Origin of the sequence: Bradyrhizobium sp. 1(2017) (genome assembly GCF_011602485.2) — a bacterium.
Lineage (GTDB): Bacteria > Pseudomonadota > Alphaproteobacteria > Rhizobiales > Xanthobacteraceae > Bradyrhizobium.
On sequence record NZ_CP050022.2, the window covers coordinates 1,260,001 to 1,707,345 of the forward strand.

431 protein-coding genes, 4 tRNA genes, 4 pseudogenes and 2 riboswitches (2 of these 441 cut by a window edge) are annotated in these 447,345 nt (G+C 65.1%); of the genes and pseudogenes, 238 read left to right on the top strand and 201 right to left on the bottom strand.

Annotated features, from left to right (window positions below; genetic code table 11):
- Together HAP40_RS06010 and HAP40_RS06015 are read right to left on the bottom strand one after the other, a co-directional pair.
- Positions 1-830, bottom strand: partial view of a TRAP transporter substrate-binding protein gene (locus HAP40_RS06010; RefSeq protein WP_166818664.1) — the 5' portion only. Its footprint begins 262 nt before the window's first position; 830 of the gene's 1,092 nt are visible here — the first part of the coding sequence; the start codon lies at positions 828-830; its stop codon lies beyond the left edge, outside the window.
- A gap of 337 nt (positions 831-1,167) precedes the next feature.
- Complete coding sequence (locus tag HAP40_RS06015) at positions 1,168-2,259, bottom strand: TRAP transporter substrate-binding protein (protein WP_166818663.1); 1,092 nt, start codon at positions 2,257-2,259, stop codon at positions 1,168-1,170.
- 286 nt (positions 2,260-2,545) lie between these two features.
- Here HAP40_RS06015 and HAP40_RS06020 point away from each other — a divergent pair, with 286 nt between their 5' ends.
- Positions 2,546-3,634, top strand: a complete 1,089-nt coding sequence (locus tag HAP40_RS06020) for an NAD-dependent epimerase/dehydratase family protein (RefSeq protein ID WP_166818662.1) — start codon at positions 2,546-2,548, stop codon at positions 3,632-3,634.
- Positions 3,635-3,771: 137 nt separating this feature from the next.
- Here the strand turns inward: HAP40_RS06020 and HAP40_RS06025 are convergent, their stop codons facing one another.
- The 5 genes from HAP40_RS06025 to HAP40_RS06045 form a co-directional block, all read right to left on the bottom strand.
- On the bottom strand, positions 3,772-5,085 hold the full coding sequence (locus tag HAP40_RS06025) for an NAD(P)H-dependent oxidoreductase (protein WP_166818661.1): 1,314 nt from the start codon (positions 5,083-5,085) through the stop codon (positions 3,772-3,774).
- Between the two features lie 159 nt (positions 5,086-5,244).
- Positions 5,245-6,045 (bottom strand): phytanoyl-CoA dioxygenase family protein, encoded by an 801-nt coding sequence (locus HAP40_RS06030; protein ID WP_166818660.1) that lies wholly within the window; start codon positions 6,043-6,045, stop codon positions 5,245-5,247.
- 165 nt (positions 6,046-6,210) lie between these two features.
- A complete protein-coding gene (locus HAP40_RS06035) occupies positions 6,211-6,888 on the bottom strand; it encodes a GntR family transcriptional regulator (protein ID WP_166818659.1) in 678 nt (225 codons plus the stop codon).
- 185 nt (positions 6,889-7,073) lie between these two features.
- Positions 7,074-8,330 (bottom strand): M20/M25/M40 family metallo-hydrolase, encoded by a 1,257-nt coding sequence (locus tag HAP40_RS06040; protein ID WP_166818658.1) that lies wholly within the window; start codon positions 8,328-8,330, stop codon positions 7,074-7,076.
- A 78-nt stretch (positions 8,331-8,408) separates the two neighbouring features.
- Positions 8,409-9,266: a sigma-70 family RNA polymerase sigma factor gene (locus HAP40_RS06045; protein WP_166818657.1), complete on the bottom strand. Its 858-nt coding sequence runs from the start codon at positions 9,264-9,266 to the stop codon at positions 8,409-8,411.
- A 99-nt stretch (positions 9,267-9,365) separates the two neighbouring features.
- Between HAP40_RS06045 and HAP40_RS06050 the strand changes: the two genes are divergently transcribed.
- Positions 9,366-9,821: a carboxymuconolactone decarboxylase family protein gene (locus tag HAP40_RS06050; RefSeq protein WP_166819603.1), complete on the top strand. Its 456-nt coding sequence runs from the start codon at positions 9,366-9,368 to the stop codon at positions 9,819-9,821.
- 165 nt (positions 9,822-9,986) lie between these two features.
- On the opposite strand, the gene HAP40_RS06055 is transcribed toward HAP40_RS06050, so the two are convergent.
- Positions 9,987-10,799 (bottom strand): alpha/beta fold hydrolase, encoded by an 813-nt coding sequence (locus HAP40_RS06055; protein WP_166818656.1) that lies wholly within the window; start codon positions 10,797-10,799, stop codon positions 9,987-9,989.
- Positions 10,800-10,801: 2 nt separating this feature from the next.
- Positions 10,802-11,620: an alpha/beta fold hydrolase gene (locus HAP40_RS06060; protein ID WP_166818655.1), complete on the bottom strand. Its 819-nt coding sequence runs from the start codon at positions 11,618-11,620 to the stop codon at positions 10,802-10,804.
- A gap of 138 nt (positions 11,621-11,758) precedes the next feature.
- Between HAP40_RS06060 and HAP40_RS06065 the strand changes: the two genes are divergently transcribed.
- Entirely contained in the window at positions 11,759-12,301 is a 543-nt protein-coding gene (locus tag HAP40_RS06065) for a methylated-DNA--[protein]-cysteine S-methyltransferase (RefSeq protein ID WP_166818654.1), read from the top strand.
- A 119-nt stretch (positions 12,302-12,420) separates the two neighbouring features.
- Here HAP40_RS06065 and HAP40_RS06070 read toward each other — a convergent pair whose 3' ends face one another.
- Positions 12,421-13,965, bottom strand: a complete 1,545-nt coding sequence (locus HAP40_RS06070) for an acyl-CoA synthetase (RefSeq protein ID WP_166818653.1) — start codon at positions 13,963-13,965, stop codon at positions 12,421-12,423.
- A gap of 205 nt (positions 13,966-14,170) precedes the next feature.
- Entirely contained in the window at positions 14,171-15,343 is a 1,173-nt protein-coding gene (locus HAP40_RS06075) for an acetyl-CoA C-acetyltransferase (protein WP_166818652.1), read from the bottom strand.
- Positions 15,344-15,576: 233 nt separating this feature from the next.
- Between HAP40_RS06075 and HAP40_RS06080 the strand changes: the two genes are divergently transcribed.
- From HAP40_RS06080 to HAP40_RS06115, 8 genes are all read left to right on the top strand, one after another.
- Positions 15,577-16,155 (top strand): TetR family transcriptional regulator, encoded by a 579-nt coding sequence (locus HAP40_RS06080; RefSeq protein WP_236840817.1) that lies wholly within the window; start codon positions 15,577-15,579, stop codon positions 16,153-16,155.
- Positions 16,156-16,209: 54 nt separating this feature from the next.
- Positions 16,210-16,968: an SDR family NAD(P)-dependent oxidoreductase gene (locus HAP40_RS06085; protein WP_166818651.1), complete on the top strand. Its 759-nt coding sequence runs from the start codon at positions 16,210-16,212 to the stop codon at positions 16,966-16,968.
- A gap of 233 nt (positions 16,969-17,201) precedes the next feature.
- The gene (locus HAP40_RS06090) at positions 17,202-18,008 is read left to right on the top strand and encodes an enoyl-CoA hydratase/isomerase family protein (RefSeq protein ID WP_166818650.1); all 807 of its coding nucleotides are present in this window, start codon (positions 17,202-17,204) and stop codon (positions 18,006-18,008) included.
- A 43-nt stretch (positions 18,009-18,051) separates the two neighbouring features.
- Positions 18,052-19,923 (top strand): AMP-binding protein, encoded by a 1,872-nt coding sequence (locus tag HAP40_RS06095; protein ID WP_166818649.1) that lies wholly within the window; start codon positions 18,052-18,054, stop codon positions 19,921-19,923.
- A gap of 160 nt (positions 19,924-20,083) precedes the next feature.
- Positions 20,084-21,211 carry an acyl-CoA dehydrogenase family protein gene (locus HAP40_RS06100; protein ID WP_166818648.1) on the top strand — a complete coding sequence of 376 codons (1,128 nt, stop codon included), beginning with the start codon at positions 20,084-20,086 and terminating at the stop codon, positions 21,209-21,211.
- 124 nt (positions 21,212-21,335) lie between these two features.
- Positions 21,336-22,577: an acyl-CoA dehydrogenase gene (locus tag HAP40_RS06105; protein ID WP_166818647.1), complete on the top strand. Its 1,242-nt coding sequence runs from the start codon at positions 21,336-21,338 to the stop codon at positions 22,575-22,577.
- A gap of 170 nt (positions 22,578-22,747) precedes the next feature.
- Positions 22,748-23,992 (top strand): acyl-CoA dehydrogenase, encoded by a 1,245-nt coding sequence (locus tag HAP40_RS06110; RefSeq protein WP_166818646.1) that lies wholly within the window; start codon positions 22,748-22,750, stop codon positions 23,990-23,992.
- A gap of 167 nt (positions 23,993-24,159) precedes the next feature.
- The gene (locus HAP40_RS06115) at positions 24,160-24,873 is read left to right on the top strand and encodes a nitroreductase (RefSeq protein ID WP_166818645.1); all 714 of its coding nucleotides are present in this window, start codon (positions 24,160-24,162) and stop codon (positions 24,871-24,873) included.
- An 84-nt stretch (positions 24,874-24,957) separates the two neighbouring features.
- On the opposite strand, the gene HAP40_RS06120 is transcribed toward HAP40_RS06115, so the two are convergent.
- Both HAP40_RS06120 and HAP40_RS06125 read right to left on the bottom strand, forming a co-directional pair.
- The gene (locus tag HAP40_RS06120; protein ID WP_166818644.1) at positions 24,958-25,506 is read right to left on the bottom strand and encodes a sigma-70 family RNA polymerase sigma factor; all 549 of its coding nucleotides are present in this window, start codon (positions 25,504-25,506) and stop codon (positions 24,958-24,960) included.
- Complete coding sequence (locus HAP40_RS06125; RefSeq protein WP_007597239.1) at positions 25,506-25,739, bottom strand: NepR family anti-sigma factor; 234 nt, start codon at positions 25,737-25,739, stop codon at positions 25,506-25,508. The genes HAP40_RS06120 and HAP40_RS06125 overlap by 1 nt, the downstream gene beginning before the upstream one ends.
- Positions 25,740-25,960: 221 nt before the next feature.
- On the opposite strand from HAP40_RS06125, the gene HAP40_RS06130 reads away from it, so the two are divergent.
- The 11 genes from HAP40_RS06130 to HAP40_RS06180 all read left to right on the top strand — a co-directional run bounded on the left by HAP40_RS06130 (position 25,961) and on the right by HAP40_RS06180 (position 35,760).
- Positions 25,961-26,767, top strand: a complete 807-nt coding sequence (locus HAP40_RS06130; RefSeq protein ID WP_008543577.1) for a response regulator — start codon at positions 25,961-25,963, stop codon at positions 26,765-26,767.
- A 134-nt stretch (positions 26,768-26,901) separates the two neighbouring features.
- The gene (locus HAP40_RS06135; protein WP_166818643.1) at positions 26,902-27,501 is read left to right on the top strand and encodes a nuclear transport factor 2 family protein; all 600 of its coding nucleotides are present in this window, start codon (positions 26,902-26,904) and stop codon (positions 27,499-27,501) included.
- Between the two features lie 264 nt (positions 27,502-27,765).
- On the top strand, positions 27,766-28,194 hold the full coding sequence (locus HAP40_RS06140; RefSeq protein ID WP_166818642.1) for a hypothetical protein: 429 nt from the start codon (positions 27,766-27,768) through the stop codon (positions 28,192-28,194).
- A 124-nt stretch (positions 28,195-28,318) separates the two neighbouring features.
- On the top strand, positions 28,319-30,196 hold the full coding sequence (gene htpG, locus HAP40_RS06145; RefSeq protein ID WP_166818641.1) for a molecular chaperone HtpG: 1,878 nt from the start codon (positions 28,319-28,321) through the stop codon (positions 30,194-30,196).
- A 121-nt stretch (positions 30,197-30,317) separates the two neighbouring features.
- On the top strand, positions 30,318-30,596 hold the full coding sequence (locus tag HAP40_RS06150; protein ID WP_166818640.1) for a DUF3551 domain-containing protein: 279 nt from the start codon (positions 30,318-30,320) through the stop codon (positions 30,594-30,596).
- A 30-nt stretch (positions 30,597-30,626) separates the two neighbouring features.
- Positions 30,627-30,896: a DUF3551 domain-containing protein gene (locus HAP40_RS06155; RefSeq protein WP_166818639.1), complete on the top strand. Its 270-nt coding sequence runs from the start codon at positions 30,627-30,629 to the stop codon at positions 30,894-30,896.
- A 226-nt stretch (positions 30,897-31,122) separates the two neighbouring features.
- Entirely contained in the window at positions 31,123-32,937 is a 1,815-nt protein-coding gene (locus HAP40_RS06160) for a long-chain-acyl-CoA synthetase (RefSeq protein WP_166818638.1), read from the top strand.
- A gap of 152 nt (positions 32,938-33,089) precedes the next feature.
- Complete coding sequence (locus tag HAP40_RS06165) at positions 33,090-33,335, top strand: acyl carrier protein (RefSeq protein WP_166818637.1); 246 nt, start codon at positions 33,090-33,092, stop codon at positions 33,333-33,335.
- Positions 33,322-34,704: a class I adenylate-forming enzyme family protein gene (locus tag HAP40_RS06170; RefSeq protein WP_166818636.1), complete on the top strand. Its 1,383-nt coding sequence runs from the start codon at positions 33,322-33,324 to the stop codon at positions 34,702-34,704. Before HAP40_RS06165 ends, HAP40_RS06170 begins: the two co-directional genes overlap by 14 nt.
- Positions 34,697-35,419, top strand: a complete 723-nt coding sequence (locus tag HAP40_RS06175; RefSeq protein ID WP_166818635.1) for an SDR family NAD(P)-dependent oxidoreductase — start codon at positions 34,697-34,699, stop codon at positions 35,417-35,419. Before HAP40_RS06170 ends, HAP40_RS06175 begins: the two co-directional genes overlap by 8 nt.
- Before the next feature lie 125 nt (positions 35,420-35,544).
- A complete protein-coding gene (locus HAP40_RS06180) occupies positions 35,545-35,760 on the top strand; it encodes a hypothetical protein (RefSeq protein ID WP_166818634.1) in 216 nt (71 codons plus the stop codon).
- Between the two features lie 4 nt (positions 35,761-35,764).
- Here the strand turns inward: HAP40_RS06180 and HAP40_RS06185 are convergent, their stop codons facing one another.
- Positions 35,765-36,151, bottom strand: a complete 387-nt coding sequence (locus tag HAP40_RS06185) for a hypothetical protein (RefSeq protein WP_166819602.1) — start codon at positions 36,149-36,151, stop codon at positions 35,765-35,767.
- Between the two features lie 223 nt (positions 36,152-36,374).
- Here HAP40_RS06185 and HAP40_RS06190 point away from each other — a divergent pair, with 223 nt between their 5' ends.
- Entirely contained in the window at positions 36,375-37,526 is a 1,152-nt protein-coding gene (locus HAP40_RS06190; protein WP_166818633.1) for a DUF3095 domain-containing protein, read from the top strand.
- Here the strand turns inward: HAP40_RS06190 and HAP40_RS06195 are convergent.
- The 3 genes from HAP40_RS06195 to HAP40_RS06205 all read right to left on the bottom strand — a co-directional run bounded on the left by HAP40_RS06195 (position 37,523) and on the right by HAP40_RS06205 (position 40,058).
- Positions 37,523-37,957, bottom strand: a complete 435-nt coding sequence (locus HAP40_RS06195; protein ID WP_166818632.1) for a DUF2147 domain-containing protein — start codon at positions 37,955-37,957, stop codon at positions 37,523-37,525. The genes HAP40_RS06190 and HAP40_RS06195 overlap by 4 nt on opposite strands.
- Before the next feature lie 107 nt (positions 37,958-38,064).
- The gene (locus HAP40_RS06200) at positions 38,065-39,450 is read right to left on the bottom strand and encodes an MATE family efflux transporter (RefSeq protein ID WP_166818631.1); all 1,386 of its coding nucleotides are present in this window, start codon (positions 39,448-39,450) and stop codon (positions 38,065-38,067) included.
- An 80-nt stretch (positions 39,451-39,530) separates the two neighbouring features.
- Complete coding sequence (locus tag HAP40_RS06205) at positions 39,531-40,058, bottom strand: GNAT family N-acetyltransferase (RefSeq protein ID WP_166818630.1); 528 nt, start codon at positions 40,056-40,058, stop codon at positions 39,531-39,533.
- A gap of 244 nt (positions 40,059-40,302) precedes the next feature.
- On the opposite strand from HAP40_RS06205, the gene HAP40_RS06210 reads away from it, so the two are divergent.
- From HAP40_RS06210 to HAP40_RS06265, 12 genes and pseudogenes are all read left to right on the top strand, one after another.
- Positions 40,303-40,899, top strand: coding sequence for a superoxide dismutase (locus HAP40_RS06210; RefSeq protein WP_008543722.1), 597 nt, complete (start codon positions 40,303-40,305; stop codon positions 40,897-40,899).
- Positions 40,900-41,142: 243 nt separating this feature from the next.
- Positions 41,143-41,756: pseudogene (locus HAP40_RS06215) on the top strand (permease).
- Complete coding sequence (locus tag HAP40_RS06220) at positions 41,753-42,253, top strand: hypothetical protein (RefSeq protein ID WP_166818629.1); 501 nt, start codon at positions 41,753-41,755, stop codon at positions 42,251-42,253. Before HAP40_RS06215 ends, HAP40_RS06220 begins: the two are co-directional and overlap by 4 nt.
- Positions 42,254-42,315: 62 nt before the next feature.
- Positions 42,316-42,552 (top strand): hypothetical protein, encoded by a 237-nt coding sequence (locus tag HAP40_RS06225; RefSeq protein WP_166818628.1) that lies wholly within the window; start codon positions 42,316-42,318, stop codon positions 42,550-42,552.
- Between the two features lie 2 nt (positions 42,553-42,554).
- Entirely contained in the window at positions 42,555-43,310 is a 756-nt protein-coding gene (locus HAP40_RS06230; protein WP_166818627.1) for a metal ABC transporter ATP-binding protein, read from the top strand.
- A gap of 6 nt (positions 43,311-43,316) precedes the next feature.
- On the top strand, positions 43,317-44,186 hold the full coding sequence (locus HAP40_RS06235; RefSeq protein ID WP_166818626.1) for a metal ABC transporter permease: 870 nt from the start codon (positions 43,317-43,319) through the stop codon (positions 44,184-44,186).
- Positions 44,187-44,188: 2 nt separating this feature from the next.
- Positions 44,189-45,052, top strand: a complete 864-nt coding sequence (locus HAP40_RS06240; protein ID WP_166818625.1) for a metal ABC transporter substrate-binding protein — start codon at positions 44,189-44,191, stop codon at positions 45,050-45,052.
- Between the two features lie 54 nt (positions 45,053-45,106).
- Positions 45,107-46,162, top strand: a complete 1,056-nt coding sequence (locus HAP40_RS06245) for a CobW family GTP-binding protein (RefSeq protein ID WP_166818624.1) — start codon at positions 45,107-45,109, stop codon at positions 46,160-46,162.
- The gene (locus HAP40_RS06250; RefSeq protein ID WP_166819601.1) at positions 46,162-47,181 is read left to right on the top strand and encodes a WD40 repeat domain-containing protein; all 1,020 of its coding nucleotides are present in this window, start codon (positions 46,162-46,164) and stop codon (positions 47,179-47,181) included. The genes HAP40_RS06245 and HAP40_RS06250 overlap by 1 nt, the downstream gene beginning before the upstream one ends.
- Before the next feature lie 30 nt (positions 47,182-47,211).
- Positions 47,212-47,928, top strand: coding sequence for an MgtC/SapB family protein (locus tag HAP40_RS06255; RefSeq protein ID WP_166818623.1), 717 nt, complete (start codon positions 47,212-47,214; stop codon positions 47,926-47,928).
- 100 nt (positions 47,929-48,028) lie between these two features.
- A complete protein-coding gene (locus tag HAP40_RS06260; protein ID WP_166819600.1) occupies positions 48,029-48,361 on the top strand; it encodes a hypothetical protein in 333 nt (110 codons plus the stop codon).
- Positions 48,362-48,450: 89 nt separating this feature from the next.
- The gene (locus HAP40_RS06265; protein ID WP_166818622.1) at positions 48,451-49,191 is read left to right on the top strand and encodes an acetoacetate decarboxylase; all 741 of its coding nucleotides are present in this window, start codon (positions 48,451-48,453) and stop codon (positions 49,189-49,191) included.
- 79 nt (positions 49,192-49,270) lie between these two features.
- Here HAP40_RS06265 and HAP40_RS06270 read toward each other — a convergent pair whose 3' ends face one another.
- The 5 genes from HAP40_RS06270 to HAP40_RS06290 all read right to left on the bottom strand — a co-directional run bounded on the left by HAP40_RS06270 (position 49,271) and on the right by HAP40_RS06290 (position 54,118).
- The gene (locus HAP40_RS06270; RefSeq protein ID WP_166818621.1) at positions 49,271-50,713 is read right to left on the bottom strand and encodes a homospermidine synthase; all 1,443 of its coding nucleotides are present in this window, start codon (positions 50,711-50,713) and stop codon (positions 49,271-49,273) included.
- 64 nt (positions 50,714-50,777) lie between these two features.
- Complete coding sequence (locus HAP40_RS06275) at positions 50,778-51,167, bottom strand: RidA family protein (protein WP_166818620.1); 390 nt, start codon at positions 51,165-51,167, stop codon at positions 50,778-50,780.
- A gap of 145 nt (positions 51,168-51,312) precedes the next feature.
- Positions 51,313-51,900: a GNAT family N-acetyltransferase gene (locus tag HAP40_RS06280; protein WP_166818619.1), complete on the bottom strand. Its 588-nt coding sequence runs from the start codon at positions 51,898-51,900 to the stop codon at positions 51,313-51,315.
- Positions 51,901-52,031: 131 nt separating this feature from the next.
- The gene (locus tag HAP40_RS06285; RefSeq protein WP_166818618.1) at positions 52,032-53,174 is read right to left on the bottom strand and encodes a type III PLP-dependent enzyme; all 1,143 of its coding nucleotides are present in this window, start codon (positions 53,172-53,174) and stop codon (positions 52,032-52,034) included.
- A gap of 689 nt (positions 53,175-53,863) precedes the next feature.
- Positions 53,864-54,118, bottom strand: a complete 255-nt coding sequence (locus HAP40_RS06290; protein WP_166818617.1) for a hypothetical protein — start codon at positions 54,116-54,118, stop codon at positions 53,864-53,866.
- A gap of 150 nt (positions 54,119-54,268) precedes the next feature.
- Here HAP40_RS06290 and HAP40_RS06295 point away from each other — a divergent pair, with 150 nt between their 5' ends.
- From HAP40_RS06295 to HAP40_RS06310, 4 genes are all read left to right on the top strand, one after another.
- A complete protein-coding gene (locus HAP40_RS06295) occupies positions 54,269-56,350 on the top strand; it encodes a M3 family metallopeptidase (RefSeq protein WP_166818616.1) in 2,082 nt (693 codons plus the stop codon).
- Complete coding sequence (locus HAP40_RS06300) at positions 56,350-56,988, top strand: DUF1007 family protein (protein ID WP_166818615.1); 639 nt, start codon at positions 56,350-56,352, stop codon at positions 56,986-56,988. The genes HAP40_RS06295 and HAP40_RS06300 overlap by 1 nt, the downstream gene beginning before the upstream one ends.
- Positions 56,985-58,109 (top strand): nickel/cobalt transporter, encoded by a 1,125-nt coding sequence (locus tag HAP40_RS06305; protein ID WP_208024812.1) that lies wholly within the window; start codon positions 56,985-56,987, stop codon positions 58,107-58,109. The genes HAP40_RS06300 and HAP40_RS06305 overlap by 4 nt, the downstream gene beginning before the upstream one ends.
- A 181-nt stretch (positions 58,110-58,290) precedes the next feature.
- Entirely contained in the window at positions 58,291-58,728 is a 438-nt protein-coding gene (locus tag HAP40_RS06310; RefSeq protein ID WP_166818613.1) for an acyl-CoA thioesterase, read from the top strand.
- A 6-nt stretch (positions 58,729-58,734) separates the two neighbouring features.
- Here HAP40_RS06310 and HAP40_RS06315 read toward each other — a convergent pair whose 3' ends face one another.
- Complete coding sequence (locus tag HAP40_RS06315) at positions 58,735-59,133, bottom strand: MAPEG family protein (RefSeq protein WP_166818612.1); 399 nt, start codon at positions 59,131-59,133, stop codon at positions 58,735-58,737.
- Positions 59,134-59,219: 86 nt separating this feature from the next.
- Here HAP40_RS06315 and hemH point away from each other — a divergent pair, with 86 nt between their 5' ends.
- The 4 genes from hemH (at position 59,220) to HAP40_RS06335 (ending at position 62,972) form a co-directional block, all read left to right on the top strand.
- Positions 59,220-60,254 (top strand): ferrochelatase, encoded by a 1,035-nt coding sequence (gene hemH, locus HAP40_RS06320; protein WP_414645393.1) that lies wholly within the window; start codon positions 59,220-59,222, stop codon positions 60,252-60,254.
- Positions 60,255-60,265: 11 nt separating this feature from the next.
- Positions 60,266-61,243, top strand: coding sequence for an ABC transporter substrate-binding protein (locus HAP40_RS06325; RefSeq protein WP_166818610.1), 978 nt, complete (start codon positions 60,266-60,268; stop codon positions 61,241-61,243).
- A 228-nt stretch (positions 61,244-61,471) separates the two neighbouring features.
- Positions 61,472-62,476 (top strand): SPFH domain-containing protein, encoded by a 1,005-nt coding sequence (locus HAP40_RS06330; RefSeq protein ID WP_166818609.1) that lies wholly within the window; start codon positions 61,472-61,474, stop codon positions 62,474-62,476.
- Positions 62,477-62,528: 52 nt separating this feature from the next.
- Positions 62,529-62,972, top strand: a complete 444-nt coding sequence (locus tag HAP40_RS06335; protein ID WP_166818608.1) for an NfeD family protein — start codon at positions 62,529-62,531, stop codon at positions 62,970-62,972.
- Positions 62,973-62,990: 18 nt separating this feature from the next.
- On the opposite strand, the gene HAP40_RS06340 is transcribed toward HAP40_RS06335, so the two are convergent.
- Positions 62,991-63,329, bottom strand: coding sequence for a winged helix-turn-helix transcriptional regulator (locus HAP40_RS06340; protein WP_166818607.1), 339 nt, complete (start codon positions 63,327-63,329; stop codon positions 62,991-62,993).
- A 71-nt stretch (positions 63,330-63,400) separates the two neighbouring features.
- Between HAP40_RS06340 and HAP40_RS06345 the strand changes: the two genes are divergently transcribed.
- On the top strand, positions 63,401-63,955 hold the full coding sequence (locus HAP40_RS06345; protein ID WP_166818606.1) for a carboxymuconolactone decarboxylase family protein: 555 nt from the start codon (positions 63,401-63,403) through the stop codon (positions 63,953-63,955).
- 74 nt (positions 63,956-64,029) lie between these two features.
- On the opposite strand, the gene HAP40_RS06350 is transcribed toward HAP40_RS06345, so the two are convergent.
- Positions 64,030-65,037 carry a KpsF/GutQ family sugar-phosphate isomerase gene (locus HAP40_RS06350; protein ID WP_166818605.1) on the bottom strand — a complete coding sequence of 336 codons (1,008 nt, stop codon included), beginning with the start codon at positions 65,035-65,037 and terminating at the stop codon, positions 64,030-64,032.
- Between the two features lie 191 nt (positions 65,038-65,228).
- On the opposite strand from HAP40_RS06350, the gene HAP40_RS06355 reads away from it, so the two are divergent.
- Positions 65,229-66,983, top strand: coding sequence for an outer membrane beta-barrel protein (locus HAP40_RS06355; RefSeq protein WP_166818604.1), 1,755 nt, complete (start codon positions 65,229-65,231; stop codon positions 66,981-66,983).
- A gap of 214 nt (positions 66,984-67,197) precedes the next feature.
- Here the strand turns inward: HAP40_RS06355 and HAP40_RS06360 are convergent, their stop codons facing one another.
- A complete protein-coding gene (locus HAP40_RS06360) occupies positions 67,198-68,649 on the bottom strand; it encodes a glutamate synthase subunit beta (RefSeq protein WP_166818603.1) in 1,452 nt (483 codons plus the stop codon).
- A 157-nt stretch (positions 68,650-68,806) separates the two neighbouring features.
- A complete protein-coding gene (gene gltB, locus HAP40_RS06365; protein ID WP_166818602.1) occupies positions 68,807-73,540 on the bottom strand; it encodes a glutamate synthase large subunit in 4,734 nt (1,577 codons plus the stop codon).
- Between the two features lie 492 nt (positions 73,541-74,032).
- Here gltB and HAP40_RS06370 point away from each other — a divergent pair, with 492 nt between their 5' ends.
- Positions 74,033-74,797 carry a hypothetical protein gene (locus HAP40_RS06370; protein ID WP_166818601.1) on the top strand — a complete coding sequence of 255 codons (765 nt, stop codon included), beginning with the start codon at positions 74,033-74,035 and terminating at the stop codon, positions 74,795-74,797.
- Between the two features lie 141 nt (positions 74,798-74,938).
- On the opposite strand, the gene HAP40_RS06375 is transcribed toward HAP40_RS06370, so the two are convergent.
- Together HAP40_RS06375 and HAP40_RS06380 are read right to left on the bottom strand one after the other, a co-directional pair.
- Positions 74,939-75,709, bottom strand: coding sequence for an alpha/beta fold hydrolase (locus HAP40_RS06375; protein ID WP_166818600.1), 771 nt, complete (start codon positions 75,707-75,709; stop codon positions 74,939-74,941).
- A gap of 236 nt (positions 75,710-75,945) precedes the next feature.
- Positions 75,946-76,410: an Hsp20 family protein gene (locus HAP40_RS06380; protein WP_166818599.1), complete on the bottom strand. Its 465-nt coding sequence runs from the start codon at positions 76,408-76,410 to the stop codon at positions 75,946-75,948.
- Positions 76,411-76,630: 220 nt separating this feature from the next.
- On the opposite strand from HAP40_RS06380, the gene HAP40_RS06385 reads away from it, so the two are divergent.
- Complete coding sequence (locus HAP40_RS06385; RefSeq protein WP_166818598.1) at positions 76,631-77,578, top strand: alpha/beta fold hydrolase; 948 nt, start codon at positions 76,631-76,633, stop codon at positions 77,576-77,578.
- 241 nt (positions 77,579-77,819) lie between these two features.
- On the opposite strand, the gene HAP40_RS06390 is transcribed toward HAP40_RS06385, so the two are convergent.
- On the bottom strand, positions 77,820-80,591 hold the full coding sequence (locus HAP40_RS06390) for a di-heme-cytochrome C peroxidase (protein WP_166818597.1): 2,772 nt from the start codon (positions 80,589-80,591) through the stop codon (positions 77,820-77,822).
- Positions 80,592-80,773: 182 nt separating this feature from the next.
- On the bottom strand, positions 80,774-82,570 hold the full coding sequence (locus tag HAP40_RS06395; RefSeq protein WP_166818596.1) for an adenylate/guanylate cyclase domain-containing protein: 1,797 nt from the start codon (positions 82,568-82,570) through the stop codon (positions 80,774-80,776).
- Between the two features lie 210 nt (positions 82,571-82,780).
- On the opposite strand from HAP40_RS06395, the gene HAP40_RS06400 reads away from it, so the two are divergent.
- On the top strand, positions 82,781-83,413 hold the full coding sequence (locus tag HAP40_RS06400; protein WP_166818595.1) for a LysE family translocator: 633 nt from the start codon (positions 82,781-82,783) through the stop codon (positions 83,411-83,413).
- A gap of 6 nt (positions 83,414-83,419) precedes the next feature.
- Here the strand turns inward: HAP40_RS06400 and HAP40_RS06405 are convergent, their stop codons facing one another.
- Positions 83,420-84,172 carry a sulfite exporter TauE/SafE family protein gene (locus tag HAP40_RS06405; protein WP_166818594.1) on the bottom strand — a complete coding sequence of 251 codons (753 nt, stop codon included), beginning with the start codon at positions 84,170-84,172 and terminating at the stop codon, positions 83,420-83,422.
- A 140-nt stretch (positions 84,173-84,312) separates the two neighbouring features.
- On the opposite strand from HAP40_RS06405, the gene HAP40_RS06410 reads away from it, so the two are divergent.
- On the top strand, positions 84,313-85,203 hold the full coding sequence (locus tag HAP40_RS06410) for a LysR substrate-binding domain-containing protein (RefSeq protein ID WP_166818593.1): 891 nt from the start codon (positions 84,313-84,315) through the stop codon (positions 85,201-85,203).
- 592 nt (positions 85,204-85,795) lie between these two features.
- Here the strand turns inward: HAP40_RS06410 and HAP40_RS06415 are convergent.
- From HAP40_RS06415 to HAP40_RS06425, 3 genes are all read right to left on the bottom strand, one after another.
- Positions 85,796-86,800, bottom strand: coding sequence for a Bug family tripartite tricarboxylate transporter substrate binding protein (locus tag HAP40_RS06415; protein ID WP_246741161.1), 1,005 nt, complete (start codon positions 86,798-86,800; stop codon positions 85,796-85,798).
- A 21-nt stretch (positions 86,801-86,821) separates the two neighbouring features.
- Positions 86,822-87,604: a histidinol-phosphatase gene (gene hisN / locus HAP40_RS06420; RefSeq protein WP_166818591.1), complete on the bottom strand. Its 783-nt coding sequence runs from the start codon at positions 87,602-87,604 to the stop codon at positions 86,822-86,824.
- 533 nt (positions 87,605-88,137) lie between these two features.
- Positions 88,138-89,028 carry an N-formylglutamate amidohydrolase gene (locus HAP40_RS06425; protein ID WP_166818590.1) on the bottom strand — a complete coding sequence of 297 codons (891 nt, stop codon included), beginning with the start codon at positions 89,026-89,028 and terminating at the stop codon, positions 88,138-88,140.
- A gap of 327 nt (positions 89,029-89,355) precedes the next feature.
- Between HAP40_RS06425 and cpdR the strand changes: the two genes are divergently transcribed.
- The 5 genes from cpdR to HAP40_RS06450 all read left to right on the top strand — a co-directional run bounded on the left by cpdR (position 89,356) and on the right by HAP40_RS06450 (position 91,908).
- Positions 89,356-89,715, top strand: a complete 360-nt coding sequence (cpdR, locus tag HAP40_RS06430; protein ID WP_007597092.1) for a cell cycle two-component system response regulator CpdR — start codon at positions 89,356-89,358, stop codon at positions 89,713-89,715.
- A gap of 75 nt (positions 89,716-89,790) precedes the next feature.
- Positions 89,791-89,865: transfer RNA gene (locus tag HAP40_RS06435), tRNA-Val, on the top strand.
- 200 nt (positions 89,866-90,065) lie between these two features.
- Positions 90,066-90,293 carry a DUF2945 domain-containing protein gene (locus HAP40_RS06440; protein WP_166818589.1) on the top strand — a complete coding sequence of 76 codons (228 nt, stop codon included), beginning with the start codon at positions 90,066-90,068 and terminating at the stop codon, positions 90,291-90,293.
- Between the two features lie 73 nt (positions 90,294-90,366).
- Complete coding sequence (locus HAP40_RS06445; protein WP_166818588.1) at positions 90,367-90,612, top strand: hypothetical protein; 246 nt, start codon at positions 90,367-90,369, stop codon at positions 90,610-90,612.
- Positions 90,613-90,798: 186 nt separating this feature from the next.
- Positions 90,799-91,908, top strand: a complete 1,110-nt coding sequence (locus HAP40_RS06450) for an ABC transporter substrate-binding protein (RefSeq protein WP_166819599.1) — start codon at positions 90,799-90,801, stop codon at positions 91,906-91,908.
- A 53-nt stretch (positions 91,909-91,961) separates the two neighbouring features.
- Here the strand turns inward: HAP40_RS06450 and HAP40_RS06455 are convergent, their stop codons facing one another.
- The gene (locus HAP40_RS06455) at positions 91,962-92,432 is read right to left on the bottom strand and encodes an NUDIX hydrolase (protein WP_166818587.1); all 471 of its coding nucleotides are present in this window, start codon (positions 92,430-92,432) and stop codon (positions 91,962-91,964) included.
- Positions 92,433-92,792: 360 nt separating this feature from the next.
- Here HAP40_RS06455 and HAP40_RS06460 point away from each other — a divergent pair, with 360 nt between their 5' ends.
- The 3 genes from HAP40_RS06460 (at position 92,793) to HAP40_RS06470 (ending at position 94,993) form a co-directional block, all read left to right on the top strand.
- Entirely contained in the window at positions 92,793-93,029 is a 237-nt protein-coding gene (locus HAP40_RS06460; protein ID WP_246741160.1) for a hypothetical protein, read from the top strand.
- Between the two features lie 95 nt (positions 93,030-93,124).
- Positions 93,125-93,751, top strand: a complete 627-nt coding sequence (locus HAP40_RS06465) for a PAS domain-containing protein (protein WP_166818586.1) — start codon at positions 93,125-93,127, stop codon at positions 93,749-93,751.
- A gap of 459 nt (positions 93,752-94,210) precedes the next feature.
- A complete protein-coding gene (locus tag HAP40_RS06470; protein ID WP_166818585.1) occupies positions 94,211-94,993 on the top strand; it encodes an alpha/beta fold hydrolase in 783 nt (260 codons plus the stop codon).
- Positions 94,994-95,070: 77 nt separating this feature from the next.
- On the opposite strand, the gene HAP40_RS06475 is transcribed toward HAP40_RS06470, so the two are convergent.
- Positions 95,071-96,162 (bottom strand): enolase C-terminal domain-like protein, encoded by a 1,092-nt coding sequence (locus HAP40_RS06475; protein WP_166818584.1) that lies wholly within the window; start codon positions 96,160-96,162, stop codon positions 95,071-95,073.
- 192 nt (positions 96,163-96,354) lie between these two features.
- On the opposite strand from HAP40_RS06475, the gene HAP40_RS06480 reads away from it, so the two are divergent.
- The gene (locus HAP40_RS06480; protein ID WP_166818583.1) at positions 96,355-97,917 is read left to right on the top strand and encodes an adenylate/guanylate cyclase domain-containing protein; all 1,563 of its coding nucleotides are present in this window, start codon (positions 96,355-96,357) and stop codon (positions 97,915-97,917) included.
- Between the two features lie 40 nt (positions 97,918-97,957).
- Here HAP40_RS06480 and HAP40_RS06485 read toward each other — a convergent pair whose 3' ends face one another.
- The 3 genes from HAP40_RS06485 to HAP40_RS06495 all read right to left on the bottom strand — a co-directional run bounded on the left by HAP40_RS06485 (position 97,958) and on the right by HAP40_RS06495 (position 100,862).
- Positions 97,958-99,181, bottom strand: coding sequence for an ABC transporter substrate-binding protein (locus tag HAP40_RS06485; protein WP_166818582.1), 1,224 nt, complete (start codon positions 99,179-99,181; stop codon positions 97,958-97,960).
- 154 nt (positions 99,182-99,335) lie between these two features.
- A complete protein-coding gene (locus HAP40_RS06490) occupies positions 99,336-100,265 on the bottom strand; it encodes an alpha/beta hydrolase (RefSeq protein WP_166819597.1) in 930 nt (309 codons plus the stop codon).
- Between the two features lie 177 nt (positions 100,266-100,442).
- Entirely contained in the window at positions 100,443-100,862 is a 420-nt protein-coding gene (locus HAP40_RS06495; protein WP_166818581.1) for a DUF3606 domain-containing protein, read from the bottom strand.
- 273 nt (positions 100,863-101,135) lie between these two features.
- Here HAP40_RS06495 and HAP40_RS06500 point away from each other — a divergent pair, with 273 nt between their 5' ends.
- Entirely contained in the window at positions 101,136-101,276 is a 141-nt protein-coding gene (locus tag HAP40_RS06500; protein ID WP_166818580.1) for a hypothetical protein, read from the top strand.
- Here HAP40_RS06500 and HAP40_RS06505 read toward each other — a convergent pair.
- Genes HAP40_RS06505 through HAP40_RS06515 form a run of 3 tightly spaced genes read right to left on the bottom strand, consistent with a single transcriptional unit; the run spans position 101,273 to position 105,077 of the window.
- Entirely contained in the window at positions 101,273-102,859 is a 1,587-nt protein-coding gene (locus tag HAP40_RS06505) for an ATP-binding protein (protein ID WP_166818579.1), read from the bottom strand. The two genes, HAP40_RS06500 and HAP40_RS06505, sit on opposite strands and share 4 nt — an antisense overlap.
- Positions 102,856-103,560 (bottom strand): response regulator, encoded by a 705-nt coding sequence (locus HAP40_RS06510; RefSeq protein WP_166818578.1) that lies wholly within the window; start codon positions 103,558-103,560, stop codon positions 102,856-102,858. Before HAP40_RS06510 ends, HAP40_RS06505 begins: the two co-directional genes overlap by 4 nt.
- The gene (locus tag HAP40_RS06515; protein WP_166818577.1) at positions 103,473-105,077 is read right to left on the bottom strand and encodes a DUF4173 domain-containing protein; all 1,605 of its coding nucleotides are present in this window, start codon (positions 105,075-105,077) and stop codon (positions 103,473-103,475) included. The genes HAP40_RS06510 and HAP40_RS06515 overlap by 88 nt, the downstream gene beginning before the upstream one ends.
- A gap of 188 nt (positions 105,078-105,265) precedes the next feature.
- Between HAP40_RS06515 and HAP40_RS06520 the strand changes: the two genes are divergently transcribed.
- Positions 105,266-106,642: a glycoside hydrolase family 3 protein gene (locus HAP40_RS06520; RefSeq protein WP_166818576.1), complete on the top strand. Its 1,377-nt coding sequence runs from the start codon at positions 105,266-105,268 to the stop codon at positions 106,640-106,642.
- A gap of 289 nt (positions 106,643-106,931) precedes the next feature.
- On the opposite strand, the gene HAP40_RS06525 is transcribed toward HAP40_RS06520, so the two are convergent.
- The gene (locus HAP40_RS06525) at positions 106,932-107,540 is read right to left on the bottom strand and encodes a TetR/AcrR family transcriptional regulator (protein WP_166818575.1); all 609 of its coding nucleotides are present in this window, start codon (positions 107,538-107,540) and stop codon (positions 106,932-106,934) included.
- 101 nt (positions 107,541-107,641) lie between these two features.
- Here HAP40_RS06525 and HAP40_RS06530 point away from each other — a divergent pair, with 101 nt between their 5' ends.
- From HAP40_RS06530 to HAP40_RS06550, 5 genes are all read left to right on the top strand, one after another.
- Positions 107,642-108,337: a PspA/IM30 family protein gene (locus HAP40_RS06530; protein WP_166818574.1), complete on the top strand. Its 696-nt coding sequence runs from the start codon at positions 107,642-107,644 to the stop codon at positions 108,335-108,337.
- Between the two features lie 52 nt (positions 108,338-108,389).
- Positions 108,390-108,665: a YiaA/YiaB family inner membrane protein gene (locus tag HAP40_RS06535; protein ID WP_061846546.1), complete on the top strand. Its 276-nt coding sequence runs from the start codon at positions 108,390-108,392 to the stop codon at positions 108,663-108,665.
- A gap of 189 nt (positions 108,666-108,854) precedes the next feature.
- A complete protein-coding gene (locus HAP40_RS06540; protein WP_166818573.1) occupies positions 108,855-109,880 on the top strand; it encodes a hypothetical protein in 1,026 nt (341 codons plus the stop codon).
- Complete coding sequence (locus HAP40_RS06545; protein ID WP_166818572.1) at positions 109,877-111,094, top strand: hypothetical protein; 1,218 nt, start codon at positions 109,877-109,879, stop codon at positions 111,092-111,094. Before HAP40_RS06540 ends, HAP40_RS06545 begins: the two co-directional genes overlap by 4 nt.
- A gap of 93 nt (positions 111,095-111,187) precedes the next feature.
- Positions 111,188-111,394 (top strand): hypothetical protein, encoded by a 207-nt coding sequence (locus HAP40_RS06550; RefSeq protein ID WP_166818571.1) that lies wholly within the window; start codon positions 111,188-111,190, stop codon positions 111,392-111,394.
- 33 nt (positions 111,395-111,427) lie between these two features.
- Here the strand turns inward: HAP40_RS06550 and HAP40_RS06555 are convergent, their stop codons facing one another.
- A complete protein-coding gene (locus tag HAP40_RS06555; protein WP_166818570.1) occupies positions 111,428-112,273 on the bottom strand; it encodes an SDR family NAD(P)-dependent oxidoreductase in 846 nt (281 codons plus the stop codon).
- A 189-nt stretch (positions 112,274-112,462) separates the two neighbouring features.
- On the opposite strand from HAP40_RS06555, the gene HAP40_RS06560 reads away from it, so the two are divergent.
- The 4 genes from HAP40_RS06560 to HAP40_RS06575 all read left to right on the top strand — a co-directional run bounded on the left by HAP40_RS06560 (position 112,463) and on the right by HAP40_RS06575 (position 117,642).
- A complete protein-coding gene (locus HAP40_RS06560) occupies positions 112,463-113,959 on the top strand; it encodes an aldehyde dehydrogenase family protein (protein WP_166818569.1) in 1,497 nt (498 codons plus the stop codon).
- Positions 113,960-114,074: 115 nt separating this feature from the next.
- The gene (locus HAP40_RS06565; protein WP_166818568.1) at positions 114,075-115,202 is read left to right on the top strand and encodes an alkene reductase; all 1,128 of its coding nucleotides are present in this window, start codon (positions 114,075-114,077) and stop codon (positions 115,200-115,202) included.
- A gap of 165 nt (positions 115,203-115,367) precedes the next feature.
- Complete coding sequence (locus tag HAP40_RS06570; protein WP_166818567.1) at positions 115,368-115,871, top strand: GFA family protein; 504 nt, start codon at positions 115,368-115,370, stop codon at positions 115,869-115,871.
- 109 nt (positions 115,872-115,980) lie between these two features.
- Positions 115,981-117,642 (top strand): thiamine pyrophosphate-binding protein, encoded by a 1,662-nt coding sequence (locus tag HAP40_RS06575; RefSeq protein ID WP_166818566.1) that lies wholly within the window; start codon positions 115,981-115,983, stop codon positions 117,640-117,642.
- 150 nt (positions 117,643-117,792) lie between these two features.
- Here HAP40_RS06575 and HAP40_RS06580 read toward each other — a convergent pair whose 3' ends face one another.
- The gene (locus tag HAP40_RS06580) at positions 117,793-119,172 is read right to left on the bottom strand and encodes an LLM class flavin-dependent oxidoreductase (protein ID WP_166818565.1); all 1,380 of its coding nucleotides are present in this window, start codon (positions 119,170-119,172) and stop codon (positions 117,793-117,795) included.
- Positions 119,173-119,454: 282 nt separating this feature from the next.
- Between HAP40_RS06580 and HAP40_RS06585 the strand changes: the two genes are divergently transcribed.
- From HAP40_RS06585 to HAP40_RS06610, 6 genes are all read left to right on the top strand, one after another.
- Positions 119,455-120,840 carry a M20 family metallopeptidase gene (locus HAP40_RS06585; RefSeq protein ID WP_166818564.1) on the top strand — a complete coding sequence of 462 codons (1,386 nt, stop codon included), beginning with the start codon at positions 119,455-119,457 and terminating at the stop codon, positions 120,838-120,840.
- A gap of 87 nt (positions 120,841-120,927) precedes the next feature.
- A complete protein-coding gene (locus tag HAP40_RS06590) occupies positions 120,928-121,839 on the top strand; it encodes an amino acid ABC transporter substrate-binding protein (protein WP_166818563.1) in 912 nt (303 codons plus the stop codon).
- A gap of 117 nt (positions 121,840-121,956) precedes the next feature.
- Entirely contained in the window at positions 121,957-122,688 is a 732-nt protein-coding gene (locus tag HAP40_RS06595) for an amino acid ABC transporter permease (protein WP_166818562.1), read from the top strand.
- A gap of 3 nt (positions 122,689-122,691) precedes the next feature.
- Positions 122,692-123,384, top strand: a complete 693-nt coding sequence (locus HAP40_RS06600; protein ID WP_166818561.1) for an amino acid ABC transporter permease — start codon at positions 122,692-122,694, stop codon at positions 123,382-123,384.
- Positions 123,385-123,396: 12 nt separating this feature from the next.
- Positions 123,397-124,128, top strand: coding sequence for an amino acid ABC transporter ATP-binding protein (locus HAP40_RS06605; RefSeq protein WP_166818560.1), 732 nt, complete (start codon positions 123,397-123,399; stop codon positions 124,126-124,128).
- Positions 124,129-124,310: 182 nt separating this feature from the next.
- Positions 124,311-125,171 carry a D-amino-acid transaminase gene (locus HAP40_RS06610; RefSeq protein WP_166818559.1) on the top strand — a complete coding sequence of 287 codons (861 nt, stop codon included), beginning with the start codon at positions 124,311-124,313 and terminating at the stop codon, positions 125,169-125,171.
- 113 nt (positions 125,172-125,284) lie between these two features.
- Here HAP40_RS06610 and HAP40_RS06615 read toward each other — a convergent pair whose 3' ends face one another.
- The 3 genes from HAP40_RS06615 to HAP40_RS06625 are packed head-to-tail and all read right to left on the bottom strand — an operon-like array spanning position 125,285 to position 128,551.
- Positions 125,285-125,746 carry a carboxymuconolactone decarboxylase family protein gene (locus HAP40_RS06615; RefSeq protein WP_166818558.1) on the bottom strand — a complete coding sequence of 154 codons (462 nt, stop codon included), beginning with the start codon at positions 125,744-125,746 and terminating at the stop codon, positions 125,285-125,287.
- A gap of 26 nt (positions 125,747-125,772) precedes the next feature.
- The gene (locus tag HAP40_RS06620) at positions 125,773-127,383 is read right to left on the bottom strand and encodes an MDR family MFS transporter (RefSeq protein ID WP_166818557.1); all 1,611 of its coding nucleotides are present in this window, start codon (positions 127,381-127,383) and stop codon (positions 125,773-125,775) included.
- A gap of 16 nt (positions 127,384-127,399) precedes the next feature.
- Entirely contained in the window at positions 127,400-128,551 is a 1,152-nt protein-coding gene (locus HAP40_RS06625; protein ID WP_166818556.1) for an HlyD family secretion protein, read from the bottom strand.
- A gap of 143 nt (positions 128,552-128,694) precedes the next feature.
- Between HAP40_RS06625 and HAP40_RS06630 the strand changes: the two genes are divergently transcribed.
- Complete coding sequence (locus HAP40_RS06630; protein WP_166818555.1) at positions 128,695-129,606, top strand: LysR family transcriptional regulator; 912 nt, start codon at positions 128,695-128,697, stop codon at positions 129,604-129,606.
- A gap of 119 nt (positions 129,607-129,725) precedes the next feature.
- On the opposite strand, the gene iaaH is transcribed toward HAP40_RS06630, so the two are convergent.
- Positions 129,726-131,147 (bottom strand): indoleacetamide hydrolase, encoded by a 1,422-nt coding sequence (iaaH, locus tag HAP40_RS06635; RefSeq protein ID WP_166818554.1) that lies wholly within the window; start codon positions 131,145-131,147, stop codon positions 129,726-129,728.
- 75 nt (positions 131,148-131,222) lie between these two features.
- On the bottom strand, positions 131,223-134,672 hold the full coding sequence (locus tag HAP40_RS06640) for an indolepyruvate ferredoxin oxidoreductase family protein (RefSeq protein ID WP_166818553.1): 3,450 nt from the start codon (positions 134,670-134,672) through the stop codon (positions 131,223-131,225).
- A 153-nt stretch (positions 134,673-134,825) separates the two neighbouring features.
- Here HAP40_RS06640 and HAP40_RS06645 point away from each other — a divergent pair, with 153 nt between their 5' ends.
- Positions 134,826-135,281, top strand: a complete 456-nt coding sequence (locus tag HAP40_RS06645; protein ID WP_166818552.1) for an Lrp/AsnC family transcriptional regulator — start codon at positions 134,826-134,828, stop codon at positions 135,279-135,281.
- A 251-nt stretch (positions 135,282-135,532) separates the two neighbouring features.
- Here the strand turns inward: HAP40_RS06645 and HAP40_RS06650 are convergent, their stop codons facing one another.
- The 3 genes from HAP40_RS06650 to HAP40_RS06660 are packed head-to-tail and all read right to left on the bottom strand — an operon-like array spanning position 135,533 to position 138,772.
- Positions 135,533-136,318 carry a fumarylacetoacetate hydrolase family protein gene (locus tag HAP40_RS06650; protein ID WP_166818551.1) on the bottom strand — a complete coding sequence of 262 codons (786 nt, stop codon included), beginning with the start codon at positions 136,316-136,318 and terminating at the stop codon, positions 135,533-135,535.
- 12 nt (positions 136,319-136,330) lie between these two features.
- Entirely contained in the window at positions 136,331-137,698 is a 1,368-nt protein-coding gene (locus HAP40_RS06655) for an LLM class flavin-dependent oxidoreductase (RefSeq protein ID WP_166818550.1), read from the bottom strand.
- Between the two features lie 21 nt (positions 137,699-137,719).
- A complete protein-coding gene (locus tag HAP40_RS06660; protein ID WP_166818549.1) occupies positions 137,720-138,772 on the bottom strand; it encodes an Ldh family oxidoreductase in 1,053 nt (350 codons plus the stop codon).
- A gap of 295 nt (positions 138,773-139,067) precedes the next feature.
- On the opposite strand from HAP40_RS06660, the gene HAP40_RS06665 reads away from it, so the two are divergent.
- Positions 139,068-142,637 carry a bifunctional diguanylate cyclase/phosphodiesterase gene (locus HAP40_RS06665; protein WP_166818548.1) on the top strand — a complete coding sequence of 1,190 codons (3,570 nt, stop codon included), beginning with the start codon at positions 139,068-139,070 and terminating at the stop codon, positions 142,635-142,637.
- Here the strand turns inward: HAP40_RS06665 and HAP40_RS06670 are convergent.
- The 5 genes from HAP40_RS06670 to HAP40_RS06690 all read right to left on the bottom strand — a co-directional run bounded on the left by HAP40_RS06670 (position 142,611) and on the right by HAP40_RS06690 (position 148,442).
- Entirely contained in the window at positions 142,611-142,952 is a 342-nt protein-coding gene (locus HAP40_RS06670) for a hypothetical protein (RefSeq protein ID WP_166818547.1), read from the bottom strand. The genes HAP40_RS06665 and HAP40_RS06670 overlap by 27 nt on opposite strands.
- Before the next feature lie 230 nt (positions 142,953-143,182).
- Complete coding sequence (galE, locus tag HAP40_RS06675) at positions 143,183-144,175, bottom strand: UDP-glucose 4-epimerase GalE (RefSeq protein ID WP_166818546.1); 993 nt, start codon at positions 144,173-144,175, stop codon at positions 143,183-143,185.
- Between the two features lie 19 nt (positions 144,176-144,194).
- A complete protein-coding gene (locus tag HAP40_RS06680; RefSeq protein ID WP_166818545.1) occupies positions 144,195-144,998 on the bottom strand; it encodes a WecB/TagA/CpsF family glycosyltransferase in 804 nt (267 codons plus the stop codon).
- Entirely contained in the window at positions 144,991-147,363 is a 2,373-nt protein-coding gene (locus tag HAP40_RS06685; protein WP_166818544.1) for an exopolysaccharide transport family protein, read from the bottom strand. The genes HAP40_RS06680 and HAP40_RS06685 overlap by 8 nt, the downstream gene beginning before the upstream one ends.
- A 278-nt stretch (positions 147,364-147,641) precedes the next feature.
- Positions 147,642-148,442: a class I SAM-dependent methyltransferase gene (locus tag HAP40_RS06690; protein ID WP_166818543.1), complete on the bottom strand. Its 801-nt coding sequence runs from the start codon at positions 148,440-148,442 to the stop codon at positions 147,642-147,644.
- Positions 148,443-148,850: 408 nt separating this feature from the next.
- Between HAP40_RS06690 and HAP40_RS06695 the strand changes: the two genes are divergently transcribed.
- Positions 148,851-149,879, top strand: a complete 1,029-nt coding sequence (locus HAP40_RS06695) for a glycosyltransferase family 2 protein (RefSeq protein WP_166818542.1) — start codon at positions 148,851-148,853, stop codon at positions 149,877-149,879.
- Between the two features lie 15 nt (positions 149,880-149,894).
- Here HAP40_RS06695 and HAP40_RS06700 read toward each other — a convergent pair whose 3' ends face one another.
- Positions 149,895-150,881: a glycosyltransferase gene (locus HAP40_RS06700; RefSeq protein ID WP_166818541.1), complete on the bottom strand. Its 987-nt coding sequence runs from the start codon at positions 150,879-150,881 to the stop codon at positions 149,895-149,897.
- Positions 150,882-151,199: 318 nt separating this feature from the next.
- On the opposite strand from HAP40_RS06700, the gene HAP40_RS06705 reads away from it, so the two are divergent.
- Positions 151,200-152,552: an O-antigen ligase family protein gene (locus HAP40_RS06705; protein ID WP_166818540.1), complete on the top strand. Its 1,353-nt coding sequence runs from the start codon at positions 151,200-151,202 to the stop codon at positions 152,550-152,552.
- Positions 152,553-152,672: 120 nt separating this feature from the next.
- Positions 152,673-153,815: a GNAT family N-acetyltransferase gene (locus HAP40_RS06710; protein WP_166818539.1), complete on the top strand. Its 1,143-nt coding sequence runs from the start codon at positions 152,673-152,675 to the stop codon at positions 153,813-153,815.
- A gap of 4 nt (positions 153,816-153,819) precedes the next feature.
- Here the strand turns inward: HAP40_RS06710 and HAP40_RS06715 are convergent, their stop codons facing one another.
- The gene (locus HAP40_RS06715) at positions 153,820-154,359 is read right to left on the bottom strand and encodes an RBBP9/YdeN family alpha/beta hydrolase (RefSeq protein WP_166818538.1); all 540 of its coding nucleotides are present in this window, start codon (positions 154,357-154,359) and stop codon (positions 153,820-153,822) included.
- A 120-nt stretch (positions 154,360-154,479) separates the two neighbouring features.
- On the opposite strand from HAP40_RS06715, the gene HAP40_RS06720 reads away from it, so the two are divergent.
- The gene (locus HAP40_RS06720) at positions 154,480-154,956 is read left to right on the top strand and encodes an Lrp/AsnC family transcriptional regulator (RefSeq protein WP_166818537.1); all 477 of its coding nucleotides are present in this window, start codon (positions 154,480-154,482) and stop codon (positions 154,954-154,956) included.
- Between the two features lie 263 nt (positions 154,957-155,219).
- Here the strand turns inward: HAP40_RS06720 and wrbA are convergent, their stop codons facing one another.
- From wrbA to HAP40_RS06735, 3 genes are all read right to left on the bottom strand, one after another.
- Entirely contained in the window at positions 155,220-155,819 is a 600-nt protein-coding gene (wrbA, locus tag HAP40_RS06725; protein WP_091965995.1) for an NAD(P)H:quinone oxidoreductase, read from the bottom strand.
- 170 nt (positions 155,820-155,989) lie between these two features.
- Positions 155,990-156,688 carry a pirin family protein gene (locus HAP40_RS06730; protein WP_166818536.1) on the bottom strand — a complete coding sequence of 233 codons (699 nt, stop codon included), beginning with the start codon at positions 156,686-156,688 and terminating at the stop codon, positions 155,990-155,992.
- Between the two features lie 38 nt (positions 156,689-156,726).
- Positions 156,727-157,479 carry an SDR family NAD(P)-dependent oxidoreductase gene (locus HAP40_RS06735; protein WP_166818535.1) on the bottom strand — a complete coding sequence of 251 codons (753 nt, stop codon included), beginning with the start codon at positions 157,477-157,479 and terminating at the stop codon, positions 156,727-156,729.
- Positions 157,480-157,598: 119 nt separating this feature from the next.
- Between HAP40_RS06735 and HAP40_RS06740 the strand changes: the two genes are divergently transcribed.
- Both HAP40_RS06740 and HAP40_RS06745 read left to right on the top strand, forming a co-directional pair.
- Complete coding sequence (locus HAP40_RS06740) at positions 157,599-158,543, top strand: LysR family transcriptional regulator (RefSeq protein ID WP_166818534.1); 945 nt, start codon at positions 157,599-157,601, stop codon at positions 158,541-158,543.
- A gap of 62 nt (positions 158,544-158,605) precedes the next feature.
- A pseudogene (locus tag HAP40_RS06745) lies at positions 158,606-159,084 on the top strand (REP-associated tyrosine transposase).
- Between the two features lie 39 nt (positions 159,085-159,123).
- Here the strand turns inward: HAP40_RS06745 and HAP40_RS06750 are convergent.
- Positions 159,124-159,381 carry a hypothetical protein gene (locus HAP40_RS06750; protein ID WP_166818533.1) on the bottom strand — a complete coding sequence of 86 codons (258 nt, stop codon included), beginning with the start codon at positions 159,379-159,381 and terminating at the stop codon, positions 159,124-159,126.
- 146 nt (positions 159,382-159,527) lie between these two features.
- Between HAP40_RS06750 and HAP40_RS06755 the strand changes: the two genes are divergently transcribed.
- Together HAP40_RS06755 and HAP40_RS06760 are read left to right on the top strand one after the other, a co-directional pair.
- Positions 159,528-160,514 (top strand): Bug family tripartite tricarboxylate transporter substrate binding protein, encoded by a 987-nt coding sequence (locus HAP40_RS06755; protein WP_166818532.1) that lies wholly within the window; start codon positions 159,528-159,530, stop codon positions 160,512-160,514.
- Positions 160,515-160,747: 233 nt separating this feature from the next.
- Positions 160,748-161,101 (top strand): hypothetical protein, encoded by a 354-nt coding sequence (locus tag HAP40_RS06760; RefSeq protein ID WP_166818531.1) that lies wholly within the window; start codon positions 160,748-160,750, stop codon positions 161,099-161,101.
- Positions 161,102-161,169: 68 nt separating this feature from the next.
- Here the strand turns inward: HAP40_RS06760 and HAP40_RS06765 are convergent, their stop codons facing one another.
- Genes HAP40_RS06765 through HAP40_RS06775 form a run of 3 tightly spaced genes read right to left on the bottom strand, consistent with a single transcriptional unit; the run spans position 161,170 to position 163,312 of the window.
- A complete protein-coding gene (locus HAP40_RS06765; protein WP_166818530.1) occupies positions 161,170-162,003 on the bottom strand; it encodes an adenylate/guanylate cyclase domain-containing protein in 834 nt (277 codons plus the stop codon).
- A 54-nt stretch (positions 162,004-162,057) separates the two neighbouring features.
- Complete coding sequence (locus HAP40_RS06770; protein WP_166818529.1) at positions 162,058-162,525, bottom strand: YbaK/EbsC family protein; 468 nt, start codon at positions 162,523-162,525, stop codon at positions 162,058-162,060.
- A 55-nt stretch (positions 162,526-162,580) separates the two neighbouring features.
- Positions 162,581-163,312 (bottom strand): haloacid dehalogenase type II, encoded by a 732-nt coding sequence (locus HAP40_RS06775; RefSeq protein WP_166818528.1) that lies wholly within the window; start codon positions 163,310-163,312, stop codon positions 162,581-162,583.
- Between the two features lie 182 nt (positions 163,313-163,494).
- Between HAP40_RS06775 and HAP40_RS06780 the strand changes: the two genes are divergently transcribed.
- Entirely contained in the window at positions 163,495-164,082 is a 588-nt protein-coding gene (locus HAP40_RS06780; protein WP_166818527.1) for a glutathione S-transferase N-terminal domain-containing protein, read from the top strand.
- A gap of 99 nt (positions 164,083-164,181) precedes the next feature.
- Positions 164,182-164,550, top strand: coding sequence for an alpha/beta hydrolase fold domain-containing protein (locus HAP40_RS06785; RefSeq protein ID WP_208024811.1), 369 nt, complete (start codon positions 164,182-164,184; stop codon positions 164,548-164,550).
- Positions 164,551-164,720: 170 nt separating this feature from the next.
- Here HAP40_RS06785 and HAP40_RS06790 read toward each other — a convergent pair whose 3' ends face one another.
- Positions 164,721-165,092 carry a winged helix-turn-helix transcriptional regulator gene (locus HAP40_RS06790; RefSeq protein ID WP_166819595.1) on the bottom strand — a complete coding sequence of 124 codons (372 nt, stop codon included), beginning with the start codon at positions 165,090-165,092 and terminating at the stop codon, positions 164,721-164,723.
- A 160-nt stretch (positions 165,093-165,252) separates the two neighbouring features.
- On the opposite strand from HAP40_RS06790, the gene HAP40_RS06795 reads away from it, so the two are divergent.
- A complete protein-coding gene (locus HAP40_RS06795; RefSeq protein ID WP_166818526.1) occupies positions 165,253-165,987 on the top strand; it encodes an SDR family NAD(P)-dependent oxidoreductase in 735 nt (244 codons plus the stop codon).
- Between the two features lie 65 nt (positions 165,988-166,052).
- Here HAP40_RS06795 and HAP40_RS06800 read toward each other — a convergent pair whose 3' ends face one another.
- Positions 166,053-166,937, bottom strand: a complete 885-nt coding sequence (locus HAP40_RS06800) for an amidohydrolase family protein (RefSeq protein WP_166818525.1) — start codon at positions 166,935-166,937, stop codon at positions 166,053-166,055.
- Between the two features lie 306 nt (positions 166,938-167,243).
- Here HAP40_RS06800 and ykgO point away from each other — a divergent pair, with 306 nt between their 5' ends.
- From ykgO to HAP40_RS06815, 3 genes are all read left to right on the top strand, one after another.
- Complete coding sequence (gene ykgO, locus HAP40_RS06805) at positions 167,244-167,369, top strand: type B 50S ribosomal protein L36 (RefSeq protein WP_006611362.1); 126 nt, start codon at positions 167,244-167,246, stop codon at positions 167,367-167,369.
- Positions 167,370-167,485: 116 nt separating this feature from the next.
- Complete coding sequence (locus HAP40_RS06810; RefSeq protein ID WP_166818524.1) at positions 167,486-168,127, top strand: tetratricopeptide repeat protein; 642 nt, start codon at positions 167,486-167,488, stop codon at positions 168,125-168,127.
- Between the two features lie 124 nt (positions 168,128-168,251).
- Positions 168,252-168,512, top strand: coding sequence for a hypothetical protein (locus tag HAP40_RS06815; RefSeq protein ID WP_166818523.1), 261 nt, complete (start codon positions 168,252-168,254; stop codon positions 168,510-168,512).
- 12 nt (positions 168,513-168,524) lie between these two features.
- Here HAP40_RS06815 and HAP40_RS06820 read toward each other — a convergent pair whose 3' ends face one another.
- Positions 168,525-168,707, bottom strand: a complete 183-nt coding sequence (locus HAP40_RS06820) for a hypothetical protein (protein ID WP_166818522.1) — start codon at positions 168,705-168,707, stop codon at positions 168,525-168,527.
- 326 nt (positions 168,708-169,033) lie between these two features.
- Here HAP40_RS06820 and HAP40_RS06825 point away from each other — a divergent pair, with 326 nt between their 5' ends.
- Positions 169,034-169,990 carry an alpha/beta fold hydrolase gene (locus tag HAP40_RS06825; protein ID WP_166818521.1) on the top strand — a complete coding sequence of 319 codons (957 nt, stop codon included), beginning with the start codon at positions 169,034-169,036 and terminating at the stop codon, positions 169,988-169,990.
- A 116-nt stretch (positions 169,991-170,106) separates the two neighbouring features.
- On the opposite strand, the gene cycA is transcribed toward HAP40_RS06825, so the two are convergent.
- Complete coding sequence (gene cycA, locus HAP40_RS06830) at positions 170,107-170,502, bottom strand: cytochrome c-550 CycA (RefSeq protein WP_166818520.1); 396 nt, start codon at positions 170,500-170,502, stop codon at positions 170,107-170,109.
- A 280-nt stretch (positions 170,503-170,782) separates the two neighbouring features.
- Between cycA and HAP40_RS06835 the strand changes: the two genes are divergently transcribed.
- The gene (locus HAP40_RS06835) at positions 170,783-172,276 is read left to right on the top strand and encodes an FAD-linked oxidase C-terminal domain-containing protein (RefSeq protein ID WP_166818519.1); all 1,494 of its coding nucleotides are present in this window, start codon (positions 170,783-170,785) and stop codon (positions 172,274-172,276) included.
- Positions 172,277-172,324: 48 nt separating this feature from the next.
- Here HAP40_RS06835 and HAP40_RS06840 read toward each other — a convergent pair whose 3' ends face one another.
- On the bottom strand, positions 172,325-172,660 hold the full coding sequence (locus HAP40_RS06840) for a putative quinol monooxygenase (protein WP_166818518.1): 336 nt from the start codon (positions 172,658-172,660) through the stop codon (positions 172,325-172,327).
- Between the two features lie 374 nt (positions 172,661-173,034).
- On the opposite strand from HAP40_RS06840, the gene HAP40_RS06845 reads away from it, so the two are divergent.
- From HAP40_RS06845 to HAP40_RS06860, 4 genes are all read left to right on the top strand, one after another.
- Complete coding sequence (locus HAP40_RS06845) at positions 173,035-174,273, top strand: FAD-binding protein (RefSeq protein WP_166818517.1); 1,239 nt, start codon at positions 173,035-173,037, stop codon at positions 174,271-174,273.
- On the top strand, positions 174,270-175,592 hold the full coding sequence (gene glcF / locus HAP40_RS06850) for a glycolate oxidase subunit GlcF (RefSeq protein WP_166818516.1): 1,323 nt from the start codon (positions 174,270-174,272) through the stop codon (positions 175,590-175,592). The genes HAP40_RS06845 and glcF overlap by 4 nt, the downstream gene beginning before the upstream one ends.
- Positions 175,593-175,661: 69 nt before the next feature.
- Positions 175,662-176,042, top strand: a complete 381-nt coding sequence (locus tag HAP40_RS06855) for a histone (protein ID WP_166818515.1) — start codon at positions 175,662-175,664, stop codon at positions 176,040-176,042.
- Positions 176,043-176,443: 401 nt separating this feature from the next.
- Complete coding sequence (locus tag HAP40_RS06860) at positions 176,444-177,457, top strand: TorF family putative porin (protein ID WP_061850916.1); 1,014 nt, start codon at positions 176,444-176,446, stop codon at positions 177,455-177,457.
- 219 nt (positions 177,458-177,676) lie between these two features.
- On the opposite strand, the gene HAP40_RS06865 is transcribed toward HAP40_RS06860, so the two are convergent.
- Positions 177,677-179,434, bottom strand: a complete 1,758-nt coding sequence (locus HAP40_RS06865) for an ABC transporter ATP-binding protein/permease (RefSeq protein ID WP_166818514.1) — start codon at positions 179,432-179,434, stop codon at positions 177,677-177,679.
- A gap of 312 nt (positions 179,435-179,746) precedes the next feature.
- Between HAP40_RS06865 and HAP40_RS06870 the strand changes: the two genes are divergently transcribed.
- Together HAP40_RS06870 and HAP40_RS06875 are read left to right on the top strand one after the other, a co-directional pair.
- Complete coding sequence (locus HAP40_RS06870) at positions 179,747-181,411, top strand: L-lactate permease (RefSeq protein WP_166818513.1); 1,665 nt, start codon at positions 179,747-179,749, stop codon at positions 181,409-181,411.
- A 143-nt stretch (positions 181,412-181,554) separates the two neighbouring features.
- Positions 181,555-181,953, top strand: a complete 399-nt coding sequence (locus tag HAP40_RS06875; RefSeq protein WP_166818512.1) for an META domain-containing protein — start codon at positions 181,555-181,557, stop codon at positions 181,951-181,953.
- Positions 181,954-182,095: 142 nt separating this feature from the next.
- Here HAP40_RS06875 and HAP40_RS06880 read toward each other — a convergent pair whose 3' ends face one another.
- The 3 genes from HAP40_RS06880 to HAP40_RS06890 all read right to left on the bottom strand — a co-directional run bounded on the left by HAP40_RS06880 (position 182,096) and on the right by HAP40_RS06890 (position 185,576).
- Positions 182,096-183,307 carry a hypothetical protein gene (locus tag HAP40_RS06880; RefSeq protein WP_166818511.1) on the bottom strand — a complete coding sequence of 404 codons (1,212 nt, stop codon included), beginning with the start codon at positions 183,305-183,307 and terminating at the stop codon, positions 182,096-182,098.
- 142 nt (positions 183,308-183,449) lie between these two features.
- On the bottom strand, positions 183,450-185,081 hold the full coding sequence (groL, locus tag HAP40_RS06885; protein ID WP_166818510.1) for a chaperonin GroEL: 1,632 nt from the start codon (positions 185,079-185,081) through the stop codon (positions 183,450-183,452).
- A gap of 198 nt (positions 185,082-185,279) precedes the next feature.
- Positions 185,280-185,576 carry a co-chaperone GroES gene (locus HAP40_RS06890; RefSeq protein ID WP_166818509.1) on the bottom strand — a complete coding sequence of 99 codons (297 nt, stop codon included), beginning with the start codon at positions 185,574-185,576 and terminating at the stop codon, positions 185,280-185,282.
- A 319-nt stretch (positions 185,577-185,895) separates the two neighbouring features.
- Between HAP40_RS06890 and HAP40_RS06895 the strand changes: the two genes are divergently transcribed.
- Positions 185,896-186,417 carry a hypothetical protein gene (locus tag HAP40_RS06895; RefSeq protein WP_166818508.1) on the top strand — a complete coding sequence of 174 codons (522 nt, stop codon included), beginning with the start codon at positions 185,896-185,898 and terminating at the stop codon, positions 186,415-186,417.
- A 163-nt stretch (positions 186,418-186,580) separates the two neighbouring features.
- Here the strand turns inward: HAP40_RS06895 and HAP40_RS06900 are convergent, their stop codons facing one another.
- Positions 186,581-187,366: a protein phosphatase CheZ gene (locus HAP40_RS06900; RefSeq protein WP_166818507.1), complete on the bottom strand. Its 786-nt coding sequence runs from the start codon at positions 187,364-187,366 to the stop codon at positions 186,581-186,583.
- A 316-nt stretch (positions 187,367-187,682) separates the two neighbouring features.
- Here HAP40_RS06900 and HAP40_RS06905 point away from each other — a divergent pair, with 316 nt between their 5' ends.
- The gene (locus tag HAP40_RS06905) at positions 187,683-188,495 is read left to right on the top strand and encodes a L,D-transpeptidase (RefSeq protein ID WP_166818506.1); all 813 of its coding nucleotides are present in this window, start codon (positions 187,683-187,685) and stop codon (positions 188,493-188,495) included.
- Between the two features lie 107 nt (positions 188,496-188,602).
- Here the strand turns inward: HAP40_RS06905 and HAP40_RS06910 are convergent, their stop codons facing one another.
- The 6 genes from HAP40_RS06910 to HAP40_RS06935 all read right to left on the bottom strand — a co-directional run bounded on the left by HAP40_RS06910 (position 188,603) and on the right by HAP40_RS06935 (position 194,565).
- Positions 188,603-189,445, bottom strand: coding sequence for a DUF2076 domain-containing protein (locus HAP40_RS06910; RefSeq protein ID WP_166818505.1), 843 nt, complete (start codon positions 189,443-189,445; stop codon positions 188,603-188,605).
- Between the two features lie 127 nt (positions 189,446-189,572).
- Entirely contained in the window at positions 189,573-190,418 is an 846-nt protein-coding gene (locus tag HAP40_RS06915) for a ChbG/HpnK family deacetylase (RefSeq protein WP_166818504.1), read from the bottom strand.
- Entirely contained in the window at positions 190,415-191,461 is a 1,047-nt protein-coding gene (locus HAP40_RS06920; RefSeq protein WP_166818503.1) for a glycosyltransferase family 2 protein, read from the bottom strand. Before HAP40_RS06920 ends, HAP40_RS06915 begins: the two co-directional genes overlap by 4 nt.
- An 86-nt stretch (positions 191,462-191,547) precedes the next feature.
- Entirely contained in the window at positions 191,548-192,525 is a 978-nt protein-coding gene (gene hisG, locus HAP40_RS06925) for an ATP phosphoribosyltransferase (RefSeq protein WP_166818502.1), read from the bottom strand.
- Positions 192,525-193,679 carry an ATP phosphoribosyltransferase regulatory subunit gene (locus HAP40_RS06930; RefSeq protein ID WP_166818501.1) on the bottom strand — a complete coding sequence of 385 codons (1,155 nt, stop codon included), beginning with the start codon at positions 193,677-193,679 and terminating at the stop codon, positions 192,525-192,527. Before HAP40_RS06930 ends, hisG begins: the two co-directional genes overlap by 1 nt.
- A gap of 133 nt (positions 193,680-193,812) precedes the next feature.
- Positions 193,813-194,565: a 16S rRNA (uracil(1498)-N(3))-methyltransferase gene (locus HAP40_RS06935; protein WP_166818500.1), complete on the bottom strand. Its 753-nt coding sequence runs from the start codon at positions 194,563-194,565 to the stop codon at positions 193,813-193,815.
- 211 nt (positions 194,566-194,776) lie between these two features.
- Between HAP40_RS06935 and HAP40_RS06940 the strand changes: the two genes are divergently transcribed.
- Both HAP40_RS06940 and ubiA read left to right on the top strand, forming a co-directional pair.
- Positions 194,777-195,439, top strand: coding sequence for a hypothetical protein (locus HAP40_RS06940; protein ID WP_166818499.1), 663 nt, complete (start codon positions 194,777-194,779; stop codon positions 195,437-195,439).
- Entirely contained in the window at positions 195,436-196,368 is a 933-nt protein-coding gene (ubiA, locus tag HAP40_RS06945) for a 4-hydroxybenzoate octaprenyltransferase (RefSeq protein WP_166818498.1), read from the top strand. The genes HAP40_RS06940 and ubiA overlap by 4 nt, the downstream gene beginning before the upstream one ends.
- 31 nt (positions 196,369-196,399) lie before the next feature.
- Here the strand turns inward: ubiA and HAP40_RS06950 are convergent, their stop codons facing one another.
- On the bottom strand, positions 196,400-196,918 hold the full coding sequence (locus HAP40_RS06950; protein ID WP_166818497.1) for a DUF6101 family protein: 519 nt from the start codon (positions 196,916-196,918) through the stop codon (positions 196,400-196,402).
- A gap of 264 nt (positions 196,919-197,182) precedes the next feature.
- Between HAP40_RS06950 and HAP40_RS06955 the strand changes: the two genes are divergently transcribed.
- The 7 genes from HAP40_RS06955 (at position 197,183) to HAP40_RS06985 (ending at position 203,390) form a co-directional block, all read left to right on the top strand.
- On the top strand, positions 197,183-198,592 hold the full coding sequence (locus tag HAP40_RS06955; RefSeq protein WP_166818496.1) for a TldD/PmbA family protein: 1,410 nt from the start codon (positions 197,183-197,185) through the stop codon (positions 198,590-198,592).
- Complete coding sequence (locus HAP40_RS06960; protein WP_166818495.1) at positions 198,579-199,397, top strand: 3'(2'),5'-bisphosphate nucleotidase CysQ; 819 nt, start codon at positions 198,579-198,581, stop codon at positions 199,395-199,397. The genes HAP40_RS06955 and HAP40_RS06960 overlap by 14 nt, the downstream gene beginning before the upstream one ends.
- 61 nt (positions 199,398-199,458) lie before the next feature.
- The gene (locus tag HAP40_RS06965) at positions 199,459-199,701 is read left to right on the top strand and encodes a DUF4170 domain-containing protein (RefSeq protein ID WP_018648410.1); all 243 of its coding nucleotides are present in this window, start codon (positions 199,459-199,461) and stop codon (positions 199,699-199,701) included.
- The gene (locus HAP40_RS06970; RefSeq protein WP_166818494.1) at positions 199,698-200,411 is read left to right on the top strand and encodes a lysophospholipid acyltransferase family protein; all 714 of its coding nucleotides are present in this window, start codon (positions 199,698-199,700) and stop codon (positions 200,409-200,411) included. The genes HAP40_RS06965 and HAP40_RS06970 overlap by 4 nt, the downstream gene beginning before the upstream one ends.
- Positions 200,374-201,708: a 3-deoxy-D-manno-octulosonic acid transferase gene (locus HAP40_RS06975; protein WP_208024810.1), complete on the top strand. Its 1,335-nt coding sequence runs from the start codon at positions 200,374-200,376 to the stop codon at positions 201,706-201,708. Before HAP40_RS06970 ends, HAP40_RS06975 begins: the two co-directional genes overlap by 38 nt.
- Positions 201,701-202,717, top strand: a complete 1,017-nt coding sequence (gene lpxK, locus HAP40_RS06980) for a tetraacyldisaccharide 4'-kinase (protein ID WP_166818492.1) — start codon at positions 201,701-201,703, stop codon at positions 202,715-202,717. Before HAP40_RS06975 ends, lpxK begins: the two co-directional genes overlap by 8 nt.
- Before the next feature lie 337 nt (positions 202,718-203,054).
- Positions 203,055-203,390, top strand: coding sequence for a GYD domain-containing protein (locus tag HAP40_RS06985; RefSeq protein ID WP_166818491.1), 336 nt, complete (start codon positions 203,055-203,057; stop codon positions 203,388-203,390).
- A gap of 336 nt (positions 203,391-203,726) precedes the next feature.
- On the opposite strand, the gene HAP40_RS06990 is transcribed toward HAP40_RS06985, so the two are convergent.
- Positions 203,727-203,924 carry a hypothetical protein gene (locus HAP40_RS06990; RefSeq protein WP_246741158.1) on the bottom strand — a complete coding sequence of 66 codons (198 nt, stop codon included), beginning with the start codon at positions 203,922-203,924 and terminating at the stop codon, positions 203,727-203,729.
- A gap of 432 nt (positions 203,925-204,356) precedes the next feature.
- On the opposite strand from HAP40_RS06990, the gene HAP40_RS06995 reads away from it, so the two are divergent.
- A complete protein-coding gene (locus HAP40_RS06995; RefSeq protein ID WP_166818490.1) occupies positions 204,357-204,656 on the top strand; it encodes a hypothetical protein in 300 nt (99 codons plus the stop codon).
- A gap of 10 nt (positions 204,657-204,666) precedes the next feature.
- Here the strand turns inward: HAP40_RS06995 and HAP40_RS07000 are convergent, their stop codons facing one another.
- Positions 204,667-204,891 carry a DUF2093 domain-containing protein gene (locus tag HAP40_RS07000; protein ID WP_145637810.1) on the bottom strand — a complete coding sequence of 75 codons (225 nt, stop codon included), beginning with the start codon at positions 204,889-204,891 and terminating at the stop codon, positions 204,667-204,669.
- A gap of 176 nt (positions 204,892-205,067) precedes the next feature.
- Between HAP40_RS07000 and HAP40_RS07005 the strand changes: the two genes are divergently transcribed.
- Together HAP40_RS07005 and HAP40_RS07010 are read left to right on the top strand one after the other, a co-directional pair.
- Positions 205,068-205,892 (top strand): dienelactone hydrolase family protein, encoded by an 825-nt coding sequence (locus tag HAP40_RS07005; protein WP_166818489.1) that lies wholly within the window; start codon positions 205,068-205,070, stop codon positions 205,890-205,892.
- Between the two features lie 186 nt (positions 205,893-206,078).
- Positions 206,079-206,228 carry a hypothetical protein gene (locus HAP40_RS07010; RefSeq protein ID WP_166818488.1) on the top strand — a complete coding sequence of 50 codons (150 nt, stop codon included), beginning with the start codon at positions 206,079-206,081 and terminating at the stop codon, positions 206,226-206,228.
- 17 nt (positions 206,229-206,245) lie between these two features.
- Here the strand turns inward: HAP40_RS07010 and xseA are convergent, their stop codons facing one another.
- Positions 206,246-207,868 (bottom strand): exodeoxyribonuclease VII large subunit, encoded by a 1,623-nt coding sequence (xseA, locus tag HAP40_RS07015; protein ID WP_166818487.1) that lies wholly within the window; start codon positions 207,866-207,868, stop codon positions 206,246-206,248.
- Positions 207,869-208,038: 170 nt separating this feature from the next.
- Between xseA and HAP40_RS07020 the strand changes: the two genes are divergently transcribed.
- The 5 genes and pseudogenes from HAP40_RS07020 (at position 208,039) to HAP40_RS07040 (ending at position 213,121) form a co-directional block, all read left to right on the top strand.
- The gene (locus HAP40_RS07020; RefSeq protein WP_208024809.1) at positions 208,039-208,842 is read left to right on the top strand and encodes an acetoacetate decarboxylase family protein; all 804 of its coding nucleotides are present in this window, start codon (positions 208,039-208,041) and stop codon (positions 208,840-208,842) included.
- Between the two features lie 150 nt (positions 208,843-208,992).
- Positions 208,993-210,168, top strand: a complete 1,176-nt coding sequence (locus HAP40_RS07025) for an ABC transporter substrate-binding protein (RefSeq protein WP_166819592.1) — start codon at positions 208,993-208,995, stop codon at positions 210,166-210,168.
- Positions 210,165-210,923: an SDR family NAD(P)-dependent oxidoreductase gene (locus HAP40_RS07030; protein ID WP_166818486.1), complete on the top strand. Its 759-nt coding sequence runs from the start codon at positions 210,165-210,167 to the stop codon at positions 210,921-210,923. The genes HAP40_RS07025 and HAP40_RS07030 overlap by 4 nt, the downstream gene beginning before the upstream one ends.
- A gap of 296 nt (positions 210,924-211,219) precedes the next feature.
- A pseudogene (locus HAP40_RS07035) lies at positions 211,220-211,453 on the top strand (SUMF1/EgtB/PvdO family nonheme iron enzyme); the annotation flags it as partial.
- A gap of 30 nt (positions 211,454-211,483) precedes the next feature.
- Positions 211,484-213,121: an arylsulfatase gene (locus tag HAP40_RS07040; protein ID WP_414645374.1), complete on the top strand. Its 1,638-nt coding sequence runs from the start codon at positions 211,484-211,486 to the stop codon at positions 213,119-213,121.
- 98 nt (positions 213,122-213,219) lie between these two features.
- Here HAP40_RS07040 and HAP40_RS07045 read toward each other — a convergent pair whose 3' ends face one another.
- Positions 213,220-213,987, bottom strand: a complete 768-nt coding sequence (locus tag HAP40_RS07045) for an IclR family transcriptional regulator (RefSeq protein ID WP_166818484.1) — start codon at positions 213,985-213,987, stop codon at positions 213,220-213,222.
- Positions 213,988-214,206: 219 nt separating this feature from the next.
- On the opposite strand from HAP40_RS07045, the gene purD reads away from it, so the two are divergent.
- Together purD and HAP40_RS07055 are read left to right on the top strand one after the other, a co-directional pair.
- A complete protein-coding gene (gene purD / locus HAP40_RS07050) occupies positions 214,207-215,490 on the top strand; it encodes a phosphoribosylamine--glycine ligase (RefSeq protein WP_166818483.1) in 1,284 nt (427 codons plus the stop codon).
- 225 nt (positions 215,491-215,715) lie between these two features.
- Positions 215,716-216,621, top strand: coding sequence for an alpha/beta fold hydrolase (locus HAP40_RS07055; RefSeq protein ID WP_166818482.1), 906 nt, complete (start codon positions 215,716-215,718; stop codon positions 216,619-216,621).
- Here HAP40_RS07055 and HAP40_RS07060 read toward each other — a convergent pair.
- Positions 216,618-217,076, bottom strand: coding sequence for a nucleoside deaminase (locus HAP40_RS07060; protein WP_166819591.1), 459 nt, complete (start codon positions 217,074-217,076; stop codon positions 216,618-216,620). The genes HAP40_RS07055 and HAP40_RS07060 overlap by 4 nt on opposite strands.
- A 120-nt stretch (positions 217,077-217,196) precedes the next feature.
- Between HAP40_RS07060 and HAP40_RS07065 the strand changes: the two genes are divergently transcribed.
- Positions 217,197-219,161 (top strand): pseudouridine synthase, encoded by a 1,965-nt coding sequence (locus HAP40_RS07065; RefSeq protein WP_166818481.1) that lies wholly within the window; start codon positions 217,197-217,199, stop codon positions 219,159-219,161.
- A gap of 1 nt (position 219,162) precedes the next feature.
- Positions 219,163-219,717, top strand: coding sequence for a 16S rRNA (guanine(966)-N(2))-methyltransferase RsmD (gene rsmD, locus HAP40_RS07070; RefSeq protein ID WP_166818480.1), 555 nt, complete (start codon positions 219,163-219,165; stop codon positions 219,715-219,717).
- 106 nt (positions 219,718-219,823) lie between these two features.
- On the opposite strand, the gene mutL is transcribed toward rsmD, so the two are convergent.
- A complete protein-coding gene (gene mutL / locus HAP40_RS07075) occupies positions 219,824-221,635 on the bottom strand; it encodes a DNA mismatch repair endonuclease MutL (protein WP_166818479.1) in 1,812 nt (603 codons plus the stop codon).
- Between the two features lie 249 nt (positions 221,636-221,884).
- Between mutL and HAP40_RS07080 the strand changes: the two genes are divergently transcribed.
- Positions 221,885-222,202 (top strand): ribbon-helix-helix domain-containing protein, encoded by a 318-nt coding sequence (locus HAP40_RS07080; protein ID WP_166818478.1) that lies wholly within the window; start codon positions 221,885-221,887, stop codon positions 222,200-222,202.
- A gap of 232 nt (positions 222,203-222,434) precedes the next feature.
- Here HAP40_RS07080 and HAP40_RS07085 read toward each other — a convergent pair whose 3' ends face one another.
- The 4 genes from HAP40_RS07085 to HAP40_RS07100 are packed head-to-tail and all read right to left on the bottom strand — an operon-like array spanning position 222,435 to position 225,402.
- Complete coding sequence (locus HAP40_RS07085) at positions 222,435-224,003, bottom strand: GMC family oxidoreductase (protein WP_166818477.1); 1,569 nt, start codon at positions 224,001-224,003, stop codon at positions 222,435-222,437.
- Between the two features lie 28 nt (positions 224,004-224,031).
- Positions 224,032-224,577: a gluconate 2-dehydrogenase subunit 3 family protein gene (locus HAP40_RS07090; protein ID WP_166818476.1), complete on the bottom strand. Its 546-nt coding sequence runs from the start codon at positions 224,575-224,577 to the stop codon at positions 224,032-224,034.
- 42 nt (positions 224,578-224,619) lie between these two features.
- Complete coding sequence (locus HAP40_RS07095) at positions 224,620-225,015, bottom strand: VOC family protein (RefSeq protein ID WP_166818475.1); 396 nt, start codon at positions 225,013-225,015, stop codon at positions 224,620-224,622.
- Positions 225,016-225,402 (bottom strand): c-type cytochrome, encoded by a 387-nt coding sequence (locus HAP40_RS07100; RefSeq protein ID WP_166818474.1) that lies wholly within the window; start codon positions 225,400-225,402, stop codon positions 225,016-225,018.
- A gap of 309 nt (positions 225,403-225,711) precedes the next feature.
- On the opposite strand from HAP40_RS07100, the gene HAP40_RS07105 reads away from it, so the two are divergent.
- Positions 225,712-226,017: a hypothetical protein gene (locus HAP40_RS07105; RefSeq protein ID WP_166818473.1), complete on the top strand. Its 306-nt coding sequence runs from the start codon at positions 225,712-225,714 to the stop codon at positions 226,015-226,017.
- Positions 226,018-226,176: 159 nt separating this feature from the next.
- Here the strand turns inward: HAP40_RS07105 and arfB are convergent, their stop codons facing one another.
- The 7 genes from arfB to HAP40_RS07140 form a co-directional block, all read right to left on the bottom strand.
- Entirely contained in the window at positions 226,177-226,593 is a 417-nt protein-coding gene (arfB, locus tag HAP40_RS07110) for an alternative ribosome rescue aminoacyl-tRNA hydrolase ArfB (RefSeq protein ID WP_166818472.1), read from the bottom strand.
- 125 nt (positions 226,594-226,718) lie between these two features.
- The gene (locus HAP40_RS07115; RefSeq protein WP_166818471.1) at positions 226,719-228,086 is read right to left on the bottom strand and encodes a M16 family metallopeptidase; all 1,368 of its coding nucleotides are present in this window, start codon (positions 228,084-228,086) and stop codon (positions 226,719-226,721) included.
- Entirely contained in the window at positions 228,083-229,477 is a 1,395-nt protein-coding gene (locus HAP40_RS07120) for a M16 family metallopeptidase (protein ID WP_246741157.1), read from the bottom strand. Before HAP40_RS07120 ends, HAP40_RS07115 begins: the two co-directional genes overlap by 4 nt.
- Positions 229,478-229,699: 222 nt before the next feature.
- Positions 229,700-230,416, bottom strand: a complete 717-nt coding sequence (locus HAP40_RS07125) for a hypothetical protein (RefSeq protein ID WP_166819589.1) — start codon at positions 230,414-230,416, stop codon at positions 229,700-229,702.
- Between the two features lie 94 nt (positions 230,417-230,510).
- Entirely contained in the window at positions 230,511-231,005 is a 495-nt protein-coding gene (lspA, locus tag HAP40_RS07130; protein ID WP_166818470.1) for a signal peptidase II, read from the bottom strand.
- Positions 231,006-231,163: 158 nt separating this feature from the next.
- Entirely contained in the window at positions 231,164-234,172 is a 3,009-nt protein-coding gene (gene ileS / locus HAP40_RS07135; protein WP_166818469.1) for an isoleucine--tRNA ligase, read from the bottom strand.
- 205 nt (positions 234,173-234,377) lie between these two features.
- A complete protein-coding gene (locus tag HAP40_RS07140) occupies positions 234,378-235,361 on the bottom strand; it encodes a bifunctional riboflavin kinase/FAD synthetase (RefSeq protein ID WP_166818468.1) in 984 nt (327 codons plus the stop codon).
- A 227-nt stretch (positions 235,362-235,588) separates the two neighbouring features.
- Here HAP40_RS07140 and HAP40_RS07145 point away from each other — a divergent pair, with 227 nt between their 5' ends.
- Positions 235,589-235,984, top strand: a complete 396-nt coding sequence (locus HAP40_RS07145) for a response regulator (protein WP_008567674.1) — start codon at positions 235,589-235,591, stop codon at positions 235,982-235,984.
- A gap of 177 nt (positions 235,985-236,161) precedes the next feature.
- On the opposite strand, the gene HAP40_RS07150 is transcribed toward HAP40_RS07145, so the two are convergent.
- The 3 genes from HAP40_RS07150 to HAP40_RS07160 form a co-directional block, all read right to left on the bottom strand.
- Entirely contained in the window at positions 236,162-237,016 is an 855-nt protein-coding gene (locus HAP40_RS07150; protein ID WP_166818467.1) for a TIGR01459 family HAD-type hydrolase, read from the bottom strand.
- 15 nt (positions 237,017-237,031) lie between these two features.
- The gene (locus tag HAP40_RS07155; RefSeq protein ID WP_166818466.1) at positions 237,032-238,543 is read right to left on the bottom strand and encodes an EAL domain-containing protein; all 1,512 of its coding nucleotides are present in this window, start codon (positions 238,541-238,543) and stop codon (positions 237,032-237,034) included.
- 142 nt (positions 238,544-238,685) lie between these two features.
- A complete protein-coding gene (locus HAP40_RS07160) occupies positions 238,686-240,248 on the bottom strand; it encodes a winged helix-turn-helix domain-containing protein (RefSeq protein ID WP_166818465.1) in 1,563 nt (520 codons plus the stop codon).
- Between the two features lie 119 nt (positions 240,249-240,367).
- Here HAP40_RS07160 and HAP40_RS07165 point away from each other — a divergent pair, with 119 nt between their 5' ends.
- Complete coding sequence (locus HAP40_RS07165) at positions 240,368-241,207, top strand: class I SAM-dependent methyltransferase (RefSeq protein ID WP_166818464.1); 840 nt, start codon at positions 240,368-240,370, stop codon at positions 241,205-241,207.
- A 45-nt stretch (positions 241,208-241,252) separates the two neighbouring features.
- Here HAP40_RS07165 and HAP40_RS07170 read toward each other — a convergent pair whose 3' ends face one another.
- The 7 genes from HAP40_RS07170 to uvrC form a co-directional block, all read right to left on the bottom strand.
- Positions 241,253-242,383, bottom strand: coding sequence for a YihY/virulence factor BrkB family protein (locus HAP40_RS07170; protein ID WP_166818463.1), 1,131 nt, complete (start codon positions 242,381-242,383; stop codon positions 241,253-241,255).
- The gene (locus HAP40_RS07175; RefSeq protein WP_166818462.1) at positions 242,384-242,971 is read right to left on the bottom strand and encodes a phage holin family protein; all 588 of its coding nucleotides are present in this window, start codon (positions 242,969-242,971) and stop codon (positions 242,384-242,386) included.
- 90 nt (positions 242,972-243,061) lie between these two features.
- Positions 243,062-244,021, bottom strand: coding sequence for a 50S ribosomal protein L3 N(5)-glutamine methyltransferase (prmB, locus tag HAP40_RS07180; RefSeq protein ID WP_166818461.1), 960 nt, complete (start codon positions 244,019-244,021; stop codon positions 243,062-243,064).
- Positions 244,021-244,503, bottom strand: coding sequence for a molybdenum cofactor biosynthesis protein MoaE (locus HAP40_RS07185; protein WP_166818460.1), 483 nt, complete (start codon positions 244,501-244,503; stop codon positions 244,021-244,023). Before HAP40_RS07185 ends, prmB begins: the two co-directional genes overlap by 1 nt.
- Before the next feature lie 2 nt (positions 244,504-244,505).
- On the bottom strand, positions 244,506-244,757 hold the full coding sequence (gene moaD, locus HAP40_RS07190) for a molybdopterin converting factor subunit 1 (protein WP_166818459.1): 252 nt from the start codon (positions 244,755-244,757) through the stop codon (positions 244,506-244,508).
- Positions 244,754-245,371: a CDP-diacylglycerol--glycerol-3-phosphate 3-phosphatidyltransferase gene (pgsA, locus tag HAP40_RS07195; RefSeq protein WP_060734879.1), complete on the bottom strand. Its 618-nt coding sequence runs from the start codon at positions 245,369-245,371 to the stop codon at positions 244,754-244,756. Before pgsA ends, moaD begins: the two co-directional genes overlap by 4 nt.
- A 97-nt stretch (positions 245,372-245,468) precedes the next feature.
- A complete protein-coding gene (gene uvrC, locus HAP40_RS07200; RefSeq protein ID WP_166818458.1) occupies positions 245,469-247,526 on the bottom strand; it encodes an excinuclease ABC subunit UvrC in 2,058 nt (685 codons plus the stop codon).
- 246 nt (positions 247,527-247,772) lie between these two features.
- On the opposite strand from uvrC, the gene HAP40_RS07205 reads away from it, so the two are divergent.
- Positions 247,773-248,393 (top strand): outer membrane protein, encoded by a 621-nt coding sequence (locus tag HAP40_RS07205; RefSeq protein ID WP_166818457.1) that lies wholly within the window; start codon positions 247,773-247,775, stop codon positions 248,391-248,393.
- Positions 248,394-248,460: 67 nt separating this feature from the next.
- Here HAP40_RS07205 and HAP40_RS07210 read toward each other — a convergent pair whose 3' ends face one another.
- From HAP40_RS07210 to HAP40_RS07225, 4 genes are all read right to left on the bottom strand, one after another.
- Entirely contained in the window at positions 248,461-248,676 is a 216-nt protein-coding gene (locus tag HAP40_RS07210) for a cold-shock protein (RefSeq protein WP_008544396.1), read from the bottom strand.
- 253 nt (positions 248,677-248,929) lie between these two features.
- Positions 248,930-249,790 (bottom strand): 23S rRNA (adenine(2030)-N(6))-methyltransferase RlmJ, encoded by an 861-nt coding sequence (locus tag HAP40_RS07215; RefSeq protein ID WP_166818456.1) that lies wholly within the window; start codon positions 249,788-249,790, stop codon positions 248,930-248,932.
- A gap of 136 nt (positions 249,791-249,926) precedes the next feature.
- Positions 249,927-250,631, bottom strand: a complete 705-nt coding sequence (locus HAP40_RS07220; protein WP_166818455.1) for a ribonuclease T2 family protein — start codon at positions 250,629-250,631, stop codon at positions 249,927-249,929.
- A gap of 119 nt (positions 250,632-250,750) precedes the next feature.
- A complete protein-coding gene (locus tag HAP40_RS07225) occupies positions 250,751-251,212 on the bottom strand; it encodes a hypothetical protein (RefSeq protein WP_166818454.1) in 462 nt (153 codons plus the stop codon).
- A 184-nt stretch (positions 251,213-251,396) separates the two neighbouring features.
- Between HAP40_RS07225 and HAP40_RS07230 the strand changes: the two genes are divergently transcribed.
- Together HAP40_RS07230 and HAP40_RS07235 are read left to right on the top strand one after the other, a co-directional pair.
- Complete coding sequence (locus HAP40_RS07230) at positions 251,397-251,702, top strand: hypothetical protein (RefSeq protein ID WP_166818453.1); 306 nt, start codon at positions 251,397-251,399, stop codon at positions 251,700-251,702.
- 44 nt (positions 251,703-251,746) lie between these two features.
- Positions 251,747-252,277, top strand: a complete 531-nt coding sequence (locus HAP40_RS07235; protein ID WP_166818452.1) for a DUF3617 domain-containing protein — start codon at positions 251,747-251,749, stop codon at positions 252,275-252,277.
- A gap of 11 nt (positions 252,278-252,288) precedes the next feature.
- Here the strand turns inward: HAP40_RS07235 and HAP40_RS07240 are convergent, their stop codons facing one another.
- From HAP40_RS07240 to HAP40_RS07250, 3 genes are read right to left on the bottom strand one after another with little or no spacing between them, the layout of a single operon-like run.
- Positions 252,289-253,677 (bottom strand): ATP-binding protein, encoded by a 1,389-nt coding sequence (locus HAP40_RS07240; RefSeq protein ID WP_166818451.1) that lies wholly within the window; start codon positions 253,675-253,677, stop codon positions 252,289-252,291.
- Positions 253,678-253,697: 20 nt separating this feature from the next.
- Positions 253,698-254,429 carry a response regulator gene (locus tag HAP40_RS07245; RefSeq protein WP_208024808.1) on the bottom strand — a complete coding sequence of 244 codons (732 nt, stop codon included), beginning with the start codon at positions 254,427-254,429 and terminating at the stop codon, positions 253,698-253,700.
- Positions 254,426-254,968 carry a MarR family winged helix-turn-helix transcriptional regulator gene (locus HAP40_RS07250; RefSeq protein ID WP_246741156.1) on the bottom strand — a complete coding sequence of 181 codons (543 nt, stop codon included), beginning with the start codon at positions 254,966-254,968 and terminating at the stop codon, positions 254,426-254,428. Before HAP40_RS07250 ends, HAP40_RS07245 begins: the two co-directional genes overlap by 4 nt.
- A gap of 339 nt (positions 254,969-255,307) precedes the next feature.
- Between HAP40_RS07250 and HAP40_RS07255 the strand changes: the two genes are divergently transcribed.
- The 5 genes from HAP40_RS07255 to HAP40_RS07275 all read left to right on the top strand — a co-directional run bounded on the left by HAP40_RS07255 (position 255,308) and on the right by HAP40_RS07275 (position 259,471).
- Positions 255,308-256,390 carry a branched-chain amino acid aminotransferase gene (locus tag HAP40_RS07255; RefSeq protein WP_166818449.1) on the top strand — a complete coding sequence of 361 codons (1,083 nt, stop codon included), beginning with the start codon at positions 255,308-255,310 and terminating at the stop codon, positions 256,388-256,390.
- 136 nt (positions 256,391-256,526) lie between these two features.
- Positions 256,527-257,051, top strand: a complete 525-nt coding sequence (locus tag HAP40_RS07260) for a YegJ family protein (protein WP_166818448.1) — start codon at positions 256,527-256,529, stop codon at positions 257,049-257,051.
- A gap of 75 nt (positions 257,052-257,126) precedes the next feature.
- Positions 257,127-258,647, top strand: a complete 1,521-nt coding sequence (hisS, locus tag HAP40_RS07265; protein ID WP_166818447.1) for a histidine--tRNA ligase — start codon at positions 257,127-257,129, stop codon at positions 258,645-258,647.
- A gap of 115 nt (positions 258,648-258,762) precedes the next feature.
- Positions 258,763-258,966 (top strand): tautomerase family protein, encoded by a 204-nt coding sequence (locus tag HAP40_RS07270; protein ID WP_008144861.1) that lies wholly within the window; start codon positions 258,763-258,765, stop codon positions 258,964-258,966.
- A gap of 112 nt (positions 258,967-259,078) precedes the next feature.
- Complete coding sequence (locus tag HAP40_RS07275) at positions 259,079-259,471, top strand: thioesterase family protein (RefSeq protein WP_166818445.1); 393 nt, start codon at positions 259,079-259,081, stop codon at positions 259,469-259,471.
- A 25-nt stretch (positions 259,472-259,496) separates the two neighbouring features.
- On the opposite strand, the gene HAP40_RS07280 is transcribed toward HAP40_RS07275, so the two are convergent.
- From HAP40_RS07280 to HAP40_RS07290, 3 genes are all read right to left on the bottom strand, one after another.
- On the bottom strand, positions 259,497-260,858 hold the full coding sequence (locus HAP40_RS07280; protein ID WP_166818444.1) for an NAD(P)H-dependent oxidoreductase: 1,362 nt from the start codon (positions 260,856-260,858) through the stop codon (positions 259,497-259,499).
- A 78-nt stretch (positions 260,859-260,936) separates the two neighbouring features.
- On the bottom strand, positions 260,937-261,761 hold the full coding sequence (gene proC / locus HAP40_RS07285; protein WP_166818443.1) for a pyrroline-5-carboxylate reductase: 825 nt from the start codon (positions 261,759-261,761) through the stop codon (positions 260,937-260,939).
- Positions 261,762-261,959: 198 nt separating this feature from the next.
- Entirely contained in the window at positions 261,960-262,460 is a 501-nt protein-coding gene (locus HAP40_RS07290) for a YbjN domain-containing protein (protein ID WP_166818442.1), read from the bottom strand.
- Positions 262,461-262,893: 433 nt separating this feature from the next.
- Positions 262,894-263,067, top strand: a riboswitch (FMN riboswitch).
- A gap of 77 nt (positions 263,068-263,144) precedes the next feature.
- Between HAP40_RS07290 and HAP40_RS07295 the strand changes: the two genes are divergently transcribed.
- The 10 genes from HAP40_RS07295 to HAP40_RS07340 all read left to right on the top strand — a co-directional run bounded on the left by HAP40_RS07295 (position 263,145) and on the right by HAP40_RS07340 (position 273,260).
- Positions 263,145-263,690 (top strand): 6,7-dimethyl-8-ribityllumazine synthase, encoded by a 546-nt coding sequence (locus tag HAP40_RS07295; RefSeq protein WP_166818441.1) that lies wholly within the window; start codon positions 263,145-263,147, stop codon positions 263,688-263,690.
- A gap of 157 nt (positions 263,691-263,847) precedes the next feature.
- Positions 263,848-264,528 carry a hypothetical protein gene (locus HAP40_RS07300; RefSeq protein WP_166818440.1) on the top strand — a complete coding sequence of 227 codons (681 nt, stop codon included), beginning with the start codon at positions 263,848-263,850 and terminating at the stop codon, positions 264,526-264,528.
- 128 nt (positions 264,529-264,656) lie between these two features.
- Positions 264,657-265,859 (top strand): MHYT domain-containing protein, encoded by a 1,203-nt coding sequence (locus tag HAP40_RS07305; RefSeq protein WP_166818439.1) that lies wholly within the window; start codon positions 264,657-264,659, stop codon positions 265,857-265,859.
- Between the two features lie 214 nt (positions 265,860-266,073).
- Positions 266,074-266,937: an FAD binding domain-containing protein gene (locus tag HAP40_RS07310; RefSeq protein ID WP_166818438.1), complete on the top strand. Its 864-nt coding sequence runs from the start codon at positions 266,074-266,076 to the stop codon at positions 266,935-266,937.
- An 11-nt stretch (positions 266,938-266,948) separates the two neighbouring features.
- Entirely contained in the window at positions 266,949-267,449 is a 501-nt protein-coding gene (locus HAP40_RS07315; protein ID WP_166818437.1) for a (2Fe-2S)-binding protein, read from the top strand.
- A complete protein-coding gene (locus HAP40_RS07320) occupies positions 267,446-269,866 on the top strand; it encodes an aerobic carbon-monoxide dehydrogenase large subunit (RefSeq protein ID WP_166818436.1) in 2,421 nt (806 codons plus the stop codon). The genes HAP40_RS07315 and HAP40_RS07320 overlap by 4 nt, the downstream gene beginning before the upstream one ends.
- A 2-nt stretch (positions 269,867-269,868) precedes the next feature.
- Positions 269,869-270,735: an AAA family ATPase gene (locus HAP40_RS07325; protein ID WP_166818435.1), complete on the top strand. Its 867-nt coding sequence runs from the start codon at positions 269,869-269,871 to the stop codon at positions 270,733-270,735.
- The gene (locus HAP40_RS07330; protein WP_166818434.1) at positions 270,732-271,940 is read left to right on the top strand and encodes a vWA domain-containing protein; all 1,209 of its coding nucleotides are present in this window, start codon (positions 270,732-270,734) and stop codon (positions 271,938-271,940) included. The genes HAP40_RS07325 and HAP40_RS07330 overlap by 4 nt, the downstream gene beginning before the upstream one ends.
- A gap of 11 nt (positions 271,941-271,951) precedes the next feature.
- Positions 271,952-272,791 (top strand): XdhC family protein, encoded by an 840-nt coding sequence (locus HAP40_RS07335; protein ID WP_166818433.1) that lies wholly within the window; start codon positions 271,952-271,954, stop codon positions 272,789-272,791.
- A gap of 10 nt (positions 272,792-272,801) precedes the next feature.
- A complete protein-coding gene (locus HAP40_RS07340) occupies positions 272,802-273,260 on the top strand; it encodes an SRPBCC family protein (protein WP_166818432.1) in 459 nt (152 codons plus the stop codon).
- 78 nt (positions 273,261-273,338) lie between these two features.
- Here the strand turns inward: HAP40_RS07340 and HAP40_RS07345 are convergent, their stop codons facing one another.
- From HAP40_RS07345 to HAP40_RS07380, 8 genes are all read right to left on the bottom strand, one after another.
- A complete protein-coding gene (locus tag HAP40_RS07345) occupies positions 273,339-274,373 on the bottom strand; it encodes a D-alanine--D-alanine ligase family protein (protein WP_166818431.1) in 1,035 nt (344 codons plus the stop codon).
- Positions 274,370-275,398 (bottom strand): putative zinc-binding metallopeptidase, encoded by a 1,029-nt coding sequence (locus HAP40_RS07350; protein WP_166818430.1) that lies wholly within the window; start codon positions 275,396-275,398, stop codon positions 274,370-274,372. Before HAP40_RS07350 ends, HAP40_RS07345 begins: the two co-directional genes overlap by 4 nt.
- A gap of 202 nt (positions 275,399-275,600) precedes the next feature.
- The gene (locus HAP40_RS07355; protein ID WP_166818429.1) at positions 275,601-276,554 is read right to left on the bottom strand and encodes a ribose-phosphate pyrophosphokinase; all 954 of its coding nucleotides are present in this window, start codon (positions 276,552-276,554) and stop codon (positions 275,601-275,603) included.
- A gap of 194 nt (positions 276,555-276,748) precedes the next feature.
- The gene (locus HAP40_RS07360; protein WP_166818428.1) at positions 276,749-277,366 is read right to left on the bottom strand and encodes a hypothetical protein; all 618 of its coding nucleotides are present in this window, start codon (positions 277,364-277,366) and stop codon (positions 276,749-276,751) included.
- Positions 277,367-277,468: 102 nt separating this feature from the next.
- The gene (gene pgeF, locus HAP40_RS07365; protein ID WP_166818427.1) at positions 277,469-278,236 is read right to left on the bottom strand and encodes a peptidoglycan editing factor PgeF; all 768 of its coding nucleotides are present in this window, start codon (positions 278,234-278,236) and stop codon (positions 277,469-277,471) included.
- A complete protein-coding gene (locus tag HAP40_RS07370; RefSeq protein ID WP_166818426.1) occupies positions 278,233-279,351 on the bottom strand; it encodes a class I SAM-dependent methyltransferase in 1,119 nt (372 codons plus the stop codon). The genes pgeF and HAP40_RS07370 overlap by 4 nt, the downstream gene beginning before the upstream one ends.
- Positions 279,352-279,372: 21 nt before the next feature.
- Positions 279,373-280,218, bottom strand: coding sequence for a prolipoprotein diacylglyceryl transferase (lgt, locus tag HAP40_RS07375; protein WP_166818425.1), 846 nt, complete (start codon positions 280,216-280,218; stop codon positions 279,373-279,375).
- A gap of 8 nt (positions 280,219-280,226) precedes the next feature.
- On the bottom strand, positions 280,227-280,964 hold the full coding sequence (locus tag HAP40_RS07380) for a dienelactone hydrolase family protein (protein WP_166818424.1): 738 nt from the start codon (positions 280,962-280,964) through the stop codon (positions 280,227-280,229).
- A gap of 168 nt (positions 280,965-281,132) precedes the next feature.
- On the opposite strand from HAP40_RS07380, the gene HAP40_RS07385 reads away from it, so the two are divergent.
- The 4 genes from HAP40_RS07385 to ychF all read left to right on the top strand — a co-directional run bounded on the left by HAP40_RS07385 (position 281,133) and on the right by ychF (position 284,248).
- Positions 281,133-281,384 carry an accessory factor UbiK family protein gene (locus HAP40_RS07385; RefSeq protein ID WP_007596812.1) on the top strand — a complete coding sequence of 84 codons (252 nt, stop codon included), beginning with the start codon at positions 281,133-281,135 and terminating at the stop codon, positions 281,382-281,384.
- 255 nt (positions 281,385-281,639) lie between these two features.
- Entirely contained in the window at positions 281,640-282,365 is a 726-nt protein-coding gene (locus HAP40_RS07390; protein ID WP_166818423.1) for a 50S ribosomal protein L25/general stress protein Ctc, read from the top strand.
- A 58-nt stretch (positions 282,366-282,423) separates the two neighbouring features.
- Positions 282,424-283,029: an aminoacyl-tRNA hydrolase gene (pth, locus tag HAP40_RS07395; RefSeq protein WP_166818422.1), complete on the top strand. Its 606-nt coding sequence runs from the start codon at positions 282,424-282,426 to the stop codon at positions 283,027-283,029.
- A gap of 121 nt (positions 283,030-283,150) precedes the next feature.
- A complete protein-coding gene (gene ychF / locus HAP40_RS07400; protein ID WP_166818421.1) occupies positions 283,151-284,248 on the top strand; it encodes a redox-regulated ATPase YchF in 1,098 nt (365 codons plus the stop codon).
- A 143-nt stretch (positions 284,249-284,391) separates the two neighbouring features.
- Here ychF and HAP40_RS07405 read toward each other — a convergent pair whose 3' ends face one another.
- The gene (locus tag HAP40_RS07405; protein ID WP_008544511.1) at positions 284,392-284,688 is read right to left on the bottom strand and encodes a DUF4282 domain-containing protein; all 297 of its coding nucleotides are present in this window, start codon (positions 284,686-284,688) and stop codon (positions 284,392-284,394) included.
- A gap of 174 nt (positions 284,689-284,862) precedes the next feature.
- On the opposite strand from HAP40_RS07405, the gene HAP40_RS07410 reads away from it, so the two are divergent.
- The 3 genes from HAP40_RS07410 to HAP40_RS07420 all read left to right on the top strand — a co-directional run bounded on the left by HAP40_RS07410 (position 284,863) and on the right by HAP40_RS07420 (position 286,138).
- Positions 284,863-285,315 carry a MaoC family dehydratase gene (locus HAP40_RS07410; RefSeq protein ID WP_166818420.1) on the top strand — a complete coding sequence of 151 codons (453 nt, stop codon included), beginning with the start codon at positions 284,863-284,865 and terminating at the stop codon, positions 285,313-285,315.
- On the top strand, positions 285,315-285,794 hold the full coding sequence (locus HAP40_RS07415) for a MaoC family dehydratase (RefSeq protein ID WP_166818419.1): 480 nt from the start codon (positions 285,315-285,317) through the stop codon (positions 285,792-285,794). Before HAP40_RS07410 ends, HAP40_RS07415 begins: the two co-directional genes overlap by 1 nt.
- A 197-nt stretch (positions 285,795-285,991) precedes the next feature.
- On the top strand, positions 285,992-286,138 hold the full coding sequence (locus HAP40_RS07420; protein WP_166818418.1) for a hypothetical protein: 147 nt from the start codon (positions 285,992-285,994) through the stop codon (positions 286,136-286,138).
- A gap of 30 nt (positions 286,139-286,168) precedes the next feature.
- Here HAP40_RS07420 and HAP40_RS07425 read toward each other — a convergent pair whose 3' ends face one another.
- The 5 genes from HAP40_RS07425 to HAP40_RS07445 form a co-directional block, all read right to left on the bottom strand.
- Positions 286,169-286,306, bottom strand: coding sequence for a hypothetical protein (locus HAP40_RS07425; RefSeq protein WP_166818417.1), 138 nt, complete (start codon positions 286,304-286,306; stop codon positions 286,169-286,171).
- Between the two features lie 278 nt (positions 286,307-286,584).
- A complete protein-coding gene (locus tag HAP40_RS07430) occupies positions 286,585-287,007 on the bottom strand; it encodes a hypothetical protein (RefSeq protein WP_166818416.1) in 423 nt (140 codons plus the stop codon).
- A 271-nt stretch (positions 287,008-287,278) separates the two neighbouring features.
- Positions 287,279-288,202, bottom strand: coding sequence for a hypothetical protein (locus HAP40_RS07435; RefSeq protein ID WP_166818415.1), 924 nt, complete (start codon positions 288,200-288,202; stop codon positions 287,279-287,281).
- A 259-nt stretch (positions 288,203-288,461) separates the two neighbouring features.
- A complete protein-coding gene (locus HAP40_RS07440) occupies positions 288,462-288,902 on the bottom strand; it encodes a nuclear transport factor 2 family protein (protein ID WP_166818414.1) in 441 nt (146 codons plus the stop codon).
- A 233-nt stretch (positions 288,903-289,135) separates the two neighbouring features.
- Positions 289,136-289,588 (bottom strand): nuclear transport factor 2 family protein, encoded by a 453-nt coding sequence (locus tag HAP40_RS07445; protein WP_166818413.1) that lies wholly within the window; start codon positions 289,586-289,588, stop codon positions 289,136-289,138.
- A 289-nt stretch (positions 289,589-289,877) separates the two neighbouring features.
- Here HAP40_RS07445 and HAP40_RS07450 point away from each other — a divergent pair, with 289 nt between their 5' ends.
- Positions 289,878-290,111, top strand: a complete 234-nt coding sequence (locus HAP40_RS07450; RefSeq protein ID WP_166818412.1) for a hypothetical protein — start codon at positions 289,878-289,880, stop codon at positions 290,109-290,111.
- A gap of 367 nt (positions 290,112-290,478) precedes the next feature.
- The gene (locus tag HAP40_RS07455) at positions 290,479-290,865 is read left to right on the top strand and encodes a hypothetical protein (protein WP_166818411.1); all 387 of its coding nucleotides are present in this window, start codon (positions 290,479-290,481) and stop codon (positions 290,863-290,865) included.
- A 112-nt stretch (positions 290,866-290,977) separates the two neighbouring features.
- On the opposite strand, the gene uvrB is transcribed toward HAP40_RS07455, so the two are convergent.
- From uvrB to HAP40_RS07475, 4 genes are all read right to left on the bottom strand, one after another.
- Positions 290,978-293,965: an excinuclease ABC subunit UvrB gene (gene uvrB / locus HAP40_RS07460; RefSeq protein ID WP_166818410.1), complete on the bottom strand. Its 2,988-nt coding sequence runs from the start codon at positions 293,963-293,965 to the stop codon at positions 290,978-290,980.
- A gap of 93 nt (positions 293,966-294,058) precedes the next feature.
- A complete protein-coding gene (locus HAP40_RS07465) occupies positions 294,059-294,286 on the bottom strand; it encodes a hypothetical protein (RefSeq protein ID WP_166818409.1) in 228 nt (75 codons plus the stop codon).
- A gap of 55 nt (positions 294,287-294,341) precedes the next feature.
- Entirely contained in the window at positions 294,342-294,560 is a 219-nt protein-coding gene (locus tag HAP40_RS07470; RefSeq protein ID WP_166818408.1) for a hypothetical protein, read from the bottom strand.
- A gap of 109 nt (positions 294,561-294,669) precedes the next feature.
- Positions 294,670-295,587 (bottom strand): LysR substrate-binding domain-containing protein, encoded by a 918-nt coding sequence (locus HAP40_RS07475; protein ID WP_166818407.1) that lies wholly within the window; start codon positions 295,585-295,587, stop codon positions 294,670-294,672.
- Between the two features lie 108 nt (positions 295,588-295,695).
- On the opposite strand from HAP40_RS07475, the gene HAP40_RS07480 reads away from it, so the two are divergent.
- The 3 genes from HAP40_RS07480 to HAP40_RS07490 all read left to right on the top strand — a co-directional run bounded on the left by HAP40_RS07480 (position 295,696) and on the right by HAP40_RS07490 (position 297,513).
- Entirely contained in the window at positions 295,696-296,475 is a 780-nt protein-coding gene (locus HAP40_RS07480; protein WP_166818406.1) for a TSUP family transporter, read from the top strand.
- A complete protein-coding gene (locus HAP40_RS07485) occupies positions 296,472-296,702 on the top strand; it encodes a hypothetical protein (protein WP_166818405.1) in 231 nt (76 codons plus the stop codon). The genes HAP40_RS07480 and HAP40_RS07485 overlap by 4 nt, the downstream gene beginning before the upstream one ends.
- Positions 296,703-296,814: 112 nt before the next feature.
- Positions 296,815-297,513 (top strand): glutathione S-transferase family protein, encoded by a 699-nt coding sequence (locus tag HAP40_RS07490; protein WP_166818404.1) that lies wholly within the window; start codon positions 296,815-296,817, stop codon positions 297,511-297,513.
- A 171-nt stretch (positions 297,514-297,684) separates the two neighbouring features.
- Here HAP40_RS07490 and HAP40_RS07495 read toward each other — a convergent pair whose 3' ends face one another.
- The gene (locus HAP40_RS07495; protein ID WP_166818403.1) at positions 297,685-297,879 is read right to left on the bottom strand and encodes a cysteine-rich CWC family protein; all 195 of its coding nucleotides are present in this window, start codon (positions 297,877-297,879) and stop codon (positions 297,685-297,687) included.
- A 114-nt stretch (positions 297,880-297,993) separates the two neighbouring features.
- Between HAP40_RS07495 and HAP40_RS07500 the strand changes: the two genes are divergently transcribed.
- The 3 genes from HAP40_RS07500 to HAP40_RS07510 all read left to right on the top strand — a co-directional run bounded on the left by HAP40_RS07500 (position 297,994) and on the right by HAP40_RS07510 (position 301,216).
- Positions 297,994-299,592 carry a DUF1800 domain-containing protein gene (locus HAP40_RS07500; RefSeq protein WP_166818402.1) on the top strand — a complete coding sequence of 533 codons (1,599 nt, stop codon included), beginning with the start codon at positions 297,994-297,996 and terminating at the stop codon, positions 299,590-299,592.
- Positions 299,589-300,812: a DUF1501 domain-containing protein gene (locus HAP40_RS07505; RefSeq protein WP_208024807.1), complete on the top strand. Its 1,224-nt coding sequence runs from the start codon at positions 299,589-299,591 to the stop codon at positions 300,810-300,812. Before HAP40_RS07500 ends, HAP40_RS07505 begins: the two co-directional genes overlap by 4 nt.
- Positions 300,813-300,892: 80 nt before the next feature.
- Complete coding sequence (locus HAP40_RS07510; protein ID WP_008544592.1) at positions 300,893-301,216, top strand: antibiotic biosynthesis monooxygenase family protein; 324 nt, start codon at positions 300,893-300,895, stop codon at positions 301,214-301,216.
- A 27-nt stretch (positions 301,217-301,243) separates the two neighbouring features.
- Here HAP40_RS07510 and HAP40_RS07515 read toward each other — a convergent pair whose 3' ends face one another.
- From HAP40_RS07515 to HAP40_RS07540, 6 genes are all read right to left on the bottom strand, one after another.
- Positions 301,244-302,185: an aldo/keto reductase gene (locus HAP40_RS07515; RefSeq protein WP_166818401.1), complete on the bottom strand. Its 942-nt coding sequence runs from the start codon at positions 302,183-302,185 to the stop codon at positions 301,244-301,246.
- 252 nt (positions 302,186-302,437) lie between these two features.
- Positions 302,438-302,893 (bottom strand): GNAT family N-acetyltransferase, encoded by a 456-nt coding sequence (locus HAP40_RS07520; protein ID WP_166818400.1) that lies wholly within the window; start codon positions 302,891-302,893, stop codon positions 302,438-302,440.
- A gap of 87 nt (positions 302,894-302,980) precedes the next feature.
- Positions 302,981-303,802: a PAS-domain containing protein gene (locus tag HAP40_RS07525; RefSeq protein WP_166818399.1), complete on the bottom strand. Its 822-nt coding sequence runs from the start codon at positions 303,800-303,802 to the stop codon at positions 302,981-302,983.
- A gap of 128 nt (positions 303,803-303,930) precedes the next feature.
- Positions 303,931-304,089 (bottom strand): hypothetical protein, encoded by a 159-nt coding sequence (locus tag HAP40_RS07530; protein WP_166818398.1) that lies wholly within the window; start codon positions 304,087-304,089, stop codon positions 303,931-303,933.
- A gap of 73 nt (positions 304,090-304,162) precedes the next feature.
- On the bottom strand, positions 304,163-304,339 hold the full coding sequence (locus HAP40_RS07535) for a hypothetical protein (protein ID WP_166818397.1): 177 nt from the start codon (positions 304,337-304,339) through the stop codon (positions 304,163-304,165).
- A 160-nt stretch (positions 304,340-304,499) separates the two neighbouring features.
- Complete coding sequence (locus HAP40_RS07540; protein ID WP_166818396.1) at positions 304,500-305,150, bottom strand: glutathione S-transferase family protein; 651 nt, start codon at positions 305,148-305,150, stop codon at positions 304,500-304,502.
- 592 nt (positions 305,151-305,742) lie between these two features.
- Between HAP40_RS07540 and HAP40_RS07545 the strand changes: the two genes are divergently transcribed.
- The 8 genes from HAP40_RS07545 to HAP40_RS07580 all read left to right on the top strand — a co-directional run bounded on the left by HAP40_RS07545 (position 305,743) and on the right by HAP40_RS07580 (position 314,568).
- The gene (locus HAP40_RS07545) at positions 305,743-306,945 is read left to right on the top strand and encodes a pyridoxal phosphate-dependent aminotransferase (protein WP_166818395.1); all 1,203 of its coding nucleotides are present in this window, start codon (positions 305,743-305,745) and stop codon (positions 306,943-306,945) included.
- Positions 306,946-307,111: 166 nt separating this feature from the next.
- Positions 307,112-307,591: a DUF992 domain-containing protein gene (locus HAP40_RS07550; RefSeq protein WP_166818394.1), complete on the top strand. Its 480-nt coding sequence runs from the start codon at positions 307,112-307,114 to the stop codon at positions 307,589-307,591.
- A gap of 195 nt (positions 307,592-307,786) precedes the next feature.
- Positions 307,787-309,835 carry an elongation factor G gene (locus tag HAP40_RS07555; RefSeq protein WP_166818393.1) on the top strand — a complete coding sequence of 683 codons (2,049 nt, stop codon included), beginning with the start codon at positions 307,787-307,789 and terminating at the stop codon, positions 309,833-309,835.
- Between the two features lie 299 nt (positions 309,836-310,134).
- The gene (locus HAP40_RS07560; RefSeq protein WP_008566993.1) at positions 310,135-310,407 is read left to right on the top strand and encodes a helix-turn-helix domain-containing protein; all 273 of its coding nucleotides are present in this window, start codon (positions 310,135-310,137) and stop codon (positions 310,405-310,407) included.
- A gap of 106 nt (positions 310,408-310,513) precedes the next feature.
- A complete protein-coding gene (locus HAP40_RS07565) occupies positions 310,514-312,280 on the top strand; it encodes a SulP family inorganic anion transporter (RefSeq protein WP_166818392.1) in 1,767 nt (588 codons plus the stop codon).
- A gap of 53 nt (positions 312,281-312,333) precedes the next feature.
- Positions 312,334-313,173, top strand: coding sequence for a shikimate dehydrogenase (locus HAP40_RS07570; protein WP_166818391.1), 840 nt, complete (start codon positions 312,334-312,336; stop codon positions 313,171-313,173).
- Between the two features lie 65 nt (positions 313,174-313,238).
- Positions 313,239-313,865, top strand: a complete 627-nt coding sequence (locus HAP40_RS07575; RefSeq protein ID WP_166818390.1) for a hypothetical protein — start codon at positions 313,239-313,241, stop codon at positions 313,863-313,865.
- Between the two features lie 76 nt (positions 313,866-313,941).
- Complete coding sequence (locus HAP40_RS07580) at positions 313,942-314,568, top strand: hypothetical protein (RefSeq protein WP_166818389.1); 627 nt, start codon at positions 313,942-313,944, stop codon at positions 314,566-314,568.
- A gap of 148 nt (positions 314,569-314,716) precedes the next feature.
- Here the strand turns inward: HAP40_RS07580 and HAP40_RS07585 are convergent, their stop codons facing one another.
- A complete protein-coding gene (locus tag HAP40_RS07585; RefSeq protein ID WP_166818388.1) occupies positions 314,717-315,853 on the bottom strand; it encodes an alpha-hydroxy acid oxidase in 1,137 nt (378 codons plus the stop codon).
- 104 nt (positions 315,854-315,957) lie between these two features.
- On the opposite strand from HAP40_RS07585, the gene HAP40_RS07590 reads away from it, so the two are divergent.
- From HAP40_RS07590 to HAP40_RS07640, 11 genes are all read left to right on the top strand, one after another.
- A complete protein-coding gene (locus HAP40_RS07590) occupies positions 315,958-316,125 on the top strand; it encodes a hypothetical protein (protein WP_166818387.1) in 168 nt (55 codons plus the stop codon).
- 218 nt (positions 316,126-316,343) lie between these two features.
- A complete protein-coding gene (glmM, locus tag HAP40_RS07595; protein ID WP_166818386.1) occupies positions 316,344-317,687 on the top strand; it encodes a phosphoglucosamine mutase in 1,344 nt (447 codons plus the stop codon).
- A 138-nt stretch (positions 317,688-317,825) separates the two neighbouring features.
- Positions 317,826-319,073: an MFS transporter gene (locus HAP40_RS07600; RefSeq protein ID WP_166818385.1), complete on the top strand. Its 1,248-nt coding sequence runs from the start codon at positions 317,826-317,828 to the stop codon at positions 319,071-319,073.
- Between the two features lie 237 nt (positions 319,074-319,310).
- On the top strand, positions 319,311-320,141 hold the full coding sequence (locus tag HAP40_RS07605) for an outer membrane protein (protein WP_166818384.1): 831 nt from the start codon (positions 319,311-319,313) through the stop codon (positions 320,139-320,141).
- A gap of 167 nt (positions 320,142-320,308) precedes the next feature.
- A complete protein-coding gene (locus HAP40_RS07610) occupies positions 320,309-321,118 on the top strand; it encodes an outer membrane protein (protein ID WP_208024806.1) in 810 nt (269 codons plus the stop codon).
- A 75-nt stretch (positions 321,119-321,193) separates the two neighbouring features.
- Complete coding sequence (locus tag HAP40_RS07615; protein WP_166818383.1) at positions 321,194-321,784, top strand: glutathione S-transferase family protein; 591 nt, start codon at positions 321,194-321,196, stop codon at positions 321,782-321,784.
- Between the two features lie 17 nt (positions 321,785-321,801).
- Complete coding sequence (locus tag HAP40_RS07620) at positions 321,802-322,266, top strand: GNAT family N-acetyltransferase (protein WP_166818382.1); 465 nt, start codon at positions 321,802-321,804, stop codon at positions 322,264-322,266.
- Between the two features lie 157 nt (positions 322,267-322,423).
- Positions 322,424-322,627 carry a hypothetical protein gene (locus HAP40_RS07625; protein ID WP_166818381.1) on the top strand — a complete coding sequence of 68 codons (204 nt, stop codon included), beginning with the start codon at positions 322,424-322,426 and terminating at the stop codon, positions 322,625-322,627.
- A 79-nt stretch (positions 322,628-322,706) separates the two neighbouring features.
- On the top strand, positions 322,707-323,879 hold the full coding sequence (locus HAP40_RS07630; RefSeq protein WP_166818380.1) for a phosphoserine transaminase: 1,173 nt from the start codon (positions 322,707-322,709) through the stop codon (positions 323,877-323,879).
- A 153-nt stretch (positions 323,880-324,032) separates the two neighbouring features.
- Positions 324,033-325,622 carry a phosphoglycerate dehydrogenase gene (gene serA / locus HAP40_RS07635; protein ID WP_166818379.1) on the top strand — a complete coding sequence of 530 codons (1,590 nt, stop codon included), beginning with the start codon at positions 324,033-324,035 and terminating at the stop codon, positions 325,620-325,622.
- A 264-nt stretch (positions 325,623-325,886) separates the two neighbouring features.
- Entirely contained in the window at positions 325,887-327,059 is a 1,173-nt protein-coding gene (locus tag HAP40_RS07640; protein ID WP_166818378.1) for a thiolase family protein, read from the top strand.
- Positions 327,060-327,174: 115 nt separating this feature from the next.
- On the opposite strand, the gene HAP40_RS07645 is transcribed toward HAP40_RS07640, so the two are convergent.
- Together HAP40_RS07645 and HAP40_RS07650 are read right to left on the bottom strand one after the other, a co-directional pair.
- Entirely contained in the window at positions 327,175-327,429 is a 255-nt protein-coding gene (locus HAP40_RS07645) for a PepSY domain-containing protein (RefSeq protein ID WP_166818377.1), read from the bottom strand.
- 91 nt (positions 327,430-327,520) lie between these two features.
- Positions 327,521-330,958: a PAS domain-containing protein gene (locus HAP40_RS07650; RefSeq protein WP_166818376.1), complete on the bottom strand. Its 3,438-nt coding sequence runs from the start codon at positions 330,956-330,958 to the stop codon at positions 327,521-327,523.
- Between the two features lie 610 nt (positions 330,959-331,568).
- Between HAP40_RS07650 and HAP40_RS07655 the strand changes: the two genes are divergently transcribed.
- Together HAP40_RS07655 and HAP40_RS07660 are read left to right on the top strand one after the other, a co-directional pair.
- Positions 331,569-332,003 (top strand): phasin, encoded by a 435-nt coding sequence (locus HAP40_RS07655; protein WP_166818375.1) that lies wholly within the window; start codon positions 331,569-331,571, stop codon positions 332,001-332,003.
- A 191-nt stretch (positions 332,004-332,194) separates the two neighbouring features.
- Positions 332,195-332,271: transfer RNA gene (locus HAP40_RS07660), tRNA-His, on the top strand.
- Positions 332,272-332,487: 216 nt separating this feature from the next.
- Here the strand turns inward: HAP40_RS07660 and HAP40_RS07665 are convergent.
- Positions 332,488-332,757 (bottom strand): hypothetical protein, encoded by a 270-nt coding sequence (locus tag HAP40_RS07665; protein ID WP_208024805.1) that lies wholly within the window; start codon positions 332,755-332,757, stop codon positions 332,488-332,490.
- 81 nt (positions 332,758-332,838) lie between these two features.
- The gene (locus HAP40_RS07670; RefSeq protein ID WP_246741155.1) at positions 332,839-333,141 is read right to left on the bottom strand and encodes a hypothetical protein; all 303 of its coding nucleotides are present in this window, start codon (positions 333,139-333,141) and stop codon (positions 332,839-332,841) included.
- Between the two features lie 242 nt (positions 333,142-333,383).
- On the opposite strand from HAP40_RS07670, the gene HAP40_RS07675 reads away from it, so the two are divergent.
- Together HAP40_RS07675 and tenA are read left to right on the top strand one after the other, a co-directional pair.
- Positions 333,384-333,971: a DUF4126 domain-containing protein gene (locus HAP40_RS07675; protein ID WP_166818374.1), complete on the top strand. Its 588-nt coding sequence runs from the start codon at positions 333,384-333,386 to the stop codon at positions 333,969-333,971.
- Positions 333,972-334,150: 179 nt separating this feature from the next.
- The gene (tenA, locus tag HAP40_RS07680; RefSeq protein WP_166818373.1) at positions 334,151-334,825 is read left to right on the top strand and encodes a thiaminase II; all 675 of its coding nucleotides are present in this window, start codon (positions 334,151-334,153) and stop codon (positions 334,823-334,825) included.
- 30 nt (positions 334,826-334,855) lie between these two features.
- Here the strand turns inward: tenA and HAP40_RS07685 are convergent, their stop codons facing one another.
- Genes HAP40_RS07685 through HAP40_RS07695 form a run of 3 tightly spaced genes read right to left on the bottom strand, consistent with a single transcriptional unit; the run spans position 334,856 to position 337,892 of the window.
- Positions 334,856-335,794: an AEC family transporter gene (locus tag HAP40_RS07685; RefSeq protein WP_166818372.1), complete on the bottom strand. Its 939-nt coding sequence runs from the start codon at positions 335,792-335,794 to the stop codon at positions 334,856-334,858.
- Positions 335,795-335,800: 6 nt separating this feature from the next.
- Complete coding sequence (locus HAP40_RS07690; RefSeq protein WP_166818371.1) at positions 335,801-336,724, bottom strand: HpcH/HpaI aldolase/citrate lyase family protein; 924 nt, start codon at positions 336,722-336,724, stop codon at positions 335,801-335,803.
- Between the two features lies 1 nt (position 336,725).
- On the bottom strand, positions 336,726-337,892 hold the full coding sequence (locus tag HAP40_RS07695) for a CaiB/BaiF CoA transferase family protein (RefSeq protein WP_166818370.1): 1,167 nt from the start codon (positions 337,890-337,892) through the stop codon (positions 336,726-336,728).
- A gap of 447 nt (positions 337,893-338,339) precedes the next feature.
- Between HAP40_RS07695 and HAP40_RS07700 the strand changes: the two genes are divergently transcribed.
- Together HAP40_RS07700 and HAP40_RS07705 are read left to right on the top strand one after the other, a co-directional pair.
- Entirely contained in the window at positions 338,340-338,681 is a 342-nt protein-coding gene (locus tag HAP40_RS07700; RefSeq protein ID WP_166818369.1) for a hypothetical protein, read from the top strand.
- A gap of 390 nt (positions 338,682-339,071) precedes the next feature.
- Complete coding sequence (locus HAP40_RS07705) at positions 339,072-339,749, top strand: ParA family protein (protein ID WP_166818368.1); 678 nt, start codon at positions 339,072-339,074, stop codon at positions 339,747-339,749.
- 76 nt (positions 339,750-339,825) lie between these two features.
- Here HAP40_RS07705 and HAP40_RS07710 read toward each other — a convergent pair whose 3' ends face one another.
- The 5 genes from HAP40_RS07710 to trxB form a co-directional block, all read right to left on the bottom strand.
- Positions 339,826-340,008, bottom strand: a complete 183-nt coding sequence (locus HAP40_RS07710; RefSeq protein ID WP_249141263.1) for a hypothetical protein — start codon at positions 340,006-340,008, stop codon at positions 339,826-339,828.
- Positions 340,009-340,103: 95 nt separating this feature from the next.
- Positions 340,104-340,253, bottom strand: a complete 150-nt coding sequence (locus tag HAP40_RS07715; RefSeq protein WP_166818367.1) for a hypothetical protein — start codon at positions 340,251-340,253, stop codon at positions 340,104-340,106.
- 231 nt (positions 340,254-340,484) lie between these two features.
- The gene (locus HAP40_RS07720; RefSeq protein WP_166818366.1) at positions 340,485-341,393 is read right to left on the bottom strand and encodes a 4-hydroxy-tetrahydrodipicolinate synthase family protein; all 909 of its coding nucleotides are present in this window, start codon (positions 341,391-341,393) and stop codon (positions 340,485-340,487) included.
- A 448-nt stretch (positions 341,394-341,841) separates the two neighbouring features.
- Positions 341,842-342,765, bottom strand: a complete 924-nt coding sequence (locus HAP40_RS07725) for a LysR family transcriptional regulator (protein ID WP_026312114.1) — start codon at positions 342,763-342,765, stop codon at positions 341,842-341,844.
- A 4-nt stretch (positions 342,766-342,769) separates the two neighbouring features.
- The gene (gene trxB / locus HAP40_RS07730; RefSeq protein WP_166818365.1) at positions 342,770-343,735 is read right to left on the bottom strand and encodes a thioredoxin-disulfide reductase; all 966 of its coding nucleotides are present in this window, start codon (positions 343,733-343,735) and stop codon (positions 342,770-342,772) included.
- Between the two features lie 266 nt (positions 343,736-344,001).
- On the opposite strand from trxB, the gene HAP40_RS07735 reads away from it, so the two are divergent.
- Complete coding sequence (locus HAP40_RS07735) at positions 344,002-344,481, top strand: Lrp/AsnC family transcriptional regulator (protein WP_166818364.1); 480 nt, start codon at positions 344,002-344,004, stop codon at positions 344,479-344,481.
- Between the two features lie 279 nt (positions 344,482-344,760).
- Here HAP40_RS07735 and greA read toward each other — a convergent pair whose 3' ends face one another.
- From greA to HAP40_RS07750, 3 genes are all read right to left on the bottom strand, one after another.
- Positions 344,761-345,234 carry a transcription elongation factor GreA gene (greA, locus tag HAP40_RS07740; protein ID WP_018643807.1) on the bottom strand — a complete coding sequence of 158 codons (474 nt, stop codon included), beginning with the start codon at positions 345,232-345,234 and terminating at the stop codon, positions 344,761-344,763.
- A 213-nt stretch (positions 345,235-345,447) separates the two neighbouring features.
- Positions 345,448-348,912, bottom strand: coding sequence for a carbamoyl-phosphate synthase large subunit (carB, locus tag HAP40_RS07745; protein WP_166818363.1), 3,465 nt, complete (start codon positions 348,910-348,912; stop codon positions 345,448-345,450).
- A 142-nt stretch (positions 348,913-349,054) separates the two neighbouring features.
- On the bottom strand, positions 349,055-350,224 hold the full coding sequence (locus HAP40_RS07750; RefSeq protein ID WP_166818362.1) for an MFS transporter: 1,170 nt from the start codon (positions 350,222-350,224) through the stop codon (positions 349,055-349,057).
- Between the two features lie 110 nt (positions 350,225-350,334).
- Between HAP40_RS07750 and HAP40_RS07755 the strand changes: the two genes are divergently transcribed.
- Positions 350,335-350,706: an ArsR/SmtB family transcription factor gene (locus HAP40_RS07755; RefSeq protein ID WP_166818361.1), complete on the top strand. Its 372-nt coding sequence runs from the start codon at positions 350,335-350,337 to the stop codon at positions 350,704-350,706.
- Positions 350,707-350,822: 116 nt separating this feature from the next.
- Here HAP40_RS07755 and HAP40_RS07760 read toward each other — a convergent pair.
- Positions 350,823-350,898 (bottom strand) — tRNA-OTHER (locus HAP40_RS07760).
- A gap of 55 nt (positions 350,899-350,953) precedes the next feature.
- Positions 350,954-351,655 carry a class I SAM-dependent methyltransferase gene (locus HAP40_RS07765; protein ID WP_166818360.1) on the bottom strand — a complete coding sequence of 234 codons (702 nt, stop codon included), beginning with the start codon at positions 351,653-351,655 and terminating at the stop codon, positions 350,954-350,956.
- 114 nt (positions 351,656-351,769) lie between these two features.
- Here HAP40_RS07765 and HAP40_RS07770 point away from each other — a divergent pair, with 114 nt between their 5' ends.
- A complete protein-coding gene (locus HAP40_RS07770; RefSeq protein ID WP_166818359.1) occupies positions 351,770-352,294 on the top strand; it encodes a Dps family protein in 525 nt (174 codons plus the stop codon).
- Between the two features lie 120 nt (positions 352,295-352,414).
- Here the strand turns inward: HAP40_RS07770 and HAP40_RS07775 are convergent, their stop codons facing one another.
- Positions 352,415-352,942, bottom strand: coding sequence for a cupin domain-containing protein (locus tag HAP40_RS07775; RefSeq protein WP_166818358.1), 528 nt, complete (start codon positions 352,940-352,942; stop codon positions 352,415-352,417).
- Between the two features lie 201 nt (positions 352,943-353,143).
- Positions 353,144-354,334, bottom strand: coding sequence for a glutamine-hydrolyzing carbamoyl-phosphate synthase small subunit (gene carA, locus HAP40_RS07780; protein ID WP_166818357.1), 1,191 nt, complete (start codon positions 354,332-354,334; stop codon positions 353,144-353,146).
- A 226-nt stretch (positions 354,335-354,560) separates the two neighbouring features.
- Here carA and HAP40_RS07785 point away from each other — a divergent pair, with 226 nt between their 5' ends.
- From HAP40_RS07785 to HAP40_RS07815, 7 genes are all read left to right on the top strand, one after another.
- Positions 354,561-355,016, top strand: coding sequence for a GatB/YqeY domain-containing protein (locus HAP40_RS07785; protein WP_166818356.1), 456 nt, complete (start codon positions 354,561-354,563; stop codon positions 355,014-355,016).
- A 129-nt stretch (positions 355,017-355,145) separates the two neighbouring features.
- On the top strand, positions 355,146-356,282 hold the full coding sequence (locus tag HAP40_RS07790; protein WP_166818355.1) for an epoxide hydrolase family protein: 1,137 nt from the start codon (positions 355,146-355,148) through the stop codon (positions 356,280-356,282).
- Between the two features lie 165 nt (positions 356,283-356,447).
- Positions 356,448-358,058, top strand: coding sequence for an acyl-CoA synthetase (locus tag HAP40_RS07795; RefSeq protein ID WP_166818354.1), 1,611 nt, complete (start codon positions 356,448-356,450; stop codon positions 358,056-358,058).
- Between the two features lie 10 nt (positions 358,059-358,068).
- Entirely contained in the window at positions 358,069-358,536 is a 468-nt protein-coding gene (locus tag HAP40_RS07800) for a MarR family winged helix-turn-helix transcriptional regulator (protein ID WP_166818353.1), read from the top strand.
- 97 nt (positions 358,537-358,633) lie between these two features.
- Entirely contained in the window at positions 358,634-358,987 is a 354-nt protein-coding gene (locus tag HAP40_RS07805; protein WP_414645375.1) for a nuclear transport factor 2 family protein, read from the top strand.
- 2 nt (positions 358,988-358,989) lie between these two features.
- Positions 358,990-359,433 carry a hypothetical protein gene (locus tag HAP40_RS07810; RefSeq protein WP_166818351.1) on the top strand — a complete coding sequence of 148 codons (444 nt, stop codon included), beginning with the start codon at positions 358,990-358,992 and terminating at the stop codon, positions 359,431-359,433.
- Positions 359,434-359,556: 123 nt separating this feature from the next.
- On the top strand, positions 359,557-360,327 hold the full coding sequence (locus HAP40_RS07815; RefSeq protein WP_166818350.1) for a DUF2189 domain-containing protein: 771 nt from the start codon (positions 359,557-359,559) through the stop codon (positions 360,325-360,327).
- 162 nt (positions 360,328-360,489) lie between these two features.
- On the opposite strand, the gene HAP40_RS07820 is transcribed toward HAP40_RS07815, so the two are convergent.
- From HAP40_RS07820 to HAP40_RS07830, 3 genes are read right to left on the bottom strand one after another with little or no spacing between them, the layout of a single operon-like run.
- Positions 360,490-361,002, bottom strand: coding sequence for an SRPBCC family protein (locus HAP40_RS07820; protein WP_166818349.1), 513 nt, complete (start codon positions 361,000-361,002; stop codon positions 360,490-360,492).
- Complete coding sequence (locus HAP40_RS07825; protein ID WP_166818348.1) at positions 360,999-361,469, bottom strand: SRPBCC family protein; 471 nt, start codon at positions 361,467-361,469, stop codon at positions 360,999-361,001. The genes HAP40_RS07820 and HAP40_RS07825 overlap by 4 nt, the downstream gene beginning before the upstream one ends.
- Positions 361,462-361,776, bottom strand: coding sequence for an ArsR/SmtB family transcription factor (locus HAP40_RS07830; RefSeq protein WP_166818347.1), 315 nt, complete (start codon positions 361,774-361,776; stop codon positions 361,462-361,464). The genes HAP40_RS07825 and HAP40_RS07830 overlap by 8 nt, the downstream gene beginning before the upstream one ends.
- A gap of 215 nt (positions 361,777-361,991) precedes the next feature.
- Between HAP40_RS07830 and HAP40_RS07835 the strand changes: the two genes are divergently transcribed.
- On the top strand, positions 361,992-363,440 hold the full coding sequence (locus tag HAP40_RS07835; RefSeq protein WP_166818346.1) for an LVIVD repeat-containing protein: 1,449 nt from the start codon (positions 361,992-361,994) through the stop codon (positions 363,438-363,440).
- A gap of 229 nt (positions 363,441-363,669) precedes the next feature.
- Positions 363,670-364,290 (top strand): LysE family translocator, encoded by a 621-nt coding sequence (locus tag HAP40_RS07840; RefSeq protein WP_208024804.1) that lies wholly within the window; start codon positions 363,670-363,672, stop codon positions 364,288-364,290.
- Between the two features lie 2 nt (positions 364,291-364,292).
- On the opposite strand, the gene HAP40_RS07845 is transcribed toward HAP40_RS07840, so the two are convergent.
- A complete protein-coding gene (locus HAP40_RS07845; protein WP_166818345.1) occupies positions 364,293-365,096 on the bottom strand; it encodes an N-formylglutamate amidohydrolase in 804 nt (267 codons plus the stop codon).
- 277 nt (positions 365,097-365,373) lie between these two features.
- Between HAP40_RS07845 and HAP40_RS07850 the strand changes: the two genes are divergently transcribed.
- Positions 365,374-365,772 (top strand): gamma-glutamylcyclotransferase family protein, encoded by a 399-nt coding sequence (locus HAP40_RS07850; RefSeq protein WP_166818344.1) that lies wholly within the window; start codon positions 365,374-365,376, stop codon positions 365,770-365,772.
- Between the two features lie 101 nt (positions 365,773-365,873).
- Here the strand turns inward: HAP40_RS07850 and HAP40_RS07855 are convergent, their stop codons facing one another.
- Complete coding sequence (locus HAP40_RS07855) at positions 365,874-366,437, bottom strand: chlorite dismutase family protein (RefSeq protein ID WP_166818343.1); 564 nt, start codon at positions 366,435-366,437, stop codon at positions 365,874-365,876.
- A gap of 219 nt (positions 366,438-366,656) precedes the next feature.
- On the opposite strand from HAP40_RS07855, the gene dnaG reads away from it, so the two are divergent.
- The gene (dnaG, locus tag HAP40_RS07860) at positions 366,657-368,666 is read left to right on the top strand and encodes a DNA primase (RefSeq protein WP_166818342.1); all 2,010 of its coding nucleotides are present in this window, start codon (positions 366,657-366,659) and stop codon (positions 368,664-368,666) included.
- 375 nt (positions 368,667-369,041) lie between these two features.
- Positions 369,042-371,183, top strand: a complete 2,142-nt coding sequence (gene rpoD / locus HAP40_RS07865) for an RNA polymerase sigma factor RpoD (RefSeq protein WP_166818341.1) — start codon at positions 369,042-369,044, stop codon at positions 371,181-371,183.
- Positions 371,184-371,369: 186 nt separating this feature from the next.
- Here rpoD and HAP40_RS07870 read toward each other — a convergent pair whose 3' ends face one another.
- Together HAP40_RS07870 and HAP40_RS07875 are read right to left on the bottom strand one after the other, a co-directional pair.
- A complete protein-coding gene (locus HAP40_RS07870) occupies positions 371,370-371,606 on the bottom strand; it encodes a hypothetical protein (RefSeq protein WP_166818340.1) in 237 nt (78 codons plus the stop codon).
- A 500-nt stretch (positions 371,607-372,106) separates the two neighbouring features.
- A pseudogene (locus tag HAP40_RS07875) lies at positions 372,107-372,452 on the bottom strand (hypothetical protein).
- Positions 372,453-372,704: 252 nt separating this feature from the next.
- Here HAP40_RS07875 and HAP40_RS07880 point away from each other — a divergent pair.
- Positions 372,705-373,511: a lytic murein transglycosylase gene (locus HAP40_RS07880; protein ID WP_166818339.1), complete on the top strand. Its 807-nt coding sequence runs from the start codon at positions 372,705-372,707 to the stop codon at positions 373,509-373,511.
- 196 nt (positions 373,512-373,707) lie between these two features.
- On the opposite strand, the gene HAP40_RS07885 is transcribed toward HAP40_RS07880, so the two are convergent.
- Positions 373,708-374,538: an SDR family NAD(P)-dependent oxidoreductase gene (locus HAP40_RS07885; protein ID WP_166818338.1), complete on the bottom strand. Its 831-nt coding sequence runs from the start codon at positions 374,536-374,538 to the stop codon at positions 373,708-373,710.
- 120 nt (positions 374,539-374,658) lie between these two features.
- On the opposite strand from HAP40_RS07885, the gene HAP40_RS07890 reads away from it, so the two are divergent.
- The 5 genes from HAP40_RS07890 (at position 374,659) to HAP40_RS07910 (ending at position 378,283) form a co-directional block, all read left to right on the top strand.
- A complete protein-coding gene (locus tag HAP40_RS07890) occupies positions 374,659-375,033 on the top strand; it encodes a response regulator (protein ID WP_166818337.1) in 375 nt (124 codons plus the stop codon).
- Between the two features lie 50 nt (positions 375,034-375,083).
- Positions 375,084-375,695, top strand: coding sequence for a LysE family translocator (locus HAP40_RS07895; RefSeq protein ID WP_166818336.1), 612 nt, complete (start codon positions 375,084-375,086; stop codon positions 375,693-375,695).
- 87 nt (positions 375,696-375,782) lie between these two features.
- Positions 375,783-376,016 carry a hypothetical protein gene (locus HAP40_RS07900; protein WP_166818335.1) on the top strand — a complete coding sequence of 78 codons (234 nt, stop codon included), beginning with the start codon at positions 375,783-375,785 and terminating at the stop codon, positions 376,014-376,016.
- Positions 376,017-376,407: 391 nt separating this feature from the next.
- Positions 376,408-377,619: a GGDEF domain-containing protein gene (locus HAP40_RS07905; RefSeq protein ID WP_166818334.1), complete on the top strand. Its 1,212-nt coding sequence runs from the start codon at positions 376,408-376,410 to the stop codon at positions 377,617-377,619.
- Between the two features lie 37 nt (positions 377,620-377,656).
- Positions 377,657-378,283, top strand: a complete 627-nt coding sequence (locus tag HAP40_RS07910; RefSeq protein WP_166819584.1) for a peptidoglycan recognition protein family protein — start codon at positions 377,657-377,659, stop codon at positions 378,281-378,283.
- Between the two features lie 172 nt (positions 378,284-378,455).
- Here HAP40_RS07910 and rpoH read toward each other — a convergent pair whose 3' ends face one another.
- Both rpoH and HAP40_RS07920 read right to left on the bottom strand, forming a co-directional pair.
- Positions 378,456-379,355 (bottom strand): RNA polymerase sigma factor RpoH, encoded by a 900-nt coding sequence (gene rpoH, locus HAP40_RS07915; RefSeq protein ID WP_166818333.1) that lies wholly within the window; start codon positions 379,353-379,355, stop codon positions 378,456-378,458.
- A gap of 218 nt (positions 379,356-379,573) precedes the next feature.
- Entirely contained in the window at positions 379,574-380,581 is a 1,008-nt protein-coding gene (locus tag HAP40_RS07920; protein WP_166818332.1) for an RluA family pseudouridine synthase, read from the bottom strand.
- Here HAP40_RS07920 and HAP40_RS07925 point away from each other — a divergent pair.
- The 4 genes from HAP40_RS07925 (at position 380,580) to HAP40_RS07940 (ending at position 385,144) form a co-directional block, all read left to right on the top strand.
- Entirely contained in the window at positions 380,580-380,924 is a 345-nt protein-coding gene (locus HAP40_RS07925) for a hypothetical protein (RefSeq protein ID WP_166818331.1), read from the top strand. The genes HAP40_RS07920 and HAP40_RS07925 overlap by 2 nt on opposite strands.
- Before the next feature lie 208 nt (positions 380,925-381,132).
- A tRNA-Glu gene (locus HAP40_RS07930) sits at positions 381,133-381,207 on the top strand.
- A gap of 121 nt (positions 381,208-381,328) precedes the next feature.
- Positions 381,329-383,146: a UvrD-helicase domain-containing protein gene (locus HAP40_RS07935; RefSeq protein WP_166818330.1), complete on the top strand. Its 1,818-nt coding sequence runs from the start codon at positions 381,329-381,331 to the stop codon at positions 383,144-383,146.
- A 219-nt stretch (positions 383,147-383,365) separates the two neighbouring features.
- Positions 383,366-385,144, top strand: a complete 1,779-nt coding sequence (locus HAP40_RS07940) for an adenylate/guanylate cyclase domain-containing protein (RefSeq protein WP_166818329.1) — start codon at positions 383,366-383,368, stop codon at positions 385,142-385,144.
- Positions 385,145-385,267: 123 nt separating this feature from the next.
- Here the strand turns inward: HAP40_RS07940 and HAP40_RS07945 are convergent, their stop codons facing one another.
- The 3 genes from HAP40_RS07945 to HAP40_RS07955 form a co-directional block, all read right to left on the bottom strand.
- Positions 385,268-386,293 (bottom strand): alpha/beta hydrolase, encoded by a 1,026-nt coding sequence (locus tag HAP40_RS07945; RefSeq protein WP_208024803.1) that lies wholly within the window; start codon positions 386,291-386,293, stop codon positions 385,268-385,270.
- Between the two features lie 165 nt (positions 386,294-386,458).
- The gene (locus HAP40_RS07950) at positions 386,459-387,904 is read right to left on the bottom strand and encodes a PepSY domain-containing protein (protein ID WP_166818328.1); all 1,446 of its coding nucleotides are present in this window, start codon (positions 387,902-387,904) and stop codon (positions 386,459-386,461) included.
- 2 nt (positions 387,905-387,906) lie between these two features.
- Complete coding sequence (locus HAP40_RS07955; protein ID WP_166818327.1) at positions 387,907-390,177, bottom strand: TonB-dependent receptor; 2,271 nt, start codon at positions 390,175-390,177, stop codon at positions 387,907-387,909.
- 107 nt (positions 390,178-390,284) lie between these two features.
- Positions 390,285-390,479: riboswitch (cobalamin riboswitch) on the bottom strand.
- Between the two features lie 816 nt (positions 390,480-391,295).
- On the opposite strand from HAP40_RS07955, the gene HAP40_RS07960 reads away from it, so the two are divergent.
- Entirely contained in the window at positions 391,296-392,786 is a 1,491-nt protein-coding gene (locus HAP40_RS07960) for an amidohydrolase family protein (RefSeq protein WP_166818326.1), read from the top strand.
- Between the two features lie 3 nt (positions 392,787-392,789).
- Positions 392,790-393,716 (top strand): CobW family GTP-binding protein, encoded by a 927-nt coding sequence (locus HAP40_RS07965; protein WP_166818325.1) that lies wholly within the window; start codon positions 392,790-392,792, stop codon positions 393,714-393,716.
- A 19-nt stretch (positions 393,717-393,735) separates the two neighbouring features.
- On the opposite strand, the gene HAP40_RS07970 is transcribed toward HAP40_RS07965, so the two are convergent.
- Complete coding sequence (locus HAP40_RS07970; protein WP_166818324.1) at positions 393,736-394,113, bottom strand: tautomerase family protein; 378 nt, start codon at positions 394,111-394,113, stop codon at positions 393,736-393,738.
- A gap of 165 nt (positions 394,114-394,278) precedes the next feature.
- Here HAP40_RS07970 and HAP40_RS07975 point away from each other — a divergent pair, with 165 nt between their 5' ends.
- Complete coding sequence (locus HAP40_RS07975) at positions 394,279-394,881, top strand: TetR/AcrR family transcriptional regulator (RefSeq protein WP_166818323.1); 603 nt, start codon at positions 394,279-394,281, stop codon at positions 394,879-394,881.
- Positions 394,882-395,023: 142 nt separating this feature from the next.
- Here HAP40_RS07975 and HAP40_RS07980 read toward each other — a convergent pair whose 3' ends face one another.
- Positions 395,024-395,497: a hypothetical protein gene (locus HAP40_RS07980; RefSeq protein ID WP_166818322.1), complete on the bottom strand. Its 474-nt coding sequence runs from the start codon at positions 395,495-395,497 to the stop codon at positions 395,024-395,026.
- An 11-nt stretch (positions 395,498-395,508) separates the two neighbouring features.
- Positions 395,509-396,009 (bottom strand): hypothetical protein, encoded by a 501-nt coding sequence (locus tag HAP40_RS07985; protein WP_166818321.1) that lies wholly within the window; start codon positions 396,007-396,009, stop codon positions 395,509-395,511.
- A gap of 355 nt (positions 396,010-396,364) precedes the next feature.
- Between HAP40_RS07985 and HAP40_RS07990 the strand changes: the two genes are divergently transcribed.
- From HAP40_RS07990 to HAP40_RS08010, 5 genes are all read left to right on the top strand, one after another.
- Positions 396,365-398,047, top strand: a complete 1,683-nt coding sequence (locus HAP40_RS07990) for a methyl-accepting chemotaxis protein (RefSeq protein ID WP_166818320.1) — start codon at positions 396,365-396,367, stop codon at positions 398,045-398,047.
- 195 nt (positions 398,048-398,242) lie between these two features.
- A complete protein-coding gene (locus HAP40_RS07995; protein WP_166818319.1) occupies positions 398,243-401,545 on the top strand; it encodes an acetyl-CoA carboxylase family protein in 3,303 nt (1,100 codons plus the stop codon).
- Between the two features lie 95 nt (positions 401,546-401,640).
- On the top strand, positions 401,641-403,482 hold the full coding sequence (locus HAP40_RS08000; protein WP_166818318.1) for a sigma-54-dependent Fis family transcriptional regulator: 1,842 nt from the start codon (positions 401,641-401,643) through the stop codon (positions 403,480-403,482).
- Between the two features lie 125 nt (positions 403,483-403,607).
- The gene (locus HAP40_RS08005; RefSeq protein ID WP_166818317.1) at positions 403,608-404,495 is read left to right on the top strand and encodes a LysR family transcriptional regulator; all 888 of its coding nucleotides are present in this window, start codon (positions 403,608-403,610) and stop codon (positions 404,493-404,495) included.
- A 156-nt stretch (positions 404,496-404,651) separates the two neighbouring features.
- Positions 404,652-406,067 (top strand): FAD-binding protein, encoded by a 1,416-nt coding sequence (locus tag HAP40_RS08010; protein ID WP_166818316.1) that lies wholly within the window; start codon positions 404,652-404,654, stop codon positions 406,065-406,067.
- A gap of 1 nt (position 406,068) precedes the next feature.
- Here the strand turns inward: HAP40_RS08010 and HAP40_RS08015 are convergent, their stop codons facing one another.
- Both HAP40_RS08015 and HAP40_RS08020 read right to left on the bottom strand, forming a co-directional pair.
- A complete protein-coding gene (locus tag HAP40_RS08015) occupies positions 406,069-406,623 on the bottom strand; it encodes a flavin reductase family protein (protein ID WP_208024802.1) in 555 nt (184 codons plus the stop codon).
- 57 nt (positions 406,624-406,680) lie between these two features.
- Positions 406,681-407,778, bottom strand: a complete 1,098-nt coding sequence (locus tag HAP40_RS08020) for an LLM class flavin-dependent oxidoreductase (protein WP_008563374.1) — start codon at positions 407,776-407,778, stop codon at positions 406,681-406,683.
- 216 nt (positions 407,779-407,994) lie between these two features.
- Here HAP40_RS08020 and HAP40_RS08025 point away from each other — a divergent pair, with 216 nt between their 5' ends.
- From HAP40_RS08025 to poxB, 3 genes are all read left to right on the top strand, one after another.
- A complete protein-coding gene (locus HAP40_RS08025) occupies positions 407,995-408,909 on the top strand; it encodes a 2-dehydro-3-deoxygalactonokinase (protein ID WP_166818315.1) in 915 nt (304 codons plus the stop codon).
- Positions 408,910-408,922: 13 nt separating this feature from the next.
- Complete coding sequence (locus HAP40_RS08030) at positions 408,923-409,555, top strand: 2-dehydro-3-deoxy-6-phosphogalactonate aldolase (RefSeq protein WP_166818314.1); 633 nt, start codon at positions 408,923-408,925, stop codon at positions 409,553-409,555.
- An 80-nt stretch (positions 409,556-409,635) separates the two neighbouring features.
- On the top strand, positions 409,636-411,372 hold the full coding sequence (poxB, locus tag HAP40_RS08035; RefSeq protein ID WP_166818313.1) for a ubiquinone-dependent pyruvate dehydrogenase: 1,737 nt from the start codon (positions 409,636-409,638) through the stop codon (positions 411,370-411,372).
- A 63-nt stretch (positions 411,373-411,435) separates the two neighbouring features.
- Here the strand turns inward: poxB and HAP40_RS08040 are convergent, their stop codons facing one another.
- Positions 411,436-411,801 carry a hypothetical protein gene (locus HAP40_RS08040; protein WP_166818312.1) on the bottom strand — a complete coding sequence of 122 codons (366 nt, stop codon included), beginning with the start codon at positions 411,799-411,801 and terminating at the stop codon, positions 411,436-411,438.
- A gap of 67 nt (positions 411,802-411,868) precedes the next feature.
- Positions 411,869-412,777, bottom strand: a complete 909-nt coding sequence (locus tag HAP40_RS08045; protein ID WP_166818311.1) for a PaaI family thioesterase — start codon at positions 412,775-412,777, stop codon at positions 411,869-411,871.
- Between the two features lie 143 nt (positions 412,778-412,920).
- On the opposite strand from HAP40_RS08045, the gene HAP40_RS08050 reads away from it, so the two are divergent.
- Entirely contained in the window at positions 412,921-413,238 is a 318-nt protein-coding gene (locus tag HAP40_RS08050; RefSeq protein WP_166818310.1) for a hypothetical protein, read from the top strand.
- Positions 413,239-413,353: 115 nt separating this feature from the next.
- Positions 413,354-413,899: a peptidoglycan-binding domain-containing protein gene (locus HAP40_RS08055; RefSeq protein ID WP_166818309.1), complete on the top strand. Its 546-nt coding sequence runs from the start codon at positions 413,354-413,356 to the stop codon at positions 413,897-413,899.
- A 12-nt stretch (positions 413,900-413,911) separates the two neighbouring features.
- On the opposite strand, the gene HAP40_RS08060 is transcribed toward HAP40_RS08055, so the two are convergent.
- Both HAP40_RS08060 and HAP40_RS08065 read right to left on the bottom strand, forming a co-directional pair.
- On the bottom strand, positions 413,912-415,387 hold the full coding sequence (locus HAP40_RS08060) for an amidase (protein WP_166818308.1): 1,476 nt from the start codon (positions 415,385-415,387) through the stop codon (positions 413,912-413,914).
- 128 nt (positions 415,388-415,515) lie between these two features.
- Positions 415,516-416,625: a ring-opening amidohydrolase gene (locus HAP40_RS08065; RefSeq protein WP_166818307.1), complete on the bottom strand. Its 1,110-nt coding sequence runs from the start codon at positions 416,623-416,625 to the stop codon at positions 415,516-415,518.
- 287 nt (positions 416,626-416,912) lie between these two features.
- Here HAP40_RS08065 and HAP40_RS08070 point away from each other — a divergent pair, with 287 nt between their 5' ends.
- The 4 genes from HAP40_RS08070 (at position 416,913) to HAP40_RS08085 (ending at position 421,858) form a co-directional block, all read left to right on the top strand.
- Complete coding sequence (locus tag HAP40_RS08070; protein WP_166818306.1) at positions 416,913-419,246, top strand: Tex family protein; 2,334 nt, start codon at positions 416,913-416,915, stop codon at positions 419,244-419,246.
- A 207-nt stretch (positions 419,247-419,453) separates the two neighbouring features.
- Positions 419,454-420,011 (top strand): hypothetical protein, encoded by a 558-nt coding sequence (locus HAP40_RS08075; protein ID WP_166818305.1) that lies wholly within the window; start codon positions 419,454-419,456, stop codon positions 420,009-420,011.
- Between the two features lie 97 nt (positions 420,012-420,108).
- Positions 420,109-420,801, top strand: coding sequence for a response regulator transcription factor (locus HAP40_RS08080; protein ID WP_166818304.1), 693 nt, complete (start codon positions 420,109-420,111; stop codon positions 420,799-420,801).
- Positions 420,788-421,858: a sensor histidine kinase gene (locus HAP40_RS08085; protein ID WP_166818303.1), complete on the top strand. Its 1,071-nt coding sequence runs from the start codon at positions 420,788-420,790 to the stop codon at positions 421,856-421,858. Before HAP40_RS08080 ends, HAP40_RS08085 begins: the two co-directional genes overlap by 14 nt.
- On the opposite strand, the gene HAP40_RS08090 is transcribed toward HAP40_RS08085, so the two are convergent.
- Positions 421,853-422,224, bottom strand: a complete 372-nt coding sequence (locus HAP40_RS08090; protein WP_166818302.1) for a response regulator transcription factor — start codon at positions 422,222-422,224, stop codon at positions 421,853-421,855. The two genes, HAP40_RS08085 and HAP40_RS08090, sit on opposite strands and share 6 nt — an antisense overlap.
- Positions 422,221-423,087, bottom strand: coding sequence for a S1C family serine protease (locus HAP40_RS08095; RefSeq protein ID WP_166818301.1), 867 nt, complete (start codon positions 423,085-423,087; stop codon positions 422,221-422,223). Before HAP40_RS08095 ends, HAP40_RS08090 begins: the two co-directional genes overlap by 4 nt.
- Before the next feature lie 192 nt (positions 423,088-423,279).
- Between HAP40_RS08095 and HAP40_RS08100 the strand changes: the two genes are divergently transcribed.
- The 4 genes from HAP40_RS08100 (at position 423,280) to HAP40_RS08115 (ending at position 428,893) form a co-directional block, all read left to right on the top strand.
- Positions 423,280-424,245 carry a VOC family protein gene (locus tag HAP40_RS08100; RefSeq protein WP_166818300.1) on the top strand — a complete coding sequence of 322 codons (966 nt, stop codon included), beginning with the start codon at positions 423,280-423,282 and terminating at the stop codon, positions 424,243-424,245.
- A gap of 56 nt (positions 424,246-424,301) precedes the next feature.
- Positions 424,302-425,177 carry a dihydrodipicolinate synthase family protein gene (locus HAP40_RS08105; protein WP_166818299.1) on the top strand — a complete coding sequence of 292 codons (876 nt, stop codon included), beginning with the start codon at positions 424,302-424,304 and terminating at the stop codon, positions 425,175-425,177.
- Between the two features lie 167 nt (positions 425,178-425,344).
- Positions 425,345-426,448, top strand: coding sequence for a S1C family serine protease (locus tag HAP40_RS08110; protein WP_166818298.1), 1,104 nt, complete (start codon positions 425,345-425,347; stop codon positions 426,446-426,448).
- Positions 426,449-426,574: 126 nt separating this feature from the next.
- Positions 426,575-428,893, top strand: coding sequence for a xanthine dehydrogenase family protein molybdopterin-binding subunit (locus HAP40_RS08115; protein WP_166818297.1), 2,319 nt, complete (start codon positions 426,575-426,577; stop codon positions 428,891-428,893).
- 168 nt (positions 428,894-429,061) lie between these two features.
- Here HAP40_RS08115 and HAP40_RS08120 read toward each other — a convergent pair whose 3' ends face one another.
- The 3 genes from HAP40_RS08120 to HAP40_RS08130 are packed head-to-tail and all read right to left on the bottom strand — an operon-like array spanning position 429,062 to position 432,281.
- The gene (locus HAP40_RS08120; RefSeq protein ID WP_166818296.1) at positions 429,062-430,258 is read right to left on the bottom strand and encodes an acyl-CoA dehydrogenase family protein; all 1,197 of its coding nucleotides are present in this window, start codon (positions 430,256-430,258) and stop codon (positions 429,062-429,064) included.
- Between the two features lie 14 nt (positions 430,259-430,272).
- Positions 430,273-431,421: an acyl-CoA dehydrogenase family protein gene (locus HAP40_RS08125; RefSeq protein WP_166818295.1), complete on the bottom strand. Its 1,149-nt coding sequence runs from the start codon at positions 431,419-431,421 to the stop codon at positions 430,273-430,275.
- Between the two features lie 5 nt (positions 431,422-431,426).
- Positions 431,427-432,281, bottom strand: coding sequence for an enoyl-CoA hydratase (locus tag HAP40_RS08130; protein WP_166818294.1), 855 nt, complete (start codon positions 432,279-432,281; stop codon positions 431,427-431,429).
- 143 nt (positions 432,282-432,424) lie between these two features.
- Here HAP40_RS08130 and HAP40_RS08135 point away from each other — a divergent pair, with 143 nt between their 5' ends.
- The 6 genes from HAP40_RS08135 (at position 432,425) to HAP40_RS08160 (ending at position 437,716) form a co-directional block, all read left to right on the top strand.
- Positions 432,425-433,033, top strand: a complete 609-nt coding sequence (locus HAP40_RS08135) for a LemA family protein (protein ID WP_166818293.1) — start codon at positions 432,425-432,427, stop codon at positions 433,031-433,033.
- A gap of 132 nt (positions 433,034-433,165) precedes the next feature.
- Entirely contained in the window at positions 433,166-434,059 is an 894-nt protein-coding gene (locus HAP40_RS08140; RefSeq protein ID WP_166818292.1) for a TPM domain-containing protein, read from the top strand.
- A gap of 2 nt (positions 434,060-434,061) precedes the next feature.
- Positions 434,062-434,559 carry a TPM domain-containing protein gene (locus HAP40_RS08145; protein ID WP_166818291.1) on the top strand — a complete coding sequence of 166 codons (498 nt, stop codon included), beginning with the start codon at positions 434,062-434,064 and terminating at the stop codon, positions 434,557-434,559.
- A gap of 271 nt (positions 434,560-434,830) precedes the next feature.
- Complete coding sequence (locus tag HAP40_RS08150) at positions 434,831-435,847, top strand: hypothetical protein (RefSeq protein WP_166819581.1); 1,017 nt, start codon at positions 434,831-434,833, stop codon at positions 435,845-435,847.
- 90 nt (positions 435,848-435,937) lie between these two features.
- Positions 435,938-437,488: a hypothetical protein gene (locus HAP40_RS08155; RefSeq protein WP_166818290.1), complete on the top strand. Its 1,551-nt coding sequence runs from the start codon at positions 435,938-435,940 to the stop codon at positions 437,486-437,488.
- A gap of 63 nt (positions 437,489-437,551) precedes the next feature.
- The gene (locus HAP40_RS08160; RefSeq protein WP_166818289.1) at positions 437,552-437,716 is read left to right on the top strand and encodes a hypothetical protein; all 165 of its coding nucleotides are present in this window, start codon (positions 437,552-437,554) and stop codon (positions 437,714-437,716) included.
- Between the two features lie 49 nt (positions 437,717-437,765).
- On the opposite strand, the gene HAP40_RS08165 is transcribed toward HAP40_RS08160, so the two are convergent.
- The 3 genes from HAP40_RS08165 to putA form a co-directional block, all read right to left on the bottom strand.
- Positions 437,766-438,413, bottom strand: coding sequence for a glutathione S-transferase family protein (locus HAP40_RS08165; protein ID WP_166818288.1), 648 nt, complete (start codon positions 438,411-438,413; stop codon positions 437,766-437,768).
- 285 nt (positions 438,414-438,698) lie between these two features.
- Positions 438,699-439,904 (bottom strand): CaiB/BaiF CoA transferase family protein, encoded by a 1,206-nt coding sequence (locus HAP40_RS08170; RefSeq protein WP_166818287.1) that lies wholly within the window; start codon positions 439,902-439,904, stop codon positions 438,699-438,701.
- Between the two features lie 117 nt (positions 439,905-440,021).
- Positions 440,022-443,021 carry a bifunctional proline dehydrogenase/L-glutamate gamma-semialdehyde dehydrogenase PutA gene (gene putA / locus HAP40_RS08175; RefSeq protein ID WP_166818286.1) on the bottom strand — a complete coding sequence of 1,000 codons (3,000 nt, stop codon included), beginning with the start codon at positions 443,019-443,021 and terminating at the stop codon, positions 440,022-440,024.
- Positions 443,022-443,135: 114 nt separating this feature from the next.
- Between putA and HAP40_RS08180 the strand changes: the two genes are divergently transcribed.
- The gene (locus tag HAP40_RS08180; protein WP_018643717.1) at positions 443,136-443,597 is read left to right on the top strand and encodes an Lrp/AsnC ligand binding domain-containing protein; all 462 of its coding nucleotides are present in this window, start codon (positions 443,136-443,138) and stop codon (positions 443,595-443,597) included.
- Positions 443,598-443,768: 171 nt separating this feature from the next.
- Here the strand turns inward: HAP40_RS08180 and HAP40_RS08185 are convergent, their stop codons facing one another.
- The 4 genes from HAP40_RS08185 to HAP40_RS08200 all read right to left on the bottom strand — a co-directional run.
- Positions 443,769-443,969: a cold-shock protein gene (locus tag HAP40_RS08185; RefSeq protein WP_008134691.1), complete on the bottom strand. Its 201-nt coding sequence runs from the start codon at positions 443,967-443,969 to the stop codon at positions 443,769-443,771.
- 206 nt (positions 443,970-444,175) lie between these two features.
- Positions 444,176-444,484, bottom strand: coding sequence for a cytochrome c (locus HAP40_RS08190; protein WP_166818285.1), 309 nt, complete (start codon positions 444,482-444,484; stop codon positions 444,176-444,178).
- A gap of 12 nt (positions 444,485-444,496) precedes the next feature.
- Positions 444,497-445,696 carry a molybdopterin-dependent oxidoreductase gene (locus HAP40_RS08195; RefSeq protein ID WP_166818284.1) on the bottom strand — a complete coding sequence of 400 codons (1,200 nt, stop codon included), beginning with the start codon at positions 445,694-445,696 and terminating at the stop codon, positions 444,497-444,499.
- Positions 445,697-445,933: 237 nt separating this feature from the next.
- Positions 445,934-447,345, bottom strand: partial view of an adenylate/guanylate cyclase domain-containing protein gene (locus tag HAP40_RS08200; protein WP_166818283.1) — the 3' portion only. It continues 322 nt past the right edge of the window; 1,412 of the gene's 1,734 nt are visible here — the last part of the coding sequence; the start codon falls outside the window, past its right edge — the gene reads right to left on this strand; the stop codon is at positions 445,934-445,936.

Consider the following 447,345-nt stretch of genomic DNA (forward strand, 5'->3'; position numbering starts at 1 on the left):
GTGACCCACGTGAACGTATCGCGCGACGCCGTCTCGATCACAGCTTGATATTGCTTCGGCAGCGCGTTCCACTTGTCGAGATTCATGATGTTATGGCCCTGGCCGGTGCCTTCCCACCAGCCCGGATAGTAGTAATATTTTGCGACCTTCACGAAGCCGAGCTTCTCGTCGTCGTAAGGGCCGACCCATTCGGCCGCGTCGATCGTGCCTTTTTCCAGAGACGGATAGATGTCGCCGGCGGCGAGCTGCTGCGGCACGCCGCCCACCTTGGCGATGATCGTGCCGGCGAAACCGCCGACGCGGAATTTCAGTCCCCTGAAATCATCCATCGACTTGATCTCCTTCCGGAACCAGCCGCCCATCTGGGCGCCGGTCGACCCGGTCGGAATGCCGACCGAGTTGTATTCCTTGAGGAGATCGTTGAGCATGTCCGTGCCGCCGCCGAAGTGCAGCCAGGCAATATGCGCGCGCGTGTTCAGCCCGAATGGCAGCGACGTGCCGAAGGTGAAGGCGGGGTTCTTGCCCCAGTAATAATACAGCGCCGTGTTGCCCATCTCGACGGTACCGTTGGACACGGCGTCGAGCACCTGCAGGCCCGGGACGATCTCGCCGGCCGCAAACGGCTGGATCTGGAATTTGTTGTCGGTGGCCTCGGCAACGCGTTTGCAGAAATACTCGCAGCCGCCATAGAGCGTATCGAGTGCCTTGGGCCAGCTCGCCGCAAGGCGCCATCTCACTTCAGGCGATGACTGCGCGATGGCCGGCGCAGCAACGGCTGTGCTGGCAGCGAGCCCAGCCCCTGTCACTTTCAGGAAATCACGACGTTTCATGCGTATCCCTCCGTTGCGCCGATTCCTCGACAAGGGAACGATCTTGCTGTCGTCTTGACCTCGCCGATGATCGACGTGGGTGTTTTGAACGATTTTGGTGTTTCCGAAGGCCCTTCGGGCTCTTTTTGGATTCCGCACCTCGCGGTTCGGCGTCAGGATGACCGGTCGTCTGGCGATAATCAAGCGCTGGCGTTCCGCTCGCAGTTGCGAAGGCGGACAACGTTCATCGCGCCCGCTCCCCTTGCGGGGCTCGTTGGCTCGTTGCAGATGCAAAACCCCGAAGATGTTGCCATCTCCGGGGCCTCTTATGCTTTAGTTGAGTGTGCCGCTCAGCGCCTCATGACTTGGTACGCATCCGCGCCATGAAGCTGTCGTAGCTCAGCTCGGCGACCTGCGTCCAAGGCAGCGAGTCGTTCTTGAACGCCGTCATGCTCGCATACATCTTGCCGAAATGCGGATTTGACTTGGAGAGGTCCGCGTAGATCTCGTTGGCCGCGTTGTAGCAGGCCTCGAGCACCTCCTGCGGGAAGCCCCTGACGAGGGCGCCGTTCACGATCAGCCGCTTCAGCGCCGGAGCGTTCACCGCATCGTATTTGCCGGTGATCCAGGTGAAGGTGTCGCGTGACGCCGCGTCGATCGCTGCCTTGTAATGTTTGGGCAGCGCATTCCACTTTTCGAGGTTCATGATGTTGTGGCCCTGGCTCGTGCCTTCCCACCAGCCGGGGTAGTAGTAATATTTGGCGACTTTCACGAAACCGAGCTTCTCGTCGTCATAGGGGCCGACCCATTCGGCGGCGTCGATGGTGCCCTTTTCCAGCGCCGGATAGATGTCGCCGCCGGCGAGCTGCTGAGGCACGGAGCCGAGCTTGGAGAGGATCGTGCCGGCGAAACCGCCGATGCGCATCTTCATGCCCTTCAGATCGTCGACCGTCTTGATCTCCTTCCTGAACCAGCCGCCCATCTGCGCGCCGGTCGACCCGGTCGGGATGCCGTAAACGTTGTGTTCCTTGAGCAGATCGTTGACGAGATCCTGCCCGCCGCCCCACAACAGCCAGGAAATCTGCTGGCGCGTGTTCAAGCCGAATGGCAGCGCGGTTGCGAAGGTGAAAGCAGGATTCTTGCCCCAGTAGTAATAGAGCGCGGTGTTGCCGATCTCGACCGTGCCGTTGGAGACGGCATCGAGCACCTGCAGGCCCGGGACGATCTCTCCGGCCGCGAACGGCTGGATCTGGAATTTGTTGTCGGTGAGGTCGGCGACCTGCTTGCAGAAATATTCGCAGCCGCCATAGAGCGTATCGAGCGCCTTCGGCCAGCTCGTGGCATATCGCCACTTGATCTCGGGCGAGCCTTGCGCAATTGCGGGCGCAGCCACTGCTGTGCTCGCGGCCAGGCTCGCGCCCGTTACCTTCAGGAAATCACGACGTTTCATGCGGACCCTCCGCTATGCCGATGCTTTCGACAGGGAACGATCTTGGTGTCGTTTATTCTTTGCCGAGGCTCGACGTTGTTATGTTTGAAATTGCTAGCGTTTCCGAACGGCCCTGATGGGCTCTTTTTTGGAATTCCGATCGTTGCGGTTCCGTCAGCAAGGATGACCGTTCGTCTTGCGATAATCAAGCCACCTGCCATCTCGCGGCTGCGAATGCGCGCCAGACACAAGTCGAGACCATCAGCGCTTTGCTACATGATTGGGCAACGACACAGGGAGGCACGCAATGACGGGCAAAAAGAAGGTCGTGGTCGCCGGGGCGACCGGTCTCGTTGGCAACGCTGCGTTGCGACACTTCGGCGCATCGGAGCCTTGCGAAGTGGTGGCGTTGTCGCGGCGCGAGCCGCGTAACCTCTATGGCGCCCGCCACGTTCCGATCGACCTCACCAGCGCCGCCGATTGCCGCCGTGCCGCCTCCGAGCTTCAGGGCGCTACCCATCTGATTTACGCCGCGCTTTACGAGGCGCCGCAGCTCGTCGACGGCTGGCGCGACCAGCAGCAGATCAAGACCAACGACCTGATGCTGCGCAATCTGATGGGCGAACTCGAGCCGGTAGCGCCCGAGCTCAGGCATGTGGCGCTGCTGCAGGGCACCAAGGCTTACGGCGTCCACGTTCGCGCGCTCACGGTGCCGGCGCGCGAGGGCCGCTCCGAAATGTACGAGCAGCCCAATTTTTATTGGGCCCAGGAAAACTTCCTGCGCGAGCTTCAGAAGGGCAAGGCATGGCACTGGAGCATCCTGCGCCCCGTCCTGATCGTCGGTCTCGCCATGGGCGGCGCCATGGATCTGATCCCCCCGCTCGGCGTCTACGCCGCGATGCTGCGCGAGCAGGGCAGGCCGCTCGATTTTCCCGGCGGCGCCCCGCGCGTGGCGCAAGCCGTCGATGTCGATCTCCTCGCGCGCGCAATCGCCTGGTCGGGGGAGGCAAGGACAGCGCAGAACGAGGCCTTCAACGTCACCAATGGCGACGTCTTCACCTGGGAAAACATCTGGCCCGCGGTAGCGGACGCGCTGGCGATGGAGCCCGGCAAGCCGGTTCCGATGTCGCTGGCAAGGGAATATCCAAGCTGGATTGATGGCTGGGACAAGTTGCGGGCCAGGCACAATCTGGTCTCGCCCGGCCTCGCCGATTTCGTCGGCCTCTCGTTCCAATATGCGGACTACAGCATGCGCTACGGTCACACCGAGTCCGGCCCACCCTCGATCGTCTCGACCGTGAAAATCAACCGCGCCGGTTTTACGGAGATGATGGACACGGAAGACATGTTCCGGAAGTGGTTTCGGCAGGCGAAGGAAGAGCGGCTGCTGCCGTAGGGAGATCGCTGTTTCGATGCCGCTGCGCTGCGTCCCCCGCTTGCAGGGGAGGGCGGCGGCGAGGGTATCTCCGCAACGGGATAATCCCCCAGAGGACAAAGTCCTCACCCGGCGCTACGCGCCGCCGATCTTTTCCCTTACCCCTCCTTGGCGAACGCCGCCTCCATCGTCTTCCTTGTCTTGATCGTCTCGCTATTTGCATCGAACTCGACGTCGCTCCAGCGCACGACCTGACCATGGGCGACGTCGTGCTTCAGCTTGAGGCGATGCGCGAGGCCGATCGGCAGCGCGCCGGCCCTCAGGCTCGCGGCCGCCGGTAGCAGCTTGCCCCACACCGTATAGCCGCCTTCGCCATCCAGCATCTCGCCGGCGCGCAGATTGCGTTTCGCCACGGACGCGACATCGCCGCGGAAGCCGCTGGCCTGCCCGGTCGGCTCGCCCCGCAGCGCGGCCGACAGCACCGAAATGTTCAGCTCGAGGCCGATCAGGTGATAGGGCTTGTACATCGCAGCATAGCGTCCGCTGGCATCGGTCTTCAGCCCGTATTGCCGGAAGCAGTCGGCGGCATAGTCGTTCGGCGCCTCCAGCACGACATAGACGCCCCAGCGCAGATCGCGAAACACCGGCCTTCCGTCGCGCTCGAGCGAGGAGACCACCTCGACCACGCCCGCTCGCTCCAGCACGCCGCCGCGCGAGCGCGGCCGCATCACATGCGGCAGATCGTCGACGCCGCAGGGCGGAAACAACAGGCCGTCCGCGGGCACGTCGAGGGCGCAGGCATTGGCGATCGCGGCCATCTCGATCGCCGATTTCGTGCCGTCCAGGAAGGAGTTGAACATCTGCGGGTTCATGCCGGCCGACTGCGCTTCGCCCGCGGTCAATCCGTAATGCTGCCAGACGCCATCGGGCGTCACGTCGTGATAGGCGGGCAGGTATTTGGTGCCCTTGCCGGCCGCGACGACGCGGAATCCGGTGGCGCGCGCCCAATCCACCATCTCCGCCGTCAGCGCCGGCTGGTCGCCATAGGCGAGCGAATAGACCACGCCGGCCTTTCGCGCCTCCTCGGCGAGCAGGGGACCCGCCAGCACGTCGGCCTCGACATTGACCATCACGATATGCTTGCCCGCCGCGATCGCCGCGCGCGCATGCTTGATGCCGACGGCGGGATTGCCGGTCGCCTCCACCACCACGTCGATCGCGCCGCCGGCAATGGCGCGCGCACCGTCATCGGTGAAGGTCGTTGCGGCGATACGCTCTGCGTCCCATCCGACGGTGCGGCAGGCCTCGCGCGCACGGTCGCGGTCGATGTCGACGATGACAGGCACCTCCAGCCCCGGCGTGTGCGGCACCTGTGCCAGAAACATCGAGCCGAACTTGCCAGCGCCAATCAGCGCGACACGAACGGGCTTGCCGGCGGACGCGCGGGCCTGGAGGAGGCGGAAGAGGTTCATGTGGGAATGTCCTGCGAGATTATCGTGTCCCGGACGCGGTGCAGCGTGAAACGCTGCTCCGCAGAGCCGGGACCCAGACAGTGAAATGCGTGCAGCATAGGCCCCGGCTCAGCAGCGCATCACTGACCTGATGCGCTGCGTCCGGGGCACGAGAGCGTTCTACTCCGCCGCCTGCCGGGGCGCGCGGGCGAGCCGCACCAGCGCATCATCCTCCACCGTCTTAATGGGCGCGAAATCGCGATGCGCGATATATTCCGGCCGCGTGGGGGTGCGGATGTAGTTCGAGACCGCGTTCAGCGTCAGATACACGATCTTGCGCGGATAGGGCGTGATGTTGCCACTGGAGCCGTGCACGAGATTGCCGTGGAACATCAGCATGCCGCCCGGCTTGCCGGTCGGCGCGACGATGCCGCCCTGCTCGACGAGGCGCGTCACCGTCGGCTCGTCCAGCGTCCACAACGGGTAGGACGTGGTGGCGAGATCGTGCGAAGCTTCGAGGTCGCCGGCGTTCTGGCTGCGCGGCACCAGCATCAAGGGCCCGTTGATCGGCATCACTTCGTCCAGGAAGATGGCGATGTTCATCGCCCGCGGCTCCGGCATGCCGTCGTCGCGCTTCCAGGTGCCGTAATCCTGGTGCCATTGCCAGACGTCGCCGGTGAAAGCGGATTTTGCGTTGATCTTGAACTGGTGCATGTAGACCGGCTCGCCGAACAGCTGCTCGACCGGCTCGATCATGCGCGGATGCGCGCCAAGAATGCCGAATGCCTCGTTGTAGAGATGCGCGGCGAAAGCGGTGCGCGGCGCGCCGCTCTTCTCGCGCCAGACCTCCGGCCGGTTGGCGTCATAGATGCCGACCGCCTCCCGCGCGAGCAGATCGACCTCCTCCTGGGTGAACAGCTCGGGCAGGAACAGCCAGCCCTCGCGGTGGAAGAACTCCAATTGCTCCTGAGACAGTTTCATGGGTCGTCCTCCTTGGTTTTGTTTTTCTCGTCATTTTCGGGGCGCGACGAAGTCGCGAGCTATGGTGCGCAATTGCGCACCTGAGAATCCATTCATCGTCAGTTTCTGCGGCCCGATGGATTCCGGGTTCACGCTTCGCGTGCCCCGGAATGACGGCGCGCGTCACTACGCCGCCGCCTCGTCCGTCGCCCGCAATCTCTCCTCGGTCATCCGTCCCGCCGTCTGCGCATGCGCCAGCGCCGCGCGCTCGGCTGCTTTCGCGTCGCTCGCGAGAATGTGCTTGGCGATGGCGGCATGCTCCGACCAGGCGCTGCCGCGATAGTCGAGTTCGGACAGCACCGTCGCCATCGAGCGGCGCATATGCGGCCATTGCGGCGCGATCGTCTCCTCGATCACGGGGTTGCCGGCGAGCTGATAGATCGCGCGGTGAAAATCGACGTCGAGCACGATGAGCTCGGCAAGCGTCGTTGTGCGGTCGATGCGGCGTCCGGCGGCGAGCGCCGCCTCCAGCCGCGCGCGACCCGCCGCATCGGCGCCTGCGCGCTCCGCGGCAAGCCGGGCGGCGAGCGCATCGATGGCGCCGCGCACCTCGTAGAGCTGGCGGATGCGTGAGGGGTCGAGCTGGGTGACTTCAAAGCCGCGCTTGCCGCTCTCGGCGACGAGGCCCTGCCGGTGCAGCAGGTGCAGCGCGTGCGACACCGGCTGGCGCGAGACGCCGAGCTTGTCGGCGAGCTCGTTCTGCCGGATGCGCTGACCCGGCTGCAGCGTGCGGTCGGAGATCGCCTCCAGGATACGGGCATAGACCTGGTCGATCAGGTTCGGGAGCGGGTCGAGAGGGATCACGCCGGCAACTCCGAAAGCATGTAAGGGAATACGGAATTCCGTATTCGAAGTTACGCCGAATGGCCGAAGGCGTCAAGCCGCGCCGGAGGGTGGCCGGCGCGGCTTGTTGGAGCGAGCTAAGCTATTGATATTGCTTGTGCCGTCTACTGTGCATGGGGTTGTTTTTCGAGAAAATGGATGTCGCCCTATTTCTTCTTGCCCTGCTCGATCAGCATCCGGCTCATCAGATAGAGCCGCGGCACGATCGAGTTGGTGTCGATGAACTCGTCGCGGGCGTGATAGCCGAAGCCGGCGAGGCCGAAGCTCTCGACCACGACCGCCTTGCCGCTGCGGTTGGCATAGCCGGCATCGGTGGCGCCGCCGGTGATCTCGGTAATGTCGAGCTTGCGGTCGATCTCGGCATAGATGGCTTGGCCCTCCTGCGCCAGCGCGCGGCCGTGATCGCTCGCGACGAAGGGCGGGCGGCCCGCCGTGATCGTCACCTTGGTTTCGGTATCGGGCACGAGTTTCTGCTTCACTTTCTCGTCGAGTGCCGCCTGCAATTTGGCGATGCCGTCAGGGATGGTGAGGCGGACGTCCGCACCGGCCTCGGCCTTCTCCGGAATCTGGTTGCGCACCGTGCCGGCCTGCGCCGTGGTCCAGTTCAGCTGCGTGCCCGGGATCGACCTGGCGACGTCTCGGGTCTGCAGCAATTGATGCGCAAGCTCGATCAGCGCGTTGCGGCCGAGATCGGGCGCGGCGCCTGCATGCGAGGCGCGGCCCTTGACCTCCATCTTCGCGGTCGCAGTGCCGCTCGCGCCGAGCAGCAGCGAGTCGTTCCTGGCCGGGGGCGATGCCGCGGTCGGCTCGCAGGAGAGCACCACGTCGTGCTGGTCGGCGAGCTCCGCGATGATCTCGCCCGATCCGATCGATCCGACCTCCTCGTCCGGATTGAACGACACGGTGAGCCTGGCGTAGTCCTGCCAGCCGGCGTCCTTCAGGATCTTCAGCGCATGCAGCACCACCGCGATGCCACCCTTGTCGTCGGCGATGCCGGGCCCATAGATCTTGGTGCCGTCGACGCGGTACGGCTCGCTTGCGAGGACGCCGCGCTGATAGACCGTGTCCATATGCGCGATCAGCATCAGCTTGCGGGTGCCGGTGCCCTGGAACGTGGCGATCACCATGTCGGCGCGTGTGCCGGCGGTGGTCTTGCGCCGCTCAACGGTGGCGCCCAGCGCCTTCAGCCGAGCTTCGGTGAAGTCGGCCATCTTCTTCAGGCCCTCGGCATCGCCGCTGCCGCTCTCGATCATTACCATGTCGCGCAGCGTCTCGATCAGCGGCGCCTTCTCCTGTTCGGCGGCGGCCTTGATCTTCTCGTCGGCGGCAGCGAGCGCGGACGTGGCGCCAGCGGCGAGGCCGAGCAGCGACAGGGCGAACAGTGACGTGAGGCGAGTTTTCATCGAGGCATCCTTTCGCGTCTTCAGCGCCGGCGCGCGCGATTGGCGGAAAGCCTAGCATCCGGTGGAGACCGTTGCCACCTAGCGCTCGAGCACCTCCACATCGAGCGCCGCGATCCGCTCCGCATCGGCCAGCGCTTCTAGTCCCGCGATCCGGTCGCCGTTGAACGTGACACGCAGTGCGATGCGCAGATGTCCGCCGAGGATGACGGCAACGCCGATCTCGCCGTCGACCAGCGCAGTCCGCGCGGCCTGGGCGCGGCCCTTGTAGAGCTGCGCGACCGCATCCGCGCCGCGGATCTCCGGCAGTGTGCCGAGCCGCACCGCGGCGTCGTCGGCACGGAATACGACGTCGGGATCGAGCATGGCGAGCAAGCCCTCGAAATCGCCTTCACGCGACGCCTTGAGGAAGGCATCGACGATTCCGCGCTGGCGCGACAGATCGGTGTCCGGCACCGGCGCGCCCTGCACACGGCGTCGCGCCCGGCTCGCCAGCTGCCGCGAGGCATCGACCGAGCGTCCGACGATCGGCGCGATCTCCTCGAAGGGAACGGCGAACATGTCGTGCAGCACGAAGGCGAGCCGCTCCGCCGGCTGCAATGTCTCCAGCACGACCAGCAGCGCCGCGCCGACGGAATCGGCGATCTCCGCCTCGCGCTGCCGCGACTCGTCGACCGGCTCGGGCACGTGCGGGCCCATCGGCTCTTCCTTGCGCGACTTCCGCGCGCGCAGCATGTCGAGGCAGATGCGCGCGACCACGGTGGTCAGCCAGCCGCGCAGATTTGCAACGTCGGACATGTCGTAGCGGCTGACCCGCAGCCACGCTTCCTGCACGGCGTCGTCGACCTCGGCGCTGGACCCCAGCATCCGGTAGGCGACGGCACGCAAATGGTCCCGGCTGGCCTCGAACTGGTGGGTGAGAAGATTTTCTTCAGTCATCGGTCACATTCCCTCATCGCGATCCGTCATGCCTATGACGAAGCCGATCCGGCCGATGTGACCGGAACCTTCGAAATTCGACAGATGGAGACGAAAATGATGCACGCCCGCATGAATCACCCGGTCATGGTCCTGCCGGAGGCCATGAACCACCTTCAAGCCCTCGGCAATGTCACCAAGCAGGGCCTGCCGGAAAAGCTCCTGGAACTGGTGCACCTGCGCGCCAGCCAGATCAATGGCTGCAGCGTCTGCGTGGACATGCATCCGAAGATCGCCCGCAGGCTGGGCGAGACCGATGAGCGGCTGTTTGCGGTGTCCGCCTGGCGGGAGGCGCCCTATTTCACCGATGCCGAGCGCGCCGCGCTGGCGCTGACCGAGGCGGTGACGCGGGTTGCCGACCGCGAAGACCCGGTGCCGGATGCGATCTGGAACGAAGCCGCCAAGCATTTTGACGAACGCGAGCTCGCGACGTTGATCCTTGCGATCGCGAACATCAATGTCTGGAATCGGCTGAACGCGACCATCAAGATGCCGGTCGGCGTGTGGAAAGTGTGAGTTGTTGTGCCCTCTCCCTTGCGGGAGAGGGCAGCACCGCTGGGAGACACAAACTCACTTGGGTGAGGGGTATTTCTCCGCAGACGCATTTGCAAATGTGACTGCAGACAGACCCCCTCATCCGGCGCTTCGCGCCACCTTCCCACAAGGGGAGAAGGAAGAGAGCTACTCCGCCAGGAACCTGTCCACGACCTCGCCGAACTCCAGCGGGGCCTGCTCGAACATCCAATGGCCGGCATTGGGGATCACCGCCGTCCTGCTGCCGGCGATGTGCTCGGCGAGCACGCGCCACATCACCGACAGGCTTCCCGTCGTCGCGCCGCCGCCGATCAGCAGCGTCGGCGTCCTGATCGCCTGCGCATCGGCGCGCGTGTAGGGCCTGCGCTGCTCGTTGATCTGGCCGAGGAAGGTCAGCGCATTGTCGCGCAACTGCTGCTTCGCGGCTGCCGGCACGCGCCGCCAGGAGCCGTCGCCTTCGATGCCCTCGTAAAAATTCTGCAGCGCGCCGTCGATGTCGCCCGCGCGGATCATCTCGACCGAGCGGATCGTCTTCGCGGCGAGCGGCGGATGCGCGGGCGTGCCTTCCGGCAGCGGCAGGCTGGCATCGAGATCGCCGCCCGGCTCGGCCAGCACCAGTTTTCGCAGCAGATCCGGCCGCGCCTGCGCGACGCGAAAGGCGATATGGCCGCCGCGCGAATGGCCCATCAAATCGACCGGTCCGGGCTGGACCTGCCCGATGAAGGCGATCGTGTCAGCGACATGCTGCGCCATCTTGTAGTCGTCGCCGGCACCGTCCCAGTGCTCGGGAAAGAAATGCCGCAGGCTGACCGAGATGACACGATGCTTCTTCGAGAGCGGGCCGAGCACCGAATACCAGGTGCGGAAATCGCCGAGCGTGCCGTGCACGCAGACCAGCGGATGGCCTTGGCCTACTTCGAGATAGGCCATGTCGTAACCGTTGACGTGAAAGCTCTGCATGATCAGCTCGCCAGAAAGTCGAGAACCACTTCGGAGTACTTTTGCGGCGCTTGCTCGAACATCGGGTGCGTCGCGTTCGGGATGGTCGCCGTCTTCGAGTAGGGCACATGCGCCGCCAGCGCGTGCAGCACCTTGGGCAGGAGGCCCTTGGTCCGCGCACCCAGGATGAACAGCGTCGGCATCTTGATGGCTTCCGCATCCGCCTTCGAGAAGGGCGGGCGATTGTCGCGGACCTGACCGATCAGCGTCATGGCGTTGTCGCGCAGATTCTGCTTCACCATCGCCGGCAGTCGTGGCCAGGTGCCGGCCCCTTCCAGCGTGTCGACGAAGACGGCAAGGCCGCCATCGACATCGCCGGCTGCGATCTTCTCTGCGGAAGCCGTAAAGCGCGCCAGCAGCGGTGATGGACCGCCGACATAATCGGGATCGAGGCTGGCATCGAGCTCGCCGCCCGGCTCGGCCAGCACCAGCCGCCGCAGCAGGTCGGGGCGCGCTTGCGCCACACGGAAGCAGATATGCCCGCCGCGGGAATGACCCATCAGGTCGACCGGGCCGAGGTCGAGCTTCTCGATGAAGCCGATGACGTCGTCGACATGCTGCGCGATCGAATAGGTGTCGCCGACACCGTCCCAACGTTCCGGGAAGAAGTGCCGCAGGCTGACAGCGATCACCCGGTGCCGCTGCGTCAGCGGCCCGAGCACGCAGCCCCAGATGCGGAAGTCGGAGAGCGAGCCGTGCACGCAGACCAGCGGCGGGCCACCCTTGCCCTCTCCCACGTCGAGATAGGGCATGTCGTAACCGTTGACGTGGAGGCTTTGCATTCTGGGCTCACGGGAAGGAACAGGAACTCTGTGCAAGATTCCCGGAAACCGGGTGGATCGCAACTATTTCCAAGCCTAGATTTAGGCGGAGATCACAATGGGGGCATGCGACGAGGACGCTAGCTCAGGAACCAAGCCATGACCGACCAGCATTTTGCCCTGTTCGACACCAGGATCGGCCTCTGCGCCATCGCCTGGGGACCGCGCGGCATCAACGGCACGCAACTGCCGATGGGCGGGGAGCAGAAGATCCGCACCCGCATCAGCCAGCGCCATGCGGACGCCAGCGAGGCCGAGCCGACGGCCGAGGTGCAGCAGGCGATCGATCGCATCGTGAAACTGCTCGCGGGCGAGCCCGACGATCTCACCGACATTCCGCTCGATCTCGACGGCGTGCCCGAGTTCAACCGTGGCGTCTACGACATCGCCCGCGCCATTCCGCCGGGCAAGACGGTCACCTATGGCGACATCGCCAAGCAGCTTGGTGGTGTCCAGCTGTCGCGCGACGTCGGCCAGGCGCTCGGCCGCAACCCGTGCCCGATCGTGGTGCCCTGCCATCGCGTGCTGGCGGCCGGCAACAAGCCCGGCGGCTTCTCGGCGAATGGCGGTGTGGTGACCAAGCTGAAGATGCTGGAGATCGAAGGCGCGCTGGTGAACCACACGCCGAGCCTGTTTGATTGAAGCGGCTTGCGCCGGCTTGGCAGGGTGGGCAAAGCGAAGCGTGCCCACCAAACCGTCGTAACATAGACAGGTCGTGGGCACGGCGCTTCGCGCCTTTGCCCACCCTACGAGATCTCGCCCTAGATCTTCGCCGCCGTCTTCGGCCAATACTTGTCGCGCAGGTGCCGCTTCACCAGCTTGCCGGTCGGCGTGCGCGGCAGCTCGGCTTCGAAATCGATCGAGCGCGGGCACTTGATGGCGGAGAGGCGGGTCTTGCAGTAGGCGATCAGGTCCGCCTCGAGCGCCTTGCCGGCGCGGCTCATGTCGTGCGGCTGCACCACGGCCTTGACCTCTTCGCCCATCTCCTCGTTCGGTACGCCGAACACCGCGACGTCGGCGACATCGGGGTGCGTGATCAGCACGTCCTCGGTCTCCTGCGGGTAGATGTTCACCCCGCCCGAGATGATCATGTAGGACTTGCGGTCGGTGAGAAACAGGAAGCCGTCCTTGTCGAGATAGCCGACATCGCCGAGCGTCGACCAGCCCTTTGCGTTATAGGCCTTCTTCGTCTTCTCGGGGTCGTTGTGATAGGTGAAAGCCGGCGCGTCGGCGAAATAGACCGTGCCGATCTCGCCCAGCGGCTGCTCCTCGTCGTTCTCGTCCAGAATCTTGATCTTGCCGACCACGGCGCGCCCGACGCTGCCGCGATGCTCCAGCCATTGCTGCGAGTTGCAGACGGTGACGCCGTTGCCTTCCGAGCCCGCGTAATACTCGATCAGGATCGGTCCCCACCACTCGATCATCTTTGCCTTGACGTCGATGGGGCAGGGCGCGGCAGCGTGGATCGCGCCCTTGAGCGTGGAAACGTTGTATTTGGTCCGCACCTCGTCCGGAAGCTTGAGCATGCGCACGAACATGGTCGGCACCAGCTGGGACTGGGTGACCTTGTATTTCTCAACCAGCTTCAAGAACTCTTCGGCGTCGAAGTGCTCCATGATGATGGAGGTTCCGCCCAGCACGATCGCCATCATGTTGAAGCGCAGGGGAGCTGCATGATAGAGCGGCGCCGGCGACAGATAGGTGCTTTCGTCGTTCATGCCGCACATGTCAGCGCAGAGCACGCGCAGGAAGGCGTTCGGCACGTCGATCTTGTTGCCTTCAAACGCCTTCTTGATGCCCTTGGGACGGCCGGTGGTGCCGGACGAATACAGCATGTCGTAACCGGCGACCTCGTCCGCGATCGGCGTCGTCGGCTGCGCGGCGGCTTCCTTGTCGTAGGAGCGAAAGCCCGGCAGCGGCTCGTCCATCATGTAGAAGATCGGCCCGCCCGCCTTGCCCTTGATCAGGTCCTTGATCTGGTCGGCGCATTTCGGCGTGGTGATGACGACCTTGGCGCCGCAATCGGCGATGATGTAGTCGATCTCGTCCTGCTTCAGATAGCGGCTGATCGCGGTGTAATAGAGCCCGCTGCGTTGCGCGGCCCAGCACAGCTCCATGAAGGCGAGACGGTTCTCCATCAACAGCGCGATGTGGTCGCCGGCCTTCAGCCCCAGCGAGCGGAACAGCTGCGCGCCCTGGTTCGAGAGCTCGTCGAGCTCGCGATAGGTGATCGCCTTGCCGGTGCCGGCCATCTGGTAGGCGATCTTGTCGGGTGTGCTCTTTGCGTAAACCGAGGGGTGAGTCATGACGGAAATCTCGCAACAAAAACGGTGTCATCCCGGCGAAAGCCGGGATCCATAACCACCGAACCAAATTGTTGAAGCGCGATGTCGCCCCAGCTCGCCCTGACCACAAACATTTGCGGTTATGGGTCCCGGCTCCCGTGCGCAATTGCGCACTAGGCCGGGACGACACCTCTAGTGTGGCAACGCCTTGGGAATACGATGGCGCCTACAGCCGCTCCACGATCGTCACATTCGCCATGCCGCCGCCTTCGCACATGGTCTGCAGGCCGTAGCGCTTGCCACGCTGGTGCAGGGCGTGGACCAGCGTCGTCATCAGCTTGGTGCCGGAGCCGCCGAGCGGATGGCCGAGCGCGATGGCGCCGCCGTTGACGTTGAGCCTGCCAGGATCGGCGCCGGTGGTCTTCAGCCAGCCGGTCGGCACCGAGGCGAAGGCCTCGTTGACCTCGAACAGGTCGATGTCGTCGATCTTCATGCCGGCCTTCTCCAGCGCACGCTTGGTGGCGTGCAGCGGGGCGTCGAGCATGATGACGGGGTCGCCGCCGGTCATGGTCATGTGATGGATGCGCGCCAGCGGCTTGACGCCGAGCTGCTTGAGGCCACGCTCATTCACCACCATGACGCCGGAGGCGCCATCGCAGATCTGGCTGGCGCTCGCCGCGGTGAGCTTGCCGTTCTCGGCGATCAGCTTGACACCCTTGATGCCTTCGAGCGTGGCGTCGAAGCGGATGCCTTCGTCGATGTGGTGGGTGTCCTTGGAGCCGTCGGCCCTGACGATCTCGAGCGGCACGATCTCCTTCTTGAAGTGACCGGCTTGCGTCGCCGCGATCGCGCGCTGGTGGCTCTGGAAGGAGTATTCGTCGAGGTCATCCTTCGACAGGCCGTACTTCTCGGCCATCATCTCCGCGCCGGTGAACTGGCTGAACACGATGTTCGGATATTTGTGCTCGATGCCGGGGCTCTTGTAATTGCCAAAGCCGTTCTTGGCCGGCAGCTGCGAGGACAGGCCCATCGGCACGCGCGTCATCGATTCCACGCCGGCCGCGATCACGACGTCCATGGTGCCGGACATCACGGCCTGTGCCGCGAAGTGCAACGCCTGTTGCGACGAACCGCACTGACGGTCGATCGAGGTGCCCGGCACGCTCTCCGGCAGCTTAGAGGCCATGATCGCGTTGCGCGCGACGTTGTTGGACTGCTCGCCGACCTGCATCACGCAGCCCATGATCACGTCCTCGACCTGGGCGGGATCGACCTTGGTGCGGTCGACCAGCTCGTCCAGCACCTTCGCGGCGAGATCGGCCGGATGCCAGCCGGCGAGACGGCCCCCCTTGCGCCCGCCCGCGGTGCGCGCAGCGGCGACGATGTAAGCCTCGGCCATGTCGGTTTCTCCCTGAATTCTTGATTGGGGTCGGTTGTCGGGGAGGGATTTAAGGGGCGCGAGAGTGTTTAGTCAATCGATCAATTAACTCTTGTGATGCGGCGCGGCTTGGGCTTATCTGCGCGCCTCATCAGGCATGTCCAGGGATCTCCGTGACTACCAGCGTACCGACCAAGCTCCCCAGCGGGAAGAATTCCACGGCAGAGAAATTGCTCGTGGCCGCGAGCGAGTTGATGATCGAACGCTCCTCGATCGAGATTTCGCTCTCCGACATCGCACAGAAGTCCGGCGCCAATGCCGCGCTGGTCAAATATCATTTCGGCAACAAGGACGGCCTCTTGCTGGCGCTGCTCGAGCGCAATGCGGCGACCGAGCTCTCCAATCTCGAATATCTGCTGGCGCAGCCGATCACGCCGACGGCGAAGCTGAAGCTGCATATCGGCGGCATCATCCGCGCCTATTACCGGTTCCCCTACATGAACCGATTGATCCACTATCTCTTGCACGAGACCAACACGGCTGCCGCCGACGAAGTCTCGAAATTCTTCGTGGCGCCGCTGCTCGACTTTCACCGTCGCCTGCTCGCCGACGGCGTCAGCCTCGGCGAATTCCGCGCCACCGATCCGGTGCTGTTCTACACCAGCCTGATCGGCGCCTGTGATCACCTGTTCTTCGGCCGGCACGCGATGTCTCGCGCGACCGGCGTCGGCCCGGTCACCGACGAAGTCTGCCGGCAATACATCAAGCATATGGAAACGCTGATCTGCGGCGGCATCCTCACGCAAGTCGAGGAAGCTGCCGCGGCCGGATAATCCGGCCGAAACTCTCAAGTCTAGAGAAGAAACGCCCAAGGAAAGGTATTTGCGATGCAGTTGAAAGACGTAGCCGTTCTCATCACCGGCGGTGGCTCGGGCCTCGGCGCCGCGACCGCTCGCGCCATGGCCGCCAAAGGCGCCAAGATCGGCGTGATCGACCAGAGCAAGGAAAACGCCGAGAAGGTTGCGGCCGAAGTGAAAGGTGTCGCGCTCCATGCCGACGTCACCAGCGAGGAGCAGATCAAGGCGGCGATCGCGAAGGCGGAAGCTACGCATGGCGTTGCCCGCGTGCTGATGAACTGCGCCGGTATCGGCGGCTCGCAGCGCATCGTCGGCCGCGACGGCGTCTACCCCTTGGAAAAATTCGCGCGCATCATCAACGTCAACCTGATCGGCACCTTCAATTGCCTGCGGCTGTTCGCCGAGCGCCTGGTCACGATCGAGCCCGTCGGTGAAGAGCGCGGCGTCATCATCAACACGGCCTCGGTTGCCGCCTACGAGGGCCAGATCGGCCAGATCGCCTATTCGGCATCGAAGGGCGGCGTCGTCGGCCTGACGCTGCCGGCCGCGCGCGACCTCGCCAGCCAGAAGATCCGCGTCAACACCATCGCGCCCGGCCTGTTCTTCACGCCGCTCTTGATGGGCCTCAATGAGGAGGCCCGCAAGAGCCTCGGCGCCCAGGTGCCGCATCCCTCGCGTCTCGGCGATGCCAACGAATACGGCATGCTCGCGGTGCACATGGTCGAGAACCCGATGCTCAACGGCGAGACCATCCGTCTCGACGGCGCGATCCGCATGGCGCCGCGGTAGTTCTCTTCTTCCCTTTTCCCCTTGTGGGAGAAGGTGGCATAGGCGGCCTTCGGCCGCCGTTCTTGGGAACGCCGATGCTCGCATCGGCTATGGCGCCGGATGAGGGGTGTCTCTCCGTGGAGACAGACCCCTCACCCCAAGCGAGTTGCTTGGTTAGCGAGTGCATGCCCTCTCCCACAAGGGGAGAGGGCGCAGAAATCGGCACCATCGTTGCGGATGAAGGAAAGTCGCCCATGTCCCAACCGCTGCTGATCGAGCATGACGACGGCGTCGATCGGGTGACGCTCAATCGCCCTGATAGCCTCAACGCGCTCGATCCGGGGCTGATCGACGCGCTCAATGATTACTTCCAGGGCCTCCAGCGCAACCGCGACACCCGCGTCGTTGTGCTCAGGGGCGCGGGCAAGAATTTCTGCGCGGGGCTCGATCTCAAGGCCGCGATGGCGCGCCGCGCCGGGCAGCAGGAGCCGCCCGGTGTGACCGAGTCTCTCGACTCGCAGCGGCGTATTGCCGACATCGTGATGCTGATGCGCCGTTGTCCGCAGCCAATCCTTTCGCTGGTGCAGGGCGCGGCAGCCGGCGGCGGCTTTGCCCTGGCGCTGGCCTCCGACATCCGCATCGCGACGAAATCGGCGCGGATGAATTGCGCTTTCATCAAGCTTGGCCTCGGCGGCTGCGACATCGGCACCAGCTACTTTCTGCCGCGCCTCGTCGGCGTGTCCGTCGCGTCGGAACTGATCCTGACGGGGCGCTTCATCGGCGCCGAGCGCGCGCTTGCGGTCGGTCTCGTCTCCGAAGTCGTCGACGAGGACAAGCTCGACGACGCGGCCGCGCCCTATGTCGACGCGATGATGACGGCCTCACCCGTGGGACTGCGCCTGTCGAAGGAATGCCTCAACATGAGCGTCGATGCCGGTTCGCTGGAAGCTGCGATCGCAATGGAGGACCGCAACCAGGTTCTGTGCAGCCGCTCCGAGGAATTTTCGGAAGGCATCAGGGCCTTCCTTGAGAAGCGAAAGCCTGTCTATATCAAGCGCTGAACGAGAACGATCCGCAAAGGACGATAATTCCGGGAGACGCAAAATGAGTGGGAGCGCGGCGGCGGTGATGACGAAGCCCGCCTTTCGCAAGGTCGAGTGGCTCGCGCGCGACATCGACATCGCGCGCCGCGGCGACGGCACGGTGGTGCTCAAGTCGCGCATTCCGCTGCAGCCTTACGAGAAGCACATCCCGGCCTCGCTGGCGAAATGGGCGAGGGAAGCGCCCGACCGTATCTGGCTGGCGCAGCGCGGCGGACCCGATCGCGAATGGCGCAAGGTATCCTATGGCGAGGCCAAACGCACCGTGGATGCGTTGACGCAAGGACTGCTGAACCTCGAGCTCGGGGGACGACCGGTCACGATCCTGTCCGGCAATTCGATCGAGCACGCGCTGATGACGCAGGCGGCGATGCAGGCGCGCGCTCCGGCGGCTCCGGTGTCGCCGGCTTACTCCTTGATGAGCCACGATCACGTCAAGCTGAAATATCTGTTCGATCTGATCAAGCCGGCCGTGGTGATGGTGCAGGACGGCCCGACCTTCGAGAAGGCGTTGAAGGCGCTCGACCTCACCGGCGTCACCGTCGTCCACGTTGCGCGGCCCTGCGAGGGCGTCAAGAGCGTCGGCTTTGCCGAGCTTGCGGCAACGCCGGTGACGAAGGACGTCGAGGCGTCGACCGCGAAGATCACGGCTGACACCGTCGGCAAGCTGCTGTTCACGTCGGGCTCCACTGGCATGCCCAAGGCCGTCATCAACACGCAAGGCATGATGTGCGCCAATGCGGCGATGATGATGCAGGTGCGGCCGCGTTCGCCTGACGGTCCGATCTCGACCATGCTGGACTGGATGCCGTGGAACCACACCATGGGCGGCAATGCCGCGTTCCATCCGATCCTGGTCGATGGCGGCACGCTCTATATCGACGACGGCCGGCCGATGCCGGGCCAGTTCGAGGAGACGCTGAGAAACCTGCGCGAGATCTCGCCGACCTATTACGCCAATGTGCCCGCGGGCTATGCGGCGCTTGCGGCGGCGATGGAAAAGGACGAGGCGCTGTGCCGCTCGTTCTTCAAGAATCTGTCGATCATGGCCTATGGCGGTGCGCGGCTGCCGGACGATCTCTACGATCGCATGCAGGCGCTGGCAGTGAAGACGACCGGTGAGCGCATCGTGTTCTACACCGGCTGGGGCTCGACCGAGACCGCGCCGACCTCGACCGGCACCTATTGGGACACCGAGCGCGTCGGCCTGATCGGCCTGCCGTTCCCCGGCGTCGAATTGAAGATGGTGCCGTGCGGCTCGAAATACGAGCTGCGCCTGCGCGGCGTCAATGTCACGCCCGGCTATTTCGGCCAGCCAGATTTGACGACGAAGATGTTCGACGAGGAAGGCTTCTACTGCATCGGTGATGCCGGCATCTTCGTCGACGATTCCGATCCGGTGAAAGGCATCATCTTTGCCGGGCGCGTGGTGGAAGACTTCAAGCTCACCACAGGTACCTTCGTGCATGTCGGCTCGCTCCGTACCGACGCGATCGCGGCCGCAACGCCCGTGGTGCACGACGCGCTGGTCGCGGGACAGGATCGCGCCTTCATCGGCCTCCTGGCCTGGCCGAACCTGCACGCCTGCCGCCAGCTCGTCGGCAATCCCGATCTGAGCTTTGCCGATGCGGTGAAGCATCCGGAGGTGATCGCCTGCTTCAGGCGCGGGCTGGAAGCGCACAACAAGGACTGCGAAGGCGCCAGCAGCCGCATGATCGCCCGCGCGATGCTGATGGTCGAGCCGCCCTCGATCGACGGCAACGAACTCACCGACAAGGGTTACATCAACCAGCGCGCTGGCCTCGAGCGCCGTGCTGCGCTGGTGGAGCGGCTCTATGCGGATCAGCCCGGTGAAGATGTGATCGTGCTGCGATGAGCGCGCAACTCTCTCACCTCGTCATTCCGAAATGGCCCGAAGGGCCAGGCCCGGAATCCATAACCCCGGCTGGTGGATATGGATTCCGGGCTCGCGCTCCGCGCCCCGGAATGACGGCATCAATGAATGCGACGAACAAGATAAACAAGGGTAGCCCGCCATGAACTTCGATTTCTCCGACGATCAGAAACAGCTCCGCGACCAGGCGCGCAAATTCCTCGCCGAGAAATGCTCGCCCAAGGCGGTGCGCGTCGTGCTCGACGGCAAGGCGCCCTATGACAAGGAGCTGTGGAAGGGTCTCGCCGAGATGGGCTTTCTCGGCGTTGCGATCCCTGAAGAGTTCGGCGGTGCGGGTGCCGGTCATCTCGAGCTCTGCGTGATCGCGGAGGAAATGGGCCGCGCCAACGCGCCGGTGCCGTTCTCCTCGACTGTCTATCTCGCCGCGGAGGCGCTGCTGATCGCCGGCAGCGACACGCAGAAGAAGAAATGGTTGCCGGCGATCGCCTCGGGCGAGGCGATCGGAACGCTGGCGCTGTTCGAGGGCAAGGGCAATCCGTCGCGGAAGAACATCAAGCTCACCGCTGCGAACGGCGTGCTCAACGGCGTCAAGAAGCCGGTCGCCGACGGCGCGATCGCCGATTTCGCGGTGGTTGCCGCGCGCACCGGATCGAGCGGTCGCGACAGCGACATCTCGCTGTTCCTGGTCGATCTCAAGGCCGGCGGCGCCGAGGTGAAGAGCCTCACCAATCTCGATCCGACCCGCGGTCAGGCCGAGATCAGTTTCAAGGATTGCAGGGCCGAGCCGCTGGGAGCTGCCGGCGACGGCTGGAGCATTCTGACCCAGGTGCTCGATCGTGCCGCGGTGCTCTGCGCCTTCGAGCAGGTCGGTGGTTCCGACCGCGCGCTGGAGATGGGCCGCGACTACGCGCTCGACCGCATCGCCTTCGGCCGGCAGATTGGCTCGTTCCAGGCAGTCAAGCACATGCTCGCCGACATGTATGTCTCAGCGACGCTGGCGCGCTCCAACAGCTATTACGGCGCCTGGGCGCTCTCGACCAATGCCGCCGAACTGCCCGAAGCCGCAGCTGCCGCGCGCATCAGCGCGACGCAGGCGTTCCAGCACTGCGCCAAGAACAACATTCAGGTTCACGGCGGCATGGGTTTCACCTGGGAGTTCGACTGCCACATGTACTACCGCCGCGCCAATGCGATGGCGCTCGGGCTCGGCAGCCTCACCTATTGGGAAGACCAGCTGATCGACCGCATGCGCAAGAAGAACGCGGCGTGACGTTGTCGTCATTCCGGGGCGGTGCGATAGCGCCGAACCCGGAATCTCGAGCTGAGTCGATAACCTCTGGATTCCGGGCTCGATGCTTCGCATCGTCCCGGAATGACGGAAGAAGAGAACAAAGATGAACTTCGACGACACCCCGCAGGAAGCCGAATTCCGCGCGACCGCCCGTGCCTGGATCAGCGCGAACGCGCCCAAGCAATACGAGGACGAGCTGCGGAAATCCTCGCTCGGCCGCACCGTGCTCAAGAACGCTAACATTCTCGAGGTGGCAAAGGCCTGGCAAAAGAAAAAGGCTGACGCCGGCTGGGCCTGTCTGCACTGGCCGAAGGAATATGGCGGCCGGGGGTCGTCGCCGATCGAGCGCGTGATCTGGCAGCAGGAAGAGGGGCCGTTCGGCCAGCTGTCGCGCATGTTCATCATCGGCCACGGCATGTGCGGGCCGACCATGATGGCGTTCGCGCGCGAGGAGCACAAGCGCACCTATCTGCCGCCGCTCGCATCAGGCGAAAAGGTGTGGTGCCAACTGTTCTCGGAGCCGGCCGGCGGCTCGGACGTCGCGGGCCTGCGCACGCGCGCGGAGAAGGACGGCGACGATTGGGTGATCAACGGGCAGAAGATCTGGACCTCGGGCGCGCATTATTCCGACTACGGCATCCTGCTCACCCGCACCGATCCGACCGTGCCCAAGCACAAGGGCCTCACCATGTTCTTCCTGGACATGAAGAGTCCGGGCGTCGAGGTGCGGCCGATCAAGCAGGCCAGCGGCGCCTCCGACTTCAACGAGGTCTATTTCACCAATGTCCGCATCCCCGACCATCAGCGCCTCGGCGAGGTCGGTGACGGCTGGAACGTCTCGCTGACCACGCTGATGAACGAGCGCAGCGCGATCGGCGCGGCCGTCTCGACCGGTTTTCCGGAGCTGTTCGAATATTGCTCCAGCCTCATGCTCGACGACGGCCCGGCGATCGAGGACCGCGCGGTACGCTCGAAGTTGGCAAATTGGGCGGTGAAGGCGAGCGGCCTGAAATACACCAGCATGCGCGCGATCTCGGCGCTGTCGAAAGGCGAGCGGCCAGGGCCGGAGAATTCCATCGGCAAGCTGGTGGCGGGCTCCATGATCCAGGACGTCGCGACCTATGCGCTGGATCTGCAGGGTGCGAGCGGCGTGATCAGCGGCGAGGATGCCGAGCTCGCCGGCCGCTTCCAGGCGATGCTGTTGCGGGCGCCGGGCACCCGCGTCGAAGGCGGCACCGACGAGATCATGCGCAACATCATCGCCGAGCGGGTGCTGGGCCTGCCCGGCGATATCAGGGTCGACAAGGACGTGCCGTTCAACAAGATCCCGACGAAGGGAAGATGAGTCCGTGTCCCGGACGCGGTGCGGTACGAAGTACGCTCCGCAGAGCCGGGACCCAGAAGGCGACAATGGGCCCCGGCTCTGCAGCGCACCGCCATAGCACGTCGAAGACGTGCGTAAACGCACTTGTGGCGCTGCGCCGCGTCCGGGGCACGAAAGAGGAGAGTTCGAAGATGAATTTCGACGATACCCCGCAGGAAGCCGCCTTCCGCGAGACCGCGCGCAAATGGGTCGAGGCGAACGGGCCGAAGGAGCTGCATGCCGAGCTGTCAAAATCCTCGCTCGGCCGCATCCGGCTCGCTCACCACGACATCGTCGATGTCGGCAAGGCCTGGCAGAAGAAGAAGTTCGAGGGCAACTGGGCTTGCCTGCATTGGCCGAGGGAATATGGCGGCCGCGGCGCGACGCCGATCGAGCGCGTGATCTGGCAGCAGGAGGAGGGCGTCTATGGCAAGCTGACGCAGCCGTTCCAGATCGGCGAGGGCATGTGCGGCCCGACCGTGATGGCTTTCGGCAGCGAGGATGCCAAGCGCCGCTATTTGCCGAAGCTCGCCTCGGGCGAGGAGATCTGGTGCCAGCTGTTCTCCGAGCCATCTGCCGGATCCGACGTTGCGGGTCTGCGCACCCGCGCAGAGAAGAAGGGCGACAATTGGCTCGTCAACGGCCAGAAGATCTGGACTTCGGGCGCGCATTATTCCGACTACGGGCTCCTGATCGCGCGCACCGATCCCAACGTGCCGAAGCATAAGGGGCTCACCATGTTCTTCCTGGACATGAAGAGCCCGGGCGTCGAGGTGCGGCCGATCAAGCAGGCCAATGGCATGCAGGAGTTCAACGAGGTCTATTTCACCGACGTCGTGATCCCGGACAGCCAGCGTCTCGGCGCCGTCGGCGAAGGCTGGAGCGTGTCGCTGACCACGCTGATGAACGAGCGCATGTCGATCGGCGCGCGGCTCGCCACCGGCGTCCCCGAAATGTTCGAGTTCTGCTCCAATCTCATGCTCGAGGACGGGCTAGCGATCGACGATCCCGCCGTGCGCTCGAAGCTTGCGAGCTGGGCGGCGAAGTCGAACGGGCTGAAATACACTAGCTACCGCACGATCTCGGCGCTCTCGAAGGGCGAGCGGCCGGGCCCGGAGAATTCGATCGGCAAGCTGGTCTCGGGCATGATGCTCCAGGACATCGCGACCTACGCCATGGACCTGCAGGGCGCGGCCGGTGTTCTCACGGGCAGCGACGAGGAGACGGTGCAGGGCCAGTTCCAGCAGATGCTGCTGTCCTCGCCCTCGATGCGCATCGCCGGCGGCACCGACGAGATTCTGCGCAACATCATCGCCGAGCGGGTGCTGGGCCTGCCGGGCGATATTCGTGTCGACAAGGACGTGCCGTATAACAAGATCCCGACCAAGGGACGTTGATATGTCCGTCCCGGACGCGGTGCGGCGCGAAGTGCCGCTCCGCAGAGCCGGGACCAGGAGCCACAATGGGCCCCGGCTCAGCGCCGCACCACCATAGCGCGTCGAAGACGTGCGTAAACGCACTTATGGTGCTGCGTTGCGTCCGGGGCACGAAAGCGAGACTAGCCATGGACGCCAAAGTGCCCAACGCCCGCTCTTCCAATGACGACCGCATCGGCGTGCTCGAGGAGCTCCTCAACGAGCGCTATTCCGTCCGCGCCTTCCTCCCCAAGGAGGTCGACCGCGCCACCATCGAGCACGTGCTGACCACCGCACAACGCACGGCCTCATGGTGCAACAGCCAGCCGTGGCAGGTCGTCATCGCCAGCGGCACGGCCAAGGAGCGCTTTCGCCAGGCGATCTACAAGGAGGCGTCCGGGGGGCTCGGCGACGATTACGATTTCACGCCGCCGCGCGAGTATGTCGGCGTCTATCTCGAACGCCGGCGCGAGAGCGGTTTCCAGCTCTACAACACGCTGGGCATCGCCCGCGGCGACAAGATGGCTTACGCGAAGCAGGCGCTGGAGAATTACAATTTCTTCGGGGCCCCGCATGTGGCGATCATTCACACCAACGAGCCGCTCGGCATTTACGGTGCGATCGATTGCGGTGCCTATGTCTCCAACTTCATGCTGGCCGCGCAGGCGCTCGGGCTCGGCACCATTCCGCAGGCCGCGCTCGCGCGCCATTCCAGCCTGATCCGGCGCCATTTCAACCTGCCCGAGGATCGCCGCGTCGTCTGCGGCATCTCGTTCGGCTATGCCGACCATGCACACAAGGTCAACAGCTACCGCACCTCGCGGGCAAATGTCGCGGATACCGTGGCCTTCGTGGACGAGTGATCGGGCGCCGCGCTGTTCTCGCTCGCATGCAAAGGCGGCCGCGGAAGCGGCCGCCTTCATGTCATCTCGAACGTGACGCTGGCGTCAGCCGCCGCTGCCGCCGATCACGGCCCGGATCGTCTCGTCGGGCCCGAAGTCCTCGGCGCCCTCGACATAGAGCAGCGCGGCGAGCTTCGAGCGGGCGCGGTTGACGCGGCTCTTGATCGTGCCGACAGCACAGCCGCAGATCGAGGCCGCGTCCTCGTACGAGAAGCCGGAGGCGCCGACCAGGATCAGCGCTTCGCGCTGGTCCTGTGGAAGCTTGTCGAGCGCCGTGCGAAACTCCTCGAACTCGAGATGCGCGTTCTGCGACGGTTGGGTCTTCAGCGTCTTGGCGTAGTTGCCTTCGGCGTCCTCGACCTCCCGCCGCCGCTTGCGATAGTCGGAGCGGAACAGGTTGCGCAGGATCGTGAACAGCCACGCCGGCAGGTTGGAGCCGGGCTGGAACGAGTCGATGTTGGCCAGCGCGCGAAGCAGCGTCTCCTGCACCAAATCGTCGGCGCGGTCCGCATTGCCGCTGAGCGAGATCGCGAACGCGCGCAGGCTCGGCACGGCCGCCAGGATGTCATTACGCAGGGAGTCCGTGAGAGGCATTAATCCCTCCCATTGTTGTTGTCGTTGGATCCCCCACCATTTTCCACTTGGGGCGTCGCTCCCGGCGCATCAAGCTTTTTGATCAGTTCTGCGAACCGATCCGGAACCCCCTGCCGCACCACGTCGTCGTACATGGCGCGCAGCTGATGGCCGATCCGGGATTGAATCTCCGGAGTGAGCCCTCCCTTGCCGGGGGTCGTGCTTTTGCTGGCTTGAGACTTGAGATCTTTCATGACCTGTTCCACGTTTCCCCGAGTTAAGTAACTGTAAAATCGAGAATTTCTCTCAACCGGGAGCCGTTCCCTGGATAGGCTCAATTCGAGGTTCGATAAAAAGTTCCGCCAATTGCGGAACTTTTCTCGGGCTGCGGCGTAGTCAGCACAGCAGGGGAACCCGGGCCCCCCGCGTAATCGCCCTGGATCTTAAGGCCGGCCCGAAGATGAATGGAGTGGGGATGTCCCGTTCACAGCTCGTTGCTGAACACTTGCCGTTGTTGCGCCGGTATGCGCGCGCCCTGACGGGCAGCCAAGCCTCCGGTGACGCCTATGTCGCAGCCATGTTGGAAGCCATGCTGGGGGACCCGTCGGTGCTCGACGAGAGCCATGGACCCCGCGCCGGCCTGTTCCGACTGTTCACCCAGATCTGGAATTCGGTCTCCGTCAACGACGATGCCGAGGTGACGACGCTTCCGATGCCGCCGGAGCGTCGGCTCTCGAACATCACGCCGCTGCCGCGGCAGGCCTTCCTCCTGCTCTCGCTCGAGGGATTCTCCGAGGAGGAAGTCGGTTTCATCCTCGGCACTGACGTCGCGGAGACGCGGCGCCTTGCGGATACCGCTGGACGCGAGATGGCGGCCGAGATCGCCACCGACGTGCTGATCATCGAGGACGAGACTTTCATCGCCATGGACCTCGAGAGCCTGGTGAAGAATCTCGGCCACAACGTCGTCGGCGTCGCGCGCACCCATGCCGATGCGGTGGCACTCGCCAAGAACAAGCGGCCCGGCCTGATCCTCGCCGACATCCAGCTTGCCGACGGCTCGTCGGGCCTCGACGCCGTGAACGAGCTGCTCCGCACCTTCGAGGTGCCGGTGGTGTTCATCACTGCCTATCCCGAGCGCTTCCTCACCGGCGAGCGCCCCGAGCCGGCGTTCCTGATCTCAAAACCGTTCCAGCCGGCAATGGTATCGGCGGTCGCGAGTCAGGCTCTGTTCTTCCAGCGCAACTCGCGCAACCGCACACCCAAGGCGCCGGCGGCGTAAGGCGCCATCTCGCGAAACGATCTGATCCGGCGTGCTGCAAGGCACGCCGGATTTTTCGTGCCGCCGTCCGCGCTTGACGCGGATCGATTTCACCGCTCATACCTCATGCATTGATCCCAGTCGGAGACGTGCACATGGACCAAGCGTTGCTCGATCGCCTCGCCATCCGCGACCTCGTCGAGAACTGGGCGGTGTGGCGCGATGCCGGTGACTGGGAGCGCTTTGCGACCGTCTGGCACGAGGAAGGCTGGATGTCCGCCACCTGGTTTCAGGGACCGGCACGGGATTTCATGCGGGTCAGCCAGGAGGGCTTCGCCAAGGGCGTGCGCATCCTGCATTTCCTCGGCGGCACCAGCATCGACCTCGAAGGCGTGCGGGCCATCGCCCAGACCAAGATGACGATCTCGCAGCGCGCCCTGGTGCACGATGTGCTCTGCGACGTCGTCTGCACCGGGCGCTTCTACGATTTCCTGGAGAAGCGGCAGGGGAAGTGGGGCATCGTTCGCCGCCAGCCGATCTACGAGAAGGACCGGATCGACCCGGTCGATCCCGCCGCGCCGCTGCAGCTCGACCAGAAAGCGCTCGCCGCGCTCCCTGAAGGTTACCGCCATCTCGCCTACATGCAGGAGCTGATCGGCTACAAGGTCAAGCGCGACATGCCCGGCCTCGTCGGGCCCGAGGTGGAGAAGCTCTACGGCGAGGGGAGGGACTGGCTGTCCGGGACAGCCAAATAATCCAAAGCAAGAATGGGCCCAGACAAAAGTAAGGCGCGACTGGCATCACCACAGTCGCGCCCTACGTCGCCGGCTTATGGGGCAGGGGGGAATAGCCGGCTGCTGAGACGACTCCCCGGCGCCGGACTCGTTCCACGGCTTCCGAAATATTTTGCAGGCCCGCGACTTTTCTCGCACACGGTTAAGTGATCGTGATGGCCAAGAACTCCTGATCCTCCGCCCGCGTTGTTCCCGCGATCGCCATGGGGCGAGGGATCGACAGCCATGTCACAGATTCAAAAGGTATTTTTAGGCGCCGTCGCGATTGCCGCAACGCTCGGCGCGGTGCAATTGGCCTCCGGCCACGATCTGGCCGACCGCTGGCAGGCGGTCGCCGACCTGCCCAGCCACAGCACAAACCTGGCGCCGAGCCATAACGTCAATCGTGCCGGCAAGGCCGACCGCCTGGCCGAGATCAAGCAGGCGCCCGTTCCCACCCGAACCGTGTCGATGCGGTTGAACGACCTCGCCGATACGTCAGTGCTGCTGCGCGTCCCCGCGGTGATCGAAACCGGCAACGCCAAGCCGCCGGTGCTGCTCCAGAACCAGACCCAGAAGAAGAACCGCAGCAAGCCGACCATCGCCTGCGAGCCGATGGTCAGCTCCCTGACGGAGGTCGCAAAGCTGCTCCAGCCCGGCCGCTGCGTGACCTGATCTGCACCGGTCCGCGGACATATCGTCCTCCCGGCGGGAGGACGATCCTTCACGTGCACTTGATCCCCTGTCCCTTCGCGTTATATCCCGGGTTTCTTCCTCTTCGTTTTGACCGGGTAAACGCATGACGACGTCAGACACGGCTGTGCATACGCAGCCTTTCCAGGCCGAGGTTTCCGAGCTTCTGCACCTCATGGTGCACTCCGTTTATTCGGAGACCGACATCTTCCTGCGCGAGCTTGTCTCCAACGCCTCGGATGCCTGCGACAAGCTGCGCTATGAGGCGATCGCAAGCCCGGCGCTGCTGGGCGAGGGGGACGCGCTCAAGATTCGCATCATCCCGGACAAGACCGCGGGGACACTCACCATCGCCGACAACGGCATCGGCATGGAGCGGCAGGAGCTGATCGACCATCTCGGCACCATCGCCCGCTCCGGCACCAAGGCCTTCGTGTCGAAGCTGAAGGAGGCCAAGGACGGCCTCGGCCTGATCGGCCAGTTCGGCGTCGGCTTCTATTCCGCCTTCATGGTCGCCGAGAAGATCGTCGTGGTCAGCCGCCGCGCCGGTGAGAGCGATGTCTGGACCTGGACGTCCTCCGGCGGCTCCGGCTTCGAGATCGCCCGCGCCAGTGACGAGGACGCGGCGCGCGTCGCGCGCGGTACCGAGATCGTTCTGCACCTCAAGGACGACGCCAAGAAATATCTCGAGACCTACGAGATCGAGCGCATCGTCGGGGCCTATTCCGACAACATCCTGTTTCCCATCGAGCTCGTGCCTGGTGAGGGCGAGCCGCGCCAGATCAATTCGGCGAGCGCGCTGTGGCAGCGCTCCAAGTCGGAGCTGACGGCGGAGGACTACAAGAAGGCCTATCAGCAGATCGCCTCCGCCTTCGACGATCCCGCGATGACGCTGCACTATCGCGCCGAGGGCCGCTATTCCTACGCCGTGCTGCTGTTTGCGCCCTCGGCCAAGCCGTTCGACCTGTTCGAGCCAAATCGCAAGGGCCGGGTCAAGCTCTACGTCCGCCGCGTCTTCATCACCGATGACGCCGACCTCTTGCCGGGCTACCTCCGCTTCATCCGTGGCGTCGTCGACAGCGAGGATCTTCCGCTCAACATCTCCCGCGAGATGCTGCAGAACAATCCGCAGCTCGCGCAGATTCGCAAAGCCGTGGCGACCCGCGTCGTGTCCGAGCTCGAAAGCCTCGCCGAGAAGGATCCGGACAATTTCGTCAAGATCTGGGACGCTTTCGGCGCGGTGCTGAAGGAAGGCATCTACGAGGACTTCGAGCGTCGCGAAAAGCTGCTTGCGCTGTCGCGTTTCACCACGACGTCGGGGGAGAAGCGGTCGCTGAAGCAGGTGATCGTCGATTTCAAGCCGAACCAGACCGAGATCTACTATCTCGTCGGCGACAGCATCGAGCGGCTGAAGTCCAATCCGCGGCTCGAGGCCGCGACCGCCCGCGGTATCGAGGTCCTGCTGCTGTCCGATCCCGTCGATGCCTTCTGGACCTCGATGCCCTCGGAGTTCGACGGCAAGCCGCTGAAATCGCTGAGCCAGGGCGATCTCAACCTCGACCTGATCCCGCGGGTCGACGACAAGGAGGAGGCGAAGACGGATGAGCCCGAGGCCGACGAGGCCGCCACCATCGCGGTGATCAAGGCCGCCCTCGGCGAGCGCGTCAGCGACGTCAAGGCCTCGACGCGTCTCACCAGCTCGGCCTCCTGCCTGGTCGCCGACAGCCAGGGGCCGAGCCGCGAGCTGGAGCGCATCCTGGCGCAGCAAAATCGCGGCATGAAGACCAAGCCGATCCTGGAGATCAATCTGCGCCATCCGATGGTCGGCGCGATCACCAAGGCGCAGGCCGGCTCCAAGGCGGTCGACGATCTCAGCCTGCTCCTGCTCGAACAGGCGCAGATCCTTGACGGGGAATTGCCGGAAGATCCGGCCGCGTTCGCCGCGAGGCTGAACCGGCTCGTTTTGCGGGGGCTGGGCGGGTAGCTCGCCCCGCTCACCTTGCCGTCATCTGTCCCTAGGAACAGTCGCCTCCCGCGTGGTGTTATGTCATAGGGAGGCGGCCGGCGTCCGCGCCGCCGCCGCGGACCTATTCGAGGATCTCTCCATGCGCCTGCCGATCTTGACCCTCACCGCGATTGCCACACTGTTCGTCGCGGCAGATGCCAGCGCCCAGACCTACGATCCGCGTTACCCCGTGTGCATGCATGTCTACACGCCCGGCGGCTTCGGCGGCGGCGGTGGTGACTATTACGACTGCTCCTTCACCTCGCTGCCGCAGTGCCGCGCCACGGCTTCAGGCCGATCGGCAAGCTGTGATGTCAATCCTTACTACGCCTTCGATCAACCGCCGTCGCCGCGCCGGCGTCACAAGAAGGTGCATTAGCAATCCGCGATGCGCGCAGGAACACCTGTCATGCGTTACTCGTTCGGCCTGGTCGTCACCGTCGGTGCGTTGCTTGTGGCTGCGCCGTCTCATGCGCAGACCTTCGATCCCAGCTTTCCCGTCTGCATGCACGTCTATTCCGGCGCGAATGGTGGTGGCGGGGAGTGGTACGATTGCTCCTTTACCACGCTGCCGCAGTGCCGCGCGACCGCGTCGGGGCGCGCCGCGGTCTGTGACCTCAATCCGTATTACCCGGTCAATGCGCCGCCCCCGCGTTTGCGTCACAGGCGAATCGGCTAACGCCGGACGGAGCGGCGCCTCCGCTTCGCCCGCAGCTGCCGCCGCCATTTCCTGATCCCTGACAATTCCAGCACCCTGCACCAGCTGTCGCGCGTGCCGCTCCGGCCGGCTCGGTAAGGGATGGCTAGCGTTAATCGCGCACTAACCGGGGTTTACCCTGCCTCTTAACACCTGGGCAGGGCGGCGCGGGCTAGGCTTGGGCACCAGCAGCCACGGCCCCGAGAGAATGAACGGCATGACCACCGGTGTCATCGAGCAACCGAAAGCCGCGCGTGCGCCGTCGGCGTCAAAGATCTGGCTGAAGGCGATCGAGCTCACCGCGCGGATCGAGACGCTGCCGGGCCGCCTGTTTGCCGACGTCGTCGACGACTGGGCGCGCCGCCAGCCCGATCGCGCGGCGCTCGTGACCGACGCTGCCACGCTCGATTACGAAGGCCTGTCCAAGAGGATCAACCGCTACGCGCGCTGGGTGCGCTCGGCCGGCGTGGCCAAGGGCGACACCGTTGCCCTGATCATGCCGAACGGCATCGACTATGTCGCGGCCTGGCTCGGCATCAGCCGGGTCGGCGGGGTGGCCGCGCTGCTCAACACCAGGCTGGTGGGGCCATCGCTGGCGCATTGCATCGACGTCGCGAAGCCCTCGCATGTCATCGTCGCGCATGAGCTGGCGGAGATGCTGGAGAGCGCCACGCCGCATCTGAAGACGCAGGCAAAAGTCTGGACCCACGGGGATGCCCGCAGCGAACGCGCCATCGACGTCGCGCTTGCGGCGCTTGACGATTCGCCCCTTTCGCCGGACGAGCGTGGCGATGTGACGATCAACGACCGCGCCCTGCTGATCTATACATCCGGCACCACGGGTCTGCCGAAGGCCGCCAGCATCAGTCACCGCCGCATCCTCAATTGGGGTTTCTGGTTCGCCGGCCTCACCGGCGCGACGCCTCAGGATCGGCTCTATGACTGCCTGCCGCTGTTCCACTCCGTCGGCGGCATCGTCGCGCCATGCAGCATGCTGGCCGCCGGCGGTTCGGTGGTGATTGCGGACAAGTTTTCGGCCTCGCATTTCTGGTCCGACATCGTCCGACACGACTGCACCCTGTTCCAGTATATCGGCGAGCTCTGCCGTTATCTGCTCAAGGCGCCGCCGTCGGAGTATGAGAACCGGCATCGTCTGCGGCTCGTCTGCGGCAACGGCCTGCGCGGCGATATCTGGGAAGACTTTCAGGCGCGTTTCGCCATTCCGCGCATCCTCGAATTCTACGCGGCGACCGAAGGCAATTTCTCGCTGTTCAACGTGGAGGGCCAGCCCGGCGCGATCGGCCGTATTCCGCCGCTGCTGGCGCACCGCTTTCCCGCTGGCATCGTCAAGCTCGACCCCGATGGCGGCGTGCCGCTCCGCAACGAAGATGGCTTTTGCATCGCCTGCGGCCGCGGCGAGGCCGGCGAAGCGATCGGCCGCATCGGCACCGCCGACCAGGGGGGCGGCCGTTTCGAGGGCTATACCGACGCAAGCGAGACCGAGAAAAAGATTCTGCGCGATGTCTTCGCCAAGGGCGACGCCTGGTTTCGCACCGGCGATCTGATGCGGCTCGACGACAAGGGCTTCTTCCATTTTGTCGACCGCATCGGCGACACCTTCCGCTGGAAGGGCGAGAACGTCGCGACGACAGAAGTCAACGACGCCGTGCGCGACTTCACCGGCGTCGTCGACGCCACCACCTATGGCGTCAGCATTCCCGGCACCGACGGCCGCGCCGGCATGAGCGCCATCGTCGTGAACGAGGGCTTTGACATCGCCACGCTGCCTGCCCATCTCGCGCAACGCCTGCCGGCCTATGCGCGTCCCGTTTTCATCCGCATCTCCCAAGAGATCGATGCGACCGAGACCTTCAAGCAAAAGAAGGGAGGGCTCGCGCGCGAAGGCTTCGATCCGGACGCGATAGCGGAGCCGCTGTTCATGCTCGACCCGACAAACGGGGCGTATGTCGCGCTCGATACCGAGGCCTATGCCCGCATCAACGACGGCACGATCAGGCTGTAACGCTGCGAAAATCAACAGATGGATCCAGTTTTATCTGAATTGTCCAAGAAGCCATTTACTTCTGTCGGATAGACAGGCCGCCATGGGGAGGCGGTCAGCAAGGGCCGCCCAATGAGCGATAACAACAAGCGATAACAACGAGCGAGCCAGCCATGTCGGTAAGGTCTAAGGTCATCGAAGCGATCCAGCAGATCGCCAGGGAGCAGCACGTCTTCCTTCCCGCACTCTCGGACGATCTGTCCCTGCACGAGACGGGCTTCGACTCGCTCGCTTTCGCGATCCTGGTCGCGCGCCTCGAGGACGAAACCGGCGTCGACCCCTTCACGATTTCCGAGGACGCAGCGTTCCCCGCTACCGTGGGCGATTTCGTGCGGGCCTACGAAAATGTCCCCGCGTGAGATCTTTGCGCTTCGCGACCATCTCGGCGCTGAGCTGAAGGGCCGCACGCTCTCGGATGCGCACCATGTCGTGTCGCTGACGAACATCCTGTCGCAGACGGTCCTCGGCGGCCACCTGTCCGAATTGGCCGGCCGCTGCGTGCTGCTCAAGCTGTCCGACCAGCTCCGCTCCGGCCTTGCCATGATCGAGCTCGACGGCATCGCCCGTCGCATGCTGCTGTGCCCGCCCGATCTCAACCCGGCGCATCTCGGCGCGCTGATCGCCGATGCCGCGATCGATGCCGTCGTCACCGACGAGCCCGATCACTGGACCGAGACCGGCGTGCCGCTGGTGGTTACCGCGAAGCTGCCGTTCCAGGCAGTCGCGCCGGCCAGGACCGAGCGCGCCACGGAATGGTTGATGCTCACGTCGGGCACGTCGGGCGTGCCGAAAATCGCGGGCCATACACTGGAGGCGCTGACCGGCGCGATCGTCGCCGAGGGGCCCGCGCGCGGACCTGCACCGGTGTGGGCGACGTTCTACGACATCCGCCGGTACGGCGGCCTGCAGATCTTCCTCCGCGCCATCCTCTCCGGCGGCTCCATGGTGCTGTCCGACCCGCACGAGGCGCTGGCCGATCACGTTGCGCGGCTGAATGCGCGCGGCGTCTCGCACATCTCCGGCACGCCTTCGCATTGGCGCAAGCTCCTGATGAGCGGCTCGGCCGCACGATTCGCGCCGGGCTACGTCCGTCTCTCCGGCGAGATCGCCGACCAGGCGGTGCTCGACGGCCTGAAGACGGCATTCCCCAATGCCTCCGTCGGACATGCCTATGCCTCGACCGAGGCCGGCGTCGGCTTCGCCGTCAATGACGGGCTCGAGGGTTTTCCGGCCGATTATCTCGGCAACCGCAATGGTGTCGAGATGAAGGTCGTCGACGGCTCGCTGCGGATACGCTCGACGCGCACGGCCCACGCTTACATCGGCCGCAACGCCGCCGCGCTGACCGATGAGGACGGCTTCGTCGACAGCGGCGATATCGTCGAGCTGCGCGGTGACCGCTATTATTTCGTCGGCCGCCGCGGCGGCATCATCAATATCGGCGGGCTGAAGGTTCACCCCGAAGAGATCGAGGCGGTGATCAACCGTCATCCCGACGTCCGGATGTCACGGGCCAAATCGCGCCGCAGTCCGATCACCGGGGGCATCGTCGTCGCCGACGTCATCCTCGCCGACGGCTCCGATCCCGCGCGGGCGAAGGAGATCCGCGACCAGATCCTGGATCAGTGCCGCACGCAGCTCGCCTCGCACAAGGTTCCGGCGGTGATCCGCTTCGTCGAGGCGCTCGACGTCACCCCAGCCGGCAAACTGGCGCGCACCGATGCATAATGTTCTCGTCACCGGCGGCAGCCGCGGTATCGGGCTGGCAATTGCAAGGCGCCTCGTCGGGGGCGGCTTCAACGTGATCGCGGCCGCGCGGCGCGAGAGCGAGGAACTCAAGTCGGCGATCGCGGAGTCCGACGGGCGGCTGCATTTCCGCGCCTGCGATCTCGCGGTGATCGACGCGATCCCGGCTTTTGCAAAACTGGTCCGCGACGAGTTCGGCCCGATCTACGGCCTCGTCAACAATGCCGGGCTCGGCACTGAAGGCCTGCTCGCGACCATGCACAATTCGGAGATCGAGGCGCTGGTGCAGCTCAACGTGCTCTCGCCGATCATCCTCACCAAATATGTCGCGCGGCAGATGATGGCGGATGGTGCGGGACGCATCATCAACATCTCCTCGGTCATCGCCACCACGGGCTATAATGGCCTCTCCGTCTACGGCGCGACCAAGGCCGCAGCCACCGGGTTCACCCGCTCGCTGGCGCGCGAGGTCGGCAAGCTCGGCATCACCGTGAACGCGATCGCGCCTGGATTCATCGACACCGAGCTGACGCACAATCTCACCGACGAGGGGCGCAAGCGCATCGCCGGCCGCAGCGCGCTGCGCCGCCTGCCGGAGACCGACGACGTCGCGCGCATGGTGGAATATCTGCTCGGCGAGGGCGGCCGCAACGTCACGGGCACCGTGTTTACGATCGACGCGGGGAATACCGCCTAGCGGAACCCGGCCGTGACGATTGCGTTGATCCGGCGCAATGACATTCAACCGGATTTGGTCGTAAGATGCCCCGCAATCGATTGGGTTACGTCAATCGATCTGCCCTAAACGACAGGGAGCAGTCCATGGCCATGCCAAACATGACCGCTTCGAATTTGGGCGGGACGTCAGAGGAGCAGTCGCGCGCGAAGCCGGACAATGTTCATTGTCAGCCGATGTCGCATCAGAATTCCGGTGATCACGGCTACGAGATGCATCCGCAGCAATTCGTGCGGCTGGTCGGCTGTCACGATGTCCCTGCACCGACCGTTCGCAAGCGGCAGGACGAAAAGCTGCACTAAGTCCTCACGTCCGATGCTTCGGCAGATCGATTCGCTGGTGTGAAAATTCCGGTGGCCCCTCGGTGAGGCGGCGGATTCGGCGCTCGCGTTCGTCTGCCGGCAGTGCGGGATCGAGCAGCGCTTTGATCTCGTGCACGGCGATCTCCACGATCTTCGCGGCGTCCGATATGATCGCTTGCGCCGGTGCCGGTTCGGCAGGCGCGATCTTCAGCCCCAGTTCGACGAGCTTGCAGATTGCATCGGAGCGCGGCAGCTGGTGGGCTTCAGCCCAGGCATCGACGGCGGCGGTCAGCCTTTCCGGCATCTTCACCGCGCTGATCGCGTCGCGGCCCGTGCGCCGGCGGACCGGTGAGGTCGAGTCCTTGTTGTCGACGTCGGACACTTCGATGATCCCGGGTCATCATGTTCGCTAGATCAAGAGTAGACGCCATCTGCGGCGTGCTGTTTGATGCCGATCAAGGACGAACTGCGGCATTGCATCGCGGTGCGCGCTTGTCGTCGGGCTCCATTTCGGCCAATGATCGGGACGATGTGCAGGGCCGCGGGCGAACCCGGATCGATCCTGCCACGTATCTGTCTCGCAGCGCGCCATCCCGACCCTCCGGCATCACCCGATGACATCAAGCGAATCTTTCTACGGCGGCATTGACGTCTTCCGCGGTTTCACCAGCCTGATGGATCCGGTGCTGTATTCGCCGCTGCCGGACGATTGGAGCATCGGCGTTGCCGATATCGTCGATTCGACCAAGGCGATCGCGGCGCAGCGCTATAAGGCGGTGAACATGGCCGGCGCCGCCGTGATCGCGGCGGTGACGAACGCGTTGCAGGGGCGCGAGTTCCCCTTCGTCTTCGGCGGCGACGGCGCGAGCTTTGCGGTCGCGCCTCGCGATATCGAGCTTGCTCGTGACGCGCTGGCGGCGACCGCGACCTGGGTGCGGGAAGATCTCGATCTGAAGATGCGGATCGCCCTGGTGCCGGTCAGCGCCATCCGCGCGCATGGCCTCGACGTGCGTGTCGCGCGCTTCGGTCCGTCGGCCAATTTGTCCTATGCAATGTTCTCCGGCGGCGGCCTCGCCTGGGCGGATGCCGCCATGAAGCGCGGCGAGTTCGCGGTGATGGCGGCGCCTGACGGTTCCCAGCCCGATCTTTCCGGCCTGTCCTGCCGCTTCGAGGTGATGCCGGCCTCGCGCGGGCTGATACTGTCGGTGCTGGTGATGCCGGCGCGCGGTGCCGATCCGCTGGCCTTCCGAAAGGTGATCGAGGACGTCATTCATCTCGTCGAGCGCAGTCCGGATGGCGGCCGCCCGGTGCCACCGCAAGGGCCGCCCCTGAAATGGCCGCCGCAGGGACTGGACTATGAAGCCCGCACCAGGCGCGGCGGCCCGCTGCTCGCGCGCCGCGCCGGCGTGCTGGCCTATACATTGTTCGCTTATCTGATTATGCGCTTCGACCTCAAGGTCGGCGGCTTCGAGCCAAACGTCTACAAGCGTCAGGTGGTCGAGAACTCGGACTTCAGGAAATATGACGACGGATTGCGAATGATCCTCGACTGCACGCCGGAACTCGAACGCGCCCTCAGCGCTCGTCTCGCTGCGGCGGCGCGCGAGGGCATCGTGCGCTACGGCCTCTACCAGCAGGACGCGGCGATGATGACCTGCTTCGCGCCCTCGGCACTGCGCAGCGACCACGTCCACTTCATCGATGGCGCACGGGGCGGCTATGCCTCGGCGGCGTCGGCGTTGAAGACGATGATGGCGGCGGGTTAGCGCCCCGCGCGCGTCCAGGTTTCACCGCCGCAGAGTGCGCCGACGCAGCCTTCGACACGCAGCGAATCCATCGATATCACCGTGACGCTGCTCGCATAGCTGCTGCCGTCGTCGGCGTTGTAGATCTGGCCGGACCATTTGTTTGGAGCTGACGGCTGCATGCCGCTGAACAATGGCAGGCCGATCATCGGACGCCGGGCGAGCGCCGGATTGGGATTCTTGCTGTCGGTGGCTGGCTGGCCGGTCGCGGTGTCCATGGGCTCGCGCAGCCAGACGATGTGACCGCAGATGCCGTCGCCGCATTTGCTGATCTTCACGCGCGCATCGCCCGCCTGGGTGAGCCAGGTCCCGTCGGCGCTCTGCGCATGTGCGCTCGCTGCGCTAAACAGCACCGTCAGGACGACGAAGGGAAGCGCGAATCTGCTGAACATGGAGAGGCCCCGAAAAATGACGGCGCCTCCATAGCAGCCCGGCAGGATAGTGCAACGCTGGTTGGAATCACATTCCTGCGTTGGCACGTCCGCTTATCTGCCTGCGCTCATTTGCCCCAGCGCACGAACGCGACCGAGGCTGCGGTCAATAGCCCGAAGGCGACCATTGCGCCGCCGACCAGTGCGAACAAGGTCCAAGCCGGCGCCTGCATCGTCATCAGGCCGACGCCGCCGACCGCGACGATCAGCAGGCGCGCCGTAGAGGCGAGCACGGGTCCGCCGACGCGCGCCGCACCTTGCGAGGAGAAATATAACGACACGCCGACGCCGAAGAACACGAAGGCCGGACCGGCCCAGTGGAAATAGCTGTGCGCCGCCGCTGTGACACCGGGATCGCGGGTGAACAGCGAGACCCACAGCGCCGGATCGAGCGCGACGACGAGGCCGATCGTGCCGACCGTGAGGCCGGAGGCCGCAGCGGCGGTCCAGGCCACACGGCGCGCACGCTTCACGTGACCGGCGCCGATCGCCACGCCGACCATCGGCACCGAGGCGATGCCGAAGGCGAAGGTGATCGGGATCAGCAGAAATTCCAGCCGCGAGCCGATGCCGTAGCCGGCCAGCATCTCGGTGCCGAAGGTCGCGAGGATTTTCGTGAAGATCAGAATGGTGAGCACGGTCTGCAGCGGCGACAGGCAGGCCAATGCGCCGACCTTGAGAATGTCCAGGAACATCGCGCGCTCGAAATGGAAGGCGCGGAAATCGAGCGGCAACCGGCTGCGGCCGGACAAGAGATACCAGACGAAGAAGATCGCGGCGCAGCTGAACGCGATCAGCTGGCCGCTCGCCACGCCCGGCATGCCGAATTGCGGCACGCCGAACAGGCCGAGCCCCAGCGTGCCGCCGAGCGCGATCTGGAGCACGCTCGCCCCGATCAGCGTCATCGAAGGCAGGCGCATGTCGCCGGTGCCGCGGATCACCGAGGCCAGCGTGTTGACGAGCCAGATCGCGACCGCACCGGAGAACAGCACCTGCGAATAGCCGCTGGCCTCCTCGAGCACGTGCTCGCGGCCGCCGAGCAGCGCGAAGAAGGAGCGGCCGAAGACGAGCATCATCACCGTGAAGAACAGCCCGCCGCAGAGGCCGATGATGGCGGCATGCAGCGCCAGCGTCGCGGCGCGGTCGCGATCGCCTGCGCCGAGTGCGCGGCTGATCGCGGAGGAGACGCCGCCGCCCATCGCGCCCGCGCTCATCATTTGAGTCAGCATCGCGAACGGAAACACCAGCGCGATCGCGGCGAGCGGAACGGTGCCGAGCCGGCCGATATAGGAAGTCTCGGCGATCGCAACCAGCGTGCTGCCGACCATCGCGATCATGTTGGGGATCGCGAGCCGCAGCAGCGTCGGCAGGATCGGCGCGGTCAGCAGGCTGGCAATGGGAGAGGCGGCCGGGGCAAGCGGCGGAACGGCGTCTAAGGGGGCGTCGATCGTCATGTCACCCGGCGGAATATGAGATGATGATCGACATACTATAGGGCGCAAGGCGGCCTGCGCAGCCCTCGCTCACGCAGGGCTCACCAGGGCAGGCCGCATAGGTCGATGGTGCCCAGCGTCGGCGCGCGGACGATGTTGAAGACGTAGGGCGCCATGTAAGTGAAGCGGATCCGTCCCTCCGGCTGCTCGCAATAGACCTCGCCCTTGAAGGGCAGCCAGCTCCGGGTCTCGTAGAACGAAAAATTGTGAGGCTCGCAGACCAGCAGCGCGAAGCGGGCGGCCTCGTTGGCGCGGATAGTATGAACCGCCGCGTCGATGGCGAGGGTTGCATAGCCCCGGCCGCGCCTGTCCTCACGCGTGCAGACCCCGCCAATGCCGCCGATATGGACCTTCTGCCCGTTCCAGGTGACGGTGCGGAAGTAGATGCCGACATGGCAGACGAGACCGTCCTCGGGCGTCTCGATCAGCACGCGCAGATCGGGATTGGCCCATTTAACGTGAGCCCAGGCCTGCTTCTCCACGGCGTCCTGGCGCCAGACCGCGTTGAGCAACGGTTTTGCGATCGGCCATGAGGCGTCGCCGTTCAGAATGTCAATCTCGACGCTCATTGCTCGGTCTCTCGCATCTTCGGTTGGCGGTGCATTCGTTCTGTCATAACCGCTTCAAAGGCAATGATATTTTGCAGCGATCAGTGGGCTTGGGCGATCGCCCGCCGCCTGCGCCGATTTTTTGCAATCGTGCCAAGCGGTCGCATCACGCGTTTTCGCAAATTGGCGGTATTTAACGGCCGCGGAACCTTCTATAAGGGGTGACCGTTAGAACTCGTTCCCCACCAGTTGCGGACAAGAACCCATGACCTTTACGCTGCCCCCACTCCCTTACGCCTATGACGCCCTCGGCCAGTATATGTCGAAGGAGACGCTGGAATATCATCACGACAAGCATCATCAGGCCTACGTCACCAACGGCAATAACGCGCTCAAGGGGACCGAATGGGAAGGCAAGTCCCTTGAAGAGATCGTCAAGGGCTCGTTCGGCAAGAACCCCGCGGTGTTCAACAATGCCGGCCAGCACTACAACCACATCCACTTCTGGAGCTGGATGAAGCCCAATGGCGGCGGCACCAAGCTGCCCGGCAAGCTCGAGAAGAAGATCAACGAAGACCTCGGCGGCTTCGAAAAGTTCAAGACTGACTTCCAGGCGGCCGGCGTCGGCCAGTTCGGTTCCGGCTGGGCCTGGCTCCAGGTCAAGAACGGCAAGCTCGAGATCTCCAAGACCCCGAACGGCGAGAATCCGCTGGTGCACGGTGCCACCCCGATCCTCGGCGTCGACGTCTGGGAGCACTCCTACTACATCGACTATCGCAACCGCCGTCCGGACTATCTCAAGGCGTTCGTCGAGAACCTCGTGAACTGGGAATACGTCGAGTCCCTGTTCGACAAGGCGTAAGGTCCACTGTCATTCCGGGTGGCGCATTAGCGCCGAGCCCGGAATCCATTGGGCGTCAGGCTCGCGCTTCGCGCGCCCCGGAAGGACAAAAAGGCGGTCGCATGCGCGGCCGCCTTTTTGCTGTGCGGAATTCACTGAAGCAGCCCTGCACGACGCGCGCACGGGTCTGCCATCGTTCCGTTTGCATCGCCCAGGCGGCGCCCCTAATCAGAGTGGGCATCACCCTCGATCCGACCGAGCCCGGTGTCAGAACCTTCCCCGAAAGACCCGGCGCCTGCCGAGGACGCGGACTCCGAGCCGCGGCCTGGGCGCGTGCGCAAGCCGATCGGCTGGTCCACCATCATCATCGCGGCCCTGGTGGCGGTGAGCGCGGGTCTGGTTTGGCGGCGTGACGGCACCGACGGTGTTCTCGAGATTCTCACCCATGACCTCTCGCTGTTGGCGGCATCCTGCCGCGCGTGCTGGCGGGTTGCCTGCTCGGTGCCTTCATCTCGGAGATCCTGCCGCACGAAAAAGTCTCGCGCTCGCTTGGGCCGAAATCGGGCCTGATGGGGCTGCTGATCGGCGCCGCCTTCGGCGCGATCCTGCCGGGCGGTCCCTTCACCGCCTATCCGGTTGCAAGCGCGCTGCTCGCCGTCGGTGCCGATTTCGGCGCCACCATCGCCATGGTCGTGAGCTGGACCCTGATCGGCTACGGCCGGGCGGTGGCCTGGGAAATCCCGATCATGGGCACTGATTTCACCCTGTGGCGGATCGTGATCTCGCTGCCGCTGCCTGTGCTGGCCGGCGCGCTCGGCCGCTTCGTCTATGTCAGGATGTATCCGAAGCCCGCCGCCACCAAGGACGACGAGATGTGAGCGCGGCACTCCTGATCGACATCGTGCTGTGGGGCTCGGTGTTCGGGGTGGGCCTGATCGCCTTCCGCCGCGGCCCTGCCGTGTTCAGGGCCTCGCTACGCGAAGGCGCGATGGACTTCATCAACATCGTGCCGCGGATCGCGCTTGGTGTGATCGGCTCCGGCTACATCGCCGCCATCATCCCGCAGGAGGTCATCACGGGCTGGCTCGGGCCGGACAGCGGTTGGCTCGGGGTCGCCTCTGCCGTGGTCGCCGGTGCCGCGACGCCGGGCGGACCTGTCATTGGCTTCTCCATCGGCACGGTGGCGCTGAAGTCGGGCGGCGGGGTGCCCCAAGTGGTCGCCTACGTCGTCGCCTGGGCCCTGTTCGCCTTCCAGCGGGTCATCCTGTGGGAAATCCCGTTCATGCCGGCCCGCTTCGTCTGGTTCCGCTGCGCGGTCTCGGTGCCGTTCCCGTTCGTGGCGGCGGCGATCGCCATGCTGATCGGGAAGCCCTGAGGCCGGCCTGAATGACGTCGCGGGTCGTGGACAGACGCAATGTTATAATATAACGTCCTGAAATGGTTCCCGCCGCGTCCCACGCCCATCAACACGACCACGCTCATGGCCATTCCCACGGCCACGCGCATTCGCACGGGCACGACCACACCCATGCCCATGTCCACGATGCGGCGTCGCCGCATCCGGCCCAGGCGGCACCCTGGTCGATCCTGCGCATGACCATGGCGGGCCGCCTCGCGGCCGCGCTCGCCGTCTGCGCCGTGCTCTGGAGCATGGTCTTTCTGGCGATGAGGTGACCATGGCGGCGCTCCACTTCCACAACGTCACGCTCGGCTATGACCGGCATCCGGCCGTGCACCATCTCAATGGCGAGGTCACATCCGGTGCGCTGGTGGCCGTCATCGGTCCGAACGGCGCCGGCAAGTCGACGCTGCTGCGCGGCATCGTCGGCATTCTCAAGCCGCTCGACGGCAGCATCCATCTCGGCGGGCTCGACAGCAGGGACATCGCCTATCTGCCGCAGAGCGCGGAGATCGACCGCAGCTTTCCGATTTCGGTGTTCGATTTCGTCGGCACCGGGCTGTGGCGCGGGACCGGTCTGTTCGGCGGCATCGGCAAGGCCGCGCGCGAGAAGATCCTGCGCGCGATCGCCGCCGTTGGCCTCAACGGCTTCGAGAACCGTCCGATCGGCACGCTCTCCGGCGGCCAGATGCAGCGCGTGTTGTTCGCGCGGGTGCTGCTCCAGGACGCGAGCCTGATCGTGCTGGACGAGCCCTTCAACGCCATCGACAGCAAGACCACGGCCGATCTGCTCGCGCTGGTGAAGGACTGGCACGCCGAAGGCCGCACCGTGCTCGCCGCGCTGCACGACATGGAGATGGTGCGCACCCATTTCAACGAGACGCTGGTGCTGGCGCGCGGCCCCGTCGCGTGGGGGCCGACGGACGAGGTGCTGACGCCGGAAAATCTGATGATTGCGATGCGGATGTGCGAGGCCTTCGACGACAGCGCGGCGGCCTGCGCGGCCGACGACGGGCGCTCGCAGGCGGCGTGATCGCAAATGGCTTATGACGCGCTGATCGGTCCCTTCACCGAATTCGAGTTCATGCGGCGGGCGCTCGCCGCCGTGATCGCGCTGGCGCTGGCGGGCGCGCCGATCGGCGTGTTCCTGATGCTGCGGCGGATGAGTCTCGTCGGAGATGCCATGGCGCATGCGATCCTGCCGGGCGCCGCGGTCGGCTTCCTGCTCTCGGGGCTCAATTTGTTCGCGATGACGGCGGGAGGCCTGATCGCCGGCTTCGCGGTCGCGATCCTCGCCGGTGTGGTCGCGCGCTCGACCGGGCTGAAGGAGGACGCTTCGCTCGCGACCTTCTATCTGGCCTCGCTGGCGCTCGGCGTCACCATCGTTTCGATCAAGGGCACCAACATCGACCTGCTACACGTGCTGTTCGGCAACATCCTCGCGATGGACGACCAGACACTGCTGGTGGTGGCCTTCAACGCCACGGTGACGCTGCTGGTGCTCGCGGTGATCTACCGCCCGCTGGTGATCGAGAGCGTCGATCCCTTGTTCCTGCGCACCGTCAGCCGTGCCGGCGGGCCTGCGCATCTCGCCTTCCTCGCGCTCGTCGTCATCAACCTCGTCAACGGCTTTCAAGCGCTCGGCACGCTGCTCGCCGTCGGCCTCATGATCCTGCCGGCGGGTATCGCGCGGTTCTGGTCGCGCGATCTCACCGCCATGATCTGCATCGCCGTCGTCGCTGCCGCGGTCTCGGGCTATGCGGGCCTCGTCCTGTCGTTCCAGACCCGCGTGCCGTCAGGCCCCGCGATCATTCTCGTCGCAACGGTGATCTACGTGGTCTCCGTGCTGTTCGGCCGCGTCGGCGGGATCGTCCGGCAATTGTTTCCCGGCCGGCATCTGGAAGCGTGACGATGCGGCTCATCCTGCTTTGTGCGCTGTTGCTGATCGCCTCGCCGCTGCACGCTGCCGAGCGGCTCAACGTAGTCGCGAGCTTCTCGATCCTGGCCGATTTCGTCCGCAATGTTGGTGGTGACAAGGTCAATCTGACGACGCTGGTCGGCGCCGACAGCGACGTCCACGTCTACACACCTGCACCGAGCGATGCGAAGCGCATCGCGGACGCCAGGCTCGTGATCGTCAATGGGCTCGGTCTCGAGGGGTGGTTGCCGCGCCTCGTGCAGTCTGCGGGCAGCAAGGCGAAAGTCGTGACTGCGAGCGCCGGCATCACGCCTCTGAAATTAGGTGCGGCGGCTGATCCGCACGCCTGGCAGTCCATCCCCAACGCCAGGGTCTACGTCACCGACATCGCCAATGCGCTCGCCACCGCCAGTCCGGACGATGCTGAATTCTTTCGCGCCCAGGCCAAGGCCTATCTGGAAAAGCTCGAAACGCTGGACCGCGAGGTCCGCGAGGCCGTGGCAAAAATCCCGCCTGAGCGGCGCAAGGTCATCTCCACCCACAACGCCTTCGGTTATTTTTCCGCCGAATACGGCATCCGATTCATCGCTCCCCTCGGCGTCTCCACGGAAACCGAGCCCAGCGCCCGGGACATCGCCGCCATCATCGGCCAGATCAAGGCCGCGAGGATCCCGGCCGTGTTCCTGGAAAATATCAGTGACGACCGGCTGATCCGGCGGATCGCGGCCGAGACCGGCGCCAAGGTCGGCGGGACCCTGATTTCGGACAGTTTGACCGGCGAAAAGGGGCCTGCACCCACTTACATTGACATGGTCAGGCACAATATAAAGGCCCTGACCAGCGCGCTTGACCATTAGGGCAGGGGCCACCCCGCCTCGCGTCGCGCGAACACGCCTGATGTCGGAGTACTTATGTCTGAAGCGATCGCCTCCAAAATTCCCGTGACCGTGCTGACCGGCTATCTCGGTGCCGGCAAGACCACGCTCTTGAACCGCATCCTGTCGGAGAACCACGGCAAGAAATACGCCGTCATCGTCAACGAATTCGGCGAGATCGGTATCGACAACGACCTCATCATCGGCGCCGATGAGGAAGTGTTCGAGATGAACAATGGTTGCATCTGCTGCACCGTGCGCGGCGACCTCGTGCGCATCATGGACGGCTTGATGAAGCGCAAAGGCAAGTTCGACGCGATCATCGTCGAGACCACCGGCCTTGCCGATCCGGCGCCGGTGGCGCAGACCTTCTTCGTCGACGAAGACGTGCAGAAGAACGCCAGGCTCGATGCGGTTGTGACCGTAGCGGATGCCAAATGGCTGTCCGACCGGCTCAAGGATGCGCCGGAGGCCAAGAATCAGATCGCTTTTGCCGACGTCATCGTCCTGAACAAGACCGACCTCGTCAACAAGGGCGAACTCGCCGAGGTCGAGGCCCGCATTCGCGGCATCAACCCTTATGCGAAACTCCACCGCACCGAGCGTTGCTCGGTGGCGCTGGCCGACGTGCTCGATCGCGGCGCGTTCGACCTCGACCGCATCCTCGACATCGAGCCTGATTTCCTGGAGGCCGACGATCATGACCACGACCATGATCATCACCACCATCACGGTCACGACCATCACCACCATGATCACGGTCATGGTCATGGCCTGAAGCACTATCATGACGAGGACATGCAGTCGTTGTCGCTCAAGACCGACAAGCCGCTCGATCCCAACGTGTTCATGCCCTGGCTCCAGAACCTCGTGCAGGTCGAGGGCGGCAAGATCCTGCGCTCCAAGGGCATCCTCGCCTTCCACGACGATGACGACCGTTACGTCTTCCAGGGCGTCCACATGATGCTGGAGGGCAACCACCAGCGGAAGTGGAAGGAGGGCGAACCGCGCGAAAGCCGCCTCGTCTTCATCGGCCGCGAATTGCCGGAAGAGGCGATCCGCAAGGGTTTCGAGAGCTGCATCGTTTCGTGATGAAAGAGTTTACGCCGGCGCCCGATTCCGCCTCGATCGTCTCCGTCACCGACCGCGTCAAACCTGTGACGCTCGGCATGGCCGTGACCTCGGTGCATTTCCTTGGCCCCCGCGCCGCCTTCGTCGGCGGCGAGGAGAATGTCGCCTTTGTCGATGCCAAGGGTGAGATCACCACCGTTGCCGTGCACAGCGGCGGCATTCTCTCCGCCGCCTCCGACGGCAAGCGCATTCTCATGGGCGGCGACGACGGCAAGGTCGTCTCGCTCGACGCCAAGGGCGAGGTGACGCTGCTCGCGACTGATCCCAAGCGGCGCTGGATCGATGCGGTGGCGCTGCATCCGGACGGTGCCTTCGCCTGGTCGGCCGGCAAGACCACGACCGTCAAGAGCGGCAAGAGTGAGGAGAAATCGCTCGAGGTGCCCTCGACCGTGGGCGGGCTCGCATTCGCGCCAAAGGGCCTGCGGCTCGCGATCGCACATTACAACGGCGCGACGCTGTGGTTTCCGAACATGGAGGGCTCAGCCGAATTCCTGCCCTGGGCCGGCTCGCATCTCGGTGTCACCTTCAGCCCGGACAACAAATTCCTGGTCACCACGATGCATGAGGCGGCGCTGCACGGCTGGCGGCTCGCCGACAACAGGCACATGCGCATGACCGGTTATCCCGGCCGCGTCCGTTCGATGTCCTGGAGCGCCGGCGGCAAGGGGCTCGCGACCTCGGGCGCGGACACCGTCATCATCTGGCCGTTCGCCAGCAAGGACGGCCCGATGGGCAAGGAGCCCGCGATGCTCGCCCCGCTCCAGGCGCGCGTGTCGGTGGTCGCCTGCCATCCGAAGAACGACATCCTCGCCGCCGGTTACAGCGACGGCACCGTGCTGATGGTGCGGCTGGAGGACGGCGCCGAGATTCTCGTTCGCCGCAACGGCACGCCGCCCGTCGCCGCGATCGCCTGGAACGCAAAGGGCACGCTGCTGGCGTTCGCGGATGAAAATGGGGACGGCGGCCTGTTGGAGCTTTAATCTGTCATGGTTCCCGCCGTATAGGGGACCATGCGATTTCTCACGACCTTCCAACTCGCCGACTTTGGCGACACCCTGGTCAGCCTGACCACGGCCTTCGTGCTGGGCACGCTGATCGGCGCCGAGCGGCAGTACCGCCAGCGCACGGCAGGCCTGCGCACCAACGTACTGGTCGCGGTGGGAGCGGCCGCCTTCGTCGATCTCGCCATGCATCTGGACGGCGCCGAGGGTGCCGTCCGCGTGATCGCCTATGTCGTCTCGGGCATCGGCTTTCTCGGCGCCGGCGTCATCATGAAGCAAGGCATGGACGTTCGCGGCCTCAATACCGCGGCGACACTGTGGGCTTCGGCCGCGGTCGGCTCCTGCGCCGGCGCCGACATGGTTGCGCAGGCGGCTGCGCTCACCGTCTTCGTCATCGCCGGCAACACCATGCTGCGCCCGCTAGTCAACGCCATCAACCGCATTCCGCTGAACGAGAAGGCGCTGGAGGCGACTTACTATTTCAAGCTCGCGGTTGCCGCCGACGCGCTGCCCGACATGCGTGACCGCCTCGTCGACAAGCTCGAGGCCGCGCAATACCCGGTCGCCGATATCGAGGTCGTCGAGATCGGCGAGGACATGCTGGAGATCGTGGCCAAGCTGGTCGCGTCCGCAGTCGATCCGAACGAGCTGAACGTGGTGGCGACGGATTTGCAGCATTTGCCGGGCGTGCGGCACGCGACGTGGGAAGTCAGCACGACGGAGTAGCGCGGCGTTTTAGCGCGCCAGGGCCGGGTTCCCGTCTCGCCGGCTGCGGAACCGCCGTCCCGCAATTTCGTTGATCCCGCGGATAAAGGCGGTGATCGACATGCCCGGCAATGACAAGCGTAGACTGAAACGCGACCTGATGGTCGCCTGCTCGCTGTTTGCAGCGGGCGTCGTGGTATCTGGTTTGTCGCTGGCGCAAATTCGCGCCGAGAGCCGGCTGCAGCTGACGCAGGCAACGCCGCCGCTGCAGGGCACCCCGTCCGACGATCAGAACAAGCCCGCGGAAGCCAAGCCCGGCGGCGACCGGCCGACCACACCGGCGCCCGAGCCGGCGCGGCCCGATTCCCAGACGCAGGGCGCGGCCGGCGCGGCCAAACCGGCGTTGCCACCGGCACCGGCAGAGAAAATCGCGCCGCCGATCAAGGAGAAGTAGGCCGACGCGTATTGTGACGCGCATTTGATCTCGCCTCGGCAAACGGCCCGTTCCATAATCCGTCGCGTCAACGACAGATGGGGCCTCCCATGAAGATCGAAGACGTTCGCCGCGCCGCCTATTCGATGCCGCTCACCAACCCGTCATTCCCGCCAGGGCCATATCGCTTCTTCGACCGCGAATATTTCATCATCACCTACAGGACCGATCCCGAAGCCCTTGCCGCTGTCGTGCCCGAGCCGCTTGAGGTGACGGAGCCTGTGGTGAAATACGAATTCATCCGCATGCCCGACTCGACCGGATTCGGCGACTACACCGAAACCGGGCAGGTGATCCCGGTTAGCCTCAACGGCGAGCAGGGCGCCTACACCCACGCGATGTATCTGGACGACGAGGGACCAATCGCCGGCGGTCGTGAGCTGTGGGGCTTTCCGAAGAAGCTTGCCAAGCCCAAGATCGAGGTCGAGAGCGACACGCTGGTCGGCTCGCTGCATTACGGCTCGGTGCTCTGCGCCTCGGCGACCATGGGCTACAAGCACCGCATGGTCGACCATGACGTGGTGCTGAAGTCGATGCAGTCTCCGAACTTCATCCTGAAGATCATTCCGCATGTCGATGGCAACCCGCGGATCTGCGAGCTGGTGCGCTTTCATCTCGAAGAAATCACGCTGAAGGAAGCCTGGACCGGCCCGGCCGCACTCGGCCTGTTTCCCCACGCGTTGTGCGACGTAGCCCGCCTGCCAGTGCGCGAAGTGATCTCGGCGCTGCACTTCAAGGCGGATTTGACGCTCGGGCTCGGTAGCGTAGCGTTCGATTACATGGCGAAATAACGAAGTACCTAGGCTGGCCACGAAACGAAAATGCCCGGCGCGAGGCCGGGCATCACGATCGATCAGGCGTCGTCTGCGATCACCGCACCAGGATATTCCGGAACTGCCAGGGATCGCTGGTGTCGATGTCTTCCGGAAACAGGCCCGGACGATCCGTCAGCGGTGTCCAGTCGGTGTAGAAACCCTTCACCGGGCCGAGATAAGGCAGCTGGATTTCCAAGAGACGATCGAAATCCATCTCGTCGGCTTCGACGATACCTTCGTTCGGGTTCTCCAGCGCCCACACCATGCCGCCGAGCACGGCGGAGGTCACCTGCAGGCCGGTGGCGTTCTGATAGGGCGCGAGCTTGCGGGTCTCCTCGATGGAGAGCTGCGAGCCGTACCAATAGGCGTTGTTGTCGTGACCGAACAGCAGCACGCCGAGCTCGTCGATGCCGTCGACGATCTCGTTCTCGTCGAGAATGTGGTGCTTTTCCTGCATCTTGGCGGCGCGGCCGAACATCTCGTGCAGCGACAGCACGGCATCGTCAGCCGGGTGGTAGGCGTAGTGGCAGGTCGGCCGGTAGATCGCCTTGCCCGAGGCGTCGCGCACCGTGAAGTAATCGGAGATCGAGATCGACTCGTTGTGGGTGACGAGGAAGCCGTACTGGGCGCCGCGGGTCGGGCACCAGGTGCGCACGCGCGTGTTGGCGCCGGGCTGCATCAGGTAGATCGCGGCGCCGCAGCCGGCCTCATGGGTCCGCGCATTCTCGGGCATCCATTTTTCGTGAGTGCCCCAGCCGAGCTCGGACGGCTGCACGCCCTCCGACAGAAAACCTTCCACCGACCAGGTGTTGACGAAGACGTCAGGCTCTTTCGGCTTCTTGGAGCGCTGGGTGTCGCGTTCGGCGATGTGGATGCCCTTGACGCCGGCCTGCCGCATCAAATCCGCCCATTCGCCCTTGGTCTTCGGCCGGGGGGCGTTGAGCTTCAGGTCGGCGGCGACGTTGAGCAGCGCCTGCTTGACGAAGAAGGACACCATGCCGGGATTGGCGCCGCAGCAGGAGACGGCCGTCGTCGAGCCTGCGGGGCGCGCCCGCTTGGCGGCCAGCGTCACCTCGCGCAGCGCGTAGTTGGAGCGCGCTTCCGGGCCCTTGGAGGCGTCGAAATAGAAGCCGAGCCAGGGCTCGTTGACGGTGTCGATGTAGAGCGCGCCGAGCTCGTTGCAGAGCTCCATGATGTCGGTGGAGCCGGTATCGACCGAGAGATTGACGCAGAAGCCCTGGCCGCCGCCCTCGGTGAGCAACGGGGTCAGCAGTTCGCGGTAATTGTCCCTGGTCACGGCCTTCTGGATGAAGCGCACATTCTGCTTCTCGCAATGCGCCTTGCGGCCCTCGTCCTTGGGATCGATCACGGTGACGCGCGACTTGTCGTAATCGAGATGCCGCTCGATCATCGGCAGCGTGCCTTTGCCGATGGAGCCGAAGCCGACCATGACGATGGGACCGGTGATCTTCGCGTAGATCTGCGAGGGAGGGCTCATGGATGGTTTCTCCGGAACGTGCTGGCGGACAAGGGTGAGGTTGGATCAGGCGCTGCGGCGCTTCTCAGATGCTGCGGCGCTTGGCGGTGACTTCGATCTCGACCTTCATCTCGGGCTTGGCGAGAGCGGTGACGACCAGCAACGTCGCAGCCGGCCTGATGTCACCGAGAACCTCGCCGCAGACGGCGAAGTGGGCGTCGATGTAGCTGGCGTCGGTGACGTAGTAGGTCGCACGGACGATGTCGGCCATCTCGAAACCGCCCTCCGTCAGGGCGGCCGCGATGGTCTTGAAGCAGTTGCGTGACTGGCTCGTGACATCGGCCGGCATCGTCATCGTGGTGTAGTCATAGCCCGTGGTTCCCGCGACGAAGGCGAAATCGCCGTCGATCACGGCGCGGCTGTAGCCGACGGTCTTCTCGAGGGGAGAGCCGGTGGAGATCAGGCGACGGGACATGGTCGTGGGCCTCGACTGAAGGGGGGTCGGCGGGGTTAAAGGGCGTTTCGCAGGCCCGCGCAACCCCAAAGGGACAGGCTCAGCGCAGGCGCGGCCGGGCGTTGCCGCTTAACGCGGCGTCGGTCGTCGCCATCATGGCAATCCCCTAGGCCGCGTGCGCGTGGAGGGCGCGAACCGCCCTCCGTTTGGGCAGGGCCGCGCCGGTCGGGACGATCGTCCCTTCGGCGCCGTCGAGCGCGCCGTCCGCGAACTCGATCGCCAGCAGGCGGTCGCGCTCGAACGGGCCGGGCAGCGACAGCGCGCCGGTCTTCTCGCCCGAGAAGCCGAAGCGGGCGTAATAGGGGGCATCGCCGAGCAGGATCACGGCTTCATGCCCGCGCGCCCGGGCGGCGGCCAGCGCTTGATGCATCAGCGCGGCGCCGATCCCGAGCTCGCGGCAGGCAGGGTCCACCGCCAGCGGTCCGAGGACCAGAGCGGGCCTGCCTCCGGCGCTGACGTGCCACAACCGCACGGTTCCCACGAGCTTGCCCTCGCGCACCGCCGACAGGGCAAGGCCTGCGGCGGGTGCACGTCCGTCGCGCAGGCGCTGGCAGGTGCGGCCATGGCGGTTCTCGCCAAAGCAGGCATCGAGCAGCGCTTCACGCATCGCGACGTCGGCAGCACGTTCCGCACGGATCACGAACGGAACGGCTTTCGAGGTGAGGGCAATCTGTGGCTTCCGAGGAGCAGTCATGGCGCGTCAGTCCCCGCTTGAACGGGCGCGCGAGCGGCACGCCAGTCCAAGACGTCGTCAGAAATCGAAGATGTCAGGGAGGAGCCGGCAAGCCGGCTCCCGGGTTCGTCAGGCCTCGAAGCGGAGGCGGATCAGATGTGGTACGTCCGCAGCGGCGGGATGCCGTTGAACGCCACCGACGAGTAGGTCGACGTATAGGCCCCGGTACCTTCGATCAGCACCTTGTCGCCGATCTCGAGCGTGACGGGGAGCGGATACGGAGACTTCTCGTACAGCACGTCGGCGCTGTCGCAGGTGGGACCCGCGAGCACGCACGGCGTCATGTCCGCGCCGTCGTGACGGGTGCGGATGGCGTAGCGGATCGACTCGTCCATCGTCTCGGCGAGACCGCCGAACTTGCCGATGTCGAGATAGACCCAGCGCACCTCGTCCTCGTCGCTCTTCTTCGAGATGAGCACGACCTCGGATTCGATGATGCCGGCGTTGCCCACCATGCCGCGGCCCGGCTCGATGATGGTCTCCGGAATCTGGTTGCCGAAGTGCTTGCGCAGCGCGCGGAAGATCGAACGGCCGTAGGTGACGACCGGCGGCACGTCCTTCAGGTACTTGGTCGGGAAGCCGCCGCCCATGTTGACCATGGACAGGTTGATGCCGCGCTCGGCGCAGTCGCGGAACACCTGCGAGGCCATCGCCAGCGCACGGTCCCACGCCTTCACCTTGCGCTGCTGCGAGCCGACATGGAAGGAGATGCCGCACGGCTCCAGGCGAAGGCGCTTGGCGAGGTCGAGCACCTCGACCGCCATCTCCGGGTCGCAGCCGAACTTGCGCGACAGCGGCCACTCGGCGCCGGCGCAGTCATAGAGGATGCGGCAGAACACCTTCGCACCGGGGGCAGCACGGGCGACCTTCTCGACTTCGGCGGCGCAATCGACCGCGAACAGGCGGATGCCGAGCGCGAAGGCACGCGCGATGTCGCGCTCCTTCTTGATCGTGTTGCCGAAGGAGATGCGGTCGGGCGTCGCACCTGCGGCCAGCGCCATCTCGATCTCGGCGACGGTCGCGGTGTCGAAGCAGGAGCCCATGGAGGCCAGCAGCGCCAGCACTTCCGGAGCCGGGTTCGCCTTCACGGCGTAGAATACGCGGCTGTCGGGCAGAGCCTTGGCGAAGGTCTGGTAATTGTCGCGCACGACCTCGAGGTCGACGACGAGGCACGGCTCGGTGTCGAGACCTTCCTTGCGGCGGTTGCGCAGGAATTCCTGGATACGTTCGGTCATGGCACTCTCCAGCGGTCCCCGCGACGGGATCCGCATCAACGTGACGTCGGATAAGAGCGCTCCGGCCACATCGCGCGATGGAGGCGCGTTGAGGCCAAAAAACTCAAACCAGACTGTGCTGCCGTGGATTGGTTGGGAGAGATTCCCGCCCGCACACCTGGCAATGAAGGACAAGCCTTTTCAGTAGCCCGCGCCGGCGTTGGACTGCCGGTAGAGACCAAAAAAGCCCGATCCGTCGTTGCTTTAAGTCGCGTCCCCCGTTGAGAGCGGGGTGCGCCGGTTCGCCTCCGGCTGCCAGTCACGGTTGCAAAGAGCGAAGTCACCTTCGACAAGGCATCTCTTTGAGAGAGATGCTGGACGCTCCGGGTTTGCTTCCTCGTCTGACCTCGAGATCTTGCGACCCTTGGTCTTCCGACTTCTGCACTTCCGAAGAGCCCCTCGGCTTCTTCACCCCTTGGCGGCTGTCCGGCCTCTTGTCCGGATACCTACCGACTGACACACGACCACAGGCACGTGCGAAATTGGGCAAGTCCGCACATAAGCGTTTTGACTCTGGTTCGCAAGAATTTTTTTAGGCTGAGAGCAGAATTGCCTAACATCCGCTTGCGCAGTGTTGCGCGAGCGACGCGGAAGATGAACGCGCGTTAAGTCTTTTGCAGAGCGCGCGCGTCAGCCGTACGCGAGAAGCGTCAGCCGCGCTTCGTGAACGGCTCGATGCGCTGAGCTGCGCGGACGAACGCGGTCATCACCAGCACGCCAAGTGCGAACAACACGGCCTGGAGGATGTGCGCGCCCTGGTCGCCCAAACCGAACAGGATCGCGAGCGCCCAGCCGCCGGCAAACGCCGCGCCGAACACCTCCGCGCCGATCAGGATGGCGGCGCTGATGACGGTGATGACGCTCGGCCAGACGATCTGGCGGGAAGAGGAGGCAGGCGCGTTCATGAGCTCAGGGATCCCAAGGCTTCGAGGCAAGGCTTCGAGGGCCGCAATCTCCCCGAAAAGGCGGCCGGGAGCAAGGGCAAACGGCCCAAAAAAGCCCCATCGCGTGCTATAGCTGCCCGTAATAAATCAGCTCAAAAACCGGGACTTGCGATGTCAGAACCCCGCCAGATTACGGACTCCGAGACCAACCCGCTGCTGAAGGCCTGGGTGACGCCGTTTGCGGCCCCGCCGTTCGACGAGATCAAGCCGGAGCACTTCCTGCCCGCCTTCGAGCAGGCCTTCGCCGATCACTCCGCCGAGATCGCGGCGATCACCAACGATCCGGCCGCGCCCGACTTCGCCAACACCATCACGGCGCTGGAGCGCTCTGGCAAGCTGCTCAGCAAGGTCGCGGCGGTCTTCTACGACCTCGTCTCGGCACATTCCAATCCGGCCATCCTGGAGATCGACAAGGAGGTCTCCTTGCGGATGGCGCGGCACTGGAATCCGATCATGATGAACGCCGTGCTGTTTGGCCGCATCGCCCAGTTGCACGAGAACCGCGCCGGCCTCGATCTCGCGTCCGAGCAGCTGCGCCTGCTTGAGCGCACCTACACCCGCTTCCACCGATCCGGCGCCGGCCTCTCCGAGGAGGCCAAGACGCGGATGGCGGAGATCAACGAGAGGCTCGCCCAGCTCGGCACCAGCTTCAGCCATCACCTGCTCGGCGACGAGCAGGATTGGTCCCTGGAGCTCGGCGAGGCCGACCGCCAGGGCCTGCCGGAGAGCTTCGTCGCCGGCGCCAAGGCTGCGGCAGAAGAGCGCGGCATGGCAGGCAAGGCCATCGTCACGCTGTCGCGCTCCTCGGTGGAGCCGTTCCTGAAGAGCTCGGCTAGGCGCGACCTGCGCGAGAAGGTCTACAAGGCCTTCACCGCGCGCGGCGACAACGGCAATGACAACGACAACAACGCAACCATTGTCGAGGTCCTGAAGCTGCGCGAGGAGAGCGCCAAGCTCCTGGGCTACCCGACCTTCGCCGCCTACCGGCTCGAAGATTCTATGGCCAAGACGCCGGAGGCGGTGCGGAGCCTTCTGGAGCGGGTCTGGACGCCGGCGAGGGCGCGTGCGCTCGCCGACCGCGACGACATGCAGGCGCTGATCACGGAGGAGGGCGGCAATTTCAAGCTCGCGCCCTGGGACTGGCGCTTCTATGCCGAGAAGCTGCGCCTTCAGCGCGCCAATTTCGACGACGCCGCGATCAAGCCCTACCTTGCGCTCGACAACATGATCGCCGCCGCCTTCGACTGCGCCACGCGCCTGTTCGGCGTCACCTTCGAGGAGCGCAAGGACGTTCCGGTCTGGCACCCCGATGTCCGGGTCTGGGAGATGAAGGGCAGGGACGGCAAGCACAAGGCGCTGTTCTATGGCGACTACTTCGCCCGGCCGTCGAAGCGATCCGGCGCCTGGATGACCTCGCTGCGCGATCAGCAGAAGCTCGACGGCGAGGTGGCGCCGCTGGTTCTCAATATCTGCAATTTCACCAAGGGCGCCGGCGGCGAGCCCTCCCTGCTGTCGCCCGACGATGCCCGCACCCTGTTCCACGAGTTCGGGCACGGCCTGCACGGCATGCTCTCCAACGTAACCTATCCCTCGCTGTCGGGCACCTCCGTGTTCACCGACTTCGTCGAGCTGCCGTCCCAGCTCTACGAGCACTGGCAGGAGCGGCCCGAGGTGCTGCAAAAGTTCGCCCGTCACTACCAGACCGGCGAGCCGCTGCCGGACGACCTCCTGCAGCGCTTCCTCGCCGCGCGAAAGTTCAACCAGGGCTTTGCCACGGTCGAGTTCGTCTCCTCGGCGCTCGTCGACCTCGAATTCCACACCCAGCCGGCGTCGGCCGTGCAGGATGTTCGCGCCTTCGAGAAGAAAGAGCTGGAGAAGATCGGCATGCCCGAGGAGATCGCGCTGCGCCACCGCCCGACGCAGTTCGGTCACATCTTCACCGGCGACCATTATGCCGCCGGCTACTACAGCTACATGTGGTCCGAGGTCATGGACGCCGATGCCTTCGGCGCCTTCGAGGAAGCCGGCGACATCTTCGATCCTGCGGTCGCCAAGCGCCTGCACGACGACATCTACTCGTCGGGCGGATCGGTGGATCCGGAGGCCGCCTATCAGGCCTTCCGCGGCCGCCCGCCGGAGCCCGATGCACTGCTGCGCCGCCGCGGCCTGCTCGACACGGCGAAGGCCGCCTGATGGGCATGCGTTCACTTCTCGGCCTGCTGCTCGCCGCGACCCTGTCACTTGCGGCGAGTGCGGCAAGCGCGCATCCGCATGTCTGGATCACCGCGACCAGCGAGCTGCTCTACGCGCCGGACGGCAGCATCACCGGCGTCCGCCACGCCTGGACCTTCGACGACATGTTCTCGACCTATGCGGTGCAGGGGCTCGAGAGCAAGACCAAGGGCACCTTCACGCGCGAGGAGTTGACGCCGCTGGCGCAGACCAACGTCGAGTCGCTCAAGGAATACGCCTACTTCACCTTTGCGCGAGCCGACGGCAAGAAGGAACGATTTCAGGAGCCGGTCGACTATTTCCTCGACTACAAGGACACGGTGCTGACCCTGCATTTCACGCTGCCGCTGAAGAACCCGGTCAAGCCCAAGCAGCTGGTGCTCGAAGTGTTCGACCGCTCCTTCTTCATCGACTTCCAGATGGCCAAGGACAATCCGGTCAAGCTGGTCGGTGCGCCCGCAGGCTGCCAGATGAAGCTGGAACGGCCGAACGACGGCACCGCGAGCGCCCAGAAGCTGAACGAGCAGACCTTCCTGAACGGCGAGAACTCGAATTTCGGCATGATGTTCGCCAACAAGATCACGGTGGATTGCCCTTGAAGCCGCAACTCTCTCCGCTCGCGCGCTGGCTGCTCGCCTGCACCGCCGTGCTGCTCCTCGTGGGTGTGGCCGATGCCGCGTTTCACGATCTCTTCGCGCAGAACCCGTTCGGCGCGCCGCGCGCCTCGCAGGCGCCCGGGCCCGAGGCGGGCGGCCTGATCGGCTGGCTGCTGGCAAAGCAGTCGGAATTCTATCGGCAAATGTCGGCGACGATCCGGGCCGCGAAGTCCGACGGCTCGGCGGTGTGGACGCTGCTGTTCATCTCGTTTGCCTATGGCATCTTCCACGCCGCCGGCCCCGGTCACGGCAAGGCGGTGATCGCGTCCTATCTCGTCGCCAATCGCGAGACGGCGCGGCGCGGCATCGCGCTGTCCTTTGCCTCGGCGCTGATGCAGTCGCTGGTCGCGATCCTGATCGTCGCCATCTCGGCCTGGGTGCTGAATGCGACGGCCAAGACCATGTGCAAGGCCGAAGGCGTGATCGAGATCGCGAGCTATGCTCTGATCGCGCTGTTCGGCCTGCGCCTGGTCTGGGTCAAGGGCGGCGCGTTCATCCGCGCGCTCCAGGCCGCCCAGCCGGTGCCGGCCATTGCGGGCGTGCCGCACGATCATCACCACGACCATTACCATCATCGTGATGCCCACGACCATCATCACCACGATCACGGCCATGATCACCACCATGGCCACAGCCACGCTCACCATCATCACGGGCACGACCATGTCCATGACGAGCATTGCGGCCATTCCCACGGTCCCGCTCCCAGCGAGCTCGCCGGTCCCGGCGGCTGGCGGCGCGGCTTCGCTGCGATCCTGACCGTCGGCATCCGCCCCTGCTCGGGCGCGATCCTGGTCCTGGTGTTCGCGCTGGCGCAGGGCCTGTTCTGGGCCGGCATCGCCGCGACCCTCCTGATGGGATTGGGCACCGCGATCACGGTCGCGGCCATCGCGGTCGTCGCCGTCTCCGCCAAGGGCATCGCAGCCCGCCTCAGCGCCGGACGCGACGGCGGCGGCGCGCTGTTCATGCGCGGCATCGAGTTCGGCGCCGCCGGCCTCGTCTTGCTGTTCGGCGTCGGCCTCTTGTTCGGCTACATCGCTGCCGAACGGACGACATGTTTTTGACGAACGCTCGTGCCCCGGACGCAGCGCAGCGTCCCTTCGACGATGCGCTGCTGAGCCGGGGCCCATCTCTCTGCACAGGAGCGTGTCGCGTCCGGGACACGAGAGCGATGGCTTTGCGAACTCCCTTGGGTCGGCTATTCAGACGGTCAAACCAACAAGAATGGCCAGACGGGGGGATTCGATGGCGCGTGAAAATTTCTGGTTCTTCCATCCGTTCCGGGTGCGCTATTCCGAGATCGACGGCCAGGGCGTCGTTTTCAACGCGCATTACCTGACCTATTTCGACACCTCCATCACCGAGTATTTCCGCGCGCTCGGCTTCGACCAATATGCCGACGCGCAGGCGAGCGGCATCGATTTCCACGTCGTCAAGTCTGTCATCGAGTACAAGGCGCCGGTCCGCTTCGACTGGGAGCTCGACGTCGGCGTGCGCGTGGCGCGGATCGGCAATTCGAGCCTCGTCTTCGAGCTGGCCATCTTCCTGAAGGGCGGGACGGACGCACTGGTGATCGGCGAGATCGTCTGGGTCTACACGGACCAGAAGACCCATCGTCCGGTCACGATCCCGGCATCGATACGGGCGCTGATCGCGACGCGCGAGCGGCATCTGGCGGCCTGAGACGCCTCACACCGGCAGGAACTGCTTCAGGGCCGGCATGAAGAAGATCCCGAGATTGATCGCAAAGCCGACGCTCCAGAGGATCGAGCGCAGCGTCGGGCGGTTGCCGAGATAGGTCAGCACATAGGCGATCCGCACGATCAGGAACAACGCCGCGAGCTCATCGATCAGCCGCTGCGGCGAATCCCGGTATTCGGCGAGCAGCACCGCGAAGGCGAAGAACGGAAACGTCTCGATGCCGTTCTGGTGCGCGCCGAGCGCACGCTGCGCGAGCGCATCCTCGAAGAAGGCGGGGTCGCGCGGCCGGGAATTGTCGAACCTGCGAAACCTGACCCATTTGATCGCGGCGATCGTCGCAAGGTAGAGCAGCAGCGCTCCGAGAACGCAGCATTCCGCGAGTGTCATCAGCCCCTCCCGCTTGGGTGCGACCCTAGCGAACCCGGCCTCATCTTGACAAGTTCGGAGCAACGCGCGACGCAACCCGTATCATGATGACTGTTGCCTCCATTGCAGCTGCAACGCCCTCCGTCCGGTCCGACCTGCCGCGCGTCGGGGTGCTTCTGATCAATCTTGGAACGCCCGATACGGCCGATGCGCCGGGCGTGCGGGTCTATCTGAAGGAGTTCCTGTCGGATGCCCGTGTCATCGAGGACCAGGGCCTGGTCTGGAAGCTGGTGCTGAACGGAATCATCCTGCGCAGCCGTCCCCGCACCAAGGCGCTCGACTACCGCAAGATCTGGAACAACGAGCGGAACGAGTCGCCGCTTAAGACCATCACGCGCTCGCAGGCCGACAAGCTCGCGGCCGCGCTGTCGGACCGCAGCCACGTCGTCGTGGACTGGGCGATGCGCTACGGTAATCCCTCGATCAAGGCAGGCATCGACGCGCTGATCGCGAAAGGCTGCGAGCGCATCCTCGCCGTTCCCTTGTATCCGCAATATTCCGCTTCGACCTCGGCAACCGTCTGCGACGAGGTGTTCCGCGTGCTGGCACGTCTGCGCAACCAGCCGACACTGCGGGTGACGCCGCCCTATTACGAGGACGCCGCCTATATCGAGGCGCTCGCGAGCTCGATCGAGGCGCATCTGGCGACGCTCCCCTTCAAGCCGGAATTGATCGTCGCGTCCTTCCACGGCATGCCGAAATCCTATGTCGACAAGGGCGATCCGTACCAGAGCCATTGCGTCGCCACGACCGCGGCGCTGCGCCGCCGGCTCGGCATGGACGAGACGAAGCTGCTGCTGACCTTCCAGTCCCGCTTCGGCAATGACGAGTGGCTCCAGCCCTACACCGACAAGACCATGGAGCGGCTCGCGAAAGAGGGCGTGCGCCGCATCGCGGTGGTGACGCCGGGCTTCTCGGCCGACTGCCTGGAGACGCTGGAGGAGATCGCGCAGGAGAATGCCGAGATCTTCAAGCACAATGGCGGCGAGGAGTTTTCCGCGATCCCCTGCCTCAACGACAGCGTATCAGGCATGGACGTGATCCGCGCCCTCGTGCTGCGCGAGCTTCAGGGCTGGATCTGATGGGGCGTCCCGTGAATCGCCGCGAATGTCTGGCGCTTCTTGGGGTGATCGCGGCGCTGCCGGTCTCGGCGAAGGCGCAGCAGCCGGGAGCGACACGCCGGCTCGGCGTGCTCTCGGTCACCGCCGCCGAGGATGCGATCGGGCAGGCGCGCAGCACCATCCTGGTCGAGGCGCTCGCCGGCCAGGGCTGGAAGGAGCGGGACAATCTGCGGATCGACTGGCGCAGCGGCGGCGGCGACCGGACGCGGATCGCGCGTCTTGCGGACGAACTGGTCGCGCTCAAGCCCGACATTCTGCTCGCGGTCGGCACGCCCTCGGTGGAGGAACTGCGCCAGCGCACCACCACGATCCCGATCGTGTTCGCCGTCGTCACCGATCCCGTCAGCCAGGGCTTTGTCAAAAATCTCGCGCATCCCGGCGGCAACGTCACCGGCTTCACCGATTACGACGGCCCGCTGGCCGGCAAATGGCTGGAGATGCTGACCCAGGTCACCCCGCCGGTCCGCCGCGTCTTCGTCGTCTACAATCCGGCCACCGCACCGTTTGCGCCTCTGATGCTGCGCACGGTCGAGGAGGCCGCAAAGACGCTCCACGTCACGGTCGAGCCGGCGCCGGTGAACGACGCCGCCTCGATCGCGGCGCTGGCCCTGCACAAGGACGGCGGCCTCCTGGTCCTGCCCGATTTCTTCACCATGGCCAATCGCGCGCAACTGCTGGCGGCGATCGGCGAGGCTCGTCTGCCCGCGGTGTTCTGGAGCCGCACCTTCGTCGAGGAGGGCGGGCTGATGTCCTACAGCACCGACAGCGCCGAGCAACTGCGCCGCGCCGCCTCCTACATCGACCGCATCCTGAGGGGCGCGCAGGCGGCCGATCTACCGGTCCAGAATCCCACCAGGTTCGAGCTGACGATCAATCTGAAGACGGCCAAGGTGCTCGGTGTCTCGCTTTCCGCGGGCCTGCTCGCCATCGCGGACAACGTTATCGAGTGAAGCCGTCCGCAGTGAAACGGCATGGTCGAATCTGTTAATATTTGCCGCTAGGTCTGCGCCGCTCGCTTTCAAGAGCCTTCCGCAAATACATATCGTCGGCATTCCCTCTTCGCGCGTCTTGTGCAGAATCGCACTCATACCGACGTTACTTGCGACCGCTGAACCGGTAGGGTCGCGCTCCCGACCAATGACAGCGCGGGAAGGGCCTTTTCCTGCCTTGGAGGACGTATGAGCGGTTTCGACATTTTCGCGATTGTTCTGGTGTTGCTCGTCATCGTCACGCTGGTCGCCGGCGTGAAGACGGTGCCGCAGGGCTATGACTGGACCATCGAGCGGTTCGGCAAATACACGCAGACCCTGAGCCCCGGGCTCAACCTGATCGTGCCCTATTTCGACCGCGTCGGGCGCAAGATCAACATGATGGAGCAGGTGATCGACATTCCCGAGCAGGAGGTCATCACCAAGGACAACGCCACCGTGACGGTGGACGGGGTGGCCTTCTACCAGGTGTTCGATGCCGCGAAGGCGAGCTACGAGGTCGCCAATCTCACCCAGGCGATCACGGTCCTCACCATGACCAACATCCGCTCAGTGATGGGCTCGATGGATCTCGACCAGGTGCTGTCGCATCGCGACGAGATCAACGAGCGTCTGCTCCGCGTCGTCGACGCCGCGGTCTCGCCCTGGGGCGTCAAGGTCAATCGGATCGAGATCAAGGACATCGTGCCACCTGCCGACCTCGTCGAGGCCATGGGCCGGCAGATGAAGGCCGAGCGCGTCAAGCGCGCCGACATTCTCGCCGCCGAAGGCCAGCGCCAATCCGAAATCCTGCGCGCCGAAGGCGCCAAGCAGGGCCAGATCCTCCAGGCCGAGGGCCGCCGCGAGGCCGCCTTCCGCGACGCCGAGGCCCGCGAGCGTTCGGCGGAAGCTGAGGCAAAGGCCACCCAGATGGTGAGCGAGGCGATTTCCAAGGGCGACGTCGCGGCGTTGAACTATTTCATCGCCGACAAATATATCAAGGCATTCGGCCAGTTCGCGGAGGCGCCGAATCAGAAGATCATCATGCTGCCGATGGAAGCCACCAGCATGCTCGGCTCGCTCGCCGGCATCGGCGAGATCGCCAAGGCGACCTTCGGTGAGAGTGCGGCCTCCGCGGCTGCCGCCGCTCGCCGTCCCGGCTCGGTGCCACCGACCGGCGGCACGCCGCCGGCGGTGCCTCCGCGGCAGGGATAGTCACCGGCGCATGCCCCTCCACAGGGGCTGCGCCATGATAGAAGGTCGTGTCATGACCGACATGTTCGTATCCTTGGGCACCTGGAACTGGCCGATCTTCGGCTTCGTCCTGATGGCGCTGGAGGTGCTGGCGCCGGGCATCTTCCTGTTCTGGCTCGGGTTGGCTGCGCTGCTGGTCGGCCTGATCTCGTTCACCGTTGCCGTGTCCTGGCAGCTCCAGCTCGTGATGTTCGCGGTCTTCGCCGCCGCTGCGGTGCCGGTGTGGCGCCGCCTCGCCCGGCCCAAGCCGGACGCCAGCGCCAGCCCCTTCCTCAACAAGCGCACCGAGGCCTTGCTCGGGCGCGAGTTCACGCTGGAGAAGCCGATCATCGACGGCTCAGGCACCGTCCGCATCGGCGACACGGTCTGGCGCGTGGCCGGTCCGGACACGCCGGCGGGGACGCGCGTGAAGGTGGTGCAGGTGGACGGTGCGAACCTGACTGTGGCTGCGGCTTAGTCCACCGTCATTGCGAGCTCAGGCACCGCTCTTGCTGCGCCACCGCTCCGCAAACCTGTGCAGCGGCATGAACGTCTCGCACAATTCCCGGCCCTGCGGCGTCAGCCCGTAGCCGCCAGCCTCGCCCAGCTCCACGAACCCCGCTTCGCGCAGCTCCGTCAGCCGCGCCTGCAGCACTGTCGGCGAAGCCTCGTCGCACGCCGTGCGCAGTGCGCGCGAGGTGAGGGGCTCATCCCGCAGCTCCCACAATATCCGCAGGCTCCAGCGCCGGCCGAGCAGGTCGAGCAACGCCATGATGGGCCGTCCCGTGCGCGAGCCGCGCACGCCGCGTTCTCCTGATGCTGCCCGTTTCGCCATCGTCGCCCCTTGCGTCATGCTACAAATAATGTAGCGTATTGCTACGATAATTGTAGCAATGGAGAGGGTTCATGTCCCAGCTCGTGCCCCGCATCGCGCCGCTCACCCCGCCTTATCCCCCGGAGATCCAACAGCAGTTCGATCGCATCATGCGCGGAGCGCCGCCGCTGGTGTTGTTCCGGGTGATGGCGGGCCACGGTCGCGCCTGGGACAAGTTTCGCGCCGGCGGGCTTCTTGATCCGGGCCCGCTCTCGCTGCGCCAGCGCGAGATCGTCATCGACCGTACCTGCGCACTGAACAGGTGCGAGTATGAATGGGGTGTGCATGTCGCGATCTTTGCCGGGCCGGCAAAGCTCACCGAGGATGACGTGCGCGCGACGGTGCTGGGCGATGCGGCGTCGGCGTGCTGGTCGCCGGCCGAGCGGGCGCTCGTCGCAGCCGTGGACGCATTGCATCACCGCGCGACGCTCGATGATGAGGAATTCGCCGCGCTGTCGGCGCATTACGACGAGGCGCAGATTTTGGAGATCATGCTGCTCTGCGGCTTCTATCGCACCGTGTCGTATCTGGCGAACGGGCTGAGATTGCCGCTGGAGGAGAACGCGGCGCGGTTTCCGCAGGCCTAACCGCGCGGCGACCTCGGAGCGAGATGGATCCCGGGCTCACCGCTTCGCGATGCCCCGGGATGACGGACAAACGCCTACGCCACGCCCGCCCGCAACAGATCGTGCAGATGCACGATGCCGACCACCTTGCCGGCTTCGGTCACGACCAGCGTGGTGATCTTGCGCGTGTTCAGCACCTCGATCATCTCGGTCGCGAGCATCGAGGGCGGCACCGTCTTGGGCTGCCGGGTCATGATGTCGTCGACCGACGCCGTCAACAGGTCCGGCCGCATGTGGCGGCGCAGGTCGCCGTCGGTGATGATGCCCGCGATGGCGCCGGCATCATCGATGATGCAGACGCAGCCGAGCCCCTTGGCCGACATCTCGACCACGGCGTCCGACATCTTGGTACCGAGCGGCTTGACCGGGATTTCCTCGCCCGTGCGCATGTAGTCTCGGACGAATTTCAGCATCGCGCCCAGCTTGCCGCCGGGGTGGAAGTGCGCGAACTCCAGCGCGGTGAAGCCGCGGCCTTCGAGCAGCGCGATCGCGATGGCATCGCCGATCGCAGCCTGCATCAGCGTCGAGGTGGTCGGCGCCAGGTTGTGCGGGCAGGCCTCGCGCGCCTTCGGCAGCTCGAGCACGATGTCGGCGGCTTGTCCCAGCGAGGACGCGGCGCTCGAGGTCACTGCAATCATGGGAATCGCAAAGCGCGCCGAATAGTTCACGAGGTTCTTCATCTCCGGCTGCTCGCCGGACCAGGACAGCGCCATGATGACGTCGTCGGTCGTGATCATGCCGAGGTCGCCATGGCCGGCTTCGGCCGTGTGCACGAAGAAAGCGGGGGTGCCGGTCGAGGCCAGCGTCGCCGCGATCTTGCGGCCCATGTGACCGGACTTGCCGAGCCCGGTGACGATGACGCGGCCCTTGGCGTTGCGGATCAGGTCCACGGCTTTCGCAAATGTCGCGCCCAGCGGGCCGCGCAGGGCGGCGGCGAGCGCGTTGATGCCGCCGCTCTCCGTCTCCAGCGTGCGGAGCGCGGATTCGACGCTGTCAGGGATGGAGCCGGATGATGCGGTCATCAGCGGTTTCGAACTCGGCATGCTCAGGTCCAGGGAGGAGGGGCGTTCGCCCGTTGGCGCCTGCTTAGCACGCCGCCGCCGTGGAGGCGACGCGTCCGCCAACCCCCTCAACGGGTCATTAACCATAATTGTTTTAACTCCATTAACGATGGTTCCCGTCAACCGGTGGGAGTCTGTCATGAAGTGTTTGATTTCGTTGGAGTTCTTCCATCGTGGGGTCGTCTCCAGGCAGGGGCCGGAGCCAGCGCGCGCATTTCCTGCGCGCCGCTTTGCCGTGCCTCGTGCTGACGGTCCTCGAGAGCGCGCCGGTGGGCGCCCAGAGCCTCACGCCAGACCTGTTCAATCCCAACCGCGGCGGCTTCGCCTCGCCCGAGACGCTGCCGACGCGCCGCACCGCCGGCGTGCCGCAGGCGCCGTCGGATGCACTGCCGACGCTGCCCGATCCCAGCGATCTGCGCCGACGGCAGCAGGCCCCGGCAAGCTCGCGCCCCGGCCAAACCGCAACCGCTCCGGTGCCGACCTATGGCCTGCCCGCCGCCAATGGCGCGAGCGGCTCCGGCTACGACTCGCTCAACCGCAAGCGGCAGCAGCCCAAGCTCTATCCCGGTCAGCCCAAGCCGAAGCGCCCGGTTGGCCCCGGCTCGAAGGCGCCGCCGGAAACGCCGGAGCGCACGCTCACGCCGCCGCGCATCGCACCGCCGCCGTCCGAAACCGCGCACAAGGTGCCGGTGCCGCCGGCCATGGCAGGCAACGTGCCCGGCCAGCCGCTGCGTCGCCGCCTCAAGCTGGATGAGGATCCGTTCGGCGCGGTCGGCGACTACGCCGGCAGTTTCCTGATCAAGGGCGGGCTCGAGCTTTCCGCGGGCTACGACACCAACCCGACGCGCCTCAACAAGCCCGTGGGGTCGCCCGCCTATGTGGTCGCACCCGATCTCCTCGTGGTGTCTGATTGGGAGCGCCATGCGCTGGTCGCCGATCTGCGCGGCTCGTTCTCGGGCTACACCAACAACATGCCGGCGACGATCGACGGCTTCGCCTCGCCGTCGCCGGTCGAGGCCAATCGTCCCGATTTCACCGGCCATGTCGATGGCCGGCTCGACGTCAGCCGCGATTTCAAGCTGCTCTCGCAGCTGCGCCTGCGGCTCGCCACCGACAATCCCGGCAGCCCGAACGTGCAGGCCGGCCTGCAAAAATATCCGGTCTATGCCACCTACGGGACGACCGTCGGCTTCGACCAGACCTTCAACCGTTTCCAGGTCGCGGCCGGCGCCACCGTCGATCGCACCGCCTACACCGATTCAAAGCTCACCGACGGCTCGACCTTCGCCAACACCGACCGCGACTTCAATCAATATGGCGGCGTCGGACGGTTTTCCTACGACCTGAAACCGGGCCTCAAGCCCTTCGTCGAGATCCAGGGCGACACCCGCGTGCACGACCAGGCCGCCGATCGCAACGGCTTCTTCCGCGATTCCAACGGGGGCTACGCCAAGGTCGGCTCGTCCTTCGAGTTCTCGCGCATCCTCACCGGCGAGATCTCGGTCGGCTATTCCGCGCGCAACTATACCGACCCGCGTCTCAGCCAGCTCGCGGGCTTCCTCACCACGGGCTCGCTGATCTGGAATGCGAGCGGCCTCACCACGGTGAAACTCTTCACCGACACGCAGATCAACGAGACCACGATTCCCGGCTCCTCCGGCGTGCTGGTGCGCACCTACGCCGCCGAAGTCGACCACGACTTCCGCCGCTGGCTCACCGCCGTCGGCAAGTTCACCTACGGCACGTACGACTACCAGAACCAGAACCGCAACGACAAAACCTACTCGCTCGAAGGCAATCTGATCTACAAGCTCAACCGCAACGTCTGGATCAAGGGCACGCTTCGCCACGATATCCTGGATTCGAATGTGGCGTCGGCGAGCTCGCAGGGGACGGTGATGCTGCTGGGGGTGAGGCTGCAGAATTAGCGGAGGCGATGGGCTATAGCCGGAGCCAAGCCCTCAGCTGTCGTCCTGGCGAAAGCCAGGACCCATTCCCCCAGGGAGTAGTTTGGCGAAGACTTGGCGTTCGGGACTGCAACCGCCTGCTCATCGATAGATTCCGCGGTATGGGTCCTGGCTTTCGCCAGGACGACAGCGGAAAGTTTATCTGCCTGCGAGCTGTTCGCGGCGCTGCTCAAACTCAGCGCGGCAGGTCCGTCTTCCCCATCAAAAACGTGTCGATCGACCGCGCGCACAGCCGGCCCTCGCGGATCGCCCACACCACCAGCGACTGGCCGCGGCGCATGTCGCCGGCGGTGAACACGTTCGGGCGCGAGGTCTGGTAGTCCAGCGTGTTGGCCTTGACGTTGCCGCGTGGGTCGAGCTCGACCGAGAGCAGCTTGAGCAGGCCCTCGTGCACGGGGTGGACGAAGCCCATCGCGAGCAGGATCAGCTCGGCGTCGAGATCGAACTCGGTGCCGGCAATCGGCTTGAACTTGTCGTCGACGCGGACGCAGTGCAGCTTCTTGACCTTACCGTTCTCGCCCGAGAACTTCTGCGTCAGCACGGCGAATTCGCGCACCGCGCCTTCGGCCTGGCTGGAGGACGTCCGCATCTTCAGCGGCCAGTTCGGCCAGGTCAGGCCCTTGTTCTCGCGCTCGGGCGGGGCGGGCATGATCTCGAGCTGGGTCACCGAGAGCGCACCCTGGCGCAGCGAGGTGCCGATGCAGTCAGATCCGGTATCGCCGCCGCCGATGACGACGACATGCTTGCCGCCGGCCAGGATCTCCTGGACACCGCCGAGCGGCTCCTCGGAGACGCGGCGGTTCTGCTGCGGCAGGAAATCCATGGCGTAGTGGATGCCCGCGAGTTCGCGGCCGGGGATCGGCAGGTCGCGCGGGGCTTCCGCACCGCCGGTCAGCGCCACCGCGTCATACTCGTTGAGCATCTCGCGCGGATCGACATTGCCGTCAGCGCCGACATGGCTGTTGTAGTGGAAGGTGACGCCTTCGCCTTCCATCTGCTTGACGCGGCGGTCGATGACGCCCTTCTCCATCTTGAAGTCGGGGATGCCGTAGCGCAGCAGACCGCCGGCCTTGGCGTACTTCTCGAACAGATGCACGTCGTGGCCGGCGCGCGCCAATTGCTGTGCGCAGGCCATGCCGGCCGGGCCCGAGCCGATCACGGCGACTTTCTTGCCGGTCTTCTCGGCGGCGACTTCCGGCTTCAGCCAGCCATTGTCCCAGGCGCGGTCGACGATCGCGCATTCGATGGTCTTGATGGTGACGGGGTTGTCGTCGATGTTGAGCGTGCAGGACGCTTCGCACGGCGCCGGGCAGATGCGCCCCGTGAACTCCGGGAAATTGTTGGTCGAGTGCAGGTTGCGCGAGGCTTCTTCCCAATTGCCCTGATAGACGAGGTCGTTCCAGTCGGGGATCTGGTTGTTGACCGGGCAGCCGGGCGTGCCGGGCGCGACCGAGCCGGTGCCATGGCAATAGGGGATGCCGCAATTCATGCAGCGCGCGGCCTGGTCGCGCACCTCTTTCTCGGAGAGGGGAACGACGAACTCGTTGTAATGCTTCACGCGCTCGGCGACCGGGGTGTACTTGCGGTCGTGCCGTTCGATTTCGAGAAAACCCGTGATCTTGCCCATTAAACCCGAAGTCCCTGCCGCTTAGTCGTTTATTCTCTCACTCCTCATCCTGAGGAGCGGCGCCCTTTGCGCCGCGTCTCGAAGGATGAAGGCCCGGATGGTGGTCTCATGGTCCGAGACGGCGCTATTGCGCCTCCTGACCATGAGGCCTTCTTGGCTACGCCCCGATCGCGATTTTCGGCTCGGCGTCCGCGTTGGCGGCCATTTCGCGCAGCGCGCGCCGGTACTCGACCGGCATCACCTTGCGGAATTTGGGCAGCCATTCCTTCCAATTGGCAAGGATGTCGGCGGCGCGCTTGGAGCCGGTCGCTTTCGCATGGCGCGAGATCAGGACGTGCAGACGCTCGACGTCGGAATCGAGCAGGTTCTTGAACACGTCGACCCGGCCATGTGCCTCGAGGTCACCGGAGTGGTTGTAGGTGCCGGCGTTGATCAGCTCTTCCGACAGCACTGGCTCGAGCTCGACCATGCTGAGGTTGCAGAGCTTGTCGAAGTCGCCGGTCTCGTCGAGCACATAGGCGATGCCGCCGGACATGCCGGCCGCGAAGTTGCGCCCGGTCTTGCCGAGCACGACCACGATGCCGCCGGTCATGTACTCGCAGCAATGATCGCCCGCGCCCTCGACCACCGCCACGGCGCCGGAATTGCGCACGGCGAAGCGTTCGCCGGCGATGCCGCGGAAGTAGCACTCGCCCTCGATCGCGCCGTACATCACGGTGTTGCCGACGATGATGCTCTCTTCCGGCACGATCCCGCCGTTACGCGGCGGCTTGACGATGATCTTGCCGCCCGAGAGGCCCTTGCCGACATAGTCGTTGCCTTCACCCTCGAGCTCGAAGGTGACGCCATGGGCGAGCCAGGCACCGAACGCCTGGCCGGCGGTGCCCTTGAGGCTGACATGGATGGTGTCGTGCGGCAGGCCGGCATGGCCGTAGATCTTGGCGACCGCGCCCGACAGCATCGCACCCGCGGAGCGGTTGGTGCTGTTGATCGCGGCCTCGATCTTCACCGGCGCGCCGCGGTCGAGGGCAGGGGTCGCCTTCTCGATCAGCGTGCGGTCGAGCACCGCCTCCAGATGATGGTTCTGGCGCTCGGAGTGATAGATCTTCTGGCCCTTCTCTTCCTTCTGCTTGACGAACAGCTTGGAGAAGTCGAGGCCCTTGGCCTTCCAGTGCGCGACCAGCCTGGTCTGGTCGAGCAGCTGAACCTGGCCGACCATCTCGTTGAAGGTGCGGAAGCCGAGGCTCGCCATGATCTCGCGGACTTCCTCGGCAACGAAGAAGAAGTAGTTGATGACGTGCTCGGGTTGGCCGGTGAAGCGCTTGCGCAGGACGGGGTCCTGGGTGGCGACGCCGACCGGGCAGGTGTTGAGGTGGCACTTGCGCATCATGATGCAGCCGGCCGCGATCAGCGGCGCGGTGGCGAAGCCGAACTCGTCGGCGCCCAGCAGCGCGCCGATCACGACGTCACGTCCGGTGCGGAAGCCGCCGTCGACCTGGACCACGATGCGGCTGCGCAGCCGCTCGCGCACCAGCGTCTGATGGGTTTCGGCGAGGCCGATCTCCCACGGCGAGCCGGCATGCTTGATCGAGGTCAGGGGCGAAGCACCGGTGCCGCCCTCGAAGCCCGCGATGGTGACATGGTCGGCGCGCGCCTTGGCGACGCCCGCGGCGACCGTGCCGACGCCGATCTCGGAGACGAGCTTGACCGAGACGTCACCGGTCGGGTTGACGTTCTTGAGATCGTAGATGAGCTGCGCCAGATCCTCGATCGAGTAGATGTCGTGATGCGGCGGCGGCGAGATCAGGCCGACGCCCGGCGTCGAGTGCCGGACCTTCGCGATGGTCGCATCGACCTTGTGGCCGGGCAACTGGCCGCCTTCGCCGGGCTTGGCGCCCTGGGCCATCTTGATCTGCATCATGTCGGAGTTGACGAGATACTCCGTGGTGACGCCGAAGCGGCCCGAGGCGACCTGCTTGATCGCCGAACGCATGGAATCGCCGTTCGGCATCGGCTTGAAGCGGTCGGCTTCCTCGCCGCCTTCGCCGGTGTTCGACTTGCCGCCGATCCGGTTCATGGCGATCGCGAGCGTGGTGTGCGCCTCGCGCGAGATCGAGCCGAAGCTCATCGCGCCGGTGGCGAAGCGCTTGACGATGTCCTTGGCCGGCTCGACCTGGTCGAGCGGCACGGGCTTGCGCTTCTCTTCGTCCGCGTTCTTGATCCGGAACAACCCGCGCAGCGTCAGCAGGCGCTCCGACTGTTCGTTGAGGATCTTGGCAAAGGCGCGATAGCGCTCCTGCGAATTGCCGCGCGCGGCATGCTGGAGCAGCCCGACCGACTCGGCGGTCCAGGCGTGGTCCTCGCCGCGGCTGCGATAGGCATATTCGCCGCCGACGTCGAGCGCGCTCTTGTAGACCTGAGCCTCGCCGAAGGCGTCGGCATGGCGGCGCACGGCTTCCTCGGCGATCTCGCCAAGGCCGACGCCCTCGACACGGGTGTGCGTGCCGGCGAAGAATTTTGCGACGAAGTCCGCCTTGAGGCCGACCGCGTCGAAGATCTGCGCGCCGCAATAGGACTGGTAGGTCGAGATGCCCATCTTGGACATCACCTTGAGCAGGCCCTTGCCGATCGACTTGATGTAGCGCTTGACGATTTCGTAGTCGTCGAGCGAGCCGGGCAGGCGGTCCTTCATCGCGATGATGGTCTCGAACGCGAGATAGGGATTGATCGCCTCCGCGCCGTAGCCGGCAAGGCAGGCGAAGTGATGCACTTCGCGCGGCTCGCCGGATTCGACGACGAGGCCGACCGAGGTGCGCAGTCCGACGCGGATCAAATGATGATGCACGGCGGCGCAGGCGAGGAGTGCCGGGATCGGCACGCGGTCGGTGCCGACCATGCGATCGGACAGGATGATGATGTTGACGCCCTCGCGCACCGCGCTCTCGGCGCGCGCGCAGAGCTCGTCCAGCACCTGGTCCATGCCGGCCGCGCCGAGACCGGCGTGGAAGGTGGTGTCCAGCGTGCGCGACTTGAAGTGGGACTCCGCGACTTCCGAGATCGAGCGGATCTTTTCCAGATCCGCATCGGTCAGGATCGGCTGGCGCACTTCGAGGCGCTTGGTCGTGGCCATGCCCTGCAGATCGAACAGGTTCGGCCGCGGCCCGATGATCGAGACGAGGCTCATCACCAGCTCCTCGCGGATCGGGTCGATCGGCGGGTTGGTGACCTGCGCGAAGTTCTGCTTGAAGTAGGTGAACAGCGGCTTGGCCTTGTCCGACAGCGCCGAGATCGGCGTGTCGTTGCCCATCGATCCCGCGGCTTCCTCGCCGGTGGACGCCATCGGCGTCATCAGGATCGAGATGTCTTCCTGGCTGTAGCCGAACGCCTGCTGGCGATCGAGCAGCGACAGGTTCGAGCGCACGCCTGTCGTCGGCACCTTCGGCAGCTCTTCCAGCACGATCTGGGTCCGCTCCAGCCACTCCTTGTAGGGATGGCTCTTGGCGAGCTCGGCCTTGATTTCGTCGTCGGGAATCAGGCGGCCCTGCTCGAGATCGACCAGCAGCATCTTGCCGGGCTGCAAGCGCCACTTGGTGATGATCTGGTCCTCGGGGATCGTCAGCACGCCCATCTCGGACGCCATCACGATGCGGTCGTCCTTGGTCACGAGATAGCGCGCGGGCCGCAGGCCGTTGCGGTCCAGCGTGGCGCCGATCTGGCGGCCGTCGGTGAAGGCGATCGCGGCGGGGCCGTCCCACGGCTCCATCAGCGCGGCATGATACTCGTAGAAGGCGCGGCGCTTCTCGTCCATCAGGGGATTGCCGGCCCACGCCTCCGGAATCATCATCATGACGGCGTGCGGCAGCGAGTAGCCGCCCTGCACCAGGAATTCGAGCGCGTTGTCGAAGCAGGCGGTGTCCGACTGGCCTTCGTAGGAGATCGGCCAGAGCCGGTTGATGTCCTTGCCGTAGAGCTCGGAGCTGACCGAGGCCTGCCGCGCTGCCATCCAGTTGACGTTGCCGCGCAGCGTGTTGATCTCGCCGTTATGCGCGATCATGCGGTAGGGATGCGCCAGCGACCACGCCGGGAAGGTGTTGGTCGAGAAGCGCTGGTGAACCAGCGCGAGCGCGCTCTCGAAATCCTGCTCGTGCAGATCGGGATAGTACTTGCCGAGCTGGTCGGCGAGGAACATGCCCTTGTAGATCACGGTGCGGCACGACAGCGAGCAGGGATAATAGCCTGCAAGGCCGCGGTCGCGGCGCTGGTAGATCGCCTGCGAGATCGACTTGCGCAGGATGTAGAGGTGGCGCTCGAAATCGTCCTCGGACTTGGCGGTGCCGTTGCGGCCGATGAACACCTGCATGCAGGCGGGCTCGGTCGGCTTCACGGTGACGCCGAGCGAGGAATTGTCGGTCGGCACGTCGCGCCAGCCGAGCAGGGTCAGGCCCTCTTCCTTGATCTGGTCGGCGATGATGCTCTTGATGACGTTGCGCCAGGCGGTGTCGCGCGGCATGAACAAGGCGCCGATGGCGTATTCGCCGGGCGCCGGCAGCTTGAAGCCGAGCTCGGCCGCCTTGCGACTGAAGAAGGCGTGCGGGATCTGCACCAGAATGCCGGCACCATCGCCGGCGCGCGGGTCGGCGCCGACCGCGCCGCGATGCTCGAGATTGCACAGGATACTTAGCGCGTCCGAGATGATCTCGTGCGACTTCTTGCCCTTGATGTTGGCGATGAAGCCGACGCCGCAGGAATCCTTCTCGAGCGCGGGATCGTAAAGGCCTTCGGCTTTGGGGCGCGAATTGTGCTCCTGAATCGGATCAGTCGTTTTCGAGGCGACCGTCGCCGACAGCTCTTCTGCCACGATGTTTGCGCGCTCGAATTGCGACCCGTTCATTGTTCCAATCCTCTCCATGCGGCAAGCTGCCTCACCGCCATCTTCGGCGCACCTTGGGCGTTCCGCGGCACCCGCCTCTGGGTCACCGCTCGTCCGCTAGCGAGCCGCATTTTCTTAAATTCAGGCCTAGGCGTTCTACGTCCCCGAGAACGGCTTTGCCTGCTACCTTCCCGGCGCTCGAGAGCACCGGTTCTCGCTGCAATCCCTATGCCGGAATCGCAAGCAAAATTGAGACAGTCTTCCTGTCCTAACCATCACCTTGCCAAATTTTTGTCTAGCACACAAGCGTGCGGAAGTCCCGATTCCCGATCTGTCAATCAATCGCTTTCCAAAAGTTGCGCAGCCCCGTTTTTGAAGCAAACGCGCCCTGATCCGGCCCCGCGGACGCCGAAATCGCAAATGAAGCTTCGGATCAACCCTTCGGAAGACGCGCCACGCCGCGAGAAGCGAAAGATGGCGGCAATCCGGAGGCCTGACAGGAGCGTCTCGACGATGAAGTTTTTCACAGGATGTGTGGCCGCCGCCGCGCTGGTGCTGGCTGCGAGTGCCGGATACGCGCAGGTTCCCGCCAACGGTATCACGGGAGGGGCCTTTATCGCGGTGTCGGATTTCGACGGGCCCTACGCGCCGCCGGAGGCCGCGCCGGCCCCGCCGCCGCGTTACGGCTATGGCTACGGCTATGAGGAACGCGGTCCGGCCCCGCAACTACTGCCGTCCACGGAGGTCTATGCCGTGCTGCGCGACAATGGTTTCTTGCCACTCGGAATCCCGCGCCTGCGCGGCAGGGTCTACACCATTGCGGTAATCGACCGCCGGGGCGACAACGGCCGGCTGGTGATCGACGCCAGCGACGGGAGAATCCTGCGCTTCATGCCCGCCGCCGACGCCTATGGCATGGCGCCCGCCTATGACGAGCCCGCGGTCGCGCCCTACGGCCCGCAAAGCGCGCTGCCGCCGCCGACCGCGGTCCGCAGCGGCCCGCCGCGCCCGCCGGCCTCGATACCGCACGTGGCAAGCCGCACCGTGCCGCTGCCGAAGGTCGCCCCGCGCCGCAGCGAGACGCCGGTCGCGGCCAAGCCGGTCGAGCTCACGGCGCAACAGGCCCAGGCGCCGCAACCTGCACAGGCACAGCCCACGCAGCAGGCCGCGGCCGTGCAGGCCAAGCCTGCCGAGGCCGCGCCCACCGTCGGCCAGGCCAAGCCCGCGCCGACGATCCTGCCGACACAGGACATGCCCGCTGCACAGGGGCTGGATTAGCGCTCTGAATTTGACGCGACGGCGCCAGCAACACGCCCGCTGTCGTCCCTGCGAACGCAGGACCGACAGCGGTCCTGGAGACAGTCGAGCAAAACAAAGGGCGCCTGAGATTTCAGGCGCCCTTTGCATTCCGTCATCGCCTCAGCTTCGACCATACCCCGCTGCGTCCAGGATCAGCTTCGCGATCTCTTTCGGATGCGACACCAGCGAGAGGTGGCCGGCGTCGAGCTCGACCGTGGTGGCGTTCATGCGCTTGGCGAGGAAGCGCTCGAAATCGGGATTGATGGTGTAGTCGTTCTTCGACACCGCGTACCAGCTCGGCTTGCTGTGCCAGGCGGCTTCCGTGGTGCGGCCGGCGAAGATCGAAGCGGCGGTCGGCCATTGCACCGCATAAAGCTCCTTGGCCTGCTCCGCCTTCACGCCATTGGCGAAGTACTTCAGGAAGGCCTCTTCCGAGAGTTTTGTGTAGCCGTCGCGCTCGACGATTCCGGCGCGGGCCGGTCCGGCTGGAAACTGCTTCGACAGCGCGACGAAATCCTCGTTGGCGTCGGGCGCGCGTGCGGCGACATAAACGAGACCGGTGACCTTGGGATCTGTGCCCACCTGGCTGATCACGGTGCCGCCCCAGGAATGCGCGACCAGGACGGTCCGTCCGTCCTGCTCGGCCAGTGCGCGCCGGGTCGCCTCAACGGAGTCCGCAAGCGACGACAGCGGATTCTGCACGGCGGTCACGTGCAGGCCCGCAGCCTGCAGGATCGGGATCACCTCCGACCAGCTCGAGCCGTCGGCCCAGGCTCCGTGCACCAGCACGACGTTCGTCGCCTTCACCGTCTGCGGTGTCTGGGCGTGAGCGAAGCCGAGGGGAGCCGCCAGCAGGCTCGCGGCGACGAAAAAGCTGCGCCAGAAGGTCACGATCGTTCTCCGTGTTGTCTTGGGTTCGATGCCCAAAGGACGGAGCGTAGAGCGGCGGCGTTACGCCGCTCACCAGTCTGTGATGCGGTGCAATGGTATAAAGTCCTGGAAGAAGGCTGCCCGGCAATCGATGTCGTCCCGGCTTTCGCCAGGACGACGATGGGGAGAGCGCGCTGAAAGCAAAAAACGCCCCGGGGGCACCGGGGCGTTTTCGCAACCTGGACGTGGCGTGCGGTTTAAGCGGCCTGTGCCGAGCTCTTGATCACCTGCGCCTTCGGGGCGCCGGCGTTGATCGCGATCTGGCGCGGCTTCTTGGCTTCGGGAATCTCGCGGACGAGATCGACGTGAAGCAGGCCGTTCTCAAGCGAGGCGTCCTTCACCTGCACGAAATCGGCAAGCTGGAAGGCGCGCTCGAAGGCACGCGCGGCGATGCCGCGATAGAGCACTTCGGATTTCGAGTTCTCGTTGGCGACCTTGTCGCCCTTGATCGTCAGCGTGTTTTCCTTCGCGACGATGGAGAGCTCGTCCTTGGCGAAGCCCGAGACCGCAACGGTGATGCGGTAGGCGTTCTCGCCGGTGCGCTCGATGTTGTAGGGGGGATAACCGGGGCTGCCGTCCGAACCGGCCTGGTCAAGCAGGTTGAAGAGGCGGTCGAAGCCGACGGTGGAACGATAGAACGGGGTGAGATCATAGCTACGCATGGTCAAGTCCTCCATTGAGCGACTGTTCAAGTAACCCGCCCGCCAATCGGGCCGGGCTTTCGTCTGTGTGCAGCCTGATGTTCCGGTTCCGAAACACTGGTAGCGGCCTGCACGAAGGTGATATGGGTGAACCGAGACGGCGTTCAAGAGGGCGGCAGCAAGCGCCTTTTCGGCGCTCCCGCCCCTTGATTTGCAGCACTTCGCGCCCAAGCACGCACAAATGACGCTGGTCTCGATTCCGTCCAATCCCGTTCCCGAAAACGTCGTCAGCGGCACCATCAAGACCCCCGATGGCGCCGAGCTGCGCTTTGCGCGCTGGGCGCCTCCGGCGGGCCGCAAGGGCACCGTCTGCGTCTTCACCGGACGCAGCGAGCAGATCGAGAAGTATTTCGAGACCGTGCGCGACCTGCGCGATCGCGGCTTCGCGGTGGCGATGATCGACTGGCGCGGGCAGGGCCATTCCTCGCGCCGCCTGCGCGACCCGCGCAAGGGCTATGTGCGCGACTTCGCCGATTTCGAGGTCGACGTCGAGACCTTCGTGCAGCAGGTGGTGCTGCCGGATTGCCCGCCGCCCTTCTTCGCGCTGGCCCATTCCATGGGCGGCACCGTGCTGCTGCGCATCGCGCATGCCGGCAAGCGCTGGTTCGATCGCATGGTGCTGTCGGCGCCGATGATCGACCTGCCCGGCCGGACCACGTCGTTTCCGGCCCGCGCGCTTCTGAAGGCGATGCGGCTGTTCGGGCAGGGCGGACGGTATGTCCCCGGCGGCAGCAGCCGTATCACCGGGCTCGATCCCTTCATCAACAATCCCCTGACCAGCGATCCCGTGCGCTATGCGCGCAATGCCGCGATCCTGGAGGAGGACCCGACGCTGGGGCTGGCGTCACCGACGGTCGCCTGGGCCGACGCTGCCTTCAGCGCGATGCAAACCTTCAAGGGCATGAACTACCCCTCCCAGATCCGCCAGCCGATCCTGATGCTGGCGGCCTCCAACGACACCGTGGTCTCGACCGCGGCGATCGAGGAGTTCGCCTATCATCTGCGCGCCGGCTCACACCTCGTCATCGCGGGCTCGAAGCACGAGATACTGCAGGAGCAGGACCGTTACCGCTCCCAGTTCTGGGCCGCCTTCGACGCCTTCGTGCCGGGCACGCCGCTGTTCAAGTGAGGCGGCGGCGGTGCGCTCCCTCGCCCCGCTTGGAGTGAGGGGTCGTTTCCGGGGATGGCGGTGAAGGTTGGGTCTGCGGAGGATCCTCATTCTCCATAATTGGGAGGAGCTCTTGCGACGAAGCAATCCAGACGGCTCTGCTAAGGCAGTCTGGATTGCTTCCGCCTTCGCCAAGGCTTCGGCGGACAAGTCAAGGCTTCGGCGGACAAGTCGCTTCCTTCGCGATGACGATGTAGGCAGCTCACAGCGTCTTCAGATACTCGATCAGATCGTAACGCTCGGCGTCGTCCTTGAACATGCGGCCGATGACGCCGGGGCGTTTCGGCTCGCCGTCCTTGCGCTCGAAGGAATGGCCGAGCACGCTGTTGCCCTGGATCGGCTTGCCGTCAGATCCGGTCGCCGAGAACACCGTTTCTCCCGTCTTGCAAGGTTCGTTGGCCGTGACTGCGAAACCGACGGTGTCAGGGTCGTAGTCGCGGCGGCCCATGCAGAATTTTTGCGGGCGCTCGCTCGCCGGCTTCAGCAGCCAGTACAGCGAAGGCACCGAACCGTTGTGCAGGTAAGGCGCCGTGGCCCAGATGCCGTTCAGCGGCCGCGCGCGATAGCGCGGATCAGGCGCGGGATTGAGACAGTTCTTGCGCGCCAGATTCCATATTTGCGCCCGTTCGGGCTCCGGGATTTTCTCGTCGTCCATCCATTTGCGGGCGACGAGATCGACCACCGTCATGAGGCCGAGCGCATAGACCATCTCGTTGGGCGATTTGCTCGCGGTCGGGATGTCGCATTGCCACCATGTCTGGAGGTCGGCCGTGTTCACCTTCAGGAAGCCGGGGACATCGATTGTCCTCTTGCTGAGAACGAGCGACTGCTCGGGATCCGTCTTGATCTCGTCGAGCGGGATCGTCACCGCGTTCAGCACCTTGCTGTCGCCGCTCGGCTCCCAACGCTTCGACGACCAGAAGGCCGGCGTGTCGATGGCCGGCAAATGGCAGCCGGAGCACATCTCGGCGTAGATGGCGCGGCCGCGCTCGACGCGGTCGGGCTTCAGCCTCCAGGCGTCGCCGAGGATCTGCGAGGGCCATTTCGGCGCGAGCAGACCGCCGAACTTCGGACCGGAAGGATCGGCTGACTTGAATGGATCGGGGCCTCTCAGCATGTCCTCGATCCAGCCGAGCGTCCTGAAGTTCACCGAGGAGCGCCACAGCCTGTCCTCGGGATAGGCGTCGGACAGGTTGAGCAGCGCCGTAACGCCGAGGGCTTCGCCGGCGTTGCGGATCAGCGGCTGCTCGATCGAGGCATCGTACTGCGCGAACTTGAACCACGGCACCGTCCAGATCGCGGGGTAGCTGACCGGCGCGTCCTGGGCATGCAGGTTCTTCTCGAATCCCTTGATGCCGCTCATCTCGAGGTCCTGCGAAAAGACCTGGTTGCCGATGCGGTTGAGGGCGTCGAGGCGGCCGAACCCTTCCTCGGTGTCCTGCTGCTGCTTGTCGTCCCAGGTCTTCTTGCCCTCGATCGTCTTCTCGTAAGTCTTGGCCCAGTCGATCAGGAAGCCGCCGATCGCACCGAGCTTTTGCTTGAGCGCGGCGCGGTTCGTCTCGCTGGCATCGGGGCCGAGCACGCGGTCGGCAAAGCGCTGGAAGCGGAACGGAACGTAGAGGGTGTAGGCGATCGACAGGCCGGTCGCGAGTTCGAGCTTCTTCAGGTCGGTCATTGCGGCGCCGCCGTCGAAGCGGACGTCGACGCCCTGATAATGGATCTGGCCGGTATGACAGGCCGCGCAGGTCAGCCCGATCATGTCGTCGTCGCGGCGGCCGGTCGCAGGATCGACGACACCGGTCATGCGCGCGAAGCCGACCGGCAGGCCATCGACGTTCTCCGCCGGCGTCCATCGCGTCGACCAGTCCGACACCTGCGTCGTCTCGTAGACATTGGCGTAGCCGAAGCGGCGCAGCGTCGCCGTGTCGGTCTGGATCGACTGCGGGCTCGGGATGAAGCCGAAGCGCTCCAGATAGGCGCTGTCCTTCATCATGCCCGGCTTCGAGAACAGATGAAGCCGCGGCTGCTCGAGCGCCACGAACCACTCGTAGGGCACCGGGAACGTCGCGGTGCCCTGACTGGCATGGTGGAACCAGTGCCGGTCCTTCAGCGACCAGTTCTGCTCGAGCCAGAAGGCGGCCTTCGTTTCGGGGACCGCGGGCAAAGGCGGCGGCAGCAGATTCACGAGCACGCCCTTTTGGGGCAGCATGGCGCGGACCTGGTTGGGGAATTCGGCGACGGCCACCAGGGTGACGAGGCCAAGGCCGATAACGAACGCCGCGAGCGCGGCGGCCCAGCGAAAGCGGAGCTGGCAGGTCGACAGCAGCGGCTGCGAGACGATCCGCTGGTTGATGCGATCGGGGAATTTGCGCTCCTCGAACAGCGTGCGCACGTCGGCCACGCTGAGATAACGCTCCTCGTTCTGCTTGCCCTTGCCGATGATCTTCAAAAGGATCGGCCATTCGAACTTCATCAGCAGCGGGTAGTACCAGCGCGCGGCGCTGCCGGCGCGCTTGAGGTTGTCGCCCATGAAGGACTTGATTTCCGCGGCGTTGAGGCCGGGCTCGCTGCTGCCGGTGTTCGGGTCGGTATAGATGCGGCCGAAGCTCGCGAGCCGCGCGATCTCGTCCTCGTTGACCTTGCCGTCGACGCCGAGGATGCGCGAGCCGGCGCCGCGCTTGTCGAGCGGACCGCCGCGCAGCGCGTCGAGCCGGGCGCCCGACCAGAGGCTCTTGAGGATATGACCGAGACCGTTGGCGATGAGTGCAACGCCGCGAACCTGGATGCGGGCCGAGCTCTTCTTAAGCCCCGTTTCGCCGGTCGCATTTGCGATGGTCTGCGACAGCGTGTTCAGCGGGACGGTCCCACCCTCGACGAAACCTTCACCGACGAGGCCGCGCAGGAACGGGCATGGATTGTTCGGCGAGACCGGGATCGAGGGGTCGAAGGGAGGCTTCGAGGCGGCATCGTTCATGGCCCAAATCCTGAAAACAGCGAATCGTGAAATGCGGCAGGTGCGCCGTTAAAGCGCGGAAAGTGCTAACAAACCGACAGCACAATATACTACTTCAGGATGTGGCGAAGTGTGGCCCATTTCACTGTCACGTCAACAAGAGCGAGCGTGAGGCCGCCAAAGGACCGCTCCTGACCTGCCGTTCAGGACTCGGCGGCGCGTTTGATGTCGCTCTGCACCAGGGTCAGCTTGCCGAGCGGCACGCCGGCCTTGAGCAGCCCCTCGCGGTAATGGGCGATGTCCTCCGGCCGCTTCCAGTGGAAGTTGCGCAAGTGCCTGTCGACGTTGAGGGTTGGATAGTTTCCCATCAGCACGCCCACGGCCTCGCTTGCCTCGTCGCTCCGTCCCATCTGGGCCAATGCCGCAGAGCGGATCGCCAGCGCCTGCATGTGGTTCGGATTGATGTAGAGCTGCTCGCGGGCCCATGACAGGGTCGCGTCATATTGGCGCAACAGGTAGTGACTGAAGGCGTTCAGCGCCGCCCATTGATAGCGCGGGTCGCTGTTGTCGCGCTGCGACGCCATCGAGAACAGCTCAATTGCCTCGCGGTGCTCGCCGACGATGAAATGGCAGATGCCGAGCACCCCGCGCGCGCCGTTGTCATAAGGGTTGAGGGCGACCGCGCGCTTCGCGGCGTCCATCGCGGCCTCGTAATGGCCTTCCATGCCGTGAGCCCAGGACAGGATCGAGAACGCGAAGGAGGAGCGCGGGTCGAGCCGCACGCTGGTCTCAGCCAGGTTCATTGCCTCGGCCCACATCTCCCGCGTGCCCTTCACCCAGCCGAACTGGATGCTCTGGATCTGGATCGTGGCGAGATAGGCGTGCGCAATCGACAGTTTGGGATCGAGCCGGATGGCCTCACGGAACAGGTCGACGGCAGCGGCCAGATCCTCCTTGGTCTGCCGGTAGTAATGCGACAGGCCCTTGAGGAAGCGGTCCCAGGCGCTGACGTCGGTCGAGAGCCGTGCCGGCGCCGAGGCCTCGGCCCGGACGATTTCGGTGGCGATGGCGGCGGACAGATTCGTCGTGATCTCGTCCTGCATCGCGAACAGGTCGCCGATGTCGCGGTCGTAGCGGCCGGTCCACAGCTGTTCACCGGTCTCCGGCGCGATCAGCTCGGCGGTGACGCGGATCTTTGCGCCGGCGCGCCGCACCGAACCCTGGATCAGATAGCTGGCGTCGATCTCGCGCGCGATCAGCCGGGTGCTGGTGTTCCTGCCCTTGAAGGCGAAGGTCGAGTTGCGGCTCAGCACACGATAGAAGGATTGCAATGACAGCGCGTGGATCAGATCCTCGGTGAGGCCATCGGAGAAATATTCGTCCTGGGCATCGCTGAGATTGGCAAAGGGCAGCACGCCGACGATCGCGGTGCGGTACTGCTGCGACAGCGCGGACGCCTCCCTCAGCTCGGGGGCCAGCGCCGGCGCGCCTTCGGGCGTCCAGGTCCAGACCCCGACTGTGTCCTTGATGTTCTTGAAGCGGTGGTTGCCGGCATCGGTGAGATTCACGGTGAGATGCTTGCTCGCCTCGCGATGAGCCTTGGCCGAGATCGCGAAGCCACCGGGGCTCGCCACCGATTCCAGGCGGACGGCAATGTTGACATCGTCACCGAATACTTCGTCCTCGTCGGCGATGACGTCGCCCATGTGGATACCGAGCCGGAACTGCATGGCGCGGTCGGCGGGCAGATGCCGGTTGCGCTCCGCCATCAGCGTCTGCATGGCGATCGCGGCTTCTGTGGCACCGACGATCGAGGCGAACTCCAGCAGGAAGCCGTCGCCGGTGTTTTTGACGACGCGGCCGCCGTGATTGAGGATAATGGGATGGATCGCGCTGCGATGGGCCTTGAAGGCGGCATGGGTGCCGGCTTCGTCGCTGCCCATCATGCGCGAATAGCCGGCGACATCGGCGCAGACGATGGCAGCCAGACGTCTTTCCATGTCCCGGGAGCTCCAACGGATCGAGGACCGGCCACGGCGTGGCAGTCTTCCCAATCCCGCATTTCAAGAACCATGCCTTTATAGAGCAGATGAGGCCGCGCGACAGCATGATCGCATTGCAAATTCGAGGCAAATCCCCCGCAATTGCGGCAGTGGACGGGGAGGGGCGAACCAAATAAGCCGGTTCAGGGCTGATCGGGGAGACCTCGCATGCTGGGCATTCACGAAATCTGGCTCTTCATCCTGTCGGGCGTGCTGCTCAACATCACGCCGGGGCCGGATACGGTTTATGTGATCGGCCGCAGCATGCAGATGGGATGGCGGGGCGGCGCCGCTGCCGCACTGGGCATCAGTTGCGGCTGCTTTTTCCACGTCGCGGCAGCGGCGATCGGCCTTTCGGCCCTGCTGATGGCCTCATCGACGGCGTTCTCGATCCTGAAGCTGGTCGGCGCGGCCTATCTCGTCGTGACGGGACTTCAGATGCTGTGGTCGCGCCCGGCGCTGGCCTCGGCCATCGACGAGCCAGTGCAGAGCTCGCTGCGGCGGGTCTTCCTCCAGGGCGTCTTCACCAACGCGCTCAATCCCAAGGTCGCACTGTTCTTCCTGGCCTTCCTGCCTCAATTCGTCGCAGCCGATTCAGCCCACAAGCCGCTCGCCTTCCTGACGCTCGGCCTGATCTTCATCTCGACGGGAACGCTGTGGTGCCTGGTGGTGGCGGCGTTCGCGGCCAGGGCCGCCCATCGCTTGCGGAGATCCGAGGGCGCGATCGCCTGGGTCAACCGTGCGCTCGGCGGCCTGTTCGTCTATCTCGGCATCCGCGTCGCCATGCTGGAGACGCGGTAACTTCCTTCAGGCAAATTCCTTCAGCACGGCGCTGCCGGCGAGATAAAGGCCGAGCAGGATCATCGCGATCAGGAACCAGCGGCGAAAGGCTTCCGCCGGCATCCGTGCCCGCACCGATTGGCCGATGAACATGCCGGCAAAGGCCATGGCCATCCCCACGGCGCCCGGCACGGCATTGGCGGGCGTCAGCAATCCGACGGCGGTCAGGTTGAAGGCGAGCGCCAGCGTCGCCGTCGTGAAGAACACGCCGAGCGCCTGGACCAACTCGTCCTTCTCCATGCCGATCGCCTGCATGAACGGCATCGAGGGGATCACCTGCACGCCTGTCGAGGCCGAGATCATGCCGGTGACGACACCGACCACGCCGCCGACCCATTTCTCGTTCTCGGGCGCGACGCGGAACTGGAATTTGTTCAGGCCGATCACGGCGTAGAGAATGAGCAGCGCGCCGAGCACGATCGTGCCGTAGCGTGCATGCGGGCCGGTCAGTGCGCCGGCATTGAGCCAGCACCCGATCACGGTGCCGATCATCAGCGGCCACAGCCGCTTCAGGATGTCGCGCAGATGAGGGCCGACGAAGGTCTGCCAGATGTTGGTGACGATGGCCGGCACGATGACGATGGCGATGGCGCGGCTGGGGGCCATGCTCACCGCGAGCAGGCCCATGGACACGGTCGGCAGGCCGAGCCCGACCACGCCCTTGACGAATCCGGCCAGGAGGAAGACGGCGGCGATGAGGATGAGCAGCGGGTCGATCATATCAGCACATTGACCGAAGCCGCGCGCCGGCACAATCTGGAGGTTACGGAGAGTGCCTTCGTTCCAGACGAAGGCTCAAGCATGATCCGGAAAGGTTTTTCCGACAAGATCATGCTCCAACAACGAGAGAACGGCCTGCGATGCGCTTCGACCTCGTCGACCTCCAGCTCTTCATCGCGGTCGCCGACCAGCGCAGCATCACCCGCGGCGCGGAGCGCTCGCACCTGGCGCTGGCCTCGGCCAGCGCGCGCATCAAGGGGCTCGAGGACGCGCTCGGCGTCGCGCTGCTCAAGCGCGGCCGGCGCGGCGTCGAATTGACCGCAGCCGGCGAGAGCCTGCTCGATCATGCGCGGCTGGTCATTCACCAGATCGACGCCATGCGCGGCGATCTCGCCGGCTTTGCCAGCGGCGTGCGCGCCAGCGTGCATTTCCTCGCCAACACGTCGGGCCTGTCGGAGCACCTGCCGAAGGCGCTCGCCGGCTTCCTGCGCGAGCATCGCGATGTCGCCATCGACATCGAGGAACGCGAGAGCACCGACATCGCGGCGGCGATCACCGCCGGTGCCGCCGATCTCGGCTTCGCCGCCGAGCACGTGTTGCCCGAGCATATCGAGCGCTTCGTCTTCAGCGAGGACCGCCTGACACTGGTGACATCGAAACGCGGCCCGTTCGCCGGCCGCCGCCAGATCGACTTTCAGGAGGCGGGAGCATGTGACTTCGTCGGCCTGACCAGCGCCACCGCACTCCAGATGCACATCTCGAAACATGCGGCGCGGCTCGGCATGCGCCCGCATTTTCGCGCGCGGCTGCGCGATTTCGACGCGATCTGCCAGATGGTCGCCGCCGATGTCGGCGTCGCGCTCGTGCCCGAGGCCGCCGCCCGCCGCTGTGCCAGGACCATGCCGCTCGCGATGGTCCGCCTGCGCGATGCCTTCGCCAACCGGAGGCTCGTGATCTGCGCGCGCAGCTTCAAGGCGCTGCCGCGACCGGCCAAGATGCTGGTGGAGCATCTGAGGGCGGAGGCGGTGTGAGCCGGAGCGCCGCGCTCGCGGCATTGCTGACCCACCGAGTCAAAATCGGTCCTTCCGTGTGGCGTTGGCATTCATGTGCCGCTGCGGCGATCGGCCCGGGAACGGTCGCAGCCTTGCCTCATTGCCCAGTTGGCGACACGAGCCAGGAGCAAACCATGTCCAGGAACACGCACAATGCGAGTCGTTCGACGCGCGTAACCGGCCTCGTGCTGGTCGCTGTGCTGGCAAGCGCTTCCATTGGTCCAGCATCAGGGCAGGGCGGCGGGGGTGGCGCTTCGTCTGGGACCGCTCCCGGAACCAACGCCGCCGGCACGGCTCAATCGGGCGGTGGCGCTGGTCCGCGGGGATCGACGACAGTTGGGCGGCCCGGCAATCCGGCCGGTGGCACCAATATCGGCCGGATCGATGGGACGGTCACGCCCGGTCCCTCGTTGCAGGGCGATGACCAGATCCGCTCGGAGAGCTCGGCGAACTCACAGGCCGATCGGAAGATCAAGAGCATCTGCAAGGGATGCTAAGCACGATCCCGGTTCAGCAACGGCGGGCCTAGGCAAAACGAGGGAACGCGGCGATGCTTGGGCGGCGCCCGGTCCTACTTCGCCGTCTCTATCCCGGCGTCCTTGATCACTTTCGCCCACTTCCTGGTCTCGTCCGCGATGAATGCGCGGAAGTGTTCCGGCTCGTCGCCGACCAGCGTCGCGCCTTGGGCGGCGAGCTTCTCCTTCACCGCGGGATCCGCCATCGCCTTCGTCGCAAGGCCGTGCAGCGCGATGACGACCTCCTTCGGCGTGCCCTTGGGCGCAACCATTCCGTACCAGTTCTCGATGCGCAGATCGGCAAAGCCGGCTTCCGCGGTGGTCGGCACGTCAGGCGCGGTCGGTGCGCGCCCGGCCGAGCCGACCGCAATGGGGCGCAAGGCGCCGGCCTTGACCTGCGGCAGCAGCACCGGCAGGTCGAGAAACGTCATCTGCACCTGCTGGCCCAACAAGTCATTTACTGCGGGCGCGGCGCCGCGATAGGGCACGTGCACGATGTCGATCTTGGCCGTCAGCTTGAACAATTCGCCGGCCAGATGCGGCAGGCTGCCGGGGCCGGAGGAGGCAAAGTTGAGCTTGCCCGGCTGCGCCTTGGCGAGCGCGATCAGTTCGCCGACGTCCTTGGCAGGCACGTTGGTCGCGACCACGAGCATTTCCGGCACGGTCGCAACCAGCGTCACCGGCGTGAGGTCGTTGAGCGCGTCGTAGGCGACCTTTTCCATGCTGGGGCTGATCGCGAGCGCACCGGCAGAGGAGATCGCGATGGTGTAGCCGTCGGGCGCGGCCTTGGAGACGGCATCGGTGCCGAGCACGCCGCCCTGGCCGCCGCGATTGTCGATCACCACCGGCTGTCCCGACAGCTCCGACATGCGCTGTCCGATCACGCGGGCGATGATGTCGTTGGGCCCACCGGCCGGGAACGGCACGATCAGCTTGATCGGCTTGGCCGGAAAATTCTGCGCGGAGGCGAGCGTCGGCAGCAGAAGCAAGGACAATCCCAAGAAAAATCCCAAGAAAAATCTCGAGAACAATTCAACGAGCAGCCTGCGTGAGACGGTCATGCAAGCCCTCCGCTCGCTTTGTTATTGGTTCAAGAGCTTGAGCGCTTCTTCGTGGACCCTGGCGTCACCGGCCGCGATGATGCGGCCGCCGCTCTGGGCCGGCTTGCCTTCCCAGGTGGTGACGATGCCGCCGGCGCCGGTCACGATCGGGATCAGCGCTGCGATGTCGTAGGGCTTCAGTTCGGTTTCGACCACGAGGTCGACATGGCCGGCGGCCAGCATGCAATAGGAGTAGCAGTCGCCGCCATAGCGCGACAGCCGCGCGCCCTGTTCGATGCGGCCGAAGATGGCGCGGTCGCTCTCGTTCATCAGCAGGGGGCTCGTGGTGTAGGTCGTGGCTTCCGACAGCGAGGCGCAGCGGCGGACCTGGAGCCGGCGCTCGCCGGAGGGCCCTTTATAGTTGGCCGAGCCGTTGTCGCCCGAGAAGCGCTCGCCGATGAAGGGCTGGTGCATCATGCCGAACACCGGCGCGCCCTTGTGCAGCAGCGCGATCAGCGTGCCCCAGATCGGAAAGCCGCCGATGAAGGATTTCGTGCCGTCGATGGGGTCGAGCACCCAGACATAGTCGGCGTCGTCCCGCTCATTGCCGAATTCCTCGCCGACGATGCCGTGCTGGGGGAAGTTGGCCTTGATCAGCCGCCGCATGACCGCCTCCGCGGCACGGTCGGCTTCCGTCACGGGGTCGAAATCCTTGGTCTTGCTCTTGTCGTCGATCGACAGCGAGGTGCGGAAGAACGGCAGGATGGTTTCGCCGGAGGCGGTGGCGAGCCGACCGATGAAGGCGGAGAAGTCGATCACCGTCACGGCGAATCCTCGAAAGCGAAAGGCGGATGAAGCTCGCTCCTGCCTAGCTCAATTCGGCAGGATCTTGCAGCGCTGTCTTGCATTGCTCCCTGGTATTTTGAATGCCGCAGGCGGCTGCCTCTTCTCAGTCATCTCCTGGCCAAATATCGATCACAGCGTTGAAAACTTAGTTCCGAACATGCCTCGTTCGTATGCAAACGTCTATCAACCCATTGAATTTCCTTATCAAAGAAACTGAATCTGGGTTTCCATGGAAGCAACTGAGCCATGTGCATATTGCATGGGAAACGGCTCAAAAGCCCTTGCACTTTGTGCGTCGCGGTCGCATATTGTTGCGGTGCGGTAGCGCTTGGCGTTACCGCTGCCCTCCTTGGGCGTTTCCTCCCTAGACTTGGGCCGCTTCTTCATTAGAAGCGGCCCTTTTTTCTTTGGGCCGTTATTTTCGTCGGGCTGCTGTTTTCATTTTGGTGCGCGCAAGCTTGCGAAGCGAAACGCGTTCGCGCCTCGCCCCGGTACCACGCAAGCGTTCGAACCTATTCCGCCGCGGTCTGGAACGGGCCGAGATCGGCGAATGGGATCGTGGTCGCCAGTACGTCGGCAAGGACGCCGAAATCAGCCGCCACGCGCGCAAAGCGCGGACTGCGCTCGCGCCGCCGCTCGTCCATGTAGATCGCGCGATTGAGCTCGAGCTGCACCGCGTGCAGGCCGCTCGCCGGATTGCCGTAATGCTCGGTGATGAAGCCGCCGGCATAGGGCTTGTTGCGGCCGATGGAATAGCCGAGCCCCGTCATGGTCTCCTCGACGCGATCGGGGAGCAGCGGCGTACAGCTCGTACCGTAGCGATCGCCGATCACGACGTCGGGCCGGCGCGGCTCGTCCCTGCTGACGCCGACGGAGGGCATCGAGTGGCAGTCGACCAGCACCACGGTGCCGAACATCTGGTGCACCTTGTTGATCAGCCGGCGCAGCGCGCGGTGATAGGGCTTGTACAGCGTCTCGATCCGCGAGAGCGCCTCGTCGACCATGATGCGGTCACGGTAGATCTCCTGGCCGTCGCCGACCACGCGCGGGATGGTGCCGAGGCCGCCCGCGACCCGCATCGAGCGGGTGTTGGCGAAGCTCGGCAGGCGGCCGGTGAACATGCGCGGGTCGAGCTCATAGGGCTCGCGATTGACGTCGACATAGGAGCGGGGAAAGTTGACCCGCACGGTCGGAAATCCGCGCTCGCTCAAATGGCCGATCAACTCGTCCATGAAGGAATCTTCGGACCGCCGCAGCGTCGGCAGGTCGATCCGCGAGGCCGCCAGGAATTCGTCCGGATAGGTCGAGCCGGAGTGAGGCGAGTTGAAGATGACCGGCGCGCGCCATTGCGCGGGCTCCACGATCTCGAAGGCTGGCGACGTCTCGCCGTCAAACCGGGTCATCTTCTCAGGCTTCGTCCCTTCGCGCCGGAATCTGGCAGGGGCCAGACCGCATTGATTCGGCCGATCGAGCGGCTCTTATGTGTCGTCATTGTCCGGAATCGCAACCATTCTGCCAAGCGAAAAGATGTGATGGTGCGTTGGAACACGTCTTAACCGTGCAGAGAGGGAGGTGGGGAAGCGTCCATGCGGCTCGATTGATTCGCGCAGCATTCCGGTTCACAACCGGCAGCGCAGCCCGCTTGGGGTAAAGATTTTCACCTCAAATTTACCCTCTGTCGGGCTTAGTAACCATTGCTGATATCCTCTGGGGAGTCGACGTTTCCTGCCATGCCAAAGATCCTCCTCGCCGAAGACGACAACGACATGCGCCGTTTCCTGGTCAAGGCGCTGGAAAACGCCGGTTTTCAGGTCTCGTCCCATGACAACGGCATGGCCGCCTATCAGCGGTTGCGGGAAGAGCCGTTCGAGATGCTGCTGACCGACATCGTGATGCCGGAGATGGACGGAATCGAGCTCGCCCGCCGGGCCTCGGAACTCGATCCCGATATCAAGATCATGTTCATCACCGGGTTTGCTGCGGTGGCCCTGAACTCGGATTCGGATGCCCCCAAGAATGCCAAGGTGCTGTCCAAGCCCGTGCATCTGCGCGAATTGGTCAGCGAAGTGAACAAGATGCTGGCGGCCTGAATCGGCCCCCTTCCGTCCTTGCGCCGGCTCCCTTGAGCCGTTATAGGGACCCCACCCGACGTAAGTGGACTTTTAGGGCACGTAGCTCAGCGGGAGAGCACTACCTTGACATGGTAGGGGTCACAGGTTCGATCCCTGTCGTGCCCACCATCCTTCGCTCGCGAAGCGAGAGAAGGATGCCACGCCCAAGCCCAAAGGGTGAAGGCGGGCCGCCGCGAGCTACGGCTCGGCAAGCCACCAATCAATATAAATGCAAAGCGTGTCCGGCCTTGGTTCGAAGAGCGTAGACGGACTGGCACCTCTTGCCCGGTATCCTGGAACGCCCCGAAGCCATCAGGCATTGTTCCGCCATGGCCAAGCTCTCCACAAAACCCTTTAGCCGCGGCGATCATGTCAGTTGGAATTCCGAGGCCGGCCGCGTGCGGGGCCATATCCTGCGCGTCCACACCAGGGACGTCGATTACAAGGGCTATACGCACCACGCCACGCCGGATGATCCGCAATACGAGATCAAGAGCGACAAGACCGATCACGTCGCCCTCCACAAGGGCCGGGCGCTGCGGCGGCTGCGCACGTAACGGCAGGCTCTCGGCGCCAACATCAAGTTGAGTTATCGTCTTCTGATGTGAGGTCACCGGTGAGGAAATGCGAATGATGCGGGCAGCAGGCCTTGCCGTGGCGATACTGGCGCTGATGGCGCCATGCGCCGACGCCGCGGTTATCGACTGGCAGGCCGAGCTGCAGCGCTGCCGTGCCCTGCGCGAGAGCGTCGCGCCGCTGCTTCAAGCCGGCGAGGGGATATCCGCCGTCGGCCGCTCCAGCAGGTCGGTCCGCCGTTGCATCTGGATCCAGCGCATCGCCGTGCGCAAGAAAATCCCCGGCGCTGAGCTTTGGTAGCGCCGGCGCCGGCAAGCCGGACTTGCTGATCCCCGCAAAGTTCATCGGTCAGAGACCGGATTTGTCCCTAGCCGTAGGGACAGACTTTCGCCGCGGCCGGAGCGACATTGCGTCGGCGCGAAATATAATACAGGGGAGGACATCATGATCAGGCACTGCCTTGCCGCATTGTGCGTTTGCACCGCAATGGTTCTCGCCATTCCCGGCGCAAGGGCCGATATCAAGGTGGGAATCGTGGTGTCCGCTTCGGGGCCGGGCTCGGCGCTCGGGCAGCCGCAGATGCGGACGGTTGCGGCGCTCCCGAAGGAAATTGGCGGCGAGAAGATCGTCTACATCGCCCTCGACGACGAATCGGATTCGACCAAGGGCATCCAGAACGCCCGGCGGCTCGTCATTCAGGACGGTGTCGACGTCCTCATCGGCTCCTCGCTGACGCCGGTGACGATGCCGATGCTCGATGTCGCCTGGGAAGCCAAGACGCCGATCATCTCGCTGGCCGCGGCGACAGCCATCGTCCAACCGATGGACGAACGCCGCAAATGGGCCTTCAAGGTCGTTCCCAACGACGATTTGATGGCTCTCGCGATCCTCAAGCATATCGCCAAATCGGGTGCGAAGACGCTCGGCTATATCGGCGTCTCCGACGGCTATGGCGAGGGCTACTACAAGGAAGTGAGCAGGCTTGCTCCCGGCTTCGGCCTGACCCTGACCACGCACGAAGTCTATGCGCGCGCCGATACCAGCGTGACCGGCCAGGCTCTCAAGGTCATGGCGACAAATCCGGACGCCGTCTTCATCGCCTCGGCGGGCACGCCGGCGGTGCTGCCGCAGCAGGCGCTCCGCGAGCGCGGCTATTCCGGCAAGATCTACCAGACCCACGGCGTGGCCACCGAGGAATTCATCAAGCTCGGCGGAGCCAGCGTCGAAGGCGCCGTCTTCACCGGCGAGGCGTTCACGATCGCGGACGATCTGCCGGCGGACGATCCGTTCCGCAAGGTCCGGGACGAATTGCTGTCCGCCTACGAGAAGGCGAACGGGCAGAAGCCGAACATCTTCGCCGCGCATCTGTGGGATTCGATCGCGCTGCTCAAGACGGCGATACCGAATGCAATGAAGACCGCGAAACCCGGCACGGCAGAATTTCGCGCCGCCCTTCGTGACGAGCTCGAGCGCGGCAAGAACGTGTATCTGAACAACGGCCTGTCCACGATGAGCCCGACCGATCACAATGGCTACGACGAGCGCTCGGCGTTCCTGATCAAGGTGGAAGGAGGCCGCTTCAGGCTGATGAAGTAGCTGCGGCTTTTCCTTCGTGTGACACGTCGCGTCCGGCGAGGCAACCGAGCCGCCTACGCGGGCCTGCCTTTCCCAGCGCCCAGCAGTAAGTCCTTCAGCCCGGTCGGAAACAGGCTCGGGCCGCCTTCGACGTCGAGATCGGCGAGGTCGAACCAGCGCGCGACGACGTGCGCGCCGTTGTCCTCGCTGAAGTCGATGCGGTCCTGATCGCGGAACGCGACATCGGGAAACCCGACCTCGGAGATGAACATCACCTCGTGCCCGGTAGCTCCCTCGTGCACGAAGATGTTCTCCAGCATCAAAGCCTCGCCCTTGAGGACGATGTCGATGCCGAGCTCTTCGTTGAATTCGCGCACCAGGGCTGTCCGCCAGCTCTCGCCGAACTCGATCTCGCCGCCGAGCGGCCGCACTCCCTTGATCCGGCCGGCATCGTCGCGCACCTCGGCCGCGAGCAGCCGCCCGTCCCGCCAGTGCAGGCCGATCGCGACGACCCTGATATGGGCGTGAGGACGCCATGTGGTCATGGGGGCACCGTTAGGGCGTGTACTCGTGAATGACGATGTCGGCTCCTCATGGCTGAGCGGGAATGGTCTGGTCGGTTGAGCATTACCGCTGGTGAACCCGAACGGGGCTCCACGCGGTTCTTAACGAGTGCGTGTTCAGCCGCCTAGCTTCCTCAATCGCTGCGGCGGCACGGGTGAACAGCTTTTCACCGGCGTCTGGAGCATCGGCCATACCCTGTAACTAACATGGGTTAAATCCGGTTCTCTCCCCCGGAGAACTAAAGCGACTTACAAACGTTCACCCGCATCACCGGCCAAGGCCTTGCCAGGCGTCGGTGGCTGAGAGACCGATTGCGCTCCCGCCTGACAGGGAGCGGTCCCATGCCCCGCCGCCTTCGGTTTGCTGATCGCGTGATGCATCTTCGCCATCTGGAGCAGGCGGAGCGGCACATCATCCAAGGTGAACGACGGATTGCTGAACAAGAGGACCGGATTGATGGGCTTGCGCGTCGCGGCTACGACGTAACAGCGGCGAGAAACCTGCTGGACAGTTTCTATGCGAGCCAAGAACTCTTCATCCAACACCGGGACGAAATTCTTGAGGCGCTGGAACCGTAAGCCGGGGTGACCCATAGCCAATTCGGCACCGGATTGCATTACCTTGTAGGTCTCCCTTACTATGAGAACATCGTCTCTTCAGTTGCGGTCTTGCCATGACCACCTTGCAACCCAACTTCCGGTCGCCGGACGCCTTGATGATGGAGGCACAAAACGCCTGGCGTCGGTTGTTCGAGTATTCTCCGGTTCCAGTGCTGTTGCTCACGCCGGACCTCAAAATCGTCAACGCGAATGAGAGCTACCTTCACGAGGTAATGCGATCGCGGGAGGCGCTGGCCGGATTGCAAATGTTCGAGGCATTTCCCGACAACCCGTATGCGGCGCTTGCAGATGGCGTCAACAAGCTGGGTGCTTCATTCGAAAAGGCGCTTCATGAAGGGCGTGGGCAGACCATGGCACTGCAACGATATGATATCCAGCCGGAGGGGCGTCCGTGGCAGGTGCGCTATTGGCATCCAAAGAATTGGCCCGTGTTCGATGATAACGGTTCGATCATTGCGCTGGTTCACCATGTGACTGACGCCACTGCGGCCGTGCTGTCGAGCAGAGACGGGTCGCATGCGCCCGTTCTTCTGAAGCCACATCCTCTGAATGATCCTTTGCAACGCGCTGACATGGCTATTTTGCAGGCGCGTATGCTCGTGAGGGAAACGCAGGAGGCGCTCGCACGATCCCGAGCATCGGTTGAAGAGCTGGTTGCTCCCACGAGGCGGAAATATTGATTGTTCCTGGCGGCAAGAGGCCAGCCCAAGGGAGCCGCTGCCTGACACGTTCCTCCGAACTACGCCTTTGCCCGACGACAGCCGCATCGTGGGCTTCTTCGGTCAGCCCCACAACTTCCGGTCGCCGACTAGCTTGCGAGGCTAACAATCGTCCGAGACGGACTTCCGCTTCTGGCCCCAGAAGCCGACATGGCAACCGTGATCACCCGCGTCCACTTTTGATAATAGAGCGGATGCCTCACTGAAAAGCCTGGAAGCGATGAAGCTGTTCGACTGTCACCGTGGCCTTTCGTTCGATCCATTCGATGCGCGGTCCGAATGCTATGGCTTCTCACGTCGAAGACGATAAAGTGCGTCTATTGCTGGTTCTGCCGCTCCTCCCCCGGGTATCCGCCGCCTCCGCTGGCAGTGGAGATCGGCAAGGTGCCGTTCGACCGGACAGTGATTTGGAGATGCTCCATGAAACTCGCGCATGATGGCGTGCAGCTGTCCTTTGACATCGCGGGGGCGGGGCCACTTCAATTCCTGTTCGTCCATGGCCTGGGCGGGGATCGCACGCATTTTGCGCCGCAGATGGAGTATTTCGCCCGTCAAGGTCGGGCGTTGAATGCCGAGCTGCGGGGGCATGGTGAGAGCGACAAGCCGCAACAGGCGTATTCGATCGAAGGCTTCGCTGACGATCTCGTCTGGCTGTGCAACCAACAGCAGATCACAAAGCCTGTCATCGTGGGTCAAAGCATGGGTGGCAACATGGCGCTCGAAATCGCCGCCCGCTATCCGGACTTTCCCGCGGGCCTGGTGCTGCTCGATTCAGGGGTGCTCTTCCCGGCCTCGGCAGGGGCGGTGTTCGCCGAGTATCTGGAGGGCTTGAAGGGCGCGAATTTTGCGGACGAGGCACGGAAAATCGTGGCGGACTCCTGTCTGCCGACCGACAGATGCCGCGCCCATGTTGAACGGACCTTTCTGGCGACGCCCCAGCACGTGCTGGTGTCCACGTTTACAAGTCTGTTCCCCTGGGATGTGAATCGGGCGCGCGAGTGCGCCCAGGCGTGCCGGGCCCCGGTGCTCTACATCGAAGCGGCCCATCGGCTCGCGGATCTGGATCGCCTTGCGTTGCTGTGCCCGCAACTGGTCACGGCCAAGGCCGTCGGCTCCGGACATTTCCTGTCGCTGGAAGTGCCGGAGCAGATCAACCCGATGATCGACCGGTTTATCGCGCTCTACGTGCGAAGCCACGGGTAAGCTTCATCGCTGCCGGGGCCGTGCGGCGATCGATCACCTCACTCACCCCCGTTGCGCCGACCTCGGCGGCGCCGTGATCACGCTACCGAATATTTTTTCACCGCCGCCTCGTCCCACGCGATCCCGTTGCCGGGCTCCTCGCTCGGCAGCGCAAAGCCGTCCTTGATCTTCAGTCGCGTCGAAAGCACCGCGTCGGCCCAGTCGACATATTCCAGCCAATGCGCGGTCGGGGTCACGCAGAGCAGATGCGCGCTCACCTCCGAGAACAGGTGCGTCGACATCTCGATGCCGGCGGCGTGGGCCAGCGAGGCGGCGCGGAGCCAGCCGGTGACGCCGCCGATGCGCTGCACGTCAGGCATCACGTAGTCGCAGGCCTCCGCTGTCAGCGCTGATTGCATCGAGAACGCGCTGTCAAAGTTCTCGCCGATCTGGACCGGCGTGTGCAGCGCGTCGGCGATGCGGGCGCAGCCGGCATAGTCGTCGTGGCGGATCGGCTCCTCGATCCAGGTGAGGCCCTCGTCGTCGAGCATCTCGCCGCGGCGGATGGCCTCGGTGACCGTCAGCGCCTGATTGTAGTCGCACATCAGCGTGACCTGATCGCCGACCGCCTTGCGCACCGCGCGCACCACGGCGAGGTCCTCCCGCGCATCGGGCCGGCCGACGCGAATTTTGGCCGCCCCGAAACCCTCGGCCAGCAGCTTGTGGGCCTCCTCCACCGCGGCGCCCGCCGGCATGATGCCGAGCCCCTTCGAATTGTAGGCGCGCACCGGCTTCGGCGCGCCGCCGAGCAGACACGCCAACGGCAGGCCCTTGCTGCGCGCCAGCGCATCCCATGCCGCCATGTCGATGCCGGATTGCGCCAGCCGTTGCAGGCCGGCAAGGCCCAGCAGCGTGAAGCGCTGGGCCAGCTTGCGCTCGATCTCGAATGGCAGCAGCTCGTCGCCGGCGAGGAGATCTGACATTTCCGTGACCATCGCCGTCAGCGGCTTCAAGGCGGACGGCGTGATCGAGAACAGATAGGCGTGCCCGCGCACGCCCTGGTCGGTCTCGCAGTCGATCAGCACCAGCGGCGCCTTGGCGACCGAGCCGGTCGAGGTCTGGAGCGGCAGGTTCATCGGCACGATCACGGGCCGCGCCTGGAAGCGCTTGATGCGGATGGTCTCGGTCATGGGTCTCTCCCGGCGGGCGGTTGCAGGTCGGCGCCGATCTTAAGCATCCGTGATCAAACGAAAAGCGGTCTCGTCCGACCACCATAAAATGGGGTTGCGCGGGCTCGCGATTATTGGCTCTGTGCCGCCGGCATTCTTTGCCGCGGATTCCAGGGGGATTTGCGACAAAATCGCACACAACGGAGCCACAGCGTGAAACAAGAGATCTCCGAAGAACAGCGCAAGAGCGGCGTCCTCACGGGCGCCGTGATCGCCTTTCTCCTGCTTGCTTTGCCGCTCGCGGTGTGGCTGGACCTGACCGAGCTGAGCAAGACGGCGCTGCGCCGGCAGGCCGCCGACCTCAACTCGGTGATATCGAGCGTGCGCGGCTATTACGCCTCCAATGTGGTCGGGCGCGTGCTCGCCAACCCCAACGGCACCACGAAGGTCGTGCACAATTACGAGTCCATCCCCGGTGCGATCCCGATCCCGGCGACGCTGTCGCTGGAGCTCGGCCGGGTGATCGGGGCGCAGCAGGAGAACATCACCTACCGCTTCGTCTCCGATTTCCCGTTCCAGAATCGCGCGCCCCACCAGCTCGACAAGTTCGAGAAGGACGCGCTCGATGCGCTTCGCCGGGATCCCGAGCAGAAGATCGTGGAGACCGAGACCTCGCTGTTCAACGACAAGGTGCGCCTGGTTGCGCCGGTCATGATGGGACCGGCTTGCGTGAGCTGCCACAACAGCCATCCCGAGAGTCCGAAGAAGGACTGGAAGGTCGGCGACGTCCGCGGCATCCAGGAAGTCATCATCGCGCAGCCGATTGCCGCCAACATCTTCTCGTTCAAGTACCTGCTCGCCTATTTCGTGATCGCCGCGGGCAGCGGCCTCGCCTTCCTGTCGCTGCAGCGTCGCCAGGCCGGCCGCATCAAGACCATGAACAAGGAACTCGAATCCGCCAACGACTTCCTGGCATCGCTGTCGATGAAGATCTCGCGCTACATCCCGCCCCAGGTCTACAAATCCATTTTCAGCGGCCAGAAAGACGTCACGATCCACACCGAGCGCAAGAAGCTCACCATCTTCTTCTCCGACATCCAGAACTTCACCGCGACCGCCGAGCGGCTCCAGCCGGAGCAGCTGACGCAGCTCCTCAACGAATATTTCACCGAGATGTCTGCGATCGCCCACGAATATGGCGGCACCATCGACAAGTTCATCGGCGATGCCATGCTGATCTTCTTCGGCGATCCCGAGACCCGGGGCGATCGGGCCGATGCGCAGGCCTGCCTCCAGATGGCCTGGCGGATGCAGCAGCGCCTCGCCGAACTCAACGCGAAATGGCGCGCCTCCGGCATCGAGCAGCCGTTCCGCTCGCGCATGGGCATCAATTCCGGTTATTGCAATGTCGGCAATTTCGGCAGCGCCGACCGCATGGACTACACCATCATCGGTGCGGAGGCGAACCTCGCCGCGCGCCTGCAATCGATCGCCGAGCCCGGCGGCATCGTGCTGAGCTACGAGACTTTTGCGCTCGTCAGCGACATCGTCCGCGCCCATGCGCTGCCGGCGATCACGATGAAGGGCATCAGCCGCGAGGTCATTCCCTATTCGGTCGATGCGCTGGTCGACGGGGCGGCGGAGCGAAGCGGCATCATCACCGAGCGCGCGCCGGGGCTCGAGCTCTATCTCGACCCTGCCGTGGTGAAGTCAGGCGATGCCGCGCGCGTGCGCTCGCTGCTGGAAAACGCGCTGGCCTCGCTGAAGCCGGCGTGAGGGCCTTCTTACCCTCCTCCAGGGGAGGGTAAGAATCAGCTCACCGCGCCGCCCCTTCGGTGAACGCCGTCTCGATCACCTCCCCGAAAGGCTGCCAGGACCGGCCGTCAAACTGCACCAGCCGCATCTGCCTGATCGGCAGATAGCTGTGGGGCGAGGTATTCATCCTGATGTCGGGCAGCGCAACGGAGGGATGATGATTTTTCAGCGAGGCTGCCTGGCGCATGATGTTCTCGCGCGAGACATCGTCGCCGCATTGCTTCAACACTTGCGTCAGCGCCTCGGCCGCAGCGTAGCCGTAGACGGCCGCGCTGCTGTTGGTGCTTTCGACCTGATGATACTTGTCCATGAAGGCGAACCAGTCCTTCATGGCGGGATCGTCCTTCCATGCCGGATCGCTCGGATCCTTCAGGAACGCGGCCGAGATCACGCCGGCGGAGTTCTCCAGGCCCGCCGGCGCCATCGCATTGGCGATCGAGGCCGAGGCGTCGTTCACGATGAAGACCGGATGCCAGTTCATCGACGCCGCCAGCTTGATCACCTTGGCTGCCGTCGAGGGCACGCCGAGAAAGACGAAGATGTCGGCGCCTGAGCGCTTGAGGATCGAGACGTGCCCGTCGAGATGCTGATCGGCGATGTCGAAGGCGATGTCGACGAGGACAAGGCGGTTGAGGTCGCCAAGTCCTTCCTGGATGCCCTTGTAGAGCATGCGGCCGAACTGGTCGTTCTGCCAGAGCACCACGATCTTCTTCCGGGGATAATAGGCCTGGATGTAGTTGGCGTAGATGCGCCCCTCCGACCGGAACGAGGGTTGCCAGCCCATGGTCCAGGGAAACGCGCCTGGCTGGCTCAGCTCCTCGTCGCCGGAGGCAACGAACAGCTGCGGGATCTTCTTCTCGTTCAGATACCAGCGCGTGGCGAGATTGCCGGGCGTGCCGAACGAGCCGAACATCAAATCCACGTTGTCGGTTTCGACCAGATTGCGCGTCAGCTCCAGCGCCGTCGCCGGATCGGAATTGTCGTCGCGCGTGATGAAGCGGATCTTGCGGCCGTTGATGCCGCCGCGCGCGTTGATCATGTCGAAATAGGCGGCCTCGGCCTGGCCGATGGCGCCGAACTCCGAGAGCGGCCCCGAATACGGCATGACATTGCCGATGCGGATTTCCTTGTCGCTCGCGGGTTGCTCCGCGCGTTGCAGCGACATCGCTCCGAGCGAGGTCAATGCGGCGATCAAAACGAACAGCACTCTGCCGGTGACGCGCATGCTCGACACCTTGTCGTTGGCCCCCAACGAGGTCGGCTCAATTCGCACCCAAGCGAGTTGATCTAGATCACGCGTTTGGCAATCCTGTGGCTTGGCGGCCAGCCTTGACGCTGCGCCAGCCCGCAGGAAATGGCAGGCGTGCTGACACGCCCTCCTACGGCAGTCCACGCGCCTCGAGCTGACGCACCAGCAGCAGCGTCGGCTCGGCGAGGCTGTCGCCGGAGCCGTCGAGGCCGAAGGCGTTCGCGATGCCGTTCCGGCTGCGCAGCAGCGCGCTGCGCGGACAATGGCCGGCGCCGCAGAGCGTCTTCTTCAGGGTCTCGCCTTGCGCGATGATGCCCGCGGAATCGTCCGCGGCCCAGGCCAGCACGATCGGGACGTCGACGTTGAGGATGCCGGGAAAGACCGAGCGCGCGTTGTACTGGCTGGCGTCGGTGCCGAGATAGGCCTTCTCGCTGTCGCTGGCGTCCTTACCTGCGCGGTAGATGCCGGACACCAGCACCACGGCGGCGACATCGGCGCGGTCGGTCTGAAACTCGGGATGCGCCAGCAGGGTGGCGACGTGGAAGGCGCCGGCGCCGTAGCCGACCGCGACGATCTCGCGGGCGTCGCCGTTGAACAGGTCGATATTACCATGGATCCAGGACAGCGCCGCCGCCACGTCGGTGGCCCCCGTCGGCCAGGTCGCCGCGGGCGCCAGGCGATAGTTGACGCGCACGCCGATCATGTCGTTGCGCGCGGCAAAGCACATCGCCTGGTCCTGGATCTGCCGGGCCAGCTCCGGCGCCGCGTGGTCGCCGGTAAAGCTGTCGCCGGTCACGAACAGCAGCACCGGCCGCGGCGTATCCGCCTTGACTGCGCTGGTCGCGACGTCGAGCACATTGGCCTCGCTCTCGCCATAGCGCAGGCCGCGCGAGAAGCTGACCTGCTCGCACAGCCTCGCGGTACCGCCGGCGGTCGTATCGTTGTCGGTGAGGCCGGCTTGCACGAGGTCGGACGGCGGCAGGAGCCGGGCCGGCAAAGGACCGTGCGCGGAGGCCGCCGTCATGGTCAAAAGAAGGAAAAATGCCAGATAATTCTTCATGGTGGTGCCGGCCTTGCGGGCCTCATATTGGCCCGCTGGTCTGGCCTGTCTTTTCAATTCGCCTCATTAGATAGCTGGCCTTGAGGCGAATTCACGGCACCTGCTTGGCAGCCGTTCAATGCCCGGCGGGAGCGTGCCGCCCGATGGCCGCCGTTCCTTGCTCTGGCGCCGCTGGTCTCAGGCCGCCTTTTTCCGCTTGGCCGTCTTCTTCACTGTCCTCTTGGTCTTCTTCGCGGTCCTCTTGGCCTTCTTCGCCGCCTTCTGGGCGGCGAGATAGGCTTCGACCTTCCTGGAGGAATGGCCGGCGGTCGCAACCACGAGCCTCAGCTTGGCCGGGGTAATCCTGAACCGCTTCGACCAATAGCGGACCTCGTAGGGCTCGCTCAGCGCGATCCGGCTCTTGTCGGAGGCGCGGTGCTTCTGCAGCTTGATGTAGTCCTCGACCTTCCTGGCGGAGCGGCCGACCTTCTTCACGGCGTATTTCAGCTTGGCCGGGGTCACCTTGAACTTCTTCGACCAATAAGCGACCTCGTACGTCTCGGTGAGCGCAATCAGCGCGCGATCGGCTCCGCCTCGCTTTGCCTTGTTGTCGGCCATGCTTCCCTCCTGCCGTGGACGGCGTGCGGCCAATCTAGCATGCAACCGGATTCGGAGCGCAAGCGGCAAGCCGCGCGGCGACTGCGCGTGGCGGCGATTTTGCGCCGACCCATCAGGCGCTTGCGGGCCGCGACCGAGCCGCGCGCCGAAAGCGGCTTTCTACTGTGCATGGGGTTGTTTTCGCGATTCTTTATCCCTCGCATTTCCGTGATGGAACCTTCTGGCCGCTGACGCGACTTATTCATGATACGGGGAAAAACGTGCGAGGCCGTCATGGCAGAGAAGCATACCGCCGATCCCGCCGAGATCATGCGGGCGACCGGTCACCCTGAACTGGAATATGCCGCCGGTTGGACCATCGCGGGTCTGGTCACCATCGGCGCCATCGTGGCCGTCTGGGTGTTCGCCATCTAGGCCGCTGGAAACTGGAGCTCGAACGCCGCGCCCTCGTCGGTCGGCGTGAGCCTGATCGAGCCGCCATGGCTCGCCATCACCGCGCGTGCAATCGCCAGCCCCATCCCCGTACCGCCCTGGTCGCGACGGGTGGTGAAGAAGGCGTCGAAGATCCGGTCGCGGTTGGGCGCCGAGATCGGCTCGCCGTCATTGGTCACCGTCAGCTGCAGGGTCGTGCGTTGGTCCACCGCCTCCAGCCTGATCGTCCTTGCCTTGTGCCGCATCGCGTTGTCGGCCAGATGCGACAGCACGATCAGCGCCTTCTCGCCGGACATGCCGACCGCCCGGTCGAGGCTGCCACTGGCCAGGATCTCGCTTTCCGGAAACCGGCTCCTGAGGTCGACGATGACGGGGGCGAGCTCCGTGCGCTCGTTCTGCGGCAGGCTCTCGGCGCGGGCGAGCTCGCGCAGCCGCTGCGCCATTGCCTCCAGCCGCTGGGTATCCGACAGGATGTTGGTGATGAAGGTGGTCTGCTCGGCCGGCGTCAGGCTGCCCGATTTACCCTGAAGTGAATCCTGCAGCAGCTCGGCCGCGCCCTTGATCGAGGTCAGCGGCGATTTCAGCTCGTGGGTGAGGTGCGCCGAGAACGTCGCGATATAGTCGGAGCGGCGCGCCAGCTGCTCGGCCATGCCGAGGAAGCTGTGCGAGAGCTGGGCGAATTCGCGCGTGCCGTAATGCCGCAGCGGCCGGAATGCCTCGCGGTCGCCGCGGCCGATTCTGGCGGCGCGGTCGATCAGCTCGCGCATCGGCAGCGTGATGGTGCGGGAGAACACGAGGCCGATCGCGATCGTACCCAGGATCACGGCGAGGCCGGCCAGCACGAACTTGCCGCGTTCCTGGTAGAGATGGTCAAAAATGTTGCTAGGCGTGCGCGTGGTGTAGATCACCCCGGCGACGCGGTTGTTGACGATGACCGGCATCGCCGAGAACACGTGCACGCCGAGGCCGCGGCTGAAGGAGTAGATCGGCGGCGGCGGCTTGTCCGGCACGCGATTGCGCAAGGTCGCGCGGTATTGCCCGTGGAGGGCGTCCGCGACCTCCTCGATATGGGCCAGCGACTGCCCGACCTCCTGGCGCCCTGCGATCACCACGCCCTGCGGATCGAGGATGCGGAAGCCCGCCAGCGTCACCTTCTGGGTCTCGCGGATGATCGGCGTCAGCCTGGCGCCGATCTCGACATAGGCCTGCTCCGCCGGCCGGACTGCTGCCTGCGCATCCGGCCGCCGCCGCAGCAGGTCGTTGGCGGTGAGATCAAGCGCCGGACGGATCGGGGTGACCTGGTCGCCGGGATCGGGCAAGACACCCGGCGGTACCTCGGCGCCGAGCGTGAGGCCGCCGTCGAGCCTTGCCGTGACCTCCTGGGCGTAGATCGTCGCGAGCACCCGGCTCTGCGCGATCAGCTCGGCCTGGGTCTGGCGGATGAGCTGGTTGTCATAGAGGCGGAAGAAGAACAGCCCCACCAGCGGCAGCACGCCGACGGTGGTCAGCACCGTGAAGATGACGAGGCCCAGCGACGGCCGCCATTTGTCTGGCGCCGCGCTCATGCCGCTGTCTCGCAGCGGCCGAGCTTGAAGCCGACGCCGTGGATGGTCTCGATGACGTTGTCGCAAGCCAGCGCAGCCAGCTTGGCGCGGATGTTACGGATGTGGCTGTCGATGGTGCGGTCGGAGACCTGGATGTTGAGCTGATAGGCCGCCCGCATCAGCTGCTCGCGATTGAACACCGAGGTCGGTCGGGTCAGGAACGCGCGCAAGATGCCGAACTCGATCGCGGTCAGTTTCAGCGGCGTGCCGGCGAAGGACGCCAGGTGCTGCTCTGGATCGATCAGGAGGCTGCCTTGCGTCAGCGTGGCCGGGCCGGCCTTGATCTCGCCGTTGCGTGGACCAAGCCTGCGCAGGATGACGTTGACCCGCGCGACCAGCTCGCGCGGGCTGAACGGTTTTGTCACGTAATCGTCGCCGCCGATCTCGAGGCCCAGGATGCGGTCGATCTCCTCGTCGCGCGCCGACAGGAACAGGATCGGCACGTCCGAGCCCTTGCGGATCTCGCGGCAGACGTCGAGGCCGTCGAACTCGGGCATGCCGATGTCGAGCACGATCAGGTCGGGCTTGTCGGCGGCAAAGCGGGCGAGCGCCTCCTTGCCGTCGCGCGCCTCGATCACGTCCATGCCGGCCTTCCTGAGGGCGACGCGGATGACCTCGCGGATATGGCCTTCGTCGTCGACGATGAGAATGCGATGCGCCAAGAAACTCTCCGTGACCTCGTCAGCCCGCCGGCCTGAGCTTTCGCCTGGTTGTCCAGCCTGCGCTGGAGCCGCCAGTTGCGAAAGCTCCAGCTTCGCCACGCCAGGTCCTGACGCTGCTGTTCTACAAGGCGGTCGCGGCGGGGCACAAGGCAGCCCTCCCTGGCGGCGGGCCGCAGTGCAAGCGCCTTGTCGATGGCGGGCACCGCCTGTGGCCCGAGCGTCAGGAGATAGTCGATGTCGATCTGCACGCCTTTCCCCGATACTTCCCGGCTGTGGGCGACATTGTAGTCGGCGATAAGGGCGTCGAAGTTCACGAGCGAGCAGCCATAGAGCGCGATCGTCAACGCGATCAAATTGGCGCCGATCAGCCATTGGTTGGACCTGTCGAGCACGATGCGCGCGACGATCAGGATCAGGCCGAGCGCCACCAGCCCCATCCAGATGAAGGCCGCGATGCGCCAATAGGTCAGCATGTAGATGTCGACATAGAGATCGAGCCGGCGGATGGACGAGGCAACCAGAAGCACGTTCTGTCCCACCCAGAGATAGACCAGCGGCCGGATCACCCTCGATTTTTCGGCCGGGCCGCCCGGACGCATCGCCACCAGCACGAAAGCGGCGGCGATCAGCGCGGTCGCGATCAGCGGATAGGCGCCGCGATGGGCATAGGCGGCGTAGGTCAAATTGTCGGGCAGCGCCGCATGGCCCCAGAGATAAATCCCGTCGAGGATCGATTGCGCGGCGAACAGCAGGTTGAACAAGATCAGCGAGCGCAGGATGGTGGACGGGCCCAGGAGCTCGGCCGGGACGACCGGCGCCCGAGGCTCCGGTTCGGCGGCATCGGTTGCGGCGGCAACAGCGGCCTTCTTGCTTTGCCACCGCACATGGATGAAGGGCCAGACCAGCGCCAGCATCGAGGTCCAGAACAGCACGCGCCAGACACTGACATATTCCAGGACGAGCTTCGGATTGAGCAGGGACACCCATTGCTCGATCACCGGATTGGCCGCCGCGAACAGCGCGACGAACACCGTGCTCAGGATCATCGGCAGCAGCCAGAGCGCGATGCCACGGGTAAAGGCCGACCAGTTCAAGACCTGAAGCGCTTCGGGGAAGAACCGCAAGAAGCCGGACAGAACGAAGCTACGAAGTGCGCGTGCGCGATTCGCCAGCCCGGTCGTCTCCGGATTGGTCGCGAGCAGCAAGGCGATGAGCAGCGCCGCGATGAGGATCAGGAACGAGAGCATGTTGAGCTGTTCCACGACCGGTGCGAGGCCGAGCGCGACGAACGCGCCTCCGGTCGCGGCGCGCCGAAGATTGAGCGTTGCGTGGTTGGCCAGCAGCGAGGCGCAGGCGATTGCGGTCGCAAAGACCGCGAGCGAGAGCCCGATTCGTTGCCCGTAGAACAGCCAGTCGGCGAGGGCGGCGAGCAGCAGCGCCATTGCGAGCTTGGCCGACAGCGCGGAAGGCCTGATCGGCTGAATGTTTGTCGTCGAGGTCGAAGCCAGGCTCGTCATGTCCAGAAGATTCTCCGTGAAGGGTGGCATCACGAATTCTGAACGGCGCTTGTGCAGAAGGCGGGATCGTCGCCTGCACGGTTTCAGGAGTTTCTTGCAGTTTTCGTGCAGGCGCGCTTTTGCCTCTCGCGCAGCGCCAACCGCTTTGATAGGTGCGAAGCATTCGCCCCAATCGTGTGTGACGCATCATGCAATTCCTCAAGCGCTTCGGTCTCATCCTGCTCTGGGTCGCCGCACCGCTCGCCGCATTCGCGGCCGCGAACAAGAATGATCCTTATCTGCTCGTGCTGCGTGGCGCCGGAAACATCGTGCTTGTCGTCGCAAGCGTCCTGATCGTCATCGTCCTGCTTCGCCGCGGGCGCTGGCGCAGTACGGCGGGCAAGCTCCTCGTCATGCTCTGGTGCCTGCCGCCGCTGTTGATGTCGGCGGCGCATGTGAGGTTCGAGCTGCGCAAGCACGATGTCCTCGCCGCGAGCCCCGCCGAGGCGCGGCAGCTCGGACCTCACTTCATGGTAGGCTATTCCTCGTTTCCGGAGATCGCGCGCCTTGCCGAGCAGGGATTGATCGGCGGCGTCTACGTCACCCGGCACAACATCCGGGGACGGACGGTCGAGGCGCTGCGTGCCGAGATCGCGGCGCTCCAGGACAAGCGACGGGCGGCCGGCCTGCCACCGCTGGTCGTCGCCGCGGACCAGGAGGGCGGTATCGTCGGCCATCTCGCGCCGCCGCTGACCAAGGTGCCGGCGCTGGCGACGCTCGCCGGGCTCGCGCCGGACCACCAGCAGGAGAAAGCCGAAGAGTTCGGCCGCATTCACGGGCGCGAGCTCGCAGGGCTCGGCGTCAATCTCAATCTCGCGCCGGTGCTCGACCTCAAGCCGCCGCCGAGGCGCAACCGCCTCGATTTCCACACCCTGATCGGGCAACGCGCGATCGCGACCGATCCCGCAGTCGTCAGCACGATCGCGAGCGCCTATGTGCGCGGGCTGGAGGAATCCGGTGTGGGTGCCACGCTGAAGCATTTTCCCGGCATCGGCCGCGTGCACGACGACACGCATCATTTCAGCGCCAACCTCGATACGCCGGTGACGGAGCTGGAAGCAACGGACTGGCTTCCGTTCCGGCAGGTGCTGTCGCATTCGCGCAGCGCCCTCATGGTCGGTCATGTCACGCTGACCGCCGTCGATCCCGATCGCGCCGTTTCGCATTCGAAGCGCGTCGTCCAAGGGATCCTTCGTGACACGTGGAGCTATCAGGGCGTGGTGATGACCGACGATCTCGTCATGGGCGCGATCTACCAGAACGACGTCTGCAAGGCCGTGGTCGAGGCGATCAATGCCGGCGTCGATTTGCTGCTGGTCGCCTATGACGGCGTGCAGTTCTACCGCGTCTTCGCCTGCGCCCTGGACGGATCGCGGCGGGGCAAGCTCGACGCGGCGATGCTGCGCGCGAGCGAGGCGCGGCTCGAAAGAGGTTTTCCGGGCGCGCAGACGCGCGCCGTCTCACTCAGCCGACGTCCGCTTGAGACGACGCGGACCGCCCCGCGCGCGCCGGCGAAGGGCGGTTGAACGTGGTGCGTCACTGTTCGGCCTGCTCCAGCGCCGCGCGCATCAGCGCGAGCATTCGTTGATACGCTCGACCTGGTTTCTCGGTCTCGATCGTTCTGCGAAGGCGCAAGAATGCATCCGCGCCAGGCAGCCGACGACCGTTCGTTCCTAAGGCGTCTCAAGATTGAATCCGTGGTTGGACTCACGTCTACCAAGCAGCGCGCTGGCTTTCCACGAAGGCTAAGCGCGGGCATCGATACGAAAGGCGAAATTTGGCCAGCCTCCGCCAACAGCTTCGCTGCGCCGGCCGTTACGTCGCGCGGGCGGCCAGCCCATCCAGCATCGCGCGCACGAGGCCTGCGATCTCCTTGCGCAGCTCCGGCAGCGGCACGGCGACCAGCTTCTGTTCCAACCCCAGCGCCACCATGCCATGGACCGCCGAGAACAGGCTGCGCGCGGTGATGCTCAGCTCCTCCGGGCTGCGCTTTGGCAGCAGCGCGGCCAGCGGCTGATAGATGTGGCGGAAGAGCTGCATCTGGTCGTCGATCGACCAGTCGGGGACGATCTTGTCGGCCTCCATGCGGTGCTCGAACAGCGCGCGCCAGAGCTGGAGATTCTCGGCAGCGAAATCGCAATAGGCGATTGCGATGCGGACCAGAGCTTCCCGCGGCGATGGCTCGCCCGCGCTTTCGGCGGTGCTGAGTGCCTCGTCGAGCCGAAGCAGCGTGCGCGAGCCGACGCGCAGGATCAGCTCGTCCACGTCGGCGACGAGATTATAGACCGCGCCATTGGCACAGCCGATCTCGCGGGCAAGATCGCGGGTCTTCAGGCCCGCCAATCCCCGTTCAGCGATCATCCGTTCCGCCGCCAGAATTAGGTCAGACCGCAATTTCTTACGTCTTTCCAGCGCTTTAGACATTCTTAACCATTCTCGTGAGCGTTGTTCAAAAAATATCTTGAGCAATGCTCAAGATATGCTACAAAGCACCTGTGAGCAATGCTCATAACAGGGAGCAACCAATGTTCAAGACCGTCGTGACCCTTTTCCGCGGCAGCGTGGCCGCCGCGGGCGAGGAACTGGAAGACCGGACCGCCCTTCTGATCCTCGACCAGCAGATGCGCGATGCGGCTGCGGCCGTCGAGCGCAGCAAGCGCACGCTGGCGCTGGCGATCGCCCAGGACCAGCAAGAAGGCCGCAAGCTGGAAACGACCAATGCGCGCATCGCCGATCTCGAGACCCGTGCCGTCGCGGCACTCGACGGCGGCCGCGAGGACCTCGCCAAGGACGCCGCCGAAGCCATCGCCGCCCTTGAGGCCGATCGCGATGCGGCGATGACGGCGCGCGCGCTGTTCGCGACCGAGATCGCCCGGCTGAAGCGCCACGTCGCCACCGCGCAGGTCCGCATCACCGAGCTCGACCGTGGCCGCCGGATCGCCCGTGCCTCGGAGGCGGTGCGCTCGCTTCGCCGCAGCGGCATCGAGGCGGCACGTCCCTACGAATCCACATTGCCGGAGGCGGAGGGCACCCTGAGGCGTCTGCGCGAGCGGCAGATGGAGGCTCAGGCCGCCGACGAGGCCCTGGTCGAGCTCGACGCGGCCACCGGTCCGCTCGCCACCGCCGAGAGATTGGCCGAACAGGGCTTCGGCCCCCGGCTCAAGACGACCGCAGACGACGTGCTGGCGCGGTTGAAGTCCAAGCGAATGCCGGCAGCCTGATCTCAATCGCGATTTCGACCCCAATCATCATTTGAACCATTAGGAGACCATCATGAACCAGAACGGCCAGCCCCACAGCAGCGCCTGGGTGAGCTTCACTTACGCGTCCTTCGCGGCCTCCGCCTTCCTTGTCGCCATCGGCATCTTCTTCCTGCCGATCGACCTCTGGATGAAGGGCTATCTCACCATGGGCATCGTCATGCTGATCCAGACCTGCATCACGCTGACCAAGACCGTGCGCGACAATCACGAGAGCAGCCGCCTCGTGAACCGCATCGAGGATGCCAAGGCCGAGCGGTTGCTGATGGAGGTTTCCAAGGCGGCCTGAGCAGAGCCTCAGGGAAGCTGCATGAAATTTCGGGCAGCGGATGCCGGAGCATCCGCTGCCCCACCGCATCTCCATCATTTGCCGTGATTGCCGCAACATATCCTTTACCCTCTCGCCGCCAGAAGAAATCGTCCTCATCGCTCATTAATCGCCGCGCGCGACAACCGGCGCGATCACGGGCGGGCTTGCATGGCAGATCCTGAGAGCGAACCAAGCTGGCGACGTCTGCGTGGGGCCGCCGGACGGCTGTGCGGCCATGCGGCGTTCTGGTTCCAGGCCCTTGCACAGCCGACCATCGATCTCAGCCTGCGTACCCATCCCGGTCACATGACCCGGATCATCGAAAGTCCGGGCCTGTCGCTGCCGCGGGACGAACTCGACCGGCTGATCGCGCAGCTGCGGATGGTCGCAGCCAAGACGCTTCCCGCCGACGAGCTGACCTACGGCATCTTCTCCGGCGAGCGCGAGCGGCTATCCCGTGCCATCGTCACGCTGATCTCCGAAGAGAGCACGGGACACCCGGTCGCCTTCAACGCGTTGTCGGTGATGCGGGTCGAACTCGACGGCGCGTCCGTCGACGTCACCCATCTCGGCCTCGTGACGGTCGATCCCGACGCGCGCGGGCAGGGGCTGTCCTGGGTGCTCTACGGCCTGACCACGCTCGTGCTGTTTCTGCGCGACGGCCTGCGCCCGCGCTGGATCTCGAACGTCACCCAGGTGCCGTCGGTGGTCGGCATGGTCAGCGAGACCTTTTCCGAGGTTTATCCGTCGCCGCGTCCCGGAGCGCGGCAGAGCTTCGCCCATCTCCAGCTCGCACGTGGCATCATGCGGCAGCACCGCGGGGTGTTCGGCGTGGGCGACGGCGCCGGCTTCGATGAGAGCCGTTTCGTGATCACGGATGCCTATACCGGTGGCTCCGATGCGCTGAAGAAGACGCTTGCGGACCCCCCGAAGCATCGCGATCCCCTCTATGCCGAGTTTTGCGCACGCGAGCTCGACTATGAGCGCGGCGACGACGTCCTCCAGATCGGATGCATCGACCTCGTGGCCGCGCGGGCCTATCTGTTCGAGCAGGTCCCCCACCGCTCACTTCCCAGGCTCCTGGTCGCATCCCTGATCCTCGGATTGCAACGGCTGGTGCTGCCGGTCATTCACTGGCTCGACGACAGCAGGGCGTTCGGCGCGCTGCGGCCGCGGCAGGAGCGCATCCGATGACCTCGGCCGTCATTGCCAACGCGATCGTCAATCTCTGTGGCGTGATCGGGCTCGGCGTCGCCATGCTCGCGCTCTGCCGCCGCGACGCGCAGAGCCCGCTGACCCGGCGCCTCGTGATCGCGCTCGGCATCGTCGCGCTTCTGTTCCTGGTGCGCAGCACCGCGTGGCTGACCGCGAACAGCGTGCTCGACGACCTCTCGGTCATCCCGGCTGCCGCGATCCCTTTCGGTGCCCTGATCGTGACCGAGGGGTTGTTGAGGCGGCACGCGCCGCGCGCCATCAAGCTCGCGGTGATCGCCGGCGGCGTTGTGCTCGGCATCGGCGGCGCGCTGGGGCTCGAGCGTTTCGAGACGCCCTATGCCATCGCGCTGATGCTGTTCCAGCTCGGCGGCTTTGCGGCTTGCGCCGTCCTGCTCGCAACGCGCAACCGCAAGTCGCTGATGGCCTCCGAGAATCGCAGCATCGGCCGCATGACGATCGGTGCTATCGTCGTGCTGCCCTTCATCGTCACCGATTTTGGCGCCTTGATGCCGAGCATGCCGGTCAAGCTCGGCGCGCTCGGCGCATTGCTCGTCGTCACCGCGATCCTGATCGCGGGCAGCAGTGGCGAAGCACGTTGGCATGGCGTGCAGCTCACCGCGCTGCGGCTCGTAAGCTCGGCGTGCCTCGGTCTGGCGGCGGCTTTCGTTGCCGGGGACGTCGACGCCGCGCAGCTGGTGCGCTTCAGTGCCATCGCCGTGTCGGGCGTGCTGACCATTGGCCTCATGACCGACACGCTGCGGTCCTATCTCGAATCCCGCGTGCCGGGCGTGCTGGGCTCGGTCGCAAGCTCGTCGGCGACCTCCCGCGATCAATTGATTGCGGAGGTGCTGCGTCACCCGCTGTTCGAGAGTGCGCGGCGCTATCGCGAAGACGATCTCGCAGCCTACGATCCGGTCTTGCTGCGCATTCGTCTTGCGGATCATCGCGTGCTGCGGCGCGTGGATGCGCCATGGGGTCATCCACCGGTCGATCCGGCCGTGGAGCGGCTGGTGTCGCTGATGGCCGCAGTGAGCGCGACGCATCTCGTCGTGCTGTCGTCCGATCCGGTCGACATTCTCGCGCTCGTGGTTCCCGTGACGTCGGCCGACCCCGCCACCGAGACTGCGATCGCATTGGTGCAGCGGATCCTGATCATGGCGGAGGCGAGTGCGCCAGCTCACACCGCCGCCTGACAATCATTTCAGGCTTTACGGTATGCGCAACGCATTGTGATTCCGTTGCAGGTGCGATATGGCTCTCGCGCTTTCCAGAGGCGGAGACGAGCTTTGTCGAAACAATCCCTGCGTGAGGAGGCCGAGCGCCTGATCCGCGAATCGATGGAAAAGAAGAGCATCGTCGTCAAGCAGGGCACGACCCGCATCGAAGCGGTCTGCGGCAAGTGCGGTGCGCCGAACCGGGTGCAGGCGGAGAAGGGTCAGACCCGCGTCAAGTTCGCGTGCAAGAATTGCGGGCACAAGCAAGAGACGCTGTAGGCGAGGGCGTTCCTCACCATAAGGGTCTGACCGTCAGTCGCCCTCCACGAATCTCTTGAATGCGCCCGCATAATCCGGATGCCAGCGCGACAGCGGCGGGCGGTTCTCGACGATGTCGCCGGCCGCCCACAGCATGCGCTTCTCGTCGAGCGCGCGGGGCACATCATTGTCCGGGCAGAGAATGTAGAAGTCGTCGGCCTCCAGACGCGTCAACATGAATTCGACCGTCTGCTCCGGCGTCCAGGCGCCGGCCGGCTTCTCGGTGCGGCCCTTCGCGGTGAGGCCCGTGAAGACGAAGCCGGGAATGAGCAGATGCGCGGCGATGCGGCAGTCCTTCGTGTTGCGCAACTCGTGCTGGAGCGCCTCGGTGAACGCCTTCACGCCGGCCTTGGAGACATTGTAGGCGGGATCGCCGGGCGGGGTTGTGATGCCCTGCTTCGATCCGGTGTTGATGATGAGGCCTGGCTTGCCGCGCGCGATCATGTTCGGCGCAAAGATGCGCGAGCCGTTGATGATCCCCCACATGTTGACGGCGATGATCCGCTGCCAATTGTCGGGCTCGGCGAACAATGTGCTGCCGGGCTGGATGCCGGCATTGTTCATCAGGACGTCGGTCCCGCCGAACCGTTCGCGCACGCCGCGTTCCAGGTCCGCAACGCTCTCGGCCCGGCCGACATCGACGGCGAAGGTCATCACATTCGCGGGACCCGTGACGGATGACAGTTTTGTTGCGGCCTCGGCCAGGCGGTTCTGATCGACATCGGCGATGCACACCTTCATGCCGGTGCGCGCAAACGCCGCGGCGGCGGCCAGTCCAATGCCGGATGCGCCGCCGGTAATCACGGCAACGTTGTCCTTGACGATGGCAGGATGTGACATGCGAGGTCTCCGGCGAAACTACGTGGCGCTCGGTCGCATTATAGCACGCGCCTCGCGCGAGGCTGCACAAGTCGGCATAGGAGGTCTTCGTTCCACGCCGCCTTTACGCTTCTGCGGCGCCGCTGTATTTTATCCGACGAACGATCCTGCCCAGATCGAACCAACAATCATTTGATAGGGAGTGCAGCCATGGCTGTGTCGCAGGCTATTCCGATCACGCGCCATCCATTCGCGAACGGGTCCTACAAGCAGATGCTGATCGACGGGAAGTGGATCGACGCTGCCTCAGGCAAGCGCTTCGAGACCCACAATCCCGCCACTGGCGAGCTGCTTGCGACTGTCGCCGAAGGTGACAAGGAGGATATCGACCGTGCGGTCGCCGCGGCACGCCGCGCCTTCGAGGGGCCCTGGAGCAAGGTCAAGCCATTCGAGCGACAGAACCTGCTGCTCAGGCTTGCCGACCTCGTCGAAAAGAATTTCGACGAGTTGTCGCAGCTCGACACGCTCGACATGGGCGCTCCCGTCAGCCGAACCCGCGCCTACCGTCTCCGCGCCATCGGCATGCTGCGCTATTACGCCGGCCAGACCACTGCGCTCCACGGTGAGACCATCGAGAATTCGCTGCCCGGCGAGATCTTCTCCTACACGCTGAAGGAGCCCGTCGGTGTCGTCGGTGCCATCATCCCCTGGAACGGGCCGCTGACCGCAACGATCTGGAAGATCGGGCCGGCGATCGCGACCGGCTGCACCGTGGTGCTCAAGCCAGCAGAAGAAGCCCCGCTGACATCGCTGCGCATCGCCGAGCTCGCGATGGAAGCGGGCGTGCCGCCCGGCGTCATCAATGTCGTTCCCGGCTATGGCGAGACCGCGGGTGCGGCGCTCGCCTCGCACCATGACGTCGACAAGGTCGCTTTCACCGGCTCGCATGTCACCGGCCAGTCGATCATCCGTGCCTCGGCCGGAAACCTCAAGCGTGTTTCGCTCGAGCTTGGCGGCAAGTCGCCGGACATCGTGTTTGCGGATGCCGATCTCGATGCCGCGGTGCCGGGCGCCGCGATGGCGGTATTCGCCAATTCGGGACAGATCTGCAGCGCCGGCACGCGCCTGTTCGTCGAGCAGTCGATCTACGAGGAGTTCGTCGGCCGTGTCGCCGAATTCGGCAAGAAGCTGCAGGTCGGCAACGGCCTCGATCCCAACACCCAGATCGGGCCGCTGGTCTCGGAGCAGCAATTGGAGCGCGTCACCGGCTATCTCGACATCGGCCAGAAGGAAGGCGCCAAGGCGCTCGCCGGAGGCGGTCGCGTCACCGAAGGCGCGCTGTCGAAGGGCTTCTTCGTCTCGCCCACGGTGTTCGCTGGCGTTCAGGACAACATGCGCATCGCGCAGGAGGAGATCTTCGGGCCCGTGATCTCGGCGATTGCGTTCAAGGACATGGACGAGTTGGTCAAGCGCGCCAACGCCACGACGTTCGGCCTCGGCTCTGGCCTGTGGACGCGCGACGTCAGCAAGGCCCATGCGGTGGCCAAGAGCCTGCGTGCCGGCTCGGTGTGGGTGAACTGCTATCAGGCGATGGACCCGGCCGTGCCGTTCGGCGGTTACAAGATGAGCGGTTACGGCCGCGAGTCCGGCAAACAACATGTCGAGGAATATCTCAACGTGAAGGCTGTCTGGATCAAGACGGCGTAATTGTCCCCCTGCGTTTCGCAGGGAGGAATATTGCCTTCGTGGGGGCGACACCTTTTCCGGGTGCCGCCCTCCGCTATATGATCGTCATCCTTCCGTAGCTCCAGTTGAGGCCAGCATGAAATTCGAGGCGTTGTTCAAACCGTTGCAGGTCGGTCCGTACAAGCTTGCGCACCGCGTCGCGATGGCGCCGCTGACGCGCATGCGTGCCGAGCGCGAAACCTTCGCGCCGCGACCGCTCAACGCCGAATATTACGGCCAGCGCGCAACGCCGGGCGGCTTGATCGTCGCCGAAGCCTCGCCGGTGCTCTCGCACGGCCGCGGCAATCCGGCGACGCCCGGCATCTATTCGGAGTCGCAAATCGCAGGCTGGCGCAAGGTGGTCGACGCCGTGCACGCCAAGGGCGGCATCATCTTCCTCCAGCTCTGGCATGTCGGCCGGGTCTCGCATTCCTCTTTCCACGGCGGCGCGCTGCCGGTGTCGGCCTCGGCGATCCCGATCAAGGCCGAGGGCATGAAGGCGATGACTGCCGATGGCAAGATTGCCGATTACGAGCCGCCGCGCGCGCTGGAGACCGAGGAGGTCAAGGACATCGTCGAGGCGTTCCGCCAAGGTGCGAGGAACGCGCTCGCCGCCGGCTTCGACGGCGTCGAGATCCACGGCGCCAATGGCTATCTGCTCGAGCAATTCCTGCAATCGCGCAGCAACCAGCGCACCGATCAATATGGCGGATCGATCGAGAACCGCGCGCGGCTGCTGCTCGAGGTGACACAGGCCGCGATCGACGTCTGGGGCGCGAACCGCGTCGCCGTCCGGCTGTCGCCTCACGGCATCGCCAATGATTCCGGCGAGCCAGATCCGATGCCGCTCTATACCCATGTCGTGAGTGCGCTCGACAAGCTCGGTCTTGCCTATCTGCACTTCATCGAACCACGCTCCAGCGGCGCCGGCCGGGCCGATGTTCACTGGGAGAACGTGCCGTCGGCAATGGTGCTGTTCCGCCCGCTCTACAGCGGCGTCCTGATGACGGCCGGCGGCTTCACCGGCGAGACTGCGAATGCGGCGATCGCCGAGGGATACGCCGATATCATCGCTTTCGGCCGCATCTTCATCTCCAACCCCGATCTGCCGCGCCGCCTTCAGCACGGCTATCCGATCACACCATACAATCGCGCGACGTTTTATAGCGGCGAGGCGAAGGGGTACACGGACTATCCGGCGTATGACGAATTGGCGCCGGCGTGACGCTGCCGTAGCCCGGATGAGCGAAGCGACATCCGGGAGCTTCGCAACAGTCGTCCCGGATGTCGCATCGCTCATCCGGGGTTACGGGTCCATTGTGGAGCGCTGACAAACTCCACAAATTCCGTCATTGCTTCGCTGCGCTCGCAATGACGAAGGGGACGCATCATGGCCAAAGCCGCAGCCGCCGCAGGTATAGCCACCGGCCAATGCCTCTGCGGCAAGGTCACCTTCGAGATCGACGTTCCCGCGCGATGGGCCTGGCACGATCACTCCGCCGCGAGCCGCCGCGCTCATGGTGCGGCCTATGCGACCTATGTCGGAAGCTGGAAGAAGCGCTTTCGTATCACTGCTGGCAAGACTTCACTTACGCGTTACGAGGACAAGGCGACGAAGACCACCCGCAGCTTCTGCGCGCATTGCGGCACGCCGATCGCCTATGAGCGCCCGCGCGGGCCGCACATGGTCAATATCCCGCGCGCTCTCTTCAAGGAGCGCACCGGCCGCCAGCCGCTCTATCACATCGCGATCGAGGAGTTGCAGGAATGGGCCTATACCGGCGAGCCGCTGGTGCCGCTGAAGGGCTTTCCCGGCGTGGTCTGGCAGCGTTCGAAAAAGAAGAAGCGAGCGAGGGGCGAGGATCCGTTCGAGCTGGGTCGGGAGGAGATGTAGAGCCGCCCTCCCGCGCAACGCAGCCATGACCGCGCTTTCTTGCGCGTATCCCAAGACTTCGGCCATCATGCTTTCAGTCCTTGCGGCGACGTCCGCTCCTGGAGGCAACATGAAGAACAAGATCACCGGCCGCTCCGCTTTTCTCGCGCTGCTCAAGGACGAGGGCATTACGCATCTGTTCGGCAACCCCGGCACCACCGAGCTGCCGATCATGCATGCGCTCAAGGACCATCCCGATCTCACCTATGTGATGGCGATGCAGGAGAGCCTGGTGGTGGCGATCGCCGACGGTTACAGCCGCGCCTCCGGCAAGCTCGTGGCCTGCAACGTCCATGTCGCGCCGGGCCTCGGCAACGCGATGGGCTCGCTCTACAATGCCCAGTTCACGGGCACGCCGATGATCCTCACTGCCGGCCAGCAGGAGCAGGGTCACGGCCTGATGGAGCCGGTGCTCTATGGCCCGCTGGTGCGAATGGCCGAGCCGCTGGTGAAGTGGGCGGTCGAGGTGACGCGGCTGGAAGACCTGCCGCGCATCGTGCGTCGGGCCGCCAAGGTGGCGATGACGCCGCCGACCGGCCCGGTGTTCATCTCGCTGCCGGGCGACATCCTCAACAGCGAGGCCGGGATCGATCTTGGCCGCTCCACCCGCATCGATGCGCGCACCAAGCCCTCGGATGAGGCGCTCAGGGCGTTTGCTGCGCGGCTGCTGAAAGCCGAGCGTCCCGTGATCGTCACCATGGACGAGGTGGTCAAGAGCGATGCGCTGAAGGAAGCTGCGGAGCTCGCGGAGCTGCTGGGTGCGGCGGCCTATCAATCCTCCACCCCCTATGGCGCGCATTTCCTCTCGGAGAGCCCGAGCTTCGTCGGAACGCTGGCACGGGTGCAGAAGGTGGCGCGTGATACGCTCGCGCCCCACGATCTCCTGATCGCGCTCGGCGGCGATCCCTTGCGGATGTCTGTTTATAGCGAGGTCGATACGCTCCCCGACGGCCTCGGCATCGTGCAGGTCGGCCTCGTCGATTGGGAGATCGCCAAGAATTACGGCGCCGAGATCGCGCTGAAGGCGGATTTGAAGGAGACGCTGCGCGCATTGATTCCCGTGCTGAAGGAGATGGGCGGCGCAACGCTTGCGAGCCGTGCCAGGCAGCGCCTTGCCGAGCTTGCGCCGAAGAACTGGACTGCGCGCCGCGCTGCGCTGGTCGAGCAGATCGGAAAGAGCGCCGGTCGCAGCCCGATCGATCCGGACTTCCTGGTGCTGCAGATGATCGAGGCCATGCCCGACCATGCCATCCTGGTCGATGAAGGCCTCACCTCGAGCCGCCAGGTGACGGCGCTACGGCCGCATCGCGACCGCTACGGCTATCACGGCCTCGCCTCCGGCGGCATCGGCTGGGGCCTGCCGGCGTCGGTCGGTGCCAGCATCGCCAATCCGGATCGCCCCGTCGTGTGCTTCTCAGGTGACGGCAGCGCGATGTATTCGATCCAGTCGCTGTGGACGGCGGCGCACCACAAGCTGCCGCTCAACGTCGTCATCGCCAATAATGGCGGCTACCGCATCATCAAGCAGCGCCTGCTCGCCTTCCATGGCGATGACAATTACGTCGGCATGGATTTCGTCGATCCGCCGGTGGATTTTGCAGGCGTCGCCAAGGCGCTCGGCTGCGAGGCGATCAGGGTCAGCGATGCCGGCGAGCTGAAGGCGACACTGGCTTCGGCATTTGGCCGGCCGGGAACCAAGCTGATCGAGGTGATGGTGGACGGGAAGGTGTAACTCCGCTGTCGTCCCGGCGAACGCCGGGACCCATACCGCGTGATCTATCAAATGCGGGTGGTGCCAATCCCGAACGACCAGCCTTCGCCAAACTACTCCCTGGGGTTATGGGTCCCGGCGTTCGCCGGGACGACAGTGAGTTTGTGCTGCCTACCCCTTCTTCCCCACCCGATACCCCGCCGCCGGATGCGTCGCATCGAGCCGTGCACGGCCATCGCCGAACAGCTTCTCCCGCAGCGTGCCCTTTGCATATTCGGACTTGTAGCGTCCGCGCCGCGTCAGCTCCGGCACCAGCATGTCGGCAATGTCCTCGAAATCGCCGGGCGAGATCGCGAACGCAACGTTGAGGCCGTCGACGTCGGTCGCCTCGAACCATTGCTCGATCTTGTCCGCGACCATCTCCGGTGTGCCGACCACGACGGGGCCAGCGCCGCCGACGCCGACATGCTCGATGACGTCGCGCACGGTCCAAACGCGGTCGGGATCGGCCCGGGTGACATTGTCCATCGCGCTGCGGCCGGCATCGTTCTGGACGTGCCGCACCTGCTGGTCGAGGTCGTAGCCGGCGAAGTCGACGCCGGTCCATCCCGACATCAGGGCGAGCGCGCCCTCGGGGCTGATGTGGCGGCGGTAGTCGGCATATTTTTCTTTGGCCTCGGCTTCGGTCCGGCCGAGGATGATCGTCATCATCGAGAACATCAGGATTTCGGCGGGGTTGCGGCAAATTGCGGCGGCCTCCTGGCGGATCGCGGAGACGCGCGGCGCGATCACCTTGGCCGATGGGCCCGACATGAACACGCATTCGGCATGCTTTGCTGCGAACTGCCGGCCGCGCGGCGAGGTGCCGGCCTGATACAGCACCGGCGTTCGTTGCGGCGACGGCTCGCTGAGATGAATGGTGTTGTTGATGCGATAGTTGGCACCTTCATGGTTGACGCGATGAACCTTTGTCGGGTCGGTGAAAATGCCGCGCTTGCGGTCGCGCAGCGCCGCGCCATCCTCCCAGCTCCCTTCCCAGAGCTTGTAGACGACCTCCATATATTCGTCGGCGATGTCGTAGCGGTCGTCATGCCCGGTCTGCTTGTCCTTGCCGGCGCCGCGCGCGGCGCTGTCGAGATAGCCGGTGACGACGTTCCAGCCGATCCGCCCCTCGGTGAGGTGATCGAGCGTCGACATCCGGCGTGCGAACGGGTAGGGCGGCTCGAAGGATAGATTGCTGGTGACGCCGAAACCGAGATTTTGCGTCACCGCGGCCATCGCTGAGAGCAGCAGCAGCGGCTCGTTCGACGGGGTCTGTGTTGCATTGCGCAAGGCCGCGTCAGGGCTGTTGCCGTAGACGTCATAGACCCCGAGCACATCGGCGAGGAACAGCCCGTCGAAACGGCCGCGCTCCAGCGTCCTCGCTAGATCGATCCAGTAGGGCAGGCGGTTATAGTCGGCGGTGCGGTCGCGCGGATGGGTCCACAGGCCCGGTGACTGGTGTGCGACGCAATTCATCGCAAAGGCGTTGAGCCTGATCTCTTTGGCCATGATGTCCCTTGGTACTCTGAACTGATTGGCACTCTGTACTGAGCGCTCTTCGAATGATAGACGTGCGCCCGAACTTGGCGACGTTCTTGCATATCCTAGACTTGGATGTCTCGGCCTTGGCAAGGCCAAAATCCGTTGGCGCTGCCGCACTTGGCAAGCCAAACTCAAGAGAGCAAGAACGAAATCCCAAGAGAACTCCAGAACGATCGAACTTCCCGCCACTTTCGAGGACCTGCCCGTATCGGGTAATGTCCTCCGTTTCAGAGCCTCGAAAAACAAGCAATGACCAGAGCTGACGCCATCGCCCGTGCCCGTGAAGACTTCACCTCCGGTACGTTTCTTTCCGAGCTCGACCGCCGCGTCGCCTTCAAGACCGAAAGCCAGAATCCGGCGCGCGGCGCCGAGCTGCGCGCCTATCTGGAACAGGAGATGCAGCCGGCCTTTGCCGCGCTGGATTTTTCCAGCCGCATCGTCGAATCCCCGAGCGGCAAGGCGCCGTTCCTGTTCGCCGAGCACCACGAGAGCGCCTCGGTGCCGACCGTGCTGATCTACGGCCATGGCGATGTCGTTGACGGCATGGAGGGCGAGTGGCGCGATGGCCGCGATCCCTGGCGCACCACGGTTGCGGGCACGCGTCTCTACGGCCGCGGCACCGCCGACAACAAGGGGCAGCACAGCATCAACATGGCGGCGCTGCGCGCCGTGCGGGATGCCCGTGGCGGCAAGCTCGGATTCAACGCCAAATTCATCGTCGAGATGGGCGAGGAGATCGGCTCGCCCGATCTCGGCAAGGTCTGCGATCTCAATCGCGATGCGCTCAAGGCCGACCTGTTCATGGCCTCCGACGGGCCGCGCCTGTCGGCCGATCGGCCGACGCTGTTCCTTGGCTGTCGTGGCGGCATCCGCATTCATCTCGACGTCAACTTGCGCGATGGCGGCCATCATTCCGGCAATTGGGGCGGCGTGCTCGCCAACCCTGCGACCATCCTCGTCAACGCGATCTCCACGCTGGTCGACGGCCACGGCCGCCTCCTGCTCGACGTGCTGAAGCCGCCCCGCCTCACCAACCAGATCCGCTCCTATCTCGCCGACGTGCAGGTGGTGCCGACCGCGGACGAGCCAGCGCTGGCGGAGAATTGGGGCGAGGACGGCCTGTCGGCGGCCGAGCGGCTCTACGCCTGGAACACGCTGGAAGTGCTGGCGATGTCCTCGGGCAACATCGATAAGCCGGCGAACGCCATTCCCGGCCATGCCAATGCCGTCCTGCAACTGCGTTTCGTGGTCGGGACCAGGATCGAGGGCCTGATCGAGGCCATCCGCGCGCATCTGGTCGCAAAGGGTTTTCCGATGGTCGAGGTGCGGGCGGCCCAGAGTTTTGCTGCATCGCGCACAGACTTCGACAGCCCCTGGATCAAATGGGCGGCGGATTCGGTGCAGGAGACCACCGGCAGGGCGCCGGCCGTGCTGCCGAATTTCGGCGGCTCGCTCCCCAACGACGTGTTCTCCGAGATCCTGGGCCTGCCCACCATCTGGGTGCCGCACTCCTATCCCGGCTGCTCGCAGCATGCGCCCAATGAGCACATCCTGCTGCCATTGACCGAAGAGGCCTTGACGGTGATGGCCGGGCTGTTCTGGGATCTCGGCGAGTTGCCGGCGCCGTTAACCTGAGCTCTTGATCCAGCCGAAAGTTACATTCTAATCCGGCTCGATTTGTGCTTGCATCCGGGCCGCATCATCCGAAAGGGGAAGAGAAAAGTGAAACATTTCCGCCACATCGGGCTCGCGCTCGCCGCGACCTTCGTCGTCAGCCAGGCCGGGGCCCAGGAGCTGACCGGCACGCTGAAGAACATCAAGGATACCGGTGCGATCACGCTCGGCTTCCGCGATTCCTCGATCCCATTCTCCTATCTCGACGACAACCAGAAGCCCGTCGGGTTCGCGATGGACATCTGCTACAAGATCGTCGATGCCGTGAAGAAGGAGCTCAAGCTCGACAAGCTCGAGGTCAAGCTCAACCCGGTGACCTCGGCGACCCGTATTCCGTTGATGGCCAACGGCACGATCGACCTCGAATGCGGCTCGACCACCAACAATGCCGAGCGCCAGAAGCAGGTCGCCTTCACCAACACCCACTTCCTGACCGCGAGCCGCTACGTGTTCAAGAAGTCGAGCGGCCTCAAGTCGATCGACGACCTCAAGGGCAAGACCGTGGTCTCGACCGCCGGCACCACCAACATCAAGCAGCTCACCGAGGCCAACGTCGAGAAAAAGCTCGGCGCCAACATCATTCCGGCCAAGGATCACGCCGAAGCCTTCCTGATGGTCGAGACCGATCGCGCCGTCGCCTTCGTCATGGACGACATTCTGCTGGCGAGCCTCGTTGCCGGCTCGAAGGCGCCAGGGGACTACGCCATCTCCAAGGATGCGTTCTCCAAGCCCGAGCCCTACGGCATCATGTTGCGCAAGGACGACGCCGCCTTCAAGAAGGTGGTCGATGCCGCGACTGCCGCGCTCTACACCTCCGGCGAGGCCCAGAAGATCTACGACAAATGGTTCACGGCCAAGATCCCGCCGAAGGGTCTCAACCTCAACACGCCGATCTCGGCCGAGCTGAAGAACGAGTTCGCCAAGCCGTCGGACTCGCCAAACCCGGACGATTATAAGTAAGAGAAACCTCGATCTTTCGATCGAGATCATGTCCGGCCACTCTTGACACAGGGGTGGCCGGACATTTGCATAGGCGCCCAGGACGTCCAATGACGGGCGCGTTCGCGCGGGGGACACGTGAACTACAACTGGAACTGGGGAATCTTTTTCCAGCCGAACCCGATGGGGACCGGCACCTATCTCGACATGCTGCTGTCGGGGCTGGCGCTGACCCTCAAGACAGCGGTGCTGGCCTGGATCATCGCGCTGGTCACCGGCTCGATCGTCGGCGTCATGCGCACGCTGCCCTCGAAAGGCGCCACCTGGTTCGGCTTTGCTTATGTGGAATTCTTCCGCAACATGCCGCTGCTGGTGCAGCTCTTCCTGTGGTTCTTCGTGTTGCCGGAAATCCTGCCGAAGGCCGCCGGGCTGTGGCTGAAGCAGCTGCCCAACGCGCCGTTCTGGACGGCGGCGATCGGCGTCGGCCTGTTCATGTCGGCGCGCGTGGCCGTGCAGCTGCAGGCCGGCATCGGCTCGCTGCCGCGCGGGCAGAAGATGGCGGCGACTGCGCTGGGCCTCACCACCGTGCAGGGTTATCGCTACGTGCTGCTGCCGATGGCGTTCCGCATCATCCTGCCGCCGCTGACCTCCGAGTTCCTCAACACCATCAAGAACACCGCGGTCGCGATCACCATCGGCCTGCTCGAGCTGACCGGACAGGCGCGCTCGATGCAGGAATTCTCGTTCCAGGTGTTCGAGGCCTTCACCGCCGCGACCATCCTCTACCTCCTCGTCAACGCCGTCGTCGTGACCGCGATGCGCTTCCTCGAGCGCTGGGTCGCGATCCCCGGCTACATCACGGGGAAATAAGCAATGCTCGGTAATTTCGATTTCGACGTCATCCGCCGCGCACTGCCCTATCTGTTCTACGAGGGCATGACCTTCACGCTGACGCTGACGGCACTCGCAGCGCTCGGCGGCCTCATCTTCGGCACGGCGCTCGCCCTGATGCGTCTGTCCGGCCTCAAGCTGCTCGGACGCATCGCCGGCATCTATGTCGACTTCATGCGCTCGCTGCCGCTGGTGCTGGTGATCTTCTGGTTCTACTTCCTGGTGCCCTATATCGGGCAATGGGTGACCGGCGCCTCGCGCCCCATCAGCGTCGGCGCCTTCGCCTCCTCGCTCATTACCTTCATCATGTTCGAGGCGGCGTACTTCTCCGAGATCATGCGCGCCGGCATCCAGTCGATCTCGCGCGGACAGCCGGCCGCGGCGAGCGCGCTGGGGCTGACCTACGCCCAGACCATGCGCTACGTCGTGCTGCCGCAGGCGTTCCGCAACATGCTGCCGGTTCTGATCACGCAGACCATCGTGCTGTTCCAGGACACCTCGCTGGTCTACGTCCTGTCGATCACGGACTTCCTGGGAGCGGCGAGCAAGGTGGCGCAACGCGACGGGCGCCTGGTCGAAATGTACCTGTTCGCAGCGGTCGTCTACTTCACCATTTCCTGTATCGCGTCCTTCGGCGTTCGCCGGCTCCAGGCGCGCATCGCCATCATTCGATAGAGCGTGTCGGTCATGATCGAAATCAGCCACGTCAACAAATGGTACACCCCGACCTTCCAGGTGCTGACGGATTGCACCACCAGCGTCACCAAGGGCGAGGTGGTCGTGGTCTGCGGCCCCTCGGGGTCGGGCAAGTCGACGCTGATCAAATGCGTCAATGCGCTGGAGCCGTTCCAGAGCGGCGACATCCTGGTCGACGGCACCAAGGTCAACGATCCCAAGACCAATCTGCCGAAGCTGCGCTCGCGCGTCGGCATGGTGTTCCAGCACTTCGAGCTGTTCCCGCACCTGAAGATCATCGACAATCTCTGCCTCTCGCAGGAGAAGGTGCTGGGCCGGTCGCACGCCAAGGCGGTGACGAAGGGCATGCAGCTGCTCGAGCGCGTCGGCTTGAAGGAGCAGGCGCAGAAATTTCCCGCCCAGCTCTCCGGCGGCCAGCAGCAGCGCGTCGCCATCGCGCGCGCGCTCGCGATGGATCCGATCGTCATGCTGTTCGACGAGCCGACCTCGGCGCTCGATCCTGAAATGGTCAGCGAAGTCCTCGACGTCATGGTCGATCTCGCCCGCGAAGGCATGACCATGATGGTCGTCACTCACGAGATGGGTTTTGCCCGCAAGGTCGCCAACCGCGTCATCTTCATGGATCGCGGCGAGATCGTCGAGGACGCCCCGAAGGACGATTTCTTCGGCAAGCCGCGCAGCGACCGCGCGCAGAAGTTCTTGTCGAAGATCCTTTCCCACTAACTCCGTCGTCATTCCGGGATGGCCCGAAAGGGCCAGGCCCGGAATCCATAACCCCGGCTGGTGGTTATGGATTCCGGACTCGTCGCGACGCGCCGCCCCGGAAATGACTGGTTGAGGGTTTCGGGGCATCAACAAATCCCGTATAGGGACAGGTAAATCCCTTTCTCGCCAGGAGACCTGCCTTGGACTCGATCGCCTATGTCAACGGCTCATTCGTCCCGCTCTCGGACGCGAAGGTCTCGATCCTCGACCGCGGCTTCCTGTTCGCCGACGGCATCTACGAGGTCTCCGCCGTGCTCGACGGCAAGCTGGTCGACAATGCCTCGCATCTGGCGCGGCTGGAGCGCTCGGTCGGAGAGATCAAGCTGAAGCTGCCCGAGACGGTCGAGCGCATCACCGAGCTGCAGAAGGAGCTGATCGCGCGCAACAAGGTCGAGGACGGCCTCGTCTACCTCCAGGTCACGCGCGGTGCCGACACGGGCCGCGACTTCGCGTTTCCCAAGGGCGACGTCAAGTCGAGCCTGGTGATGTTCACCTCGGAGAAGGACATCATCAATGCGGCGTCGGCCAAGTCCGGCATCAACGTGATCACCGTGCCCGACATCCGGTGGGAACGCCGCGACATCAAGAGCGTGGCGCTGCTGGCGCAGGTGCTGGCCAAGCAGGCCGCGGCGGAAGCCGGCGCCGGCGAAGCCTGGATGCTGGAAGACGGCTACGTCACCGAAGGCGGCTCGTCTTCCGCGTTCATCCTCACCAAGGACGACGTCATCGTCACCCGCAAGAATTCCAACGCGATCCTGCCGGGCTGCACCCGCAAGGCCGTGGTGGCGCTCGCCGAGGAGCGCCAGCTCCGCGTCGAGGAGCGTTCCTTTACAGTAGCCGAGGCGCTGGCCGCGAAGGAGGCCTTTGCGACGTCGGCTTCACTGTTCGTCCAGCCGGTGGTTGCGATCGACGGCAAGAAGGTCGGCGACGGCAAACCCGGCCCGATGGCCACGCGCCTGCGCGAGATCTATGTGGATTTCGCCAAAGCGACGGCGGTCTGATCTGTCATTGCCGGGCTTGACCCCGCAATCCATCGCGAGAGTCAGAGGTTTTCTTGGATGGATGCGCGGGTCAAGCCCGCGCATGACGATCTGTATTTGTGTCGACGTGGTGCCTACGCCGCCGACGCCTTCACCTTCACCGGGTGCACCGCGCGGAACGAGATCGCGATCCTGTTCCAGGCGTTGATGGCGGCGATCAGCATGGTCAGGTTCACCGTCTCCTCCTCGGAGAACTGCGCGCGGACCTGTTCGTAGACATCATCAGGGGCGCGTGTCTGCGAAATGAGCGTCACCGATTCCGTCCAGGCCAGCGCCGCGCGCTCGCGGTCGGAATAGAGCGGTGATTCGCGCCAGGCGTCGAGCAGGTAGATGCGCTGCTCGGTCTCGCCGCGCTTGCGGGCGTCCTCGGTGTGCATGTTGATGCAATAGGCACAGCCGTTGATCTGCGAGGCCCTGATTTTGACCAGCTCGATCAGCGATTTCTCCAGGCCCGTCGACTGGATCTGCGCCTCCAGGGCCATCAGCGCTTTGATCGTGTCGGGCGCGGCCTGATAGTAATTCATGCGGGGCTTCATGGTCATTCTCCTTTCAGGGGTTGAGGTCAGTGGGCTCCGCCGGCGGACATCTGGCCGGACTTCTTCAGGAAGAGGACCGCGATCAGGGCAACGATCAGGGCCATGCCGAGCAAATAGAAGGTGTCGCTGAAGGCGAGGATATAGGCCTGCTTCTGCACGATACGGCCGATCGCGACATAGGCGCGGCGCGCGGCATCCGCATGGTCGAGGACGCCGTGATTGATGAAATACTGGGTGAGCTGCTCCAGCCGCATGCGCGTCGCCTGCTCGAACACCGAGACCGACTGCATCAGCACGTTGGAGTGATACTGCTCGCGCTTGGTCAGCACGGTCTGGAGCAGCGCGATGCCGACGGCGCCGCCGAGGTTACGCATCATGTTGAACAGACCGGACGCCGAGCCGGCGTTTTCCGGCTCGATGCCTGATGTCGCGACCGCCGACAGCGGCGCCATGACCAGCGCCTGGCCGATCGCGCGGACGACGTTGGGCCACAGCAGCTGATCGGCGGCATAGTTGCTGGTCATGTAGATGTTCATGAAGTTGGAGGCAGCGAACAGCACGAAGCCGACGCCGATGACGAGCCGTGCGTCGAACCGCTGCATCAGGCGCGGCACGAGCGGGATCAAGACAAGCTGCGGCAGCCCGGTCCATGCCAGCACCATGCCGATCTGTTCGGCATTGTAGCCCTGGATGCGAGCCAGATATTGCGGCAGGATGAACACCGAACCGTAGAGCGCGATGCCGAGCAGGAAGTTCGCGAGCATGCCGAAGCCGAAATTGCGGCGAGCCAGCAGGCGCAGGTTCAACAGCGGCTTCTTCACCGTGAGCTCGATGATCAGGAACGCAATCAGCGCAACGGCGGCGATCACCGAGAGCTTCACGATGAACGGCGAGCCGAACCAGTCGTCCTTGTTGCCTTCCTCCAGCACGGTCTGGAGCGCGGACAGGCCGATCGCCATGGTGATGATGCCGGCCCAGTCGCCCTCGCGCAGCAGCGACAGCTTCATCGGCTTTGCGTCGAGCGCGTACCAGAGCATGCCGACCATGATCGCGCCGGGCACGAGGTTGACGTAGAAGATGTATTGCCAGCCGAAATTCTCGGTGAGATAGCCGCCGATGGTCGGGCCGATCGCGGGCGCGAACGTCGCCGACAGCGCGAACAGCGCGAGCCCGACCGGCTGCTTGGCGCGTGGGAGCAGCGTGATGATCAGCGTGAAGGCCATCGGGATCAGCACGCCGCCGGTGAAGCCCTGCACCGCGCGCAGCACGATCATCTGCGACAGATTCTGCGCCAGCGCGCAGGCTGCCGACAGGACCAGGAACAGGATCGCGTTGGTGAGAAGATAGATCCGGATCGAGAACACCTGGGCGAGCCAGCCGGATAGCGGGATCACCACGATCTCGGCGACCAGATAGGAGGTCGAGATCCAGCCGCCGTCGTCGATGCCGGCGCCGATCGCGCCCTGGATGTCGGCCAGTGAGGCGTTGACGATCTGGATGTTCAGCACCGCCATGAAGGCACCCAGCGTCGCGCCGATCACCGCGATCCATGTTCGTGCAGAAACCGCGGGCGTGACGGGGGCAGCAGGAGCGGGGAGGCCGGCCGCGGCGTTGACAGTGGGTTGGAGCGTGCTCATGGAAGCCTCGTCAGCTTCAGCCGCCGTGCGGGCGCGAAGTATTGTTGGCCAGATGCCTGGTCGTCTCGCGTTCGGCCAGCACGGCCTGCTTGGTGTCGACGGTCGGCACCGCCGACATGCCGGGCCGCAACAGGCCGGTGAGCTCATGATCGTCGAGCACGATCTTCACCGGGACGCGCTGCACGATCTTGGTGAAATTGCCGGTGGCGTTGTCCGGCGGCAGCAGCGCAAATTCGAGCCCGCTTGCCGGCGACAGGCTGTCGACATGGCCACGCAGGGGCCGGTTGCGGAAGCTGTCGACGCGCAGCTCGACCGGTTGGCCCGGGCGCATATGCGTGAGTTGAGTCTCCTTGAAGTTCGCAACGACATAGACGGCATCGAGCGGCACCACGGCCATCAGCTGCGTGCCGGCCTGCACGTACTGGCCGACGCGCAAGCTCCGTGCGCCGACCGTGCCGTCGACCGGCGCGGTGATCTCGGTGTAGGACAGGTTCAGCGCCGCCTGCTGCGCCACCGCGCGAGCGCGGTCGAGCTGGGCCGTCGCTTGGGCGCGCTGGGTGGTGAGCACGTCCACCTTGCGCTGCGCGGCGAGGAGGCCGGATTTCGCGTGCTGCAATTGCGCGGTGCTGGCGCGCAGCGCTGCGTCGGTCTGCTGCGCGCGCTGGATCGTGCCGGAGCCCGACTTCATGAGGTCGTCGTAGCGGGCGCGCTCCTCCTGCGCGAATTTCAGATTGGCGTCCGCCGCAGCCACGTCGGCGGTGCTCTGCGCGATGATCGGCTGCTGCAATTCGAGCTGCGCATCGATGTTGCGGACCGAGGCCTCGCCGGCGGCGACATCGGCACGGGCCTGGTCGAGCGCTGCCTTGAAGTCACGATCGTCGATCTTGGCCAGCGGCTGCCCCGCCTTGACCTTCTCGTTGTCGCCGACCAGCACCCTTGCGATATAGCCGGAGACTTTGGGCGCGATGATCGTGGAATCAGCCTTCACATAGGCGTCGTCGGTCGATTCGAGGTAGCGGCCGGTCGTCAGATAGTCATAGCCGTAGTGGCCGGCGACTGCGATGCCGAGCGCCAGTGCCAGGCCAATGGCTGCGCGCCTGATCGCCTGGCGGGACGGGCGAAGCCCAGTTTGTTCATTGGTTTCAGCGACATAAGAGGCGTTCGACATGGCATCCTCGAAAAAGTCCCGGACGCCTCGTTGTGAAACGTGCGTCGTGGATGACGGTAAGATGCGTTGTCCAGAGGATTGTGATAATCCCCGAATTCATGGAAGCATTATCCAGTAATAGCGGATAATCGGAGCATCGAGCCTTGGACCGCTTTACCAGCCTCACTGCCTTCGCCCGGGTGGTTGAAACCGGCGGCTTCTCGGCAGCCGCCCGCAAGCTCAACATGTCGACCACCATGGTGAGCAACCACGTTCAGGCGCTGGAAGACCGGCTCGGCGTGCGGCTGCTCAACCGGACCACGCGCAAGGTCAGCCTCACCGAGATCGGCAGGGCCTATTACGATCGCGCCACGCAGATCCTCGGCGATCTCGAGCAGGCCGACGACATCGCCAGCGAATTGCAATCGGTGCCCCGCGGCACGCTGCGCATCCACGTCGCCACGCATATGGTGCCGTTTGCCGCGCCGGTGGTGGCGCAATTGCTGTCAACTTATCCGGATCTCAAGATCGACCTGCGCATGGGCGAGTCCGAGGTCGATCTCATCGAGGAAGGTTACGACGTTGCCCTGCGCATGATCGCGCCGCCGGACTCGAGCCTGATCGTCCGCAGCCTCGCCACCTGGCGGCACGTGCTGTGCTGTTCGCACGAATATCTCGAGAAGCATGGTCGTGTTCAGACGCTCGACGAGCTCGCCGCGCATGATTGCGCACGCCACCTGAACTATCCCTTTGGCGACGAATGGCGGTTCTTCGACCGCAAGGGCGCTCCGGCCTCGGTCCGCATCTCGGGCCGCTTCGTCACCAATAGCGGGGAGGCGTTGCGGAAGGTGGCGCTGGAGGGCGCGGCCGTCTGCTTGATGGCCGGATTTCTCGTCCAGGACGATCTTGAGGCAGGCCGCCTGGTTCGGCTCCTGCCGGAATATCGCCCGGTCGAGATGTCGATGAACGCGGTCTATCCGCACCGCCACCATCTGTCAGCGAAGGTCAGGACCTTCATCGACATGCTGGTGCAGCATAGCGCCGAGCAGCAGAAGCTGATCAATCCTTATTCTTGAGACCGGCACATCGGATCGTAGGGTAGGCAAAGGCGCGCCTTAGCGCCGTGCCCACCAGCTTTCGCGAGTCTGGCGGAAGCGGTGGACACGCTTCGCTTTGCCCACCCTACGAACTGCCTCTAGCGGGCCGGCGGTGGCAGCCGCCCGAACACGGCGTCGAGTGCCATGCCGATTGCGAGCAGGCGGCGATCGCTGCCCGCGGGGCCATCCAATTCAAGCCCTATAGGCAATTTGCTCGTGGCGCCGAGCGCGATCGGGATCTGGATCCCGGGAATACCGGCATTGCTGCCGGGATCGGTGTTCTGGATGAACAGTCCGAAGTTTTCGAGGCTGCTGGAGTCGGGATTGGAGGCAATCGCGACGCGCGGCGTGGTCGGGAACGCGATGGCGTCTAGCCGGTCATCGGCAAAGGTCCTGCTGTATAGCGCCTGAAGCCCGGGCCGTGCTGTCTTGATCGCTGCATCATAAATCGGCCTGGCGTCAATCAGTGTGTTGTCGGGGCCCGGCAGCTTGCGCGGGATGACGAGGCCATCATAGGTGCCCTTCACGTCGGGACTTGAGATTTCGTTCGCCAGCGCTTCGATGGTGAGGCCGGTGCCGGTGTGCGCGAGATAGGCGACCATGTCGTCATAGGCCTCGTACAGCGCGACGGGAAAGCCGACTTGACCGTTGAGCTCGGCCAGTTCAGGCATCTCGATCTCGACAATCGTGATACCCTGCGCCTTCATTTTCGCGATCGCCGCGTGGAAGGCGACCTCCGTGTCGGCATCGAGATTGGTCAGCATCGACCTCACGATGCCGATCCGCACCTGCTTCAAATCAGCCGGCGCGACCTCGTCTCCTCCCGCGATGACGCGGTCGAGCAATTCGACGTCGGCCATGGTCGCGGCCATCGGGCCTGCGGTGTCGCGCGTATGCGAGATCGGCGCGATGCCTTCTTGCGAGTAGCGCCCGACGGTCGGGCGCAGCGATGCGCATCCATTCAGCGCGCCGGGCACGCGGACTGATCCGCCCGTGTCGGTGCCGAGTCCGCCCGCAACGATCCGCGCGCCGATCGCCGCACCCGTTCCGGACGAGGAGCCGCCGGCGATCAGGGTGCGATCATAGGCGTTGCGCACGCCGAACTCCGCGCCGGTCTTGAACGCGGTGTTGTAGCCGGAAATGCCGAAGGCGAGCTCGTGCATGCTGGTCTTGCCGATGATGACCGCGCCCGCCGCGCGCAGTTTCGCGGCAACGGGAGCGTCAGCTTGCGGAACGTAGTCCTTCAGAGCAGGTGTGCCGGCGCTACAGGGAAGTCCGGCCACCTCGATGTTATCCTTGATCACGATGGGCACGCCGCCGAGCGGCTTGCTCCTGTCGCCCGCCGCGTCGAACGCGGCCGCGGCTTTCAAGGCGCCGGCCTCATCCAGGGTCACGAAGGCATTGAGGTCGCCGTTTGCTTTGGCACGGGCGAGAGCTTCCGTCGTGAGCGTTGTGCTAGTCACTCTCCCGGCACGGAGGTCGCTTGCAGCCCGGGTCAGGGTCGGCTGGTCGAAATCCACGATGTGTCACCCCATTGCAGGAGCGCCGTCAGGGCGCCCCTCGGGTCTAGAACCTGAAGCCTCGCTGGCGCGGCGTCAACCGTAGGCGCGCATCTTTACTGGCGATGGCGCGTCGAGTTCGGCGAACAGCCGCTCGATCTCGGCCTTCACCTTCCCGATCGCGACGTCCTTCACCGGGCCATAGCCGCGAATCTCCATCGGGGCTTTCGCGATCGCGACGATGCGAGGGAGGCGCGCCGCATCGAGCCCGTCGAGCATCCGGTCGATGAGGCCTTCATACCAGGCGATCAGCTCCCGCTCGGTGCGCCGTTCGGCGGTGTAACCGAACGGATCGAACGGCATCCCGCGCAGCCCCTTCAATCGCGCCAGGATGGCGAGGGGCATCTGGATCCACTGCCCGAAGGCGCGCTTGCGCGGACGTCCGCGTGCGTCGCGCCCTGACGGCAGGAAAGGTGGGGCAAGGTGATAGCGGATGCTGAAGCCGTCCTCGAACGCGCCTTTCAGTTCGTCGAGGAAGCCGCTTTGCATATGCAGTCGCGCCACTTCGTACTCGTCCTTGTAGGCCATCAGCTTGAACAGGGCGCGGGCCACTGCATCGGTCAGGGCTTCGCTGCCCAGGGCGGACTCGGCGGCGCGGACCCTCGCGACCTTCGACCGATATCGCGCAGCATAAGCTTCGTTCTGATAAGCGGTTAGAAAATCAGCGCGGCGTTCAATGAGCTGGTCGAGTGTTTCGACCGTGAGCGCATCGTCCGTTCTCGGCAGAAATTCCGGATCGGCAGCGGCGATGCGGCCCCAGGCGAACGCCTGCTTGTTGCGCTCGACGGCGACACCGTTGAGCTCGATCGCGCGCAACTGCGCTTGCAGCGAGACAGGAACCAGTCCGCGCTGCCAGGCAAAGCCCAGCATGATGATGTTGGCGTAGACGGAATCGCCGAGCAGCCGTTCGGCCAGCGCGTTCGCGTTGATCGTGTCGAGATTGCCGTCGCCGATTACGCGGCCGATGGCGCGCAGGCGCGCGGGCGAGGCGAGGTCGGCGTCGCGGAAGCGGACGACGTCACCGGTCGGCATTTCCGCGGTATTGACCGCGGCGCGCGTGCCGCGGCGATAGGTGCCTGAGGCCTTCGGCGAAGAGCTCACGACGAGGTCGCAGCCGATCAGCGCATCGGCCGCGCCCTGGTCGATGCGGACCTGGTGCAGCGCCTCGGGAGAAGCCGCAAGCCGGATGTAGCTCAGCACGGGCCCGAATTTTTGCGCAAAGCCGGTGAAATCCAGCACCGATACGCCGCGTCGCTCAAGATGCGCCGCCATACCGATCAATGCGCCGACCGTGATCACGCCGGTGCCGCCGACGCCGGTCACCAGCAGGTCGTAGGGCCGGTCGAGCGTCGCGGAGCCGGGCAGGGGAAGCGTCGCGGCGCGGCCGATCGCGTCGATCTGGCTCGCGGACTTCTTCCGGCGCGTCGCACCCTCGACGGTCACGAAACTCGGACAAAAGCCGTTGAGGCAGGAAAAGTCCTTGTTGCAGGATGAGAGGTTGATCTGGCGCTTGCGGCCGAACGGCGTCTCCTTCGGCTCGACGCTGAGGCAGTTGGACTCGACCGAACAATCGCCGCACCCCTCGCAGACGAGGTCATTGATGTAGGCGAAGCGCCGGGGATCGGTCATCTGCCCGCGCTTGCGCCGGCGCCGCTTTTCGGTTGCGCAGGTCTGCTGGTAGATCAGAACCGAGACGCCAGGGATTTCGCGCAGCTCGCGCTGCACGGCGTCCATTTCCTCGCGCGGATGAATGGTGACACCCACAGGCAGGTCCGCCGGCGAGAACTGCGCGGGATCGTCCGAGACAATCGCGACGCGCCCGACGCCCTCGGCGCGGACGCTGTGTGCGATCGCGTGCACGCTGACGGGCCCGTCCACCGGCTGGCCCCCGGTCATTGCAACGGCGTCGTTGAACAGGATCTTGTAGGTGATGTTGGTCTTGGCGGCGATCGCCTGCCGGATCGCCATCGAGCCGGAGTGATAATAGGTGCCTTCGCCGAGATTCTGGAAGATGTGCTTGTGGCCGGTGAATTTCGATGAGGCCACCCAGTTGACACCTTCGCCGCCCATCTGGATCAGCGAGGAGGTCTCGCGGTCCATCCAGCTGGCCATGAAATGGCAGCCGATGCCGGCGAGGGCCTTCGATCCCTCCGGAACCTTCGTTGACGTATTGTGCGGGCATCCAGAGCAGAAATACGGCGTGCGCGTTGCGCCGCTGACGTTGATCGTGCGTGCCGCCTCCGGCATTAACGCCGCTGCGCGTGCAGCGAGATTGAGGCCCGGGAACATCGGATCGAGCCGGCGCGCAAGCACACCGGCGAGCGCGCGCGGCGACAATTCACCGATCCAGGAGATCAGCCGTGCCCCTTGCTCGTCGTGCTTGCCGACCATGCGCTCGGGCTTGCTGCCGGGATAGTCGTAGAAATATTCCTTGAACTGGCTCTCGATGATGCCGCGCTTCTCCTCGACCACGAGGATCTCGCGCTTGCCCCTCACGAATTCCATGGCGTCATGCAGCGCCAGCGGCCAGACCATGCCGACCTTGTAGATGTCGATGCCGATGCGGCGGCAGGCCGCTTCGTCGAGGCCGATCAGCCGCAGCGCTTCCATCAGGTCGAGATGCGCCTTGCCCGTCGTGACGATGCCGTAGGTCGCGTTCGGAATGTCGTAGATGTGGCGATCGATCGGATTGGCCTTCGCAAAGGCGTAGACGGCGTGCTTCTTCGCTTCCAGCCGCTCCTCGATCTGCGGTCCCGGCAGGTCGGGCCAGCGATAGTGCAGGCCACCCGGCGGCGGCGCGAAATCGGGCGTGCGGAAGTCGCGAGAGGTGCGGAGCGCGACGGACGCACCCGATTCCACGATCTCCGAGATCGCCTTGAAGCCGACCCACATGCCGGAGAAGCGGCTCAGCGCGTAGCCATATTCGCCGAATTCGAGATATTCGCCGACGCTTGCGGGGTGCAGCGTCGGCATGAACCAGCTCATGAAGGCGACGTCGGACTGATGTGGCATCGAGGACGAGACGCAGCCATGGTCGTCGCCGGCAACCACCAGCACGCCGCCATGCGGCGAGGAGCCGTAGGCGTTGCCGTGCTTGAGTGCATCGCCGGAGCGATCCACGCCGGGGCCCTTGCCGTACCAAAGGCCGAACACGCCATCGACCTCGCGATCACCTTGCGTCTCGACCTGCTGCGAGCCGAGCACGGCGGTGGCCGCAAGGTCCTCGTTCACGGCGGGGAGAAATTCGATGCGGTCACGCTTGAGCCGTTCCTCAATGCGCCACAGTTCGAGATCGATGCCGCCGAGCGGTGAGCCGCGGTAGCCGGAGATGAAGCCCGCGGTGTTCAGGCCGCGCGCCCGATCGCGCCTGACCTGATCGAGCGCGATGCGGACGATCGCCTGCGTGCCCGTGAGGAAGACGCGGCCGTCCTCGCGGTCATAGCGGTCGGAGAGCTCGTAGCTGTCGAGGGATGGAATGGCGTCCATGCGGACCTCCCGCGGCATTCCCTGCCGGATGGGCAAAGGTTAGGCCCGGGCCTCTGGTAGGTCTTGCCTATTTCTCCTCACGGGTAGGTCATTCTGGTAGTTCTATCCGATTTATCGTATTCTGTGGTTAAATTATCCGATTTGGTGAAATTTATGATCGAAGAGCAGGACACGCGAATTCTTGCACACCTCCAGAAGGACGGTCGCGCCACCAATCAGCAGCTTGCGGACGAGGTCGGCATGTCCACCTCGGCCTGCTGGCGCCGCGTGCGGGCGCTGGAAGAAAGCGGCGTCATCCGCAGCTACGCCGCGCTGATCGATCGCGAGCAAGCGGGTTTCGCGATGTCAGCCATCCTCCACGTCTCGCTGGAGCGGCACGATGCCAAGTTCGTCGACGAGTTCGTGTCCCGCGTCACCAGACGCCGCGAGGTGCTGGAGTGCTTTGCGACCACGGGCGATGCCGATTATCACTTGCGCGTCGTCGTGCAGGACATGGTCGCCTACAACAGATTCCTGGATGAGTTTATGTTCCGCATCCCCGGCATCCGCTACGTCCGCAGCAATGTGGTACTGAAGGAGATCAAGACAGGCGTGGCGCTGCCGTTTTGAGGCACGGGAAGTGCCGTAGGGTGGGCAAAGGCGCTCTTCGCCGTGCCCACCATCTCGCCCCGACCAGCGAAGCTGGTGGGCACGCTTCGCTTTGCCCACCCTACGGCACCGTTGATCTGGCGGCATTTGCAAACTCTGTCTCCTCACCCTGAGGAGGCCGCGTAGCGGCCGTCTCGAAGGGCGAGGCCGTGAGCCCCGCCTCCGTCCTTCGAGACGCGCGAAAACGCGCTCCTCAGGATAAGGGGCGTGCGCTACCGCTCCTCCCGCACAAACCTGTTCCGCAACGTCCCGACGCCCGTGATGTCGATCTCCACGACATCGCCGTGCCTGATATCGGGCGAGGCGCCGTCGGTCCCCATCCAGATCACGTCGCCGGGCCATAGCGTGAAATATTTGGTCAGCTCGACCAGGAACGGTACCACGCCGAAGATCATGTCGTTGGTGTGGAAGCGGTTGGTCTCGCGGCCGTTGACCCGGACGATCGTTTCCATCGTGTCGAGGTCTGCCTCGGTCTCGATCCACGGGCCCATCGGCTTGAACGTGTCGGCGTTCTTGGAGCGCCACAGGCTGCGGTCGGCCTTCTGCCAGCTGCGTTCGCTGACGTCGTTGCCGATGGTGTAGCCGAACACGCAATCCATTGCGGTCGCTGCGGTGAGATGCTTCGCCTTCTTGCCGATGACGACGACGAGCTCGCCTTCATAATGGATCTTGTCCGTCGCGAAGGACGGGATGACGACATCCTCGTCATGCGCGATCAGCGCATTCTGCGCGCGATAGCCGATCTCGGGCCGGTCAGGCACGGCCGGCACCTCGCCACGCTTGTCGGCGGCTTCCTTCAGATGCTTCAAATAGTTCAGGCCAACGCAATAGAAGGTGCGGGGGATCAGCGGCAGCTCGATCCTGACCTCTGACAGCGGATGTGCACGTGACGTGCGCTGCCATTCGCCGAACGGATCGCCGTCGACCGCAATCACCTGGTCGCCTTCGATGATCCCCCAGGAAGTCTTGTTCGAGGCGGTGAATTTCAGCCAGCGCATGTTCGGTCCTCATTATTCCGCGGCATCGCGCCGCTGTGTCTTCCAGGCACCGGCAGTCGGCCGCTTGAGTCCGAGGTTTTCCCGCAGTGTCTTGCCGCGGTATTCCTTCTGGAACAGCCCGCGCCGCTGCAGTTCGGGCACGACGTGCTGCACGAAGTCCGCATAGGAGCCGGGCACGTAGGTCGCGGCGATAACGAAGCCGTCGCAGCCGCGCTCGACGAACATCTCTTCAAGCTTGTCCGCGATCTCCTTGGGGCCGCCCACCATCGCATCCTGGACCTGGCCGCGGCCGGAGAAGGTGACGAAGTCCCGCGCGCTCGGGTTACTCTTGCCAGAGTTCTTCAGCACCCCGTCGCGAATGCCCAGGATGCCCTGCATGCTTTTCAGCTCTTCCGTCGTCAGCGGCTCGTCGAGGTCCTTGGAGGCGAAATCGTAGTTGAGCGCTTCGGCGAGCAGGGATAGCGCGTCGATCTGGAGCGGCAACTTGTTGATCAGCGCCATCCTGTCTTCGGCTTCAGCCTTGGTCGCGGCGCAGACCGGCGTCGTCAGGTTGCAGAGGAACATCTGGTCGGGATCGCGGCCGGCCTTGGCGGCCTCGTTGCGCACGGACGCATAACCTTCCTTCGCGGCGGCGAGGTTGCGCGCGGCGGTGAAGATCACCTCGCCCCATCGACCCGCGAAGCGCTGGCCGCGGCCGGACGCGCCGGCCTGGATGATCACGGGATGACCTTGCTGCGAGCGCGGCACGGTGAACGGTCCGCGCGATTTGAAGGCGGGCCCCTTGTGATCGAGGCGCTTGACCTTGGTCGGGTCGGCGAAGCGGCCGCTCTTCTTGTCCATGATGAGCGCACCGTCTTCCCAGGTGTCCCAATGGCCGAGCACGACCTCCATGAACTCGTCGGCCTTGTCGTAGCGGGAATCATGTTCGGGATGGGAATCGCGGCCCATGTTGAGCGCCTCGCCGTCATTGAGCGAGGTCACGACGTTCCACCCGGCACGTCCGCCCGACATCAGGTCGAGCGTTGCGAAGCGGCGCGCGACGTCGAAGGGCTCGTAATAGGTGGTCGAGCAGGTCGCCCCCAAACCGAGCTTCTCGGTGACCATGCCCATCGTGGTCAGCACGATCAGCGGGTCCATCTTCACGCAGCGGATGCCGTATTCGACGGTGTGGGCGTGGTCGTTGCCGTAGCGGTCCGGCATCGCCAGGCGGTCGTCGAAGAAGGCCATGTGGAACCTGCCGGCTTCGAGAATCCTGGCGATCTCCTGATAGTAGCTCGCTGACATCGAATCGTCGCGCGAGTCCGGATGCCGCCATGAGCTCGGCAGGTTCGTGCAGTTCTGCGCCTGGAGGAAGCCGACCAGTACCATCTGCCGATTCATGCTGCTGTTCTCCTGATGCCGTCAGGCCAGATCGAGGACCGTGTCGAGCCTGTATTCGCGCGCCAGCGCGCGCAGCTTTTCCCAGGTGGCATCCTCGACCTCGATGCCGTCGCGCAGGCGCTGCTGCTCGCGCAGGCCCTCGATCTCGCCGGGATAGAATACGCCCTTGCTGCCCTCGGACGGCGGCGTCGATTTCAGATAACGCGCGAATTCGGCGACCTCGCGCTTGAACTCCTTCAGCGGGCGGAACGCGGCGACGTTGAACACCGCCATGAAGCATCCGTCATTGTGACGGCCGGTGGGCTCGACGCCGAAGCCGAGGCCGGTGAGCAGGCCGCACAGCACCTCGACCATGGCGGCAAGGCCGCTGCCCTTGTAGCCCTCGGTGCCGCCGAGCGGCAGCAGCGCGCCGCCCTTACGGTATTGGGTCGGATCGGTGGTGTTCCGTCCCTCGGCATCGATGATCCAGCCCGTCGGAATCTCCTCGCCGCGCGCGACCGCGAGCTGGATCTTGCCGGCCGCCACCGCCGAGGTTGCCATGTCCAGGTAGAACGGCGCATCGAGGTCGGACGGCACCGCGATCGAGATCGGGTTGGTGCCGAGCCGCGCCTCCTTGCCGCCGAACGGCGCCACGTGCTTCGGCGAGCGGCCGGAATCCGCCGTCGCGATCCCGATCATGCCTTCGCGCATCGCCATCAAAGGATAGGCGGCGAGGCGGCCGACGTGGCTCTGCCGGAACACGGTGCAGGCGGCGACATTCGCCGTCCTCGCCTTCTCGATCGTCAGCGCCATCGCCTTCGCGTTGACGTGGAAGCCGAAACCCCACTGGCCGTCGATCACGGTCGTCGTCGGCGATTCCTGGACGATGGTCCATCTGGCGCCGGGGACGATGTGTCCGGCCTTGACGCGGTCGATATAAGTGGGAACGGCGATCACGCCGTGCGAGTCATGGCCGGCGAGATTGGCGTTGACGCAGCCGATGGCGACTGCATCCGCCTCTTCCTCGGAAGCGCCGGCGGCACGGAGCAGAGCTGCGCTGATACGCGTGAGGCGATCGGCTCTGACCATCGGCATGGCATTCCCTCGGCTTGGTGCCCTTGACGGGCTGCTCGTTGGTGCCATCGTCTCAAAGCGTCGCCGCGATATCAATCTCCCGTAAACCAATACAGGGCTGCAAATTCGTGAAGGGAGCGCACCTTTGGTCGAAGATTTGTCCCGCGCGACGGCATTTTCGACAGTTTCGCTCCCCGCGTTCGCTGCTCATTCACTCTGATCGATGGTTTGCAGCGCGCAATAACGACCACTTAGGCGATCGCCCTTCATAAAGTCACCCGGGAGAAATAGGCAGAAATGCTGGGGAGCTGAGATCGTGCCGACGACACTCGCGCGCACCTTTGCGGCGTTGAGCGCCATCAACGAAGCGATCCTCTACGCGAAATCGCCGGACGAGCTGTACCAGAAGGTCTGCGACGCCGGGTTCTCGAGCGGGGACTTTTTGGCGGTCGCCGTGTTCCTGGTGGGACCGGATGGCGCTCGGCTGTGCTTTGCGGCCGGCTGCGGCGATGACGTCGCGCGGCTGCGCGCCCTCGTGATCACGACGGAAGCCGGCACACCCGAAGGCTCGGGCGTCGGCGGCGAGGCGTTTCGCAATCAGAAGCTGTGCATCAGCAACCGTTATCTGAACGACCCGCGTTCGCTGGCTTGGCGCGCGGGCGCGAGCTCGGCCGCCATCGGCGCGGCCGCGGCGCTGCCGCTGCTCTGCAACGGCAAGAGTGTCGGCGTTCTCTACGTGACCCGCCGCGAGGCCGGCTCGCTGAACGAGCAGATGGTGTCGCTGTTCGAGCGGATGTCGGCCAACATTTCCTATGCGCTGGACAACATCGCGCGCGAGACCGCGCGGCAGACCAGCGAGCGGGCGACGCGGCGGCTGAACCGCATGTTCGGCGCCATCAGCGCCACCAACGAGGCCATTCTGCGCGCCAAGACCGAGCAGGAGCTGTATCAGCTGGTGTGCGACGCCTCGGTTCATGGCGGCAAGTCGCTGGCGACAGTCGTTCTGTTGAAGGAGCGGGAATCCCACTGGCTCAAGCCTGTCGCCGGCACTGGCCAGAATCTCGAGCTCGTCGCACAGACCAAATATTCCGTCGATGCCGGCAATCCCTATGGCCGCGGCATCTCTGGCAATGTTTTCCGCAGCCAGAGGCCTTATGTCGAGGAAGACCTCTTCAGTCGCACCAAGGGGACGCTGTGGGAGCAGGCCAATATCAACGCGGGTGTTGCAGCCTGCGTCGCGGCTCCGCTGGTCAAGAGTGGCGAGAGCGTCGGCGTCATCCTGTTCTTCATCAGCAAGTCCTGGGCGAAGGACCAGGAAGTCGTCGCGCTCCTGCTGCGCATGGCGGAGAACATTTCATTTGCGCTCCAGAACTTCGATCGCGACGAGGAGAAGGCGCAGATCGCGCGCGAGGAGGAACGGCTCGCGCGCATGTATGCCGCGCTGAGCGCCACCAATGAAGCGATCATCCGGGCGACGTCGCGTGCCGAGCTGTTCGATCTCGTATGCGAAGCGTCCGTCCAGGGCGGCATGTTCGCCTCGGCGACGATTGGAATCATCGACGCGGCTTGTGAGCTGGTCCGGGTCGTCGCGGTGAAGGGACGGCTCCAGGAGCGAATGGTCGGGCGCAGCTGTGCGATTTCCGCGGATCATCCCGAGGGCCAGGGAATCATCGGAACCTCGGTGCGGACGCGCCGGCCCAGTGTCATCAACGACTATATGCACGACCCGCGCTCGTCACACTGGCACTCCAAGGCGGTCGAGGACGGCACCCGCGCTGCTGCAAGCTTCCCGCTTCTGCGTGCCGGCCAGGAGCCGATCGGCATCCTGCTGTTCCTTGCTCCGGAGGAGGACACATTCACACCCGACCTGGTCGAGCTGCTTGCTCGCCTTGCAGAGAACGTCTCCTTCGCGCTCGACAATTTCGAGCGGGCCGAGGAAAAGGCCCGCATGGAGGCGCAGAAGGAGCGGTTGACGCGCATGTTCGCGGCGCTGAGCGCGACCAACGAGGCGATCATGCGGGCGAAATCGCGCGCCGAATTGTTCGACCTCGTGTGTTTCGCAGCATCGAACGGCGCCAAGTTCACCTCGACGACCATCGCGCTCGCCAGCGCCGACAGCGACCAGCTCAAGATCGTCGCCAGCGCCGGGCCGTCTTCCGATACCACGCGCAATGTCCGCCTCTCGGTCGACCCCGAGCGCCCCGAAGGCAAAGGGATGGCCGGCACCGCGTTCCGGACCCGGCAGCCCTGTATCAGCAACGACTATCTCACTGACCAGCGCGTGAGTGCCTTCCACGCCATCGTTCGCGGCGACGGCGCGCGCTCGGGCGCGGCGATCCCGCTCGTCGTTCACGACCTGGCCGTCGGCGTCATGATCTACATGTCGACCGAAAGGGAGACCTTCACCGCCGAATTCGTCGAGCTGTTGCAGCGCCTCGCCGACAACGTCGCCTTCGCGGTGGAGAATTTCGATCGCGCCGACGAGAAGAACAAGGCCGACGAGAGGATCGAGTATCTGGCGTCGCATGACAGTCTGACGGACCTGCCGAACCGCGAGACGTTCAACGGGCTGCTGCGCGAGGCGATCGACGCGGCACAGCGCCACGATCACCGCTTTGCGGTGCTGTTCATCGATCTCGACCGCTTCAAGGTCATCAACGATTCGCTCGGCCACGAGGCCGGGGACCTGCTCCTGCTCGAAGTGGCGAATCGCCTGCGCGGCGCGCTGCGGGCAAGCGACGTGGTGGCGCGGCTCGGCGGCGACGAGTTCGTGGTGATCCTCGACCAGTGCGGCGAGATCGACCACGTCCAGCACATCGCGACCGGGCTGCTCGCCGCGCTCGCCGAGCCCATGGAGCTAGCCGGCCACGAGTGCCATACCACGGCGTCGATCGGCATCGCGATGTATCCGGCCAACGGTTCCGACGCGCAGACGCTGACCAAGAACGCCGACATGGCGATGTATCTCGCCAAGGAGGACGGCAAGAACGGCTGTCGCTTCTTCTCCAAGGAAGTGAAGACGCAGTCGATCGAGCGCCTGTCGCTGGAGAGCGCGCTGCGCCGGGCGCTGGAGCGCGAGCAGTTCTCGCTGAACTACCAGCCCAAGGTCGACATGGAGACCGGGCAGATCACCGGTGTGGAAGCGCTGCTGCGCTGGGCCCATCCCGATCTCGGCAATGTCTCGCCGGCGCAGTTCATTCCGCTTGCCGAGGAAACCGGGCTGATCGTGCCGATCGGCCGCTGGGTGCTGAACGAGGCCTGCGCGCAGGCCATGGCCTGGCAGCGCCGCGGCCTGCTGCCGCTGTCGATGGCGGTCAACCTGTCGCCGCGGCAGTTTGCCGATGAGCGTCTGCTGCAGGACGTCGACGAGGCGCTCGCCGCCTCCGGCATGTCGCCGGTGTTGCTGCAGCTGGAGGTCACCGAGAGCATGATGATGCGCAATGTCGGACGCGCGCTGAAGGTGCTCGACGCCATCCAGAGCCGCGGCATCCGTCTCGCCATCGACGATTTCGGCACCGGCTATTCGTCGATGTCGCTGATGAAGCACTTCCCGATCGACACCATCAAGATCGACCGCTCCTTCGTGCGCGACCTGCCGCAGGATTCGGAAGACCAGGCGATTGCGCAGGCGATCATCAGCATGGGCAAGGCGCTCGGCATGACCGTCGTCGCCGAAGGCGTCGAGAACGCCGAGCAAGAGGCTTTCCTTCGCACCCATGGCTGCGACGAGATGCAGGGTTATCTGATCTCCAAGCCGCTGCCGGCGCGGCAGATGGCCGAGCTGCTGCGGCCGATGGTCCCGACTGTCGCGCCGCCGCTGCAGCCGGAGCTGGACCTTGCCGCGACCGAAGCCGCAGCGTTACGGCTGAAACGCGCTGTCGTCTGACGGCTGCGGGTGCAGTTCGCGGACGTCGTGCTCGCCGCCCTCGGCCTTGCTCGGAAAATCCTGCGGTCCCGTCAGCGAGGTCTGCTCGGTGAACAGCGCGAGAACGGTGCGTGCGCCCTCGGCGAAGCTCGTCCCCTCGTTTAAGCCGAGCTCGCGGCACCACGCGCCGGCCATCGGCTCGTTGTCGTCGAACACCGCCATTGCCGGACCCCACCACCAGGCTGGCGCAGGCGAGCGCTCGTCCGCGGGCACGACCTGCCAGCGGGCGAATTCGTCCATCACGCGCTCGAATTCCAGGCGTGCAGCCTGATGCATGCGGTCGATACTCCTTGAATCCCGGACCGATGACGGGCCTACGGGTTGAATTCGATCGCGGCCTTCGTTCGGAAAATATCAGCTCGGGCGAATGGGCCGAGCCATGCAAGCCGACATCATCGTCGGCCATGCGAAAGGATGCGGCCGTCGGCAATGCGCCGACGGCGGCAGCGAACATCCATTCTAGCCGTGTCGCGGCATGGCAGGCAAGCTGTGGGCGCGTCGACTGCCTAACGCGGCCTGAATGGATGCGCCTTCTGGTGCCAGGCCCAGGCGGTGCGGATCACAGTTGGCAGGTCGGAGTGACGCGGCACGAAGTTCAGCATCTTCTTCGCGGCCGAGGGATCGGCGACCAGATAGGTGGGATCGCCGGCGCGACGCGGCTTGACGGTATGCGGCACCTCGCGTCCGGTCTCCTGCCTGATGGCGTTGAGGATCTCACGCACGGAGAAGCCGGAGCCGGTGCCGAGGTTGAAGCTGCCGCCGGCATGCCCATCTTCCAGAAGTTTCAGTGCCGCCACATGTGCCGCCGCGAGGTCGGTGACGTGGATGTAGTCGCGGATCGCGGTGCCATCGGGCGTGTCGTAGTCGTCGCCGAAGACCGCGAAGTCGACATGCCCCTGAAGCGCCATCATCGCGCGCGGAATGAGATGGGTTTCGTTGTCGCGCAGTTCCCCGATGCCCCCGCCGGGATCGGCGCCGCTGGCGTTGAAATAGCGCAGGCAGAAGGCACCAAAACCGTAGGCGGCGCGGTAGTCGGCGAGCATGCGTTCGATCATCAACTTCGATGCGCCGTACGGATTGATCGGCACGCAAGGAAAGTCTTCGGGCAATTCCTTGGAATCGGCATTGCCGTAGACGGCGCCGGTCGAGGAGAACACGATGCGATGACAGCCCGCATTCCGCATTGCCTGCAACAGCGACAGCGTGCCTTGTACGTTGTTGATGTAATATTTCTGCGGGTCGGCCATCGATTCCCCGACGAGGCTCGCCGCCGCGAAATGCATCACCGCCGTGATCTTGTGATCGGTGAAGGCGCGCGCCAGGGTTGTGCCGTCGAGCAGATCGCCGGTCACCAGGGGGCCGGCGACGAAACTGCGATGACCTGTCGAGAGATTGTCATAAACGACGGGTTGATAGCCTGAGGCGGTCAGTGCGCGGCAGGCATGCGAGCCTATATAGCCCGCGCCCCCGGTGACGAGGACGGTCGGTCGGTCGGTCATGTCGTCTTCAGCTCTTCTCTTAGCGGAGGGGTCGGTTGCGGCCGAAGAGAAGATAGAGCGCACGGGGGTTGGTGGTCAAATAGCGCCAGAGCAGGCGGCGCGGCTCGAGCCAGGTGCGCCAGGCCCATTCGAGCCCGAATCTCTGCATCCAGTGCGGCGCGCGGGAACGGCTGCCCGACAAAAAATTGAACAGGCCGCCAGATGTCTTGATAACGCCCACATTGGTGAGATGCGGCGTGAACTCCTCCACGAACGCCTGCTCGTTGGGTACGCCGAGTGCAACCCACAGATAATCCGGCGCAAGCGCGTTGATTTCCTCGACCTTCGCACGCAGCGCTTCGCCGCGCAGATAGCCGTGGCTGTATCCGACTATCTTGAGATTCGGATAGAGGTTGCGGACGTTCTCGACGGCGGCTGCGTTTTCCGCCTCGCTGGCGCCGAACATGTAGAAGGTGCGGCCGACCTCTTCCGCCTTGCGCGCGACGATGTGGAACAAGTCCGTGGTCGCGACGCGCTCCGGCAACGGAAACCAGGATTGCAGTTTCGACGCCGCGACCAGCGGCTGGCCGTCGGCGTTGATCAAATCGGCCGTGCGGAACAGGCGCTCGGTCTGCGGTTCGGTCGAGCAGCGCGCCAGCACCTCGCCATTGGCGGAGGTCAGGAACAGCGGGCGGCCGATGCGATTGTCAGGATCGGTCGCCTCGATCATGAAATCTGCGGTTTCTTCCAGGTCGATCGCGGCCATGCGAAGTCCGCCGACGGTGGTTCGCGGCACTTCGGCAGTTGCCGTCCGTCCATCAATGTTGACGCGGCGCTCAAGCATATTGTCTGCCTCGCTGACGCGTTTGGGCCGCGGGAGTGAGCTCGTCGAGCACGACGCCGACGAGCTTGCGCTCGGCGCGGCCGAGCGCGGCCAGGATCTCTTCCAGGCTGTCGTTGATATCGAGGCTGGTCGGCAGCACGGCGACCAGCGCGTCGCTGTCGTCGAGCAGCTTGAGGTCGCCGGCCGAGAGCGGCACCACAGGGCCATCGAGGATCACGAGATCATAGCCGCCTGCGGCACGCGCCTGCGCAATTGCCTTGCGGATGGCGTCGGTCGCCTTGCCGGCATCGCCATCGGCGGCCGGCAGCACCGAAATGCCGTTGACCGTCTTGATCTCGCGCGCGTCCTTGGTGCCGATCGAGAGCCAGCCGAGCCGGCTCGGTTCGCTCTTGCCGCGGCGGTTGATCTTGTTCGAGAGCGAGCGTGCCTGATGGTCGGCATCGATCATCAGCACACGGGCGCCGTCGCGCGCAGCCGCCAGCGCGAAGTTCAGCGCGGCCACGCTCCGTCCGGTGGTCTCGCCGGTGCCGACCAGCGCGATGACAGGCATCGCCTTGCCGTCGGCGCGCCGGACCACCGCAGCGCGCATGTCGCGCCAGGCGTTGAGCAGCGAGGTCAGGGGAAAGCCGGGGCGCAGGGTCGGCCAGCCCAGGAGGGTGAGGTCGACGCCGCCGCCCGTGGCGAGAATGGCGCCCAACGTGTGAATGACGTCGGCCTCCTGGAGGCGGGCGATCAGCGGCTTTTCGATCAGGGGCTTCTCGACCGGCGCAGGCTGCAGCGGGGGAGCGGCAAGTTCCGGCGGCGCCTGCGCGACTTCCGGAGCTCGCGGGGCCTCCTGAGGCGGCGAGGCCTCCGGAGATCGCGCGCGCTGCGGAGCTCGCGCTGTTTCCGGGGCCGGGGTCCGCTGTGGACGGGCGGGCGTCGGCGCCGGCGCGGTCGCACCGGCGAACAGCAGCTCGGCCGCAACGAACCAGCTTGACGCAGCGACTGCGCCGAAGATGAAGCCGATCATGGCGAACAGGCTCATCGCCGGTGGGAACGAGCGCCGCTGCGGCACCGTCGCTTCGCCGATGACTCGGGCCGCGGAAGTGTTCAGGCTCTCCTGCTCCTCGGTCTCGCGCGACCGCTTGAGGAAGGATTGGTAGACGTCGCGGCTGGCGTCGGCCTCGCGCTCGAGCTCACGCAGGCGAACGGCGGCCTGGCTGAGCTGGACGCTCTGCCGCTTCTGCGCTTCCAGCGCCCGGTTGAGCGAGGCCTCGAAGTCGCGGGCGCGCGTCAGGTCGTTCTTGGCGGACTGGGCGAAGCGGTCGATCTCCTCGCTGATGGTGCGCTTGAGATCCTCGACCTGCTTCTCGGTCTGGCGCAGCGCCGGGTGGCGCGGGCCGAGCTCGCCGGCCTGCTCCGCATATTTCTTGCGAGCGTCGGCATATTGCGCGCGCAGATTCGCGATCGTCGGCGATTGCAGAGCCTCGGGGATCGCACCTGCATCCGCGGCCGTCCGCCGGCTCGCCTCGATCTGGTCGAGCCGCGCCTGCGCATCCATCGTCGCCGCGCGGGCGGCGGCCAGGCGCTGGTTGCTGGCCGACAACTGCTGGTCGCTGATCAGCGTGTCCTGGGTGCCGACGAAATTGTTCTGGGCCTTGTAGGTGGCGAGCGCGGTTTCGGCGTTGCGCAGCCGCTCGCGCAGCTCCTTCAGTCGGCTCGACAGGTCATTGGTGGCGCGCCGTGCTGCCGAAGCCTGCGAGTTGCGGGATTCCGTGAGATAGGCATTGGTCAGCGTGTTGGCGAGCATCGCCGCCTTGGCCGGGTCCGTCGACCAGACCTCGATGTCGACGATGAAGCTCTTCTCGGTCTTGCGGATCGTGATGTGCTTGTTCAACGCGTCGAGTGCCGCGAGCTGCACTTCCTTCTTCTCCGCGGCGGAGGGCGCGCGGGGGTGAAGGCCGATCAGGCCGAGCAGCGAGGACATCAGGCTGGTGCCGTCGCCGCCGCCGAATTCCGGATCCTTGTCGAGACCTGCCTGCTGGATGACCTGGAGCAGCACGCTGTTGGAGGTGATCAGGCGCGCCTGGCTCTCCACCACCATGGACATGCCGGAGACGTCCTGCGCGCGCGGCGTGAGCTCGCGATCGACGAGCTGAAGTTCGCGCGGATCGACATAGAGCTGTGCGGTGGCGGTGTAGCGCGGCGTCAGGCTCTTGCCGGCGGTGACGGCAAGCGTCGCGCCGAGCAGGGCGGCCGCGGCAATCGCAACCTTGCGCCGCCAGAGCAGATTGGCGAGCTCCAGCGCGTTGAAGCCGGCCTGAGGCTTCCGTTGCGGGGCTTCCGGTCCGGCCCGATCGATCGGCTGGTTATAGTCAAGCATGATCCCCAGCTTTCATTCCAACTGCCGCGGGCTGAGGGTTACTCTTCGCTTTACGCCACGCACCCGGGATATGGGTGCCCAATCAACGCAACAGGGAAAATTAACCATACTCACTGAGGGACTATTCACTGAAATGGCAAACAAAGCGTTTAAGCGCATGCCGCTCTTCGCTGCGTCGCCGCGACGCCGAGGTCTCCCAGTGATTAACGGTTCGTTACCGCGCGCAGCGTGCTCGCGCGGCTTCGCTCGTCGTGCGATCAGCGGCGCGCGCATGACTGTCAGATCTTCCGCAGGATGACGTGATAGTCGCCGCGGCGGACGTCGGTGCCGCGCGGGAGCACCGCGTTCAACACCGCGGCGCCGGCGTCGACCATGGCCGCAAACAGCGGCTTGCGCCGGCGCATCTCGGGATAGCGCGGGCTCTCGACTTCGCGCCGATAGATCATTTCGAGGCCGTGGGCGGCTGCGAATGCTTCGAGCCGCGGGAGCGTCACCAGCGGATGGAAGAATGTCGGGAAGGGCGGCTCGCCGGGCAGGCCGGCATCCTTGATGCCGCGGATGTGCCGGTAGAACCAGACGTGGAACCAGTGCGGCGAATATTTGGTGACGACCCCCGACAGCGAGCGCGGATTTGGCGCGCCGATCAGGATCAATCCGCCGCGCTTGAGCGCATCGCGGAAATTCAGGAGCGCCGCGTCGACGTCGGGAAGATGTTCGATCACGTTGTAGCAGATCACGAGATCGAAGGTCTCGCGCCCGAAACGGTGGGTCTGGACGTCACCGAGGATCGCCTCGTCGGCATAGGTATTGTTGCGAACCTGGTCCTCGTCGATGTCGACGACGGTCACGTGGCTGCGGCCCGGCAATTCCGGTGGCAGGACGCTGCAGGAGCCGCCGCCGGCTTCATAGATGGCGAGGCGGCCTTGCGGCAGTTCGCGGCGCAGCACGTCGTGAACAGCGAGCAGGCTGTCGCGGGCTTCGCCGGGAATCAGATCGTGTAGTGCAGTGGGTGGTGGGGAGGCCGCAGAGGCGTTGATTGCCGTGGCTGTCGCGAAATCGATCGTCGCTGGCTTGTTCATGATTTTCTGACCGCGCTTGTTCTATTCAAATTTACAGGAAAAAACCCGCTCGCCCGAAGAGCAAATCTGATGCCGAGCCGTGTCACTGATTGCAGTGCTTACAGCCGGGTTAATGCACATAGCCGTTAACTACGGCATTGTTCATGTCGAGCCGTTGTCGGCGCACTGGACCGCGAATTGCACTAACACGCATGCGAGGTCTCGCGGCAGAAACACGCGAAGGCGGTTAAGTGCCTGGTGTTGTGCCATGATGGCTGCAGGTTGCCGGCAGGACGCCGGGATGGGCTTGCGCGTCCGCCGGTCATTTTGGGACGAATCCGTCCTGCAGCGACGTACCGTTGCGGGACGGGAGCGATCCGCGCGATCGAAGCAGGGCTTTTTCAACACATCTCGGACATCTAGAACGTCATGACATTGATCCCGACAGACCTGTCCGCCACGCGCATCGCGGACGTCGTGAGCGATCCCAACCGGGAGATCGTGGCGAGCTCCCGCGTCATCGACCTGTCGGTCGGCATCGTCGTCTGCATCCCCTGCTTCCGTCGCCCGCAGCATCTGCGGCTGACCCTGGACTCGCTGGCGAGCCAGCGCACGCCCCGCTCCTTTGCCGTCGTCATGGTCGAGAACGATGCCGAGCGGCGCGAGAGCGCGCCAGTTGCCGCGGAATATCTCGCCGATGGCAGGCTCCAGGGCATCTGCCTCGTCGAGAAGCGGCAGGGCAATTGCCAGGCGATCAACGCCGCGTTCGAGACGGCGCAGACGCTGTTTCCCGCCGCGACCCGCTTCCTGATGATCGACGACGACGAGATCGCATCAAGCGACTGGCTCGAGCTGATGGTTCGCACCGCGGAGGCGACCGGCGCCGACATCGTCGGTGGACCGGTATTGCCGGTCTTCGACGACGGCAGCCAGCCCTGGCTGTCGCGTCATCCCGCGTTTCGTCCCGCTTATGACTACAGCGGCGCCGTGCCGCTGATCTATGGCTGCGGCAATTGCCTGATCACGCGCGCGGTGTTCGAGCGGTTCGACCGCCCGGCATTCGACCTGCGTTTCAATTTTCTCGGCGGCGGCGACTGCGATTTCTTCGTGCGGTGCCGCGATGCCGGCCTGAGATTCCACTGGACGGCGGAGGCGGTCATCACCGAGACGGTGCCGCAGAGCCGGACCAGTCTCGCCTGGATCGCGAAGCGAGGCCTGCGCATCGGCGCGATCAACTATCGGGTGCAGTCCAAGGCTGCACAGAGTGCGTCGGCGCGGGCGCTGGTGTTCGCGCAGATGGTTGGACGATTGCCGTTGTCGCTGGTGCGTGCGGCGGGCCTGCTGACGTCGTCCAAGGCCGTCGTCGCAATGCATCCCGTCATGGTCGCACTCGGCTCCGTGCTCGCGGCGTTCGGCATCGAGCCGAAACCCTATGAAGCCTCGAAGATCGTGTCCTGACGCCGCGACGCTGGTCTAGATGCCAAAACGGGTGAGCAGCACCCGCACAGCCGAACGTGGCAGCGATTTGAGTGACCGCCGGCCGACCATCGCAAGATAGGCGAAGGCTTGGCGATATCTGCCGAAACGCACGGCCTGCATTGCCGAATAAGTGACGAGATGGACCTCTGCGGCCTGGCGCAGCGGCCCGGCCATGCCTTCGGGCAGTCTTGCCAGGATCAGTCCGTCATCGAAGACCCGCGTGACCGCCGGGAAGAAGTCCTGCGGCGTCCGCACCGCCGCATTCATCGTGTTGGCGGTATGCACACGATAGTCGAGCAGGAGTTTTGGCGCGAATTCGAACTCGCCGATGGCGGCAAGTCGGCACCAGCAGTGCCAATCCTCGCAATATCTGAGCGAGACGTCGAAACCGCCGACGGCGCGGAAAGCTTCCGCGCGGGTGAGCACGATGCCGCCATTGACGATGAAATTGCCGGCCGCGAGTCGCGTCAGCACGTCGCCGGATGGCTTGCTGCGTCCCTTCAACAGGTCGCGCCGGCCGATCTGCCGTCCCTCGCTGTCGATCGTGTTGTAGTCGCCATAGACGAGAACTGCGCGCGGAGCGCCGCGCGCGGCCGCCAGCAGTGCGGCCACGGCTTCGGGACGCAGGCGGTCATCGGCGTCGAGGAAGAGCAGCCAGTCGCCGCTCGCATGCCGGGCGCCGAGATTGCGGGCTGCCGAGACGCCGGTTGCGTCATTGTGCATCAGCCGCAGCCGCGGATCATGCATGTCGCGAACGATCTCGATCGTGTCGTCCGTCGAGCCGTCCTCCACGACGATGATCTCGGCGACATCGCCTTGCGCCAGTGCGCTCGCGATGGTTTCGCCGATATAGGCCGAAGCGTTCTTGGCGGGAATGACGACGGAGACCGACGCGCCCGGGGCGATCGGCAGCGGCAGCCGCGTCGCCGGCGCTATGCGTGAGGCGGCCGGTAATTCGAGAACCTCGTCGGCGGTGATCAAGGCGGCGGCTCGTCTTTAATGGTCTGTTAACCAGGGCGCGTCTGCCAAGCTGGCAATGCTGCAATCGAAATCTCGTCCGCTGATGATAGCCGCATTATGAGCAAGTCGCTGCCGCTAGCGCCCGTGCGGCGCCCGGATTCGTGGAATAACGTTAAGCCGGTGACATCAAGTCTGCGGCAAACACAGAACGAGTCCGGCAGCTCCGCTCGCGCAGAATGTGCGTGTCGTCTTCGGCGTGCTGGTTGACGGATGGTTAACGGCGGTGAGCTAGAACCTGAGGCTTCTCCGGTCTCAACACCTGCCGCGATGGATAGCAGCTTGGATCGCAGCGCCGCCGACATGACTGACGTCGAAGCCCGATCGTTCGGCCACGTCCTGCGCGATGGACTCGCGGGGGTGAACGCCATGCGCGCGGCGCGCTGCCTCGTCGCCGTAGCGGCCTTGCTGTTGATCCTGGTGACGTTGGAGCCGTTTCCCGACCTGCGCAGTGAGAACTTCGTGACCGTCGTCGGCGGGCGAATGGCGCTGACCTACATTGTCTACGGCCTGCTGGCCATCGTTGCCGTGCTGTGCGTCGCCGCGACCGACGCGCCGGCGTTGAAATCGCTGGTGACCCCGCTGCATCTCTGTCTGGTCGGCTGGCTGTTGATCAACGTCGCCTTCTCCGAGAGCCGCGGCGTTTCGCTCCAGCGCTTCGTGCTCGCCGCGAGCGTGACGTCGCTCGCCGTGCTCCTGCCGCTGTTGCCGCCGACGCAGCGCGGTTTCAATTTGTGCCTCGGCGGTGCCGCGCTCGCGCTGCTGGCGCTATGTTATCTCGGCGTCTTCCTCGCGCCGCAATATTCCATCCACACGGCGCTCGACATCACCGAGCCGCAGCTCGCCGGCGACTGGCGCGGCAGTTTCGGCCACAAGAACGTCGCCTCGCCGGTGATGACCATCCTGGTCTATGTCGGCATCTACCTGTCCGCCGTCGGTTCGTTCGTGATGGGCCCGGCGATCGCCGCGCTGGCCGGCATCTTCCTGATCTTCACCGGCGGCAAGACGTCATCGGTGCTGTGTCTTGCGGTCTACGCGCTGGCGTCGCTGGTCTACGTCACGCGGAGCCTGTGGCTGAAGCGGATCGTCTGCTTCGTGCCGCTGATCCTGATGAACCTGCTGACGGTCGGCAGCGTCATGAGCCCGGCACTCGGCGGCATGACGCGGCTGCTTCCGCTCGATCCCACCTTCACCGGCCGTTCCGCGATCTGGGAGTTCGCCCTCGCAGCCGTCGCGGAGAAGCCGATCATCGGCCACGGCTATGCGGCATTCTGGGACGACGTCAGCGCACGGCAGACCGCTCAGGGCGCCGAATGGGCGACCACCGCGGCCCACAGCCACAACAGCTATCTCGATCTTGCGGTCACCATCGGCCTGCCGGGGTTGCTGCTGGTGATCCTCGTCTTCGTGCTCGCGCCGCTCGGCAATTTCCACTCGGCCCAGGCGCGCAACCGCAGCAGCGCGCTGGCAAAGCTGTTCCTGACGATATGGCTGTTCGGCTTGTACTACGGAGCCACCGAGACCTTCCTGCTGGATCGGCAGAATCCGATCTGGTTCATGTTCGCGCTCGCCGTGGCCGGACTGCACTTCCTGGCCAGGTTCCAGTGCGTCGAGCCGACGGAACCGGCGCGCTGACAGCTTGTCGCAGCAGCGCGGCCTTGGTGGCATCGGCTTAACGATAAGCTGCGAAGCTGCTTGTGGTCTGCGGCGAAACATAATCTATCTGAAGGTACTCAGTAATCGTATGTCCCGCGGATGACGTTCCTCAGCGTCGAGCAATCAGAAGGTCGGGTGTCGAGCACGCCGGGAATCGCGGTCGATTTCCTGCGTGACTGGCAGCAGGCGGCTTTGCGCCTGAACACGGGCCATCGCACCGCGTTCCAGCACGGCCTCTGGCTCGGCCCCTGGTACGCGGCGTTTGACCATCTCGCGCCGCTGATCGCCGTGATCTCCGATGCCGCAACCGGCGAGGATATCGCGCTGGTGCCGATGATCAGCCATGCCAGGCGCGGCATCCGCGTCGTCGAGTTTGCCGATCTCGGCGTCTCCGACAACAATGCGCCGATCCTGTCGCTCGGCGCTGCGTTGGATGCCGCTGCGATGCGTGCGATCGGCAAGGCGTTGATCAACGCACTGCGCGCCTTGCCCGATGGCCTCGATCTGCTGCGCCTGAAGAAGATGCCGGCCCAGATTGGCGGCAAGCCAAATCCGCTGATGTCGCTCGGGCGGGCTGGTTCCTCCTCGCTCAACGGCAATCTCGTGCTGCTCGGCGACGACTATGAATCCTACCAGGCCTCGATCAAGCGCATGCAGATGCCGCGCTGCTGGCGCGTCTTCACCCGTCATGCCGGCGCCCGGTTCGAGGTCGCCACGGATGTCGCGCGCGCGCATGAGCTGCTGGACGTGATGGACGTCCAGCAGCAGGCGCGCATGCAAAGGCTCGGCTTGCGGTTCGTCCTCAACGATGAGACCCATGCGCGGTTCTACCGCGAGGTTGCCCGCCAGGGCCTTGCGGAAGGCTATGCCGTGGTCTCGGCGCTGGTCTGCGACGAGGGAATCATCGGCACGTCGTTCGGCGTCAGGCAAGGCGCGACCTATTACCTGCTGCGCATCAGTCATGGCGGCGATTCATGGTCGAGCTGCTCCCCCGGGCTGCTCGTCATCGAACGCACCATGGCGGCGCTGCATGCAAAGGGCGTGCGTCGGTTCGATCTCAGCATCGGCAACCAGGACTATAAGCGCCGCTTCGGCGCCACGCGGGTGCCGCTGACCGATGTCAGCGTCGCGCTGTCCTGGCGCGGTCTGCCATACGCATGGCGCGACCATGCCGCGCAGGGTCTGCGCCGATATCCCGGGTTGGCTGCCATCGCCGCACCGGCGCTGCGCGGGATGCGCTGACCTGTCATCGCGAAAGACCCGCACCGAAGGCCTGCAGCAGCGCGCGCCCTTGCGGCCAGTCGCCGAGCCTGCTCGACGCATTGATGTGGCCGAGCGCGCCGAGCACGATGAGTCCGGATCGCCAGGCACTTGCTCGCTGCCGTGTCGCACGGATATCGCCATAGGGATCGTCCGTGCTGGCGATGACGAGCGAAGGGAAGGGCAGCGCGCGGTCCGGCACCGTCTTGAACGCGGCGGCCTCCATCGGAAAGTTCGCGCCATCAGGATCGGGCACCGCGACCAGAAACGCGCCGGCGATGCTGGATGGGAAGCGGGCGGCCCAGTGCGCGACCAACAGGCAGGCGAGGCTGTGTGCGACCAGCACGGGCGGCGTCGCGCAACTCCTGACCGCCCGCTCCAGCGATTGCTCCCAGTCGTCGAGGTCGGGCTGATCCCAGCTCGCAGGCTGAAATCGCACGAAGCGCGCATCGTCGCGCTCCCAGATCGTCTGCCAATGGGTGTCTCCGGAGCCGCCGAGGCCGGGCAGGGTGATGGTGTCGTGCATGGTGTCCCGTGATATCTGAGAGGAGACGCAGTGTGGCTGGTCGAGGCGCTGCGCGACATGGCAAGTCATCGGTGGAATCGGCCATCCGCCGTTGATCTCAAGGTGGAATGGAGAATTGTCTTGGATCGCTTCGGGAGCATCGATGCCAAGGATTTGAAGATACTCGAAGCGCTGCAGGCCAATGCGCGGGTGCCGCTGTCCGAGCTCGGCCGCTCCGTCGGATTGTCCCAGCCGGCGGTCTCCGAACGCGTCAAGCGGCTCGAGGAAGCCGGGATCATCGAGGGTTACGGCGCACGGATCAATTCGCGCGCACTCGGGCTCGGCCTGATGGCGCTCGTGCGCCTGCGCACCACGCATGAGCACATCAAGACCTGTCTCAAGCGGTTCAGCGAGATTCCGTACATCATCGAAGTCCATCGCGTGACCGGCGACGACTGCTTCGTTCTCAAGGTGCTCGTTCCCGCGCCTGAGGATCTCGAGACGATCGTGGATCGCATTGCCGGCTTTGGCGCCGTCACGACCTCGCTGGTGCTGCGGAGCGAACCGGCGCGGCCGATCGGCAAGGACCTCGTCAGGAGGAAAATCGAACGAACGTGACGGCGATGCCCGCCATCACGATCCCGTGCAGCCAGCACACCGAAACCGGCCACGCGAGGCGCGAACGAGGCTGCGACAATACCAGCGGCGCGCCAGCGCCTGTGCGGGCCGGCGGATCATCTGCGCGATCAACAACAGTTCGAAAGCCATTCGTATCGCTTCTGGTCCATGTCCTCCGCAGATATGGGGCGGCATTTCCGCAAGAGAATGCCGCCCCTGTCGCATCAGCCATGCAACCGATCGTGCGCAAGGCTTAACCGTGCTCAGCCATGCAGCTTCTTGGCGGTCTCCGCGATCTGGCGGCCCTGATAGCGCGCGCCGGCGAGCTCGTTGGCGCTGGGCTGGCGGCTGCCGTCGCCGCCGGTGATCGTGGTGGCGCCGTAGGGCGCGCCGCCGGTGACCTCGTCGAGCTTCATCTGGCCGGCGAAGCCGTAGTTCATGCCGACCACGACCATGCCGAAATGCAGGAGATTCGTGATGATCGAGAACAGCGTGGTCTCCTGTCCGCCATGCTGGGTCGCGGTCGAGGTGAAGGCGCCGCCGACCTTGCCGTGCAGCGCGCCCTTGGCCCAGAGCCCGCCGGCCTGGTCGAGGAAATTCGCCATCTGCGAGGCCATGCGGCCGAAGCGGGTGCCAGTGCCGACGATGATCGCATCGTAATTGGCGAGGTCCTCGATCTTGGCGATCGGGGCGGCCTGATCGACCTTGTAGTACGAGGCTTTCGCGACCTCGGCGGGTACTAGTTCCGGCACGCGTTTGATGTCGACAGTCGCGCCGGCTTCGCGGGCGCCTTCGGCGACGGCATTGGCCATCGCTTCGATGTGGCCGTAGGCGGAATAATAGAGCACGAGAACTTTGGTCATGGTGGTCTCCGGTGATTAGGTTACTGGTAATTGGGGGCGTCATGCCCGGGCTCGTCCCGGGCATCCATGTTCTTGTTCGCTCGTGAAGGGGCGTGAATGGCCGGGACATCGGCGAGCGGGAGCGACGCCGTCCTTCGGGCGGCTATGCCCGGCCATGACGGTGAGAGTCGTTAAGCCGCGTCGACGAGCACGATCTCCGAATCTTCCAGTGCGGTGATCTTCAAGCTCTCTTCGTTGCGGATCGCGGCACCATCGCGGGCGTTGACGCGCACGCCGTTGATCTCGACCGCGCCCGCCGCGGGCACGAGATAAAGATGCCGGGACTTCTGCGACTGGTACTCCGCACTCTCGCCCGCCTTCAGCGTGGTGGCGAGCACCCGCGCATCGGCGCGGATCGGCAGCGCATCCGTGTCGCCCTCGAGACCGCTCGCGATGGTGACGAGCTTGCCGGAACGATCCGCCTTCGGGAACGGCTTCGAGCCCCAGGTCGGCTGTCCGCCGCGCAGCGTCGGCTCGATCCAGATCTGGAAGATCCGCGTCTGTGTCGGCTCGAGATTGTACTCGGAGTGGCGGATTCCGCTGCCGGCGCTCATCACCTGAACGTCGCCCGCCTCGGTGCGACCCTCGTTGCCGAGGCTGTCCTGATGGGTGATCGCGCCCTCGCGCACATAGGTGATGATCTCCATGTTGGCGTGGGGATGGGCGGGGAAGCCGGTGTTCGGCGCGATCTCGTCGTCGTTCCACACCCGCAGGGCGCCATGCCCCATGTTGTTCGGGTCATAATGGCTTGCGAAGGAGAAATGGTGCTTGGCCTTGAGCCAGCCGTGGTCGGCGCCGCCGAGCTTTGCGAAAGGTCTGAGTTCGATCATCTGCGTAATTCCTTGACTTGATTTGGTGGCGGTTCGGATCAGGCGCCGAACCCGCCGTCGACGTTGAGCACGGTGCCGGTGACGAAGGAGGCCTCGGGGCTGGCGAGGAAAACGACGCCGGCCGCGACTTCCTCGGGGCGGCCGAAGCGCTGGAGCGCGTGCTGCTTGCGCTGGGTCTCGGCGAACTCGCCGCCGTCCTTCGGATTCATGTCGGTATCGATCGAGCCCGGCTGCACCACGTTCACGGTGATGCCGCGGGGGCCGAGGTCTCGCGCCGCGCCCTTGGTGTAGCCGACGACCGCCGCCTTGGTGGCGACGTAATCGGCAAGGCCCGGGAACGAGGCGCGATCGGCCAGCATCGAGCCGACGGTGACGATGCGGCCGCCTTCACTCATCAATTGCGAGGCGGCGCGGATCGCCGCGATCACGCCATGCACGTTGACCTGGTCCTGGCGGGCGAGCGCTTCAGTGTCGGCATTGGCATCGTCGATCGCACCGCCGGCGGCAACGCCGGCATTGTTGACGAGGATGTCGAGATGGCCGAATTCCTTGGCGACGTCGTTGACGAGCTGCGTCACGTCCTTGGCTGACGCCTGATCCGCCTTGAAGGCGTGCGCCTTGACGCCTTTGGCCTTCAATTGCGCGACGACGGCTTCGGCCTTGTCGGGCGAAGCGACATAGCTGATCGCGACGTCCGCGCCTTCGTCGGCGAGCGCGCGGGCCGAAGCTGCGCCAATGCCGCGCGAGCCGCCGGTGACGAGGGCAACCTTGCCTGAGAGCTTCTTGGCCATTGGATGACTCCATTGCTTGGGTTTGCGATTGACCCTTGGATAAGCCTTCGCCTTCGGTATATAAATAGAAACTGTTGAAACGCATTGTTTCCTTAAATATCCCGAATGGATCGATTGCCATGGCAAAACTCCCCGATTTCGAGGCGCTCGCGATTTTCGCAAAAGTCGTGGAATTACGGTCGTTTGCGGGGGCCGCAAGCGAGCTCGTGATGTCGAAGGCGACGGTCTCCAAGGCGGTGACACGGCTGGAGGAGCGGCTCGGGGCACGGCTGTTCAATCGCACCTCGCGCCGGCTCGCCCTGACCGATGCCGGGCACAAGCTTGCCGAACGCGCGACGCGCCTGCTGGCCGATGGCGAGGCCGCGGAGAACGAGGCGCTGGCGCAATCGGTTGCGCCGCGCGGGCTGGTCCGGCTCGCCGTGCCCATGACGTTCGGCATCAAGGCGGTGGCGCCGCTGCTGCCGGAATTCTTCCAGGCCTATCCGGAAGTTTCCGTCGACCTGCATCTGAGCGATGCGACCGTCGACCTGATCGGCGAGGGATTCGACATGGCGGTGCGGATCGCGCGACTGCCGGACTCTTCGCTGATCGCACGGCAGCTCTTCACCATGCCGCGCTACACCGTGGCCGCGCCGTCCTATCTGAAGCAGCATGGACGGCCGACACATCCGATGCATCTGGCCGAGCACAAATGCTTCAGCTACGCCTATCTGTCGACGCCGAACGTCTGGCACTACACCAATTCGGCGGGCGAGCAGGCCAGCGTGCGCCCGGGCGGCCCGCTTCGTGTCAACAATGGCGAGGCCGTGATGCCGGCATTGATCGCAGGTCTTGGCATCGCCGAGCTGCCCGAATTCATCGTTGGCGAGGCAATCGCGTCCGGCGCCGTCGAGGTGATCCTGAAGGACTGGAAGCAGGCCGAAGGCGCCGTGCACCTGGTGACGCCGCCCGGCGGACCGCGCCCCGCACGAGTCGAAGCGCTCGGCGATTTTCTCGCGGCAAAGCTGCCGGGCACCTGCAAGCGGCGGACGAAGAAGGCTGGCAAAACCACGCAACTGTCGTAGGGTGGGCAAAGCGAAGCGTGCCCACGCCCTTTGACTGAGGATATCGGCGCGCACGGGGCCAGATGTTTTTCTTCACGGTCGTGCTCGCAGATCGGTCGAGCACGCTGCTCGTCGATCAAGACGAATCTATCGAACCGTCTTTCAGCGCCAGCCGTTCGAGACGGTCGCAATTTGTATCTTGCCAGACCACCTCCACGCGATCTGGACGTTGCCCGAGGGTGACGTCGATTTTCCATCGCGGTGGAATCTGATCAAAGGCGGCTTTTCGCGAGGGTTAGAACCGCAGGAGCGCTCGGCAAGTAAGCTGCTCAAGCGCGAGAAAGGCATCTGGCAGCGCCGCTATTGGGAGCACGCCATTCGCGACGAGGCGGACCTGGAGCGCCACATTGACTATATTCACTTCAACCCCGTGAAGCACGGTCTCGTCACACGGGTGCGCGATTGGACTCTGAGCAGCTTCCATCGTTATGTGGAGCAAGGCATCCTCTCCGCGGACTGGGGAGGGAACATGCGAGACATTGCGGGGCATTTTGGCGAGTGATGGTGGGCACGCTTCGCTTTGCCCACCCTACGGATCTCGCTAGGAAACTTTGACACCGTCGATCGAGACGATGCGCAGGCTCGGCTTCAGGGTCTCCTCCAGCTGCGACTTCAATTCGTGAACGCGGGGGTCGCTCGAACGCTTCGCGCAGACCGCATATTGATGGACGGATTGCGCCAGTGCGCGCCGTGCTTCCGGCGTTCGTGTCATCTCGGGCTTTGCAAGCCGCAGCACGATCGCAGCGAGATTCACCAGCATCTCGTCCAAGGCGACATCGATGGTTCCAAGATTTCGCATCACTCACTCCCTGGGAGGGCAACAGCGGGTCCCGGGAGGCGTTCCTGGCTCGGCCGAACATGGCTAATGCTTCGTAAACGTCTTGTTCTTGCCGATCGCCGCGCTAGGCTGGGAGCGAAACAAGAAAAACTGGGGGAGGGACTTTCATGGACCGACGCGATCTCTTGCGCGCCGCCGTTGCACTGCCGCTATTGCGTGCTGCATTGCCCGACGAGGCCTTTGCGCAAAGCTATCCTGCCCGCAACATCACCATGATCGTGCCGTTTCCCGCCGGCGGACAGGCCGATCTCGCGGCGCGTCCGGTCGCACAGGCGCTGGAGCGGGTCCTGGGCAAGCCCGTGATCGTCGACAACAGGGCCGGCGGTGGCGGCGGCTCGGTCGGCAATGCCGCGGCTGCGCGCGCCGAGCCTGATGGCTACACGCTGTTGATGACGCTGTCCTCGCTCGCGGTACTCCCGGAGGCCGACCGCCTGTTCGATCGTCCCGTTGCCTACGAGGTCGCGCAATTCATGCCGATCGCGCGCGTCCTCGCCGATCCCACGCTGCTCGCGGTGCCGGCTTCGGCGCCTTGGAAGACGGCGCAGGACTTCGTCGAGGACGCGAAAAGGCGCCCCGGCCAGATCCCCTTCGGCTCGTCCGGGCCCTATGGCACACTGCACGTGGCGATGGAGATGTTCGCAAACAGCGCCGGCATCAAGCTGCTGCACGTGCCGTTTCGCGGCGCAGGTCCCGCGCTGACCGCGATCCTCGGCGGGACCGTGCAGGCGATCGCCGCCGCACCCGGCACGCTGAAGCCGCAGGTCGACGACGGCAAGCTGCGGGTGCTCGGCAATTGCGGCGCGCAGCGCATCGCGAGCTTCCCCGACGTGCCAACCTTCCAGGAGCTCGGCTACAAGGACGTCGAGTTTTACATCTGGGCCGGGTTGTTCGCCCAGAGCTCTCTTCCGGCGCCGATCGCGACCCGTCTGCGCGAGGCGATGGCAGAGGTGATGAAGAGTCCCGACGTGCTCAGGGCTTTCGAAACCTCGGGCAGTCTCGTCGCCTACCAGGACGCCCCTGCCTTCTCCGAGTTCGTTGCCGTCGACAGCGCGCGGCTTATCGCGGCGGTGAAGAAGATCGGCAAGGTGGAGTAGGGGTGAAGTTCGGAATTCGCGGCGCCGGCGACGCTTTGGGATGACACCATCTGAATCTGATGCGAAGGTGCAGGATCTCAATATCGGCAACCGGTCCTCGATCTGAAGAAGCGGCGGGAGCCGGAAGATCGGCCAAACAGGTTCCAGGCGCGCTTTCACATTTTGTTGTTGGTCCAGAACCTTCCCTCGCCTCATTGATTGAGGAAGTTTTGACGCATCGGGAAGGATTGGACATGCGAACAGAGCGGATCGCGCTGGGTGTGGCGCTTGCGATCGGCGGTATCGTCGCGCAGAGCGCGGCGACCGCGCAAGAATACCGTGGAACGATGGAACAGCAGATGGCGTGCACGCCCGACGTATGGCGGCTGTGCAGCGATCAGATTCCCGACGTCAGCCGCATCACAGCTTGCTTGCAGCAGAACACGCCGCAGCTTTCCAGTGGATGCCGCGCCGTGTTCCAGTCCAACAATCAGATGCCGCCGCAGCAGCAGGTTCCGCGCAATCGTGCCGCACCGCCGCCATCGCGTTACAATGCCGCGCCGCCGCCTCAACAGCTCCAGCCGCGGCCTTATGACGATGACGATTAGCGCAGGCGGGTATGTGATCCGGTAAAGCGCACAGCGTCAGGCGTGAAGCTGCGGTCGTGCCGCTTCGTTCAGCGCTCCCCCTTGCTGTCCGACTCAGGTCGATGTCCAAGCACCGTCCGCAACACGACAGCGAAGAGAATGGCTGCCACTGGCCAATGGAACCAGATTTTATGCGCGCCAGTGAACAGATTGATCAGAATCAAAAAGGCCGACACCGTGAGGGCCGCTGCGACCGGGCGGGGCAGCTTCGCCAGCCAATCGGAGATGACACTCGTCCATGAGGATGGCCCGTGCCTGTCGCCCATCCGCAAAGCGCCGGCTTCCTCCCGGCGAGCTGGGCCTTGGTTGGCCGCAACGCTCCCTTGGCCGGCAGCTTGGTCGCCCAAGGTCACTCGATAGCTGGTCAAGGGCGCAATGTTCTTCATGGGCCGCTGGCCAAGACAGTCGAAGCCGACGGACAGTTTGTTGTGCACCTGATCGTAGACTGAGCTCGAGATCACGACGCCGCCGGGTTCAGCGAGTTCTTGCAGCCGCGACGCGATATTGACTCCGTCGCCATAGATGTCGGAGCCGTCCACCATCACATCTCCAAGGTTGATGCCGATGCGAAACCGCATCGGGTTCACGGGAGAGGGGTCCGAATCCTGATTTGAGATCTCTTGCTGAATCTCGACCGCGCATTGCACGGCCTCGACGACGCTGGCGAACTCGGCGATCACGGCATCGCCCCAGGTATTCACGATGCGGCCGTCGTGACGCTCGACCAATCCCGCAATGGCAGTGCGGTAGCGGCGGAGCGTCTCCAGCGTTCCCGCCTCGTCTGCTTCCATGAGGCGAGAATAGCCGTACACATCGGCGCACAGCACGGTTGTCAGCCGTCGTTTGACCTTATCGTCGGGCATGTCCCCACATTAGCCTTCCTGACCGGCAAATGCATCAGGCATCCCGCGGTTGCCTTACGGTCTGATCTCGCAGACATCGACCCATTCGGCCGCGGTCAGCTCGGCCATCCGATCCGGCGTGATGCGCACCGCGCTGTGGGTCGAGCCCGCGGCCGGCACCACGACGTCGAACGCCTTCAATGAGACGTCGCAATAGATCGGCAGCGGTGCCTTCAGGCCGAACGGGCAGACGCCGCCGACCTCGTGGCCGGTGATATCGGCGACCTCCTCCAGCCCCAGCATCTTCGGCTTGCCGCCGAATTGCGCCTTCACCTTCTTGTTGTCCATGCGCGACGTGCCGCTCGCGACGATCAGGATCACGCGCTCGCCGATGCGCAAGGACAGCGTCTTGGCGATCCGGCCGGGCTCGACCCCATAGGCTTCGGCAGCCAGCGGCACGGTGGCGGAACTGATCGGGGATTCGATGACCGTGATGTCGGGGGCTTTCTCGGCGAAGAAATCGCGAACGGATTGAAGGCTCATTCCAAACAGCTCATTCCAAAACTCGTGGGCGGGCGTCGATCCCCAATGCGGTCCATCAAGCGATGCCCGGCAGCTCTGAAAGCGCGCGGATGCGATGATCCGGCACGAAGCCGAGCTCGTCCATCTGGGTGCGGATCGCCCTGAACATCGTCAGCGGTGCCACGAGTTCGTTCTCGACGCAAGCCAGCGCCATGGCCTCGGGCGTCACCCGCTCGATCCAGGCAACCTGCAGCCCGAACGATTTCGCCCCGGCTGCGTCCCAGGGATTCGAGGAGACAAACAGAACCTCGCTCGGCTGGGTGCCGAGCATCTCGCCGATCAGCTCATAGGCCTCCGGGCTCGGCTTGAAGACCTTCTTCGCATCGACGCTGATGGTGGCATCGAGCAGGGCGTCGAGGCCGGAATTGCGCACGAGCGCATCGAGCATGTCCGGACTGCCGTTGGAGAGGATGGCGAGCTTTCGCGGCTTCAAGGCCGCCAGCGCCGCTGTCGCGTCCGGATAGAGATCGAGGTGCAGATATTTCTCGATCACGCGCTCGAATGCGTCGTTGTCGTACGCGAGCCCCAGCATGCGCAGCGTATAGGCGAGCGAGTCGCGGGTAACGACGGCAAAGTCCTGGTAACGCCGCATCAGCGAGCGCAGCCAGCTGTATTCGAGCTGCTTGATGCGCCACACCTGCGTGATGATCTCGCCATAGCCCGGAAACGCATCCTCGGTGATCTCGGCGACCGACTGGATGTCGTAGAGCGTCCCGTAGGCGTCGAAGACGACGGCTTTGATGCTCATTGGCTGTCCTTCCAGTCAGTTGCGGTCACGAGAACTCCGCTTGGGAAGTGCGCATAATCGTCAGCTTATCAAAGCACCCGGTCACTTCCACTTGAGACAACCGGACGTGACGATACCGTCCCGATCAAGTCGCCTATCTTTCTAGTCAAGCTTCCTATCGACCGACAAGTACGGAGAATCTCATGATCCTCTATTACCATCCCGGAGGCTGTAGCTTGGCTGATCACATCGCGCTGATCGAGGCAGGCCTTCCATACGAACTCGTTAAGGTCGAACGGGGCAAACGGACCGAGGATGGGCGTGACTTCATGACGATCAATCCGAAGGGGTTCATTCCCGCCCTGGAACTCGACGATGGGAGTGTCCTTACCGAAAATCTCGCCATTCTTGACTATATCGCCCACCAAGCGGGGGCCCTGCTTCCCAGCGACGGTCTCGGCCGTTGGCGTGCACTCGAAGCCACGTCCTTCATGACCACCGAATTCCATGGCAATTTCAGGCCCTTTTTCCACGCTGACGCGACCCATGCGGAAAGGGCCAAGGCGCGAAAGTTGCTGGTCAAGCATTTCGCCACGATCGCCGGCCAGCTTGGCGCTAGGCCGTTTCTGGTGGGCGATCGAATGACGATCGCAGACCCATACCTTGTCGTGATGCTGATGTGGGCTGAGAAGAACGAGATCGAGGTGCCGAAGCGGCTCGACGACTATCTCGCGCACATGAAGACGATTCCTTCGGTCGCCAAAGCGCTCGCAGATGAAGGGCTCGTCTGAGGAAGGCCTGTTCTCGGCGACGCCGCTTCCCTCCTGAGCACCTGTTCGAAAGGAGTGATCCATGCTCGATGCCGAAGCCCGATCTATCCCGCGACCGACTTGAGCCGCGAGAGTCAATCACACAAGCAGTTCTCCGACGGCTACTTCCTGACCAAGGAACTGATCGATTGGTTCTGGAGCGCCTATGTGCCGACCGGCGTTGATCGGACCCACCCCAGGCTTTCGCCGCTGCTAGCCAACGACTTCAAGGGCCTGCCGCCCGCCTTCGTGCTGACGGCCGGCTACGACCCGCTACGCGACGAGGGCCGCGCCTACGCCGAGCGGCTGATCGATGCCGGTGTGAAAACGACCTACGTGAACTATCCGGGCACTATCCACGGCTGTTTCTCGCTGACAAGGTTCCTCAGCCAGGGGCTGAAGGCCAACGAAGAAGCGGCGGCGGTGATGGGAGCCTTCTTCGGGACCTAGCCTTGGCTTGGCAGGTCACGGTCGAGCAGACCGATGAAAACCAATGAAGAATCCTTCAGAACGGGCTCACAAGAGGATATCTGTTGTTGGGCCCAGGCCGGACTCAGGGCGAGTTGCGCCAACGTGCTGCTACAGGGGCGGAGCAGACCTCGGACGAAGAGCAGCGCAAGCTAGACAGTCGGTGGACGTCCTCGCCGCGACCAGGTCTCCCGCTCGGCGAAGACGCGGCTGACCTCCGCCATGTGCTCCGTGCCCCAGGCGCACAGTGGCACAAGTGCCTGGGCGAGGCTGTGGCCCAAAGGCGTGAGGCTGTAGTCCACGCGCGGCGGCACCTCCTTGTAGTCGGTCCGCTTCACGAGGCCGTCGGCCTCGAGCTCCTTCAGTTGCTGGATCAGCACCTTGTCGCTGACGTCGCGCACTGCGCGCCGGAGCTCGCCGTAGCGGGTCGGGCCGTCCTGAGCGATGAAGTACAGGATCAACGGCTTCCACTTGCCGGAGACGACCCGCAGGGTCGCGTCCAGGCCGCAGGTGAAGCCGGGCAAGGTCGGTGTGCAACTCCGGACCGGCGGTGCACTGCTCGCCTGCGGCGGGCTTGAGTCTGAACGATCTGACGACATTTTTGGGGTACTTACCAAAAGGTGCATACTTGTCGATAGGTGGGTACGCCGCCAGCTCAGTGCAACCCTAGTGAAGGAGCACATCATGAGCAGACTACAAGGCAAGACGGCGGTGGTGACGGGTGGTGGAACCGGCATTGGGCTTGGCGCCGCCAAACGGTTCGTCGACGAAGGCGCGTTCGTCTACCTCTTCGGACGACGGCAGGAGCCGCTCGACGCCGCCCTCGCGCAGCTGGGATCCTCGGCGCGCGCGGTCAGGGGATCGGTCACCGATCTGTCCGACCTCGACCGACTGTATGCGACGGTGAAAGCCGAACGCGGCGGGCTCGACATCCTTTTCGCCAACGCCGGGACCGGGTCATTTGCACCGCTCGGCGAGATCACGGTCGAACACTACGATCAGATCTTCGACGTCAATGTGAAGGGGCTGGTGTTCACCGTGCAGAAAGCCCTGCCGCTGATGACGAAGTGGTCGTCGATCATCCTGACCGGCTCGAGCACGGGCGTGATGGGGACGCCGCAGTTCAGCATCTACAGCGCGACGAAGGCTGCGATCCGCAATCTGGCGCGCAGCTGGGCGCTGGACCTGCGCGGCACCGGCATCCGCGTCAATGTGCTGTCTCCGGGACCGACCAAGACGGAGCTCGCGCTGGAGGTCGTCGGCGAGGAAGCATTCGATACGCTCGGAAGCGCGACGCCGATCGGGCGTGTGGGCGATCCGAGCGAGACGGGAGCGGTGGCTGCGTTCCTGGCGTCGTCAGACAGCAGCTTCATGACCGGCGGCGAGGTTTTCGTCGACGGAGGTCTCGCGCAGGCCTGAGGCTCCGAAGCAAGACGGCTTCGATCATTACGATCGAAGCCCTCGATGCGTTGACGCGTGATTGCTCAGATCCCCAGCAGCTTGCGCGCGTTGGCCTTGAGCACCTTCGGCCGGATCTCGTCGCGGATCTCGATCTTGGCGAAATCCGACAGCCAGCGGTCCGGCGTGATTACCGGCCAGTCCGAGCCGAACAGCATCTTGTCCTGAAGAATCGAGTTGATGTAGCGCACCAGGATCGGCGGGAAATACTTCGGCGACCAGCCGGAGAGGTCGATATAGACGTTCGGCTTGTGGGTTGCGACCGACAGCGCTTCTTCCTGCCAGGGGAAGGAGGGGTGGGCGAGGATGATCTTGAGGTCGGGGAAATCGGCCGCGACGTCGTCCATGTACATCGGGTTGGAATATTTCAGCCGCATGCCCATGCCGCCGGGCATGCCCGAGCCGACGCCGGTCTGGCCGGTGTGGAACAGCGCGATCGCGCCGCCATTGTTGATCTCTTCGTAGAGCGGATAGGCCATGCGGTCGTTGGCGTAGAAGCCCTGCATGGTCGGGTGGAATTTGAAGCCGCGCACGCCGTATTCCTCGATCAGCTTGCGCGCTTCGCGCACGCCGAGCTTGCCCTTGTGCGGGTCGATCGAGACGAAGGGGATGAGGACGTCGAGATGGTCGGAGGCGATCTCCAGCATCTCCTCGTTCTTGTAGCGGCGGAAGCCGGTCTCGCGCTCGGCATCGACAGGGAAGATCACCGCGGCGATGTTCTTGGAGCGATAGTAGGCGGCGGTCTCCGGCACGGTCGGCGGATGCTTGTGCGGTGACTTGAAATACTCCGCCATCTGCGCCTGGAAGTCGTCATAGCCGTCGTCCGGATGGGTGCCGCAGGGCTCCTCGGCATGGGTGTGGATGTCGATGGCGACGACATCGTCGATGTTCGGCAGCTTCAGCTTCGGCATGGGTGTCCTCCCGACGGGTTGCCAAATTGATTATATCATATAACGAATTTGGCAAGGCGGTCCCGCCGCTTATCGGATTGGCAGATCGGGCCGATCCGGCCGCTTCTACTGTGCATGGGGTTGTTTTCACGAAATTTGCCGGTTCGGAACAGGGCAGTTAACATTGACATCACCCGCCGCGATGCCTTAAGAACCGCCCCGTCCCGGGCGGTCGGTCCGCCAGCGGGAAAAATCTCATTTTGCCACATTCGCGCGTGCCGAAACGGTAGTGCCGAACACGGCCTTTCGAACGTTCAGGATTCTGCCATGAAGGTCCGTAACTCGCTGAAATCGCTGCGCGGTCGCCATCGCGCCAACCGCCTGGTCCGCCGCAAGGGCCGGGTCTATGTGATCAACAAGGTGCAGCGCCGCTTCAAGGCGCGCCAGGGCTGATCCGGGCTGCTGATTGCCCTGCCGAACGCCCCCGCGCGCTCCGCACGACCACGCTCACACGAGTTTGACGCCGTCCTTGCTTTGCAAGGGCGGCTTTGCGCGTTTAGACTTTGACCATGGCGATGAGATTCCCTTTCGCGCGCATCCTGTGTCTGGCCCTTGTGCTGGGAGCCGCAGGCCTGACACCCGCGCTGGCGCAGCAGATTGAGCCGCCGCCCGCGCCCGGCAAGCCAAAGAAGCTGCCGGAGGCGCCGGCCAAGCTGCCCAAGGTCGACCGCACCAAGAATCTCGATTTCCTGTTTGGGGCGCTGAAGGCGGCCCCCGATGAGGTCAGCGCCAAGCATGTCGAGGCGCGGATCTGGGCGATCTGGCACCAGACCCCAAGCGATACTGCGGCGCTTTTGATGGCGCGGGCAAAGACCGCCGTGGACGCGCAGAAGATCGAAATCGCGATCAAGCTCCTGGATTCGGTCATCAAGCTCCGGCCTGATTACATCGAGGCCTGGAACCGGCGCGCGACGCTGTATTACATGCAGAACGATTATGGCCGCTCGCTCGCCGACATCCAGCAAGTGCTGATCCGCGAGCCGCGCCATTTCGGTGCGCTCGCCGGGCTCGGCATGATCATGCAGGAGGTCGGCGACGAGAAGCGCGCGCTGGATGCCTACCGCAAGGCGCTCGCCGTCAATCCGCACCTCGAGAAGATCCCCGACCAGGTCAAATCGCTGACCGAGAAGGTCGAAGGCCGCGACATCTAGCGGCTAAGTTGATCATTTCCTGAATGATTGCGGCCGGTGCAGATTAACCACGTCCGAAGGCGCGGCGTCTTGAGCACTATTGCCAGAGCCGAAGCGGGCCTACCTGCATGGCAGGAGCACAGCCATGAAGCGTTCGATCTTTGCAGGTATTTTGCTGCTCGCGTCGGGGACGGCGAGTCTCGCCGACGGATTGTTCTGGGTGGTGGGCGACCGCGCCACCGGCAAGTGCAACATCGTGACGAGCAATCCCGTGATCATCGGCGATATCTGGTTCGGTGACGGCCCCTACAAATCCAGAGCCGATGCCGAGCTTGCCCGTTCCACGATCCGCGTCTGTCCCGCGCCCACGCCCGACGAGGAAAAGGACAAGGACGGATCGAACTAGGTCGCCAGCGCCCTAGTGCAGGGCGTTGCCGCCGCGCTCGGTGAGGCCGCGGTCGGCGACTGCAGCGTAAGCCTTTGCAAGCTCCGCTTCGAGATGCTCGTTGATCAGGAGCAACGCCCGCACGGCACCGCGCAGGTCGCCGCTACAGCTCGCGACGATCTCGTCGATCGCAGTGTCGTTAGATCTGAAGCTCATCGAAATCCTCCGGTTCAATCAGGAAAAATCCTGCCGGTCTTCCCGCACCCCTGAGGTTGCGAGGAGGATCGGCGCCCACCCGCGCCTAGATGGCGGAACCGACCGTGGCGATTATATGGAAGCCGCGATGACGACCGCATGAAGCTGTCCCGAGGCTTGCGCGCCGCGAGGGAATATTGTTGATTCCATTGAGTTTTTAAGTCCGCTAATTGTGCACATATCCACAGCCCCGCTCTTTCGGTGGAAGCCGCGAGGCCGGCGGAGCGAAACTGCCATGTGCCAAGACCCGTAACTGCCCTGTGCCCAGGATCGCCCGGATTCTCTCGATGATCGTGATGTCAGTCGTGACGGCGCTGGTCCTGCTGGCACTGGCCACGCAGGCCGGAATCGTCGCCGTGCAACGCGTCTTTCCACCGCAGGGCCGGATGATCGAGGTCGACGGCGCCGTGCTTCACGTCGTCGATCTCGGCCCGCGCGAGGCTGGCGTGCCGATCGTGATGCTGCACGGCGCGAGCTCCAATCTCGAAGCGATGCGGCGGCCGCTCGGCGATCTCCTCGCCAGGGATCATCGCGTGCTTCTGATCGACCGCCCGGGCCATGGCTGGAGCACGCGCGCGCGCCGCCAGGATTCGACGCCGCAGATCCAGGCGCGGATGATCGACGAGGCGCTTCAAAAGCTCGGGATCGATCGCGCGGTCTTCGTGGTGCATTCCTGGAGCGGCGCGCTCGGCGCGCGGATCGCGCTCGATCACCCGCACCGGGTCGCCGGCCTCGTGATGCTCGCACCCGTCACGCATCCCTGGCGCGGCGGCGTCGGCCGCTACAACGAGATCATCGCAACGCCCGTGATTGGTCCGCTGCTCGCCTACACGATCACGCTGCCGCTCGGCTACGTCCTTGCCGAATCCGGCGCGCGCAACGTTTTCCTGCCGCAAATCATGCCGGACGGCTTCGTCAAGGACTCCGCGACCCCACTCCTGCTGCGTCCGCGCGAGTTCATCGCCAATGCTTATGATCTGGTGACGCTGAAGGAAGCGGTGGCCGCGCAAGTCACGCGCTATGGCGAGATATCGGCACCGGTGACGATCATCGCCGGCGAGCCCGACAAGACCGTGAAGACCGACATCCACGCGCGCCCGTTTGCCGCAACCGTGCCGAACGCGAAGCTGATCGTGCTGCCCGGTCTCGGACACATGGTGCAGAACGCCGTGCCGGATCTCGTGAAGACGGAGATCGAGGCGATGATCGGCAAGATTGTCCCGGCGCAGGCGGCCGCGGATTAGTGCGTTTTCGAGCGAAGTTTGACACCGTTCGCGTGAAGACGCGTCAAGAGAAGAATCTGGAGCTTCGGTTCTGATTGAAATCAGAACCGATATGCTTCAGCGGCCGCTTTTTGCGCTTACTGCTTGATCTTCCCGTCCTTGTCGAACTGCGCGAGATAGGCCCAGAGATTGTTGATCTCGTTCTCGTTCTTGATGCCGGCGAACGCCATCTTGGTGCCGGGGATCTTGGCCTTGGGGTCCTTGATGTATTCCTTGAACGTCGCCTCGTCCCAGGTGATGCCGGAATTCTTGTTCGCATCCGAGTAATTGTAGTCTGGAGCGGTGCCCGACTTGCGGCCGTTGAGGCCATTGAGCTCGGGGCCGACCTTGTTCTTGGCGCCTTCGCCGATCGCGTGGCAGGCCAGGCATTTGTTGAACGACGTCTTGCCCGCCGCGACATCCTGCGCCATCGCGGCAGGTGCGGCGGCAGTCACGGTGAGGATCATCAGTGCGCCAAAAGTCAGTTTTGTCATCGGGTGCTCTTCGTCTCTTCCCTGGTTGGTCTGGGCCTGTTCAGTCTCTTGCCTGGTCGGCGATCGTCGAACCTGCCGGTTTTGGCAGGCCCGCCCGGCTTGGACAAGCCACGAAACCATGACAGGTTTCATGACTTCCTACTTGTCCCAGAGCGAACTCGCCTGAGATCCCTGACCCGACTTTCGGATGGCCTACCCAAACCACTGCGGACGTGGTTGATTTGCCGTGATAAATCGACTGTTCGGGCGAGCCGGAACGAACTGCGGTGAAGGACTTGATATGGCCATCATGATGCCTGCGAGCGATCAGGCGGTGCTCGCGTGCCGCGCTGAGATTGTGGCTGCATTGCGTGCAATCGTGCCCGGCGAAGGCGTGATCGACAGCGCTGCCGAGATGCGGGCCTACGAATCCGATGGGTTGACGGCCTATCGGCAGCCGCCGATGGTCGTGGTGCTGCCGGATACCACCGAGCAGGTCTCGCTGGTCCTGAAATATTGTGCAGGGCAGAACATCAAGGTGGTGCCGCGCGGCTCCGGCACCTCGCTGTCGGGTGGCGCGCTGCCGCTCGAGGACGGCGTGCTGCTCGGCCTCGGCAAGTTCAAGCGCATCCGCGAGATCGATTTCGACAATCGCGTCGTCGTGACCGAGCCCGGCGTCACCAACCTTGCGATCAGCCAGGCGGTCGCGCATGCCGGCTTCTACTACGCGCCCGACCCGTCCTCGCAGATCGCCTGCTCGATCGGCGGCAACGTCGCGGAGAACTCAGGCGGCGTGCATTGCCTGAAATACGGCATGACCACCAATAACGTGCTGGGCTGCGAGATCGTGCTGATGAGCGGCGAGATCCTGCGCATCGGCGGCAAGGGGTGCGAGAACGCCGGCTACGACCTGATGGGCGTCATCACCGGCTCGGAAGGCCTGCTCGGCGTCATCACCGAGATCACGGTGCGCATCCTGCAGAAGCCGGAGACGGCGCGGGCGCTGATGGTCGGCTTCGCGCAAGTCGAGGCGGCCGGCGAATGCGTGGCGCGGATCATCGGCGCCGGCATCATTCCCGGCGGCATGGAGATGATGGACAAGCCCGCGATCCACGCCGCCGAAGCCTTCGTCCATGCCGGCTACCCGCTCGACGTCGAGGCGCTGCTGATCATCGAGCTCGACGGTCCAGCCATCGAGGTCGACGAACTGATCACGCGGGTCGAGAGCATCGCAAGAGGCTGCGGCTCGGTGACGCTGCAGATCTCCAATTCGGAAGCCGAGCGCAACCTGTTCTGGGCCGGTCGGAAGGCGGCGTTCCCGGCGGTCGGCCGCATTTCGCCCGACTATCTCTGCATGGACGGCACCATCCCGCGCGGCGCTCTGCCGAAGGCGCTGGCGCGCATCCGCGAGCTCGGCGAAAAATACCAGCTCGGCTGTGCCAACGTGTTCCACGCCGGCGACGGCAATCTGCACCCGCTGATCCTCTACGATGCCAACAAGCCCGGCGAGATCGAGCGCGCCGAAGCTTTCGGCGCCGACATCCTGCGCGCCTGCGTCGAGTTCGGCGGCGTGCTCACCGGCGAGCATGGCGTCGGCATCGAGAAGCGCGACCTCATGCCCGATATGTTCACCGAGATCGACCTCAACCAGCAGCAGCGCCTCAAATGCGCCTTCGACGCGCAGGGCCTGCTCAATCCCGGAAAAGTGTTTCCGACCCTGCACCGCTGCGCCGAGCTCGGCCGGATGCACGTCCATGCGGGCAAGCTGGCCTTCCCGGACATCCCGCGGTTTTAGGTGCTCGCGGAAAGGAAGGGCCCGCGGTGCGAGCCCTTCCTCGCGAGCTCACATCAGCGCGTACTGCGCCCGCTCGCGCTTCGCCAGCAGCGGCAGGGCTTCGCCGGCGATGCAGGTCTTGAAGTGCGCGCTCTCCTGGTGCGCCTTGAAAGCCGCCTCGTCGCGGAACAGCTCGTAGAACAGGAACTGCGCCGGATTGTCCTTGGCGCGCGAGATCAGGAACAGCTTGACGCCGTCCTCCCGCTGCGCTTCCGGCAGGAAGCGGTCGAGGATTCCTGCGACCTTGTCGGCCTCGCCAGGCTTCGCCTCCCATTGCGCGACGACGAGCAGGCCGCCGCCGTCGACGGCGTCGCTGAGAGATTTCTGGGTAGCATAGTGGTTCATGGTCCTTCCTCCTTGCTGCTGCGCTTGAGATGACGAATTCGTCCAGGGCCAGAGATAGATCGCCAGGACGGCTCCGAACGCCCGGATCACCGACCTGCGGCTGAACGCTTCGTGGATGCGCGGCATCGGCCGCGCCTGTATCGATCGCACCATATTGTCTCCATTGGCTGGGTCTCGATCGCGATCGGCGCAGACTTGTAGCGATGGTCTGCCGGCTTTGGTTCGCCGCTGATCGAAGTGTCGATGTCGTGAACGCTTCGATCATGATCGAATTGTCGCCACCAGCGCCGCGCGGAATCCGGTCGCGCCGGTCATGGTCGCCGACGTCACGTCGCATTTGATTTTGGCAGCGAATTTCGCTACCGCCTTTTCCCGTGGATACGCTCAAAGTCAGAGACGCCAAAGACGTCGAAGAGGTGGTGCGTGCGGCGATTGCCAATGAGCAGCCGCTCGAGATCATCGGTCATGGCTCCAAGCGCGGTATCGGCCACGCGATGGCGACCAACGCGGTGCTCGACCTCTCCGCGCTCAACGCCGTCACCTCCTACGAGCCGAACGAGCTGATCGTCACGCTTCAGGCCGGCGCGCCGCTTGCCGACGTGCTGTCGCTGATCGATGCCAAGAACCAGCAATTCGCCTTCGAGCCGATGAACACGGCGCCGCTGCTCGGCACGCCCGCGCTCGGCACCATCGGCGGCATGATCGCGGCCGGCCTCGCCGGCCCGCGGCGCATCAAGGCGGGCGGGGCGCGCGACCATCTGCTCGGGGCGCACGCCGTTTCCGGTTTCGGCGACAGCTTCAAGACCGGCGGCAAGGTGGTGAAGAACGTCACCGGCTACGACCTCTGCAAGCTCCTGGCGGGGTCCTGGGGCACTTTGTCGGTCATGACCGAGGTCACGCTGAAGGTGATGCCGAAGCCCGAGGCCGAGCGGACGCTGCTGCTGCGCGGGCTCGACGATGCCGTCGCCAACAAGGCGATGACCGCGGCGCTCGGCTCGCCCTTCGACGTCTCTGCTGCCGCGCATCTGCCGAAATCCGCGCTCCGTACCAAGACCGACGGGCTCGGCGACATCGCGGGCCAGGACGAGGCGCTGACCGTGCTGCGGCTCGAGGGCATCACGGCGTCCGCCGCCCATCGCGCCGGCTCGCTGCGGGAGTTGCTGGCGCCGTTCGGAACCGCGACGCTGGTCGAGGATTCGGCATCCGCGGCGCTGTGGGCCACGATCCGCGACGTGCTGCCGTTCGCGGCCGGCGGCGCGCTCGGCGCCTGGCCGGTCTGGCGGATCGTCTGTCCGCCGGCGTCCGGCGCGGCGCTCGGGACTCAGCTGGCGCGCGAGACCGGGGGCGACGTGATTTACGATTGGGGCGGCGGGCTGATCTGGGCGGCGCTGCCACCGAAGGCGGACGCGCATGGCCCGTCGGTGCGCGCACGTGCGAACGCGCTCGGCGGGCACGCTACCTTGATCCGGGCGGCCGAGGACGTCAGGCGCAATGTCGATGTGTTCCATCCGCAGGCGCCCGGCATTGCCGCGCTGAGCGAGCGGGTGCGCGCCAGTTTCGACCCGAAGACCATTCTCAACCGGGGACGCTTGAGGCGGGACGCCGTGGCATGAAGACCGAATTCTCACTGGCGCAGCTCGCCGACCCCGACATCGCCGAAGCCGACAAGATCCTTCGCGCCTGCGTCCATTGCGGTTTCTGCACGGCAACCTGTCCGACCTATGTGCTGCTCGGCGACGAGCTCGATAGCCCGCGCGGCCGCATCTACCTGATCAAGGAGATGCTGGAGAAGGACCAGACCCCGACGGCCGAGGTGGTCAAGCATGTCGACCGCTGCCTGTCCTGCCTGGCCTGCATGACGACCTGCCCCTCGGGGGTGAACTACATGCACCTCGTCGACCAGGCCCGGGTCCGCATCGAGCAGCGTTACGAGCGGCCGTTGGCCGAGCGGCTGCTGCGTCGGGTGCTGGCCTTCGTCCTGCCGGACCCGCAGCGTTTTCGTGCGAGCATGGTGCTGGCGCGGCTGGCCCGCCCGCTCGCCGTCTTCCTGCCGACGCCGCGGCCTTCGGCCACGCCCGGACTGGTCCAGCGCCTCAAGGCGATGCTGGCGCTGGCGCCGAACCGGCTGCCGCCGCGGGGCCCCGCCGCCGGCAGCGTGTTCGCGGCGCTCGGCAAGAAGCGGGGCCGGGTCGCGCTGCTGCAGGGCTGCGCCCAGCAGGTGCTGGCGCCGCGCATCAACCAGGCCGCCATCAGTCTTCTCACCCGCCACGGCATCGAGGTCGTCCTGGTCCGGGACGAGCAGTGCTGCGGTGCGCTGACCCATCATCTCGGCGACGACCACGATGCCTTGGCACGGGCACGTGCCAACGTCGCGGCGTGGGCTGCGGAAGCGGCCGGCGAGGGGCTCGACGCCATCCTGGTGACGGCGTCCGGCTGCGGGACCGTGATCAAGGATTACGGCTATCTGCTGCGCGAGGACGCTGCGTTCGCAGCCGATGCGGCGAAAGTGTCCGCACTCGCCAAGGACATCACCGAATACGTCGCCCGTCTCGGCTTGGAGCAGGTTGCGCGACAGGACAGCATCGTCGTCGCTTATCACTCCGCATGTTCGTTGCAGCATGGGCAGAAAATCACGGGCCTTCCGAAAGAATTGCTTTCCAAGAATGGATTCGTGGTGAAAGATGTCCCGGAGAGCCATTTGTGTTGCGGTTCGGCGGGGACCTACAACATTCTCCAGCCCGAGCTTGCGGGCCGGTTGCGCGATCGCAAGGTCGCCAACATCGCGAGCGTCAAGCCGGACATGATTGCCGCGGGCAATATCGGCTGCATGGTGCAGATTGCCAGTGGCACGTCAGTTCCGGTCGTACACACGATTGAGCTTCTCGATTGGGCTACGGGCGGGGCGCGGCCGGCACTCAACACGTCGAGCTGAACTTTCCTCCCGGGGTGACGGCTGAAGACGCCCGATCGACCATTGTTCGGCGGCAACAGGAGGACCACGATGGCGAAAGCGAAGAAGAAGAAAAGCAAGAAGGCCAAAAAGGCCAAGAAGGTTGTAGCGGCGAAGAAGGCAGCCAAGAAGTCCGCGAAGAAGTCTGCCAAGAAAACCACCAAGAAAACCGCCAAGAAAACTGCAAAGAAAGCGGCGAAGAAATCTGCCAGGAAGTCGGCCCCGAAGGCCGCCAAGAAGGCTACGGCGAAGCCTGCCAAGAAGGCCGCACCCAAGAAGGCCGCGAAGAAAGCGGCACCGAAGAAGGCGAAGGCAGCTCCTGCTCCAAAGCCAGCACCGGTGGAAACTCCGGCTCCCGAGCCTGCCTCCGAGACAAGCTGGGCGATGCCTTCGCCTTCTGCGGAACCGGCGCCGGCCGAGGAACAGGGGTAGGGCCCGAGCCTCTCGTATCCTGTTCAAACGACCTGAAATCCGGAAGGCCGCGGCGCTTGGCGCTGCGGCCTTTTTGCATCGTCGCGGGCCGGTTCGGACACGGTCCTTTCCGCGCACCAGCCTGATTCGTGACTTGGGTGATACCCTGTCCGGCCACCCCGGACTTACACGGGGGGCCTGTGCACTTTGGAATGCAAATAATGTGATCGAGAAGCCACACAGGCCGACAACCTTTCGTGAAAGCGTCGGAACGCCCAAAAAGTCGGCAGATGCCCGCCGTTTTTGCTTCTCGGTTCGCGCTCCTCAATTCAAATTGTCGCAGTCACGTAATTTTGCAGACAGGTCGGATGTCCCCGGGGGCTCCGGGATCCGACCGGTGAGAACTGGCGATGGGGATTGAAATGAAAAAAGTGGCTTTGTTGGCAACGGCGCTGGCAATGGTGACGACGGGTTCGGCTTTCGCGGCAGATCTGCGCGTAAAGGCGTTGAAGGCTCCGCCGCCGCCGGCGTTCGATCCCTGGGATGTCGCCTTCGGCGCGGGCATCATGAGCGATTACATCTTCCGCGGTATCACTCAGTCGAACCACAAGCCGTCGGTCACGGCCTATTTCGAGCCGCGCTACAACGTCAACAAGGACCTCCAGCTCTACATCGGTACGTCCGCCTCGAGCATCTCGTTCCCGAACCGCGCCGCGGCGGAAGTCGACATCTACGGCGGTATCCGCCCGACCTTCGGCATGTTCGCCTTCGACTTCGGTGTCTGGGGCTACCTCTATCCGGGCGGAAGCTGCTTCGGTTCGCAGGGCACCCTGGCGCAGGGCAATTGCGGCGGCGACATCGACTACTCGCAGGGCGCGATCGGCCTTCCGATCAACGGAAACTTCGCCAAGAAGGACGCGAGCTTCTTCGAAGGCTATGCCAAGCTGAACATCAACATCAACGACCAGTGGACGGTCGGCTTCAACGAGTATTATTCGCCGAACTTCCTGAACCTCGGCGCCTGGGGCAACTACGCCTCGATCACCGCCAAGTGGATCGCGCCGAGCACGACCTTCGGCGCCAGCGGCGTCGGCATGTATGTGTCGGGTGAATTCGGCCGCCAGTGGCTCGGCACCTCCGACATCTTCTACGGCATCGCAGGCGACCCGGTGTACGCGAACGGCATCAAGGAGCCGAGCTACAACACCTGGAACGTCGGCGTCGGCTTCACCTACAAGGTGTTCACGCTCGATCTGCGCTATTATGACACCGACCTGAAGAAGGGTGACTGCAACGCCTTCACCAGCGACTTCACCGCGAAGTTCGACGGCAGCTTCACCGCCATCAATCCGGGCGGCTTCGGCTCCAACTGGTGCAGCGCGGCCGGCGTCGCCAAGCTCTCGTTCGACCTGACGGCCATGAGCAATCTGAAGTAAGTTTCGTCCCGAAACGACTTCCACCAAGTCTTTTGGCGAGGGCGGCAGAGTGATCTGCCGCCCTTTTGCTTTTGAGCTCGGGTCTTTCCACAGACGTCATGCCCGGGCTTGACCCGGGCATTCACGTTCTTGGGTACCGTCGCCCAGCGACCGCGTAGATGGCCGGGACAAACCCGGCCATGACCACGCAGAAGCGACGGTGAGGAGTAAGCTCGCGCCTCAGCCCGCCGCGCTCGGCTCGTTCTCGGCCGGGGCGCCGCCGCCGAGGACGTGGATTGCACCCTCCTTCACCAGCGCGACCTTGCGGGTGTGGAAGGCGTCCAGTGTCGAGCGGTGGCCGATCGAGACTATGGTGGACTGCGGCAGCTTCTCCGCCAGCAGGCGATAGAGCCGGGCCTCGGAGGGTTCGTCCAGCGACGCCGTGGCCTCGTCCAGGAACAGGTAGTCCGGCGCATGCAGCAGCGCGCGGGCGAGCCCGAGGCGCTGCTGCTCGCCGAGCGAGAGTGTCCGGTTCCAGTGACCGCTCTCGTCGAGCCGCTTTGCCAGCCGCGGCATGCCGACCGCATTCAGCGTCTCCTCGATCCTCTCGGATGCGATCGCGCCATGCTCTGCGGGATAGATCACGGCGTCGCCGAGTGGGCCGATCGGAAAATATGGCCGCTGCGGCAGCATCATCAGCTTGGCCTTCTCGGGGATGGCGATGGCGCCGGTACCGAACGGCCAGATTCCGGCGATGGCTCGGAACAGCGTCGACTTTCCGGCGCCGGACGGTCCGGCCACCAGAACCCGCTCAGCCGGCTGGATCGCGAGCGCATTGGCCGCGACCAGCGGCTCGCCGTTCGGCAGTTCCACCAGCAGTTGATCGAGTCCGATCGCCTTGCCGTCTGATGGCGCAATGCCGATGGCCGGCCCGCGCACCGCGGTAGCGGCGGCTGAACCGACCGACATCTCGAAGCCATCGAGACGGGCAATCACCGAGCGCCATTCCGCGAGCGAGCGATAGGCCGAGACGAAGAAGGAGAGCGCATCCTGCACGCTGCCGAACGCCGAGCCGGTCTGCATCATGTCGCCGAGCTGGATTCTCTTGGCGAAGTAAGCCGGAGCCACCACCACATAGGGAAAGATCACTGCAGCCTGACTGTAGCTCGCCGTGAAGGCGGTCAGGCGCTTGGTCCTGCTCATGATCGCGTACCAGTTGCCGATCACGAAACCGAAGCGCTGCAGCAGATTGCCTCGCTCCGCGCTCTCGCCTTTCAGAAGGGCGATCTGCTCGGAGTTCTCGCGCACGCGGATCAGGTTGAAGCGGAAGTCGGCTTCGTAGCGCTGCTGCTCGAAATTGAGGTTGATGAGCGGGGCACCAATCCAGTGCGTCAGCGCGGTCCCCAGGATCGCGTAGACCAGCGCACACCAGACCAGAAAGCCCGGGACGACGATATCCGTGCCGTAAATGTGCAGCGGCGCCTTGTCCGATAGGCCCCAGAGAATGACGACGAACGAGGCCAGCGTCACGATCGACGACAGCAGTCCCAACCCGAGGGTCAATGTCTGCTCGACGAAACTCTTGACGTCCTCGGTGATGCGCTGATCCGGGTTGTCGGCGGCGTCGCCCTTGAGCTGCATGCGATAATGCGTCGAGCCGTTGAGCCATTCGCCGAGATAATGTTGCGTCAGCCATCTGCGCCAACGAATCTGCAGCCACTGGTTCAGGTAGAGCTTGTAGACCGCCATCGCGACGAAGGTGAAGGCGAGGCCGAGAAAGATCCAGATCTCCCTGACGAACCGGTCCAGCTCATAGCCCTGGATCGCGCTGAAGAAGCGGTTCTGCCACTGACTGACCAGAACGTTGATCGCGACCAGCGCCAGCTCCATGGCAATGACGGCGGCGAGCAGGCCGCGACCGGCCCATTTGTCCTCGGACCGGAAATACGGGGCGGCGATTCGCCAGACGATCGCGAGCGTGGCGCTGATGTTCTTCACAGAGCTGGGTCTCCTCAGGGGATGTGCATAACGGCCCAGAGCCATATGGCTGAGGCAATGGCGGAAACGGGCGCGCTTAGACTAAAGTCGCAAAGTCTGCAATTTGCGTTGGATTGTCGCAGCCCGCAACCTTAGCATGGGCTTCGACGGCCCGGGGCGGGGTGCTCCGGGATTTCGCGAGCTTGTGAGCGGACGGGAACCGCCCGCAGCCGCGAGGACTTCGCGTCGGGTTTGGGGTTTACGCTTTCAGCGTCAAGCAGGAACGGCTCTCCACGCGGGCCGCCTGCTGCAACATGCGTGGGGAGGATGACCATGTGGAATCAAATCTATGACCCGTTGCACAGCCCGGTGCTATCGACGATTGCGGCGGCGGTGCCCGTCGTCACGCTGCTGGTCCTGATCGCCAGCGGCCGCGTGAAAGCGCACATCGCGGCCGTGATCGCCGTGATCATCACGAACTTGATCACGATTTTCGTCTTCACCATGCCGGCCGGCATGTCGATCCGCGCCTCCATGCTCGGTATCGTCACGGGCTTCTTCCCGATCGGCTGGATCGTCCTCAACGTCATCTTCCTCTACCAGGTGACCGTGAGCACCGGACGTTTCGAACTGTTGAAGCGCGCCATCGGCGGCGTCACCGAGGACCGACGCCTGCAGCTCCTGCTGGTCGCGTTCTCATTCGGCGCGTTCTTCGAAGGCGCTTCGGGCTTCGGCACGCCGGTCGCGATCACCGGTGCCGTGCTGATTGGCCTTGGCTTCTCGCCGCTCGCGGCGTCCGGCCTGTCGCTGATCGCCAACACGGCGCCGGTCGCCTATGGCGCGCTCGGCACGCCGATCCAGGGCCTTGCATCCGTCACCGGGCTCGATCCCTACATCCTCGGCGCCATGGTCGGCCGGCAATTGCCGTTCTTCTCGCTGATCGTGCCGTTCTGGGTGGTGTGGGCGTTCGCGGGCTGGCGCGGCATGAAGGACGTCTGGCCGGCGATCCTCGTCACTGCCGTGTCGTTCGCGGTCCCGCAATACGTGATCTCGAACCACATCAATCCCTGGATCGTCGACATCGGGGCGTCGCTGATCTCGATGGGGGCGCTGATCCTGTTCCTGAAGGTCTGGCAGCCGAGGCAGCTCTGGTTGTCGCCGGCGCTGCGCGGCCACGACGAGTCGGCCGCGCAAATGGAAAAGGCAACGCCGCTCGACAAGACGCCGCTTACTCAGTCTGAGTTGTGGAGCGCGCTGCTGCCGTGGATCATCGTCTGTGTCGTGATGCTGATCTGGGGGAACGGTGGGTTCAAGACCTGGGCGAATTCCATCTTCACCTGGAACTACGCCGTTCCCGACCTTCACCAGATGATCAACAAGATGCCGCCGGTGGCCGCCAAGCCGACGCCGGAAGGTGCGGTGTTCGCGTTCACCTATCTGTCGTTCACCGGCACCGGCATGCTGATCGCGGCGATCATCTCCGGCGTCCTGATGGGGGTCGGGCCAGGACGCTTGCTGGTGGAATATGGTCGTACGATCCGGCTGTGCGCGATCTCGCTGATCACGATCTCGGCGATGCTCGCGATCGGCACGCTCACGCGTCTGTCGGGCGTCGACGCCACGCTTGGTCTCGCCTTCGCCGCGACAGGCGTGCTCTATCCCTTCTTCGGCACGCTACTCGGCTGGTTGGGCGTGGCGCTGACGGGATCGGATACCGCCTCCAACATCCTGTTCGGCAACCTGCAGAAGATCACCTCCGAGCAGCTCGGCCTGTCGCCGGTCTTGATGGCGGCGGCGAACTCCTCCGGTGGCGTGATGGGCAAGATGATCGACGCACAGTCGATCGTGGTCGCCTCCACGGCGACGCGATGGTACGGCCATGAGGGCACCATCCTGCGCTTCGTGTTCTGGCATTCGATCGTGCTGGCCTGTCTCGTCGGTGTGCTCGTGACGTTGCAGGCCTACGTCTGGCCGTTCACGGAGCTGGTGCTGAAGTAGCGGTCGACGCCGCCCCGCGATTCAAATCCCCGCGAGGTTCGCCTCGCGGGGATTTTCACGTCTGCGTCCCGCGCGGGCGAACCTTCTCAAGGCCGCCGCTGTCTTATAGAAGGTGCGGCAAATCAGGTCGGTCGAGGGGTCTCATGGTTTCGCTTCTGCGATTGGTGTGTGCGGCAGCTGCAATGCTTGCGATGTCCACGCTCGCGCGTGCCCAGGAGGGGTTCCCTTTCGGCACCGAGATGACGCTGGAAGCGCTGCCGCAAGCAGGCTCGAAACGCATTCCGAACATCGAGATCGGCGACCATGGCGAAGTCGTGCTGGAGCTCTGGTGCAAGGGCGGCAAGGGCCAATTCTCGGTTGCCGGCAACTCGGTGATCTTCGTCCCCGGCCAGATCCAGGACCGATCCTGTCCGCCGGCGAGGGCGCAGGCCGACGACGAGCTCGTGGCCGCGCTGAGCAGCGTCGAGACCTGGAAGCGCCAGGGCGACATGCTGACGCTGATCGGTCCGAAGTCGCTGCGCTTTCGCACGACGGGGAATTAGGTCGACTTGCTTGTCCCGGACGCGCTGCAACGCGTAGCGTTGCTGCGCAGAGCCGGGACCCAGTTTCCCATCCGCGACTTCGCCCGCAGCCGCTGGGCCCCGGCTCTGCAGCGCATTGCGCTGCGTCCGGGGCATGCGAAGCCTACTTCCACACCGACTTGTCGGCGTCCCAATGCTGACCCTTCAGCTCCTTGGCAAGCGCCTCGATCGAGCCGTTGTCGTCGGGCAGGTCGCCTTCTTCGTCCGGGCTCGCATCATCGGACAGATTGAGCTTGGCGCCGCTGCTCTCATCGGCCGTGGTCGTCGCGGGGCTGCCGATCCAGAGCATGAGCTTGTCCGTCGTGCCGGGCTTGTCGGGTGAGACGAGCCCCGCGACCTCGATCGTGTCGGTGAGATCGAGCGCGGGGAAATCCTGGTTCGGCCGCTTGAAGACGAGCTTGAGCTTGCCGGTGGCGGGGTTGAAGCTCTGCGACGCCGGCTTTGCCGCGAGCGTCTTGCCCAGCACGCCGGCGACGGCGGAGGCGAGCTTGTCCTTGTTGATCTTGTCGCCGTCGCGCCAGTCGGCGGCGGGGATGCGGATGGTGCGGTCCATCTCGGTCATCCCGGCGGTCCAGCCTGCTGCGGTGACGCCGGGCATCGCCTTGAACTTGGCGAGCAGGGCGCCCGCGCGCTCCGGATCGACCGACATGTTGATGGTCTGCTCACCGGCCCGCAGCGCGTCGCAGCCGACATTGAGGCTCGCCAGCGTCACCTCGACCTCCTGGCCCTTCAGGCTCTTCAGGAAATCGGTCGCCGCATCGAGCTTGACCTTGACCGCGATCGCCTCCGGCGAGACGTCGGTGAAGTCCTTCGGCTGCGGCGTGATGCCGTCGTCCGAGGTCTGGCTGTCCATGAATTCCTTCTCGCTGAGATCGGAATTGTCGGGTGAGGTGACTTCGGTCACCACCTGGCCAATGCTGATCTGGCCCCGGAATTCGACCAGGTCGCCGGCCTGCTTGCGCAGCAGCTTGACGCTGACGGGCGCCTTCGCACCGATGCTCTGCGCCGTGCCCGTCAGGTTCTGGCCGGCGACCTGGAGGTTGACGACGAAGCGGTCTTTCCGGTCGGAATTCTTCGCGATCGGGTAACAGACGTCGAGCACGGCCGCCGTGAGCGTCTTGCCCTGCCGCGTCTCCTTCAGGATCACGTCGGCATTGCCGTCCATCAACCCGTCGATCGAGGTGAAATAACGTGTCTCGGCGCCGCCGGGCGCCGTGGCCTTCGGCGACAGCTTCATCTGGGCGGAAGCGACCTCGGGCGAAACGGCGAGCAGGGCCGCCAAAAGAGCTGTCGGGCAAACCAGGAGCGCGCGCATCGAGGGTATCCTTGAGCAAGAATCGGCGGGCCACCGTAGTGGGTTTTGGCCGTCGGTTGAATCGGAAAGGGGAGGGGCAGGGTCGGCAAAAAAGAAGGCCGCCCGGAGGCGGCCTTCACAACGCTGTAATGGAGCAAGAGGCTTAGAAGCCGCCCATGCCGCCGCCGGGGGGCATGGCGGGCGGGGCTTCCTTCTTCGGCATCTCGGCGACCATGGCCTCGGTGGTGACCAGGAGGCCGGCCACGGAGGAGGCGTCCTGAAGCGCGGTGCGCACCACCTTGGCGGGATCGATGATGCCCTTCTCGACCATGTCGACATAGTCCTCGTTCTGGGCGTCGAAGCCGAAGGTCTCCGACTTGTTCTCCAGGATCTTGCCGACGACGATCGAGCCTTCGAGGCCGGCGTTCTCGGAGATCTGGCGGACCGGGGCTTCCAGCGCCTTCAGCACGATGTTGATGCCGGCCTGGACGTCGGCATTGTCGTTGGACAGGCGGCCGACCGCCTTCTTGGCGCGCAGCAGCGCGACGCCGCCGCCGGGGACGATGCCTTCCTGCACCGCGGCGCGGGTGGCGTTGAGCGCGTCCTCGACGCGGTCCTTCTTTTCCTTGACCTCGATCTCGGTCGCGCCGCCGACGCGGATCACCGCGACTCCGCCGGCGAGCTTGGCGAGGCGTTCCTGGAGCTTCTCGCGGTCGTAGTCCGAGGTGGTCTCCTCGATCTGCGCCTTGATCTGGCCGACACGGGCCTCGATGTCAGGCTTCTTGCCGGCGCCGTTGACGATCGTGGTGTTCTCCTTATCGATCACGACCTTCTTGGCGCGGCCGAGCATCTTCACCGTGACGTTCTCGAGCTTGATGCCGAGCTCCTCGGAGATGAGCTGACCGCCGGTGAGGATCGCGATGTCCTCGAGCATGGCCTTGCGGCGGTCGCCGAAGCCAGGCGCCTTGACGGCCGCGACCTTGAGGCCGCCGCGCAGGCGATTGACGACCAGCGTGGCCAGCGCCTCGCCTTCGACGTCCTCGGCGATGATGACGAGCGGCTTGCCCGACTGCACGACGGCTTCGAGCACCGGCAGCATGGCCTGCAGGCCCGAGAGCTTCTTCTCGTGCAGGAGGATGTAGGCGTCCTCGAGCTCGGCGGTCATCTTCTCGGCGTTGGTGACGAAGTAGGGCGACAGATAGCCGCGGTCGAACTTCATGCCCTCGACGATGTCGACCTCGGTGTCGAGCGACTTGTTCTCCTCGACGGTGATGACGCCCTCGTTGCCGACCTTCTGCATCGCCTGGGCGATCATCTTGCCGATGGCGGCATCGCCGTTGGCCGAGATGGTGCCGACCTGGGCGACCTCGGAGGAGGCGGCGACCGGCTTGGCGCGCTTCTCGATGTCCTTGATCACGGCCGCAACGGCGGTGTCGATGCCGCGCTTGAGGTCCATCGGGTTCATGCCGGCGGCCACGGCCTTGGCGCCTTCGCGCACGATGGCCTGGGCCAGCACGGTCGCGGTGGTGGTGCCGTCGCCGGCGAGGTCGTTGGTCTTGGAGGCGACCTCACGCACCATCTGGGCGCCCATGTTCTCGAACTTGTCCTCGAGCTCGATCTCCTTGGCGACGGTGACGCCGTCCTTGGTGATGCGGGGCGCGCCGAAGCTCTTCTCGATGACCACGTTGCGGCCCTTGGGGCCGAGCGTCACCTTGACGGCGTTGGCGAGAATGTCGACGCCGCGCAGCATGCGATCGCGCGCGTCTCCGGAAAACTTGACGTCTTTGGCAGCCATTTCTGCAATCCCTCGTGTTTCGTGATGTGTCTTGTCTTGTGCTGTGTTGCGCTCTCACCGTCATTGCCGGGCTTGACCCGGCAATCCATCGTCTTGCGAAGAATGATGGATGCCCGGGTCGTCTAGCGCGAAGACGCGCTTCGCGCTTCTGCCCGGGCATGACAGGGGCGCATTCAGCGGCCGTTCAGGCGGACGGCCTTAGGCCAGAACGCCCATGATGTCCGACTCCTTCATGATCAGGAGCTCTTCGTTGTCGATCTTGACCTCGGTGCCCGACCACTTGCCGAACAGCACGCGGTCGCCGACCTTGAGGTCGATCGGGATCAGCTTGCCGGTTTCGTCGCGACCGCCCGGGCCGACGGCGACGATTTCGCCCTGCGACGGCTTTTCCTTGGCGGTGTCCGGAATGATGATGCCGCCCTTGGACTTTTCCTCGGCGTCGATACGTTTGACCACGACACGGTCATGCAGCGGACGAAATTTGGATTTAGCCATGACGTTTCCCTTTGGAGGCTCGCTTCGGAAGTAGTGGAAGTGGGTGGTGGGGCGGCGCTTCCGTCCACCCTCTCCCCGAGGGATCGAACGGCGCGCTTAGCAATCGGGCTTTCCGAGTGCTAATAGTGGGCCCGGAAATATGGCTTGGCCGCGATCCTGTCAAGCAAAGGTGGTTAAGCGATTGGTGAGGCGGATATAGGATGGTGGCACTGGAAACTCGTTCGGGGCGTCGGCGTGTCAAACGACGTCATTGCTCCGGCGGCGGTTTTGCGCTTGGCTGCGAGAGGGGTGCGGCCATGGTCTTGCTCGGGGGAATGCCATGATCAGTTCAGCTCACGCGCGCACGGTGGCCAATCTGGCGGCCGCGTCTTGTCTGGCGCTGCTGTTGGGCGCCTGCGGCGGCGGCATGAGCCTGCCGTCCTTCTCGTCCTCTTCGCCGCCGCCCGAGGCCGAACCGGGCGTCGCTCCCGAGATGCCCGCGTCGATCCGCGCCGACGAGATCGTCGGCCGCTGGGGCCTCGCCTCGTTCCAGAACCCGGCCGACCGTGCCCGCACCGAAGCCGCGGCGAGGGCCCAGTGCAAGAATCCCTATGTGATCACGGCCGGTTCCTCCGGCGGCGTCATCATGCATCTGGCCGACCAGGCGACCCCGCAGGAACTGCGGCTGAAGGGCTCGCCCAGCGGCAAGAACTATATCGGACCCGCCGGTCCCACGCCCGGCGACCAGGACCGCGAGATCGTCTCCTTCGACGGCCGCGTGCTGATCACCCGCTTCATCGACAAGGACGCCGCCACCCGTTACGGCAACATGGTCTACGTCCGCTGCGCGCCGCGGGCGTGATCTCTCTCCTCCGTCATTCCGGGGCGGTCCGCAGGACCGAACCCGGAATCTCGAGATTCCGGGTTCACGCTTCGCGTGCCCCGGAATGACAGCACTAAACAGATCCAAAAACAAAAAACGCCGGCTTGCGCCGGCGTTTTGTTTTTCTCCATCTCGCGTCCGTTCAGTCGAACAGCGCGTCGATGTCGTCCTGCGAGGCATGGCCGACATCGCCGGCGAGCTTGGGACCGTTGAGAAGCTTCTCGTCCTCGGACCGGTTGTCGACATGCGCATGCGCCGGGACGTGGGCCTTGATGGCGTCGACGCCGCCCCAGATCTCCATCATCGCGTTGATGTGCTGCTCGATGAACTTCATCGTGGTCATGACCTTGCTGATGCGCTGGCCGGTCAGGTCCTGGAAGTTGCAGGCTTCGAAGATCGAGATGACGCGTTCCTGGATGTCATCGGCGAGCCGCTTCTGCTGGTCGGCCGATTGCACCTTGGACATCGCGCTGGCGGCCTGGTCGATCGATTCGGCGGCCTCGAGGATCTGCTGGGTCGCCTGCTCGGTGCCGCCGACGACCGCGCCGAGTTCGCCATTGACCTTGGCCATCTCGCCGCCGTCGAAGCTCTTGCCGTGCAGCGTCGCGATCTCGCGCTTGGTGCGGTCGATGGCGTCGTGGATGAGGTCGAGCTCGACCTTCAGCTTCTCGCACTGCTCGATCTGCGCCCGGTAGGTCTCGAGCATGGTGCGCGCTTCGGAGAGCTCGTGGGCGGTGGAGGCGTCGATCGCCGCCATGGCTGCGCTGCCGGACAAGGGCACGGTGCCCTTCGCCATCTGGGCGCGGATCGCGCGCAGCTCGGCCATAATCTCGCTATGCATCGGGCCTGCCTCTTCGGTCACGTCGAGAATGGGCATCTCGCCACCGGCGATATCCTCGACGCGAAAACGCTTGCGGTGAACAGCCATCAGAAAACTCCCCCCACCTCACTCACGCGTCTTTGTAGGCAGAAGCGATTTAACACGAAGTTCACAGCCGGAACTGTCGTGCTCGCGTCGCGCGACGCCGCGCAAAGAAGCGATTAACCATGGCCGCGCTGCGTTCACCGAAAATAAACGCTGATCGCCGAATTGGCCCGCGCTTGACGACGTGGTGAATCCAAACGGCGCTTCTGTTTACCAAACGAAACGGCTTTTGCGTTTTATTGACCACGTCGCGGCAGCCGATCAGCCAGGCGCTCTCCACGACGCATGTGATCTAGACGAAACAGTACAGAGTACGTCGATGTTCAAGAAAATGTCTGTCGCGCTGCTCGGCAGCGCTTGCACCTTCATGGCCGGCGCAAACAGCGCCAGCGCCTTCGACAACACCGTGCCGAACGATCCGCCCGCGGTGCTCTATGCGCCGCAGGTGCCGCCGGCGCCGGTGCGCGTCGCCTCCAACTCGAACATGGGCGGCGGCTTCATCGAGTTCCTGTTCGGCGACGGTCCCGGGCGCGGTCCGGCCTATGCGCCCGAGCGGCCGGTGTATCAGCAGCAGCCGGCCTATTACGATCAGCGCCGCCTGCCGCCGATGGGCGAGCCGCAGATGCAAGGTGGATATCAGCAAGGCGGATATCAGCAGGAGGCGGTCGATCCGCGGCAGCGTCCGTTCGATCCCAAATTCGAGAAGCAACTCGTTGACTATGACGGCAAGGAAAGTCCCGGCACGATCGTGGTCGATACGCCGAACAAGTTCCTCTATCTGGTCGAGGGCAACGGCCGCGCGATGCGCTACGGCATCGGCGTGGGCCGCCCCGGCTTCACCTGGTCCGGCGTGAAGTCGATCACGGCCAAGCGCGAATGGCCGGCCTGGACGCCGCCGGCGGAAATGCTGGCGCGCCGCCCCGACCTTCCCAGGCACATGGAAGGCGGTCCGGAAAATCCGCTCGGCGCCCGCGCGATGTATCTCGGCTCGACGCTCTATCGCATCCACGGCTCCAACGAGCCCTGGACCATCGGTACCAACGTCTCCTCCGGCTGCATCCGCATGCGCAACGAGGACGTCATCGATCTCTACGGCCGCGTCAATGTCGGCACCCGGGTCGTGGTGATGTGATCCTGCTTTCGTTCTCCCACGAGAACGGAAAACGCTGACATGAAAACGGCCGCCTCATCGGCGGCCGTTTGCCTGCATGCGCCATGGACCGACGCCATGGACCGACGTCACGCGTAATCGCTGCCGCCGTCGTCTCCGCCGCCAAAATCGCTGTCGTCGTCGGCCATGTCCATGTTGTCATTGTTGTCGTCGTAGTTCTGATCGTTGTTGTTGTTGTTCCGATCGTCGTTCGACGCCTGGTCGAGGAAGCCCTGGCGGGAATCGCGGTTCGAGCCGATGTCGTTGAGGCCGGCGTCGCGCGAGAGCGATCCGCTGGACTGGTCGCTGCCGCCCCAAGGGCTTCCACCAGCGCTGCGGTCGCCGAGGGCATTGGTGTCGCCAAACGCCTGCTGATGCGGTCCGCCCATCATGCCGCGGATGCTGGAGAGCAGCAGAGAGCCGCCGACGACGCCGGCCGCGGCGGCTGCCGCCGTGCCGAGGAACGAGCCGCCGCCACCGCCGACCGGCGGAGCGCCATAGCCCTGGCCGGGACCCTGACCAGGACCTTGGCCATAAGCCTGTCCGTAAGGCGGCTGGCCGTAGCCCGGCTGGGCCTGCTGCATGGCCTGGCCGGTATTCCAGGCCGGCCGCGCGTCGCGCGGCGGCACGTTCGGAACAGAGCCGCGCGACGGGCTTCCGCCGAACAGCGTCTCGCGCATGTTGTCCAGGAAGCCGCCGGACTGTGCCTGCTCGGGCGCCTGGCCCGCTTCCAGCTCCTGGATGCGGGTGTGGGCGCGCTTCAGCGCTTCGTCCTGCAACAGCACGGTCTGCACAAGCGCGTAGATCGCACCGGGGGCCTTGCGCAGGCCGTCGGAGATCGCGGCGGTCGCGTCGGGATCGCGCGGTGTATTCTCCAGTTTGGTAAGCCGGTCGAAAAGTTCGTCGACGAGCTGGCGTTCCTGCGGCGTCATGTTCAATCTCCTTCGCGCAAAAACAAGCGCGAGGCAGATGTAGGGTTCCATTGCGGCCTCAACAGCCCCGGCCATATTAAATTTCGGTATGCGACAAGCTGCCTCGCAAGACCGGCTCTGGTCGATTTCACTCCAGCGTGACGCCGCTGTCCGCCAGCAGGCGTGGAAACGCATCGCCGGCGAGATAGGCGTGCTCGCGTTCGCGCACGTCCGTCATCGGGTCGAGGCCGGCGAGGACATCGTCGACGAAGCCGGGATGACACATCACGAGCCCGCCGTCCGGCAGGCCATCGAGGAACTGCCGCATCAACGCACCGAAATCGGCCACCCGCGCGAAGTCGTAAGCGCCGGCGAAACCGGGATTGAAGCTGAGGCCGGCAGCGCCGGCGCGGCGGCGGAATGGCGCGCTGAGGATATCGAGCACCATGCCCTTCGGCGAAGCCAGCCGCTGCTTGAGCGGCAGATCGCGGCCGCCCTGGCGCACCCAGGCCTTCGGTGCGCCATCGCTGACGGCATCGACAAAGCCGTCGCGCAGCTGCGGATAGAGCTGCACATGCTGGTGACCATCGACGAAGTCGGGCGCGCGCCCGAACGCTTCCATGAAGGCGGACAGCTGGGCCTTCACCTCGTTGCGAATGAATTCGCGGTCGAGCCGCCGCATCAGCCCGGCGCGCAGCAGCTTCGGAAAGGGCAAGAACATATCGCCGTCGAGCGGACGGAAATGCATGGTGAGCGGCCGGAACGGTGCCGACAGCGTCACATGCAGCCCGATCGCGCAGCGCGGGCTCGATTTGGCTGCCGTGTCCAGCGCCTCGATCTCGCTGCGCCCGGTCGCAGGACCGACCATCATCACCGACGTGGCGTTGAGGCGGCCGCGCTCGATCAGGTCGCGGATGGCGCGGTTGACGCCCGGGCTGATGCCGTAATCGTCGGCGCAGAGCCAGATTCGCCGCGGGCGCGCGGCCTCGCTCATTCGGCCGCCGTCCTGTTCGAGGCGTCGTCCGCGTTGCCAGCCTCGAAGTGCTTTTCGCTGTGCTCGGCGACGAAGTAGATCGGGCGCGCCTTCAGCTCGGAGAGGATCTTGCCGATATATTCGCCGACGATGCCGATCATGATGAGCTGCACGCCGCCGATCGTCATCAGGCCAATCACGAGCGAAGGATAGCCGGGCACCTGCTTGCCGGTCGTGAACACCTCCCAGAGGATCGAAAGCCCGAACAGGAAGGCGCCTCCGGCCAGAATGACGCCGAGCAGGCTGGCGAAGCGCAGCGGCGCCACCGAGAACGAGGTCAGGCCCTCGATCGACAGGCCGAGCAGGCTTGCGGCGTTGAAGGTGGTGACGCCATGGGCGCGTGCCGAGGGCTCGTAGTCGACGCGAATCTGGCGGAAGCCGATCCAGCTTGCCAGGCCCTTGAAGAAGCGGTTGCGCTCCGGCAACTGCCTCAGCGCTGCGACCGCGCGCGGCGAGAGCAGCCGGAAGTCGCCGGCGTCCTCCGGAATCTTCTGGCGTGCGCCCCAATTGATCAGAGCGTAGAAGCCGTGCACGGCGACGCGGCGCAGGAAGGTCTCGTTGTCGCGATGCGCCTTGGCGGTGTAGACGACGTCATAGCCGTCATCGATCCAGTGTCGCACCAGCTGTTCGATCAAGGCCGGCGGATGCTGGCCGTCGCCGTCCATGAACATGACGGCGCCGAGCCGGGCGTGGTCGAGGCCGGCCATCAGCGCCGCCTCCTTGCCGAAATTGCGCGACAGCGAGACCACCTGGACGCCGATTGAGTCGGCCGGCAACGAACGGGCGATCGCCAGCGTCGCATCCTTGCTTCCGTCGTCGACATAGACGACCTCGCAAGCCAGCCGATAGCGCTGGCGCACGGTCCTGGCGAGCTCGCAGATCCGCTGATGCAGGGCGGCGAGGCCCGCCGCCTCGTTGTAGACGGGGACGACAATCGACAGTCCCTTCGTGGCGGCGGCCGCCGCCGTGGTCGTCATGCCGGAAACGTCAGAGCCCAGCGTCATCGATCAAGGTTCCAGAGGCGTGTAGGTCATCTCAACAGCATATGGTAGCTGCCGTTTGCTGTCGCTACGCTGAACGAAACCGGGGCTCACCGCCGCAGGAACGCCTCGAGCTTGGCGAACAGCGGGTTCTCCCGGTCGAACACGTAGTCGAGCGAGGCTACCGAGACGGTTTCGGCGCCATGCTCGCGCAGGAAGCTCGCCAGCGCATAGAGCTGCCCCGGTGGGCAGTGCAGCGTGAGCATGCCCGACGAGGTCGGCCCGCCAAACGGGGTCTCGACGCCGAACCGGCTGTGGGCTTCGCCGAGCAGGGCGGCGTCGCATTGCCGGAAGCGGGTGCGGACCTCCCGGTATTTGTTGGCGCGCGCCCGTGCTGCGATGTGATCGAGGATGACGCGCGCGGTCTCCAGCGCCTGCGGCGACCAATCGGCCTCCTTCGAGGCGACCAGATTGGCCTGGCTGCGCAGCATCACGCCGTCGTCGAGCACCCGCAAACCATTGGCGGCGAGTGTCGCGCCCGTGGTGGTGATGTCGACGATCAGCTCGGCGCTGCCGGCCGCCGGCGCGCCTTCGGTCGCGCCGGCGCTCTCGACGATGCGGTAATCGGTGATGCCGTGATTCTGGAAGAAGGCGCGGGTGAGGTTGATGAACTTGGTCGCGACCCGCATCCGCATGTGATGCTGCTCGCGGAAGCCGGTGGTGACGTCGTCGAGGTCGGCCATGGTGCGGACGTCGATCCACGCCTGCGGCACCGCGACGACGACGTCGGCATAGCCGAAGCCGAGCCCCTCGATCAGGGACACGCGCTTGTCGGCATCCGCGATGGTCTCGCGCACCAGATCCTCGCCGGTGACGCCGAGATGCGCAAAGCCGCGGGACAGTTGCGAGGCGATCTCGCTCGCCGAGAGATAGGCGACCTCGACATTGTCGAGGCCCGCGATCGTGCCGCGATAGTCGCGGGCGCCGCCGGCCTTCGACAGCTTGAGCCCGGCGCGGGCAAAGAACGCTTCGGTGTTTTCCTGAAGGCGGCCCTTGGAGGGAACGGCCAGAACGAATGGCGCGCTCATCACTTTGCTCCCACCTTGCGGCCGATCCTGGTCAGCGCGTCCACCCAGACCGAGAAGCCGACCGCGGGGATCGGCTCGGCCGAACCAAGCTGGGTCATCAGACCGTCATAGCGGCCGCCGGCGACCAGCGGCTCGGCGCCGTTGCCCCTGTGGTGCAACTCGAACTCGAAGCCGGTGTAATAGTCGAGCCCGCGTCCGAACGCGGTCGAAAAGCGCGCCAGCTTCACGTCGATGCCGCGCGCCGCCATGAAGCCGACCCGGCTCTCGAACTGGTCGATCGCAGCCGTGAGGTCGAGCTTGGCATCGGCGGTGAGTGCGCGCAGCCCGGCAACCGCCTCGTCCGGATTGCCTGATATCGACAGGAAGCGCTTGAGCACGGTGATCGCCTCGCGCGGCAGCGCCCCACCCTTCAGGGTCGATTGCTCGAGGAAGCGGTCGGCGATCTCGGCCGTCGTTCGGCCGCCGACATTGGTGGTGCCGGCGATCGACATTAGATCGGTGACGAAGGCGAGCGCCGCCTTGCGGTCGGAGCCGGCGAGCGCGGCGAGCACGCCCTCATATTCGCTGCGGGTCGCGGTGGTCGCGGCCGCCAGCCGCTCCAGATCCTGCTCAAGGCTGATCTTGCGGTTGAAATCCTTGATCAGGCGGCGGCGCCAGACCGGATAGAGATCGAGCGCGTCGAGCAGGGCATTGAACAACGCGACATCGCCCGTGCGGACCTCGACGTCGTTGACGCCGAAGGCGGCCGTCGCCTCCAGCGCCAGCGCCAGCATCTCGGCGTCGGCTGCGGCGCGGTCCTGGCGGCCGAAGGATTCGATGCCGGCCTGGAGGAACTCGCTGGCCCGCCCGGTACGGTAGCGGAACACCGGGCCGAGATAGCTGAACCCGGCCGCTTGGCCGGCACGGCTTGAGGCGAGGTAATCGCGCGCCACTGGAATGGTCAGGTCCGGGCGCAGGCAGAGCTCCTCGCCGGAGACGTCCGTGGTCAGGTACAGGCTCTTGCGGATGTCCTCGCCGGAGAGATCCAGGAACGGCTCGGCCGGCTGCAGGATCGCCGGCTCCGCCCTGACATAGCCCGCCTGCGCGAACGACAAGAGCAGCGTATCCGCCCAGGCGGCGGAGCCGGCAGCATTTGAGGTGGCAGTCGCGGTCATAACAGGGTCCATGGCCCCGGTGGAACCGGGTGGGCAAGGGATGAGGAATGGAGTTGGCGCTGCCCTTAGCATGGGCCGAAAGCGGTTTCGACCTCCAAAGGATCAATCGCTTAACGGGCGGGCAACGCCGGCGTCAGTTGGACTTGCCCCAATCGCCCAGCACGGCCTGCACCAGCGCCAGGGCCGCCACCGCGGCGGTATCGGCCCGCATGATCCGCGGGCCGAGCGCCAGCCGCAGGATCTTGGGCTGCCGCAGCAGCAGGGACCTTTCTTCCTCGGCAAAGCCGCCTTCGGGGCCGATCAGCACGTCAATCCCCTGGCCGGCCTCACCGGCGCCTTGCAGGCTCCGAATGGGGTTTTCGACGTCCGCCACCTCGTCGCAGAAGATCAGCAGGCGGTCGGCCGGGCGCTGGCTGAGGAAGCGCTCCAACGCGACCGGCTCGGCCACGGTGGCGATGCCGAGGATGCCGCATTGCTCGGCCGCCTCGACGACATTGGCGCGCATCCGCTCGGTGTTGACCCGGGACGCCTGGGTGAACCGGGTCAGGACCGGCTGAAGGGTGGCGGCGCCCATCTCGATGGCCTTCTGCACCATGTAGTCGAGCCGGGCATGCTTGAGCGGGGCGAAAACGTAGGCGAGGTCGGCCAATCGGTCCTGGGGCCGGGTCTGCTGGAGGATGACGAGGCCATCCGGCCGCTTGCGGCCCTCGATGGCAGCCTGCCACTCGCCGTCGCGGCCGTTGAACGCCGAAACCTCGGCGCCGGCGGCGAGCCGGAGCACATTCCCGAGATAATTGCTCTGGTCGCGGTCGAGCGGAACCCGGGCGTCCTGGGCGAGGGGGGCATCGACGAACAGCCGGGGGGCGCGAAAATCGTGGAAAGGCATCGTGCAAAGGTCCGATTTGCCGCCGTTCTTAACCGAAAGCCGTAGTTTTGGGGGTAAATATTGCCGAACTGGTGCGTCCCAGCGCCGCGCTCTTGCCCAATTCCACGGGTTGTTAAGCGTCGGCGGGAATCGTAAAAACGCGAACACGCTGGTTGCGCTTCAATTGGGATGGCGCCGAACCCCGTAAGCTCCTGCCGGAGAGACTATCTTGATGATCCGTCATTTGATGGTTCCGATCACTGCCATCATGGTCACCGTGGGCGCCGCGGGCGCTTATGCGCAAAGCGCGTTCCCCGCGCCGCTGCCCAATCAGGCTCCAACCAGCTCGGCGTTTCCACCGGTGAACGGTTCGGCGCCGACCGCCTCGGTCGGTGTCGCCCCGCAATCGTCCTTTCCCGTGAACGGAGCCGCGCCGATCGGCGGCGCGGGCGCCTTCAGCGCGGCCCCGCCGACACAAGGCGGCCCGGGCGAGGATTGCATGAAGGCCTTCATGCCGCTGCGCGAGGAGGCCGAGAAGCGCGGCAAGCTGATCAAGGCCGCGAGCGACCGTCATGCGCCGCCGGACGAGGCCTGCAAGCTGATCGGCAATTTCAGCCAGGCCGAGGCGAAAATGATCAAGTACATCGAGTCCCACGCCGCCAAATGCGGAATCCCGCCGCAGATCGGCGAGCAGATGAAGACCGGCCACAAGAACACCGAGGCGATGCAGAAGAAGGTCTGCACGGTCGCGCAGCAGATGCAACAGCAGCAGGCGCGCCCGGCCGGCCCGTCGCTGAGCGAGGTGCTGGGTTCGGGCTCGGCGCCTGAAGCCAATGCCGGCAAGAAGGGCGGCAGCACCTTCGATACGCTCAACGGCAACGTCCTGACCCGATGAGCGATACATCCGCCCGCGTTGCCGATTCCACCGGCAACTGGGTCGATACGCTCGCGCCGCCATGGGCGCGGCCTTATCTGCGCCTGTCCCGCTTCGACCGTCCGATCGGCTCCTGGCTGCTGTTGATGCCGTGCTGGTGGTCGGCGGCGCTCGCCGCCGGCATCGCGCATGACGTCCGTGGCCTGCCGCTCACCATCGTGCTGTTCTTCATCGGCGCCTTCGTGATGCGCGGGGCCGGCTGCACCTGGAACGACATCACCGACCGCGACCTCGACGACAAGGTCGAGCGCACGCGCTCGCGGCCGTTGCCGTCAGGGCAGGTGACCACGAAGCAGGCGCTGGTCTTCATGATCGCACAGGCGCTGACGGGTCTCGTGGTGCTGCTGCAGTTCAACCGCTTCGCGGTGCTGACCGGCATCGCCTCGCTTTTAATCGTCGCGATCTATCCCTTCATGAAGCGCATCACCTGGTGGCCGCAGATCGTGCTGGGCCTCGCCTTCTCCTGGGGTGCGCTGATGGGATTTGCCGTCACCTTCGGACGCATCGACCTCACCGCGCTCGTGCTCTATGCGGGCGCGATCTCCTGGGTGATCGGATACGACACGATCTATGCGCATCAGGATACCGAAGACGACGCGTTGATCGGCATCAAGTCCACCGCGCGGCTGTTCGGCGCGCATACGCAGCAGGCGCTGATCCTGTTCTACGGGCTCGCTGTCATGCTGATCGGCGTCGCGCTGGCCTCCGCCGATGCGCGCTGGCCGGCCTGGCTCGGGCTGATCGCCTTCGCCGTGCATCTGGCCTCGCAGATCCTGCGGCTCAGGATCGACGATCCCGAGCTCTGCAAGCGCCTGTTCTATTCGAACAAGTATGCGGGGTTGTTGTTGTTTGCGGGATTGCTCGCCGACGCAGTGATGCGGGCGTCGTAGCTGTCGTCGGGGGCAAAGGCGTGATTGCCCTCTAGTTTCTCGCGATGATCTCGCGCTCGCCGTGATGAACGGTGAGTTCGCGCGCGATGCCGGCGCGCCGGCGCATCAGGAATTTCGGGCGGCGGGCGCGGATCGCGTTGGCGCGGCGGCGGCGCGGTGCGGGCTTGCGTGCGCCTTCGTCGAGCTGCGGAAGCGCGAAGATCTCGCTCCAGATGCTCCAGGCTTCGGTGAGCTCGTCGCCATCGGCGCTGACCAGCAGCGGGACGGAGAGCGAGGGATCGCGATGCACGAGCACGAGGGTCTGCGCCTCGTCGTTGCCGCGCAGGGCGACGCCGGTGAAGTCGCTGACGCGCACGTTGATGGCCATCTGCATGCCGCGTACGGCACGGCGCAACACGACACGCTCGCGATGAAGCTCGATCTGCCTGACATGTCCGTCGGCGCGCGGATCGTGCGCATCGAAGCGGACCGGAAGGGAAAGAGGGTCGAGCCGCAGGGAGCGGCTCGACCCGGCGGGAGCGACCCCGCATGTTGCTGTTTGACGCCTCACGGCTTTAGTTCTCCCCGCCGGGATTATGTTCCCGGTCGATGCGAGGACCTTAGCGCGCGGCTTTCCGAAACCGCTTAAAAAGGCTGGTTAACCCACCGTCACTGCTGCTCATGATTGACAAGACCTTGGCGCGCATGATTGACGAGACGTTGCGCCGACGTCGCGAATCTGAACTTTTGGCGGGCTGAAAATGCTTGAAGTCCGCGCAATCAGGGCACATCTGTGGGTTCCGGTCCCGAACCCCGCCCCAACAGGATTTCGTTCGTGAACTCTTCACCATCCGCAAGCTCGACGCTTTCGACCCAAAAATCGTCGCAGGCCAATCGCGATCTGTTCGATCAGTCCGCGCTCTCCGATCTCGCGCAGCGGCTGGTCGAGGCGGCCAGGCGCGCCGGCGCGGATGCGGCCGATGCGGTCGCGGTGCGCGGCGTCTCGCAGGGCGTCGAGGTGCGCGACGGCAGGGTCGAGGAATCCGAGCGGTCCGAAGGCGACGATGTCGGTCTGCGCGTGCTGGTCGGCCAGCGCCAGGCGGTGGTCTCGACCAACGACGTCAGCGGCGACGCCGTCACCAAGCTCGCCGAACGCGCGGTCGCGATGGCGCGTGTCGCGCCCGACGACAAATATGTCGGCCTCGCCGATCCCGCGCTGCTCGCGCGCGACTTTCCCGATCTCGACCTGCTCGATCCCGACGTGCCCACGACCTCGGAGCTCGAGCGCCGCGCGCTCGCGGCCGAAGCTGCCGCGCTCGGCGTGAAGGGCGTGACCAAGTCCGGCGGCGCCTCGGCGTCCGCCGGCATCGGCGGCATGGTGCTCGTCACCTCGACCGGCTTTCACGGCTCTTATCTGCGCTCCAGCCAGGGCATTTCCGCGACCGCCATCTCGGGTGAAGGCACCGGCATGGAGCGCGACTACGACTTCACCTCGGCGCCGCACGGCGCCGATCTGCTGTCGCCGGAAGTCGTCGGCCGTTCCGCCGGCGAGCGCACCGTGGCGCGCTACAATCCGCGCAAGGTCGAGACCTGCAAGGTGCCCGTCGTGTTCGATCCGCGCGTTGCGGGCTCGCTGGTCGGCCATGTCGTCGGCGCCATCAACGGCGCCTCGATCGCGCGCAAGACCAGCTTCCTGAAGGACAAGCTCGGCCAGCAGCTGTTCGCCAAGAACATCCGCATCGTCGACGATCCCTTGCGCAAGCGCGGCCTGCGCTCGCAGACCTTCGATGCCGAAGGCGTCGCGGTGAAGAAGATCGCGCTGGTCGACGAGGGCGTGCTGACGACGTGGCTGCTCGATTGCGCCACGGCGCGCGAGCTCGGCCTTGCCACCACCGGCCACGCCCATCGTGGCGTCTCCTCTTCGCCCTCGCCCGGGCCGTACAATCTGCATCTCGAGCCCGGCACGCCGACGCCCGTCGAGCTGATCTCCGACATCAAGCAGGGGTTCTACGTCACCGACTTGATCGGCTCCGGCGTCAACGGCGTCACCGGCGATTACAGCCGCGGCGCCTCCGGTTTCTGGATCGAGAACGGCGAGATCACCTATCCCGTCAGTGAAGTCACGATCGCCGGCCATCTGTTCGAGATCTTCAAGTCGATGCAGCCGGCGAACAATCTCGAGTTCCGCTACGGCGTCAATGCGCCGACGGTGCGTATCGAGGGATTGACGCTTGGCGGACGCTGACGCGCACGCACTGGACGCGACCATCCTGACGCGCGATGCGGCGCTGCTGAAGGACACGGTGCGGGACGCGGGCGCGCTGGCGCAGTCGATGTTCCGGACCGAGCTGAAGAAGTGGATCAAGGGCGCATCCTCGCCGGTGTCGGAAGCCGACATCGCGGTCAACGATCTGCTCGAAGCGCGCCTGCGCGCCGCGACGCCCGACTATGGCTGGCTGTCCGAGGAGAGCGCCGACGATGCCACACGGCTGTCGCGGCGGCTGACCTGGATCGTCGATCCCATCGACGGCACGCGCAATTACCTGGGCGGCCATGACGAATGGTGCGTCAGCGTCGCGCTGGTCGAGGATGCCTCGCCGGTGCTGGCCGCGGTGTTCGCCCCGGCGAGCGACGAGTTCTTCTTCGCGGCCCGCGGCCAGGGCACGACCCTGAACGGCGCGATCGTGCGGGCCTCGCCCGGAGCCGAGCTGGACTTCGCCCGTGTCGCCGGGCCGAAGCCGTTGGTCGAGCGGTTGAAGCCGTCACTCGGCGACATCAAGCTGCATCCGCGAATCGGTTCGCTCGCGCTGCGTCTGTGCCGCGTCGCCCATGGCGCGGTGGATGCGGCTTTCGCGGGGGGCAACAGCCATGATTGGGACCTTGCGGCGGCCGATTTGATCGTGCAGGAAGCGAATGGTAGGATGAGCGACCTCTCCGGAGAACCCATCCTCTATAACCGCCGGGAAGTGGCGCACGGGGTGCTGGTGGCAGCGGGACGCGATCGTCATGCGGGCATTGTCGCGCATTTTCGAAATCGCCCCCTGGCCTGAAGCGCTTTCGTCGTGCTTGTCGATCACTGCTTTGCCGGGCAGCCCGTTAGGAACAGAACCCATGCCAGATAGTGCCCCGCAACAACTGCTTCACCTCGTCATCGGCGGCGAGCTTGTCGACCTCGAGCACAACACCTTCAAGAATCTCGACGACGTCGAGATCGTCGGCCTCTATCCGAACTATGCCACCGCGCACGCGGCCTGGCGGGCCAAGGCCCAGAGCACGGTCGACAATGCGCAGATGCGCTATTTCATCGTCCATCTCCACCGGCTGCTCGACCCCAATCAAGAACCGGCGCGTTGAAAAAACTGCTTCGCAATACGCTGCGAAGCAGCTTCGTTCAGCGTGCCGTCGGGGTCCTGGCGGCCGAATATCTGCGCTTTGTCTGGCGGACCAACAAATTCACGTTCGATCCGCCTGACGTCTATGACCTCGTCGAGCCGCAGATCCCGGCGATCTTCGCGTTCTGGCACGGCCAGCATTTCCTCACCCCCTTCATCAAGAACAAGGACTGGTACCGGGCCAAGGTCCTGATCTCCCGGCACCGGGACGGTGAGTTCAACGCGATCGCCGCTGAGCGGCTCGGCATCGGCACGATCAGAGGTTCCGGCGATCATGGCGGTGCCTTCCACCGCAAAGGTGGTGTGGGCGCCTTCAAGGAAATGGTGCGAACCCTCCAGGACGGTTGTAATGTCGCGCTGACCGCCGATGTTCCCAAGCGCTCGCGCGTGGCCGGGCTCGGCATCATCATGCTGGCACGGGAATCGGGGCGGCCGATCATGCCTTTTGCGATGGCGACCAGCCGCTTCATCCGGCTCAAGAACTGGGATCGCACCACCATCAATCTGCCATTCGGGCGGGGCGCATTGGTCGGCATCAAGGAGATCCACGTTCCGCCGGACGCCGACGCGGCCACCATGGAAGCGCTGCGGCTGGAGCTGGAGGAGACCTTGAACGAGGCGACCCGCCGCGCCTATGCGCAACTCGGCCGCCCGGGACCGGCAGATGCCTAACCCGCTGCCCATCACGCTGCGGATGTACCGGCGCCTCGCGAGCGGCCTGGTGCCGCTCGCGCCTGCGCTGATCAAGCGGCGCTTGAAGCAGGGCAAGGAGGATCCGGCGCGTGTCGGCGAGCGGCGGGGCCTGTCGCAGGACGTCCGTCCGCATGGACCGCTGGTCTGGATCCACGGCGCCAGCGTCGGCGAGGTGCTGGCGGCGGCGGCGCTGATCGAGCGGCTGCGCGACCTCAATCTGCGCATCCTGCTCACCTCCGGCACCGTCACCTCGGCGGCCGTCGTGGCCAAGCGCTTTCCGCCCGACGTGATCCATCAATACGTGCCGTATGATTCGCCGCGCTATGTCGCGCGCTTCCTCGACCATTGGAAGCCGTCGCTGGCGCTGTTCATCGAATCCGATTTGTGGCCGAACCTGATCCTCGCCGGTGCGGCGCGCCGGGTGCCAATGGTGCTGATCAACGGGCGGATGTCGCCGCGCTCCTTCCCGCGCTGGCGGCGCATGCACGGCACCATCTCGGCGCTGCTCTCACGTTTCGACATCTGCCTCGCGCAGTCGAAGCTCGATGCCGAACGCTTCTCCGCGCTCGGCGGCCGCGACGTCCTGACCACGGGCAATCTCAAGCTCGACGTCCCCGCGCCGCCGGCCGATCCCGCCAGGCTCGAACGCTTGATGGCAATGACACGCGGCCGCCCGATCATCGTCGCGGCCTCGACCCATCCGGGCGAGGACGAGATGCTGGTCGCGGCGCATCGCAGCCTCTCCGGTTTCTTCCCGCAAATGCTGACCGTGATCGTGCCGCGCCATCCCGATCGCGGCGCCTCGATATCAGGCTTGATCACGGCGTCCGGCCTGAAGCCGGCGCTGCGCTCGCGCGAGGAGCTGCCGACCGCGACGACCGACCTTTATGTCGCCGACACCATGGGCGAACTCGGCCTGTTCTATCGCCTTTCGCCCATCGTGTTCATGGGCGGATCGCTGATCCGCCATGGCGGACAGAATCCGATCGAGGCGATCAAGCTGGGGGCGGCGATCGTCCATGGTCCGCACGTCTTCAATTTTGCCGACGTCTACGAGGCGCTCGATCGCAGCGGCGGGGCGCGCCAGGCCGACACGCAGGAGGCCCTGGTCAAGCAGCTCGGCCAGTTGCTGGCCGATCCTGTCATGCGCGACAAGATGCAGCGCGCGGGCTCGGGTGTGGTCGAGCAGCTCGGCGGCGCGCTCGATCGCACCATGACCGCGCTCGAGCCCTATCTGTTGCAGCTGACCATAGAGATGGGAGCCGCCAATGCGTGAGCCGGCCTTTTGGTACCGGCCTCGCTCCTTCGAATCGCACGCGCTACGGCCGTTGGGAGCCCTCTACGGTGCGATCACCGAACGGCGCATGCTGCGCCAAGGTGTCGATGCCGGCATCCCCGTGATCTGCGTCGGCAACTACCATGTCGGCGGCGCCGGCAAGACGCCGACCGTACTGGCGCTGACCAGGCTCTTGCGCGAGCTCGGCGAGACGCCGGTGGTGCTCAGCCGCGGCTATGGCGGACGCCTGAAGGGCCCGGTGATGGTCGATCGCGCGCGTCACACCGCGGCCGATATCGGCGACGAGCCGCTGATGATGGCGCGCGACGTTCCCGTCGTTGTCGCGCGCGATCGCCTCGACGGCGTCGCGCTCGCGAAATCGCAGGGCGCCACCGTGATCCTGATGGATGACGGTTTCCAGAACCCGCGCCTGCTGAAGGACACGTCGCTGATCGTGATCGACAGCGAGCGCGGCCTCGGCAATGGCGAGGTGTTTCCCGCCGGTCCCCTGCGCGCGCCGCTGCAGGCCCAGCTCGCACGCACCGACGCGCTGGTGCTGATCGGCGACGGCCGTGCCGCCAACGACGTCGCGGCCGAGCTTGCCAAGCGCGACAAGCCGGAGCTGCGTGCGCAATTGAAGCCGGATGCGGCCTCGGTCGCGCAGCTGTCCGGCAAGCGGGTTTTCGCCTTCGCCGGCATCGGCGATCCAGAGCGCTTCTTCCGCAGCTTGCGCGCCGGCGGTATCGAGGTCGCGCGCACGCGTCCTTTCGCCGACCACCACATGTTTTCGGACGACGAGATCACGGCCCTCGTGACGGACGCTCAGCGCGAGCAGCTCACGCTGGTAACGACGGAAAAGGATCTCGCACGCCTGCGTGGCCGCGAAGGTGTGCCTGACAGCATCGTGCCGTTCGCCGTTCAGCTCGAGTTCGCCGACCCGGCTGCGCTTCGGCAACTGATCAGCGATCATCTCTACACGGCGCGCGCGCGAAGATTCGGCAGGCGTTGATCTCGCAAGGTGACCAGAGCGACCCCGAGAAGATCAGATTGCGCATCGCTCTCGCCTTTGCACGGTATGATGCAAAAGCAGTTCATCGAGCGCGTTGCGATATGTGGCAATTGATCGAGCCGACACATCGCGGCCGACGAATCTTCTTCCGCGCGTTCTGGAGTTGATATAGCCTTCCATCAGAGCCGTCACCGGGACGTGCCGAACTCCCGGCAATGATCGGCGGCGTTTATGCTCACGGCGGGCAAAGTATCTTCATCATTTCAGATGCGACGGCCGTACCGACCAGCTCGGACGGCACGGAGATTTATTGCGAAAAGTCAGAGGAGAACATGCCATGCATTTTTGCCTCACCGGACAATACACGCCGCGCGCTCTCAACGCCATTTTGGAAAACCCCACGACCGATCGCCAGGAGGCAGCTCGAAAACTCATCGAGGCGGCCGGCGGAAAGCTGATTTCGATGTACAGCGTTGCGGCTGACGGCCCAGGGGTCTTGGTGATTTTCGATGTGCCTGATCCGGGGGCGGCTCCGGCCATTTCCGGTCTGACCGTCACGGTGGGCACCCTGCAGAACGTGAAGCTGACAAGATTGTTCACGCAGGACGAGATCAAGAAGGTCCGCCAGAACGCGGCGAAGCTGCGTTCCTCGTATTCCCCGCCTGGAAGCTGACATCCGGTTTTGAAGCGGAGCCGCCGCATTCGGGCGACGCGGCGGCAACGCTCATGCCACCAATCAGAATCACCCTCGGCAAGCTTTGACGGGCCATGCGGTGCGGGGCGTGCCGCGTCGGGGGCCCGGCTGAACGTTGCCTGCCAACTCGGTGACGGCCTTGCGATCGCGGCTCAGCGGTGGGATGCGTTCACCACGCCCCAGCGGCCATCAATCCGATGATGGTCAGGCACGAGAGGCTGGCCACCATCACGGTATAGCATTCGGGTGTATTCATCGTTGCCTCCGAAACTGTTGTCGGCTTGGTCCGCGGGAGTTGCCGGTCCCAGGCCGCCGTCAGTTCGTCGTGCTGTCACTAGCGTGGCGATGTGCGTCCGCCCTCTTGTCGTCATCCAGTTCGGCGGGATGATGATGCGCTTCGAGAGCTTCGGAGCGTGCAGCTGAGATCAGAAGCTGTTTCCGCATTTCGGCAAGGCGGGCGCGGCAATATTCGCGATAGAGCATGTCGAGTATGGTGGGCATGATCACCCCCATCGTTGACTTTCGATTGACCGATATGCCGCCGTGCATTTTCGAGGTGATCGTAGTCCGCCAGATGGCTCTTCGATGTGAGCCCGTTCACAAATCGCGCCGATTCCGAAATGGCCGGGACTTGGTTTGTCTGTGCGATGAAAGCAGCAGGACCGATGACCTAACACGCAGCCTAGCAGCTTTCTGTTTCACCAAGACTTCGTCAAACAACTTAAGGGCGCCGGATAGCAATGAAGAATCCAACCTCAGCGCGAAGCGACTAACCACAGAGTGTACGTGCCGCTCGATGCAATGCAGATCGTCGCGAGGGCAGTCACGACAGTGTGAGAGTTCGTGACAGCAGCGCGTGACCATCGTCTCCATCACATGCCGCCTGCTATTCAGGCCACATTCATCGCAAAACGCCTATCGGTCGCGGACGATCGGGAGAATTCGATGAAACTGCCGTCCGCCGTCGCCGCCAGCCTTGCGTGTCTGATCATCGCGCCGGTATCGGCGCAAACGACGCCGTCCGCTGCTCCGGCCACAGTCCCTGTTCCCGCGACCAAGCGCGTGACGTGTCTGGCCGCGACGGCCAGCTTGAAGGGACAGGACAAGCGCGACCAGATGCAGCTCTGCATGGCGCAGGCGCGGCTCGATTGCCTCAAGCAGGCAATCGATCAGAAGGTCGTGGGTGAGCCGAGGAAAGGTTTTATCAAGACATGCGTGGGCGCGGATGGCACGGAGCAGCAATGAAAGCGCGGCCTCACGCCTGCTTCAGCGCGCCCGGAAAATGCCGCTGCAGCACGGCGGCCGGCGTGGCGTAGGCTTCTTGCAGATCCACGCTCCAGTACTTCAGTTCGTCGAGCGGGATCCGCGTGTCGGTGATCGCGCAGCGCACATAGGTCCCCGGCGAGATCACGCGGAAATCGCCGTCGAGATATTGCACCTGCGCTTCGCCATGGCCCGAGGGGCCGAACTTGTTCAGCACGGTCGAAACTCTCCGTGGAAGGCCGCTCCCTGGAAACCCCTGGAGGGCACGATGTGTCGGGCTGGATGTAGCATAGATAGGGTGGCTTGTCCGCCCGGTAAACCCACCGGTTTGTGATGATTTGGCGCCGTTTCCGCGTGATAGGGCTTGGACGAAGGATCTTGACGCAGGGTCCGATGCGCCTTCGGCTGACCGCTCTGTTCCTGACGCTCCTGATGTCGGCGGCGCACGCCGCGCCCGTGCCGCAGCAGGTCGACATTCCGCTGTCGTCCGGCGTCCTGCATGCGCAGCTCTACAAGCCCGAGGGCGAGGGGCCGTTTCCGGCCGTGATTGCGCTGCATGGCTGCGGCGGGCTCAGTGGCCGTTCCAATTCCGTCCTGCCGCGCTATCGCGACTGGGCCGAGCGGCTGCTCAGGGCCGGCAATGCGGTGCTGCTGCCCGACAGCTACGGCTCGCGCGAACTCGGGCCGCAATGCCGCGTCAAGGATATGCACGTCAAGGCGCGCCGCGAACGCGTCACCGACATTGCGGCGTCGCGCGCCTGGCTGATGAAGCAGAGCTGGGTCGCGCGCGATCGCGTCAGCCTGATCGGCTGGGCGAACGGCGCCAGCGCACTGCTCTGGGCCGTGCGTCCGCAGAGTGCCGCACGGGATCTCGGACCGGATTTCCGCGCGGCGGTCGCCTTCTACCCCGATTGCCGGATCTCCGCCGGCCTCGGCTGGAGCACGCGGGTCCCGACGCTCGTGCTGATCGGCGCCGATGACGACGTGTCGTCGCCGCCGGCCTGCCGTCAGATGGTGGACGGCGCACGCGGCCGCAGCGCACTCGCGCGCATCATGGTCTATCCCGGCGCTGATCACGATTTCGACCGCGCCAACACGCCGCTGCACGCAGCGGCCGGCGGCACCGATCTGGCCGCGCCCGAGCATGGCCATCTCGGCACGGATGCCGAGGCGCGCGCGGAGTCGCAGAAGGACGTCGCGGAATGGCTGGCGCGGTGAGGCCACACTGAAGGTCAAATCCCAAAGCGGGGCCGCCCGAGGAACAACGTCAGGCGGACGGCCCCGCATCGACCACCGCCCTGCACGGAGTATGGCCGACCGGGAATCTACGGATCGCGCTGGGCGCCGGTTTCAACAGGTGGCGACGCCATCATTCGACCACGATGTCGATTAAACGCATGTCGCATGCGCAGCCGCATCGTTCTTTTCGCCTCCGCCCTGATCGTCTTCACCGCCGCGATCTTCCTGTTCGAAGCCCACGCCGGCGCGCCACAGCGCGCGCCCGATCACTGCGGCTTCTGGACCACGATCGATGCGGGATTGTCGTGCAGGTAGGCGCGGCGCAGTCGCTCTCAGAACAGACTGCCCTGATCCACCGGCTTGCCCACGCGCTTCGGCGCGGGCTTGGCGTCCTGCGCGACCGGCTTCGGCTGTGACGGCGCGCGCTTGACCGGCGGCGCCGGGCGATCCGCATCCGCGATCGCGGCCACACGTCCATCCGCGAACTCGATCTCGAGCCGCGCCTGCGGTCCGACGCTGTCGGCCGAATGCAGGGGATGGCCGGCCTCGTCGCGCACCAGGGCAAAGCCGCGCGCGAGCACGCCGCGATAGGACAGGGCAGAGAGCAGCTTGCCGCTGTTCTCGACGCGGGCATCGAGCCGCTGCAGCAGCGTCGCAAGCGCGCGGCCCGCGCGCTCGGCGAGACGATGCGTGCGCTCGCGCTGGCGCGCAATCGCATTGCGCTGCGCCTGCGCGTTGGAAAGCTTCGAGGCGCGCAGACGAATTTCGAGCCCGGCAAAGCGGTCGCGCCGTTGCCGCAGCAGCGAGCGCGCGGAGAGGCCAAGCCGCTCGCCGCACACGGTGAGGCGGTGATCGGCCTGCGATATCTGGCCGTGCAGCACCCGCAGCGTCAGCTTGGCGCCGGCTGCGGTGAACCTGCGGAAATGCGCATGCGTGTTGGCCTTGAGGCAGCGGGGTAGCGAAGCGCCCGCCGAATCCAGCCGCTGCCGCGGGATCGCCAAGAGGTCGCCGGCTGCCGGCAGCGCGCGGGCGGCGGCGCGCAGCTCGCTGCGGCGGCTCTCCTGGGCACGCTGCCAATAGGCGCGGGTGCGGCGGCCGAGATCGGCGACCTCGACGAACAATTCGCTGCGCACCGGCACGGCCATCTCGGCCGCGGCCGTCGGCGTCGGCGCGCGCTTGTCGGCGACGAAGTCGATCAGGGTGATGTCGGTCTCGTGCCCCACCGCCGAGATCAGCGGGATCAGGCTCTCGGCCGCCGCGCGCACCACGATCTCCTCGTTGAACGACCAGAGATCCTCCAGTGAGCCACCGCCGCGCGCGACGATCAAGACGTCGGGCCGCGGAATCCTGCCGCCCTCGGGCAGCGCGTTGAAGCCGCGGATCGCGGCCGCGACCTGCTCGGCCGAGCCTTCGCCCTGCACCTTGACCGGCCACACCAGCACGCGGCGGGGAAAGCGGTCCTCCAGCCGATGCAGGATGTCGCGGATCACGGCGCCGGTCGGCGAGGTCACGACGCCGATCACCTCCGGCAGCCAGGGCAGGAGCTGCTTGCGCGCCTCGTCGAACAGGCCTTCGGCGGCGAGCTTCTTCTTGCGCTCCTCCATCAGCGCCATCAGCGCGCCGATGCCGGCCGGCTCCAGCGCCTCGATCACGATCTGGTATTTCGAGGAGCCCGGATAGGTCGTGAGCTTGCCGGTGGCGATGACCTCAAGCCCCTCCTGGGGCTTGAAGCGCATGCGGCCGTGCACGCCCTTCCAGATCACGGCCTCGATCTTGGCGCTCTCGTCCTTGAGCGCGAAATAGCAATGCCCGGAGGAGTGCGGCCCGCGAAAGCCGGAAATCTCGCCCCGGACGCGGACATGGCCGAAGGCGTCCTCGACCGTCCGTTTCAGGGACAGCGAGAGCTCCGAAACGGTGAATTCGGGCGCGTTGAGCAGTTGTTCCGCAGGCGGCATAGGCAAACGATTCGGCATTTTGGGGTCAGGCCCGACGTTAAGGATTTTCGCGGCGCGGCGCCAATCGATTCCATGGCCGGGGAACCGCGTCGCGGCATGTCGCTTGACTCATCTCGACTTTCATATATGAAATTTAAAAATCATATATAAACAGAGAGGAAGCGGACCCGATGACTGTGGTCACCGATCCCAACGATCCGCGCGGACGCATGTTCGGGCAGTACCGGCTCAAGCCGAATAGCGGGGTCAATCCGCCTTATTCGCCGGCCTATCCGGTGGAGTGGGGCTGCACCTTGCGGACCGTCGAGATCATGACGCGTGTCGCGCCGGGCAAGGTCGCGACCCTGCTCTCCGACACGCCGTTCGAGATCGCGAGCGATCGCGTCGCCTTCCGCTTCATGCGTTCGCCGGGCCACTCCCTGGCGGTGCATGCTGGCGAGATGTTCGATCTGATGATCTCGGTGCCCGTGCGTTACAAGGGACTGTTCACCGAGACGCATATCTTCATGTATTGCAGCGATCCCATGGGGATCTGTGCCGGACGCGAGGTGTTCGGCTACACCAAGAAGGATGCGCATTACGCCTTCGACGAGCATCCCGACGGCTCGATCACCGGATGGGTCCGGCGCCGCGGAATTCCGCTCGCTGATTTCGCCTTCACGCCGGATCCCTCCGCACCCGTCGTCCGCATCGTCGATGGCGACGAACTGCCGGCCGGCGAGATCCATGTGCGCCGTCTGCCGCATCCTGAACGGCTCGGCGTGGCCTATGCGGACGTCGCCTATCGGCGCACGCCGTTGAAATATTCGAAGCCGGTGCCGGGCCGTGCCTCGATGACGCTGCACGCCAGCGAGTACGATCCGATTGCCGACCTCGCGCCGGAAATCCTCGGCGCGCACTTCATGGTCTCGGACGTCTATGGCGGCGGCTTCGAGGTCGAGGACCGGCGGCTCATCGAGCGGCTCACGCCCTGAACGACAAGATCAGCCTGCATGCCATGTACGTGCGGGCGGCGAACACCGGGAAGAAACACGCACGAGGCAAAGGAGGGTTTGGACATGGCAGGACGATTTCGGGTGAGCCGCCGGCGGCTGCTGGCCGGCGCCGGCGGATTGGCGCTGGGCATGACGGGGCTCGGTGCGCGCGCGCAGGAGACAAAGCCGCTTCGCATCGGCGTGCTGACGGACATGTCCAGCCTCTATGCCGATGTCACCGGTCCGGGCTCGCTGCTGGCGGCCAAAATGGCGGTCGAAGATTTCCGGGCTTCGGCTCCCAGGATGACCCGGCCGATCGAGATCATCAGCGGCGACCACATGAACAAGGCCGATCTCGGCGCCAACATCGCGCGCGAGTGGATCGACCGGCAGAGCGTCGACGTCATCGTCGATGCGCCGAACTCGGCCGTCGCCCTCGCGGTGCGCAACGTCGTGCAGCAGAACAACAAGACGCTGCTGGTGTCGGGCGCCTCCTCCTCGGACCTGACCGGCAAGTCCTGCTCGCCCAATCTCGTGCACTGGACCTACGACACTTACGCGCTCTCCTCGGGTGTCGCGCGCGCCGTCGTCGAGAGCGGCGGCAAGAGCTGGTTCCTGCTCACCGCCGACTACGCCTTCGGGCATGCCATGGAAGGCGACATCAAGAATGTCGTGCAGAAATTCGGCGGCAAGGTTCTCGGCGGCGTGCGCACGCCGATCAATACGCAGGATTTCTCCTCCTTCCTGTTGCAGGCCCAGTCCTCGAAGGCCGAAATCATCGCCTTGATCAATGCCGGCGGCGACACCATCAATTCCATCAAGCAGGCGGTCGAATTCGGCATTCCCCAGGGCGGCCAGCGCGTCGTTGCGACGGTGCTGTATCTCAGCGACGTGCATTCGCTCGGCTTGAAGATTGCGCAGGGGCTGCAGTTCACCGAATCCTTCTACTGGGATCTGAATGACGACACGCGCGCCTGGACCAAGCGCTTCGCTCCCCGCAACAACGGCCGCTATCCGACCGCGCTGCATGCGGGCGCCTACGCCACGACGCTGCACTATTTGAAGGCCGTCGATGCGCTCGGCGCCTCCAGCGACGGCAAGGCGGTCGTCGAACAAATGAAGAAGCTGCCGACCGACGATCCCCTGTTCGGGAAGGGCAGCGTGCGCGCCGACGGTCGCAAGCTGCACAACATGTATCTGTTCGAGGTGAAGACCCCCGGAGATTCCAAATATCCCTGGGACTATTACAAGCTGGTCAAGACCATCGCGCCGTCCGAGGCCTGGCGGCCTCTGGCGGATGGCGGCTGCGAGTTCCTGAAGTCGTGAGCGGCAGCGACCGGCCGCCGGTTGCGCTCGTCACCGGCGGCGGGGGCGATATTGGGCGCGCGATTGCGCTGAGGCTGGCGCGGATCAGCGGCGGGGTCGCGATTGTCGACCGCGACGAAGCGGCTGCCAATGCGACCGCGCGGCTGGTCGAGCGGGCCGGGGCGAGGGCGCTCGCCATCCGCGCCGATGTCTCGATCGCCCGGGATACGGCCGCCTTCGTCGAGGCGGTCGAGGCCCGCCTGGGGCCGATCGGCATCTTTGCCAACAACGCGGGCATCGAGGGTGTCGTTGCTCCTCTTCACGAATATCCGGACGAGACATTCGACCAGCTGATGCAGGTGAACGTGAAGGGGGTTTTCCTCGGCCTCAAACACGTGATCGCCAGAATGATGCAGCGTGGGACGGGCGCGATCATCAACACCGCATCGACCTCTGCGATCCGGGGGCGTGCAGGGCTAGCCGGCTACGTCGCCTCCAAGCACGCAGTGCTCGGACTGACACGGACGGCAGCGCTCGATGTGGCCGGGACGAAAATCAGGGTCAACGCCGTTCTGCCCGGACCGGTGGAGTCGCGCATGATCCGGGACTTGGAAGGCCAGGCGCGCAAGAGCGCCATCGCATTGCGCCGAGACGTTGCGAGCGCCCATGGCCGGCCGCAGGATGTCGCGAACGTCGTTGCCTTCCTCGCCTCCGACGAGGCTGCTCACGTGAATGGCGCAGCCTGGGTCGTGGACGGCGGGATGACGCTCGCCTAGGGGGTGTCCTCATAAAAACCGCGTCAGCTCCAGCGGGATGAGCGGAAATCTTGTGACCGGCCAAGCATTACCGCTTGTGGCTCCTGAGCGGACATCGGGCCGGCGGAGCTTCGTCATTGACGATTCAATGAGCGCAGCTGCCGCCATGGCAGCGCTCAGATCGCTGCGGCCACGTATCTTTTGACACAAATGGAAAATCCTCCCGCGACAGCAAACGCGCTTGCCATCGCATCCCGCCCGCTCTAGCCTTTCGCAATGGCCGACCGCCACGAATGCACGCAAAACGCGTGGACCCGCCGCGCGGATTGAGCGGTGGCCCCGAGGAGGCCAGCCATGATCCAAATCAACCCGCCATCCGCATTCCCCGGAAAGTTCTGAAGGGCGGCTCGCACCTCTGGGCACCCAACTATTGCCGCCGCTACCGCCCGGCGGCGCGCCACGCCGCGCCGATCGATACGTCGGCGAGCCATGTCGGATTTCGCTGTCTGCGCCGGAAGTCGCCGGTACACGATCTTCAATTGCCTTCTTGAGGAGTGTTCGCACAACAACGGGAGTACCAGATGAGTGGCCTAGTGAAGAACCAGAGGAACGGGAAAGCCGGCCGGCGGTGCAGTGGGAACGGCGGGCTACTCGGCAAGATAATGGCGGCAGCGTTGCTGGCGACAAGCTTGTCCCCATTCGCGCACTCCTCCGTTCATGCGCAGCAACCGAACAATGCGAAACCGAACATCCTCGTCATTTTCGGGGACGACATCGGTCAGTCCAACATCAGCGCCTACACGCGCGGGGTGGTAGGCTACAAGACGCCGAACATCGACCGGATCGCCAACGAAGGCATGCTCTTCACGGACTATTACGCCGAGAACAGCTGCACTGCCGGGCGCTCCACTTTCATCACGGGACAGGTCTGTTTGCGTACTGGGCTCTGCAAGGTTGGAATCCCCGGTGCGGCGGTAGGTCTGCAGGATCGCGATGTTACCATCGCGCAGGCGCTCAAACCGCTCGGCTATGCGACCGGTCAGTTCGGCAAAAACCACCTCGGTGATCGCGACGAGTATCTCCCGACCAAGCATGGGTTCGACGAGTTCTTCGGCAATCTGTACCACCTCAACGCGGAAGAGGAGCCCGAGCGGCCCTACTATCCCAAGAACGATACCGCCTTCATGAAGGGCAACACGCCTCGCGGTGTGCTCAAGGCAGCGGCGGACGGCAAGATCGAAGACACCGGCCCGCTCAACAAAAAGAGGATGGAGACGGTCGACGACGAGACCACGGATGCCGCAATCGATTTCATCAAGCGGCAGGCGCGCGCCAACAAGCCCTTCTTCACCTGGATGAACACGACCCGCATGCACGCGTTCACACATGTCCGTGCCTCCATGCAGGGCCAGAGCGGAATGCCGGGCAACGACTATGCCGATGGCATGATCGAGCACGACGGCGACGTCGGCAAACTGCTGAAGGCACTCGACGACCTCGGCATCGCCAACAACACCATCGTGGTCTACACGACCGACAACGGCCCGAACCAGTGGTCGTGGCCGGATGCGGCGACGACGCCGTTCCGCAGCGAGAAGGACACCAATTGGGAGGGTGCTTTCCGCGTGCCGGCAATGGTTCGCTGGCCCGGCCGCATCAAGGCCGGCGATGTGTCCAACGAGATGATATCGGGGCTGGACTGGTTCCCGACGCTGCTCGCTGCGGCCGGCGACACCGACATCAAGGACAGGCTGCTCAAGGGCACCAGCCTCGGCGGCAAGGACTTCAAGGTGCACCTCGACGGCTACAATCAGCTACCGATGCTGACCGGCACCGGAAAATCGGCACGCAACGACTTCTACTACCTCAACGACGATGGCGAAGTCGTCGCCTACCGCTACAACGACTTCAAGCTCGTGTTCTGCGAGCAGCGTCAGCCGGGCGGCTTCATCGTGTGGGCCAACCCGTTCACCTGCCTGAGGGCACCGAAGGTGTTCAACCTGAGGATGGATCCGTTCGAGCGGGCCGACGTGGTCTCGGACCAGTATTACGATTGGGTGGCCAAGAACGCGTACCTCATCCAATACGGCGTCTGGCGCGTGGCTCCCTTCCTCCAGACGTTCAAGGAGTATCCGCCAAGCCAGCGCTCGGCGAGCTTCAGCATCGACCAGATGGTCGATGCGTTGATGAAGACGCTCGACAAGACCACGACGAAATAACTCACGACGAAAAGGGCGGGTCGACCGCGGACTCGCGGTCGGCCCGCCGACGGAGTGCACTGTTGTCGCTGCAGCGATCGAGCCCAGCCAATCATGCTCTAGGAAACGCCGCCGATCTTCTCGGATACGGTCCTGGCCGCGCTGCGCAGCTCGGCGGCGATAGCGCCGGCTTCCGCAGCGGGGATTTGATCCTGCCTCACCAGCGGTACGGTCATTGCAGCCACGGCGCGGCCGGAGGCTTCGATAATCGGGCAGCTATACGCGAGGATGCGCGTATAGCCGTCGTCATTGGAGAAGTTTCCTCCCTCCGAGGAAATGCGGTCGAGCGCCGCAAGCGCCTTCTTGGTGCTGATCTGATCATTGGTGGCGATGACCTGCGCAAGCTCCTGGCGGCGGCCCTCGAGCTGGAAGGCCGCCAGAACCTTCGCCGAAGCGTATTGCTGGGTGAGCGGAAACACCGCGCCGACCTTGACCGACCAGCCCATCAACCATTCCGGCTCGATCCGGGCGATCACCATGAACTGCTCGCCATGCAGCACCGTGAGGTGGCAGGACAATTGTACGCGGGAGGCGAGCTGCTCCATCACCGGCAGCGCCGCCTTCAGCAGCCGCTCGGTCGGCGGGAATTGTGAGGCAATCCGGAAAAGCTTCAGCGTCAGCGTGTATTCGCCGGTCGCCGGATCGCGGGCGACATAGCCACGGCGCTCCAGCGCCACCAGCATCCGGAAGATTTCGCTCACGGAGCGGCCGACGCGTTCGGCGAGCTGCTTCTGGCTCAGGCCGCGTGCCGCGCCCGCCAGCGCCTCCAGAAGATCCAATCCCTTTTCCAGGGCGGGCGCGCCCGGTTGCAGCTTCTCAGGGTTCATCCATCAGGCCTATTGGGGTCCGCTGCGAGGGAGCACACGGTGGGGATGCGGCTTCCGTGTACCCGATCGCCCGGACGGCGAAAAGTCGCTCACCAATGGACCGCCGGGGATGACGGGGGCAAATCGAATGGCGGGGAGTTCGGCGTCCAGCCCCCTTGAGACCCGCCGCGATTCGTGCGACCTCCGCCCCCAGCAACACCCCCATTTTCTGAGCCTTCGATGCACATTCTCCTGCTCGGTTCCGGCGGCCGCGAACATGCCCTGGCGTGGAAGATCGCAGCCTCTCCCCTGGTGACCAGATTCTGGTGCGCGCCCGGCAATGCCGGCATCGCGAAGGAGGCGGAGTGCGTCGCGCTCGATGTCGCCGACCATGCCGCGGTGATCGATTTCTGCAAAAAGAACGCGGTCGAGCTCGTGGTGGTCGGCCCGGAGACGCCGCTGGCGGCCGGCATCGTCGATGATCTCACAGCCGCCGGCATCAAGGCATTCGGCCCGAGCAAGGTGGCGGCCCAGCTCGAAAGCTCCAAGGGCTTTACGAAGGCGCTCTGCACCGAATTCGGGATTCCGACCGGCGCCTACAAGCGCTTCACCAATGCCAACGACGCGCGCGCCTATGTGCAGAGCCAGGGCGCGCCGATCGTGGTCAAGGCCGACGGCCTTGCCGCCGGCAAGGGCGTTGTCGTCGCCAAGACCGTGCGCGAGGCCGAGGATGCCATCGCCATGATGTTCGAGGGCGCCTTCGGCGAGGCCGGCGCTGAAGTCGTGATCGAGGAATTCCTGCCCGGCCGCGAGATCAGCTTCTTCGCGCTCTGCGACGGCGACACCGCGATTCCGCTGGCCTCGGCCCAGGACCACAAGCGCGTGTTCGACCACGACGTCGGCCCGAACACCGGCGGCATGGGCGCCTATTCGCCGACGCCGCTGGTCACGCCCGCGATCCACGACGCGATCATGGCGAAGATCATCCTGCCGACGGTATCAGGCATGAAGCAGCGCGGCACGCAGTTCCGTGGCGTGCTCTATGCCGGGATCATGCTGACGACGCAGGGCCCGAAGCTGTTCGAATTCAACGTCCGCTTCGGCGATCCCGAGTGCCAGGTGCTGATGCTGCGCATGATGTCCGACATCGTGCCGGCCTTCCTGGCATCCTGCGACGGCCAATTGAAGCATTTCGACCTGCGCTGGCATCCGGATTCGGCGCTCACGGTGGTGATGGCCGCGAAGGGCTATCCCGGCGATTATGAGAAGGGCACGCCGATCGCGGGGCTGGAGGAGGCCGCGAAGGTCGAGACCGTCGAGATTTTCCACGCCGGCACCGTCGAGAAGGACGGCGCGATCCTCGCCAATGGCGGCCGTGTGCTCAATGTCTGCGCACTCGGCAAGACCGTGACCGAGGCGCAAAGCCGTGCCTATCAGGCCGTCGATCGCGTCAACTGGCCGGAAGGCTTCTGCCGCCGCGACATCGGCTGGCAGGCGGTGGAAGCGGAGAAGGCCAAGAACTAACAGCAGGAACCAACAAGACGCGTTCGTGATTCCGGACGGCGCGCAAGACGCCCCAAACCGGAATCTCGTGCTTTTTGGTCACCGCGCCGCCACATCGACATTCCAGAAATGTGCAATCAACTGTTGGGGTTAGTAGCCCCCGCAGATAATACCGCTATGGGGTTGTTTCGACATATTTTGTCGTGTCGGACGGCCCCGGGACTGACCAACCAAGGATGCAGGAAGATGTCCGATCTTGCCGACCTCTATCCGGACTTTGCCGCCAAATGGATCGATACCTCCTTCGGCCGCATCTTTGCCCGCGTCGGCGGCAAAGGCCCGCCGCTGCTCCTGCTGCACGGCTTCTCCGAGACCCATGTGATGTGGCACCGGGTCGCGCCGCAGCTGACCGACGCCTTCACGCTGATCATCGCCGATCTGCCGGGCTATGGCTGGTCCGACATGCCCGCGAGCGACGCGCTGCACATCCCCTACAGCAAGCGCGCGATGGCCAAGGCCATGGTCGAGGTGATGGAGCGCCTGGGCCATGTGCATTTCGCGCTTGCCGGCCACGACCGCGGTGGCCGCGTCGCCTATCGCCTCGCGCTCGACCATCCCGGCCGGCTGTCGAAGCTCGCCGTGCTCGATATCCTGCCGACCTATAATTACTGGGAGCGGATGAACCGCGCCTACGCGCTGAAGATCTATCACTGGACCTTCCTGGCGCAGCCCTATCCGCTGCCGGAGACGCTGATCGCGAGCAATGGCGAGTTCTTCCTGCGCTTCAAGATGGCGAGCCAGACCAAATCGAAGACGCTCGATGCCATCGATGAGCGCGCGCTCGAGCACTACATGGCCCCGTTCCGCGATCCCGCCCGGGTGCATGCGATGTGCGAGGACTATCGCGCCGGCGCCTATTTCGATTACGACCTCGACAAGGCCGATTTCGAGGCCGGCAAGAAGATCACCATCCCGATGCTGGCGCTGTGGGGCGATGCCGGCATCGCGCAGGCCGCCTCGACCCCGCTCGACACCTGGACGCAATGGGCCACGAATGTCGTCGGCATGCCGGTGGATTCCGGCCACTTCCTCGCCGAGGAGGATCCGGACGCCACCGCGCGGGCGTTGCGCGAGTTCTTTCTCGCCGACTAGCGCCGCTCGCGAAAGAACTCCCGCAGCAGCCGGGCCGCCTCGCTCTCGCCGACGCCGGAATAGACGTCAGGCGCGTGATGGCAGGTCGGGGAGGCAAAGAACCGCACGCCTGACTCCACCGCGCCGCCCTTGGGGTCGGCCGCGCCGTAATAGAGGCGCCTGACCCTTGCAAAGGAGATGGCGCCCGCACACATGGTGCAGGGCTCCAGCGTCACGTAGAGGTCGCAATCGACCAGCCGCTCGCTCCCGATCCGTTTTGCCGCCTCGCGGAGCGCGATGATCTCGGCATGGGCGGTCGGGTCGCGGTCGGTCAGTGTCCGGTTGGCGCCGGTGGCGATGACCTCGTGATCGCGGACGACCACGCATCCGATCGGAACTTCGCCCGATTTTCCGGCATTTTCGGCCGCCAGAAGCGCCAAATCCATGAAAGAAGGGGCTTTCATGCCTCGTATCATCGCCAGAAACCTGCTACTAGCTCCGCCTTCAGCAAGAGTGGATACCGATTTTGCCTGAGCATGCGGCTCGCAACGAGCGCGCACAATGCTCATCGCACGACCCCCTGAGTGAGATCATTCATGCCCCGCGACAGCGACAAAGACAACGATTCCCGCGGCCGGCGTGACCGCGGCCCCTCCAAGGGCCGCAGCGGCAAGGCGCGTGGCCCTGAGAAGAAATTCGCCAAGCGCGGCTTCGAGGGCAAGGGCGACCGCGACAGCCGCCCGTTCCGCCGCCGCGAGGACGGCGATGCCCCGCGCCGCGATTTCAGCGACCGCCCGCGCTTCAAGCGCGACGAGCGCGGGAGCGAGGGCCGCGGCGAGCGCAGCTTCAAGCCGCGCGGTGACCGCCCGTTTTCCGATCGCTCTTCGCGCGACGGCGAGAAGCGGCCGTTCAAGCCGCGTGGTGATCGCCCCTCCTATAACCGCGACGACCGCCCGCCGCGCAGCCGGGATCGCGACGATGCGCGCCCGGCCGGCCGCTCCGGCGAGCGGAAGTTCAGCGACAAGCGGCCCTATGCGCCGCGCGGCGATCGCCCCGAGCGCAAGTTCGATGGCGAGCGGAAGTTTTCCCGCGGGGGCGATCGCGGAGACCGCCCGCGCGATCGTGGCGAGCGCGGGGAGTCCAAGCCGTGGCAGAAGCGCGATGCAGGCCCGCGCGGGGATCGTCCGCGCAAGAGCTTCGACAAGGATTTCGGCGGCCGTGACCGCGGCGATGAGAAGCCCTGGCGTCAGCGCGACGATCGCCGCGAGGGCGGCCGTGGCGAGGACCGTCCGCGCTTTTCCCGGCGCCGCGACGAAGGCGGGGATGATCGCCCGCGTTTCTCGCGTCCACGCGAGGAACGGTCCGGTGACGATCGTCCGCGCTTCAATCGCTCGCGCGAAGGACGGCCGGAAGGCCGCATGGACTGGCAGGAGCATCCGCGCAGCGAGGGTCGCTTCCGCGACCGGCCGCGCCGCGACAACGAGGACGACAGCAGGATCTTCGAGAAGCGCCCCGCCTTCGGCGGCCGCGGCGCCTATCGCGAGCGCGACCGCGACTTCGAGGGCCGGCCGCGCCGAGAGGACGCACCGAAGCCGAAGAAGGCCGGCGAGCGCATCGCCAAGGCGCTGGCACGCGCGGGGCTTGCCTCGCGCCGCGACGCCGAGGAAATGGTCACGCAGGGCCGCGTCACCGTCAACGGCCGGGTGATCAATTCGCCGGCGCTCGACATCACGAAGAACGACGTCGTTCTGGTCGACGGCAAGCCGTTGCCGGAACGCGAGCGCACGCGGCTGTTCCTGTATCACAAGCCGCGCGGGCTGATGACCACGCATGACGACCCCGAGGGGCGCCCGACCGTGTTCGACAATCTGCCCGAAGGCCTGCCGCGCCTCATCAGCGTCGGCCGGCTCGATTTCAACACCGAAGGCCTGTTGCTGCTCACCAATGACGGCGGCCTGGCGCGCACGCTCGAACTGCCGGACACCGGCTGGCTGCGCCGCTATCGCGTTCGCGCCCATGGCGACGTCACCCAGGCACAGCTCGACGAACTCAAGAACGGCATCGAGATCGAGGGCGTCAAATACGGCCCGATCGAAGCGACGCTGGAGCGCGACCAGGGCGCCAATGTCTGGCTGGTGTTCGCGATCCGCGAAGGCAAGAACCGCGAGGTGCGCAACGTCTGTGCCCATCTCGGCCTCGAGGTGAACCGGCTGATCCGGGTGTCGTATGGCCCGTTCCAGCTCGGCGAGATCCCCGAAGGCCAGGTCGACGAGATCAGGTCGCGCGTGCTGCGCGAGCAGCTCGGCGACAAGGTGATCGAGAAGTCGGGTGCCGAGTTCGACGTACCCGGGAAATCCGCCGCGCGCGAGGACGATGCAGCGAAGAAGCCGGCGAAGCGCGCCGTGATCAACGACCGCAAGGGCCGCCGCGTGCTGGTGCAGCGCACCGGCAGCGAGGAGGCGCGCGAGCGCAACGAGATGGAAGCGAACGGCTACGGCCCGCCGCGCCGTCCCAAGCGCGGCTATCACGGCAAGCGCGATCTGACGCCGCGGGAGGACTAGCTTGCGCGTCGTCGGCGGTCGTTTGAAGGGGCGCAATCTCGCCTCGCCGTCCTCGCGCGAGATCCGCCCGACGGCGGACCGCCTGCGCGAGTCCGTGTTCAACATCCTCGTGCACGCCTATGACGATCCGATCGAGGGCGCGCGCGTGCTCGATCTCTTCGCAGGCACCGGCGCGCTCGGCATCGAGGCGTCGTCACGCGGGGCGAAGTTCACGCTGTTCGTCGACAACGGCGCCGAGGCGCGGGCGTTGCTGCGCAACAACGTCGAGTCGCTCGGCCTCGGCGGCGTGACCAAGGTCTACCGCCGCGACGCGACCGATCTTGGGCCCGCGCATCCGGTCGAGCCGTTCTCGCTGGTGTTCCTCGATCCGCCCTATGGCAAGGGTTTTGCGGAGAAGGCGCTCACGTCCTTGCGCGATGGCGGCTGGCTGACGCCCGGCGCGCTGCTCGTGATCGAAGAGGCCAAGGCCGCGCAATTCGCGACGCCGGAAGGTTACGAGGAACTGGAGCGGCGCGCGTATGACGACACGGAGTTCGTGTTTTTGAAGAAGCCGTAGTCGCGCTGCCGTAGGGTGGGCAAAGGCGCGACGCGCCGTGCCCACCAACTTTCCATGATAGCGATAGGTGGTGGGCACGCTTCGCTTTGCCCACCCTACGGCACTGTCACCGCCGCCCGAACAGCTTCTCCACATCGCTCAGCTTCAGCTCGACATAGGTCGGGCGGCCGTGGTTGCACTGGCCGGAGTTGGGGGTGTCCTCCATCTCGCGGAGCAGGGCGTTCATCTCTTCCGGCCGCAGCCGGCGGCCGGCGCGCACCGAGCCGTGGCAGGCCATGGTGGCCGCGACATGCATCAGGCGGCGTTCGAGAGGAAGCGCCTCGTCCCACTCGGCCATGTGCTCGGAAAGATCGCGCAGCAGCCCGCCCGCATTGGTCTTGCCGAGCAGCGACGGCGTCTCGCGCACCGCGACCGCGCCGGGGCCGAAGGATTCGATGGCGAGGCCGAACGAGGCCAGTTCCTCGCTGCGTTCCAACAGGCGCTCCACCGTCGCCTCGTCCATCTCGACGATCTCGGGGATCAAGAGGATCTGCCGTTGCACGCCGTTCGCGGCGAGCGAGGCCTTCAGCCGCTCGTAGACGATGCGCTCATGGGCGGCGTGCTGGTCGACGATGATGAGGCCGTCACGGGTCTGCGAGACGATGTAGGTCTCGTGGATCTGCGTGCGCGCTGCGCCGAGCGGCCGGTCGACGAGATCGCCGACCGGCTGGCTCTCGATCCGCACATCCGCGCTGGGCGCACCGACGTCGAAGGCGGCCTGCGCGCGCTCCGCGAAAGCCGGTGCGGCGGCGCCTTCGAATGACGGCATCGGAGCGACGGGAGCCGATGGCGAGGCGCGCCAGTCCCAGCCTGCCGGGCGCGGCGAGAAAGCCGGCCTGAACGAGGACAATGCGCTCTCGCCGCTGTTGGCGGCCGTGCGCCGGCCCTCACGCGCGAGCGCCTCCTTCAAGCCATGCACGATCAGCGCGCGGACGAGGCCGGCGTTGCGGAAGCGCACCTCGGTCTTGGCCGGATGCACATTGGCGTCGACCTCGCGCGGGTCGAGCGCGACGAACAACGCCAGCACCGGATGGCGATCGCGTGGCAGATAGTCGGAATAGGCCGCGCGCACCGCGCCCAGGATCAGCTTGTCGCGCACGGGACGGCCGTTGACGAAGAGGTATTGCCCGAGTGCGTTGGCCTTGGTCAGCGCAGGGGCTGCGGCATAGCCGGCGACGACGACGCCTTCGCGCTCGGCATGGACCTCGATGGCGTGGCTGCGGAACTCTGCACCCAGAATGTCGCCGAGCCGCGTCAGGCGGCCGGCCGCGCCGGGCAGTGCGGCAGCCCAGGTCACCGGCGCGCGCTCCTCACCCGCCAGCGTGAAGGCGATGTCGGGCCGCGCCATCGCCAGGCGCCGGACCACCTCGCGGATCGCTTCCGCTTCGGTGCGATCGGTCTTCAGGAACTTCAGCCGCGCCGGCGTCGCGTAGAAGAGGTCGCCGACCTCGACGCGGGTGCCATGCGCCAGCGCCGCCGGCATGATCCCGGACTTCTCGCCGCCTTCGACTGACAGCGCCCAGGCATGCGGCTCGCTCGCATGCCGCGTGGTGATGGACAGACGCGCGACGGACCCGATCGAAGGCAGCGCCTCGCCGCGGAATCCGAGGGTGCGGATCTGCAGCAGGTCTTCGTCGTCGAGCTTGGATGTGGCGTGGCGCTCGACTGCGAGGGCAAGATCCTTCGCCGTCATGCCGCCGCCGTCATCGGTGATGCCGATCCGCCGCCGTCCGCCGCCATCGGTGAAGACGTCGATCCGGCTCGCGCCGGCATCGATTGCGTTCTCGACGAGCTCCTTCACCACGCTCGCGGGACGTTCGACCACCTCGCCGGCGGCGATGCGGTTGACGACCTGCTCTGGAAGCTGGCGGACGGGCATAACTCGATCTTGGGCTGGAACGGGGATTCGCAGACGACGCTATTCTAGGCCGTGTTGCGTCAAAAGCGTGGGTTGGGCAACAGGCCGCGGCGCGGGCTGGGGAAAAGGGCCCTCTATCACATTGAAGACATTGGGCGTTCGAGAAAAATCCGCAACCGGGCCAACGGATTTCCGGCCACTGTCCTGATTGTGAGGTGCCGGGCAGCGGTGTAGCATCGTGAAAAAATGGCAACAGGACGGGAGGACGCCATGTGCCATCTCTTCGCACACCAGCCCCAACGGGACTACGAATCCCAGACCCGGTCCTTGAGGATCGGCGGGCACTGCACTTCGATCCGGCTGGAAATGGCATTCTGGGACACGCTGGAGGAGATCGCGGCCAAGGAGGGCATGAGCCTCGCCAAGTTCCTGACCACGCTCTACAACGAGGTGCTCGACCATCACGGCGAGGTCAACAATTTCGCCTCGCTGCTGCGCTGCTCGTGCTTGATCTACCGCTCGAAGAGCATGGTGACGGTGCCGGAGTTCAAGGCGACCGTGGCGCCGATTCTCGATGCGGCCGAGTAGCCATTGCAGCAAGAGCTGCGTCCGCAATCTCGGTGTCGTCCCGGCGAAGGCCGGGACCCATACAGCGTGATCTATCGATTGCAGAAGGTCGGATGCCGAACGACCAATCTCTGCCAAACTGCGCTCCGTGGTTATGGGTCCCGGCCTTCGCCGGGACGACACCTTGTATGTGGATCCGCAATCCCCTCGATGTCGTCCTGGCTTTCGCCAGGACGACCATTGAGAGGGGAGATCAAATCTCCTTCTTCTGCATCGCGCCGGCGATGTAGTCCGCCTGCCGGATGGCCAGCGCGACGATGGTCAGCGTCGGGTTGCAGGCCGCGCCGCTGGTGAATTGGCTGCCGTCCGAAACGAACAGGTTCTTGACGTCGTGGCTCTGCCCGAACTTGTTGACCACGCCGTCCCTGGGCTTCTCGCTCATCCGGTTCGTGCCAAGATTATGCGTGCTCGGATAGGGCGGTGTCGGATAGGTCACGGTGGCGCCGACGGCGTCATAGACTGCGGCACCCTGCTTGTAGGCGTGCGCGCGCATGGCCACGTCGTTGGGATGGTCGTCGAAATGCACGCTCGCGACCGGCTGTCCGAACTTGTCCTTCACGACAGGGTCGAGCGTGATGCGGTTGGTCTCCTGCGGCATGTCTTCGCCGACCAGCCACATCCCGGCCATCCTGGGATAACCGTCGAGCGCTGACGTGAACGGACGCCCCCAGGCGCCGGGATTGAGGAACGCCGCCATGAAGGGCAGGCCGATCGACAGCGTCTCCATCTCGTAGCCGCCGACGAAGCCGCGCTTGGGGTTGTTGACGGACTCGTCGCGGATGATGCCTGCCATGGTGGTGCCGCGATACATGTGCACCGATTTCTCGAATACGGCGTAGACGCTGCCGGTCATGTGACGCATGTAGTTGCGGCCGACCTGGCCGCTGGAATTGGCGAGGCCGTCGGGGAACATGGTGGAGGCGCTGTTGAGCAGCAACCGCGGGCTTTCGATCGAATTTCCGGCGACCGCGACGATGCGCGCCTTCTGGCGTTGCATCGCGCCGCTCTCGTCGGCATAGACGACGCCGCTCACCTTGCCGCTGGCGTCGTGCTCGATCTTCACCACCATGCTGCCGGGACGGACCTCGAGATTGCCGGTGGCCTCGCCCTTCGGGATCTCGGTGTAGAGCGTCGACCATTTCGCGCCGGATTTGCAGCCCTGGAAGCAGAAGCCGATCTGCTGGCAGGCGCCGCGGCCGTCGCGCGGCTGGCTGTTGATCGCCATGTTGCCGGTGTGCACCGTCTTGTAGCCGAGCTTCTTCGCGCCGGCCTCCAGCACCTTGAAATTATTGTTGCCGGGAAGTCCGGGAATGCCGTTGGTGCGGGTCACGCCCATCTTGTTCTCAGCCTTGGCGTACCAGGGCTCCATCTCCGCGAGGGTCACCGGCCAGTCCAGGAGATTTGCGCCGGGAATGTTGCCGTAGGCGCTCTTGACCTTGAACTCGTGCTCGTCGAAACGCAGCGAGGCGCCGGCCCAATGGGTGGTCGAGCCGCCGACCGCCTTGACGATCCAGGCGGGGAGACCCGAAAAATCCTTGGCAACGCGCCATGTGCCTGACGTCGTGCGCGCATCGGTCCAGGCAAGCTGGGAAAAACTCTCCCACTCGTCGTTGACGAAGTCGTGGTTCTCGATGCGGGGACCTGCCTCGAGGATGACGACCTTGACGCCCTTCTGCGCGAGCTCGTTGCCCAGCGTGCCGCCGCCGGCACCGGAGCCGACGATCACCACAACGCCGGAATCGTTCAGATCGAATTTTGCCATATGCGTTCTCCTGAACCGTTGGGTGCGGTTAAGCCTGCAGCCAGTCGATGTCGGCGAAGCCGCGGTTGATGTAGCCCCCGTGCTCGGCGGAGGAGCCCTCGTAGCCGAAGCGCGGCCAGACCTCTTTCTGGTTGTAGAGGGAGACGACGAGGTCGCCGCGCACCTTCTGGAAGAAGTCGCTCTGCTCGATCTCCTTCAGGAGCACCACGCGGTCGGCTTCCCAGGGCACTTCGGCATAGGGGACCTTGTGGCGATCCCGTGCGTTCTGGTCGAGCCGCGCGACGCCGCCACTGATCAGCGATTTGACCGATGCATCCTTGGCCGCCTTGCCGTCCCACGGCTTGATCGCGGTGATGTAGTAGCTGTCGCCGAGGACATCGTGCGGATAGATGTCGCGCGCGACCTTCAGCAGCGTCTTCATCGTCGTGGGCGAAAGCGCGGTGGCGTCATCGGCCCAGGCGTCCTCGATGCTGACGGCAACGCCGGTCGCCACCGCAACGACCGGTACGGCGGTTGCCGCGCCCTTGAGAAAGACGCGGCGGCTGTGCTTGCTTCGACGATCGACTTCTCTCATGGCATTCCTCCTTCAATTCTTTTGCTTTGGTTTGTGATTTGATCAGCCGAAACGCCCGCCCCGCTGGATCACCTCGATCTTGTAGCCGTCGGGATCGCTGACGAAGAAGAAGCGCGCCAGCGTTCGGCCGTCGTGCTTGAAGTCGCGCAAGGGGCCCGGTGCGAGCTTCTCGCGCTCGAAGCGGGCATGCTCGGCGTCGAGGTCTTCGACCACCACGGCGAGATGGCCGTAGCCGTCGCCGAGCTGGTACGGCTCCTTGCGATCGAAATTCACCGTCAACTCGACCTCGAAAGGTGAGGAAGGGTGACGCAGATAGATCAGGGCGAAATCCGCGAATTTCAGATGGTCGGCGACCTCCAGGGCAAAGGCGCGCCTGTAGAAGTCGAGCGAGCGCGCCTCGTCACGCACGCGGATCATGGAATGAACGGGCTTGGCCATTCAGTTCTGCTCCTTCAGATAGGCAATGATGGCGGCGCGCGTTTCCGGCTTGGCCTGCCGGTACACCATGGTCACGCCGGGAATGACGGCTTGCGGATTGTTCAGCCAGGCGTCGAGCTTCGTCTCGTCCCAGGCGAAGTCGGCCTTCGACAGGGCCTCCGAGTATTTGAAGCCCTCGACCTTGCCCGCGGGGCGCCCCACGATCTTCACGAGCGCCGGACCTTGCCGCATCGGTTCCGACAGGTTCAGCGCGTGGCACACCGCGCATTGCTGCTTGAAGAGTGTGGCGCCATCCGGCGGCTTTGCGGCCGGCAAAGGCATTTGCGCGTCGGCGACCTGCACCACCAGCACCATCGCGGTGCACAATCCGAGAGCGATTGCGCGCATCACCAAGAACCCGCCTATCTGCATCAAAATCAGCGTGCGCAAACTCTAGGCGGCGTCAAAGATGCGGTGGTAGTAGCGGGCTGTTTTCGCTGCGCGCGGAGTTGTTTGCTCCCGTGTGTTGTTCCGCGCTGCCTTATATGCGGAGCACAATTCCGCGAAACGGCCGTGAAATCCCTAAACGATCACCACACGATGCGCATTGCATGACGGTCGCGCCGCTTGAACTCTCGACGCGATGCAATGGTCCGGTGCAGACAAGCGGCGTGGGAGTCGCCGAGCCGTTCATCGCGAACAATCCAGGAGAAATGGATGAAGTTGGTGAAGTCCTCGATGATCGCATGCGCTCTGTCGGCTCTCATTGCGACGCCCGTCCTCGCGCAAAGCGCGCCCCCGACCACCAAGCCTGGCGGCGTGCAAAGCAAGCCCATGCAGGGCGGCACGATGGGCAGTGGCGATGAGGAGATGAACGCTCAGCCGGGCGCGGTGGGCGAAAAGACCGGCATGAAGTCGACCAAAGGCACCAGAGGCACGGTCGGCACCACGGGCAGCGCTGCGCACAAGGGGACCGCCGACGATGCCGCGACGGGCGGTGCAGCCCCATCCAAGCGTTACTAGAGCATGATCCGGAGAGGTGTGAAGCCGTTTTCCGGACAGATCATGCTCAAGCAATAAGCTGAAGCGCGGTGATGATTCATCGCAATCTCACCGCGCTCTGGTTTCGGATGATACGGCCAAACTCCGGTCGCTTTCGCGGCCGGAGTTTTTTCCGCGTCGTTAATCGTCGAAGCGGCCGCCGCGTCCGGCCTTGACGTCGCTGCGGCGTTTCTTGCCGTCGAGCCGGCGCTGCTTGGAGGCGAAGGTCGGTCGCGTCGCGCGGCGCGGCGTCGGCCGGATCATCGCCTCCGTCAGGATTTCGACGAGCCGGTCGATCGCGTCCTGCCGGTTACGCTCCTGGGTCCGAAAGCGCTGGGCGTGGATCACGATCACGCCGTCCTTCGTCATGCGCTGGCCGGCGATGCGCGCGAGCCGGATCGCGGCGTCCTCCGGCAGGGTCAGCTTGCGCGTGTCGAAGCGCAGCTGGGCCGAGGTCGACACCTTGTTGACGTTCTGCCCGCCCGGGCCGGAGGCGCGGACAAAGCCGATCTCGATGTCGTCCTCGTCGATGACGAGATCGCGGGATATCCGCAGCATGATGGCACCATTCGTGATGTCCGGACATATCGTGGACGTTCACGTTCGGCAATGGCGGCATCATCGAAACGCAAAATGGCCGGGCGAGCCCGGCCATTTCAGGAGACGTACCGGACCTGCGGCCGTCAGTTCGACTTCGTCGCCGGTGCTGCCGCCGGTTGCGCTGCGGCCTGCGGGGCACGGCCGACGACGACGGTCAGGAGACCCTGGCCCCACAGGCGCTTGGCGGCGGCCTTGGCGTCGTCCAGCGTCACGGCATCGACGATGGCGTTGCGCTTCTCGATATAGTCGATCGGCAGCTTGTCCTGCTGGTACTGCAGCAGCGCCTGCGCCAGCTTGGAGGAGGTGTCGAGCGCCAGCATCTGCGAGCCCTTGAGGTAGGACTTGGCCTCGTCGAGCTCTTTCTGTGTCGGGCCCTCCTCGGCGATGCGGCGCACTTCCTTCTCGATGGCGTCGATGGTGTCGCTGGCCCGGTCGGCGCGCGTGCCGGTGTTCCCGATGAAGAGCGCCGAATGCTGCATCCAGAGCAGCGATTCGTACACGGAATAGGCCAGCCCGCGCTTCTCGCGGACCTCGCGATAGAGCCGTGAGGACAATCCGCCGCCACCGAGGATGTGGTTGACCACGTAGTAGGCCATGAAGTTGGGATCGCTGCGCTTCACCCCGGGCCCGCCGAAGGTGATCACGGTCTGCGGCACGTCGAGGGTCACGAAGGCGCGCTGCGGCGGCTTTGCGGCCTCGACATCCGGAACTGGCGTGAGGTTGGCCTTGGCGGGCAGGGCGCCGAAGGTGTGGTCGAGCAGCTTGCCGAGCGTCGCCGGATCGACGTCGCCGACGACCGCGACCTTCAACCCGTCCTTGGCGAGCACGCGGCCGACATAATCCTTCATGTCGGCGATCGTGATGGTCGGCACGCTGTCGAGGGTGCCATTGGTCTGCCGGCCATAGGGATGGCTGCCGAAGGCGACCTCCAGGAACTTGCGGCTCGCCAGCGATGTCGGATTGGTGGTCTCGCGGCGCAGCCCCGAGACGACCTGCGAGCGGATGCGCTCGACATCGGCGGGGTCGAAATGCGGCGAGGTCAGCGCGCTCCTGAGCAGGTCGAAGGCCTCGTCCTTGTTGTCGCGCAGCATGCGCAGGCTGCCGCGGAAAGTGTCGCGGGTGGCGCTGAAGGAGAGCTCGATGGCACGGCGGTCGAGCCGCTCATGAAAGGTCTTGGAATCGAGATCGCCGGAGCCCTCGTCGAGGAGGTCGCCGACCAGGTTGGCGACGCCGGACTTGTCCTTGGGATCCTGGGCCGAGCCGCCGGCAAAGGAATATTCCATGGCGATCAGCGGGACCGTCGCGTCCTGCACGAACCAGGCTTCGATGCCGCCCGGCGAGACCAGTCGCTGAATCTTCGCCGCCGCCTGCGACGGTGAGATCGCGACGAGCGCGAGCGTCGCGCCGGTGGCAAGGGAGAATGCAACGCGTCGGAGGAAAGGATAGGTCACGAACGCTTCTCCTCGGGCTTGGCGGCCGCGGTGTCCTTGATCAGATAGCCCGTCACCGAGCGCTTCTTCTCGAGCCATTTCTGCGCAGCCGCGCGAACCTGCTCGGCCGTGACCGCGCGGATGCGGTCGGGCCAGCTCCTGATGTCCTCGATCGACAGGCCCGTGGTCAGCGCGCCGCCATACCAGCGTGCCAGCACCGCCTGGTTGTCCTGGGCGTAGATCGCTTCCGCAATGAGCTGGGTCTTGACGCGCTCCAGATCCTCGGCGCGGATCGGGTTCTGCGCGACATTGGCGATCACGCCATCGACCGCCTGCTCGATCTCGGCGAAGCTGACGCCGGGCTTCGGCGCGGCCGAGACGGCAAACTGGGTCGGGTCGAGCGAGATGCTGGAATAGCTGGCGTTGGCGGAGACCGCGAGCGGCTTGTCGACGACGAGGGCGCGGTAGAGATAGGAATTGCTGCCGCTGCCCATCAGCTGCGCGAGCACGTCGAGGGCCGCGCTCTCGCCGGCCGCAGCCGTGGTGGCGGAGGGCACGAGATAATAGCGCCGCATGCTCGGTTGCTCGACGCGCGGGTCGGCGAGCGTGACGGTGCGCGGCGCGGCCGGCTCCGGCTCCTGCGGACGCACGCGACGAGCGGGAATGGCGGGCTGCGCCGGGATGGAGCCGAAATTGCGCTCGACCAGCGGGCGTACCTCGGCGGCGTCGACATCGCCGGCGATCACCAGGATCGCGTTGTTCGGCGCGTAGAAGCGACGGTAGAAGGCGAGCGCATCCTCGCGATCGAGCTTCTCGATCTCCTGGTGCCAGCCGATCACCGGCCGGCCATAGGGATGATTGAGATAGAGCGCGGCCATGATCTGCTCGTTCAGCCGCGCGTCCGGATTGTTGGCGACGCGCATGTTGTACTCTTCGAGCACGACGTCGCGTTCGGGCAGCACATTCTCGTCCTTGAGGACGAGGCCGGTCATGCGGTCCGCCTCGAACTCCATCATCGTCGGCAGCTGCTCTTTCGGCACACGCTGGTAGTAGTTGGTGTAGTCGACCGAGGTCGAGGCATTCTCGTTGCCGCCGACGCGGAGCACGGTCTGGGAGAATTCACCGGCCGGATGCTTCGATGTGCCCTTGAACATCAGGTGCTCGAGGAAGTGCGCGAGCCCGGATTTGCCCGGCGTCTCGTCGGCCGAGCCGACCTTGTACCAGATCATCTCCGTGACCACGGGCGTGCGGTGATCCGGGATCACCACGACCTGCATGCCGTTGCTGAGCGTGAAGCTGGCGGGCGGAGCCGATGTGACCGTGGTCTGGGCGAGGGACGCGCCAGCCGTCAGGACACTCGTCGAAAGCAGCGCGGCGAGGAGGCAGGCAGCCGATCGGTATGAGGACATCATGATCCCTAATGAAAGATCCCTGTTGAAAGGCCGAGGTCCGGATGTCCGGCTCGGAAGCACGCGGCATGGTACACCGCGCGGCTGAGGCTTCGCGTCACGAAGCAGAGAACCCAACGCGTAGGCAAGTTACTGATAAGCAATTTAAGGACCGCGGCCGGCGTGCACGAGTCGCCGGCGAAGGGGTCGCCTCTGTCAGGATGTCGCGGTGCGACAGGAAAGTTATTATTCCTTGTCCTTGCCCGACATGATGTCGAAATAGGTCCGTCGCGACTTGTCCGGGCCGGCGCCATAGGCGTAGTTCGGCGACGGCGTCTGATAGCCGGGCGGGGGCTCGACCAGCGACTGACGCGGCGGCTCGCTGGTGAATTTCGCCTCTTCGGAGCTGTTGCCCTTGAACATGTTCCACAGACCGCCCGTGTAGCCGAGCTCAGCCGGCATCAGCGACGGATTGGCGTTGGTGCCCGGTTGGATCGGGTCATTGCTCGTGCGAGGCGCTGCGGCGACCTCGCCGGCCTTCATCTCCGCCGGCGTCAGAGGCCGGGCGGCCTGCCAGTTCTCCGTTGCCTTGGTGGCCTTCTTACGCGCGGCAATGGCTTCCTTGCGGCGCTTCTCCTCGGGGTCCTTGGGCCAATTCGGTGCATTCTTGGCCTCGGTCGCGGGCGGCGGCAGGTCGAGCTTGGGCGGCACCACCAGCGGCGAGCGCTCGCGGTATTCGATGCCCTTCTTCTCCATGCTCTTGGCGCCGATGCCGGACATCAGATTGTCGATGAGCTTCTCTTCGAAGGTCATGTCGTCGTCTTCATCGTCGTCACCGGCGCGGGCGGCGCCAGTCGACATGACGAGACCAATGCCGAGCACGACGGCGGAGAATTTCAATGCCCGCCAGAACCCCGATTGGGGGTCTCGCACCATCGAACCGCTGGTCTTCGAGCTGCGCATCACTGTACCTGTTCCATATTGTGGCAGATTGCCGATCAAACGCGGCCTGACCCTGGCAAAAGCGGGTTCCACCTGCCGGTCGTATCGGCCGGGATCAGGGCGCTTTTGCGGCGGGTACCCCCAGGAAGGAATCATACAATAGCGCCGCCACACCAGCAACGATCGCCACGTCCGCGAGGTTAAACACATACCAATTATAGGTCTTTCCGCCGATCTCGATGTGGAACAGCGCAAAATCCACCACCGCACCATAGGCCAGGCGGTCGATGCCATTGCCGATGGCGCCGCCGATGATCAGGCCGAGGGCGATGGTGGCAAGGAGGGTGTGCGAGCGGGCCATCCAGATCGCCAGCGCGACCACCGCGATACCTTTAACCGCCATCAGCGCGAGCTGCGCAGCCTGGCTATCGTTCTGGAGCCAGCCGAAGCTGATGCCGATATTCCAGGCCAGCACCAGGTCGAAGAACGGCGTCACCCTGACCGCGCCGCGGTGGGCGAGGTCGAACACGTTCAGCAGCCAGAGCTTCGAGGCCTGGTCCAGGACGAGCGTGACCAGGGCGGAGAGGATGCCGGCGCGGAGCGGGGTCATACCGGGAGGCCCGCCAAAAACACCGCTGTCGTCCCGGCGGAGGCCGGGACCCATACGCTGCGGCGGATGTCGTTTGGGGGATTCGTGGTCATCAGCCTTCGCGACAATGAGCTGCGGTGGTTATGGGTCCCCCGGCCCTCCGCCGGGACGACGGTAGACTAGACGCCCACCCCCAGCGCCTTCCATTCGCGCAGCGCCTGGGCATCGCGTGGGGTGACGTCGGGATATTCGGGGTCTTCACCGACCATCGGTGAGATCTTCCAGGAGCGGGCGCATTTGGTGCCGACCGCCTTCTCGACGATAACAGCGACGCCGGGCACGGCATCGAGACGGAACGCGGAAGCCGGTGCCTCGCCCTCGCGGACCTCGTAGTTCGAGGTGATGCAGACCTCGGCGAGATCGACGTCGAACAGGGTCATCAGCATCCCGCGGTCTGCGACATAGATCACCGGCGAGGCCTCAAGCGACGAGCCGATGTTCTTCGCGGCGCGCTCCAGCTCCAGCGCCCCGGTGACGACGCGGCGCACATTGCGGATCGTCTCCCACTTCGCGGCGAGCTTGTCGTCGCGAAGCTGTTCGAGATCGTTTGGAAACAGCGTCAAATGCACCGAGGGCTCGGCGCTGGGCCGGAACATCCGCCACGCTTCGTCGGTGGTGAAGCTCAGGATCGGCGCCAGCCATTTCAGGAGCGCGTCGCACACGGTCTCGATCGTGGTGAGCGCCGCCTTGCGCGCCACCGAGGACGGCGGATCGCAATACAGCGTGTCCTTGCGGATATCGAAATAGAACGCCGACAGCTCGGAATTCATGAAGGCCGAGAGGCTCGCGACCACGGTCTTGTAGTCGAAGGCGGCATAGGCCTTGCGAATGGTCTCGGCATGGCCGGCGAGCTCGTGCAGCATCAAGCGCTCGAGCTCGGGCATCTCGGCATAGGCGACCTTCTCGCTCGCCTTGAAATGATGCAGCGTGCCGAGCATCCAGCGGATCGAGTTGCGCAGCTTGCGATAGGTCTCGATGGTGTTCTTCAGGATCTCCGGGCCGATGCGCTGGTCGTCGGCATAGTCGGTGGCGCAGACCCACAGGCGCAGGATGTCGGCGCCCGAATCCTTGATCACCTTCTGCGGCTCGACGGTGTTGCCGAGCGACTTCGACATCTTGCGGCCGTTCTCGTCGAGCGTGAAGCCGTGGGTCAGCACGACGTCGTAGGGCGCGCGGCCCCGCGTGCCCGCGCTTTCCAGCAGAGAGGAGTGGAACCAGCCGCGATGCTGGTCGCTGCCTTCCAGATACATCACGGTGTCGTTGCCGCCGTCGATCTTGCGGACGATGTTGCCGAGCTGCGGGAAGTTCTGGCGATCCTCAAGCACGAAGGCGTGGGTGGAGCCGGAATCGAACCAGACGTCGCAGATGTCGTCGACCTTCTTCCAGTCCTCACTCGCCCGGGATCCGAGGAAGCGCTCGCGGGCGCCCTCCATGTACCAGGCGTCGGCGCCTTCCTCCATGAAGGCCTCGGTGATGCGCTGATTGACGATCTCGTCCTGCAGGATCTCGGCCGAGCCGTCGCCCTTCTCGCGCACGAACACGGCGATCGGCACGCCCCAGGCGCGCTGGCGCGAGATCACCCAGTCCGGGCGGTTGGCGATCATGCCGTTGATGCGGTTCTCGCCCGCGGGCGGCACCCATTGCGTCACCGAGATCGCGTGCAGCGCGCGGGCGCGCAGCGTGTCGCCTTTCTTGGCCTGGCCGTTCTCGCTGATGTCCTTGTCCATCGCGATGAACCATTGCGGCGTGTTGCGGAAGATCACCGGCTTCTTCGAGCGCCAGGAATGCGGATATTGGTGCTTCAGCCGGCCGCGCGCGAGCAGCATGCCTTTCTCGACGAGCGCCTTGATCACGGCCTCGTTGGCATCGCCCTTCTCGCCCTTGTCGTTGAGCACGCGTTTTCCCGTGAAGCCGGGGGCCTGCGCGGTGTAGGCGCCGTTCTCGTCGACGGTGTAGGGGATCGTGGTGTTGATGCCGCGTGCGTCGAGCTCGCGGGCACTCGTCATCCAGACATCGAAGTCCTCGCGGCCATGGCCGGGTGCGGTGTGCACGAAGCCGGTGCCGGTGTCGTCGGTGACGTGGTCGCCGGCTAGCAGCGGCACGATGAAGTCGTAGCCGCCGGCAATGCCCTTCAGCGGATGCGCACATTCGACCGCATCCAGGGTATCGCCGGGGATGTCGCGCACCTTCTCGTAGGACGTGACGCGCGCCTGCTTGAACACATCCGCGGCCAGCGCTTCGGCCAAGATCAGGAGGTCGCCGGTCTTCGTCCAATTGTCCGCAGGCGCATCCGTCACCTTGTAGAGGCCGTAGGCGATCTTCGGCGAGAAGGAGATCGCGCGGTTGCCGGGCAGCGTCCAGGGCGTGGTGGTCCAGATCACGACGCTGGCGGAAGCGAGCGCGCCATGCGCGGGCGAGGTGATCGGGAATTTCACCCAGACCATGTCGGAGGTGTAGTCCTCGTACTCGACCTCGGCTTCCGCGAGCGCGGTCTTCTCGACCACGCTCCACATCACCGGCTTGGAGCCGCGATAGAGCGTGCCATTGGCCGCGAATTTCATCAGCTCCCGCGCGATCTGCGCCTCGGCCGGGTAGGTCATGGTCTGATAGGGATGATCCCAGTCGCCGATGATGCCGAGGCGCTTGAACTCCTCGCGCTGCACGTTGATCCAGTGCGTTGCATAGGCGCGGCACTCCTTGCGGAACGCCACCATCGCGGCGGAGTCGCGGAAGTCGGGTTTCTGCTTGCCTTTGGAGCGGTAGTTCTCCTCCTCGATCTTCCATTCGATCGGCAGGCCGTGGCAGTCCCAGCCGGGCACGTAGTTGGAATCGAAGCCGAGCATCTGCTGGCTCTTGGTCACGACGTCCTTGAGGATCTTGTTCAGGGCGTGCCCGATATGGATGTTGCCGTTGGCATAGGGCGGGCCGTCATGCAGCACGAATTTGGCGCGGCCCCGGGCATCCTGACGTAGCTTGTCGTAGAGGCCGATATCGTTCCAGTATTTCAAAAGCTCTGGCTCGCGCTGCGGCAGGCCGGCGCGCATCGGGAATTCGGTCTGCGGCAGGAACAGGGTTTTCGAATAGTCTTTGGCTTCAGACTTTTGGGACGTTTGCGGCTTTTCGGACATGAGGCTGACTGGCTCGGAAGGGCGCGGAAAAACGGATGGCGATACGGAATCGCGGGGTGAAACGACACAATCCCGGTCTTGCGCCGAGCCCCTGGGCTCAGGCGGAAGCCGGGCCGCTAATCCCTATGATGCGCCGCGCAAACATGGGTTCTCCATAGCAGGGGGCTCAGGGAAGCGCAAAGGTCCGGGAGGCCCGCTTTCGGGCTCAATCGATGGTCCCGAGCCGCGGAAACGCGTCCGGGGCGGCGGCCAGCATGGCGCGGGCGCGGGCGGAATCGTCGTCCATCTGGCGGATCAGGGCCTCGAGGCTTTCGAATTTCAGCTCTTCGCGGATGAAGCCGATGAAGGCGCAGTCGAGCGCCTGCCCGTAGAGATCGCCCTTGAAGTCGAACAGGAAGATTTCGAGCAGCGGTGCGCCATTGTCGAAGGTCGGGCGGCGGCCAAAACTTGCCACGCCATCGAGGCGCACCTGGTCCTTTCCTTGGCCGCGGCCGACCCGTACGGCGTAGATCCCGTGCTTCAGGCCGCAATTGGCGTCCAGGCGGATATTCGCGGTGGGATAGCCGAGGTCGCGGCCCCGTTTCTCGCCATGGATCACCTCGCCGGTGATGAACCAGGGGGCACCCAGCATGGTGGTGGCCTCATCCAGCTGGCCCTCGGCGAGGGCGATCCGGATCGCGCTGGAGGAGACCGGCCGCTCGTCGATATCGACATGCGCCTGCACGTCGACCTCGATCCCGAGCCGGGGCGCCTCGTTGACCAGCAAGCTCGGCGAGCCGACGCGACCCTTGCCGAAATGGAAGTCGTAGCCGACGGCGATGCCGCTGACGCCGAGGCGGCCGATCAGGTCATGGTGAATGAAATCCTGCGCGCTGGTTCCGGCGCGCGCCTTGTCGAAGGTCATGACCACGGCGCCGGCAAGCCCGGTGCCGGCGAGAAGCCGCAGCTTGGCCGGCTCGTCCGTCAGGCGGAATTGCGGGGTGTTGGGGCTGAAAAAGCGCCGCGGATGGGGCTCGAAGGTCAGGGCCAGGGCAGGGCGGCCATGCGCCCGGCCCATTTCCAGGGCGGCCGCGATCACGGCGCGATGGCCCAGATGAACGCCGTCGAAATTGCCCATGGCGACCACGGCGCCCCTCGGAATCGCGGAGTCCGGCGTGGTGTCGCGGATTACGGTAAAATGCGGAGCCATCAGGGGAATTCTCGAAGCGGCAGGACCGGCCGGGACCGTGGCGCGACCGGCCGGATGAAGTCAAGCGGGAGGGTGTGACCGCGTCGGCCGCGATTTCATTCTGCCGGGCCGCCCCCAGTTAACGCGCTGTTTAACGCCTTGGTGCTAGTCCTTGAGCATGGAACCACCCGGCTCCGGCCCGGCAGGTCCGATCGTAATATTCCTGGGTATGCGTTGGGGGAGTCGAGATGGCGGTTGATTTGTCGATGCCGGTTCTGGTGGTGGATGACTACAGCACCATGATCCGCATCATCAGGAATCTGCTGAAGCAGCTTGGCTTCGAGAACATCGATGATGCCAGCGACGGTTCGGCCGCACTGAACAAGATGCGCGGCAAGAAATACGGGCTCGTGATCTCCGACTGGAACATGGAGCCGATGACGGGTTACGACCTGCTGCGCGAAGTGCGCGCGGATCCGAACCTCGCCACCACGCCCTTCATCATGATCACGGCCGAATCCAAGACCGAAAACGTGATCGCGGCCAAGAAGGCCGGTGTGAACAACTACATCGTCAAGCCGTTCAACGCGGCGACGCTGAAGACCAAGATCGAGGCGGTCTTCCCTGACATGGCGAGCGCGTAAAGCGATCGACGCCATTAGCTGAATTCGGAAGGCCCGGGCGCTCGTCCCGGGCTTTCTGTGTTGGGAGTGTCATTCCGGGGCGCCCGAAGGGCGAACTATGGTGCGCAATTGCGCACCTGAGAATCTCGAGATTCCGGGTTCGATGCTCCGCATCGCCCCGGAATGACGATTAAATCACTACCACTTCAATTCGCGCATCAGCGCCTTCGGCGGGTGGCCGAACAACTCCATCACGGAGGCCGGGTCGAGCTGGTCGAGGCCCTCGAACTCCTCGGCATGGATGCCACGAGTGACGAACAGGCAGTCGATGCCGAATTCGCGCGCGCCGGTGAGATCGGTGCGGACGGAATCGCCGATCGCCAGCACCTTCTTCCGATCGATCGGATGGCCCTGGCGTTCGCCGGCGAGCGCCATCGCGCGCTCATAGATCGGCCGGTGCGGCTTGCCGTAGAAGATCACCTCGCCGCCGAGCTCGCGATAAAGCTCCGCGATGGCCCCGGCGCAATAGATCAGCCGGTCGCCGCGCTCGACCACGATGTCGGGGTTGGCGCAGACCAGCGTCAGCTTGCGCTCGCGCGCCTTCAGCATCATGCCACGATAGTCTTCGGCGGTCTCGGTCTCATCGTCATAGAGGCCGGTGCAGACGATGTAATCGGCTTCCTCCAGCGGCGCGGTTTTCGCGTCGAGGCCGCGGTAGATCGAATTGTCGCGCTCGGGGCCGAGCCAGAACATCTTGCGGCCGGGATGCTCGGCGACATAGAGCCGGGTCAGGTCGCCCGACGAGACGATCGCGTCATAGGTCTCGTCGGCGACGCCGAGCTTGCGCAACTGGCGCTGTACGGAATCGGCCGGACGCGGCGCGTTGGTGATCAGGATCACGGTACCGCCGCGGCTGCGATAGGTGTGCAGCGCCTCGCAGGCTTCGGGGAAGGATTCGAGGCCGTTATGGACCACGCCCCAGATGTCGCTGAGCACGACGTCGATGCCGCCCACGAGCTCGCGCAGGCTTTGGACAAAATGCAGCGTGGTCATGATGCGTACGGCCGATCAGATGCGGCGAGCGAGCGCCGCGTTGCCGGTGATGCGCTGTGACGGAGGCGCCGAAGAGGTCGCGCCTGAGCTGGGTGTGGCGGAGCCATTGGATCCCTGGATGTCCTGCGCCTGGTTCGGCGCGGCCCCGCCGGTAGCAGATGCCCCTTCGGGCCGCAATGGCCGTGGCGGCGCGAACAGGAACCCCTGGCCGAACCGCACGTCATAATCGAGCAGGTCGACGACCGCGCGCTCGCCCTCGATCCGCTCCGCGATCAGGTCGATGCCGAAGCGGCCGAGCAGATCGGAGAGGTCGGACGGGTGAATGTCCGAGGCCGAAGCCTGCTTCGGATCGAGCAGCAGGCTGGCGGGCACCTTGATGAAGCGCACGCCGCGGTCGGCGAGCTCGCGCGGCTCGATGCGCAAATCGGTGACATGGTCGATCGAGAAGCGGAAGCCGCGCTGGGCGAGCGCGGCGAGATTCTCGGTCTCGGCCGGGCCGAGATTGCGGAAGGTCGACTGCTTGAACTCCAGCACCAGCGAGGGCGCCAGTGCCCGGTTGGCTTCGAGGAAGTCGAGACATTGCGCGAAGGTGGTGGAATTGCCGAGCGTGGAGGCCGCGACGTTGCAGAACACGCCGACGTCCTTGTTGCGCACCATCAGGCGCCGCAGAACCTGCACGCAGCGCAGCATTACCATGTTGTCGATGCGTCCGATCAGCCCGGAGGCCTCCGCGATGCTGATGAACTCCTCGGCGGCGATCAGCTGGTCACGCTCGTCGCGCAGCCGCGTCACCGCCTCATAGAACCGCACCTTGCGCTGCGGCAGCGTCACCATCGGCTGCAGGAAGATATCGATGCGGTTCTCGTCGATGGCGTTGCGCAGCGCCGCCAGCAATTGGGTTTGGTTGCGTCCGTTCGCCGCCTGGGCCGTGACGGCCTGGGCGGGCCGTGGCTGCGCCACCGCAGGCGGGGCCGCCGGGGGCAGCGGAAGCGCTGTAGACATTGGGGGCGCTGCGGTCAGCGGCAGTGGTGCGGCGGGCCGCTCGTCGGTCGTCGCGATCAGGTCGAACGGCGCCACCGGCTCCTGCTTCTCGACCGGGACCGCGGCCGATACCGGCGCAGCGCCGGCCAGCAGGTCTTCATGGGCCGACACGGTCGTGGCAAGCTGCCGGACCAGTCCGCCGAGCTCGTTGATCTCGCCGACCACCGACTGGATGCGGTCGGAGTTTGTCGAATTGGACGAGGCGATCCGTCCCTCGACCGCAGCCAAGCGTCGCCCGAACTCAGCCACCTGGCGGGCGAGGTCGGCGGTGCCGCGCGACAGGTCGGCGATCTGGCCGCCGACGTCGCTGCGGTCGCGCAGCCGCATCGACACTGCGTTGTAGAGGATCAGGAAGGTCAGCGCGGTCAGCGCCACGATCGCGGATTCGGTTCCGCTGATGCCGGCGACCGAATAGAGGGCAAGCCCGAGCGAGGCCGCGACCAGAACCATGCAGATGGCGATGAAGATCGTCGAAATGCGAATCATGCCGCGCGTTACGCCTCAAGAGCTGACTGTCTCACCCGGGAAAACACGGGCCGCCGTCCGGCCCGTCACGCCTCATGCTCCCCCAAGCCACCCGACCTTAACATCATTGTTGATTCGAGGGGATAGCGGCCCTGTCCGCAGGTCAAGTCAGTCCGGCGCGGCGAAAGCCTTCGAGGTAGCGTTCGCGGTCGGCCGCAAGCTTGATCGGCATGAACTCGGCGATCCAGGCCAGCGTGACGTTCGGTTGGGCCCGGCGGAGTTCCTGCAGCGCGGTGCGGGCCATCTCGGTCTGTCCGGCCATGCCGGCTGCCGCCGTCAACACCCGGTGCCCGCCGACGAAGTCGCTGCGCTGGCGCAGCGATTCCTGCGCCAGCCGGATCGCTTCCGCGTAGTCGGCACCGAGGAAGCGGGCGTAGGCGGCGATGCCGTAATAGACCGGCGCATAGGGATCGCGCGGGCTGAGGCGGATCGCCCGCCGCGCGGCCTCATCGGCATCCCGCCAGCGGCCGCAATAGCCGAGGGCCAGGCCATAATAGCCCTGGGCCAGCGCGAAATTCGGATTGAGCCGCAGCGCGGTTTCGAATTCGGCCAGCGAGTCATCGAACCGCCGCGCGAACAGGTCGACGTGGCCGAGCGCGTTGTGGGCCCAGGCGTCCTCGTCGTCGGCGCGGATGGCGGCACGTGCGGCCCGTTCGGCGAGCGTTATTGCCTTTGCCATCTCCATCCAGCCCATATGGGCCGTGAACATGTAGCTGGTGCCGAGCAGCCCGAGCGCCTTGCCGTAGGTCGGATCGAGCGCGATGGCCTTTTCGAGCAGGGCCTGCGCCACGACATGATCCTGCCGCGTCACCCGCCAGTAGTGCGATAGCGCGCGCATCACGAGGTCCCAGGCGTCCATGCTGTCGGGCGGCTTGCGCTGGGCGCGAAAGCTCTCGGCGGCATAGAGCTGCGGCTCGATCGCGGCGACGATCGCCTCGGTGATCTCGTCCTGGACGGTGAAGACGTCGGCGAGCTCGCGGTCGTAGCGTTCGGCCCAGAGATGGCTGCCGGTGGCGACGTCGTTGAGCTGGGCGGTGATGCGGACGCGCTCGCCATCCTTGCGGACGCTGCCCTCGACGACATAGTGCACGCCGAGCTCTTGCGCGATCTGGCGCAAATGAACCGCGCGGCCCTTGTAGATGAAGGACGAGTTGCGCGCGATCACGAAGAACCAGCGCAGCTTCGACAGCGCGGTGATGATGTCCTCACTGATGCCGTCGGAAAAATAATCCTGCTCCGTCTCGCCGCTCATGTTGGTGAAGGGCAGCACCGCGATCGCCGGACGATCGGGCAGCGGCAGGCCCGTCGGTGGCGCCGAAGGCCGCTCGTCCGCTTCTGTTCGTTTGGCGGCGCCGGCCAGCTCGGTCACCGCGCCGACGAACCGCACGCCTTTGCGTGCGATGGTGCGGATCAGCCGCTGTTCCTCGCCATTGTCGCCAACCGCGCGGCGCGCTGCGTTGATCCGGCTGGTCAGCGTCGATTCCGAGACAACGCGGCCGTTCCAGACCGCATCGAGCAGGTTGTCCCGCGTCACCACGCGTTCGCGGTGACGAACAAGGTAAATCAGGAGGTCGAACACCTGGGGTTCGAGCGCGACGAGCGCGTCCGCGTGCCGCAATTCGCGGCGCTCGGGGTCGAGCAGGAAGTCCTCGAACTGAAACGTCACGCGCCCCCTCGCTCCTGTCCGGAAATCAAGGTGCTCTCAGCGTAAAATAATGCCGGTCTCAAGGCCAGCGAGCCGCATGCGCCCTATCGTCCCGGCGTTTTCAACCGCAGGAGATTGCCATGTCGACATCCGCCGCGCTCAAGCCAGCCGTAGCCCAACCTGATCTCGCCGCCGTCAAGCAGCGCCAGCACGGCGCCTGGTCGTCGGGCGACTATGCCGTGGTCGGCACCACCTTGCAGATCGTCGGCGAGCGGCTCTGTGAGGCAGTTGACATCCGTGCCGGCAGCAAGGTGCTGGACGTCGCCGCCGGCAACGGCAATGTGACGCTGGCGGCAGCACGGCGCTGGTGCGACGTCACATCCACCGACTACGTGCCGGCGCTGCTCGAGCGCGGGCGCGAGCGCGCAGCGGCTGAACGTCTCACGATCGAATTCCGCGAAGCGGATGCCGAAGCGCTGCCGTTTGCCGACGCCAGCTACGATTTCGTGCTCTCGACCTTCGGCGTGATGTTCACGCCGGATCAGGACAAGGCGGCGTCCGAGCTCGCGCGGGTCTGCAGGTCCGGCGGCAGGATCGGACTCGCCAACTGGACGCCGCAGGGCTTCATCGGTCAACTGTTCAAGACCATCGGCAAGCACCTGCCGCCGCCGGCCGGCGTGAAGTCGCCGGCTCTGTGGGGCACGGCGGCACGGCTCGAAGAGATGTTCGCCAGCCAGGCCTCCGAGATCGTGGCCGAGCCGCGCATGTTCGTGTTCCGCTATCGCTCGCCGGACCACTGGCTCGATATTTTCAAGACCTTCTACGGGCCCACGCTGAAGGCGTTTGCCGCGCTCGACGAGAGCGGCCAGGCGGCGCTGAAGCGCGATCTCCTGGCGCTGCTCGGGGAGTTCAACCGCGCCGATGATGGCACGATCGTCGTGCACAGCGAATATCTGGAAGCCGTCATCACCAAGCGCTGAGATGCGGAGCCGGTCAGGCGGGATGAGATCCGGCCTGACCGTCCATCAGGCCGGCGCGGCCGCGCCGACCGTGTCGCCCGAGACGGCTTGGCGGGTGCCGAGCGGCTTCGGCTGTCCGGCGGTCGTGTCGCGCAGGGTCTGCCGCTCGATCTCCGAGTTCAGCTCGGCCCCGAACATGATCACGATGGCCGACATCCACATCCACGTCATCAGGCCGATCGCCGCGCCAAGCGAGCCGTAGGTCGCATTGTAGTTGGCGAATTCCGAGAGATACCAGGACAGGAGCGCCGAACCGGCGATCCAGAGAATGGCGGCGGCCACCGCACCGAGACTGAGCCATTGCCAGCGCGGCGCATCGCGACTGGGGGCGAAGCGGTAAAGAATCGCAAGCGCCACGAGCAGGATGAGGAACAGCAGCGGCCATCGCGCCAGCGCCACGATCAGCTTGCTTTCGGGCGCCATGCCGAGGTGATTGAGCGCGAGCGGGAAGGCGACGACGGCCCCCACCATCAGCAGCAGCGCGACGATACCGCCCACGGTGAAGGCCAGCGACACCAAGTTGAGCTTGACGAAGCTGCGCTTCTCCCGCTCCTCATAGGCGACGTTGAGGGCGTCGAAGATGGCCTTGACGCCGGCATTGGCGCTCCAGATCGCCAGCAGAAGGCCGAGCAGGAAGGTGGCGCCGAGCGTGGTATTGCCGTTCGACAGCACGCGCGCAACCTGGTCCTCGACGATCTGGAACGAACCCTCGGGCAGCATCGTCGCAAGCGTGTGGAGATTTGAGCTGATCGTCGAGGGATCGGCGAACAGGGCGTAGGACGAGACGAGCGCCGTGACGGCCGGGAAGATCGCGAGCAGGCCAAAGAACACGACGCCGCCGGCGGTTGCGAGCAGGCGATCCTCATCGATGCGTTGATAGGTGCGCCAGAATATATCCTTCCAGCCCGCCCAGGGGATCGTAAACGGGCTCTTCGCGTGACGGCCTCGGCCGCGCTCCATGGCCGCGCCGGCCGGATGCGTTTCCGGGGAATTCGCCTCGCCTTTGCGATGGTCTTGGGGCGGCCCCGACTGGGCCAGGCCGGAGTCCTGAAAGTAGCGCTCCGCGGTCAGCACGAAGACGGCCGTTGCCGCCACCAGCAGCCAGGAGTCGATTTGTTCGGAGCGCCTTACCAGCATTCAAGCGTCCAATCTTTGACCGTAACGCCTGCGGCGCGCCGCCGTGAACCCCGCCAGTCCAATCGCAGCGAGCATGAGGCCAAGCTGCACGGGCCGGTTGGTGCGGATGGGGCCGGCCTTTCTGCCATGGCCGCGCTCGTCCGGCGCGAAGGGTGCCAGGGGGATCGTCGTCGCGACCTCCTTTACCGCCTGCTTGACCGTTCCGCGCGGGATCCGCGGGGTGGCGATTGCAACGCGCATGCGGCTCGCCAGCGGCACGATGGGCTTGGTCGGCCGCTTCGTCATGGCCATGGCGACGCCGGCGCAGATCGCGGCCAGCACCAGCAACACGGCGGCGACGGCACCGAAACCCCAGAATTGTCCGTAGGTGATCGCAACCCAGCGGTACAGGGCCATCAGGCCGACGAAGAAGGTCGCGATCGCGAACAGCCCGGCCAGCGCGAACAGGCCAGCCGCGACCGCGTAGGACGTCGCCCGTCCCGTGGCCTGGCTGGTGCGGTCACGCATATAGGATTGCGCGGCGCGCTTGAGATGGTTGAGCTTCAGCGCCACGCCGGCGCGCAGCAATTCGCCCGATGGCGCGAGCATGCGGACATCCTCCGAGAGCGAGATCATTCGTCGGGGGATGAACGTGGCGCTATTTGACTTGTTCCGAAGCCGCGTGCCTGTGGTCGCCGATCAGCCGAGATCGGCGGCTGCGATCCAGAACACTTCGCCCTCGGAGTCCTCGGTGTCGAGCCAGAGCAGCGGCAGTTCCGGAAAGGCCTCGTCGACCAGATCGCGGCCGCGGCCGATCTCGCAGATCAGCCCGCCATTCGGCGCGAGGTGATCGGGCGCCTCGCGCAGGATGCGGCGCACCACGTCGAGGCCATCGCGGCCGCCATCGAAGGCAAGCTTCGGCTCAGCCCGACATTCCGGCGGCAGCGCAGCCATGCCCTCGGCGTCGACGTAAGGGGGGTTGGTGATGATCAGGTCGTATCTGTTGTCGCCGAGCGGAGCGAACAGGTCGCCGCGATACAGGCTGATCCGGCCCTCGAGCCCGTATTCGGCGACATTGCGCGTGGCGACCTCGATCGCGCCCTTGGAGATGTCGACGGCATCGACGGCGGCGTTCGGGAAGTGATGCGCGGCGAGGATGGCGAGGCATCCCGATCCCGTGCAGAGATCGAGCACGCGCTCGACGGCCGTGGGATCGTCGATCAGCGCGCCGGCGCCTTCTTCACCGCCGAAATGCGATGCCAGGAGCTCGCCGATGAAGGAGCGCGGAACGATGACGCGCTCGTCGACATAGAAGGGCAGGCCACGCATGTAGATCTTGTTGACGAGATAGGCGGCCGGTTTGCGCGTGGTGACCCGCCGATGGATGAGATCAAGGATGGCCTTGCCCTCGGCGACCGTGACGCGCGCGCCGGCAAACGTCTCGAACTGTTCGGGATTGAGATGCAGCGCCTCGCTCACCAGGAAGGCGGCTTCGGCAACCGGATCGGTCGTGCCGTGCGCAAAGGCAAGCCCAGCTTCGACGAAGCGGCTCACCCCATAGCGGACGAAATCGACCAGCGTGAGAAGTTCGCCCGGGCCGACCTTGGCAGGTTTTGGCGCGGCGCGGCCGCGCACGGTCTTTTTGGATGCTTTTGCCATCAGGATCGGGTCCAGCGTGCGGCGGCTTCGTCATCGCGGGCCTGCGCCTCGACCCAGCCGGTGCCGGCTTCGCTCTCTTCCTTCTTCCAGAACGGTGCGCTCGTCTTGAGATAATCCATCAGGAACTCGGCCGCCTGGAACGCGGCCTGGCGGTGCTGCGAGGCGGTCAGCACCAGCACGATGTTCTGGCCGGGCATGAAGCGGCCGACGCGATGAATCACCGTGACGCCGTTCAGTGGCCAGCGCGAGATCGCCTCATCGACATGACGCCCGATCTCCTCTTCCGCCATATCGGGGTAATGTTCGAGTGTCAGCGCGGCGATCTTCGCGCTGTCCTCGTCGGCCCGGCAGATGCCGGAGAAGCTCACGACTGCGCCGATGTCGGTCCGGCTCCCGGTCAGGATCGCGATCTCGCGCGCGATGTCGAAATCGTCCTCCTGAATGCGGATGGTGACGGGACAGGCGGCGGCAGGGGAGGTCATGGTCATCCGCCGGTCATCGGCGGGAAGAACGCGATCTCGCGGGCGCCCGCGATCGCGGCGTCCGGCTTGACATGGGCGCGATCGATCGCGGCGCGGATCACCTTCGGCTTCTCGAAGGCGTAGGCGTAGGCCTCACTCTGGCCGGACAGCCAGGCGATCAGCTCCTCGACGGTGCGGACGGTCGCAGGCGGCTCGATCGTCTCCTCGGCCTTGCCGATGCGCTCGCGCACCCAGGCGAAATATTTCACCTTCATCCCTCGTCCTCCTTGATGAGGTGATGGATGCCGGCGCGGAAATAGTCGTAGCCGGTGTACATGGTGAGGATCGCCGAAGCCCACAGCAGCGCCAGTCCGATCATCGAGACCACCGGCACGACCTCATCGCCGGCCGGGCCCGCGAGCAGGAAGCCGATGGCGACGAGCTGGACCGTGGTCTTCCACTTGGCGAGCTTGGTGACGGGCACGCTGACGCGCAGCGCGGCGAGATATTCGCGCAGGCCCGAGACCAGGATCTCGCGGCACAGGATCACGATGGCGGCCCACAGCGACCAGCCGTGGATGATGCCGTCCGCGGCCAGCATCAATAGGCAGGAGGCGACCAGCAGCTTGTCGGCGATCGGGTCGAGCATCCGGCCGAACGCCGATTGCTGATTCCAGATCCGTGCATAATAGCCGTCAAGGTAATCAGTCACCGCGGCGCCGATGAAGATGGCCACCGCCACCCAGCGCAGCCAGAGCGGCTGATCCAGAATCGACTGCGCATAGATGCATCCGACCACGACCGGGATCGCGGCGATCCGGCCATAGGTCAGGATGTTGGGGAGGGACATCGCGCGGCTGGTCGTCCCTCGTGTGGTGGCGATGTTCATACGTCCTACCAATACCGCTGCTGCCTGAACGTCAACCGTCCCGCGCCTCAAATGAGGTGCGGACACGACGATCATATGACTGCGGTCCCCCTTTAGTTCATCCCGGCTGGGGATGGAAATATTCGAAAATCCTGCGCGCGCTCTCGGCGCTCACCCCCGGAACCTTGCCGAGATCGGCGATCGAGGCCCGTTCGATCTCCTTCAGGGTTCCGAAATGATGCAGCAAGGCACGTTTGCGTGACGGGCCGATGCCCGGAATCTCCTGCAAACCGGCCTCGCGGATATCCTTCTTGCGCAGCTTGCGGTGGGAGCCGATGACGAAGCGGTGAGCCTCGTCGCGCAGGCGCTGGATGAAATAGAGCACGGGATCGCGCGGCTCCAGCTTGATCGCCTCGCGCTCCGGCATGAACAGGGTTTCGCGGCCGGCATCCCGGTCCGGGCCCTTGGCGACCGACATCAGCGACACCTGGGTCAGGCCGAGATTGGCGAAGATCTCGCGGACGGCGTTGAGCTGGCCGCGGCCGCCGTCGATGATGACGAGGTCCGGCCATTGCGGGAAATCGTCGTCCTTGGCTTTGGCCACGCCCTCCTCGGGCGGGTTGATCAGGCGCTTGAAGCGGCGCTCCAGCACCTCGCGCATCATGGCGAAGTCGTCGCCGGGCGTGATCCCTTCCGATTTGATGTTGAACTTGCGGTACTGGTTCTTCACGAAACCATCCGGGCCGGCGACGATCATGGCGCCGACCGCGTTGGTGCCCTGGATGTGGCTGTTGTCGTAGACCTCGATGCGCTTGGGTGCGTGCGGCAGGCCCAGCGTCGCGGCCATGGCCTCGAGCAGGCGGCTCTGCGTCGCGGTGTCCGCGAGCTTGCGGCCCAGCGCTTCGCGCGCGTTGGTCAGCGCGTGGGCGACGAGCTCCTTCTTCTCGCCGCGCTTGGGCGCGGTGACCTCGACCTTGTGGCCGGCCTTGATCGCGAGCGCGTTGGCGAGCAGCTCGCTCTCCTCGATCTCGTGCGAGAGCAGGATGTTCTTCGGCGGCGGCTTGTCGTCATAGAACTGGGCGAGGAAGGAACCCAACACCTCCTCCGGCGTGAACGTCTTCTCCGCACGTGGAAAATAGGCGCGGTTGCCCCAGTTCTGTCCGGTGCGGAAGAAGAACACCTCGACGCAGGAGAAGCCGCCTTCCTGGTGGATGGCGAACACGTCGGCTTCCTCGACCGTACGCGGATTGATGCCCTGCTGCGACTGGATTGCCGACAGCGCGGCGAGGCGGTCGCGATAGAGCGCGGCGCGCTCGAATTCGAGCTCACCGGAGGCCTTCTCCATCTCGCCGGCCAGCTCCTGCTTCACCGCATGGCTCTTGCCGGAGAGGAAGTCGCTCGCCTCGCGCACCAGCGTCGTATAGCCGGGGAAGTCGATTTCGCGGGTGCAGGGGCCGGCGCAGCGGCGGATCTGGTAGAGCAGGCAGGGCCGGGTGCGGCTCTCGAAGAAGGAATCGGTGCAGGAGCGGATCAGGAACGCACGCTGAAGTGCGGTGATGGTCCGGTTCACGGCGCCCGCCGAGGCGAACGGGCCGAAATAGCGCCCCGGCCGCGTCTGCGCGCCACGGTGCTTGAGGATCTGCGGCGCCCAATGGTCGCCGGTGATGAGGATGTAGGGAAACGACTTGTCGTCGCGCAGCTGCACGTTGAAGCGCGGCCGCAGCTGCTTGATGAGGTTGGCTTCCAGCAGCAGGGCTTCCGTCTCGGTGTTGGTCGAGACGATCTCCACGGTCACGGTGGCCGCGATCATGCGCAGGATGCGGGCCGGCTGCGGCGCACTCTGGCGCGCGTAGTTGGACAGCCGCTTTTTGACGTTCTTGGCCTTGCCGACATAGAGCACGTCGGCATTCGCATTGAGCATGCGATAGACGCCGGGCGAGGTGGGGGCGAGGCGCACCGCGCGCTCGATCGCCTCATGGCCGGTTGCCAGCGGGCCCTCGCCGATCGCGCCGCTCTCTTCCAGGATATCCGGCAGACGCGCATCGTCCTCCTCGTCGCCGCCGGAGGTGGCGGGATCGAGGTCCGGCGGCGTATCGGCCGGAACGTCCGGCGCCGTGGCGCGCACGGGTTTACGCGCGCGTGCATCGTCCGGATTGTCGGGGGAATCGTGAACCATGGTGGGAATTTAGGCGCTGGGGATGCCGATTTGAAGTTCCGGTGGTAGCGCACGCACAGGATGGCGGCCCAGTTCCCGGTAACGCTTGCTTAAGCCTGTTAAGAGCGCGGTAACCCGGCTTAACAGCCCTTTAACTTAAAACTCTCGATAAATCTTACGCGAAAAAGTGGTGGTTCCGTAACCAGGCGGTCTGGCCTCGCGCGGCGGCGCGGCCATCGCGGGGCGGCAGTTGCGTTGGAGTGTGTGATGAAGAGGTTCGTTGTGGGCGCAGCCGCGTTGGTTGCAGCCGGCTGGACAGCTTCGGCAGAGGCCGCCGATCTCTATGGGCAGCGCGCGCCCTATACCGTCAATCAGCCGCTCAATGCATACAGCTGGGCCGGTCCTTATCTCGGCGGCAACATCGGCTATGAGTGGGGATCTGTCAGCAACAGTCCGGTGAAACCCGCCGGCTTCGTCGGCGGCGTACAGGCCGGTTACAACTTCCAGAACGGACCTTGGGTGTTCGGTGTCGAGGGCGACATCCAGGCCACCGGTACCGACGATACGTTCGCGCCGTGGAAGTTCTCCAATCCGTGGTTCGGCACCCTGCGCGGCCGCGCCGGTTACTCCTTCAACAACGTGATGTTCTACGGCACCGCGGGTCTCGCCTTTGGCGAGCTGCGCGCGCAGACATTCGGTTGGACGGAGTCGCACACCACCGCCGGCTGGACCATCGGTGCCGGTGCGGAAGTCGGCCTTGCGCCGAACTGGAGCGCCAAGCTCGAATATCTCTACTTCGATCTGTCGACCAGCCAGTTCGCAATTACGGGCGTGTCAAACGGCTATAGCGCCAGCGTTGTCCGCGCAGGCGTGAACTATCGTTTCTGATAGCTGAAGAAGAAAATACCGGACCAACCTCCCGGCCGCTCGCGGCCGGGATTTTTTTTGCGCCAGGCTAAGACAGGATCACCAGGTTGACCGCTTTCGGTCCCTTGCCCTTCTTGTCCGGTTCGACTTCGAATGTGATGCGCTGTCCTTCGGCAAGGTCCTTCAATCCCGCGCGCTCCACAGCTGTAATATGTACGAAGACGTCACGACCACCGTCGTCCGGCTTGATGAAACCGTAGCCGCGCTCGCCGTTAAAGAACTTGACCGTTCCCGTCATGGCCATCGGGAAACTCCCCCTCATTGCTCCTCCGTCGCGACGCAGACTCACGTCACGACATGACCGGGCCTTACGGAGCCCGGGAGAGCTGGCCATCCTTGGGCGGACCTCATCGGTCCGGCCGGATCTTTCTTAGGCCTTCACTCCGCCGCAACCATTCGCGGAAGCGGAACGTAAAGCCAGTCACGGAAACAGCATAATACGGATCTTTGCAGATTGACTACCGCTCCTGCATATTTTTCCCAAGAATGCCGGAGTGTTACGGCCTCGGCACGTCCAATCGGAATCTGGCAGCGCCGCCCTGGCCGAGCGGCATTTCCAGCTCGGGCAAGATCGTCTTGAGCTCGCTGTGCAGCGTGTAGGGCGGGTTGACGATCAGAAGACCCGTGGAGGTGAGGGCGGCACCATCGAGTTGCGGCGCGACGCTGAATTCGAGGCGCAGACATTTTCCGGGCGGCTTTGCTGCGGCTGCGAGCCGAGCCGCAGTTTGTGCCAACGTCTCGGTCGCGCGCCGGTTCTTGGCCGGATACCAGATTACGTAGATACCGGTCGGCCATTTCGCGAAAGCCGTCGCGAAGGCTTCGCCGAGCCGCTCGAACTCGTCCTTGGCCTCGAACGGCGGGTCGATCAGCACGAGGCCGCGCCGCTCCTTCGGCGGCACAAAGGCCGGAAGCGCCACCCAGCCGTCGAGATCGACCACGCGGGCCTGTTCGTCGCGGCGCAACACGTCGATCAGCGCCTTGCGTGCCTTCGGTTCGAGCTCGCAGGCGACGAGACGGTCCTGCGGCCTGAGCAGGCCGCGCGCGATCAGCGGCGAGCCCGGATAGGTCTTGAGTTCGCCTTTCGGATTGAAGGCGCGGACGATGTCGAGATAGGGCTTGGTCAGCGCGGCGGTCTCGTTCGACAGGCGCGCTTGCATCAGCCGTGCAATGCCGGTCAGCCACTCGCCGCCGCGGCGCGCCTCGTCGCTGTCGAGGTCGTAGAGGCCGGCGCCGGCATGGGTGTCGATGACGCGGAACGCAGCCGGCTTGTCCTGCAGATAAGTGAGGATGCGCGCCAGCGCGATGTGCTTGATGACATCGGCGAAGTTGCCGGCGTGGAAGGCGTGGCGGTAGTTCATGGGACAGGACTGCGTTGTTTGGCGCGATCCTACCCCTTGTCATTGCGAGCGTAGCGAAGCAATCCAGAATCTATCGGGGGCAGCAGTTTGGATTGCTTTGTCGCTTCGCTCCTCGCAATGACGGTGGCCGGAGCGACTACCCGCCCCGGATCGGCGGCATCGTGACCTGGTCGCGGCGGCAGGCGCGGCGCTCGAGCTCGTCGCAGGCGCGGAATTGCAGGTCCTTGCTGAGGCAGATGCGGACCTCGGAGAGCCGTGTCCGGTTGCAGGTGACCGAGATCGCGGCATTGCTCAGACCCGGATTGGCCCTGACGAAAGCCTCCTCGACCTCCGCCGGCGCCACCGTCTTGGCCTGCGACAGATCGAGATATTCGGCCGGAATCTTGATCGCGGCGCGCGCCTTGCGGATCATCTCGAAATAGCTGCCGCCTTCGAGCCCCGAGCAGGTGCCGTGCTTGTCCCATTCGTTGAAGATCAGGCCCGGCGCCGGCATCAGGTCGAGCATCGAGGAAACGATGTTGCGGTTCAGCCGAGGTGCCGGCCGCTGGCAATATTCGGGAAAGCCGTTTTCATATTGCGGCCACAGCCCATGCACCACGAAGGCATAGGGTCGTCCGCCGCACTGGATATGCGAGCGGCCGCCGCGTTCGGCGGCGTCCTCGCAGAACGAGGGCGACCATGACAGCGCCAGCACATAGAAGTCGAACGCGCCCGGCGCGTTCTGCCGCTTGTCCTGGGCCCTTGCGTCCCCCGCGAACGAGGCGAGACCCGCGGCAAGGATCAAAGGAAGGGCCAGCGAGATCACCAGGCGGGAGAATGAATGCAATCTGGAATGAAACATGGCGGCGCCCCTCAACTAGACTGTGCGAAGAAGCCTAGCAGGCGACAGGAACATTTCAAGAACAAAATCGAGGCGGCCACCGTTCAGCGGCCCGCGCGACCCAGATCCGGGCTTTCTGATCAGGGTCTTGCCGCCCGGCAGGCCGGATTGTAGGCCCAGTTGCGGTCGACGCCGACGACGCACCATTCGACGCCGTTGCCGTAACCGGCAAAGCCGCCATCCTCGATGATCGAGAAGTGCACCTTGCGGACCTTGCCGTCGTTGAGCATGGCTTCGCCGGTGCAGTAGCGGCGCGGAATGTTGTCGGACTGCCAGGGACGGAATGCGACCTCGCGAACGGCGGCGAAGCCCGTGATCTTCAGCGAGGAATTCCAGAACGAGCTTTCCTTTTCCCAGAACTGCGTGGCGATGGTCGGCAGCGCCTGGTCGCAATCGACGACGGCGCCGTCGTAGCGGGGGCCGCTCAGCCAGAAATTCAGCTCCAGTGGATTGGCGGCCCTGGCCTCGCCGAGCGACAGCGCACCGAACATGAGGCCGAGCAGAGCGGCAAAGCGGAGCGATTTCAGGGAGGGAGCGCGCATGGTCAATCCGGACAGCTAAGGTCTTGCGAAGGGTGGACGGTGCCGCGAAGGCCGGGGGAGGTCAAGTGCAACGCGGCAACACTTTGCCAGGAGTTGACCGTAATGTCGCTGCCGATGGGACTTCGGTTCTTTTCATGGTGATCCCGGCACCGTAAACTGGCCCCAACCAATTGGAGTGACGGGAATGCGAATCATTGCGGCCGCGGGTCTTCTCGCCAGCCTGGTTGTCTCGGGTCCGATGGCGAGCCAGTCGGCGCGCGCCGATATCCTTCCGGTGCCGCCGTTCAAGGGCAACGACACCGGCGGCATCATCGCCTATTCGATGGCGACCCAGGTCGATGCTCGGCAAGTCGCGGTCGATCACTGCGCGCGCTACGGCAAGGTCGTCAAATTCCTCGGCGTGCAGGCCTATGAGGGCGGCTACATCTCGTTCTCGTGCCGCTGGGTGCCTTATGGCGCCGCAGCGCAACCGATCCGCACGCTGTACTGAAGCGCTGTCGTAGCGCCGCAATCTCTCAGCCGGGAGGCTTCCCCATGACGCGCAAACTCGCTTTGCTCGGCTCGGCCGCTTGTCTCGTGTTGTCGGCAGGTAGCGCCAGCGCCGACGATCTGCCGGTGCGCAAGGCCGGCCTTTGGGAAATGAAGCTGGTCACATCAGGCTCGCCTGTGCCCGAAATGACCATGCAGCATTGCACCGACGAGACCGTCGACAAGGAGATGAGCAACAACGTCTCCCCGATGGCCAAGCAGATCTGTGCCAAGCAGGAGATCAAGAAGACCGCGACCGGCTATGTCAGCGATTCCGAGTGCAACGTCGCTGGCGTCAACACGACCTCGCATGCAGAGATCACCGGCGATTTCAACTCGGCCTACACGGTGAAGACCTCCTCGCATGCAAAAGGCGGCGTCGCAGGCGCGGCCGGCCGCGACAGCACCATGACGTTGCAGGCCAAATGGCTAGGGGCCTGCAAGCCGGACCAGAAGCCCGGCGACATCGTGATGCCCGGCGGCTTCAAGATGAACGTGCGCGACATGGACAAGCTGAAGGCGCTGCTGCCGAAGTAGGGCTACGGCGGCTACACCGGAATCCGCACGCTCGCCCTCAATCCCCCCATCGGGCTGTCGCCGAGCGTGATGTCGCCGCCGTGCGAGCGGGCGATGTCGCGCGCAATCGCAAGCCCAAGACCAGTGCCGCCTTCGTCCTGGTTGCGTGCGTTGTCCAGCCGCAGGAACGGCTTGAACACCTCTTCGCGCAAATGCGCCGGGATGCCTGGGCCGTCGTCGTCGACCGTGACGGTGAGATAACGGTGATCGCGCTGTCCGGCGATGGCGATGGCCTTGCCGTAGCGCGCGGCGTTCGTGACGAGGTTGGCGAGGCAGCGCTTGAACGAGGCCGGCTTCACCGTCACCACCGGCAGGCCGTGGAACGCCACGGTCGCAGTGTGGCCATGGCGTTCGGCGTCGCTGCGCAATTCCTCAAGGGCCTGGGCCATGTCGGTCGGCTGCGACTGCTCGCCGGAATCGCCGCGGGCAAAGGCAAGGTAATCCTCCAGCATCATCGACATCTCGTCGACGTCCTTGCGCATGCCCTCGAGCTCGGGGCTGTCGCCGATCAGCGCCAATTCGAGCTTGAAGCGGGTCAGGATGGTGCGCAAATCGTGGCTGACGCCGGCGAGCATCGCGGTGCGCTGCTCCATCGTGCGCTCGATGCGCGATTTCATCTCGAGGAAGGCGACCGAGGCGCGCCGCACCTCGCGCGCGCCTCGTGGGCGGAAGTTCGGCGCCTCGCGGCCCTTGCCAAAACTTTCGGCCGCATCGGCGAGCCGCAGGATCGGCTTGATCTGGTTACGCAGGAACAGCACGGCGACGATCAGGAGAATCGACGACGTGCCGACCATCCAAAACAGGAATATCTCCGAGTTCGAGGCGTAGGCCGCGCTGCGCTGCGCGAACACGCGCATCACGGCATCGTCGAGCTGGATGCGGATCTCGACCAGGTTGGAGCGGCCGACCGTGTCGATCCAGAACGAACGCCCGATCTGGCGGCCGAGCTGCACCGACAGCGTCTGGTCGAGCAGCGAGAAGAACGGCTTCGGTCCCGGCGGCGGCATGTCGCCGGCGGGCAGGAAATCGACGACGAGGCCGAGCCGTTGCTGCGCGATGCGGCGGATCTGGTCGCGATCTCGGTCCTGCGGATAGCCCTTGTAGACGTCGATCAGCGCGGCGATGTCCTGCACCACTGCGGCCGACAGGCGGCGCGTCACCGTATTCCAGTGCCGCTCCATGAACACGAAGGCGACGACCGATTGCAGGATCACCATCGGCACGATCATGATCAGGAGCGCGCGGGCATAGAGGCCGGTCGGCATCCACCCTTTGAACGCATTGCCCATCCAGCCATTGGCGGCGGAGACGCGGCCGGCGGCGCTCTTCAGTAGCGTCAGGCCGGTATCGATCGTGCTCATCGGTCGCGCTTCACTGCGGTCTAAGGCGAGGCTACCAGCCGATAGCCGATGCCGCGCACCGCCTGGAGGAACAGCGGATTGGCGGGATCGGTCTCGATCTTGCGCCGGAGGCGGTTGATCTGCACGTCGACGGCGCGCTCGTTGACGCTGCCATTGCCCGTCAGCGCGCTGCGCGGCACGGTTTCGCCCGGCGTCTCCGAGAGGATCCGCAGCATCTCGCGCTCGCGGTCGGTGAGGTGAATGACCTCCTCGCCCTGGCGCAGCTCGCCGCGATCGAGATGGTAGACGTAGGGACCGAAGGCGATCTTCTCCACGGTTGCCGCCTGCGGCGGCGGCGCGGCGCGCTTGAGGATGTTGTTGATGCGCAGCGCGAGTTCGCGCGGCTCGAACGGTTTCGCGACGTAGTCGTCGGCGCCGATCTGCAGGCCCTCGATGCGGGCTTCGGCCTCGTGCCGCGCGGTCAGCATCACGATCGGCACCGAGGAGGAGGTGCGGATGAAGCGGGCGAGGTCGAAGCCGGTCTCGCCGGGCATCATGACGTCGAGGATCAGGAGATCGAAGTGCAGGCCCATCAGCTTGGCGCGCGCATCGCCGGCGCTGGCGGCGGTCGAGACGCGGTAGCCTTCGCTGGCGAGGAAGCGCGAGAGCAGGTCGCGGATGCGGCGGTCGTCATCGACCAGCAAGAGGTGCGGGGCGTCGTCGGCCGGACGCGCCGGCGGGCGGGCGAGAGTGGCAGCGAGCGGCACGTTCACTCCTTGGCGTCCTGGTTGACGGAGGCGAAGATCGTCTCGAGCACCTTGTCCGGATCGTCACGGTCGATCATCGCGCGCAGGAAGCGCTTGACCGTCTCGGCATCCTGCGGCCCCATTTCAGAGAGCGCCTTGGTGATGCGCGTGGTCTGGAGGCCGGCAAGCTTCTGCACCAGCGCCTCGCCCTTCGGCGTCGCATAGAGCAGGCGCTGGCGGCGGTCATTGTCGCCGGTCTTCTGCACGATGTAGCCCTCGTCCAGGAGCTGCTTGAGCACCCGGCCGAGCGACTGTTTTGTGATGCGCAGGACGTCGAGGAGGTCTGCGACCTTGAGCCCGGGATAGCGATAGACGAAGTGCATGACCCGGTGATGAGCCCGGCCGAAGCCGAACGCCTCCAGCTCCTGGTCGGGATCGCCCACGAAATCGCGATAGGCGAAGAACAGCAGCTCGATGATATCCCAGCGCAAATTGCTTCCATCGCCTGCGGCTTGCCGGGGTTCGGCGACGTCCTGAGAGGAGCTCGCGAAATTTATGTCAGGCATATTGACGTATCTTGGGTTCAATGTTACAAAAGGATCGACCCGCACGAAATTTTAGATCGTTTCGTGACGGACGGCGTCGAAGCAGGGACGGCGGAAAGAGCCGGACAGGCGACGACGGCCGGAACAGGTCTACCGTGCGATTGTCGAGCGGCATTTCGGCAAAACATACTGGACTTCCGCGTTCCGCAAAAGCATGTCCTCGGCGACATGCTGGCCACGGGAAACCGGCCGTAACAAGGCTGGCGGTGGTTCAGCCAGACACCTATTGAAGCCGGCCGGCCCGAAACAGGGCGGGCCGGCGCCAGAACAGCGCCGATACCGGCAGCGGGAGCCAAGGACATGAGCATGACATTCGACATCCAGCCCGCATCCAATCCGACGCCGGAGAAGGACCGCGTCGCCAAGCTGGTGGACCCCGGCTTCGGACGGGTCTTCACCGATCACATGGCGATCGTCCGCTACAACCAGGCCAAGGGCGGCTGGTATGAAGCGCGCATCGAGGCCCGCGCCAATTTCCAGCTCGATCCGGCCGGCGCGGTGCTGCACTACGCGCAGGAGATCTTCGAAGGCCTCAAGGCCTACAAGCGCGACGACGGCGGCGTGAACCTGTTCCGCCCCGACGCCAATGCGCGCCGCTTCAAGGATTCGGCAGATCGCATGGCGATGGCACAATTGCCCGAGGACGTCTTCATCGAGGCGGTCGAGCAGGTCGTGCGCATCGACCGCGCCTGGATGCCGGGTGGCGAAGGCAGCCTCTATCTGCGCCCGTTCATGATCGCGAGCGAAACCTTCCTGGGCGTCAAGCCGTCGTCCGAATACATCTTTTCGGTCATCGCCTCGCCGGTCGGCTCCTATTTCAAGGGCGGACCTGCGCCGGTCTCGATCTGGGTGTCGGAGAACTACACGCGCGCCGCGATCGGCGGCACCGGCGCGGTCAAATGCGGCGGCAATTATGCCGCGAGCCTGCGCGCGCAGGCCGAAGCGATCCAGCATGGTTGCGATCAGGTCGTGTTCCTCGACGCGGTCGAGCGCCGCTACGTCGAGGAGCTCGGCGGCATGAACGTGTTCTTCGTGTTCGATGACGGCTCGCTCTCGACGCCGCCGCTCGGCACCATCCTGCCCGGCATCACCCGCGACTCCATCATCGCGCTCGCCCGCGACGCCGGAAAGACCGTGCGCGAGGAGCCGTATTCGCTCGACCAGTGGCGCAAGGATGCGGCGAGCGGCAAGCTCAAGGAAGCGTTTGCGTGCGGCACCGCGGCCGTGATCTCGCCGATCGGCAAGGTGCGTTCGGTCAGCGGCGATTTCGACATCAGCGGCGGCGCCGCCGGCCCCGTCGCCATGGGCCTGCGCAAGCAGCTCGTCGACATCCAGTACGGCCGCACCAACGATCCGCACAACTGGATCCGCAAGGTGTCTTGATCGCGGAAAGCGCGTTTCCCCTCTCGCGGCAAGCAGAGGGGGAACGCGCATCCTCTGTGGTTTTTTGCGCACTGAACGTGCCGTTGCCGACATGCGACAAAGTCTGGACACATCTGGACATCAGGACATCGCAGTCATGGCCGCAAAGCTCTCCCAACCCATGAAATGGGTCGTTCTCGCCGCAATCACCGGCGTTTCCGTCTTCGGCATCCTGACCATCGGCCCGGTTCACGAGGTGGTCGCGCAAGACCGCTCGCCGATCGTTGAAGTGCGCACCAGCGATCCCGAGATGAATGCGGCGATCGCGCGCGCCCGCGGCACGCTCCCGACCTTCTGGGCCTCCTATGAATCGCCGAAGCCGTCGGAGGCCGGGCATTCTCTCAAGGTGCGCTTTTCAACCCGCCGGGGCGGGGAGCACATCTGGATCGGCGAGGTGAAGAAGCAGCCCGACGGGAGCTTTACCGGCGTCTTCGCCAACGAGCCCCGCGACATGCCGGGCAAGCGGGCCGGCGACAAAGTGTCGTTCGGCGACGCCGACATCTCGGACTGGATGTTCATGCGCAACGGCAAGATCGTCGGCGGCGAAACCATCAAGCCGACCCTGAAGTCGCTGCCGAAGGCGGATGCGGATGCGCTGAGGGCGCGGATGGAGCAGCCGTAGGCGCTTTTCCTTCCACAAGGGGAGAGGAAAAAGGCAGCGGTTGCCGCCACCGGCCCCGGCTGGTAAACGCCGCACATGGCCGAGAAACCCAAGAAAACCCAGAAACTGAAGGCGCGCCTGCCGCGCGGGCTCGAGGATCGCGACCCCTCAGCGATCCGGGCGACGCGCGAGATGGTCGAGAAGATCCGCGCCGTGTACGAGCTCTACGGCTTCGAGCCCGTGGAAACGCCGGCGATGGAATACACCGACGCGCTCGGCAAGTTCCTGCCCGATCAGGACCGTCCCAACGAGGGCGTGTTCTCGTTCCAGGACGACGACGAGCAATGGATCAGCCTGCGCTACGATTTGACTGCGCCGCTGGCGCGCTATGTCGGCGAACGCTACGGCACCGACGGTCTGGTGCTGCCCTATCGCAGCTATCGCGTCGGCTATGTCTTCCGCAACGAAAAGCCTGGCCCGGGCCGCTTCCGCCAGTTCATGCAGTTCGATGCCGACACGGTCGGGTCGGCGACGCCGGCGGCGGATGCCGAGATCTGCATGATGGCCGCGGACACGATGGAGGCGCTGGGCATTGCGCGCGGCTCCTATGTCGTGAAGGTGAACAATCGAAAAGTGCTCGACGGCGTTTTGGAAGCCATCGGGCTCGGCGGTGACGAGAACGCCGCGCGCAGGCTCATCGTGCTGCGCGCGATCGACAAGCTCGACAAGTTTTCCGCAGACGAAGTGCGCAAGCTGCTCGGTCCCGGACGGTGGGATGGCGGCGAAGAAGGCAAGGGCGACTTCACCAAAGGCGCCAATCTGAGCGAAGCCGAAGCTGACGTCGTTCTCGCCATCACCAAGCCGCGCGACGATTGGAAAGATGCCGTTGCCGCCGCAGAAGCCTACCTCGCCAAGAGCCAGATCGGTCAGGCTGGCGTCAGCGAGCTGGAGGAAATTGCAAAGCTGGTCACGGCGTCGGGCTACGGCGCGGATCGCATCAAGATCGATCCGTCGGTCGTGCGCGGCCTCGAATATTACACCGGCCCCGTCTACGAGGTCGAACTTCTGCTCGAGACCAAGGACGAGAAGGGCCGGCCCGTGCGATTCGGCTCGGTCGGTGGTGGTGGGCGCTATGACGGTCTCGTCTCGCGCTTCCGCGGCGAGCCGGTGCCGGCGACCGGTTTCTCGATCGGCGTCTCGCGTTTGCAGGCGGCGCTGACGCTGCTCGGCAAGCTCGACACGCGGCCGGAATTCGGGCCCGTCGTCGTCACCGTGTTCGACCGCGACCGCGTCGCCGACTACCAGAAGATGGTTGCCAGCTTGCGCACCGCCGGCATCCGCGCCGAGCTCTATCTCGGCAACCCCAAGAACATGGGCAACCAGCTCAAATATGCCGACCGCCGCAATAGCCCCTGCGTCATCATCCAGGGCTCGGATGAGAAGACGCGCGGCGAGGTGCAGATCAAGGATCTGGTCGAGGGTGCCAAGGCCGCTGCGGCGATCGCTTCCAACCAGGAATGGCGCGAGAGTCGCCCGGCGCAGTTCTCGTGCAGCGAAGCCGATCTCGTCGCCAAGGTGCGCGAGGTCCTGGGCCGCCATGACGTAAAGTGGGGATAGCCATTCCGCCAAGCCGTCATGCCCGGGCTTGTCCCGGGCATGTCAGTCCTGTTTGATGCGCACCTTCATGAACGACCGGGGTGTGCCCGGTCATCGCGACAGCAGGGAGAAGACAATGCCTGAGATCACGGTCAGCATGGCCGAAGGCCGCACCGACGAGCAGAAGGCCGGCATGATGCGCGACATCACCCAGGCGCTGGTGAAGAATCTCGGCGTCGACGCCGATGCCGTCGTCATCCAGATCAACGAAGCCCCGCTCCGCCACAAGATGAAGGGCGGCAAGACCTTCGTGGAGCGCGCGGCGGCGGCGAAGAAGTGACGCTTTAGCGTCATTCCGGGGCAGCCCGCCAGGGCTGAACCCGGAATCTCGATCGACAATCTCTGGATTCCGGGTTCGCGCTTCGCGCGCCCCGGAATGACGAGCAAGCACCATGGACGCACGCGATTTCATCACGATCGGCATGAGCGCCGAGCGCACGCTGGTGGTCCCGGCGGAGCGCACGGTCGGGCACTTCGTGCCCGGCATGCCGATGGTCTATGCGACGCCGATGATGATCCTGGAAATGGAGATGACGGCGGGCGATGCAATCCGCGCCGCGCTGCAGCCGGGCTGGGTCACGGTCGGTACCGAGGTCGACATCCGACATCTGGCAGCCGCTCTCGTCGGTGCCACCGTGCGGACCACTGCGAAGGTGGTCGCGGTCGAACGCCGCGTCATCCGCTTCGAAGTCGAGGCGTTCGAAGGCACGCGCAAGCTCGGCGAGGGCCGCCACGCGCGCGGGCTCGTCAATGTCGAGATGTTCAACAGGCGGCTGGGGGCGTAGTGCAGCCCGCTCAGCGTAACTTCGCCTAACCGACCCCGCGCGCGCCCGATGACGAATAGAACGCTTCCTGCTCCCTGCGGATACGTACGGCAGGCAGCGTCGCGTCCATCGCCACATCGGCCCACGTGATGCAGGAGTCCTTGGCGACCGCCCTGGTCAATCGCACATTGTGTGCAAGCCCGAGCGGCAGATAGCCCTTTGCAAGCGAGGTGCTGGCGGGCGTCAGCTTGCCGAAGACAGTGTATCCGCCTTCTCCGTCCAGCGTATCCCCCTCGTGCAGGTCCTTCTTGGCTGTCGCGGCAACATCGGCGTTGAACGTCGTTGCGACCCCTGTCGCCTCCTTGCGCAGAGCGATCGACGCAACGGAAATTCCAAGCTCCAGACCTATGAGATGCCACTTCTTGTATGAGCTCATGTAACGGCCGCTCGGATCCGTGACGACGCTGTATTCCTGGAAGCAGTTGCGGATGTAATCGCTGTCGCCTTCGAAGCAGACCCAGACGCCCTTGCGGATGTCGTTGGGGATCGGTTTGCCGTCGGCCGTCAGGCAGGACACGACCTCGACCTGCCCCTTGAATTCCAGCACGCCTCCCTCGGAACGGGGGCGCATCAGCGTCGGGATGTCGTCGACCGATCCCGGCGGGAATGCGAGGCCTTGCGAAGGCGCCGCCAACCCGGTTGCGTTCGCGATCGCGGCCGATTCGATCGCAGGCTTGGAGCCGTCGAGGAACGCGTTGAACATTTTGGGATTCATGCCGCCGCGCGCGGCTTGCTCGGCGGTCAGTCCCCAGTGGTCCCAGACCGTCTCGGGCGTCGATTCCCGATAATGCGGCAGCCATTTGTGGCCGCGGCCGGCCGCCACGACCGGAAACCCGCAGGCTCTCGCCCAATCGACGAGGTCGCAGGCGAGGGCCGGCTGATCGCCATAGGCAAGGCTATAGATCACGCCGGCCTGCCTGGCTCTTTGCGCCAGGATCGGTCCGCAGAAGGCGTCGGCCTCGACGGTCACGTTGATGACGGCCTTGCCCGCAGCAAAGGCGCCAAGGCAGTGTTCGACCGCCGCGACGGGATTGCCGGTGCACTCGGCGATCACCTCGATGCCTTCGCACGTCACCAGCGCTTCCCAGTCGTCGGTCAGGAAGGTCGAGCCGGTCTTGAGCGCATCCTCGAGCGAGGCCGCGGCGAATTGCTCCGGCCGCCAGCCAACCCGATCCAGGTTTTCGCGGGCGCGCGACGGGGACAGGTCCGCAATGCCGACCAGATGGACGCCCGGCGTGCGCAGAACCTGATGCAGGTACATCGCACCGAACTTGCCCGCCCCGATCAGCCCGATCCTGATGGGGCGACCCTCGGCCTGTCGTTCGAGAAGTTTTGCGTAGAGGTTCACGATCGCTCTCCTATCGGCAACAGCCAGGATCGCTCTGCATGCGGCGGCCCGACCGGGACCGAAGCGCTCTTGACCTGCCTACTTCGCCAGTTCCTTAGAGCGCGTCGTCGCCGCCGCGATCGCCCGGATCATCAGGTCGCGCAGGCCGGGCTCGCCCATCAGCACGCCCAGGGCCGCAGCGGTGGTGCCGCCGGGCGAGGTGACGTTCTGCCGCAGTGTGCTGGAGGGAAGGTCGGACTGGTGCAGCAACTCGCCGGATCCGGCGACGGTTTCGCGCGCAAGCTTCGTTGCCAATGCTTCGGGCAAGCCGGCCTCGACGCCGGCGCGCGCGAGCTCTTCGGCGAGCAGGAACACGTAGGCTGGGCCCGAACCGGACACGGCGGTGACCGCGTCCATCAGGCCCTCATTCTCGACCCATTCGACCGAGCCGGTGGCGCGCAGCAACGCATCGGCGACCGTGCGCTGCGCGGCGCTGACATTTTTCGCCGCGACCGCGACGGTGATGCCGCGGCCGATCGCGGCGGGCGTGTTCGGCATCGCCCGCACCACGGCGCCTCCGCAGATCTCTTCGAGCGAGGCGATCGTCGTCCCCGCCATGATCGAGACCACCGACGTCTGGTTCGAGACGAATGGCTTCAGCCGGGCGCCGGCCTCGCGGAACATCTGCGGCTTCACCGCGACGACCAGCGTCTCGACGAGGCCGGCCGCCTTCACATCCGGATTGAGCGCAACGCCCTTGGCGGCGAGCGCAGTGATCTCGGGCGAGATGTACGGGTCGACCACCGCGACGCGGCGCGGATCGAGCCCGCCTGCCAGCCAACCGGTCAGCATCGCGCCGCCCATCTTGCCGGCGCCGGCCAGCAGGATATTGCCGGTGATGTTTTGGAGGGGGTTGTTTGCCACTGCGATCACCCAAGGAAAAGGTGTCGTCCCTGCGAACGCAGGGACCCATAACCACAGGCGGTTCTAATGGATGGAAGGCAGAGCAACAAGCATCGCGCGCTACGGCGAAATCACGCGGTATGGGTCCCGGATCTGCGCTTACGCTTGTCCGGGACGACGGCGAGGAGGGAGCGGGGCTCCCTCACTTGTTGAGCGATGTTACGCCTCACCCACCGTGTCGAACATCGCCGCGTCCATCGCCTCGGTCGTGGTCTTGCCGGCCCACACCACGAACTGGAACGCCGGGAAATAGCGCTCGCAGGCGTGGATGGCGCCGGCGAGCATGGCTTCGCATTGCGCGGTGGAGGCAGTGAGGCCGCCCGGCAGCACCAGCGCCTGGCGATGCATGATCATGCCGGTGTTGGTCCACAGGTCGAAATGACCCACCCACAGCTGCTCGTTCACGGCAGCGACGAGCCGTTGCACCTCGCCGCGGCGCGCGGGCGGAATCTTCATGTCGAAGGCGCAGGCCAGATGCAGCGCCTCGATCTCTCCCATCCAGGTGAAGGAGAGCTGGTAGTCGGTCCATTGTCCCTTCGAGACAATCGTGAGTTCGTCTTCGCCGGAGCGTTCGAACGGCCAGTTGTTGCTGGCAGCGATATCCTCGACCACCGCGAGCGGATGGCTTTTGGAATCGATAGTGCCTTCGAGCAGGGACATGCCGTCTCGACCTCTTGCCTTCTTGTTGTCTTTGATACGCACGCGGTTGGCCCGGCGCGCGCTCCCTAACGTCGCTACAGCGATCCCTGGGGTCGCTCTCGCGATCCCCTCGGATCAGCGCGGGCCTTTCGCGGATCAAGTGATGTGATTTGCGGAATCTGCGCAACGGGGTCCCGAGTCCGTCCACAAGCCAGGACTCGTTCGTCCACAGCTCATCTCCGCCACAATTCTTAACGCAGGAAGCCTCAATCCTGGTGAAGGAGAACAAACCGGAATCGGATTCGGGCGGCCAGCGCCAAGCGTCAAATTCCGCCCCGCGAGGGCCGCTCCCACCCCGATGGCATGGGACCATGCAATTTGCCCATGCGGAACGCGCTTGCTGCGGCGGCCGGCCGGCGGCATATTTCCCGGCAGGTCGTTCATCCCGAACGGCCGATGTTCTCAGGGCGGGGTGAAAGTCCCCACCGGCGGTAAGGGCCGAAAGGTCCAAGCCCGCGAGCGCCTTCCCGAGGTTCTTTCCTGAAAAGGGATTTGCCGAAGGGAAGGGTCAGCAGATTCGGTGCAACTCCGAAGCCGACGGTTAAAGTCCGGATGAAAGAGAACGGTCGGTGGCAGACGCATCGCAAGATGCGGCTGTTTGTCGTTCCGTGTGCCCTGATTCTGGTCCTTGAACCGAGGAAAGCCATGAATCAGATGTTGCAAGATACCCAAGCCGAAACTTCCCAGACACAACCGCCGGTTCCAACGACCGAGCATCCGCGCTTCGCCAAGCCGCAGCGGGTGGCCTTCGTACAGGCCTGCTGGCACCGCGACGTGGTCGAGGAAGCCCGCATCGCCTTCATGAAGGAGGCCGAAGCGCGCCACCTCACCCATGTCGACGTGTTCGAGGTGCCCGGCTCGTTCGAGATCCCGCTGCACGCGCAGGTCCTCGCCAAGACGCGCCGCTACACCGCGATCGTCGCGGCCGGCCTCGTCGTCGACGGCGGCATCTACCGCCACGAGTTCGTCGCCGATACCGTGATCAAGGCCCTGATGGACGTGCAGCTCCGCACCGAGGTGCCGGTGTTCTCCGCCGTGCTGACGCCGCAGCAATTCCATGAGACCGAAGTGCACTACGATTTCTTCCGCAGGCATTTTACGACCAAGGGCATCGAGGTCGCGGCCGCCTGTGCCGAGACGTTGCACGGCCTCGAACGCCTGCGCGGCCAGGTCGCGGCGGGGATCGTGTAATTGACGCCCGCCCGCGTGCTGCCGCGTTCTGCCCGCCAATGAAGCGTTTCCTTCTCCCTTAGGCCAAGGGAGAAGGGGACGTGTCGATGTCGCCGGATAATCTCCGACGGGAGCCCGGAGCTTGTCTCTCGCTCAGGTGGAGGGCATAACCGGAGGCATGCCCGGTAACGACGACATCAATAAGCTTGCTTTTTTGGCTGCGGAAGCCAAGAGGGAAGGGGCATGGCTTGAGTTCTCGCGTTTCTGCGAGTTCAGAGCGCAAGGTGTCCGCGCGGCCGCGATGAAGCATCTAAGTGGCTTCTTGCTGGCTGCTGCCCATTGGTCGTTGGAAGAGCGACTGGCCTTCTCGAAATGGGTGTTGTGGCGCAGTCGAACGTTTCACGACGATCGCGTCGTGCTGCCGCATCCTCTCCGAACAAAACTACTTATTCCGACCCTTCAGAGTTGGGTTGAGACCTCCCCAGGTGAAGCAGAGACTTACCTGTGGTTGGGACTGCTGAGGTGCGATGACCCGTCACGTCACCTGGAGAGGGCGATTGAGCTCGACCCGTCGTGTGAGCTCGCGCGGCTAACTCTGACAAATTGGATCATATCCGGCATCGAATACAATCAGCACGAGCTACCGAGATTCTATATCAATGATCCCGTGGAAGATCTCAATGATTTGGAGAAGGCTGCAAGTTTGGCCTCCGGAAGCATTTCGGAGGCCAGGGTGAAACTCTGGCAGCAAGAGATCGCCGAGCTTCGCGCGAGAGCCGAGGTGTGGCTGGCCGCGAGGGATGACACGCACAGTGTCATTCCCTTTCCCGGCAGGAAGGTATGGATCGTCGGGGAATGAGGGGCCGTTCGTGGCGGGAATAGCGAAGCGGTCCCTTCACACGCCACTGATTGTCAATCCCGTCGCCGTCCCTATAAAGTCGGCGGCGGGAGGAGGCCGTACCGTGGAGACGGGCGGCCGGCAAGATCATGTTCGAAGGACACGATCCCTATCTCGTCGCGCTCTCAGTGGCGATCGCGAGTCTGGGTGGCTATACCGGCTTTGCGCTTGCTGCTCGCATCCGCAACACGCCCGGCGTCAGTAACCGCGTTCTGCTTGCGGGTGCGGCCGCGTTTCTGGCCGTCGGCATCTGGACCATGCATTTCGTCGGCATGCTGGCCGCGCCGTTGCCGCCCGACACCGTCTATCTCGTCCTTCCAACCATCATCTCGTTCCTGATCTGCGCGCTGGTGGTTGGCATCTCACTGTTCTTCGTCTCGATCGGCGAGCCGTCCCTGAAGCGGGTGGCATCATCCGCCGTCCTGCTCGGCGTCGGCATCGCCAGCATGCATTATGTCGGCATTCACGGCCTCAGTGGCCATTTCAGCATCGTGCACAACCCGACCATGGTGGCACTGTCGGTCGTGGTTGCGATCGTCACGGCCTATGGCGGCCTGCGCGCCTTCCTGGCGCAGCAGGAAGGCGTCCGGCTGATCGTCAGCTCGATTGTTTTCGGGATCGCCGTCTCCGGCATGCATTACACCGCGATGCTGGGCATGCATTTCGAGCCGCTGACGGGCGCGGCGCATCACCACGTCGGCGGCGGCCTTGCTGCGTCGCAGCAAATCTTGTCGATCATCGTCGCGGTGCTGTGCTTCGTCATCGCCGCCGGTTTCCTGCTGTCGCTGGTCCCCGACCAGCGGCGTCAGGCTTCGAGCTCTCTCGGCGCCGAACCGGTCGCTTCGCCGGTCGCGGCGGCCGCCATCGAAATGATTGCGGCGCCGTCTGCAACGCCGCGCCCGGCGGCTCCGCTCGGCGGTCTCGGCCAGCCGCCCCGCGCGCCGGTTCCGCGGTTGCCGGTCGAAAGCGCCGACGGCACGCATTTCATCGAGACCGCCAATGTCCGCAGCGTCCGGGCCGATGCGCATTACACCCGCGTCCACGACGGCACCCGCGAGCGGATGTGCCCCTGGTCGATCTCGGAGGCCGAGGCGCAGCTCGACCCCTCGCTGTTCCTGCGGGTGCACCGCAGCCATATCGTCGCGATCCCGCATGTCGCCCTGGTCCGGAAAGAGGGCGACGGCGCCGTGCTCGAGCTCGATGGCCCATCGCCGCATCGGGTGCCAGTGAGCCGGGCCAAGATCGCCGAGGTGAAGGCCCGGCTGGGGCTGGCGAACCGGCGACAGGCGTAGGGCTTCCAAGACGCTGACGGTGGCTCCCGGGAGAGGTTGCACCGAGATCGCCGCGCCATACGTCGCCTCCCTTGACGCAATTCGTGCGTTCAGGGCCGCAACTCGTGCGAAATCCGCTGTTCCGTGCCCGAATGATTGCGGCCCGCCTCGCCGGGAGTGAGCTTTCCTCCAACGTCCGCGCCGTCAGCGCCAAGGACGAACGTGGGAGGAGATGATGATCCCGGGCTCATTCAGCTATCACCGGCCGGCGAGTGTCGCCGATGCCGTCAAACTTTTATCCGAACTCGGCGAGGATGCGCGGCCACTGGCCGGCGGGCACAGCCTGGTGCCGATGATGAAGCTTCGGCTCGCAACCCCCGCCCACCTGATCGATCTCCACGGCATCGCCGCTCTGAAAGGCATCCGCCGCGACGGCAATAATCTGGTCATCGGCGCGATGACCACCCAACACGAGTTGCTGGCCTCGGACGAGGTCGCGAAGGCGATGCCGATCCTGCACGAGGCGGCACTGCTCATCGCCGACCCCCAGGTGCGCTATCGCGGCACGATCGGTGGCAATGTCGCCAATGGCGATCCCGGCAACGACATGCCGGCGCTGATGCTGACGCTTGGCGCGACCTATCGCCTCGAAGGCTCTGGCGGAGCCCGCGACGTCCCCGCCGCGGATTTCTACCAGGGCGCCTATTTCACCGCGCTCGAGCCGGGTGAGATCCTCACCTTCGTCTCAGTCCCCGCGCCGGCGGCAGGCCATGGCTATGCCTATGAAAAGCTCAAGCGCAAGGTCGGCGACTACGCCACCGCGGCAGCGGCCGTCGTCCTCACCATGTCTGGCGGCAAGGTCGCGACCTGCTCGATCGGCCTCACCAACGTCCACGAGACACCGCTGCTCGCCGCTGACGCCGCCAGGGCGGTGATCGGGACGAGCCTCGATGCGGCCACACTGAAGAAAGCTGCCGCGGCAGCCGAAGCGATCATGGCCCCGGCTGCGGATGCACGCGGTCCGGTCGAATACCGAAAACATGTCGGCGGCATCATGGTGACGCGGGCGCTGCAGCGCGCTGCCGCCAAGGCGAAGTGAGGGAGGAATCGATGGCCAAAACACACGTCACCATGAAGGTGAACGGCGCCGAGGTTGAAGGCCTCGTCGAGCCGCGCACGCTGCTGGTGCATTTCATCCGCGAGAACCTGCAGATGACCGGCACCCATATCGGCTGCGAGACCACGCATTGTGGCGCCTGCACCGTCGATATCGACGGCATGTCGGTGAAGTCCTGCACCATGTTCGCCGTGCAGGCCGAGGGCAGCGACATCACGACGGTCGAAGGCATGGCCAATGCCGACGGTACGCTGTCAGCGCTGCAAGAAGGTTTCCGCATGATGCACGGTCTGCAATGCGGCTTCTGCACGCCCGGCATGATCATGCGCGCGCATCGGCTGCTGAAGGAAAACGCCTCGCCGAGCGAGCAGGAAATCCGGATGGGGATCTCCGGCAACATCTGCCGCTGCACCGGCTACCAGAACATCGTCAAAGCCATTCAATACGCCGCCGCAAAAATCAACGGCGTGGAATTCCGGGAGGCCGCAGAATGAACGACATGACTCCCACGCGGGAACAACGCGAAGCCGCACTCGAAGGCATGGGTTGCAAGCGCAAGCGCGTCGAGGATATCCGCTTTACCCAGGGCAAGGGCAATTACGTCGACGACGTCAAGCTGCCCGGCATGCTGCACGGCGACTTCGTGCGCTCGCCGCATCCGCATGCGCGCGTCAAGAAGATCGACGACAGCGAGGCGCTGAAAGTGCCCGGCGTGCTCGCGGTCATTACCGCCGAGACGCTGAAGACCGTCAATCTCGCCTGGATGCCGACGCTCGCCGGCGACGTGCAGATGGTTCTGGCCGACGGCAAGGTGCTGTTCCAGAACCAGGAGGTCGCCTTCGTCGTCGCCACCGACCGCTACGCGGCCGATGACGGCATCAACAAGGTGATCGTCGAATACGAGCCGCTGCCGCCGCTGGTCGATCCCTTCAAGTCGATGGACAAGGATGCGCCTATCTTGCGCGAAGACCTCGTCGGCAAGATGTCCGGCGCACATGGTCCGCGCAAGCACGACAACCACATCTTCGAGTGGACCGTCGGCGACAAGGAGCTGACCGACGCGGCCTTCAACAAGGCCGAGGTCAAGATCAAGGAGATGATCTCCTATCACCGCACCCATCCGTCCCCGCTGGAGACGTGCCAGTGCGTCTGCTCGTTCGACAAGATCAAGGGCGAGCTGACGATCTACGGCACGTTCCAGGCGCCGCATGTGATCCGTACCGTGGTGGCGCTGGTCGCAAAGCTGCCGGAGCAGAAGATCCACGTCATTGCGCCCGATATCGGCGGCGGTTTCGGCAACAAGGTCGGCGCCTATCCCGGCTATATCTGCGCGGCCGTGGCCTCCATCGTCACCGGCAAACCGGTGAAATGGGTCGAGGACCGCATCGAGAACCTCACCGCGACCTCGTTCGCACGCGATTATCACATGACCACCGAGATCGCCGCGACCAGGGACGGCAAGGTCACCGGGCTTCGTGTGCACGTGCTCGCCGATCATGGTGCGTTCGATGCTTGCGCCGATCCGTCGAAATGGCCGGCCGGCTTCTTCAACATCGTCACTGGCTCCTACGACTTCCCGACTGCACATCTGGCGGTGGACGGCGTCTACACCAACAAGGCGCCCGGTGGCGTCGCCTACCGCTGCTCGTTCCGCGTCACCGAGGCGGCCTACTGCATCGAGCGCTCCATGGATATCCTGGCGCAGAAGCTCAACATGGATCCGGCCGAGCTCCGGCTGAAGAATTTCATCAAGCCGGAGCAGTTCCCGTATCACTCGGCGCTGGGCTGGGAATATGATTCCGGCGACTACCACACCGCCATGCGGAAGATGATGGAGACGACGGGTTACGCCGCGCTCCGGAAAGAGCAGCGGGAGAAGCGGGCCGCGTTCGCGCGCGGCGAGACCCGCGAGATCATGGGAGTCGGCATTTCCTTCTTCACCGAGATCGTCGGTGCCGGGCCGTCGAAGAATTGCGACATCCTCGGCATCGCAATGTTCGACTCCTGCGAGATCCGCATGCACCCGACCGGTGCGGGCATCGCGCGCATGGGCACCAAGAGCCAGGGCCAGGGCCACGAGACCACCTGGGCCCAGATCATCGCGACCGAGATCGGCATTCCCGCCGACAACATCATGGTGGAAGAGGGCAACACCGACACCGCGCCTTACGGGCTCGGCACCTATGGTTCGCGCTCCACACCGGTGGCCGGCGCCGCGATCGCCATGGCGGCGCGAAAGATCAAGGCCAAGGCGCAGATGATCGCGGCCTACAAGCTCGAGGTCCACGAGGACGATCTCGAGTTCGACATTGATGGCTTCCGGGTGAAGGGCTTGCCGGAGAAGTTCATGTCGATGAAGGATATCTGCTGGGCGGCCTACAATTCCGTGCCGCCGGGCATGGAGCCGGGGCTGGAGGCGGTCAGCTATTACGATCCGCCCAACATGACTTATCCTTTTGGTGCTTATCTCTGCGTGATGGACATCGACGTCGACACCGGCGTGTACAAGGTGCGGCGCTTCTACGCGCTCGATGATTGCGGCACCCGTATCAACCCGATGATCATCGAGGGGCAGGTGCATGGCGGCCTCACTGAGGCCTTCGCCATCGCGATGGGCCAAGAGATCCGCTACGACGACGTCGGCAATGTCGTCACCGGCTCGTTCATGGACTTCTTCATGCCGACCGCGGTCGAGACGCCGCATTGGGAAACCGACTTCACCGTCACCCCGTCGCCGCATCATCCGATCGGCGCCAAGGGCGTCGGCGAAAGCCCGAATGTCGGCGGCGTGCCGGCCTTCTCCAACGCCGTCAACGACGCGTTCTCGTTCCTGGGCGCGACGCACATCCAGATGCCGCATGATTTCTGGCGCAACTGGAAGGCGGCGAAGGATCTGGGGGCGGTGGCGTAACGATGAAGGGCCGTGACGAGATCGCGCAAGCCTTGGCCGCATCGGGCTACATCGCCGATGCGGACCTCGCGACCGCAATCTCGCTGATGCAATTGTTGCGGCGTCCGCTGCTGCTGGAAGGCGAGGCGGGCGTCGGCAAGACCGAGGTGGCGAAGGCGCTGGCAAAGGTGCACGCGACCGAGCTGATCCGGCTGCAATGCTACGAGGGTCTCGACCAATCCTCCGCGCTCTACGAGTGGAACTACCAACGGCAGCTGCTGGCGATCCAGGCCCATCGAGGCAGCGACAGCATCGAGGACCAGGTGTTCTCGGAAAAATACCTGCTGGAGCGTCCTTTGCTTGCCGCGATCCGCCGGCCGCAGGCGCCGGTGCTGCTGATCGACGAGATCGACCGCGCCGACGACGAGTTCGAGGCATTCCTGCTCGAGCTCCTCTCTGATTTCCAGGTCTCGATCCCCGAGCTCGGCACCGTTCCCGCCGTGACCATCCCGCACGTCGTGCTGACCTCCAACGGCACGCGCGAGCTCTCCGACGCGTTACGCCGTCGCTGTCTTTATCACTACGTCGATTATCCCGATGTCGACCGCGAGACCCGAATTATCCTCGCGCGGGTCACGGGCGCCAGCCCATCGCTTTCCCTACAGATCGCGCACATGGTCGGGGGCGTTCGCAAGGAAGAGCTGCGGAAAGTTCCAGGTGTCGCGGAGACGCTGGATTGGGCGGCCGCTCTCGTCGGCCTCGACATCCGCGATCTCCACGACGCGCCCGAGACGGTGCATGAGACGCTGGCCTGCCTGCTCAAGACCCGCGAGGACCGCGCCCGCGTCACGCCCGAGGTGACGCAGCGCCTGCTGGGGAAGGTCGCATGAGCTGCTGCGGCTCCAGCCCCGGATATGACGACCTCAATGAGGTCTCCCGTCTCGTCTCTGCAAGGCTTGCCGCTTTCCTGCGCACGTTGCGCGATGCCGGCTTTCGCGTCGGGCTTGCGGAAGGGCAGGATGCCGCGACCCTGATGTCATCTGGCTACGCAGCGAAGCCGGGCCTGTTGCGCGCCGCGTTCAAGCACCTGTTCTCGGCGCGCAAAGCCGACTGGGACAAGTTCGACGGACTGTTCGACGCATTCTGGCTCGGCAAGCGCGTGCGCTCGCGCTCCCGCACGATGGGGTCGACGCCCGGCGCGAGCAATCCGTCACTGAAGAGCTTGCAGGATAGATCGGCGGAGCAGGGGAGCAACCAGTTCGTCACCGATCAGCTCCCGTCGTCCGATGATGCGCCTGAGGGCCGCTCCGGCGAGGGGCGCATGGAAGGCGCCTCGCGCGTGGACAATCTTGCCGAGGTCGACTTCCGAAAGCTCGGCGATCCCGACCAGGTCGCGCAGGCTCATGAAGCCGCGGCGCAGCTCGCCAAGGCCATGCGCACGCGGCTGACCCGGCGTGATCTGGCACGCCGGCGCGGCTACCGGCTCGATCTCCGCCGCACCATCCATCGCAACATCAGCCATGGCGGCGTGCCGATCAGCCTCGTCAGGCGACAGCGCAAGGACAAGCCGCTGCGGCTGGTCGTGCTGCTCGATGCCTCCGGTTCGATGAGCATGTACACTGCCGTGTTCCTGCGCTTCATCCACGGCGTGCTCGACCAGTTCCGCGAGGCCGAGGCATTCTTGTTCCACACGCGTCTCGCTTACGTGTCCGATGCGATGAAGGAGAGGGACGCCGGCCGCGCGCTCGACCGGCTCTCGATCATGGCGCAGGGCGCGGGCGGCGGCACCAGGATCGGCGAGTCCTTGCAGACCTTCAACCGCTGGCACGCCGCGCGCGTGATCCATTCGCGCAGCTGCGTGATGATCGTCTCTGACGGCTACGAGACTGGCGATGCCGCGCTGCTCGGCCGCGAGATGGCGGCGCTGCACCGCCGCTGCCGCCGCATCGTCTGGCTCAATCCGATGATGGCCTGGGAGGGCTACGCGCCCGAGGCGCGGGGCATCAAGGCGGCGCTGCCGCATGTCGATCTCTATGCGCCCGCGAACTCGCTGCAAAGCCTGCGCGCGCTCGAGCCCTATCTGGCAAAGCTCTGAGGGACACGTCGATGACCGCTCATGTCGAAGTGCTGGATCTCGTGGCGCAGATGAAGGCCGCCGAACGCGCCTTCGTGCTCGCGACGGTGGTGCGGACGGTGTCGGTGACCGCGGCGAAGGCTGGCGCCAAGGCGATCATCGCGGCCGACGGCACCATCGTCGCGGGTTGGATCGGCGGTGGCTGCGCTAAGGGCGCGGTGCTGAAGGCGGCGCGCGAGGCGCTCGCCGATGGCGAGCCGCGCATGGTCTCGGTGCAGCCAGAGAACTTGCTGGCCGAGCTTGGTGTCAGCGCGGGCGAAAGCCGCGACGGCATCCGCTTTGCCAGCAACATGTGCCCGAGCAAGGGCACGATGGACATCTTCGTCGAGCCGGTGCTGCCGCATCCCTCGCTCGTCATTCTTGGCGCAAGCCCGGTGGCGCTATCGCTTGCCGCGCAGGCGCGCGTGCTCGGCTATCACGTCACACTCGCCGCGCCTGTGGCCGAACTCCCGGCGCAGCCGGATGCCGACACCATCATCGACGGCTATCAGCTCGGCGAGCTCAACGAGGCCAAACGCTTCGTCGTGGTCTCGACCCAAGGCAAGGGCGATGAGGCCGCTCTGCGTGCGGCGGTCGCCACCCGGGCCGGCTATCACGCCTTCGTCGGCAGCCGCCGCAAGATGGCTTCGCTGCGCGCCAGGCTGCTCGCTGAAGGCGCGAATGCCGCCGCGATCGACGATTTCAAGGCGCCGGCCGGTCTCGACCTCGGCGCCATCACACCGGAGGAGATCGCGATGTCGATCCTCGCCGAGATCACCCAGGAGCGACGTCGCGGCCAGCGCGCCGCCAACCAGCCGGCAAGCAAAGAGTGAGATACCGACCATGCAGATGAACGACAGCCAGCGTATCCCAGCCTCGCGCGAACAGGTTTGGGCGGCGCTGAACGATCCCGCTGTGCTGAAGCAGTGTATCCCCGGCTGCCAGTCGCTCGACGTGACCGCGCCGAACGAGATGACCGCCACGGTGGTCTTCAAGGTCGGCCCGGTGAAGGCAACGTTCAGCGGCAAGGTCACGCTGTCCGATCTCGATCCGCCCAACTCCTATCGCATCTCCGGCGAGGGTTCCGGCGGCGTGGCTGGCTTCGCCAAGGGCGGCGCGGTCGTCCGGCTGGAGTCGGAGAGCGCCGAGGTGACGGTGCTGCAATACGAGGTCGATGCGCAGATCGGTGGCAAGCTCGCCCAGCTCGGGGCGCGGTTGATCAACTCGACCGCGACGAAGCTTGCGGGAGAGTTTTTTAGGTCGTTCGCGGAAGTCGTGAGCGCGAAGGCCGAGGCAGGCTAGCTGTCGTAGGGCGAGCAAAGCGATGCGTGCCCACCGCGTTGCGCCTTGCCCACCCTAGATTGCCGTGATCGCCGCTCGTCACCCCAGCGACACACCCGCCTTGGCGCGGGTGATCCCGAGCGTCAGGATGCGATGCAGAAGATCCTTGTATTTCAGCCCGTCGTGCTGAGCCGCGGTGGCGAACTCCTGGCTCTTGGCGATCTCCGGGTTGGGGTTCGCTTCGATGAAATACGGCGTGCCGTCGGCGGCGAGACGAAAATCGATGCGCGCGTAACCGTCGAGGCCGAGCGCCCGGTAGATGCGTTTCGCGGCACGCTGGATGCGTGCGGTGACTTCGGGCGCAAGGTCCTTCGCCGGCCCGTCGACGATGCCGACGCGTTCCTGGTACTCGGTGTCGTGCTTGGCTTTTTCGGTGGCGATGTGGCGTGACCTGCGTCCCCCCATGCTGCCGAACTTCAATTCCCAGACCGGCAGGACGCGCAGCCGGTTGTTGCCGAGCACGCCGACATAGAGCTCGCGACCCTCGATGAACTGCTCGGCGATGGCGGCGGTCTCCACGCGCTCATGGATGAAGGCAACCCGTTCCGCCAGCTTCTCGTCGGTATCGACGATCGAGGCCTGCGATATGCCAAAGGACCCGTCCATGTTCAGCGCCTTGACGATCAGCGGCAGCGCAAGATGTTTTGGCCGTTTCACCTTGCGGCGCATCGGGAAGACGGCGAAGGCGGGCGCCGCGATACGGCGGTGATGCGCCAGCGTCTTGGACAGATCCTTGCCGCGCGCCAGGATCAGGCCGCGCGGGTTGCAACCGGTGTAGGGCACCTTCATCAGCTCGAGATAGCTGGCGATGTGCTGGTCGTAGGCGACGTTGTAGTGGAATTCCTCCAGCAGCGTGAAAACCACGTGCGGCTTGAACTCCTCGATCGCTTCGCGGATCGGTCTGACTTCCTCCTGCGCGCCGAGCGGGCGCACCTCGTGGCCCGCGGCACGCAAGGTGCTGACGACGTCGTATTCCGTTTTCCAGACGTTGATCTCCTGCGGCGTGTATCCGTCGGAGGAGTCCGGCGGCAGGAAGTCCGGATGCATCAGCACGAGAATACGGAGGCGTCTCATAGCGCGATCCATTTGCGCCGAGACGGGCCAAACAGCGCGTGCATCGTCTTGGCGGTCACGAGGACAATGAAATCGAGAACGAGCTTCTGTTCGGGGCCCACGGCACGCAAATCGAGATCGCGGCAGCGGGAGATCATCTCGTCAAGCACGGCATCGAGCGTGAGCTGGTTCTCGCCCGTCCAGCGCGCGACCAATTGCCTGATCTGGGCGCGGTGCCGCCTGATCAGGGTCGAGGCCGGCGTTGACCGATGGTGCCGCGGGTCGGCTGAAAACAGCCGGGAGAGGTCGCGGTCGTAGGTCTTTGGTGGCGTGAACGCGTAGAACGCCTGCTTTTTCTTGTAGTGCTCTTCGAGTGTCTGGTTGAGCCGGCCCAGCGGGTCGACACGCTCCCGCGTCGTGATCGACGGCCGCTTTCCAGCGATCTCGCCCATCAGCTCGTCGACATATTCGAGCTTCTTCAGCGCCGGCCAGCCGGCATATCGCGTTCGCCAGTTCGAGCGCGGCCGCAGCCACACCGCAAAGGTTTCGGCGAAATCTTCGTCCGGGTGGCTCTGTGCGTACCAGAGCCGAAGGTGTTGAACGTAATGCCGGCTGGCCGGATTGGGCCGGTAGTAGCGCGGGTAGTGTTTCGACGATGGACCGAACAGCTGCTGCCAGCGCCGCCGCCGCTGCAGCTGGTAACCATGCTGCAAGGCATGGCCGGCTTCGTGACGGAGGATGGCCATGCACTCGCGCCAGGTTCCGCCCTCGACGTCGAACATCATCTTCTTCTCGAGCTTCATCAGGCGCGGATGGGCGAGATAGAAGGGGATGGCGATGCCGGGCACGTCGCCCGGACTGAACCATTCGCTCGAGATCCATGTGTGCGGCCGCAGCCGGATTCCCCGCTCTTCGAGCTCCTCGTAGAGCGTGCCGACGCAGTCCTCGAGCCAGGTGCCCTCGACCGTAACCTTCAGGCTGCGGAGGCGTTGCTTGAGCAACTCGTCATCCGACAGCTTTTCCCAGGCAAATTTCCGGCGGGGCATCAGGCATCCAGAGGGCAGAGATGACTCGGTATCTGGATGATGTCATGGGCCGCCGCCGGCAACAACCCGCGGGGACCGTGACGTAGGGGTCGTCATTCCGGGCCGTGCATAACACGGGCCGGAATCCATCGGTCGACAAGGATTGCCGTAAGGCGGATTCCGGGTTCGCCCCCAGCCGCCCGGAATGACGGCTGTCAAAAAGTCAGTCGAACAGGCTCGACACCGACTCTTCCGCCGCCGTGCGCGCGATCGCGTCGGAGATCAGGCTGGCGATCGGCAGCGTGCGGATGTTCGATGCCTTGGTCACCGCCTCGGTCGGCAGGATCGAGTCGGTGATCACGAGCTCCTTCAGCTTGGAGGCGGCGATGCGCGCGGCCGCGCCGCCGGAGAGCACGCCGTGGGTGATGTAGGCGTAGACGTCCTTGGCGCCCTTGGCGATCAGCGCGTCGGCCGCGTTCACCAGCGTACCGCCGGAGTCCACGATGTCGTCGACGAGGATGCAGCTGTAGCCGGCGACGTCGCCGATCACGTTCATGACTTCGGATTCACCCGGACGCTCGCGGCGCTTGTCGACGATCGCGAGCGGGGTGTTGATGCGCTTGGCGAGGCCGCGGGCGCGGGCCACGCCGCCGACGTCGGGCGATACCACCATCACCTTGCCGAGATCGAAACGTTCGCGGATATCGCGCACCATCAGGGGGGCGGCGAACAAATTGTCGGTCGGGATATCGAAGAAGCCCTGGATCTGGCCGGCATGCAGGTCGAGGGTCATGACGCGGTCGACGCCGGCATGGCTGATCAGATTGGCGACGAGCTTGGCCGAGATCGGCGTGCGCGAGCCGGAGCGGCGGTCCTGCCTGGCATAGCCGAAATAGGGGATCACTGCGGTGATGCGGCGCGCCGAGGAGCGGCGCAGCGCGTCGGTGATGATCAGCAGCTCCATCAGATTGTCGTTCGCCGGAAACGAGGTCGACTGGATGATGAAGGCATCCGAGCCGCGGATGTTCTCCTGGACCTCGACGAAGATCTCCATGTCGGCGAAGCGCCGGACCACCGCCTTGGTGAGCGGCATGTCGAGGCCCTGCGCGATGGCCTGGGCGAGGGCCGGATTGGAGTTGCCGGCGACGAGCTTGATGGAGCCGTTTTTGGCCGACATTGATGCTTCCTCCCGCGCTTTGCTGGATACGACGTTCAACATCAGAAAATACCCACTGGCAGCACGGTTATGACGGGCGAGGAAATATCAGGCGAGAGGCCGCAATGGCAACCCGGGATGCTACGTTTTCCCTTCGAAAATCCTGAGTCGGGCCAACGGTTTGGCCACGACTTGAGGCCGTGGTTGAGCGGGGGTTATCGCTCGGCATAGCCCAGCGCCGAGGCCGGCATGTCCGGCGCGGGCGCGGCCGGAATGACGCTCGCCACGGCCGGTCCGCGCAAGGCGGGAGCGGCGGCCGGGGCCTCCGGCGTTCCGTTGATCATGTTGGAAAGGCCGCTGAATCCGGCCTGGGCGATCTTTCGCAGCACGAGGTCGTCGGCGGCTCCCCAGGGGTCGCGGCCGCCCTTGGCGGATGTCGGTTCCTCGCCGGAAAGGCGCAGCGCCCGCTGCTGGTTGGCGTCGTAGACGTCCCAGACCCAGGCGATCACGGTCTTTCCGCGCACGACCTGGGCCGAGAGGTAACTGCGCACGCGATAGGCAGCCGTTCCCTCGCGGGAGATCACGGACAGGCTGCGCAGCTTGGATTCGCTGTCGAGCACGCCGACCATGCGGTCGAACACCTGCGGCGGCGGGCCGTCGATCGATTCGAAGGCCACGGTTGCACCGCTGCCACCGCTCGGCGCCATCGCGTAGGAGTTTGCGGCACTGCCGCCGCCTCCCGCGCAGCCACCAAGCACGGCCGCAGCCGCCAGCAGCATGACCGCCAGCACGCGCGAACCTGCACGGCCCAAGATGAACGACGCGTCCCTCATGATGGAGGGCAGCGATATCGTTAAAATCGATTAAGGTCTAGGGCGGAGGCGCCACAGATCACCGTCATAGCGCCCCGGAATGATACGGCGTTGCCGGTGTGTTCACGCTTCCAACGCGATCGCGTGAATGTGCCGGCCGTAATCCGGCTCCTTGCGATGCACCGAGCGGCGGTAACTGAAGAAGCGCTCGTCGGCGTAGGTGTCGAGGCCGAGGTCGTCGATCATCAGGATGCCGGCGGCTTCGAGCCGTTTGCGGATGAAGCCGGCGAGATCGAACATCGCGTGTCCCTCACGTACCGACGGGATGAAGAACATGGCGTTGTCCGCATCCGCCTCGATGAAGCGCGCGACGAACTCGTTGCCGACCTCGTAGCTGTCCTGCCGGATCAAGGGGCCGATCGCGGCGATGATGCCGCTGCGGGTCGCGCCGAGCTTCTCCATCGCCGAGATCGTTGCCTCCAGCACGCCGGTCAGCGCGCCCTTCCACCCGGCATGGGCGCCACCGATCACGCGCGCATTGGGATCGACGAACAGCACCGGTCCGCAATCGGCGGTGGAGATGCCGAGCGCGATGCCGGGCGTCTTCGTCACCAGCGCATCGCCCTTTGGCCTCGGTCCGCTCGGCCACGGCAGGTCTGCGACGCGCACGTCGGGCGAATGGATCTGGTGCAGGCTGAGGAAACGTTCCGGCGCGACGCCGACATGCTCGGCCATGCGGCGGCGGTTCTCTGCGACGAGGGTCTGATCGTCGTTGGAGCCGAGCCCGCCGTTCAACGCCGAATAGATGCCGCTGGAGACGCCGCCCTCACGGGTGAAGAAGGCATGGCGCAGGCCGGGTACGGCCGACAGCAGCGACGAAACGAGCGTCATGAACCGTCTCCAGCCTGTTCGAGATCGCTGAGGCCGGCAAGCCCCGTCAGCCGCGGCTCGGAGATGCCGAGCACCTTGAACATCGAACCCATGCCGCTGCGCCCGGTTTCGGTCAGGCGCTTGAGTGCCACCGAAATGTCGGTGGCGACGTCCGGCGTCGCTTTCTGCATCAAGGCCGCCGCGCGAGTGTCGATGCCGACGCGCTTGAGGAAGTCGCCCTGCGTCACCGGCCCGTGCACGCGGGCGCCGACATCGTCGGCCGCACGCGCGAGCGCCTGGAAGTCGACATGGGCGGTGACGTCGGCCTGGCCCGGCGCCTTCAGGGGATCGGTGAAGGTGTGGCGCGCGATCGCCTGGAAGGTGTCGCCGGCATCGCTGCGCAGATGGCCGTAGTCGATGATCAGGGCTGCGCCGTCCTGGTCGCGCACGCGTGTCGCGAGCTTCATGATCTCACCGTCGGGCCGCCACTCGAACACGGCGCCGACCGGCGCCGCGCGCACCAGGGGCGGCAGCAGCACGTCGAAGCGCGGCGTCGGCTCGGATGCCGCGCCGAACTGAAGCTTGCCGTTGGGATCGATCTCGATCACGCGTTCGTGCCAGCCGTTCTCGAGGCGGACCATCTGATGGATCGGCAGCACGTCGAAAAATTCGTTGGCGAGGATGATGCTCGGTCCTTCGGGCACCTCGTCGATGCTGTCGTGCCAGGCGATGTTGCGGATGTTCGCCAGCGTCGCGCTCTGCCGCTCGCGCAGGACGGGATTGACCTCGATCATGTGGATGTGAAGCGCCTGGTAGAGTGGCGGCAGCACGCGCAATGCGCGCAGCGCATCCGCCATCATCGTGCCGCGGCCGGGACCGAGCTCGATCAGCCGCAGGAATTGCGGCGAGCCCATCTGCTTCCAGACCGAGGCGGTCCACAGTCCCAGCAGCTCGCCGAACATCTGGCTGACTTCGGGCGCGGTGGTGAAGTCGCCCTCGCGCCCGAGCGGATCGCGCGACACGTAATAGCCGTAGCGCGGATGCATCAGGCACAGTTCCATGTACCGCCAGACCGGCATCGGGCCTGAGGATTTGATCAGCGCCTTGATCTCGTTGAATAGCGGCTGGTCGCTCACGGTCTATCTTCTCGAAATGAATTAACGAACGGCCTCGATGGGCTTCGGCGCACCGCGCCTGACTGCCCATACAATAAGTATGAGGCCGACGATAAGCATCGGGATCGACAACAGCATGCCCATGGTTAATCCGCCCCAGATGAAGCCGAGCTGCGCGTCCGGCTCGCGGAAGTGCTCGCCGGCGATCCGGGTCAGGCCGTAGATCAGGATGAAGGCGCCAAGGATCATGCCGGGCCGCTTCAAGGCGCCGAAGCGGATCATGATCGCAAGCACCGTGAACAGCAGGATGCCCTCCATGCCGGCCTCGTAGAGCTGACTCGGGTGGCGCGGCAGATGTGTGGGATCGTTGGGGAAGATCATGGCCCAGGGCAGGCTCGGATCGGTGGCGCGGCCCCACAATTCGCCGTTGATGAAATTGGCGATGCGTCCGAGCAGCAGCCCGACCGGGGCGACGGCGGTGGTGATGTCGCCGAGCGACAGGATCGAGATGCCGTTGCGATAGGCAAACCACATCACTGCGACGACGCAGCCGAGGAACCCGCCATGGAACGACATGCCGCCCTCCCACAATTTGAAGATCGCGGCAGGATGCTCGATGAAGAAGGGCAGATTGTAGAACAGCACGTAGCCGGTGCGGCCGCCCAAGATGATGCCGAGCGTGACCCAGAGGATGAAGTCGTCGATCTGGAGCAGCGAGATCGGTGCCGGCCCGCCCCACAGACGCTGGTTCTTCAGCAGCGATCGCGCATAAAGCCAGCCGAACACGATGCCGCAGATATAGGCCAGCGCATACCAGCGGATCGCGAACGGGCCGAGCTCGATCGCGATCGGCTTGAAGGCGGGGAAGTCGATGAGCAGTAAGGGCATCGCGCCTTCTATGTCTGAACGAGATTGCGGCGATAGAGCGCCAGCAGACGCTCCCAATGCCGCTCGGCGGCGTCGCGGTCGTAGACCGGGCGCTTGGGAAAGGCGAAGCCGTGATGGGTGCCGGGATAGATCTCGACCTCGGCTTTCGCGCCGCTCATGCCCCGCTTGACCTTCTCGATGATTTCGCTGGGCGCGTAAACATCGGTCTCGGCGCAGGCAAAATAAAGCTCGGCCCTGGTCTTGCTTGCGGCAAGATGCGGGCTGTCGTCCTGATCGGTCGCGAGCTGCGTGCCGTAGATCGAGGCGGCAGCCTTGACGCGATCGGGGAAATGCGTGGCCGCGTTGACGGCGTAACGGCCGCTCATGCAATAGCCGACGGTGCCGACGATTTCAGTGTTCGCGGCCGCCTGGCCCTCGGCATAAGTGAGCAGCGCTCTGGTGTCGTCCATGATCATGGGAATCGTGAGCGAACCCATCAGCGCGAACATGCGCTTGCGCTCGGGCGCATTCGGATCGGCCGGCAGCGCGCCGAGCTCCATCACGCCGGAGCGGTAATAGAGGTTTGGGAGCATCACATAGTAGCCCGATGTCGCGAGCCGGCGCGCCATGTCGCGCAGCTCCTCGCGGATCGCGGGCGCGTCCATGTAGAACAGGATGACCGGGAACGGCCCGCCGCGTTCGGGATGGCTGATGAAGGTTGCGCTGTGGCCGTCCCTGGTGGGGATCGCGATCTGCTGGTCGATCATCTCGTGCGCCTTATGATTCTTCTTATGCAGGGACGTTGAATACGATTGCAAGGAAACCGGGGCGTGACAAGGATACCTCCGATCGGCTCTTGAACCGTCCTGATCGGATTGCCATTGTCTTTCGGAGCGTTCGCGCAAAGTTTATCTTGAGGCCGCCAGGAGACCGAAATGACCCAGACCAACAACCGGTTTTTCGACGAGATCGGCCGCCTGATGAACGACGCCGCAGGTGCTGCCCAGGGCGTCAAGCGCGAGTTCGATACGGTCATGCGGACCCAGGCCGAAAAATTCCTGCGCGACATGGATCTGGTCAAGCGCGAGGAGTTCGAGGCGGTCAAGGATATGGCTCGCCTCGCCCGCGAGGAGAACGAGGCCCTGAAGGCGCGGATTGCGGCGCTGGAGGCCAAGCTCGGGGGCTGAGGCCGGCGGGGCTCCCCCGATTGGTCATGGCCGGGCCTGACCCCGCCATCCATCCACTTCGAAAGGCCGTTCTGGGTGATGGATGCCCGGGTCAGGCCCAGGCATGACAGGGGACCATTCTCCTTGTCATTTCCGTATCTTCCGGGTAAAAGCCCGCCACGTCTGCGGCCCCCGCACCCCTGGAGGCTTGCTGCGGATGATGCCATGGGCCGCGCTGCGGCCCATTAACTTTTGCAAAAACAAGGACTTAACGACATGGCGACGACCGTCAAGGAATTGAAGGCGACCGCGCGTCCGAAGAGCGGCAAGGGGGCCGCCCGGGCTGAGCGTCGCGCCGGCAGAGTGCCCGGAGTGATTTACGGCAACAACCAGCCCCCGCTGACGATCTCGATTGAGGATCGTGAACTGCGCCAGCGCATCCTCGCCGGCCGGTTCCTGACCACGCTGGTCGACATCGACCTCGAGGGCAAGAAGCACCGCGTGATCCCGCGTGACTATCACCTCGATCCGGTCAAGGACTTCCCGATCCATGTCGACTTCATGCGGCTCGGCGAAGGCGCCACCATCCGCATCAGCGTGCCCCTGCACGTGGTGAAGGCGGAAACGTCCCCGGGCGTCAAGCGCGGCGGCACCGTCAACATCGTCGCCCACGCGATCGAGCTCGAATGCGGTGTCGAGAGCATTCCGCAGTACATCGAGGCCGACGTCGGCTCGCTGGAAATCGGTCACTCGCTGCATCTGTCGGACGTCAAGCTGCCGTCCGGCGTGAAGGCGCTGACCCGCGAGGACGCGACGCTCGTCACCATCGTGCCGCCGTCCGGCTACGCCGAAGAGCAGAAGGCCGCGGCTGCGGCTGCTGCTGGTGGCGCGGCTCCGGGCGCTGCTGCTGCTCCGGCGGCTGGCGCTGCGGCTCCGGCCGCGGGTGCTGCTGCTCCGGCGGCTGCTGCCAAGGCTCCGGCCGGCGGCGACAAGAAGAAGTAATCTCTCAAAGCTGGCGCGCGGTCCCTGATCGCGCGCCGAGCGAGGGGCGCGCCGCGTCATGCGACTCTTTGTTGGGCTCGGCAATCCCGGCGCGAAATACGCACGTCACCGGCACAATATCGGCTTCATGGCCGTCGACGAGATCGCGCGGCGTCATGGTTTCGCGCCATGGCGCCGCCGTTTTCAGGGCGAGACCTCGGAAGGCACGCTCGGCACCGAGCGCGTCATCCTGCTCAAGCCCACGACCTACATGAACGATTCCGGCCGCGCCGTGCAGGAGGCTGCCAGCTTCTTCAAGATCGCTCCTGGCGACGTCACCGTGTTCCATGACGAGCTCGAACTGCCGCCGGGCAAGGTGCGGGTGAAGATCGGCGGGGGCATCGCCGGCCATAACGGCCTGCGCTCGATCTCGGCCCATATCGGCAATGACTATCGCCGTGTCAGGCTTGGCATCGGTCATCCCGGCGTCAAGGAAATGGTGCACGGCCACGTGCTGTCGGACTTCGCCAAGGCCGACACTGAATGGGTGGCGACGCTCTGCGATGCGGTGGCCGAGCACGCGGCCCTGATTGTCAAGGGCACGGACGCGACCTTCGCCAACAGGGTGCATCTTGCCATGCAGGCGAAGGGGTTTTTGACCAAGGACGAGAACGGCAAGGAATAACGCTTGTCATCGCCGGACTTGATCCGGCGATCCATCCTTCGAAGACGATGGATGCGCGGGTCAAGCCCGCGCATGACGAATTCGGAATACATATACGCGCGGAGCGCGGAGGCCAGGATCTATGGGATTCAAATGCGGGATCGTCGGATTGCCCAATGTCGGCAAGTCGACCTTGTTCAATGCGCTGACCGAGACGGCCGCGGCGCAGGCCGCCAACTATCCGTTCTGCACCATCGAGCCGAATGTCGGCGAGGTCGCGGTGCCGGATCCGCGGCTCGACAAGCTCTCGGCGATCGCCAAGTCGGCGCAGATCATTCCGACCCGGCTGACCTTCGTCGACATCGCCGGTCTCGTGCGCGGCGCCTCCAAGGGCGAAGGCCTCGGCAACCAGTTCCTCGCCAACATTCGTGAGGTCGATGCCATCGCGCATGTCGTGCGCTGCTTCGAGGATTCGGACATCACCCATGTCGAGGGCAAGATCGCCCCGCTCGCCGACATCGAGACCATCGAGACCGAGCTGATGCTGGCCGACCTCGACAGTCTCGAGAAGCGCGTCGACAACCTCACCAAGAAGGCCAAGGGCAACGACAAGGACGCCAAGGAGCAGCTCGACCTCGTCAACCGCACCCTGGTGCTGCTGCGTGACGGCAAGCCCGCGCGCCTCGTCGAGCGCAAGGCCGAGGAGGAGCGCGGCTTCTCCATGCTCGGCCTGTTGTCGTCGAAGCCGGTGCTCTACGTCTGCAACGTCGAGGAAGGCTCGGCCGCGACAGGCAATGCGTTCTCCAAGGCGGTGCAGGAGCAGGCCGCCAAGGAAGGCGCGGTTGCCGTGGTCATCTCCGCCAAGATCGAGTCGGAGATCGCGACCATCTCGCGCGAGGAGCGCGCCGACTTCCTGGAGACGCTGGGCCTCGAAGAAGCCGGCCTCGACCGCCTGATCCGTGCCGGCTACACGCTGCTCGACCTCATCACCTATTTCACCGTGGGCCCGAAGGAAGCGCGCGCCTGGACCATCTATCGCGGCACCAAGGCGCCGGGCGCGGCCGGGGTGATCCACACCGATTTCGAGAAGGGCTTCATCCGCGCCGAGACCATCGCCTATGAGGACTACGTTGCGCTGAATGGCGAAGCCGGCGCCCGCGATGCCGGCAAGCTCCGGCTCGAGGGCAAGGAATACGTCGTCGCCGACGGCGACGTGATGCATTTCAGGTTCAATACGTAAGCTGAAGCTCGTGCCCCGGATGCAGCGCAGCGCTCTTGCGGTGCGCTGCAGAGCCGGGGCCCAGGAGTCTTGATTGCGGATGCACGGGTCCGGGCTCTGTGTCGCGTCATTTCATGCCGCGCCGCGTCCGGGACACGAGAGCCTCACCGCATCCCGCCACCCTGGTCGCGGATCGCGCCGAGATGCTCATTGATGCGGAAGACGATCAGGATCAGTTCCGCGACGATGCGCGAGAACACGATGCCGACGACCACGCTGGCGATCGACGACAGCAACACCAGAAAGCCGCCGAACGGGCTGATCGCCATCGCAGCAAGGCCGGAGAAGACGCCGGAGAGGCCGAACAGGCAGATCAGCGCGATCACCAGCCAATAGAAGGTCTTGATGATCGTGGGGGTGATGAACCGGTCCCACTGAAACAGGTCGCTGAATGAAAACATTGCTCTCCCCAGGCAAATCGGGATTTCAAATCGGACCGCGGATCGCGACCCCCAGGCTGATCCGACTCAAGACCACGCCGCCGCGTCGAATGTAGCACGAGCCATGCGGGCCGGCGGGTTGAGATTGCCGCAAAGTGCGGCCACAATCTGTCATTTCCGCCAACCAATCCCAAGATGACCCTGACCTTCGAAGATTTCCCGCCCGGCCGGTTCGGAACGTTCGGCCCGCGCCATGTCACCCGCGACGAGATTTTGGCCTTTGCCGCCGAGTTCGATCCGCAGCCGATGCACCTCGATGAGGAGGCGGCGGCCCGGAGCATGCTGCGCGGCCTGTCCGGCTCGGGCTGGCACCTGTGCTCGCTGATGATGCGGATGATGGCCGACGGTTTCATCACCCGCGCGGCCTCGCTCGGCTCGCCCGGCGTCGATGAGGTGCGCTGGTTGTCTCCGCTCCGGCCCGGCGACGATCTCATGCTCGATGTCGACGTCGTGGAGGCGCGCACCTCGAAGAGCCGGCCGGGGCTCGGCATCGTGAAATTCAAATGCACCGTGCGCAACGCGGCGGGGCAGGCGCTCGCCGAGATGACCTCGCCGATCCTGATCAAGCGGCGCGAGGGGGCGGTCTGATGCGGTTCTTCGAGGACATCGAGATCGGCCAGCGCCGCGAGATCGGCGCCTACACGTTCACGGCGGAGTCGATCAAGACTTTCGCGGCCAAGTTCGATCCGCAGCGTTTCCACCTCGACGAGGCGGAGGGCAAGAACTCGCTGTTCGGCGGGCTCGCGGCCTCGGGCTGGCATGTCGGCTCGGCCTGCATGAGCCTGCTTGTCGCCGACGGCCAGCGCCTGGCGCGTGAGGCCGCTTCGCGCGGCGAGGAGGTTGCGGTGTGGGGTCCGTCGCCGGGCTTTCGCGACCTGCGCTGGATCAGGCCGGTGCTCGCCGGCGACACCGTCTCTTACGTCAACGTCGTCATCGACAAGCGCAACTCCGCCTCGCGCCCCGCCTGGGGCATTCTGACGGCGCGCACCACCGGCACCAACCAGCGCGGCGAGGAGGTCTACTCCATCACCGCGTCGGCCTTCGTGCCGATGCGGAAGGCCGGTTAGATCTGTTCCAAAATGAACGGTCCAAATGAGTGCGCGAGTGTTGCCCGCGCGCTATGGACGCGATTCGGGGGCGCTGCCATAAGCCTGCGCAACATGGTTACCGCGAAGCAGTTTGGCGGAACCAGTGAGTTGCTAACTAATTATGAACCTGTCGCTGTCTAATTGAAACGAATGGGCAGAGACAGGGGACGAGGACCATGGCAGATCGCGGCGCACTCAAGTTTGTCGGATTCATCTTCGCGACCGCGACGCTGGCCGTGATGCTGGTCGCCGGCATGGTGGTGAAGGGCTATGCCGATGGCGCCTACACCCTGGAAGCCTCGACCGTGGAAGCCTCGCGGTAAGAATTGTTTCGGGGCCGCTCCGGCTCCGTGTCAGCGGCTATAGACGAACGCCAAGACTGCGATCGCAACCGCCAGCAATCCGACAAAGCGCAGCATGATCGTGCCGAGCTGGCTCGGCGCGGGTCGCAGCGCGATCGGGTCCGTGTTGTCGGGCCGAATGCTTTCCATGAGATGTCCCCAAGGCCCGGCGGTAGCTGCACGGGCGCTTGGTGTTGGTCGCCGGGAAGCGGCGAAGGGTTCAACAGTGCCCCCTCGTGTCCCGGACGCGCTGCAGCGTGCAACGCCGCTGCGCAAAGCCGGGACTCATCTCGCCGCGTATTCATCCTGACCATGAGCCGGCTCTGCGGCGCGTCACGGCGTGCCGCACCGCCTCCGGGGCCCCCCAAAAAATAACCGCCGCGCTCCCTTCCGGGAACGCGGCGGCCGGTGATGCAAGTTAGCAGTGCTTAGCTGTTGCGGAGGCCGTCGGCGGCGCGCTTCCACTGCGCGACGTTGTCCGCGATCATGCGGGTCGACTTCATCGCGGCCTGGCTGAGCTGGGCGTAGCCGGAGATCTCGCGCTGGACGCGCTGGCCTTCGGCGTGGAGCAGGTCGCGCAGGCTCTCGAGCTCGGAGATCAAATTCTCGATCTCGGCGAGCGAGGTTCCAGCGACGCGCTGGATCAGCGAGTTGACGTTGTTGACGGTGGCTTCCGCGCTTGGGTCGAGCGGCGGCGCGTCGGCGGTGGTCGCGGCCGGGCGGCGCAGATAGGCGATGTCGTTGCGGACGAAATCGCGGATACCGGCCTCGACCTCGGTCACGGCGGCGAGATTGTTGTCGACCGTCTCGGTCTCGGTGGTTTCGGCCTTTTCGGGACGCATGGCGTTCATCGTTATTCCCCTGTTCGCGTTGAGCGCAGCGCGAGTCTCCCCCGCACGACGACGTCTGTGAGGCAACCCGCATCAAGGGGTCCGATTTTGACCGCAAATGGGCCGAGATGCGGCAAGGGCGGACCATTCGGGGGTTTTGCCATGGCGTATGGTTAGGAGAGTGTGAATGTGAGCGAGGCGCGGAACCCTCATGGCGAGGAGCGCGCCCGTTCTCGCCCGGAACGGACTTTGGAGCGCACCTCGGGATGAGGGAGAGAGCGGAGCGCTGGGCTCACCAGCTCTTCTTGAACCCCGCCGTCACGCTCTTGTTGATCGCACCTTGCGAGGTCTCGCCGACGGAGCCGGAGACGGTGACGTTGTCGAACAGCTTCTGCTCGGCGCCGAACTTGCGCAGCCATTTGTCGTCGGTGGTCGACAGCGACTGGCCGGCGGTGATGCTGGTGCCGGTGTCGGTGAGCGTGACCTTGGCGGTCTGGTCGGTCTCGTAATTGCGGGTGATGTGGCCGCCGATGCCAGGGACCGCCGTCGTGCCCTGCTGGTTGACGCTGTAGCCGTTCTGGAGCGTCAGCGACGTGTCGCCGGACAGCGGCACCGACTTGGTCAGCGAGGCCCCGATCTTGCTCTGCTCGGAGCCGGGATCGACCCGGGCTTCCACCGCGGTCTTGTCCCAGATCACGCCCGCGCCTGGCGCGGTCGCCGTCGCCCAGGCGCTGCCGGAGGATTGCGGCAGGCTGCCGCCATTGCCGGCCTTTTGTGCGAGCAGCTCGGACATCGTCCGGGGCTCGCTTGCCACCGTCATGTCGGCACCGATCCGCGTATCCCAGAACGAGAACACGGACTGCTTCACGGTCACCGCCGAGGAGCCGTTTGCATTGGCATTCGACGACCAGTCCAGACCGTCCTTGGCCGCGGCCTGGGCGCGTTTCTTGGCGGCCATGGGATCGACGCCGGTCCCTGCGTCGACCGCGAGCTGACTCCAGTCGAGCTTGTCGACGTCGATGCCTTTGAGCACGTCGGGGTCATTGGCGTCGGGGGCCTCCGCGACGGCCTCTGTCTCGGCCTCATCGTCAGGCGCGGCTGCGGGTGGGGAGAAGGGCGGGATGATCTGCGCCGAGACCGTCAGCGCCGAGCTCAAGATGAAGGCAGCCGCCAGCAACGGCAGCCTGGTCCAGCCAAACCCTGTCGAGAATTCCATCGTCCTGCCCGCAACCCCCGGCACATGCCCTCGACGGTATATATCGAGCTTCGGCCATGCACCATTCCGCGCGAAACATGCGGGTCCATCGTCGCGAAATTGTGACGGCTTGCCGCGAAAAATCGAACCAACGGGCCGCGCGAAAAGCGCGCGCCCGACGACGAGCTTCTGACACGGCCGCATCCGGCGGGGCTGGAGGCCAGGGCGCCATGTCAGTGTCGTCATCGGTCCCGGAGAGCGGGACCCGTTGGCGTCCCCCTCAGCCGGCGCTCGTCATCTTCGGCAGATGAATGGCGCGGCCGAGTGCCTGCTCGACCAGGTCGAAAGTGTCGATCAGCACGCGCATGCTGACGAGCCTGCCCGCCCTGAACTGGGCGAACTGCGCCACGCGCAAGCTGATCGGCTTGTTGGAATCCAGCGCCGTCAGCGAGTAGCGCAGCATCGAGGCGGCGGAATCGACGCCGAGCATGATGCTCTCGCGGTCGAAGCGGCGGACGTGGAAATTGTCGGCGAGCTGGCGGATGACGTCGAGCACGGCGTCCTTGCCCTGCCGCGCGCCGAGGAACGGAAACATGTCGATCGGGCCGTACAGCGCCCACTCGACGTCCTCATCGATCAGCGCCTCGATATCCCTGAAATGCCGGTCGTTGATCGCGCGGTGCAACGCGCGCGAGAAACGCGAGAGGCTGTGCTCTGTCATTTGGGGCAGTCCTGAAGCTGGCTTGCGAAAAAACGGAAAACAACCCCATGCACGGGGACAGGTGCCGGGGCGCTCAACTCATTTGTGTACGAACAAATACGGGGTTTCGGCGAAAATACAATTCACGTTTTCGCAATGCACAATTGCGAGCATTTTGTGAGATTTGCAACAAAGCCCCGTATTTTCCCGGTTCTGGCGCGCAAATGGAACCCGCAAGCCGCGCCCCATCGGGGCTAACCCCCGTCCACCCCGGTCCCTGTGATCAGCGGCCCGATCTCCCGCTCCAGCACCTGCTGCACCAGATCGTAGGAATCGATGATCTCGCGGATCTGCGCCACCAGCCCGCCGCGGAAGCTGTAGAACACCGCCATGTCGAACTGCACGACGCGGTCGTTGCTGCGCTTCCTGAAATAGGTGTGCATGTAGGTCGCGACCTCGTCGCCCTCGGCGACGATCACGGGCGCCTTGTAGCGGATCTCCGAATAGCGCGACCAGATCGTCTGCCAGAGCTCGCGCAGCTCTTCCTTGCCGTGGCGCGGCACCATGTGCGGCAGCACGTCGATCGGCGCATGGGTGAGGAAATCGACGTCGTCGGTGCAGCACGCCAGCGCCGCCTCGATATCGCCGCGCGCGAAGGCGTCGAGCAGGTTTACGACACGCTGGCGATTCAGCTTCTCGACAGTCATTCCGCCCGTCCTTGCTGGCCCTGTGGCGTTGCGCGAGGCTAACGCGTGGTCGCGCGCACCGGCAATCCGCAAAATCACCGGGATGTTACAGAGGGTGGGACGCACGAGCGCAATGCCAGGTTCATGGTGCTGCGGCGATTGGCGCTGAATTGCACGAGTTTCGCGCCTCCAGTCGCCCGGTGCGCAAGGCGCATGGACAAACGCGCAAGTCCGCGCGGCTGCGCGCGCATGGAACCGGCCCACAAGCGGTCCCGTTGGCACGCCGAGGCACATCCGGAGACATCGATCCATGAAATCGCTCACCGCCATCGCCGCCGCGCTGCTCCTGCTCGGCGCAACCTCGGCCGCCAGCGCCAAGGGCTGCATCAAGGGCGCCATCGTCGGCGGGGTCGCCGGCCACTATGCCGGCCATCACGGCGTCCTCGGCGCCGCCGCCGGCTGCCTCTACGGCCGGCACCACGCCAAGGAGCAGGACAAGCAGCGGCAGCAGCAGAGCCAGGTGAACGGGCAGGGGAGGTTGTAGGGCCGTCTAGACCACCGCCCATCGTCTTCCGTCGGGCATGCTGCGATGGTAAGTTTGACGTGCAAACGCTGCGGTTGAGTGGGACGAGAGGACGATGGTCGTTGGGAAGTTCTTGTGGGGAGGTGTCCTCGCAATCCTATTCCTGTTTGCCCTCGTTCGCTTTCGACGAAACGCCGGCCGGTCTCCAGGCGTCAAGTACAGTCGGGTCGGCGTCTTGCTATCATTCTCGATGGTCGGCCTGATCATCTACCTCGTATTTTTCCGTCAGATCTGACGTCGCTCGTTTTTGGGCGCCGCGTGACCCACCTCACGTCAGGCCTCGCACAGCGCAGCTAACGTCATCCCCATGTCATCAGGGAGACGTGCCATGGCCACCATCGCCACCGCCAGAAAGTCCCGCCTGCACAACGCGCTCGAAGGCCTCGCGCTGACTGCGGCCCTCCAGAGCTTCCCGACCTTCGCCGCCGCCGCCTTCCTGCTCAAGCTCATCGGCAACCACGACCTCGTCGGCGACCCCGGCGTCGCCATCTTCGTCGCCATCGCCTCGTTCACCCACGCGCTGATCGCCGTGACCTTCGGCCCGAGCTTCCCGCACCTGTTCAAGACCGTCTACGAGCCGAAATTCTTCGAGGCTCATCTGTCGCTTGCCGAGAAGATCACGGCCTGGCGCACCCAGCCGGTCGCCTCGCTCCAGCTCGTGACCATCGTGCTGCTGCTGTCGGTGATGGCCGTGGTGACGGCGAGCGTGGGGTGAGGGGCGCAATCCCTCCGCGTCATTCCAATCCCTCCGCGTCATTCCGGGGCGTCGCGAAGCGGCGAGCCTGGAATCCATAACCACGAAGGGCAGCGATGAAGCGGCGGGCCCGCTACCTCTTCTTCCAGCCACCCCTTCGCCCCGGCGCGCCGCCCGTCGACTTCGGCGCCGGTCCGAACTCCGGACCCGACTGCCTCGAATCCGTCGGCTGGATGATCCGGCTGGTGCCGCCGAATGGTTTTGCCGGCAGCGCGCGGGTCTCGCGGTAGGGTAGGGATTCCGGGCCGTGCATCTCGTCGAGATGTGGCTTGTGCACCTTGGAGCCGCTGCCGCCGCCGCTCGCCTTCAGGGCGGAGCTGACGGTTTTCTTCTTCATTGCGCTGACCGGGAGGTTCGCGGCGTCGCCGTACTTCTTCGTTCCCGCGTACGCGCCGGCCTTGCCCTGCACGGTACGCTGCTTGGCGGTGGGATCGTCGACCACGGCGAGTTCGGTGGCGCGCAGGCGCTTGACCTCGTCGCGCAGCCGCGCGGCTTCCTCGAAGTTCAGATCGGCGGCCGCCTCGCGCATGCGGGTTTCGAGATCGGCGAGCACGGCTTCAAAGTTGTGGCCGATCGAGATGACGTCGTCGGTCATGTCGTGGCCGCCGACCTCGATCAGCACGTGGTCGCGCTCGTAGACGGAGTTGAGGATGTCGCCGATCTGCTTCTTCACGCTCTCCGGCGTGATGCCGTTGGCGGTGTTGTATTCGACCTGCTTCTCGCGGCGGCGGTTGGTCTCGGCGATGGCGCGCTCCATCGAGCCGGTCATCTGGTCGGCATAGAGGATCACCTTGCCGTCGACATTGCGCGCGGCGCGGCCGATGGTCTGGATCAGCGAGGTCTCGCTGCGCAAAAAACCTTCCTTGTCGGCGTCCAGGATCGCGACCAGCGCGCATTCGGGGATGTCGAGGCCTTCGCGCAGGAGGTTGATGCCGACCAGCGCGTCGAAGGCGCCGAGGCGGAGATCCCTGATGATCTCGATGCGCTCGATGGTGTCGATATCCGAGTGCATGTAGCGGACGCGGATGCCCTGCTCGTGCAGATATTCGGTGAGGTCCTCCGCCATGCGCTTTGTGAGAACCGTGATCAGCGAGCGATAACCGGCCTGCGCGGTGGCGCGAACCTCGCCCACGAGATCGTCGACCTGGGTGCGGGCGGGGCGGATATCCACCGGGGGATCGATCAACCCGGTCGGGCGAATGACCTGCTCGACGAACACGCCGCCGCTCTCGTTCAGCTCCCAGCCGCTCGGCGTCGCCGACACCGCGACGGTCTGCGGCCGCATCATGTCCCACTCCTCGAAGCGCAAGGGGCGGTTGTCCATGCAGGAGGGCAGGCGGAAGCCGTACTCGGCCAGCGTCGCCTTGCGGCGGAAGTCGCCGCGGAACATGGCGCCGATCTGCGGGATGGTGACGTGGCTCTCGTCGGCGAAGATCAGCGCGTTGTCGGGGACGTATTCGAACAGCGTCGGCGGCGGCTCGCCGGGACGGCGTCCGGTGAGGTAGCGCGAATAGTTCTCGATGCCGGCGCAGCTTCCGGTCGCCTCCATCATCTCCAGGTCGAAGGTGGTGCGCTGCTCCAGCCGCTGCGCTTCCAGCAGGCGGCCCTGGTCGTGCAGCTGGTCGAGCCGCTGCTTCAATTCGAACTTGATCGACTTGATCGCCTGCACCAGCGTCGGGCGCGGCGTCACATAGTGCGAATTGGCGTAGATCTTGATGAATTCGAGCTCGTCTTGCTTGTGGCCGGTGAGCGGATCGAACTCCTCGATATTCTCCACGGTGTCGCCGAACAGGTTCACGCGCCAGGCGCGGTCCTCATAGTGCGCCGGGAAGATGTCGATGACGTCGCCGCGCACACGGAAGGTGCCGCGGGTGAAATCGGCCTGGGTGCGCTTGTACTGCAGCGCGACGAGGTCGGCGATGAGCTGGCGCTGGTCGATGCGCTCGCCCTTCTTCAGCGCAAACGTCATCGCGGTATAGGTCTCGACCGAGCCGATACCGTAGATGCAGGACACCGACGCCACGATGATGACGTCGTCGCGTTCGAGCAGCGCGCGCGTCGCCGAGTGGCGCATGCGGTCGATCTGCTCGTTGATGGACGAATCCTTTTCGATGTACGTGTCCGTACGCGGGACGTAGGCTTCCGGCTGGTAATAGTCGTAGTAGGAGACGAAATACTCGACCGCGTTGTCCGGGAAAAAGTTCTTGAATTCGCCATAGAGCTGGGCGGCGAGCGTCTTGTTCGGCGCGAGGATGAGGGCGGGGCGCTGCGTCGCCTCGATCACCTTGGCCATGGTGTAGGTCTTGCCCGAGCCGGTGACGCCGAGCAGCACCTGCGAACGGTCGTTGCGATCGACGCCCTCGACCAGCTCGGCGATCGCGGTCGGCTGGTCGCCCTTGGGCTCATAGGCCGACTTGATCTCGAACCGCACGCCGCCTTCGGACTTTTCCGGGCGCGGCGGCCGGTGCGGCGTCCAGACCCGCATCGAGCCGTCGTCCTTGCGGAACTCCGGGCGGCCCTCGCGGATCAGCGCCTCCAGCGCATCCGCGGTGGCCTTGACGCCCAGCGCCTCCATCTTGCTGCGCGGCGGCCGCGCCAGCGCCTCGGCGTCATCTTCCTCGGTCGGAAGCCCGAGCTGCCGCGCCAGTTCCGGATCGAGCTTTGGAATCGTGGCCGAGGTTCCGTAATTGGCCTGCGGTGCCTCTTCCAATCCGGTCAGCTCCGAGGACTGGCGCGCGCCCGGCGGCTGAGGGTTGGGCCGCAGCGGCATCGGCCGCGTTGCATCCTGTGGAAACTGCTTTTGAAGGTCTTTGGGCGTCGAGGCGCGCGCGCGATGCGCGGCGGCCTCGCCCCCGGAGCGGCGATCGCGCGAATTGTCCGGCGGCGGCTGCAGGCCGGTGCCCGATCCCAGGCCGGCATCGCCGCGATTGATCGCGGGATTGAGCAACTCGGCCAGCGCCGGCCCGATCGGCTGCACGTCGGGGCGATGCGCCTTCGAGTTCGGAGCCTTGGTCTTCGGAGATTTGCCGGATTTTTCGGGGGATGTAGGTTTCTTCGCCATGGGGCGAATATGGGACGAGTCCGCCCCGCAATAAAGGGCGAATGCCCGTCGTCACGCAGCCTGCTGACAGCAGGTTGGCAGCAGCCTCGAGGCTCACGCCGCCGGCAGCGGCCCCTGGTCGTCCCCCGCCGCGACGTGCGGCTCGAGGACGTCGAGATGGATGCCACCGCAATCGGTGCAGCGCATGGTCCAGTATTCGCATCCGGCGCGGCCGCCGATCACACGAAGCACCATGAGATCGCCGTGGCATTCCGGGCAGTTCGACAGCACGGCGCGGCTATAGATGCGCGGACGAACTCCGTCGGTCTCGACGATTGACATGACCGGTTCCCCCCTTTGCGCCGCGTGCCTCCCTGGTCCGCTTGCGGACCGTCGCCTATTGGTCGTCGGCCCGCCGGCGGAAGCGGTCGATGTGGTGCTTGGCATCAGCAATCGCGGCGTTCTGATCGGGCCACGCGAAACCGACTTCCATGGCCGGAAACAGCACGCCGTCGATGGCGACTGGACTGAGATCGGCGCGGCGGATGCGGGCGTGCCAGAGGCCTTTGCCAGCCTCGAAGGATTCGATGTCAAAGCCGTCGTAAAGGGTCGTCATTCTTGTCGGTCCCACGTTTTTTCGGAGGAACAAGGGACCACATTCGCGTGACTTCGAATGTGAAGCCGTTCACAAGTGACAGGGTTTTTATCGAGGAACCGTCAAGGCCTCAGTTCCGCGTCGCAGCACGGCCGTGTCGCCTGACTGGGCGGGTTGCGGGTTCGGCTGCCGCCCTCATGATCCAGCGGCGGAACGCGGCGAAGTCGCGCTGCTCGGTCTGGAAGCTGCGGTAGACGAGATACCAGCGCATGCCCTTGGGCACCGAGAGATCGAATGGCGCGACCAGGCGTCCGGCGGCGAGATCGTCGTCGATATAGGGTCGGATGCCCATGGCGATGCCGAGCCCGTCTGCGGCCGCCTGCAGCGCCTGGCCGTAGAACTGGAACTCGGGCCCGCGCGCGTTAATGCGCGCCAGGTTCGCGGCCTTGAGCCAGATCGGCCAGTCCTCGGGCGAATGCGCCACGCGGATCAGGCTCGGCCCCCTGAGATCGGCCGGGCGCTTCAACCCGCTGGCAAGGCGCGGCACGCAGACCGGCGTCAGATCGCCGGCGAACAGCGGCTCGGCGACGAGGCCGGGCCAGTCGCCGGTGCCGAGCTTGATGCCGCAGCTCCAGTCCTCGCCGAACGGCACCGAGGCGCCGCCGGTGGTGAAGCGCACCTCGATGTCGGGCTCCTCGCTGCGAAACTCCGACAGGCGCGGGATCAGCCAGCGCATCGCGAAGGTGTGGCCGACGCCGATGGTGAGCACGCGCACGCTGGAGGGCGCTGTCACCTGGGCGGTCAGGCTCGCCAGTGCATCGAAGATCGGCGTCAGTCCGCTTTGATAGGCGCGGCCTGCCTGCGTCAGCACCAGCCGGTTGGCCTTGCGCTCGAACAGCGCGAGGCCAAGCCGTTCTTCCAGCAGATGCACCATGCGGCTGACGGCGGCGGCCGAGACGTTGAGCTCGAGCCCGGCCGCGGCAAAGCTGCCGGTCCGCGCCGCCGCCTCGAATGCCTTGATGCCGTTGAGAAACAGCAGCCGCCGCAAATGTCTAACCCTCAGGAAAGCTGATGCAAGGGCAACATAACTCAGTTTGCGAGGAAGGGGCAAGCGAGGCACGTTCTCCTCCGTCTTTCCCCGACAGGAGCCCCCGTCGTGACGCCCTTCATGATCGCTGCCCTCGGATTGCTGTTGGTCGCAACCGCGTTCCTGTCGGGGCTGTTCGGCATGGCGGGCGGGCTGATCCTGATCGGCGCGCTCCTGGCCCTGATGCCGCTACCGACCGCGATGGTGCTTCACGCGATCACGCAGATGGCCTCGAACGGCTGGCGCGCCCTCCTGTGGCGGGCGCATATCCGCTGGCGGCCGGTGGCGAATTATCTGGTCGGCTGCGCGGTCGCGCTCGCAGTGTGGTCGCTGACCCGTTACGTGCCGGACAAGCCGGTGGCGCTGCTGATGTTGGGCGCCACGCCGTTCATGGCGCGGCTCCTGCCCGCGAACATCAAGCCGAACCCTGATAGCGTCTGGCAGGGCACCGTCTATGGCACCATCTGCATGGGCTTGATGCTGATGACCGGCGTCTCCGGCCCGCTGCTCGACACTTTCTTCCTCGGCGGCGATTTCGGCCGGCGCGAGAAGGTGGCGACCAAGGCGATGTGCCAGCTCGTCAGCCATTTCACCAAGCTGCTCTATTTCGGCGGCATCATCGACCAGGCGGCGAGCCTCGATCCCGTGCTCGCCGGCGTCGCGATTGCAGCCTCGATGCTCGGCACCACGCTGGCGCGGCGCATCCTGGAGGCGATGACAGATCAGCAATTCGTGGCCTGGTCGAACAAGCTGATCACGACCATCGCCTGCTACTACGTCGCCTATGGCGGCTGGCTCTTGGTTCGCACGCCAGTGCTGGCCGCCTTCGACCAGGGAGGTCTGCCATGAGCTGCAACGCCGATCCGCTGGTGCTGGATTTCGTCGAATGGGTCGCACGCGAGCCGCGTGCCTATGCCGAGGTGATCGCGACCTGGAAGACCTCGTGCCCCCGCCTCACCATCTGGGAAGACGCCACTGAGCGCGGCTATGTCGTGCGTCAGACCATGCCGGGAATCGGGCTGACCATTGCGGTGACACAGGATGGTGAACGGTTGCTGCGCACGAATGGGCGGTAACGCGCACTTCCGCCCCCACATCGTCATTGCGAGCGCAAGCGAAGCAATCCAGAATGTTTCCGCGGCGGTAGCCTGGATTGCTTCGCTGCGCTCGCAATGACGGAACATCAATATGTCACTCAAACTCTTCGAACTCGTCGGCACCGACGCCGCGCGTCCGTTCAGTCCGTATTGCTGGCGCACGCGGATGGCGCTGGCGCATAAGCACTTGACGGCGCAATCGCTGCCCTGGCGCTTTACCGAAAAGAGCGCGATCGCGCCGCATGGCTCCGAGAAAGTCCCCGTGCTGCTGCATCACGACCAGCCCGTGGTCGATTCCTGGACCATCGCGACCTATCTCGAAGACAAGTTTCCGGATCGTCCGTCGCTGTTCGGCGGCGAAGGCGGCCGCGCAATGGCGCGCATGATCAACGCATGGGGCGACATCGCCATCGTCGGCGGCATCTTTCCTCTGATCGTCGCCGACATCCCGAACAATCTCGCCGAGGCCGATGCTGCCTATTTCCGAAAGTCGCGCGAGGCGCGGTTCGGCGGCAAGAGCCTGGAAGACGTCATGGCGAGCCGCGACGCCGGCGTGGTCGCCTTCCGCAAATCGCTCGAAGTGATGCGGCAGACGCTGAAGAAGCAGCCCTATCTCGGGGGTGCCGCGCCGAACTACGCCGACTACATCGTGTTCGGTGGCTTTCAATGGGCGCGCGTGGTGAGCCCGTTCAAGCTGCTCGAAGCGGATGATCCGATTTATGCGTGGCGCGAAAAGCTGCTCGATGCATTCGACGGCATGGCGCGAAAATCGCCGGGGCATGTGGTGTAGGGCGGGTTCTTCCTCGTCGTCCCGGCGAAGGCCGGGACCCATACCGCGTGATCTATCGAGTGCGGATGGTAGGAGTACCGAACGGCGAATCTTCGCCAAACGTATCCCTGTGGTTATGGGTCCCGGCCTTCGCCGGGACGACTCTCGAATGTGTGGCGCGCGCTCTCGCGTCTAACGGGCGGCGTCCGCCGCCTTCCGCAAGCACTCCCGGCATAGGCAATCCTCACCCTTCACGGGCATCGGCAGCCTTGCCGTCTCCTCCGCGCACCAGCAGCTGCCCGAGAGGTCGCAGCCAAACTCGGTGCCGCAGCGGGAGCAGGCGAGGCGGCGGGGTTCCGGCAACGCGGATTGTTTCGGAATTGTCATGATTTACGTCGAGGCTTCGCCGTCATTTTCATGTCGGGTTCATCTGTCGCTACGGTATATTAGGCGTTGCGCACGCAGCAGGAAAGCGGCTCCCGGCGCGTGAAGGACAGATCAATGGCCCGCGATTCGCAAGCCGCCCTCGTTGCGCTCAACCGCTTCGGCTTCGGCGCCCGCGGCGGCGCATCCGGCGATCTCATCAACGCGGCCTCCGATCCGCGCGGCTTCGTGAAGGCGGAGCTCGCGCGCCCCAACGGCGTGCTGCTGGAAGCGCCGGGCCTGCAATCGACGCCGCAGCTGGGGCAGGCGGTGTTCGCCTATCAGGACCAGGTCAGACAGGCGCGCGAGGCCGCCAAGGAAACTGCCAAGGAAACTGCCAAGGAAACGGCCAAGGAAACCGCCAAGGCCGCAGCGCCCGCTGAATCGCCGGCACAAGCGCCTGCCGATCAGAAGCCGGCGTTGCGCCGCAATCTCTCGCTCAACGCAGCGGCGGAGATCACCGGCCAGATGGCCGATGCCAAGCCCGCCGAGAACACCGTCAAGCCCGAGACCATGCAGCCGAACGCCGCGCCGCCCGCGGCAAAGCCCGCGCCGCAGCCGCTCAACGTGATCCAGAAGACCTTTCGCGCCGAGGCGCTGGCGCGCCTGCAGCGCGCGACCCTCGCCGAATGCGGCTTCACCGAGCGGCTGGTCGCGTTCTGGTCCAACCATTTCTGCATCTCCGCAAGCAAGGGCGAGCTGACGCGGATCTGGGCCGGCGCCTTCGAGCGCGAGGCGATCAGGCCGCATGTGCTCGGCCGCTTCGCCGACATGCTGAAGGCCGTGGAGCAGCATCCCGCGATGCTGTTCTTCCTCGACAACCAGCAATCGCTCGGTCCGGATTCGCGCGCGGGGCAGAACCGCAAGCGCGGGCTGAACGAGAATCTCGCGCGCGAGATCATGGAGCTGCATACGCTCGGCGTCGGCGGCGGCTATACGCAGGAGGACGTCACCTCGCTCGCGCGCATCATCACCGGCTGGACTTTTGCCGGACGGCAGGGGCAGTTGGGCCCACCCGGCTCCTTCGTGTTCAACGCCAATGCGCACCAGCCGGGACCGCAGATCCTGCTCGGCAAGACCTACGAGCCGACCGGCCTCGCACAGGGCGAGGCCGCGCTCGCCGACATCGCGCGCCATCCCGCGACCGCGAATTTCATCGCCACCAAGTTCGTCCGTCACTTCGTCGCCGACGATCCGCCGCCGGCGCTCGTCGCGCGCCTGCGAGATGTCTTCGTCAGAACCGACGGCGACCTCAGGGCGATGGCGATCGCGCTGGTCGATTCCGATGAAGCGTGGAAAGCGCCCCTAACCAAGATGCGCTCGCCTTACGAATTCCTGGTCGCGAGCGGCCGGCTGCTCGCGCGGGTGCCTGAGGATCCGGGCCGCTATCTCAACGGCCTCAACCTGCTCGGGCAGCCGCTATGGTCGCCGGCCGGGCCCAATGGCTTTCCCGACACCAATGCGGCCTGGGCCGCGCCTGAGGGCATGAAGCTCAGGCTCGACATCGCGGCGCAAATCGGCTCGCGGCTCGGCAGCAATATCGATCCGCTCGACCTCCTGGAATTCGCGGTGGCGGATGCGGCCTCCATCGAGACACGGCGGACCGTCGAGCGCGCGGAGTCGCGGCAGCAGGCGCTGGCGTTGCTGCTGATGTCGCCGGAGATGCAGCGGAGATGACGATGATCGATTGCGTCGAGAACCGGCTCCTCACCTCGCGGCGCGGCTTCCTGCTCGGCGGCGCCTCGTTCGCGGCCTGGGCCTATCTGCCGAAATTCGCGCGCGCGGCGGACGGGCGCGATCCGCGCCTGGTCGTTGTGATCCTGCGCGGTGCGCTCGACGGGCTTGCGACCGTCGCCCCCATCGGCGATCCCGATTATGCGGGCCTGCACGGTTCGATCGCGCTGACGGCGGATGGCGCCCATCCCGCGATCAGGCTCGACAGCTTCTTCGCGCTGCATCCGGCCATGCCGGAATTTGCGCGCATGTACCGCGACCAGCACGCCGCGGTGATCCATGCGGTGGCGACGCCCTATCGCGACCGCTCGCATTTCGACGGCCAGGATGTGCTCGAAAGCGGCTATGCAGGTCCGGGCCGCGTGCAGTCCGGCTGGCTCAACCGCGCGCTCGAAGCGCTGCCGCGCGGCGAGCGGGTGTCGAGCGGCCTTGCGGTCGGGCCGACCACGCCGCTGGTGCTGCGCGGCAATGCGCCGACCGTCGGCTGGGCACCGGTCGCGCTGCCGCAGGCCGACGAGGACACCGCGATGCGCCTCGCCGAGCTCTACCGCCATCGCGATCCCGCGCTGGCGATGGCCTTGTCGCAAGGTCTTCAGCTCGACAAGGCCGCTGCGGGCAACGACATGAAGCCGAAAGTCGGCAATCAGGCTGCGCAGATGCGCCAGGTCGCGCGCGGCGCGTCGAAGCTGATGGCGGCCGATGACGGCCCGCGCATCGCGGCACTCGCCTTCGACGGCTGGGACACGCACGCGAACGAAGGTGGCCCTGTGGGCCGTCTCGCCTTCCTGCTCGGCGGTCTCGACGGCGCACTGTCCGAATTCGAGAGCGGGCTCGGCACGCGCTGGCGCGACACCGTCATCGTCGTCGCCACCGAGTTCGGCCGCACCGCGCGCATCAACGGCACCGACGGCACCGATCACGGCACCGGCACGATCGCGCTGCTCGCCGGCGGCGCCGTGAAGGGCGGCCGCGTCATCGCCGATTGGCCGGGCCTCAAGCTGGCCAACCTCCATGAAGGGCGCGACCTCAAGCCGACCACCGACCTGCGCTCTGTCATCAAGGGCGTGCTGCAGGAGCAGTTCGGCCTGTCGGATCGCGTGCTGGCGGAGACGGTGTTCCCGGACAGCGCGGGAGCGCGTCCGATGAAGGGGCTGGTCGTGTAAATCGTCATTCCGGGCCCGCGCCTTGCGGGGCGACAGGGAATGACGACATGATGAGCCGAACATCAGGAGAAACCGCACCCATGTACATCGCCATGAACCGCTTCCGCGTCGCCAAGGGTTCCGAGGCTGCCTTCGAGCAGGTCTGGCTTTCGCGCGACACCCATCTCGACAAGGTGCCGGGCTTTGTCGAATTCCATCTGCTGCGCGGGCCCGAGCTCGAGGACCATACGCTCTACGCCTCGCATACGGTGTGGGCGAACCATGCCGCGTTCGAGGCCTGGACCAAGTCGGAGGCGTTTCGCGCGGCGCATCACAAGGCGGGCGACAACAAGCCGCTTTATCTCGGCCATCCCCAGTTCGAAGGCTTCGAGGTGATGCAGACGGTGGGGCGCGGCGCGAAGTAGCGCGCCGCAGAGTCTAGCCAGCCGAGTTCAGCCAAGCGTGATCTTGTCGATCTCGGCGAGATCGTCGGGGCTGAGCTTCCAGGCGATCGCCTTGACGTTCTGCTCGACCTGCTCGACGCGGGTGGCACCGGCGATCACGCTCGACACCTGCGGGCGGCCGGCGAGCCAGGAGAAGGCGAGCTCGAGCATCGAGTGCCCGCGCGCGGTCGCGAAAGCCTGCAGCTTCTCGACGATGTCCTCGTTGCGCGGCGTGACGTAGCGGTCGCGCAGCCGCGCCACCTTCCCGAATCGGGTGTCGTCGGGCGCGGCTTCGCCCTTCCTGTATTTGCCGGTGAGAAGCCCGCTGGCGAGCGGGAAGAACGGCAACAGGCCGAGCTTGTATTCCTGCGCCGCCGGCAGCAGATCCTTCTCGATGTCGCGCACGACGAGTGAGTATTCGTCCTGGCACGACACGAAGCGCGTGGTGTTCATCGCGCGCGCAACATACTCGGCTTCCGCGATCCGCCAGGCCGGAAAGTTCGAATTGCCGATGTAGCGGACCTTGCCCTGGCGGACGAGATCGTCGAGCGCGCGCAGGCTCTCCTCGATCGGCGTCAGCGGATCATAGTCGTGCTGCTGGTAAAGATCGATGTAGTCGGTCTTGAGCCGCTTCAGGCTCGCTTCCACGGCGTCCATGATGTAGCGGCGGGAGGCGCCCTGCTTGGTGCCGTCCTCGGCCATCGGCTTGGAATATTTCGTCGCCAGCACGATGTCCTTGCGGCGATCGCCCAGCACGGCGCCGAGCACGTTTTCCGAGCCGCCCATGTTCGAATAGATGTCGGCGGTGTCGAACAGCGTGATGCCGAGATCGAGTGCGCGGTGGATCACCTTGCGCGAGGTCTCCAGATCGGTGCGCTGGCCGAAATTGTTGCAGCCGAGCCCGACGGCAGAGACGCGCAGGCCGGAGGCGCCGAGGTTACGAATGTCCATGGAAGATCCCGTCAAATGAGCAGCGGCGCATTCTGACCACGGCGTGTCCGCGCAGCAAGCCGCTGGCCGCGCTGCTGCCATGCCGGCGGCGCGCACAAAAAAATGCGGCCCCTGTCAGACGCGGCGACTGACGGGGACCGCTTGGGGCGCTTGATCGGTGACGGGGGCCTGATCAGACGCAACCGCAACTTAGTCCCGGTGTGTTACGCGGCGGTGACAGGCCGGGTTATCCACAGGCCTTAAGCCGCTGGGTCAGAATATCTTGCGATAGACGATGAAGCCGGACCGCTCCGCGACCTTGTCGTACAGGCTCTGCGCCGTGACGTTGGTTTCGTGCGTTTGCCAATAGACACGCGGCGATCCCGCCAGTTTCGCCCGCTCATACACGCCATGGATCAGCGCCGAGCCGACGCCCTTGCCGCGCGCGCTTTCGGACGTGAACAGGTCCTGCAGATAGCAGGACGGCTCGATCGCGGTGGTGCTGCGATGGAAGAGATAGTGCGTCAGCCCGAGCAATCGGCCATCGGTCTCGGCGACCAGTGCATGCACCGGCTCATAGGCGTCGAAGAAGCGCTGCCACGTCATGCGCGTGATCTCGGGGGCCAGCGCGGTCGGGCCCGAGCGGCCGTAGAAGGCGTTGTAGCCGTCCCACAGCGGGAGCCATTGATCGTAGTCCTGCCTGGCGACGGCGCGAATGGTGAGCGACATGGGGAAATTCCGCGATCTTGAAGGTGCACGACGAAGCGAGGTCCTTCATACGTGATGATCGCATGGCCGATCAATCGCGCCGTTGCATCACTCCGCGACGCGCAGATACCGGATCAGCTTGCGGCTGGTGGGATCGCGCAGCGAGCGGTAGTAGTCGGCGCGCGCAGGCGCGTCGGTGTGGCGCACGAGGTCCGTCACCGGTGTGTAGCTCAGCATGCGGCCGCCATCGGGCAGCGCGGCGCAGACGAAGCGCAGCACCTCGCCGTTGCGCAAGGCGATGTTGATCGGTCTCGCGTCGCCGATCCGGACCATCTCCATGCGCTGCGCGATGAAGGTGCCGAGTTCGTCCTCGGGCAGCTCGAAAGCGCCGGTGTCGCGGCCGTGATACATCAGCGCGATGAAAGGCGGCTTGGCGTCCGCGATCTCGTCCGGCACCGCAAAATAATCGCGGAACGCGCGGTTGATGAATTCGGCCCGCGTCTCGGCATCGAGCAGCACCACGCCGATGTCGATCTGGTCGAGCGCTGCCGACAGGCGCGCAGCAGTGGCGTGGCTCTGGCGCTCGGCCGCGAACGTGCCGAGCAGCCGCCCGCGCATCAGGCCGGTGATGCCAGCGGTGGTGGCGGCCGTGATCGCCAGGAGGCCGAGCCGGACCAGATCCGCGTTGCCATAGCCGGAGACGCCGTGCTGGTGGAGGAAGATCAGCGCGGCGCCGATCACCGCCACGGCTGCACTGGTCATGGCCGAGGCGAGGCCCGACAAGGCGCCGGCGAGCGCCACGAGACAGACCAGCAGCGGCGCGGGCGAGGGAGCGGGGAGGGTGGGGGCGATGCGATCGAAAAGCATCGCCAGCAGCAGGGTTGCTGCCGTCAGAACCGGACCGGAGATCGCACGCCATCCGAGCCGCATGGGCCAGTCTCGCTCCTCCCGAACGAGGTAAGACCGCAACACTGGCCGATGGTTGCGCCGATGCGATGCGATTTCGTGCGGTGCGCTTAAGGGACGCTTGCCAGAACGTGCAAATCTTTCGGATGATTTTAGACGACGTGCGCGTGCTTGAGACGCTGGTGCAGCGGGGGAGCATTCAGCGTCGACGTGCCCGGGCTCTTGCGCATGCCGGTGAAAATCAAGAGCGATGCCGCGACCAGGATGGCCGCAGTCAGCGTGATTGCAACGACTACCACAGGTGACTTCATCGACGTCCTGCCGCGATGCCGGTCGGCGCGGGCTGCGTGACGCCTTGAAGGCTGGTCCAGGATGAAACGGGGATCAGATCGGCAGGCCCATCGCCATGGTTGCCTTGGTCGACAGCACCGTCAGGGTGACGATCAGGCATAGCGAGAGCGCGGCGACGGCGAGCGAGGCCGCGACCGCGTTGGTCAGCCGGGAAGACGCGACGGTGACGGATCGGCCCTGAAAGCCTGCCGTGCCGGACGCCCGAATCATGGGTCTAAATCCTTCAACACGCGAGCGAATCACCCGCAACTTTCCGGAATTTCCCAGCTTCAACCGGCAACATTGCGGCGGCTGTCGCGCCGAAAGCGGCGAGATTGCGGCAAAGGCGGCCCTTATGCCCGTAATTCGTGCAAGTAGGGCGGCCTGCCTGTCAGGCGCCCGCCGCAATGCTGGCGGGGTCGTCGATGTCGGCTGGGCGCCAGTCCATCGTCACGAAGCCGGGCGCAGCTTCCACGCGCTTGAGCCAGTCCCGGATCGCCGGGAAGGTCGAAAGGTCGAAATCGCAGCGCTCGGCGAGGTGGGTGTAGCCGTAGAGTGCGATGTCGGCGACCGTCAGCTGGCGGGCGGCGAAATAGGCGTTGGTCTTGAGATGGTTTTCCATGACCTGGAGCGCGCCATAGCCGCGCTCCATCCAGTCCTCCAGCGAGTGGGTCTGGAGATCGCGGCCGCCCTTGACCAGCGACAGCCAAAAATAGGCCGCGCCGATGTTGGGCTCGAGCGCGTGCTGCTCGAAGAACATCCATTGCAGCGCTTCGGCGCGGTCGATGCGGTTCTCCGGCGCGAGCGGCGTGCCGACGGCGACGTACCAGAGGATGGCGTTGGACTCGGCGAGATAGCGGTCGTCGCCGACTTCGAGCAACGGCACCTGGCCGGAAGGGTTCTTCGACAGGAAGTCCGGCGTGCGGCTCTCGCCGCGCAGAATGTCCACTTCGACCGCTTCGTAGGGCAGGTTCAAAAGCGCCAGCGCCAGGCGGACCTTGTAGCTGTTGCCGGAGCGCTGCATCGAATAGAGCTTGTACATTCTGGGAGTTCGTTTTCCGGTGATGGGAAGGCGCAGCGCTGGCTGCCCTGCAGCGCGGCTAGACAATGATGCCGATGCGAATCCGCCGCAAGAGCCAGCCCATAGAAAAACTCGAAAACCCTACCGCACTGCAGTGCCACGGAAGATCATTTCCGCGCGATGATGTGATTCAGTTCGCGCTTGCGTCAACGCGCCGGACGCATCGAGACGTGCCCTTGTGTGAGACGGGTTTGCTGCCGACGTTGGCCGCGAGAACCTCCGCATCGTCACGGCCGGGCTTGACCCGGCCATCCACGTCTCACCGGCCGCACCAAGAACGTGGGTGCCCGGGACAAACCCGGACATGCCAACCTTCTGTTTCATCGCAACACGCAAAATTGCTCCGAGGACAGGCCTTGCCTGATATGAGGGATTTGAAGGGCAAAGTTGCGAAATGTTGCGGTGACTCGTGCCTCGGCGGCCGGAATCCCTAAGTTTTTCCGGGATCGGGGCGAAGTTTCTTGCGATGCAGCGGCACACGTTTTAGGGTGGCTCATTCCCACAATCAGAGTCGTGAGGCCCAGGGCTTCACGACGCTTGTCAGGAGATGACGATGTCCTTCCTTGCCGCTGCGCTCGACCGTGTGAAGCCGTCCGCGACCATCGCGGTCACGGATAAAGCACGCGCGCTGAAAGCGGCGGGCCGCAACGTCATTGGCCTCGGTGCCGGCGAGCCCGACTTCGACACGCCCGCCAACATCAAGCTGGCTGCGATCCGCGCCATCGAGGCGGGCAAGACCAAGTACACCGCGGTCGACGGCATTCCCGAGCTGAAGGACGCCATCATCGCCAAGTTTCAGCGCGAGAACGGTGTCGCCTACAAGCCGAACCAGATCATCGTCGGCACCGGCGGCAAGCAGGTGCTCTACAACGCGCTGATGGCAACCATCAATCCGGGCGACGAGGTCATCATCCCCGCGCCGTATTGGGTCAGCTATCCCGAGATGGTGGCGCTTGCCGGCGGCGAGCCGGTACCGGTGGTCTGCACTGCCGCGACCGGCTTCAAGCTCCAAGCCGAGGCGCTGGAACGAGCGATCACGCCGAAGACCAAATGGGTCATCCTGTGCTCGCCCTCGAACCCGACGGGAGCCGCCTACACGAAATCGGAGCTGAAGGCGCTTACCGACGTGCTCCTCAAGCATCCCCATGTCTGGGTGATGACCGACGACATGTACGAGCACCTCGTCTATGACGACTTCCAGTTCACCACCGTCGCGCAGGTCGAGCCGAAGCTCTACGACCGCACGCTCACCGTGAACGGCGTGTCGAAGGCCTATTGCATGACCGGCTGGCGCATCGGCTATGCCGGCGGTCCGGCGCAGCTGATCAAGGCCATGTCCACGATCCAGTCGCAATCGACCTCGAACCCGTCGTCGATCGCGCAATGGGCTGCGGTGGAAGCGCTGAACGGACCGCAGGACTTCATCCCCGCCAACAACAAGGTGTTCAAGGAGCGGCGCGACCTCGTCGTGTCCATGCTGAACCAGGCCAAGGGCATCGAGTGCCCGCGGCCCGAAGGCGCCTTCTACGTCTATCCGTCCTGCGCCGGCACGATCGGCAAGACCGCGCCGTCGGGCAAGGTGATCGACAACGACGAGACGTTTGTCACCGAGTTGCTGGAAACCGAAGGCGTCGCGGTGGTGCAGGGTTCGGCCTTCGGCCTCGGCCCCGCGTTCCGCATCTCCTACGCGACCAAGACGTCGGATCTCGAAGACGCCTGCAAGCGCATCCAGCGCTTCTGCGGCAATCTGCGGTAAACGCGCAACGACGAACTGAAAAAGGCCCGCCTCCGGCGGGCCTTTTTATTGTTTGCACGCTTATCGCCGCGCGCGATCTGGCACCGTTGCGGCTGTTGTGGCATAGACCATCGTGCATCACGGGTTGTGCGCCTCTGCTCGCACCACGTCACCGCCGGAGATATTCATGCGCCGTTCGTTCATTCTCGCCGGCCTCGCTGCGGCCAGCCTCGTTGTCTCCGTCGCTGCTGCCGGCGCGCAGCAGCGGATGGCGCGGGTCGGCGTTCTCGAATGTCGCGGCGGCGCCAGCGTCGGCTTCATCGTGGGATCGGTGACCCATCTCGGCTGCGTGCTGCGCGCCGACGGTTTGCCCGATGACCGCTATGTCGCGACCATCCGCAAGGTCGGCCTCGACATCGGCATCACCCAGGAGACGGCGCTCGCCTGGGGCGTGTTCGCGCCGGTCGACCGGCTCGGGCCCGGCGATCTCTCCGGCAATTACGCCGGCGCGCAGGGCAGCGCCTCGGTCGGCGTCGGCCTTGGCGGCAATGTGCTGATCGGCGGCTCCAACAATTCGATCGCGCTGCAGCCGCTCAGCGTGCAGGGCCAGGTCGGGCTCAACGTCGCCGCGGGCCTCGAAAGCCTGGAACTCCGTCCGGGGCGCTAAGCTTCAGCGACGGCGCTGCGCGTCCTCTCCCGGCGGCGAAGTGGAACACCGCGGCTAATCTCTAAGACGTTACACCGGATCTAACGGACGACGCACCGCAGCGACGTTTGATGCTTGCCAAATCTCGGCGACGGGCAGAGCATCGGCGTTTGCCGACCCAATCATGGGCCGAGCTCCACAAGAAGGAGGCGGCGAATGGGACAAGACGTCAGAAGTCCCCGAGGTCCACGGTGCATCGCGCTGGTGGGCCCTTTCCAAAGCGGTAAAACCACACTTCTCGAAGCAATCCTGGCGCGAACCGGGGCAATCCCGCGCGCCGGCACCGTCGATGCCGGAACGTCCGTCGGCGACGCCACGCCCGAGGCCCGTCATCACAAGATGACCGTCGGGCTCACTGCCGCCACCACGAGTTTCATGGGCGACAGCTATACCTTCCTCGATTGTCCCGGTTCCGTCGAGTTCGCCCACGACATGCGCGCCGTGCTGCCTGCGGTCGATGCTGCGGTCGTGGTCTGCGAGGCCGACGAGAAGAAGCTGCCGCAGCTTCAGATCATCCTGCGAGAGCTGGAGGAGCTGAAGATCCCGCGTTTCCTGTTCCTCAACAAGATCGACCGCGCCAATCAGCGCATCCGCGAAACGCTTGCAACGCTCCAGCCCGCCTCGCGCGTGCCGCTGGTGCTGCGCCAGATCCCGATCTGGAAGGCCGAGCTGATCGAGGGCTTCGTCGATCTCGCGCTCGAGCGCGCCTTCATCTATCGCGAGCACAAGGCCTCCGAGGTGATCGCGCTCGAGGGCGGCAATCTCGATCGCGAGAAGGAGGCCCGCTTCTCGATGCTGGAGAAGCTCGCCGATCACGACGACGCCCTGATGGAGCAGCTGCTCGAAGACATCCAGCCGCCGCGCGATGCCGTGTTCGACGATCTCGCGCGCGAATTGCGCGAAGGGCTGATCTGTCCGGTACTGCTGGGCGCCGCGGCGCGCGAAAACGGCGTGCTGCGCCTGATGAAGGCGCTGCGCCACGAGGCGCCGGGAGTGGCAGAGACCGCAAAGCGTCTCGGCGTTCCCGACACCAAGGATGCGCTCGGCTACGTCTTCAAGACGCTGCATTCGCAGCACGGCGGAAAACTGTCGCTGACGCGGCTGCTCACCGGCCATCTCGACGACGGCGCCACGCTGCAAGCCTCCTCCGGAGGCGCGGGGCGCATCTCCGGCATCCTCGCCGTCAACGGCGCCTACGACACCAAGCGTGCCTCGGCCGAAGCCGGCGACACCGTGGCGCTCGCCAAGGTCGACCCGATCAGGACCGGCGACACGGTCTCGAACGGCAAGACCCCGCCGGCAGCATTGGCCGTCGCCGAGCCGACGCCGCCGGTGCTCGCGATTTCGATCGCGGCCACCGATCGCAAGGACGACGTGAAGCTCGGCCAGGCGATGGCCCGGCTGCACGAGGAGGATCCCTCGCTCGTCGTCGTGCAGAACGCCCAGACCCACGACACCGTGCTGTGGGGACAGGGCGAGATGCATCTGCGCGTCGCCGGCGAGCGGCTGCGCGATCGCTTCGGCGTCAAGGTCAGCTCGCATCCGCCTGGCATCGGCTACCAGGAGACCATCCGCAAGCCGATCACCCAGCGCGGCCGCCACAAGAAGCAGTCCGGCGGCCACGGCCAGTTCGGCGACGTCGTGCTCGACATCAGGCCGCTGCCGCGCGGCGACGGCTTCAAGTTCGCCGAGAAGGTCGTGGGCGGCGCTGTGCCGCGCAACTACATCCCGGCGGTGGAGGAGGGCGTCGTCGACGGACTGACGCGCGGTCCGCTCGGCTTCCCCGTCACCGACGTGCAGGTAACGTTGACCGACGGCTCCTTCCACAGCGTCGACTCCTCGGACCTCGCCTTCCGCACGGCGGCGCGGATCGGGCTCAACGAAGGCCTGCCGCAGTGCCAGCCGGTGCTGCTGGAGCCGATCCACATCGTCGAGATCGTCTGCCCGACGGATGCCACCGCCAGGATCAACGCGATCCTGTCGGCGCGACGCGGCCAGATCCTCGGCTTCGACACCCGCGATGGATGGAGTGGCTGGGACTGCGTCCGCGCCATGATGCCGGAGGCCGAGATCGGCGAGCTGATCGTCGAGTTGCGCTCCGCCACCGCCGGCGCCGGCAGCTTTACCCGCCAGTTCGACCACATGGCCGAAGTCACCGGCCGCGCCGCCGACCAGATCATCGCCGCGCATCAGCACGCGGCGTGATCCGTTAGGGCGGCAACGGCCTCTCTCCCTCTCCCCGTTCTTCACGGGGAGAGGGAGGGGCCGTTTCCGCGCATGTGGCGTTTCACGTAGGCCGCGCCCTCTCCACGCGTCATTGCGAGTGAAGCGAAGCAATCCAGGCTGTCTTTGCGGAGGCAGCCTGGATTGCTTCGTCGCAAGCGCTCCTCACAATGACGGAAGAGACAGCTCGGCAAACTCTTGCTTTCAACCGCAGTTGACGTATTTTACATCATTGTACATGCGCAGAATATCACTTATAACCCCTGGTACGTGAGGCCAAGGTGATCACGTCGTTTCAGATGCGGGCGGCCCGGGCGCTGCTCGGCATTGACCAGAAAACCCTGGCCGAGCTCGCAGGCGTGTCGCTGCCGACCATCCAGCGGATGGAAGCCAGCACCGGCAACGTGCGCGGCGTGGTCGAGACCCTGATCAAGGTGGTCGAGGCATTCGATCGGGCCGGCGTCGAGCTGATCGGCGAGCAGGCGCGCAGCGACAGCGGCGGGCGTGGCGTTCGCCTCAAGGAGCCGGGGCCGCCTCGGCGGGTGGGGGCATGATCGGGTGTTGATCATGTTCGGGATCGGGATGAGCTAGCGCATCGTCGCACGCGCGTGCTGCACGATGCACCGGAGCATTGTGGGGCCAGCGGAGCACTTTGCTGAGATGAGCATCACAACCGATCACGCAAGCGGGATGCCTCGGCTGCGCCAGCCGACCTTTGCCGAACTGTATTTGCCAAAACTCGTTACGGTCTGGCGCGAAGGCTATGGCGTCGCGGACTTTCGCGCCGACGTCTTCGCGGGCCTTACCGTCGCCATCGTCGCGCTGCCGCTGTCGATGGCGATCGCGATCGCATCGGGCGTGACACCGGACCGCGGCCTCTACACCGCCGTCGTTGGCGGCTTCATCGTGTCGCTGCTCGGGGGCAGCCGGTTCCAGATCGGCGGGCCGGCGGGTGCCTTCATCGTCCTGGTCGCGGTGACCGCGGAGCGGCATGGCATCGACGGCGTGATCCTCGCCACCCTGATGGCGGGACTGTTTCTGATTGCCGCGGGCCTGCTCCGTGTCGGCACCTACATCAAGTTCATACCCTATCCCGTCACGGTCGGTTTCACCGCCGGCATTGCCGTCATCATCTTTGCGAGCCAGCTCCGCGATCTCTTGGGGATCGCGCTCGCGGGGAAGGAGCCCAGCGAGTTCGTTCCGAAACTCGTCGCGCTCGCCGGCGGCCTCAACACGATCAATCCATCCGCCGTCGCGGTCGCGATCGTCAGCATCGCCATCATCGCCGCCTTGCGGATCTGGCGGCCGTCCTGGCCCGGCATCCTGATTGCGGTGGTCATCGCTGGGATGGCGACCGCGGTGTTCGCGCTGCCGGTCGAGACCATCGGCTCGCGCTTCGGCGGCATTCCGCGCGAGCTGCCCGCGCCGGCGCTGCCTGCCTTCTCGCTCGAGAAGGCGAGGGCCGTACTGCCCGATGCGATTGCGTTCGCGCTGCTGGCCGCGATCGAATCGCTGCTGTCGGCGGTGGTGGCCGACGGCATGACCGGGCGCCGTCACCGCTCCAATTGCGAGCTGGTGGCGCAAGGTGCCGCCAATATCGGCTCGGCGCTGTTCGGCGGCATCTGCGTCACCGGCCTGATCGCGCGCACCGCGACCAACATCCGCGCCGGCGCGCACGGGCCGCTCGCGGGCATGCTGCATTCGGTCTTCCTGCTGCTGTTCATGCTGATCGCAGCGCCGCTGGCGAGCTACATCCCGCTGGCCGCGCTCGCCTCCGTGCTCGTGGTGGTGGCCTGGACCATGGCGGAGAAGCACGAATTTGCGACGCTGCTGCGTTCCTCCTGGGGCGATGCCGTCGTGCTGTTCGCGACCTTCCTGCTGACGATCTTCCGCGACCTCACCGAAGGCATTCTGGTCGGCTTCGCGCTCGGCGCGGTGCTGTTCATCCATCGCATGGCGGAGATGACCGGCATCGAGGAACGTACGCCGCTGGTCGCGGCCGATCGTCCCGACGACGGCAATGGCGAGCGCGTGCCTTACGATCCAGCGCTTGCGGTCGATCGCGACGTGCTGGTCTATCGCATCACCGGCGCGTTCTTCTTCGGCGCCGCCTCGGCGATCGGCAGCGTGCTCGACGGCATCGCCGACCGGCGCAAGGCCTTCGTGGTCGATTTCGCCGCGGTGCCGTTTCTGGACTCCACCGCCGCGAACGTGCTCGGGCGCGTCGCTGCCAAGGCTCACCGCGCGGGCATCAGGCTGTTCATCACGGGAGCCTCGCCCGCGGTCCGCCGCGCGCTGCTCACCCATGGCGTGACGCCGCCGCGTGCGCGCTATCGCCAGAGTCTCGAGCGCGCCATTGCCGACATCAAGGGCTCTGCGCCGGCGGCCGACGAGGCTGCGGCGGACGAGCGGCGCCCGCGCGCTTGACAGACCCTTCGGGACGCGAAATGGATCGCCTCGGAAACGACCCGAGGGGAAAGATGACCGCGCCCAAGACGCCTGCAGCCTGTCTGATCGGATGGCCGGCGGCGCATTCGCGCTCGCCGCTGATTCATCATTACTGGCTGCGCACGCTCGGCATCGAGGGCGGCTATGTCATCGAGGCGGTGCCGCCCGAGGATCTCAGAGACTTCGTATTGCGGCTATCGCTGCGCGGCTTCGTCGGCGCCAACGTCACCATCCCGCACAAGGAGAGTGTGCTGGCGCTGTCGACACCCGATGCGCGCGCAACGGCGGTGGGCGCCGCCAACACGCTGTGGTTCGAGGACGGCGAGCTGCGCTCGACCAACACCGATGTCGAAGGCTTCATCGGCAATCTCGACGCCAGCGCGCCCGGCTGGGACGCGGCCGGGGAGGCGCTGGTGCTCGGGGCCGGCGGCTCCTCGCGCGCCGTCGTGTTCGGCCTCATCGAGCGCGGCATCAAGCGCATCCATCTCGCCAATCGCACCATCGCGCGGGCCGAGGCACTTGCGAGACAGTTCGGACCGAACGTGCATCCCGTGACGTGGGACGCGATCGCCGACGTCCTGCCGCGCGCAAAACTCCTCGTGAACACGACCTCGCTCGGCATGCACGGCCAGCCTTCGCTCGACGTCGATGTGGCGCGGCTGCCGCAGACTGCGGTCGTTGCCGATCTCGTCTATGTCCCGCTGGTGACGCCGCTGCTCGCGGCAGCAAGGGCGAGCGGGCTGAAGACCGCCGACGGGCTCGGCATGCTGCTGCACCAGGCCGTGCGAGGCTTCGAGCTGTGGTTCGGCCGGCGGCCTGAGGTCACTGCCGAGCTGCGTGCGCTGGTCGAGGCCGATCTCACAAAGACTTGAGAGGATCGCGGCGAATAGCACACCATCTCCGGAGTTCTACCCCGTGGGGACAATCGGAGACCGTCATGTCTGTTCAACGCGCTACTTTCACACGTCCACTTCTCGCCGTCGCGATGGTGGCCCTCTCGACTTACGGCGCCCTCGCGCAAAGGGCGCCGGTGCCGACGCGCGTGCGCGGCACGATCGAGAGCGTCAATGGCGACACCATGCAGGTCAAGTCGCGCAGTGGCGAAGATTACAAGCTTCGCATCGCCTCTGACGTGAATGTCGCGGGCGTTACCAAGATTTCACTTGCCGACATCAAGCCGGGCTCGTTCATCGGCGCGACCACGGTGCCGGGGCCGGACGGCGGCCAGAACGCGGTCGAAGTCCACGTGTTTCCGGAGAGCATGCGCGGCACCGGCGAGGGCTCGCGGCCATGGGACCTCAAGCCCAACTCCAGCATGACCAACGCGACGGTCGCCGAGAGCGTGGTCGGCAATGACGGCCACACGCTGCTGGTCAAATACAAGGATGGTGAGAAGAAGGTGTTCGTCGCCGACAATACGCCGGTCGTCACCCTCGTGCCCGGCGACAAGTCCGAGCTGAAGGCGGGTGCCAAGGTCGTCGCCTTCATGAAGCAACTGCCGGACGGCTCGTTCGAGACCAATCGCGTCAGCGTCGGCCGCGATGGCGTGACGCCGCCGATGTGATTCCTTCAGTCGGGAATAGCGGCGGTCACACGGGGTTGCCGTGTTTGACCGCCGCAACGCCCTGGAGGGTACAATCATGTCGAAGCTGAACTATCTGCTGCCACGCGCCGCCGTGACTGCATTCGCTGCCTTAATCGCCGTTTCGTCCGCCTCTGCGCAACAGGCCCCGACGGTCCGCATCCGCGGCACCATCGAGGGCGTCGATGGCAACACGCTCGGTATCAAGACACGCGAAGGCACTGACGTGAAGGTGAAGATGACCGACAACGTCGCGGTGTTTGCCGTGGTGAAGACGCAGCTGTCGGAGATCAAGGAAGGCTCCTACATCGGCGTCACCGGCATGCCCGAGCCCGACGGCACCCAGAAGGCGATCGCCGTGCACATCTTCCCTGAAAACCAGCGCGGTGCGGCCGAAGGCTTCCGTCCCTGGGATGCGCGCGCCAATTCGACCATGACCAACGCCACGGTGGCGCAGTCGGTGAAGGGCACCGACGGCCAGAACATCACGGTGAAGTACAAGGACGGCGAGAAGAAAGTCGTGGTGCCACCGGACACGCCGATCGTCACCTTCACCGCCAGCGACAAATCCGAGATCAAGCCCGGCGCGAAGCTGATCATCTTCGGCGCGGCAAAAAGGGACGACGGCTCGCTGGAGGCGAACCGGGTGAATGTCGGCCGCGACGGGATTACGCCGCCGATGTGAGTGAGCGCGGAAATTCGTAGGGTGGGTTAGGCGAAGCCGTAACCCACCATGCTTCCGCGAATGTGGACCGAAGCTGGTGGGTTGCGCTCAGCGACTGCGCTTCGCGCATCTGCCGAGCTAACCCACCCTACGGCACCGCCGCTTCGCCTCACACCGCAATGACGTGATCGTCGATCTCGTCCACCTTGTTGACGCCGCACAGGCCCATGGTGGTGAGCAGTTCTTTCTGGATGATGTCGATCGCCTTGGCGACGCCGGCCTGGCCGCCGGCCCCGAGGCCATAGGCATAGGCGCGGCCGATCATGCAGGATTTCGCGCCGAGCGCGAGCGCGCGCATCACGTCCTGGCCGGAGCGGATGCCGCCGTCGAACATGATCTCCATCTTCTCGCCGACCGCGTCCGCAATCTCCGGCAGCACCTCGATCGAGGAGGGCGCGCCGTCGAGCTGACGGCCGCCATGGTTGGAAACCACCAGCGCCTGCGCGCCGGTCTTGGCGGCCTCCTCGGCGTCCTCGACGTCGAGAATGCCCTTGATGATGAGCTTGCCCGGCCAGATGCTGCGGACCCACTCGACGTCCTTCCAGTTCAGCGAGGTGTCGAACTGTGACGCCGTCCACTCGGCGAGGCGGTTGAGATCCTCGGTATTCTTCACGTGGCCGGCGATGTTGCCGAAGGTGCGGCGCTTGCCTTGCAGCACGCCGGAGACCCAGGCCGGCTTGCTGGCGAAATCCAGCAGTTTCGACAGCGACCATTCCGGCGGCACCGTCATGCCGTTCTTGATGTCGGCATGGCGCTGGCCGATCACCTGGAGGTCGACCGTGAGCACCAGCGCGCTGCACTTGGCCGCCATCGCGCGCTGGATCAATTCCTTGATGAAGCCGCGGTCCTTCATCACGTAGAGCTGGAACCAGAACGGCTTTTCGACATTGGCGGCGATGTCCTCGATCGAGCAGATCGACATCGTCGACTGCGTGAACGGGATACCGGCGGCCTGCGCCGCGCGGCAGGCATGGATCTCGCCGTCGCCGTGCTGCATGCCGAGCAGGCCTACGGGCGCGAGGACCAGCGGCATGGTCGAGGGCTCGCCGAGGATCGTGGTCGCGGTGTCGCGCTTGGAGACGTCCACCAAAATGCGCTGGCGGAACTTGATCGCCTGCATGTCCTCGCGATTGGCGCGAAGCGTCTCCTCGGCATAGGAGCCGCGGTCGCAATAGTCGAAGAACGCCTTCGGCACGCGGCGCTTATGCAGCGCGCGGAGATCGTCGATACAGGTGATGTGCTTCATGAACGTTTCCCCGGCCCGTCTAACTCGGAAGTCTTGCATTGGAAGAGCGAGGGGTCATCTAGCATGGTTGGATGCACAGCCAAATCGTTTGAGAGGAGGGCGCCATGACGAGGCCGCACGCCACACCTTCGCCGGAAGAGATCAAGGAGAAGCGCGACCTCGAGGAAGCGCTGGAAGAAGGCCTGGAAGAGACCTTTCCGGGGTCCGATCCCGTCAACGTCACCCAGCCGCCGCCGAGTCGCGAGGACGGCCATGTGAAGCGAAGCGGCTAGGCGGGTTCCGCCCTGTTCCCCTGTTCCTGCGGGAAATATAGTGTTAACAATACGTTATCGGGCGACCCGCGCGCCCGGTTCCGTAACGATTTATCACATTTTTTGAAGCCAAGTTTGCCGCGATAGCCTTATAAGACCTCAGCACATCAGGGATGCGGGGCCCGTTCGGGCAGCCCGTGGTTGCAGAGGGGATCCCTGGTTGTTGCGTGGGGGACGATATGAGCCGCAAATATTTCGGGACGGATGGGATTCGGGGCCGCGCCAACGGTCTGATCACACCGGAGCTCGCGCTCAAGGTCGGGCAAGCCGCAGGCCTTGCGTTTCAGCGCGGCGATCACCGCCATCGGGTCGTGATCGGCAAGGATACCCGCCTGTCCGGCTACATGATCGAATACGCGATGGTCGCGGGCTTCACCTCGGTCGGGATGGACGTGCTGCTGGTCGGACCGATGCCGACGCCGGCGGTCGCGATGCTGACCAAGTCGATGCGCGCCGATCTCGGCGTCATGATCTCGGCCTCGCACAATCTGTTCGAGGACAACGGGATCAAGCTGTTCGGGCCGCAGGGCTTCAAGCTCTCCGACGACGTCGAGCGCCAGATCGAGCAGCTGCTCGACGAATCCCTCGACAAGCGGCTCGCCCAAAGTGCGAGCCTCGGCCGCGCCCGCCGCATCGACGGCGTGCATGACCGCTACATCGAATTCGCCAAGCGCACGCTGCCGCGCGATCTGTCGCTGGACGGTCTGCGGGTCGTGGTCGATTGCGCCAATGGCGCCGCCTACAAGGTCGTGCCGGAGGCGCTGTGGGAGCTGGGTGCCGACGTCGTGCCGATCGGCGTCGAGCCCGATGGCTTCAACATCAACAAGGAATGCGGCTCCACCTCGCCGGAAGCGCTGTCGAAGAAGGTGCGCGAGATGCGCGCTGACATCGGCATCGCGCTCGACGGCGACGCCGATCGCGTCATCCTGGTCGACGAGCGCGGCCATATCGTCGACGGCGACCAGCTGCTCGCCGTGATCGCGCAGAGCTGGAAGGAAGACGGCCGGCTGTCGCGGCCGGGCATCGTCGCGACCGTGATGTCCAATCTCGGCCTCGAGCGTTTCCTGAAGGGGCAGGGACTCGATCTCGTGCGCACGCCGGTCGGCGACCGCTACGTGCTCGAGCAGATGCTGAACGGCGGCTACAATCTCGGTGGCGAGCAGTCCGGCCACATCATCCTGTCCGACTACGCCACCACCGGCGACGGCTTCGTTGCAGCCTTGCAGGTGCTGGCGGTGGTGCAGAAGTCGCGGCGGCCGGTGTCCGAGGTCTGCCACCGCTTCGATGCGCTGCCGCAGATCCTCAAGAACGTCCGCCACAAGGGCGGCAAGCCGCTCGACGATTCCGACGTCAAGTCGGCGATCTCCGACGGCGAGAGGCGCCTCAACGGCCACGGCCGCCTGTTGATCCGCTCCTCCGGCACCGAGCCCGTGATCCGCGTGATGGGCGAGGGTGAGGACCGCATCCTGGTCGAGGACGTCGTCGACACCATCGTCTCCGCGCTGGGGCAGGCGGCGGCTTGAGTCGTCCTTCCTTCTCCCCCCCGCGGGGGGAGAGGGTAAGGCACGCGCATTCCAGCCATAAACGATTGGCGGTGGTTCCATCGCCGCCTGCATCGTAATGAGCTTGTCGCGGCAATCTGCCGCGCCGGGGTCGCTCCATTGAACAAGGTTGTCGTCGTACCTGCGGACACGCTGACCGAGCCCGTCGTCGTCAGCGACGTGGCGCCTGCCAAGGTGGCCGCGGGGCCGGCTTATGTCGTGCTTGCCGGCATCAGCGTCTCGCATTTCCTCAACGACACCATGCAGTCGCTGATCGCCTCGGTGTATCCGATCCTGAAGGACACCTACGCGCTCGACTTCGCGCAGATCGGCATGATCACGCTGGCCTTCCAGTTCACGGCCTCGCTGCTTCAGCCGGTGGTCGGGCACTACACCGACAAGAAGGCGCAGCCCTATTCGCTGGCGATCGGCATGGCCTCGACCTTCTTCGGTCTGTTGCTGCTCAGCGCCGCGCATCAATATCTCGTCATCCTCGTCGCCGCCGCGCTGGTCGGTCTCGGCTCGGCGGTGTTTCACCCCGAATCCGCACGCATCGCGCGGCTCGCCTCCGGCGGGCGCTACGGCTTCGCGCAATCGGTATTCCAGCTCGGCGGCAGCTTCGGCACCTCGATGGGGCCGGTGCTCGCCGCGCTCATCGTCGTGCCGTTCGGGCAGGGCAGCATCGCCTGGTTCTCCTCGATCGCCTTTCTCGCGATCGTCATCCTCTGGCGCATCGGCCGCTGGTACGCGCCGCAGATCGCGGCGAAGAAGGCCGCGCCCGTTCATATCCAGCCGGGCGCGCCGAGCTCGCGCCGCGTCGTCATCGCGCTGCTCGTGCTGGTCGCGCTGCTGTTCTCCAAGCAGCTCTACGTGTCGAGCCTGTCGAGCTATTACATCTTCTATCTGATCGACCGTTTCGGCGTGTCGACGCAGGCTGCGCAAATCTATCTGTTCGTCTTCCTTGCTGCGAACGCCGTCGGCGCATTTCTCGGCGGTCCCCTGGGGGATCGCTTCGGCCGCAAGATCGTGATCTGGATCTCGATCCTCGGCGCGCTGCCGTTCACGCTGGCGCTGCCCTATGCCGGGCTCTACGCCAGCGCGGTGCTGTCGGTGATCATTGGTCTGATCATCTCCTCGACCACGTCGTCGATCATCGTGTTCGCGCAGGAGCTGGTGCCGCATCGCTTCGGCATGATCTCCGGCGTGTTCTTCGGCGTCGCCTTCGGCATCGGGGGCCTTGGGGCCGCCGTGCTCGGCGAGCTCGCCGATCACACCTCGATCGCGTTCGTCTACCAGATCTGCGCCTGGCTGCCGGCGATCGGGCTGCTCGCGGTGTTCCTGCCGAAACTGCCGCGGCCGGTTCGTTAACGCATCCTCTCCCGCAGCAATGCGGTTTCACACATCGTTAGGAATTACGGCGAGCTCGCCGCATTCCGCGCGGCGTTCTTGCAACGCTCGCGCGGCGGGCGCGTGTGAGTTGAGAAAAAATCAACCTTAAAAATTAGGGTTAAGTGGCGCTTAAACATTTGCTGGCATCGTCCGCCCGTGAGTTTCCAGAACGTGGGGCGTCTGCAATTTGCCTCACCGGCCATAAGGACGAAGCCAATGCGTAGCGTTAAAACTCTCCTTGCCGCGGGTGCGGCAACCCTGATCTCGTCGATGGCTTTCGCCGCCGACATGCCGATCGCCGCGCCCCCTCCCATGTACGCGCCGCCTCCGCCCGCCGATTTCGGCGGCTGGTATCTGCGTGGCGACATCGGCATGACCAATCAGAGCGCCAAGCGCATCGACAGCGTCCTGCCGGCCGGATTTCAGGCGACGAACGTCGGAGTGGGCTTTGACTCGTCCCCCCTGTTTGGTCTCGGCGTGGGCTATCGCTTCAATAACTGGTTCCGTGCGGACCTGATCGGCCAGTATCGAGGCAAGGCCAACCTGCATGGTGCAGACAACCTCGTTGGGCCTGGTTTTGTCGGCTCGAACAACTACGGCGGCAGCAAATCCGAGTGGGTCGTCATGGCCAATGCCTATGTCGATCTCGGCACCTGGTGGTGCATCACTCCGTTCATCGGCGCCGGTGTCGGCGGCTCCTACAACAAACTCAGCGGGTTCCGTGACGACGGCGTTCAGATCCTCGGCGGCCCTCCCGTCAGCAGCGTGACCTATTTCGCCGACAAGGGGCAGTGGAACTTCGCCTGGGCCGCCCATGCCGGCCTCGCGTACAAGGTCAATCCCGGCTTCACGGTCGAACTGGCCTACAGCTACATGGATCTCGGCGATGCCGCGCCTGGCAACTTCCGCGCGTTCGACGGCAGCATCTCGGGTCCCTCGACGATCAAGGTCAGGGACATCACCTCGCACGACATCAAGCTCGGCGTGCGCTGGGACCTCAACAGCCCGCCGGCCTACGTGCCGCCGCCGCTCGTCACCAAGGGCTGATCGGCAAGCCGATCGGTTAGGACTTCTTAACGGCGCGGGATCATCCCGCGCCGTTTTGCTTTGCGTATTTTTCATGGCGAGTGGCGATGAAGTCGCCTGACGCAACCATTGGTTAAGGTTAACAGGCGATGATCATCGCAACAGTTCGAGTCCGATGGAGCGTTGCGATGCGTAGGCTGATGGTGGCGGCAGCGATGTTGGGGACGGTGTCTGCTGCACACGCGGCCGACATGCCGGATCTGCCGATCCTGCGCGGCAGCTTCACCGACGGTCTGACCAGTGCCCGGCCAATCTGGCAGGGCAGCTATTTCGGCGTTCAGGCCGGCTATGGCTCGTCCGACGAGAACTTCAACGGCTCGACCAGCAACATGATGGCGGCATTGTTGGCCGATACGTTGATCGAGTCGGAGATGGGTGTATCGCAGTGGAATCTGGGACTCGGCAAGGCCTCCCGCCGCAGCTCCGGATACGGCGCCTTCATCGGCTACAATGGCCAGTGGGACGATGTCGTGCTCGGCATCGAGGCAAGCTACCTCCATGGTTCCTTCGGGGGATCAGCCTCGGCCAGCGAAGCCCGCAGCAACCAACTGTCTGACGGTAACGTGCACTCCGTCACGGCAAGCTCGACGTCCGCGATCGCGATCAAGGACATGGCGACATTTCGCGGCAGGGCTGGCTATGCGTGGGGATGCTTCCTCCCGTATATGTTCGCAGGACTTGCGCTTGGCAACGCCGACATCACGCGTACGGTGAGCGTGCAGGATTATGTGACCCCGGCCGGCGTTCTGCAGGGGCCTATCTCCGCGACCGAGGCCCAGCACAATCATCTGATTTACGGCTACAGCGCCGGTCTCGGCGTCGATGTCAATCTGGTCGGCGGCTTGTTCATGCGTGCGGAGTACGAATATATCCGCTTCACCTCCCAGGTCGACACCAGCATCAACACCGTTCGCGCCGGTCTCGGCTACAAATTCTGACCCTCCGCGCACGCCGCGGTTGACAGCTCTGCGCCGTCCTGATGCTCTGTCGCTGAACGCGGGGCGTGGCGAGCGATGAAGATCTACGGCGACAGCAATTCCGGCAATTGTCTCAAGGTGAAATGGGTCTGCGACAAGCTCGCATTGCCCTACCAATGGATCGAGATCGACACGCGCAAGGGCGAGACGCGCACGCCGCAATTTCTGGCGATGAACGGTGCCGGCCAGGTGCCGACCGTCGCATTCGACGACGGCCGCACGCTGGCGCAGTCCAATGCCATCATCCGCTATCTCGCCCGCGACAGCGCGCTCGTTCCGCGCGACGCCTTCACTGCTGCCAAGATGGACGAATGGCTGTTCTGGGAACAGTACAGCCACGAGCCCTATGTCGCGGTGTGCCGTTTCCTGCTGGTCTACCTCGGCAAGGATGCATCCGAGCTCGACCCCGAGAAGGTCAAGCGCGGCTATGCGGCGCTCGAGCGGATGGAGCAGCATCTTTCGGCCAGCCGCTTCCTCGCAGGCGAGACGGTTTCGCTCGCGGATGTCTCGCTGCTCGCCTATACGCGCGTCGCGCATGAAGGTGGCTTCGATCTCGGCCGCTTTGCGGCCGTTCGCCGCTGGATCGGCGAGGCCGAGGCCTTGCTCGGCCTTCCGCCTGTGCGCTGAGCTCTGGAGTTTCCTGCATGACTGCCAAGCCCGTCTCCATCCGTCGCGCGCGCCGCGACGACGTTGCGGCGATCGTGGCGATGCTCGCCGACGATCATCTGGGGCGCGCCCGCGAGCGCGTGGAGGATCCGCTGCCTGCGTCTTACTACGACGCGTTCGAGCGGATCATGCGCGATTCGAATCTTCAGTTGGTTGTCGCCGAGAGCGAGGGCAGGGTGGTCGGTTGTCTGCAGCTCGCGATCCTCCCGGGGCTGAGCTCACAAGGCGGTTCGCGCGGCCTGCTCGAAGACGTCCGCGTTGCCACTGATTGTCGCAGCCGCGGCATCGGTGAGCAGCTGGTGCAATGGGCGGTGACGGAAGCGAAGGCGCGCGGCTGCAATCTGGTCGAACTGCTGACGCATCAGACGCGCGTCGATGCGCAGCGCTTCTACAAGCGGCTTGGATTTGCATCGAGCCACGTCGGCATGACTGTTCGCTTTTGAGGCAGCTCATCGCGGCCTTTGCGCAAGCTGCGAAATCGGATCGCGTGTTCGTTCGCATTAAGGGCTGATAAACTACCCGTCCGTCGTTCACGTTTCTCCGGGAACGAACGGTGCTACGGGACGTCAGACACCGGGCTCGGTTGGTTCGGGGATTTCGATGAGCTATTCACTGATCAAGGTCGGCAACGACTATGTCGTGCAGGCCGACGACAAGTGCATTTTGAAAGTCGGCAGCCGCCGTCGCGCCGCGCAACTGATCAGCGAGGCGACGGATCTGCTGAATGCCCTGGCTGCGGCCGAATCTCCCGAGAAACCGGTGGACGCGCCATCACTCGCGCGTGAGGCCCCGGAACTTCCTTGACTGCCCTTCCCGATTCCCGTATCAGCCGCGGCGGGACACCTCCCCCCAACGGGAGGCTTACTATCTGGAAGGGTAGATCATGACTGTAGCGAAGCCCGCTTCGCGGCCGACCGTGCCGCATTTTTCCTCCGGCCCCTGCGCCAAGCGCCCCGGCTGGAACGCCCAAAATCTCAAGGACGCAGCTCTCGGCCGCTCGCATCGCGCGAAGGTCGGCAAGACCAAGCTCAAGCTCGCGATCGATCTGACGCGCGAAGTGCTCGAGGTCCCCGCCGATTACCGCATCGGCATCGTGCCGGCGTCCGATACCGGCGCGGTCGAGATGGCGCTGTGGTCACTGCTCGGCGCACGGCCCGTCACCACGCTCGCCTGGGAATCCTTCGGCGAGGGATGGGTCAGCGACATCGTCAAGGAATTGAAGCTCAAGGACGTCACCAAGCTGAACGCGGCATACGGTGAGATCCCCGACCTGTCGAAGGTCGATCCGAAGAGCGACGTCGTCTTCACCTGGAACGGCACCACGTCAGGCGTGCGCGTGCCGAACGCCGATTGGATCAGCGCGACCCGTGAAGGCCTGACCATTTGCGACGCGACCTCGGCTGCGTTTGCGCAGGCTCTCGACTGGGCCAAGCTCGACGTCGTCACCTTCTCCTGGCAGAAGGCGCTCGGCGGTGAGGCCGCACACGGCATGCTGATCCTGTCGCCGCGTGCGGTGGAGCGGCTCGAGACCTACAAGCCGGCCTGGCCGCTGCCGAAGATCTTCCGCATGACCAAGGGCGGCAAGATCAACGAAGGCATCTTCGTCGGCGAGACCATCAACACGCCGTCGATGCTCTGCGTCGAGGATTATCTCGATGCGCTGAACTGGGCCAAGTCGATCGGCGGTCTCAAGGCGCTAATCGCCCGTGCCGACGCCAACACCAAGGTGCTCGCCGACTGGAAGGCGAAGACGCCGTGGATCGACTTCCTGGCCAAGGACGCCGCGATCCGCTCCAACACCTCGGTGTGTCTGAAGTTCACCGATCCCGCGATCACCTCGCTCTCCGAGGACGCGCAGGCCGACTTCTCCAAGAAGCTGGTCGCGCTGGTCGAGAAGGAAGGCGCCGGCTACGACTTCGCCTATTACCGCGATGCGCCGGCCGGCCTGCGCATCTGGTGCGGCGCCACCGTCGAGGCCAAGGACGTCGAGCTGCTGACGCAGTGGATCGACTGGGCCTTCGCCGAGACCAAGGCCGCGCTCGCGAAAGCGGCGTAACTCGTCCAACTCGTTCTCGTCATGGCCGGGCATCAGCGCGAAGCGCGTCTTTGCAAAGGTGACCCGGCCATCCATCCATCAAGAGAGATGGACCCGCGGGTTTTGCCCGCAGGTGACGTTCCGTAAATGCAGCTCGCACCACGGATGACACCCATGACCAAACCCAAAGTTCTCATTTCCGACGCGCTCTCGCCCGCTGCCGTGCAGATCTTCAAGGATCGCGGCATCGAGGTCGACTTCCAGCCCAACCTCGGCAAGGACAAGGACAAGCTCGCCGAGATCATCGGCAATTACGACGGCCTCGCGATCCGCTCCGCGACCAAGGCCACCGCGAAGATCATCGACAAGGCCACCAACCTCAAGGTGATCGGCCGCGCCGGCATCGGCGTCGACAATGTCGAGATCCCCGCCGCCACGGCGAAGGGCATCATCGTGATGAACACGCCGTTCGGCAATTCGATCACGACCGCCGAGCACGCCGTCACCTTGATGCTGGCGCTCGCCCGCGAGATCCCGCAGGCCGACGCCTCGACCCAGGCCGGCAAGTGGGAGAAGAACCGCTTCATGGGCGTCGAGATTACCGGCAAGGTGCTCGGCGTCGTCGGCTGCGGCAATATCGGCTCGATCGTCGCCGACCGTGGCCTCGGCCTGCGCATGAAGGTGATCGCGTTCGATCCGTTCCTGTCGCCGGAGCGTGCCAAGGACATCGGCGTCGAGAAGGTCGACCTCGACGATCTGCTCAGGCGCGCCGATTTCATCACCCTGCACACCCCGCTCACCGAGAAGACCAAGAACATCATCGATGCGGCTGCAATCGCCAAGATGAAGAAGGGCGTGCGCCTGATCAACTGCGCCCGCGGCGGTCTCGTCGACGAGCAGGCGGTGCTCGATGCCCTCAACTCCAAGCACATCGCCGGCGCCGCCTTCGACGTCTTCGTCGAGGAGCCCGCGAATGCGAACGTGCTGTTCGGCCATCCCAACGTGATCTGCACGCCGCATCTCGGCGCCTCCACCACCGAGGCGCAGGAGAACGTCGCGCTGCAGGTGGCCGAGCAGATGTCGGACTATCTGTTGTCCGGCGCGATCTCCAACGCCATCAACTTCCCCTCGATCACCGCCGAAGAGGCGCCGAAGCTGAAACCCTTCATCGCGCTGGCCGAGAAGCTCGGCTCCTTCGCCGGCCAGCTCACCGAGACCGGCATCTCGAAGGTCACGATCACCTATGAGGGTCATGTCGCGGAGATGAAGATCAAGGCGCTGACCTCCGCCGTGCTGTCCGGCCTGCTGCGGCCGATGCTGGGCGAGGTCAACGTGGTGTCGGCGCCCGTCGTCGCCAAGGAGCGCGGCATGGTGGTCGACGAGGTGACCCGCGCCGCGCAGAGCGATTATGAAAGCCTGATCACGGTGACGGTCGCGACGGAACGCCAGGAGCGTTCGGTCTCCGGCACGGTGTATCACGACGGCAAGCCGCGTCTGGTCGACATCAAGGGCATCCGGGTCGACGCCGAGTTCGGCAAGTCGATGATCTACGTCACCAACGAGGACAAGCCGGGCTTCATCGGCAAGTTCGCAAGCCTCTTGGGCGACGCCAAGATCAACATCGCGACCTTCCATCTCGGCCGGGTCGAGCAGGGCGGCGATGCGATCGCGCTCATCGAGGTCGACGGCGCGGTGCCGGCAGACGTGCTCGCCAAGGTGCAGGCGCTGCCGCAGGTCAAGCAGGTCAAGGCACTGACGTTCTGACGCTCCGTCATTCCGGGGCTCGCGAAGCGAGATCTCCGGCGCGCACTTGCGCGCCTGAGAATCTCGAGATTCCGGGTTCGATGTCTGCGCATCGCCCCGGAATGACGAGAATCATACATATTCCGAGCCGCGGAACAATGCCGCTTCCATCACCCGGAGGCGGCGTTTTTATTTTCCCGCGCCTGACCAACTTTGTGTACCAATGGCGCCAAGAACGCCTCGTAACCACGCTCCGTTCAAGATCGTTCGAAAAGGGAGAAGACAATGCGTGAAGCCGTCATCGTTTCCTATGCGCGCACGGGCCTTGCGAAATCCGGCCGCGGCGGGTTCAACATCACGCCGCCGATGTCGCTCGCGGCGCACGCCATCCAGCACGCTGTGAGCCGCGCCGGCGTCGACAAGGACTATGTCGAGGACTGCTATCTCGGCAATTGCGCCCATGGCGCGCCGAACATCGGCCGCCAGGCCGCGCTGCTCGCGGGTCTGCCGAAGACCACCGCCGGCGTCTCGGTGAACCGGTTCTGCTCCTCGGGACTCCAGACCATCGCGATGGCCGCCAACTCGATCCGCTCGGATGGCGCCGACTGCATCGTCGCCGGCGGCGTCGAGAGCATCTCGATGCCGGGCGGCGGGACGCCGAAGGAATCGATCGACCCTGAGTTGCTCAAGGTCGCACCCGACATCTTCATGGCGATGATCGACACCGCCGACATCGTCGCCGAGCGCTACAAGCTCAGCCGTGAATACCAGGACGAGTTCTCGCTGGAATCGCAGCGCCGCATGGCTGCGGCGCAGCAGGCGAACAAGTTCAAGGACGAGATCGTCCCGATGAAGACGAAGATGAAGGTCGTCGACAAGCAGACCAAGGCGGAGAGCATCGTCGACTACACCGTCGACCGCGACGAGTGCAACCGGCCCGAGACCACGATGGAAGGTCTCGCCAAGCTCGAGCCGGTGAAGGGCCCCGGCAAGTTCGTCACCGCCGGCAATGCCAGCCAGCTCTCCGACGGCGCCGCCGCCGTGGTGCTGATGGAGGCCAAGGACGCCGAGAAGCGCGGCCTCAAGCCGCTCGGCCGTTTCGTCGCCTGGGCCACCGCCGGCTGCGAGCCCGACGAGATGGGCATCGGCCCGGTGTTCGCGATCCCGAAGCTCTTGAAGCGCACCGGCCTCAAGGTCGACGACATCGACCTGTGGGAGCTCAATGAAGCCTTCGCCAGCCAGTGCCTGTATTGCCGCGACCAGCTCGGCATCGATCCCGCCAAGTACAACGTCAACGGCGGTTCGATCGCGATCGGTCACCCCTTCGGCATGACCGGCGCACGTCTCACCGGCCACCTGCTGCAGGAAGGCGCGCGCCGCAAGGCGAAGTGGGGCGTGGTGACGATGTGCATCGGCGGCGGCCAGGGCGGCGCCGGACTGTTCGAGATCTACAGCTGAGATCAGCGGCAGGAACGCGAAAGGGCACGGCGCGAGCCGTGCCCTTTCTGTTTGGGCGTTGAGCTGTACGAAACGGACGAGACTGCCGGCTGCGCCGGCGGTCGTCTACGCGAGCCTAATGGTCAGGCTTCTCGCGCGTGATGACGCCGGTCTTGGGATCGGCATGGAATTCCATCTTCTGTCCGTTCTTGATGCCTTCGCCCTCCCACCGGCCATCGTCGGCTTCGAGCTTGGTCACTTGGCTGTAGCCTGACTCCAAAGCCTTGGCCTTCACTTGCTCCATCGGCATCCAATCCGGTCCGGGTTGATCTGCACTCGCTGTGGAGCCAAGGGCGAGGAAACCGGCAACCATAAGCATGGCAAGCTTCATGAGAGTCTCCCTTGTAAGAGGCTTCAACGGGAACGCCGACAGTGTGTTCCTCTCACGCGGGCCAATTTAGGGCATGCGGCGTTCCGTCCCCTCATGCTTTGGCCAGCGCCGGTGCGAACACCACCTCGATCAGCGTGCCGGAATTGCCCGCGCTCTTGATGTTGAACTGGGCGCGGTTGGCTTCGACCAGGGCCTTGGTCAGCGACAGGCTCAGCGCCGAGCTGTCCGCGGCGTCGCCGGGCGGCGGGGTGCGGAACGGCTCCATCGCGGCGGCGAGCTCGCGCTCGCTGAGGCCATGGCCGGTGTCGCGGATGCGCAGCGCGATCTCGCCGCGGTCGGTCAGTGCGGTCGAGACGATGACCTGGCCGCCGGCGCTGGCGAGTCGGATCGAGTTGGAGATCAGATTCATGCTGATCTGCCGCATCGCGCGCGCGTCCGCGCTCACCTGCGGCAGCGCATGCGCGAGCGAGGTGCGGATGATGATGCGTTCGCGATTGGCCTGCGGCTGCATCACCGTCACGCAGGCCTCGACCAGGTCGTTGAGGTTGAGGTTCGCGAAGTTGAGGTCGAGCTTGCCGGTCTCGATCCGCGACAGCTCCAGCAGGTCGTCGATGATGGCGATGACGCGCTCGCCGGAGGCGCGGATGTCCTTCATGTATTCGCCATAGCGCTCGTTGCCGAGCGTGCCGAAGCGTTCGGAGATCATCACCTCGGCAAAGCCGATGATCGCGTTGAGCGGCGTGCGGATCTCGTGGCTGATCCGCGCCAGCATGTCGGCCTTGGCATTCGCCGCGCCGTCGGCGAGACGGCGGGCCCGCGTCAGCTCGCTCTCGCCCTTCTTGCTCTGGGAGAGATCGCGGAACACGGCGAAGAAGTTCGGCCCGTCCGGCCGCGTGCGGCCCATGATCATCGCGAGCGGAATGACGCCGCCCTTTTTCTCGCGGCCCAGCACCTCGCGGCCGTGGTCGAGCAGGCTCGCAATGTCCTGGCTCTTCACGCTGTCGAGATAGTCGGCGACGATCTGCTGGCTCTCGGGCGCGAACAGCGTCACCAGGTTCTGCTCGAGCAGCGCCTGGCCGTCATAGCCGAACAGCGCCTCGGCACTGCGGTTGCAGGCGTGGATATTGCCCTCGGCATCGAACATCACGATGCCCTCGGCCGTGGTGTCCAGGATCGCGGCGAGATCCTCCGCGTCGGCGTCGCCGGCGGCGGGCTCGAGCTCGGGTGCAAAGGGGAAGGATTCTTCGACGAGGGTTTCGGTGACGACAGTCCCGGCAACAACCGGCGGCGCGGCGATGACGGGTGCCGCTGGCGGCAGCGCGCAGACCAGCGCATGTGCGCTGTCGCCGTCCCAGTCGATCGTGTGCAGATGCGCGTCGCAGGTCGCGAGCGGCGCTTCACCGTTTGCCGCCGTCGCGCTGATCGTCACCGGCGTGCCCGCCTGCGAGGTGCTGCTGGCCGCTGAGACGCCCGGCTCGACATAGAGCGCGTCGAGCCCGCCGGCATCGTCCAGCGCGCCGAGATTTGCATAGCCCAGGCGCGCGAGGAAGGCGGGGTTGGCGTAGAGCAGGCGGTCGAGGCGGTAGATCAGGATGCCCGTCGGCATGAGATCGAGCAGCGCGCGGTCGCGTGCGGGCGCACCGCGGGCCGGCGGCGCGGGCTCGCTCAGCCATTCGGCTGCGGCTTGCTGCGCCGCGTGCTCCGGCGGCTCGGGCGTGATCTCCGCGGCCGGCGGCTCGACGGCATCGGCCGCGATCGTCTCGCGCTCGCGTTCGAGGCGCTCGGACAATTGCCGGGCGAGCTCGTTAAACGCGCTGTTCTCGACCGGCGTCAGCGTCGGCGCTCTCTGGTCACCTTGTGACCTCTGGTCACCTTGTGACCGGGGATCGCCGGGCGGGCGGAAGGGCACGACGTTGGGAGGCGTTTCCACTGGGGTTTCCACGGACGGCTCGGGATCGGTTGGGGGTGAGTTCGCTTCGGGTTCGGGCAGTTCGGGCTCTGGCTCAGGCGGCGCGATCGGCGGAGGCGGTGCCTCTGCCACGGGCTCCGGCTCTGGTTCTGGCGCGACGACGTCGGCGGAACGGCCATGCTGCACCGGCGGCCCGGTCCGCTTTTCGAAACGCCGGAGCGCTTCGAGCCGGTTCAGGCCGTCGAGATCGCGGCAGACGCCAAATCCCTTGAAGCCCGCGAAGTTGCGCGCGCGGTCATAGACCGGAAGACCCGCAAGCTCGACCGCCAGACGCTCGTCGCCATCGGCTGGCCAGTTCACGGTGATGCCGGCCCAGGTGTCGTGGCTCTCGAGCGCCTTTGCAACGCGGCCTTGCGGATCGAGCGCGAAGTCCGCGGCGATCTCGCGCCAGGGCCGGCCGAAGCCCGAGGCGGTGTGCGCGCCCATCAGGCCGACGAATTCGCCGGAGAGAAGCACAAAGCGGCCCTCGTCATCCGTCTGCCAGAGGAAGCGCAGCGGATGTTGACGCGGTGCGGGCGGCTCATGGCCCGACGGCGGCTCGACCATGCCCATCGTGATCGGCGCAGCCTGCGGCGACACGATGGCCTCTGCGCAGTTTTCAACCGGAGTTTCGGCGACGGCCTCGACGGCCTGCTCGGGCACCGGGTCTTGCAGAGCCTCTGCGCCCGCTTCGCTCGCGGCCGGTTCGGATGCGAGCGTCGTCGGCGCGGCCGGTTCGGTGGCGTCGATCGGCTCCGCGAAGGCGTCGAACAAGGCGATGCCGGCCGGCGCATGCTGCGATGGCGGCGGCGCGCTTGGCATCTCGGCTTCCTGCCGCGCGGGTTCGGCCTTTGCTTCGGCCACCGCATCCGGCACGCCTTCGGCCGCGGGCGAGTCATGCGCGGCATCCTGTGCGGCGTGGGGCGCGATCAGCGCGATGAGGCCGATATCGGCGCCGGTGCCGACCCGTTGCAGCACCATCTGGCCGATGCCGATCGGCGTCTCGGCGCGGCCGCGTGCCAGCGCATCGCTGCGCGCCTGCTCGAGACCGGCTTCGCCGAGATCGCGAAAGCCGAGCAGCGCGCGCGCGGCTTCGCTGGCGCCGACGAACAGGCCGTCGGGCGCGAATGCCGCCATCGGCACCGTGGCGCCGGCGACGAGGCGATGCAGCCGCTCGATCAGCGGCATGCTGCGCAAGGCCGGATCCATCGCGGTGATGAGCACGGCAGATCTCTCGCTAAAATGGCCGCCATCGGCAAAGTCGAGCCGCGCGCAGGCGCAGGTCATCAGCGCGCCGAGCCGGGCGCCGAAGCCGCGCAGCCGTTCGAGCCGCACGCCGCCGCCTGCCGGCAGGCTGCGCGCGAGGCGTGCGACCTGGCGGCGGTGGCTGTCCGCGGGGCCGAACACCTTGTCCGCGAGCGCCGTGGCGTGCGCCGCGCCGAACAGCCTGGCGCCGACCGGATTGGCCCACAGCACGCGCGCGCCGTCGATCGACCACAGCCAGGTGGCCAGCGGAGACGTCGCGTGCACGGCCAGCCGGGGATCGTCCACGCCTCGCAACTGGAAATCCGAACTCTTCATCCGACCGGCTTTAAGCCTCGCAAGCGTCCCAAGGGGGCGGCTGCCGGGAAGGACAGCCTTAAGAAAGGGTTAGTATCGCCCGCAGCCACGGGCAGGTCCACGGCCCGGCCCCGGAGGAGGCCCCCTAAGCCGCGATAACCTTAATGTGCCCAACCCCGCAAGCCGCCGCCCGCTTCATCCAAGGGATTCGGAGGCGGGGCGGCAGGCGCGGCGCGGTTGCAAGACAAGGCGTCGGACGCCCTCAGCTCGTCATTCCCCGGCGCGCGGACGCGAACCCGGAATCCATCAGGTTGCAGAAATGACGGTGGAATGAATCCGAGGCTCCCTCGCTTCGCTCGGGCAAACGACGGGACTCCATTACCTCAACCCCCGGTTCCCCGTTCCGGGAACCTCACCCTTGCCGGGATTAAATTTCGCAACGCACCCGTCTGGCGCGTTGCGATGCACAATGTTGACATGATAGGCAGCCACAATGCTGGGCGCTGGGCGAGCCATCTCCTTTGTATCGCGTTTCCAGTCTTCGTTCCCGCTCAATGCGAGGGCCCGTGCTCGGGGCCGGCGGGCGCGCCAGAAGGCTCACTCCATTTTTTCATTAGCGTGAGGGACCAACATGACAGGTGCGACTGATCCGTTTTCTGCCTCGATCATCCCGTTCGAGGTTCCCGAGCAGATGCGTGCGTTCGCCGAGAAGGGCGTGTCGCAGGCCCGCGAGAACTACGCCAAGTTCAAGGACGCCGCCGAGAGCCACAACGGCACCGTCGAGGCCGTGTTCACCTGCGCCAACAAGGGCGCGAGCGAGTACACCGCCAAGCTGGTGGAGTTCATGAAGGCCAATTCGAGCGCCCAGCTGGACTTCGCCCAGCAGCTGTTCGGCGCCAAATCGCCGACGGAAGCGCTGGAGCTGTGGACCGGCCACACCCGCAAGCAGCTCGAGACCTTCCAGTCCCAGGCCAAGGAGCTGGTCGAGCTCACCCAGCGCGTCGCCGCCGAGACCGCCGAGCCGATCAAGGCCAACGCCTCGAAGTACTATCATCCCGCCGCCTGAGCGGATCGGATTGATTTGATTAAGAAACCCGGGCCCAGCGCCCGGGTTTTGTTTTGGAAATAACGCTGTTCGAGGAGCGATTCTCAGGCTTTGCGGCCTTGCCAAAAACGCCCGTTGCACCTAGTTTCCGCCCCGTCCAGCCCCCTTGGCAACGGCCCTTAAGGGCGTCCCAAGGCGCGGCTCGCCAGGATGCAGTTGTAGCTCAGTTGGTTAGAGCGCCTGTCTGTGGAACAGGAGGTCGGTGGTTCGAGCCCACCCAACTGTACCAGCGCTCCTAATCCCCCCATCGCATTGATCTGCGCCGTACCCGCAAGCTCAATCAGTTCGACGATCTTGCCATCCTGAAATCTGAGCAGGTCAGAGCTCGGTGCTGAACGTCTTTCCAGTTGAACGGTCGCGAACGTCAATGCGCAAATGGACCGCGGCGCGATCACCGTCGACCAGCTCGGCTTCCTGTCAGTTCGACCGTGCTCTTGTCGGCCCATCAGGGGGAATGCGCCATCAGGATGAAGGCTGTCACCAAGCCATCGACGTCGCCGCGCTGCGTAGGCGTGGCGTGCCCGACCAATGCGAGCATGTCTTCGCGTCGTCCGATGTTGCCCTCCTTGCAACGGGTATCAGGCAGATTGGCGACCTTTGCGTGTAAGGGCAAAGTGATCGTGTTGTTGCGCGGCGGCGCGCCACAGCACGATCGTTGGTTTTCGTTCCCGGGCTTTGGCGGAAAACGGCGGCGAGCACCGGCGAACCTTTTCATGCCCCCAGGTGTTTGTAGCTGCGGCAGGACAGACAACGCTGAGGGAGCTGAGCTATGAACGGAATTATCTATATCATCGGGCTAATCGTCGTGATTGGTGCGGTGCTCTCTTTCCTGGGCCTGCGCTGATCGATTGTTGGCTTTGGCGAGGCCGTTCGGCGCCGACGTAAAAGCCCCGGACGCCTCACCGCGCCACCACCACACCACTGCCGGCAACGTCACCGCCGCCAGCAGCGTCCCCAACGCCACTGCGCCCGACACCGGGTTCACCAGCCGCTGATACTGGACCGCGAAAATGTACGCGTTGTCGCCGGTCGGCATCGCCGCGAGCAGCACGACGATGCCGACTGCGGTTGGCGGTGGGATCAGCACGAAGGCGACCACCGGGCGTCGCCGGGAGTTCGATCGCACCCATCACCGCTATGCTCCTCGTCTGTGATTTCGAAGCGGAAGAAACGCGCAGAGCGATCAGCTGCATCAACATTTCTGGCTTGGTTTGCTCATCCTCCGCGATGTAGCCTTCGCGCATTGCGATCTGCGCCGATGGCATACTCATCCCAATGACCTCGGCCGCATCGCGTCTAGTCGTCCCGAGGAATTCGAGCGCAACAATCGTTGGGGATCTCATGTCGAACTCCGATCTCGCGTTGTCGATCGCGCTCGGTGTCGGTCTTGCGGCCGCGACGGGCTTCCGGGTCTTCCTGCCGATGCTGGTTGCCAGCGTGGCCGCTTACTCGGGCTCGCTTCCTCTGGGCGACGGCTTTGCGTGGCTTGGAACACCTGCTGCAATGCTGATGCTTGGCGTGGCCGCGCTCCTGGAGGTCGGTGCGTATTTCATTCCCGGCGTGGACAATCTGCTCGATGTCATCGCCGCGCCTGTTGCCGTGATCGCCGGAGCCATCGTATCGGCGGCGACCATGGCAGATCTTCCACCGATGATGAAATGGACGGCCGCCATCGTCGCGGGTGGCGGCGCGGCCGGCATCGTGCATGGCGTCACCGCGGCCCTGCGGGCCAAATCGACGGTCCTGACGGCTGGCCTCGGCAACTCGACCGTTGCGACCGCCGAACTGGGCGGTGCACTCCTCGTATCGCTTCTTGCTTTGGCTGCGCCGGTTGCCGCCTTCGTGCTCGTCGTTTTGATGCTCTGGCTGGCGATACGATTGATCCTGCGCCTGCGCAGGTCAGCTCCTCGCACGGATGCACCGAAGTGATCGCGTGACCGCTCGCGCGGCTACCTCATCCCCGCGACCATCACCACCACCGGCAACGGCGCCATCCGCAACGCTCAAAGCCAATCTTGCCCGCTGTCACCGTAGCTCCCCGGGTCGCAATGCGGTATCGGTAGCAAGCCAAAGACGTTCATGGACAAGCAAGCCAGGCGGAAAACATCGTGAGTTTCTTCGAGCGTCTCAAGACAGCAGCATCCGCTGAGTGGCGGGCCTACACCGAGCATCCCTTCACGAACGGATTGGCGGACGGCTCGCTCCCCGAAGCGGCGTTTCGTCACTACCTCGTTCAGGACTACCTGTTCCTCATCGAGTTTGCTCGCGCCTACGCGCTCGCGGTCTACAAGTCGCCCAGGCTTGCCGACATGCGTGAAGCAGCGGCCGGCCTTTCGGCCATCCTCGATGTCGAGATGAACCTGCATGTGAAGCTCTGTGCCGATTGGGGTCTATCCCCGGCCGACCTCGAACAGGCCCCTCCCGCGGCCGAGATGCTGGCCTATACACGCTACGTGCTCGACGCCGGAATGCGCGGCGATCTGCTGGCACTCAAGGTGGCGCTTGCCCCTTGCGTGATCGGATACGCGGAGATTGCAACGCGGCTCGCCTCGCTCCCCCTCGCGGGCGCCGCGACCAACGCCTACCGCGTCTGGATCGCCGAATACGCCGGCGTGCCGTACCAGGAGGTCGCTGGCAAGGCGCGGGCGCACTTGGATCATCTCGCCGATCGCTACGCTACGCCGGCCCGCGAGGCCGAGCTGATTGCGATCTTCAAGGAAGCCACCCGGCTCGAGGCAGACTTCTGGGAGATGGCCTGGCGCGCGGGCCAGCGTGTTGAATAGCGGCTTCGGCAATCGTCAGGAGCCGCTACCTCACCGCGCCACCACCCACACCACCACCGGCAACGTCGCCGCCGCCAGCAGCGTCCCCAGCGCCACCGCGCCCGAGACCGGGTTCACCAGCCGCTGATACTGCACGGCAAAAATGTATGCGTTCGCGCCGGTCGGCATCGCCGCGAACAGCACGACGACGCCGGCGGCGACCGGGGGCAGGTCGAGCAGTCTCGCCAGCACGAAGGCGGCCGCCGGCATCGCCGCGAGCTTGAGTGCGCACATCACCAGGATGCTCAGCTTCTCGCCCTTCACCTCGAAGCGGAACAGGTTGATGCCGAGCGCGATCAGCGCCGTCGGCGAGCCCGCCTGCGCGAGCAGCTCGATGGTGCGGTCGACGACGGGGCTGAGGCCGAGGCCGGTGAAACGCCAGACCACGCCGAAGCCGATCGCCAGCATCAAGGGGTTGCGTGCGAGGTCGGCGATGACGGGCCAGATGATCGACAGGAGCGAGCCGGTGTGCTTGCGGCTGACGAACTCCATCTGCAGCGTGCCGCAGAGCCAGAGCAGCGGCGTGTTCACCGACAGGATCAGCGCCATTGGGCCCGCCGCCTCGCTGCCGAGCGCGGAGAGCACGAGCGGAATGCCGAGCATCACGATGTTGCCGTAGACCGCGCCGATCGCGAACACGACGCCGTCCTCGCTGGTGCCGCGCCGTGCGCGCAGCAGGACCGAGACCGCCATCGCCGCGATCCAGGTGATGGCGAGCGCGCCGTAATAGGCGCCCCACATCCTGTAGGGGCTGACGTCGGGAAATTCCGAGACGACGATGGTGCGGAAGAGGAGGGCAGGGATCGCGATGCTGAAGGCGAATTCTGAGATGCCCTTGTGCGCGCTTTCCGAGACGAAGCGAAACAGCACCGACGCATAGCCGGCCGCGATCAGCGCGAACACCGGCGCGACGATCAGCAATGTGGCCATGCGCTTCTACGACCCCAGCTCGATGATCCGGCGCGCCATCCGTACATTGGCATAATCGATCATCTTGCCGTCGAGGGTGACCGCGCCCTGTCCCTGTGCTTCGGCTTGCTCCATCGCCTCGACGACGCGCCGCGCCTGGGCCAGCTCCTCGTCCGATGGCGTGAACGCGCGCAGCGTCGGCTCGATCTGGTCGGGATGGATCACCTGCTTGCCGTCAAAGCCCATCGCGGCGGCCTTCTGCGCGCTGCTTTCGGTGAGCCTGGCATCGCGGAACGCGCCGCAGGGGCCGTCGATGGCGCGCAGGCCGAAGGCGCGCGCAGCGACCAAAAGGCGCATCATGGGATAGGCGAACAGGTCGAGCGGCGCGGAGGCGTAGCCGCTCTGCGCCGATCCGACATGGCAGTAGCCGTCCGGCGAGATGCCGATGTCGGAAGTGCGGGCGCCGAGCGAGGCCGCGAGATCGCCGACGCCGAGATGCAGTGCGGCGACGCTTGGGTGTGCGGCGGCGAGCGCGTCGACATTGACGAGACCGAGCGCGGTCTCGATCAGCAGCTCGAGCGAAACAGGCGAAGCGCGATCCGGCGCGGTGGCGCGAAGGCGATCGGCGATGGCGACGATGTCGCTGACGCGCTCCGCCTTCGGCACGATCACCGCATCAAGCCGGGGCAGGGTGGCGAGCGTGCGGATTTCCACTGCGATGAACGGGCTGTCGACCGCGTTGAGTCTGACCGCGACGCGCTTGCTGCCCCAGTCGAGCGATGACAGCGACTGGGCCGCTTCAGCCAGCGCAACGCCCTTTTCGGCGGGCGGCACGGCGTCTTCGAGATCCATGAACACCGCGTCCGCCATTGACGCTGCCGCCTTGGCGACGAGGCGGGCGCGATGGGCGGGAACAGCCAGATAGGCCCGGCTCGGCCGCAGCAAGGCCATGTCAATTCTCCCCGCTGAGGCCGAGCTCGCGGAGAATGGCGTCGTTGTGCTCGCCGAGATCGGGCACCGGGTCCATCCGCGGCGAGACGCCGGGAATGGTGAGCGCAGGCAGGAAGCTCGTCACCGGTCCGCACGGCGATCCCACGCTCTGCACGCGCCCACGCGCATGCAGCTGCTCGTGCTTCAAGAAGGCCTCGACCGAGTTCAGATGCGCATTGGCAATCGCGGCTTCGTCGAGCAGCCGCAGCACCTCATCGCCGGTCATCGCCGCAAAGCGCTGCTCGATATGCGCCTCCAGTTCGCCGCGGTTCTGCATCCGCAGCGGGTTCGTGCGGAAGCTCGCATGGTCGGCGAAGCCGGCATCGCCGAGCACGATGCGGCACAGCGAGCGCCATTCGCGGTCGTTCTGGATGCCGAAGAAGATCGTGCTGCCGTCGCCGACGCGGAACGGGCCGTAAGGCGCGATCGTCGCGTGCCGCGCTCCGGTGCGCGGCAGCGGGCGGCCCGTGCTTTGTGTGTAGAAGGCGGGATAGCTCATCCAGTCCGAGATGGAATCGAACAGCGAAGCCTGGAAAGCCGTGCCCTTGCCGGTCCGCTCGCGGCGAAACAGCGCCATCAGCACGCCGTTGAGGATGTACATGCCGGTGGCGATGTCGACCACGGATAGCCCGACCTTGGCGGGCTCCGCCTCGGTGCCGTTGACCGCGAGCACGCCGGCCTCGCACTGGACGAGGAGATCGTAGGCCTTCTTGTCGCTGTAGGGGCCGCCGGTGCCATAGCCCGAGACGTCGCAGGCGATGACGCGGGGGAACTTGCGCAGCAGCGACGCGGCATCGAGGCCGAGCCGCTCGGCCGCACCGGGCGCAAGATTCTGGATGAACACGTCCGCCTGCGGCAGCAGGGCGTCGAGCACCTTGCGCCCCCCAGGGCTCTTGATGTCGATGGCAAGACTCTCCTTCGACCTGTTGGTCCAGACGAACTGGCTCGACATGCCGTTCATCACATGATCGTAGTCGCGGCAGAAATCGCCAGTGCCGGGCCGCTCGATCTTGATCACCCGCGCGCCCCAATCCGCCAGGTGCCGGCTGGCCAGCGGCGCCGCGATCGCCTGCTCGAGCGAGACCACCGTCACGCCTGCCAGCGGCAGCTCCGCCTCATTCCCCTTCATGCGATCGCCTCCACTCCCGTTCGCTTCTGCCAAGCGCAGGAGACAAGCCGACCGCCCACGCAGTTTTTGATCGGGCCATGATGCTCCTGTTTTGCCCGACGTGTCAAACGCGATTTCGCTAAATCCTAAAATTTGGCAACGCGAGTGTTTGCAGTGGGTTGCCTACTGTGCATGGGGTTGTTTTTGCTTTTTTTGTTGTTGCAGGCGAAATTGGCCGAGAGTGAGCGGCGCTCTCTCCCACTCCGCAACTGTCATCCCCCGCGAAAGCGGGGGATCCAGTACATCGCAGCCCCTCGAGGAACTGCAGACGTCCCTGGATATCGGGCGGGGAAGTGCGCCCGCCCTGTTGCCGAGAGCGCACAGCTCCGAGCTTTCGCATCCCCCCTCGGTTGCCAACGAACGCCCGTTCACCCATCATTCCCTCCTGTTCGACATTTGGGGGAATCGATGCCGGCGTTTCGCTTGAAGACATCCTTGGCCACTGCAACTCTCGGGATTGCCCTGGGCGTCCTGATCCAGCCAGGCGCCGCCTTCGCCTATACGCAGGAAGAGCAGCAGGCCTGCTCGCCCGATGCGATGCGGCTGTGCGGCGAGTTCGTTCCGAACGTCGACGCCATCACCGCCTGCATGATCAAGAAGAAGTCGCAGCTCTCGCCGCAGTGCGCGGTGTTCTTCCGCCGCGGACCTGAGCCGGGCGAGGCCCGCGCCGGCAAGCCGCCCCACGCGGCCAAGAAGAGCACCAAGCCCACGGCCAAGGCGACCAAGAAGAAGAAATCCGAGCAGGGTTGAGCGCAAAGCGCGCGTCCCCGGCTCGAAACCCGGCGTTGGCGCTTCCTCTGCGCAGAGTGACGCAGTGTGACGCCGGACTCGTTTTGTTCGCGCGGGCTCGCGCAGGCCTGTGACAATTACGAAGACGTGCGAGGGAAAAGAGTCGCAAAGCGGCTTGCCCGGCGAGGTTGCATTCCACTTTGCCCCGCCGCTGCTCAAAAAACGCACGATTGCCGGCGCAAACCACGTTTCATTTCAGTTTGAAGCCGCCGTCGTGCCGAGCAGTGTGACTCAAAAGCCAACACTTGTTGTTATTTCGTGGCGGCAAGGCAACTGCCGATAAATTTTTCTTTCACGAATCAGCGTGCTGATTCATTTTCGCGGCCTGGGGTCAATCTGGAGGCCGAAGGTATGAACGTTATTGTTTTTGCATCGCGTAAAGGCGGCTCGGGCAAGAGTACCCTCGCCGCACATCTTGCCGCACAGATCAAGGCGAGCAAGCAGGTCATGCTCGTGGATGCGGATCCGCAGGGCTCGCTCACGCTGTGGCACAAGCTGCGTGGCACCAACGAACCGCCGATCAAGCCGGCCGTGAACTCCGTCAGTGGCATCGTCTCCGCGGCCAAGCGCGACGGTTATGAATGGGTGTTGATCGACACGCCGCCGAACCTGTCGGCCGTCGTCGACGACGCGATCAGGAACGCGACGATGGTGATCATTCCGGCGCGGCCCGGCGTGTTCGACGTCAACGCGGTGCAGGAAACGATTCAGATGTGCCGCGCGGCGCGCAAGCCCTACGCGGTCGTGCTCAATGGGGCGCCGGCCAAGCGCGACGAGGCCGAAAGCCCGATCGTCACCATCGCCCGCGAGGCGCTGGCGAAATTCCGTGCTCCGGTGTGGGGCGGCCAGATCACCAACCGTTCCGATTTGTTGATGGCGCTCAGCCACGGCGAAGGCGCGCGCGAGTATCAGGCCGAGAGCCGCGCGGCCCAGGAAATTGCAAGGCTGTGGGCGGCGATCGAGCGTTCAGTGAAGGCCATTCGCGGCACGGCGTCGGCATCCGGCGCAATGCACAAGCAAGCTGCTTAATTTCATTATTCATTCCCCGGACGAAAAACGCGCGGACGAGCCGCGCGTTTTGCGTTTCCGGGATGTGCTGAAGCGGTCAGGCCACCATCAGCATGTAGAACACGATGACCGGCGACAGAGTGAGGATCACCGACCAGATGCCGACGGCCCAGAGAATGTCCTCGGTGGTAAAGGCCTGCTGCCCGGCGTCGTAATGCGACGCCATCTCATGATGATTATTCACAAACGCCCCCGCGATTTCTTCGCTTATGGGTGTCAGTGATATCGGGGATGTTTTAAAAATCCGGCTGGCAGCTGCCGGCGCATTTGAACACAGGTGCTACCACGGGTTAACCATCTCCGCGCCGGCTCGTGTCAGCCGACCAGCCAGACCCGAAACAGCAGCACCGGCATCAGGCCGAGCATCACCGCCCAGAACCCGAACGACGACACCACCAGAATTCCCTGCAAAAGATCGGTTGGCGCGAACTGGCTCGCGGCCGTAGGCCGGTTGCGATGTCCCATGATCATTCCCCCTCTGGAAAGTCCTTTGCGAAAACGATAGGCGCGATTGCGTAAACGAGACGTGGACGCACCATGCGGCGGGCGCGAAGGCCGTTGGGACGCGGTTAACCATGGGCACGCTGCGTCCTCCCCCGTCGCCGACATTCCGGGACGCGACGAAGTCGCGAGCCATGGTGCGCAACTGCGCATCATGGCTCGCGCTGCGCGCGCCCGGAATGACGAGTGGAAAGACTACGCCGCGACCTTCATCCGCCGCTCGATCTCGCGATCGATCGTGGCCGCGAGCTCGCTGCTCACCTCCACCATCGGCAGGCGCACCTCGGGGCTGTCGATCAGTCCCGTCCGCCACAACCAGTACTTGGCCGGAGCAGGACTGGGTTCGGTGAACAGCAGCCGCGTCAGCTCGGCGACATCCTGCCAGCGCGCCAGCGCCGCATCATGGTTGCCGCGCTTCAGCTCGGCCTGGACGGCGGCAAACGTCGCGGTCTCGACATGGGCCGACAGCACGATGCCTCCGTCGGCGCCGTCGGTGAGGGCCTCGAAGTAATTCGCGTCCTCGCCGGTGAGCACGCGGAAATTCTTCGGCCTGTCGCGCAGAAGCGCAATCGACTGCTCGCGGCTCGCGCCGCAATCCTTCAGGCCGACGATGTTCCTGTGCTCGGCAAGTCGCAGTAGCGTCTGGTTGGTGATGTTCACCGAGGTGCGATAGGGGATGTTGTAGAGCGCGAGCGGCCAGGCGGCGTGCTCGGCGAGCGTCGCGAAATGCGCGAGCAGGCCGCGCTGCGAGGGCCGCACGTAATAGGGGCTCGCGATCAGATATCCGTCGATCGGCCAGTCCGCGGTCTCGTCGAGGCGATCCTGCAGCCGCGAGGTGTCGGCACCGGAGACCCCGAGACAGATCGGCAGCATGCGGCGGCCCGCGGCCATCTCGTCGCGGACGATGGCGACGAGGCGTTCGAGCTCGGCCTCGCGCAATGTCATGCCTTCACCCGAGGTCGCCCCCAGGATGAAGCCGTCGACGGCCTGCCCGCAATAGTGCCGCGTCAGCCGCCGCAGCGACGTCTCGTCGAGACGGCCGTCGCGAAACGGCGTCACCAGTGGCAGCCACAGCCCGTGCAATTGGTCGCGTAGTCCAGTCATGTTTCCATCTCCTTCTCGGGAAAAAAGCCTGAGACGGAGGGCACATGAAAAAACCCCGTCCAGGCGGCGGGGTTTTCGGGATTTGCAGCGATGACGAAGTCAGCCTAGCGCGCGCAACATTCCGAGGTCCCCGGATGGGGGCCTTTTTTCGAGACGCGTGCGCACGACTTCGTGATCATGTGGAAATGATGCGGGGTATGCCCCGGACTGTCAATACACGCGGAAGGCGAAGGGTCTGAAGTGGCAGAAAAAAAGCCGGACCCGAAGGCCCGGCTTAGGTATTGGCCACGTGAGGCCGACACAATCACCTTCCAAGAGGGATTACTGAACTCCCGCGTCACTGGAGGAGGGGGACAAATGCGCAACGCGAAGGCTCAGCGTGCATGCAGTATGTGCTTGACGAGCGTCCTGCAGCAACAGCCGAGGCCGCATGTCAGTCATGCGGAAATCAGGACGGCCAGCGCTGCGCCTTGCTCACTACGAAATCGCGGAACACCTGCACGCGCGCAACCGTCTTCAACTCCTCGGGATAGACGAAATAGGTGTCGAGCTGAATCGAGTCGGATTCGCCGAACAGCTGCACCAGCTTGCTCTGTTCCTCGACGAGATAGTCGGGGAGCGCGGCGATGCCGAGGCCCTGCTGACAGGCGCGCACGAGACCGAGGATGTTGTTCACCTTGAAATAGGCTTCGCGCGGCCCCGAGCCGTTGCGTGCGGCTTCCACCAGCCAGTTGCGATTCTGCAGATGCGGCGCGAAGTTGCCGTCCGAGAGCGTGATGATGCGGTGGGAGTCGAGCTCTTCCAGCGTGCGCGGCGTGCCGAAGCGCTTGATGTATTCCGGCGAGCAATAGGCATGGAAGCCCATCGCGAACAGCTTGCGCTGGATCAGATCCGGCTGCGTTGGCTTGCGGGTGCGGATCGCGACGTCAGCCTCGCGCATCGATAGGTCGAGTTCCTCGTCGGTGACGATCAGCGAGATCCGGATCTCGGGATAGAGCGCGGTGAACTCGCCGAGCCGCGGGATCAGCCAGTTGATGCCGACGCCGGGAGTGGTGGTGATCTTGAGGTCGCCGCTCGGCCGCTCGCGGCTGTCGGTCAGTTTCGCGCGGGCCGCCTGCAGCTGCATGAACACGTCATGCGCGGTGCGGAACAGCAGGTCGCCCTGCTCGGTCAGGATCAGGCCGCGGGCGTGGCGGTGGAACAGCGAGACCGAGAGCTCCTGCTCCAGCGCCGAGACCTGGCGCGAGACCGCCGATTGCGACAGGCCGAGCTGCTCGCCCGCATGCGTGAAGCTGCCGGCTTCCGCTGCCGCGTGAAACACCTTCAGCTTGTCCCAATCCATATCCGTAAATCCGTCGCGTGTTCGAGGCATGATTCTATTCCGCTGCCGCGCGCTCGCTGGCGCGAAGGGCCAAGAAACGTTCGGCTTCGAGTGCGGCCATGCAGCCGAGGCCGGCGGCCGTCACGGCCTGGCGATAGGTTTCGTCGGCGACGTCGCCGGCGGCAAACAGGCCGGGCACCGAGGTCGCGGTCGAGTTCGGGGCGACCTCGACATAGCCCGACGGTTTGAGCTTGACCGTGTCCTTGACGAGCTCGGTCGCCGGGGCGTGGCCGATCGCAATGAAGACGCCGTCGGTCTTCACGTCCGTGAGCTTGCCGGTCTTGACGTTCTTCAGGCGGACATGGGTGACCTTGTTCGGGCTCTCGGTGCCGCAGATCTCGTCGACCGCGGAGTCCCAGATCACCTTGATCTTCGGGTGCTTGAACAAGCGCTCCTGCAGGATGCGCTCGGCGCGGAAGTGATCGCGGCGATGCACGATCGTGACCTGCGAGGCATGGTTGGTGAGGTACAGCGCTTCCTCGACCGCCGTATTGCCGCCGCCGACCACCACGACGTCCTTGTTGCGGTAGAAGAAACCGTCGCAGGTGGCGCAGGCCGAGACGCCGCCGCCCTGGAATTTCGCTTCGGACGGCAGTCCGAGCCAGCGCGCCTGCGCGCCGGTGGCGAGGATCACGGTGTCGGCGAGATAGACGTCACCGCTGTCGCAGGTGAGGCGGAACGGCCGCTGGGAAGCGTCCAGCTTGGTGACCAGGTCGGAGACGATCCTGGTGCCGACATGGACCGCCTGCTTCTCCATCTGCTCCATCAGCCAGGGGCCCTGGATCACGTCGGCGAAGCCCGGATAGTTCTCGACGTCGGTGGTGATGGTGAGCTGGCCGCCCGCCTGGATGCCTTGGATCAGGATGGGCTCGAGCATCGCGCGGGCGGCGTAGATCGCCGCCGTGTAGCCGGCGGGGCCGGAGCCGATAATGACGACCTTTGCATGAACAGGAGCGGACATTTCGATGGACGCCTTTCACGGGGGATTTGCAGCGCGGGCGCGGAACGTGCCGGGAGGCCTCGCGGAGGCGCTGAAATATCAGAGCTAATCTAAGCCTTCTGGTGAGCTATGCAAGAATTGCATTCCCTCTCGGCGGATTTTTCCAACAAGGAACAAAAGTCAATTGCGCTGCACGCGCAATAAAATTGCGCTGCGCGCGCGAACTCGGTATGAGGATTGCGACAAACCATTCCGATACCGCCGCAAAGGCCAGGAGTTCCAATCACGTGTCGCGGAACCTAGACGAGATCGACCTGAAGATTCTCACCGAGATTCAGGCCGACGGTCGAATCACGAATGTCGAACTGGCCAAACGCGTGGGCATCTCGCCGCCCCCTTGCCTGCGCCGTGTCCGGGCGCTGGAGGAGGAGGGCTACATCCACGGCTATCGGGGCCTCCTGGACGCCCGCAAGCTCGGCTTCGACGTCACCGTGTTCGCCGCCGTGCATTTGTCCAGCCAGGCCGAGGCGGATTTGCGCGCGTTCGAAGACTTCGTCCGCGCCGAGCCCCTGGTGCGGGAATGCTGGATGCTGTCGGGCGAGGTCGATTTCATCCTGAAATGCGTCGCCCCCGACATGGCGACCTTCCAGGATTTCGTCACGCACCTGACCGCCGCGCCCCATGTCCGCAACGTGCGCACCTCACTGGTGCTGCATAATTCGAAATACGAGGCGGCCGTGCCGCTGGAGGTCAAGGGACGAAGGTAGGTCTCCGCTCTCGTGCCGCGGACGCTGCGCAGCAACGCTATGCATTGCGGCGCGTCCGGGACACGAGAGTGGTGGAAGCTGCTCCCTGATCGTCATTGCGAGCGCAGCGAAGCAATCTAGAGTCTCTCCGCAGAGGGTCTGGATTGCTTCGTCGCTTCGCTCCTCGCAATGACGAGGAGTGAAAGCGCGGGCCCCGCTCAGGCTAGCAACGCGCTGAAACAAAAAGGCCGCGCGATGCGCGGCCTTTTTCAAATATCATTGCACGGCAGCGGCAAATCCTTACCGCCACTCTACCTTGGTGATCTCATAGGCCTTGGCGCCGCCAGGTGCGTTGACCTCGACGGTTGACCCCTTCTTCTTGCCGATCAGCGCGCGGGCGAGCGGCGAGGTGATGGAGATGCGGCCCTTCTTGGCGTCGGCCTCGACCTCGCCGACGATCTGCCACACCGTCTTCTTCTCGGTGTCCTCGTCGACCAGCGTCACGGTGGCGCCGAACTTGATGGTGTCGCCGGAGAGTTTCGAGATGTCGATGATGTCGGCGCGCGCGAGCTTGTCCTCGAGCTCGGCGATGCGGCCTTCATTATGGGACTGCTCTTCCTTCGCGGCATGATATTCCGCGTTCTCCGACAGGTCTCCGTGCGAGCGCGCCTCCGCGATATGCTCGATGATACGCGGACGATCCTCCGACTGGCGCTTCTTCAATTCTTCCCCGAGCGCGACAAAGCCGGCCTGGGTCATCGGAACCTTTTCCATCGTCTCTCTCGTCCTTCGATCGTGCGCCCGAAACGCGGATGGGCGCCGCAACCTTGATTCGTCAGTCCTTCCGGAGCCCCCCGCAGGAAGCTGCCGGACGTTGACAGATATGGGCTTAGCGCCGGAACAGAACACCCACATGGCCGGACAGTTCCTCCGGCCATTGTGGCTTCATTGCCAATCACTTAGCGGAGGCTTCGCCGCCGCTAGCGATCAGGTTTCCGAAAAGTAGCTCTGCAGGGTACGAACCTCAAGGTCCCCGCCCAAATAGGCGCGGATGCCCTGCGCGGCCGCCACGGCCCCGGAAAGAGTGGTGTAATACGGCACTTTATGCAAGAGGGCCGCGCGCCGCAGCGAACGGCTGTCGGCGAGCGCCTGCGGACCTTCGGTGGTGTTGAAGACGAGCTGGACGTCGCCATTGGTGATGGCGTCGACGATGTGCGGCCGGCCCTCCAACACCTTGTTCACCTTCTCGGTCGGGATGCCCTGGTCGGTCAGGAAGCGCGCCGTGCCCGAGGTCGCCAGCACCTTGAAGCCGAGCGAATGCAATTCGCGGACGGCCTCGGCGATGCGCGTCTTGTCGCTCTCGCGCACCGAGACGAACACCGTGCCCTTGCGCGGCACCCGCGTGCCGCCGCCGAGCTGGCTCTTGGCAAACGCCACCGCAAACGAGCCGTCGATGCCCATGACCTCGCCGGTCGAGCGCATCTCGGGACCGAGCACCGTGTCGACGCCGGGGAAGCGCGCGAACGGGAAGACGGACTCCTTCACGCCGACATGCTTGAGCTCGGCCTTCTTCAATTTGAAGTCGGCGAGCTTCTCGCCGGCCATGATGCGCGCGGCGATCTTGGCGACCGGCGTGCCGACCACCTTGGCGACGAACGGCACCGTGCGCGAGGCGCGCGGATTGACCTCGAGCACGTAGATCTCGCCGTCCTTGATGGCGTATTGCACGTTCATCAGGCCGACGACGTCGAGGCCGAGCGCGAGCTCACGCGTTTGCCGCTCCAGCTCCTCGATCATCTTCGCATCGAGCGAGTGCGGCGGCAGCGAGCAGGCGCTGTCGCCGGAATGGATGCCGGCTTCCTCGATGTGCTCCATGATGCCGACGATGAAGGTGTCCTTGCCGTCGCAGAGACAATCGACGTCGATCTCGGTGGCGTCCGACAGATAGCGGTCGAACAGCAGCGGGTTCTTGCCGAGCACGGTGTTGATCTGGCCGGTCTTGTCGTTCGGATAGCGCGCCTTGACGTCGGCCGGCACCAGCTCCGGCAGGGTGCCGAGTAGATAGTCGTTGAGCTGGTTCTCCTCGCGGATGATCTGCATCGCGCGGCCGCCGAGCACGTAGGACGGGCGCACCACCAGCGGCAGGCCGAGATCGGCGGAGACGAGCCTTGCCTGCTCGACCGAATAGGCGATGCCGTTCTTCGGCTGCTTGAGCCGCAGCTTGTCGAGCACGCGCTTGAAGCGGTCGCGGTCCTCGGCAAGGTCGATGGCGTCGGGCGAGGTGCCGAGGATCGGCACTTCGGCGGCTTCCAGCGCGCGCGCCAGCTTCAGCGGGGTCTGGCCGCCGAACTGCACGATCACGCCGTGCAGCGTGCCCTTGCTGCGCTCCTTGTCGATGATCTCAAGCACGTCCTCGGCGGTGAGCGGCTCGAAATAGAGCCGGTCGGCGGTATCGTAGTCGGTCGACACCGTCTCCGGGTTGCAGTTGACCATGATGGATTCGTAGCCGGCGTCATGCAGCGCGAAGCAGGCGTGACAGCAGCAATAGTCGAACTCGATGCCCTGGCCGATGCGGTTCGGCCCGCCACCGAGAATGATGACCTTCTTCTTGTCGGACGGCGTGCTCTCGTCCGCGGGAGCGCCGGCAAACGGCGCCTCATAGGTCGAATACATATAGGCGGTGGGCGAGGCGAATTCGGCCGCGCAGGTGTCGATGCGCTTGTAGACGGGGCGGACGCCGAGCGCGTGGCGCTTCGCCGTCACTTCGGCTTCCGACGTCTCGGCGAGCACCGCGAGCCGTGCGTCGGAGAAGCCCATGGCCTTGAGCGTGCGCATGCCGAAGGCATTACCGGGCAGGCCGTTCTTCCTGACCTTCTCCTCCATGTCGACGATGCCGCGCATCTCGCCGAGGAACCACGGGTCGATCTTGCAGGAGTTGAAGATCTCCTCGTTCGACCAGCCGAGCCGCATGGCCTGGGCGACCTGGAGCAGCCGGTTCGGCGTCGGCGTGCCGAGTGCGGCGCGGATCGCGTTCTTGTCGTCGTCGCGGCCGAGGCCCTCGATCTCGATCTCGTCGAGGCCGGTCAACCCGGTCTCGAGCCCGCGCAGCGCCTTCTGGAGGCTTTCCTGGAAGGTGCGGCCGATCGCCATGACTTCGCCGACCGACTTCATCGACGTCGTCAGCGTGGTCGAGGCGCCCGGGAATTTCTCGAAGGCGAAACGCGGCACCTTGGTGACGACATAGTCGATGGTCGGCTCGAAAGAGGCCGGCGTGGCGCCGCCGGTGATGTCGTTGGCGATCTCGTCGAGCGTGTAGCCGACCGCGAGCTTGGCGGCGACCTTTGCGATCGGAAAGCCGGTGGCCTTGGAGGCCAGCGCGGACGAACGCGACACGCGCGGGTTCATCTCGATGACGACCATGCGGCCGTCCTCGGGATTGACGCCGAACTGCACGTTGGAGCCGCCGGTCTCGACGCCGATCTCGCGCAGCACCGCCAGCGAGGCGTCGCGCATGATCTGGTACTCCTTGTCGGTCAGCGTCAGCGCCGGCGCCACCGTGATGGAATCGCCGGTGTGCACGCCCATCGGATCGAGGTTCTCGATCGAGCAGACGATGATGCAATTGTCCTTCTTGTCGCGCACCACCTCCATCTCGTATTCTTTCCAGCCGAGCACCGACTCTTCGATCAGCACTTCGTTGGTCGGAGACGCATCGAGGCCGCGCTCGATGATGTCGAGGAACTCCTCCTTGTTGTAGGCGATGCCGCCGCCGGTGCCGCCCATCGTGAAGGAGGGGCGGATGATCGCGGGCAGGCCGATCTCGGACAGCGCCATCATGGCCTGGCCGAACGCGTATTCCTGATAGCGCTTGCGGCGCTCGCTCTCGCCCAGCGTCCACTGCCTATCGAGCTCTTCGAGAGCGGCGCCCGACAGCTTCGCACGTTCGGCCTGGTGTTTGTCGCGAAACGATTTCTTCAGCTCGGACGCGTTGGCGAGCCGCGACTTCGGCGTCTCGAGCCCGATCTTGGTCATGGCCTCGCGGAAGAGCTGGCGGTCTTCCGCCTTGTCGATGGCGTCGGCGGTGGCGCCGATCATCTCGACGTCGAACTTGTCCAGCGTGCCCTGACGGCGCAGCGACAGCGCGCAGTTCAGCGCGGTCTGGCCGCCCATGGTCGGCAGCAGCGCGAAGCCGCCGGGAATGACGTGACGTTCCTTCTCGATGATCTTGGCGACGATCTCGGGCGTGATCGGCTCGATATAGGTCGCGTCGGCCAATTCCGGGTCGGTCATGATGGTGGCCGGGTTGGAATTGACGAGGACGATGCGGTAGCCCTCTTCCTTCAGCGTCTTCACCGCCTGGGTGCCCGAATAGTCGAACTCGCAGGCCTGCCCGATCACGATGGGACCGGCGCCGATGATCAGGATGGTGGTGATGTCTGTACGTTTGGGCATCAACTCTCGCCGGACTGGAATTTGGGCACAAAAAAAGGGCGCGCTACTGCGCGTCCCCTTGTGCGAGAGCGCGGGGTCTTCCCTCGCGCGCGGGTGGGTCTTAGACCAGTTTTCGGGGCGGCGAAACCCCGAAAAACGGCCATCAACCGGCAATTTTGACGGGTTTTGGTCGGGCCTGCCAACCCCGGGCAAGATGCACCAGAAGCGAGGCCGCGACGCTCGTTCCGCCGATCCAACCGAGGTCGTTGGCGGACAGGGTGGCCAGCACCGCACCCCCCAGGGCGCCGCCGATGGCGAAGCCGAGATACATCGCCGAGGCGTTGAGCGAGAGCGCGATCATCGAGGCCTGCGGCTCGATCCGGACGATGCTGGCGATCTGGGCCGGATAGAACGCCCAGCCCGAGAGGCCCCACAGAAAAATCGCGCCCAGCACCGCATAATGGGCCTGTCCGGGCATCAGCTTCAACACCAGCGAATGCAGGATCAGCGCACTCGCCATGCCCGCGAGTCCGAGGGCTGCGGTCGTGAGCGTTCCAAGCCGGTCGGCCAGGACGCCGCCGAGCATGTTGCCGATCGCAGCCGCGCCGCCGAACACCAGCAGCGCCAGGCTGATCTGCGACGCATCGAAGCCGAGGCCGCGCAGCGGGACCGCGAAATAGGTGAACAAGGTGAAGCCGCCGAGCGCCCATAAGATCGTGATCACGAGCGCGATCAAGACGTTGCTGTGACGCGCCACCGCCAGCCGCTCGCCGAGCGAAGCCGTGTTGCGCGGCAGGCCCCTGGGCAGGCCGAGCAGCAGGCCGGCGAGTGCGACGGTGCCGATCAGCGCGACCATGGCGAAGGTCGCACGCCAGCCGAACAGGCTGCCGATGAGATTGCCGAGGGGAACGCCGATGACGGTCGCGACTGTCAGGCCCGAGGTGACGAGGGCGACCGCCCGGCCGCGCCGCTCGGGTGAGGCGACCGCCACGGACACCGCGAGCGCCGTCGGCATGCACAGCCCGGAGCCCAGCGCCATCAGCATGCGCGAGCCCAGCAGCAGGGCGTAATTGGAGGCCATCATCGCGGCGAGGTTGCCGGCGATGAAGGTCGACAGGGCCAGAGCCAGCACGGTGCGGCGGTCGATGTTGTTCAGCGCCACCGCCAGGATGGGCGACCCGACGGCATAGGTGAGCGCATAAGCCGTGACCAGCTGCCCAGCGGCTGAGACCGAAATCGAAAGGTCGGTGGCGATTGCCGGCAAAAGTCCCGCAATGACAAAGCCTTCGGTGCCGATCACGAAGGCCGCCACGGCCAGCCAGAAGACGCTCATGGGAAGATGTCTCTATGTTCAAGGTTTATTGAACTATTGGATGGTTTAGCCCAGGAGTCAATTGGTTCAAGAACTATTGAACATAGCAGCGTTTTGATTATGATTTCCGCATGAGCCGCACACCCCTCCATCCCACCCGCGAGCAGATCGAGCTGCCGATGGTCCTGGATTGCCTGAGCGATCCGATCCGATTGGCGATCGTCTATCAGCTCGCGCAGCAAGAACGTGTCAGCATCGAGCTCTGCTGTGGCGATTTCAGCGGCCTCGGCGCCAAGTCCAACCTCGCCTATCACTTCGCCAAGCTGCGCGAATGCGGGCTGATGCAGACCCGCGTGGCAGGAACCAACCGGTTCATGCGGCTGCGTCGCGAGGATCTGGATGCGCGGTTTCCGGGCTTGCTCGATGCGGTACTCAGTTCGGCGGCAAAGGATGCGGACCGGCTGCAGCTTTTGTCCGAATGTGAAGTGGTTGAGGCCAGCTGACGATTTTCAAGATTTTGCTTCGCCGAAGCGTGCCCGGCTTCGCCCTTCGGGCTTCGCCGCGGCAGCCTTCGCTGCGATAGGGCTTGCCGAGCCGAAGCGGCGTCAGCCGCGAAGGCTGGAGACCCGGCCTGGATTTGAACCAGGATGTAGAGCGTTGCACCGCCCTCGCGTAGACGCTTCCGCCACCGGGCCGGGACGATCATTACCGATCAGAGGCGAGAGGGGCCACCTCGGCGAACAGTTATGCTTAACAAACCAGAGGTGGTCGCGCGATGAAGGTCATGCGCCAGCGATTATGGCCGATATTGGTGTGGGCGCGTTGGACGGCGAACCCGGCCGCCGTCAGCTTGGCGGTGATCTCGTCCTCGCTGTAGCGCTGAAGCCCGATGCGCGAGCGCAGCTGGCGATAATCCGATAGCGCGGTGCTGATCAGCCCGACCAGCGCGTCCTTCAGGAAGCCGTGCCGCAGGCCGAAGCTGAGCAGCGCCATCACGTCCCTGACCATGCCGACATTGGGCTGGAGGATATCGCCGAGCACCAGCTTGCCGGAGGGTTTCAGGATCCGGCGGACGTTGAGGAGGGCGTCATCCAGCTCCTCTGCGGTCATGTATTGCGCGACCGAGTTCATCACGACGAGATCGATCGACTGGTCCCGCATGTTACGGACGTCGTCGAGCGAGCGGACGCGGATCTTGGTGTTCGGGGCGAACCGCGCGATCAGCCGGCCGCGCACCCCGGGGGCGGGCTCGGCCAGGATCAGCTTGCCGCAGGCGGCTGCTACCTCGTTCGCCGACAGCGCCTCGCCGCAGGCATAGTCCAGCACCGCTGCCTCGGGTGCGGGGATATAGCCGATGATGTCCCGCGCAATGATCTGGAAGTGCAAGTCGCGATGCAGCTTGCTGGCATAGATCGTATGCGTGGAGTCGTAATAATCGATCCAATCGTCCATGGTATTCGAGGGTCCCGGCCAAACGGTTCCTATATAGGAACCGGCGCTGTCCGCCTTGCGTTAGGGGTGCGACGGCGCGCCGTCAATGTCCGCGTCCTAACAGGAAGGTTTCCCGTGAGCAAAACCAACAACAAGGTCTCGCCCGATCTCGACACCCCCACCGATCTGTCGCCCGACGGGGTCAAGAAGGTCTCGGAGGCGCTCAACGTGCTTCTGGCCGACGCGTTCGCGCTATATCTGAAGACCAAGAATTTTCACTGGCACATCAGCGGCCGGCATTTCCGCGATTACCATCTGCTGCTCGACGAGCAGTCCGACCAGATCTTCGCCACCACCGACCAGCTCGCCGAGCGTGTCCGCAAGATCGGCGGCACCACGCTGAAGTCGATCGGCCAGGTCGCAAAGCTCCAGACCATCAAGGACAACAACGAGGACTACGTGCCGCCGCGCGAGATGCTGCGCGAATTGATGCAGGACAACAAGCATGTCGCCGCCGCGATGCGCAAGGCGCACGATGTTTGCGACGAGGCCGGCGACGTCGCCAGCGCCAGCATCCTCGAGAACTTCATCGACGAAACCGAGCGTCGCACCTGGTTCCTGTTCGAGGCGACACGGCAGGAAGGCGGCAACGAGGCGTAGAACACAGTGCGGTAGGGTGGGCAAAGGCGCGCTCTTCGCGCGCTGTGCCCACCACCTATCTGTACGGCTCAAATTGGCTCGGTGGGCACGCTGCGCTTTGCCCACCCTACGGCACTGCCTTTATGGCGACCGCCACAACCGCATCAACGCCCCATGCTTCCCCGTCACGGGATCAGCCGGCGGCATCGCGACTCGCGGAATCGTCTTCAGTGCCTTGGCATGATTCTCCGGCGTGGCCCGCGTGATCTCCATCCTGCTGCCCGGCGGATAGGCGCCGATCACGCAGAAATCGTCGCTCGCCTTGATGCATTGATGACCGGTGCCGGCTGGCAGGATCGCAACGTCGCCAGCCTTGATCTCAAGCTCCTGGCCATGATCGCCGCCGAAGCGGACCCGGGCGCTGCCGCGCGCGACGCCGAGCACCTCGTGCACCGTCGCATGATAGTGCAGATAGTCGTAGACGCCGTTGCGCCACGTGCCGCCCCAGCCGTTCGCTTCGAACAGGTCTTCGATGGTCTCCTCGGGTCGCTTGGGATCGAGCGTCACCGCGCCCTGGTAGACCAGGAACGGAAGGATGTTGTTCGGCACGAGCCCGTCATCCCCAAACACGATGGCGAGCGGCTCGGCCCTGTCGCGGACGACGGACATGGTGGGGCTCCTGCGCGAGAATAGCAGGGATCAACGAGGGGCGCCTGCAATGCGTTCCTCTCGTGTCCCGGACGCGATGCAGCGTGCAACGCTGCGTCGCAGAGCCGGGACCCAGGATGCCGCGATATGGGCCCGGTTCAGCAGTGCATCACGCCGCGAAGCGCGGCACGCTGCACTGCGCCCGGGGCACGAGCGTGCGCCTTACGCGCTCTTCTTCTGCCGCATCAGATCGGCAAAGCGCTGGAACAGATAGTGCGAGTCGCGCGGGCCCGGCGAAGCCTCGGGGTGGTACTGCACCGAGAATACCGGCTTGCCGTCGAGCTGGATGCCGCAATTGGAGCCGTCGAACAGCGAGATGTGAGTCTGCGTCGCGCCCTTCGGCAGCGTGGTCTCGTCCACGGCAAAGCCGTGGTTCATCGACGTGATCTCGACCTTGCCGGTGGTCTCGTCCTTCACGGGATGGTTGGCGCCGTGATGGCCCTGATGCATCTTCTTGGTCTTGGCGCCGACGGCGAGGCCGAGCATCTGGTGGCCAAGACAAATTCCGAAGGTCGGCGTGCCCGACTTGATCACGTCCCGGATGACGGGCACGGCATATTTGCCGGTCGCGGCCGGATCGCCCGGACCGTTGGACAGGAACACGCCGTCCGGCTTCATCGCCAGGATGTCCTCGGACGACGTCGTCGCCGGCACCACCGTCACCTTGCAGCCGACGCCGGCGAGCAGGCGCAGGATGTTGCGCTTGATGCCGTAGTCGATGGCGACGACGTTGAACTCCGGCTTCTCCTGGCGGCCAAAGCCCTCGTCCCACAGCCAGGGCGTCTCGTCCCAGGTGAAGCGCTGGCCGGACGTGACCATCGGCACGAGGTCCATGCCTTCGAGGCCGGGCCATTCGCGCGCCTCTTCCTTGAGGCCATGCAGGTCGAATTCGCCGCTCTTGGAATGCGCGATCACGGCATTGGGCATGCCCTTGGAGCGGATCAGCGCGGTCAGCGCGCGGGTGTCGATGCCGGAGAGGCCGATGATGCCGCGCGCCTTCAGCCACTGGTCGAGATGCTTGGTGGCGCGGTAGTTCGAGGGATCGGTGATCGCGGTGCGCAGGATCACGCCGCGCGCACCGGGTGTCGCCGCCATGTTCACCGTCTCGATGTCTTCCTCGTTGGTACCGACATTGCCGATATGCGGGAAGGTGAAGGTGATGAGCTGGCCGGCATAGGAGGGATCGGTCAGGATCTCCTCATAGCCGGTCATCGCGGTGTTGAAGCAGACCTCGCCGACGGCATGCCCTTCGGCGCCGAGACCGAAGCCTTCTAGCACCGTGCCATCGGCAAGCACCAGGAGCGCGGTCGGTTTATGGTCCGGCCAGGCGGGATCGTTGTCATGTTGTGTCATGAGCGCGTTTCATAAGCCCCCCACGCGCGCCCGTCAAAGCGGGAAGCGGCCGATTCACATGCGTTTTTGCATATTTGACGGGCGGCTTCAGGCACTTGAGCCGGAACTGGCAATTTTGAGCCATTTCGACCCCTGGCAGGGAAACAATGAACCGGCGGCACCTGCGGTATGGCCTCTTGCCCGCGAACGGCTTAGATCAGGCCCGACAGATCGAGAGGATCCCGACATGCTGCGCGACGACATCAACAATGCTGTCAAGGAGGCCATGAAGGCCAAGGACGAGCGCAAGCTGTCCACGCTGCGCATGGTCAACTCGACCATCAAGAACGCGGACATCGACGCCCGCGGCAACGGCAAGCCGCCGCTGTCGGATGCAGACCTGCTCGCCGTGCTGCAGAAGATGATCAAGCAGCGCCAGGAGGCGGTCGAGCTCTACGACAAGGGCGGCCGCGCCGAGCTCGCAGCCCAGGAGCGCGAGGAGATCGCGGTGATCTCGGCCTATTTGCCGAAGCAGATGGCGGACGACGAGGTGAAGAACGCAATCGCGGACGCCATCGCCGAAACGGGCGCGAGCGGCATGAAGGACATGGGCAAGGTGATTGCGGTGTTGCGGGCGAAGTACGCGGGACAGATGGATTTCGGCAAGGCCAGCGGTTTGGTGAAGGCGGCGCTGTCTGGTTGAGCCGTCATTCCGGGGCGACGCAAAGCGTCGAGCCCGGAATCTATCGGGCCGCCGCTCCCGTAGCGAAATGGATTCCGGGCTCGCGCTACGCGCGCCCCGGAATGACAAGAAGAAACTGGGAGGCCGCCGATGACCGCCATCAAGCCGTTCCGCATCGCCATTAGTGATGACATCCTCGCCGATCTCAAGTCGCGCCTCGCCCGCACGCGTTGGCCGGAGGCGGAGCTGGTGGACGACTGGAGCCAGGGCGCGCCGCTGAAATGGATCCGGGAGATCTGCAGCCATTGGGCGAACGGTTACGACTGGCGGGCGCGCGAAGCGAAGCTCAACCGCTTCGAGCAGTTCACCACCGAGATCGACGGGCTCGACATCCATTTCATCCATGTTCGTTCGAAGGAAGCAAACGCGCTGCCGCTGATCATCACCCATGGCTGGCCCGGCTCGATCGTCGAATTCCAGAAAGTGATCGCGCCGCTGGTCGATCCTGCCGCGCATGGCGGCAATCCCGCGGATGCGTTTCACGTGGTCTGCCCGTCGCTGCCGGGCTTCGGTTTCTCCGCCAAGCCGAAGACCACCGGCTGGGGCGTCGACCGCATCGCCGCGACCTGGGCGAAGCTGATGGACCGGCTTGGTTATGCGCGCTACGGCGCGCAGGGCGGCGATTGGGGCTCGGCGGTGACGACCTCGCTCGGCGCGCAGGATGCCGCGCACTGCGCCGGCATCCACATCACGCTGTCCTTCAATGCGCCGCCGCGCGTCGAGGGCGAGCCGACGGCGGAAGAGAAGCGTGCGCTCGCCGGCCTCAAGCATTATGTCGATCTCGATTCCGGCTATTCCAAGCAGCAATCGACGCGGCCGCAGACGCTCGGTTATGGCCTGACGGATTCGCCGAGCGGGCAGGCGGCCTGGATCCTGGAAAAGTTCTGGGCCTGGACCGATTGCGACGGCCATCCCGAGAATATCTTCACCAGGGACGAGCTGCTCGACAACGTCATGCTGTACTGGGCGACGGAAACGGCGACCTCCTCTGCGCGTCTCTATTGGGAAAGCTTCGGCAAGCGGCGGACGACGCCGGTGGTCAAGGTGCCGACGGGCGTCGCCGCATTCCCCAAGGAGATCATCACGCCGGTGCGGAGCTGGATGGAGCCGAACTTCCCCAACATTACATATTGGAGCGAGATGGAGAAAGGCGGCCATTTCGCCGCCTTCGAGCAGCCGGAGCTGTTCGTGCGCGATGTCAGGACGTTCTTCGCAACGCTGCGGTAAGCCACGCTGTCATTCCGGGCGACGCTTGGCATTTCCCCGGAATGACGACGGCTCGTCATGCCCGGGCTTGTCCCGGGCATCCACGCCTCTAAACTGGTGGTGAAGCAAGAAGAACGTGGATGGCCGGGACGAGCCCGGCCATGACGACGTTCCCGGGAAACGACCATGCTGACCGAAGCCACAACCTACGACGAGCTCTATCGCAATTTCCGCTGGGATGTCCCGGCGCGCTTCAACATGGCGGAAGCCTGCTGCGACCGTCATGCGGACGGCACGGGCCGGCTCGCACTGATCTATGTCGACGAGAACGGCGCGACCTCGCGAACATCCTTCGACGAAATCGCCGAGATGTCGCGCCGCTTCGCCAATGTGCTGAAGGCGGATGGCCTCGTGCGTGGCGACCGTGTCGCGGTGTTCCTGTCGCAGTCGCTGGAGCTGCCGATCGCACATATGGCGGCGTTCCGCTCCGGCCTGATCTCGATCCCGCTGTTCGCGCTGTTCGGCGAGGACGCGCTGGAGTTCCGCCTGTCGAATTCGCAGGCGAAGGCGATCGTCACGGACGAGGCGGGCTGGGAGAAGCTCACCAAGATCCGCGAACGGCTACCCTATCTACAGGACATCTATGTCACGAGCGGCGCCGTCCATGCCGGCGCAAAGCCGTTCTGGCCAGCGATCGAAACCGCGTCCGAGGATTTTGCAAATGTCGACACCTCCGCCGACGATCCCGCGCTGATCATCTACACCTCGGGCACCACGGGCAATCCCAAGGGCGCGCTGCATGCGCACCGCGTCGTGCTCGGACACTTGCCGAATGTCGAGATGTGCCACAACTTCCTGCCGCGGTCCGGCGATCTCATGTGGACGCCGGCGGACTGGGCCTGGATCGGCGGCCTCGTCAACGGCCTGCTGGCGTTCTGGTATCACGGCATTCCCCTGGTCGGCCATCGCGCGCGCAAATTCGAGCCGCAGGCGGCGATGCAGATGATGGCCGATCTCGGCGTGCGCAACGTCTTCCTGCCGCCGACCGCACTGAAGCTCATGCGTCAGGCCGGCGTGAGGCATCCCGGCGTCAAGCTGCGCAGCATCTTTACGGGCGGTGAATCGCTCGGCGGCGAATTGCTCGGCTGGGTGCGCGAGACCTTCGGCATTGATGCGCATGAAGTGTTCGGCCAGACCGAGTGCAATCTCGTGATCGGCAGCAACTCAAATCTGTTTCCGATCCGCCCCGGGTCCATGGGCAAGGCGACGCCGGGTTTCGACGTTCGCATCGTCGACGACAAGGGCGAAGAGCAGAAGCGCGGGCAGCGCGGCATCATCGGCGTGCGCCAGCCCTGTCCCGTCACTATGCTCGAATACTGGCGCAACCCGGATGCGACGGCGAAGAAATATGCCGGCGAATTCCTGCTCACCGGCGATCTCGGCGTGCAGGACGAGGACGGCTATTTCTGGTATGTGAGCCGCGAGGACGACGTCATCACCACCGCCGGCTATCGTGTCGGTCCGTCCGAGATCGAGCACACGCTGATGAAGCATCCGTCGGTGGCGATGGCCGCGGTGGTCGGCATTCCCGATCCGATCCGCACCGAATCGATCAAGGCCTGGATCGTGCTGCGACCAGGCTTCACCGGCAGCGACGCACTCGCGCGCGAAATCCAGGAGTTCGTGAAGGTGCAGCTTGCCGCCCATGAGTATCCGCGCTTCGTCGCGTTCGCGGAGACGCTGCCGATGACCGCGACCGGCAAGGTGCTGCGGCGCGAGCTGCGGGCGAAGGGCTAGCTTTTCGACAATGGCAAAGACCTCTCAAGCCGCGGGGCTCCACCGCGCTTCATTGGCTAAGCTCCACGATCTCGATGCGGCGCTGGAGCTGATGTATTACGGCTGGCGCGGCATGACGCTGGAGGCCGACGATTATCTTGCGAAGCAGGGCCTGTCGCGTCCGCACCATCGCATCCTCTATGTCGTGGCGCGCCGGCCCGACATCGCGATCGGCGCGCTGATCGAGATCCTCGGCATTTCCAAGCAGGCTCTCAACCGGCCGCTCAATCTGCTCCTGGAGCGCAAGCTCCTGACGTCGAAGCGCTCGCCCGAGCAGCATCGCTCCAAACTGCTGCGCCTGACCGAAGCGGGGCAGCGCATCGAGCAAAGGGCGTCGGACCACGAACGCAAGGTGCTGCGCGAGGCGTTCGATCGCGTCGGGGTATCAGGTGCGGCGGCATGGATGGGCGTCATGGAGGCGATCGCCGACAACAACTGACGAAATCTAAAGTCAATATGATTGACATGAGAGACGGGCTTTGTCACTTTCCCGGCCAAGGAGCCAGGGGAGGGCCCGTGTCATGACTGGACAGGCAATGAATCGCGCGGCCGCCGAACCCTTTGTAGCGGCATGGTGCGCGAACTGGCGCAGGGTGGATATCGACGCGGTCGTTGCCCATTTCGCCGACGATGCGCAGATGCGTAGCCCTCTTGCGCTCACATTGACGGGCTCTCCCACGGTCATCGGCGCCGAGAACATCCGCGCCTATTGGCGGAAGGCCTATGGTCACATCGAAGGCGCGGACCTGAAGATCCTGAGCTGGAGCTGGGACGACGCCATCGCGCGGCTGACGGTGTGGTGGCAGCTCGGCGACACGCGGGCCAGCGAATTCATGGATTTCGACGATGCGGGCCGTGTGGTGCGCAGCGAAGCTTTTTACGGAAAATGACCATGCACCTTTCGGATATCGTTCTGCTTCTCAACACGCTTTGGTTCGTCGGCGCCTTCGTCCAGTTCAGCATAGCACAAGCCAACACGCTGAAGATCCTGCTGCCGCGGGAAGAGCGCAGCAATCCGATCGCGCCGACGCTGGCCGCCAGCGTGGCGTTCCTGGGTGGGATGAATCTCCCGATTGGACTTTTGTCGTTCTATCTGCTGGTCGCTCGTCCCTCCTTCTTCCAGCCGATCGAGGCCCAGCTGGCGCTATTCTTGTTCTTCGCGGCCTGCCATTTCAGCCAGTTCGCCTACAACGTTCCGGTTCTGATGCGCGGTGGACGCGTCGGGGTTGCCTACTGGCCCGTGTTGAAGGGCCCGATGCTCAGGATCTTCGTCATCGACGCCGCTTTGTTCGCAGCCAATCTCGGCGTGGCGCTTCTGCTCACGTCGCGCGCCTGACACACGTCAGGCGAAGCCGCAGCGGTATTCTCCGACCGCCCAACTCATGGGTGCAAGGATCGCCAGAGCGCGCTAACATCCGCCTCACAGCGTGCGGCGAAGATCGCGTGAGGGAGGAAGCTAATGTCGATCTCGGGCAAGGTCGATCCGGTGGTGCGTCCCGTCGTGGCGACCGACATCGCCGAGGCGCTCGTCGAGGGCCTGCGCGATTTCCAGGCGCTGCCGTTCTACGGCCTCTGCTTCGGTGCGCTCTATGCCGCCGGCGGCATCGCCATCATGCTCTGCCTCACCGCCTTCGGCATGGTCTATCTCGTCTATCCCCTGGCCGCCGGTTTCGCGCTGATCGGGCCGTTTGTCGCGATCGGTCTCTATGAGGTCAGCCGCCGCCGCGAGCGCGGCGAGCCCGTTTCCTTCGGCGCGATCTGGTCGGCGATACGCTCGCGCAGCGAGATCGGCTGGATGGCGTTCGTGACGCTGTTCGTGTTCGTGATCTGGATGTACCAGGTGCGACTCCTGATCGCGCTGCTGCTCGGCCTCAATGTCTCGTTCTCGAGCTTGCAGGAATTTATGACGGTGGTGCTGACAACCAATGAGGGCCTGCTGTTCCTCGCCATCGGAAATGCGGTCGGTGCCGTGCTGTCGCTGATCCTGTTCTCGCTCACCGTGGTGTCGTTTCCGCTGCTGCTCGACCGCGACGTCGATTTTGTCACAGCCATGGTGACGAGCGTGCGCGCCGTGGTGACGAGCCCGCTGCCGATGATCGGCTGGGCCGCGGTCATCGTGATGCTGCTGATCGTCTCGGCGCTGCCTTACTTCCTCGGCCTGGTCGTGACCCTGCCGGTGCTGGGGCATGCGACCTGGCATCTCTATCGGCGGCTGGTGGTGCCGGTCTGAGGTTGTCGCCCCCGCGAAGGCGGGGGCCCATAACCCCAGGGAGTAGTTGTAGCGCGAAGTTGTAACCGCGAGTCTTCGCCAAACTCTATCCTGTGGCTATGGGTCCCGGATCGGCGCGCGCTTGAGGCGCGCTTGTCCGGGACGACACCGAGGTTGCGGCAACTACGGCGTCTTGATCCCCATCGCCTTCAGCGCATCGAGCATCCGCTGCGGCGGGCCCAGCTTGACGACCAGCGGCTGGCCGGTCTCGAGCACGCTCTTGAGGCTGGACAGGATCGCCGGCCAGCCGGAGCGCCCGCCTGCGAGGATGTCGTCACTCAGCGGGCGGTCATGGCCCTCGCTCATGGTAAGCCGGACCGCATCGCCGACCTGTTCGATCTCGTAGGTGACGAGCGTCGGGCCGAGCTTCTCGACCAGCTCGGGCCAGTTCACGTTGAACGTGACCGCGAGCTTGCGCGGCGGGTCGTAGGCGAGAACCTCGCCGCTGATGTGCAGCGCGCCGTCAGGCGTGCGCACGGTGAAGGCGCCGCCGAGCCGCGGCTCGACCTCGACGGCATTGCCGAAGAAATACTGCCGGCTGAACTCCGCCGAGGTCAGCGCCTGCCATACCTTCTCCGGCGTCGAGGCGATGTAGATGGTATAGACCGTGAGCGGCTTGAACTGATCGAGGTTCATTTTGCGTCGAATCCCTTGTTGAGCGCCGCGCGCGGAATGGCGAGCACCTTGCCTCTCTCCAGCAGGCTCTTGAGCCCGGACAGGATCGCGGGCCAGCCATTGGAGACGGCGCCGAGATATTTGCCGCCTTCGACGAATCCGTCATGCAGCACGGTCAAACGCACGAGCGGGCCGAAAGGCTCGAGCGTGAAGACGACGCGCGATATTGGTTCACCGCGCAGTTCCTCGAACTTGTGGTGCTTGAAGCTGTAGGACAGGCGCCGCGGCGGATCGGCCTCGAGGATCTCGCCGGAATCGGTGACTTCGCCGTCGAGCAGGAGCGCGAAGGGCGAGCCGACTTTCCAGTCGGACCGGACTTCGGCGCCGAACCAATATTGCTTCGTGAATTCGCTCGACGTCAGCGCCTGCCACAGCTCCTCTGCTGTGGTCTCGATATAGGTCACGTAGACGAATTCCGGCTTACTCATCGCGTTTCTCCAACTGACGTTTCAACTCGCTGAGCGCGGCGAGCTTGCCGCGCTCGAATTTCCTGATCCAGCGTTCGCCGATCTGATGGATCGGCACGGGGTTGAGATAGTGCAGCTTCTCGCGGCCATGCCTGATGGCGGTGACGAGATTGGCCTCCTCCAGAATCGCAAGGTGCTTGGTCACGGCCTGGCGCGTCATCGCGAGGCCTTCGCAGAGCTCGTTCAGCGTCTGGCCATTCCTGGCGTGAAGCCTGTCCAGCAGCGACCGTCGTGACGCATCGGCGAGCGCTTTGAAGACCTCATCCATGGCGGTGATAATAGGCAACCAAATGGTTGCATGTCAAGAACCCGTCCGTCGTCATTCCGGGGCGACGCGTCAGCGTCGAACCCGGAATCTCGAGGTTCCGGATGACCGCTGCGCGGTTTCCGGAATGACTCTTGAGAAATCGTGTTTTTGGCGCGCGTAGATCACTGTGCTAGCCTCGCGTCTCAGCCAACGCAGATTGGTCCCGGGAGGACTTCATGTTCCGTTGCGTCCCGACTGCTGCCTTGCTCGTTTTTTTCGCTGGCAGCACGGCCGTTCACGCCCAGAAACAGCAGATGATCGGCGCGCCTCCGGAAGCGTCCAACATGAAGCTGGTCGGCATGAACGACCTTCAGGGGCGCAGCGCCTATCAGCCGACGATCCATCACCAGGGCGATCGCTGGATCGCCTATATCGGCCATCACGGCGGCACCGACGACGTGCCCAACCCCGTCAACCCGATAACGGGCAAGGCCGAGCCGAACGGGACGTCCATCGTCGACGTCACCGATCCCGCGCGTCCAAAATATCTGCGGCACCTGCCGGGGCAGGAAGGCAAGTACGAATCCGGCGGCGCGCAGATGGTGCGGGTCTGCGACGGCAAGGCGTTGCCGAAGGGCGATCCGAACGCGGTCTACATGCTGCGCACTTTCGGCAGCGAGGCGCACGAGATCTGGAACGTCACTGATCCCGCCAGCCCCGTGCTCCTCACCCGCATCGGCGGCTTGAAGGACACGCACAAGAGCTGGTGGGAGTGCGACACCGGCATTGCCTTCCTCGTCTCGGGCGCGCCGGACTGGCGCACGCGACGCATGACGCAGGTTTACGATCTCTCCGATCCCGCGCATCCGCAGAAAATCCGCGACTTCGGCCTGCCGGGCCAGGAGCCGGGCGCGACCGGCGCGGTGCCGACCGAATTGCACGGGCCGATCTCGACCGGTCCGAACGGCAACCGCGTCTATTTCGGCTACGGCACCAACAAGGGCGGTATGCTGCAGATCGTCGATCGCGAGAAGCTCTTGAGCGGGCCGAAGGAGCCGACGCCGGACAATCTGCGCTATCCCGAGATCGCGCGCATGCCGATGTCCGCCTTCAACGGCGCGCACACGACATTCCCGATGCTGGACATGCCCATCGCCGAATTCGCCGAGGACAAGGACGGCAAGATGCGTGACATCGTCATGATCGTGGACGAGGCGATCCTGAACGAATGCGGCGAGGCGCGGCAGATGGTGTGGTTCGCCGACGTCACCACCGAGACGCGGCCGATGATGATCTCGAGCTATACGGTGCCGGAGGCGAGCGGGCAGTTCTGCCAGCGCGGCGGCCGCTTCGGCGCGCATTCCTCCAACGAAAGCATGGCGCCGGTCTACTACAGGAAGATGGCCTTCATCGCGTTCTTCAATGCCGGCGTGCGCGCGCTCGACATCCGCGATCCCTATCACCCCAGGGAGGTCGGCCATTTCATTCCGTCGATCACTGCCGCCACCGACAAGCGCTGCATCCCGATCGAGGGCGGCGAGCGCTGCAAGGTCGCGATCCAGACCAACAATGTCGAGACGGACGATCGTGGCTACATCTACATCGTCGATCGTGCCAACACGGGTTTGCATATTCTCGAGCTGACAGGACCGGCGCGCACTGTCGCCGGCCTGCCGAGGAACTGACGATGTGGCGCGCATCCGCGATCGCGGCGATGATGATCGCGTGCAGTGTGTCCCGCGTCGGAGCTGAGCGGCTTGCTCCGCGGCGGTCCTGGGATATGGAAAGGCTGCGGCGTACTGGATACCCCGCTTTCGCGGGGTATGGCACCGCAATCTGGCGAACAGCTCCGTCTTCCGTTCCCGCCATTCCCGTGCATTAATATCGCAACCGCTCTCACCCCGAGTCCTCCCCATGATGTCCATGCAAGCCTACCTCGCCTTCGTCGCCGCCTGCATTGCGCTGGCGCTGCTACCGGGGCCGATCGTCACCCTCGTCATCGCCAACGGCCTGCGCCACGGCACTCGCGCAGCCCTCACCAACGTTGCGGGCGCGCAGGCCGGGCTTGCCATCGTCATCGGCATCGTCGCGGTCGGCTTGACCTCGCTGATGGCGACCATGGGCTACTGGTTCGACTGGGTGCGCTTTGCCGGCGCCGCCTATCTGATCTGGCTCGGCATCAGGCTGATCTGGGCACCGGTCGAGGGCGTGGACGTCGATGCGCCGCCTCCGCCGCCGCGCGGCGGCTTCTTCCTGCAGGGATTTCTGGTGCTGCTGTCGAACCCGAAGGTGCTGGTGTTCTTCGGCGCCTTCATTCCGCAGTTCATGGACATGAACCAGCCGCACTTTCCGCAGGTCGCGCTGCTGGGCGCGACCTTCATGGTCACGGCGGTCGTGACGGACGCGCTCTACGCCATCGCCGCCGGCCGCGCCCGAAAATTCTTCTCGGCGCGCCGCACGCGCATGATGTCGCGCATCTCCGGCGGCTTCATGATCGGCGGCGGCATCTGGCTGGCACTGACCAGGGCGAAGTGAGCTCAAATCGGCAGCTGCGCCTTCAGCTCCATTTCGATCTCGGCAAAGATCCGCGCCAGCCGTTCGGCCCATTGCTGCTGGCCGGACTGGTCGGCGATGAGATCCTGGCGGATCTCGATGCCGGTGTTGACGAGGCCGCGCGCCTCGCCGTGCACGGGAATGGTGTAGTCGGTGAGGTCGTTCACCGCATAGGGCTCGTTGTCGCCGACGACGAGATCGCTCTCGCTCCGGAGATGTTTCAACAGCAGCTGCTGCAGCACGGTGTCGCGGTTGTACAGCGCGCCGATGTGCCAGGGCCGCGCCACGCCGGCATAGACCGGCGTGAAGCTGTGCAGCGAGACCAGTATCGTCGGCCGCTCGTCGTGCAGACGGCGGTTGATCGCGGTATCGATGCGATCATGATAGGGCGCGAAGATCTCGCGTCGCCGCGCCTCGCGCTCCCATTGCGAAATCCCCTCGTTACGCGGGATCGCGGTGGCTTCGGAGATGACCGGGATCGAGCTCGCCGCGGCAGGCGGGCGGTTGCAGTCGATCACGAGCCGCGAATAGCGCTGCGCGATCAGATGCGCGTCGAGCATTCTTGCCAAGCGCTCGGCGACGCCGGCGATGCCGATGTCCCAGCCGATGTGCCTGACAAGCTCGCTTTCCGCGACGCCGAGATTGCCGAGCGCGCGCGGCAACACCCGCCCGTAGTGATCCGAGGTGAGCAGGAAGGGCGATTGTCCCTCCGCATTCACCTCGTGCACGGGCGCAATGTCGCCCGCGCCGAGGATCTGATCGGCCGCCTCAGCTGTGTCGAGAGTCATCCTGATTGCCTATGGAGAAAGTCGCCGCGGAAGTCGGGCGGGCATCGGTATAGATTGGTTCGCGCGAAATCACCATGATCGCGTCGTCCTGGCGAAAGCCTGGACCCATGGTTACCGAACGCGGCAATGGGCAAGCCGATCGCCCCGGCGTCGGGCCACACTGCCAGCCGGGGATAATGGGTCCTGGCTTTCGCCAGGACGACCGTGGAGAGGCAGTGTGCCCTCGTCGCCATACGCGGCGCTGTCGTTCCCTATCATTCGCAGCTATAGAGCCTCCATGACCTCCGATCGTCTCTTCGTCTACGGCACCCTGATGCGCGGCTTCGATCATCCGATGGCGCGGCTGCTTGCGGCTCATGCGGATTTCCTGGGGGAGGCCAGCTGTCGCGGCAAGCTCGTGCTGGTGAAGCATTATCCGGGGCTGCTGCTGTCGGACGCGCCGTCCGATCTCGTTCATGGCGAGCTCTTCCACCTGCGCGCGGGCGACGAACTCCTGCGCGAGCTCGACATGTACGAAGCCTGCGGCGAAGGTTTTCCGGAGCCGACCGAATATCTGCGCCAGCTCATCAACGTGACGCTGGCGGACGGGGCCGCCGGCAAGGCCTGGACCTACATCTACAACTGGCCCGTCACCGATCTGCCGATCATCGAGTCCGGCCGCTTCCTGGAGCATTAGTTCTCGAGCATGATCTCCGCGCCAACACGTTCCGCGTCTGTCGCGAGGGAAAACCGCTGCGCACCTTGCGCCAACGCGGTCCTTTGGGTCCGGATCATGCTCTAGGCCGACAGCACTTCCTTCACCAGGCGCACGTCGATCTCGTGCTCGACATAGGTCCACTCTTCGGTCTGTCTCAGCATCGCCACCAGCTCCTCGAACAGCGAGGCATCGGGGGGCGCGAACTCGAACCATGTCAGGAAGTCGAAGGGACCGCCGAGATCGCGGCTGTGATAGAGCTGCCGCGCGATGGCGGGCAGGAAACGAAGGGTGCTGGCTATGTGGTGCGATCTGTCCTCGAAGATTTGGCGGCGCTCTTCCTGCGTCAGCTCCCACCAGGCCTGCGACTTGCGGATCGGAATCAACGCGGCGCTGGTTGCCTCCAACCGGCCGAGGTCGGCCTGCACCGCCATGAGCTGCTGCTTCTCGGGCCGCTCGGTGTAGCGCAAGCTGCTAGCGACGCCGACCAGCCGCCAGGCATTGCGCGAGGGCACGAGCGGCAACGAGACGGCCTCGCTGTCGGTCACCGACAGCGCCGGCACGAAGGGCAGGGGCTCGCCCGTCACGGGCGATAGCGACGTCACGCGCCAACCCCCGCTGTGGCCGCCTCGAAACGTCCTGAACATGCCGCCATGGAAGCGTGGAACCGAGCCGGGTTCAAGGCCTCTCTCCTGTCATTCCGGGCCGCGCCCTGGCGCGAGCCCGGAATGACGGAAGGATGACGCAAGGGGCTGTGAATAGGTCGAATAACCCGGATAAGCCCGACAAACCTAGCCTTAGGCCGCGCCGCACCTATATCCCTGATCCCCAGTCCGACTCACCCGGTTTCGCGCTACACACAGGCCATGCGCTTCACGCCCCAGTTCCTCGACGAGCTTCGCGCCCGGCTTTCGGTTTCCGAGGTCGTGGGCAAGCGCGTCAAGCTGAAGAAGGCGGGGCGGGAGTGGAAGGGGCTGTCGCCGTTCCAGCAGGAGAAGACGCCGTCCTTCTACGTCAACGACCAGAAGGGTTTTTACCACGACTTCTCCTCCGGCAAGCACGGCGACATCATCGCCTTCGTGATGGAAACCGATGGCGTGCCGTTTGCGGAGGCCGTGGAGCGGCTCGCCAACATGGCGGGCCTGCCGTTGCCGGCGGTGACGCCGGACGCCGCGCGGCACGAGCAGCGGCGCCGCACCCTGCATGACGTCATGGATCTCGCGGCAAAATTCTTTGCGGAGACGCTGGCCTCGCGTCTCGGTGCCAAGGCGCGCGGCTATCTCGCCGACCGCGCCATCTCGCCGGCGACGCAATTACAGTTCCGCCTCGGCTATGCCCCGCCCGACCGCTTCGCGCTGAAGGAGCATCTCGGCAAGCTCGGCATCTCCGTCGACGACATGGTCGAAACCGGTCTGTTGATTGGCGGCGACGACATACCCGTGCCGTACGATCGCTTCCGCGATCGCGTGATGTTTCCGATCACGGATCTGCGCGGCCGCGTCATTGCCTTTGGCGGGCGCGCGCTGGAGAAGGACGTTCCGGCCAAATACCTGAATTCGCCGGAGACGCCGCTCTTCCACAAGGGCGACAATCTCTACAACCACCAGACCGCGCGCAAAGCCACCCATGACGGCGGCGCGCTGATCGTGGTCGAAGGCTATGTCGACGTCATCGCCATGGTCACCGCGGGCTTCGCCGGCGCCGTCGCGCCGCTCGGCACCGCGCTCACCGAAAGCCAGCTCGCGCTGCTCTGGAAGATGGCGGACGAGCCGATCCTCTGCTTCGACGGCGACCGCGCCGGGCAGAAGGCGGCCTATCGTGCTGCGGACCTTGCCTTGCCGTTCCTCGCACCAGGAAAGAGTCTTCGTTTCGCGCTGCTGCCCGAGGGGCAGGACCCCGACGATCTCGTCCGCTCGGGCGGGCGCGGCGCGATCGAGGAGGTGATCGCGGCTGCGCGTCCGCTTGCCGAGATGCTCTGGTCGCGCGAGCTCGAAGGCGGCAATTTCGCCACCCCCGAGCGCCGCGCCGCGCTGGAGGCCCGCATCAAGGAGCTCTCCAACGGCATCCGCGACGAGGTGGTGCGGCGATATTATCGCGACGATTTTGCCGATCGGCTGCAGCGCGCCTTTGCCCCCGAGGGCGGGCGCGGCGGATTTGGCGGCCGGGGCAATTTCCGCCAGGGCGGCGGCCGCTCCTTCCAGCCCCGCGGCGGGGCGGGCGCGAATCGATTCGGTGGTCAGGGGTTTGGGGGAGGCCGCCGCGGTCCGCCCGGTTCCCTCCCGCTGCCGTCCGGCCCCTACCAGGCGGCGAGCCCCCAGTTGGCGGCCAGCCCAATCATGCGCGGCCAGCGCAGCGCGATCTCCCGCCGGGAGGCCCTAATCCTGCAATGCCTGATCAACCACCCCTGGCTGCTGCACGAGCATCTCGAGGAGGTTGCCGCGCTGGAGCTGGCTCACCCCGAGGCCCACAAGCTCCGGGCCGGCATCATCGCCGCCTTCGCCAACGACCATCACCACTCGCCGGACCCCGGCGAGCAGGCCGAGAAGATGCGCAGCGACCTCGAAAAGGGAGGATTTTCTCAAACTCTTCAAAGAGTTGAGAATGGTATCACGACCGCGGCGGTGTGGGGCGCCCGCGAGGGCGCAGCGCGGGACGATGTTCTTGCCACCTGGCATCAGCTGGTTGCCTTGCATCGGCAATGGCATTCACTACTTAGAGAGCTGAAAGACGCCGAGCTGGCCTTGGGGGAGGACCCCAGCGAGGCCAATTTGGCATGGCTGCGTGACGTCAAGGCTCGGATAGGCGAAGTCGACGGTACCGAGGCCCTGATTGAGGGCTTCGGCGAGCTGTCAGGCCGGCTCCAGAAGAGCGTGTGATGAAAGAATCATGCGGACGGCCGGGACCGGAACCGCTAAAAGACTCGCCAAATCCAAGGTTTGGCGGCAAAAACAGGGTTAATCGAGGCTTAACGGTCTTGTAGCACTTTGGCCCAGAGGCGGCCGCAGGCAGAACAGACGCGTCAGGAATAAATCCGCGCAATCGCTGTTGGCACTACACCTGCATCCGCTGCGACAAAGAGGCTCACGAAGCGTTAGGCAATTCCGGCGAGAGAGAGTTGGGGGTGGCGAGAGTTGGGTGCGCCGCCCTTTCCGTGTCGAGAGCTGCCGAAGCGAGAGCGTCGAGCAACAGGTTCAAGTGAATTCAGGCGGGCGCGGCGAACGCCCTGCATGAAGCGCGTTTAGGAGCAATGGATGGCCACCAAGGCAAAGACGCTGCAGGCGAAGGACAAGGAAAAAGACGACAAGGCAGCGGATGCGCCGGAAAAGGATTCCCAGGACGCGCCCTCGCCCTTGCTCGACCTTTCCGACGCCGCCGTGAAGAAGATGATCAAGCAGGCCAAGAAGCGCGGCTTCGTGACCTTCGATCAGCTCAACGAAGTCTTGCCGTCGGACCAGACCTCGCCCGAACAGATCGAGGACATCATGTCGATGCTCTCGGACATGGGCATCAACGTCACCGAAGCCGACGATAGCGAAGGCGAGGACGAGAAGGACGAGGGTGACGACGAGACCGACAACGAGCTCGTCGAGGTCACCCAGAAGGCCGTCACCGAGGTCAAGAAGAGCGAGCCGGGCGAGCGCACCGACGATCCCGTGCGCATGTATCTGCGCGAGATGGGCACGGTCGAGCTGCTCTCCCGTGAAGGCGAAATCGCGATCGCCAAGCGCATCGAGGCCGGCCGCGAGGCGATGATCGCAGGCCTGTGCGAAAGCCCGCTGACATTCCAGGCCATCATCATCTGGCGCGACGAGCTCAACGAGGGCAAGATCTTCCTCCGCGACATCATCGATCTCGAAGCGACCTATGCCGGCCCCGACGCCAAGGGCGGCATGAACAATGCGATGATCGCAGGTCCCAATGGCGAGGCCGGTGAAGCGCCGGCCGAGGGCGGCGAAGCCGCCGCGTCGGCGGGTGCGCCTGCGCATGTGGCGCCGCCCGCTGCGCCCCCGTCGCCGACCCCGTTCCGTGCCGCGCCCGCCGGCGGCGGTGCTGAGGCCGGCGAGGAGAAGGATCCGGGCGAGGCTGCCGCCGAATCCGACATGGATGACGACGAGTTCGAGAATCAGATGTCGCTCGCGGCGATCGAGGCCGAGCTCAAGCCGAAGGTGGTCGAGATCTTCGACAAGATCGCCGACAGCTACAAGAAGCTGCGCAAGCTTCAGGAGCAGGACATCCAGAACCAGCTCCAGAACGAGTCGCTCTCGCCTCACCAGGAGCGCAAGTACAAGAAGCTGAAGGACGAGATCATCGTCGAGGTGAAGTCGCTGCGCCTCAACCAGGCCCGCATCGACTCGCTCGTCGAGCAGCTCTACGACATCAACAAGCGCCTCGTTTCGCACGAGGGCCGCCTGATGCGCCTTGCCGACAGCCACGGCGTCGCGCGCGAGGACTTCTTGCGCAACTACACCGGCTCGGAGCTCGATCCGCGCTGGCTCAACCGTGTCTCGAAGCTTTCGGCCAAGGGCTGGAAGAACTTCGTCCATCACGAGAAGGACCGCATCAAGGACCTTCGCCACGAGGTGCATCAGCTCGCGGCGCTGACCGGCCTCGAGATCGTCGAGTTCCGCAAGATCGTGCACTCCGTGCAGAAGGGCGAGCGCGAAGCACGCCAGGCCAAGAAGGAGATGGTGGAAGCCAACCTCCGTCTCGTGATCTCGATCGCCAAGAAATACACCAACCGCGGCCTGCAGTTCCTCGACCTGATTCAGGAAGGCAACATCGGCCTGATGAAGGCGGTCGACAAGTTCGAGTACCGCCGCGGCTACAAGTTCTCGACCTACGCGACGTGGTGGATCCGGCAGGCGATCACCCGCTCGATTGCCGATCAGGCGCGCACCATCCGCATCCCCGTGCACATGATCGAGACGATCAACAAGATCGTGCGCACGAGCCGCCAGATGCTCAACGAGATCGGCCGCGAGCCCACTCCTGAGGAGTTGGCCGAAAAGCTCGGCATGCCGCTCGAGAAAGTGCGAAAAGTCCTCAAGATCGCCAAGGAGCCCTTGTCGCTCGAGACGCCTGTCGGTGACGAAGAGGATTCGCATCTCGGCGATTTCATCGAGGACAAGAACGCGATCCTGCCGATCGACGCCGCGATCCAGTCCAACCTGCGCGAGACCACGACGCGCGTCTTGGCCTCGCTCACCCCGCGCGAAGAGCGCGTGCTGCGCATGCGCTTCGGCATCGGCATGAACACGGACCACACGCTGGAAGAAGTCGGCCAGCAGTTCTCGGTGACGCGCGAGCGTATCCGCCAGATCGAGGCCAAGGCGCTGCGCAAGCTGAAGCATCCGTCCCGGTCGCGGAAGCTGCGGAGCTTTCTGGACAATTGATCGTCGACGGCGATCCAAAGCGAAACGGCGGGCCTTGGCCCGCCGTTTTTGTTCGTCATTGCGAGGACGGCGACGCAATCCAGAGTCTTTCCGCAAAGGGATCTTTGGATTGCTTCGCGGAGCCTGTCATCGGGCCGCGCTTCGCGCGGACCCGTTGGCTCGCAATGACGTGGAGAAGCTGAGGGCCTACTTCTTCTTCACCCCCACCCTTTCGATGCGCTTGATCTCGAGCGGCGGGCGGCCGCTCTTTTCGGCGATCTCGCGGTCCTGCTCCATGATGAAGCCGCGGGCGGGCTCGTCGCCGTCGAGGCCGCCGAGCAGCTCGGCGGGCACGCGGCGGTTGGAGCGCTGGGAATCGTCCTCATAGACGACATTGAAGAAGGCGAATTCGCCTTTGGGATTGGTTCCGGGTTTTTTGGCCATGGCGGCTTGTCGTCGATAGCCGCGCCGCAGTCAAATGACTTCGGCGGTTGTCGACATCAGAGTCGAGCCGGAGCGTTGGGTTGAGCCGCATGGAGCTGCGATCGTTCATCGCCGGAGCGGCGCGGGCGCCTTGCTGCGGTCGCTTCGATGCGGCCCTTGCCTCGATAAACGGCGGGCCGCGAAGCCCGCCGTTTATTTTGGTCTTCAGCGTCGCCCGGGGCTGGCGGGGCGACAACCTAGAATAGAAGGCTATCGCTTGCCTTCGGCGATGGCAAGACCAATCATGACGCGTCGATGTCGCAGCCGGCGGAGCAGATATGCGTTGATCGCGGCGTGTGCGTCGATGGTGCATCGAAGCAATTGCTTGGGTCGCTAAATCAGTTTGTTCATTTCCTGCGCGCAACTCTGCGCGGCTTGTCGGAACAGCGCGCCCGCCTGCACCTGTTCCCGTCTCGCGAGCAGAATCCGAGACGACGAGTTCCATTGTTGCGGCGCATGTCTCAATGCGTGCGCGTTCGCGGCGCGAGCGCCTCGGCGGCAAGCGGCGATGCGGGTCTGCTGCCCGGTCTGTGGCGACGTCCGCCGTCGTGTCCGCTGCGTTCGTCCTTGCGTCCCTGCGCCATGATCGCGCTGCCCATCGCGGCCGAACCGAAGGTGATGAGGAAAGCCGCGAGTAGCGAGAGCAGCGCGATGCCGGGTGAGCTGTCGGCGAAGATCAGCTCGCGCAGGTGGCCGGGATTGAGCCAGAGCAGGCCGGCGACGAGCAGGCTTGCTGCGCAGGCGCCGATCGCGAGGTTGATGGAGCAGGCGGAAGAGCGGGATACGGAGCAGCGAGCGGGGTGGCATGGTTGATGGCCTCGTGTCGGCTCAACGCATCGGCTGACTGCGCGATGAGCAACACCATATGGTGCCGGCTCTCTCATCTCCGGAATGACGGTCGAGGAGTAGGCTTGCCTCTTCATCCCATGCCGACGCGCGGCGATGTTGATGCGGATCAAATCTTTGCGTGCCTCGCGGTGGGCTTTTGCCGCTTTGACGCGAATCCGGTTCCCGGGCATGATCGATGCTTTCCGCGCTCGTTCTTCAGAGGATTCCCGCATGCTGAGACCGCTACTCGCCGCCGCCTTCGTCCTTTCTCTGGCCGGCGGGTCGGCGCAGGCCGCGCGCTGCGGCGGCGATTTCAACACGTTCGTCGCGACCATGGCGCAGGAGGCACAGGCGGCCGGCGTCTCGGCGAGCGTGACGAGTGCGGCGCTCAGCGGCGTGGCGCCCGATGCTGCAGTGCTGGCCTTCGACCGGCGCCAACGCCACACCTTCAACAAGACCTTCGAGCAATACGTCTCGACCCGCGTCGGGCCGGGCCGCGTCAATGGCGGGCGGGCGCTGCTGCAGCGCCATGCCGCGCTGCTCTCGCGCATCGAGCAGAAGTTCGGCGTGCCGCGCTACATCCTGGTCGCGATCTGGGGGCTGGAGAGCGATTTCGGCAAAGGCGACATCGGCAAGATGCCGGTGGTCCGCACGCTGGCGACGCTCGCGCATGATTGCCGCCGCACCGATCTGTTCCAGGGCGAGCTGCTCGCCGCGCTCAAGATCGTGCAGCGCGGCGACCTGCCGCTGCGTGACCTCGTCGGCGCCTTTGCCGGCGAGATCGGCCAGACCCAGTTCCTGCCGTCGTCCTACATCAAATACGGTGTCGACTTCGACGGCGACGGCCACGTCGACCTCCGCCACAGCATCCCCGACGTGCTCGCCTCGACCGCGAACCTGCTCCACACCAACGGCTTCAAGATGGGCCAGCCCTACAGCGAAGGCACGCCGAATTTCGAAGCGATGCGCGAGTGGAACAGGGCGGTGGTCTATCGCAAGACCATCGGCTATTTCGCGGATCGGCTGATGGGGCAGTGACTGGGGAGAGTGGCGCACGATCTCCCCGCATCGTCGTCCTGGCGAAGGCCAGGACCCAAACCGCGGAATCTATCGGTTGCGGACGGCGGGAGTACCGAACTGCGAGTCTTCGCATAATTGAATTCGGTGGTTATGGGTCCCGGCCTTCGCCGGGACGACGATCGAGTGTGAGGGGGCACTGTCGCACCACCCACCTTCACTTCCCCTTCGCCATCTTCTCCAGCTTCCTCTGCAGCGGCGCCCAGTACGTTCCCGGACGGAAGCGCTGCAAGAGGTCCATGAAGCGGGCGTCGTTGCCGATCAGGATGCGCGGCTCGTTCTTCTCGATGCCTCGGATGATGCGCAGCGCGGCGTCCTTCGGCGTGGTCTTCGCCGCGTTCTCGAACCGCTCGATCGATTGCGCACGGCGGGCATTGTCGGTGACGCCGGTGCCGGTGCCGGAGTTGCGCGCGATGGCGGTGGCGACGCCGCCGGGGTGTACCACCGACAGCTTCACCGGGCTGCCCGCCACACTGAGCTCGTGCCGCACGCTCTCGGAAAAGCCGCGCACCGCGAACTTCGCCGCCGCATAGGCCGATTGTCCCGGTGGCGCAATGATGCCGAAGATCGAGGAGAGGTTGACGATGTGCGCCTCGGGTCTCGTCTTCAGATGCGGCAGGAAGGCGCGCGTGCCGTGCACCACGCCCCAGAAATTGATGGCGAACAGCCAGTCCATCTGCGCCTGGTCGATTTCCTCGAACGAGCCGAGCAGCGCCACGCCGGCGTTGTTGACGACGATGCCGAGCGCGGGATGCGCCGTGGTCGCGTCAGCTGCGAATTGCGCGATGGCCTCGGGCTCGCCGACATCGACGCGATGCAGGCTGATCTTGCATCCCGTCCCGATCTCGGCCGCGACAGCTTTCAATCCGGCCTCGTCGCGATCGGCCAGCGCGAGGTCGCAGCCACGCCGCGCAAGCTCGATTGCAAGCGCGCGGCCGATGCCGCTGGCCGCTCCCGTGATGGCGGCGGCGCCGCGAATCGCAGTCATGAATCCCCCGTCAAGTCACAGCCCGTGGAACTTCGATTTACATTTTTTCATATTGGAACCGAACCGCAAGCGGATTGGCTCCTTAACGTACGTTACGCAAGCAAGCATTGGGAGCCGCCGATGGGACAGGCACAGCCATTTCGTGCAACTGCACTGATCGTCGAAGACGATGTCATGCAGCGGGAGATGCTCAGTCTCCTGCTGGAAGAGAGCGGCTATCAAGTCATCCAGTGCGAAAGCGCCGAGGCGGCCGAACGCGTGCTCGACAAGAACGCCAGCGCGCTCTGCCTGATGCTGACCGACGTCCAGCTCGCCGGCCGCATGAACGGCGTCGAGCTCGCGCATGTCGCCAAGGATCGCAACCCCAAGCTCGACGTCGTCGTCACCTCGGGCCGTCCCTTGAGGCAGTCCCTGCCTGCGGGCGCAAAGTTCTGGGCCAAACCCTGGGCGCCGCTCGACGTTCTCCGCGAGGCCGAGATCGCGCAGCTGTCCTGACGAGCTGCCCGCTGCTTTCGCGGGGAGAGGCGCGGTGATAGGATCGGTCCATGACCTGGTCCTTCCTGCTCACCTCGCTCATCGTCATCGCCTCGCCCGGCACCGGCGTGCTCTACACGCTGGCCGCCGCGCTTACCCGCGGCTCGCGCGCCAGCGTGGCCGCGGCGTTCGGCTGCACATTGGGAATCGTGCCGCACATGATCGCGGCGATGCTCGGCCTTGCCGCCGTGCTCCACACCAGCGCGATTGCCTTTGCCGCGCTGAAATGGTGCGGCGTTGCCTATCTGCTCTACATGTCCTGGCAGGCATTGCGCGAGACGGGCGCGCTCGCCGTCGAGGGCAGGATCGAGGAGCGGTCGAATGGCCGGGTCATCGTGACGGGCTTCCTGATCAACATCCTCAATCCCAAGCTGTCGATCTTCTTCCTCGCCTTCCTGCCGCAGTTCATCGCGCTGGACGAGGCCCATGTGCTGGGGCGGATGCTGGAATTGAGCGGCGCTTTCATGGCGATGACCTTTGCCGTGTTCGTCGTCTACGGTCTCTGCGCGGCCTCGGTGCGCGAGCGCGTCATCTCCCGTCCCGCCGTCATGGCCTGGCTGCGCCGCAGTTTCGCCGCCGGCTTTGCTGCGCTCGGCGCCAAGCTCGCCTTCGCGGAGCGGTAAGGACGTTCTTCGCCTTTCAAGCGCCGATGCTCCGGCAGCGCCGGGCCTCGTTCCGGCCATCCACGTCCTTGCCGCGGCACAGAGAACGTGGATGCCCGGGACAAGCCCGGGCATGACGACCGCTACCAACACTCACTCAATAAAAAAGCGGGCCTGTTGCCCGCTGCTTTCAAAACCTGCTTGCCCGACGCCCGGGCGGAGCGAGGCTCCACCCGGGCAAAGAAAAAGAAGCCGCGTTACTTCTTCTTCGCAGCCTTCTTCGCCTTCTTGGCCTTCTTCTTCGCCGCCTTCTTCGCTTTCTTAGCCATAGTATCCTCTTAGGGTTTAATGGTGGAACGCGACACGAGGGATGCTCGGCGGAGGGCCAGCCTCGCAACATCCTCGACGACAAACTCAGCAGATTCGGAGGCGCCTGCCCCGCGCCGTCACATCCGTGTCATCGTGTTATCCACAGCTCAGATGCATTTTCGGGTGATTTTTGGCCGCGAATCCGCATCGAGGCGCCGGCGCCGCATCGCCGGCACAGGCTTAACGATCCGACAACAAGACGGCGCCGTTCATGAATCCAAAACCAAAGGCGCGTTTTCAACGACCGCAGTGAGACTCCATTAAGCGCAACCCGCGCATTGTCCTCCGCAAGAAAACGGGGATGGGCAATGGACGGACGGCTGCCAGGGACGGGGGGCGGGACGCGGCGCACGCCGCATACGTCATGCTGAACGTACCGACATTGTGGACGGTCTTCGTCGTCAACTTCCTGGCGCTCGGCCTGATCTGGGCCTACGTGACGCGCTCATATCCGAAATTCGTGGCCGCGCGGTTCTGGATGGCCTCGTCCTTCGTCGGCGCGGCCGGCGCCATGACGGCACTGGCCCGCCTGTTCGTCACGTCTCCCCTGCCGCTTCTGCTCGGCGCTGCCGGCGTCATGGCGGCGAGTTGCTTCGCCGCCATGGGCATTCAGCGCTTCTACAACCGGCCGGTCTCGTGGCGTGTCATGATCGCGACGGAAGCCTTCAGCCTCGCCGGCGTCGTGTTCTTCATGGTCGGCTTCGAACACATGCAGCTGCGCATGCTCAGCTATACGATCGGTCAGGGGCTGCCGCTGGTGCTGGCGCTGCGTCTCCTGCTGTCGCCGCCGGAGGGCCGCGTCAGCCCGGGCGCGCGGCTGTCCGGCATCGTCATCCTCTGCATCGTCGGAATATTCGTGGTGCGGACGGTGGGCAATCTGCTCGGCCACGATTTCTCGGCAGTCGCCGGCGGCCAGACCCATGCCGTCTTGGTGCTGGGGCTGCTGTTCCTGTCGATGACGCTCAATTTCGGTTTCCTGCTGATGGCGATGGACAGCTTGCGGGGCGAGGTCGCCGACCTCGCGCTGCTCGACGATCTCACCGGCGTCGCGAACCGACGGCATCTGCTGCAGCGCCTGACCGAGGAATGCGCCCGCTCGGAGCGCAGCAGCGAGCCCTTCTCGCTGCTGGTGATCGATCTCGACGGCTTCAAGACCATCAACGACACCCATGGCCATGCCGCGGGCGACGCCTGCCTGCAGCACTTCACCCTGATGGCGCAGACGCGCCTGCGGCCCGGCGACCTGCTCGCGCGCACCGGCGGCGACGAGTTCTGCATCGTGCTGCCGTCGTCGTCGCTGCGCGAGGCCGCCGCGATCGCCCGCCGCGTGCTCGAGGTCTGCCGTCAGGACGCCGCGACCTGCACCGGCAGCGACATCCCGATCGCGATCTCGATCGGCGTGGCGCAGTGGGACCGCGGCATCGGTCAATTCCCGGACCGCCTGATCGCACATGCCGACCACGCCCTCTACGACGCCAAGAAGAACGGCAAGAACGATTTTGCCGTCTACGATCCGGCGCCGCCGCTCTCACCCGAGCCGACCGGCCCCGGCGAGCGCGCGCGCAAATTCGCGTAAGGCCGTGCTAGAGCAGGGATCCGTGACTGGACCCCGCATCATGATGTCTCGCCTGCTCGCGGCCGTTCTCGCCGCCCTGTTTCTGATCGCGCCCGCCATTGCCGAGGACGCCGAGCTCGCAAAGCTCGCGCGCGCCTCCGGCACGCCCGAGATTCCCGGCCTGAAGATCGTGTGGCTGGCGCCGTGGGGCGACGTCGGCAGCGCAAACCCATGGCGCAACATCATCGTGCACCAGACCGAGGGTCCGGCGGGCTCGGCGCGCGGCGGTGCGCAGGCGCAGGCGAAGAAGCCGACCCGGCGCGGCGTCACGGTGTGGGTCGAGACCGACGGCACGGTCTATTGGGCGGTCGCCGAGAATCTGGTGCCGACGCATGGCGACGGCGCCAACCGCAACGACAACAAGTACATCGACAACGGGCCGACCTATCGCCAGGTCGTGCGCGACAATTCGATCGGCGTCGAGTTCGCCGGCAACTATCCCGACGTCGCGGCCGGTCCGACCGAAGCGCAGGTCGCGGCCTGGAGAATCCTCGTCAAGGTGCTCCGCGCGCGCTACGGCATCCCGCTCGAGCGCGTCTACGCCCACAACTGGATCGACTACAAGGACGCGCGCTACTGCGAAGGCTGCTGGCTCGCGACGCTGGCACGGGTTTGGGGGGAGTAGGGAGCTGCGTTCCCCCACCGCCGTCATCGACCGGTTCGCCATGGCCCGGTCGAGCCCGGGCATGGCGCCTCGTGTGAGACTGCTTCTTGCATCGCCGCCAAACAAAAAAGCCGGCGTTGCCGCCGGCTTTCTGTCTGCTCGATCCGCCAATTCCTGGCGCGGTAAGCCCCGCTTAGTGCGCGGCTTCCAGCGCGGCCTGTTCGGCCCTTGCGATCGTGCCCTTGACCGCGGCCTGCACCTTCTCGAAAGCGCGGACTTCGATCTGGCGGACGCGCTCGCGCGATACGCCGAACTCGGCGGCAAGGTCTTCCAGCGTCATCGGCTCATCGGCGAGGCGGCGGGCCTCGAAGATGCGGCGTTCGCGCGGGTTGAGCACGCCCATGGCGCCGTTCAGGGCGTCGCGGCGGTGATCATACTCCTCGTGCTCCGCCATCATGGCTTCTTGGTTGGGCGTATTGTCGACCAGCCAGTCCTGCCATTCGCCGGCTTCGCCGTCGTCCCGGATCGGTGCGTTGAGCGAGGCATCGCCGCCGAGACGGCGGTTCATGTCGATCACGTCCTGATCCGTGACGCCGAGACGCTTGGCAATGATCTTCACCTGGTCGGGGCGGAGATCGCCTTCGTCCAGCGCATTGATCTTGCTCTTCGCCTTGCGCAGGTTGAAGAACAGCTTCTTCTGGTTCGCGGTGGTGCCCATCTTCACGAGCGACCAGGAACGCAGGATGTACTCTTGAATCGACGCCTTGATCCACCACATCGCGTAGGTGGCGAGACGGAACCCCTTCTCGGGTTCGAAACGCTTCACCGCCTGCATCAGGCCGACATTGCCTTCCGAGACGACCTCGGAGATCGGCAGGCCGTAGCCGCGATAGCCCATGGCGATCTTGGCCACGAGGCGGAGATGGCTGGTGACGAGTTGGTGCGCCGCGTCGCGATCGTCATGCTCGCGCCAACGCTTGGCGAGCATGTATTCCTGCTGGGGCTCCAGCATCGGAAACTTGCGGATCTCGGCGAGGTAACGGGAAAGGCCGGATTCTCCATTGAGGACCGGCAGAGCAGCGGTACGGGCCATAGTGCGCCCTCCAAAAGGTTCAGGCCCCCGATAGCGGCGGGCCAGGCAGACGACCGCTGTGTCAAAGCCGGCCGGGCTGCGATGTTCCGCGCTGGTCATTTCCAACGCAGGCGCAATATACCCCATGGGGGGTCGAAAAGGGAAGGATTGCTGACGTCACGTCCCCGTGTGCCAGCTATAACTTTTTGTAATGTAAAGGCTTTCTGAAGCGTGCTGCGTCATTGCGCCGCTTTCAGGCGGCTTTGCAGGAGAAGCAAATCCTCCGGCAGGGCCGCCTCCCAGTGGAGTAATTCCCCCGTCCTCGGGTGCTCCAATACCAGCAGATAAGCATGCAAGGCCTGCCGGTCGAGGGCAGACAGGGCCTGTTGCGATTCAGGGCCGAGCTGGTTCGCCTTGGTCTTGAAATGCGGGCCGTAGACCGCATCGCCCATCAGCGGATGGCCGATATGGGCGAGATGGACACGGATCTGATGGGTGCGCCCGGTCTCGAGCTCGCAGGCGAGCAGGGCGGCGACGCCCTTGCCGTCGCGCCCGGCAAAACTCTCCAGGATTTCCCAATGCGTCACGGCCTCGCGGCCGCCCTGGCGCACCGCCATCTTCTCCCGCGCATGCGGATGGCGGTCGATCGGCGCATCCACCGTGCCGCGATGGCGGTTCGGCACGCCCCAGGCAAAGGCCATGTAGCCGCGCCGCATCTCGCCGGTGCGGCCGTGGTCGGCGAATTGGGCGGACAGCGAGGCATGGGCGAGGTCGTTCTTGGCCACCACCATCAGCCCGGTGGTGTCCTTGTCGAGCCGGTGCACGATGCCGGGCCGGCGCACGCCGCCGATGCCGGACAGCGAGGAGCCACAATGGGCGATCAATGCGTTCACCAGCGTGCCGGTCTCGTGACCGGCCGCGGGGTGCACGACCAGGCCCTTGGGCTTGTTGATGACGATGATGTCGTCGTCCTCGAACACGATGTCGAGGGCGATGTCTTCGCCCTTGGGCTCCGCCGGCGCCGCCTCCGGCACGTCGATTATGATCGTATCGCCGGATGTGACGTGATAAGCGGGGTCGCGGACGGCGTTGGCCTTCAGGCTCACCGCGCCCGCCAGGATCAGGGCTTTCAGCCGGGATCGCGACAGGTCGGTGAGGTGCGCCGCCAGCACGCGGTCGAGCCGGGCCGAGCCCTCCTCGCCGCTGACCACGACCTCCAACCGCTGCGCTGACCCAGAGCTTTCCATGACGACGTCTGATACCGCTGTTCCCGAACCGACCCCCGAGCAGGCCGCGCTGTTCGCGCGGGTGCGGCGGATGATGCTGATCGCGGGGTTGACCACGGCGCTGGCAATCTGCGCCGTCCTGATCGCGGTGGGCTACCGCCTTTTCAAGTCCGAGGGAAGGGCGGTGGAGGCCGCGGGCGACGTCACCGCCACCCTGCCGAAGGGCGCGAAGATCGTCGCAACCGGCGTTGCCGGCGACCGCCTCGTGGTCACGCTCGATGTCGGGGGCATTATCGAGATCCGCACCTTCGACGCCCACAGCCTGAAGCCAGCCGGAAAGCTGAAATTTGCCAATGAGCCGTGAGGGGGACCTGGCCTTGCTATCGTCCTGGCGAAAGCCAGGACCCGTGATCGCCGAGTCCGGTGATGTGAACGAGGTCGGCCCTCTGATGTGCCTTAACCATCATCATTCGGAGTAATGGATCCTGGCTTTCGCCAGGACGACCGCGGAGAGAAACCCGAGAATCCCACCTTGCCGCCGTCCAAATTCGCGGCTATGTCGTACCCCTCACGCTCCCTTCGTCTAGCGGTTAGGACGCGGCCCTCTCAAGGCTGAAACAGGGGTTCGATTCCCCTAGGGAGCGCCAGACAAAACCTAAGCCATTGAAAACCTGCACACTCTAGGCAACCATGTGAGCCTGGAGAGAGATCGCTCCGCTACACACGTAGCCTCACAAGGCGGTCCGCAATGGTGATCGCGTCCGTAACATGGCAATCCTGATCCCCAGTCTGGGCTTCGCGCGCTTCGACACCCGCGGCGAGCTGCGACTTGCCGAGCGCCTCAAGGACTTCCTCGAAGAGAACGCCGTCGTTTGGCACAATCTTCCTGTCGGCCCTCTCAACCGACATCCGGACTTCATCATCATTCATCCCGCGAACGGTCTGCTCGTGCTCGAGGTGAAGGACTGGCGCCTGGAGACGATCATTTCGGCCGACAAGACGAAGGTCGAACTGCTGACGAGCCGCGGTCCCGTGCGAGAAAGCAGTCCGCTTGAGCAAGCTCGCAAATATGCGTTCGAGGTCGTGCGCACGATTGACCGGGACGGGCAGTTGCTGTTTCCGGCCGGTCATCGCTTCATGGGTAAGCCCATTGTCCCGTTCGGCTTCGGGGTCGTCTTCACCAATATCACGCGCAAGCAATTCGAGCAGACCAATCTCAAGGAGGTGATGGCCGAGCATCTCTGTCTGTTCAAGGACGAAATGACCGAGGGCGCGCATCCCGAAGAATTCCGGTCCAGATTGTGGAACATGGTTCATCCGCCTCTCGGAGAGCCGCTGTCGATGCCGCAGTTCGATCGCCTGCGCGCGCTGCTCTTTCCGGAGATTCGCATCCGGCAGATTGCTCTGCCTCTGGACGATCCGCCGACGGCCGATCCTTCGGACCGTACGCTTGCGGTGATGGACCTGCATCAGGAGCAGTTCGCGCGCAGTCTGGGTGAGGGGCATCGAATCATTCGCGGCGTCGCCGGATCGGGCAAGACCCTGATCCTCGCCTTTCGCGCCGAATATCTGGCCCGTGCGGCGGCAAAGCCGGTGCTCATCCTGTGTTACGCCAATGGCATCGCCGGGCGACTGGAGGATGCCATGCAGAGCAGGGGCGTGGAGAACCGCGTCCAGGTCCTGACCTTTCATTCCTGGTGTTACCGGATGCTGCGGACTTATGGGATTCCCGTCCCATCCGAGCGAGATTATCCTGACTACGCGGAGCGACTGGCTGCGAGCGTTTCAGAGGTCGTGAAGGCCATTGATCAAGGCCATATCCCGATGGAGCAGTACGACGCCGTCCTGATCGACGAGGCGCACGACTTCGAGCCGCAATGGCTCGCGCTTGCGGCCAAGATGGTGAACCCGCGCACGAAGGCGCTGATGGTCGTCTACGACGATATCCAGGCCATCTACAAGGGACGTGAACGCCCGGTCTGGAAACAGCTCGGAATTGAAGCGAGCGGCAGAACGACCGTGTTGAAGGTCAACTACCGCAACACCGCGCAAATCGTCGCCTTCGCGAGACGCTTCGCTGCAGACGTCATTGGCGCTCCGGGCGTCACGGCCGACGACGAGCACGCCATCCTGTTGCCCGAAGATGCGGGTCGACAGGGACTGGAGCCGGACGTTCGACGGTGCGTGAGCGTGGACGCAGAAGCTCACTGCGTCGCCGAGTGGTTTCTCGACCGGAAAAAGGCCGGGTACGAATGGTCGCAGATGGCGTGTCTCTACCCCGAACACTGGATCGGCGGCCGGATCGCACAGATACTCGCGAGGCACAACGTGCCGATCGATATGGCAAAGGACAATCGCAACAGGGTTTCGGTCAAGCGGGTGGCGGTGCGGTTCTTGAGCATGCACAGCGCGAAGGGGCTGGAGTTTCCCTGCGTCGCCATTGCCGGCCTGGGCTTGCTCGGCCGCCACGGCGAGACCGTCGAAGACTGCGTCCGACTGACCTATGTCGGGGTGACCCGGGCGACTCACGAGGCGCTCCTGACGTATTCGAGCGAGTCCGCATTGGTGCAACGTTTGATCGCATAGCCCGACGCCGCGCGGGCTCACTTGCGCCGTCGTGCCGTCGGGGCACTTCATTATCTACTCCGTGTAGCCGCCGCGGCCTTCATACGACCAGATGGTTGACCGATTCCGCTAGGTCGCTCGGAGCTTGGTAAGCTACATCGCGAGCCTTGGGGCCTCTTAGACCCTTGCCTCCCAGTCGCGCCTTTGTGCAGAATGCCCGGCGAAGGCGATGGTTTGGCCATGGAGCAAAACCAACCAGGTCGGGTTGTGCGCAGGTTGGCGGCCATAGTAGCCGCTGACGTTGCAGGCTACTCACGCCTCATGGGCCTCGACGAGGTCGGCACCGCCCGCACGCTCCGCGAACATCGCAAGGTTACCGACGCGCTTGTGACGAAACACGGTGGTCGCCTCGTGAAAACGACGGGGGACGGCGTGCTCCTTGAGTTTCCCTCCGTGGTGGATGCGGTCGAATGCGCGATGGCGGTGCAGACGGTGATGGTCAGGAGAAACGAAGCGGTGCCACAAGAGCAGCGCATGCTGTTTCGGATCGGAATCAACCTCGGGGACATATTGATCGAGGGCGATGACATTCTCGGCGACGGCGTCAACATTGCTGCGAGGCTCGAGGGTATCGCCGAACCGGGTGGCATCTGCATCTCTTCCTCCGCCTACGAACAAGTTCGTGGAAAGGTCCCGGTCGAGTTTGCAGATCTTGGCGATCAAATCCTCAAGAATATCGCGCGTCCGATACGTGCCTATGCGGTGGGCCCGAACGGGAACCACATCATCGACGGGGTTGTCCAGTTGCCGTCTTCTGCCCCACACCTTTCGCTCGTGGTGCTACCGTTCGCGAACATCGGCGGCGATCCCGAACAGGAGTATTTCGTAGATGGTGTGACCGAGAGCCTGACCACGGATCTGTCACGCATCAATGGCGCGTTCGTGATTGCGCGCAACACAGCGTTCACGTTCAAAGGCAAGGCCGTGGATGTAAGGAAGCTAGGACGCGAGCTGAACGTTCGCTATGTGCTCGAAGGCTCGGTGCAGCGCGGTGACAATCGCTTGCGGGTGAATGCGCAGTTGATTGATGCCGAAACCAGCAACCACCTTTGGGCCGAGCGCTTCGACAAGCCCATTGCCGACCTCTTCGAAATGCAGGATGAAATCGTATCGAGGCTCGCCAACGCGCTCGATGCAGAACTTATTGCCGCCGAGGCCCGCCGAGGGGAGTGTTCACTGCGTCCAGACGCGATGGACTTGGTGTTCCAAGGCAGCAGCTGGTTCAACAAGGGGCAGACACCCGATTGCCTGATACGTGCACGCGGCTTTTTCGAGAAGGCCCTCGTGCTCGATCCCGGAAATATCGAGGCCATGGTCGGTTTGGCACGGGTCAATACCTCACTAGGGGCTTCCTTTATGACCGATGACTACTCAGCGCGGCTTGCTGCGGCGGAGACAACCATAATGAGGGTGCTATCCCTCGCACCAAACCACGCTTTGGCTCACGTGACTTTGGGCAACACGCAAATATTCACGAAACGCGGAGCCCAAGGCATCGCGGAGTGCCAGCAGGCTTTGGCGCTGGATCGCAATTTGGCCCGCGCTCATGCTCTCATCGGCCTTGCCAAGTTCTTCCTCGGTCGAGGCGCAGAAACGGAAACTCACATCAACGAGGCTTTCCGCCTTTCCCCGCGCGATACCTATACCGCTCGTTGGATGGCCTATGTCGGTCTTGCCAAGGCGCAGCTCGGTGCAGATGACGAAGCGGTCATCTGGATGCGTCGGGGCCTCGACGCAAATCGAAACCATTCGTTCGCGCATTTCCCTCTCGGAGCAGCGCTTGCGTGGATTGGCGAACTCGACCAGGCGCGCGCCACGGTACAAGCGGGACTGGCGCTCGATCCGAGCTTCACCATCTGTCGGTTTCGCGCTCACGTACCGAGCGACAATCCGGTTTTTCTTGCTGTCCACGAACGCCTCGTTGAGGGAATGCGGCTGGCCGGCGTGCCGGAAGGGTAGCGTTCATCATGTCAGACCCTACGGAAGTCAGCCGACGCCTCGTGGCCGGCCGGATTTTTTGCTTGAAGCCGTAACGGGCGCACGAGAGCAAGCTTGTCGCACAGCCCCGGCGCAGCCGCTCCCTTACGCCATCGTGCCGTCGATCGAGCGGCGGATCACCCGCTGCACTTCCGCATTCGACAGAAACAGATCGTGGTTGATGATGCCCCAGCCTTCTTGCGAGGCATCGACCACGCGCACGCCGAGTCGCGCGATGACGGCCTTCTCGGCGGCGCCGACCCTGGTCATTCCACCTGCGATTTGTCCGGACAGCGCGAGGGCGCGATCGTTCGTCGAAGCAATCACGACGATCTTGCCGGCAAGCGGGCCGATGCGGTGGATCGCCGACGTGAACACGTCCATGTCGATGTCGGGCGAGGCAAACACGACCGCGCCAATCTTGCTCGTCACGGTGTCGCCGTATCGTGCATGGAGCTGACGCAGGCTTTCGAGCGTCAGCATGGTTCCCATGCTGTGCGCGACGATATGTACGCGGCCGGCGCTTGGCGCCGACACGAGCGCGGAGAGCACGCGTTCGAAATCGTCGCGAGACCACATCGCGCTGTCGCGGTCGTAGGCATAGTCGAACAATCCGGCCTTGGATGGCCAGGAGAACGCCATGGTCCGGCCGCGGAACTTTATCCCATCGGAGAGGTGGGCAGCATCCAGCACCGCCGTCTCGAATGTCTGCTTGAAGCCGTGCACATAGATCAGCACGTCTCCGCTGCCGGCCTGCGCAGCGAGATCGCCAGCGTCGGCCGACACCGGTTCCACCCGATCGAGGCGCCAATCGCCGAGCCCAACCGAGGCGAGAGAAAGACGGCTCTCGTCCGGCGCCACGAGTTTCGCCCGCGCGACCGTCATGGTGGTCGCGCGCTCTGGTCCAAACCAGGGTTTGGCACGGGCGCCGCTGACGGGCTTGCGCGTGGTGGTGACGAGCACTGTGGGTTCAACGGAGAGGGACGAGGCGTCATAGCGTGCACCGGTCGCACCCAGGCCGGCGCATCCGCCGAGTGCGAGGGCACTCCCGGCCGACGCAAATCCACCGAGGAAAGCGCGGCGCGAAATGGAATGACCGGAGTCGCGTTGCTGAAGACGTCGGACGATCACACGGAACCCTTGGGAACTTTGCCCACCGTAAGCCGCCCCGTCTAGCTCCCTGAATGACAATGGAGGCGAGAAGACGGCGAAGCCCCCTTCGTGATCACGTCGCGGCGTTCGCCTGCGTCCGGAACCCGCGCCGAAACCCGTAGAACTTGGCCTTGCGGGTTTGCCTCAACGACGCAGATAGCGCCAGCCGACAACGACACCGCTCACCGAGACAATGGTCCCAAGGATCGACAGCAGCCACACCACGATGTCCCAGGCCGGGCGATACATCAGCAGCAACCGGAAATCGAAACTGTGCAGGGCGTTGAACAGCCAGCGATACGTGCGCCGGCTGCTGTCCACGCGGCCAATGATGTCACCCGTGACTGGGCTGATGTGAAACCATGTTTTCGCGTCATCATCGAACACTGCACGCAGTACCGGCAATTCGCGGTCGTGATGATGTGCATACCAATAGGAATCGTATTCCCCGAGGACGAGCCGCTCCGCGAGGCGAGCTTGCGGCAGCAATTTTGTTGCGGCGGTCCAAAGCCGATCCTGCGGGAGCGTCGTGATTTGGCCCGACGTCACCTCCAGCGGCGTCTGCGTGCCGTCACGCGATGCGGCGATCATCATCGGGCTGCCATCAAGCCAGACGAAGCGCGCTTCGACGACGCCCGATTGCGGCGTCGGCAGCGTCGTCGCAATCGTCGGCGCATCATGGCCGGCATAGCGCTGCATCACCTCGCGCGTCGCGTTGCGGCTTGCGAAATACTCGCCGGGATTGAGCGAAAGCCAACCGGAGAACGTCCAGGTCAGCACGAAGATGCCGGCGATCAGGCCGGTGACGTGGTGCCAAGCCATCCAGCCGCGATAGGGCGTGATCCTGCCGCTCGCATAGCGACGCTTTAGCCGCACGCGAAGGATGCCGATCCAGATGCCTGTGACGCCGATGATCAGGCAGATACCGGAGATCCAAAGTACGACGAGCCGCCACAACGGCCCGTCCTTGCGCAAAACGGTCGGATAGATCCAGTGCGGGATCGAGCCGAGCCAGTTCCAGACGCGCTCGGTGCGGTTGGTGTCGAGCGCGATCTCGCCGGAGCGTGAGGAGACATAGAGCTTGGTACCGTCGTTGTCGCCCAGCCCAATGAGATAAAGCGGTCGCAGCGGATCGTACCGGGCCGTAACGCTCCATTGGTCGCGATCGATAATGTCTTCGAGTTGCGGTGTTCTGCTCGCGGGATGATGTTGCGCGACTGCGAGCGCCTGCTGTTCGGAAACACCCGTGATGACGCGGCCATCGGCTGCGGAGATGGCTTGCCGCTTGCCGTCCCAGCCGGTCATCCGATACACCGGCTCGTCGGCCAGCATGGAAAGCCGGAGATCGCGCGGATAGCGCGTGGCGCCTGCCGCCTTCATCGCGTCGTCCGGCGAGAGCCTCACCTTCTCCCATTGAATAGCAGGAAGTGCTGCCAGCCTTTCCTTGTCGGAGAGGCCGGGAAAAGCGACATACATCATCACCACGCCGGAAATGAACCACATGGCGAAGAACAGGCAGGTGACGATGCCGACCCAGCGGTGGCCGATGTACAGCCATCGCCGGAGTGCGCGTTTCAGCGCGCGTGCCACGCTCAGAACTTCACGTTGACGGCGAGCTGCGCCGTGCGTGGCATGCCGAGCAGCCACTGAGTGGTGCCGCCCGACGTCGTGTAGACCTCATCGAAAAGGTTGTAGACGCGGAACGACACGGTGGTGTTGGGATCGGGCCTCCATTGCACACCGGCATTGACGATGTTGTAGGCCGGGCGTGTCACCGTGTTCGCATTGTCCGCGTAGGTTTTGCCGACGATCTGGACGCCCGCGTTGGCCGACCAGTTCGGGGCGAAGGCCCAGGTCGCCCAGATATTGGAGACGTGCTGCGGCACATTGACGGGTACGTTGCCGGCATAGTTCACGCTGCCGCCGCCGACCGCCTGCACGAAGTCGTCATACTTCGCGCGCAGCAAGGCTGTATTGGCGTCGATACGCCAGCCGTAATCGAGCAGGAAACCCACTGATGCTTCGACACCGCGTGACGATTGCTGGCCGACCTGGACGGTCAACGACGGAATGTTGGGATCGCGCGCCAGCAGGTTGTTCTTCACGATCTCGTAGCCGGCCAAGGTCCATTCGCCGCGGCCGCCCCAGAATGATTGCTTGACGCCGATCTCGATCTGTCTGCCGGTGGCGAGGTCGAAGTTCTTGTTTGCGGAGGACAGGGAGATCAGCCCTCCGACCGGATCGACCGCGGTGGCATACTGGCCATAGAAAGCGAGATCCCTGACCGGTGTGTAGACCGCACCTGCGCGCCAGGTTGTCGAGGAGAACGACTTCTCGAAGCTGTTGGCGGGCGAAACATAGTCGGTGCGCGTGATCGTCGGTTCGTCCTGACGTATGCCGGCAATCAAGGACAGTTGCTCGGTGACCGACAGCCTGTTCTCGGCAAACAGCGCGTATTGATTGGTCACGCTGCCGTAGCCGGGAACCGTGGCGTTCGGGCTGTTGAATGCGCCTGGGATGAAATTGAACGGATTGACGGACGACGAGCCCCCATAGGGCGAATTGTTGGTGTGGGCAAAGTTGATGCTGTTGACGTCGAAGCCTGCAAGGAACTCATTGGCCATGCCAAGGACATGCCCGCGGAATTTCGCGTCCATGCGATTGCCGACCTGCTGCTGATCGTGAAAAATCTCGATGTAGCTGGTTCGGTTGACCAGGCCGGTGGCAGGAATATAGGCGTAGCTTTCGACGTCCTTCCAGTGCCGCTTGGAGTTCAAATAGTAAAGCGTGTTCTGAATCGAAATTCCATCGGCGACCTGCCAATCGGTCTTCACCTGGTTCCAGCTATCCTGATAGCGGATGTGGCTGTCGCTGACGTTGTAGTTCTTGAAGCGTAGAGATTCATCGAGCCTGCCGTTGATCAGCGGCGTGCCGAAGTAGCGGGACGGGTTGCGGTCACCATAGTCCGTGGACAGCGTCCACGTGACGTCTTCGTTCTGCCTGACCTGAACCACGGCATGAAGCGCGACATTCGAGGTGTCGTCACGATCGACCCAGCCGTCGGACATGTTGCCGGAGGCGGTGATGCGGTATGCGACGTCCTTGCTGACCGGACCGCCGCTGTCTACAGCAATGCGTCGCGTCATGTTCGTGTCCAGCGAGACCTCGGCCTGGTTGCGAGGGACCCACAATGGCAGTTTCGAAACGATGTTGATGGCGCCGCCCACCGCGCCCGCGCCATACATCACCGACGCAGGACCGTGTAGCACCTCAATGCGCTCGGTCGACCACGTGTCGAACGGAAAGGTCACCGTACCGGCGCCGATATAGAGCTGGGTGCCGTCATACAGCGTCATCACGGAGCCGAGACCGGTGAAGCCGCGGGTATTGAAAGAGACGCCGCCATTGCCCGGCGCCGGGCTCGCGGTGAAGCCGGTGGCATTTTGCGTGACCGCGTCGAGAATGTTCTGCTGGCCACGTTCGGAGATGGTCTCGGCGGAGATCACCTCGACACTGGCCGGAGTCTGCAGCCGCGTCAGGCCGAGCCGGCTGCCGGCCGTGCTCGCGCCGGTGAGGTTGAGCGTCGGTGCGGCGAAGACAGGACCAGTCGGCGCGGCAACTTGTGTATTGGTAGTCACGTTGCGCTGCTGGCGCGACCGCGCGGCGCGGGCGGCAGCAGAGCTGCGTTGGGTGCTGCGGGCATTCGGCGGCCTCGCCGGTGGCTGCACCACCACGGGGGCGAGCGTCTGGACCGGCGTTTGGGACTGTGCCCAGCCGTCGGTCGATAACACGAGGCAGGAGAATGCAACTGAACGGAGCAACGCGCGGCGGCGCCGTGGCGCGAAGATTATACGGGAGATCATCAATAGGCTCGCGATAACGTGGCACGTCACCGCGAACGCAGTCTGGCCGCTTCCTCAGGAGGAAGACAACTCAACACCCACCAGGACACCCCGCCCAATGTGCTCGCGTGTGACCACGACTGACGGCAGGTCTCCTGGCTCGCGGGTCGTTGCCTGTCGCCGCCTTCCCAGGCCCGCAGGCCCAGTGGCATTTGGCGAAGGCTCACCGCTTACAGTTGCGGGGGCAGCCACGGCGTTGGGGGATCCCCGCACCGTATTCCCTATTGATCTCCCGAAGGAGAACCGTCGCAGTCACCCTAGTTTTATTTGCAAAGCGCTGTCAACTGGCTCTCCCGAGACAGTTCAGCGCCTCGCACCGTCATCGGCGATGCGGGGATCCTCCACCGCACGTCGGCGAAACACCCCAATCCTGTGTCAAGCCTTTTCGTTGAAAATATTCCACTTTACCGAAATTCGGATTTATCGTATGTGTTGCCCATCCCAGACCACCAAAGGGGCGGTCGTACGTCGTCACGAACGCGGGCTGGGATTGCGGTGGACGCGGGCGGCGCTAAGGCGGGTCAGTTGCGTGCAGGGCGAGATGAACCTCGTGAGCATGGCACGTCCCGCGAAGACGGACGGCGCCCGTGCCCTGCGAAGCCTCTTGGCAAAGCAGGGTCGTCCGCGTACGGCGAAACCGTGTGGTCCTGGCCGTCGTTGCTACGGTCAAGCCCTGGCGAAGGCGTCATCGCGTCAACCGGCGCGCTGCCGTGCATTTCGTTGGGGTGAGGGAGGCCAGAAGGAACTCGGCTCCCGGGAGAGCGCGGCATAGGCCGTCAAACCATCGCGCAGGGAAGGCCTGGTCTTGGCTGCCCTGTGTCTCCCCTGTGCACTGCGCGTGCATTCGTTCAGCGCAGGGGTCTTATGGGTGCCAGCCGGTGCCCGGTCTTCCCTGCGCCCTTTTTTTCGAGAGGGTGTGAAGAGCACAGCTCGGGCAGAACATGCCGCGAGAACGCGTTCGCGTTTGTGATCTGCCTGCCAAATGATCTTCCGTACGAGCATGATGCATCGGCCTCGGCGGAGGTGGTCGTTCCCTTCAGAATCTGCCTTGATACGAATTCAGCGCGGAGGATAGTTGAATGAGCGGTTTGGTGATCTCTGGCGGCCGGGTGGTGGATCCCGCCAGCGGGATGGATGCCATCGGCGACGTGGCGGTGGTGGACGGCAAGATCGCGGCGGTCGGCTCCTCGCTCGGCGGCGCGGAGCGGGTGATCGACGCCACCGGCCTCGTGGTCGCGCCCGGCTTCATCGATCTGCACGCGCATGGCCAGTCGGTCCCGGCCGACCGCATGCAGGCGTTCGACGGCGTCACGACCACGCTCGATCTCGAGGCCGGGGTGCTGCCGGTCGCGTCCTGGTATGAGCGCCAGGCGCGGAAGGGCCGCGTGCTGAACTACGGCGCTGCCGCCAATTGGGCGTTTGCGCGCATCGGCGCAATGACGGGCTCCAATGCGGAGAGCTCGCTGGAGGCATTCGGCAATGCCATGCGCGACCGCCGCTGGATCGAGAACGTCGCGACCGATGCGGAGGTCGCCGGCATTCTCGAGCGCCTGTCACGCGGCCTCAACGAAGGCGGCATCGGGATCGGCATCTTGAACGCCTACGCGCCCGGCGCCGGCGTGCAGGAGCTGACCGCGGTCTGCCAGCTCGCCGCGAAGCAGGACGTGCCGACCTTCACCCACGTCGCCTTCATGTCGCGCATCGATCCCGAAAGCGCGGCGGAAGCCTATATCCGCCTGATCGGTTATGCCGGCGCCACCGGCGCACACATGCACATCTGCCATTTCAATTCGTCGAGCAAGACCGACGTGGAGCGTTGCCGCGTGCTGATCGCGAAGGCGCAGGCGCAGGGCCTGCCCATCACGGTCGAGGCCTATCCTTACGGCACCGGCTCGACCGTGCTGGCGGCGGCGTTCTTCAGCGATCCCGAGTTCGTGGAGCGCAACGGCACCGGCTATGATTCCGTGCAGCGGGTGACCGACGGCCATCGCTTCCGCGACCGCGAGGAGCTGTTGAAGGCGCAGGCCGATGAGCCGTCCTCGCTGGTGCTCTGGCACATCCTCGACACCGAGAACAACGCGCATCACCGCGACCTGCTCGACATGTCGGTGCTCTATCCCGGTGGCGCGATCGCGTCCGACGCCATGCCGTGGACGACGTCGGACGGCAAGACCTACACCGGCGACGCCTGGCCGCTGCCTGACGATGCCACCTCGCATCCACGCTCGGCCGGCTGCTTCACGAAGTTCATCCGCGAATGGGTGCGCGAGCGCAAGACCGTGTCGCTGCTCGAAGGCGTGCGTAAATGCGCGCTGATCCCCGCAGAAATCCTGTCGCAAAGCACGCCCGCGATGCGCGCCAAGGGGCGGCTTGCCAAGGATGCGGATGCCGACATCGTCGTGTTCGACTACGAGAAGCTCTCGGACCGTGCGACCTTCACGGCGATGAATCGGCCCTCCGAAGGCGTGCGGCATCTGATCGTCAGTGGTCAGCCGTTGATCCGTGACGGCGTGCTTGACGCAGCCGCGCGGCCGGGAAGGCCGGTGCGCCGCCCCGTCGTCGGGGGCTGATCCATGCCGGTCCCCATTCTCCTGGTGACGGGCTTTCTGGGGGCGGGCAAGACCACGGTGGTCAACCATCTCTTGGCCAACGCCGAGGGGCGGCGCATCGCCGCCATCGTCAACGATTTCGGCGCGATCAACATCGATGCGGAACTGATCGCCGGGGCCAGCGACGGTGTGGTCAGTCTCGCCAATGGCTGCATCTGCTGCTCGCTCGAAGGCGATCTCTTGCGCACGCTCTCGACCCTGCTGCGGCGCGATCCGAAGCCGGAGCACATCGTCATCGAAACCAGCGGCGTCGCCGATCCCGCCGACATCGTGCGCAACCTGATGGATCCCGTGATCCTGCGCGAAGCGCCGCTGGAGACGGTGGTCTGCGTGATGGACGCGACTGCACCACCGGCCGCGCTCGAGGATGCACTCCAGCGTTCGCAACTCCGCGTCGCCGACATCGTGGCGTTGAGCAAGCTGGATCTGGCGGACGCGGGCGCAGGTGTCCGGATGCGCGAGGCAATCCGCGCGCAGCGCGTGCCTGCCGTGGTTGTCGATGCGAAGCACGGCGAGATTCCCGCCGCGCTGCTGTTTCCCGCGACTATCGATCGGGCGCCCGCGCCGCGCGAGATCGCGCCGCGACGGCCGGCGGAAGAGCGCTTCGAGGCGCTGAGCTGGACGTCGGAGCAGCCGCTCTCGCTGCCGCGCTTGCAACAGGCCATCGGCCGCCTTGCGCCAAAACTCGCGCGCGCCAAGGGCCTGTTCGAGACGGTCGAGCAGCCCGGCCGCATGATGGTGTTTCAGTTCGCCGCCGGCCGCGCCACGCTGGCACCGGGGCAAGCGCCGGCGCCTGGCGTGCCGCGATCGCGGATCGTCTTCATTGCCGAGCTCGGGGTGCTCTCGCGGGCGGAGCTCGATGCAATCATGGAGGCGTGCGTTGCCGGCTGACGCGGCAGATCGGACCAGCTCACGCGAACTGCGCTTCTCCGTTTCCGACCGACCAGTTCTCCTTGGGGGCATCGAGCACGTTGACGAAGACGTCCTCGGGGCGGATGCCCGGGCTCTCGCCGAGCAGGTCCGCGATCCGGCGATACAGGGACTTTTTCTGCTCGGCGGTGCGCGAGGCGAACACCGTGATCTGGATCAGCACGGCGTCGTCGCTGCGCGCGACGCCGTAGGCGTTGCCGCAGCGGAAGTTCGCGGGCGCAAGCTCGCTGATGGTCATGAATTCGTCGCCTTCGGGCACGTTCAGCGTCTCGCGCATGGCCCGGTAAAGGCTGTCGAGGATCGCCTGCCGGTACGACTCCGGCTTGCCGGCGCGCATCGAGATGTGGAGGAGAGGCATGAGCTGGTCCCTTTGCGCGCGGGCCGGCCCGCCGGGGCGTGTGCATGCGCCGGCGGTTCGGGCCATTGACGAAACGGGCTATCGATCTCAAATTTGTTTTTGACGCGATGTCCAGAAACCACGTTTTTGACATCGTGTCAAATATTGTCCGCACAGGAGAAGATCTTGAGGCCGCGCGAGTTCGACCATGACGACGTCCTGCGCATCGCGTTCGAGCAGTTCTGGCGCAAGGGCGTGCGCGGCACCTCGCTGTCAGACATCGCGCGCGATGCCGGCGTCCAGCGCGGCAGCCTCTACAATGCGTTCGGCAGCAAGGAGGCGCTGTTCCTGAAGGCCTATGAGCGCTATGCGGGCGAGTATCTCGTCGTCCTGCAAAAGGCGCTCGGCGCGGGCTCGTTGCGCAAACGTCTCACCGTGTTCTTCGATCTGACCATCACCAATTTCCGTGCCGGCACGCCGCCACGGGGATGTCCGACTACGCGCGGCTTGATGGAGCTCGGAGCGGCCGAAGGCGAAGGGCTCGATGAAGACGCGCGTCGGGCTTTTGCGAGCCTCGTTTCGCGCATCACTGCCCTCATTCAGGAAACGCTGTCGGCGGGCGCAGAACGCGGCGAATTCAGCGGCAACGCAGCGGCGGCCGCCCTGCACATCATCACGGTGACGCGAGGTCTTGCCGTGCTCGAACGTGCGTTCGGCGATGAGCGGCAATTGCGCAAGATCGCCGCGCACACGATCGACCTCGTGCTGGGCCGGAAGGGCGGTCAGTGAGGTGAACATGCGAGAATGACGACCCCAGCGGTGGTCGCGCTGGGATCGTCTGGAGGTTTCATGGAGGGCATCGAGCTCTGCGGCTCCATCGCATGTTGGTAGCGCAAGGTCGCTCAAGATGCGACTAGAACCCGTCGAAGCTTCAGCACAACGCGAGCGCGTTGACCGCGCGCGTCGTCGCATCCTGCTTTCCGGAGCCGACGAACTGGCAAACGATGGATTCGAGTTCGCCCGGCTGCTTGCTGCGTGCGGCTGCGAGCAATCGCATCAGTTCCGTCTCGTCCTTCGACAGGCGCCGGCAGGACGGCGGCATGAGGCACAGCTCGCATGGCCGGCCGCTGCGCAGGATCCTGACGAGCGCTGCGGCTCGCGCGACCAGCAGCGCGCTGTCGGCGATGTCAGGCGTCTCGTCGGCAAAGTGGTAGGCCGCTTCCCAGCAATCGGACGCGCCGGTCGCATAGGCCGCCCCGATGAAGCGGAACAACGACAGCGCGACGCGGGAAAATTGGTCGTAGTCCTCGATGCTCCGGGGCGCCGAAAGCACGGCCTGGAGCGGGCAGAGCCGCGATTGTCCCGCCTCCGGGATTGGCACGAAACTGCAGGCGTCCTGCATCATCAGCGATCCCGTCAGTGCAGCGTTGGACTGCCCACGAACCAGCTCTTCATGGCCATCGTCCGATCATGCTCGAAGGAGCGGACGTGCCGGTCGGGCAGGATGAGTCCGGCCATGCGGAAGATCGTTGCAAGTCCCCGCACGGGCGCGAGAGCCCAATCGGCCCCGACCGGCGGCAGCCAGCACTCGAACTGCTCGCGCACCGCGTCAAGGCGCTCCTGCTGCGCGGCGGCGATCGCCCGCAGGATTCCGTGCTCGCTGTCGGACATGCGCGGGCAGGTCGGGCAGTGCACCTCGATCGCCGTATGCGCCGTGCATGCGAAGATCTCGATGATGGATTCCAGCGAGAGCACGGCGTCGCCGACGCGAAAATGGTCGTACACTTGCTGAATGTCGGCCGCGGTCGGGACGGCGCCTCCGCTGCGAGCCTTCGCCCTGAATCCCCAGATGAAGAGCCGCTCCGCCGCGCTCAGCGCTGGAAGGTCGAGCGATCCGGTGTATGTCGATTGATGCATTGAGGCTCTGGCCTTCGGCTGCGCTCACGCCATCGTTGGCGTCGATGAGCTTGCTCGATCGTTCTGCCAGAGCCCTCCGCAAGTCAACGCTTGGAGGAGCGATATCGAGGTCTTCTAGATCTAAAGAAGCCTCGAGCCCGGAAGCAGACACCTGCGCCTTGAACGATTCCAATGCAGGGGAACCCCGACGCATTTCAATCCGTCCAGCGACGCCATGCGCGCAGGGCCTCCGTGACCGGACCGAGGGCCGTCGTACCCATTCTTGCGGGATTTGTAGGGAAGCCAATGCTTAAAGCTTTGCTAAGGAGAACGGGATAATCTGGCATATCAGCCCTTCGAATTCTCGCGAGCTCCGATGTTCTTCTCCCGAATCAGTTTCAAGCTGGTCCTGATTGTCGGCATCAGCCTTCTCGGCATGGTGGCGCTGGCGCCGATCGCGCTTTCGACCCTGCGCGCGCAGATGGTCGCCGATCGCCAGGCCAAGACGCAGCACATGGTGGATATCGGCTACGGCATCCTGGCGCACTATCAGAAGCTCGAGAGCGATGGAAAGCTCTCGCGCGAGCAGGCCCAGGCCGGAGCAATGGCTGAAATCAAGAGCCTGCGCTACGACAAGGTCGAGTATTTCTGGATCAACGACATGACCCCCAAGATGGTCATGCACCCGATCAAGCCCGAGCTCGACGGCAAGGATCTGTCCGGCATGAAGGACCCCGCCGGCAACGCGCTGTTCATGGGCTTCGTCGACGTCGTCAAAAAGCAGGGCGCGGGCTTCTACGGCTATCTCTGGCCGAAGCCCGGCTTCGACCAGCCGGTCGGAAAAATCTCCTACGTCAAGGGCTTTGCGCCCTGGGGCTGGATCATCGGCACCGGCATCTATCTCGACGACGTCGATGCCGTCTTCCGCCAGAACGCGATGACGTTCGCCTACATATGCCTGGCCGTGCTGATCGTGGTCCTCGGCGCCTCCTTCCTGATCGGCCGCAGCGTCACCCGGCCGCTGGCCCGGATCACCGGGCTGACCGAACGCCTCGCCGCTGGCGACGTCGCGTTCGACGTGCCCTACACCGATCGCCGCGACGAGGTTGGCGGGCTCGCCAAGGCGCTTGCCGTGTTCAAGGACAATGCATCGGCCGTCAGCCGGATGCATGCCGAACAGCAGGAGCTGAAGCAGAAGGCCGACGACGAGAAGCGCAGGGCGATGGCCGACCTCGCCGGCCAGTTCGAGGCAAGCGTCCAGGCCGTCGTCCGCGATGTCTTCAATGAGGCGCGCGCAATGCAGCAGGCCGCGCAGGGCATGTCCGAGACCGCGAACAAGGCGACCGACCGCGCGAGCTTCGTCGCCGCCGCCTGCCAGCAGGCTTCCAGCAACGTGCAGACGGTGGCGTCCGCCGCCGGGCAGTTGTCGGCCTCGATCACCGAGATCAGCCAGCGCGTCGCGCAGGCTGCCACCGTGGCCGACAAGGCAGCCGCCGACGGTCAGCGTACCAACGACACCGTGCAGGGGCTGGCCGCCGCCGCGCACAAGATCGGCGAGGTCATCGACCTCATCAACCAGATCGCCTCGCAGACCAATCTGCTCGCGCTCAACGCCACCATCGAGGCGGCGCGCGCCGGCGAAGCCGGCAAGGGCTTTGCGGTGGTCGCGAGCGAAGTAAAATCATTGGCGAGCCAGACCGCCAAGGCGACCGACGAGATCGGCGCGCAGATCACCGCGATCCAGGCCGAGACCAACGAGGTCGTCGGCAACATCGAGAGCATCCGCGCCACCATCATGGAGGTCAACGAAATCTCCTCGTCGATCGCCGCTGCGGTCGAGGAACAGGGCGCCGCGACGCAGGCGATCGCCCACAGCGTGCAGGAAGCGGCGTCCGGCACGGACCAGGTCTCGCAGAACATCTCCGGGGTCACCGATGCCACGGCGGAGACCGGCGAGGTCGCCGGCCTCGTGCTGCAATCGAGCGGCCGGCTGACACTGAAGCTGCAATCGCTCGAGAACGAGGTCAGTGCGTTCGTTGCGGGTGTGCGCGCGGCCTGATCGTCGCCGATCCGGTCTGCCGTGGTACGGATAATCGGCCTCGTCACGACGCGCGCGGTCGGGTGAAAATTCCGGCCTGCGGGAGCGGTCATCGCGACCGGCTTTCCCACCCTTGACGGCTGCGGTTAAAGTGAAGAAGCAGGATCATCGAACCTGCCGACCCGCGCCTGCCATCGCGGGCATGGAGACCGCTGCATGTCGTTCAAGAAGCTCCTGATCGCCAATCGAGGCGAGATCGCCATCCGCATCGCGCGTGCCGCGGCCGATGCCGGCATAGCGACGTTCGCGATCCATCCGGCCGACGACGCTCTGTCGCTGCATGTGCGGGTCGCCGACGAGGCGGTCGAAATCCCCGGTCGTGGCGCGCGCGCCTATCTCGACATCGACGCGGTCGTACAGGCGGCGAAGTCGGCCGGCTGCGATGCCGTGCATCCCGGCTACGGCTTTCTCAGCGAGAACGCCGCCTTCGCCAAGGCCTGCGCCGATGCAGGCATAGCTTTCGTCGGACCGAAGCCGGCGGCGCTCGAGCTGTTCGGCGACAAGGTCGCGGCGCGGCAACTGGCAAAGCGCTGCGGCGTGCCGATCATCGCCGGCACCAGCGGACCGTCCTCGCTGGAGGAGATCACCGCATTCTTCACCTCGCTCGGCAGCAACGCGGCGATCTTGATCAAGGCGATGGCCGGCGGCGGCGGTCGCGGCATGCGCGTGGTCGAGAAAGCATCCGATCTTGCGGAGGCCTACGCGCGCTGCCAGTCCGAGGCCAAGGCGGCGTTCGGCTTCGACGGCGTTTATGCCGAGCGGCTGATCCGTCAGGCGCGTCATATCGAGGTGCAGATCATCGGCGACCGCTTTGGTGCCATCTCCCATCTCTGGGAACGCGAATGCACCATCCAGCGCCGGCACCAGAAGCTGGTTGAGGTCGCGCCCAGTCCGTCGCTGAGTGATCCCTTGCGTGGCCGCATCATCGAGGCGGCGAAGCAACTGGCGGCAGCTGCATCTTACGACAATCTCGGCACCTTCGAGTTCCTGGTCGATGGCACCGCCGAGGACAGCTTTGCCTTCATCGAGGCCAATCCACGGCTCCAGGTCGAGCATACCGTCACCGAGGAGGTGCTCGGCCTCGACCTTGTCCGCGCCCAGCTCGCGGTCGCCGCGGGCGCTTCGCTCGCGGCCCTCGGCCTCGCGCAGGGATCGATCCCGAAACCGCGCGGCCATGCCATGCAGCTTCGCATCAACATGGAAACGCTGGATGAGACCGGCGCCACACATCCGACCGGCGGCGTGCTCGCCGTGTTCGAGCCGCCGTCGGGTCCCGGCGTCCGCGTCGATAGCTTTGGCTATGCGGGTTACAAGACGAGCGCCGCCTTCGACTCGCTGCTTGCCAAGGTGATCGTGCACACGCCGGGCGAGGCCTGGCACGATGTGGTTTCAAAGGCATCGCGTGCTCTGCGCGAGTTCCGGATCGATGGCGTCGTCACCAACATCGCGTTCCTTCAGGCGGTGCTCGCGCATCCCGATTTCAAGACCAACCGTATCGCGACCGATTTCATCGACCGCAACATCGCAAAGCTCGTCGAGGCGGCCGATGGCGCCGCCAAGCCGCTGTACTTCGCGGCGACCGAGCGAAGCGGCCATGGTACCGAGACGCACGTCGCGCAAGCGGTGCCGGAAGGCGCGGTGATGGTCGCCGCGCCCCTCCAGGGAACGATCGTCACCATCCAGGTGAAGGAAGGCGAGATCGTGCGGCCCGGCCAGCAGCTCGCGGTGATCGAGTCCATGAAGATGGAGCATCTGGTCATGGCCGAGCAGGGCGGCCGGGTCATGAAGCTCGTTGCCGGTGACGGCGTCACGCTGCTGCATGGCGAGCCGATCCTCTATCTCGAACCGCTGGACGTCGCGGCCGACAGCGCGGCGGCGGAAGCCGACATCGATCTCGATCACATACGTCCCGACCTTGCCGAACTGATCGCGCGCCAGGCCAATACGCTCGACGAAAACCGCCCGGCCTCGGTCGAGCGGCGCCGCAACACCAACCAGCGCACGGCGCGCGAGAACGTCGCCCAGCTCGTCGACGACGGCTCGTTCATGGAGTATGGCAGCCTCGCGATCGCGGCGCAGCGGCGCCGGCGCAAGCTCGACGATCTCATCAAGAACACGCCGGCCGACGGCCTCGTCATGGGCGTTGCCACCGTCAATGCCGAGAAGTTCGGTGCCGAAGGCGCGCGCTGCATCGTCGTGGCCTATGACTACACCGTGCTCGCGGGCACGCAGGGCCACATGAACCACAAGAAGATCGACCGCATGCTGACCCTTGCGGAAGACTGGCGCGTGCCGCTGGTATTTTATGCCGAAGGCGGCGGCGGCCGCCCTGGCGACACCGACCGCCTCGGCATGACCGGCCTCGACGGCCCGTCCTTCGTGCAGTTCGCAAGGCTATCGGGCCTCGTGCCCGTCGTCGGTGTCGTTTCCGGCTATTGCTTCGCCGGGAATGCTGCGATGCTCGGCTGCTGCGATGTCATCATCGCCACCCAGAATGCCTCGATCGGCATGGGCGGTCCCGCCATGATCGAGGGCGGCGGTCTCGGCGTCTATCATCCGGCCGAGGTCGGCCCCGTTGCGGTCCAGTCTCCGAACGGCGTCATCGACATCCTCGTCGAGAACGAGGAGGAGGCGACACGCGTCGCTCAGAAATATCTGTCCTATTTCCAGGGGGCGGCGAAGGATTGGGAGGCCGCTGACCAGCGCCTGCTCCGCCGCGCCATCCCCGAGAACCGTCTTCGCGTCTACGACATCCGCAGCGTAATCGATCTCGTCGCCGACAAGGACTCCGTGCTGGAGCTGCGCCGCGACTACGGCGTCGGCATGATCACCGCCCTGATCCGCATCGAGGGCAAGCCGTTCGGCCTGATCGCCAACAATCCGCGGCATCTCGGCGGCGCCATCGATGCCGATGCCGGCGACAAGGCCGCGCGCTTCCTCCAGCTTTGCGACGCCTTCGATCTGCCGATCGTCTCGCTTTGCGACACGCCCGGCTTCATGGTCGGCCCCGAAGCGGAGAAGACCGCAATCGTCCGCCACGTCTCGCGCATGTTCGTCACGGGCGCGAGCCTCACCGTGCCGCTGTTCGGCATCGTGCTGCGCAAGGGCTATGGCTTAGGGGCGCAGTCGATGATCGGCGGCGGCTTCCATGCCTCGTTCTTCACCGCGGCCTGGCCGACCGGCGAGTTCGGCGGCATGGGGCTGGAGGGCTATGTCCGCCTCGGCTTCCGCAAGGAGATGGAGGCGATCGCCGACCCCGAGGAGCGCGAGACCTATTACCGCAACAAGGTCGCCGAGCTCTACGCCAACGGCAAGGCGGTCTCGATCGCCTCCGTGTTCGAGATCGACAACGTCATCGATCCCGCAGAGACGCGGCGCTGGATCATGGCGGGCCTGCGCTCCGTGCCGAAGCCGCCCGCGAGGACCGAGAAGAAGCGGCCATGCATCGATACGTGGTGAGCGCAGTGCAGCAATAGCTGCGTCCCGGTTCCCGATTGACATCCCCGCCTGTGGTGCCAGACTTTGCACAATAATGCAGGGTGGAGACGTCCGCGATGGCCAGCCTTTCGGCCTCGAACCATGTCGCCCGTGTCTTGTCCGTCGCCAGCCACGTGGCCGACGTCGATGCCTCGTCGCGGATTGCCAATTCCTGGCGGCGGTGCCTCGTCAATCACAAGCTCGATCCAGCCCGCCAGGGCCCGCCGCAGACGCTGACCGAAGCCGAGATTCGTCACGTCGCCGAGCCAATGGAGGAGACGATCAGGCTCGCGACGCCCGAGCTCGACGATCTTGCCCGCGTGCTGCGCGAGGCCGGCTATTGCGTCAATCTCGCTGACGCGAACGCGACCATGCTGTTCAGCCGCCTGCCGGGCGAAGCCGATGCAAGGATGTTTCTGGACTGGAAGATCTACACCGGCTCGAACTTCGCCGAGACTTTCGAGGGCACCAACGGGCTCGGCACGGCGCTGGCTGAAGAGAAGCCGATCCTGGTGCATCGCGACGAGCATTTTCGCGCGCAGTGGCACATGTTCTCCTGCGCCGTGGCGCCGCTGTTCGACCAGGCCGGGCGGCTCGCCGGTGCGATCAACATCACTTCGTGCCGCGAGGATCTCGAGCGCGCCGCACATCAGCTTGCGCTCGCGGTGACGATGGAGGCGACGCGCCGGATGGAGGGGGCGATCTTCCGCAGCCATTTCCGCAACGCCTGGATCGCTACTGTGCCGGGCGACGGCGGCAGCGGCCTCATCGCCTATGACGACGACCGCCGCATCGTCGGCGCCTGCCGCTCGGCGCGTGCGTTGCTTAGCCTTACCGACGGCATGATCGCCTCTGGCATTGATCTGTCGCGCTACATCAAGTTCGATCATGCTGCGCGCGGTGCGGATGAACGGATTGAGCTGCGTCGTGCCGATGGCAGTTCGTTGGGCCGGGGTCACGTCGCGCCGCCGCTGCGTGCAAGGTCGCATGCGCCGCGACGCGATGCGCCGATTGACCGTGTCGACGCGCTGCATCGCCTCGCCGGCCGCGATCCCGGCCTGGTCAAAAGCGTAAAACGGCTCCGAAGCATCGGCGACCACAATCTGCCGGTGCTGCTGCACGGCGAGACCGGCGTCGGCAAGGACGTGTTCGCCCGCGCCATTCATGCGGCGAGCAACCGCGCACGCAACGACTATGTCGCGCTGAACTGCGCGGCGATGCCGGAGAGCCTGATCGACGCGGAGCTGTTCGGCTACGAGGCCGGCGCCTTCACCGGTGCGCGGCGCGACGGCTCGAAGGGCCTGATCGTGCAGGCCGATGGCGGCACGCTGTTTCTGGATGAGATCGGCGACATGCCGGTCGCACTCCAGACCCGCCTCTTGCGAGTGCTGGAGAACCGCGAGGTCTGGCCGCTCGGCGCGCTCAAGCCCGTCGCCGTCGATATCCGGCTGATCAGCGCCACCCACCGCGATCTCGGCCGCATGGCCGAGCAGGGCGCCTTCCGCGCCGACCTCTATTTCCGCCTGCGCGGCATGGAGGTGCGGTTGCCGGCCTTGCGCGAGCGCGCCGACCGCGCCGACGTCATCCGCCAGATCGCGCGCGAGGAGGCGCCGAACTGCCGGCTCTCGGAAGATGCCTGGTCGCAGCTCGCGGCCTATCCGTTCCCCGGCAACATGCGCCAGCTCCGCCACGTGCTGCGGCTCGCTGGCTGCACGGCGGAAGACGGCGTCATCACCGATGCCGATCTCGACCTGCCGCCGTTCGGAAGGGCGGAGCCGGACCTCGAAGCGGCCGAGCGGGCCACGATTGTCGAGGCGCTCCGCAAGCACGGCGGCCGCGTCATCGAAGCCGCGCACGCGCTGAAGCTCAGCCGTGCCACGCTGTATCGGAAGATCAAGCAATTGAAGATCTCATTCTAACGAGTTCGCTGGCGCCTGCCGGAACCCGGACGCCGTTCGGCTCTTGATCGGCTCTCGTGAATCAGGCGGCAAACGCGCCGCCGCGACCATACATTCCCGGGAGATCGAGAGAGGAGAGCATTTCGATGGAGGAGATCGAAGTCTTTCTGGCTGTCATTGAAGCCGGCAGCCAGACGGCCGCCGCCCGGCAATTGGGGCGGTCGCTGCAATCGGTGAACCGGGCATTGGCCGCGCTGGAACAGAGCGTCGGTGTCGAGCTGGTGCGGCGAACAACGCGGCAGTCGGTGGCGACTGAGGCGGGACTGGCGTTCTATCGCCGCGTCAAGCCGGCCTTTGCCGAAATCACCGAAGCGCGGCTCGAAGCGGCAAACCGGCGTGTCGAGCCATCGGGTCTCCTGAGGATCGCAGCACCGGTCCTGTTCGGATCGACCCATGTGGTGCCTGCCATCGCCGAGTTCATGGCGCGTTTTCCGCAGATCGAGGTCGACGTCAACATGTCCGACCGGCCCGTCGATGTCGTCGGAGATGGTTTCGATCTCGCCGTCCGGATCAGGGAATTGCCGGATTCGTCGTTGAAGACCCGGCGGCTGGGAGAGCTGCGCACGGTCGTCTACGGCGCGCCCGACTATTTCGCGCGTCATGGCCGCCCGCATCATCCCAATGACCTCTCGGATCATCAAAGCATCCTGCGCAGGACCGGCCGGGGCGAAGTGGACATGTGGCGGTTTCAGGTCGATGGCCGTGCGACGACAGTGCAGGTGAACGGCCGCTTTCACACCGACAACATGACCGCTGCGCATGCGGCCGCTCGTCACGGCCTCGGTGTCGGGTATGGCCCGTTCTGGCAGATCCGCGATCTCGTCGATCAGGGCGCGCTCGAAATCGTGCTGGAGTCGTTCGAGGCACCGCGAACGCCGGTGCGCGCCGTGTTTCCGCCGAGCGCGATACCGCCGGCCAAGACGCATCTCTTCGTCGATCTCCTGGCGGAGAGGTTGAAGCACGAGCGGCTTTGACATTCGCGACAATGACGCGGGGAGGTGCGGGAACGCGTCATTCTCCCGGTTAGCGGGAATGTCTATCCCGCGAAGCGCCGGTTGTCCCGCCGGGCGGTCGATCGCAGTTTGATGCGCAGGGCACATCCGCCCGGCTGGGGCGCAGAGGACTGCACCATGACTCCCAATCGACGGACACTCTTGCATGCTGGCGTCAGCGTCACCGCGACGCTGGCTTCCGCCACCTTTGCCGGACAATCGCCGGGGCCGAGCGACCCGCGGCTGCCGCTCAAGGACGATGCAGAATCCCGTGCCGCCGCCGCGCAGGATTTTGGCCACATCATTCAAAGGCAGCCGCGGGCTGTCTGCAAACCCGGGTCGAGCGCCGAAGTCGCCGACGTCTTGCGCTGGGCAAAGCAACAGGGGCTGAAGGTTGCGGCGCGCGGACAGGGCCATGCGACCTATGGCCGGGCCATGGCCGAAGACGGTATTGTACTGGATCTCGGTGCGCTGACGGCGATCCATCGGATCGAGCCGGACCGTGTCGTCGTTGACGCCGGCGCGACCTGGCACGCGGTGCTCGACGCGACGCTGGCCAAGGGACTGGTCCCGTTAGTCCTGACCAATTACCTTGGCCTGTCCGTCGGCGGCACGCTCGCTGTTGGAGGGATCGGCGGGTCGTCGTCCCGGCATGGTCTCCAGACTGACCAGGTCCTGGAGCTCGACGTGGTCACCGGAGAGAGCGTGGAGCTGACCTGCTCACCGACCGCAAATGCCGATCTCTTCGACGCCGTTCGGGCGGGGCTGGCGCAATGCGCGACCATCACGAGAGCGACACTTCGATTGATGCGCGCACCCGAGCGTGTCAGGCGTTATCTGTTGTCTTATCCCGATCTTGCTTCACTCACCGCAGATCAGCGGCGCGCCCTCGACGAGGCGCGTTTCGATCAGTTGCAGGGCGCCGTCGTGCCCAATGGCGCCGGCGGCTGGCGCTATCAGCTGGAGGCGGGCGTCTTCTACGACGGCAGCATGCCCCCCAACGACAAGGCCCTGCTTGCGGGCTTGGCCGACAAACGCGAGACTGTCTCAGACCTGGCCTTCGGCGAAGACGCCAACGCATTTGCGAAGCTCGAAAAGCTCCTGCGGTCGAACGGCCAATGGTTCAATCCGCATCCCTGGCTCCTGACCTATTTGCGCGGCAGCAACGCGCTCGAGATCGCAAGCGAGGTCATTGCGGGGCTGGACGGCGATGATCTCGGCCCGCTCGGGCGCATCACGTACTACCCGATGTTCACGGACGCGTGCCGCACGCCCCTGCTTCGGCTGCCCGACGAACGCGTCGTATTCCCGTTCAATCTCATCCGCATCCCGGCGTCCGCGGACAAGGCGAATGCGGAGCGGCAGCTTGCGCGCAACCGCATCCTGTACGATCGCATTCGTGCCGCAGGCGGGATGCTCTACCCCGTGAGTGCGCTTGCCATGTCATCGCAGGATTGGATGGATCATTTCGGCCCGAGATGGCCGCTGCTGCGCGAAGCCAGACGCCGTCACGATCCGGGCGGCATCCTCACGCCCGGGTATGATCTGTTCTAGATCAGGAGAAATCCGTCCAGCTCAGATGCCGTGCATCGAGATCGCCGAGCGCAATCGCTTCGCGCATCTCCTGCGGCGTATGGAAATTGCTGCGCAAGTACACCAGCGGCTTAGCCGTTGCCGTATGCGACGCGCCGCGGACCTCGCCGACGAAGATCGAATGCGTCGTCGTCTCGAACTCCTGCGCCAGCACGCAGTCGAATGCTGCGACTGCGTCCGTCAGCACCGGCGCGCCGGTCTCGCCCCGCGTCCACTGGCCGAAGGCAAAACGGTCGTCGCCGTTGACGCCCTTCTGGCCGCTGAACGTCAGCGCCAGCAGGGCATGATCCTCGTGCAGGAAGTTGATCGCAAAGGCGCCTTCCTCGCGGATGCGCGTATGTGCGCTGGCGTTGCGGTTCACGCAGACGATCAGCGACGGCGGATTGTCGGAGAGCGAGCAGGCCGAGGTCACCGTCAGTCCGGTTCGCTTGCCGTGCTCGGCGCCCACCGTCACCAATGCGACCGCGCCGGCGCATTGGCGCATCGCCTGCTTGAAATCCTTGGCGTCCACCGTCACGTGGGAATCTCCGAAATGAATGCGGGTGCGGCACGATCGCGCCGCACCCGTTGGCGGTCAAGCCGCCTTCTTCGCGGAGCCGAGATGCGTCAGGCGCGGCATCACCTCGTTCTTCAGCAGCGACAGCGAATGGTGCCAGGCTTCCGCCTTGTGCTTGTAGTCGAAGCCGAACACCAGCAGCACACCGAAGCCGCCGACCTCGTCGTAGATCTTCTCGATCTTCTCGGCGACGGTCGCGGGCGAGCCGACGATCCAGTTCCGCTTGGCGCAATATTCGACGGTGACGTCGCTGTCGGGCACGTCGGGCGCGTGCTTCAGATAATCCTTGAAGCCGAAATGGCCGAGCAGCGGCAGGAAGTACTCGCTCATCATCCGGCCCATCATGTCGCCGGTCGAGAGCTTCCAGGCTTCCTCGTCGGTATCGGCGACGAACACCTCGCGCACCAGTCGCCAATCCGCGCGGTTCGGCTTGCGCCCGGTCTTGGCGGCGCCGATCTCGACCGAATCCCAATGGCTGGAGACATAGGCCGGGTTGAGGTTGAGGCTCATCGGGATGAAGCCACGCTCGCCGGCGAGCTTCAGGGTGTCCGAGTTCTTGGAGAGCCCGGCAACGCCGATCGGCGGATGCGGCGCCTGCAGCGGCTTGATGTGCGGCTTGAGGAAGTCGAACATCGTATCGGGCTTGGTCACCGTCCAGAACTTGCCCTTGTGGGTGAACGGGGCCGGTTCGGTCCACAGCTTCAGGATGATCTCGAGCGCCTCGCGGGTCATGTCGCGGTTCTGTCCGCTCATGCCGTCGACGTTGAACATCGCCCAGTCGCTCGGCAGCCCCGAAGCCGCGACGCCGAAATTGAGCCGGCCTTCGGAGAGATGGTCGAGCATGGCAACGCGGTTGGCAAGCTCGGCCGGGTGATGATACGGCAGCAGGAAGCCGCCCGGCCCGATGCGAAGCTTCTTGGTCTGCATCAGCGCCTGTGCGATCAGCAGATCCGGCGTGGGATTGGGTTCCCAGGGGGCGGTGTGGTGCTCGCCGACCCAGGCTTCCTGATAGCCGAGCTCGTCGAGCCAGCGCATGACCTGCAGGTCCCAGTCGTTCCCTTCCTTCAGGCCGCACTCCGGCGGATGCGAAGGCATGGTGAAATAGCCGATCTCCATGGGTTTCCTCTCTACAATTGACGCGTCTTGTTGCGCGGTTCACGGATGTGAGTGGGAACGCTTCAGCAAGGGGTGTGCCAGCGCGACATGGGTATAATCCAGCGAGAAAGGGCTGGTTTGCGGCGGCAATAGCCGATATCCCGGGGCGGATTTGCAAGCCCTCGTCTCATTGTCGCGAGACGGTGTCTTGCCGGTGAGACGAGGATACGTGTCGAGATGAGCGAACCCGCCTATGTCGCGGTGGATTGGGGCACTAGCAGCTTCCGGCTCTGGCTGGTCGACCGTGCCGGCCAGGTGCTGGCGGAGCGCCGCAGCGGCGAGGGCATGCTGACCGCGGCCAAAGCCGGTTTTTCCGCAGTGCTGCAATCGCACCTTGCGGCGATCGAAGCGCCGGATCACCTGCCGGTGCTTGTCTGTGGCATGGCCGGCGCGAAGACGGGCTGGGTCGAGGCCGGTTATGTCGATACGCCGGCGCCGCTTGCCGCGATCCTGAAACAGGCCGCGCGTGTGGCCGGCGAGGCGCGCGACATCCGCATCCTGCCGGGTATCGCGCAGCGCGATGCAAAGGCGCCGGACGTGATGCGTGGCGAGGAGACGCAATTGCTCGGCGCGCTCGGTCTCGATGCCGCCGGCGAGGCGCTGGTCTGCATGCCCGGCACACATTCGAAATGGGTGCGGGTGAAGGACGGCACGGTCGCGCATTTCTCCACCTTCATGACCGGCGAGCTGTTCAGCGCCGTCTCCCGCGAGACCATTCTGTCGCTTGCGGTCGCCGGCGCTGATGACGCGGACGATATCGCGAGCTTCAAGACGGCCGTCGTTTCGGCGTTCAAGACGCCGGCCTTCGCCGCCAATCTCCTGTTCACCGCGCGGTCGCGGCAGCTCTTGTTCGGTGGCACGCCGGCTGCGGCGCGCGAAACCTTGTCGGGGACCCTGATCGGCATCGAGCTCGCCGCGGGCCTTTCGGGCACTGTGCCGAAAGCAGGCGTCACGCTGATCGCCTCAGGGCGGCTGGCGATGTTGTACAGGATGGCTTTCGAGGTGCTGTCGGTTGCTGTGACCCCGATCGATGCCGATGAAGCGGTTCGCCGCGGGCTGTCGATGGCGGCAGCCGCGATCTGGTCGAAATGAGAGGATGACCGAGATGAGCGTTGCCTTCCCGCCGATGAAGCGTCCGCTGGTCGCGATCCTGCGCGGCGTCAGGCCCGAGGAGAGCGAGGCGATCGTCGGCGTCCTGATCGACGCCGGCATGACTGCGATCGAAATTCCCCTGAACTCGCCCGATCCGTTCCGCTCCATTGCTACTGCGGTGAAGCAAGCGCCGGCCGGCGTTCTGATCGGCGCCGGCACGGTGCTGACGGCCGCAGACGTCGACCGTCTCAACGATGCCGGCGGCAAGCTCATGGTCTCGCCGAATGTCGACACCGCGGTGCTGGCGCGCGCGCATCAGCACGGCATGGTGACGATGCCCGGCGTGTTCTCGCCGACAGAGGCGCTGCTGGCGGCGCGGTCGGGTGCCTCGAGCCTGAAGTTCTTTCCGGCGAGCGTACTCGGCGCGTCCGGCATCGCCGCGATCCGCGCCGTGCTCCCCGCAGGCGTGATGATCGCCGCCGTCGGCGGCGTCTCCGACCAGAACTTTGCGGAGTACATCAAGGGTGGTGTGACCGCGTTCGGGCTCGGCTCGAGCCTTTACAAGCCCGGGATGACGGCAGCGGATGTAGCGGCTCGCGCAAAGGTGACAATCGCGGCCTACGATCGGGCGATTGCGAACGACTGAGCTTGTGATGAACAAGCCGTGATGGCATCACGGTCGTGCCTTAGCCTATCTTGCTGCACCAGCGCGATGAGGAGACCGACATGGCGATCAACAACATAGCCGAACTGTTCGTGGCAACGCTCGAACAGGCCGGCGTCAAGCGCATCTATGGCATTGTCGGCGACAGCCTGAACGGCTTCACAGAGGCGCTGCGCCGCCGCGGCACCATCGACTGGATCCATGTCCGGCACGAAGAGGTCGCAGCCTTTGCCGCCGCCGGCGAAGCCGAGATGACGGGAAGCCTTGCGGTGTGTGCGGGCTCCTGCGGCCCGGGCAATCTGCATCTGATCAACGGCCTGTTCGACGCGCATCGCAGCCGCGTGCCGGTGCTCGCCATCGCCGCGCAGATTCCCTCGGCCGAGATCGGCGGCGGCTATTTCCAGGAAACTCACCCGCAAAACCTGTTCCGCGAATGCAGCCATTATTGCGAGCTGGTCTCCGACCCGAGCCAGCTTCCTTACGTGCTGGAGAATGCGATCCGCGCGGCGGTGGGTCTGCGCGGCGTTGCCGTGATCGCCATGCCAGGCGACGTCGCCTTCCGCAGCCCGCCCAAGCGCGCGCTGTCGACGACGCGCGGCCTCGCGCTGGCGCAGCCGAAGGTCGTGCCGCAGGCGGATGAGCTGAAGGCGCTCGCGGATCTCCTGAACGGCGCCGAGCGCATCACGCTGTTCTGCGGCCGCGGCTGCGCCGGCGCACATGCGCCGCTGATGCAGCTTGCCGAGGCCTTGAAGAGCCCGATCGTCCATGCCCTCGGCGGCAAGGAACATGTCGAATACGACAATCCCTACGACGTCGGCATGACCGGCTTCATCGGCTTCTCCTCGGGCTACGCGGCCATGCATGCCTGCGACGCGCTGGTGATGCTCGGGACTGATTTTCCCTACAAGCAGTTCTTCCCGACCGACGCGAAGGTCGCGCAGGTTGATCTCCGCCCCGAGAATCTGGGGCGGCGCTGCAGGATCGATCTCGGCCTCGTTGGCGACGTCAAGCTGAGCATCGAGGCGCTGCTGCCGCTGTTGAAGACCAAGACGCAGCGCAAGCATCTCGACGACGCGATCGCGCATTACAAGAAGGCGCGAGAAGGTCTGGACTCGCTCGCCAAGGGCACGCCAGGCAGCAAGCCGATCCACCCGCAATATCTCGCAAAGGTCATCAGCGACCACGCGACCGACGATGCGGTGTTCACCGCCGATGTCGGCACGCCCACGGTGTGGGCCGCGCGCTATCTCGACATGAACGGCCGCCGCCGGCTGATCGGCTCCTTCGTGCATGGCTCGATGGCCAACGCCATGCCGCAGGCGATCGGCGCGCAGGCCGCGCAGCCCGGCCGACAAGTGATCTCCCTGTCGGGCGACGGTGGCTTCACCATGCTGATGGGCGATCTGATCACGCTGACGCAGATGAAGCTGCCGGTGAAGGTGGTCGTCTTCAACAACGGCGTGCTCGGCTTCGTTGCACTGGAGATGAAGGCAGCGGGCTTCGTCGACACCAATGTCGATCTGGAGAACCCCGATTTCGCCGCGATGGCGCGCGCGATGGGTATCTTCGCCAAACGCGTCGAAGACCCGGGCGAGCTGCCCGGCGCGGTCAAGGAGATGCTGGCGCATGACGGGCCGGCGTTGCTCGACGTCGTTACCGCCAAGCAGGAATTGTCGATGCCGCCGACCATCACGGCCGAGCAGGTCAAGGGCTTCAGCCTGTGGGTATTGCGTGCGGTGATGAACGGCCGCGGCGACGAGGTGCTGGACCTCGCGAAGACGAATCTCTTGCCGCGATGATCTTGCCGAGGCAATCGGTCCACCTCTGCTCGACGGGGAGAGGTGAACACCGGCTGTGCGGCCTCAGCCGCGCTTCGCCGACGGGGCGGGCAGGCGCTCGGGGCGGTTCTGGAAGCGTTGCCAGTGTAGCAGGACACCGATCAGCAGCGCCGGGACGAAGCCGAGCACGATCAGGAAATGCGGTAGCTTCGCCGACGAGACGAATGCAATCGCGATGTCAGAGATCAGCCAGAGCGCCGCAAACATCACCGCGAAATCCAGGCGCGGGCAACGAAGGTAGTAGAACACAGCGGTGATAATCACGGCGGGTCCGATCGCAATGCCGATCATGACTGCCGTCAGCTCCGTCGGCGTCAGCGCGTCGAGCACCATCGAGGCCAGCAACCAGAGTGCGGCGAACATGGCGACGATGTCGAGAGGATGCCGCAACAGAGTACCTCTTTCGGGGGCCGCCCTATCGTTGTGGCCAGGACGGCGCCCGTCAAGTAAAATACGCCTATTCCTCGTCACTTCCAGGCGTTGGCCGCAGCATGAAGTGACCGAATGCTGTGGCGATCGGCTTGGTCGCATCCTCCTGCCAGGCCCGCGCCTCGAAGGCGACGATGCGCCGGCCCTGCTTCACGATCGAGACGTCGGCAAAGGTGTCGAGCGCGCGACCTGAACGCAAGTAGTTGACGGTGAGGCCGATCGGTTTGGGCGGCGCGGCCGTGCCGAGCTCGCGTGCCACGCCGACGATCGCGGTGGTCTCCAGGAAAGCACCGGTCATGCCGCCGTGGATCGCAGGCAAGATCGGGTTGCCGATGATCTTCGGCGAGAACGGCATCGTCAGCGTGCCGTCGTCGTTGACGCGAATGCCGAGGCAGCGCGCGAACGGGCTGTTCGCGAACGGGCCATCCGGATCTTCCGGCGCCTCCAGTGTCGGGATGTTGCGCCCGTCCATCCGGCGGTCCGCGAGCATGTTGGTGCGATTGGCGCCGATCATGAAGCAGGCGGTCGCGGTCGCGACCGGGTCGTCCTCGGACTCCTGATACGCGGTGGAGCGCACGAAGGCAATCGAGCGTGTGGTGCGGTAGCAGACCGAATGCGCCTTGATGTCGAGGCCCGGCGTCGCCGGCTTCTGATAGTCGATGCGCAGGTCGAGCGTCGCTATGGCGCGCGTGCCGTCGAGCGCAAGCTGCACGGCCATGCCGCAGCTCTCGTCCAGCATCGCGGTGACGACGCCGCCATGCAGAACGCCGGTCTCGGTGTCGCCGACGAAAACGGGACGATAGGGCAGGCTGGACCAGGCCTCGGCGGGCGCGAAGCGGTCGAGCTGGAGCCCGCTGATATGGCCGTAATCGGAGCGGCGGCCCTGGATTGCCTCGGCGAGTTCCTCGAAGGGGAGCGTAGCGGGTTGCGTGGACATGACGACGTTCTAGACCAGTGCCGGGCGCCGCGCAAAACCTCGAATGGCGTTGCAGGTCGGCTCGCGCGGTTTGGCCTCGACAGGGCGGGCCGAAGCGACGATGGTGGGGCTTCTTTTCGTACGCGTAGCTGCAAGGAGCGCCCATGACCGACCCCGAAACGCCCTCGACCGCCCAGGGGCCCGTCACCATTTCCAGCTCCAGCGCCGAGCGGGCGCCGATCGTCTATTTCGACGGCGCCTCCTGCTTCGGCCATCACAACGGCGCGATCCAGATCGAGCTCGCCGCCAACCTGCTGATGCCGGTCGGTGCCGCCGTCAGGGTCGACGTGGTCCAGACCGCTCACTTGCGTTGCAGCGTAGCCGCAGCGCTTGCGCTGCGCGAAGCCCTCGACAAGGCGCTGGCGATGTACAAGCAGGGCCAGCAGCAGCCGAACGAGGAGATTCCGGCGGTGAAGAACTGAGGCTGCCGGGCGATTCCATGGACGGAGCGGGGCCGCGGCGCGTGTATCGTGCTTCAGGTACTACCGTCGATCGTCTCGTCGCGCTAATCTGGCCGGAGAACTCGCGGAGTCTCCGATGTCAGACACAGAACCAAGATCCGTCGCGCCGTTCTGGCTCACCTCGCCGTTGCTGTTGGCCCTCGTCGGACTGGTCGGGACCGGGGTCGGCGCTGTGTTGCAGGGCTTTTGGAATACGCGGCTCGAGCGCGAGAAGTTCGAGTTTTCGCTGATCGAGAAGGCGCTCGCCGTCGCGGACAAGAAAGAAGCTGCGCAGAACCTCAAGTTTCTCGTCGACGCCGGGCTCATCAACCAGTTCAACGCGGAGAAGATCGCCGCGCTGGCCAAAAATCCGCAATCATTGCCGGACTTCGCCGCGCCGCGCGATATGATTCCTCCGCGGCTCGGCAAGGCGGTCCTGTCACGCCTTGGCACGTATAAGGGTACGGTCGACGACGACAGTGCCGGCAGCGATTACCGCAAGGCGATCGTAGATTTCCAGGTCGGCCAGAGCCTGCCGGGTGATGGCATCATCGGACCGCTCACATTCGATCGAATGAAAAGCGAGTATACGAGGGCGACGGGAGCATGGCCGCCGGAAGCGAGCAGCAAGGCAAAACCATGAGCGCGCGCCGGCTCAGCCGTTGCCCACATGCACCTTCGGCTTCTTGCCGCCGTTCCACTTGCCGTCGAGCGCGCGCTCGATCTGGGCGGCGAGCTGCAGCAGCAGGCCGTCATTGGCCTGTTTGGCGATCGCCTGGATGCCGAGCGGCAGGCCGTGGTTCTGGGTTGCCATCGGCATCGAGATCGCGGGCATGCCGCAGAGATTGGCGAGCGGCGTGAAGGCGAAGAAGCGCCAGAGATTGCCGAACCAGTCGAGCACATCGGGATTGTCGGAGATGGTGAGATATTCCCTGGTGCCGACCTTCGGCGTCGGCAGCGCGGTGATGGGCGTCAGGATCACGTCCCACTGCTCGAAGAAGCTGCCGAAGCCGCGCGAGGTCGTGTTGAACACGCCCTGCATCCTCGCGCGTTCGGCGAAGCTCGTGTGCCGGCCGGCCTCCCAGATGCGGATGTTGATGGGCTCGATCAGATCTTCCGGCGGCTTTTCCAGCCCACGCGCGGCGAGCATGTTGGAAATCACCACCGCGAAGTTCGAGATGTAGCAGGTGGTCTGTGCCGCGAACGCGGCGCGGAAGTCGAGTTCGGGCAGGGCGTAGTCGACGTGATGGCCGAGGCCTTCGAGGAAGCGGCCGATCTTCTCCAGCTCGGCGGCGATCTCAGGCGTCGCGCTGTAATCGCCCCAGCTGTGCGAGAGCGCGATGCGGAGCTTGCCGGGATCGCGCTTGATCATTTCGGAATAAGGCTGCGCCGTAGTCCAGAACGGCATGAACTCGCCGGGCGCGGGTCCCCGCGCGTGATCGACGAACGCGGCGGTGTCGCGCACCGAGCGCGACTGGCAGCCCTGGATCGAGACGAGACCGGTGAGATCGGACATGTGCGGGGCGAGCGAGAACACGCCGCGCGAGACCTTCAACCCGATATTGCCGTTGACGCCGGCGGGAATGCGGATCGAGCCGCCGCCGTCGGTCGCATGCGCGATCGGCACCACGCCGGCCGCGACCATCGCCGCGCTGCCCGCCGACGAGCCGCAAGTGGTGTAGTCGATATTCCATGGATTGCGCGTGACGTAGACGGCGGGATTGTCGGCCGAGCTGCAGACACCGAATTCAGGCGTCGTCGTGCGCCCGATCAGGTTGAGCCCCGCCTGGCGGAATTTTCCGGTCAGGAACGTGTCGGCGCTGGCGCGATTGCCGCGCATCAACAACGAGCCCATCTCCTGGAGCCGGCCCTTCATGGTCGGTCCCAGGTCCTTCATCAGGAAGGGCAGGCCGGCAAATGGGCCGGAGAGGTTGGCGCCATCCTTGGCGGGGTCGGCGATCACGTCCTCGAACAGCTCGACCACGCCTGACAGCGACGGATTGACCTTGGCGACGCCGGCCGCGGCCTGGCGCGCCAGGTCCTTTGCCGTCAGCTCGCCCTTGCGCACGCGCCCGGCCAGCGCCACGCCGTCATGCTGCGCCCATTCATTCCAGCTCATCGGCAAAGTCATGTGGTCAAAATCCCCTTGGGTAGCGGCGTCCCTTCCTTTCGCAAGGGCCCGCCTGAATCAACTGAGCCGGCGCGAAGGGCAGGGTTGCATGGGGCGGAGGGGTGGCGGGAAGCGTCGATACCGCCGTCTCAATCCGGCAGTCGTGCGATCACTGCAACTGGTCCGCCGCCTGGCGGGCCCTGATGCTCGGCGCCGCCGGACACGTAGACCGCGCTGGTGCCGGCAAGGCCCGCGATCAGCCCGCCGACCGCGGCGCGTGCGTGGCGCGTCGAGCTGATGTCGGTATCCTCCAGCATGGTATGGCGAGAGCCACGCACGGTGCCATCGGGCGAGGCCTCGGCCTTGGCGAAGATGTTGACGAGCTCGCGGCCCTTGATTGCTTGCGGCGCGATGCCGAGTCCGACGCTCTCCAGGGCCACTATTACCGCCGCGGCGTCGATGGCATCGTTCATCACGGCGTGCCCGATCTCGAACGCGCTCACCGACGACGCCGAATTGCCGAGCACGATGACGACGTTGTGCATCAGCTCGATGCCGGCCGAGGTGGAGGCGACCTTCGAGAACAGATCGTAGCGCCGCAGCACGTCCTGGTCGCGAAGATCGGAGGCGATCTCACCGAGCGCAACGGCAACGCCGAGCGCGGAGGCGCCGCGCGAATAGGCCATCGAGCTGTAGGAGCTCTTCGTCACCGTCTTGTTGCCGCGCGCAGCTGCTGCCTCGACGCGATCGCTGGTGAGCAGCGGGCACTTGATCTGCACGAAATGGACGTTGGTAGGATCGCTGATTCCGGCGTCTGCCATCGCGGCCTCCACGGCCCTGGCGGTCTCGGTGATCTGCGCGGAGCGGCCGAGCTCTTCGGGGAGGAAATCGCGGGTGTGTGCCATGCCGATGCTGAGGCGCTTGCCAGTCATGCCTGCCGGGCGTTCGGCCTCTCGCCGCGTGAACACCGTGATATGTGGACTGAGCACACCTTCGGTGCCGCCGGACATCACGAAGGCGATGCGCTGCTCGACCTCTTCCGGAGACAGGCCGAGCCGCGGCGCCAACGCCGTGCACAGCGCGGCGACGGCATACTCCCGGGTGAAATCGTTGACGCCGCCATTGCCCTCGGTCTTGCCGAGGATCGCCAGGACGGATGTCGGATCGATCGTGCCGGAGCCGATCATATCCATGAGGCCGGAGACGTCGCCGGGGCCCTTGGTGGCGACCTTGAAGACGCCGACCGATGTGATGCGCATGACTGGTCCTTAGAGTTCGGTGGCCCGGCCAGTCCACCAGCCGTGGAACGGAGGCTGCTGTCAATCCCGGACGTCTTCCCGGCTTTCGCCAGGACGACGATGGAGTATGCTGCGCCGTCTCGGCCACATCCCCACGAATGTGGCGAGATCGCATCGGTTCAACAAAAAATCGTCTGTCGACGGCCCGCCGCCGCACCTTGATGAATCAACCCGGCTTGGTCCATAAGCGGCGTCCCGCGACCCGGTGGTTCGCCCCGTGTCGCGTGCTTGGATAGAGGGATTCTCGCGTGGCAAATATCAACCAGAAGATTGCGCAGGAGCTTGGGGTTCGGGCCGAGCAGGTCGAGGCGGCGGTGACGCTGCTCGACGGCGGCGCCACGGTTCCCTTCATCGCGCGCTACCGCAAGGAAGCGACCGGTGCGCTCGACGACGCGCAATTGCGCACCCTGGAGGAGCGCCTGGTGTACCTGCGCGAGCTCGAGGACCGCCGCAAGGCGATCGTCGAATCGGTTCGCGAGCAGGGCAAGCTCGATGCGGCGCTCGAAGCCTCCATTCTCGCCGCCGACAGCAAGGCCCGCCTCGAAGACATCTATCTGCCGTTCAAGCCGAAGCGCCGCACCAAGGCCGAGATCGCCAAGGAAGCCGGCCTCGAGCCGCTCGCCAATCAGCTGATGACGGAGCCCGGCAACGATCCGAAGGTCGTGGCCGAAAGCTTCGTCAACGCCGAAAAAGGCGTTGCCGACGCCGCTGCGGCGCTCGACGGCGCCCGCGCCATTCTGGTCGAGCGTTTCGACGAGGACGCCGACCTGATCGGCGCGTTGCGCGAGGAGATGTGGACCAATGCGCGTATGGCCTCCAAGGTACGCGACGGTAAGAAGACCGAAGGCGAGAAGTTCGCCGACTATTTTGATTTCTCCGAGCCGCTGACCAAACTGCCATCGCACCGGATTCTCGCGATGTTCCGCGGCGAGAAGGAAGAGGTTCTCGACCTGCAGATCCAGGCCGAGGCGGAAGCCCCGCCGCCGGGCGTGCCGGGGGCCTATGAACTGCGGATCATGAAGCGGTTCGGCATCGCCGACCTCAAGCGCGCCGGTGACCGCTGGCTGGTCGACACCGTGCGCTGGGCCTGGCGCACGAAGATCCAGGTGCATCTCAACATTGACCTGCGCATGCGGCTGTGGAATGCGGCCGAGACCGAGGCCGTGCGCGTGTTCGCCTCCAACTTGCGCGACCTCTTGCTGGCCGCACCGGCAGGCACCCGCGCCACCATGGGGCTCGATCCCGGCTATCGCACCGGCGTCAAGGTCGCCGTCACCGACGCGACCGGCAAGGTCGTCGATACCGCGGTAATCTATCCGCACGAGCCGCAGCGGCAGTGGAACGAGTCGCTTGCGATTCTCGGCAGGCTCGCGCTGAAGCACCGTGTCGAGCTGATCGCGATCGGCAACGGCACCGCCTCGCGCGAGACTGACAAGCTCGCGGCCGACCTTGTCAAAGGACTGGCCGAGCTGAAGATGTCCAAGATCGTGGTGTCGGAAGCCGGCGCCTCGGTCTATTCCGCCTCGGCTTTCGCCTCGGAGGAATTGCCGGGCCTCGACGTCACCCTGCGCGGCGCGGTCTCGATCGCGCGGCGGCTCCAGGATCCGCTCGCCGAGCTCGTCAAGATCGAACCCAAGGCGATCGGCGTCGGTCAATACCAGCACGACCTCGGCCAGGCCAAGCTCGCCAAATCGCTCGATGCCGTGGTCGAAGATTGCGTGAACGCCGTCGGCGTCGACGTCAACACCGCCTCCGCACCGCTGCTGGCGCGCGTGTCGGGCGTGGGCTCCGGCCTTGCGCAGAGCATCGTGGCGCACCGCGACGCCAACGGACCGTTCAAGTCGCGCAAGGCACTCAAGGAAGTGCCGCGGCTCGGGCCCAAGGCGTTCGAGCAGTGCGCCGGCTTCCTGCGCATCCTCGGCGGCGAGGACCCGCTCGACGCATCCGGCGTGCATCCGGAAGCCTATCCCGTGGTACGCCGGATCCTCGCGGCCACCAAGAGCGACATCAAGGCGCTGATCGGGAGCAGCGAGATCGTTCGTACGCTGAAGCCCAAGGATTTCGTCGACGAGACCTTCGGCCTGCCGACCGTCACCGACATCCTGCGCGAACTCGAAAAGCCCGGCCGCGACCCGCGCCCCGCGTTCAAGGCCGCGGTGTTCAAGGAAGGCGTCGAGGAGATCAAGGATCTCCAGAAGGGCATGATCCTCGAGGGCACCGTGACCAACGTCGCCGCCTTCGGCGCCTTCGTCGACATCGGCGTGCACCAGGACGGCCTCGTGCACATCTCGGCGATGTCCAAGAATTACATCAAGGATCCGCGCGAGGTGGTGAAGCCCGGTGACATCGTCAAGGTGAAGGTGCTGGACTTCGAGGTCGCCCGTAAGCGCATCTCGCTCACGCTGCGGCTCGACGACGAGGTCGGCGCCAAGAAGGACGCCCCCGGCATGCAGCGCGACAACACGCGCAACACGTCCCGCATGACGTCGTCGGCGCCGCGCAAGCAGGAGTCTTCCGGCGGCGGCGCCCTCGCCGAAGCGATGCGCCGCGCGGCGGAGAAGAACAACGGCAAGCGGGCGTAGCTCTTAATCTCGCCCCGCTCTTCAGCGGGGAGGGATCGCAGCGCGCGGATTTCCAGTGACGGGACTCCTCGCGGGGGAGGGAGCTCGCCTCCCTAACTTGCGCGTCAGAATCTGGCGCATTTGTAAGTTGAAGCGGACGGCCCGTCCGCCTCATCTGATCCTCCTCGCGCGGCACGAAGACTGCCGCGCAGCACGGAGGATGCTTCGATGAACGACAGGCTTCTCAAAGGCTTTACCGCGGTGACGGTCGCCGCTGCAATGGCGCTCGCTTCGCCGGTGCTGGCCCGTGGCGGCGGTGGTGGCGGAGGTCACGGGGGTGGCGGCTTCGGCGGTGGTGGCTTCGGTGGTGGCGGAATGCACGCGGGCGGCTTCGGCGGAGGAATGCGCGGAGGCGGTATGCACGTCGGCGGTATGGGTGGCGGCGGCATGCGATTTGGCGGCATGGGTGGTGCTCGTTTCGGTGGCGCCCGCTTCGCCGGCCCGCCAATGGCCGCCCGTGCTGCCATGGGGCCGCGCTTTGCCGGTGCACCATTAGCGACCCGCGCCGCCTTCGGCCCGCGGTTTGCTGGCCCGGGCTGGCACGGCAGGCCGTTCATTGGCCGCCATGCCTTCTTCCACCGTCACCGCTTCAACCGGTTCGCCTTCTTCGGCGCGCCCTACTACTACGCCAATTATTACAACTATTACGACGATGGCTGCTGGCGCAGGAGCTTGACGCCCTATGGGTGGCAATGGGTCAATGTGTGCGGAGACGGTTGGTACTAGCATCGCCGTAGCGCACCATTGTCGCGATCGCCACCGGGCGGTTCCGCTCAGCCCCGGAACGGGATAGTCTGGTGGCGATTGTCGCGCGGAGTTTTGCATGACCGGTGGTCACCGCCGCATCCTGGTCGTCGAGGACGATCCGGAAACCGCAGGCCAGCTCGTCGAGGAATTGACGACCTCCGGCTACGAGGTCGATCTCGCAGCCAGCGGGCGCGAAGCCCTGAGCCATGGCGCCTCGCGCGATTATGCCGTGATCACCATCGACCGCATGCTGCCCGATATCGACGGCATCACCGTGATGCGCCAGCTGCGCGACGACGGTGTCGCCGCTCCGTTTCTCATCATCTCCGCTCTCGGCGAGGTCGACGACCGCGTGCGCGGCCTGCGCGCCGGCGGCGATGACTATCTCGTCAAGCCGTTCTCCTTTACCGAGCTGCTGGCGCGGCTCGAGGCGCTCGGCCGCCGCAGCGAGACCATCGCCAAGGAGACGCTGCTGCGCGTCGGCGACCTCGCCATCGATCTGATCGCGCGCAGCGCCAGCCGCCGCGGCCGCAGGATCCCGCTGCTGCCGCGCGAGTTCCAGCTGCTCGAATATCTCGTCCGCAACGAGGGCCGCGTCGTCTCCCGCGCGATGCTGCTCCAGCATGTCTGGGACCTGCATTTCGATCCCTCCACCAACATCATCGACGTCTATGTCGGGCGGGTCCGCCGCAAGGTCGACGATGCGCAGGACTATCCGTTGATCCACACCATTCGCGGCATCGGATATTGCCTCCGTGCTCCTGGCTAAGACACTCCGCTCCTCGACCTTCCGCCTGGCGCTGATCGCGATCGCCGCGTTCGGGCTCATCGTCGCCGCGATCATGGCCTACGTCTATTTCGGCACGCTCGCCTATGTCGAGGGACGGCTCGGCGCCGCCGTCGATCATGACGGATTTACCGCCATGATCGAGCTCGCGATGGCAGCGGTCGCCATGCTGCTTCTGGTGCTTGCCGGGCTTGCGGCCGTGCTGGTGACGCGGCGCACCGTCGGGCGGATCGAACAGATCAACGCCACCAGCCGCGCCATCATGCTCGCAGGCCTCGACCAGCGCATTCCCTTGCGCGGCAGCAACGACGAATGGGACCGCGTCGCCGAAAACCTCAACCAGATGCTCGACCGCATCGAGACGCTGATGGGCGAGGTCAAGCAGGTCAGCGACAACGTCGCCCACGATCTGCGCACGCCGCTGACGCGCATGCGCGGCCGGCTCGAGAAGGCCTATCATGCGCCGCGCAATGGCGAGGCCGATGCGGCGCTGATCGGCGACACCATCGCCGATCTCGACGCCGTGCTCGGCATGTTTGCCTCCATCACACGGATCTCCGAGATCGAGACAAGGGCGCGCACCGGCGCGTTTCGTGCGCTCGACCTCGCGGAAATCGCCGGCGAGGTCGTCGAGCTCTACGATGCCGCCGCCGAACAGGTCGCGACGAGGCTTAGCCTCGCGGGCGACCGCGAGGTGCCCGTCACAGGCGACCGCGACCTGCTGTTCGATGCCATCGCCAATCTCGTCGACAACGCGATCAAGCACGGCCGCAAAGGCGGGCAGGTGACCGTCACCTGCCGCGGCGCCGATGGTGGCGCAGTGATCGCGATCGCCGACGATGGCCCGGGGATCCCAGCTGAGGAACGCGATTCCGTGTTCAAGCGCTTCTACAGGCTCGAGCAGAGCCGCTACACGCCGGGCAATGGCCTCGGCCTCAGCCTCGTTGCCGCAGTTGCGCGCCTTCATGGCGCGGAGATCGTGCTGCACGACAATGCGCCGGGGCTGACGGTCCAGCTCAGCTTCCCCGCGACGTCATAGTTCGATCACGCCGCGGCGCGCCGCATGCGCGACCGCGTCGGTGCGGCCGGTGGCATCGAGCTTGTCGAGCAGCGAGCCGACGTGGAATTTCACGGTGTGCACGGAGATGCCGAGCTGGCGCGCGATCATCTTGTTGGAGGCGCCCTCGGCCATCAGCGCCAGCACGTCGAGCTCGCGCTGGGTCAATGCGATGTCGCCGGGCACGATGCGCGGATCACGGGCGACCACGGTTGCCGCGGCGGCTTCGCCTGGCGCGGCGAGGCGAAGCCCTGTGACGTTGCCGAGCAGCTTCGCCAGGCGATCGGCGAGAGCGGGATCGTCGATCTCCAGGGCCAGCACGATCTCCGGGGCGTTGTCCTCGCTCACGCCTCCGGCCTCTCGCCGACCGTGACCTTGAAGCTGACCGGCTCGCCGCCGCGGCGTGCCGCGACATCGACCACCGCGCCGACGCTCGACGGTCCGAGCGTCCGCGACAAGGCGCGCACGCCGGAGAGCTTCTGGTCGTTGACTGCCACGATCACGTCGCCCTGGCGGATGCCGGCGGCAGCCGAAGGTCCGGCCTTGTCGACATTCATCACCATCGCGCCGATACCGTCGTCGAGCCGCACGGGCTGGAGCCCGAGGCCGAGATAACCGCGTGCGATGCGGCCACGCGCCTCGAGCTGGGGCGCGACGCGCTCGATCGTCGCGGTCGGGATCACCAGCACCCGCCGCGGTCCGAGCACGGCCATGCCGAAGGCATCGCCCGATGCATCGAGCGCGAGCCCGCCCTGCTGGCTGCCGCGCAGGCGGACATCGAGCTCGATCCGCGCGTCGATGTCGCCGCCGCGTAACGAGCGCCAGCTTTTGCCGGATGCCGATACCATCCCGAGCGCCGCACTCGGCGTATCGCGGTTGGTGGCAACCACCACCGATAGGGCCCCGAGGGGCGGGACCGTCGCCGCCAGCTTGATTGGCGCGATCGCGGCATCGGTGCGCAGCAGCGCGATGTCGGTCGTGTGGTCGCGGCCGGCGATCGTGGCGGCCGCTCGGCTGCCGTCGGGAAGGTCGATCTCGACTGCGCCTTCCTCGGCCAGTGCTTCGTCGGCAGTAATGATCAGTCCGTCCTTCCAGGCGAAGCCGGTGGCGCGGGCGCGGTGCGAATGCACCGCGACGACGGACGGCGCGGTGTGCGCCACGACGTCCGCAAGCGCGGACGACAGGGAAGACAGGGCGGTACGGTCGGTCATGGCAGGCTCCTGTAGTTGACCCCAATCTGGGACGTCGCAGGCGGTTGCGAAACTGGCCGGGTGGTCAGGACATGGGGGCTTCCGCAAGGCCAAGGCCGACGAACATGTGATTGGGAGCCGCTCACGGGAACGTGTAGCAATCAGCCCGACATCACGCCGCACGGCCTCAGCCATTTCAGCGAGCCCCGACCGATGACCATCGATCTCACCCGTCGCATCCTGCTTCAGCTTGCCGGTGCGACCTCGCTTGCGATGGCGGCTGCAGGGGCGGCGCGCGCCGAGGGCAATGTGCAGGGCGGCGGGCCGACCTATGCCAGCCGCACGCCGATGCGGGTCGGCTCGGTGACGCTCCGGGTCAAGAATCTCGACAAGGTGGCCGACTACTATCGCGACGTGATCGGGCTCACCGTGATAGAGCGCTCAGGCGCCGCAGCGAGGCTCGGGACGGCCGGCGTCACGCTGCTGGTGCTGGAAGCCCGCCCCGATGCGGCGATCGAGCCGCGCACCGCCGCCGGCCTCTACCACACCGCCTTCCTGATGCCGACGCGGAAGGACCTCGCACGCTGGCTGGTCGCAGCCGCCTCACATCGCGTGCCGCTGTCGGGATTTGCCGATCACCTCGTCTCTGAATCCGTCTATCTCGACGACCCCGAAGGCAACGGCATCGAGGTCTATGCCGATCGCGATCCCTCGCAATGGCAGTGGAGCGAGGGCAGCGTGAAGATGGCGACCGACGAGCTCAACATCCCCGATTTGCTGTCGCTGACCAACCCGCGTGTTCCCGACTATGCCAAGGCGCCGGATGGAATGCGCGTCGGCCACATGCATCTGCGCGTCGGCGATCTCGCGCAGGCCGAGCGTTTCTATCACGGCACGATCGGTCTCGAATCGACCCGCAAGCGCAACGGCGCGGCGTTCCTGTCGTCGGGCCGCTACCACCATCACCTCGGCATGAACGTCTGGCAGAGCCAGGGCGCGGGCGAACGCGACGATCAGAGCACGGGTCTCGCCTGGTTCTCGCTGGTGATGGCCAAACAGGAGGTGCTCGCCGCCCAGGAAGAGCGCCTGCGCAAGGGGGGTGTGAAAGTCACGACGATCGCGGACGGCGTCGAGGCAATCGATCCCTGGGGCACGCGTGTGCGGCTGCTCAGGGTTTGATCGCCGGCGCGGGCATTGGTAATACCGGGCAAACAGCTCCGGGATCTACATCCGATATGTCCGAATTCCACGGCGTCTTCCCCTATCTCGTCTCGCCTGTCGATGCCGACGGCACGGTGCGCACCGAAGTGCTCGGCAGGCTCTGCGACGATCTGATCGGGGCTGGTGTCCACGGCCTGACGCCGCTGGGCTCGACCGGCGAGTTCGCCTATCTCAATGCGGCGCAGCGCTTGGCGATCGTGCAGACCACGATCGAGGCCGCGAAGGGGCGTGTGCCGGTTGTGGCCGGCGTCGCCTCCACCTCGACGGCCGACGCGGTGGCGCAGGCGAGGGCGTATCAGAAGCTCGGTGCCAACGGCATCCTGGCGATCCTGGAGGCTTATTTTCCGCTCGCCGACGCGCAAGTGGAATCCTACTTCCGCGCCATCGCCGATGCCGTGGACATCCCCGTCGTCATCTACACCAATCCGCAATTCCAACGCTCCGATCTCACGCTCGACGTTATCGCGCGCCTCGCCGAACATCCGCGCATCAGGTACATCAAGGATGCTTCGACCAACACCGGGCGGCTGCTCTCGATCATGAACCGCTGTGGCGATGCTCTGCGCGTGTTCTCGGCCTCCGCCCATATTCCCGCGGCGGTGATGCTGATCGGCGGCCTCGGCTGGATGGCGGGACCTGCCTGCATCATCCCGCGCCAGAGCGTTGCGCTCTACGATCTCTGCAAGGCGGGCCGATGGGATGAGGCCATGGCGCTCCAGCGCGGGCTTTGGCGCATCAACGAGGCCTTCGCTCGCTTCAATCTCGCCGCCTGTATCAAGGCGGGGTTGGCGAGCCAGGGCTACGATGTCGGCGATCCCGTCCTGCCGCAGGTCCCGCTGGCGGCCGACGCGCGCAAGGCCGTGGAAGCGGCGCTGCGCGAGCTGAAATAGCCGTTTGCCGCGCGGCAATTTGCCCCGGCTCCGTGACGGACGCAAAAAGGTCCTTACTTCTTGGAGAAACTTCCGTTCGGTTGTGACGTTGCTGCGTGAGCGAGATCTGTCACCCCATGCATGTGCGTCCCGACATCGTATTTTTGCACAAGAGACGGTGATCCCCGATGAATCGTCGCCATGCGATTGCCGCGGCGGTCTTCGCCGCCCTGCTGCTCGCCATCACCTCCGCGAAAATCCTGCATGTGCCGATCTCGTATGTCCCATGGGCGGCGCCCTCCGCACGTGCCGTCGAGCAGCGCGGGCCGCTGTCCGATGGCGAAAAGGCGACCATCGAAATCTTCGAGCGCGTATCGCCTTCGGTCGTCCAGGTTGCCGTCAAGTCGGATGCCAATCCTCTCATGGGCGAGGAAGGCCAGGGCGGCGACGCTTCCGGCACGGGCTTCGTCTGGGATCGCGACGGGCACCTGGTGACGAACAATCATGTCGTTGCCAATGGCAACGAGATCGCCGTGCGCTTCGCGTCGGGAGAGGTGGCCGAGGTCGATCTCGTCGGCCGGGCCCCGAATTACGATCTCGCGGTGCTGCGGATCCGCAGCGCGCGCCAGCTTCCGCCGCCGATCGCGCTCGGCAGCTCGAACGACCTGAAGGTCGGGCAATCCGCTTTCGCGATCGGCAATCCTTTCGGGCTGGATCAATCCATGACCAGCGGCATCATCAGCGCGCTCAAGCGCAGGCTGCCGACCCATGGCGGCCGGGAGATCGCCAACGTCATCCAGACCGATGCCGCGATCAACCCGGGCAATTCGGGCGGACCGTTGCTGGATTCGGCCGGCCGCCTGATCGGCGTCACCACGGCGATCATCTCGCCGTCCGGTTCGAATGCCGGCATAGGCTTTGCGGTGCCGGTCGATGTCGTGAACCGGATTGTCCCCGAACTCATCCGCAGCGGCCGCGTGCCGACGCCAGGCATCGGCATCGTGGCTGCCGGCGAGGATGTCGCGACCCGGCTTGGCGTCGAAGGGGTGATCGTGGTGCGGACCGCGCCCGGCAGTCCGGCCGAGCGGGCAGGGATTCGCGGTGTCAATTTTTCAACCGGAGCGGTCGGAGACATCATCACCGCCGTCGAAGGCAAGCCGGTGCGGCGCCTCGCCGATCTGACCGATGCGCTTGAGCAGGCCGGGGCCGGGAAGACCGTCCGCCTCACCGTCAAGCGGGGTTCGGACACCCGCGACGTGAATGTAGGCATCATCGACATCGCGCGTTCCTGAGCCGGCAATCTGCGCGGCCAAAGCGGGCGTGGCACGCAATGCAGATGTGCTGCGGGTCGGTTGAATCGACTGCGAAATCGGCTAAAACCGCCGCGGTCGTTTTCCGGATTTCAAGGACATAACGGAATGAACATTCTTCCCGGCAATTTGCGTTTCGGAGCGGGGCAGCCCGTCAAGCGTTTGGAAGACCAGAGGCTGCTCACCGGGAAGGGACAGTTCATCGACGACAAGCCGGAGGAGGGCGCGCTGTGGTTGCACGTGCTTCGCTCGCCGCACGCCCACGCGAAGATCGTCTCGGTCGAGACCAGTGCTGCGGCCGCAATGCCCGGCGTCGCCGCAATCTACACCGGCGCCGACCTCGTCAAGGACGACATCGGCACCATTCCGACGCTGAGCATCTTCAAGCGCCCCGACGGCAAGCCGATGACGGTGCCGCCGCGCCGGCTGCTGGCCCATGAAATCGTGCGCTATGCCGGCGAGGCCGTGGCCGCCGTGGTGGCGTCGTCGCGTGCCGAGGCACAGAGCGCGGCCGAAGCGATCGTGGTCGAATATGACGTGCAGCCCGCCGTGGTCGATCCCGTCGAGGCGGTGAAGCCCGGCGCGCCCGTGGTGTGGCCGGAGGCGCCGGACAACATCGTCGGCGCCATGGCTTACGGCGATGCCGCCAAGGTGGACGAGGCGTTTGCCAGGGCGGCGCACACCGTCGAGCTCGACATCGTCAGCCAGCGCCTGGTGCCCTCGGCGATGGAGCCGCGCTCGACCATTGCCGAGATCGACAAGACCGGCCGTCTTCTCCTGCACGTGCAGTCGCAGACGCCAGCCTCGACCCGCGACGTGCTGGCAGAAGCCGTGCTGAAGCGTCCGAAGGACAGCGTGCGCGTGCTGGTCGGCGACATCGGCGGCGGCTTTGGCCAGAAGACCAACCTCTATCCGGAAGATGGCATCGTCGCCTACGCGGCAACCAAGCTGAACAAGAAGATCCGCTGGCGCGGCGACCGCACCGACGAGTTCGTCGGCGGCACCCACGGCCGCGATCTCACCTCGACGGCGTCCTTCGCACTGGATGAAAAGGGCAAGGTGCTGGCCTATCGCGTCAAGTCGATCGGCTGCACCGGCGCCTATTCCTCGGGCGCGGCGAACATCATTCCGCTGGTGCTCGGGCCGTTCGTGCAGACCGGCGTCTACGATTTGCCGCTGGTGCATTTCGAGGTCCAGTCGGTGATGACGCACACCGCGCCGGTCGGTGCCTATCGCGGCGCCGGCCGCCCCGAGGCGGTGTTCATCGTCGAGCGCCTGTTCGACGCTGCTGCGCGAAAAATCGGCGTGGATCCGCGCGCGATCCGCAAAGCCAACTACATCAAGCCGGCGCAGCTGCCCTACACCAATGCGGCGGGCCAGGTCTACGATTCCGGCGCCTTCGCGCATATGCTCGACCGGGCCGTGAAGCTTGCGGACTGGGACGGCTTTGCCGCGCGCAAGAAGGCGGCCAAGAAGAAGGGCCTGCTCTACGGCCGCGGGCTCACCTCCTATATCGAATGGACCGGCGGCCGCGCCCACACCGAGAAGGTCAGCCTGCATGCGACCTCTCAAGGCCGCGTCGTCCTGCATTCCGGCACCATGGCGATGGGGCAGGGCCTGCAGACCACCTACACCCAGATGATCTCCGACACGCTCGGCATCCCCATGGAAAAGATCGATGTCATCCAGGGCGACACCGATCTTGCGATGGGTTTTGGCAGCGTCGGCTCGCGTTCGCTGTTCGTCGGCGGCACGGCCGTTGCGGTCTCCTCCAACGATCTGATCCAGAAGGCGCGCGAGAAGGCGGCGAACGTGCTGGAGACCTCCGTCGAGGACATCGAATATCAGGGCGGCATGCTCACCGTGGTCGGCACCGATCGCCGCATCAGCCTGTTCGATCTTGCCGAGAAGGAGAACGGCGCCAAGCTCAGCGTGGATTCCGAGGGCGAGGTCGATGGTCCGAGCTGGCCGAACGGCACGCATATCTGCGAAATCGAGATCGACCCCGAGACCGGCGTCTCCCGCGTGGTGCGCTACACCACGGTCGACGACGTCGGTGTCGCCGTCAACCCGATGCTGGTGACGGGGCAGATCCATGGCGGCGTCGCGCAGGGCATCGGCCAGGCGCTTTATGAGGGCGTGTCCTACGACGCCGACGGTCAACTGCTCACCGCGAGCTACCAGGATTACTGCATCCCGCGCGCCGACGACGTGCCGCCGATCGTGGTGACGCTGGACGATTCCGCGCCCTGCCGCACCAATCCGCTCGGCGCCAAGGGCTGCGGCGAATCCGGCGCCATCGGCGGCCCGCCTTGCGTCACCAACGGCGTGATGGACGCGCTCGCCGAACTTGGCGTCACCCAGCTGAACACGCCGCTGACGCCGCAGAAGATCTGGCAGGCGATCCGGGACGCGAAGGTGGGTTAGGGACTCAGCTGAAGCCTCAAACTCGGTGTCGTCCCGGCGCAAGCCGGGACCCATAACCACCGAATCCAGTTTGGCGAAGATTGGTCATGACCAGCTTGCGCCACGCTTCCTCTCATGGGTCCCGGCCTTCGCCGGGACGACGGCGGAGTGTGTGGCGCTAGCGCCGCCTCAAATCCCCAGCATCATCTTCGCAATGATGTCGCGCTGGATCTCAGAGGTGCCGCCGAAGATCGTGTAGGCGCGGCCGTTGAGATATTCCGGCATCACCGTCAGCATCTCCTCGGGCGTCGCCGGCTCGTGGTTGAGCTTGTAGAGCGGCCGCATCGGCTCGACGGCGAGGGCGTCATGGCCGATCACGTCGGCGCCTAGCCGCGTCACCGCCTGGCGGATTTCGCTGTTGCGCAGCTTCAGGATCGACGATACCGCGCCGGGATTTTGTCCCGTCTGCAGTGCCGAGAGCACGCGCAGCTCGGTCATCTCCAGCGCATCGATGTCGACCTCGACCTCCGAGATGCGCGTTGCGATATCGGGGCTGTCGATCGCGCGGCCCGTGAGGTCGGACTCGGCGAGATCCGCGATCGCCTTCAGTCCCTCGCGCAGCTTGGCCGAGGCGATGCCCGAGCCGCGCTCGAACTCGAGCAGATATTTGCCGTAGGTCCAGCCCTTGCCTTCCTCGCCGACACGGTTGGCGACGGGGACGCGAACGTCGTCGAAGAACACCTGGTTGACCTCATGGTCGCCGCCGATGGTGAGAATCGGACGCGTGGTGATGCCCGGCGTCGTCATGTCGATCAGGATGAAGCTGATGCCGTCCTGCTGCCGCGGCCCGTCGCTGGTGCGCACCAGCGCGAACATGCGGTTGGCGTGGTGCGCGTGCGTGGTCCAGATCTTGGTGCCGTTGATGATGTAGCCGTCGCCGTCGCGCACCGCGCGCGTCTTCAGAGACGACAGATCGGAGCCTGAGCCCGGCTCGGAATAGCCCTGGCACCAGTAATCCTCGCCGGAGAGGATCCGCGGCAGGTAGAAGTTCTTCTGCTCCGGCGAGCCGAAGCCGATGATGACAGGCCCGACCATCTTCACGCCCATCACGTTGACATTGGGCACGCCGGCCCGCGCGCTTTCGGTCTCGAAAATCCAGCGCTGCGCCGGTGTCCAGTCAGGGCCGCCATGCTCGACCGGCCAGCCCGGCGCGCCCCAGCCGCGGCTGTGCAGCGCGCGCTGCCAGGCCATGCCGATGTCAGGATCGGAGAACACGGACGGCGTCAGCGCGGTCGCGCGCTTCATCTCTTCGGTCAGGTTCTTCGCAATGAAGCCGCGTACCTCATCCTGAAAGGCTCGCTCCTCGGCATTGAATGACAGGTCCATGAGGCTCTCCAGTGTCAGGCCGGCACGGTGGGGCGGCCAAGCTCGGCATGGCGGCCATAATGATGCGCGCTGCCGCCGAACAGCGTGTCGAAGGCAACCAGCCGCTTGAAATAAGCGCCGACCTCGAGCTCTTCGGTGACGCCCATGCCACCATGAAGCTGGATCGACTGCTCGCCGACGAAGCGCGCGCATTTGCCGATCTTCGCCTTCGCCCCCGACGCGGCCCGCGCGCGCTCGACCGGCGGGCTGTCGGCTTTCAGTGCTGCGCGCAGCGCCATCGAACGGGACTCGTCAACCTGCATCGCCATGTCGGCGAGGCGGTGGCGGATCACCTGGTTGGCGGAGAGCGGCCGGCCGAACTGCTTGCGGATCTTGGTGTACTCCAGCGTGGTATCGAGCAGTGTCTGCATGATGCCGACGGCCTCCGCGCCAAGCGCGGCCATGGCGTGGTCGGCGGCCCATTCGATCGCGGGCAGTGCGTTGCTGCCGTCGCCGAGCAGGGCGTCTTCGGGCAGATGCACGTCGGACAGCTCGATGTTGCAGGCGCGCCCGCCGCCCAGGCGCACGTAGTCGGAGATGGCAAGGCCCGGCGCTGTGGCCGGCACCACGAACAGGCCGATCCGCCCCGAAGGGCCGTGATGGTCATGCATGAGCGCGGAGACGATGATCTCGTCCGCGGCATGCCCGTCGAGCACGGCGATCTTGGTGCCGGAAAGGCGCCAGCCTTGCGCCGTCTTGTTGGCACTGGTTGCGACCTTGGCGAGATCGAATCGCGCCGCGCGCTCGGAATGCGCGAAGGCAAGCTTCAGCGATCCGTCCGCGACCTTGGGCAGGCTCGCCTGCTTCTGCTCCGTGGTGCCGCATCTGGCGATCAGCGCGGCGCCCAGCACCACGGTCGCGACATAGGGCTCCGACACCAGCCCGCGGCCGAAGGCTTCCATCAGGATACCGACATCGACCGCGCCGCCGCCCAGCCCGCCGAACTCCTCGGGAAGCGGCAGCGCCAGCCAGCCGAGCTCGGCGAACTGCTTCCAGACCGCAGGGCTGAAGCCCAGAGGATCGTTCGCCATCTTGCGCCGGTGAGCGGCATCGTAGCTTTCGGCCACGAAGCGTTCCGCGCTCTCGCGCAGCAGCCGTTGCTCGTCGCTGAGATTGAGGTCCATCGCGTCTACTCCGCGGCCGCCGGCGGCTTGCGCACGGAGGGATGCAGGCCCGAGGGATCGACGATCATGCCGAACTCCTGGAGATTATGCGCGTGGCAGAGCTGATGCAGCGCGAAGGCCTGGTCGATCGCGGCGGGCTGGCCCATGACGTCGACCGAGCGGTTGACGGCCTCCTTGGTCAGCTTCAGCGCGAAGGCCGGTTTTGCCGCGATCCGGCGTGCCAGCTCCAGCACGCGCGACGACAGCTCCGCCCGCGGCACGATTTGGTTGACCATGCCGAGCTGGTGCGCCTCCTGTGCGCTCCAGCTGTCGGCGGTGAACAGGAACTCCTTGGCCTTGCGCGGGCCGAGCTCCCAGGGATGGACGAACCATTCGACGCCGCAGACGCCCATCGTCACCACGGGGTCGCAGAACTGCGCATCATCGCTGGCGACGATGAGGTCGCAGGCCCAGGCCAGCATCAGCCCGCCCGCGATGCACTTGCCGTGCACCTCGGCAATCGTGGGCTTGGCGAGGTTGCGCCAGCGCCGCGTGATCTGGAGATATATTTCCTGCTCGCGCGCAAAGCGGCCATGGGCATTGGGCTCGGCAAAGCCACCCCAATTTCCGATCGGCGGGAAATCCGTGCCTGCGGCGTTCTTGCCCCCGGGACGCAGGTCGTGCCCGGACGAAAAGTGCGGACCGTTGCCGGCGAGGATGATGACCTTGACCGTATCGTCCTGCACCGCTGCATCGAAAGCGGCGTTGAGATCGTAGGTCATTTGCAGGTTCTGTGCGTTGCGCGCCTCGGGCCGGTTCATCACGACCCGGACGATGGCCGGGTCCGGCCGTTCCACGAGGATGGTCTCGAACGGGCTCATCGCGTTCCCCCTGGCGTTTCCGCTTTTGTTTTGCCGGAGTTGACTATGTCGGCCTGCGATAGGCAAGAGGCTTGCGTCAGCCTGCTGCTGTTCTCATGCGCCCAATCTGATAGTTTATGCCGGATTTCACCGGGAGAAATTTGATGCGCAAGATCCTGACCGTGCTGGCCGCCCTGGCCTCGCTGAGCCTGACCAATTGCGGCTACAACGCCATCCAGAGCGAGGACGAGCAGATCAAGAGCAACTGGTCCGAGGTCGTGAACCAGTATCAGCGCCGCGCCGATCTCGTGCCCAACCTCGTCAACTCGGTGAAGGGCTTTGCGCAGCAGGAAAAGGACGTCCTGCTCGGCGTCACCAACGCGCGAGCCAAGGTCGGCAGCATCCAGGCGACACCCGAGGTGCTGAACGATCCTGCCGCGTTCCAGAAGTTCCAGGCCGCTCAGGGCGAGCTCTCCAGCGCGTTGTCGCGCCTGCTGGTCGTCACCGAGAACTATCCGCAGCTCAAATCGGACGCGCTGTTCAAGGATCTGATGTCGCAGCTCGAAGGTACCGAGAACCGCATCACGGTGGCGCGCAACCGCTACATCAAGGCGGTGCAGGACTACAACGTCACCATCCGCTCCTTCCCGAGCAATCTCACCGCGATGATGTTCGGCTACAAGGAGAAGCCGAACTTCTCGGTCGAGAACGAGAAGGAGATCTCGACCGCGCCGAAGGTGGACTTCAACCCGGCGCCCGCGCCGTCGAAGTAAGCGCGTTCACCTCAAATGTACGCCCCATACTCCGCAGTCATTCCCCGCGAAAGCGGGGAATCCAGTACGCCGCGGCTTCTCCGTAGCCCGCGGCCGTCTCTGGAATACTGGATCGCCCGGTCGAGCCGGGCGATGACAGCGAGGGTGTGGCGCGCGCTGGTCGCCGTCGCACTTCTCTTCGCCTTCGCGCTTCCCGCCTCGGCCGACGTCGCGGTCCCCCAACTCACCGGCCGCGTGGTCGATCAGACCGGCACGCTGTCGAGCGCCGAGGTCGCCGCATTGTCGCAAAAGCTGCGCGACTTCGAGAACCGCAAGGGTAGCCAGATCGCCGTCCTGATCGTGCCGACGACACAGCCGGAAACGATCGAGCAGTTCTCGATCCGCGTCGCGGAGGCCTGGAAGATCGGGCGCAAGAAGGTCGATGACGGCGCGATCCTCGTCGTCGCCAAGAACGACCGGCACTTGCGCATCGAGGTCGGCTACGGGCTCGAAGGCGCGCTCACCGACGTCACCTCCCGGCGAATCATCGACGAGATCATCACGCCGAAATTCCGGACCGGCGATTTCAGCGGCGGCATCTCCGACGGTGTCGATCGCATGATCCGCGTGATCGACGGCGAGCCGCTGCCGGTTCCGTCACCCACCGTCAGCTTTGGAAGCCTGGACGATCTCGCTCCGCTCTTCATCGTCACACTGTTCGTATCGATCGGGGTCGGCGGGTTCTTCCGGGCCATCCTGGGCCGGCTGCTTGGGTCGGTGGCGACGGGTGGCATCATCGCCGCGCTGAGCTGGCTCATTCTCGGCTCTTTCGCGCTCGCCATGGTGCTCGGCGTCATCGGCTTCATCATCGGTTTCATCGCCGATCTGTTTTCGGCGATGGGACCGAGCACGGGGTCGTCGCGCGGCGGCTCGTGGTCGAGCGGCTCCTCGGGAGGCGGCTGGAGCAGCGGCTCATCGAGCGACAGCGGCAGCTTCAGCGGCGGCGGAGGCAGTTTCGGCGGCGGCGGCGCCTCGGGGAGCTGGTAGGCATGAGCATCAGGCGTATCGGCAGGCATCTGCTCCAGCATCATTGGCGGGCGAAGCAGATTTTCCCGCAAGCCGTGCTCGATCGCATCGAGCAGGCGATCAAGCGGGGCGAAGTCACTCATTCCGGCCAGGTCCGCTTCGTGGTCGAAGGCGCGCTCGATGGCGGGCCGCTGTTCCGCAACCAGCCGGCGCGCGAGCGCGCGCTCGACGTGTTCTCGCATCTGCGCATCTGGGACACCGCGCATAACAACGGTGTGCTGATCTATCTGCTGCTCGCCGACCGCGACGTCGAGATCGTGGCCGACCGCGGCATTCATACGCAAGTCGGTGCGCAGGGATGGGAGAACATCTGCCGCGCCATGGAGGCCGAGTTCGGGTCAGGCCAGTTCGAACGCGGCGTGATCGCCGGCATCGAAGCGGTGTCGCGCGAGCTGGCGCGGCATTTCCCATCCGACGGCCCGCATTCGAACGAGCTGCCGGATGCGCCCGTGGTGATGTGACGGACGCGAATAATGCGGGCGGAGCCAGCGCCGCCCACTTTCGCAATGACGGCGTTGCAAGCAGCGAGGTCCGGAGCGCAATGCGCCCCAATGCCGCTCCCGCTGACAATTTGTTGCGCGCCGCCCCGCCGGTTCCATTTTCTCGGCCAAATTCGGCCTCGGACGAGTTCCTAAAATTTCGGTAAGCGGGTTCCGAGGTAAGGAATTCGCAAGCAATGAAAGTTACCAAAAGGTCAACCTAGACTGGAGTATTTGAGCCGTGAGCGAACCAATGCCCGAGCAGGCCACCTTGGATAACGGCGCCGTCGAAGCCGCAGCGACCGCGCCGCAGGCCGTCGAGGCTGCCGCCGGGATCGAGGCCCCCTCGATCGCCCCCGATCATGAGGCGCCGCCCAAGCCTGATCCGGTCAAGATCGAGCCGCCAAAGATCGAGGCAGCAAGGAACGAGGTGCCGAAGTTCGAGCTCAAGGCTGATTCCAAGGCTGATTCCAGGACTGAACCCAAAGCCGAGCTCAAACCCGGCAAGCTGATCGTGATGGCGCCCTCGGAGCGCTCGTGGGACGGCTCCTGGGACCGCGAGGACTTCGCCCCCCATGTGAAGGCCGAGGAGCCGCGCGAGACCGGCGGCAAGCGCCGCCTGTCGGCGATGGCCGCGGTGGTGGCGATTGCCGCCTGCGTCGGCGCGATCAGCGGCGCGCTCGCGACTGCCGGCATGATGCGCTTCGCCGCCCCGGCCCAGGCGCCGGTGCAGGTCGCCGACACCAGCGCGCTGGATGGTTCGGTCGCGCGGATCGATGCCGATCTCGTCGCATTGAAGGCCAATGTCGAGCACAGCTCGAAGACCGGTGTCAGCCAGATCAACCGGACCAACGACCGCCTCGACAAGCTCGAGAAGGCGCAGGCTGAGCCGCTGGCCAAGATCGCCAAGCTGTCGGAGACCGTCGACAAGCTCCGCGCCACGCCGCCTGCCGCGCCCGCCCAGGCCGCCGCTGTCACGCCGGCGAAGGAGACCACCGGCTCGATCGCGCCGGCCCAGGTCGCGACCGCCGCAGCTGCGCCGGCCCCTGTGCCGGCCGCGCCCAAGACCGAAATCGGCCGGCTGCCGACGGTCGACGGCTGGAGGCTGCGCAACGCGTCCAACGGCGCTGCGCTGATCGAGGGCCGCGACGGCCTTTACGAGGTCTATCCAGGCGATCCCATCCCCGGCGTCGGCCGCGTCGATGCGATCCGCCGCCAGGATGGCCGCTGGGTGGTCGTCACCAGCAAGGGCCTCATCGTCGGGCGCTGAGCAGCGCAATCCGACTTCGAAAAGGCGCTCACCACCGCGTGAAGCGCCTTTTTGCTTGAATAGGCGTCCCATCGCGGTGTTACCTCAGGCATGAGCCGCGCGTTGCGAATTCTCATTGCTGCGGCCGCATTGCTGGGCGGTGTCGCCTCGCTTTGGGCGGCGGATGTCGCGCAGCTATCGCGCGGCACGGCGATCACCGATCCCGATCTGTTGCGCCGGCTCGACCAGAGCGACGCGCTCAGTATCTCGCGTCTGCTACGACCGGGGCGGAATGCTGATGGTCCGCTCACGACCGATCTGATGTTCTCGTCGCTGCCGCAACTCGCGCCAATTCCCCCCGCGATCGATGCGGAGTTCGACCGCTACATCGCGCGGTACAGGGCGACATATCCGGGCGAGACCATCGGTGCCGGCGAGGGCTTCGATGTGCAGCTGTTCGATCGGGCCAATCTGAAATCCCCTGACACGCGCTTCGTGCTGGCCGGCATCGTCAATCGCATGGACCGCGCCTATGTCGCCGAAGAGTCCTGCGGCGAGATCCGGCTGGTCTATCGTCTTGCGCGTTTCGACGGCAGGCCGGATGGCGGCAAGACGGCAACGCGCCTGCCGATGACGCTCAACCTCGTGATGAAGGCGAGGGATCCGCGCCAGGCTGATGCGAACGGCAAGCCGGTCACCTGCGCCGAGGTCGCGCGGCGCTGGCTCGACAATGGCGACTGGCAAGGCCTGATCGGCAGTCGCTTCTCGCCCGGAGACGCCATGCTCGACCGCATCGAGACCAACATCCAGGTCTCGGTCGCGCCGAAATCGGCGCTGCATGATTTCCACTCCGACTATCTGCTCAAGGTGTTCAAATACGACGCTGTGACAAAGCGGTTCGAGGAAGCGGCGCTGGAGAATCAGATCGATCGCGACCGGATTCTTGCCGACGACGCGCTGCGGCGCGACTTCCGCGATTGGCTGCTCGCGCCCGATCATCTTCGCGAGTTCGATCGCGGTACGGTGCTCATTCCAGAAAAATTCCTGGCCAAGGCCACGGTGGTGCCGACGCCCGCCGGCCTCGATGCCTCGGCGCTGCAGCCCGAGTTCGGCATGATGCAGGGCGAAGGAAGCGGAGAAGGCAAGGGCGATCCCGTGTTCTCTGACGACGACGTGGTCGGCGCGCTGAAGCAGGCGGCGGCGCGCGGCGTCGACATGCAGAACATCCGCTCGGTCGCCGGCTTCCAGCGCCGCCTCAACGACATCACCTGCGCCGGCTGTCACCAGACCCGCGGCATCGGCGGCTTCCATTTCCCGGGTGTCGACTGGCTTGCGGACACGCCGTCGAGCTCCTCCATCGTGCCGGCCTCGCCGCATTTCTTCGGCGACCAGCTCCGCCGCCGCGACATCCTGACCGCGTTCGCCGCGGGCAAACGCCCTGATTTCTCACGCGGATTTGCCAACCGGCCGCAAGCCCGCGGCAGTGTTGAGCTGGCCGGCACCGAATATCAGGACGGCTGGGGTGCACATTGTTCCCTGCAAAATGCGGGATCGGGAACGGCGGACAAGAGTTTTACGTCATGGACCTGTGCTAAAGGTCTCACCTGTCAGGCTGCCGCGGCGTCGAGCCGCATCGGCATGTGCTTCATCAAGACGCGTTAGCGCGTGATCCGGACTCGAAAAGATCACGCGCAAGACAAAGCCAACAAGCGATTTGGATGACCCATGACGGATACCGGCGAGGCCAACAAGGAGCGCAATCGCGAGATCGCGCGCAATGAGGAAGTCAAGCAGGTCACCGGCAGCATCCGCGTCAGCACCTGGGCGGTCGCGGTGGTCGTCATCGTCGGCGGAATCCTGTTCACGCTCGGCTGGCTGGCGCTGCGGTAGCTACGATTTTCGTCATGCCCGAACATGACGCCGCCAAGGGTTTGAGCCGTCACTTCGCGTAATTCGTCATCCGCTGGCCCGGCAGCAGCTCATAGGCCGGCTTCCAGCCGGGCAGTGCGGCCATGCGGCCGAGCCAGGCGTGGATCGCCGGATGGCTCGCAGCGAAATCGAAGCCGTGCTCGTCACTTGGATAGTGCAGATAGGCCATCATCGAGATGTCGGCGACCGTCGGCTTCGCACCGATCGCGAAGGCATTGTGCTGGAGATGGCCGTCGAGGATACCGAGGAAATCCTCGAGTCGCCGGCGGAAATGCTTCATCACCTGCGGATCGTTGTTTTGCGTGAAGGCTCGCATGAAGCGATAGGTTGCCATGTAGCCGGTGAGCTTGTGGTTGTCCCAGAACAGCCAGCGCAGCAGCTCGAACTTCTCTTCCTCCGTCTCAGCGCCGAAGCGGCCGTGCTGCTCGGCAAGCTTGAGCAGGAGTGGCGCGGTCTGCGTCATCTTCACGCCGTCGATTTCGAGCACGGGAATCTCGCCCATCTCGTTGACCGCCTTGCGCCACTCCGTCGTGCGCGTGACCCCGCCGCCGAAATCGGTCCAGACCGGCTCGAACGTCTCGCCGCAAAGCGTGAGCATCAGCGCCAGCTTGTAGCTGTTGCCGGATTCCGGGAAGTAGTGCAGGCGGTAGCTGGGCATGGGGACCTCGCGGGACGGATGCAGGATGTCATCAGGGAAGTTATATCGTCCCGCATCGTCATTGCGAGCGCAGCGAAGCAATCCAGAAATGCATCCGTAGTAGCGAGCTCTCTCCTCCTCGTCGTCCCGGACAAGCGAAGCGCAGATCCGGGACCCATAACCACAGGCCGTGGTTATTGTGCGAGATGGTCACTCCGAGTCTTCGCTAAACCACTCCCTGTGGTTATGGGTCCCGGGCTCGCGCGATGCGCGCCCCGGGACGACGGCGGAGTATGTGGCGCTTCCTCAGCCCACAGCCCCCTTCGACCGCAGCTGCTTGATCGCCGCCTCGTCGTATCCGGCGCCGCGCAAAATCTCGTCACTGTGCTCACCCACCGCGGGTGGCTTGCGGGGCTGGACCTTCTTGGCGCCGTCGATCCAGATCGGGCTGCTGATGGTCAGCATGGTGTCGTTCTCGAACGGCACCAGCACCTCGTTGTCGAGCATCTGCTTGTCGTTGGGGATGTCGTCGAGAATGCCGACGACGCCGAACACGAGGCCGTTGCCGTCGAGGATCTTGCGCCATTCGGCGAGATCCCTGGTTGCGAACGTCTCGTCCAGGATCTTGATCAGCTCGACCGAGCGGGCGTGACGGTCGGGCTTGGTGGCAAAGCGCGGATCGTTGATGAGGTCTTCGCGGCCCAGGCACTTGGCCAGCGTCGGAAACTGCTTCTCCTCGTTCAGCAGCGACAGGATCAGCCAGCGGCCGTCCTTGCACTGGTAGTGGTTGGCGACCGCGTTGAGCGCGCGCTCGCGCGGCCGGCGCTCGCCGAACTTGGCGCCGCAGAGCTTGGCCTGCGCCAGCACGCTCGCAGCCCACACGCCGTTGGCCATCAGGTTGGAGGCGACATGGGAGCCCTTGCCGGTCTTCTCGCGCTGATAGAGCGCGGTGACGATGGCGCCGTAGAACGCCATGGCGCAGGGATGGTCGCCCATGCCGGCGACGGAGCGGGCCGGCGTGGTGTCGGTGTCGGCGCGCACGAGGTCCATCAGGCCGGAACGCGCCCAATAGGCATTGCTGTCGAAGCCGGGCTTGTTGGCTTCCTCGCCCTTCTCGCCATAGCCGGTGAAGGAGGCGTAGATCAGCCGATCGTTGAGATGGGCGAGGTGGTCATAGGTGATGCCGAGCTTGGCGCGCACCGGCGGCGGCATGTTGGTGATGAAGACGTCGGCCTCCGCCACCAGTTTGTAGAGCACGGCCTGCGCCTCCGGCCTGGACAGGTCGAGCGCGATGCTCTTCTTGTTGCGGGCCTCCAGCAGCCAGGCGAAATTGTGCTCGCCTGAGGGATAGCCCGGCAGGTTCGGCAGATTGCGATAGGGATCGCCTGCGCCGGGTGGCTCGATCTTGATGACGTCGGCACCGAAATCCGACAGCACGGTCGCGGCCGCGGGCGCTGCGATGAAGCTCGCGCAGTCCAGAACCTTCAGGCCTGAAAAGATGCCTTTTTCCATCGCGGCGTTGCTCCCTCGCTCTTGTCGTTTCCCGCGCGCTGGAATTGGCGCGGGGCTCATCATGGGAGCAATTAGACCGATGTTTTGCCGGGATGCAACGGCGCCGGGCGCAGGGCCTCACTCCTCCCCCGCAAGCAATGCCGCGTTGCCGCCCGCTGCCGCGGTGTTGATGGTCACCGTCTGCTCGGTCGCGAACCGCGCGAGGTAGTGCGGCCCGCCGGCCTTGGGGCCGGTTCCGGACAGGCCGTTGCCGCCGAAGGGCTGCATACCGACGACGGCGCCGATCATGTTGCGATTGACGTAGATGTTACCGACCTGGACGCGGTCGATGATGGCTTCGATCGTGTCGTCGATGCGGGAATGAACGCCAAGCGTGAGTCCGTAGCCGGTGCGCTCGATCGCGGTCAGCACGCGTTCGAGGTTTTCGGCGCGATAGCGCACGACGTGGAGGATGGGGCCGAAGACCTCCTCGGTGAGCTGCCCGGCCTCCTTGAGCTCGAAGATATGTGGCGCGACGAAGCATCCCTCCGGCGCGTGGCCTGCAAAGTGCAGCCGCGCCTCGCTCTTCATTCGCGCGACATGCGCGTCGAGCCGCTGCTTGGCGTCGGCATCGATCACCGGGCCGACATGAGTGGGGACATCTGCGGGATCGCCAATCCTGAGCTCGCGCGCGGCGCCCGCGATCATCTCGATCATGCGGTCGGCAACGTCCTCCTGCACGAACAGGAGCCGCAGCGCCGAGCAGCGCTGGCCGGCGGAACGGAACGCGGAGGTCACGACATCGTCGGCGACCTGCTCGGGCAGCGCGGTGGCGTCCGCGATCATGGCATTGATGCCGCCGGTCTCCGCGATCAGCGGCACGATCGGCCCGTCCTTGGCGGCGAGCGTCCGGTTGATCTGGCGCGCGACCTCGGTCGAGCCGGTGAAGACGACGCCGGCGATGTCAGCGTGCGCGGTCAGCACGGCGCCGATACGGCCGTCGCCGGTGACAAGATGCAGCGCGCTCCTGGGAATTCCGGCCTCGTGCAGCAGGGCCACGGCCTCGCGCGCGATGCGCGGCGTCTGCTCGGCGGGCTTTGCGACCACGCTGTTGCCGGCCATGAGCGCTGCCGTGACCTGCCCGAGGAAGATCGCCAGCGGAAAATTCCACGGCGAGATCGCGACGAACACGCCGCGGCCGCGCAGGCCAAGCGCATTGCTCTCGCCGGTCGGGCCCGGCATGGCGGCATCAACGCCGAACAGCTTGCGGCCCTGCGCAGCATAGTAGCGGCAAAAATCAGCCGCCTCGCGCAATTCCGACAGCGCATCGTCGAGCGTCTTGCCGCCCTCGCGCTGCAGCAGCGCGATGAAATGGGCGCCGCGGCTCTCCAGGAGATGCGCGGCCTGCTCTAGCGCCGCCGCGCGCGCGGCCGCCGGCGTCCGGCTCCAGGCGACGAAGCCGGCGCGCGCCGCGGTCATCGCTGCGTTGGCCTGATCCGGCGTCGCGTCGGTGATCGGCTTGAGGTCAGCCGTTTCGGCTTTCACGTCAGCCAGCAACTGGCCGAGTGCGGCGCGCTCACCGAACTCGACGCCGCGTGAATTGCGCCGCTCCGGCGCAAAGAGATCGCCGGGTAGCGGAATCCTGGAATGCGGCGCCTGTTGCGGCTTCGCGATCGCATCGGCGGGACGCTGCAACAGCGCCGGCACCGGCACGCGATAATCGGCGGCCTGCGCCACGAAGGAGGAATTGGCCCCGTTCTCCAGCAGCCGCCGCACCAAATAGGCGAGCAGATCGCGATGGCTGCCGACCGGCGCATAGGTGCGATAGGCGATGTCAGGATGATCTTTGGCTAGTTGCTCGTAGAGCGCTTCGCCCATGCCGTGCAGGCGCTGGAACTCGAAACCGCCGCCGCTTCCGGCAAGCTCCAGCACGGTCGCGACCGTCAACGCATTGTGGGTGGCAAATTGTGGGAAGATGCGGGGCCGCAAGGCCAGCAGCTGCGTCGCGCAGGCGACATAGTTGAGATCCGTCATCGCCTTGCGCGTGAACACGGGATAGCCGTCCAGCCCGCGCTCCTGCGCGCGCTTGATCTCGGTGTCCCAATAGGCGCCCTTGACCAGCCGCACCATCAGCTTGCGGTCATGCGCGCGGGCGAGCGCGTCGACATAGTCGATCACCGCGCTTGCGCGTTTCTGATAGGCCTGGATGGCCAGCCCGAATCCGTCCCAACCGGCGAGTGACGCATCGGCGAGCGTCGCCGCGATCACGTCGAGCGACAGTTCCAGCCGGTCGGCCTCCTCGGCATCGACGGTGAAGTTGAGGTCGTGAGCCTTGGCGCGCTGCGCCAGATCGAGCAGCAGCGGCACCAGCTCGGCCATCACGCGGTCGCGGCTGATCGCCTCGAAGCGCGGATGCAGCGCCGAGAGCTTGACCGAGATGCCGGGCCGGTCGGGCAGGGGATGGGGCCCGGCCGCCTTGCCGATGGTCTCGATGGCGCTGGCATAGGCGTCGAAATAGCGCTTGGCATCGGCGGCCGTGCGGGCGCCTTCGCCGAGCATGTCGAAGGAATAGCGCGGCTTCTGGCCGGAGCGCGGCCGGCCCCGCTCCAGGGCCTGCTCGATGGTCTCGCCCAGCACGAAATGATTACCCATCAGCCGCATCGCCTGGCGGGTGGCGGTGCGCACGGCGGGAGCGCCGAGCCGCTTCACCAGCCGGCCAATGGTGCCGTCGGGCGTCTCGCCGGGCTGGATCACCCGCGCCGACAGGCCGAGTGCCCAGGCCGAGGCGTTGACCAGGAAGGCCGTGGACTTGGTCTCGTGGTGGATGAAATCGCCTTCGCCGAGCTTGTCCTCGATGAACTGGTCGGCGGTGCGCGCGTCGGGCACGCGCAGCAGCGCTTCCGCCAGCACCATCAAGGCGAGGCCCTCCTTGGTCGAGAGCGCGAACTCCCGCAGCATGTCCTCGACCCCGCCGAGCCGATCGTCGCGCTTGCGGATCGCCTCGATCAGCCGGGTCGCGGTGCGGTCGATCCGCGCCTCCTGTGGCGGGCCGAGATGCGAGGCCGGCAAGAGCCGTGCGGCGATCTCGGCATCGCCGGGTGCGTAGGGGGCGGTGAAGGGGGGCGGGGTGTTCGGCATGGCGTGTCCTGTGGCTGAAATTCAGGATAAAGCGCGCGGTACCGCAGTTCGATAGACAAATTAGCCAATTCGCCTTAGTAAATGAAGATCATTCTCGTATTGGCCGTATAAAATATGGAACTAGACCGAATCGACCGGAAAATCCTCTCGATCTTGCAGGAGGATGGCCGCATCGCCAATGTCGAGCTCGCCGAGCGCATCGGGCTGTCGCCGACGTCGATCGGCGAGCGGCTGAAGCGCTTGCAGCGCGAAGGTTTTGTCGAAGGCTATGGTGCGCGGCTCAACCCGCACCGGCTCGGTCTCGGTCTTCTGGTGTTCGTCGAGGTGCTGCTGGACAAGACCACGCCCGATAATTTCGAGCGTTTTGCCCGCGCCGTGAAACTCGCGCCCGAGGTGCTGGAGTGTCACATGGTTGCCGGCGGCTTCGATTATCTTGTGAAGGCGCGGCTGGCAGACATGACCGCCTATCGACGCTTCCTCGGCGAGACCCTGCTGTCGATGCCGGGCGTGCGCGAGACGCGAACCTATGCGGTCATGGAGGAGATCAAGCGCGACGCACCGTTGCCGGTGGGTTGACGACGTGCCGTCGCGATTGTCATTGCTGTGGCGTTGAACAATTGGTCTACGCAGGAAAAATAGCTATCCGTGTGCAATCGCAACGCCCGTCGTCGAATGCACTGGCCGTCTTCTGAAATTTTTTTGGCCCGGCTCCCGGATCAATCCGGGAGGCAGCAAAAGCTTGCGGGCTTATACTTTGAGGTTCTCTGCGGAGGTCTTGCCCCGGTTTGCGATCTCTTCGTACTCAACCGTCTGTCCTTCGTTCAGCGACGACAGACCGGCTTTCTGAACTGCCGAGATATGCACGAACACATCCTTGCCGCCCGACGCAGGCTGGATAAATCCATAACCCTTCGTCGGGTTGAACCACTTGACCGTACCTTTAGCCATCACGACTTCTCCGCGGGTCTTCCTCCGAGATCTCGAACCGCCAGTCCCCGCCAACCGGCCGGTTCGGTCCTAACAGGATACGCGGAATGTGGCGGGCTTGGTAGCTCAAACCATATCGGCATTTCGCCGAATCCGCTCAACTTGGCAGCGATTTTGCCGTTTTTGCCCGTTTCGCGGTCAATTGAACGGCACGCCGCGCGCATCCGTCAATAAGTCGCGGCCAGATAATCGACGATCTTGCCGACATCAGCATCGTCGATCGGTGCGCCATAGACCTTGATCATCTTGGTCACCTCGGCCTGCCAGAAGGCTTTCTTGTCCTTCATCGGCGGCTGCGTGGCCACGTAGTCCGACGAATGGCAGGCGGTGCAATTGCCCTGCACGACCTCGAGATTGGGCCCGGGCTTGAAGGCGGCGACCTCATCGGGGGTCTTGTAGTTGACCGGCGCGGCAGGTGCCGAACCCACCGCCGCGGCAAGGGCGAGGGTCATGGCGAGGAGAACGGTGCGCTGCATGATCATTCTCCTTCAGGCCACGGTGACGCGGACGGCTTCGACGACGTTGCGCAGATAGCCCGCCGGGTTCCAGCGCGGTGTGTCGGGCTGGGTCTCGCCGCCATTGCCGGTGGCGCGGACCTTGAGCTCGTGGTTGCCGGCCGCGAGCTTCACCGGCAGCTTCCATTCGCGGAAGGAGTATTTGCCGAGATCCTTGCCGAGCTTGGCGCTGACCCAGGTCTTGCCGCCGTCGGTGGAGACCTGGACCTCTTTGATGCCCTTGCCGCCGTCGAAGGCGATGCCACGCAGCATCGTGCGGCCCGCCTTCAGCTTGGCGCCGTCGGGGACGCTGGTGATGAAGGAGCGGATGGTGAAGCGGTTGATCGGGATGGTCGCCTTCGGCGCGGTTCCGGGCTCGATCGCGTTGTTGGGCGTATCGGGAATGCGATAGGCCGACTTCATCCAGAAGCCGTCATAGACGTTGTCGATGACGGTGATCTCGTTGAGGTGCTTGACCCAGTAGGTGCCGTAATAGCCGGGCACGATCAGGCGCAGCGGGAAGCCGTTGAGGAACGGCAGATCCTCGCCGTTCATGCCATAGGCCAGCATCACCTCGCCGTCTCTGGCGTGATCGAGATCGAGCGCCTTGACGAAGTCGGGCGTCTTGTCGCTGACCGGACCGTCCATGCCGCCAAAGGTGACCTGCTTGGCGCCGGCCTGCACACCGGCCATCTCCAGCACCGCCTTCAGCGGTACGCCGCGCCAGCGCGCATTGCCCATGGCGCCGTTGGCGAGCTGGCCGCCGGCGACGCGCGGCTCGACGAAGCCGCGGCTGTTGCCGGAACATTGATTGACGGCGACGATCTCGGTCGCCTTCATCTTCCTGATGTCCTTCAGCGACAGCTTCAGCGGCTTGTCGACCTTGCCCTTGACCTCGAGCGTGAACTTGTCGGGGTCGAGATTGTAAGGCAGGTCCGAGAGGTGATAGCGCACGAAGAACGCGTTATTGGGCGTGATCGGGCCGTCGTTGAAGATCGCAAACGGCGTCTCGAGCTGCGGCGGACGGCTGGTCAGGCCGATCATCGGCCGCTTCTGCGGATATTTCACCAGCGGCCGCTCGCCATTGGCGAAGGGCAGGGTGACGGTGTCGAGCGCCAGCGCCTTGGTGGAATTCAATGCGGCCGCCATAGCGGCAAGGCCCGCTCCTTTGAGCAGGTCGCGTCGGTCGAACATTTTGGTCTCCTCCCGGAGCTTTTCGTTGGACCAGCGGTCATCACCGCGATCCTGCGCCCATCTGTCGCAACGATTTGCATGAAGTCAATTCGTGCTTTCGCAGCAAGCCCATGTCGTTGCGTTGCAGCAGGCCGGTGTTACGCGGTGCCGAGCTGGTTGCTTTTGACTCGATCTCGCCGCGTGCCCTCCCTCTCCCGCTTGCGGGAGAGGGAGGGCACCTCATGCTTGGCTTGCGCCCTACGCCGCGACGCGCTCGCTTCGATCAACCAGGGCCGCCAACTCCCTCGCATCCGCAACCACGCGCACGGCGAGCGGCTCGTCGCGGCCGCGGATCGCGACCTCCTGCTCCGGCAGGGCGTCGTCGGCGAGGCCAGCGGTGCGGCGGACTTCTTCCGAGACGACGGCCTCGCAGGCGAGCGTCTTGCTCATGTCCTGGAGACGGGCGGCGACATTGACGGCGTCGCCGAGCGCGGTAAAGACGATGTGATCGCGATAACCGATGTCGCCGATGATGACCTCGCCGCCGTGGATGCCGATGCCGAACCGGATCGGCTGACGCAGATCGTGGCTGAGGAGTTCGTTGAGCTCGTCGATATGCGTCGCGATGCCGGCGGCCGCCTTCAATGCCTGCCGGCAGGCGGTTTGCGGATCGGCCGTGAGCCCGAACAGAGCCAGCATGCCGTCGCCGACGAACTGGTTGGGCTGGCCGCCGTTCTCGATCACCGCCTGCGACACCGCGCCGAGGAAGCGGTTGACGATGAAGACGGTGTCGAACGGCAGCCGCTTTTCCGCAAGCTGGGTCGAGCCGCGCATGTCGACGAACAGGCTGATGAGATAGCGCTCCTGGCCGATGCTGGCTGATGTCGAGTCTTCGCCGCCCGTCGAATGCGCGTGCGGTGTGAAGAGCTGGAAGAAGGAGAGGTCGGACGTCGGCCGTAGCTGGCAGGCCAGCCTGATCGAGGGATCGGCGGTGCCGACGCGGGTGAGCACGAAAGCCTCGCGCTGCGACGGTATGGGCAGGGTGTCATGATCGCCGATGATGCGGATGCGGCAGGTCGAGCAGCGGGCGCGGCCGCCGCAGACGCTGGCATGCGGCACGTTGTGGCGCAGGCTTGCTTCCAGCACGGAGAGGCCCTTCGGAACCCGCACCGTCTTGCCGTTGCCATAGGACAACGCGATCATGCCGCCGCGCCGCTCGCGCAAGGCCCGCGCGCCTCTCGCCAGTAGCACCACGCCGAGCAGGCCGAAATAGCCCATGACGAGGCCGCCGCTGATGCGGTCGAGCACATTGTTTTCCGCGACCGTGCCGACCTGTTGCCTCGTATAATTCGTCTTGCGCCAGTCCGCGTCGTCGCTGTCGGCGGCAACGCTGCGCCCGCCCTGGTAGATGCCGAGCATCGCGAGCGTCGGGATCAGTACGGCGGCTGCGAGCAGATAGGGCGCGGCGCGCGTGAAGAAGGTCTTCATGCGCAGCCAGAAGTATATGCCGACGCAGCCGTGCACCCAGGCGACCACGAGCAAGATCGTCATCTGCCAGAGCCGGGCGGGCGCCAGGACGAAGAACAGATAGAGCTCCTGCGGGTAAAGCTTCTCGTGCCCGTAGAGCGTCAGGCCGAGTCGTATCCCGATCACATGCGCCATGACGAGCA

Bases quoted from the DNA above. Each gene is read 5' to 3' on its own strand.
- HAP40_RS06015 (WP_166818663.1), bottom strand. From the start codon at position 2,259: ATGAAACGTCGTGATTTCCTGAAGGTAACGGGCGCGAGCCTGGCCGCG.
- HAP40_RS06020 (WP_166818662.1), top strand. From the start codon at position 2,546: ATGACGGGCAAAAAGAAGGTCGTGGTCGCCGGGGCGACCGGTCTCGTT.
- HAP40_RS06025 (WP_166818661.1), bottom strand. From the start codon at position 5,085: ATGAACCTCTTCCGCCTCCTCCAGGCCCGCGCGTCCGCCGGCAAGCCC.
- HAP40_RS06030 (WP_166818660.1), bottom strand. From the start codon at position 6,045: ATGAAACTGTCTCAGGAGCAATTGGAGTTCTTCCACCGCGAGGGCTGG.
- HAP40_RS06040 (WP_166818658.1), bottom strand. From the start codon at position 8,330: ATGAAAACTCGCCTCACGTCACTGTTCGCCCTGTCGCTGCTCGGCCTC.
- HAP40_RS06045 (WP_166818657.1), bottom strand. From the start codon at position 9,266: ATGACTGAAGAAAATCTTCTCACCCACCAGTTCGAGGCCAGCCGGGAC.
- HAP40_RS06050 (WP_166819603.1), top strand. From the start codon at position 9,366: ATGCACGCCCGCATGAATCACCCGGTCATGGTCCTGCCGGAGGCCATG.
- HAP40_RS06055 (WP_166818656.1), bottom strand. From the start codon at position 10,799: ATGCAGAGCTTTCACGTCAACGGTTACGACATGGCCTATCTCGAAGTA.
- HAP40_RS06060 (WP_166818655.1), bottom strand. From the start codon at position 11,620: ATGCAAAGCCTCCACGTCAACGGTTACGACATGCCCTATCTCGACGTG.
- HAP40_RS06065 (WP_166818654.1), top strand. From the start codon at position 11,759: ATGACCGACCAGCATTTTGCCCTGTTCGACACCAGGATCGGCCTCTGC.
- HAP40_RS06070 (WP_166818653.1), bottom strand. From the start codon at position 13,965: ATGACTCACCCCTCGGTTTACGCAAAGAGCACACCCGACAAGATCGCC.
- HAP40_RS06075 (WP_166818652.1), bottom strand. From the start codon at position 15,343: ATGGCCGAGGCTTACATCGTCGCCGCTGCGCGCACCGCGGGCGGGCGC.
- HAP40_RS06080 (WP_236840817.1), top strand. From the start codon at position 15,577: ATGATCGAACGCTCCTCGATCGAGATTTCGCTCTCCGACATCGCACAG.
- HAP40_RS06085 (WP_166818651.1), top strand. From the start codon at position 16,210: ATGCAGTTGAAAGACGTAGCCGTTCTCATCACCGGCGGTGGCTCGGGC.
- HAP40_RS06090 (WP_166818650.1), top strand. From the start codon at position 17,202: ATGTCCCAACCGCTGCTGATCGAGCATGACGACGGCGTCGATCGGGTG.
- HAP40_RS06095 (WP_166818649.1), top strand. From the start codon at position 18,052: ATGAGTGGGAGCGCGGCGGCGGTGATGACGAAGCCCGCCTTTCGCAAG.
- HAP40_RS06100 (WP_166818648.1), top strand. From the start codon at position 20,084: ATGAACTTCGATTTCTCCGACGATCAGAAACAGCTCCGCGACCAGGCG.
- HAP40_RS06105 (WP_166818647.1), top strand. From the start codon at position 21,336: ATGAACTTCGACGACACCCCGCAGGAAGCCGAATTCCGCGCGACCGCC.
- HAP40_RS06110 (WP_166818646.1), top strand. From the start codon at position 22,748: ATGAATTTCGACGATACCCCGCAGGAAGCCGCCTTCCGCGAGACCGCG.
- HAP40_RS06115 (WP_166818645.1), top strand. From the start codon at position 24,160: ATGGACGCCAAAGTGCCCAACGCCCGCTCTTCCAATGACGACCGCATC.
- HAP40_RS06120 (WP_166818644.1), bottom strand. From the start codon at position 25,506: ATGCCTCTCACGGACTCCCTGCGTAATGACATCCTGGCGGCCGTGCCG.
- HAP40_RS06125 (WP_007597239.1), bottom strand. From the start codon at position 25,739: ATGAAAGATCTCAAGTCTCAAGCCAGCAAAAGCACGACCCCCGGCAAG.
- HAP40_RS06130 (WP_008543577.1), top strand. From the start codon at position 25,961: ATGTCCCGTTCACAGCTCGTTGCTGAACACTTGCCGTTGTTGCGCCGG.
- HAP40_RS06135 (WP_166818643.1), top strand. From the start codon at position 26,902: ATGGACCAAGCGTTGCTCGATCGCCTCGCCATCCGCGACCTCGTCGAG.
- HAP40_RS06140 (WP_166818642.1), top strand. From the start codon at position 27,766: ATGTCACAGATTCAAAAGGTATTTTTAGGCGCCGTCGCGATTGCCGCA.
- htpG (WP_166818641.1), top strand. From the start codon at position 28,319: ATGACGACGTCAGACACGGCTGTGCATACGCAGCCTTTCCAGGCCGAG.
- HAP40_RS06150 (WP_166818640.1), top strand. From the start codon at position 30,318: ATGCGCCTGCCGATCTTGACCCTCACCGCGATTGCCACACTGTTCGTC.
- HAP40_RS06155 (WP_166818639.1), top strand. From the start codon at position 30,627: ATGCGTTACTCGTTCGGCCTGGTCGTCACCGTCGGTGCGTTGCTTGTG.
- HAP40_RS06160 (WP_166818638.1), top strand. From the start codon at position 31,123: ATGAACGGCATGACCACCGGTGTCATCGAGCAACCGAAAGCCGCGCGT.
- HAP40_RS06165 (WP_166818637.1), top strand. From the start codon at position 33,090: ATGTCGGTAAGGTCTAAGGTCATCGAAGCGATCCAGCAGATCGCCAGG.
- HAP40_RS06170 (WP_166818636.1), top strand. From the start codon at position 33,322: ATGTCCCCGCGTGAGATCTTTGCGCTTCGCGACCATCTCGGCGCTGAG.
- HAP40_RS06175 (WP_166818635.1), top strand. From the start codon at position 34,697: ATGCATAATGTTCTCGTCACCGGCGGCAGCCGCGGTATCGGGCTGGCA.
- HAP40_RS06180 (WP_166818634.1), top strand. From the start codon at position 35,545: ATGGCCATGCCAAACATGACCGCTTCGAATTTGGGCGGGACGTCAGAG.
- HAP40_RS06190 (WP_166818633.1), top strand. From the start codon at position 36,375: ATGACATCAAGCGAATCTTTCTACGGCGGCATTGACGTCTTCCGCGGT.
- HAP40_RS06195 (WP_166818632.1), bottom strand. From the start codon at position 37,957: ATGTTCAGCAGATTCGCGCTTCCCTTCGTCGTCCTGACGGTGCTGTTT.
- HAP40_RS06200 (WP_166818631.1), bottom strand. From the start codon at position 39,450: ATGACGATCGACGCCCCCTTAGACGCCGTTCCGCCGCTTGCCCCGGCC.
- HAP40_RS06205 (WP_166818630.1), bottom strand. From the start codon at position 40,058: ATGAGCGTCGAGATTGACATTCTGAACGGCGACGCCTCATGGCCGATC.
- HAP40_RS06210 (WP_008543722.1), top strand. From the start codon at position 40,303: ATGACCTTTACGCTGCCCCCACTCCCTTACGCCTATGACGCCCTCGGC.
- HAP40_RS06225 (WP_166818628.1), top strand. From the start codon at position 42,316: ATGGTTCCCGCCGCGTCCCACGCCCATCAACACGACCACGCTCATGGC.
- HAP40_RS06230 (WP_166818627.1), top strand. From the start codon at position 42,555: ATGGCGGCGCTCCACTTCCACAACGTCACGCTCGGCTATGACCGGCAT.
- HAP40_RS06235 (WP_166818626.1), top strand. From the start codon at position 43,317: ATGGCTTATGACGCGCTGATCGGTCCCTTCACCGAATTCGAGTTCATG.
- HAP40_RS06240 (WP_166818625.1), top strand. From the start codon at position 44,189: ATGCGGCTCATCCTGCTTTGTGCGCTGTTGCTGATCGCCTCGCCGCTG.
- HAP40_RS06245 (WP_166818624.1), top strand. From the start codon at position 45,107: ATGTCTGAAGCGATCGCCTCCAAAATTCCCGTGACCGTGCTGACCGGC.
- HAP40_RS06250 (WP_166819601.1), top strand. From the start codon at position 46,162: ATGAAAGAGTTTACGCCGGCGCCCGATTCCGCCTCGATCGTCTCCGTC.
- HAP40_RS06255 (WP_166818623.1), top strand. From the start codon at position 47,212: ATGCGATTTCTCACGACCTTCCAACTCGCCGACTTTGGCGACACCCTG.
- HAP40_RS06260 (WP_166819600.1), top strand. From the start codon at position 48,029: ATGCCCGGCAATGACAAGCGTAGACTGAAACGCGACCTGATGGTCGCC.
- HAP40_RS06265 (WP_166818622.1), top strand. From the start codon at position 48,451: ATGAAGATCGAAGACGTTCGCCGCGCCGCCTATTCGATGCCGCTCACC.
- HAP40_RS06270 (WP_166818621.1), bottom strand. From the start codon at position 50,713: ATGAGCCCTCCCTCGCAGATCTACGCGAAGATCACCGGTCCCATCGTC.
- HAP40_RS06275 (WP_166818620.1), bottom strand. From the start codon at position 51,167: ATGTCCCGTCGCCTGATCTCCACCGGCTCTCCCCTCGAGAAGACCGTC.
- HAP40_RS06280 (WP_166818619.1), bottom strand. From the start codon at position 51,900: ATGACTGCTCCTCGGAAGCCACAGATTGCCCTCACCTCGAAAGCCGTT.
- HAP40_RS06285 (WP_166818618.1), bottom strand. From the start codon at position 53,174: ATGACCGAACGTATCCAGGAATTCCTGCGCAACCGCCGCAAGGAAGGT.
- HAP40_RS06290 (WP_166818617.1), bottom strand. From the start codon at position 54,118: ATGAACGCGCCTGCCTCCTCTTCCCGCCAGATCGTCTGGCCGAGCGTC.
- HAP40_RS06295 (WP_166818616.1), top strand. From the start codon at position 54,269: ATGTCAGAACCCCGCCAGATTACGGACTCCGAGACCAACCCGCTGCTG.
- HAP40_RS06300 (WP_166818615.1), top strand. From the start codon at position 56,350: ATGGGCATGCGTTCACTTCTCGGCCTGCTGCTCGCCGCGACCCTGTCA.
- HAP40_RS06310 (WP_166818613.1), top strand. From the start codon at position 58,291: ATGGCGCGTGAAAATTTCTGGTTCTTCCATCCGTTCCGGGTGCGCTAT.
- HAP40_RS06315 (WP_166818612.1), bottom strand. From the start codon at position 59,133: ATGACACTCGCGGAATGCTGCGTTCTCGGAGCGCTGCTGCTCTACCTT.
- hemH (WP_414645393.1), top strand. From the start codon at position 59,220: ATGACTGTTGCCTCCATTGCAGCTGCAACGCCCTCCGTCCGGTCCGAC.
- HAP40_RS06330 (WP_166818609.1), top strand. From the start codon at position 61,472: ATGAGCGGTTTCGACATTTTCGCGATTGTTCTGGTGTTGCTCGTCATC.
- HAP40_RS06335 (WP_166818608.1), top strand. From the start codon at position 62,529: ATGACCGACATGTTCGTATCCTTGGGCACCTGGAACTGGCCGATCTTC.
- HAP40_RS06340 (WP_166818607.1), bottom strand. From the start codon at position 63,329: ATGGCGAAACGGGCAGCATCAGGAGAACGCGGCGTGCGCGGCTCGCGC.
- HAP40_RS06345 (WP_166818606.1), top strand. From the start codon at position 63,401: ATGTCCCAGCTCGTGCCCCGCATCGCGCCGCTCACCCCGCCTTATCCC.
- HAP40_RS06350 (WP_166818605.1), bottom strand. From the start codon at position 65,037: ATGCCGAGTTCGAAACCGCTGATGACCGCATCATCCGGCTCCATCCCT.
- HAP40_RS06360 (WP_166818603.1), bottom strand. From the start codon at position 68,649: ATGGGCAAGATCACGGGTTTTCTCGAAATCGAACGGCACGACCGCAAG.
- gltB (WP_166818602.1), bottom strand. From the start codon at position 73,540: ATGAACGGGTCGCAATTCGAGCGCGCAAACATCGTGGCAGAAGAGCTG.
- HAP40_RS06370 (WP_166818601.1), top strand. From the start codon at position 74,033: ATGAAGTTTTTCACAGGATGTGTGGCCGCCGCCGCGCTGGTGCTGGCT.
- HAP40_RS06380 (WP_166818599.1), bottom strand. From the start codon at position 76,410: ATGCGTAGCTATGATCTCACCCCGTTCTATCGTTCCACCGTCGGCTTC.
- HAP40_RS06385 (WP_166818598.1), top strand. From the start codon at position 76,631: ATGACGCTGGTCTCGATTCCGTCCAATCCCGTTCCCGAAAACGTCGTC.
- HAP40_RS06390 (WP_166818597.1), bottom strand. From the start codon at position 80,591: ATGAACGATGCCGCCTCGAAGCCTCCCTTCGACCCCTCGATCCCGGTC.
- HAP40_RS06395 (WP_166818596.1), bottom strand. From the start codon at position 82,570: ATGGAAAGACGTCTGGCTGCCATCGTCTGCGCCGATGTCGCCGGCTAT.
- HAP40_RS06400 (WP_166818595.1), top strand. From the start codon at position 82,781: ATGCTGGGCATTCACGAAATCTGGCTCTTCATCCTGTCGGGCGTGCTG.
- HAP40_RS06405 (WP_166818594.1), bottom strand. From the start codon at position 84,172: ATGATCGACCCGCTGCTCATCCTCATCGCCGCCGTCTTCCTCCTGGCC.
- HAP40_RS06410 (WP_166818593.1), top strand. From the start codon at position 84,313: ATGCGCTTCGACCTCGTCGACCTCCAGCTCTTCATCGCGGTCGCCGAC.
- HAP40_RS06415 (WP_246741161.1), bottom strand. From the start codon at position 86,800: ATGACCGTCTCACGCAGGCTGCTCGTTGAATTGTTCTCGAGATTTTTC.
- HAP40_RS06425 (WP_166818590.1), bottom strand. From the start codon at position 89,028: ATGACCCGGTTTGACGGCGAGACGTCGCCAGCCTTCGAGATCGTGGAG.
- cpdR (WP_007597092.1), top strand. From the start codon at position 89,356: ATGCCAAAGATCCTCCTCGCCGAAGACGACAACGACATGCGCCGTTTC.
- HAP40_RS06440 (WP_166818589.1), top strand. From the start codon at position 90,066: ATGGCCAAGCTCTCCACAAAACCCTTTAGCCGCGGCGATCATGTCAGT.
- HAP40_RS06445 (WP_166818588.1), top strand. From the start codon at position 90,367: ATGATGCGGGCAGCAGGCCTTGCCGTGGCGATACTGGCGCTGATGGCG.
- HAP40_RS06450 (WP_166819599.1), top strand. From the start codon at position 90,799: ATGGTTCTCGCCATTCCCGGCGCAAGGGCCGATATCAAGGTGGGAATC.
- HAP40_RS06455 (WP_166818587.1), bottom strand. From the start codon at position 92,432: ATGACCACATGGCGTCCTCACGCCCATATCAGGGTCGTCGCGATCGGC.
- HAP40_RS06460 (WP_246741160.1), top strand. From the start codon at position 92,793: ATGCCCCGCCGCCTTCGGTTTGCTGATCGCGTGATGCATCTTCGCCAT.
- HAP40_RS06465 (WP_166818586.1), top strand. From the start codon at position 93,125: ATGACCACCTTGCAACCCAACTTCCGGTCGCCGGACGCCTTGATGATG.
- HAP40_RS06470 (WP_166818585.1), top strand. From the start codon at position 94,211: ATGAAACTCGCGCATGATGGCGTGCAGCTGTCCTTTGACATCGCGGGG.
- HAP40_RS06475 (WP_166818584.1), bottom strand. From the start codon at position 96,162: ATGACCGAGACCATCCGCATCAAGCGCTTCCAGGCGCGGCCCGTGATC.
- HAP40_RS06485 (WP_166818582.1), bottom strand. From the start codon at position 99,181: ATGCGCGTCACCGGCAGAGTGCTGTTCGTTTTGATCGCCGCATTGACC.
- HAP40_RS06490 (WP_166819597.1), bottom strand. From the start codon at position 100,265: ATGAAGAATTATCTGGCATTTTTCCTTCTTTTGACCATGACGGCGGCC.
- HAP40_RS06495 (WP_166818581.1), bottom strand. From the start codon at position 100,862: ATGGCCGACAACAAGGCAAAGCGAGGCGGAGCCGATCGCGCGCTGATT.
- HAP40_RS06500 (WP_166818580.1), top strand. From the start codon at position 101,136: ATGGCAGAGAAGCATACCGCCGATCCCGCCGAGATCATGCGGGCGACC.
- HAP40_RS06505 (WP_166818579.1), bottom strand. From the start codon at position 102,859: ATGAGCGCGGCGCCAGACAAATGGCGGCCGTCGCTGGGCCTCGTCATC.
- HAP40_RS06515 (WP_166818577.1), bottom strand. From the start codon at position 105,077: ATGACGAGCCTGGCTTCGACCTCGACGACAAACATTCAGCCGATCAGG.
- HAP40_RS06520 (WP_166818576.1), top strand. From the start codon at position 105,266: ATGCAATTCCTCAAGCGCTTCGGTCTCATCCTGCTCTGGGTCGCCGCA.
- HAP40_RS06525 (WP_166818575.1), bottom strand. From the start codon at position 107,540: ATGTCTAAAGCGCTGGAAAGACGTAAGAAATTGCGGTCTGACCTAATT.
- HAP40_RS06530 (WP_166818574.1), top strand. From the start codon at position 107,642: ATGTTCAAGACCGTCGTGACCCTTTTCCGCGGCAGCGTGGCCGCCGCG.
- HAP40_RS06535 (WP_061846546.1), top strand. From the start codon at position 108,390: ATGAACCAGAACGGCCAGCCCCACAGCAGCGCCTGGGTGAGCTTCACT.
- HAP40_RS06540 (WP_166818573.1), top strand. From the start codon at position 108,855: ATGGCAGATCCTGAGAGCGAACCAAGCTGGCGACGTCTGCGTGGGGCC.
- HAP40_RS06545 (WP_166818572.1), top strand. From the start codon at position 109,877: ATGACCTCGGCCGTCATTGCCAACGCGATCGTCAATCTCTGTGGCGTG.
- HAP40_RS06555 (WP_166818570.1), bottom strand. From the start codon at position 112,273: ATGTCACATCCTGCCATCGTCAAGGACAACGTTGCCGTGATTACCGGC.
- HAP40_RS06560 (WP_166818569.1), top strand. From the start codon at position 112,463: ATGGCTGTGTCGCAGGCTATTCCGATCACGCGCCATCCATTCGCGAAC.
- HAP40_RS06565 (WP_166818568.1), top strand. From the start codon at position 114,075: ATGAAATTCGAGGCGTTGTTCAAACCGTTGCAGGTCGGTCCGTACAAG.
- HAP40_RS06570 (WP_166818567.1), top strand. From the start codon at position 115,368: ATGGCCAAAGCCGCAGCCGCCGCAGGTATAGCCACCGGCCAATGCCTC.
- HAP40_RS06575 (WP_166818566.1), top strand. From the start codon at position 115,981: ATGAAGAACAAGATCACCGGCCGCTCCGCTTTTCTCGCGCTGCTCAAG.
- HAP40_RS06580 (WP_166818565.1), bottom strand. From the start codon at position 119,172: ATGGCCAAAGAGATCAGGCTCAACGCCTTTGCGATGAATTGCGTCGCA.
- HAP40_RS06585 (WP_166818564.1), top strand. From the start codon at position 119,455: ATGACCAGAGCTGACGCCATCGCCCGTGCCCGTGAAGACTTCACCTCC.
- HAP40_RS06600 (WP_166818561.1), top strand. From the start codon at position 122,692: ATGCTCGGTAATTTCGATTTCGACGTCATCCGCCGCGCACTGCCCTAT.
- HAP40_RS06605 (WP_166818560.1), top strand. From the start codon at position 123,397: ATGATCGAAATCAGCCACGTCAACAAATGGTACACCCCGACCTTCCAG.
- HAP40_RS06615 (WP_166818558.1), bottom strand. From the start codon at position 125,746: ATGAAGCCCCGCATGAATTACTATCAGGCCGCGCCCGACACGATCAAA.
- HAP40_RS06620 (WP_166818557.1), bottom strand. From the start codon at position 127,383: ATGAGCACGCTCCAACCCACTGTCAACGCCGCGGCCGGCCTCCCCGCT.
- HAP40_RS06625 (WP_166818556.1), bottom strand. From the start codon at position 128,551: ATGTCGAACGCCTCTTATGTCGCTGAAACCAATGAACAAACTGGGCTT.
- HAP40_RS06640 (WP_166818553.1), bottom strand. From the start codon at position 134,672: ATGGACGCCATTCCATCCCTCGACAGCTACGAGCTCTCCGACCGCTAT.
- HAP40_RS06645 (WP_166818552.1), top strand. From the start codon at position 134,826: ATGATCGAAGAGCAGGACACGCGAATTCTTGCACACCTCCAGAAGGAC.
- HAP40_RS06650 (WP_166818551.1), bottom strand. From the start codon at position 136,318: ATGCGCTGGCTGAAATTCACCGCCTCGAACAAGACTTCCTGGGGGATC.
- HAP40_RS06655 (WP_166818550.1), bottom strand. From the start codon at position 137,698: ATGAATCGGCAGATGGTACTGGTCGGCTTCCTCCAGGCGCAGAACTGC.
- HAP40_RS06660 (WP_166818549.1), bottom strand. From the start codon at position 138,772: ATGCCGATGGTCAGAGCCGATCGCCTCACGCGTATCAGCGCAGCTCTG.
- HAP40_RS06670 (WP_166818547.1), bottom strand. From the start codon at position 142,952: ATGCATCAGGCTGCACGCCTGGAATTCGAGCGCGTGATGGACGAATTC.
- galE (WP_166818546.1), bottom strand. From the start codon at position 144,175: ATGACCGACCGACCGACCGTCCTCGTCACCGGGGGCGCGGGCTATATA.
- HAP40_RS06680 (WP_166818545.1), bottom strand. From the start codon at position 144,998: ATGCTTGAGCGCCGCGTCAACATTGATGGACGGACGGCAACTGCCGAA.
- HAP40_RS06685 (WP_166818544.1), bottom strand. From the start codon at position 147,363: ATGCTTGACTATAACCAGCCGATCGATCGGGCCGGACCGGAAGCCCCG.
- HAP40_RS06690 (WP_166818543.1), bottom strand. From the start codon at position 148,442: ATGAACAAGCCAGCGACGATCGATTTCGCGACAGCCACGGCAATCAAC.
- HAP40_RS06695 (WP_166818542.1), top strand. From the start codon at position 148,851: ATGACATTGATCCCGACAGACCTGTCCGCCACGCGCATCGCGGACGTC.
- HAP40_RS06710 (WP_166818539.1), top strand. From the start codon at position 152,673: ATGACGTTCCTCAGCGTCGAGCAATCAGAAGGTCGGGTGTCGAGCACG.
- HAP40_RS06715 (WP_166818538.1), bottom strand. From the start codon at position 154,359: ATGCACGACACCATCACCCTGCCCGGCCTCGGCGGCTCCGGAGACACC.
- wrbA (WP_091965995.1), bottom strand. From the start codon at position 155,819: ATGACCAAAGTTCTCGTGCTCTATTATTCCGCCTACGGCCACATCGAA.
- HAP40_RS06730 (WP_166818536.1), bottom strand. From the start codon at position 156,688: ATGATCGAACTCAGACCTTTCGCAAAGCTCGGCGGCGCCGACCACGGC.
- HAP40_RS06735 (WP_166818535.1), bottom strand. From the start codon at position 157,479: ATGGCCAAGAAGCTCTCAGGCAAGGTTGCCCTCGTCACCGGCGGCTCG.
- HAP40_RS06740 (WP_166818534.1), top strand. From the start codon at position 157,599: ATGGCAAAACTCCCCGATTTCGAGGCGCTCGCGATTTTCGCAAAAGTC.
- HAP40_RS06750 (WP_166818533.1), bottom strand. From the start codon at position 159,381: ATGCGAAATCTTGGAACCATCGATGTCGCCTTGGACGAGATGCTGGTG.
- HAP40_RS06755 (WP_166818532.1), top strand. From the start codon at position 159,528: ATGGACCGACGCGATCTCTTGCGCGCCGCCGTTGCACTGCCGCTATTG.
- HAP40_RS06760 (WP_166818531.1), top strand. From the start codon at position 160,748: ATGCGAACAGAGCGGATCGCGCTGGGTGTGGCGCTTGCGATCGGCGGT.
- HAP40_RS06765 (WP_166818530.1), bottom strand. From the start codon at position 162,003: ATGCCCGACGATAAGGTCAAACGACGGCTGACAACCGTGCTGTGCGCC.
- HAP40_RS06770 (WP_166818529.1), bottom strand. From the start codon at position 162,525: ATGAGCCTTCAATCCGTTCGCGATTTCTTCGCCGAGAAAGCCCCCGAC.
- HAP40_RS06775 (WP_166818528.1), bottom strand. From the start codon at position 163,312: ATGAGCATCAAAGCCGTCGTCTTCGACGCCTACGGGACGCTCTACGAC.
- HAP40_RS06780 (WP_166818527.1), top strand. From the start codon at position 163,495: ATGATCCTCTATTACCATCCCGGAGGCTGTAGCTTGGCTGATCACATC.
- HAP40_RS06795 (WP_166818526.1), top strand. From the start codon at position 165,253: ATGAGCAGACTACAAGGCAAGACGGCGGTGGTGACGGGTGGTGGAACC.
- HAP40_RS06800 (WP_166818525.1), bottom strand. From the start codon at position 166,937: ATGCCGAAGCTGAAGCTGCCGAACATCGACGATGTCGTCGCCATCGAC.
- ykgO (WP_006611362.1), top strand. From the start codon at position 167,244: ATGAAGGTCCGTAACTCGCTGAAATCGCTGCGCGGTCGCCATCGCGCC.
- HAP40_RS06810 (WP_166818524.1), top strand. From the start codon at position 167,486: ATGGCGATGAGATTCCCTTTCGCGCGCATCCTGTGTCTGGCCCTTGTG.
- HAP40_RS06815 (WP_166818523.1), top strand. From the start codon at position 168,252: ATGAAGCGTTCGATCTTTGCAGGTATTTTGCTGCTCGCGTCGGGGACG.
- HAP40_RS06820 (WP_166818522.1), bottom strand. From the start codon at position 168,707: ATGAGCTTCAGATCTAACGACACTGCGATCGACGAGATCGTCGCGAGC.
- HAP40_RS06825 (WP_166818521.1), top strand. From the start codon at position 169,034: ATGATCGTGATGTCAGTCGTGACGGCGCTGGTCCTGCTGGCACTGGCC.
- cycA (WP_166818520.1), bottom strand. From the start codon at position 170,502: ATGACAAAACTGACTTTTGGCGCACTGATGATCCTCACCGTGACTGCC.
- HAP40_RS06835 (WP_166818519.1), top strand. From the start codon at position 170,783: ATGGCCATCATGATGCCTGCGAGCGATCAGGCGGTGCTCGCGTGCCGC.
- HAP40_RS06840 (WP_166818518.1), bottom strand. From the start codon at position 172,660: ATGAACCACTATGCTACCCAGAAATCTCTCAGCGACGCCGTCGACGGC.
- glcF (WP_166818516.1), top strand. From the start codon at position 174,270: ATGAAGACCGAATTCTCACTGGCGCAGCTCGCCGACCCCGACATCGCC.
- HAP40_RS06855 (WP_166818515.1), top strand. From the start codon at position 175,662: ATGGCGAAAGCGAAGAAGAAGAAAAGCAAGAAGGCCAAAAAGGCCAAG.
- HAP40_RS06860 (WP_061850916.1), top strand. From the start codon at position 176,444: ATGAAAAAAGTGGCTTTGTTGGCAACGGCGCTGGCAATGGTGACGACG.
- HAP40_RS06870 (WP_166818513.1), top strand. From the start codon at position 179,747: ATGTGGAATCAAATCTATGACCCGTTGCACAGCCCGGTGCTATCGACG.
- HAP40_RS06875 (WP_166818512.1), top strand. From the start codon at position 181,555: ATGGTTTCGCTTCTGCGATTGGTGTGTGCGGCAGCTGCAATGCTTGCG.
- HAP40_RS06880 (WP_166818511.1), bottom strand. From the start codon at position 183,307: ATGCGCGCGCTCCTGGTTTGCCCGACAGCTCTTTTGGCGGCCCTGCTC.
- groL (WP_166818510.1), bottom strand. From the start codon at position 185,081: ATGGCTGCCAAAGACGTCAAGTTTTCCGGAGACGCGCGCGATCGCATG.
- HAP40_RS06890 (WP_166818509.1), bottom strand. From the start codon at position 185,576: ATGGCTAAATCCAAATTTCGTCCGCTGCATGACCGTGTCGTGGTCAAA.
- HAP40_RS06895 (WP_166818508.1), top strand. From the start codon at position 185,896: ATGATCAGTTCAGCTCACGCGCGCACGGTGGCCAATCTGGCGGCCGCG.
- HAP40_RS06900 (WP_166818507.1), bottom strand. From the start codon at position 187,366: ATGGCTGTTCACCGCAAGCGTTTTCGCGTCGAGGATATCGCCGGTGGC.
- HAP40_RS06905 (WP_166818506.1), top strand. From the start codon at position 187,683: ATGTTCAAGAAAATGTCTGTCGCGCTGCTCGGCAGCGCTTGCACCTTC.
- HAP40_RS06910 (WP_166818505.1), bottom strand. From the start codon at position 189,445: ATGACGCCGCAGGAACGCCAGCTCGTCGACGAACTTTTCGACCGGCTT.
- HAP40_RS06915 (WP_166818504.1), bottom strand. From the start codon at position 190,418: ATGAGCGAGGCCGCGCGCCCGCGGCGAATCTGGCTCTGCGCCGACGAT.
- HAP40_RS06920 (WP_166818503.1), bottom strand. From the start codon at position 191,461: ATGACGCTGGGCTCTGACGTTTCCGGCATGACGACCACGGCGGCGGCC.
- hisG (WP_166818502.1), bottom strand. From the start codon at position 192,525: ATGAGCGCGCCATTCGTTCTGGCCGTTCCCTCCAAGGGCCGCCTTCAG.
- HAP40_RS06930 (WP_166818501.1), bottom strand. From the start codon at position 193,679: ATGACCGCGACTGCCACCTCAAATGCTGCCGGCTCCGCCGCCTGGGCG.
- HAP40_RS06935 (WP_166818500.1), bottom strand. From the start codon at position 194,565: ATGCCTTTCCACGATTTTCGCGCCCCCCGGCTGTTCGTCGATGCCCCC.
- HAP40_RS06940 (WP_166818499.1), top strand. From the start codon at position 194,777: ATGATCCGTCATTTGATGGTTCCGATCACTGCCATCATGGTCACCGTG.
- ubiA (WP_166818498.1), top strand. From the start codon at position 195,436: ATGAGCGATACATCCGCCCGCGTTGCCGATTCCACCGGCAACTGGGTC.
- HAP40_RS06965 (WP_018648410.1), top strand. From the start codon at position 199,459: ATGCCAGATAGTGCCCCGCAACAACTGCTTCACCTCGTCATCGGCGGC.
- HAP40_RS06975 (WP_208024810.1), top strand. From the start codon at position 200,374: ATGCGCAACTCGGCCGCCCGGGACCGGCAGATGCCTAACCCGCTGCCC.
- lpxK (WP_166818492.1), top strand. From the start codon at position 201,701: ATGCGTGAGCCGGCCTTTTGGTACCGGCCTCGCTCCTTCGAATCGCAC.
- HAP40_RS06985 (WP_166818491.1), top strand. From the start codon at position 203,055: ATGCATTTTTGCCTCACCGGACAATACACGCCGCGCGCTCTCAACGCC.
- HAP40_RS06990 (WP_246741158.1), bottom strand. From the start codon at position 203,924: ATGGGGGTGATCATGCCCACCATACTCGACATGCTCTATCGCGAATAT.
- HAP40_RS06995 (WP_166818490.1), top strand. From the start codon at position 204,357: ATGAAACTGCCGTCCGCCGTCGCCGCCAGCCTTGCGTGTCTGATCATC.
- HAP40_RS07005 (WP_166818489.1), top strand. From the start codon at position 205,068: ATGCGCCTTCGGCTGACCGCTCTGTTCCTGACGCTCCTGATGTCGGCG.
- HAP40_RS07010 (WP_166818488.1), top strand. From the start codon at position 206,079: ATGCGCAGCCGCATCGTTCTTTTCGCCTCCGCCCTGATCGTCTTCACC.
- xseA (WP_166818487.1), bottom strand. From the start codon at position 207,868: ATGCCGCCTGCGGAACAACTGCTCAACGCGCCCGAATTCACCGTTTCG.
- HAP40_RS07020 (WP_208024809.1), top strand. From the start codon at position 208,039: ATGACTGTGGTCACCGATCCCAACGATCCGCGCGGACGCATGTTCGGG.
- HAP40_RS07025 (WP_166819592.1), top strand. From the start codon at position 208,993: ATGACGGGGCTCGGTGCGCGCGCGCAGGAGACAAAGCCGCTTCGCATC.
- HAP40_RS07040 (WP_414645374.1), top strand. From the start codon at position 211,484: ATGAGTGGCCTAGTGAAGAACCAGAGGAACGGGAAAGCCGGCCGGCGG.
- HAP40_RS07045 (WP_166818484.1), bottom strand. From the start codon at position 213,987: ATGAACCCTGAGAAGCTGCAACCGGGCGCGCCCGCCCTGGAAAAGGGA.
- purD (WP_166818483.1), top strand. From the start codon at position 214,207: ATGCACATTCTCCTGCTCGGTTCCGGCGGCCGCGAACATGCCCTGGCG.
- HAP40_RS07055 (WP_166818482.1), top strand. From the start codon at position 215,716: ATGTCCGATCTTGCCGACCTCTATCCGGACTTTGCCGCCAAATGGATC.
- HAP40_RS07060 (WP_166819591.1), bottom strand. From the start codon at position 217,076: ATGATACGAGGCATGAAAGCCCCTTCTTTCATGGATTTGGCGCTTCTG.
- HAP40_RS07065 (WP_166818481.1), top strand. From the start codon at position 217,197: ATGCCCCGCGACAGCGACAAAGACAACGATTCCCGCGGCCGGCGTGAC.
- mutL (WP_166818479.1), bottom strand. From the start codon at position 221,635: ATGCCCGTCCGCCAGCTTCCAGAGCAGGTCGTCAACCGCATCGCCGCC.
- HAP40_RS07080 (WP_166818478.1), top strand. From the start codon at position 221,885: ATGTGCCATCTCTTCGCACACCAGCCCCAACGGGACTACGAATCCCAG.
- HAP40_RS07085 (WP_166818477.1), bottom strand. From the start codon at position 224,003: ATGGCAAAATTCGATCTGAACGATTCCGGCGTTGTGGTGATCGTCGGC.
- HAP40_RS07090 (WP_166818476.1), bottom strand. From the start codon at position 224,577: ATGAGAGAAGTCGATCGTCGAAGCAAGCACAGCCGCCGCGTCTTTCTC.
- HAP40_RS07095 (WP_166818475.1), bottom strand. From the start codon at position 225,015: ATGGCCAAGCCCGTTCATTCCATGATCCGCGTGCGTGACGAGGCGCGC.
- HAP40_RS07100 (WP_166818474.1), bottom strand. From the start codon at position 225,402: ATGCGCGCAATCGCTCTCGGATTGTGCACCGCGATGGTGCTGGTGGTG.
- HAP40_RS07105 (WP_166818473.1), top strand. From the start codon at position 225,712: ATGAAGTTGGTGAAGTCCTCGATGATCGCATGCGCTCTGTCGGCTCTC.
- arfB (WP_166818472.1), bottom strand. From the start codon at position 226,593: ATGCTGCGGATATCCCGCGATCTCGTCATCGACGAGGACGACATCGAG.
- HAP40_RS07120 (WP_246741157.1), bottom strand. From the start codon at position 229,477: ATGATGTCCTCATACCGATCGGCTGCCTGCCTCCTCGCCGCGCTGCTT.
- HAP40_RS07125 (WP_166819589.1), bottom strand. From the start codon at position 230,416: ATGCGCAGCTCGAAGACCAGCGGTTCGATGGTGCGAGACCCCCAATCG.
- lspA (WP_166818470.1), bottom strand. From the start codon at position 231,005: ATGACCCCGCTCCGCGCCGGCATCCTCTCCGCCCTGGTCACGCTCGTC.
- ileS (WP_166818469.1), bottom strand. From the start codon at position 234,172: ATGTCCGAAAAGCCGCAAACGTCCCAAAAGTCTGAAGCCAAAGACTAT.
- HAP40_RS07140 (WP_166818468.1), bottom strand. From the start codon at position 235,361: ATGGCTCCGCATTTTACCGTAATCCGCGACACCACGCCGGACTCCGCG.
- HAP40_RS07145 (WP_008567674.1), top strand. From the start codon at position 235,589: ATGGCGGTTGATTTGTCGATGCCGGTTCTGGTGGTGGATGACTACAGC.
- HAP40_RS07150 (WP_166818467.1), bottom strand. From the start codon at position 237,016: ATGACCACGCTGCATTTTGTCCAAAGCCTGCGCGAGCTCGTGGGCGGC.
- HAP40_RS07155 (WP_166818466.1), bottom strand. From the start codon at position 238,543: ATGATTCGCATTTCGACGATCTTCATCGCCATCTGCATGGTTCTGGTC.
- HAP40_RS07165 (WP_166818464.1), top strand. From the start codon at position 240,368: ATGTCGACATCCGCCGCGCTCAAGCCAGCCGTAGCCCAACCTGATCTC.
- HAP40_RS07170 (WP_166818463.1), bottom strand. From the start codon at position 242,383: ATGCTGGTAAGGCGCTCCGAACAAATCGACTCCTGGCTGCTGGTGGCG.
- HAP40_RS07175 (WP_166818462.1), bottom strand. From the start codon at position 242,971: ATGCTCGCGCCATCGGGCGAATTGCTGCGCGCCGGCGTGGCGCTGAAG.
- prmB (WP_166818461.1), bottom strand. From the start codon at position 244,021: ATGGCAAAAGCATCCAAAAAGACCGTGCGCGGCCGCGCCGCGCCAAAA.
- HAP40_RS07185 (WP_166818460.1), bottom strand. From the start codon at position 244,503: ATGACCTCCCCTGCCGCCGCCTGTCCCGTCACCATCCGCATTCAGGAG.
- moaD (WP_166818459.1), bottom strand. From the start codon at position 244,757: ATGAAGGTGAAATATTTCGCCTGGGTGCGCGAGCGCATCGGCAAGGCC.
- pgsA (WP_060734879.1), bottom strand. From the start codon at position 245,371: ATGAACATCGCCACCACACGAGGGACGACCAGCCGCGCGATGTCCCTC.
- uvrC (WP_166818458.1), bottom strand. From the start codon at position 247,526: ATGGTTCACGATTCCCCCGACAATCCGGACGATGCACGCGCGCGTAAA.
- HAP40_RS07205 (WP_166818457.1), top strand. From the start codon at position 247,773: ATGAAGAGGTTCGTTGTGGGCGCAGCCGCGTTGGTTGCAGCCGGCTGG.
- HAP40_RS07210 (WP_008544396.1), bottom strand. From the start codon at position 248,676: ATGGCCATGACGGGAACGGTCAAGTTCTTTAACGGCGAGCGCGGCTAC.
- HAP40_RS07215 (WP_166818456.1), bottom strand. From the start codon at position 249,790: ATGAACTACCGCCACGCCTTCCACGCCGGCAACTTCGCCGATGTCATC.
- HAP40_RS07220 (WP_166818455.1), bottom strand. From the start codon at position 250,631: ATGTTTCATTCCAGATTGCATTCATTCTCCCGCCTGGTGATCTCGCTG.
- HAP40_RS07225 (WP_166818454.1), bottom strand. From the start codon at position 251,212: ATGCGCGCTCCCTCCCTGAAATCGCTCCGCTTTGCCGCTCTGCTCGGC.
- HAP40_RS07230 (WP_166818453.1), top strand. From the start codon at position 251,397: ATGCGAATCATTGCGGCCGCGGGTCTTCTCGCCAGCCTGGTTGTCTCG.
- HAP40_RS07235 (WP_166818452.1), top strand. From the start codon at position 251,747: ATGACGCGCAAACTCGCTTTGCTCGGCTCGGCCGCTTGTCTCGTGTTG.
- HAP40_RS07240 (WP_166818451.1), bottom strand. From the start codon at position 253,677: ATGAGCACGATCGATACCGGCCTGACGCTACTGAAGAGCGCCGCCGGC.
- HAP40_RS07250 (WP_246741156.1), bottom strand. From the start codon at position 254,968: ATGCCTGACATAAATTTCGCGAGCTCCTCTCAGGACGTCGCCGAACCC.
- HAP40_RS07255 (WP_166818449.1), top strand. From the start codon at position 255,308: ATGAGCATGACATTCGACATCCAGCCCGCATCCAATCCGACGCCGGAG.
- HAP40_RS07260 (WP_166818448.1), top strand. From the start codon at position 256,527: ATGGCCGCAAAGCTCTCCCAACCCATGAAATGGGTCGTTCTCGCCGCA.
- hisS (WP_166818447.1), top strand. From the start codon at position 257,127: ATGGCCGAGAAACCCAAGAAAACCCAGAAACTGAAGGCGCGCCTGCCG.
- HAP40_RS07270 (WP_008144861.1), top strand. From the start codon at position 258,763: ATGCCTGAGATCACGGTCAGCATGGCCGAAGGCCGCACCGACGAGCAG.
- HAP40_RS07275 (WP_166818445.1), top strand. From the start codon at position 259,079: ATGGACGCACGCGATTTCATCACGATCGGCATGAGCGCCGAGCGCACG.
- HAP40_RS07290 (WP_166818442.1), bottom strand. From the start codon at position 262,460: ATGTCCCTGCTCGAAGGCACTATCGATTCCAAAAGCCATCCGCTCGCG.
- HAP40_RS07295 (WP_166818441.1), top strand. From the start codon at position 263,145: ATGAATCAGATGTTGCAAGATACCCAAGCCGAAACTTCCCAGACACAA.
- HAP40_RS07300 (WP_166818440.1), top strand. From the start codon at position 263,848: ATGCCCGGTAACGACGACATCAATAAGCTTGCTTTTTTGGCTGCGGAA.
- HAP40_RS07305 (WP_166818439.1), top strand. From the start codon at position 264,657: ATGTTCGAAGGACACGATCCCTATCTCGTCGCGCTCTCAGTGGCGATC.
- HAP40_RS07310 (WP_166818438.1), top strand. From the start codon at position 266,074: ATGATCCCGGGCTCATTCAGCTATCACCGGCCGGCGAGTGTCGCCGAT.
- HAP40_RS07315 (WP_166818437.1), top strand. From the start codon at position 266,949: ATGGCCAAAACACACGTCACCATGAAGGTGAACGGCGCCGAGGTTGAA.
- HAP40_RS07320 (WP_166818436.1), top strand. From the start codon at position 267,446: ATGAACGACATGACTCCCACGCGGGAACAACGCGAAGCCGCACTCGAA.
- HAP40_RS07325 (WP_166818435.1), top strand. From the start codon at position 269,869: ATGAAGGGCCGTGACGAGATCGCGCAAGCCTTGGCCGCATCGGGCTAC.
- HAP40_RS07330 (WP_166818434.1), top strand. From the start codon at position 270,732: ATGAGCTGCTGCGGCTCCAGCCCCGGATATGACGACCTCAATGAGGTC.
- HAP40_RS07335 (WP_166818433.1), top strand. From the start codon at position 271,952: ATGACCGCTCATGTCGAAGTGCTGGATCTCGTGGCGCAGATGAAGGCC.
- HAP40_RS07340 (WP_166818432.1), top strand. From the start codon at position 272,802: ATGCAGATGAACGACAGCCAGCGTATCCCAGCCTCGCGCGAACAGGTT.
- HAP40_RS07345 (WP_166818431.1), bottom strand. From the start codon at position 274,373: ATGAGACGCCTCCGTATTCTCGTGCTGATGCATCCGGACTTCCTGCCG.
- HAP40_RS07350 (WP_166818430.1), bottom strand. From the start codon at position 275,398: ATGCCCCGCCGGAAATTTGCCTGGGAAAAGCTGTCGGATGACGAGTTG.
- HAP40_RS07355 (WP_166818429.1), bottom strand. From the start codon at position 276,554: ATGTCGGCCAAAAACGGCTCCATCAAGCTCGTCGCCGGCAACTCCAAT.
- HAP40_RS07360 (WP_166818428.1), bottom strand. From the start codon at position 277,366: ATGAGGGACGCGTCGTTCATCTTGGGCCGTGCAGGTTCGCGCGTGCTG.
- pgeF (WP_166818427.1), bottom strand. From the start codon at position 278,236: ATGACGCTCGTTTCGTCGCTGCTGTCGGCCGTACCCGGCCTGCGCCAT.
- lgt (WP_166818425.1), bottom strand. From the start codon at position 280,218: ATGCCCTTACTGCTCATCGACTTCCCCGCCTTCAAGCCGATCGCGATC.
- HAP40_RS07380 (WP_166818424.1), bottom strand. From the start codon at position 280,964: ATGATCGACCAGCAGATCGCGATCCCCACCAGGGACGGCCACAGCGCA.
- HAP40_RS07385 (WP_007596812.1), top strand. From the start codon at position 281,133: ATGACCCAGACCAACAACCGGTTTTTCGACGAGATCGGCCGCCTGATG.
- HAP40_RS07390 (WP_166818423.1), top strand. From the start codon at position 281,640: ATGGCGACGACCGTCAAGGAATTGAAGGCGACCGCGCGTCCGAAGAGC.
- pth (WP_166818422.1), top strand. From the start codon at position 282,424: ATGCGACTCTTTGTTGGGCTCGGCAATCCCGGCGCGAAATACGCACGT.
- ychF (WP_166818421.1), top strand. From the start codon at position 283,151: ATGGGATTCAAATGCGGGATCGTCGGATTGCCCAATGTCGGCAAGTCG.
- HAP40_RS07405 (WP_008544511.1), bottom strand. From the start codon at position 284,688: ATGTTTTCATTCAGCGACCTGTTTCAGTGGGACCGGTTCATCACCCCC.
- HAP40_RS07410 (WP_166818420.1), top strand. From the start codon at position 284,863: ATGACCCTGACCTTCGAAGATTTCCCGCCCGGCCGGTTCGGAACGTTC.
- HAP40_RS07415 (WP_166818419.1), top strand. From the start codon at position 285,315: ATGCGGTTCTTCGAGGACATCGAGATCGGCCAGCGCCGCGAGATCGGC.
- HAP40_RS07420 (WP_166818418.1), top strand. From the start codon at position 285,992: ATGGCAGATCGCGGCGCACTCAAGTTTGTCGGATTCATCTTCGCGACC.
- HAP40_RS07425 (WP_166818417.1), bottom strand. From the start codon at position 286,306: ATGGAAAGCATTCGGCCCGACAACACGGACCCGATCGCGCTGCGACCC.
- HAP40_RS07430 (WP_166818416.1), bottom strand. From the start codon at position 287,007: ATGAACGCCATGCGTCCCGAAAAGGCCGAAACCACCGAGACCGAGACG.
- HAP40_RS07435 (WP_166818415.1), bottom strand. From the start codon at position 288,202: ATGGAATTCTCGACAGGGTTTGGCTGGACCAGGCTGCCGTTGCTGGCG.
- HAP40_RS07440 (WP_166818414.1), bottom strand. From the start codon at position 288,902: ATGACAGAGCACAGCCTCTCGCGTTTCTCGCGCGCGTTGCACCGCGCG.
- HAP40_RS07445 (WP_166818413.1), bottom strand. From the start codon at position 289,588: ATGACTGTCGAGAAGCTGAATCGCCAGCGTGTCGTAAACCTGCTCGAC.
- HAP40_RS07450 (WP_166818412.1), top strand. From the start codon at position 289,878: ATGAAATCGCTCACCGCCATCGCCGCCGCGCTGCTCCTGCTCGGCGCA.
- HAP40_RS07455 (WP_166818411.1), top strand. From the start codon at position 290,479: ATGGCCACCATCGCCACCGCCAGAAAGTCCCGCCTGCACAACGCGCTC.
- uvrB (WP_166818410.1), bottom strand. From the start codon at position 293,965: ATGGCGAAGAAACCTACATCCCCCGAAAAATCCGGCAAATCTCCGAAG.
- HAP40_RS07465 (WP_166818409.1), bottom strand. From the start codon at position 294,286: ATGTCAATCGTCGAGACCGACGGAGTTCGTCCGCGCATCTATAGCCGC.
- HAP40_RS07470 (WP_166818408.1), bottom strand. From the start codon at position 294,560: ATGACGACCCTTTACGACGGCTTTGACATCGAATCCTTCGAGGCTGGC.
- HAP40_RS07485 (WP_166818405.1), top strand. From the start codon at position 296,472: ATGAGCTGCAACGCCGATCCGCTGGTGCTGGATTTCGTCGAATGGGTC.
- HAP40_RS07490 (WP_166818404.1), top strand. From the start codon at position 296,815: ATGTCACTCAAACTCTTCGAACTCGTCGGCACCGACGCCGCGCGTCCG.
- HAP40_RS07495 (WP_166818403.1), bottom strand. From the start codon at position 297,879: ATGACAATTCCGAAACAATCCGCGTTGCCGGAACCCCGCCGCCTCGCC.
- HAP40_RS07500 (WP_166818402.1), top strand. From the start codon at position 297,994: ATGGCCCGCGATTCGCAAGCCGCCCTCGTTGCGCTCAACCGCTTCGGC.
- HAP40_RS07505 (WP_208024807.1), top strand. From the start codon at position 299,589: ATGACGATGATCGATTGCGTCGAGAACCGGCTCCTCACCTCGCGGCGC.
- HAP40_RS07510 (WP_008544592.1), top strand. From the start codon at position 300,893: ATGTACATCGCCATGAACCGCTTCCGCGTCGCCAAGGGTTCCGAGGCT.
- HAP40_RS07515 (WP_166818401.1), bottom strand. From the start codon at position 302,185: ATGGACATTCGTAACCTCGGCGCCTCCGGCCTGCGCGTCTCTGCCGTC.
- HAP40_RS07520 (WP_166818400.1), bottom strand. From the start codon at position 302,893: ATGTCGCTCACCATTCGCGCCGTCGCCAGGCAGGACTACGATCAATGG.
- HAP40_RS07525 (WP_166818399.1), bottom strand. From the start codon at position 303,802: ATGCGGCTCGGATGGCGTGCGATCTCCGGTCCGGTTCTGACGGCAGCA.
- HAP40_RS07530 (WP_166818398.1), bottom strand. From the start codon at position 304,089: ATGAAGTCACCTGTGGTAGTCGTTGCAATCACGCTGACTGCGGCCATC.
- HAP40_RS07535 (WP_166818397.1), bottom strand. From the start codon at position 304,339: ATGATTCGGGCGTCCGGCACGGCAGGCTTTCAGGGCCGATCCGTCACC.
- HAP40_RS07540 (WP_166818396.1), bottom strand. From the start codon at position 305,150: ATGTACAAGCTCTATTCGATGCAGCGCTCCGGCAACAGCTACAAGGTC.
- HAP40_RS07545 (WP_166818395.1), top strand. From the start codon at position 305,743: ATGTCCTTCCTTGCCGCTGCGCTCGACCGTGTGAAGCCGTCCGCGACC.
- HAP40_RS07550 (WP_166818394.1), top strand. From the start codon at position 307,112: ATGCGCCGTTCGTTCATTCTCGCCGGCCTCGCTGCGGCCAGCCTCGTT.
- HAP40_RS07555 (WP_166818393.1), top strand. From the start codon at position 307,787: ATGGGACAAGACGTCAGAAGTCCCCGAGGTCCACGGTGCATCGCGCTG.
- HAP40_RS07565 (WP_166818392.1), top strand. From the start codon at position 310,514: ATGAGCATCACAACCGATCACGCAAGCGGGATGCCTCGGCTGCGCCAG.
- HAP40_RS07570 (WP_166818391.1), top strand. From the start codon at position 312,334: ATGACCGCGCCCAAGACGCCTGCAGCCTGTCTGATCGGATGGCCGGCG.
- HAP40_RS07575 (WP_166818390.1), top strand. From the start codon at position 313,239: ATGTCTGTTCAACGCGCTACTTTCACACGTCCACTTCTCGCCGTCGCG.
- HAP40_RS07580 (WP_166818389.1), top strand. From the start codon at position 313,942: ATGTCGAAGCTGAACTATCTGCTGCCACGCGCCGCCGTGACTGCATTC.
- HAP40_RS07585 (WP_166818388.1), bottom strand. From the start codon at position 315,853: ATGAAGCACATCACCTGTATCGACGATCTCCGCGCGCTGCATAAGCGC.
- HAP40_RS07590 (WP_166818387.1), top strand. From the start codon at position 315,958: ATGACGAGGCCGCACGCCACACCTTCGCCGGAAGAGATCAAGGAGAAG.
- glmM (WP_166818386.1), top strand. From the start codon at position 316,344: ATGAGCCGCAAATATTTCGGGACGGATGGGATTCGGGGCCGCGCCAAC.
- HAP40_RS07605 (WP_166818384.1), top strand. From the start codon at position 319,311: ATGCGTAGCGTTAAAACTCTCCTTGCCGCGGGTGCGGCAACCCTGATC.
- HAP40_RS07610 (WP_208024806.1), top strand. From the start codon at position 320,309: ATGCGTAGGCTGATGGTGGCGGCAGCGATGTTGGGGACGGTGTCTGCT.
- HAP40_RS07615 (WP_166818383.1), top strand. From the start codon at position 321,194: ATGAAGATCTACGGCGACAGCAATTCCGGCAATTGTCTCAAGGTGAAA.
- HAP40_RS07620 (WP_166818382.1), top strand. From the start codon at position 321,802: ATGACTGCCAAGCCCGTCTCCATCCGTCGCGCGCGCCGCGACGACGTT.
- HAP40_RS07625 (WP_166818381.1), top strand. From the start codon at position 322,424: ATGAGCTATTCACTGATCAAGGTCGGCAACGACTATGTCGTGCAGGCC.
- HAP40_RS07630 (WP_166818380.1), top strand. From the start codon at position 322,707: ATGACTGTAGCGAAGCCCGCTTCGCGGCCGACCGTGCCGCATTTTTCC.
- serA (WP_166818379.1), top strand. From the start codon at position 324,033: ATGACCAAACCCAAAGTTCTCATTTCCGACGCGCTCTCGCCCGCTGCC.
- HAP40_RS07640 (WP_166818378.1), top strand. From the start codon at position 325,887: ATGCGTGAAGCCGTCATCGTTTCCTATGCGCGCACGGGCCTTGCGAAA.
- HAP40_RS07645 (WP_166818377.1), bottom strand. From the start codon at position 327,429: ATGAAGCTTGCCATGCTTATGGTTGCCGGTTTCCTCGCCCTTGGCTCC.
- HAP40_RS07650 (WP_166818376.1), bottom strand. From the start codon at position 330,958: ATGAAGAGTTCGGATTTCCAGTTGCGAGGCGTGGACGATCCCCGGCTG.
- HAP40_RS07655 (WP_166818375.1), top strand. From the start codon at position 331,569: ATGACAGGTGCGACTGATCCGTTTTCTGCCTCGATCATCCCGTTCGAG.
- HAP40_RS07665 (WP_208024805.1), bottom strand. From the start codon at position 332,757: ATGAAAAGGTTCGCCGGTGCTCGCCGCCGTTTTCCGCCAAAGCCCGGG.
- HAP40_RS07675 (WP_166818374.1), top strand. From the start codon at position 333,384: ATGTCGAACTCCGATCTCGCGTTGTCGATCGCGCTCGGTGTCGGTCTT.
- HAP40_RS07685 (WP_166818372.1), bottom strand. From the start codon at position 335,794: ATGGCCACATTGCTGATCGTCGCGCCGGTGTTCGCGCTGATCGCGGCC.
- HAP40_RS07690 (WP_166818371.1), bottom strand. From the start codon at position 336,724: ATGGCCTTGCTGCGGCCGAGCCGGGCCTATCTGGCTGTTCCCGCCCAT.
- HAP40_RS07695 (WP_166818370.1), bottom strand. From the start codon at position 337,892: ATGAAGGGGAATGAGGCGGAGCTGCCGCTGGCAGGCGTGACGGTGGTC.
- HAP40_RS07700 (WP_166818369.1), top strand. From the start codon at position 338,340: ATGCCGGCGTTTCGCTTGAAGACATCCTTGGCCACTGCAACTCTCGGG.
- HAP40_RS07705 (WP_166818368.1), top strand. From the start codon at position 339,072: ATGAACGTTATTGTTTTTGCATCGCGTAAAGGCGGCTCGGGCAAGAGT.
- HAP40_RS07715 (WP_166818367.1), bottom strand. From the start codon at position 340,253: ATGGGACATCGCAACCGGCCTACGGCCGCGAGCCAGTTCGCGCCAACC.
- HAP40_RS07720 (WP_166818366.1), bottom strand. From the start codon at position 341,393: ATGACTGGACTACGCGACCAATTGCACGGGCTGTGGCTGCCACTGGTG.
- HAP40_RS07725 (WP_026312114.1), bottom strand. From the start codon at position 342,765: ATGCCTCGAACACGCGACGGATTTACGGATATGGATTGGGACAAGCTG.
- trxB (WP_166818365.1), bottom strand. From the start codon at position 343,735: ATGTCCGCTCCTGTTCATGCAAAGGTCGTCATTATCGGCTCCGGCCCC.
- greA (WP_018643807.1), bottom strand. From the start codon at position 345,234: ATGGAAAAGGTTCCGATGACCCAGGCCGGCTTTGTCGCGCTCGGGGAA.
- carB (WP_166818363.1), bottom strand. From the start codon at position 348,912: ATGCCCAAACGTACAGACATCACCACCATCCTGATCATCGGCGCCGGT.
- HAP40_RS07750 (WP_166818362.1), bottom strand. From the start codon at position 350,224: ATGAGCGTCTTCTGGCTGGCCGTGGCGGCCTTCGTGATCGGCACCGAA.
- HAP40_RS07755 (WP_166818361.1), top strand. From the start codon at position 350,335: ATGAGCCGCACACCCCTCCATCCCACCCGCGAGCAGATCGAGCTGCCG.
- HAP40_RS07765 (WP_166818360.1), bottom strand. From the start codon at position 351,655: ATGGACGATTGGATCGATTATTACGACTCCACGCATACGATCTATGCC.
- HAP40_RS07775 (WP_166818358.1), bottom strand. From the start codon at position 352,942: ATGTCCGTCGTCCGCGACAGGGCCGAGCCGCTCGCCATCGTGTTTGGG.
- carA (WP_166818357.1), bottom strand. From the start codon at position 354,334: ATGACACAACATGACAACGATCCCGCCTGGCCGGACCATAAACCGACC.
- HAP40_RS07785 (WP_166818356.1), top strand. From the start codon at position 354,561: ATGCTGCGCGACGACATCAACAATGCTGTCAAGGAGGCCATGAAGGCC.
- HAP40_RS07790 (WP_166818355.1), top strand. From the start codon at position 355,146: ATGACCGCCATCAAGCCGTTCCGCATCGCCATTAGTGATGACATCCTC.
- HAP40_RS07795 (WP_166818354.1), top strand. From the start codon at position 356,448: ATGCTGACCGAAGCCACAACCTACGACGAGCTCTATCGCAATTTCCGC.
- HAP40_RS07800 (WP_166818353.1), top strand. From the start codon at position 358,069: ATGGCAAAGACCTCTCAAGCCGCGGGGCTCCACCGCGCTTCATTGGCT.
- HAP40_RS07805 (WP_414645375.1), top strand. From the start codon at position 358,634: ATGAATCGCGCGGCCGCCGAACCCTTTGTAGCGGCATGGTGCGCGAAC.
- HAP40_RS07810 (WP_166818351.1), top strand. From the start codon at position 358,990: ATGCACCTTTCGGATATCGTTCTGCTTCTCAACACGCTTTGGTTCGTC.
- HAP40_RS07815 (WP_166818350.1), top strand. From the start codon at position 359,557: ATGTCGATCTCGGGCAAGGTCGATCCGGTGGTGCGTCCCGTCGTGGCG.
- HAP40_RS07820 (WP_166818349.1), bottom strand. From the start codon at position 361,002: ATGAACCTCGATCAGTTCAAGCCGCTCACGGTCTATACCATCTACATC.
- HAP40_RS07825 (WP_166818348.1), bottom strand. From the start codon at position 361,469: ATGAGTAAGCCGGAATTCGTCTACGTGACCTATATCGAGACCACAGCA.
- HAP40_RS07830 (WP_166818347.1), bottom strand. From the start codon at position 361,776: ATGGATGAGGTCTTCAAAGCGCTCGCCGATGCGTCACGACGGTCGCTG.
- HAP40_RS07835 (WP_166818346.1), top strand. From the start codon at position 361,992: ATGTTCCGTTGCGTCCCGACTGCTGCCTTGCTCGTTTTTTTCGCTGGC.
- HAP40_RS07840 (WP_208024804.1), top strand. From the start codon at position 363,670: ATGATGTCCATGCAAGCCTACCTCGCCTTCGTCGCCGCCTGCATTGCG.
- HAP40_RS07845 (WP_166818345.1), bottom strand. From the start codon at position 365,096: ATGACTCTCGACACAGCTGAGGCGGCCGATCAGATCCTCGGCGCGGGC.
- HAP40_RS07850 (WP_166818344.1), top strand. From the start codon at position 365,374: ATGACCTCCGATCGTCTCTTCGTCTACGGCACCCTGATGCGCGGCTTC.
- HAP40_RS07855 (WP_166818343.1), bottom strand. From the start codon at position 366,437: ATGTTCAGGACGTTTCGAGGCGGCCACAGCGGGGGTTGGCGCGTGACG.
- dnaG (WP_166818342.1), top strand. From the start codon at position 366,657: ATGCGCTTCACGCCCCAGTTCCTCGACGAGCTTCGCGCCCGGCTTTCG.
- rpoD (WP_166818341.1), top strand. From the start codon at position 369,042: ATGGCCACCAAGGCAAAGACGCTGCAGGCGAAGGACAAGGAAAAAGAC.
- HAP40_RS07870 (WP_166818340.1), bottom strand. From the start codon at position 371,606: ATGGCCAAAAAACCCGGAACCAATCCCAAAGGCGAATTCGCCTTCTTC.
- HAP40_RS07880 (WP_166818339.1), top strand. From the start codon at position 372,705: ATGCTGAGACCGCTACTCGCCGCCGCCTTCGTCCTTTCTCTGGCCGGC.
- HAP40_RS07885 (WP_166818338.1), bottom strand. From the start codon at position 374,538: ATGACTGCGATTCGCGGCGCCGCCGCCATCACGGGAGCGGCCAGCGGC.
- HAP40_RS07890 (WP_166818337.1), top strand. From the start codon at position 374,659: ATGGGACAGGCACAGCCATTTCGTGCAACTGCACTGATCGTCGAAGAC.
- HAP40_RS07895 (WP_166818336.1), top strand. From the start codon at position 375,084: ATGACCTGGTCCTTCCTGCTCACCTCGCTCATCGTCATCGCCTCGCCC.
- HAP40_RS07905 (WP_166818334.1), top strand. From the start codon at position 376,408: ATGCTGAACGTACCGACATTGTGGACGGTCTTCGTCGTCAACTTCCTG.
- rpoH (WP_166818333.1), bottom strand. From the start codon at position 379,355: ATGGCCCGTACCGCTGCTCTGCCGGTCCTCAATGGAGAATCCGGCCTT.
- HAP40_RS07925 (WP_166818331.1), top strand. From the start codon at position 380,580: ATGACGACGTCTGATACCGCTGTTCCCGAACCGACCCCCGAGCAGGCC.
- HAP40_RS07920 (WP_166818332.1), bottom strand. From the start codon at position 380,581: ATGGAAAGCTCTGGGTCAGCGCAGCGGTTGGAGGTCGTGGTCAGCGGC.
- HAP40_RS07935 (WP_166818330.1), top strand. From the start codon at position 381,329: ATGGCAATCCTGATCCCCAGTCTGGGCTTCGCGCGCTTCGACACCCGC.
- HAP40_RS07940 (WP_166818329.1), top strand. From the start codon at position 383,366: ATGGAGCAAAACCAACCAGGTCGGGTTGTGCGCAGGTTGGCGGCCATA.
- HAP40_RS07955 (WP_166818327.1), bottom strand. From the start codon at position 390,177: ATGATCTCCCGTATAATCTTCGCGCCACGGCGCCGCCGCGCGTTGCTC.
- HAP40_RS07960 (WP_166818326.1), top strand. From the start codon at position 391,296: ATGAGCGGTTTGGTGATCTCTGGCGGCCGGGTGGTGGATCCCGCCAGC.
- HAP40_RS07965 (WP_166818325.1), top strand. From the start codon at position 392,790: ATGCCGGTCCCCATTCTCCTGGTGACGGGCTTTCTGGGGGCGGGCAAG.
- HAP40_RS07970 (WP_166818324.1), bottom strand. From the start codon at position 394,113: ATGCCTCTCCTCCACATCTCGATGCGCGCCGGCAAGCCGGAGTCGTAC.
- HAP40_RS07980 (WP_166818322.1), bottom strand. From the start codon at position 395,497: ATGATGCAGGACGCCTGCAGTTTCGTGCCAATCCCGGAGGCGGGACAA.
- HAP40_RS07985 (WP_166818321.1), bottom strand. From the start codon at position 396,009: ATGCATCAATCGACATACACCGGATCGCTCGACCTTCCAGCGCTGAGC.
- HAP40_RS07990 (WP_166818320.1), top strand. From the start codon at position 396,365: ATGTTCTTCTCCCGAATCAGTTTCAAGCTGGTCCTGATTGTCGGCATC.
- HAP40_RS07995 (WP_166818319.1), top strand. From the start codon at position 398,243: ATGTCGTTCAAGAAGCTCCTGATCGCCAATCGAGGCGAGATCGCCATC.
- HAP40_RS08000 (WP_166818318.1), top strand. From the start codon at position 401,641: ATGGCCAGCCTTTCGGCCTCGAACCATGTCGCCCGTGTCTTGTCCGTC.
- HAP40_RS08005 (WP_166818317.1), top strand. From the start codon at position 403,608: ATGGAGGAGATCGAAGTCTTTCTGGCTGTCATTGAAGCCGGCAGCCAG.
- HAP40_RS08010 (WP_166818316.1), top strand. From the start codon at position 404,652: ATGACTCCCAATCGACGGACACTCTTGCATGCTGGCGTCAGCGTCACC.
- HAP40_RS08020 (WP_008563374.1), bottom strand. From the start codon at position 407,778: ATGGAGATCGGCTATTTCACCATGCCTTCGCATCCGCCGGAGTGCGGC.
- HAP40_RS08025 (WP_166818315.1), top strand. From the start codon at position 407,995: ATGAGCGAACCCGCCTATGTCGCGGTGGATTGGGGCACTAGCAGCTTC.
- HAP40_RS08030 (WP_166818314.1), top strand. From the start codon at position 408,923: ATGAGCGTTGCCTTCCCGCCGATGAAGCGTCCGCTGGTCGCGATCCTG.
- poxB (WP_166818313.1), top strand. From the start codon at position 409,636: ATGGCGATCAACAACATAGCCGAACTGTTCGTGGCAACGCTCGAACAG.
- HAP40_RS08045 (WP_166818311.1), bottom strand. From the start codon at position 412,777: ATGTCCACGCAACCCGCTACGCTCCCCTTCGAGGAACTCGCCGAGGCA.
- HAP40_RS08050 (WP_166818310.1), top strand. From the start codon at position 412,921: ATGACCGACCCCGAAACGCCCTCGACCGCCCAGGGGCCCGTCACCATT.
- HAP40_RS08055 (WP_166818309.1), top strand. From the start codon at position 413,354: ATGTCAGACACAGAACCAAGATCCGTCGCGCCGTTCTGGCTCACCTCG.
- HAP40_RS08060 (WP_166818308.1), bottom strand. From the start codon at position 415,387: ATGACTTTGCCGATGAGCTGGAATGAATGGGCGCAGCATGACGGCGTG.
- HAP40_RS08065 (WP_166818307.1), bottom strand. From the start codon at position 416,625: ATGCGCATCACATCGGTCGGCGTCTTCAAGGTCGCCACCAAGGGCCCC.
- HAP40_RS08075 (WP_166818305.1), top strand. From the start codon at position 419,454: ATGAACGACAGGCTTCTCAAAGGCTTTACCGCGGTGACGGTCGCCGCT.
- HAP40_RS08080 (WP_166818304.1), top strand. From the start codon at position 420,109: ATGACCGGTGGTCACCGCCGCATCCTGGTCGTCGAGGACGATCCGGAA.
- HAP40_RS08095 (WP_166818301.1), bottom strand. From the start codon at position 423,087: ATGACCGACCGTACCGCCCTGTCTTCCCTGTCGTCCGCGCTTGCGGAC.
- HAP40_RS08100 (WP_166818300.1), top strand. From the start codon at position 423,280: ATGACCATCGATCTCACCCGTCGCATCCTGCTTCAGCTTGCCGGTGCG.
- HAP40_RS08105 (WP_166818299.1), top strand. From the start codon at position 424,302: ATGTCCGAATTCCACGGCGTCTTCCCCTATCTCGTCTCGCCTGTCGAT.
- HAP40_RS08110 (WP_166818298.1), top strand. From the start codon at position 425,345: ATGAATCGTCGCCATGCGATTGCCGCGGCGGTCTTCGCCGCCCTGCTG.
- HAP40_RS08115 (WP_166818297.1), top strand. From the start codon at position 426,575: ATGAACATTCTTCCCGGCAATTTGCGTTTCGGAGCGGGGCAGCCCGTC.
- HAP40_RS08120 (WP_166818296.1), bottom strand. From the start codon at position 430,258: ATGGACCTGTCATTCAATGCCGAGGAGCGAGCCTTTCAGGATGAGGTA.
- HAP40_RS08125 (WP_166818295.1), bottom strand. From the start codon at position 431,421: ATGGACCTCAATCTCAGCGACGAGCAACGGCTGCTGCGCGAGAGCGCG.
- HAP40_RS08130 (WP_166818294.1), bottom strand. From the start codon at position 432,281: ATGAGCCCGTTCGAGACCATCCTCGTGGAACGGCCGGACCCGGCCATC.
- HAP40_RS08135 (WP_166818293.1), top strand. From the start codon at position 432,425: ATGCGCAAGATCCTGACCGTGCTGGCCGCCCTGGCCTCGCTGAGCCTG.
- HAP40_RS08140 (WP_166818292.1), top strand. From the start codon at position 433,166: ATGACAGCGAGGGTGTGGCGCGCGCTGGTCGCCGTCGCACTTCTCTTC.
- HAP40_RS08145 (WP_166818291.1), top strand. From the start codon at position 434,062: ATGAGCATCAGGCGTATCGGCAGGCATCTGCTCCAGCATCATTGGCGG.
- HAP40_RS08150 (WP_166819581.1), top strand. From the start codon at position 434,831: ATGCCCGAGCAGGCCACCTTGGATAACGGCGCCGTCGAAGCCGCAGCG.
- HAP40_RS08155 (WP_166818290.1), top strand. From the start codon at position 435,938: ATGAGCCGCGCGTTGCGAATTCTCATTGCTGCGGCCGCATTGCTGGGC.
- HAP40_RS08160 (WP_166818289.1), top strand. From the start codon at position 437,552: ATGACGGATACCGGCGAGGCCAACAAGGAGCGCAATCGCGAGATCGCG.
- HAP40_RS08165 (WP_166818288.1), bottom strand. From the start codon at position 438,413: ATGCCCAGCTACCGCCTGCACTACTTCCCGGAATCCGGCAACAGCTAC.
- HAP40_RS08170 (WP_166818287.1), bottom strand. From the start codon at position 439,904: ATGGAAAAAGGCATCTTTTCAGGCCTGAAGGTTCTGGACTGCGCGAGC.
- putA (WP_166818286.1), bottom strand. From the start codon at position 443,021: ATGCCGAACACCCCGCCCCCCTTCACCGCCCCCTACGCACCCGGCGAT.
- HAP40_RS08180 (WP_018643717.1), top strand. From the start codon at position 443,136: ATGGAACTAGACCGAATCGACCGGAAAATCCTCTCGATCTTGCAGGAG.
- HAP40_RS08185 (WP_008134691.1), bottom strand. From the start codon at position 443,969: ATGGCTAAAGGTACGGTCAAGTGGTTCAACCCGACGAAGGGTTATGGA.
- HAP40_RS08190 (WP_166818285.1), bottom strand. From the start codon at position 444,484: ATGCAGCGCACCGTTCTCCTCGCCATGACCCTCGCCCTTGCCGCGGCG.
- HAP40_RS08195 (WP_166818284.1), bottom strand. From the start codon at position 445,696: ATGTTCGACCGACGCGACCTGCTCAAAGGAGCGGGCCTTGCCGCTATG.